The 452645-nt window shown below is 56.3% G+C and carries 444 protein-coding genes, 4 tRNA genes, 3 pseudogenes and 2 riboswitches (2 of these 453 cut by a window edge); of the genes and pseudogenes, 221 read left to right on the top strand and 230 right to left on the bottom strand.

The annotated features are described in order from the left end of the window. Positions 1-115 carry the 5' end (the start) of a heat shock protein HspQ gene (hspQ, locus tag BM352_RS03905; RefSeq protein ID WP_090212783.1) on the bottom strand. It extends 215 nt beyond the left edge of the window, so the window shows 115 of its 330 coding nt (coding positions 1-115); its start codon is at positions 113-115; the stop codon falls past the left edge of the window. An 85-nt stretch (positions 116-200) separates the two neighbouring features. Here hspQ and BM352_RS03900 point away from each other — a divergent pair, with 85 nt between their 5' ends. Both BM352_RS03900 and BM352_RS03895 read left to right on the top strand, forming a co-directional pair. Next, complete coding sequence (locus BM352_RS03900) at positions 201-1082, top strand: AEC family transporter (protein WP_090212780.1); 882 nt, start codon at positions 201-203, stop codon at positions 1080-1082. Between the two features lie 96 nt (positions 1083-1178). Then, positions 1179-1763: a transglycosylase SLT domain-containing protein gene (locus tag BM352_RS03895; RefSeq protein ID WP_090212778.1), complete on the top strand. Its 585-nt coding sequence runs from the start codon at positions 1179-1181 to the stop codon at positions 1761-1763. A gap of 3 nt (positions 1764-1766) precedes the next feature. On the opposite strand, the gene BM352_RS03890 is transcribed toward BM352_RS03895, so the two are convergent. From BM352_RS03890 to BM352_RS03875, 4 genes are all read right to left on the bottom strand, one after another. Continuing rightward, positions 1767-2369, bottom strand: a complete 603-nt coding sequence (locus BM352_RS03890) for a LolA family protein (RefSeq protein ID WP_090212775.1) — start codon at positions 2367-2369, stop codon at positions 1767-1769. Positions 2370-2456: 87 nt separating this feature from the next. Then, entirely contained in the window at positions 2457-5258 is a 2802-nt protein-coding gene (locus tag BM352_RS03885) for a DNA translocase FtsK (protein ID WP_090212773.1), read from the bottom strand. A gap of 16 nt (positions 5259-5274) precedes the next feature. Then, positions 5275-6447, bottom strand: a complete 1173-nt coding sequence (locus BM352_RS03880) for an aminotransferase class I/II-fold pyridoxal phosphate-dependent enzyme (RefSeq protein ID WP_090212767.1) — start codon at positions 6445-6447, stop codon at positions 5275-5277. A gap of 140 nt (positions 6448-6587) precedes the next feature. Next, positions 6588-7919, bottom strand: coding sequence for an amidase (locus BM352_RS03875; protein ID WP_090212764.1), 1332 nt, complete (start codon positions 7917-7919; stop codon positions 6588-6590). A gap of 49 nt (positions 7920-7968) precedes the next feature. On the opposite strand from BM352_RS03875, the gene BM352_RS03870 reads away from it, so the two are divergent. Then, positions 7969-9231: a UbiH/UbiF/VisC/COQ6 family ubiquinone biosynthesis hydroxylase gene (locus BM352_RS03870; protein ID WP_090212762.1), complete on the top strand. Its 1263-nt coding sequence runs from the start codon at positions 7969-7971 to the stop codon at positions 9229-9231. Here BM352_RS03870 and BM352_RS03865 read toward each other — a convergent pair. The 4 genes from BM352_RS03865 to BM352_RS03850 are packed head-to-tail and all read right to left on the bottom strand — an operon-like array spanning position 9228 to position 11832. Next, entirely contained in the window at positions 9228-9380 is a 153-nt protein-coding gene (locus BM352_RS03865; protein WP_090219829.1) for a Trm112 family protein, read from the bottom strand. The genes BM352_RS03870 and BM352_RS03865 overlap by 4 nt on opposite strands. Positions 9381-9403: 23 nt before the next feature. Further along, entirely contained in the window at positions 9404-10045 is a 642-nt protein-coding gene (locus BM352_RS03860) for an LON peptidase substrate-binding domain-containing protein (protein ID WP_090212759.1), read from the bottom strand. A 27-nt stretch (positions 10046-10072) separates the two neighbouring features. Continuing rightward, positions 10073-10990, bottom strand: a complete 918-nt coding sequence (trxA, locus tag BM352_RS03855) for a thioredoxin (protein ID WP_090212756.1) — start codon at positions 10988-10990, stop codon at positions 10073-10075. A gap of 53 nt (positions 10991-11043) precedes the next feature. Further along, positions 11044-11832, bottom strand: a complete 789-nt coding sequence (locus BM352_RS03850) for an exodeoxyribonuclease III (protein WP_090212753.1) — start codon at positions 11830-11832, stop codon at positions 11044-11046. Between the two features lie 70 nt (positions 11833-11902). Between BM352_RS03850 and BM352_RS03845 the strand changes: the two genes are divergently transcribed. Continuing rightward, positions 11903-13156, top strand: coding sequence for an MFS transporter (locus BM352_RS03845; protein ID WP_090212750.1), 1254 nt, complete (start codon positions 11903-11905; stop codon positions 13154-13156). Positions 13157-13282: 126 nt separating this feature from the next. Here BM352_RS03845 and BM352_RS03840 read toward each other — a convergent pair whose 3' ends face one another. Beyond that, complete coding sequence (locus BM352_RS03840) at positions 13283-13969, bottom strand: response regulator transcription factor (protein WP_090212746.1); 687 nt, start codon at positions 13967-13969, stop codon at positions 13283-13285. A 161-nt stretch (positions 13970-14130) separates the two neighbouring features. Between BM352_RS03840 and ribA the strand changes: the two genes are divergently transcribed. Both ribA and BM352_RS03830 read left to right on the top strand, forming a co-directional pair. Continuing rightward, the gene (gene ribA, locus BM352_RS03835; RefSeq protein ID WP_090212743.1) at positions 14131-15210 is read left to right on the top strand and encodes a GTP cyclohydrolase II; all 1080 of its coding nucleotides are present in this window, start codon (positions 14131-14133) and stop codon (positions 15208-15210) included. Further along, positions 15207-15704, top strand: a complete 498-nt coding sequence (locus BM352_RS03830) for a L,D-transpeptidase family protein (protein ID WP_090212740.1) — start codon at positions 15207-15209, stop codon at positions 15702-15704. Before ribA ends, BM352_RS03830 begins: the two co-directional genes overlap by 4 nt. On the opposite strand, the gene BM352_RS03825 is transcribed toward BM352_RS03830, so the two are convergent. The 3 genes from BM352_RS03825 to BM352_RS03815 form a co-directional block, all read right to left on the bottom strand. Continuing rightward, positions 15694-16353, bottom strand: coding sequence for a YggS family pyridoxal phosphate-dependent enzyme (locus BM352_RS03825; RefSeq protein WP_090212737.1), 660 nt, complete (start codon positions 16351-16353; stop codon positions 15694-15696). The genes BM352_RS03830 and BM352_RS03825 overlap by 11 nt on opposite strands. A 105-nt stretch (positions 16354-16458) precedes the next feature. After that, the gene (locus tag BM352_RS03820) at positions 16459-17415 is read right to left on the bottom strand and encodes a porin (RefSeq protein ID WP_090212734.1); all 957 of its coding nucleotides are present in this window, start codon (positions 17413-17415) and stop codon (positions 16459-16461) included. 197 nt (positions 17416-17612) lie between these two features. Then, complete coding sequence (locus tag BM352_RS03815) at positions 17613-18635, bottom strand: porin (protein WP_090212731.1); 1023 nt, start codon at positions 18633-18635, stop codon at positions 17613-17615. A gap of 250 nt (positions 18636-18885) precedes the next feature. Here BM352_RS03815 and BM352_RS03810 point away from each other — a divergent pair, with 250 nt between their 5' ends. The 5 genes from BM352_RS03810 to BM352_RS03790 all read left to right on the top strand — a co-directional run bounded on the left by BM352_RS03810 (position 18886) and on the right by BM352_RS03790 (position 24111). Next, entirely contained in the window at positions 18886-19407 is a 522-nt protein-coding gene (locus BM352_RS03810) for a DUF3576 domain-containing protein (RefSeq protein ID WP_090212729.1), read from the top strand. 82 nt (positions 19408-19489) lie between these two features. Continuing rightward, on the top strand, positions 19490-22021 hold the full coding sequence (leuS, locus tag BM352_RS03805; RefSeq protein WP_090212726.1) for a leucine--tRNA ligase: 2532 nt from the start codon (positions 19490-19492) through the stop codon (positions 22019-22021). Next, on the top strand, positions 22008-22490 hold the full coding sequence (gene lptE, locus BM352_RS03800) for an LPS assembly lipoprotein LptE (protein WP_090212723.1): 483 nt from the start codon (positions 22008-22010) through the stop codon (positions 22488-22490). Before leuS ends, lptE begins: the two co-directional genes overlap by 14 nt. Position 22491: 1 nt before the next feature. Further along, entirely contained in the window at positions 22492-23514 is a 1023-nt protein-coding gene (gene holA, locus BM352_RS03795) for a DNA polymerase III subunit delta (RefSeq protein WP_090212720.1), read from the top strand. A gap of 9 nt (positions 23515-23523) precedes the next feature. Then, positions 23524-24111 (top strand): glutathione S-transferase family protein, encoded by a 588-nt coding sequence (locus BM352_RS03790; protein ID WP_090212718.1) that lies wholly within the window; start codon positions 23524-23526, stop codon positions 24109-24111. On the opposite strand, the gene BM352_RS03785 is transcribed toward BM352_RS03790, so the two are convergent. Continuing rightward, positions 24112-25290, bottom strand: a complete 1179-nt coding sequence (locus tag BM352_RS03785; RefSeq protein ID WP_090212715.1) for a TIGR03862 family flavoprotein — start codon at positions 25288-25290, stop codon at positions 24112-24114. After that, entirely contained in the window at positions 25287-26597 is a 1311-nt protein-coding gene (locus BM352_RS03780) for a mechanosensitive ion channel family protein (RefSeq protein ID WP_090212713.1), read from the bottom strand. Before BM352_RS03780 ends, BM352_RS03785 begins: the two co-directional genes overlap by 4 nt. A gap of 70 nt (positions 26598-26667) precedes the next feature. On the opposite strand from BM352_RS03780, the pseudogene BM352_RS19090 reads away from it, so the two are divergent. After that, positions 26668-26984 (top strand): annotated as a pseudogene (locus tag BM352_RS19090) (HNH endonuclease). On the opposite strand, the gene BM352_RS03770 reads toward BM352_RS19090, so the two are convergent. Both BM352_RS03770 and BM352_RS03765 read right to left on the bottom strand, forming a co-directional pair. Continuing rightward, positions 26971-27591, bottom strand: coding sequence for an enoyl-CoA hydratase/isomerase family protein (locus tag BM352_RS03770; RefSeq protein ID WP_090212710.1), 621 nt, complete (start codon positions 27589-27591; stop codon positions 26971-26973). The pseudogene BM352_RS19090 and the gene BM352_RS03770 sit on opposite strands and share 14 nt — an antisense overlap. Further along, positions 27588-28343: an SDR family oxidoreductase gene (locus BM352_RS03765; protein ID WP_090212707.1), complete on the bottom strand. Its 756-nt coding sequence runs from the start codon at positions 28341-28343 to the stop codon at positions 27588-27590. The genes BM352_RS03770 and BM352_RS03765 overlap by 4 nt, the downstream gene beginning before the upstream one ends. Before the next feature lie 131 nt (positions 28344-28474). Between BM352_RS03765 and BM352_RS03760 the strand changes: the two genes are divergently transcribed. The 5 genes from BM352_RS03760 to lpxK all read left to right on the top strand — a co-directional run bounded on the left by BM352_RS03760 (position 28475) and on the right by lpxK (position 33202). Continuing rightward, positions 28475-29821, top strand: coding sequence for a TldD/PmbA family protein (locus BM352_RS03760; protein ID WP_090212704.1), 1347 nt, complete (start codon positions 28475-28477; stop codon positions 29819-29821). Beyond that, positions 29808-30596 (top strand): 3'(2'),5'-bisphosphate nucleotidase CysQ, encoded by a 789-nt coding sequence (locus BM352_RS03755; protein WP_245780904.1) that lies wholly within the window; start codon positions 29808-29810, stop codon positions 30594-30596. Before BM352_RS03760 ends, BM352_RS03755 begins: the two co-directional genes overlap by 14 nt. Before the next feature lie 70 nt (positions 30597-30666). Then, complete coding sequence (locus BM352_RS03750) at positions 30667-30912, top strand: DUF4170 domain-containing protein (RefSeq protein ID WP_090212699.1); 246 nt, start codon at positions 30667-30669, stop codon at positions 30910-30912. A gap of 20 nt (positions 30913-30932) precedes the next feature. After that, the gene (locus tag BM352_RS03745; protein WP_090212697.1) at positions 30933-32225 is read left to right on the top strand and encodes a 3-deoxy-D-manno-octulosonic acid transferase; all 1293 of its coding nucleotides are present in this window, start codon (positions 30933-30935) and stop codon (positions 32223-32225) included. Then, the gene (gene lpxK / locus BM352_RS03740) at positions 32225-33202 is read left to right on the top strand and encodes a tetraacyldisaccharide 4'-kinase (RefSeq protein WP_090212695.1); all 978 of its coding nucleotides are present in this window, start codon (positions 32225-32227) and stop codon (positions 33200-33202) included. The genes BM352_RS03745 and lpxK overlap by 1 nt, the downstream gene beginning before the upstream one ends. A gap of 3 nt (positions 33203-33205) precedes the next feature. Here the strand turns inward: lpxK and BM352_RS03735 are convergent, their stop codons facing one another. Together BM352_RS03735 and BM352_RS03730 are read right to left on the bottom strand one after the other, a co-directional pair. Beyond that, entirely contained in the window at positions 33206-33859 is a 654-nt protein-coding gene (locus tag BM352_RS03735; RefSeq protein WP_090212692.1) for a DsbA family protein, read from the bottom strand. Between the two features lie 16 nt (positions 33860-33875). Next, positions 33876-34445 (bottom strand): DUF721 domain-containing protein, encoded by a 570-nt coding sequence (locus BM352_RS03730; RefSeq protein ID WP_425434508.1) that lies wholly within the window; start codon positions 34443-34445, stop codon positions 33876-33878. 83 nt (positions 34446-34528) lie between these two features. Between BM352_RS03730 and mutY the strand changes: the two genes are divergently transcribed. Together mutY and BM352_RS03720 are read left to right on the top strand one after the other, a co-directional pair. Next, positions 34529-35575 carry an A/G-specific adenine glycosylase gene (gene mutY / locus BM352_RS03725; RefSeq protein ID WP_090212690.1) on the top strand — a complete coding sequence of 349 codons (1047 nt, stop codon included), beginning with the start codon at positions 34529-34531 and terminating at the stop codon, positions 35573-35575. 67 nt (positions 35576-35642) lie between these two features. Then, positions 35643-36782, top strand: coding sequence for an alkane 1-monooxygenase (locus BM352_RS03720; protein WP_090212687.1), 1140 nt, complete (start codon positions 35643-35645; stop codon positions 36780-36782). Between the two features lie 14 nt (positions 36783-36796). Here the strand turns inward: BM352_RS03720 and BM352_RS03715 are convergent, their stop codons facing one another. The 4 genes from BM352_RS03715 to BM352_RS03700 form a co-directional block, all read right to left on the bottom strand. After that, positions 36797-37846: a class I SAM-dependent methyltransferase gene (locus BM352_RS03715; RefSeq protein WP_090212684.1), complete on the bottom strand. Its 1050-nt coding sequence runs from the start codon at positions 37844-37846 to the stop codon at positions 36797-36799. A 189-nt stretch (positions 37847-38035) separates the two neighbouring features. Further along, complete coding sequence (locus tag BM352_RS03710; protein ID WP_281245101.1) at positions 38036-39136, bottom strand: site-specific DNA-methyltransferase; 1101 nt, start codon at positions 39134-39136, stop codon at positions 38036-38038. Between the two features lie 108 nt (positions 39137-39244). Further along, complete coding sequence (locus BM352_RS03705; RefSeq protein ID WP_090212680.1) at positions 39245-39859, bottom strand: ribonuclease HII; 615 nt, start codon at positions 39857-39859, stop codon at positions 39245-39247. Positions 39860-39964: 105 nt separating this feature from the next. Then, positions 39965-40411, bottom strand: coding sequence for a hypothetical protein (locus BM352_RS03700; protein WP_090212677.1), 447 nt, complete (start codon positions 40409-40411; stop codon positions 39965-39967). A 163-nt stretch (positions 40412-40574) separates the two neighbouring features. Here BM352_RS03700 and BM352_RS03695 point away from each other — a divergent pair, with 163 nt between their 5' ends. Both BM352_RS03695 and BM352_RS03690 read left to right on the top strand, forming a co-directional pair. Further along, a complete protein-coding gene (locus BM352_RS03695; RefSeq protein ID WP_090212674.1) occupies positions 40575-40871 on the top strand; it encodes a hypothetical protein in 297 nt (98 codons plus the stop codon). Then, positions 40843-41544, top strand: a complete 702-nt coding sequence (locus tag BM352_RS03690; RefSeq protein WP_175500613.1) for a winged helix-turn-helix domain-containing protein — start codon at positions 40843-40845, stop codon at positions 41542-41544. Before BM352_RS03695 ends, BM352_RS03690 begins: the two co-directional genes overlap by 29 nt. A gap of 45 nt (positions 41545-41589) precedes the next feature. Here the strand turns inward: BM352_RS03690 and BM352_RS03685 are convergent. Beyond that, positions 41590-41666, bottom strand: a tRNA-Arg gene (locus tag BM352_RS03685). Between the two features lie 113 nt (positions 41667-41779). On the opposite strand from BM352_RS03685, the gene BM352_RS03680 reads away from it, so the two are divergent. Next, positions 41780-42835, top strand: a complete 1056-nt coding sequence (locus BM352_RS03680; protein ID WP_090212671.1) for a LacI family DNA-binding transcriptional regulator — start codon at positions 41780-41782, stop codon at positions 42833-42835. On the opposite strand, the gene BM352_RS03675 is transcribed toward BM352_RS03680, so the two are convergent. The 9 genes from BM352_RS03675 to petA form a co-directional block, all read right to left on the bottom strand. Beyond that, entirely contained in the window at positions 42832-43698 is an 867-nt protein-coding gene (locus tag BM352_RS03675; protein WP_090212668.1) for a YihY/virulence factor BrkB family protein, read from the bottom strand. The two genes, BM352_RS03680 and BM352_RS03675, sit on opposite strands and share 4 nt — an antisense overlap. Beyond that, positions 43698-43877 (bottom strand): PLD nuclease N-terminal domain-containing protein, encoded by a 180-nt coding sequence (locus BM352_RS03670; RefSeq protein WP_090212665.1) that lies wholly within the window; start codon positions 43875-43877, stop codon positions 43698-43700. Before BM352_RS03670 ends, BM352_RS03675 begins: the two co-directional genes overlap by 1 nt. Before the next feature lie 70 nt (positions 43878-43947). Beyond that, positions 43948-45285 carry a UDP-glucose dehydrogenase family protein gene (locus tag BM352_RS03665; protein WP_090212662.1) on the bottom strand — a complete coding sequence of 446 codons (1338 nt, stop codon included), beginning with the start codon at positions 45283-45285 and terminating at the stop codon, positions 43948-43950. 125 nt (positions 45286-45410) lie between these two features. Then, positions 45411-46004 carry a sugar transferase gene (locus tag BM352_RS03660; protein ID WP_090212660.1) on the bottom strand — a complete coding sequence of 198 codons (594 nt, stop codon included), beginning with the start codon at positions 46002-46004 and terminating at the stop codon, positions 45411-45413. Beyond that, a complete protein-coding gene (locus BM352_RS03655) occupies positions 46001-46840 on the bottom strand; it encodes an NAD-dependent epimerase/dehydratase family protein (protein ID WP_175500612.1) in 840 nt (279 codons plus the stop codon). Before BM352_RS03655 ends, BM352_RS03660 begins: the two co-directional genes overlap by 4 nt. A 52-nt stretch (positions 46841-46892) precedes the next feature. Next, positions 46893-48770, bottom strand: coding sequence for a polysaccharide biosynthesis protein (locus tag BM352_RS03650; protein ID WP_090212654.1), 1878 nt, complete (start codon positions 48768-48770; stop codon positions 46893-46895). A 407-nt stretch (positions 48771-49177) separates the two neighbouring features. After that, complete coding sequence (locus BM352_RS03645) at positions 49178-49984, bottom strand: cytochrome c1 (RefSeq protein ID WP_090212651.1); 807 nt, start codon at positions 49982-49984, stop codon at positions 49178-49180. A 13-nt stretch (positions 49985-49997) separates the two neighbouring features. Continuing rightward, positions 49998-51338 (bottom strand): cytochrome b, encoded by a 1341-nt coding sequence (gene petB / locus BM352_RS03640; protein ID WP_090212647.1) that lies wholly within the window; start codon positions 51336-51338, stop codon positions 49998-50000. Between the two features lie 14 nt (positions 51339-51352). Beyond that, complete coding sequence (petA, locus tag BM352_RS03635) at positions 51353-51916, bottom strand: ubiquinol-cytochrome c reductase iron-sulfur subunit (protein WP_090212644.1); 564 nt, start codon at positions 51914-51916, stop codon at positions 51353-51355. A gap of 137 nt (positions 51917-52053) precedes the next feature. Between petA and BM352_RS03630 the strand changes: the two genes are divergently transcribed. Further along, positions 52054-52509, top strand: coding sequence for a tRNA (cytidine(34)-2'-O)-methyltransferase (locus BM352_RS03630; RefSeq protein WP_090212642.1), 456 nt, complete (start codon positions 52054-52056; stop codon positions 52507-52509). A gap of 95 nt (positions 52510-52604) precedes the next feature. Further along, positions 52605-53177 carry a hypothetical protein gene (locus tag BM352_RS03625; RefSeq protein ID WP_245780903.1) on the top strand — a complete coding sequence of 191 codons (573 nt, stop codon included), beginning with the start codon at positions 52605-52607 and terminating at the stop codon, positions 53175-53177. Here the strand turns inward: BM352_RS03625 and BM352_RS03620 are convergent. The 6 genes from BM352_RS03620 to dapF are packed head-to-tail and all read right to left on the bottom strand — an operon-like array spanning position 53174 to position 57551. After that, positions 53174-53593: a GNAT family N-acetyltransferase gene (locus tag BM352_RS03620; RefSeq protein WP_090212639.1), complete on the bottom strand. Its 420-nt coding sequence runs from the start codon at positions 53591-53593 to the stop codon at positions 53174-53176. The genes BM352_RS03625 and BM352_RS03620 overlap by 4 nt on opposite strands. 3 nt (positions 53594-53596) lie before the next feature. Continuing rightward, positions 53597-54211 (bottom strand): glutathione S-transferase, encoded by a 615-nt coding sequence (locus BM352_RS03615; protein WP_090212637.1) that lies wholly within the window; start codon positions 54209-54211, stop codon positions 53597-53599. After that, positions 54208-54840: an FMN-binding negative transcriptional regulator gene (locus BM352_RS03610; protein ID WP_090212635.1), complete on the bottom strand. Its 633-nt coding sequence runs from the start codon at positions 54838-54840 to the stop codon at positions 54208-54210. Before BM352_RS03610 ends, BM352_RS03615 begins: the two co-directional genes overlap by 4 nt. 4 nt (positions 54841-54844) lie before the next feature. After that, positions 54845-55489 (bottom strand): glutathione S-transferase, encoded by a 645-nt coding sequence (locus BM352_RS03605; RefSeq protein ID WP_090212632.1) that lies wholly within the window; start codon positions 55487-55489, stop codon positions 54845-54847. Next, on the bottom strand, positions 55486-56718 hold the full coding sequence (gene mtaB / locus BM352_RS03600) for a tRNA (N(6)-L-threonylcarbamoyladenosine(37)-C(2))-methylthiotransferase MtaB (protein WP_090212630.1): 1233 nt from the start codon (positions 56716-56718) through the stop codon (positions 55486-55488). The genes BM352_RS03605 and mtaB overlap by 4 nt, the downstream gene beginning before the upstream one ends. Continuing rightward, on the bottom strand, positions 56715-57551 hold the full coding sequence (dapF, locus tag BM352_RS03595) for a diaminopimelate epimerase (RefSeq protein WP_090212627.1): 837 nt from the start codon (positions 57549-57551) through the stop codon (positions 56715-56717). Before dapF ends, mtaB begins: the two co-directional genes overlap by 4 nt. A 107-nt stretch (positions 57552-57658) precedes the next feature. Between dapF and BM352_RS03590 the strand changes: the two genes are divergently transcribed. After that, positions 57659-57734 (top strand) — tRNA-Lys (locus tag BM352_RS03590). A gap of 44 nt (positions 57735-57778) precedes the next feature. Here the strand turns inward: BM352_RS03590 and BM352_RS03585 are convergent. Genes BM352_RS03585 through BM352_RS03575 form a run of 3 tightly spaced genes read right to left on the bottom strand, consistent with a single transcriptional unit; the run spans position 57779 to position 60967 of the window. Next, the gene (locus tag BM352_RS03585; RefSeq protein ID WP_090212625.1) at positions 57779-58474 is read right to left on the bottom strand and encodes a thiamine ABC transporter ATP-binding protein; all 696 of its coding nucleotides are present in this window, start codon (positions 58472-58474) and stop codon (positions 57779-57781) included. Next, complete coding sequence (locus BM352_RS03580; RefSeq protein WP_090212622.1) at positions 58461-60008, bottom strand: thiamine/thiamine pyrophosphate ABC transporter permease ThiP; 1548 nt, start codon at positions 60006-60008, stop codon at positions 58461-58463. Before BM352_RS03580 ends, BM352_RS03585 begins: the two co-directional genes overlap by 14 nt. Next, entirely contained in the window at positions 59984-60967 is a 984-nt protein-coding gene (locus BM352_RS03575) for a thiamine ABC transporter substrate-binding protein (protein WP_090212619.1), read from the bottom strand. The genes BM352_RS03580 and BM352_RS03575 overlap by 25 nt, the downstream gene beginning before the upstream one ends. 35 nt (positions 60968-61002) lie before the next feature. Then, positions 61003-61102: riboswitch (TPP riboswitch) on the bottom strand. A gap of 92 nt (positions 61103-61194) precedes the next feature. On the opposite strand from BM352_RS03575, the gene aroC reads away from it, so the two are divergent. Continuing rightward, a complete protein-coding gene (gene aroC / locus BM352_RS03570) occupies positions 61195-62289 on the top strand; it encodes a chorismate synthase (RefSeq protein ID WP_090212617.1) in 1095 nt (364 codons plus the stop codon). Here aroC and BM352_RS03565 read toward each other — a convergent pair. The 4 genes from BM352_RS03565 to ade form a co-directional block, all read right to left on the bottom strand. Further along, positions 62286-63152 carry a DMT family transporter gene (locus BM352_RS03565; protein WP_090212615.1) on the bottom strand — a complete coding sequence of 289 codons (867 nt, stop codon included), beginning with the start codon at positions 63150-63152 and terminating at the stop codon, positions 62286-62288. The two genes, aroC and BM352_RS03565, sit on opposite strands and share 4 nt — an antisense overlap. A gap of 101 nt (positions 63153-63253) precedes the next feature. Next, complete coding sequence (locus tag BM352_RS03560; RefSeq protein ID WP_090212612.1) at positions 63254-63544, bottom strand: HU family DNA-binding protein; 291 nt, start codon at positions 63542-63544, stop codon at positions 63254-63256. Between the two features lie 133 nt (positions 63545-63677). Next, positions 63678-65162, bottom strand: coding sequence for an AMP nucleosidase (locus BM352_RS03555; protein WP_090212609.1), 1485 nt, complete (start codon positions 65160-65162; stop codon positions 63678-63680). Beyond that, a complete protein-coding gene (gene ade, locus BM352_RS03550; protein ID WP_090212607.1) occupies positions 65159-66961 on the bottom strand; it encodes an adenine deaminase in 1803 nt (600 codons plus the stop codon). Before ade ends, BM352_RS03555 begins: the two co-directional genes overlap by 4 nt. A 100-nt stretch (positions 66962-67061) precedes the next feature. On the opposite strand from ade, the gene BM352_RS03545 reads away from it, so the two are divergent. The 4 genes from BM352_RS03545 (at position 67062) to BM352_RS03530 (ending at position 71883) form a co-directional block, all read left to right on the top strand. Continuing rightward, positions 67062-67811, top strand: coding sequence for a class II aldolase and adducin N-terminal domain-containing protein (locus BM352_RS03545; protein WP_090212604.1), 750 nt, complete (start codon positions 67062-67064; stop codon positions 67809-67811). A 104-nt stretch (positions 67812-67915) separates the two neighbouring features. Continuing rightward, positions 67916-69079, top strand: a complete 1164-nt coding sequence (locus BM352_RS03540; RefSeq protein ID WP_090212601.1) for an acyl-CoA dehydrogenase family protein — start codon at positions 67916-67918, stop codon at positions 69077-69079. Between the two features lie 3 nt (positions 69080-69082). After that, on the top strand, positions 69083-71104 hold the full coding sequence (locus BM352_RS03535) for an acetate--CoA ligase family protein (protein WP_090212598.1): 2022 nt from the start codon (positions 69083-69085) through the stop codon (positions 71102-71104). After that, positions 71101-71883 (top strand): carnitinyl-CoA dehydratase, encoded by a 783-nt coding sequence (locus tag BM352_RS03530; RefSeq protein ID WP_090212596.1) that lies wholly within the window; start codon positions 71101-71103, stop codon positions 71881-71883. Before BM352_RS03535 ends, BM352_RS03530 begins: the two co-directional genes overlap by 4 nt. Here the strand turns inward: BM352_RS03530 and serB are convergent. Next, complete coding sequence (serB, locus tag BM352_RS03525; protein WP_090212594.1) at positions 71880-72752, bottom strand: phosphoserine phosphatase SerB; 873 nt, start codon at positions 72750-72752, stop codon at positions 71880-71882. The genes BM352_RS03530 and serB overlap by 4 nt on opposite strands. A 159-nt stretch (positions 72753-72911) precedes the next feature. On the opposite strand from serB, the gene BM352_RS03520 reads away from it, so the two are divergent. Together BM352_RS03520 and serA are read left to right on the top strand one after the other, a co-directional pair. Continuing rightward, complete coding sequence (locus BM352_RS03520) at positions 72912-74057, top strand: phosphoserine transaminase (protein WP_090212590.1); 1146 nt, start codon at positions 72912-72914, stop codon at positions 74055-74057. Between the two features lie 46 nt (positions 74058-74103). Continuing rightward, on the top strand, positions 74104-75699 hold the full coding sequence (serA, locus tag BM352_RS03515) for a phosphoglycerate dehydrogenase (protein WP_090212587.1): 1596 nt from the start codon (positions 74104-74106) through the stop codon (positions 75697-75699). A gap of 61 nt (positions 75700-75760) precedes the next feature. Here serA and BM352_RS03510 read toward each other — a convergent pair whose 3' ends face one another. Then, positions 75761-77329: a hypothetical protein gene (locus BM352_RS03510; RefSeq protein WP_090212585.1), complete on the bottom strand. Its 1569-nt coding sequence runs from the start codon at positions 77327-77329 to the stop codon at positions 75761-75763. A 139-nt stretch (positions 77330-77468) separates the two neighbouring features. Between BM352_RS03510 and BM352_RS03505 the strand changes: the two genes are divergently transcribed. Next, positions 77469-78029 carry a DUF2585 domain-containing protein gene (locus BM352_RS03505; RefSeq protein ID WP_090212582.1) on the top strand — a complete coding sequence of 187 codons (561 nt, stop codon included), beginning with the start codon at positions 77469-77471 and terminating at the stop codon, positions 78027-78029. Here the strand turns inward: BM352_RS03505 and BM352_RS03500 are convergent. Further along, positions 78026-79051 (bottom strand): GDP-mannose 4,6-dehydratase, encoded by a 1026-nt coding sequence (locus BM352_RS03500; protein ID WP_090212579.1) that lies wholly within the window; start codon positions 79049-79051, stop codon positions 78026-78028. The genes BM352_RS03505 and BM352_RS03500 overlap by 4 nt on opposite strands. Positions 79052-79217: 166 nt before the next feature. On the opposite strand from BM352_RS03500, the gene BM352_RS03495 reads away from it, so the two are divergent. Both BM352_RS03495 and BM352_RS03490 read left to right on the top strand, forming a co-directional pair. Next, positions 79218-80033 (top strand): metallophosphoesterase, encoded by an 816-nt coding sequence (locus tag BM352_RS03495; protein ID WP_175500611.1) that lies wholly within the window; start codon positions 79218-79220, stop codon positions 80031-80033. Positions 80034-80124: 91 nt separating this feature from the next. After that, complete coding sequence (locus tag BM352_RS03490) at positions 80125-81300, top strand: acetyl-CoA C-acyltransferase family protein (RefSeq protein WP_090212574.1); 1176 nt, start codon at positions 80125-80127, stop codon at positions 81298-81300. Here BM352_RS03490 and pbpC read toward each other — a convergent pair whose 3' ends face one another. Together pbpC and BM352_RS03480 are read right to left on the bottom strand one after the other, a co-directional pair. Continuing rightward, a complete protein-coding gene (gene pbpC, locus BM352_RS03485) occupies positions 81301-83232 on the bottom strand; it encodes a penicillin-binding protein 1C (protein ID WP_090219814.1) in 1932 nt (643 codons plus the stop codon). A 92-nt stretch (positions 83233-83324) separates the two neighbouring features. Beyond that, entirely contained in the window at positions 83325-88760 is a 5436-nt protein-coding gene (locus BM352_RS03480; RefSeq protein WP_090212572.1) for an alpha-2-macroglobulin family protein, read from the bottom strand. A gap of 201 nt (positions 88761-88961) precedes the next feature. On the opposite strand from BM352_RS03480, the gene BM352_RS03475 reads away from it, so the two are divergent. After that, positions 88962-91028, top strand: a complete 2067-nt coding sequence (locus BM352_RS03475; protein ID WP_245780902.1) for a response regulator — start codon at positions 88962-88964, stop codon at positions 91026-91028. Here BM352_RS03475 and BM352_RS03470 read toward each other — a convergent pair. Then, entirely contained in the window at positions 91019-92017 is a 999-nt protein-coding gene (locus tag BM352_RS03470; protein ID WP_090212567.1) for an asparaginase, read from the bottom strand. The two genes, BM352_RS03475 and BM352_RS03470, sit on opposite strands and share 10 nt — an antisense overlap. Positions 92018-92184: 167 nt before the next feature. Between BM352_RS03470 and BM352_RS03465 the strand changes: the two genes are divergently transcribed. From BM352_RS03465 to rlmN, 3 genes are all read left to right on the top strand, one after another. After that, complete coding sequence (locus BM352_RS03465; RefSeq protein WP_090212564.1) at positions 92185-92715, top strand: invasion associated locus B family protein; 531 nt, start codon at positions 92185-92187, stop codon at positions 92713-92715. A 96-nt stretch (positions 92716-92811) separates the two neighbouring features. Next, positions 92812-93429, top strand: coding sequence for a Hint domain-containing protein (locus tag BM352_RS03460; protein ID WP_090212561.1), 618 nt, complete (start codon positions 92812-92814; stop codon positions 93427-93429). Between the two features lie 41 nt (positions 93430-93470). Beyond that, complete coding sequence (gene rlmN / locus BM352_RS03455) at positions 93471-94661, top strand: dual-specificity RNA methyltransferase RlmN (protein ID WP_090212558.1); 1191 nt, start codon at positions 93471-93473, stop codon at positions 94659-94661. Between the two features lie 84 nt (positions 94662-94745). On the opposite strand, the gene BM352_RS18905 is transcribed toward rlmN, so the two are convergent. Together BM352_RS18905 and BM352_RS03445 are read right to left on the bottom strand one after the other, a co-directional pair. Further along, complete coding sequence (locus BM352_RS18905; RefSeq protein WP_090212556.1) at positions 94746-94922, bottom strand: hypothetical protein; 177 nt, start codon at positions 94920-94922, stop codon at positions 94746-94748. A 156-nt stretch (positions 94923-95078) separates the two neighbouring features. Continuing rightward, positions 95079-95681, bottom strand: a complete 603-nt coding sequence (locus tag BM352_RS03445) for a L,D-transpeptidase (protein WP_090212554.1) — start codon at positions 95679-95681, stop codon at positions 95079-95081. Between the two features lie 159 nt (positions 95682-95840). Here BM352_RS03445 and dalA point away from each other — a divergent pair, with 159 nt between their 5' ends. Continuing rightward, positions 95841-96350 carry a divisome-associated lipoprotein DalA gene (dalA, locus tag BM352_RS03440; RefSeq protein ID WP_090212549.1) on the top strand — a complete coding sequence of 170 codons (510 nt, stop codon included), beginning with the start codon at positions 95841-95843 and terminating at the stop codon, positions 96348-96350. 10 nt (positions 96351-96360) lie between these two features. Here dalA and BM352_RS03435 read toward each other — a convergent pair whose 3' ends face one another. From BM352_RS03435 to BM352_RS03410, 6 genes are all read right to left on the bottom strand, one after another. Continuing rightward, positions 96361-96858 (bottom strand): L,D-transpeptidase family protein, encoded by a 498-nt coding sequence (locus tag BM352_RS03435; RefSeq protein WP_090212545.1) that lies wholly within the window; start codon positions 96856-96858, stop codon positions 96361-96363. A gap of 71 nt (positions 96859-96929) precedes the next feature. Beyond that, positions 96930-97802, bottom strand: coding sequence for an SDR family oxidoreductase (locus tag BM352_RS03430; RefSeq protein WP_090212543.1), 873 nt, complete (start codon positions 97800-97802; stop codon positions 96930-96932). Next, positions 97799-98827 (bottom strand): tRNA epoxyqueuosine(34) reductase QueG, encoded by a 1029-nt coding sequence (gene queG / locus BM352_RS03425; protein WP_090212540.1) that lies wholly within the window; start codon positions 98825-98827, stop codon positions 97799-97801. Before queG ends, BM352_RS03430 begins: the two co-directional genes overlap by 4 nt. Continuing rightward, positions 98824-99489 carry an FtsZ-binding protein FzlA gene (fzlA, locus tag BM352_RS03420; protein WP_090212538.1) on the bottom strand — a complete coding sequence of 222 codons (666 nt, stop codon included), beginning with the start codon at positions 99487-99489 and terminating at the stop codon, positions 98824-98826. Before fzlA ends, queG begins: the two co-directional genes overlap by 4 nt. Before the next feature lie 57 nt (positions 99490-99546). Then, on the bottom strand, positions 99547-100296 hold the full coding sequence (mtgA, locus tag BM352_RS03415; protein WP_090212535.1) for a monofunctional biosynthetic peptidoglycan transglycosylase: 750 nt from the start codon (positions 100294-100296) through the stop codon (positions 99547-99549). An 89-nt stretch (positions 100297-100385) separates the two neighbouring features. After that, positions 100386-100655, bottom strand: coding sequence for an I78 family peptidase inhibitor (locus tag BM352_RS03410; protein WP_090212531.1), 270 nt, complete (start codon positions 100653-100655; stop codon positions 100386-100388). 105 nt (positions 100656-100760) lie between these two features. On the opposite strand from BM352_RS03410, the gene BM352_RS03405 reads away from it, so the two are divergent. Next, complete coding sequence (locus BM352_RS03405; RefSeq protein WP_090219812.1) at positions 100761-101873, top strand: S-(hydroxymethyl)glutathione dehydrogenase/class III alcohol dehydrogenase; 1113 nt, start codon at positions 100761-100763, stop codon at positions 101871-101873. Next, the gene (locus BM352_RS03400) at positions 101873-102589 is read left to right on the top strand and encodes an NYN domain-containing protein (protein ID WP_090212528.1); all 717 of its coding nucleotides are present in this window, start codon (positions 101873-101875) and stop codon (positions 102587-102589) included. The genes BM352_RS03405 and BM352_RS03400 overlap by 1 nt, the downstream gene beginning before the upstream one ends. On the opposite strand, the gene BM352_RS03395 is transcribed toward BM352_RS03400, so the two are convergent. After that, positions 102586-103203 (bottom strand): TetR/AcrR family transcriptional regulator, encoded by a 618-nt coding sequence (locus tag BM352_RS03395; protein WP_090212526.1) that lies wholly within the window; start codon positions 103201-103203, stop codon positions 102586-102588. The genes BM352_RS03400 and BM352_RS03395 overlap by 4 nt on opposite strands. Before the next feature lie 123 nt (positions 103204-103326). Beyond that, a complete protein-coding gene (locus BM352_RS03390) occupies positions 103327-103593 on the bottom strand; it encodes a hypothetical protein (RefSeq protein WP_090212523.1) in 267 nt (88 codons plus the stop codon). A 163-nt stretch (positions 103594-103756) separates the two neighbouring features. On the opposite strand from BM352_RS03390, the gene mbfA reads away from it, so the two are divergent. The 6 genes from mbfA to BM352_RS03360 are packed head-to-tail and all read left to right on the top strand — an operon-like array spanning position 103757 to position 108830. Then, positions 103757-104731: an iron exporter MbfA gene (mbfA, locus tag BM352_RS03385; RefSeq protein WP_090212520.1), complete on the top strand. Its 975-nt coding sequence runs from the start codon at positions 103757-103759 to the stop codon at positions 104729-104731. Positions 104732-104773: 42 nt separating this feature from the next. Further along, positions 104774-105697: an AEC family transporter gene (locus BM352_RS03380; protein WP_090212518.1), complete on the top strand. Its 924-nt coding sequence runs from the start codon at positions 104774-104776 to the stop codon at positions 105695-105697. Positions 105698-105707: 10 nt separating this feature from the next. Further along, complete coding sequence (fghA, locus tag BM352_RS03375) at positions 105708-106538, top strand: S-formylglutathione hydrolase (protein WP_090212516.1); 831 nt, start codon at positions 105708-105710, stop codon at positions 106536-106538. Continuing rightward, positions 106535-107155 (top strand): HAD family hydrolase, encoded by a 621-nt coding sequence (locus tag BM352_RS03370; protein WP_090212513.1) that lies wholly within the window; start codon positions 106535-106537, stop codon positions 107153-107155. The genes fghA and BM352_RS03370 overlap by 4 nt, the downstream gene beginning before the upstream one ends. Continuing rightward, on the top strand, positions 107152-108060 hold the full coding sequence (locus BM352_RS03365; protein WP_090212510.1) for an ornithine cyclodeaminase family protein: 909 nt from the start codon (positions 107152-107154) through the stop codon (positions 108058-108060). The genes BM352_RS03370 and BM352_RS03365 overlap by 4 nt, the downstream gene beginning before the upstream one ends. Then, positions 108045-108830, top strand: coding sequence for a phytanoyl-CoA dioxygenase family protein (locus BM352_RS03360; protein WP_217642978.1), 786 nt, complete (start codon positions 108045-108047; stop codon positions 108828-108830). Before BM352_RS03365 ends, BM352_RS03360 begins: the two co-directional genes overlap by 16 nt. Here BM352_RS03360 and BM352_RS03355 read toward each other — a convergent pair. Next, positions 108818-110056: an MFS transporter gene (locus BM352_RS03355; RefSeq protein ID WP_090212506.1), complete on the bottom strand. Its 1239-nt coding sequence runs from the start codon at positions 110054-110056 to the stop codon at positions 108818-108820. The genes BM352_RS03360 and BM352_RS03355 overlap by 13 nt on opposite strands. Before the next feature lie 84 nt (positions 110057-110140). Here BM352_RS03355 and zapE point away from each other — a divergent pair, with 84 nt between their 5' ends. Continuing rightward, on the top strand, positions 110141-111211 hold the full coding sequence (zapE, locus tag BM352_RS03350; RefSeq protein ID WP_090212503.1) for a cell division protein ZapE: 1071 nt from the start codon (positions 110141-110143) through the stop codon (positions 111209-111211). On the opposite strand, the gene BM352_RS03345 is transcribed toward zapE, so the two are convergent. The 3 genes from BM352_RS03345 to BM352_RS03335 are packed head-to-tail and all read right to left on the bottom strand — an operon-like array spanning position 111208 to position 114357. Beyond that, positions 111208-112482, bottom strand: coding sequence for a bifunctional folylpolyglutamate synthase/dihydrofolate synthase (locus BM352_RS03345; protein ID WP_245780900.1), 1275 nt, complete (start codon positions 112480-112482; stop codon positions 111208-111210). The two genes, zapE and BM352_RS03345, sit on opposite strands and share 4 nt — an antisense overlap. After that, positions 112479-113399 (bottom strand): acetyl-CoA carboxylase, carboxyltransferase subunit beta, encoded by a 921-nt coding sequence (accD, locus tag BM352_RS03340; protein WP_090212500.1) that lies wholly within the window; start codon positions 113397-113399, stop codon positions 112479-112481. The genes BM352_RS03345 and accD overlap by 4 nt, the downstream gene beginning before the upstream one ends. Before the next feature lie 55 nt (positions 113400-113454). Continuing rightward, a complete protein-coding gene (locus BM352_RS03335) occupies positions 113455-114357 on the bottom strand; it encodes a CPBP family intramembrane glutamic endopeptidase (RefSeq protein WP_090212497.1) in 903 nt (300 codons plus the stop codon). A 123-nt stretch (positions 114358-114480) separates the two neighbouring features. Between BM352_RS03335 and ilvD the strand changes: the two genes are divergently transcribed. The 7 genes from ilvD to BM352_RS03300 all read left to right on the top strand — a co-directional run bounded on the left by ilvD (position 114481) and on the right by BM352_RS03300 (position 122263). Beyond that, positions 114481-116214: a dihydroxy-acid dehydratase gene (gene ilvD, locus BM352_RS03330; RefSeq protein WP_090212495.1), complete on the top strand. Its 1734-nt coding sequence runs from the start codon at positions 114481-114483 to the stop codon at positions 116212-116214. Positions 116215-116218: 4 nt separating this feature from the next. Further along, positions 116219-116932 (top strand): hypothetical protein, encoded by a 714-nt coding sequence (locus tag BM352_RS03325; RefSeq protein WP_090212493.1) that lies wholly within the window; start codon positions 116219-116221, stop codon positions 116930-116932. A gap of 70 nt (positions 116933-117002) precedes the next feature. Continuing rightward, positions 117003-117776, top strand: a complete 774-nt coding sequence (locus BM352_RS03320) for a DUF6478 family protein (protein WP_342713477.1) — start codon at positions 117003-117005, stop codon at positions 117774-117776. Positions 117777-117788: 12 nt separating this feature from the next. Beyond that, a complete protein-coding gene (locus BM352_RS03315) occupies positions 117789-118169 on the top strand; it encodes a hypothetical protein (RefSeq protein WP_090212490.1) in 381 nt (126 codons plus the stop codon). A gap of 150 nt (positions 118170-118319) precedes the next feature. Next, the gene (locus BM352_RS03310) at positions 118320-120344 is read left to right on the top strand and encodes an NADPH-dependent 2,4-dienoyl-CoA reductase (RefSeq protein ID WP_090212487.1); all 2025 of its coding nucleotides are present in this window, start codon (positions 118320-118322) and stop codon (positions 120342-120344) included. Beyond that, entirely contained in the window at positions 120341-121207 is an 867-nt protein-coding gene (locus BM352_RS03305) for a zinc transporter ZntB (protein WP_090212484.1), read from the top strand. The genes BM352_RS03310 and BM352_RS03305 overlap by 4 nt, the downstream gene beginning before the upstream one ends. A gap of 144 nt (positions 121208-121351) precedes the next feature. Then, entirely contained in the window at positions 121352-122263 is a 912-nt protein-coding gene (locus BM352_RS03300; protein WP_090212481.1) for a LysR family transcriptional regulator, read from the top strand. A 31-nt stretch (positions 122264-122294) separates the two neighbouring features. Here BM352_RS03300 and BM352_RS03295 read toward each other — a convergent pair whose 3' ends face one another. From BM352_RS03295 to BM352_RS03280, 4 genes are read right to left on the bottom strand one after another with little or no spacing between them, the layout of a single operon-like run. Further along, a complete protein-coding gene (locus BM352_RS03295) occupies positions 122295-123248 on the bottom strand; it encodes an OmpA family protein (RefSeq protein WP_090212478.1) in 954 nt (317 codons plus the stop codon). Beyond that, complete coding sequence (locus BM352_RS03290) at positions 123245-123814, bottom strand: peroxidase-related enzyme (RefSeq protein WP_245780899.1); 570 nt, start codon at positions 123812-123814, stop codon at positions 123245-123247. The genes BM352_RS03295 and BM352_RS03290 overlap by 4 nt, the downstream gene beginning before the upstream one ends. Before the next feature lie 13 nt (positions 123815-123827). Beyond that, the gene (locus BM352_RS03285; RefSeq protein WP_342713472.1) at positions 123828-124535 is read right to left on the bottom strand and encodes a GNAT family N-acetyltransferase; all 708 of its coding nucleotides are present in this window, start codon (positions 124533-124535) and stop codon (positions 123828-123830) included. Next, entirely contained in the window at positions 124519-125250 is a 732-nt protein-coding gene (locus BM352_RS03280) for a competence/damage-inducible protein A (protein WP_090212472.1), read from the bottom strand. The genes BM352_RS03285 and BM352_RS03280 overlap by 17 nt, the downstream gene beginning before the upstream one ends. 46 nt (positions 125251-125296) lie before the next feature. Here BM352_RS03280 and sfsA point away from each other — a divergent pair, with 46 nt between their 5' ends. The 3 genes from sfsA to radC are packed head-to-tail and all read left to right on the top strand — an operon-like array spanning position 125297 to position 127687. Then, positions 125297-126031: a DNA/RNA nuclease SfsA gene (gene sfsA, locus BM352_RS03275; protein WP_090212469.1), complete on the top strand. Its 735-nt coding sequence runs from the start codon at positions 125297-125299 to the stop codon at positions 126029-126031. A gap of 18 nt (positions 126032-126049) precedes the next feature. Continuing rightward, positions 126050-126892 (top strand): type I methionyl aminopeptidase, encoded by an 843-nt coding sequence (gene map / locus BM352_RS03270; RefSeq protein WP_090212467.1) that lies wholly within the window; start codon positions 126050-126052, stop codon positions 126890-126892. A 45-nt stretch (positions 126893-126937) separates the two neighbouring features. Further along, a complete protein-coding gene (gene radC / locus BM352_RS03265) occupies positions 126938-127687 on the top strand; it encodes a RadC family protein (protein ID WP_090212464.1) in 750 nt (249 codons plus the stop codon). 3 nt (positions 127688-127690) lie between these two features. Here the strand turns inward: radC and BM352_RS03260 are convergent, their stop codons facing one another. The 3 genes from BM352_RS03260 to secA all read right to left on the bottom strand — a co-directional run bounded on the left by BM352_RS03260 (position 127691) and on the right by secA (position 132895). Further along, on the bottom strand, positions 127691-129241 hold the full coding sequence (locus BM352_RS03260) for a phosphate ABC transporter substrate-binding/OmpA family protein (protein WP_090212461.1): 1551 nt from the start codon (positions 129239-129241) through the stop codon (positions 127691-127693). Between the two features lie 13 nt (positions 129242-129254). Further along, entirely contained in the window at positions 129255-130118 is an 864-nt protein-coding gene (locus BM352_RS03255; protein ID WP_090212459.1) for a hypothetical protein, read from the bottom strand. 86 nt (positions 130119-130204) lie between these two features. Then, a complete protein-coding gene (secA, locus tag BM352_RS03250) occupies positions 130205-132895 on the bottom strand; it encodes a preprotein translocase subunit SecA (RefSeq protein ID WP_090212456.1) in 2691 nt (896 codons plus the stop codon). A gap of 180 nt (positions 132896-133075) precedes the next feature. Between secA and BM352_RS03245 the strand changes: the two genes are divergently transcribed. The 4 genes from BM352_RS03245 (at position 133076) to BM352_RS18900 (ending at position 135799) form a co-directional block, all read left to right on the top strand. Continuing rightward, the gene (locus tag BM352_RS03245; protein WP_090212453.1) at positions 133076-133918 is read left to right on the top strand and encodes a peptidylprolyl isomerase; all 843 of its coding nucleotides are present in this window, start codon (positions 133076-133078) and stop codon (positions 133916-133918) included. A gap of 20 nt (positions 133919-133938) precedes the next feature. Beyond that, on the top strand, positions 133939-135174 hold the full coding sequence (gene argJ, locus BM352_RS03240) for a bifunctional glutamate N-acetyltransferase/amino-acid acetyltransferase ArgJ (RefSeq protein ID WP_090212450.1): 1236 nt from the start codon (positions 133939-133941) through the stop codon (positions 135172-135174). After that, entirely contained in the window at positions 135171-135569 is a 399-nt protein-coding gene (gene mutT / locus BM352_RS03235) for an 8-oxo-dGTP diphosphatase MutT (RefSeq protein ID WP_090212447.1), read from the top strand. Before argJ ends, mutT begins: the two co-directional genes overlap by 4 nt. A gap of 92 nt (positions 135570-135661) precedes the next feature. Next, complete coding sequence (locus BM352_RS18900; RefSeq protein ID WP_090212444.1) at positions 135662-135799, top strand: hypothetical protein; 138 nt, start codon at positions 135662-135664, stop codon at positions 135797-135799. Here the strand turns inward: BM352_RS18900 and hemH are convergent. Beyond that, complete coding sequence (hemH, locus tag BM352_RS03225; protein WP_090212442.1) at positions 135796-136839, bottom strand: ferrochelatase; 1044 nt, start codon at positions 136837-136839, stop codon at positions 135796-135798. The genes BM352_RS18900 and hemH overlap by 4 nt on opposite strands. 2 nt (positions 136840-136841) lie before the next feature. After that, complete coding sequence (locus BM352_RS03220; protein WP_090212440.1) at positions 136842-137699, bottom strand: methyltransferase domain-containing protein; 858 nt, start codon at positions 137697-137699, stop codon at positions 136842-136844. 44 nt (positions 137700-137743) lie between these two features. Between BM352_RS03220 and BM352_RS03215 the strand changes: the two genes are divergently transcribed. Genes BM352_RS03215 through BM352_RS03200 form a run of 4 tightly spaced genes read left to right on the top strand, consistent with a single transcriptional unit; the run spans position 137744 to position 140022 of the window. Beyond that, positions 137744-138463, top strand: a complete 720-nt coding sequence (locus tag BM352_RS03215; RefSeq protein WP_090212438.1) for a ComF family protein — start codon at positions 137744-137746, stop codon at positions 138461-138463. A gap of 37 nt (positions 138464-138500) precedes the next feature. After that, positions 138501-138755, top strand: a complete 255-nt coding sequence (gene grxC / locus BM352_RS03210) for a glutaredoxin 3 (RefSeq protein WP_090212435.1) — start codon at positions 138501-138503, stop codon at positions 138753-138755. Further along, complete coding sequence (locus BM352_RS03205; RefSeq protein ID WP_090212433.1) at positions 138752-139579, top strand: carbon-nitrogen hydrolase family protein; 828 nt, start codon at positions 138752-138754, stop codon at positions 139577-139579. The genes grxC and BM352_RS03205 overlap by 4 nt, the downstream gene beginning before the upstream one ends. A gap of 2 nt (positions 139580-139581) precedes the next feature. Beyond that, entirely contained in the window at positions 139582-140022 is a 441-nt protein-coding gene (locus tag BM352_RS03200; protein ID WP_090212430.1) for a MarR family winged helix-turn-helix transcriptional regulator, read from the top strand. On the opposite strand, the gene ubiG is transcribed toward BM352_RS03200, so the two are convergent. Further along, a complete protein-coding gene (ubiG, locus tag BM352_RS03195) occupies positions 140019-140759 on the bottom strand; it encodes a bifunctional 2-polyprenyl-6-hydroxyphenol methylase/3-demethylubiquinol 3-O-methyltransferase UbiG (RefSeq protein ID WP_090212428.1) in 741 nt (246 codons plus the stop codon). The two genes, BM352_RS03200 and ubiG, sit on opposite strands and share 4 nt — an antisense overlap. Before the next feature lie 71 nt (positions 140760-140830). On the opposite strand from ubiG, the gene pip reads away from it, so the two are divergent. From pip to BM352_RS03170, 5 genes are all read left to right on the top strand, one after another. Continuing rightward, the gene (pip, locus tag BM352_RS03190) at positions 140831-141799 is read left to right on the top strand and encodes a prolyl aminopeptidase (protein WP_090212424.1); all 969 of its coding nucleotides are present in this window, start codon (positions 140831-140833) and stop codon (positions 141797-141799) included. Between the two features lie 122 nt (positions 141800-141921). Then, the gene (locus BM352_RS03185; RefSeq protein ID WP_090212423.1) at positions 141922-142920 is read left to right on the top strand and encodes an ABC transporter permease; all 999 of its coding nucleotides are present in this window, start codon (positions 141922-141924) and stop codon (positions 142918-142920) included. Continuing rightward, the gene (locus BM352_RS03180; protein ID WP_090212422.1) at positions 142917-144116 is read left to right on the top strand and encodes an ABC transporter permease; all 1200 of its coding nucleotides are present in this window, start codon (positions 142917-142919) and stop codon (positions 144114-144116) included. Before BM352_RS03185 ends, BM352_RS03180 begins: the two co-directional genes overlap by 4 nt. Then, a complete protein-coding gene (locus tag BM352_RS03175) occupies positions 144113-145759 on the top strand; it encodes an ABC transporter ATP-binding protein (RefSeq protein WP_090212421.1) in 1647 nt (548 codons plus the stop codon). Before BM352_RS03180 ends, BM352_RS03175 begins: the two co-directional genes overlap by 4 nt. Positions 145760-145832: 73 nt before the next feature. Then, entirely contained in the window at positions 145833-147377 is a 1545-nt protein-coding gene (locus BM352_RS03170; RefSeq protein WP_090212418.1) for an ABC transporter substrate-binding protein, read from the top strand. A gap of 59 nt (positions 147378-147436) precedes the next feature. Here BM352_RS03170 and BM352_RS18895 read toward each other — a convergent pair whose 3' ends face one another. Beyond that, a complete protein-coding gene (locus BM352_RS18895) occupies positions 147437-147577 on the bottom strand; it encodes a hypothetical protein (RefSeq protein ID WP_175500610.1) in 141 nt (46 codons plus the stop codon). A 224-nt stretch (positions 147578-147801) separates the two neighbouring features. Here BM352_RS18895 and rimP point away from each other — a divergent pair, with 224 nt between their 5' ends. From rimP to BM352_RS03140, 6 genes are all read left to right on the top strand, one after another. Then, positions 147802-148377: a ribosome maturation factor RimP gene (gene rimP, locus BM352_RS03165; RefSeq protein ID WP_090212415.1), complete on the top strand. Its 576-nt coding sequence runs from the start codon at positions 147802-147804 to the stop codon at positions 148375-148377. Further along, a complete protein-coding gene (gene nusA, locus BM352_RS03160) occupies positions 148377-149999 on the top strand; it encodes a transcription termination factor NusA (protein WP_090212412.1) in 1623 nt (540 codons plus the stop codon). The genes rimP and nusA overlap by 1 nt, the downstream gene beginning before the upstream one ends. A gap of 23 nt (positions 150000-150022) precedes the next feature. After that, positions 150023-150658: an RNA-binding protein gene (locus BM352_RS03155; RefSeq protein WP_090212409.1), complete on the top strand. Its 636-nt coding sequence runs from the start codon at positions 150023-150025 to the stop codon at positions 150656-150658. Next, the gene (gene infB, locus BM352_RS03150; protein WP_090212405.1) at positions 150655-153153 is read left to right on the top strand and encodes a translation initiation factor IF-2; all 2499 of its coding nucleotides are present in this window, start codon (positions 150655-150657) and stop codon (positions 153151-153153) included. The genes BM352_RS03155 and infB overlap by 4 nt, the downstream gene beginning before the upstream one ends. Positions 153154-153278: 125 nt before the next feature. Continuing rightward, positions 153279-153836: an ATP-dependent protease subunit HslV gene (hslV, locus tag BM352_RS03145; protein ID WP_090212402.1), complete on the top strand. Its 558-nt coding sequence runs from the start codon at positions 153279-153281 to the stop codon at positions 153834-153836. After that, a complete protein-coding gene (locus BM352_RS03140) occupies positions 153829-154914 on the top strand; it encodes a hypothetical protein (RefSeq protein ID WP_090212400.1) in 1086 nt (361 codons plus the stop codon). The genes hslV and BM352_RS03140 overlap by 8 nt, the downstream gene beginning before the upstream one ends. Here the strand turns inward: BM352_RS03140 and BM352_RS03135 are convergent, their stop codons facing one another. Further along, positions 154915-155298, bottom strand: a complete 384-nt coding sequence (locus BM352_RS03135; RefSeq protein WP_090212398.1) for a DM13 domain-containing protein — start codon at positions 155296-155298, stop codon at positions 154915-154917. 168 nt (positions 155299-155466) lie between these two features. Here BM352_RS03135 and hslU point away from each other — a divergent pair, with 168 nt between their 5' ends. From hslU to BM352_RS03120, 3 genes are all read left to right on the top strand, one after another. Then, positions 155467-156786 (top strand): ATP-dependent protease ATPase subunit HslU, encoded by a 1320-nt coding sequence (gene hslU / locus BM352_RS03130; protein ID WP_090212396.1) that lies wholly within the window; start codon positions 155467-155469, stop codon positions 156784-156786. Positions 156787-156982: 196 nt separating this feature from the next. Beyond that, entirely contained in the window at positions 156983-157879 is an 897-nt protein-coding gene (locus tag BM352_RS03125) for an alpha/beta hydrolase (RefSeq protein ID WP_139229783.1), read from the top strand. After that, positions 157879-159123 (top strand): MFS transporter, encoded by a 1245-nt coding sequence (locus BM352_RS03120; RefSeq protein ID WP_090212391.1) that lies wholly within the window; start codon positions 157879-157881, stop codon positions 159121-159123. The genes BM352_RS03125 and BM352_RS03120 overlap by 1 nt, the downstream gene beginning before the upstream one ends. Here BM352_RS03120 and BM352_RS03115 read toward each other — a convergent pair. The 3 genes from BM352_RS03115 to BM352_RS03105 are packed head-to-tail and all read right to left on the bottom strand — an operon-like array spanning position 159085 to position 161373. Continuing rightward, the gene (locus BM352_RS03115; protein WP_090212388.1) at positions 159085-159678 is read right to left on the bottom strand and encodes a Smr/MutS family protein; all 594 of its coding nucleotides are present in this window, start codon (positions 159676-159678) and stop codon (positions 159085-159087) included. The genes BM352_RS03120 and BM352_RS03115 overlap by 39 nt on opposite strands. 4 nt (positions 159679-159682) lie before the next feature. Beyond that, positions 159683-160672: a murein transglycosylase A gene (mltA, locus tag BM352_RS03110; RefSeq protein WP_245780898.1), complete on the bottom strand. Its 990-nt coding sequence runs from the start codon at positions 160670-160672 to the stop codon at positions 159683-159685. 44 nt (positions 160673-160716) lie between these two features. Beyond that, on the bottom strand, positions 160717-161373 hold the full coding sequence (locus BM352_RS03105) for a Tim44/TimA family putative adaptor protein (RefSeq protein ID WP_090212383.1): 657 nt from the start codon (positions 161371-161373) through the stop codon (positions 160717-160719). A 118-nt stretch (positions 161374-161491) separates the two neighbouring features. Here BM352_RS03105 and BM352_RS03100 point away from each other — a divergent pair, with 118 nt between their 5' ends. Next, complete coding sequence (locus BM352_RS03100; RefSeq protein WP_090212382.1) at positions 161492-161980, top strand: FxsA family protein; 489 nt, start codon at positions 161492-161494, stop codon at positions 161978-161980. 69 nt (positions 161981-162049) lie between these two features. Next, positions 162050-162550 carry a protein-export chaperone SecB gene (gene secB, locus BM352_RS03095; RefSeq protein ID WP_090212380.1) on the top strand — a complete coding sequence of 167 codons (501 nt, stop codon included), beginning with the start codon at positions 162050-162052 and terminating at the stop codon, positions 162548-162550. Here the strand turns inward: secB and dnaQ are convergent. The 4 genes from dnaQ to BM352_RS03075 are packed head-to-tail and all read right to left on the bottom strand — an operon-like array spanning position 162547 to position 165257. Next, entirely contained in the window at positions 162547-163239 is a 693-nt protein-coding gene (gene dnaQ / locus BM352_RS03090; protein WP_090212378.1) for a DNA polymerase III subunit epsilon, read from the bottom strand. The two genes, secB and dnaQ, sit on opposite strands and share 4 nt — an antisense overlap. Next, positions 163232-163831 carry a dephospho-CoA kinase gene (gene coaE, locus BM352_RS03085; RefSeq protein ID WP_090212376.1) on the bottom strand — a complete coding sequence of 200 codons (600 nt, stop codon included), beginning with the start codon at positions 163829-163831 and terminating at the stop codon, positions 163232-163234. Before coaE ends, dnaQ begins: the two co-directional genes overlap by 8 nt. Beyond that, a complete protein-coding gene (locus BM352_RS03080; RefSeq protein WP_090212374.1) occupies positions 163828-164661 on the bottom strand; it encodes a shikimate dehydrogenase in 834 nt (277 codons plus the stop codon). Before BM352_RS03080 ends, coaE begins: the two co-directional genes overlap by 4 nt. Then, entirely contained in the window at positions 164658-165257 is a 600-nt protein-coding gene (locus tag BM352_RS03075) for a Maf family protein (RefSeq protein WP_090212370.1), read from the bottom strand. The genes BM352_RS03080 and BM352_RS03075 overlap by 4 nt, the downstream gene beginning before the upstream one ends. A gap of 394 nt (positions 165258-165651) precedes the next feature. Here BM352_RS03075 and hemJ point away from each other — a divergent pair, with 394 nt between their 5' ends. The 7 genes from hemJ to BM352_RS03040 all read left to right on the top strand — a co-directional run bounded on the left by hemJ (position 165652) and on the right by BM352_RS03040 (position 173005). Further along, positions 165652-166104 (top strand): protoporphyrinogen oxidase HemJ, encoded by a 453-nt coding sequence (hemJ, locus tag BM352_RS03070; RefSeq protein ID WP_090212367.1) that lies wholly within the window; start codon positions 165652-165654, stop codon positions 166102-166104. A gap of 125 nt (positions 166105-166229) precedes the next feature. Beyond that, positions 166230-167501, top strand: coding sequence for a transcription termination factor Rho (gene rho, locus BM352_RS03065; protein ID WP_090212364.1), 1272 nt, complete (start codon positions 166230-166232; stop codon positions 167499-167501). 31 nt (positions 167502-167532) lie between these two features. Next, positions 167533-168813 (top strand): tRNA uridine-5-carboxymethylaminomethyl(34) synthesis GTPase MnmE, encoded by a 1281-nt coding sequence (mnmE, locus tag BM352_RS03060; RefSeq protein WP_090212361.1) that lies wholly within the window; start codon positions 167533-167535, stop codon positions 168811-168813. Between the two features lie 2 nt (positions 168814-168815). Further along, on the top strand, positions 168816-170690 hold the full coding sequence (mnmG, locus tag BM352_RS03055; protein ID WP_090212358.1) for a tRNA uridine-5-carboxymethylaminomethyl(34) synthesis enzyme MnmG: 1875 nt from the start codon (positions 168816-168818) through the stop codon (positions 170688-170690). A 1-nt stretch (position 170691) separates the two neighbouring features. Continuing rightward, positions 170692-171318: a 16S rRNA (guanine(527)-N(7))-methyltransferase RsmG gene (gene rsmG / locus BM352_RS03050; protein WP_090212357.1), complete on the top strand. Its 627-nt coding sequence runs from the start codon at positions 170692-170694 to the stop codon at positions 171316-171318. Then, positions 171319-172119 carry a ParA family protein gene (locus BM352_RS03045; RefSeq protein ID WP_090212354.1) on the top strand — a complete coding sequence of 267 codons (801 nt, stop codon included), beginning with the start codon at positions 171319-171321 and terminating at the stop codon, positions 172117-172119. It abuts the gene before it with no gap. Then, complete coding sequence (locus BM352_RS03040) at positions 172109-173005, top strand: ParB/RepB/Spo0J family partition protein (protein ID WP_090212352.1); 897 nt, start codon at positions 172109-172111, stop codon at positions 173003-173005. Before BM352_RS03045 ends, BM352_RS03040 begins: the two co-directional genes overlap by 11 nt. A gap of 3 nt (positions 173006-173008) precedes the next feature. Here BM352_RS03040 and hemW read toward each other — a convergent pair whose 3' ends face one another. The 3 genes from hemW to rph are packed head-to-tail and all read right to left on the bottom strand — an operon-like array spanning position 173009 to position 175484. Continuing rightward, positions 173009-174169 (bottom strand): radical SAM family heme chaperone HemW, encoded by a 1161-nt coding sequence (gene hemW, locus BM352_RS03035; protein WP_090212350.1) that lies wholly within the window; start codon positions 174167-174169, stop codon positions 173009-173011. Beyond that, positions 174159-174767: an RdgB/HAM1 family non-canonical purine NTP pyrophosphatase gene (gene rdgB / locus BM352_RS03030; RefSeq protein WP_090212347.1), complete on the bottom strand. Its 609-nt coding sequence runs from the start codon at positions 174765-174767 to the stop codon at positions 174159-174161. The genes hemW and rdgB overlap by 11 nt, the downstream gene beginning before the upstream one ends. A 3-nt stretch (positions 174768-174770) precedes the next feature. Continuing rightward, positions 174771-175484: a ribonuclease PH gene (gene rph, locus BM352_RS03025; RefSeq protein ID WP_090212343.1), complete on the bottom strand. Its 714-nt coding sequence runs from the start codon at positions 175482-175484 to the stop codon at positions 174771-174773. A gap of 133 nt (positions 175485-175617) precedes the next feature. On the opposite strand from rph, the gene hrcA reads away from it, so the two are divergent. Both hrcA and BM352_RS03015 read left to right on the top strand, forming a co-directional pair. Continuing rightward, positions 175618-176652, top strand: coding sequence for a heat-inducible transcriptional repressor HrcA (gene hrcA / locus BM352_RS03020; RefSeq protein WP_217643027.1), 1035 nt, complete (start codon positions 175618-175620; stop codon positions 176650-176652). An 8-nt stretch (positions 176653-176660) separates the two neighbouring features. Then, positions 176661-177212, top strand: coding sequence for a nucleotide exchange factor GrpE (locus BM352_RS03015; RefSeq protein WP_090212339.1), 552 nt, complete (start codon positions 176661-176663; stop codon positions 177210-177212). On the opposite strand, the gene mutS is transcribed toward BM352_RS03015, so the two are convergent. Next, a complete protein-coding gene (gene mutS / locus BM352_RS03010) occupies positions 177198-179816 on the bottom strand; it encodes a DNA mismatch repair protein MutS (protein WP_090219802.1) in 2619 nt (872 codons plus the stop codon). The two genes, BM352_RS03015 and mutS, sit on opposite strands and share 15 nt — an antisense overlap. A gap of 162 nt (positions 179817-179978) precedes the next feature. Between mutS and BM352_RS03005 the strand changes: the two genes are divergently transcribed. Next, the gene (locus tag BM352_RS03005; RefSeq protein ID WP_090212336.1) at positions 179979-182237 is read left to right on the top strand and encodes an NADP-dependent malic enzyme; all 2259 of its coding nucleotides are present in this window, start codon (positions 179979-179981) and stop codon (positions 182235-182237) included. A gap of 31 nt (positions 182238-182268) precedes the next feature. On the opposite strand, the gene dnaJ is transcribed toward BM352_RS03005, so the two are convergent. Further along, positions 182269-183408, bottom strand: a complete 1140-nt coding sequence (gene dnaJ / locus BM352_RS03000; RefSeq protein ID WP_090212333.1) for a molecular chaperone DnaJ — start codon at positions 183406-183408, stop codon at positions 182269-182271. 87 nt (positions 183409-183495) lie between these two features. Then, positions 183496-185415: a molecular chaperone DnaK gene (gene dnaK / locus BM352_RS02995; protein ID WP_090212330.1), complete on the bottom strand. Its 1920-nt coding sequence runs from the start codon at positions 185413-185415 to the stop codon at positions 183496-183498. Positions 185416-185620: 205 nt separating this feature from the next. On the opposite strand from dnaK, the gene BM352_RS02990 reads away from it, so the two are divergent. Beyond that, complete coding sequence (locus BM352_RS02990; RefSeq protein WP_090219799.1) at positions 185621-186247, top strand: alpha-ketoglutarate-dependent dioxygenase AlkB family protein; 627 nt, start codon at positions 185621-185623, stop codon at positions 186245-186247. Here BM352_RS02990 and BM352_RS02985 read toward each other — a convergent pair. After that, positions 186244-187065, bottom strand: a complete 822-nt coding sequence (locus tag BM352_RS02985) for an ABC transporter permease (protein WP_090212328.1) — start codon at positions 187063-187065, stop codon at positions 186244-186246. The genes BM352_RS02990 and BM352_RS02985 overlap by 4 nt on opposite strands. 142 nt (positions 187066-187207) lie before the next feature. Between BM352_RS02985 and cysQ the strand changes: the two genes are divergently transcribed. The 9 genes and pseudogenes from cysQ to BM352_RS02940 all read left to right on the top strand — a co-directional run bounded on the left by cysQ (position 187208) and on the right by BM352_RS02940 (position 197388). Then, entirely contained in the window at positions 187208-187990 is a 783-nt protein-coding gene (gene cysQ, locus BM352_RS02980; RefSeq protein ID WP_425434550.1) for a 3'(2'),5'-bisphosphate nucleotidase CysQ, read from the top strand. Next, positions 187990-188790 carry a 3-deoxy-manno-octulosonate cytidylyltransferase gene (locus tag BM352_RS02975; RefSeq protein ID WP_090212323.1) on the top strand — a complete coding sequence of 267 codons (801 nt, stop codon included), beginning with the start codon at positions 187990-187992 and terminating at the stop codon, positions 188788-188790. The genes cysQ and BM352_RS02975 overlap by 1 nt, the downstream gene beginning before the upstream one ends. Beyond that, positions 188787-189983 (top strand): glycosyltransferase family 2 protein, encoded by a 1197-nt coding sequence (locus tag BM352_RS02970; RefSeq protein ID WP_090212320.1) that lies wholly within the window; start codon positions 188787-188789, stop codon positions 189981-189983. Before BM352_RS02975 ends, BM352_RS02970 begins: the two co-directional genes overlap by 4 nt. A gap of 138 nt (positions 189984-190121) precedes the next feature. After that, entirely contained in the window at positions 190122-191015 is an 894-nt protein-coding gene (galU, locus tag BM352_RS02965; protein WP_090212317.1) for a UTP--glucose-1-phosphate uridylyltransferase GalU, read from the top strand. A 14-nt stretch (positions 191016-191029) separates the two neighbouring features. Continuing rightward, on the top strand, positions 191030-192013 hold the full coding sequence (gene galE, locus BM352_RS02960) for a UDP-glucose 4-epimerase GalE (protein WP_090212314.1): 984 nt from the start codon (positions 191030-191032) through the stop codon (positions 192011-192013). A gap of 103 nt (positions 192014-192116) precedes the next feature. Beyond that, positions 192117-193229 (top strand): glycosyltransferase, encoded by a 1113-nt coding sequence (locus BM352_RS02955; RefSeq protein WP_175500609.1) that lies wholly within the window; start codon positions 192117-192119, stop codon positions 193227-193229. A 25-nt stretch (positions 193230-193254) separates the two neighbouring features. Next, positions 193255-194263, top strand: a pseudogene (locus BM352_RS02950) (glycosyltransferase family 2 protein). Further along, the gene (locus BM352_RS02945) at positions 194260-195954 is read left to right on the top strand and encodes a DUF5927 domain-containing protein (RefSeq protein WP_090212309.1); all 1695 of its coding nucleotides are present in this window, start codon (positions 194260-194262) and stop codon (positions 195952-195954) included. Before BM352_RS02950 ends, BM352_RS02945 begins: the two are co-directional and overlap by 4 nt. Positions 195955-195957: 3 nt before the next feature. Then, on the top strand, positions 195958-197388 hold the full coding sequence (locus tag BM352_RS02940; RefSeq protein ID WP_090212306.1) for a nodulation protein NodH: 1431 nt from the start codon (positions 195958-195960) through the stop codon (positions 197386-197388). Here the strand turns inward: BM352_RS02940 and BM352_RS02935 are convergent. The 8 genes from BM352_RS02935 to BM352_RS02900 all read right to left on the bottom strand — a co-directional run bounded on the left by BM352_RS02935 (position 197385) and on the right by BM352_RS02900 (position 202714). Continuing rightward, on the bottom strand, positions 197385-197849 hold the full coding sequence (locus tag BM352_RS02935; RefSeq protein ID WP_090212303.1) for a PTS sugar transporter subunit IIA: 465 nt from the start codon (positions 197847-197849) through the stop codon (positions 197385-197387). The genes BM352_RS02940 and BM352_RS02935 overlap by 4 nt on opposite strands. A gap of 34 nt (positions 197850-197883) precedes the next feature. Continuing rightward, on the bottom strand, positions 197884-198456 hold the full coding sequence (gene hpf, locus BM352_RS02930) for a ribosome hibernation-promoting factor, HPF/YfiA family (protein ID WP_090212300.1): 573 nt from the start codon (positions 198454-198456) through the stop codon (positions 197884-197886). Positions 198457-198694: 238 nt separating this feature from the next. Then, positions 198695-199456, bottom strand: coding sequence for an LPS export ABC transporter ATP-binding protein (gene lptB, locus BM352_RS02925; RefSeq protein WP_090212297.1), 762 nt, complete (start codon positions 199454-199456; stop codon positions 198695-198697). After that, entirely contained in the window at positions 199453-199965 is a 513-nt protein-coding gene (gene lptA / locus BM352_RS02920) for a lipopolysaccharide transport periplasmic protein LptA (protein WP_090212295.1), read from the bottom strand. Before lptA ends, lptB begins: the two co-directional genes overlap by 4 nt. 9 nt (positions 199966-199974) lie before the next feature. Then, positions 199975-200574, bottom strand: coding sequence for an LPS export ABC transporter periplasmic protein LptC (lptC, locus tag BM352_RS02915; RefSeq protein WP_090212292.1), 600 nt, complete (start codon positions 200572-200574; stop codon positions 199975-199977). Between the two features lie 3 nt (positions 200575-200577). Further along, positions 200578-201555, bottom strand: a complete 978-nt coding sequence (locus tag BM352_RS02910; protein ID WP_090212290.1) for a KpsF/GutQ family sugar-phosphate isomerase — start codon at positions 201553-201555, stop codon at positions 200578-200580. 9 nt (positions 201556-201564) lie between these two features. Then, positions 201565-202176, bottom strand: a complete 612-nt coding sequence (locus BM352_RS02905; protein WP_090212287.1) for a ribonuclease D — start codon at positions 202174-202176, stop codon at positions 201565-201567. A gap of 452 nt (positions 202177-202628) precedes the next feature. Next, positions 202629-202714 (bottom strand) — tRNA-Leu (locus BM352_RS02900). 179 nt (positions 202715-202893) lie between these two features. On the opposite strand from BM352_RS02900, the gene BM352_RS02895 reads away from it, so the two are divergent. Continuing rightward, a complete protein-coding gene (locus BM352_RS02895; protein WP_090212285.1) occupies positions 202894-203883 on the top strand; it encodes a complex I NDUFA9 subunit family protein in 990 nt (329 codons plus the stop codon). On the opposite strand, the gene BM352_RS02890 is transcribed toward BM352_RS02895, so the two are convergent. After that, positions 203874-204677, bottom strand: coding sequence for an undecaprenyl-diphosphate phosphatase (locus tag BM352_RS02890; RefSeq protein ID WP_090212283.1), 804 nt, complete (start codon positions 204675-204677; stop codon positions 203874-203876). The two genes, BM352_RS02895 and BM352_RS02890, sit on opposite strands and share 10 nt — an antisense overlap. A 210-nt stretch (positions 204678-204887) precedes the next feature. Here BM352_RS02890 and BM352_RS02885 point away from each other — a divergent pair, with 210 nt between their 5' ends. The 3 genes from BM352_RS02885 (at position 204888) to gltB (ending at position 211745) form a co-directional block, all read left to right on the top strand. Beyond that, positions 204888-206321, top strand: coding sequence for an NAD(P)-dependent oxidoreductase (locus BM352_RS02885; RefSeq protein ID WP_090212280.1), 1434 nt, complete (start codon positions 204888-204890; stop codon positions 206319-206321). Between the two features lie 3 nt (positions 206322-206324). Next, positions 206325-207125 carry an alpha/beta fold hydrolase gene (locus BM352_RS02880; protein ID WP_090212278.1) on the top strand — a complete coding sequence of 267 codons (801 nt, stop codon included), beginning with the start codon at positions 206325-206327 and terminating at the stop codon, positions 207123-207125. Positions 207126-207206: 81 nt separating this feature from the next. Further along, positions 207207-211745, top strand: coding sequence for a glutamate synthase large subunit (gltB, locus tag BM352_RS02875; protein WP_090212275.1), 4539 nt, complete (start codon positions 207207-207209; stop codon positions 211743-211745). A gap of 63 nt (positions 211746-211808) precedes the next feature. Here gltB and BM352_RS02870 read toward each other — a convergent pair whose 3' ends face one another. The 6 genes from BM352_RS02870 to BM352_RS02845 form a co-directional block, all read right to left on the bottom strand. Continuing rightward, entirely contained in the window at positions 211809-212282 is a 474-nt protein-coding gene (locus BM352_RS02870) for a hypothetical protein (RefSeq protein ID WP_090212271.1), read from the bottom strand. Positions 212283-212291: 9 nt separating this feature from the next. Then, the gene (locus BM352_RS02865; protein WP_090219797.1) at positions 212292-212774 is read right to left on the bottom strand and encodes an RNA pyrophosphohydrolase; all 483 of its coding nucleotides are present in this window, start codon (positions 212772-212774) and stop codon (positions 212292-212294) included. Between the two features lie 39 nt (positions 212775-212813). After that, positions 212814-214157 (bottom strand): S41 family peptidase, encoded by a 1344-nt coding sequence (locus BM352_RS02860; protein ID WP_090212268.1) that lies wholly within the window; start codon positions 214155-214157, stop codon positions 212814-212816. Positions 214158-214164: 7 nt separating this feature from the next. Then, the gene (locus BM352_RS02855; RefSeq protein WP_090212265.1) at positions 214165-215292 is read right to left on the bottom strand and encodes a murein hydrolase activator EnvC family protein; all 1128 of its coding nucleotides are present in this window, start codon (positions 215290-215292) and stop codon (positions 214165-214167) included. Continuing rightward, positions 215289-216809, bottom strand: coding sequence for a 2,3-bisphosphoglycerate-independent phosphoglycerate mutase (gene gpmI / locus BM352_RS02850; RefSeq protein ID WP_090212263.1), 1521 nt, complete (start codon positions 216807-216809; stop codon positions 215289-215291). The genes BM352_RS02855 and gpmI overlap by 4 nt, the downstream gene beginning before the upstream one ends. A gap of 70 nt (positions 216810-216879) precedes the next feature. Next, complete coding sequence (locus tag BM352_RS02845; RefSeq protein WP_090212260.1) at positions 216880-217320, bottom strand: glycosyltransferase family 2 protein; 441 nt, start codon at positions 217318-217320, stop codon at positions 216880-216882. On the opposite strand from BM352_RS02845, the gene BM352_RS02840 reads away from it, so the two are divergent. Together BM352_RS02840 and BM352_RS02835 are read left to right on the top strand one after the other, a co-directional pair. After that, a complete protein-coding gene (locus tag BM352_RS02840; protein WP_090212258.1) occupies positions 217319-217786 on the top strand; it encodes a Coenzyme F420 hydrogenase/dehydrogenase, beta subunit C-terminal domain in 468 nt (155 codons plus the stop codon). The genes BM352_RS02845 and BM352_RS02840 overlap by 2 nt on opposite strands. Then, positions 217780-219009: a polysaccharide pyruvyl transferase family protein gene (locus tag BM352_RS02835; protein ID WP_090212255.1), complete on the top strand. Its 1230-nt coding sequence runs from the start codon at positions 217780-217782 to the stop codon at positions 219007-219009. Before BM352_RS02840 ends, BM352_RS02835 begins: the two co-directional genes overlap by 7 nt. Before the next feature lie 4 nt (positions 219010-219013). On the opposite strand, the gene BM352_RS02830 is transcribed toward BM352_RS02835, so the two are convergent. The 5 genes from BM352_RS02830 to BM352_RS02810 all read right to left on the bottom strand — a co-directional run bounded on the left by BM352_RS02830 (position 219014) and on the right by BM352_RS02810 (position 221747). Further along, a complete protein-coding gene (locus tag BM352_RS02830; RefSeq protein WP_090212253.1) occupies positions 219014-219274 on the bottom strand; it encodes a spike base protein, RCAP_Rcc01079 family in 261 nt (86 codons plus the stop codon). 88 nt (positions 219275-219362) lie between these two features. Then, positions 219363-219833: a 23S rRNA (pseudouridine(1915)-N(3))-methyltransferase RlmH gene (gene rlmH / locus BM352_RS02825; RefSeq protein ID WP_090212251.1), complete on the bottom strand. Its 471-nt coding sequence runs from the start codon at positions 219831-219833 to the stop codon at positions 219363-219365. Between the two features lie 11 nt (positions 219834-219844). Then, complete coding sequence (gene rsfS / locus BM352_RS02820; RefSeq protein ID WP_090219795.1) at positions 219845-220159, bottom strand: ribosome silencing factor; 315 nt, start codon at positions 220157-220159, stop codon at positions 219845-219847. 281 nt (positions 220160-220440) lie between these two features. Next, positions 220441-220983: an isopentenyl-diphosphate Delta-isomerase gene (idi, locus tag BM352_RS02815; protein ID WP_245780896.1), complete on the bottom strand. Its 543-nt coding sequence runs from the start codon at positions 220981-220983 to the stop codon at positions 220441-220443. 11 nt (positions 220984-220994) lie between these two features. Continuing rightward, entirely contained in the window at positions 220995-221747 is a 753-nt protein-coding gene (locus tag BM352_RS02810) for an SDR family NAD(P)-dependent oxidoreductase (RefSeq protein ID WP_090212249.1), read from the bottom strand. 173 nt (positions 221748-221920) lie between these two features. Here BM352_RS02810 and BM352_RS02805 point away from each other — a divergent pair, with 173 nt between their 5' ends. Beyond that, complete coding sequence (locus BM352_RS02805; RefSeq protein ID WP_090212247.1) at positions 221921-222340, top strand: c-type cytochrome; 420 nt, start codon at positions 221921-221923, stop codon at positions 222338-222340. A 46-nt stretch (positions 222341-222386) separates the two neighbouring features. Here BM352_RS02805 and BM352_RS02800 read toward each other — a convergent pair whose 3' ends face one another. Next, positions 222387-223775, bottom strand: a complete 1389-nt coding sequence (locus BM352_RS02800) for an amidase (protein ID WP_090212245.1) — start codon at positions 223773-223775, stop codon at positions 222387-222389. Further along, positions 223762-225189, bottom strand: coding sequence for a mechanosensitive ion channel family protein (locus BM352_RS02795; RefSeq protein WP_090212243.1), 1428 nt, complete (start codon positions 225187-225189; stop codon positions 223762-223764). Before BM352_RS02795 ends, BM352_RS02800 begins: the two co-directional genes overlap by 14 nt. Positions 225190-225428: 239 nt before the next feature. Between BM352_RS02795 and leuC the strand changes: the two genes are divergently transcribed. Next, positions 225429-226835: a 3-isopropylmalate dehydratase large subunit gene (gene leuC / locus BM352_RS02790; protein ID WP_090212240.1), complete on the top strand. Its 1407-nt coding sequence runs from the start codon at positions 225429-225431 to the stop codon at positions 226833-226835. Between the two features lie 74 nt (positions 226836-226909). Here the strand turns inward: leuC and BM352_RS02785 are convergent, their stop codons facing one another. After that, a complete protein-coding gene (locus tag BM352_RS02785; protein WP_090212238.1) occupies positions 226910-228121 on the bottom strand; it encodes a TsoY family (seleno)protein in 1212 nt (403 codons plus the stop codon). A 158-nt stretch (positions 228122-228279) separates the two neighbouring features. Here BM352_RS02785 and leuD point away from each other — a divergent pair, with 158 nt between their 5' ends. Then, positions 228280-228885: a 3-isopropylmalate dehydratase small subunit gene (gene leuD / locus BM352_RS02780; RefSeq protein WP_090212234.1), complete on the top strand. Its 606-nt coding sequence runs from the start codon at positions 228280-228282 to the stop codon at positions 228883-228885. 56 nt (positions 228886-228941) lie between these two features. Here the strand turns inward: leuD and BM352_RS02775 are convergent, their stop codons facing one another. Beyond that, positions 228942-229961: an alpha/beta hydrolase family protein gene (locus BM352_RS02775; RefSeq protein WP_090212231.1), complete on the bottom strand. Its 1020-nt coding sequence runs from the start codon at positions 229959-229961 to the stop codon at positions 228942-228944. A gap of 132 nt (positions 229962-230093) precedes the next feature. On the opposite strand from BM352_RS02775, the gene BM352_RS02770 reads away from it, so the two are divergent. From BM352_RS02770 to BM352_RS18745, 3 genes are all read left to right on the top strand, one after another. Then, positions 230094-231104 (top strand): helix-turn-helix domain-containing protein, encoded by a 1011-nt coding sequence (locus BM352_RS02770; protein ID WP_090212229.1) that lies wholly within the window; start codon positions 230094-230096, stop codon positions 231102-231104. Between the two features lie 223 nt (positions 231105-231327). After that, positions 231328-232257 (top strand): hypothetical protein, encoded by a 930-nt coding sequence (locus BM352_RS02765; protein WP_245780895.1) that lies wholly within the window; start codon positions 231328-231330, stop codon positions 232255-232257. A 50-nt stretch (positions 232258-232307) separates the two neighbouring features. Further along, the gene (locus tag BM352_RS18745) at positions 232308-233228 is read left to right on the top strand and encodes an endonuclease/exonuclease/phosphatase family protein (RefSeq protein ID WP_139229780.1); all 921 of its coding nucleotides are present in this window, start codon (positions 232308-232310) and stop codon (positions 233226-233228) included. Here BM352_RS18745 and BM352_RS02760 read toward each other — a convergent pair. Next, the gene (locus BM352_RS02760; protein ID WP_090212226.1) at positions 233127-234071 is read right to left on the bottom strand and encodes a Rossmann-fold NAD(P)-binding domain-containing protein; all 945 of its coding nucleotides are present in this window, start codon (positions 234069-234071) and stop codon (positions 233127-233129) included. The two genes, BM352_RS18745 and BM352_RS02760, sit on opposite strands and share 102 nt — an antisense overlap. A 93-nt stretch (positions 234072-234164) precedes the next feature. Between BM352_RS02760 and BM352_RS02755 the strand changes: the two genes are divergently transcribed. From BM352_RS02755 to BM352_RS02725, 7 genes are all read left to right on the top strand, one after another. Beyond that, positions 234165-235091 (top strand): LysR family transcriptional regulator, encoded by a 927-nt coding sequence (locus BM352_RS02755; RefSeq protein ID WP_090212223.1) that lies wholly within the window; start codon positions 234165-234167, stop codon positions 235089-235091. A gap of 65 nt (positions 235092-235156) precedes the next feature. Beyond that, positions 235157-236263 (top strand): 3-isopropylmalate dehydrogenase, encoded by a 1107-nt coding sequence (leuB, locus tag BM352_RS02750; RefSeq protein WP_090212221.1) that lies wholly within the window; start codon positions 235157-235159, stop codon positions 236261-236263. 10 nt (positions 236264-236273) lie between these two features. Next, positions 236274-237242: a DMT family transporter gene (locus tag BM352_RS02745; RefSeq protein ID WP_090212218.1), complete on the top strand. Its 969-nt coding sequence runs from the start codon at positions 236274-236276 to the stop codon at positions 237240-237242. An 87-nt stretch (positions 237243-237329) separates the two neighbouring features. Next, the gene (locus tag BM352_RS02740; protein ID WP_090212211.1) at positions 237330-238016 is read left to right on the top strand and encodes a cupin domain-containing protein; all 687 of its coding nucleotides are present in this window, start codon (positions 237330-237332) and stop codon (positions 238014-238016) included. A gap of 8 nt (positions 238017-238024) precedes the next feature. Beyond that, on the top strand, positions 238025-238393 hold the full coding sequence (locus tag BM352_RS02735; RefSeq protein WP_090212209.1) for a hypothetical protein: 369 nt from the start codon (positions 238025-238027) through the stop codon (positions 238391-238393). Between the two features lie 50 nt (positions 238394-238443). Continuing rightward, a complete protein-coding gene (locus BM352_RS02730; protein WP_090212208.1) occupies positions 238444-239505 on the top strand; it encodes a glycosyltransferase family 4 protein in 1062 nt (353 codons plus the stop codon). Continuing rightward, the gene (locus BM352_RS02725) at positions 239502-240230 is read left to right on the top strand and encodes a glycosyltransferase family 25 protein (protein WP_090212206.1); all 729 of its coding nucleotides are present in this window, start codon (positions 239502-239504) and stop codon (positions 240228-240230) included. Before BM352_RS02730 ends, BM352_RS02725 begins: the two co-directional genes overlap by 4 nt. Here BM352_RS02725 and BM352_RS19260 read toward each other — a convergent pair. Continuing rightward, on the bottom strand, positions 240227-242905 hold the full coding sequence (locus BM352_RS19260) for an FkbM family methyltransferase (RefSeq protein ID WP_139229779.1): 2679 nt from the start codon (positions 242903-242905) through the stop codon (positions 240227-240229). The genes BM352_RS02725 and BM352_RS19260 overlap by 4 nt on opposite strands. 151 nt (positions 242906-243056) lie before the next feature. On the opposite strand from BM352_RS19260, the gene BM352_RS02715 reads away from it, so the two are divergent. Continuing rightward, positions 243057-244079, top strand: a complete 1023-nt coding sequence (locus tag BM352_RS02715; RefSeq protein ID WP_090212200.1) for an aspartate-semialdehyde dehydrogenase — start codon at positions 243057-243059, stop codon at positions 244077-244079. A gap of 66 nt (positions 244080-244145) precedes the next feature. Continuing rightward, entirely contained in the window at positions 244146-245795 is a 1650-nt protein-coding gene (locus BM352_RS02710) for a DUF4139 domain-containing protein (RefSeq protein ID WP_090212198.1), read from the top strand. Position 245796: 1 nt separating this feature from the next. On the opposite strand, the gene BM352_RS02705 is transcribed toward BM352_RS02710, so the two are convergent. From BM352_RS02705 to BM352_RS02695, 3 genes are read right to left on the bottom strand one after another with little or no spacing between them, the layout of a single operon-like run. Next, the gene (locus tag BM352_RS02705) at positions 245797-246108 is read right to left on the bottom strand and encodes a P-II family nitrogen regulator (RefSeq protein WP_090212196.1); all 312 of its coding nucleotides are present in this window, start codon (positions 246106-246108) and stop codon (positions 245797-245799) included. A 3-nt stretch (positions 246109-246111) separates the two neighbouring features. Continuing rightward, positions 246112-247089, bottom strand: coding sequence for a sodium-dependent bicarbonate transport family permease (locus BM352_RS02700; RefSeq protein WP_090212193.1), 978 nt, complete (start codon positions 247087-247089; stop codon positions 246112-246114). Positions 247090-247113: 24 nt separating this feature from the next. Beyond that, positions 247114-247761 (bottom strand): carbonic anhydrase, encoded by a 648-nt coding sequence (locus BM352_RS02695; RefSeq protein WP_090212191.1) that lies wholly within the window; start codon positions 247759-247761, stop codon positions 247114-247116. Positions 247762-247906: 145 nt separating this feature from the next. Between BM352_RS02695 and BM352_RS02690 the strand changes: the two genes are divergently transcribed. From BM352_RS02690 to BM352_RS02680, 3 genes are all read left to right on the top strand, one after another. After that, the gene (locus tag BM352_RS02690; protein WP_090212188.1) at positions 247907-248287 is read left to right on the top strand and encodes a hypothetical protein; all 381 of its coding nucleotides are present in this window, start codon (positions 247907-247909) and stop codon (positions 248285-248287) included. Between the two features lie 80 nt (positions 248288-248367). Continuing rightward, a complete protein-coding gene (locus BM352_RS02685) occupies positions 248368-249765 on the top strand; it encodes a leucyl aminopeptidase family protein (RefSeq protein ID WP_090212185.1) in 1398 nt (465 codons plus the stop codon). Beyond that, on the top strand, positions 249762-250589 hold the full coding sequence (locus BM352_RS02680) for a C40 family peptidase (RefSeq protein WP_090212183.1): 828 nt from the start codon (positions 249762-249764) through the stop codon (positions 250587-250589). The genes BM352_RS02685 and BM352_RS02680 overlap by 4 nt, the downstream gene beginning before the upstream one ends. Here BM352_RS02680 and BM352_RS02675 read toward each other — a convergent pair. After that, the gene (locus BM352_RS02675) at positions 250586-250927 is read right to left on the bottom strand and encodes a DUF2794 domain-containing protein (protein ID WP_090219786.1); all 342 of its coding nucleotides are present in this window, start codon (positions 250925-250927) and stop codon (positions 250586-250588) included. The genes BM352_RS02680 and BM352_RS02675 overlap by 4 nt on opposite strands. Before the next feature lie 237 nt (positions 250928-251164). Beyond that, the gene (locus tag BM352_RS02670; protein WP_090212181.1) at positions 251165-251974 is read right to left on the bottom strand and encodes a DUF4198 domain-containing protein; all 810 of its coding nucleotides are present in this window, start codon (positions 251972-251974) and stop codon (positions 251165-251167) included. On the opposite strand from BM352_RS02670, the gene BM352_RS02665 reads away from it, so the two are divergent. The 5 genes from BM352_RS02665 to BM352_RS02645 all read left to right on the top strand — a co-directional run bounded on the left by BM352_RS02665 (position 251973) and on the right by BM352_RS02645 (position 255692). Next, on the top strand, positions 251973-253124 hold the full coding sequence (locus tag BM352_RS02665) for a HupE/UreJ family protein (RefSeq protein WP_245780894.1): 1152 nt from the start codon (positions 251973-251975) through the stop codon (positions 253122-253124). The two genes, BM352_RS02670 and BM352_RS02665, sit on opposite strands and share 2 nt — an antisense overlap. Before the next feature lie 21 nt (positions 253125-253145). Further along, positions 253146-254129, top strand: a complete 984-nt coding sequence (locus BM352_RS02660; RefSeq protein ID WP_090212178.1) for a phosphatase domain-containing protein — start codon at positions 253146-253148, stop codon at positions 254127-254129. 9 nt (positions 254130-254138) lie between these two features. Further along, entirely contained in the window at positions 254139-255077 is a 939-nt protein-coding gene (locus BM352_RS02655) for a DMT family transporter (RefSeq protein ID WP_090212176.1), read from the top strand. 1 nt (position 255078) lies between these two features. Beyond that, a complete protein-coding gene (locus BM352_RS02650) occupies positions 255079-255414 on the top strand; it encodes a DUF1294 domain-containing protein (RefSeq protein ID WP_090212173.1) in 336 nt (111 codons plus the stop codon). Positions 255415-255503: 89 nt separating this feature from the next. After that, the gene (locus BM352_RS02645) at positions 255504-255692 is read left to right on the top strand and encodes a hypothetical protein (protein ID WP_090212170.1); all 189 of its coding nucleotides are present in this window, start codon (positions 255504-255506) and stop codon (positions 255690-255692) included. Here BM352_RS02645 and BM352_RS02640 read toward each other — a convergent pair. After that, on the bottom strand, positions 255689-256558 hold the full coding sequence (locus tag BM352_RS02640) for a branched-chain amino acid aminotransferase (RefSeq protein ID WP_073144237.1): 870 nt from the start codon (positions 256556-256558) through the stop codon (positions 255689-255691). The two genes, BM352_RS02645 and BM352_RS02640, sit on opposite strands and share 4 nt — an antisense overlap. A 148-nt stretch (positions 256559-256706) precedes the next feature. On the opposite strand from BM352_RS02640, the gene BM352_RS02635 reads away from it, so the two are divergent. The 6 genes from BM352_RS02635 to dxs are packed head-to-tail and all read left to right on the top strand — an operon-like array spanning position 256707 to position 261920. Further along, complete coding sequence (locus BM352_RS02635; protein ID WP_090212167.1) at positions 256707-257219, top strand: MarR family winged helix-turn-helix transcriptional regulator; 513 nt, start codon at positions 256707-256709, stop codon at positions 257217-257219. Next, positions 257220-257927, top strand: a complete 708-nt coding sequence (locus BM352_RS02630) for a response regulator (protein ID WP_090212165.1) — start codon at positions 257220-257222, stop codon at positions 257925-257927. Positions 257928-257936: 9 nt separating this feature from the next. Continuing rightward, positions 257937-258878, top strand: a complete 942-nt coding sequence (locus BM352_RS02625) for a histone deacetylase family protein (protein WP_090212163.1) — start codon at positions 257937-257939, stop codon at positions 258876-258878. Next, positions 258871-259113 carry an exodeoxyribonuclease VII small subunit gene (locus BM352_RS02620; RefSeq protein WP_090212160.1) on the top strand — a complete coding sequence of 81 codons (243 nt, stop codon included), beginning with the start codon at positions 258871-258873 and terminating at the stop codon, positions 259111-259113. The genes BM352_RS02625 and BM352_RS02620 overlap by 8 nt, the downstream gene beginning before the upstream one ends. A 5-nt stretch (positions 259114-259118) precedes the next feature. After that, positions 259119-259979: a polyprenyl synthetase family protein gene (locus BM352_RS02615; protein ID WP_342713419.1), complete on the top strand. Its 861-nt coding sequence runs from the start codon at positions 259119-259121 to the stop codon at positions 259977-259979. Between the two features lie 12 nt (positions 259980-259991). Then, positions 259992-261920 carry a 1-deoxy-D-xylulose-5-phosphate synthase gene (gene dxs, locus BM352_RS02610; protein WP_090212158.1) on the top strand — a complete coding sequence of 643 codons (1929 nt, stop codon included), beginning with the start codon at positions 259992-259994 and terminating at the stop codon, positions 261918-261920. Here the strand turns inward: dxs and BM352_RS02605 are convergent. The 8 genes from BM352_RS02605 to hslO are packed head-to-tail and all read right to left on the bottom strand — an operon-like array spanning position 261917 to position 270969. Continuing rightward, positions 261917-262690, bottom strand: coding sequence for an ion transporter (locus BM352_RS02605; protein ID WP_090212155.1), 774 nt, complete (start codon positions 262688-262690; stop codon positions 261917-261919). The two genes, dxs and BM352_RS02605, sit on opposite strands and share 4 nt — an antisense overlap. 22 nt (positions 262691-262712) lie before the next feature. Next, the gene (locus tag BM352_RS02600; protein ID WP_090212153.1) at positions 262713-263909 is read right to left on the bottom strand and encodes a class I SAM-dependent RNA methyltransferase; all 1197 of its coding nucleotides are present in this window, start codon (positions 263907-263909) and stop codon (positions 262713-262715) included. A 6-nt stretch (positions 263910-263915) separates the two neighbouring features. Next, a complete protein-coding gene (locus BM352_RS02595; RefSeq protein ID WP_090212150.1) occupies positions 263916-265787 on the bottom strand; it encodes an ABC transporter ATP-binding protein in 1872 nt (623 codons plus the stop codon). Beyond that, the gene (locus tag BM352_RS02590; RefSeq protein WP_090212147.1) at positions 265784-267625 is read right to left on the bottom strand and encodes an ABC transporter ATP-binding protein; all 1842 of its coding nucleotides are present in this window, start codon (positions 267623-267625) and stop codon (positions 265784-265786) included. Before BM352_RS02590 ends, BM352_RS02595 begins: the two co-directional genes overlap by 4 nt. Positions 267626-267661: 36 nt before the next feature. Next, positions 267662-268246: a LysE family translocator gene (locus BM352_RS02585; RefSeq protein ID WP_090212144.1), complete on the bottom strand. Its 585-nt coding sequence runs from the start codon at positions 268244-268246 to the stop codon at positions 267662-267664. Next, positions 268243-269388, bottom strand: coding sequence for a CCA tRNA nucleotidyltransferase (locus BM352_RS02580; RefSeq protein WP_090212142.1), 1146 nt, complete (start codon positions 269386-269388; stop codon positions 268243-268245). The genes BM352_RS02585 and BM352_RS02580 overlap by 4 nt, the downstream gene beginning before the upstream one ends. Next, entirely contained in the window at positions 269385-269984 is a 600-nt protein-coding gene (locus BM352_RS02575) for a CoA pyrophosphatase (RefSeq protein WP_090212139.1), read from the bottom strand. Before BM352_RS02575 ends, BM352_RS02580 begins: the two co-directional genes overlap by 4 nt. Continuing rightward, entirely contained in the window at positions 269971-270969 is a 999-nt protein-coding gene (gene hslO, locus BM352_RS02570) for an Hsp33 family molecular chaperone HslO (RefSeq protein ID WP_090212134.1), read from the bottom strand. The genes BM352_RS02575 and hslO overlap by 14 nt, the downstream gene beginning before the upstream one ends. 100 nt (positions 270970-271069) lie before the next feature. Here hslO and BM352_RS02565 point away from each other — a divergent pair, with 100 nt between their 5' ends. Continuing rightward, the gene (locus tag BM352_RS02565; protein WP_090212131.1) at positions 271070-271510 is read left to right on the top strand and encodes an NUDIX hydrolase; all 441 of its coding nucleotides are present in this window, start codon (positions 271070-271072) and stop codon (positions 271508-271510) included. Positions 271511-271525: 15 nt separating this feature from the next. On the opposite strand, the gene BM352_RS02560 is transcribed toward BM352_RS02565, so the two are convergent. Beyond that, positions 271526-272728, bottom strand: coding sequence for a PP2C family protein-serine/threonine phosphatase (locus BM352_RS02560; protein WP_342713618.1), 1203 nt, complete (start codon positions 272726-272728; stop codon positions 271526-271528). Positions 272729-273003: 275 nt separating this feature from the next. Between BM352_RS02560 and BM352_RS02555 the strand changes: the two genes are divergently transcribed. After that, the gene (locus BM352_RS02555) at positions 273004-273282 is read left to right on the top strand and encodes an Hpt domain-containing protein (RefSeq protein WP_245780892.1); all 279 of its coding nucleotides are present in this window, start codon (positions 273004-273006) and stop codon (positions 273280-273282) included. Here the strand turns inward: BM352_RS02555 and ilvA are convergent. Further along, positions 273279-274526, bottom strand: a complete 1248-nt coding sequence (ilvA, locus tag BM352_RS02550; RefSeq protein ID WP_090212123.1) for a threonine ammonia-lyase IlvA — start codon at positions 274524-274526, stop codon at positions 273279-273281. The genes BM352_RS02555 and ilvA overlap by 4 nt on opposite strands. Beyond that, positions 274523-275281, bottom strand: a complete 759-nt coding sequence (locus BM352_RS02545; protein ID WP_090212120.1) for a hypothetical protein — start codon at positions 275279-275281, stop codon at positions 274523-274525. The genes ilvA and BM352_RS02545 overlap by 4 nt, the downstream gene beginning before the upstream one ends. A gap of 143 nt (positions 275282-275424) precedes the next feature. Between BM352_RS02545 and BM352_RS02540 the strand changes: the two genes are divergently transcribed. After that, positions 275425-276651 (top strand): argininosuccinate synthase, encoded by a 1227-nt coding sequence (locus BM352_RS02540; protein WP_090212116.1) that lies wholly within the window; start codon positions 275425-275427, stop codon positions 276649-276651. A 138-nt stretch (positions 276652-276789) separates the two neighbouring features. Here BM352_RS02540 and BM352_RS02535 read toward each other — a convergent pair whose 3' ends face one another. From BM352_RS02535 to BM352_RS02525, 3 genes are read right to left on the bottom strand one after another with little or no spacing between them, the layout of a single operon-like run. Continuing rightward, entirely contained in the window at positions 276790-277491 is a 702-nt protein-coding gene (locus BM352_RS02535) for a sulfotransferase-like domain-containing protein (RefSeq protein WP_090212114.1), read from the bottom strand. 3 nt (positions 277492-277494) lie between these two features. After that, on the bottom strand, positions 277495-277773 hold the full coding sequence (locus BM352_RS02530) for a hypothetical protein (protein WP_090212111.1): 279 nt from the start codon (positions 277771-277773) through the stop codon (positions 277495-277497). Further along, a complete protein-coding gene (locus BM352_RS02525) occupies positions 277770-278678 on the bottom strand; it encodes a D-amino acid aminotransferase (protein WP_090212109.1) in 909 nt (302 codons plus the stop codon). The genes BM352_RS02530 and BM352_RS02525 overlap by 4 nt, the downstream gene beginning before the upstream one ends. Positions 278679-278819: 141 nt before the next feature. Between BM352_RS02525 and BM352_RS02520 the strand changes: the two genes are divergently transcribed. The 3 genes from BM352_RS02520 to msrA (BM352_RS02510) all read left to right on the top strand — a co-directional run bounded on the left by BM352_RS02520 (position 278820) and on the right by msrA (BM352_RS02510) (position 281716). After that, the gene (locus BM352_RS02520) at positions 278820-279884 is read left to right on the top strand and encodes a YjgN family protein (protein WP_090212107.1); all 1065 of its coding nucleotides are present in this window, start codon (positions 278820-278822) and stop codon (positions 279882-279884) included. A 3-nt stretch (positions 279885-279887) separates the two neighbouring features. Beyond that, on the top strand, positions 279888-280949 hold the full coding sequence (locus BM352_RS02515; protein ID WP_090212104.1) for a M48 family metallopeptidase: 1062 nt from the start codon (positions 279888-279890) through the stop codon (positions 280947-280949). Positions 280950-281140: 191 nt separating this feature from the next. After that, positions 281141-281716, top strand: a complete 576-nt coding sequence (msrA, locus tag BM352_RS02510) for a peptide-methionine (S)-S-oxide reductase MsrA (protein WP_090219780.1) — start codon at positions 281141-281143, stop codon at positions 281714-281716. Between the two features lie 9 nt (positions 281717-281725). Here the strand turns inward: msrA (BM352_RS02510) and BM352_RS02505 are convergent, their stop codons facing one another. Further along, on the bottom strand, positions 281726-282013 hold the full coding sequence (locus tag BM352_RS02505; protein WP_090212102.1) for a YggT family protein: 288 nt from the start codon (positions 282011-282013) through the stop codon (positions 281726-281728). Positions 282014-282139: 126 nt separating this feature from the next. Between BM352_RS02505 and BM352_RS02500 the strand changes: the two genes are divergently transcribed. The 4 genes from BM352_RS02500 (at position 282140) to BM352_RS02485 (ending at position 285887) form a co-directional block, all read left to right on the top strand. Continuing rightward, positions 282140-282667: an acyl-CoA thioesterase gene (locus BM352_RS02500; protein ID WP_090212098.1), complete on the top strand. Its 528-nt coding sequence runs from the start codon at positions 282140-282142 to the stop codon at positions 282665-282667. Positions 282668-282769: 102 nt separating this feature from the next. After that, positions 282770-284173 carry an MFS transporter gene (locus BM352_RS02495; RefSeq protein ID WP_090212095.1) on the top strand — a complete coding sequence of 468 codons (1404 nt, stop codon included), beginning with the start codon at positions 282770-282772 and terminating at the stop codon, positions 284171-284173. 26 nt (positions 284174-284199) lie between these two features. Next, a complete protein-coding gene (mepA, locus tag BM352_RS02490; protein WP_245781024.1) occupies positions 284200-285030 on the top strand; it encodes a penicillin-insensitive murein endopeptidase in 831 nt (276 codons plus the stop codon). After that, positions 285003-285887: an esterase-like activity of phytase family protein gene (locus BM352_RS02485; RefSeq protein ID WP_090212091.1), complete on the top strand. Its 885-nt coding sequence runs from the start codon at positions 285003-285005 to the stop codon at positions 285885-285887. Before mepA ends, BM352_RS02485 begins: the two co-directional genes overlap by 28 nt. On the opposite strand, the gene BM352_RS02480 is transcribed toward BM352_RS02485, so the two are convergent. After that, complete coding sequence (locus BM352_RS02480; RefSeq protein WP_090212088.1) at positions 285884-286276, bottom strand: GFA family protein; 393 nt, start codon at positions 286274-286276, stop codon at positions 285884-285886. The two genes, BM352_RS02485 and BM352_RS02480, sit on opposite strands and share 4 nt — an antisense overlap. 41 nt (positions 286277-286317) lie before the next feature. Then, positions 286318-287121, bottom strand: a complete 804-nt coding sequence (locus tag BM352_RS02475) for an LOG family protein (protein ID WP_090212085.1) — start codon at positions 287119-287121, stop codon at positions 286318-286320. 88 nt (positions 287122-287209) lie between these two features. Between BM352_RS02475 and dapD the strand changes: the two genes are divergently transcribed. Beyond that, positions 287210-288037, top strand: a complete 828-nt coding sequence (dapD, locus tag BM352_RS02470) for a 2,3,4,5-tetrahydropyridine-2,6-dicarboxylate N-succinyltransferase (RefSeq protein ID WP_090212083.1) — start codon at positions 287210-287212, stop codon at positions 288035-288037. A 15-nt stretch (positions 288038-288052) separates the two neighbouring features. Here dapD and BM352_RS02465 read toward each other — a convergent pair whose 3' ends face one another. Further along, positions 288053-289099: a transporter substrate-binding domain-containing protein gene (locus BM352_RS02465; protein WP_090212081.1), complete on the bottom strand. Its 1047-nt coding sequence runs from the start codon at positions 289097-289099 to the stop codon at positions 288053-288055. 118 nt (positions 289100-289217) lie between these two features. On the opposite strand from BM352_RS02465, the gene BM352_RS02460 reads away from it, so the two are divergent. Continuing rightward, positions 289218-289550: a hypothetical protein gene (locus BM352_RS02460; protein ID WP_090212078.1), complete on the top strand. Its 333-nt coding sequence runs from the start codon at positions 289218-289220 to the stop codon at positions 289548-289550. On the opposite strand, the gene BM352_RS02455 is transcribed toward BM352_RS02460, so the two are convergent. Continuing rightward, positions 289547-290194, bottom strand: a complete 648-nt coding sequence (locus tag BM352_RS02455; RefSeq protein ID WP_090212076.1) for a Hint domain-containing protein — start codon at positions 290192-290194, stop codon at positions 289547-289549. The genes BM352_RS02460 and BM352_RS02455 overlap by 4 nt on opposite strands. A gap of 135 nt (positions 290195-290329) precedes the next feature. After that, positions 290330-291910, bottom strand: a complete 1581-nt coding sequence (locus BM352_RS02450) for a Hint domain-containing protein (protein WP_090212073.1) — start codon at positions 291908-291910, stop codon at positions 290330-290332. A gap of 298 nt (positions 291911-292208) precedes the next feature. Between BM352_RS02450 and dapE the strand changes: the two genes are divergently transcribed. The 4 genes from dapE (at position 292209) to BM352_RS02430 (ending at position 297630) form a co-directional block, all read left to right on the top strand. Continuing rightward, a complete protein-coding gene (dapE, locus tag BM352_RS02445) occupies positions 292209-293357 on the top strand; it encodes a succinyl-diaminopimelate desuccinylase (protein WP_090212070.1) in 1149 nt (382 codons plus the stop codon). Next, complete coding sequence (locus tag BM352_RS02440) at positions 293350-293922, top strand: TIGR04282 family arsenosugar biosynthesis glycosyltransferase (protein ID WP_090212067.1); 573 nt, start codon at positions 293350-293352, stop codon at positions 293920-293922. The genes dapE and BM352_RS02440 overlap by 8 nt, the downstream gene beginning before the upstream one ends. Before the next feature lie 44 nt (positions 293923-293966). Beyond that, the gene (rnr, locus tag BM352_RS02435; RefSeq protein ID WP_090212065.1) at positions 293967-296210 is read left to right on the top strand and encodes a ribonuclease R; all 2244 of its coding nucleotides are present in this window, start codon (positions 293967-293969) and stop codon (positions 296208-296210) included. A gap of 64 nt (positions 296211-296274) precedes the next feature. Next, entirely contained in the window at positions 296275-297630 is a 1356-nt protein-coding gene (locus tag BM352_RS02430; RefSeq protein WP_090212063.1) for a lytic murein transglycosylase, read from the top strand. A gap of 24 nt (positions 297631-297654) precedes the next feature. On the opposite strand, the gene tcuB is transcribed toward BM352_RS02430, so the two are convergent. Further along, positions 297655-298713, bottom strand: a complete 1059-nt coding sequence (gene tcuB / locus BM352_RS02425; protein ID WP_090212061.1) for a tricarballylate utilization 4Fe-4S protein TcuB — start codon at positions 298711-298713, stop codon at positions 297655-297657. Beyond that, entirely contained in the window at positions 298703-300085 is a 1383-nt protein-coding gene (gene tcuA / locus BM352_RS02420) for an FAD-dependent tricarballylate dehydrogenase TcuA (protein ID WP_090212058.1), read from the bottom strand. Before tcuA ends, tcuB begins: the two co-directional genes overlap by 11 nt. 82 nt (positions 300086-300167) lie before the next feature. Here tcuA and BM352_RS02415 point away from each other — a divergent pair, with 82 nt between their 5' ends. Next, positions 300168-301070 carry a LysR family transcriptional regulator gene (locus BM352_RS02415; RefSeq protein ID WP_090212053.1) on the top strand — a complete coding sequence of 301 codons (903 nt, stop codon included), beginning with the start codon at positions 300168-300170 and terminating at the stop codon, positions 301068-301070. A 73-nt stretch (positions 301071-301143) separates the two neighbouring features. After that, on the top strand, positions 301144-302172 hold the full coding sequence (locus BM352_RS02410; protein WP_090212050.1) for an AbrB family transcriptional regulator: 1029 nt from the start codon (positions 301144-301146) through the stop codon (positions 302170-302172). Here BM352_RS02410 and BM352_RS02405 read toward each other — a convergent pair. From BM352_RS02405 to BM352_RS02390, 4 genes are all read right to left on the bottom strand, one after another. Then, a complete protein-coding gene (locus BM352_RS02405; protein ID WP_090212044.1) occupies positions 302141-303118 on the bottom strand; it encodes a D-2-hydroxyacid dehydrogenase family protein in 978 nt (325 codons plus the stop codon). The genes BM352_RS02410 and BM352_RS02405 overlap by 32 nt on opposite strands. Then, complete coding sequence (locus BM352_RS02400; RefSeq protein WP_090212041.1) at positions 303099-304208, bottom strand: 4-oxalomesaconate tautomerase; 1110 nt, start codon at positions 304206-304208, stop codon at positions 303099-303101. Before BM352_RS02400 ends, BM352_RS02405 begins: the two co-directional genes overlap by 20 nt. 10 nt (positions 304209-304218) lie before the next feature. Continuing rightward, positions 304219-306246 carry a tripartite tricarboxylate transporter permease gene (locus BM352_RS02395; protein WP_090212039.1) on the bottom strand — a complete coding sequence of 676 codons (2028 nt, stop codon included), beginning with the start codon at positions 306244-306246 and terminating at the stop codon, positions 304219-304221. Positions 306247-306315: 69 nt separating this feature from the next. Then, the gene (locus tag BM352_RS02390) at positions 306316-307422 is read right to left on the bottom strand and encodes a tricarboxylate transporter (protein WP_090212036.1); all 1107 of its coding nucleotides are present in this window, start codon (positions 307420-307422) and stop codon (positions 306316-306318) included. A gap of 135 nt (positions 307423-307557) precedes the next feature. On the opposite strand from BM352_RS02390, the gene BM352_RS02385 reads away from it, so the two are divergent. From BM352_RS02385 to BM352_RS02370, 4 genes are all read left to right on the top strand, one after another. Next, the gene (locus BM352_RS02385; RefSeq protein ID WP_090212034.1) at positions 307558-308229 is read left to right on the top strand and encodes a response regulator transcription factor; all 672 of its coding nucleotides are present in this window, start codon (positions 307558-307560) and stop codon (positions 308227-308229) included. After that, a complete protein-coding gene (locus BM352_RS02380; protein WP_090212031.1) occupies positions 308229-309602 on the top strand; it encodes a sensor histidine kinase in 1374 nt (457 codons plus the stop codon). The genes BM352_RS02385 and BM352_RS02380 overlap by 1 nt, the downstream gene beginning before the upstream one ends. A gap of 115 nt (positions 309603-309717) precedes the next feature. Continuing rightward, complete coding sequence (gene typA, locus BM352_RS02375; RefSeq protein ID WP_090212029.1) at positions 309718-311535, top strand: translational GTPase TypA; 1818 nt, start codon at positions 309718-309720, stop codon at positions 311533-311535. Between the two features lie 116 nt (positions 311536-311651). Beyond that, a complete protein-coding gene (locus tag BM352_RS02370) occupies positions 311652-312272 on the top strand; it encodes a hypothetical protein (protein WP_090212026.1) in 621 nt (206 codons plus the stop codon). A 257-nt stretch (positions 312273-312529) separates the two neighbouring features. Here the strand turns inward: BM352_RS02370 and BM352_RS02360 are convergent, their stop codons facing one another. Genes BM352_RS02360 through BM352_RS02350 form a run of 3 tightly spaced genes read right to left on the bottom strand, consistent with a single transcriptional unit; the run spans position 312530 to position 315469 of the window. Beyond that, positions 312530-313576: a hypothetical protein gene (locus tag BM352_RS02360; RefSeq protein ID WP_090212020.1), complete on the bottom strand. Its 1047-nt coding sequence runs from the start codon at positions 313574-313576 to the stop codon at positions 312530-312532. Next, positions 313573-313980, bottom strand: coding sequence for a DUF4383 domain-containing protein (locus BM352_RS02355; protein ID WP_090212017.1), 408 nt, complete (start codon positions 313978-313980; stop codon positions 313573-313575). Before BM352_RS02355 ends, BM352_RS02360 begins: the two co-directional genes overlap by 4 nt. Before the next feature lie 4 nt (positions 313981-313984). Continuing rightward, on the bottom strand, positions 313985-315469 hold the full coding sequence (locus tag BM352_RS02350; RefSeq protein ID WP_090212014.1) for an FAD-binding protein: 1485 nt from the start codon (positions 315467-315469) through the stop codon (positions 313985-313987). Positions 315470-315600: 131 nt separating this feature from the next. Here BM352_RS02350 and BM352_RS02345 point away from each other — a divergent pair, with 131 nt between their 5' ends. Further along, positions 315601-316056 (top strand): VOC family protein, encoded by a 456-nt coding sequence (locus BM352_RS02345; RefSeq protein WP_090212012.1) that lies wholly within the window; start codon positions 315601-315603, stop codon positions 316054-316056. Here BM352_RS02345 and yaaA read toward each other — a convergent pair. Together yaaA and recQ are read right to left on the bottom strand one after the other, a co-directional pair. Next, positions 316032-316826: a peroxide stress protein YaaA gene (yaaA, locus tag BM352_RS02340; RefSeq protein ID WP_090212010.1), complete on the bottom strand. Its 795-nt coding sequence runs from the start codon at positions 316824-316826 to the stop codon at positions 316032-316034. The genes BM352_RS02345 and yaaA overlap by 25 nt on opposite strands. A 45-nt stretch (positions 316827-316871) precedes the next feature. Continuing rightward, positions 316872-318911: a DNA helicase RecQ gene (gene recQ / locus BM352_RS02335; protein ID WP_090219778.1), complete on the bottom strand. Its 2040-nt coding sequence runs from the start codon at positions 318909-318911 to the stop codon at positions 316872-316874. 196 nt (positions 318912-319107) lie between these two features. On the opposite strand from recQ, the gene BM352_RS02330 reads away from it, so the two are divergent. Further along, positions 319108-320133, top strand: a complete 1026-nt coding sequence (locus tag BM352_RS02330; protein WP_090212008.1) for a TRAP transporter substrate-binding protein — start codon at positions 319108-319110, stop codon at positions 320131-320133. Positions 320134-320185: 52 nt separating this feature from the next. On the opposite strand, the gene BM352_RS02325 is transcribed toward BM352_RS02330, so the two are convergent. Genes BM352_RS02325 through BM352_RS02310 form a run of 4 tightly spaced genes read right to left on the bottom strand, consistent with a single transcriptional unit; the run spans position 320186 to position 322789 of the window. After that, positions 320186-320530, bottom strand: coding sequence for a hypothetical protein (locus tag BM352_RS02325; RefSeq protein ID WP_090212006.1), 345 nt, complete (start codon positions 320528-320530; stop codon positions 320186-320188). After that, positions 320527-321033: a hypothetical protein gene (locus BM352_RS02320; RefSeq protein ID WP_090212003.1), complete on the bottom strand. Its 507-nt coding sequence runs from the start codon at positions 321031-321033 to the stop codon at positions 320527-320529. Before BM352_RS02320 ends, BM352_RS02325 begins: the two co-directional genes overlap by 4 nt. After that, positions 321030-321590, bottom strand: a complete 561-nt coding sequence (rsmD, locus tag BM352_RS02315) for a 16S rRNA (guanine(966)-N(2))-methyltransferase RsmD (protein ID WP_090212001.1) — start codon at positions 321588-321590, stop codon at positions 321030-321032. The genes BM352_RS02320 and rsmD overlap by 4 nt, the downstream gene beginning before the upstream one ends. After that, complete coding sequence (locus tag BM352_RS02310) at positions 321587-322789, bottom strand: NAD(P)/FAD-dependent oxidoreductase (protein WP_090211998.1); 1203 nt, start codon at positions 322787-322789, stop codon at positions 321587-321589. Before BM352_RS02310 ends, rsmD begins: the two co-directional genes overlap by 4 nt. Before the next feature lie 79 nt (positions 322790-322868). On the opposite strand from BM352_RS02310, the gene BM352_RS02305 reads away from it, so the two are divergent. Continuing rightward, complete coding sequence (locus BM352_RS02305; RefSeq protein ID WP_090211996.1) at positions 322869-323357, top strand: peroxiredoxin; 489 nt, start codon at positions 322869-322871, stop codon at positions 323355-323357. A 37-nt stretch (positions 323358-323394) separates the two neighbouring features. On the opposite strand, the gene BM352_RS02300 is transcribed toward BM352_RS02305, so the two are convergent. From BM352_RS02300 to BM352_RS02270, 7 genes are read right to left on the bottom strand one after another with little or no spacing between them, the layout of a single operon-like run. Beyond that, on the bottom strand, positions 323395-324240 hold the full coding sequence (locus tag BM352_RS02300) for a mechanosensitive ion channel family protein (RefSeq protein ID WP_245780891.1): 846 nt from the start codon (positions 324238-324240) through the stop codon (positions 323395-323397). Next, complete coding sequence (locus BM352_RS02295; protein WP_090211994.1) at positions 324241-324540, bottom strand: 4a-hydroxytetrahydrobiopterin dehydratase; 300 nt, start codon at positions 324538-324540, stop codon at positions 324241-324243. Beyond that, entirely contained in the window at positions 324537-325742 is a 1206-nt protein-coding gene (locus BM352_RS02290) for a GNAT family N-acetyltransferase (RefSeq protein WP_090211992.1), read from the bottom strand. Before BM352_RS02290 ends, BM352_RS02295 begins: the two co-directional genes overlap by 4 nt. Positions 325743-325772: 30 nt before the next feature. Next, positions 325773-326528: a glycerophosphodiester phosphodiesterase family protein gene (locus BM352_RS02285; RefSeq protein ID WP_090211989.1), complete on the bottom strand. Its 756-nt coding sequence runs from the start codon at positions 326526-326528 to the stop codon at positions 325773-325775. Then, the gene (locus BM352_RS02280) at positions 326525-326989 is read right to left on the bottom strand and encodes a RidA family protein (RefSeq protein ID WP_090211986.1); all 465 of its coding nucleotides are present in this window, start codon (positions 326987-326989) and stop codon (positions 326525-326527) included. Before BM352_RS02280 ends, BM352_RS02285 begins: the two co-directional genes overlap by 4 nt. Positions 326990-327001: 12 nt before the next feature. Further along, positions 327002-328303 carry an HlyD family type I secretion periplasmic adaptor subunit gene (locus tag BM352_RS02275; RefSeq protein WP_090211984.1) on the bottom strand — a complete coding sequence of 434 codons (1302 nt, stop codon included), beginning with the start codon at positions 328301-328303 and terminating at the stop codon, positions 327002-327004. Next, positions 328300-330036 carry a type I secretion system permease/ATPase gene (locus tag BM352_RS02270; protein ID WP_090211981.1) on the bottom strand — a complete coding sequence of 579 codons (1737 nt, stop codon included), beginning with the start codon at positions 330034-330036 and terminating at the stop codon, positions 328300-328302. Before BM352_RS02270 ends, BM352_RS02275 begins: the two co-directional genes overlap by 4 nt. A gap of 183 nt (positions 330037-330219) precedes the next feature. Here BM352_RS02270 and BM352_RS02265 point away from each other — a divergent pair, with 183 nt between their 5' ends. Together BM352_RS02265 and BM352_RS02260 are read left to right on the top strand one after the other, a co-directional pair. After that, positions 330220-330972: an MlaA family lipoprotein gene (locus tag BM352_RS02265; RefSeq protein WP_090211979.1), complete on the top strand. Its 753-nt coding sequence runs from the start codon at positions 330220-330222 to the stop codon at positions 330970-330972. Then, complete coding sequence (locus BM352_RS02260; protein WP_090211976.1) at positions 330965-331558, top strand: MlaC/ttg2D family ABC transporter substrate-binding protein; 594 nt, start codon at positions 330965-330967, stop codon at positions 331556-331558. The genes BM352_RS02265 and BM352_RS02260 overlap by 8 nt, the downstream gene beginning before the upstream one ends. On the opposite strand, the gene BM352_RS02255 is transcribed toward BM352_RS02260, so the two are convergent. Further along, positions 331555-333759: a transglycosylase domain-containing protein gene (locus BM352_RS02255; RefSeq protein ID WP_090211973.1), complete on the bottom strand. Its 2205-nt coding sequence runs from the start codon at positions 333757-333759 to the stop codon at positions 331555-331557. The genes BM352_RS02260 and BM352_RS02255 overlap by 4 nt on opposite strands. 257 nt (positions 333760-334016) lie before the next feature. Between BM352_RS02255 and BM352_RS02250 the strand changes: the two genes are divergently transcribed. Continuing rightward, a complete protein-coding gene (locus tag BM352_RS02250) occupies positions 334017-334355 on the top strand; it encodes a P-II family nitrogen regulator (protein ID WP_090211967.1) in 339 nt (112 codons plus the stop codon). 24 nt (positions 334356-334379) lie between these two features. Continuing rightward, complete coding sequence (locus BM352_RS02245; protein ID WP_090211964.1) at positions 334380-335699, top strand: ammonium transporter; 1320 nt, start codon at positions 334380-334382, stop codon at positions 335697-335699. 132 nt (positions 335700-335831) lie between these two features. On the opposite strand, the gene ureG is transcribed toward BM352_RS02245, so the two are convergent. From ureG to regB, 16 genes are all read right to left on the bottom strand, one after another. Continuing rightward, the gene (gene ureG / locus BM352_RS02240) at positions 335832-336455 is read right to left on the bottom strand and encodes an urease accessory protein UreG (RefSeq protein ID WP_090211962.1); all 624 of its coding nucleotides are present in this window, start codon (positions 336453-336455) and stop codon (positions 335832-335834) included. Beyond that, positions 336452-337099 (bottom strand): urease accessory protein UreF, encoded by a 648-nt coding sequence (locus tag BM352_RS02235; RefSeq protein WP_090211960.1) that lies wholly within the window; start codon positions 337097-337099, stop codon positions 336452-336454. Before BM352_RS02235 ends, ureG begins: the two co-directional genes overlap by 4 nt. Beyond that, positions 337089-337562, bottom strand: a complete 474-nt coding sequence (locus BM352_RS02230) for an urease accessory protein UreE (RefSeq protein ID WP_090211957.1) — start codon at positions 337560-337562, stop codon at positions 337089-337091. Before BM352_RS02230 ends, BM352_RS02235 begins: the two co-directional genes overlap by 11 nt. 7 nt (positions 337563-337569) lie before the next feature. Further along, positions 337570-339279, bottom strand: a complete 1710-nt coding sequence (gene ureC, locus BM352_RS02225; RefSeq protein ID WP_090211955.1) for an urease subunit alpha — start codon at positions 339277-339279, stop codon at positions 337570-337572. A 15-nt stretch (positions 339280-339294) separates the two neighbouring features. Beyond that, positions 339295-339609, bottom strand: coding sequence for a hypothetical protein (locus BM352_RS02220; protein ID WP_090211952.1), 315 nt, complete (start codon positions 339607-339609; stop codon positions 339295-339297). Next, positions 339609-339914 carry an urease subunit beta gene (locus BM352_RS02215; protein ID WP_090211949.1) on the bottom strand — a complete coding sequence of 102 codons (306 nt, stop codon included), beginning with the start codon at positions 339912-339914 and terminating at the stop codon, positions 339609-339611. Before BM352_RS02215 ends, BM352_RS02220 begins: the two co-directional genes overlap by 1 nt. A gap of 10 nt (positions 339915-339924) precedes the next feature. After that, a complete protein-coding gene (locus BM352_RS02210) occupies positions 339925-340227 on the bottom strand; it encodes an urease subunit gamma (protein WP_090211947.1) in 303 nt (100 codons plus the stop codon). Between the two features lie 3 nt (positions 340228-340230). Continuing rightward, positions 340231-341088 (bottom strand): urease accessory protein UreD, encoded by an 858-nt coding sequence (locus BM352_RS02205; RefSeq protein ID WP_090211944.1) that lies wholly within the window; start codon positions 341086-341088, stop codon positions 340231-340233. 190 nt (positions 341089-341278) lie between these two features. Further along, positions 341279-341599 (bottom strand): thioredoxin, encoded by a 321-nt coding sequence (gene trxA / locus BM352_RS02200; protein WP_021102478.1) that lies wholly within the window; start codon positions 341597-341599, stop codon positions 341279-341281. A 63-nt stretch (positions 341600-341662) separates the two neighbouring features. Continuing rightward, a complete protein-coding gene (gene addA, locus BM352_RS02195; protein ID WP_090211941.1) occupies positions 341663-345001 on the bottom strand; it encodes a double-strand break repair helicase AddA in 3339 nt (1112 codons plus the stop codon). Further along, entirely contained in the window at positions 344998-347937 is a 2940-nt protein-coding gene (gene addB / locus BM352_RS02190) for a double-strand break repair protein AddB (RefSeq protein ID WP_090211938.1), read from the bottom strand. Before addB ends, addA begins: the two co-directional genes overlap by 4 nt. Beyond that, positions 347930-348625, bottom strand: coding sequence for a nucleotidyltransferase family protein (locus BM352_RS02185; RefSeq protein WP_245780890.1), 696 nt, complete (start codon positions 348623-348625; stop codon positions 347930-347932). Before BM352_RS02185 ends, addB begins: the two co-directional genes overlap by 8 nt. Continuing rightward, a complete protein-coding gene (locus tag BM352_RS02180; protein ID WP_090211936.1) occupies positions 348618-349637 on the bottom strand; it encodes an aminoglycoside phosphotransferase family protein in 1020 nt (339 codons plus the stop codon). The genes BM352_RS02185 and BM352_RS02180 overlap by 8 nt, the downstream gene beginning before the upstream one ends. Then, complete coding sequence (gene tsaE, locus BM352_RS02175; protein ID WP_090211934.1) at positions 349638-350162, bottom strand: tRNA (adenosine(37)-N6)-threonylcarbamoyltransferase complex ATPase subunit type 1 TsaE; 525 nt, start codon at positions 350160-350162, stop codon at positions 349638-349640. A gap of 43 nt (positions 350163-350205) precedes the next feature. Continuing rightward, entirely contained in the window at positions 350206-351774 is a 1569-nt protein-coding gene (locus tag BM352_RS02170; RefSeq protein ID WP_175500606.1) for a PAS-domain containing protein, read from the bottom strand. Positions 351775-351839: 65 nt separating this feature from the next. Continuing rightward, positions 351840-353228: a sensor histidine kinase RegB gene (gene regB, locus BM352_RS02165; protein ID WP_090211928.1), complete on the bottom strand. Its 1389-nt coding sequence runs from the start codon at positions 353226-353228 to the stop codon at positions 351840-351842. A gap of 98 nt (positions 353229-353326) precedes the next feature. Between regB and BM352_RS02160 the strand changes: the two genes are divergently transcribed. The 3 genes from BM352_RS02160 (at position 353327) to BM352_RS02150 (ending at position 354905) form a co-directional block, all read left to right on the top strand. Next, positions 353327-353947, top strand: a complete 621-nt coding sequence (locus BM352_RS02160; RefSeq protein WP_090211925.1) for an SCO family protein — start codon at positions 353327-353329, stop codon at positions 353945-353947. An 89-nt stretch (positions 353948-354036) separates the two neighbouring features. Next, entirely contained in the window at positions 354037-354591 is a 555-nt protein-coding gene (locus tag BM352_RS02155; protein ID WP_090211922.1) for an ActR/PrrA/RegA family redox response regulator transcription factor, read from the top strand. Next, positions 354588-354905: a hypothetical protein gene (locus tag BM352_RS02150; protein WP_090211919.1), complete on the top strand. Its 318-nt coding sequence runs from the start codon at positions 354588-354590 to the stop codon at positions 354903-354905. The genes BM352_RS02155 and BM352_RS02150 overlap by 4 nt, the downstream gene beginning before the upstream one ends. Here BM352_RS02150 and BM352_RS02145 read toward each other — a convergent pair. Together BM352_RS02145 and BM352_RS18890 are read right to left on the bottom strand one after the other, a co-directional pair. Then, a complete protein-coding gene (locus BM352_RS02145) occupies positions 354895-355143 on the bottom strand; it encodes a DUF6552 family protein (RefSeq protein WP_090211916.1) in 249 nt (82 codons plus the stop codon). The two genes, BM352_RS02150 and BM352_RS02145, sit on opposite strands and share 11 nt — an antisense overlap. Next, a complete protein-coding gene (locus BM352_RS18890) occupies positions 355137-355301 on the bottom strand; it encodes a hypothetical protein (RefSeq protein ID WP_175500605.1) in 165 nt (54 codons plus the stop codon). Before BM352_RS18890 ends, BM352_RS02145 begins: the two co-directional genes overlap by 7 nt. Before the next feature lie 103 nt (positions 355302-355404). On the opposite strand from BM352_RS18890, the gene BM352_RS02140 reads away from it, so the two are divergent. After that, positions 355405-356292: a LysR family transcriptional regulator gene (locus tag BM352_RS02140; RefSeq protein ID WP_090211914.1), complete on the top strand. Its 888-nt coding sequence runs from the start codon at positions 355405-355407 to the stop codon at positions 356290-356292. Between the two features lie 104 nt (positions 356293-356396). Here the strand turns inward: BM352_RS02140 and BM352_RS02135 are convergent, their stop codons facing one another. Together BM352_RS02135 and BM352_RS02130 are read right to left on the bottom strand one after the other, a co-directional pair. Further along, positions 356397-356870 carry a GNAT family N-acetyltransferase gene (locus BM352_RS02135; protein ID WP_090211913.1) on the bottom strand — a complete coding sequence of 158 codons (474 nt, stop codon included), beginning with the start codon at positions 356868-356870 and terminating at the stop codon, positions 356397-356399. Continuing rightward, a complete protein-coding gene (locus BM352_RS02130; RefSeq protein ID WP_090211910.1) occupies positions 356867-357460 on the bottom strand; it encodes an HD domain-containing protein in 594 nt (197 codons plus the stop codon). The genes BM352_RS02135 and BM352_RS02130 overlap by 4 nt, the downstream gene beginning before the upstream one ends. A 74-nt stretch (positions 357461-357534) precedes the next feature. Here BM352_RS02130 and BM352_RS02125 point away from each other — a divergent pair, with 74 nt between their 5' ends. The 4 genes from BM352_RS02125 (at position 357535) to BM352_RS02110 (ending at position 360504) form a co-directional block, all read left to right on the top strand. Beyond that, the gene (locus tag BM352_RS02125; RefSeq protein ID WP_090211906.1) at positions 357535-357837 is read left to right on the top strand and encodes a hypothetical protein; all 303 of its coding nucleotides are present in this window, start codon (positions 357535-357537) and stop codon (positions 357835-357837) included. A 75-nt stretch (positions 357838-357912) separates the two neighbouring features. Continuing rightward, the gene (gene ahcY, locus BM352_RS02120; protein ID WP_090211904.1) at positions 357913-359298 is read left to right on the top strand and encodes an adenosylhomocysteinase; all 1386 of its coding nucleotides are present in this window, start codon (positions 357913-357915) and stop codon (positions 359296-359298) included. 69 nt (positions 359299-359367) lie between these two features. Continuing rightward, positions 359368-360024, top strand: a complete 657-nt coding sequence (locus BM352_RS02115; RefSeq protein ID WP_139229778.1) for an extensin-like domain-containing protein — start codon at positions 359368-359370, stop codon at positions 360022-360024. 138 nt (positions 360025-360162) lie between these two features. After that, positions 360163-360504: a DUF2853 family protein gene (locus BM352_RS02110; protein ID WP_090211898.1), complete on the top strand. Its 342-nt coding sequence runs from the start codon at positions 360163-360165 to the stop codon at positions 360502-360504. Positions 360505-360781: 277 nt separating this feature from the next. Here BM352_RS02110 and BM352_RS02105 read toward each other — a convergent pair whose 3' ends face one another. From BM352_RS02105 to tsaD, 5 genes are all read right to left on the bottom strand, one after another. Then, the gene (locus BM352_RS02105) at positions 360782-361174 is read right to left on the bottom strand and encodes a DUF1761 domain-containing protein (protein ID WP_090211895.1); all 393 of its coding nucleotides are present in this window, start codon (positions 361172-361174) and stop codon (positions 360782-360784) included. Between the two features lie 97 nt (positions 361175-361271). Further along, positions 361272-361685 carry an EVE domain-containing protein gene (locus tag BM352_RS02100; RefSeq protein WP_090211892.1) on the bottom strand — a complete coding sequence of 138 codons (414 nt, stop codon included), beginning with the start codon at positions 361683-361685 and terminating at the stop codon, positions 361272-361274. Next, positions 361685-361957 (bottom strand): YciI family protein, encoded by a 273-nt coding sequence (locus BM352_RS02095; RefSeq protein WP_090211889.1) that lies wholly within the window; start codon positions 361955-361957, stop codon positions 361685-361687. Before BM352_RS02095 ends, BM352_RS02100 begins: the two co-directional genes overlap by 1 nt. Then, positions 361929-362900 carry an NAD(P)H-dependent glycerol-3-phosphate dehydrogenase gene (locus BM352_RS02090; RefSeq protein ID WP_090211884.1) on the bottom strand — a complete coding sequence of 324 codons (972 nt, stop codon included), beginning with the start codon at positions 362898-362900 and terminating at the stop codon, positions 361929-361931. Before BM352_RS02090 ends, BM352_RS02095 begins: the two co-directional genes overlap by 29 nt. Next, complete coding sequence (gene tsaD / locus BM352_RS02085) at positions 362897-363994, bottom strand: tRNA (adenosine(37)-N6)-threonylcarbamoyltransferase complex transferase subunit TsaD (RefSeq protein WP_090211882.1); 1098 nt, start codon at positions 363992-363994, stop codon at positions 362897-362899. The genes BM352_RS02090 and tsaD overlap by 4 nt, the downstream gene beginning before the upstream one ends. Before the next feature lie 48 nt (positions 363995-364042). On the opposite strand from tsaD, the gene BM352_RS02080 reads away from it, so the two are divergent. The 7 genes from BM352_RS02080 to BM352_RS02050 all read left to right on the top strand — a co-directional run bounded on the left by BM352_RS02080 (position 364043) and on the right by BM352_RS02050 (position 370539). Beyond that, positions 364043-364714: a uroporphyrinogen-III synthase gene (locus tag BM352_RS02080; protein ID WP_139229777.1), complete on the top strand. Its 672-nt coding sequence runs from the start codon at positions 364043-364045 to the stop codon at positions 364712-364714. 100 nt (positions 364715-364814) lie between these two features. Beyond that, complete coding sequence (locus BM352_RS02075) at positions 364815-366059, top strand: COG4223 family protein (protein WP_090211877.1); 1245 nt, start codon at positions 364815-364817, stop codon at positions 366057-366059. A 9-nt stretch (positions 366060-366068) separates the two neighbouring features. Then, on the top strand, positions 366069-367565 hold the full coding sequence (locus tag BM352_RS02070; protein WP_090211874.1) for a heme biosynthesis protein HemY: 1497 nt from the start codon (positions 366069-366071) through the stop codon (positions 367563-367565). A 42-nt stretch (positions 367566-367607) separates the two neighbouring features. Beyond that, positions 367608-367683, top strand: a tRNA-Thr gene (locus tag BM352_RS02065). 162 nt (positions 367684-367845) lie between these two features. Next, entirely contained in the window at positions 367846-368517 is a 672-nt protein-coding gene (locus BM352_RS02060) for a GAD-like domain-containing protein (RefSeq protein ID WP_175500604.1), read from the top strand. Next, positions 368517-369098: a hypothetical protein gene (locus BM352_RS02055; RefSeq protein ID WP_090211869.1), complete on the top strand. Its 582-nt coding sequence runs from the start codon at positions 368517-368519 to the stop codon at positions 369096-369098. The genes BM352_RS02060 and BM352_RS02055 overlap by 1 nt, the downstream gene beginning before the upstream one ends. Positions 369099-369108: 10 nt before the next feature. Next, positions 369109-370539 (top strand): phospholipase effector Tle1 domain-containing protein, encoded by a 1431-nt coding sequence (locus BM352_RS02050; protein ID WP_090211866.1) that lies wholly within the window; start codon positions 369109-369111, stop codon positions 370537-370539. Positions 370540-370544: 5 nt separating this feature from the next. Here the strand turns inward: BM352_RS02050 and BM352_RS02045 are convergent, their stop codons facing one another. Then, on the bottom strand, positions 370545-371441 hold the full coding sequence (locus tag BM352_RS02045; RefSeq protein WP_175500603.1) for a DUF4123 domain-containing protein: 897 nt from the start codon (positions 371439-371441) through the stop codon (positions 370545-370547). 389 nt (positions 371442-371830) lie between these two features. Between BM352_RS02045 and BM352_RS02040 the strand changes: the two genes are divergently transcribed. Further along, positions 371831-373171, top strand: coding sequence for a cytochrome-c peroxidase (locus BM352_RS02040; protein ID WP_090211862.1), 1341 nt, complete (start codon positions 371831-371833; stop codon positions 373169-373171). A gap of 15 nt (positions 373172-373186) precedes the next feature. On the opposite strand, the gene BM352_RS02035 is transcribed toward BM352_RS02040, so the two are convergent. Together BM352_RS02035 and BM352_RS02030 are read right to left on the bottom strand one after the other, a co-directional pair. After that, complete coding sequence (locus tag BM352_RS02035) at positions 373187-374665, bottom strand: CRTAC1 family protein (protein WP_090219769.1); 1479 nt, start codon at positions 374663-374665, stop codon at positions 373187-373189. Further along, positions 374665-375900: an ROK family transcriptional regulator gene (locus tag BM352_RS02030; protein WP_090211859.1), complete on the bottom strand. Its 1236-nt coding sequence runs from the start codon at positions 375898-375900 to the stop codon at positions 374665-374667. Before BM352_RS02030 ends, BM352_RS02035 begins: the two co-directional genes overlap by 1 nt. Before the next feature lie 263 nt (positions 375901-376163). Between BM352_RS02030 and BM352_RS02025 the strand changes: the two genes are divergently transcribed. From BM352_RS02025 to BM352_RS02015, 3 genes are all read left to right on the top strand, one after another. Then, positions 376164-377186, top strand: coding sequence for a substrate-binding domain-containing protein (locus tag BM352_RS02025; RefSeq protein ID WP_090211856.1), 1023 nt, complete (start codon positions 376164-376166; stop codon positions 377184-377186). 161 nt (positions 377187-377347) lie between these two features. Further along, positions 377348-378673, top strand: a complete 1326-nt coding sequence (locus BM352_RS02020; protein WP_090211854.1) for a sugar ABC transporter permease — start codon at positions 377348-377350, stop codon at positions 378671-378673. Positions 378674-378683: 10 nt separating this feature from the next. Next, positions 378684-379445: an ATP-binding cassette domain-containing protein gene (locus tag BM352_RS02015; protein ID WP_090211851.1), complete on the top strand. Its 762-nt coding sequence runs from the start codon at positions 378684-378686 to the stop codon at positions 379443-379445. A 20-nt stretch (positions 379446-379465) separates the two neighbouring features. Here the strand turns inward: BM352_RS02015 and BM352_RS02010 are convergent, their stop codons facing one another. Genes BM352_RS02010 through BM352_RS01985 form a run of 6 tightly spaced genes read right to left on the bottom strand, consistent with a single transcriptional unit; the run spans position 379466 to position 385755 of the window. Then, positions 379466-380209, bottom strand: coding sequence for an ABC transporter ATP-binding protein (locus BM352_RS02010; RefSeq protein ID WP_090211848.1), 744 nt, complete (start codon positions 380207-380209; stop codon positions 379466-379468). Further along, entirely contained in the window at positions 380206-381063 is an 858-nt protein-coding gene (locus BM352_RS02005; RefSeq protein WP_090211845.1) for an ABC transporter ATP-binding protein, read from the bottom strand. Before BM352_RS02005 ends, BM352_RS02010 begins: the two co-directional genes overlap by 4 nt. Beyond that, positions 381063-381974, bottom strand: a complete 912-nt coding sequence (locus BM352_RS02000; protein WP_090211843.1) for an ABC transporter permease — start codon at positions 381972-381974, stop codon at positions 381063-381065. Before BM352_RS02000 ends, BM352_RS02005 begins: the two co-directional genes overlap by 1 nt. Beyond that, complete coding sequence (locus tag BM352_RS01995) at positions 381975-383048, bottom strand: ABC transporter permease (protein WP_090211841.1); 1074 nt, start codon at positions 383046-383048, stop codon at positions 381975-381977. Beyond that, complete coding sequence (locus BM352_RS01990) at positions 383049-384644, bottom strand: ABC transporter substrate-binding protein (protein ID WP_090211839.1); 1596 nt, start codon at positions 384642-384644, stop codon at positions 383049-383051. A 49-nt stretch (positions 384645-384693) separates the two neighbouring features. Continuing rightward, positions 384694-385755 carry a dipeptidase gene (locus BM352_RS01985; protein ID WP_090211837.1) on the bottom strand — a complete coding sequence of 354 codons (1062 nt, stop codon included), beginning with the start codon at positions 385753-385755 and terminating at the stop codon, positions 384694-384696. A gap of 109 nt (positions 385756-385864) precedes the next feature. Here BM352_RS01985 and BM352_RS01980 point away from each other — a divergent pair, with 109 nt between their 5' ends. After that, positions 385865-386773: a LysR substrate-binding domain-containing protein gene (locus tag BM352_RS01980; RefSeq protein WP_090211835.1), complete on the top strand. Its 909-nt coding sequence runs from the start codon at positions 385865-385867 to the stop codon at positions 386771-386773. A gap of 34 nt (positions 386774-386807) precedes the next feature. On the opposite strand, the gene msrA (BM352_RS01975) is transcribed toward BM352_RS01980, so the two are convergent. After that, entirely contained in the window at positions 386808-387305 is a 498-nt protein-coding gene (msrA, locus tag BM352_RS01975) for a peptide-methionine (S)-S-oxide reductase MsrA (protein WP_090211832.1), read from the bottom strand. Next, positions 387302-387748, bottom strand: a complete 447-nt coding sequence (gene msrB / locus BM352_RS01970; protein WP_090211830.1) for a peptide-methionine (R)-S-oxide reductase MsrB — start codon at positions 387746-387748, stop codon at positions 387302-387304. The genes msrA (BM352_RS01975) and msrB overlap by 4 nt, the downstream gene beginning before the upstream one ends. 319 nt (positions 387749-388067) lie before the next feature. Here msrB and BM352_RS01965 point away from each other — a divergent pair, with 319 nt between their 5' ends. The 3 genes from BM352_RS01965 (at position 388068) to BM352_RS01955 (ending at position 392204) form a co-directional block, all read left to right on the top strand. Beyond that, complete coding sequence (locus BM352_RS01965; RefSeq protein WP_090211827.1) at positions 388068-390512, top strand: heavy metal translocating P-type ATPase; 2445 nt, start codon at positions 388068-388070, stop codon at positions 390510-390512. Continuing rightward, positions 390509-390898 (top strand): Cu(I)-responsive transcriptional regulator, encoded by a 390-nt coding sequence (gene cueR / locus BM352_RS01960; protein ID WP_090211825.1) that lies wholly within the window; start codon positions 390509-390511, stop codon positions 390896-390898. Before BM352_RS01965 ends, cueR begins: the two co-directional genes overlap by 4 nt. A gap of 106 nt (positions 390899-391004) precedes the next feature. After that, positions 391005-392204: an NAD(P)/FAD-dependent oxidoreductase gene (locus BM352_RS01955; RefSeq protein ID WP_090211823.1), complete on the top strand. Its 1200-nt coding sequence runs from the start codon at positions 391005-391007 to the stop codon at positions 392202-392204. Here BM352_RS01955 and kce read toward each other — a convergent pair. Beyond that, positions 392201-393124, bottom strand: a complete 924-nt coding sequence (gene kce / locus BM352_RS01950) for a 3,5-dioxohexanoate:acetyl-CoA acetone transferase (protein WP_090211821.1) — start codon at positions 393122-393124, stop codon at positions 392201-392203. The two genes, BM352_RS01955 and kce, sit on opposite strands and share 4 nt — an antisense overlap. Positions 393125-393182: 58 nt before the next feature. On the opposite strand from kce, the gene BM352_RS01945 reads away from it, so the two are divergent. Then, positions 393183-393947, top strand: a complete 765-nt coding sequence (locus tag BM352_RS01945; protein WP_090211818.1) for an SDR family oxidoreductase — start codon at positions 393183-393185, stop codon at positions 393945-393947. Here the strand turns inward: BM352_RS01945 and BM352_RS01940 are convergent. From BM352_RS01940 to rocF, 3 genes are all read right to left on the bottom strand, one after another. Then, positions 393944-394378 (bottom strand): 6,7-dimethyl-8-ribityllumazine synthase, encoded by a 435-nt coding sequence (locus BM352_RS01940; RefSeq protein WP_090211813.1) that lies wholly within the window; start codon positions 394376-394378, stop codon positions 393944-393946. The genes BM352_RS01945 and BM352_RS01940 overlap by 4 nt on opposite strands. A gap of 76 nt (positions 394379-394454) precedes the next feature. Then, positions 394455-394601, bottom strand: a riboswitch (FMN riboswitch). A 44-nt stretch (positions 394602-394645) separates the two neighbouring features. After that, on the bottom strand, positions 394646-395692 hold the full coding sequence (locus BM352_RS01935; protein WP_090211810.1) for an ornithine cyclodeaminase: 1047 nt from the start codon (positions 395690-395692) through the stop codon (positions 394646-394648). Between the two features lie 11 nt (positions 395693-395703). Further along, positions 395704-396633, bottom strand: a complete 930-nt coding sequence (gene rocF / locus BM352_RS01930; protein ID WP_090211807.1) for an arginase — start codon at positions 396631-396633, stop codon at positions 395704-395706. A 133-nt stretch (positions 396634-396766) separates the two neighbouring features. Between rocF and BM352_RS01925 the strand changes: the two genes are divergently transcribed. The 9 genes from BM352_RS01925 (at position 396767) to BM352_RS01885 (ending at position 406875) form a co-directional block, all read left to right on the top strand. Then, on the top strand, positions 396767-397189 hold the full coding sequence (locus BM352_RS01925; RefSeq protein WP_090211805.1) for an Lrp/AsnC family transcriptional regulator: 423 nt from the start codon (positions 396767-396769) through the stop codon (positions 397187-397189). An 88-nt stretch (positions 397190-397277) separates the two neighbouring features. Next, complete coding sequence (locus tag BM352_RS01920) at positions 397278-398096, top strand: flagellar motor protein MotB (RefSeq protein ID WP_090211802.1); 819 nt, start codon at positions 397278-397280, stop codon at positions 398094-398096. Positions 398097-398193: 97 nt separating this feature from the next. After that, positions 398194-399501 carry a flagellar hook protein FlgE gene (locus BM352_RS01915; protein ID WP_090211799.1) on the top strand — a complete coding sequence of 436 codons (1308 nt, stop codon included), beginning with the start codon at positions 398194-398196 and terminating at the stop codon, positions 399499-399501. A gap of 26 nt (positions 399502-399527) precedes the next feature. Next, complete coding sequence (flgK, locus tag BM352_RS01910) at positions 399528-400970, top strand: flagellar hook-associated protein FlgK (protein ID WP_175500602.1); 1443 nt, start codon at positions 399528-399530, stop codon at positions 400968-400970. A gap of 16 nt (positions 400971-400986) precedes the next feature. Further along, positions 400987-401979 (top strand): hypothetical protein, encoded by a 993-nt coding sequence (locus tag BM352_RS01905; protein ID WP_175500601.1) that lies wholly within the window; start codon positions 400987-400989, stop codon positions 401977-401979. Further along, positions 401979-403076: a flagellar basal body P-ring protein FlgI gene (locus BM352_RS01900; protein ID WP_090211791.1), complete on the top strand. Its 1098-nt coding sequence runs from the start codon at positions 401979-401981 to the stop codon at positions 403074-403076. Before BM352_RS01905 ends, BM352_RS01900 begins: the two co-directional genes overlap by 1 nt. Before the next feature lie 467 nt (positions 403077-403543). Beyond that, positions 403544-404239 (top strand): sugar transferase, encoded by a 696-nt coding sequence (locus tag BM352_RS01895; protein WP_090211788.1) that lies wholly within the window; start codon positions 403544-403546, stop codon positions 404237-404239. A gap of 101 nt (positions 404240-404340) precedes the next feature. Further along, entirely contained in the window at positions 404341-405615 is a 1275-nt protein-coding gene (locus BM352_RS01890; RefSeq protein ID WP_090211786.1) for a nucleotide sugar dehydrogenase, read from the top strand. Beyond that, positions 405616-406875, top strand: coding sequence for a glycosyltransferase family 4 protein (locus BM352_RS01885; protein ID WP_090211783.1), 1260 nt, complete (start codon positions 405616-405618; stop codon positions 406873-406875). On the opposite strand, the gene BM352_RS01880 is transcribed toward BM352_RS01885, so the two are convergent. Genes BM352_RS01880 through BM352_RS01870 form a run of 3 tightly spaced genes read right to left on the bottom strand, consistent with a single transcriptional unit; the run spans position 406872 to position 410703 of the window. Next, positions 406872-407750 (bottom strand): polysaccharide lyase family 20 protein, encoded by an 879-nt coding sequence (locus BM352_RS01880; protein WP_090211780.1) that lies wholly within the window; start codon positions 407748-407750, stop codon positions 406872-406874. The two genes, BM352_RS01885 and BM352_RS01880, sit on opposite strands and share 4 nt — an antisense overlap. Beyond that, positions 407747-409186, bottom strand: coding sequence for an O-antigen ligase family protein (locus BM352_RS01875; protein ID WP_139229776.1), 1440 nt, complete (start codon positions 409184-409186; stop codon positions 407747-407749). The genes BM352_RS01880 and BM352_RS01875 overlap by 4 nt, the downstream gene beginning before the upstream one ends. 38 nt (positions 409187-409224) lie before the next feature. Beyond that, entirely contained in the window at positions 409225-410703 is a 1479-nt protein-coding gene (locus BM352_RS01870; RefSeq protein ID WP_090211775.1) for a lipopolysaccharide biosynthesis protein, read from the bottom strand. Positions 410704-410897: 194 nt separating this feature from the next. On the opposite strand from BM352_RS01870, the gene BM352_RS01865 reads away from it, so the two are divergent. The 12 genes from BM352_RS01865 to BM352_RS01810 all read left to right on the top strand — a co-directional run bounded on the left by BM352_RS01865 (position 410898) and on the right by BM352_RS01810 (position 424477). Continuing rightward, entirely contained in the window at positions 410898-411905 is a 1008-nt protein-coding gene (locus tag BM352_RS01865; RefSeq protein ID WP_139229775.1) for a polysaccharide deacetylase family protein, read from the top strand. Between the two features lie 20 nt (positions 411906-411925). Then, on the top strand, positions 411926-412897 hold the full coding sequence (locus BM352_RS01860; RefSeq protein ID WP_090211769.1) for a glycosyltransferase: 972 nt from the start codon (positions 411926-411928) through the stop codon (positions 412895-412897). Positions 412898-413060: 163 nt separating this feature from the next. Next, positions 413061-414068: a polysaccharide biosynthesis/export family protein gene (locus tag BM352_RS01855; RefSeq protein ID WP_090211766.1), complete on the top strand. Its 1008-nt coding sequence runs from the start codon at positions 413061-413063 to the stop codon at positions 414066-414068. A gap of 45 nt (positions 414069-414113) precedes the next feature. After that, the gene (locus BM352_RS01850) at positions 414114-414767 is read left to right on the top strand and encodes a P-loop NTPase family protein (RefSeq protein WP_139229774.1); all 654 of its coding nucleotides are present in this window, start codon (positions 414114-414116) and stop codon (positions 414765-414767) included. Positions 414768-414779: 12 nt separating this feature from the next. Then, positions 414780-415970: a GumC family protein gene (locus tag BM352_RS01845; RefSeq protein WP_090211760.1), complete on the top strand. Its 1191-nt coding sequence runs from the start codon at positions 414780-414782 to the stop codon at positions 415968-415970. Between the two features lie 5 nt (positions 415971-415975). Further along, positions 415976-417061, top strand: a complete 1086-nt coding sequence (locus BM352_RS01840; protein WP_090211758.1) for a glycosyltransferase — start codon at positions 415976-415978, stop codon at positions 417059-417061. A 16-nt stretch (positions 417062-417077) separates the two neighbouring features. After that, positions 417078-418217 (top strand): GNAT family N-acetyltransferase, encoded by a 1140-nt coding sequence (locus BM352_RS01835; protein WP_090211756.1) that lies wholly within the window; start codon positions 417078-417080, stop codon positions 418215-418217. A 50-nt stretch (positions 418218-418267) separates the two neighbouring features. Further along, complete coding sequence (locus BM352_RS01830; protein WP_175500598.1) at positions 418268-419410, top strand: DegT/DnrJ/EryC1/StrS family aminotransferase; 1143 nt, start codon at positions 418268-418270, stop codon at positions 419408-419410. 230 nt (positions 419411-419640) lie between these two features. After that, on the top strand, positions 419641-420495 hold the full coding sequence (locus tag BM352_RS01825; protein ID WP_175500597.1) for a GNAT family N-acetyltransferase: 855 nt from the start codon (positions 419641-419643) through the stop codon (positions 420493-420495). A 67-nt stretch (positions 420496-420562) separates the two neighbouring features. Then, entirely contained in the window at positions 420563-422305 is a 1743-nt protein-coding gene (locus tag BM352_RS01820; RefSeq protein ID WP_175500596.1) for an asparagine synthetase B family protein, read from the top strand. Positions 422306-422312: 7 nt separating this feature from the next. Continuing rightward, positions 422313-423431 (top strand): GNAT family N-acetyltransferase, encoded by a 1119-nt coding sequence (locus BM352_RS01815; protein ID WP_090211744.1) that lies wholly within the window; start codon positions 422313-422315, stop codon positions 423429-423431. Between the two features lie 92 nt (positions 423432-423523). Next, positions 423524-424477, top strand: coding sequence for a GNAT family N-acetyltransferase (locus BM352_RS01810; RefSeq protein WP_139229772.1), 954 nt, complete (start codon positions 423524-423526; stop codon positions 424475-424477). Here BM352_RS01810 and BM352_RS01805 read toward each other — a convergent pair. The 15 genes from BM352_RS01805 to mutM all read right to left on the bottom strand — a co-directional run bounded on the left by BM352_RS01805 (position 424464) and on the right by mutM (position 440794). Further along, positions 424464-425162 carry a nucleotidyltransferase family protein gene (locus BM352_RS01805; RefSeq protein ID WP_090211740.1) on the bottom strand — a complete coding sequence of 233 codons (699 nt, stop codon included), beginning with the start codon at positions 425160-425162 and terminating at the stop codon, positions 424464-424466. The two genes, BM352_RS01810 and BM352_RS01805, sit on opposite strands and share 14 nt — an antisense overlap. 21 nt (positions 425163-425183) lie before the next feature. Beyond that, the gene (locus BM352_RS01800) at positions 425184-426167 is read right to left on the bottom strand and encodes a GDP-mannose 4,6-dehydratase (RefSeq protein WP_090211737.1); all 984 of its coding nucleotides are present in this window, start codon (positions 426165-426167) and stop codon (positions 425184-425186) included. 8 nt (positions 426168-426175) lie between these two features. Beyond that, on the bottom strand, positions 426176-427036 hold the full coding sequence (locus BM352_RS01795) for an NAD-dependent epimerase/dehydratase family protein (RefSeq protein WP_090211735.1): 861 nt from the start codon (positions 427034-427036) through the stop codon (positions 426176-426178). Further along, on the bottom strand, positions 427033-428211 hold the full coding sequence (locus tag BM352_RS01790) for a glycosyltransferase (RefSeq protein ID WP_090211732.1): 1179 nt from the start codon (positions 428209-428211) through the stop codon (positions 427033-427035). Before BM352_RS01790 ends, BM352_RS01795 begins: the two co-directional genes overlap by 4 nt. A 95-nt stretch (positions 428212-428306) precedes the next feature. Next, positions 428307-429086, bottom strand: a complete 780-nt coding sequence (locus BM352_RS01785) for a hypothetical protein (protein ID WP_090211726.1) — start codon at positions 429084-429086, stop codon at positions 428307-428309. Between the two features lie 256 nt (positions 429087-429342). After that, a complete protein-coding gene (locus tag BM352_RS01780) occupies positions 429343-430866 on the bottom strand; it encodes an SGNH/GDSL hydrolase family protein (RefSeq protein ID WP_090211724.1) in 1524 nt (507 codons plus the stop codon). Positions 430867-431123: 257 nt separating this feature from the next. After that, positions 431124-433538 carry a DNA topoisomerase (ATP-hydrolyzing) subunit B gene (gene gyrB, locus BM352_RS01775; RefSeq protein WP_090211720.1) on the bottom strand — a complete coding sequence of 805 codons (2415 nt, stop codon included), beginning with the start codon at positions 433536-433538 and terminating at the stop codon, positions 431124-431126. Between the two features lie 163 nt (positions 433539-433701). Next, complete coding sequence (locus BM352_RS01770; RefSeq protein ID WP_090219766.1) at positions 433702-434322, bottom strand: LysE family translocator; 621 nt, start codon at positions 434320-434322, stop codon at positions 433702-433704. A gap of 49 nt (positions 434323-434371) precedes the next feature. Further along, positions 434372-435478, bottom strand: coding sequence for a DNA replication/repair protein RecF (gene recF, locus BM352_RS01765; RefSeq protein ID WP_090211718.1), 1107 nt, complete (start codon positions 435476-435478; stop codon positions 434372-434374). A 9-nt stretch (positions 435479-435487) separates the two neighbouring features. After that, a complete protein-coding gene (dnaN, locus tag BM352_RS01760) occupies positions 435488-436606 on the bottom strand; it encodes a DNA polymerase III subunit beta (protein WP_090211715.1) in 1119 nt (372 codons plus the stop codon). 108 nt (positions 436607-436714) lie between these two features. Continuing rightward, the gene (gene dnaA, locus BM352_RS01755) at positions 436715-438082 is read right to left on the bottom strand and encodes a chromosomal replication initiator protein DnaA (protein WP_090211712.1); all 1368 of its coding nucleotides are present in this window, start codon (positions 438080-438082) and stop codon (positions 436715-436717) included. Between the two features lie 19 nt (positions 438083-438101). Further along, positions 438102-438551: a rhodanese-like domain-containing protein gene (locus BM352_RS01750; RefSeq protein WP_090211710.1), complete on the bottom strand. Its 450-nt coding sequence runs from the start codon at positions 438549-438551 to the stop codon at positions 438102-438104. A gap of 209 nt (positions 438552-438760) precedes the next feature. Next, positions 438761-439024, bottom strand: a complete 264-nt coding sequence (gene rpsT, locus BM352_RS01745; protein ID WP_090211708.1) for a 30S ribosomal protein S20 — start codon at positions 439022-439024, stop codon at positions 438761-438763. An 86-nt stretch (positions 439025-439110) separates the two neighbouring features. After that, positions 439111-439887, bottom strand: coding sequence for an enoyl-CoA hydratase (locus tag BM352_RS01740; RefSeq protein ID WP_090211705.1), 777 nt, complete (start codon positions 439885-439887; stop codon positions 439111-439113). 58 nt (positions 439888-439945) lie between these two features. After that, positions 439946-440794 (bottom strand): bifunctional DNA-formamidopyrimidine glycosylase/DNA-(apurinic or apyrimidinic site) lyase, encoded by an 849-nt coding sequence (mutM, locus tag BM352_RS01735; protein ID WP_090211703.1) that lies wholly within the window; start codon positions 440792-440794, stop codon positions 439946-439948. Between the two features lie 87 nt (positions 440795-440881). Between mutM and ubiE the strand changes: the two genes are divergently transcribed. Together ubiE and ubiB are read left to right on the top strand one after the other, a co-directional pair. Further along, positions 440882-441634: a bifunctional demethylmenaquinone methyltransferase/2-methoxy-6-polyprenyl-1,4-benzoquinol methylase UbiE gene (ubiE, locus tag BM352_RS01730; protein ID WP_090211701.1), complete on the top strand. Its 753-nt coding sequence runs from the start codon at positions 440882-440884 to the stop codon at positions 441632-441634. Further along, complete coding sequence (gene ubiB, locus BM352_RS01725; RefSeq protein ID WP_090211698.1) at positions 441635-443167, top strand: 2-polyprenylphenol 6-hydroxylase; 1533 nt, start codon at positions 441635-441637, stop codon at positions 443165-443167. On the opposite strand, the gene BM352_RS01720 is transcribed toward ubiB, so the two are convergent. Together BM352_RS01720 and fliK are read right to left on the bottom strand one after the other, a co-directional pair. Next, positions 443159-443809 (bottom strand): flagellar hook capping FlgD N-terminal domain-containing protein, encoded by a 651-nt coding sequence (locus tag BM352_RS01720; RefSeq protein ID WP_090211696.1) that lies wholly within the window; start codon positions 443807-443809, stop codon positions 443159-443161. The two genes, ubiB and BM352_RS01720, sit on opposite strands and share 9 nt — an antisense overlap. A 12-nt stretch (positions 443810-443821) precedes the next feature. Continuing rightward, entirely contained in the window at positions 443822-445489 is a 1668-nt protein-coding gene (fliK, locus tag BM352_RS01715) for a flagellar hook-length control protein FliK (RefSeq protein ID WP_175500595.1), read from the bottom strand. A 236-nt stretch (positions 445490-445725) separates the two neighbouring features. Between fliK and BM352_RS01710 the strand changes: the two genes are divergently transcribed. The 5 genes and pseudogenes from BM352_RS01710 (at position 445726) to BM352_RS01690 (ending at position 448336) form a co-directional block, all read left to right on the top strand. Further along, positions 445726-445908 (top strand): rod-binding protein, encoded by a 183-nt coding sequence (locus BM352_RS01710; RefSeq protein WP_139229771.1) that lies wholly within the window; start codon positions 445726-445728, stop codon positions 445906-445908. Positions 445909-445912: 4 nt separating this feature from the next. Beyond that, positions 445913-446260 carry a hypothetical protein gene (locus BM352_RS01705; RefSeq protein ID WP_090211689.1) on the top strand — a complete coding sequence of 116 codons (348 nt, stop codon included), beginning with the start codon at positions 445913-445915 and terminating at the stop codon, positions 446258-446260. Positions 446261-446463: 203 nt separating this feature from the next. Continuing rightward, positions 446464-446637: pseudogene (locus BM352_RS01700) on the top strand (flagellar type III secretion system pore protein FliP); the annotation flags it as partial. Continuing rightward, a complete protein-coding gene (locus BM352_RS01695; protein ID WP_090211686.1) occupies positions 446638-447126 on the top strand; it encodes a hypothetical protein in 489 nt (162 codons plus the stop codon). It abuts the pseudogene before it with no gap. 31 nt (positions 447127-447157) lie between these two features. Beyond that, the gene (locus BM352_RS01690; protein ID WP_139229770.1) at positions 447158-448336 is read left to right on the top strand and encodes an NAD(P)/FAD-dependent oxidoreductase; all 1179 of its coding nucleotides are present in this window, start codon (positions 447158-447160) and stop codon (positions 448334-448336) included. Here the strand turns inward: BM352_RS01690 and trhO are convergent. Continuing rightward, positions 448333-449232 carry an oxygen-dependent tRNA uridine(34) hydroxylase TrhO gene (gene trhO, locus BM352_RS01685; RefSeq protein WP_090211680.1) on the bottom strand — a complete coding sequence of 300 codons (900 nt, stop codon included), beginning with the start codon at positions 449230-449232 and terminating at the stop codon, positions 448333-448335. The genes BM352_RS01690 and trhO overlap by 4 nt on opposite strands. Before the next feature lie 103 nt (positions 449233-449335). On the opposite strand from trhO, the gene pncA reads away from it, so the two are divergent. Together pncA and pncB are read left to right on the top strand one after the other, a co-directional pair. Continuing rightward, positions 449336-449944 (top strand): bifunctional nicotinamidase/pyrazinamidase, encoded by a 609-nt coding sequence (gene pncA, locus BM352_RS01680; protein ID WP_090211678.1) that lies wholly within the window; start codon positions 449336-449338, stop codon positions 449942-449944. Then, a complete protein-coding gene (pncB, locus tag BM352_RS01675; RefSeq protein ID WP_090211675.1) occupies positions 449937-451229 on the top strand; it encodes a nicotinate phosphoribosyltransferase in 1293 nt (430 codons plus the stop codon). Before pncA ends, pncB begins: the two co-directional genes overlap by 8 nt. Here pncB and BM352_RS01670 read toward each other — a convergent pair. After that, positions 451226-452176, bottom strand: coding sequence for a phosphotransferase enzyme family protein (locus BM352_RS01670; protein ID WP_090211672.1), 951 nt, complete (start codon positions 452174-452176; stop codon positions 451226-451228). The two genes, pncB and BM352_RS01670, sit on opposite strands and share 4 nt — an antisense overlap. Further along, positions 452166-452645 carry the 3' end of an aspartate aminotransferase family protein gene (locus tag BM352_RS01665; RefSeq protein ID WP_425434507.1) on the bottom strand. It continues 795 nt past the right edge of the window, so the window shows 480 of its 1275 coding nt (coding positions 796-1275); its start codon lies beyond the right edge, outside the window; it ends in the stop codon at positions 452166-452168. The genes BM352_RS01670 and BM352_RS01665 overlap by 11 nt, the downstream gene beginning before the upstream one ends.

Raw genomic sequence — 452645 nt, 5'->3', positions numbered from 1 at the left:
ACCACTCTTCAGTATTTGAAAACTCTGCGTCCACGTCGAAAATCACCCCTCGGAAGGGATGTTTTTTGTGGCGCACAATCTGGCCCAGTGTGAATTTTGCCTGAGTTTTCAGCATAGCATTGCAACCCTCATACCCCGTAGATAGACCCTTGATCGGTGGTTTGTCCATGAATGGGCGCGGTTTTTCGAGGAAACAGTCTGTGAACTTGATTTTAACAGTCTTGGAGATTGTGGCTCCGGTTTTCATCCTTGCGGCTATCGGGTTCACATGGGTCAAGCTCGGGTTTGACTACAGAATTGAGTTTGTGACGCGGCTCGCAATGACACTTTCTGTGCCCTGCCTGATTTTCGCGGCCCTCATGAGAACCGAGATCGCACCGGATGCCCTGACGACCGTTTCCCTTGCTGCTGCCGCTGCCTATGCCCTTGTAACAGTTGGATGTTTTGTTCTGGTCAAACTTGGAAGGATGGATGTCCGGACCTATCTTGCGCCGTTGATTTTTGGCAATACCGGCAATGTTGGTCTGCCTCTGGCCCTGTTTGCCTTCGGGGACGAAGGGCTCGGCTATGCGGTGGTTATCTTTGCTATCATGGCAATCTATTCGTTCACATTTGGGGTTTGGCTTGTATCGGGCGGCGGTTCGCCAACCAAGGTCATAAAGGAACCTCTGGTCGCGGCAACGGTCCTTGGGGCTGTTTTTCTGGTCATGGATTGGGAAACGCCTCGGTTTTTGACCAACGCGATCGAACTCATCGGGCAAATGGCGATTCCAATGATGTTGATCACCCTTGGGGTGGCTGTGGCGCGGCTGAAACCTCGCGGTGTGACCAAGGCGATCATCGCGTCTGTGCTCAAAGCTGGAATATGCATCGCGGCTGCAACGGCTGCAGGGATCTGGTTTAAGCTGACCTCAATTCCCTTCGCGGTACTGATCTTGCAAGTCTCGACCCCCGTTGCCGTGACCTCTTACCTATTGTCGGTGAAATACGAGGCGGACAGCGATGCCGTTGCGGGCCTGGTTGTGGTGTCGACGCTGCTTGCTGTGGTCTATATCCCGCTCACATTGGCGTTTTTGGTATAACCGCGACGTTTGCGAGGTTTGCTAAAGGGGTTTTTTGGGTTAGGATTCGACCAAAGCCAAAGAGGCATAAAGCCCAAAATCAGGCGAGCAGGTACCATGAAAAAGCTTTTTACCGCGTTAGCGTTTGTTCTTCTTGTGGCCGCATGTGGCGGCGGCGGCGGAGCCCCACCACGCAACCTAGATAACGCTTGTTCAATCGTGTCACAGCGCGCGAGCTGGCTGAAAGAGATGAAGGCCGTCGAGCGGAAATGGGGCATCCCAGTCCACGTTCAGATGGCCACTATCCATCAAGAAAGCAAGTTCGTTAGCGATGCCCGTACGCCGTTCAGGTACGCGCTAGGGGTGATTCCGATGGGTCGGCAAAGCTCTGCCTACGGCTTCAGCCAAGCGCTTGATGCGACTTGGAAGGAATATCAAGTGGATCAGCGCAAATTCAGCTCGAAGCGTGACCGCTTCCGTGACGCTGTGGATTTCATGGGTTGGTACATGCACGGCAGCACAGAACGTCTTGGGATCTCCAAATACGACGCGCGCAGTCAGTATCTTGCCTATCACGAGGGTCGCACGGGATTCGCACGTGGGTCGTATAACAACAAATCTTGGCTTCTACGCGTCTCGCAAGAGGTCGCGAACCGCTCAGATATGTATCGCTATCAGCTGATCAGCTGCGGGAAGGCTTAGGGATCAATTCCCTAAGCCTCTGGCGTTGATTTCTTTTTGGATGCTGAACGGACCGGCGCCGATTTGAACGCCTTTTTGCAGGTCGCCAAGGATGACAGTCGTTTGCCCGCCTGCATCATTGGTGATGATCCATTGGCGCAGCTCCACCGGATTTGCCGTGAATTTCAACTGGATGTTTCCATATTCAGGGTGCTTTGGATCCTGAACCTTCACCGTCGTGGCTGTGCCATCGTCGCGGTGACCGACGACCATGTTTGACGCAGTAAAGTTCACGTTTCTTGCTAAGATCAGGTTGAGAGGCGTGCGGCTGAGCGGGAATTGTTCCGGCGGCAAATTCGATTTCGGATCGAACACCGCGACGCGGTTGCTGCCTGCAATGACCAAGCTATCGTCAGGCGGCGCATAGTCGAAGCGCACGCGACCCGGTCGTTTGATCAGGATTTCGCCGGTGGTGACCGATCCATCCTCATTGATCTGCGTAAATTCGCCCTTCGCAGTCTGGAAGCTATTGAGATAGCTTGAGATTTGCGAAAGAGAAATCTTTTCAGCCATAGCTGGCACCGCCAAAGCAAGCGACAGGACAGGGGCAAGGATCAAGTGTTTCATCATCATTCCCTCAAGATAAGCAAAAGGCCGGGGGTTTAAACCCACGGCCCTTCACGAAGCTGACATATGGCGCAATATTGCGCGAAGTTAGTGTTGCTCGGGGACAAGGATTTCCCGTTTCCCGACGTGATTGGCTGAAGAAACAACGCCCTCTTCCTCCATTTGTTCCACCAAACGTGCGGCCTTGTTATAACCGATCGCCAGTTTTCGCTGGATGTAAGAGGTCGAGCATTTGCGATCCTTCAACACGATCTGCACCGCTGTATCATAAAGCGCATCTTCGCCATCGGTGTTGCCCCCAAGGCCAAGCACCATGTCGATGTCACTGGACTTCTCCTCGTCTGGACCTTCGACAACGCCAGACATGTATGTCGGCGGGCCGAATGACTTGAGGTGGTTGACGATTTCCTCGACCTCTTCGTCGGACACGAAAGGCCCGTGAATACGAGTGATCTTGGAGCCACCGGCCATGTAAAGCATGTCGCCCATGCCAAGCAGTTGTTCGGCCCCCATTTCACCAAGAATCGTACGTGAGTCGATCTTGGAGGTTACCTGGAAGGATATCCGGGTCGGGAAGTTGGCCTTGATCGTACCGGTGATCACGTCAACGGACGGGCGCTGCGTTGCCATGATGAGGTGGATGCCGGAGGCCCGTGCCATTTGCGCTAGGCGTTGGATACAAGCTTCGATTTCCTTGCCGGCGACCATCATGAGATCGGCCATCTCGTCCACGACCACAACGATATATGGCATGGTTTCAGGCTGGAATTCTTCGGTCTCGAAGATCGGCTCTCCGGTCTCGTCATCAAATCCGGTTTGCACAGTGCGCGAGAACAGCTCGTTCTTGCCCAATGCCTCTTTGACACGGGAATTGTAGCCGTCGATGTTCCGCACGCCCATCTTGGACATCTTGCGGTAACGCTCTTCCATCTCGCCGACAGTCCATTTCAGGGCCACGACCGCTTTTTTTGGATCGGTCACAACAGGGGACAGAAGGTGCGGGATGCCGTCATAAACGCTGAGTTCCAGCATTTTCGGGTCGATCATGATCAGGCGACATTCTTCCGGCGTCAGCTTATACAGCAACGACAGGATCATGGTGTTGATCGCCACGGACTTACCGGAACCTGTCGTACCGGCAATGAGCAAGTGGGGCATCTTGGCAAGGTTCGCAACAATTGGATCGCCTCCAATGTCCTTACCCAGCGCCAAAGGCAGCTTCTGGTTGCCATCGCCAAAATCGCGTGCAGCCAGAATTTCGCGCAGAACGACCATTTCGCGTTTCTCGTTCGGCAACTCGATCCCGATAACGGTGCGGCCAGGAACTGTGGACACGCGCGCGGACAGTGCCGACATAGAGCGAGCAATATCATCAGACAAACCGATGACGCGGGACGCTTTCAAACCCGGCGCAGGTTCCAGCTCATACATCGTGACAACAGGGCCCGGACGGACCGAAACGATCTCACCTTTGACGCCATAGTCGTCCAAAACGGCTTCAAGCATCCGAGCGTTTTCTTCGAGCGCTTCGTCGCTCAGGATGTGGCGCTCCACGGTTGAGGGGCTCGTCAGGAGGTTCAGAGGTGGAAGCTCGAACTTCGACGCGTTGTCCTCGAATTGCAGCGCTGGCTGCGCCTCAGCCATAGCACGTTTGGACGGTGCTACGGGTTTGCGCACAGGTTGTTGGACAACAGGCTTGGTCAACGGCGCACTTGCGCGCTGAAGCACTGGTGCTGCGGTCTGCTCGATTAGCTGTTCTTCCTCATCATCAGCATAATAAGATTCGGGTGCAGCTTGCAGCATCGGCTCAATACGCAACGGCTCTGGTCCGCGCGGGCGGGTCAGCTGCGGCTCGGCACGCATGGCAGGCTCTTCGACGTATTCCAAAGGTTTCGTGCGGCGGCCGCGGTTTTTGATGACGTCGGAGATTTTCGATTTGATGCGGTCCTCTGGATCGATGTCGTCGTGGATCATAGCAGGTTCATCATCGAACTGTGGTTCGGGCTCACGCGGCTTCAGGCCGGGCAAACGCGCCAGCAAGCTCGGTTTAGGAGCTGGGTGTTCAACTTCAATCTGAGGTTCCTGCACCGGCTGTGGCGCATGAACAACCGGCGCACGGCGCAATGACGGCCCAGCAATCGGAGCATCTTCCTGATAGGTCTCAGCCGCAGCGCTCAACCGCGCCTCTTTGCGCTGAACCCTTACTTCATTGGCTTTAGAAGCCGCAAACAGTGCGCCTTTACCTGTCGAGCCAAGCAATTTCATTATGCTGGCATAAGTCAGAATGACGCCCACCAACATGAAACGTGCTGCGGCTTTGATTTCCTCGCGGTCGAACCCGAGCACGAAAAGCGACAGGAACAACAAGCCGAAGAAAACGAGGAATGCCAGCACCTTAAGGCCAAACGTCGCGCTGATTGGTGCGACCCCTAGGATGGCACCAAGGACGGTATCGCCGAACAAGCCGCCCAGCCCGAAGGAATGGGTCCATTCACTTACCGGAACATGGGTAGAGGCGTAAACTGAAGCTAATGCAATCGCGAGCGGGGCGAAGATCAGCCGGCTCACCGCGCGGTCTTCACCGGCGTGCATGACAAAGCGCAGGCCCCATACAACAGCGACAAACGGAATGGCCCAAGCGCCAAAACCAACGATGATGAACAACGGACTGGCAAGGTATGCGCCAAAACGTCCAAGCCAGTTCTTCGCCGGCTCATCCGTGGCTGACATCCAGCTTGGGTCTTCAGGCACGTAAGACAAGAGCAACATGGTCACCATGACGCCCACAGCCAGAAGCGCGAGACCAAAGAGCTCTTTGCCTCGTTTTTCGATTGCTGCCTGCATGTCGCTGTCCAAAAACGGATCGCGTGGCCTTGCCTGATACGCCATGTCTACTTCCTCACCTTCAACCGTATATGCAGCTCTTGAGACGGGAAAGCCCCGGCTGCAGTTCGTTCATTGGGGCGACCAAAGCCACCCGGATATATGTCGTGCCGGGGTTGGACCCCTGATAATCGCGGCCCAGATAGGCACCGGGCAGAACCTTGACGCCTGTTTGCGTCCAAAGCTCTTTCGTCGCCTGTTCACCGTCTTTGACGGGAAGCCACAGGAAAAATCCAGCCTCTGGAGCTTTGTAGCCGTCAACATCGCCAAACAACGTATCGCTGAAATCCAGCTTCTCGCGATAGAGAGCCCGGTTGGCCTCTACGTGTTCTTCATCTGCCCAAACCATTTCCGCGACGCGCTGCAACGGCAACGGAAGCGGCGCACCGGCATAGGCGCGGAGAGCCTTCATGCGCTTGATATTCTCGGGGCCGCTTGCGGCGAAGCCGGACCGAAGCCCTGCCAGATTGGACCGTTTGGACAAAGAGTTGAACAGAACGACCCGTTCGGGGTCGTAGTCTTTACCAGCGGTGAGTGCCCCCATTGGAGCCGAATGCCGGTATATCTCCGAATAGCATTCGTCTGCAAAAATCTTGAAATCGTATTTTTCTGCCAACGCAAACAGATCAGCCCAGTAATCTTGCGTCGCAACCGCGCCCTGTGGGTTGGATGGCGAGCACAGGTAGGCGACTGCCGTTCGATTCAGAACGTCTTCTGAGAGTGCGCCGAAATCGGGCAAGAACCCCGTCGCGAACGTCGCGGGCACATATACTGGCTCTGCTCCGATAGCCAGCGCGGCAACGGAATAAACCTGATAGAACGGGTTCGGCATCAGAACCGCCGGCGTGCCGCCTTGGTCTTCAGGACAAAGCGCCAATGAAGCGTTGAACAAGCCCTCGCGGGTGCCATTCAGCGGTAAAACCTGTGTCCCAGCATCAATAGAAACGCCGTATCTGCGGGCGATCCACGCGGCGATTGCGGATTGCAACTCTGGTGTGCCGTCATTTGGCGGGTACCCACCGAAACCTGACGCATGTGCAACAATGATATCGGTAATCCAGTGAGGGAACGGGTGCTGAGGCGAGCCAATCGTCATATCCACTGGCGTCTCGCCCGGTTCCAACTCGGCGAGAAGCGACCGCAAACGCGGAAATGCATATGGTGGCAGGTTCGAAAACCGCTCAGGAAAGGTCATTTGGACCCACTATTACTGCCTCAAGGATCGGGATCATTTTCGCCCCGTTTCGATCAGGCTACCCCAATGCGCGGGGCGCGGTCCAGAAAAAGGACCGCAATTTCAGCAACGTGGTCATAAGTCTGTGACTTTTTGGCCCATCAGCTCAGGGCGTTCTCAGCTGCGGTGCATAATCGCAGAAGGCGTTCCTCGGAATTGGGTGCTCCGATAAACATTATTCCTGTCGAAGGAAGGCCTGTGGGCAAGGTGATCCCGGCCGACCCCATCAAGTTGCCAACCCTCGTGTTGCGCAAGGCAAGAAGGTTCTCGGTCACATAGTAGTCGCTGTCCGTCAGTAGCCGTTCCGCATTGGGTGGCAGGATGGGAGACGTCGGCAGAATAACCGCATCATACCCCGCAATTCGTTGGCCCCAAAGCGCACGCAGCGCCTCCAGCCTGCGCCATCCAGCGATATAATCAGGAGCGGAAATCGCAGCGCCTGACCTGAACCGTTCAAGGATTTCGGGGAACATAACAGCCGGATTTGCTTCAATAACATCCTTCCAGATGCCGTAAGCCTCTGAGGCGAACAATGTGCCGGACAAGGCCAGCGCCTCCGCAATCTCCGGCGCATTCTGATGGTCTACGATTGCCCCCGCGGCCTTGAGACGATCAACAGCACTGTTGAAGCCCGCTTTGGGTTCCGGCCGGATGTCATCAAAAGCAATGGTGTCGAGGATCATCAACCGCGCCCCGTCTAGGGACGCACCGCACAAATCCGCAGGCTTACCACCTTCTAGTGCGGCAAGTAGATGTGCCGCATCCTCGACCGAACGGCAAAGCGGGCCAACCGTATCAAACCGTGTACAAAGCGGCACAGCGCCTTTGACGCTGACGCGGTCGATCGTTGTTTTAAGGCCCACAAGATCATTCCAAGCAGCGGGGATACGGACAGAGCCACCCGTGTCAGAGCCGATACCTGCCGCAGCAAGGCCGAAGGCGACCGAAGTGGCAGCCCCAGAGGACGACCCGCCAGCAACAGCATCCAGATCGTTCACGCAGGGCGACGTTTCAGTCACAGGGTTGAGTCCCAAGCCAGAAAAAGCCAGTTCCGACATGTGGGTCTTTCCCAGACAGACCGTTCCCGCTTCGGTGGCATTGTGAAGCACTTCCGCATCCACCTCAGGAATGCGTCCTTTGAGGAGACCGCTTCCAGCTTCTGTGGCGACGCCTGCGGTGTCGTAAAGATCCTTCCAAGAAATGGGCACACCGTCGAGCAGTCCGCGACGCTGCCCCATATCAGCGCGGACCTTGGCGGCTTTCGCCTCAGCACGTGCGCGATGTTCAGTGAGGCGGGCATAGACACGACTGCTTACGCGGTGATTGCTGGCGGCATCTAGGTAACATTCTGTCAAAGCGACCGGATCGATTTCGCCGAAGTCGATCCCGCGACCCAGATCGCTTGCAGTCATAAATAGCCACTTATCCGACATACCCTGATCCTTGCACTGATTTGACGCGAAGGTAGCGGCAGCACAGCGCATGGACAATCCCACCTTGCCCCACATATTGAGGGTTATGGAATATGACAGTGATATCGCCATCGTCGGCGGCGGCTTGAACGGTTGCGCACTCGCTTTGGCGCTGGCCAGTGGCGGCATGTCGGTCACGCTGATCGACAGCTTGCCAATCGACACTCTGACCGAGGACAGCTTCGATGGGCGATCCTACGCACTTGCCCTAGCTTCAAAGCGTCTTCTCGACGCTTTAGGCACGTGGAAAATGTTGGCCGACGACGTCCAGCCGATGCTGGAGATCAAAGTCACTGATGGTCGCGCGGGCGAAGGCCCATCACCATTCTGGATGCATTTCGATCATACCGAGATTGAAGAAGGCCCGATGGGTTTTATGGTGGAGGACCGCCACCTGCGGCGGGCGTTCCTTGCCCAGATTGCAGCGCATGACCGGATCACGCATTTGACGTCCGAAACTGTGATTGCCCAATCGGTTGATCAGTCTGCAGCAAGCGTCGCCTTGGAGTCGGGAAAAACCATCCGCACACGCCTTTTAGTAGGCAGCGACGGTCGGCGCAGTGGCGTCGCGGAGCGAGGTGGCATCGGACGGAGCTTCAAAGATTACGGGCAAACAGCCCTCGTCGCCGCAATTGGGCATCAACTCCCACATCATGGCATTGCGCATCAGTTCTTTATGCCCGCTGGTCCCTTGGCGATCTTGCCACTGACAGGCAATCGTAGCTCTATTGTTTGGGCAGAATCCCATGAACGCGCCAAAGAGTTGTCAGCACTGAGTGACGACGCCTTTATTGATGCACTACGCCCCGCTTTCGGCGATTTCTTGGGCGATATTCATGTGACAGGGGCGCGGTTCTCTTACCCGCTGAACCTGACCTTGGCCGATCGGCTCGTCGATAATAGGCTCGCACTGGTTGGAGACGCCGCGCATGGCGTTCATCCGATCGCAGGGCAAGGCCTTAATCTAGGTCTGCGTGATGTCGGGGCCTTGGCACAAACGCTGGTTGACGCCCGTCGACGCGGCGAAGACATTGGCTCCCAAGCGGTACTTGCCCGCTATGAAGAATGGCGGCGTTTCGACACGACAACTTTGGCCATGGCGACGAACAGCTTCAATGAGCTGTTTTCAAACGATAATCCACTTCTCCGCGCGGGTCGCGACATCGGGATGGGATTGGTGAATGCGATCCCTGCCCTGCGCCGTACCTTTATCAGAGAGGCAGCTGGCCTTACGGGAGACCTGCCAAGGCTACTCCAGGGACGTCCGCTTTAGTCGAGCTTGCGCGCTTCGTCGACAAGCATAATCGGAATGCCGCCTCGGATAGGAAACGCTAATCGCGCGCCTTTAGAGACCAGCTCCTGCTTCTCCGCATCGTAAGACAAGACGCCTTGCGTGACGGGGCAAACCAAGCCTTCCAGCATATGGCGGTCGAAACTTGGCTCAGTCACTGAATCATCTCCTCGGAAGAGCCGCCTCGAAGCGCAAACTCTATCAATGTCATCAGCGTTTCTCGGCGGGTCGTCAAGGACGGAGCCTCTAGTAAAGCCTGCTTCTCTTCAGGCTCAAACGGGCAAAGCATGGACAGCGAATTGATCAGAAGTTCTGTATCTGCGTCTTTCAGGCTTTCCCAATCCGTCCTGAGATCATGAACGTCAAAAAACTTGCCCAAAGTGTTCAAGAACATCTCGCGGTCGAACGTATCATCCTGCTCTGGCTTGCCAAGATCGCGCTCGAAGCCCTCCCAGCTGACCTCTGCCTTTCGGTAGGGGCTGAAGCCAGTAACCTCTTTCTCAACTCGGAAGCGCGAAATCCCCGCGAGCGTAATCATGTAGCGTCCGTCTTCGGTTTCGGAGAACTGCGTGACACGGCCCGCACAACCAATAGCGTGGAGTTGCTCGTCCCCGTTTGGCTTCTTGTGGGTTTGGACCATTCCAATCAACCGATGAGACGTTTTCAATACGTCTTCGAACATCTGAAGGTACCGCGGCTCAAACAAGTGAAGCGGCAACCTTGCTCGAGGCAGCAAGAGCGCGCCGGGCAAGGGGAAGACCGGTATCGTGGCGGGAAGATCTGCTGAGTTCATCATACGCATGCACTTAGCCCGCGCGCGGGTTCAGACAAATATCATCGACGACAATTTCCGGCGGCCATTCAATACAACCGGATCATCTGCCTTCAACGCATCGAAAACGGTGAATAACTGGGTCTTGGCGGCACCGTCATTCCATTCGCGATCGCGACGGAATAGTTCCAGAAGTTGGTCGACCGCTGCTTGCGCATCGCCCGACGCATGAAGCGCAACCGCAAGGTCAAGTCGCGCCTGATGGTCATCGGGGTTTGAATCCACCGCCGCCTGAAGCTCTGCCACGGGTCCTGTATCCTCCGCCTGCCGCAACAAATCCAGTTGCGCGCGCACGGCTTCGATTTCTGGCAGTCCGTTTAGCTCTGCCGGTGCGTTGTCGAGCAGGGCCGTCGCCTTATCCAGTTCTTCCAGCGCCAAATGGGCACGCACGAGCCCGGCATAGGCCGCGGGGTTGTTCGGCTCTTCGCCAAGAATTGCTGCGAAGGTTTGGGCTGCATCAACGGCTGCGCCCTCTTCCAGCATGGCTTCAGCGGCCGCAATGGCTTCGCCCAGTCCTTCGTCGACCTCGCCGCCAGATTCAGCGATCAATTTGTCAATGAAACCCTTGATTTCGCTGGCCGGCAAAGCCCCTTGAAACGCATCTATCGGCTTGCCTTTGTAGAATGCATAAACTGTGGGGATAGATTGGATTTGTAGTTGCGCTGCGATTTGCTGGTTCTGGTCCACGTCGACCTTCACCATTTTCACGGCACCCTTTGCCGCTTGGACGCCGGCTTCCAACGCTGGGCCAAGAGTTTTACACGGGCCGCACCATGGGGCCCAAAAATCAACAATCACCGGAACTTCGTGGGATGCGTCGATTACATCGACCATGAACGTTGCTTCGCTCGTATCTTTGATCAGGTCGCTACCACCGGCGGGGATGCCGCCTACATTTAATTCAAGCATGCTGTTCTCCTCGGAGGGTTGTCTCAGTTGACCTGTATATGTGCGCTCTTTGCTCAAAGATCAAATGTAGCAAAGACTGGGGCGTGGTCAGATGGTTTCTCCCAGCCGCGAGCGTTCCGCAGAACGCGAGATGAATGACCTGCAGATGCAATATCGGCCGTGGCCCAGACATGATCCAGCCGTCGGCCTTTGTCAGCCGTGTCCCAGTCGCGCGCACGATAGGACCACCAAGAATAGAGCACACCCTCAGGGATGTCGTTGCGCGTCGCGTCATGCCACCCGCCTGCATCCATTACCTCGTTGAAGTGCTCGACCTCGATCGGGGTATGACTGACAACCTTCAGAAGCTGTTTGTGGGACCAGACGTCGTCTTCGCGCGGGGCGATATTCAAATCCCCGACAAGAATGGATTTAGACGGCCTTTCCGCATGAAACGCATCACGCAGCTCTGTCAGGTAATCCAGCTTCTGACCAAACTTCTCGTTCACGGTCCGGTCTGGCACATCGCCGCCAGCAGGAATGTAGTGGTTGTGGATCGTCACTCCGTTCTCAAGGCGGGCAGCGACGTGGCGGGCGTGGCCCAAGGACGCGTAGTCTTCCGCACCTGCTTCAACCAGCGGCAACCGCGAGATGATGGCGACGCCGTTATAGCCTTTTTGACCCCGTGCAACCATGTGCGTGTAGCCAAGCGCATTCAGCCCTTCCAGCGGGATTCTGTCCACTGGGCTCTTACATTCCTGCAAGCACAGCACATCCGGCGCCTCTTCACGCAAGAGCTTCAACACCAGGCCTTCGCGCAAACGAACCGAGTTGATGTTCCAGGTGGCAAGGGTGAATGACATGGCACTTCTCCGGTTTGACTTGGGGCGAGATTAGTCCGACGTTTTCGTAAGCACCACAAGGAAACACCCGATGTCGCTCTTTGCAGCCAATAGAAACTTCCGACTGCTCTTCTCTGCGACGGCCGTATCAAATCTGGGCGATGGCATCTCTGCGTTGGCGTTCCCTTGGCTTGCAACATTGATCACCCGAGACCCGTTTTTGATTTCAGCGGTCGCAGCGGCTACGCGACTCCCGTGGCTGCTATTCTCGTTGCCTGCGGGTGTCATTACAGACCGGATGGATCGGCAAAGATTGATGGTGGGCGCGGATATGCTGCGGATGGTGCTAACCATGGGCGTTGTCGGCCTGATCCTTTCCGCACCGCCTATGCCCTTGGCAGACAACGCGGCCCAAGCGATGCCATTGATCCTAGGACTATGCGCCGCTGCATTCCTTCTGGGAAGCGCAGAGGTGGTCCGGGACAACGCTGCTCAGACTGCCCTACCATCCGTGGTCGAAAAGACAGATCTGGAGCGAGCAAACGGGCAGCTATGGAGCATTGAACAGATCATGGGCCAATTCGTCGGCCCACCCATCGCGGGCCTATTGATCGCAATATCGGTCCCTGCCCCTTTCTTGGTCGACGCCGCTACATTTGGCATCGCGGCCTTCCTGATCTGGCAAATCGCAATGTTGCCGCGCGTGCAGGTTCAGCAAACCGCTGGATTCTGGCGACAAATGAAAGAAGGCGTCGCTTGGATGCGCGGCCAACCTTTGATCCTTCGACTCGCCTTGATGCTTGGCGTTTTAAATTTTGTCACGATGATGAGCGCGACGATGCTCGTCTTGCTGTCTCAAGAACTCATGGGACTTGAGGCAACCGAACACGGGTTTTTGCTAACGGCGGGCGCGGCGGGGGGCGTGTGTGGCGGTATGATCGGCCCCAAATTGGTTCACCGCTTCGGGGCTCAAGCCTGCGTCCTCGGGGCGCTTATCGTATTCCCGTTTCCATTCATACTGCTGGCGCTGACGACAAACCCTTGGCTAGCTGGCGGAGCGCTGTTTCTGGAGATGGCTGCGGGGATGACATGGAATGTCGTCACCGTGTCCTTGCGCCAACGGCTGATTCCTGACGCGTTGCTGGGACGGGTAAATTCGATCTACCGCTTTTTCGGCTGGGGCTCGATCCCATTGGGCGCACTGTTTGCAGGGCTGCTTGTCTCTGTTCTAGAAGGCGCAATTGGTCGCGATACAGCATTGCGTGTCCCCTATGTTTTTGGAGCAATCGTCTGCGTGGGGCTTGCCATTTACGGGGCGCTACGCCTGCGGCTTCCCACACGCTAAGGGTGTTCGTGCGCCAACTGTGTTTGGCCAAAAAAATGCCCGGGCGTCAGCCCGGGCCAGTCCAACAGGGAGAATGCCGCAACATAACCCCGTCGCGACCAGGGGAACCTTGACTGAGATCAAGCCTCAGACATTTAGCTTGTAGCCGCCAGATTCGGTCACAAGAAGGCGCGCATTTGACGGATCTGGTTCTATTTTCTGGCGGAGCCGGTAAATATGCGTCTCCAAAGTGTGCGTCGTCACACCCGCGTTGTAACCCCAGACTTCATGTAGCAGCACGTCGCGGGCCACCACTCCGTCGGTGGAACGGTAAAGGAACTTCAGAATATTCGTCTCTTTTTCGGTAAGACGGATTTTCTTTTCATCCTCTGTAATGAGCATCTTCATCGCTGGCTTGAACGTATAGGGCCCAAGCTGGAAAACCGCGTCTTCAGATTGCTCATGCTGACGCAACTGGGCGCGAATCCGCGCCAGCAGCACAGGGAACTTGAACGGCTTGGACACGTAGTCATTCGCGCCCGCGTCTAGGCCCAAAATGGTGTCTGCGTCACTGTCATGCCCGGTCAGCATCAAAATAGGGCACTTTACCCCTTGCTTGCGCATAAGACGGCACAATTCTCGGCCGTCGGTGTCAGGCAAACCGACATCTAGGACGACCAGATCGTAAATCGCCTCTTTGGCTTTTTGCATTGCGTCAACGCCGTTGCCGGCTTCAAACACATCGAAATCTTCTGTCATGACAAGTTGCTCGGACAGCGCCTCGCGCAGGTCCTCATCATCATCTACCAGCAGGATTTTTTTCAATGTCGCCATAGGTCAGTGTCCTCTCTTGTTGGTTACAAGATGTGACCTGGGCCCGATGGAAACAACTCACGGCGGCGTTATTCACGGCCTCGTGTCGCAGGAGGGCTGTATGTTTCAACTTTCTTTCGTTTGACGTAGAAGAGAGCTGACTTTGTTACAAGATAAACCCCATGACCCTTGCGCCTGACATAATCGAACTCGCCGCCCGCGCTCGGGCTGATCTGCGTATGGGCGTACCCGTCGTGATCGGTACGTCCCTTGTGCTTGCGGCGGAAACACTGAGTGAAGCGCGACTGAAGGCATTGCAGATCTCCGGTATGCCATTGGTTCTTGCGATTACTGACTGGCGCGCGCGCACACTCAAGGCTCACGCCTATGACGCTGACGTTGCCCGTATCGTGATGCCAGCTGATGCCCCAGTAGACTGGGTCGTTGCGATCGCCGATCCGGCGGATGATCTGAACGCGCCGATGAAAGGTCCACTGCAAACACTGCGTGAGGGGTCTGCGGGCGACGCTCGCCTCGCGATCCAGCTTGCCAAAGACGCCCGCCTTCTGCCCGCCGTTGTTATGGCACAGCTGGACGATCCGATTGGATATGCAGCGTTCCACCAGCTTACCGCATTGAATGCAGACGCATTGGCAACGATTTCAGCCACCGCAAGTCCGCTCCATCCGTTGGTCAGCGCGCGACTACCCTTGCAGGTCAGTGAGGCTGGCCGGTTGCACGTTTTCCGCCCAGAAGACGGCGGCGAAGAGCATTATGCGATAGAGATCGGTCAACCTTCCCGGTCAGAGGCCGTTCTAACTCGCCTGCATTCTGCCTGTTTCACAGGTGACCTGCTGGGGTCGTTAAAGTGCGATTGCGGCCCGCAGCTGCGGGGCGCCTTGGCGCAAATGGGGACTGAAGGCGAAGGCGTCTTACTCTACCTGAACCAAGAAGGCCGCGGCATTGGCTTGGCAAACAAGATGCGGGCATATTCCCTTCAAGATCAGGGCTTCGACACCGTGGAGGCCAACCATCGCCTTGGATTCGAAGATGACGAGCGGGATTTTCGCATAGGCGCAGGAATTCTTAAGTCGATGGGCTTTAGCAAAATCCGTCTGCTGACCAACAATCCGGCTAAACTGGCGATGCTGGAAGCGAATGGTCTGGAAGTGGTCGAGCGAGTGCCATTGAAAGTTGGGGAGACCCGTCACAACACCGACTATTTAGCCACGAAAGCTGCGAAATCCGGACATCTTTTATGACGCCCTCTGATCTTGTTGTGACTCGGTGGGGAACACGCTTCTTGGGGCAAGTGATCCCTTGCAGCATTGGCAAAGGCGGCATCTGCGCGAACAAGCGCGAAGGAGACGGGGCAACGCCCGTTGGCACTCACCGCATAGTGGGAATGCTGTATCGCCCTGACCGGATTAATCAGCCTGCGGCTTGGGCAAAGCCAATCGGACCCGCCGACTTGTGGAGTGATGATCCAAACCGCCCCGACTATAACCACCCGGTTCGCGCACCCTATACTGGGAGCCATGAAGCATTGCGTCGCGCGGACCGGCTTTATGATCTGGTGCTTTTGACGGATTGGAACTACCCGAATTCCATCTCCGGAAATGGGTCAGCTATCTTCATCCATCGCTGGCGAAAGCCACGTCATCCGACGGAAGGCTGCGTCGCCTATTCTGCGGAAAACTTGCTGTGGATCGCCCGCAATGTTGAGTTGGGGACCCGCGTGATCGTCAGGCCGTAGGCGCGACGCGATCCCCAAAAATCGCCGACCCCACGCGCACATATGTTGCACCTTGAGCAATGGCGCATTCGAAATCACCGCTCATGCCCATGCTTAGCTCGCTCAATCCATTCCGCTCGGCAAGATCGCGCAATAAGGCAAAATGCTCTGCGGGTTCGTCATCAACGGGGGGGATGCACATCAGGCCAATGACAGGCAGCTCCAACGCGCGACATTCGGCCACGAATGCATCGGTATCTTCAGGAGAGATTCCTGCTTTTTGCGATTCGTCACCTGTGTTTACTTGGATAAACAGCTCTGGGCAGCGACCAAGCTCGTCTCGTACTATCGCAATGCGCTTGGCCAGTTTCAGCCGGTCGAGGGTGTGAAAGTAGTCGAACAACTCCATCGCCTGCCGCGTCTTGTTTGTTTGTAGTGGGCCAAGCAGATGAAGCTCCACACCGTCAAAGGAGTCGCGAAAGTCAGGCCATTTCCCAGCCGCTTCCTGAACGCGGTTTTCGCCAAAAATGCGTTGACCCTGTTGGAGAACTGCCTTGACCCGCTCATCCGGTTGAACTTTGGACACAGCAATAAGCCGCACGCTTCCTGCGGGACGTCCGGCCCGCTGTTCTTCAGCTGCGATGCGGCTTTGAATAATCGATAGCGACATGGGGCTGGCTCCTGAGCAGTTAACAGAACCTATCCAACATACTGTCGCACAAAAGAAAAGAGCGGGCCGAAGCCCGCTCTTTCCAAATCTGAAGGTCGGTAGAGCTTAGAAGCTCAGGCCAAGACCGAAAGACGCTGTTTTGAAGCTGTTCGCAGCTGCGTTAACTTTGCCCGAACCGTAGCCGAAGTGCACAACTGCACCGCCGCCCAGGTCGTAAGCTGCTGCTACACCGAAGCCTTTGGCGTCTTGTGCAGCAGTAACACCGCTGAACTTACCGTAGTTGGCGTGCACAGAGATCGCACCGGTGGTGTAACCCATGCCGATGGAATAGTGCTTGTCGCGCGAAGCGTGGTTTTTGAAGTCCGTGTAAGTCACACCAGCGGACAGGCCGTTGGTGAACGCTGCGGAAACAGAAAGACCGGTCGCTTTGACGTCATTTGCAACACCAACAGCGTCAGCTGCTTTTTGGTAGCCCAGACCGAAGTTGACGGTCGTGCCGGACAGGTCCAGAGCGTATTTGAAGCCGATGGCGTAGCCGATGCCGGTGCTTGCAACGTTCGAACCGTTGTCGTCTTCCAAGGAGACTGCAACACCGAATGCACCCGAGGTGTAATCCCAGCGCAGGATTTGACCGTCGTTAGCGCCGTCCAGGTAAGAACCAAGGTAACCAGCGTGAGTGGTTTCGTCGTCAGCCAGGGAGCCTGGGTTGCCAACGTTGCCAGCTTCAGTCAGGGCCCAGTCCAGAGCGCCGTCGGTGTCACCCATCGTCACGGTGCCGAAGCCGCCGGAGATGAAGATGGTTGCGCCACCGTCGTCAGCGTTGTTCTGAGTTGCGTTGGAGACTGCGCCGCCTTCGTCCAGATCAACGGACGCACCGAAGGTCAGGCCGTTGTCGGTTTCGCCGGACATCGTGAAAGTCACGTCGATGTCGGTGAAGAATTGCATATCAGTTGCAGTTGTTCTGAACACACCCATTTCGGCGCGGCCGGACAGTGCAACTTCAGCTGCTGCGAAACCAGCGGTGGAAACCAGCGCGGTTGTAGCGATCAGGAGTTTTTTCATGACATAATGCCTTCTTAAGTTAGTGCACCGGAGAGTCGGCGCGAATATTTCCTCGTCATCTGTAAAATAAAACCCAGGCCCGAGAAAGTGGCAGAAATTCGGCGGTAGGATTTAGGCGCTTTTTTGCAACAGCCCCAGAAACGAAAAAAGGCGGGCCAATCGGCCCGCCTTCAATAACAATCTCTTGGTGGGAGAGCTTAGAAGCTCAGGCCCAGACCCAAGGACATAGTTTTGGCTTTGCCAACAGTTGCAGTGCCTGCAGCGTTGGTGGTGTCGCCGGAACCGTAACCGAAGTGCACAACTGCACCGCCGCCAAGGTCGTAAGCCGCTGCGATACCGTAACCAGATACGTCAGCAATACCGGTTACGCCGGAGTACTTGCCGTAGTTGGCGTGGATCGAGAACGCGCCGGTTGTGTAGCCGAGGCCAACACCAACGTGCTTGTCAACTGGCAGGTTTGTCATGTTGGTGTAAGTCACACCAGCGGACAGACCGTTTGCGAAGGAAGCAGACACGGAAACACCGGTTGCTTTCGCATCGTTAACAACGCCAGTGTTGTCGGCGCCTTTTTGGTGACCGATACCGAAGTTAACAGTCGTGCCGGACAGGTCCAGAGAGTATTTGAAGCCGATTGCGTAACCGATACCGGTGTTTGCAACGTTCGAACCGTTGTCATCTTCCAAGGAGATCGCAACGCCGAAGGCGCCCGAGGTGTAATCCCAACGCAGGATTTGACCGTCGCCTGTACGAGCGCCAGCAGCAGTGAAGCCGCCGCCGTCCAGGTAAGAACCAAGGTAACCAGCGTGCGAGGTTTCGTCGTCAGCCAGGGAGCCTGGGTTGCCAACGTTGCCAGCTTCAGTCAGGGCCCAGTCCAGAGCGCCGTCGGTGTCACCCATCGTCACGGTGCCGAAGCCGCCGGAGATGAAGATGGTTGCGCCACCGTCGTCAGCGTTGTTCTGAGTTGCGTTGGAGACTGCGCCGCCTTCGTCCAGATCAACGGACGCGCCGAAGGTCAGGCCGTTGTCGGTTTCGCCGGACATCGTGAAAGTCACGTCGATGTCGGTGAAGAATTGAGCGCCATTGGAAGTGACTACGCCAGCAGCGCTGACGGAGTCGGCTTTGAAGATACCCATTTCGGCACGGCCGGACAGGGCGACCTCAGCAGCAGCAACGCCTGTGAAGGCGACCAGAGCTGTGGAGGCGAAGAGAACTTTTTTCATCGTTTTCCCTCGAGAGTTTCGTTATTAGGTGCACCTCAATTCAGGGAATCCGAACTGAGTCCCAGTCTGTTTCTTACGGACCGCCCATCAATTCAAGCCAACGCTGCCCCCGCAAAAGTTTCGCACTCAGAATGATGCAAGTGCGCCACAGTGTCGTTTTTGGGCCGATCGGCCGTTCAGGTATTCTTTCTTGTTCCAAATCGCAGCGTCCGATAAGACAGGGAAAACAACAGGCCGAGAGCATTCAACCATGGCGAGCATCCGCATTCTTAAATGGACAGCAACCTGCGCCCTAGTTCTGGCGCTTTCCGCCTGTGGCGGCAGCGGCATCTTCGGCAAAGGCAAAAATGAGCGCCGCGAGAACGACTCGAACGGCTTCTCGCGCGACTATGACAGCGCCGCCCGCGCCAACGCCGTAAAGAAGGGCAGCCGGTTCATCGACCTGTTCACCAACAATGACGATCCCAATGTCACCCTGAAGGTGAACAAATATTTGTGGAAAGCATCTCTGGATGTGCTGAACTTCATGCCTGTTGAGGCTGCTGATCCGTTCACCGGCACAATAGCGCTTGGCTATGGGCGTCCCCAAGGCGGCGGCCGCGCTTACCGCGCGACTGTATATATTACAGACCCCGCGCTTGATGCCCGATCCTTGCGCGTTTCGCTGCAAGGGGCTGGTGGTAGTGCAGTCTCCACCCAAACGGCCCGCGCCGTCGAGGATGCAATCCTGACACGCGCGCGCCAGCTTCGGATTGCAGACGGTAAGCTCTAGCCTCTGGACCAAGTCCAGCTGCACCCCTATTACATGCGCCGGGCCTCATCGCCCGGCGCTTTTCGTATCTCAGGAAGTCTAAATGTCCCGCTACAACGCCCGCACCGTAGAACCCAAATGGCAAAAAGCTTGGGATGACGCTCAAACTTTCCTCGCCACCCGAGACGAGTCGCGCGAGAAATACTACGTCCTAGAGATGTTCCCCTACCCGTCGGGTCGCATCCATATCGGGCACGTGCGCAATTATACAATGGGCGACGTCATCGCGCGGTATAAGTCGTCTTGTGGCTTTTCCGTATTGCATCCAATGGGTTGGGATGCCTTCGGGATGCCCGCAGAAAACGCCGCAATGGCAATCGGCGGCCACCCCAAAGAATGGACCTACGGCAACATCGCCGCCATGCGTGACCAGATGAAGCCGCTGGGCCTGTCTATTGACTGGACCCGCGAATTTGCCACCTGCGACCCCGAATACTATGGCCAACAGCAGGCCTTGTTCCTCGACATGATGGACAAGGGCCTCGTCTACCGTAAGAACGCGACCGTCAACTGGGACCCGGTCGACATGACCGTTCTGGCAAACGAGCAGGTGATTGATGGCAAGGGTTGGCGCTCTGATGCTCCGGTAGAACGTCGCGAGCTGACGCAATGGTTCTTCAAGATCAGTGATTGGTCTGAAGAATTATTGAGCGCGCTGGATGGCCTCGACAACTGGCCGGACAAAGTGAAGCTGATGCAGGCCAACTGGATCGGCAAATCCCGCGGCTTGCAGTTCGGGTTTGAGCGTACAGACGGCGGCGATCCGATTGAGGTCTACACCACCCGCCCCGACACATTGATGGGCGCCAGCTTCGTCGGCATCTCACCCGATCATCCGCTCGCAAAGGAGTTGGAAGCGTCCAACCCCGAAGCCTCGGCTTTCATCGCGGAGTGCCGCAAAGGTGGCACAACAGCCGAAGCGCTGGAAACCGGCGAAAAGCTGGGTTTTGACACCGGTCTTAAGGTCAAGCACCCGCTGAACCCTGACTGGGAGCTTCCGGTTTGGGTCGCGAACTTCATTTTAATGGACTACGGCACGGGCGCGATCTTTGCCTGCCCCGCCCATGACCAGCGCGATTTGGACTTCTGCCGCAAATATGATTTGCCGGTGATCGATACCTTCCTTGCTTTGGATGACCCCAAACCCGTTGAAGACGCCGCCTTCGTGCCGCTGAAAACCGAAAAGGTGAAGTGGCTCAACCACTTTGCGGGTCTTGATGTGGCGACAGGCGAAGAGGCCATCAACGCCACCATCGACTTCGCCGAGCAGGCTGGCTGGGGCGAAGGCGTCACCAAGTATCGCCTGCGTGACTGGGGGCTGTCCCGTCAGCGCTATTGGGGTTGCCCGATACCTGTCGTTCATTGCGACGATTGTGGCGTGGTGCCCGAAAAGAAAGAAAACCTGCCAGTTGAGCTACCCGACGATGTCAGCTTCGACATTCCGGGCAACCCGCTGGACCGCCACCCGACATGGCGCGACACGCCTTGCCCGTCTTGTGGTAAAGCCGCCAAGCGCGAAACGGATACCATGGACACCTTCGTGGACAGTTCCTGGTATTTCGCGCGCTTCACCTCGCCACGGGCTGAGACGCCAACCGATATCGACGATGCAGCCTATTGGATGAACGTCGACCAATATATCGGCGGGATTGAACATGCGATCCTGCACCTGCTCTATTCCCGCTTCTTTGCGCGCGCCATGCGGGTGACGGGGCATCTGCCTCAAGGCTGCGAGGAGCCATTTAACGCACTCTTCACCCAAGGCATGGTGACGCATGCGATTTATCAAACACGGGATGAGAACAACCGGCCTGTCTATCACCTGCCAGAAGATGTGGACGAAGCGAACGCCACGCTTCGGGCAACTGGCCAGGCTGTCGAGGTGATCCCTTCGGCGAAGATGTCCAAATCCAAGAAGAACGTCGTCGATCCTGTCGATATCATCGACCAATACGGCGCGGATACCGCGCGTTGGTTCGTGCTGTCCGACAGCCCCCCCGAACGGGATGTAGAGTGGACGGCCTCCGGCGCGGAAGCCGCTTGGAAATTCCTTGGCCGCGTCTGGCGATTGGCCGCCGAGCTTGAAGACGGCGACGACACAGACCAAGACTTGGAACGCGCAAGCGCTATCGCCATCAACGAAGTCACTCTTGGTATCGAGACCTTCGGCTTCAACAAATCGGTGGCAAAGCTTTATGAATTTGCCAATGCGATCTCCAAATCCAAGGCTGGCCCCGGCGCGAAACGCAAAGCGGTCAAGGTCTTGGCGCAGCTAATGTCGCCAATGACACCGCACCTGTCAGAGGAAATTTGGGCCCACCTGGGCGGCGATGGCCTGATTGCCAATGTCCCATGGCCCATCGCTGACGAGGCGTTGTTGGTCCAAGACACCATCACAATGCCGATCCAGATCAATGGCAAACGCCGAGGCGAAATCGACGTGGCGGCAGAGGCCACTAAGGAAGAGGTTGAAAAGCTGGCGCTGGCGCATGATGCTGTCATCAAGGCTCTCGAAGGTCGCGAGCCAAAGAAACTCATCGTTGTGCCAGGTCGGATCATCAATGTCGTCATTTAACCGTCGTTTCCTGCTGCTTGCCTTGCCGGCCCTTGCGGCCTGCGGGTTTGAGCCCGTTTATGGCACGGGCGGCAGCGCAAACGGTTTGCGCGGGTCGATCATCGTTGATGAACCGACAACAAAGAACAGCTTCGATCTGGTCGCACGGCTGGAGGAAAGACTTGGGCGCGCTCAGTCCCCAATCTATGGAATGACTGTGACACTCACGACAGAGGAAAAAGGTCTGGCCATTTCAGGCTCCAACGACATCACGCGCTACAACTTACTGGGCACAGCGGTTTACGTGTTACGTGACCTTGGAACAGGTGCGCAGGTCTATAAGGGTACAGTTAACACGTTCACCGCTTACTCTGCTTCGGCGCAGCCAGTTTCGACCTTGGCGGCAGAACGCGATGCGCGTTCGCGGCTGATGACTGCATTGGCCGACAAGATCACGACTGACCTGCTGATAAACTCCGGCAAGTTCTAGGATGAAGCTCGCGCCGAAAGACGCCCGCGCTTTTTTCGCCAAACCTGACCCGACCCGCGCCGGTCTTTTAATTTATGGCCCAGATGCCATGCGTATTGCGATGCGCCGTCAAGAGGTTATCGCGGCCCTTGTTGGCCCGCAGGGCGAAGAAGAAATGCGTCTGACGCGGATCGCGTCTTCGGATCTGCGCAAAGACCCTGCCATGCTGATGGATGCCATCAAGGCGCAAGGTTTCTTCCCCGGCGCGCGGGTGGCATTCGTAGAAGACGCCACTGACACTGTCGCCAAAGCCATCGAGGCCGCCCTCAAGGATTGGAAGCAGGGCGACGCTACGATCCTTGTGACTTGCGGCCAGCTCACGCCGCGGTCCGCTTTGCGGAAGATGTTCGAAGGCCACAACAATGCCTTTTCCGCCGCTATCTACGCCGACCCGCCCGGACGCGATGAGATTGAGGCCGAACTGCGCAAAGCTGGCGTCACGGACATCCCACCGGATGTTATGGGCGATCTGATGGATCTCGGCCGTGTGCTTGAGCCCGGCGATTTTCGTCAAACAGTCGAGAAGCTGTCGCTCTATAAATACGGCGATTCGAGCCCCGTAACGTCAGAAGATGTCTCCAATTGTGCGCCCGCAACCTCCGAAGCGGCCCTTGATGATGCGCTCGACATTGTTGCAGAAGGCCGCTTTCAGGAGATTGGGCCGATCTTGGCAAAACTGGAAGCGCAAGGCGTTGCAGCTGTGCGCCTATGCATCGGTGCGACTCAACACTTTCGCAAATTACACCTTGCAGCCAGCGACCCCAAGGGGCCGGACGCCGGAATCGCCCGCGCCCGCCCTCCGGTGCCGTACAAGCGCAAAGACCGGATGCTACGACAGGCGCGCGCTTGGGGTACTTACAAGCTCGAAACAGCACTCAGGCTGCTGACCGATACGGACTTGCAGCTCCGATCTGCTAGCACGGCCCCTCAAATGGCGCTGATGGAGCGTGCTTTAATCCGTCTCGCAATGATGAACCGCAGATAAGGAACTGTCATGTACACACTGATTGGTTTGACCCAAACCCGCACGCTGCGGGTCAAGTGGGCCCTCGAAGAGCTTGGCCTCCCCTATACGCAACTGCCTGCTGCCCCGCGCTCTGACGAGGTGAAAGAGCATAACCCGTCGGGCAAAGTGCCTGCACTGATCGTTGACGGCGCGGTGCTTACCGACAGCGTGGCGATCATGACCTATCTGGCAGACAAGCATAACGGGCTGACACTTAAGGCGGGCACACTGGGACGCGCGCGCCAGGACGGGTTCACACATATGATCCTCGATGAATTTGACGGCGCGCTTTGGACCGCCGCGCGGCACAGCTTTGTGCTGCCAGAAGAAAAGCGTGTGCCCGAGGTCAAAGAGGCGCTGAAGTGGGAATTCGCTCGCTCTCAAGCCGCGTTGGTGGCGCAAATGGGTGATGGGCCGTTCTTGATGGGTGAAGAGTTCACAATAGCCGACATCTTGCTTGCGCATTGCCTTGACTGGGCGATAGGCGCGAAATTCGGGATTTCCGAGCCACGTTTAAAGGAATACCTCAAAACCATGCACGAGCGGCCTGCCTATAAAGCGGCGCGTGCGGATTGATTATGACCTAACTGGTCGCGCGGCATAACGTGCGGCCATTATGCCTGCCCAACGGCCCGTCGCGAGGCAACCGGTGATCAGGTAGCCGCCAGTCGGGGCTTCCCAATCCAACATTTCCCCCGCAGCGAAAACGCCCGGGCGCGTGCGGAGCATTAGGTTCTTATCCAAAGCAATGACCGAAAGCCCGCCAGCGGTAGATATGGCTTCGTCCATGGGGCGGGGGCCCTTGTGCGGCAGGGGTAGCGATTTGACCAATGCAGCCAGTTCGCCCGAGCGTTCTGGAAGTGGCCGCGCAAATTCCTGCAACAAGGCCAGCTTCACGGGCTCCAGCTTCAGATTTTTCCGCATGTGGTTTGACAAGCTGTCTTTCCCACGCCTGCGGCGAAGACGTTTTTCAACCTCTTCAACGGTCAAATCGGGCAACAGATCGATGGTCAATGCGGCCCCGTCGCGCGCTGCCGCCGACACCGCATAAATGCCGCCGCCTTCTATCCCTTTGGACGAGATCACGGCCTCGCCTCGGATTTTGGCCCCATCTGCGCCAAGTGCGATGTTCTTCAAAGGGGCGCCCAAGTGGGCAGCCATGTGATCTGACCACTCAACAACAAATCCCATATTCGCGGGCTTGAACTGGCTAATCTCCTCGGACTTAAACTGTTTGGCCCATTCCCCGTCAGAGCCAAGCCTGCGCCATGACGCACCGCCCATCGCAAGCACGGTAACAGCGGGCTCAAGTTCCGTTTCGCCGTCAGGAGTCTGGAACACCGTTGCATCCCCACGCCACCCTGTCCAACGCCAGCGCGTTTCAATGACTACCGCTTTGGATGCCAGTCGCGACAGCCAGGCCCGCAATAAGGGCGATGCCTTCATCGTTTTTGGGAAAACCCGCCCGCTTGTTCCTGTGAAGATCGATTGTCCCAAGTCCTCCGCCCACGCCATGACCTCGACCGGACCGAACTCCTGCAATGCAGGCAAAAGCCAATCCGCATTATAAGCGTTCAAGAATGCATCTTCGGATTCATCCTTTGTCAAATTCAGACCGGACTTTCCCGCCATCAGGAACTTTCGCCCGACCGACGGCTTTTGTTCCGCCACCGTGACGGACAATCCGGCATCGGCCAGTGCTTCCGCCGCCATCAGACCGGCAGGGCCCGCTCCGATGACAAGGGCATCCCTCACTTTGGAAACTCGCCTTTGAATTCGACAACGCGGTGCGGATACGGAATCTGAATGCCGTTGTCGCGCAGGGCATTCCAAATGCGGAACAGCACGTCGGAAGTGTATTTGTGCCGACCGTCGTCAATACCGTTTACCCAGAACTCCACCGCGAAATCTATCCCACTGTCGCCAAATCCACGCAACTCGCAGTCTGCGGGGTAAGGCTCCAACAGCACATCAGGATGCGCCTGAACTGCGGCTTCAACAATTGCGGGCACAGTGTTTATGTCAGTGTCATAGGATACGGAAAACTCTGCTTCATACCGGTTCGCCGAGCCTTGATCCGAGTAGTTGGTGACCCGCGTAACAATAAAGTCTTCGTTTGGCACAACGATCCAGCGGCCATCGTAGGTTTCCAGAATAATCGCCCGTGCTGTCATCTTCACGATTGTTCCGGCTTCGCCTCCGTCCAGTTCGACGAAGTCACCAACGGTGGCTTGGCCTTCCAAAAGCAAAATGACGCCCGAGATAAAGTTGGATGCAATTTTCTGAAGGCCGAAACCAAGACCAACACCGATGGCACCACCGAGCACCGCAAGGCTTCCGAGGCTGATGCCCATGATGTTCATCAACAGCAAGAACGCAGCGCCGAAAATGATGATCTCGACGGTTTTGACGGCCAACTGACGCGTCGCCGGACGCAGTTCTTCCTGCTTGCTGATCATCGCGGCGCTTTGGTCGTTGGACCACCGCCCTAGCCAGAACAGCAAAGCCCCCGCGATCACACCGCGCACCAGTGACATAAGAGAGAACGATATATTACCGACGCCGACTCTGAACTCTGTCAGTGCGACAGTCGCGGTGTCCCAAAGGCCCAGCGCGTACAGCGCGGCGATTGGGATCAGAATGAACTTGCCCAGAAGCTTCAGGAACGGGTCGGTTATGATCTGCTGGACCAAACTGCGTGCCGCGAGGAACAGGAAAACCCGTTTGCCGAACGCGATGACCGCACCACTATCGAACAGCGAGCGCACAACCTGTTCGCCGACCGCTGTCAGGGCATAGGCCAGTAAAGGCAGCAGCAACGGAAGAAATCTTAGCACGAAGCGCCGAGCTGTAGCTACCAAACCTCCTGCCTCTGCGGCGGGCGTTAGCAGATTGGTTAGCGTCTTGCTCAGGCGGCGGTTCAAGTACCACGCCAGTCCGAACGCAGCCACCAACAGCGCGAACTGCGACCATGCTGCGGGGCTTGTGAGCCAGCCCAGAGCCAACTCCAAGCCTTGCTCGCCGTAGCCGAGCATTTTTTGAACAATCGGATTGTTTTCCATGGCGCACGCCCTTGGTCGATCTAAATGATTTGGTAACCTCTAATCGGACACAACAAGCAAAGGAAGCCCTATGGCGCAGGAGCATCCGACATGCCCTTTATGCCGTCGGCCTATTCCGCCTGACGCAAAGCAGAGTTTGCATCACCTGATTCCGAAGCTGAAAGGTGGAAAAGGTGGGCCAGTCGCGTTGCTCCACCAGATTTGCCATAACGAAATCCACGCCACCCTGTCAGAGGCAGACCTTGCACGCAGCTACAACACGCCAGACGCTTTACGCGCACACCCGAGGTTGAAAAAATTTGTCGACTGGGTTGCAAACGACCGCCCGACTTTCATTCAAAGACACCCGGCGCTCGGCCCGGAGCACGCAAGCTCAGGAAGGGCTAGTCAGCATAGTTTTGATGGCAGAGGCATGCTCTGGCGAGGCTGAAATGACATCCGACGCAAGTTCCTTAGCCGTGTCGAGCAGATCATCGCCGTCCACGATACGGTCCACCAGACCCCATTGCAGCGCCTCATTTGCTTCGACTTTCTGTCCAGCCATCAGGATCATCTTCGCCCGCGCTGGTCCAACCAAAGCAACTAGACGCGGCGGGTCAGATGGTTGCGGAAGGAAACCCAGCTTCATCACTGGATAAAAGAACTTAGCTGTGGGCACGCAGATACGCAGATCACACGCAAGCGCCATGCCCATAGCGCCCCCCGCCAATGTGCCATTCAGGGCCGCGATACTTAGACCCGGGAAATCGGCAATCGCGCGCGAGAGGCGTTCCCAGATCGGATCGACCGCCAGCCCGGCCTTCGCGGCCTCTAGATCTGCGCCTGCGCTGAACACTGTGCCTTCGCCGGTCAGAATGATGGCCTGCACCTCGCCAGCCGCAGATTCCACAGCAAGGGCCAAATCTTTGAGCATCCGACGTGTCAGAGAATTCGCCTTTTCCGGCCTGTTGATCTTGATCACCCAAATGGCGTCGCCCTTGGTCACTTCGATCATTCTCCGAGACCCACGCGGGCGCGAATGCTGTCCTCTCGCAACGAGATTTCCTCTCCAAGATAGTCGTCTGCGTCAGGGCCGCACATCCAAAGCAGCGCCTTGGCGGGCCAATCGGCAGGAATATGGACCGATGGATCAAGCTCGCTCACCGGATTGATGCCGCTGGCTTTGATCTTCACCTGCATTTCGGTGGCAACCGTTCCAGGCGACAGTCCCATGACACGCAACCCCGCGTCACCGTGCTCCTTGTGGATACAGCGGGTCAACATCGCGGCTCCTGCTTTGGAAGAACAGTAAGCGCTCCACCCTTCCAGCGGGTTGTGCGCTGCGCCGGAGCTGATGTTCAGAATAGTCCCAGCGCCTTGCTTCAACATGGCGGGCAGAACAGCTTTCACGCCATAATAGACACCTTTTAGATTCACATCGATCAGGCGGCCCCATTCTTCTGGATCGGTGTCTTCCAAGCGCCCGATTGGATCGATGAGGCCAGCGTTGTTGACCAAGACGTCAACCCGCCCCGTTTTATCCATCGCGACGGAGACGGCGCTTACCCATTCTTCGAAACTCGCGACGTTGGTTGGACAGGCAATCGCCTTCTCTCCGATCTCCGCCGCCAAGGCTTTCAGATCGTCCGCACTGCGCGCCAGAAGCACCACATTCGCACCTGCCTTGGCCATAACGCGCGCCGTGTCTGCGCCGATACCACGGCTTGCACCTGTGATCAGCGCAGTTTTTCCAGTGAGATCAACCATGACATCCTCCATCACTTTCGCACTATCTGACCCGCCCAAGGGAGGAGTTGCAAGCCATCCTTGTCGCAGCCGCCTTGCAAGCAGCGGTGCTTAGGACTACCTCCAAACCCAGACCAAGCTGGAGCTTCCCAATGTCCCAAGACCTGTCGGCCCTGACCGACCGCATGCTGAACGCCGCTCGCAAAGCTGGCGCCGAAAGTGCAGACGCTATCGCTATTGACGGGACATCTGTTTCGATTGATGTGCTCGGCGGCAAACTGGAGCATGCGGAGCGGTCAGAAGGGGTCGAAATCGGCCTGCGGGTTATGATCGGGCAAAAGCAGGCCATTGTCTCATCATCGCTTTTTGACGACGCAACGCTGACAACGATGGCGGAACGCGCCGCGGCCATGGCACAAGAGGCGCCCGAAGATCCATACATCGGACTTGCAGACCCCACTCAGTTGGCCAGCGGATGGAACAGCGACAGCCTTGAGTTATATGACGCGACGCCTGAACCTGCCGCAGCAGAGCTTGAAGACGACGCCAAACGCGCGGAGGCCGCCGCACTGGCTCATCAGGGCATCAGTCAGGTTCAGTCAGCCTCTGCCGGTTATGGCCAACGTCGCATCCATCTTGCGACTTCCAACGGGTTTTCCGGCGGCTACAAGCGCACTGGGCGCAGCCTGTCTTGCGTTGCCATCACTGGTGAAGGCAACGGGATGGAACGGGACCACTACGGAGAAAGCCGCGCGTTCCAAGGCGATCTAATAAGCCCAGAGGATGTTGGGCGGATTGCGGCAGAGCGCACAATGGCCCGTGCGGGCGCACGCCGTCCGAAAACCGGAGCTTATCCGGTCATTTTTGACGAACGTATCGCATCATCGCTTATTGGCCACCTTCTGGTGGCCTCAAACGGCGCAATGATTGCGCGCGGATCGTCTTGGCTGATGGACAAACTTGGGGCACAGATTCTGCCTAAATCACTGTCGATAACGGAGAACCCCCATCGCCCACGCATATCTGGCTCGAAACCATTTGATGGCGAGGGGCTTGCGACAGTGCCGCGCGACATCGTGCGTGATGGTGTGTTGCAGGGTTGGACGCTTGATCTTGCAAATGCGCGAAAACTTGGCATGTCGCCGACTGCATCCGCCTCGCGTGGAACGTCGGGTCCGCCTAGCCCAACGGTGACCAATATCGCATTAACCCAAGGTGATCGCAGCTTGCAGGACCTGATGCGCGAGATGGGCACAGGGCTTTGGATCACCTCTATGATCGGCTCCACGATTAACCCGAACACCGGCGACTATTCACGTGGAGCCTCAGGTATTTGGGTTGAGAATGGGGAGCCGCAATACGCGATCAACGAATGTACTGTGGCCGGCAACCTTCTGGACATGCTTGTTGGGATTCAGCCTGCGAACGATGCGCGGACCCATCTGTCCCGCGTTGTGCCTAGCCTTCTGGTCGAGGGGCTTACTCTTGCAGGCGACTGAAGACCTTAAGCTGTTGATCGACGCGGCGCACGCCAGCGGTGACATTGCACGGACCTATTTCCAAGCCGATCCAGAGGTCTGGCATAAGGACGGCAACGCCGGTCCGGTGACCGAGGCCGACCTAGAAATTGATACCATGCTTCGAACCGACCTGCTTGCGGCGCGAGCGACGTATGGCTGGCTTTCCGAGGAAACCGAAGATGACGAGGCCCGTCTGTCGCATGATCGGGTCTTTATTGTTGATCCTATCGACGGCACTCGCGCGTTTATTGCGGGTGAACGGCATTTTTCCCACTCCCTCGCCATTTCTGAAAACGGTCGCATTACCACAGCAGTTGTCTATGTGCCCATGATGGACCTGCTGTTTGCGGCGACCGACAGTTCCGCGGCCACTTTGAATGGCGCGCCTATCGCTGCCTCCAGTCAATCTGTGGTTGATGGGGCAACAGTGCTTGCAACCAAACCGAACATGGACCCAAATAACTGGGTTGGTAGCGTTCCGAATATCCAGCGTAAATTCCGCCCGTCTCTTGCCTACCGTCTCTGTCTCGTGGCTCAGGGCCGCTATGATGCAATGCTGACACTGCGCGATTGCTGGGAATGGGATATAGCGGCGGGCGACTTGATCGTGCGCAAAGCTGGCGGGATTGTCACCGACCGCCATGATAGCCCGTTGATGTTCAACAGCCCGCACCCAAAAACCAAAGGGTGTCATGCCGCAGGGCCAAACCTGCACAAGGCTTTGCAAGCCAAAATCCGCCAGCCAGAGTTCTAATAAGCCCCTGTTGCAGGGGTACTCCATCGCGTATTGTCGCCGCAAACAACAGAACTACCGGAGCCAGTTTATGACCCAACGCTTACACCTCGTCTTTGGCGGCGAACTTGTTGACCCGACCAAAAACGCATTCAAAGACGTCAACGACATTCATATGGTTGGCATGTATCCCGACTATGCCAGTGCCTATGACGCTTGGAAGTCAGAGGCGCATCGCACCGTGGATAATGCACATATGCGTTACTTCATCGCCCACATTCATCGACTGCGTGATGAAGAGACTGAAGCCTCGTCAACCGAGGAACTCGGCAACTAAGCCGACATCCGCGTCCTATTATGGCGTTTTCCCCCATTTTGGCTCTTTACCTGACGGCCTCTCGCTGGATGGTCCCGCTCGCAAATCGCAAGTTGGCCTCCCGTTTGGCCGACGGGAAAGAAGACCCAGACCGCATTGACGAGCGGCGCGGTATTGCCTCCCAGCCGCGCCCGCGCGGGGAGTTGGTCTGGTTCCACGCGGCTTCCGTGGGAGAGTCGCTTTCGCTACTGGATCTGATCGAGTCGCTGATTGATGAACGCCCTGACCTTAATGTGCTGATCACAACCGGCACGCGCAGCTCTGCGGATCTTCTGGAAGCGCGTCTCCCCGATCAAACCATTCACCAGTTTGTACCGTTGGATACGCGCCCCTTCGTTCAGGCGTTTTTAGATCATTGGAAGCCAGACGTGGCCATCTGGACCGAGAGCGAGCTATGGCCCGCTTTGATCCATGAGACGCACGAACGTGGGATCGAAATGATCTCGTTGAACACCCGCATATCGCACGACTCTTACAAAAAGTGGCTGTGGGTGCGCGGGGCAGCCAGTGTGCTGCTTGGTAAGTTCGACCTCTTTCTCGCGCAGGACCGGGTTTCAGCCAAGCATCTGCTTCGCCTTGGCGCGCCAAGCAAACGCGTTCGCATCAATGGCTCCCTCAAAGAGAGCAGCGGCGCGCTGCCCCATGATGAGCCGGAACGGGCCGCGATTTCAACGGCATTGGAAACGCGCCCCGTCTGGCTTGCCGCCTCCACCCATCCGGGTGAGGACCAGATCGCCGCAGAGGCGCAACGAATTGCGCGTCGCGCCGCGCCACGCCTGCTTTTGATTATCGCGCCCCGACACCCCGAACGGGGGTCGGACATTGCCGAAAACCTGCGTAAAGCAGGATGGCGCGTGGCGCTACGGTCCGAGGGGGCGCAACCTGACGCCGTCGTCGACATCTACATCGCTGACACCTTGGGAGAGATGGGGCTCTGGTATCGCATCGCGCCACTTACCTTCCTTGGTGGGTCACTGGTCGAAATTGGGGGCCACAACCCGTATGAGCCTGCCGCGCTTGGATCCGCAATTCTGCACGGACCCCATGTAGCGAACGCAAAAGAAGTTTATGACCGCCTAGATGAGGCAGGGGGTGCGCGGCAAGTTACCGAAGCCCGAAGCCTTGGTGCCGCCGTAATCGAGTTGCTGGAGCCGCACCGCTCGGCCGAAATGGCACATGCTGCTTGGGAGATTAGTAGCCAAGGCGCCCAAGCCGCAGAGGCCGCCTTTGTCGAGATCAACGCTGCTCTTGATCGCGCCTTGGAGCAAGGCTGATGCAGCCGCCCCGCTTCTGGCATCGTCCGCCCGGGTTGCTATCGACGCTTTTGACACCCTTAGGCGCAATCTATGCAGCCGGAACTGCACGGCGGCTGGCCAAGGGTTCACCCGTGAAACTGGGTGTTCCAGTGATCTGCGTAGGCAATATAAATGCAGGCGGGACTGGGAAAACCCCTACGGTCATCGCACTTGTCCAACGGCTTCAGGGCATGGGCCATAACCCGCACATCGTGTCGCGTGGATATGGCGGCACCATTGGTCATGTCGTGCAGGTCGACGAACGCACTCATGATGCAGCCATGGTCGGGGACGAGCCTTTGCTGCTGGCTGCCTTCGCCCCTACATGGGTCTCGCACGACCGTGCGGAAGGCGCGCAACTTGCACTGCAAAGCGGTGCCGATGTGATCATCCTTGATGACGGGTTTCAGAACCCGAGCCTGCACAAAGACCTGTCTCTGGTTGTCGTCGACGCCGCGCGAGGGTTCGGGAACGGAAAAGTGCTACCAGCAGGACCGCTGCGCGAGCCTGTGGTGACAGGACTTTCCCGTGCTGACCTGTTGCTCTCGATCGGGCCTGAGAAGGCCCAAAGCCATTTTTTGGCAACATGGAGCCAGCCCCCCTGCCCGCATCTGACTGGACGCTTGGTGCCGCTTCAAACAGGCATGGACTGGCAGGGAAGCCGTGTCTTGGCATTTGCTGGGATCGGCCACCCGCAAAAGTTCTTCGCAACTGTGAAGGATCTAGGTGCCGAGATCGTCAAATCCGAGGCGCTGGAGGATCACCAGCCGCTGTCACAATCGTTGATGTTGCGGCTTGAAAACGAGGCGATGCTTTTGGGGGCGCAACTGGTCACGACAGAGAAAGACGCCACTCGCCTCCCTGATGAATTCAGGGCCAAGGTTTTGTCGGTACCGGTGCGGTTGGAAATCAACGATTGGTCAGCGCTTGATGTGGCGCTGACCAATCTGTTCTGAGGTTTAGAGTTCTGCGTCGAGCAGCTTCTTCAAATCGTCGTAGCTCATGTTCGAATGAGTCGTGCCATTGATCACCAACGATGGCGTGGAACGTATGCCATCCGCTTCTGCGTTTTTCTGGTAAAACGCTGTCATTGCAGCGGCTTTGTCACCATCCGTCATGCAGGCATCAAGCGTCGCGTCGTCTAGGCCCGCTTGCTTGCCGAACTTGCGAAGGTTGCCCGCGATTTGTGCCGGTTCGCCCTGCGCCCATTCGCGCTGGTTCTCGAAGATCAGGTCCGTAATCCCAAAATACCGCATACCGCCACCACAGCGTGCGACCATACCAGCCCAAAGGCCGTACCGGTCGAAATAGACCTCGCGGAACACGAATTTTACCTTGCCGGTATCAATGTAATCTTTCTTCAGCTGCTTAAAGACATTCGTATGAAATGTTGCGCAGTGCGGGCAGGTGAAAGAAGCGTACTCGATCAAGGTAACTGGCGCATCATCTGAACCCATCGACATGTCAATAACGCCGGAGGTGTCGACTTCGCTCATCTCGGCAGTTTGTGCATTTAATGGTGTCACAGGCTCTGGCGAATTGCCGGTCAGCACGAAGGCGCCAAGCCCAATAGCTAGGACGCCGACTATGGCGATCAGAATGTTGCGGTTCATCTGCTTGAATTCCTTCTCAGGTGTTTTTTTTACGGGCCATAACATTTTGACCCAGTCGTTCCAAGGCGTGGCGCAAGCCATCGCTTTCTACATTGCTAGCTAGCTCTTTGCTGGCGGATATCACGTGGGGTGGCGGCGCGGGCTTGGTAGAAGGGGCTGACTGAAACGCCATTTGACCTTCGCTAAAGCCAACCGGTGCGGTCTGCGTCACGCGTACACGGCTTATGGCGGAATACCCGTAACATGCATTCACCTTTTCGCGGATCTGAGGCAGCATCTGCTGTACAAGCGGCGCATTTGAGCCGTTGCAAAGAACCGTCAAAGTCGCGCCAAATCCTTCCCGCCCGTAACCAACATCAACGGGATGCGCCATGCGGGCGGTATCCTCGCCCACGATTTCATTCCAGTGGGTCAGAAGGCGCATGACAGCAAAGCCGCGCTTTTCACCAGCTTTTCGAATTTGCCCGTCCACGAACCCTGACATCGCCGCGAAACCCTTCGACCCGCGCCGACGGTAGGTCGGGCGGTTGGCCTTAGTGGAGCCGGTCGCATTGGTTGCGAAATACGGGGTCTGCTTGCGAGTCACAATTTTTGCCTTAGGTTGCGCAGGTAATCTAACGTCTCGCCCTGCCGGTGTCAGACAAAAGCGACATGAACTGGGTATAAACTTTGCGTGAGACTGCCTCTTCCGACGCGCTGCTAAGCTGGTATGACCGGCATGCGCGACAATTGCCGTGGCGCGTTTCGCCACAAGACCGCGCATCGGGCATCAAGCCTGACCCCTATCGCATCTGGCTCAGCGAAGTGATGCTTCAGCAAACCACTGTTGCTGCGGTCAAAGACTACTTCCTGAAGTTTACCGCATTGTGGCCAACCGTTCGGGATCTTGCAGAGGCGGACGACGCCGAGGTGATGGCCGCATGGGCTGGACTTGGATATTACGCCCGCGCGCGCAATTTGTTGAAATGCGCCCGAGTGGTCACGGATGAGCATGGTGGAGTGTTTCCAAATGATCGCGACAGCCTGCAGGCGTTGCCAGGTATCGGGCCTTATACCTCGGCGGCGATCTCAGCGATTGCATTCGATCTGCCTGAAACCGTCCTGGACGGAAATGTGGAACGTGTGATGTCGCGCATCCACGCCGTTGAAGCGCCCCTTCCCACGTCCAAGCCTGAATTGATGACATTGGCGCAGGCTCTAACACCGCAGAAACGGGCTGGAGATTATGCGCAAGCCGTGATGGACCTTGGCGCAACCATTTGCACACCCAAGAGTCCTGCTTGCGGAATATGCCCTTGGCTGGATGCGTGCGAAGGTCGCGAGAAAGGCATTGCGTCGGAGTTACCACGCAAGTTGCCAAAGAAAGCGAAACCTACGCGACGTGGCATTGCCTACGTTTTACGCAACTCTGACGGGGCGTGGCTTTTGGAAACACGTCCCGACAAAGGCCTATTGGGCGGCATGCTAGGCTGGCCCGGGTCCGACTGGGCAGAAGATCCGATCCCAGCCCCGCCTGTTTCTGCGGACTGGCAACCTGCAGGCATGGAGGTGCGCCACACCTTCACCCATTTCCACCTGGTCCTGAACGTTATGGTCGCCGAGGCAGATTTAGAGCCTGAATTAGGCGAGTTTATCCCCCATCAAAGCTTCAGACCTTCAGACCTTCCGACGGTCATGCGGAAGGTCTTTGACGCGGCGAAACACCGCTTTGAGTAGAATTGAGTGCTGCATCTCTACGCGGTAAGCTCTGCTTGAAAAAAGCCAAAGCTGGAAAAGGTGCATCATGACGACTCTTACGAGTAGCGAAGTCTCGAAATTCAGTGCTGCTGTGCCATTCTGGCTATCGCTGCTTATGATCCCTTTGGCATTAATTGGTGCCTCGCAAGGTGGATGGTGGCTGGCGCTGCTTCCGCTTTACGGCTGGGGGATGTTTTCCGTTCTGGATGCGATCATAGGCCTGAACCTCGACAATGCTGACCTGGAAACCACGGACGATGACCTGTTTTGGTATCGCGTCATCACACTGATCTGGTTTCCTCTCCAGTTTGTCTTGATCTTCGGGCTGATTGCCTATGCCACCCGCGCAAGCCATCTGTCAGGCGGGGAGCAAATCGCCCTGTTTTTCGGCGTTGGCGTGATTTCCGGCACTATAGGGATCAACTACAGCCATGAGCTGATGCACCAGAGGAACAAGCTGGAGCGCTGGTTTGGCGATCTGCTGCTGGCGTCAGTTCTTTATTCCCACTTCAGATCCGAACACCTGCTTGTTCATCACCGGTATGTGGCGACCCCAAAAGACCCCGTGACTGCGCGATATAATGAAGGTTTCCACCGGTTCTTCCCCCGCGTCCTTCGCGCGTGCTTCATCTCGGCTTTCGGCGCAGAAAAGGCGATGCTGGCCCGCAAAAATTTGCCTGCCTCCGATCTTTCAAACCCGTTCTACCGATACGCCGCGTTGCAGGCGGGCATGTTGCTACTGGCATATTTAATTGGCGGTTGGGCCGGGCTTGGCCTGTTCATCTTCCAAGCCTATGTCGCAATCTGGCAGCTGGAACTCGTGAACTACATTGAGCATTATGGCCTGACGCGGAAACATTTGGGCGATGGTAAGTACGAGCATGTCCAACCCCGCCATTCGTGGAACGCGGCGCATAAGGCATCCAACTGGCTTCTGATCAATTTACAGCGCCATTCGGACCATCATTATAAGCCTGACCGCCGCTTCCCGCTTTTGCAGAATTACACAGAAGAAGACGCCCCCCAGCTGCCATATGGCTATTCGGTGATGACGATAGCAGCGATGGTGCCACCGGTGTACCGCCGCATCATGAACCCAAGAGTACGCAAGTGGCGGGCGATGTATTACCCTGAAATCACGGACTGGGGGCCCTACAAGGCAGCAACCAACCCGATGCCAAGATAAAAGACGGTGTTGGCCTACAGCGCATAACCATTGCGGCGGGAGGCTTCGACGATCGACCGCCAGTATCCCAATGCCGCGTCCGAAGCGCTGTCATGTCCGGGAGCCTCTGTCCCGATCATTTCAGCTCGCGCGCGAAGGGCTTCGACCTGATAAGGTGCGACCCCCGCAATATAAACGGACGGCGCGATTTTGGAGCATCGCATGTCGTTCTGCTCGGCTGAGAAGCCAAGATAAGGTGCAATAAGGATCGTCCCAGGGCGGGCCTGCGCCATGATCTGATCTTCCATTTCTTTCAACCCATCAGGGTCCTTAAGCGGGCGGTAGAAATAGATCACATCGTAGTTTGCGTAGTCATCAAAGCGACGCGCGTCGGCTTCCATGATGCAGTTCTCTGGCACGTTCAACCGAGCCATCGCTGCCGCGCCAACACGCACCTGCGTAGGGTTGTTCTCGATGCCATGGGACTCAGGAAAGAATGGCAGCGCGGCCCAAATCTTGGTTCCACCACCACAGCCAACGTCAAGGAAACGGGGCGGGCGATCCCGCCCCTGCGCGAGACAAATCCGATAAGCCGCGTGCATCAACGCTTCGAAATGGGTGGCGGGCAGTGCGATATCGGGATGCGCGTCAGACAGCAGGTTCATCATCGCCTCTGCCGATGGCAAGGCCAGAGTGTGCAGCGCGGAATACAGATGGTTGACGTAACGGTTATGCGCGCCCTCCATATAATCTGATGGTTGCGGCATCAGCTCTTGGCGAACAGGCGTGACCTGTTTGTTGACGAGATCTTCGATCCGTGGCCACAGGCGCAATCGCATATGTGCCGCGTTGTAGCTTATGCGCTGCTCGATCTCGGAGCGTTTGCTATCGCGATGCCGCGGGTCAGACAGAACGGAGCCACTATTTTGCAAAGCAGATCGTAGCTGCACCCTATACCGCGAGATCGGGCGCCATATTTTGGCGAATCCGGGTGTGCTGCGTTCGGTTGGAGGCAGTGACAAGAAACTCGCCAGCTGCTGTGTCAGCTGGCCCAGTTCCGTTTCCATTTTCTCTAGATCGGACATGCGCGGGCCGTTCTGACTAATTAACTAAGAAACAATTAATCGGCAGGTTAGCTATTACTGATCCATGTGGCCAGCCTCTCAAACCGTGAAAAAGCGTGAAAAAAATGCCCCGCACCTTGGGTCAGGGCGGGGCAGTTATGTGCCGCGGATTGCCGCAGGCACAGGCGGTAACTTTGAATTTCTTAGGGCTCAGTTCATCTCTGCGCGGATTTGCTGGCGCAAAAGGTCAATAGGGACCTTCTTGCCATCGCGCTTGAATGTCCAATATGTCCAACCGTTGCAGCTTGGCGCGCCTTCCAACGCGGCACCCACTTGGTGGATAGAGCCTTTGACATCATCGCCAATCAGCGTGCCGTCTGCGCGGACTTTGGCTTTGTGGCGACCGTTGAGGCTCCAGAGCTCCTCGCCGGGCGTGAGCATTCCGCGTTCGACCAATTGGCCAAAGGGTACACGAGGCTCAGCGCGTTTGGATTGGGTAACCTCCAAGGACGTGCGATCAAACTTGCGCACATTCTTCAGACGCTTTTCGGCGACTTCGCGATACGCAGCTTCGCGTTCGATTCCGATGAAGTCACGACCTAGTTTCTTGGCGACCGCACCTGTCGTACCTGTGCCGAAAAACGGATCCAGCACAACGTCTCCGGGATTTGTCGTCGCAACCAGCACCCTGTGCAGCAAGCTTTCGGGCTTTTGCGTTGGGTGAGCTTTATCGCCCGCATCATTTTTCAGACGCTCATGTCCGGTACAGATGGGCAGCACCCAGTCGGATCGCATTTGCGTCCCTTCGTTCAGTGCTTTCAGCGCCTCGTAGTTGAAGGTGTATTTGGAGCTTTCCGTCTTCGACGCCCAGATCAGGGTCTCGTGTGCGTTGGTCAAACGCTTGCCGCGAAAATTGGGCATCGGGTTTGATTTGCGCCATACGACGTCGTTGAGCATCCAGAACCCTTGGTTCTGCAATTCGGTGCCGACACGGAAGATGTTGTGATAGGAGCCGATCACCCAGATCGCACCATTGGGCTTCAGCAAACGCTTTGCCGCTTTGAGCCAGGCTTGGGTGAATTCGTCGTATTTGCGGAAAGATGCAAACTGGTCCCAAGCGTCGTCTACCGCGTCAACTTTGGAGTTGTCGGGCCGATGCAAGTCGCCGCGCAATTGCAGGTTATAAGGCGGGTCTGCAAAGATCAGGTCGATGGAAGCCTCTGGAAGACTGTTCATCGCCTCGATGCAATCGCCGTCTAAAATCGTGTTCAGCGGTAATGCTTCATGCATCACCTTAGTCATTTTTCCCATCGTCTGCCCCAAGCTGGTGCACGTTGTCGTGCTTGTTCGCTGTGTTGCGCTAAGGATGAGTCAAAGCTGATTCGCTGTCAAAATCTTTATATTTCAATGAGTTGAAAATTATAGATGACACAAGATATTGTGTACCGGTTTGAAGCTACGTCTATGATGTGGGGTGACACCAAGTTCAATTAGGGCAGAAATGTGGCCCTTGGTCGGGTATCCGGCATTTTTGTCCCATCCGTAGCCGGGGTATTGTTGCGCAAGTGCATCCATGTGTCTGTCGCGCGTCACTTTTGCCAGTATCGACGCGGCAGCAATTGACTGTGACTTGCCGTCGCCTTTCACGATCGCGGTCGCGGGCAGCTGCATATCGCGTGGAATCTTGTTTCCATCGACCAATACATGGCCCACCGTTCCCAACCCTTCTACAGCGCGGCACATCGCCAGATGCGAAGCGTGGTATATATTCAGGGCGTCGACTTCTTCCACACTGGCCTCGGCAATACAAAAGCGCGCGCTGGACATGATTTGGTCGAACAGGACGTCCCGTTTCTTTGCGCTCAGTTTTTTGGAGTCATTCAACCCCATGGGAATGTTGCTCGGATCTAAAATGACGGCCGCTGCAACGACCGGCCCGGCCAAGGGGCCACGTCCAACTTCGTCGGTTCCGGCAATACCCGTAACCCCTTGCGCGATAAGCGCCTGCTCGTAACTGAAATCTGGTCCCGTCATGGCGCATCCAAAACCGGATTCGTGAAGAAGTGCAACCAAAGGGCGGCGAACGGAAAAAGGGGCGAGCCACGCGGCCCGCCCCTCCTGCTCGATTATCCTAGAGACCTAAGCTTGCCAGCCTTTCTGGCGAAGGCATTGCGGGGAATAGAACCGGCGCGCACCTTGACGCGACTCTACACGGCGTTCGCATGAGCGCGGCAGTTGGGCGCGCGTGCTGCGTTCCATACATTTCGCACCGTAGACGCGGATGTTGCCGCGATGGGTCCACTGGTTCACCAGGCACTTCTCAGGCGCGATTTTGGCTGCCTGACGACGCGGGCGCATTTCTCGGTTCGGGTTGCGGCGGCTTGGATACGCATCATAGCGACGGGTGTCGCGCTGCGTAACGACCTCATCATTGTTCTTGTTTTTGAGCACCTGAGACAGGATCCCAAGAACGGCGAGGCCAGCAATGATCTTCCCAACATCTTCGTCTGCGCGCGCCGGCGCGGTGGTCATTGCGGTCATTGCCAATGAGAGGCTTAGCAGGGCTGCGATAAATTTGCGGGTCATGGTCTTTCCTTTTCATTGAAGCCCTGTAAGTGGGCGTCTGGTGATGGATTGACTTTGGACTCGCATCGACATGTCGCTCAATGACAGCCCTTCGTTATTGGATAACACCCCCAGAATGCAGGTTGATATTGAATAACGCGCCCGTGCGGATCATGGTCGCCTCATGAAACACATCATCTACATAACTGCTTTCTCATTGAGCCTGTCCGCATTGGCATTGCCCGCGCAAGCGGCATGTTACGCCGACTATAAGGCGAAGAAAGACAATCCGCTGAAGCTGCATTATGGCGTGATCAAAGTGTCAAACGCGGCCTGCTCTTCCCCAAGCGCTGCCGCAAGTGCGATCGCGCCACGGCTTGCCGCCGCAGGTTGGACGCTGCTCAACATTGTGTCACTGTTCAATGATGGCGGCCTAGACGGGAGAAAGGCAAATGCCGGACCCTACTTCCTCCGCTTCTAAAGCGCCCTCACCCTTGCAAGTCATCGTCATCGGTATGGCGGTGATTGTCAGCATTCTGGTCATCGCGGCTTTGGTGTTGTTCCTGAATTTGCCCGATGCCAATGCATTTAACATGCGCGTCGAGCGGATTTTCATCGAGAACGATGCGCTTAAGCAGGGCGGAGAGATCCGTTTGCTCGAAATCCTGGCCCAATCCGGCACCGCGTTTTCTGACACGCTGGCGTCTTATCGCTTCATCATTTTCGTTCTCTTGATATTCGCGACAGCCCTGCTGATCGCCGCATTGGTGTCGATTGTGTTCTTGGTGGCTCTGGCCCGCCGCATGGCTGAAATCGAGAAGAGCGGCATTCAAGTAAATTCGCTCGTCGTCAGCCGCGGCGAACGGATCGTCCAGATCAACGATATGGTGTTCAAGCTAACGGAAGCCGCGCTGGAAACACTTTCGGTACTGGCTGAGGCGCGGTTGGATGATGACATCCTCACTGGGTTGGAAATTGAGTCCATGATCTCAGGCAAGCCCGAGATTGACTGCGACGAGGCCTCCGGCGCGACCCGCATCAAGCGACTTCGCGATCACCTGGGCAACCAGATGATGAGCGAACTCTTGATCAAAAACATCGCTCGCAAGGGATATGTGTTGGCAGTTGAACCCGGTGCAATCAAAATGATCTGAGCCAAAAACCTAGCAAAAGGCGCTCAATTCTCGCACAACGGTCACTGGTGACCCCGGCAGGATTCGAACCTGCAACCTGCCCCTTAGGAGGGGGCTGCTCTATCCAGTTGAGCCACGGGACCACGCGGACTGTATATGGCGTTTTTAGACGCTGTCAGGCAACCCCAAATACCTAAACAGTTGCGCCTTGGAGAGCAGCGACTATAGCGCTATCATGCCTCACATTCATAAGTTTATGAGACATACCTTGGCCGAACGCTCCAGCCCCGAATATCGCCATCAACTCACCCTCAGAGACGTGTCGGAAGCCTCTGGCGTCAGTGAAATGACTGTAAGCCGCGTGTTGAGGAACCGTGGGGAAGTGTCGGACAAGACACGCGAGAAAGTTTTACTGGCTGCGCGCCAACTCGGGTATGTGCCAAACAAAATTGCCGGGGCTTTGGCATCAAACCGGGTGAATCTGGTTGGAGTTATTATCCCATCCCTTTCAAACATGGTGTTTCCGGAAGTGATGATGGGGATATCAAAAGTGTTGGACGACACCCCGCTGCAACCCGTGGTTGGCGTAACCGACTACCGCCCCGAGAAAGAAGAAAAAGTCATATTCGAGATGCTGTCGTGGCGTCCGTCCGGTCTCATTGTCGCCGGGTTGGAACATACAGACGCAGCGCGACGCATGATGGAGAACGCAGGCATTCCAATCGTCGAGATCATGGATGTCGATGGTCCCGCAGTGGACGCAGCCGTTGGGATTTCGCACACGCGTGCGGGCCGCGAAACCGCGAAAGAGATCCTTAAGCGTGGCTATCGCAAGATTGGGTTTCTCGGCACCAAAATGCCGCTGGACCACCGCGCCCGCAAGCGCTTTGAAGGGTTCGAGGCGGTTCTGCGCGAGAATGGGTTGAGCCTAGAAGCTGAAGAATACTACTCCGGTGGCTCGGCTTTGGGTAAGGGTCGCGAGATGACGGCGAGCATTCTGGAGAAGAACAAGGATCTCGATTTCCTCTATTACTCCAATGACATGATAGGCGCCGGCGGACTGTTATATTGCCTTGAGGCCGGAATTGACGTTCCGGGCAAATTAGGGCTCGCGGGGTTCAACGGTGTTGACCTGATCGACGGGTTGCCTCGCAAACTGGCAACGATGGATAGCTGCCGCGTGGAGATTGGTCGTGCAGCAGCGCAGATCATTGCACATGATGCAGATGGGACCGGCGAGGCCCCGACGCAAAAGCGGGTGGAAATTTCTCCGGTGTTTGCGCCTGGTGATACGCTGCGCGCGCCGCGCTAATCGGCTTGCGCTGACTGTAGACCCTTAATGTGATGCCGCCTCGCCAGCTCACAGTTCAATGTCGCCCCCAGAAGTACGACCCACGCGCTGATGTAGAACCACATCAGCAGCGCCACGACCGCACCAATGGAGCCGTAGACTTCGTTATATTTGCCGAAATTGGTCAGATAGAGAGAGAACGCCCAAGACGCCCCACCCCAAATGACCAAGGCCACCAATGCTCCAGGTGAAATCCAGTTAGTTTTAAGATGCGCTGTTTTGTGGTTCGGACCGAAACGGTATATCAGACCCAGTCCCAAGATTACCGCTGTGATCACGAGAACCCAACGTAGCGCCTCAAACGTGTTTTCGGTGGCATCCCCCAACGGCAACAACGCGAGCGCCAACGGAAAGACCACTATCCCCGCCAAAGCGACAAGTGACATCGCAATGAGGCAGAGAGTCAGAAGCAACGCTGCAAATGCGCGCCTTACCCCCGTGCGATGCGGCGCGGAATATACCGCGTTCAACCCGCGGATCAAGGCGGAGACACCTGCGCGTGTCGACCACAGCGCCGCCCCTAAGGAGATCAAGGTCGTGTATCCCAGCGTCGAGTTATTGGCGTTGATCAGGGAATGCACCTGCGTCTCGAACAGACTAAAGGCATCTGCCGGGATGAAGCGGCGTAATAAAGTGACCTGATCGTCGATAAGGGCCGGGTCGGAAAAGACGCCCCACAGCGCTATCAGCGCCGCGAGGGCCGGAAAAATCGCAAGCATGGCGTAAAAGGCCACGCCCGCCGAGATCAGGCTTAGGTTGCGCGCGTCCATAGCATTCAGAAGGTCGCTTATGAACCGATAGACGGACAGAGCATTGTGCAGCATTAGCGGGTCGGTTTTGGGCCAGCAAAATACCAGATGATAAAACCGATCACCGGCAGGGCCAGAACCAGAACGATCCACAACACTTTTTGCGCAGTCTCAACCTTGGCGTTGAAAATCGACGCAATGGCCCAAACATCCAGGGCAAAAACGACGAGGCCGATTAGCGGATTCAGGCCCATAGGAAGCTCCTTTGCGTTAGCCGATTACTTACAAACGTAAGCGCCCAAGCGTCGTTTACCAAGTGTCGTTTTAAGTTTCCGCCGCGAAGCCCTGCCGCCCAATGGAAGCATAAGCCTCAAAACCAGCGCGCTTGGCGTCTTTGGCCGAATAGATATTGCGCAAGTCGGCCATCCGTGGAGACGCCATTTTTTTGGCCATCTTCTTGAGGTCCAACGCGCGGAATTCGTTCCACTCCGTCAATATGACGACTGCATCGGCGTTTTGCACCGCCTTGTACGGGTCATCTACCCATTGCACCCCGGGCAGCAATGCCACGCCCTCGCGGGCACCTTGTGGATCGACGACGCGCACCCTAGCGCCCCCGCCTACCAGCGCCGGCACGATGGTCAGGGATGGCGCGTCGCGCATATCATCGGTGTTGGGTTTGAATGTCACGCCAAGCACCGCGACTGTCTTGCCGTTGAACGACCCTTCGCAAAGATCACGCAGCTTTTCTATCATTCGCAGCTTCACGCCATCGTTTACCCGCATCACTGTTTCAGTGATCTGCATCGGCACAGCGTGTTCCTGCCCAATTCGGGCCAGCGCAGAAGTATCTTTGGGGAAGCATGACCCGCCATAGCCCGGGCCTGCATGGAGAAACTTGTTCCCGATCCGGCCATCCATGCCCATGCCGCGCGACACTTGCTTGACGTCTGCACCGGTCTTTTCGCACAGCGCTGCGATCTCGTTGATGAAAGTGATCTTGGTCGCCAGAAACGCGTTGGCCGCGTATTTGATCATCTCCGCGCTTTCCAGATCCGTCGTGATTACTGGGAAGTCTCGGAGATAGAGCGGGCGGTAGATATCTTGCATAACTTCTGCCGCGCGGTCGCTTTGTACACCAACAACGACGCGGTCAGGTTTCATAAAATCGTCAATTGCCGCCCCTTCGCGCAGGAATTCGGGATTGGATGCGACATCAAATTCCAAGTCAGGAGCCGCTTTGCGGATCACCTGCTTCACTTGACGGTTAGTGCCCAGCGGAACAGTCGATTTGGTGACGATCACTGTATAAGGATTACCAGCCGCCGCGCAGGCCTTGGCAATGTCTTCAGCGGCGGCATACACGAAGGAAAGGTCCGCATGGCCATCACCGCGTCTAGTCGGCGTCCCCACTGCAATAAAAACAGCATCAGCGCCGCTTATTCCTGCTGCCAGATCCGTGGTGAAAGATAGCCGTCCCGCATCAACGTTCTTTGCCATCAGATCATCAAGCCCGGGTTCGTAGATCGGCACCTTGCCGTTGTTGAGCATTTCGATTTTTGCCGGATCGCGATCAACGCAGACGACATCATGCCCAAAATCCGAGAAACACACACCGGAGACCAATCCGACATACCCTGTGCCGATCATCGTGATTTTCATACTTAACCTCTTGAACCAATTAACTGCGAAATGCGGGTTACCTAGCTATCTGTCAACGAATAGCCCTTTTTAGCAACCAGAACTGCTCACAATCGCGTCCTTTGCGTGTCACAAGCCGCGAATGATCAGAAAACAGTCTTTATCATGATCCACGCGTCCATGCACAAAGTTCTGCGACGCTGATACAGAAGATCAAGGTGCGCCTTTCTGGGAACGCAGCGTCGGGCATACACAGCATCGGTCTGTTCTGGCGTCGCGCAGGGCATCAACAACAGCTCTTCGTGGCGATGATAGATGATCGACGCCAGCCCAGTTATACCGGGGCGGCTCTTTAGAACTTCACCATAGATTCCGGGAAAGCGATCAACATACTCACGCAAGGGTGGGCGCGGTCCGACGAAGCTAATGTCGCCCACCAACACATTCCAAAGCTGCGGTAATTCATCCAGACGCATTCTGCGAAGCGCCGCCCCTGTGCGTGTAATACGGTTCGATTTGTTGCCGCCTGACACTCCCTGATCGACGAGAGCCACAGTCATCGTTCGAAACTTGATGAGCCGGAAGCTCTGCGTCGGCGTCTTCATCCGTTCAGACATGTAGAACACAGGACGGCCATCGAGCATCGCAATCACAACCGTTGTCAGCGCAATTACGGGCAGCAAGAGCGCGCCCAAAACAAGCACCGCTGCCAGATCGAACAGTCGTTTTGTAATGGTCAAGCGAGCGCCCCCAAGTTGCGCAATTCCGCTACCATAGTGTCTGCTGTCGCGGCAAGGCTATCGGCGCCCATGATCCCAGCCAAAGCGGAGCAGTTCAACGTAATCCGCTGCGTGCCAAACCGCTCCGTGGGCGCAGGAACCCAGTGCCACGGCAACCCCGCCGCTTGCGCCAGATCTGCCATTTCAATGGGTGAGGTCGCAGCCAAGTTTAGAATGTCGGGCAACGCGTTCTCGAACATCACCAGACGCTCTAGGCAACGCGCCAAGGACGCTGGCCCTATGTAAGAACGTCGTGGTCCCTTCCCATCCGGAAACCGGTCGATCTGGAGCGGCTTGTCAGGTGAAACCGTGTGCGCACGTCCCAGCAACGCATCTGCGCCAGCGACATTGCCGATCCGCAGACAGCAGGTGTCCACATGTGCGTCCGACGCAGCAATCACAGCTTCCATATCTAACTTGCCGTGCCCGTAGGGATTTACAGGGTCTGTTGGATCGGTCTCAGCAAGGCCTTCCCCCAACGAATAAACCGCTGATGAAGAGGCAAACAGAACCCGCCTCACACCGGCCTTGGCGGCAGCCTCCAAGACGGCCCCGGATAGCGCTGCGGCGTCTCTTACATCACCACAGGTAGAAGGGGTCGCGCCAATCAATGCGATGACAGTGTCAATGCCACTCTCACGGTCTACAAACTGACATAATGGTTCGGAACCATCATCGAGAGGAGACCAAGTCAGATGATATCCGTTTGTCCGTGATTGCGTCCTAAGTGTCATTGCAGGCTTTTCGATGCGCCAATGCGCCAACAGCAACTGGCTCACGCGGCCAGTCGCGCCCATTAGGAGACATTTTGGGTTCTGTGAGGTCGTCGCCAGCGCAGGTGTTCGGTCGTCAGACAACGTCATCCAATCCGGTCTCAGCAACGTGGAACCCGTCTACATTTGCCTCGATGATCGATCGGACTGCCGCCGGATCATTCGCCGCAATCGCGGCCCGGATCTGCTTCAGGATACGCGCCATTTCGATTTGTGATAGGCGCCGTTCTTCCGCACGCATGATCTTCTCATGAGGTGTTGGCAGGATGTTGTTCCCAATCAGCAGTTCTTCATAAAGCTTCTCACCCGGGCGCAATCCAACCGTTTCGATATCAATGTCACCATGCGGGTTCTTTTCATCGCGCACTGTAAGGCCCGTCAGCTCAACCATTCGTCGAGCGAGGTCGCGGATGTTAACTGGAGCGCCCATGTCCAGCACGAACACGTCACCACCAGTCGCATAGGCACCTGCCAGAAGAACCAGTCGCGCAGCTTCGGAAATGGTCATGAAATAGCGCGTGATCTTCTCGTGGGTCAGCGTAATTGGGCCACCCGCCGCGATCTGGCTTTGGAACAGCGGGATCACTGATCCTGACGAGCCCAGAACATTACCAAAGCGCACCATCGCAAACTTGGTCACTTCAGATCGGGTCTGTAGGTCTTGGATTGAAAGCTCAGCCAATCGTTTGCTTGCGCCCATGATGTTGGTAGGCCGGACTGCTTTGTCGGTTGACACAAGAATGAAACGCTCGACGCCCGCCTTCTGCGCTGCTTCAGCGGTTGTTAGCGTGCCAAACAGATTGTTGCGAAGGCCTTCGATCTCATTCTCTTCGACTAGCGGCACATGCTTATAGGCAGCTGCGAACAGAACGATGTCGATTTCAGATTCGGCCATAATATGTGCCATGCGATCGGGATCACAAACAGAGCCGAGACGCGTGACCAGTTCGACACCATGCATTTCTGCAAGGGGGACCAACTCACGCGAAATTTCGTAGAGCGCAAATTCGGAGTGATCAAGAAGTGTGAGGCGCTGTGGGCCGCACAAGATGATTTGACGACAAAGCTCGGACCCGATGGACCCGCCTGCGCCTGTTATCAGCACGCGGCGACCTGCATAGGCGCGGGCAACTTCGGGGGTTTCAAGATCGACCTTGTCGCGCCCAAGAAGCCTGTCCGGCGTGACAGGACGCAGGTTCGAAGCCAGCCCAGTGCCTTCCACCAGTTCGCTGTATGTAGGCAACGCATGAACTTCGCACCCGAATTCCGAAAGCTCTTGGGTTAGACGGCGCATACGCGGCTCACTCACCGACGGCATCGCCAACAAGACGCGCTGGATTTCACCCCGGCGCACTTTTGCCTCTAGCTGAGCACGAGAGCATACCTCCATACCAGAAACGGTCATGGTCTGTAGCGTGACGTTGTCATCGACAAAGGTCACTGGGCGCATTTGGAAATCTTGACGCAGTGCGGCAAGCAGCTGCACACCGGCCGAGCCTGCGCCATAGATCGCGACTGGCATCCGGCCGTTTCCGACGTTGATCCGTCGCACCAAAAGGTTTCTCCCGAGCGTGCGCAAACCCAAATGCAACAACAGAAATGCGGGTCCGGTCAGCACTGCAACCGCGCGCGGCAGGTCCAGATTGAAGGCATAGGTTTCCGCGGCTGTAATCGCAGCGACCGATAGCGCTGCGAACGCACCGCGGCGCATGTCATGCGCTTCAAAGGCCATCAGCTTGATCCGATTGAGTCCAATGCGCAAAAAAATCGGGGTCGCTACGATCGGCGTCATAACGAAGAGCGGCCAAGCTTCCCAGAGCAGTTTGACCGGCGACAACGTATCGAAAAGTAGAACAAGTGAGATAAAGAGGCTGAGCGGTACGAGGAGAATATCAATGAAAAGCAGGATATGGCGTTTAACAGGACGCGGCAGCGTAACGAGGTAATCAAGCATAAAAATAGTCCCCCGCTTCGCTACGCCCCAAAACGAGGACTAGAAATACGACTCTGCAAAGCTCGTTACGCTTAGCCCCAAATTATGGTTCAACGCAACCGACGCGCGCGTCATACTGCGGGGAAACGGCGGGTTTTTGCTGCAATATTGCTCCACCGTAGTTCGGTTCAGCTTTCCAAATACTAGATATGGACCCCAGCAACTAATCCAAAGTTAACGCGTAAAATCAGAGAGATGCAGAGCACCGCCTGAGAGCGATAGCCAGACGCTCGCTCGTTGAACGCACGGGACGAGTCTCAGAACTGCACATCTCGTGGACGCACGCGTGGCGTTGGTCTCCCCTGAGACGCACAAACGAAAAGGCGCGCCGGAGAGGGCGCGCCTTTTTGATACTCTTTCGAAAGGGCTCAGCCTTTGCGCTTGATTGGCGCCCAAATACGCTTGTTGGTCAGGTAGAGCAGCGCGGTCAGGATTACCAAGAAGAACACGGCAACGAAGCCTGTGCGCTTGCGTGCGTCCTGATGCGGCTCTGCTGTCCAGCGCAGGAAGGCTGCAACGTCTTCTGCTTCGTGGTGCAACTCGTTGGAGTGACCGTCGGCAAACTCGACATCCTCGCCGTAAAGCGGTGGCGCCATAGCGATCCAGCCACCTGGGAAGGCGGTATTCTCGTAGAACGTAGTGCCAGCTTCTTCCTTTTCCTCGCCGGTGTAACCGGTGAGAAGGGAAGCGATGTATTCCGCGCCACCAATGCCGTTCACAAGTTGGCTCAGGCCAGTGCCGACAGGGCCGTGGAAACCAGCGCGCGCCTTGGCCATCAAGGACAAGTCAGGTGCGTTGGCAGAATAAAGCGCCGGGAAGTTATCCGTCGGCTTCAGAGTGCGGTACTCCTCGGTTTCCTTGTCGAACAGCTGCGGGTTGGACAACTCGTCGTTGATCGGGAACTTCGCAGCATAGGCTTTCATCTGTTCTTCTGGCAGCGCAGGGCCACCCTCGTCGGCCAGAGTGCGCATGGGCACGAATTTCAGACCGTGACACGAGGAACAAACCTCTGTGTAGATCTGCAACCCGCGCTGAAGCTGGTTCTGATCAAAGGTGCCGAACGGCCCCTCGTACGAGAATTGCACGTCATGGGTGTGACCAGCATCGCCCGCGGCAAATGCGCCGGATGCAACTGCGATGGCCGAGACGGCTGCGAGTGAGAGTTTCTTGAGCATTGGTAGTTTCCTCTTACTCAGCAGGCGTCGCGACAGAGTCGGAGCCATCTTTTGCAGGGTAATGCGCGTCGAAATCTTCCTCGATCGTCGCAGGACGGGCCAGCGGTTTCTCGATTACGCCAAGCAGCGGCAGAATAACGAGGAAGTAGCCGAACCAGTAAGCCGACGCGATCAATGAGATCCAGTCATGCGGGAAGTTTGTATCCCGTGCACCGACCCACATCAGAACGAAGAAGTCGACAACCAGCAGCGCGAACCACCATTTGAACATCGGGCGGTACCGACCCGAACGAACGGACGACGTGTCCAGCCATGGTGCCAAGGCCATAACCGCGATGGCGCCGAACATGGCAGCCACACCAAAGAACTTGGCGTCGACGATGCCGCCGGTCACGAAGGACACAAGTTGCACGACCCAAACGTCAGCAGTGAAGGCCCGAAGGATCGCGTAAAATGGTAGGAAGTACCATTCAGGCACAATGTGCGCAGGTGTCGCCAGCGGGTTCGCCTCGATGTAGTTATCGGGGTGTCCCAAATAGTTCGGCATGAAGCCCACGATGGCCCAGAAGACGATCATGATGACGCCCAGCGCGAACAGGTCCTTCATGACGAAGTAAGGCCAGAACGGAACGGTGTCTTTCGCGGCATCTTCTTTGGAAGTGCGACGCACCTCTACACCGGTTGGGTTGTTGTTGCCCGTGGTGTGGAACGCCCAGATGTGCACTGCAACGAGGCCGGCAATCACGAAAGGCAGCAAGTAGTGCAGCGAGAAGAAGCGGTTCAACGTCGCGTTGTCCACTGCGGGCCCGCCAAGCAGCCAGGTTTGGATCATCTCACCGATACCGGGGATGGCGCCAAACAGGCCGGTGATCACGGTCGCGCCCCAGAAGGACATCTGACCCCAAGGCAGCACGTAGCCCATAAAGGCGGTGCCCATCATTGCAAGATAGATGATCATGCCGATGATCCACGTGATCTCGCGTGGTGCCTTGTAAGAGCCGTAGTACAAGCCGCGGAAAATGTGAGCGTAAACGGCCACAAAGAACAGCGACGCGCCGTTGGCGTGCAGATAACGGAGCATGTAACCGCCATTCACGTCCCGCATGATGTGCTCGACCGAGGCGAATGCCTTGTCGACATGAGGGGTGTAGTGCATCGCCAGCACGATGCCCGTCACGATTTGCAGCACCAGACAGAACGTCAAAACGATGCCCCAGATCCACATCCAGTTCAGGTTTTTCGGAGTGGGGATCATCAGAGTGTCATAGAGCAGACCAACAATCGGCAAGCGGGAGTGAAGCCACTTCTCGCCGCCAGACTTGGGCTCATAATGGTCGTGTGGGATACCAGCCATGAGTGTTTTCTCCCTTAACCGAGTTTCAGCACGTCAGGCGACGTGAATTGAGCGACAGGCACCAGCAGGTTGCGCGGTGCGGGACCTTTGCGGATACGCCCAGCGGTGTCGTAGTGCGATCCGTGGCATGGGCAGAACCAGCCGCCGAATTCGCCTGCATCACCCAGCGGCACACAGCCAAGGTGTGTACAAACGCCGATCATGACCAGCCATTCGCCGTCTTCGTCCAGCGTCCGGTTTTGGTCTTCGGCGTCTGCCTCCGGGCCAAGGTTGTTATTCTCTGCGCCGGTGTCAGGCAAATCCGACAACGCGACAGCGCGGGCGGCTTCGATCTCGTCCGCAGTACGGCGGCGGATAAAAACCGGCTTACCCAGCCACTTGACTGTCAACTGGGTGCCAGGCTCTACGCCGGAAACGTCAACGTCGATGGAGGCGAGGGCCTGCACGTCAGCGGAAGGGTTCATCTGGTTGACCAGAGGCCAAACGGCGGCCCCTGTCGTTACTGCACCAGCGCCAGCTGTGGCGTAGTACAGGAAGTCGCGACGGGTGGCGCCGCTGTGGTCGTCTGCGTGGGACACGAGAACTTCTCCCTTGTCGGACCGCTTGTGCGGCCGGTAAAATTGAAGAATCCGCACCGAGGGCGCAGGATATCGGGGCTAGATATATTCTAAGCGCCCTCCACGTCCACCCATGAAAGCACTGTAAGGGAAGCCATTTGTCGCACTATGTCCAAATTGCTGCGTTTGAACCGGATTTAGCGCCTAATTTAGGCTCGCTGGTTCGGTTGGGGGTGTGTTTTGACGCACCCGTCCACGTGATCGAACCCTGCGGGTTCCCGTTTTCTTTGAAATTACTGAAAACTCGCGCGTTGGATTACGCTGAAAAAGCAGATGTTCGTCACCATGACAGTTGGCAGGCCTTCGAAGACACCAAACCCGGTCGTTTGGTCTTGCTTACGACCAAAGGCGCTACAGATCTGTGGGATTTTTCGTTTCAGCCGGGTGACTGCCTGCTGGTCGGGCGCGAGAGTGCTGGAGTCCCCGACCATGTTCATGAGGCCGCAGGGGCACGGGTAAAGATCGCGATGCCAGGAGGTGGTCGTAGCTTGAACGTCGCCATCTCGGCCGGAATCGCTCTTGCTGAAGCTCATCGGCAGTTGCGTTTGCGATAGGGTTACCGTTTGCGCAACCTAAGACGCTGTGGCTATCGGCTTCGTCGCATCTTATAGTTGCTCCGTGTCGAGACGGGATTTGGGAGCACCAATTAATGAAACGCGTGGTGATCGTGATTATCAGCCTCGGTGTTATAGCTGCTGCTGCTTGGAATTGGGGCGGGGCTATTGCCCAGCACGGAATGATGTCGGGCCACCACGGCGGCAACGCTCAGACGCACGACGAAGTGCGCATGCCCATGCTGAATGGCAGGGACACCACGCCCGAGGAGGTCGAAGATCTGCGCGCGCTGTTCACCGAGCACCGCGCGCTCACCCGTAGCGTAACAAACCTGCCGAACGGCATCAGAACACTCACCGAGACCAAAGACCCTGCCCTGCTCGAAGCTCTGTTTAACCATGCTGTAGGGATGATTGACCGCGTCGATAGTCAGCGAGACCCGCAGGTTCCGATCCAAAGCCCGACGCTAGATTACCTGTTTGCGCATCCTGACCGAATTTCCACCGAGATCGAGCCCACAGATTTTGGGTTGATCGTAACGCAAACTTCGGATGACCCGAAAATGGTAGAAGCCTTGCAGACCCACGCGGCAGAAGTCAGCGATCTGGCAGCTCGCGGCATGCAATCAGTGCACGAATCGATGATGGGTCGCCATCACACCAACTAGCCCACCAAGTTGCACGTCATGTCACGATGCGGAATTCCCGCATCGTCATATTCCGTGCCAAACGCTGCAAACCCGAGTTTCTCATAAAAGCCGATGGCGTGACTTTGCGATCCAAGTATCGCGGCTTCGAACTCCTCCCGAAGATCGTCCAAAACAAAGCGCATGAGTTCTGCCCCGAGACCTGTGCCTCGATATTCGTCTAGCACGGCAACACGCTGAATTTTGGCGCGGTCGCCCAGAGACTTCACTCGGGCAGTCGCCGCAGGCACGCCATCCACATGCGCCAGATAGTGGCGACAGGTCGGATCCTCGCCGTCGACCTCTTCGTCCTCAGGCACGTTCTGCCCGTCGATAAACACCACCCGCCTGATCTTTAGACAAGTGGCGATATCTCGCGTGCGCGCGATCGTGGCCATGTTTCAGGCGGCGGGCGGCACAGTTGCGACCATGCTGTCGCGTTTAGCGAAACCAGCTTCCCACTCCGCAAGTTTAGTACGACTCTCGCGCCAGCTACGGTCTGCATGGCGCAAATCGAGATATCCCAAAGCACAACCGATGGCGATTTGACCAATGTTGAGAAGATCCCAAGACAGAATGTCGATCCAGTGGTTTTCCAACGCGTCGAGTGCGGTGTCGATCTTCCGCCACTGCGCTTCAGTCCATTCGGCATATTGCTTGTCCTCAGGGCGGACGCGCGCCTCGTAAACCATTAGGATCGCTGCATCGAGGATACCATCACCTGTCGCTTCCAGCGTTTGTAGCTGCCAAGTCTCATTACCCTTGCCGTAGAGCCCTGACTTCGCGCGGTCATCGAAAAAGCGGCAGATTACACGGCTGTCGTACAGCGGCTGCCCATTATCGAGCGCAAGTGCAGGAATTTTACCAAGCGGATTCAACTCGCGCGGAATGGTGCCTGGATCAATCGGGGTGCCACCGGCAGCGACCATTTCGACATCTTTGAGCTGGTCAGTCTCGCGCAATATTACAAGCACTTTGCGCACATAAGGGGATGTGGGGCTGGTAAAGAATTTCATTTGGAAGTCTCCGGTTTGGCCCCGCGCATAAGCGCGGACAGCATTTTCGTATCTTGCCCTATGCCATACCCCGCAACGTAATCAGCTGCACTTGTCCTAGCATTGTCGGGCTTGTTCTGACCAAGTTTCCACGTCCCGTCGATCCGCGCCACATCAAAGTGGAACGGCCGAATTTGACGCATCATCCGCTCCATCACACCTTCGGACATCTTGGCCGATGTCCAAGGGGGCTTAGGCAACAATTGCGCTTCGAAATGCGCGGAAAGACGGTCAAGCAGGGGGTGCAAGTTATCCTGAGGCAGTGGACTAAGAATGCCGCTTATCCGGACGGCTACATAGTTCCAAGTCGGCACCTGATCCTCGACACCGTACCAATCTGGAGAAATATAGCTGTCTGGCCCGACAATCGTGATGACGGCCCGTTGTTTCGACGAGCACGCGCGCGCAATCGGATTGGAACGCACAAGGTGCAACTCCGCCTGCTTGCCGCTCTTCGACAGCAGGAAAGGGATATGGGCAGTAAGCGGACCGTCCTCCCCGTTGATGGCGAGTGTTCCGAACCCGCGCTCGCGGGCAAAGCCAATGTTCTGGCTATCGGGAATTTGGCGGAAAGCAGGGTTCGGATGCATGGCGCTATCCTTGGCGAGGTTGTGCCGTTCGCGCAAGCGTTGGCGGGTCACCTGCCTGCCATTTGGGGTATTTCTTCATGATCGAAGCGAATCGATCTGAGGCGAGGTGTTCGTTCAACCAGCGATGCAGATGCGGCCAGCTTTGCGTGTCGAACCATGTTCGGTCAGTGTTCGCAAACTGGCGGACAAACGGGAAAATTGCCATGTCGGCTAGCCTAGGCTTGCTGCCTAAAAGATAGGGTGATTGTCCAAGAGCAGTATCGTATTCAACAAGCGTCTCCGCCCCGATCACGCGCCATTTTTCAGGATTACCGTCGTGACGGCTGGCATACTTGTATCGGTCCAGTGCCTGTTTGAATGGACCGTCATTCTGCGCGATCAAGTCAAGGCTTGCATCCGAGCCGCAAAGCCAGTTTTCAGGGTCGTTTTGCTGCAACGCCCAAAGCATCACATCCAGGCTCTCTTCAATGACAGTGCCGTCATAGACAACCACAGGTACGGTGCCTTTGGGTGAAGCTTGCAGAAATTCAGGTGCCTTATCGCGAAGCAGGATTTCGCGGTGCTCGATTTGTAAACCAGCAGTAAAAATCGCCAGCCGTGCCCTCATCGCATAGGGGCATCGCCGGAAACTATAGAGAACCGCGCTCATGCGCGCAGCTGGTTGCCCTCAGTCCCGATAATTCGGGCGGGGATGATTTGACCGACTGGTTGGTCAGTTTCAAACAGCGTTTCGGTGAACTGTTCCGTCCGACCCATGCGCGGGTTTTCCATCAGCACGTGGTGGCTGTGGCCCACGCGCGAAGCGAGGTGCTTTTGAACCTGCGCCTCACCGGCGGCCCGCAAAAGCGCGGCACGGGCTTTGATGACTTTCCCGTTCACCGCCGGCATCTTCGCAGCAGGCGTGCCCTCGCGGGCGGAATAAGGGAAAATGTGCAGCCAAGTGAGGTCACAATCCTTAACCAGCTTCAGCGAATTTTCGAACATGGCGTCAGTCTCGGTCGGGAAACCCGCGATGATGTCGGCGCCATAGGTCATATCTGGGCGCAGCTTGCGCGCGTCCTCGCAAAACTTGATCGCATCGTCACGCAGGTGGCGGCGCTTCATTCGTTTCAGGATCATGTTGTCGCCGGCCTGCAAGCTGAGATGCAGGTGAGGCATCAAACGTGGCTCGGTCGCGATGGCCAGCATTAGCGCCTCGTCAACCTCGATGCTGTCGATGGAGGAGATGCGCAATCGCGGCAAGTCTGGAACCAGTTTGAGGATGCGCAGAACCAAATCACCCAACTGAGGCGCGGCAGGAAGATCGGCGCCCCAAGAAGTGAGATCGACACCGGTCAACACGACTTCGTTGTAGCCCTTGTCGACCAAGCGTTTGATTTGGTCGACAACCACGCCTGCCGGAACGGAACGCGAATTGCCGCGACCGTAGGGGATGATGCAGAAGGTGCAGCGGTGGTCGCAGCCGTTCTGGACTTGCACGTAAGCCCGGGCACGGGTGCCGAAACCGTCGATCAGGTGACCTGCGGTTTCCTCGACGCTCATGATGTCGTCGACCTGCACTTTCTCGGTGTCGGGCAGGAAGCCCCATGTGGCGCGATTCATCTTCTCGGTGTTGCCGATGACATTGTCGACTTCGGCCATGTTAGAGAACGTTTCTGGCTCGGTTTGCGCGGCGCAGCCGGTGACCACAAGTCGTGCATCGGGGTTTTCTCGGCGCAGCTTCCGGATGTCTTGGCGCGCTTTGCGCACGGCCTCGGCAGTCACCGCGCAGGTGTTCACCACGACCAAGTTTTCTTGGCCTTGTGTCAAGTCGCGCATGGCCTCGGTCTCATAGGCGTTCAGGCGGCACCCGTGGGTGGAAAAAATCGGCGGCTTCATAGCGATGCCAAAAACTCGGGCGTCAAATGACCAGAGAAAACATGTGCAGTCGGGCCGGTCATCCAGACGCCATCGTCACGCCAGTCGATGTCGATGCGACCACCATCCAGATCAATGCGAACCTGGCGACCTGTTAGTCCGCGACGCGCAGCAGCGACCGCAGTCGCACACGAGGACGACCCAGAGGCCAGCGTGACGCCCACGCCACGTTCCCAGACGCGCATACGCAGGTGGTTATCACCAACTAGCTGAGCGACCTGAACGTTTGTCCGCTCCGGAAATAGCGGGTGATGCTCGTGCGCGGGGCCGAATGATGCAAGGTCGATAGAGTCCGCATCCTCCACGAAAAAGGTGCAATGCGGATTGCCCATACCAGTGGCAGTTGGCCCGCCCTCAATCGGCAGCTCAAGCGTGTCCATTTCGCGGGCGAGCGGCACGTCACGCCATTCCAGCAATGGCGCGCCCATATTAACGCGCGTGAGACCATCGCCAGCATCTTCGGCCCTCAACAACCCGCGTTCGGTCTTCAGCACCAATGCACTGATTCCCCGCCGTGACATCTCGAATCGGGCGACACAGCGGGTCGCGTTGCCACATGCCCCTGCTGTGGAGCCGTCGGAGTTAAAAAACGTCAGCCCGATATCAGCGCCCACAACATCATCAAGAACTGCCAGTTGGTCAAAGCCAACACCGCGATGGCGGTCGCCAAGGGCACGGGCAAGCGTGGCAGATACAGTGATATCGTTGCCTCGTTGGTCAATAACCACGAAGTCATTGCCCAGCCCGTGCATTTTCATGAAGGGCAGGCCAAGAGGGGCATCTGCGTGTTGCATAAGCCGCGATATACCCTCGGCTTTGACACAATGGAAGACGCAGTGAAGATTCACATAGTTTTGGGGGTTGACCCTATAGGGCGACCTTTCTAAGTAGACCCCTCAGTGGGCCCTTAGCTCAGTTGGTAGAGCAACTGACTTTTAATCAGTGGGTCGCAGGTTCGAATCCTGCAGGGCTCACCACTTTTCCTCTTTCGAGACTGGTATGTTTGCGCGGTTTAACGGCGCTAGCTTCCCAGATATTTCCGAAGCGCTTCTGGCGGTGCATCTAGAAATGGGCCCGTCAGGACCGGCTCGTGCGCCACGCCATCTGCGACAAGAACCGTGCTGCCATCCAACTGCCGCGCATCCTTCGGATCGTGTGTAACCATGAGCACCGTCAGGCCCCTTTCCTGCGCGATTTCCGCGACAAGCGACAGCATCTCGACTCGCAGTGCAGGTCCAAGCGCCGCGAAAGGCTCGTCCAGAACCATAATCGGCTTGTCGCGCAGAAGCACACGCGCCAGCGCCACGCGGCTTTGCTGCCCCCCCGACAGTGCAGCAGGTTTGCGACCCGAAAATCCTTCAAGCCCGACGCGCGCCAGCGCGGTCGCCACTCGGGCTGTCTCGTCTGCGGTTAATTTCAAGTTTGGCTTCAGTCCCAGCCCGACATTGTGTGCCACAGTCAAATGCGGAAACAGATTGCTGTCTTGGAACACCATCGCCAAAGGTCGCGCCGCTGGGGCCGTGTGTGTAATATCCTCGTTGTTCCATAGAATGCGACCGCTGGAGATCGGAACAAAGCCCCCCAAAGCCGAGAGGAGCGTCGACTTTCCTGCTCCTGAAGGGCCGATTACGGAGACTTTTAGACCCGCTTCGATCGAGAGATTTGCCCTCAGCGCGAAATCACCCTGCCGGATCTCGATGTCTTCAAAGATCAGCATCAACGCGCCCTCCACGATCAAACAGCCAGAACAGGGTCAGACTAAGCACAAGCAGGACAAGCGCAGCCGCGAAGGCCTGCTCCATCCGGTAGGCCGTCATAAGGTTATACAATGCCAAGGGCAAAGTCGCACGGCTCGGGTCAGCAAACAGAGTTATGACTCCCAAGTCGCCCATGGATAGTGCCGCAGCCAGCCCTGCACCGAAACCTAACGGTCGGCGCAGTCGCGGCAAAATTACGATCCGAAGTCGCGCCCAGCCTGACAGGCCCAGCGATGTGGCAAGGCGGCCAAAATCTTCCTCAACCTGCCTCATGGCAGGTGACACAGCGCGCAAAGTGAAAGGCAGACTCATCGCCGCATTCACCACAATGGTGACAGGCAATGCCAGCAAGACTGGGTCTATCCAACGGTAGGTGAGGATAAAAAGCCCTGTTCCGATGACCAATGGTGACGCCGCGACAGACAGATAGCCGACAGCTTCAACCCCTCGGCCCCATTTCAGAGCAAGCAAAGCTAATGCAAGAGCCATTCCGATCGTCAGCCCTGCCGAAGCAACCGCAACCCAGACAGACCGCCAGGCCGCGACCAGTATCGAGATTGATAGTTCCGGCAATCCGGGAAGACCTTTCATCACGATCATGGCCAATGGTGTGATCAAGAAAAGTGTGACGATGGCGATGACGATGCCGTCAAGAACCTTCGAGCCGTCATCGCGTGGCACAACACGGTCCAGTCCCGCGCCCTGCCCTGACGGGACCGAGATGAGCAATGACGTCAAAGCCAAAACCGCGCAGATCGCAAACTGCACCAACCCAAGTAACGCCGCTTTCGAGAGATCAAAGTCGAAGCGGAAGGCTTGATAGATCGCCAACTCAATCGTCGTCGCCTTTGGTCCACCACCAAGGGCGAGCGCGACGGCGAAGCTTGTGGTGCAGATGAGAAATATGACCATCACAACGCCCGGCAATACCTCTCGCAGCATTGGCCATTCCAGATGTCGCGCAATGTCTCTTGAGTTGAAACCCAAAGACTGTGCCAGCCGAAACCTTTCCGCCGGAATGGAAAGCCACCCCTGCAAGATTAGCCGCGTCGCCAAAGGCAGATTGAAAAACACGTGCGCCAGGATGACACCATGCCAGCCGTAGATAGTAACAGGCTCTAAACCTGCCGAAACTAAGATATCTGAAAGAAATCCACTCCGACCATAGACAGCCAAAAGCCCGAGCACCGCCACGATCACTGGCAAGATGAAGGGCGCACCCAGAACGGTCAAAAGCAACGACCGTCCGCGAAACTGGCGCCGCGCCAGTGCCCGCGCGACGGGAATAGCGCAGATGGCGCTCAGAATTGCTGATAAAGCCGCCTGCCAAAGGGTGAACCGAATTGCAGACCAGTCGCTTTTGGAAAGCGCCGACACCTCTTCCGCCCGCCACGCAACTGCGCCCAACGTTCCAAGTGTCAGCACCAGAAGCAGGGCGACAACTGCCGCCCCGCCACAGTTTGACAAGCTTACTGGCTGAACGCGCTCAGCCATTCTTCCAACACTGCGTCTCGCAGATCTGCGGCCTCAACTTCAGAGTAGAACAGAGCCTTACTCGGCAGATCCAGCTTCTTGAACCCTTCTGGCAGTTTCGCGGCGTCCAGCTTTGCTGGGAAAGACCAGTTTGCGGTCGGGATCATCTCTTGGAAGGTCTCCGAGAGAACAAAGTCCATAAAGGCTTGCGCCAAGTCCGGCCGCTTGGAGGTTTTCAACTGCGCGACCAATTCGGTCATGAAGTAGTGGCCTTCCTCGAAAATCGCGGCCTTTTTGGTTTCATCCTCTTCCGCGATGATGTGGTAGGCGGGCGAGGTGGTGTAGCTCAGCACCATGTCGGCCTCACCATCGGTAAACATGCCGTAGCTTTCGGACCAACCCTTGGTAACCGTCAGCGTTTTCCTAGCCAGCTTATTGAAGGCCTCTTGGCTGTCGTCACCATATACCGACTTGATCCACAACATCAGAGCCAAGCCCGAGATCGAACTGCGTGGGTCTTGGAGGACAACTTTCGTGTCTTCATCCGCTAAAAACGCGTCAAACGTACGAGGAGCGTCATCCATCTTTTCGGTGTTGTAGATAAATGCCGTGTGGCCCCAGTTGAACGGTAAGAACACGTCGTCGGTCCACGAAATTGGCAGTGTCAGATCGCTCGTATCTTGACCATGAGGCAAGAATAGACCCGTTTCGCGGGCCTTCTTGGTCACGTCTGTGTTCAAGCCAATGACGACGTCTGCTTTGGTGCGCTCGCCCTCCAGAAGCAAGCGCGGCAGCACATCACCCGCCACATATTGCAAGTCGCAAGCGCAAGTTTCTTCAAACGCTGCTTCGATCTTCGGGCCGGGGCCCCATTCACTGGTAAAGTAGTCTGGAGCGTAGACCGTCAGTACGGGCTTGTCCTCGGCGAGTGCCGTGGTGGCCAATGCGATCAGTCCTACGCTTAGAAGGGTCTTTTTCATCTCATTCCTCCAAAACGACGGACGGAGTGGGGAGTGAGAGCATCTCAAACCTTCCCTCCGCCGGTCTTAACCGGTTCAGGTTCAACGGGTCAGCTTGCGCAATCTCAGCCAATGAAGGCCCCCCGAGGTATCGTTGTATCTAAGCCCCAACCCCAGCTTGGGCAAGGTGAAAGGTCTTGAGGGCGGCGTAAGCCACAGCTAGACCACTGATAAAAGGGAGACGCCCCATGTCGATGAACAGCTTTGGCCATCTTTTCCGCGTGACCACTTGGGGCGAAAGCCACGGGCCGGCGCTTGGCGCGACCGTAGACGGGTGCCCTCCCGGTGTGCCTTTGACGGCGGATATGATCCAAGTCTGGCTCGACAAGCGCAAACCCGGCCAGAACAAGTACACGACGCAACGACGCGAGGCTGACGAGGTGCGCATTTTGTCTGGTGTGTTTGAAGGCGTCACGACCGGGACTCCGATCCAACTCATGATCGAGAACACCGACCAGCGCTCCAAGGACTATGGTGACATCGTCGACAAGTTCCGCCCCGGCCATGCAGACATCACCTATTGGACCAAATATGGTATCCGCGATTACCGCGGCGGCGGACGATCCTCTGCGCGCGAAACCGCTGCTCGTGTTGCGGCAGGTGGCGTCGCGCGTGAAGCCATCAAGATGCTGGCCCCCGAACTGAAGATCACCGGATACATGGTGCAGATGGGCGAGCATAAGACTGACAAGCGCGATATGCGTCAGATTGAGCAGAACCCGTTTTGGGTTCCTGATGCAGATGCAGCCAGCACATGGGCCGCTTATCTGAACGGATTGCGCAAGTCCGGTAGCTCCGTCGGCGCTATGATTGAAGTCGTTGCTCAAGGCGCGCCTGCTGGGCTTGGAGCACCGGTTTATGCCAAGTTAGACACAGATATTTCCGCGGCAATGATGTCTATCAATGCTGTGAAGGGCGTGGAGATTGGCGCAGGTATGCAAGCTGCCATGCTCACCGGTGAAGCCAATGCGGACGAAATCAGTATGGGCCCCGATGGTCCTGTTTATAGCTCTAACCATGCAGGCGGCATCCTCGGTGGCATTTCCACAGGTCAGGACATCGTCGTGCGGTTCGCGGTAAAGCCAACAAGCTCGATCCTCACCACCCGCAAAACCATCACGAAATCCGGCGAGAACACCGAGATCATCACAAAGGGCCGTCATGATCCTTGCGTGGGCATTCGCGCAGTTCCAGTGGGCGAGGCGATGATGGCTTGTGTGATCCTAGACCACATGCTGCTGCATCGTGGTCAGATCGGCTCTAACCAAGGCAAGATCGGTTAGACCCGCTGCTTGGACAGCTGAACCGCAAGTATGCCGCTCGCGATGATGAGCACTCCGACCACGTCCGTTATGCCAATTCGTTCCCCCAGCAAGACTGCCGCGATCGCGACCCCGAATACTGGGTTCAGGAAGTGGAAGGTAGAAGCCTTCACTGCACCGATGCGTCCCACCAGCGTGAACCAGACCCAAGTTGCCATCAGCCCCGGGACAAGCGTCGTGTAGACGAAAGCCGCGATCCAGGTTGGGGTTAAACTAACCGCCCAAGTTTCGGTTGGCGCAGCGACGGCAAAGAGGCAAGCCGACCCCACAAGCATTTGCAACCCAACGATCATCAACACATTGCCACCCGATGCGGCGCCTTTCACCGACAGAGTCGCGAAGGTCAGAGCCATGGCCCCGATCAGGCAGAAGGCGACCCCCGTCAAGTCCACGCCACCGCTGATCCGCGTGCCCATGATCAAAACCACGCCTGCAATTCCCGCGACGAGCCCGATCATTCCGACCAACGGCACACGGTCTTTGAAGAACAACCAGCCAACGAGCGCGACCATCAGCGGCATGGTCGAGGCGATGATGGCTGCAAGCGACGCTTCAATCCATTGCATGGCGACAAAGTTCAGACCCAAATAAAGGGCATTCTGGCAAATACCAAACATCCAGGTGGCCCGCCATTGGGCGCGCGTCAGGTTCCAAGTTTGCCCTAGGGCTTTCGCAATTAAGATGCCCAACAACCCAGACAGCAAGAACCGTAAGCTCAGAGAATATAAGGGCGGGGCATCTGCCACGATAATCCGAGCGGAGGTAAACGCACTGGACCACATCAGGGCGAAGGCAAGCCCCATGAAAACTGCCTTGATATCCAAACTGAGTTCCTCGCCCGATTTGCGGCACTGTCACGCGAAATGTCGCAAAAGAAAAGGGCCGCCCTAGGGCGACCCTTTATTCCTTCAGCGGAACTTGGCGATTAGCCGTTCACGCTGTCTTTCAGAGCTTTCGCAATGGTCATTTTGACCACTTTGTCTGCTTCTTTTTTGATTTGCTCGCCGGTCGCAGGGTTACGAACCATGCGTGCTGGACGTTCGCGGCAGTAGATTTTGCCAACGCCGGGCAGGGTTACTGCGCCACCGCCGGATACTTCGCGGGTAATGATTGCGATCAGACCGTCCAGAGCAGCAGCAGCGCCCTTCTTGTCGGTGCCAGCTTCTTCAGCCAGTGCGGCGACCAGTTGTGTTTTGGTCATTGGTTTCGTTGCCATGAGCTCTGCTCCCTCTCTATTGCCCCACCTTTGGGGTGTTATCGCCGGAACCTAACTGAATATTGAGGGGTCGCACAACAATTAGTGTGTTAAAACCCCTATTTTTTCGTGTTTTTCTGCGCTTTACGTAGAGTCACAGGAAGGCTGTTTCGGCAAAACTGCGCAATTTCCGCGAATGGAGCCGTTCCAATGGCATTTCACGCAACCTCTCCATCGCACGGATTCCGATCAGCAAATGGCGCGAAACCTGTGTTTTATAGAAGTCTGAGGCCATACCCGGCAGCTTCAATTCACCGTGAAGCGGTTTATCAGATACGCAAAGCAGCGTCCCATACGGAACCCTAAAGCGGAAGCCGTTGGCGGCGATCGTAGCGCTTTCCATGTCCAGCGCAATTGCGCGCGACTGGCTTAAGCGCTGCACGGGACCGGATTGATCGCGCAACTCCCAATTGCGATTGTCGATAGTGGCCACGGTACCAGTTCGCATGATCCGCTTCAGATCAAACCCTTCAAACTGAGTGATCTCGGCGACACTCTGCTCTAGCGCGATCTGAATCTCTGCCAATGCCGGGACAGGCACCCATATTGGAAGGTCATCATCCAGCACGTGATCCTCGCGCAGATAGGCATGCGCCAACACGAAATCGCCCAGACTTTGGGAATTCCGTAAGCCCGCACAATGCCCCACCATCAGCCACGCATGCGGGCGCAAAACCGCGATATGATCCGTCGCTGTTTTGGCATTAGACGGCCCGACCCCGATATTCACCAAAGTGATGCCAGAGCCATGCTTGCGCTTCAGGTGATAGGTCGGCATCTGAGGCGTTTTCTCTGTAATCGGGATGTCACCGTCTGGGTCGGTCAGCACATGGTTTTCCGTACTTATGAAACTCGTATAGCCGCTTTCGGGATCGGCAAGCATCTGACGGGCGTAGGCTTCGAACTCCTCCACATAGAACTGGTAGTTGGTGAACAGAACATGGTTCTGGAAATGCTCCGCAGCCGTCGCCGTGTAGTGGGACAGACGCGCCAATGAATAGTCGATGCGTTGTGCCGTGAAAGGCGCCAAGGGGGCTGGAACGTCTGGCAGTTCAGCCAGCGTGCCATTGACGATGTCGTCATTGGTGGTTGCCAGATCCGGCACATCGAATACGTCACGCAGAGTAAAGTCCAACGCCCCGTCTTGTGGCACGGTCAGATTTGTCGCGTTGGCCACGGCAAAGTGCATCGGCATTGGCGTGCTAGACGCACCGATCTCCACCGATACGCCGTGATTATCCACCAATAACTGGATCTGTTGCTCTAGATAGTATTGGAACAGATCCGGCCGCGTCACCGTCGTCGAATAGGTGCCGGGTTTGGCGACGTGACCAAAGCTAAGACGGCTGTCGATTTTCGCAAAGCTTTGCGTTGTGACCCTGATCTCGGGGTAGAACGCACGGTATCGCTCGGCTGGGGGATTACCCTCAAGGCTGTCACGAAACTTGCCGATCAGAAAAGCCGTTGCGGTTTCATAAAGCTCGCATAGCCTTTCTACGGCTGCCTTGGGGTTGCTAAACAGCTCGGAATCAGGTGCATCAGGAGTTCGGATGGGGAGGTTGGCATCAGTGCCGTTCATTGAGTATCCTCTATCAAATTCGTCAGTTCAAAACGCGTCACATCTACCAACCCCAGATCGGATATCCGAAGCGATGGAATGACTACGAGCGCAAGCAGCGAGTGCTGCATATAAGCGTTGTTCAAAGTGCAGCCGCAGACCCCCATAGCCGCAACCATTTGGTCCGCCTTCGCCGCCACTTCCTTGGCGGGACGGTCGGACATGAGCCCTGCAATTGGCAGTTCGACCAAGGCCAGTTCTTCCCCGTCTTTCCAAACGGTCACGCCGCCACCAACTTCCGCCAACCGGTTCGCAGCGAGGGCCATTTGCGCGCGGTCGGTGCCGACCACAATCATATGGTGACTGTCATGCGCCACTGTCGACGCCATTGCCATGGAGCCTTGGTAACCAAAGCCCTCCACCAAGGCGTTGACCACCTCGCCGGTGCCACGGTGGCGTTCCACTAAGGCGATCTGGCAAACTGCGCCTTCCGGCTCCAATAGACCCTGTTTCACCGGAATCTCGCGTTTCAACGCTTCCGTCGGCGCTTGATTCTCAACCACACCAATCACTTTGGCAGTTACGGTCTTGGCGCCTTCCGGTGCCTTGATTTCGAAGTTAGTCGCGCTTAACTCATGCCCCAGATGCACCGTGTGTCGCGCATCCTCCGGCCAGTCCAGATGTGGGCAGATCACTGTAATCTCTCCCGCCTCCGCCACGGTCCGCCCGTGGGCAATCACCCTTTCAATTGGCAGCGCCTTCAGATCAGACGTCACGATCAAGTCCGCCCGCCGCCCCGGCGCGATGGAACCCAACTCGCGCTCCAACCCGAAATGCGTTGCGGTATTGATTGTCGCCATCTGCAACGCCACAAGCGGATCGCAGCCGCACTCAATCGCATGGCGCAGCACCCGGTTCATGTGGCCTTCATTCACCAATGTGCCCGAGTGGCAGTCATCTGTGCAAAGAATGAAATTGCGCGAATCCAGCCCTTTTTCGGTAATGGCGGTGATTTGCGTTTCAACGTCATACCAAGCGCTGCCCAGTCGCATCATCGACCGCATCCCTTGGCGCACCCGCGCAATCGCGTCCGCTTCGCAGGTGCCCTCATGGTCATCGGCAGGCCCGCCGGCAGCATAGGCATGAAAGTCCGGCCCAAGATCCGGCGAGGCGTAGTGCCCGCCGACGGTTTTACCTGCGTTCTGGGTTGCCGCGATCTCTGCCAACATCTGTTGGCTGCCACTCACAACGCCGGGGAAGTTCATCATCTCCCCCAGTCCAATGATACCGGGCCATGTCATCGCCTCCGCCACATCATCCGGACCGATTTCATACCCTGTCGTTTCCAGCCCCGGTGCGGACGGGGCGCAGCTTGGCATTTGCGTATAGATCGAGATGGGCTGCATCAGAGCCTCATCATGCATCAAGCGCACCCCACGTAGGCCCAGAACATTGGCGATTTCATGCGGATCGGTGAACATCGTGGTGGTCCCGTGGGGAATCACCGCGCTAGCGAATTCAGCTGGCGTCAGCATTCCCGACTCGATGTGCATATGCCCGTCGCAAAGACCGGGGATCAGATACCGGCCGCCCAGTTCGATGATTTCGGTGCCTAGCCCAATGCAATGCGAAGCATCCGGCCCGACATAGGCAAACCTTCCTGCGCTGATTGCAACTTGCCAGCCATCCAGCACTTCGCGCGTATGCACGTTAACAACTTTTCCGCCGCGCAGAACCATGTCGGCAGGCGCACGTCCAGCCGCAACGGCAACCAAGGTTGCAGCGCTGTCGGCCCATGATTTGAGGGGTTGGTGTTCCATGTTCCAATTGTCCAGACTTTGTGCACAGGTGCAAGTCGCAAAATGGCTAGTCATGTCGTGCTTGGCGTGCCTTACTTGCCTAAAGCGAAGGAGGCATGACATGGACGGCACACACGCGAATATCAAAAACTGGGAAGAGCGGGTCGATCTGGCAGCCGCCTTCCATTGGACTGCGCGGCTCAACATGCATGAAGGGGTGTCTAACCACTTTTCTCTTGCGATCAACGACGACGGCACGCGGTTCTTGATGAACCCCAATCAGGTTCATTTCTCGCGGATCAAAGCCTCCGACATGCTGGTGATCGACGCCAATGACCCTGAGACATTGAATGGCCCTAACGCCCCTGATCCGACGGCATGGGGATTGCATGGCGGGCTACATCGCCACTGCCCACACGCGCGTTGCGCGATGCATGTCCATTCCGTCCACGCTACAGTCCTTGCTTGTCTGGAAGACAAGATCCTCCCTCCGCTCGACCAGAACGCCGCGATGTTCTACGATCGCCAAGTTGTCGATGACAGCTATGGCGGGTTGGCCTTTGAGGAAGAAGGAGAGCGTTGTGCCCAGTTGTTCAACGACCCAAAAAAGAAGGTCATGATCATGGGCAACCACGGCATCATGGTCATCGGTGACACTGTCGCTGAAACATTCAATCGCATGTACTTCTTTGAGCGCGCCTGCGAGGTCTACATTCGCGCACTGCAAACCGGGCGGCCTTTGTCGATCCTGCCGGATGATATCGCCGCAAAAACGGCCGATGAGATCGAGAACTACCCTGAACAAGACATCCGCCACTTATCGGAACTCAAAGCCATTCTAGACGAAGATGGGTCGAATTATGCGACTTAGCTCTTCCATTGATGATGTCAGTGCGTGGACAAGCACGCGTCGCCTGGGACGGAAATGCAGGCACTAATCCTGCATATAATCCCCATTCCTGAAAGGCGTTCATGATGACAGTCTATGGCTTAACCGAAGAACACAATATGATTGCGGACACCGTTCGCAGCTTTGTCGAAAACGAAATATTCCCACACGAAGAACTGGTAGAGCGCACCGGCGAAGTCCCCGCCGAGATCGCGCACGACATCAAGCAAAAGACCCTAGATTTAGGATTTTACGCCTGCAACTTCCCAGAAAGCGTCGGCTGCGCAGGATTGAATCACGTCGAATTTGCCTTGGTGGAACGTGAACTTGGTCGCGGCTCGATGGCGTTGAATCATTTCTTCGGACGTCCGCAGAATATTCTGATGGCCTGCGAAGGAGACCAAAAAGAACGTTATTTGATGCCCGCCGTGCGCGGGGAGCGCATGGACGCGCTCGCCATGACCGAACCGGGTGCGGGCTCCGACGTACGCGGCATGAAATGCGCCGCCGTGCGGGATGGTGGTGACTGGGTGGTGAACGGCACAAAACACTTCATTTCGGGCGCGGACCACGCTGACTTCTTCATTGTCTTCGTCGCGACGGGTGAGGACGACACACCCAGAGGCCCTAAAAAGCGTATTACGACCTTCCTTGTGGATCGCGATACACCGGGCTTCGCCGTGCGCGACGGGTATAAATCCGTGTCGCATCGTGGCTACAAAAACATGATCCTCGACTTTGACGATTGCCGTTTGCCCGATGCGCAGGTTCTGGGGCAGGTCGATGGCGGGTTCGAGGTGATGAACACTTGGCTCTATGCCACCCGAATTACTGTCGCTACCATGTGCGTCGGGCGGGCGCGCCGCGTGTTCGACTACGCATTGTCCTACGCTGCCGAGCGAGAGCAATTTGGCCAACCTATCGGCAAGTTCCAAGGGATTAGTTTTCAACTGGCGGACATGATTACCGAGATTGACGCCGCCGATCTACTCACATTGGCGGCTGCGGACAGGCTCGACAAAAACCTGTCGTCTAATCGCGAAATCGCTTCGGCTAAGCTCTACGCGTCTGAAATGCTGTCTCGCGTGACGGACGCTGCGATCCAAATTCATGGTGGCATGGGGTTGATGGATGACTACCCGTTAGAACGCTTCTGGCGTGACGCACGGGTGGAACGCATCTGGGACGGCACGTCCGAGATTCAACGCCACATCATCAGCCGCGACTTGCTGCGCGCACTTGGTGCGTAACCCATGAGCGATCTTTTCCGACTTCTTAATCCCAAATCTCTGGCTGTGATTGGCGGCGGTGCATGGGGAGAAGCCGTTCTCATTCAAGCCCAGAAATTCGGCTATGGCGGCTCGCTTCATGCTGTTCATCCAATCAAGACCGAGATCGCTGGCGTAAAAGCCTACCCTAGCGTGATGCACATACCCGAAGCCCCTGACGCGGCCTTTGTGGGCATCAACCGCGAGGCCACCATTGGCGCAGTCGAACGTATGCGCAAAATTGGTGCCGGTGGCGCTGTCTGTTTCGCGTCCGGCTATGCCGAGGCCAGTGGCGAGGACGCTTCCGGGACTGATGCGCAGGCTCGATTACTCAAGGCGGCGGGCGATATGCCGGTTCTTGGGCCCAATTGCTACGGATTCATCAACGCGCTCGACGGGGTGGCTGTTTGGCCCGATCAGCACGGCTGCAAGCGCGTCGATCGTGGCGTCGCGATCATCACGCAGTCCTCCAATATCTCGATTAACATGACCATGCAGTCACGGGGCTTGCCAATCGGCTACATGATCACGGCTGGAAATCAGGCCCAAACTACGCAGGCTGATATCGCATTCGCCCTTCTAGACGATCCACGTGTGACCGCCATCGGCCTTCATATTGAAGGCTTCGGCGATCTCACATGCTGGGAGAAACTCGCCGCCAACGCGCATGCGAAGTCAATTCCGCTCGTTGCGCTGAAGGTGGGCAAATCCTCTCAGGCACAGGCCGCCACCATAAGCCATACCGCGTCGCTCGCTGGCGGTGACACTGCCGCACAAGCTTTCTTAGACCGCCTTGGAATTCTCCGCTCGCCTGACCTTCCCAGTTTCCTGGAGACCTTGAAGCTGCTGCACGTCACAGGGCGCCTGCCTTCCAACCGGATTTCCTCTATTAGCTGTTCCGGAGGGGAGGCATCGTTGGTCGCCGATATGGCGGATGGGCATGATCTTGAATTTCCCAAGCTGACACCCGAACAAAAACAGTCTCTATTCAAAGCACTTGGTCCAAAAGTAGCGCTCGCAAATCCACTTGATTACCACACCTATGTCTGGCGCGATGAAGATGCGATGACGGCTGCTTGGTCCGCCATGGCCGCCCCTCATATCGCGCTCACGCTAACAGTTCTCGACTACCCTCGCAGCGACATCTGCGATCCCACAGATTGGACCTGCGCCACGAACGCCGCGCTCCGCATGCGCCAAACCACTGGTAGGGCTGTCGCAGTCGCGGCGACCTTACCGGAATTGATGCCGGAACCGATTGCGGAACAGCTATTGGAAGGTGGCGTTGTCCCCTTCGCGGGGCTGACAGAAGCCCTCAATGCCATTGAAGCCGCATCACGCACTCCGCAAACGACACCAAACGATCCAGTCCTTAAGCGCCCCTTGGCTGAGCGTACCGAAACTCTTTCGGAATACGACGCGAAGACGACGCTCGGCAAATATGGCCTTCATACGCCAAAGGCGATCCAAACAAATCACAGTGCATCAGGTTTGGATGCCCTTGAGTTTCCCGTGGTCGTTAAAGCAGAGGGCGTGGCGCATAAGTCCGATGTGGGAGCGGTAATTCTTGACTGCAATTCCCTAAGTGACGTTTTGATCGCAATGGACAGCATAACTGATGCTACATCCTTCCACATCGAAGAAATGTGCGCGCCAGGGGCGGAGCTTTTGGTTGGCGTTACCCAGGATCCGGCCCATGGTTACTTGCTGACGGTTGGCGCTGGCGGAATACTCACCGAACTGCTCAACGACACACAGTCGCTGCTGATCCCAACCAGCGTTGAGGATATCAGAAAGGCTCTAACCCGCCTAAATATGTATCCATTGCTTACCGGATTCAGGGGTGCCACCCCCTGTAATCTTGATGCTATCATCGACGCGATCCTCGCCATACAGGCCTTTGTCGTCGCCGAAGACGGCGCTGTTGCCGAGGTTGAAGTGAATCCACTCATCTGCGGGCCAGATAGCGCCGTGGCGGCAGATGCCCTGATACGGAAGACAGCATGACCCACCCAATCAAAACCCGCCGCGAAGGTGCTATTCTTGAAGTTACTTTGGATCGACCAAAGGCCAACGCCATCGACCTCGCGACCTCCCGTATCATGGGAGACGTTTTCGCTGAGTTCCGAGATGACCCGGAGCTTCGAGTCGCGATTATCACTGGCGCAGGTGATAAATTTTTCTGCCCGGGCTGGGATCTTAAAGCCGCCGCGGATGGTGACGCGGTGGACGGGGATTACGGCGTAGGCGGATTTGGCGGACTACAAGAACTTCCCAACCTCAACAAACCCGTCATTGCAGCCGTAAACGGTATCGCTTGCGGGGGCGGTTTGGAATTGGCGCTGTCTGCCGACATCATTCTTGCAGCCGACCATGCCACCTTCGCCTTGCCCGAAATCCTGTCTGGCACCGTCGCAGATGCCGCCTCGGTCAAACTGCCGAAACGCATCCCCTACCACATCGCGATGGAGCTGCTGTTCACCGGCCGCTGGTTCGACGCCGAAGAAGCGCGCGGTTGGGGTATTGTGAATCATATTCACCCTGCAGACCTGCTTTTGGACAAGGCTTGGGAAATGGCGCGCCTGCTCGCCTCCGGACCGCCACTGGTCTACGCCGCGATCAAAGAGATCGTCCGAGAGGCCGAAGATGAGAAGTTCCAAGACACGATGAACCAGATCACCGGCAGCAAGTTCGAGACAGTCAAGCGGCTCTACTCTAGCGAAGATCAGCTAGAAGGCGCGAAGGCTTTCGCTGAGAAACGCGATCCGGTCTGGAAGGGACGTTAGGCAAAGTCGCTGGCAGCATAGCCCTGCAGGAATAGCAAAGCAGTCAGATCACCGTGGTTCACCCGAATCTTGGCCTGCGCTTGCACTGTGGGTTTGGCATGAAGCGCGACACCGGCGCCCGCGCGCTGCAACATGCCCAGATCATTCGCGCCGTCCCCAACCGCGATCACCTCGGCCTCGGTGATACCCAGCCGCGCGGTGATTTCTTCGAGGGCTTGGACCTTGGCCTCGCGGCCCAATATCGGCATGCCAACTTTGCCTGTCAGCTTGCCATTGTTCTCTAGCAAGGTATTCGCGCGGTTCTCGTCAAACCCAAGCTCCTTCGCGACAGAGGCAGTGAACGCAGTGAACCCCCCAGAGACCAATGCCGTGTAAGCGCCATTCGCTTTTATGGTAGAAAGCAACTCCTTGCCGCCCGGCATGTACGAAATGCGCGTGTTCAAAACTGTCTCTATTACTGCTGAATCAAGCCCCTCAAGAAGGCCAACGCGCTCTTTCAACGCCTCTTCAAAATCCAACTCGCCATTCATCGCGCGCGCTGTGATATCGGCCACTCGCGGCCCGACGCCTGCCTCATCAGCAAGCTCATCGATACATTCCTGCTGGATCATCGTGCTGTCCATGTCGGCCAACAGCATCTTCTTGCGACGCCCATCCATCTGCTGGATTACTAGATCCACGCCAAGAGCGTCGCAGTCTTTCCACACGTCATCGAAGTTCGCAGGAGCGGTTTCCAGCGCAAATTCTGCCGCCACATCCGGCATCAACCAAATCACGTCACCGCCACCCCATGCATTCCGTAAGCTCGCGGGCAACGCTGCATCCAGCTTGGGGGAAGACGGGTCGCAAAGAAGGGTCACAACGAACATTTGGCTAAGTTTCCGATCGTGGATTGAGGGGTCGCAAATAATCACTCAAGCGGCGCTATAGCGACGTTTTGGCTGTTGTGAAAGTCCAGAGCCTCGCTTAGTGACGCCACTGGGACACCTCTCCCCAACGAGAGGCTATTATCTGTAAGGGTAGACATAATGACTACGACAGCTCCGGCCACCAAGCCGACGAATCCGCGCTTTTCTTCCGGCCCTTGTGCCAAACCCCCCACATTTTCACTCGATAAGCTGGCCGACGCCCCATTAGGTCGCTCGCACCGTGCTGCTGTTGGTAAAGCCAAGCTGCTCGCCGCTATCGAGACGACCCGCGACGTGCTTGGCATCCCTGCCGACTATAAGATCGGCATCGTGCCCGCCTCCGACACCGGCGCGTATGAAATGGCCATGTGGAATCTCTTGGGCGAGCGTCCTGTCGAGATGCTTGCATGGGAAAGCTTCGGTTCCGGCTGGGTCACTGACGTGGTCAAGCAGTTGAAGATTGAAGCCAAGGTCACCACCGCCGACTATGGCGAGATCGTCAACTTTGCTGATGTGAATTTCGACAACGATGTCTGCTTTACTTGGAACGGCACTACTTCCGGAGTGCGCGTGCCGTCCAAAGACGTGATCCCTTCGGACCGCGACGGCCTGACGCTATGCGACGCGACCTCTGCCGCCTTTGCGATGGATCTGCCTTGGGATCGCTTGGATGTCACGACTTTCAGCTGGCAGAAAGTTCTGGGCGGCGAAGGCGGCCACGGCGTCATCATCCTGTCGCCCCGCGCAGTCGCGCGTCTCGAAAGCTATACACCGGCTTGGCCGCTGCCAAAAATTTTCCGCCTGACCAAAGGTGGCGCGCTGATTGACGGCATCTTCACAGGTGCGACGATCAATACTCCTTCTATGCTTTGCGTGGAGGATTACCTGTTTGCGCTAGATTGGGCCAAATCCGTGGGTGGCCTCACAGGCCTGATTGCTCGCGCTGATGCCAACACAGGCGCAATCAACGATTTCGTCGCTGCGAATGACTGGATCGACTTCCTCGCAGTCGACCCTGCAACGCGTTCCAACACCTCCGTGTGCTTGAAATTTGCTGACGACCGCATCGCAGATGGGGCCGCATTCGCCAAAGCCATCGCAAAGCGACTAGAGGCCGAAAACGTTGCACTGGACGTAGGCGCCTACCGCGACGCGCCTGCAGGTTTGCGCATCTGGTGCGGCGCCACGGTCGAGACTGCGGACATCGAAGCAATGCTTCCGTGGCTCGCATGGGCGTTTGACCAAGAGATTCAAGCTCAGGCGTAAGCCGCCTGAGTCCCACTTTACAGCTACACAAACATAGGAGCCCATCATGGCCCCCAAAGTACTCGTATCCGACAAACTGTCCGAAACTGCTGTCCAGATCTTCCGCGACCGCGGCATCGATGTGGACTTCATGCCAGAGCTCGGCAAAGACAAAGAAAAACTGCTGTCGATCATCGGCCAGTATGATGGCCTTGCGATCCGGTCCGCGACCAAAGCGACCGAAAAGTTGATTGCCGCCGCCGACAACCTCAAGGTTATTGGCCGCGCCGGTATCGGCGTCGACAACGTCGACATCCCCGCTGCGTCGAAAAAGGGGATCATTGTGATGAACACCCCATTTGGCAACATGATCACTACCGCCGAGCACGCCATCGCAATGATGTTTGCAGTGGCCCGTCAAATTCCTGAGGCATCAGCTTCGACCCATGCCGGCAAATGGGAAAAATCCAAGTTCATGGGCGTGGAGCTGACTGGAAAAACCCTCGGAGTCATCGGCGCCGGAAACATTGGCGGGATCGTATGCGAACGCGGCGTTGGCCTGAAGATGAAGGTCATCGCGTATGATCCATTCCTCTCCGAAGAACGCGCCGAGAAGCTGAACGTCACCAAAGTGGAGCTGGACGAGCTGCTGGCCCGCGCCGACTTCATCACGCTCCACGTTCCTGCCACTGACAAAACACGCGGCATGATCTCCAAGGAGAACATCGCGAAAATGAAAGATGGTGTGCGTATCATCAACTGCGCGCGCGGTGGTCTAGTCGACGAAGCCGCTCTGGCCGACGCGCTAAAAGCTGGCAAAGTTGCTGGCGCGGCTTTCGACGTATTCGAGGTGGAGCCTGCGACGGAAAGCCCGCTATTCAACTTGCCCAATGTCGTCGTGACGCCGCACCTAGGCGCCGCAACAACCGAAGCGCAGGAAAACGTTGCTTTGCAAGTGGCCGAGCAGATGTCCGACTACCTTCTGACCGGCGCTGTTTCCAACGCATTGAATATGCCGTCCGTGACTGCCGAAGAAGCCAAGGTCATGGGTCCATGGGTTAAATTAGCGGAGCATCTCGGCTCCTTCATCGGGCAAATGACCGACGAGGTCATTCAAGAAATTCTGATCACCTATAACGGCAACGTCTCCCAGATGAACCTTGAGGCCCTGAACTGCGCAGGGATTGCGGGGATCATGAAAGCCACCAACCCTGATGTGAACATGGTGTCAGCTCAGGTCATCGCGAAAGAGCGTGGCGTGAAAATTTCGACCACGACGCAGGACAAGTCTGGTGTGTTTGACGGCTACATCAAGCTGACCGTTGTCACCGATAAGCGCGAGCGTTCGATTGCTGGCACAGTGTTCTCGGATGGCAAACCACGCTTCATCCAGATCAAAGGCATCAACATCGACGCCGAGATCGGGGAGCATATGCTCTACACCACCAACGAAGACGTTCCCGGCATCATCGGTACTCTGGGTCAAACCATGGGCGAGAACGGTGTCAACATCGCGAACTTCACCTTGGGCCGCGAAGCCGCAGGCAAAGGCGCAATTGCGCTGCTTTACGTCGACAATCCTGTGCCAGCGCCTGTGCTTAAAAAACTGACTGATACCGGCATGTTCAAACAAGTGAAAACGCTGCATTTCGACGTCGCTTAAGCCACGTTCATTGCTCCGAACAGGCGCCGCGATCCTCAAAGGTTCGCGGCGCTTTTTGCGTTCAGTCTTTGCGGATCACTCCGGTGATTGCAGCCGCACCTAGCGCGGTCACAATCCAGCCGATAGATTTTGCGAACCATCGCACCCACCACGCGACTTTGCCCAACGGCGAGCGCGACGTAGATGGAGCCCACGCGTTTTCCTGCCCAAGCGAGATCAGCGGGATCACCAGATCGGCGGCATAGGCAAACGCGTTGAACGTTTCCCAATCCTGCCCGCCTTGTCCGGGCGCCGACCAGAAAACCGAAGGGTTATCGGCGTGAGATCGCGTCGCATCGATCCAGTCCTTTGAAACCAATATCGGCGCTGCGTTTGGCGCCATATCTCCGGCGTTCCATGTGCTTTGAAAGAAAAATCCCAGTGACAGGATTAGCACAATCGCCACAACTGCTGCCCGCCCGGGCCGGTAGCCATAGCCGATGGTCCAGCGCAGAAAATCATCGGCAAGTCGCGATAAAGCCCTCAGGATCGGCGATGCCCCGCGGGCCTGCATCAATTGTCTGTTCTCGGCGCGTAGCAAGCGTTCCTTACGCATCAGAACGGTGCGGGCGTCGTTGCGATGCCCTAGGGCTTGAAGAACACCTGCCAGCTGCTCGTAAGGTTGGGAGGTAAAGGGCGTGTCGGCAGGCTTGCGGGCCAGCCAATCAAGGCGGGCCTTGATGTTGGTCTCTGCATGCCGCGAGAAGTCGGTGTAACGAAAGCCGTCCAACCTGATCGGGTAGGTGGCTCCTGGTCCGGCGGGTTCATCGCGAAAACGTGCCACTTCGGCTCCGGCCAGATTCACGATGCCATTCGTGATCTGATTGTCAGCGAGATATAGAATGCCATTGATCCGGGCTCGTGCGAAGCTCAGCGCCATGTCGCGTCCGTGCTCTTCGGTCGAGTCAAACACCTGTGCAACGACGGCGCCATCCGGCGGCAAGCTCACTGACGTATTGGTGACGAAGAAATCATGCTCGACCCGCGCAGAGGAGAAGAACAAAAGTCCCGTTGCGTGAAGATGCGTGGTTGTTTCGGCGTAGGGGTAGTTCCCAAGAAAGACAGAGCCTTCCACGCGTAAAGACGGAGCAAAGATCGCGTCCTGCCGATCAGCCTCAATTGTAGCGTCACAAATCTGCAGATCTCCGCTGATCCGCGCACCTGACATGGAAATCTCGCCCGTTATCTTTGTGCCTGCTCTAATATAAACCGAGCCGGAAAAAGACGCGTTGTCAGCCGATAGCCCGTTTATCAAGCAGGCCGACAGATGAAGCCCTCGAAGTCGCGCGTTGACCAAATTGATAGGGTGGCTCAGGTGGCAATGCGAAAGGGAAATATCCCGCTCGCAGTCGCATCCCTGCAAATCAAGTATGCCGCTGATCCACGCGCCACGAAGGCGAATGCCTTTGTCATGCAAGCCGTCAAAACGCAGCAGTAAGTGCCTGACCAACTCGCCCCGAATTGTGCGGTCAGGGTCGGCCGATATCGGCGCTTCCCCGTCGCCGACACTGGTTCGGTCGGGATCGGAGGCTTCGTTAATAAGTTTCTGCTCAGCAAGCGAGAACGGCGCAAAGGTATCGAGAGAATTCATGCGTGGACCGTGGCATGGTGCGCATGTTCAGGCAAGATCGAGTTAGGTGGTTTGAAGGTGGGGCAAAAAGGACTCAGATACCCGCCCCACCGTTTCCCAGGCTTTACAGAGCCGTCCTTTCCGTGATCCCGTCCAAGCCATGAACAAGCGTTATCTCCCGTACTGGATCACCTTTGGAGTCCTAGTCGCAACTGCAGCCACGTTGCTTTGGATGGGTCGTATCCCGATGTGCAAATGCGGCTATATCAAGCTGCTGCATCTGGAAACTATGAGTTCCGAAAACTCTCAGCATATGATGGATTGGTATACGCCGTCCCATGTGCTGCACGGCTTTATCTTCTACTTCGTTTTGTGGCTATTTGCCCGTCGCATAGACATCGGGTGGCGGCTGGCCATTGCAACAGTAGTCGAGGCGGCTTGGGAAATACTTGAGAACACTGACGCCGTGATCAATCGCTACCGCGAGGTAACCATCGCGCTGGATTACTACGGCGACAGCGTCCTCAACTCTGTCTGCGATATCGTGGCGATGTGGTTCGGTTTCTGGCTATCGCGCCGCGTGCCTGTTTGGGTCAGCGTCGCAATTGTGATCCTTGCGGAAGTGGTTGTGATGACTGCCATACGGGATGGTTTAGCGCTCAACATTCTGATGCTGCTTTATCCGCTAGACGCGGTCAGAGAATGGCAAGCGGCAGGCTAGGCTTGATAGTAATCGCGATACCACTCTACGAATTTTGCAACCCCAGTGCGGATATCAGTATCAGGCTGGTAGCCCGTCAGGCGCTTTAGCAGTTTCGCTTCCGCCCATGTTGCGGGCACGTCGCCGGGCTGCATGTCCATAAAGTTCTTTTTGGCTTCGCAACCGGTTGCTGCTTCGATCGCCTCAATGAAATCCATCAGACGCACGGGCGATCCGGTCCCGATGTTGACCGCGCGCCACGCGGCGACAGGGGACAAGCTGTCACCCTCTTCAATGGCGTCTGCGTTTTCCGGGCGCTCTGGGGGCGTGTCAATCAGCAGCCGAATGCTTTCCACCAGATCATCGATATAGGTGAAATCACGGCTCATGTCGCCGTGGTTGTAGACATCGATCACATCCCCTTCGATGGTCGCACGGGTGAACTTGTAGGGTGCCATATCCGGGCGCCCCCATGGTCCGTACACCGTGAAAAAACGAAACATGGTGATCGGCATATCGTAGAGATGCGAATAGGAATGCGCCATCGCTTCATTGGCTTTCTTGGTCGCCGCATAGAAGCTCATCTGCGTGTCGACCTTATGAGTTTCCTCATAGGGCATGACAGAGTTTGCGCCATAGATTGATGACGTTGAGGCCATCAACAAGTGGGCGCAGGAGTTAGCGCGAACTGCCTCCAGCACGTTGAAAGCGCCGATCAGGTTCGCATCCACATAAGCGCGTGGGTTCTCAATTGACCAGCGCACCCCTGCCTGCGCGGCGAGGTGCACCACGACATCCGGCTTGTGAGTCTCCATGATCTCCATGACAAGCCCGTCGGTTTCTAAGAGCCCTTCAATCGGGGTGAACCCTTGCGACTGGGATAGGGCCTGGTGGCGTCGTTGCTTGAGGGTGACGTCGTAGTAATCCGTCATTCCGTCGAAGCCGACAACCTTGAAGCCATCCGCGAGAAGGCGGGCCGCGACGTGGAAACCGATAAATCCAGCCGAGCCGGTGACCAGTGCTGTGCGTGTCTCGTTTGCCATGTTATGTGCTCCTGTCCGCTGCCCCCCTTGGTCTGCCATATTTCACGGCAGGTCAAACCAGAAAGCACTGCGGCTTTCCGCGCGTTGGGTCGCACTGGCCTGTTTCGCTTGCAATCGGAGTCCGACACAACCAACTGTAAGGGAACCCAGCCGGAGTCCTCCGAACATGAACTTTCTAAGCTCTTTCTTCAAAGGGAAGACAGCCCCCAAGGAAGCAAAAAACGACGCCAGGAATTCGTCCCGCCCGAATCCGACATCTCCGCATTTCGTCGTTGGAGACCTGCATGGCACACTCGATTTGCTGGAACACATCCTTGAGCAGATCGACCATGTTATCGGCAATCTGGAAATGCGCGATCCGAAGTTGGTCTTTGTTGGTGACTATGTAGATCGTGGTCCGTCCAGCGCGGCCGTGCTCAACCGTTTGAACGAGCTCGCACACGAGTTTCCTGACAATGTCACCTGCATTTTGGGCAACCACGAACAGATGATGCTTGATTTCCTAGATGCCCCAGAAGCCCGCCACGCCCGATGGTTCCGCAACGGAGCAGTGGCAACTCTGGCAAGCTTCGGGATTGATATCCCTGACGAAGCAGAGTGGGCAGCAACTGCAAACGCGATAGCTGACGCGCTTCGATCCCAAATGGGCGAACCTATGGAAGCATGGCTCAGGACGCTGCCGACATCTGTCAGATCCGGCAATCTGATGGTCACTCATGCGGGAACAGACCCGGGGCGCTCAATTGAAGATCAGTCGCCGCGCGTGCTGCTTTGGGGTCATCCGGAGTTTTTAACTCGCGTCAGATCCGACGGGCAATGGGTGGCGCATGGGCATACGGTGATGGAGAATCCGATCTGTGGTGACGGGCGCATCTCCGTTGACACGGGCGCGTATTCCACCGGTTGCCTGACAGCCGCAGCAATCCTGCCGGATGGCACCGTGGAATTCCTAACAACGGCGCAACCAAGACCTGAGGATTAATCCCAAGCTTCGGCACTCCACAACGCAACGTCATATGAGTGCCCCGCCAAAACTGCGGTAAGCTGAGCACGACAGCTACGGAGGACCCCATATGTCTGATATCATGATCCTAAGCGGCGCTCGCACGGCCATTGGCACGTTTGGCGGCGCACTGGCCGCCACCCCACCGATTGACCTTGGAGCGACAGTCTCGAAGGCCGCGATGGAACGCGCAGGTGTGGATCCCGCACAAATCGGGCATGTCGCCTTTGGTCACGTGATCAACACCGAACCACGGGACATGTACCTGTCCCGCGCCGCAGCGATGCAGGCGGGCGTGCCGGATACAGTACCAGCGATGAACGTGAACCGCCTTTGTGGCTCCGGGGTGCAGGCCATCATTTCTGTGATCCAATCTCTGATGCTGGGCGATGCGGAAATCGGGCTTGCTGGCGGCGCTGAAAACATGAGCCGTTCGCCTTACATCATGCCAGAGGCACGGTGGGGCCAAAAAATGGGCGACGCCAAATCTCAGGACATGATGCTGGGGGCACTGAACTGCCCCTTTGGCACGGGCCATATGGGGATCACCGCTGAGAACGTGGCCAACGAGCATAATATCAGTCGCGAAGCGCAGGACGCGTTCGCCCTAGAAAGCCAGACCAGAGCCGCCCGCGCGATTGAATCTGGGTATTTCAAAGACCAAATCGTGCCCGTTGAGGTCCGCGTGAAGCGCGACATGGTTGCCTTCGATACGGACGAACATCCCAAAGCGACATCGCTCGATATCTTGGCTGGCCTGCGGACGGTATTCCAGAAAGACGGCACTGTCACAGCGGGCAACGCCTCTGGCATCAATGACGGGGCAGCCGCGGTGGTTCTGGCGACAAAAGCCGCAGCCAAAGCGTCTGGCCTGACGCCTCGTGCGCGCATCATCGGCTATGCGCATGCGGGGGTGCGGCCAGAAGTGATGGGCATCGGGCCTGTTCCGGCTGTTCAAAACCTGCTGAAGCGGACCGGACTGAAAGTTAGTGATTTTGACATCATCGAATCTAACGAGGCCTTCGCGGCTCAGGCTTTGGCTGTCTCTCAGGAGCTCGGGCTTGATCCCGAGAAAGTGAACCCCAATGGCGGCGCGATTGCCCTAGGCCATCCGGTCGGCGCGACTGGCGCGATTATCACCGTCAAAGCCCTACATGAGCTGGAGCGCACGGGCGGCTCAAAAGCACTGATCACTATGTGTATCGGTGGTGGCCAAGGGATTGCGCTGGCGATCGAGCGGGTCTGATCACTCGACAAAAATTGTGGTGCCTGCGGCGCGTCCGTGGGCATCAATAACGCGAACCCGAAAATATCCGCGCCCCGATGGGGTTAGCTGAGCCTGACGTTCCCAACTGTTGGTTAGGATCGGCGTTCCATCCTGAAGCCATGTGAATGGCGCGACCCCATCCCTGATCTGCACGTTTACCACACCACTCATTCGTACAACGCGCGAGCCATCTGGCGGGAAGGTCACCTTGGGGTGATCTCGTGCCACACCAGATTTTTCAGCGCGGCTTGTGAACCGCTGCAAAGGCTGAGGCAACTCTGCATTGCCTATCAGCAGCGCGTCGCTTGGGGGCGCTGGAAGCGGATCACTTGCTGTTTTGATCTTGTCGAACGCTTGAAACAGGATTGGCGCAGCAAGCTCGCCGCCAAATGCACCGGGCACTGGCGTTCCATCTGCTCGTCCCATCCAAACGCCGATCACATGACGGCCGTCATAGCCAATGGCCCACGCGTCACGGTGGCCATAGGAGGTCCCGGTTTTGAAGGCGACATCCTTACGCGCCGCCAAGCCCGGACGCGGAACGCCTTTGAGAATATCGCCGACATACCAACTGGCCTTGCGGCTCAGCACAGCTGGCTGAGGAAGTGCATTTGCGTAAATTGCGCTAAGGCGCTTCCCGCTATCAGGGTTTGCTATGACGGAATAAAGTTGAACAAGCTCGTGCAGGCTCAAACCCAGCCCGCCCAAAGCTGTTGCCAAGCCAGCATGATCTCCAGCAAGCTGAGGCGAAAGACCGGCCTGCCGTAGCTTTGCGATCAGGTTTGCGGGGCCAAGACGATCTAGGACGCTGACAACAGGCAAATTAAGTGACATCTGCAATGCTTCCCGCACACGTAGATCGCCGCGAAACTGTCCGTCGAAGTTCTGCGGCGCGTATGCTCCAAACTGCATCGGACGGTCTGAGATAAGCGTTTCGGGATGGATCAGACCCTGATCAAATCCCATCCCGTAAATTAGCGGTTTGAGCGTCGATCCCGGAGAGCGGCGCGCGTGCGTCATGTCGACAAACCCGCCTCGACGGTCGTTGGCATAGCTGGCAGAGCCGACCGAGGCGATTATTTCACCGGTCTGGTGGTCGGCCACCATGATGGCCGCCGATAGATGTTTGCCGCCCGCCGCCACAGCGCTGACTGCCAACTGTTCCATCTTTCGTTGGATACCGGCGTCCAGTGTGGTCCGGATCACTTGCCCGCCCTCACTTGCACGCAACCGATCGGTCAGATGCGGGGCCAGCGCCTCAAAGTCTTGACGTTCCGCGCGTAGCGTCTGCCCTGTGACGTCCTCCGCTTCCAAAACTCCATCACTGACGAGACGCGCCAGAACACGATCTCTGGCCTCCAGCGCCTTTCGGGGAAACCGGTCGGGCCTGCGGCTTTCTGGGGACTGTGGCAGCGCGATCATCATGGCGACCTGATTGGGCGTCAGGCGGCGTGGTTCTTTTTGGTAGTAAGCCAGCGTTGCAGCCCGCAGGCCTTCGAGATTGCCGCCATATGGTGCGCGTGCAAGGTAGAGCGACAGAATCTGTTCCTTGCTCAACCGCTGCTCCAAAGCGAGCGCGAGGCGTATCTGGCGCAGTTTTCCAGGCCAAGAGCCCGTGCCACTCTCTTCCAGAAGGCGCGCAACTTGCATTGTTAGGGTCGATCCACCAGAGATCACGCGACCGTTCCAAGCCGCTTGTGCCACGGCCCGCACCATGGCGACTGGATCAACGCCAGAATGATCATAAAAGCGCTTGTCCTCATATCGGATCAAAAGCCGCAGAAAGTCTGGATCGACATCTGTGACTGCAGTGGCCAGCCGCCATCGATCGTCCGAGGTTTGAAAGGCACGCAGCAGTTCTCCACGACGATCAAGCATTTCCACACCTGTCTCAATCGCCAGAACCGGCATTTCGGTTCGGTCAACCCAGCCTTCAAACTGGTCACGCCCGAAGGCCGCAGCCCAAAGGGCAAAAGCAAAGAAGCCTATTGTTCGGGCTCGCTTCACTTGCGCAGCACCTGGACACGACCCTGATCGGTGCGAGCCCGATAGAAGGGGCGATACATGTCCTCCACACTCGCAGCGGGATGGTGATAGTCGCCTGCTGCAACGGCACGAAGAATATAGGCCAACTGAAACTCTTTCGTTCCATAGTGATCGACAGCTGCAAGGAAGCGGTCGTCGCGGAATTCGGTGTTCCGAACATTGGCGTCAGTATTGAGCCAGGGCAGTGACTTTACGTCCCCGCTACGTAGCAGATTGGGGTTGTCGATTTCAAACCCGGCGGGAAGTGGATCGTTCACCATCAAACGCGCCTCACCAGTGGCAAGTGGTGTCACAGTCAGCACCGCGACAAGCCGCGTTCCGGACGTGACCAGCGAAGCATCCACGGGGTTGCCGTCCAGATCGTAGTAGTCTCGAGAAATGCGATAACCATTGCCGCCTGCTGCGACCGGGTCTTCGGATACGCCGATCGCAGTCAAAGTGACAGTTGTGTCGTCAGCCGTTGAGTTACTGATCCGAACAGCCTCCTGAGCGTCCTCGTCCAACACTTTGACCAGTGGGCCATCCACGGCTTCACCATTTAGGGAAAGCCCTGCGCCTTGTCTTCCGATCATAGCATTCGCTGCCAAAAGCGTCCAAACGGATTCCTGAGTCGATCGGCCAACCACATCCCCGAGAGAGGGCGCAATTCTCGCTCCGATCTCTGCCACGTTCAGCACATTAGATCCAGATTCAACCGCCAATGTCAGAACCGCAGCAGTATCGCGCAAATCGGTGCCGTAATCATCTCTCCAGACCTGCGCGTTGCCCTCGGCCCGATCAAGTAACACGGCAGCGCGCCGGAACATCGAATCCGCCCGCGCCGGGTCTCCGTAGGACGCAAGCGCAGCACCCAGTTGAGCTGCGGCCAAGGCGGTCGCGAAATCTTGCGATTTGGTATCTGCGTAATAGCGCAGGTCACCGATGGACGCCGCACCTTCACGGGCCAGAACCAACAGCGCATAGGCAAGCCCTTCGCCCCCGTTCTCAAAATCAGGGGCGCTGTTGACCTCGTTGCGCAAGTTGTCGAGCGCTTGCCGGAAAGCCTCGTTCGGAACATCATGCCCTTGCGCCTTTGCCCTGCTTAGGAAATCGGTAACGTAAGAATCCAGCCACAAATCCCCGCGATCGGGGCGCCATAGGCCAAAGGCTCCATTCGACGCCTGATTGGTCAGCACCAGCGATATGGATTGGCTGATGCGTTCTGAGATTCCATCTCTGCTTTCCAATCCCATCGCGTTGGCGACCTGATCCAGATACAACAATGGTAGTGCTTTAGAGGTCACCTGCTCCGTGCATCCGTAGGGGTACTTATCAAGAGCATTGAGCAAACCGGGCACATCAAAGCGCGCCAGCGGACCAGCAGCCAATGTGACAGAACTCGAGCCCGCAACAAATCCCGCGAAGGCGTTTTGGTCGAGCGTGAAGGTCCCGCCTGCAGCCAACGCAAATTGACTGCGGCGCTGGACCAGTGGATCGTTCCGCCTCAACTCAATTTGGTGGGTTTGCGTCAGTGTTCTGCCATCCGGCAGGGTCAGCGTTATTTCAACAGATGCATATTCAGATCCGCGCGCGGTGAATGGCAACAGCAGTCGCGCGGTTTGCTGTTTAGCCAGCGTTACCGAAGCCGGTATCTGATCGGCAAACCCCATTCCAGTGGAACTAATGGAGAGCGGCATCTCGCCCGTTGGGCCATCTGCATGGACGATCTCGAGCATCAGTTGGCTGCTATCGCCCGGCGCCAAGAAGCGCGGCAAGGTGGCTGACACGACGACAGGGTCTCGGATTAAAACTTCGGCGTCGGCTTCACCAACCCCGTCTTTGGACCAGACCACTGCCATAAGGCGGACGGACCCGTTAAAGGCAGGAATGTCGAACACCGTTTCTACGACACCATCCGCGCCCACTTTCAGCGGTCCGCTGACATAAGCGACAAGCTCCTCCGTCGGAGGTGGCGATTTTGCCCGAAGCTGCGCACCTGCATCGCCGCCGGAACGAACAGCACCCATGGCCCCGGTACTTCCGTCGATAAGACGGCCATATACGTCTCGGATTGCAACACCGAGCTTGCGCTGCCCGAAATAGTGGTCAGACGGGTGAGGCGGGGTAAATCCGGTGAGGTTCAGAATCCCCTGATCCACCGCGGCGATCATGGCATAAGTCTCACCATCTCCGTTTTCCACCTTTAAGCGAGCGGAAAGCGGTCCGCGTGGCGCACTTTCTCCGGCTGTCTCGAAGCGCGCTGTCAGCTTGGCATTTTCAGGATCTATAGCTGCATGGGACAAGCCCAGTGATCGCGCAGGGTTCTGACCCGTAGCGACATCCATCGGGCGCAAAACAGAAGCGGACACATAAGCCCCACTGCCCCACTCATCCGTTACCGTAAACGAAATCAGGTTTTCGCCTTCGACGACCTCAACCGCCTTCATATCGATCAGGCGGTTTGACATCACAGTGACCAAAGCAGTCCCTGCATAGCGCGGCACAACACGTAGCGTGGCGGTATCACCTGCCTTGTAGAGTGGCTTGTCGAGCGACACTTCCAACAGATCGGGGGTCTGGGCGGCGTTCGCACTTGCGTACCACCCGGCGTGGAAATTTACCGAGGTGGCGACATATGGGCCATCAATCCGCTCGACCTTGATCTCATACTCGCCCCACTCCACAGGTGCGCCAATCTGGAGCGGTTCACCAGCTTCGATGCTAGTTTCACCCGATGCCACACGACTGCGGGTCGTGACGGGATCCCAATACCAATTGCCGTAGTTGGAATACCACTGATACTCCGTCCGGATGCGGTTGATGGTCCACTTCACCTGCATATCTTGCTTGGTCAAATCGGGCGCCAGAGCGATCACCGCAAAGCTGGCCTCGCCGTTTTCAGGAAGAACGCCGTCGAAGGACGGTTTCACACCGATGAGCGGTCGGTCAAGCAACACAGGGCGGGTGATCCGCCGCTCAATCGGGCGGTTGGACCCTTCACGCACGCGGACGATGACTTCGGCCTCCAAGGGCTGCATCACCTCCGCAAGCTCCGGCATGTCCAGGAGCGCAGTCGCGTTGCCCGCATTGTCGGTTCGCACATTCGAGGCGAAACCGCTCCGCAGCGGACGGAAAGGCACGTCAGCGCGCCCGAAAGTGTAACCTTCATAGCCTTTCAATGAAGTCGTAGCGCGCAAGACAATGTCGCCTTCAACCGCCAGATCAGCACCGGGGGCGCCAAAGAGGTAGCGTGCTTCGATGTCTAACTCAGGTCGCCCGCTAGTGGCTTCAATCGGACCTTCGGGCAGTGTCAAAGTCGCATCAATACGTTCGGGTAGGAAATCTTCGACCAGCAGGTTTTGCTCTGCCAAGGCTGGCGCATCAGGGTCCGCATAGATCGCGAGCGTCCAGGTTCCGCGCGGCGCAGCGGTGCCAAGTGGCAGGTCAAACATGCGCCCACCTGCTCCCGCATCCTTCTCGGTGATGCGAGCGTATTCGACCCCATCTGGGCGTTTCAAAACCGCTATAAGCGAAAGGTCCTCGATAGCTTTCGCCCCACCGTCGCGTGCAAGAGCTAAAGCATGAATGACTTCTCCGGCGCGGTAAGCACCGCGCTCGGTTGTGACGAAGAGATCTACTGGTTTCGCTGCTGGACGTCCTTCGACACCGCGGTCGGACAGGTCAAATTCCGGATCGCGTAATGACAGGAAGGCGAAGTCCTCTCCCTTTTGAACCGTCAGCAATCCCGGCGCAGCAACGCCAGTGCCGCGGATCAGTCCGGGGTTAAACAGGGCATACCCTTCAGAATTTGTCTGGACTGTCTCAAGCACCTCGTTGGCACGGGACACTAGCGAAACCGAAACCCCATCCTTTGCTGCGACGTCCGACAACCCGCGCACAAAGACGTGCAATCCATCCACGCCCTCGAGGCTGGTCACGCCCAAGTCACTGATGACAAACCACTGAGTTGCGGGCGCAGTTTCGTTGGATGACGCGCCTGGGATCGCGGCCTGAAGTGCGTACACACCAGGGGCCATACTGCCCACGATAGCCGACACGGGCAGTCGCGTGGTCACTTCTTGGTTCAGCTCGGACTGCACATCGCCTTGCCCAGACCATATCTCGACCCCCATCGAAGACCGGAACTCGCGTTCGCCATAGTAGCTCAACGGTCGCGCGAAAAAGTCGCTTTGCATTGTGCGCAGGATGTTGCGGTCGGACACTTTGTAGAGCGTGAGATCAAGCACTTCCGAGTTCACAGCGACAACAGGCAGCGCCGCGTCTCCACTGCTGGGCAAGATATACGCTCGCCCCGGGAAGCGTACGGACGGATCACGGTCGCGAACGTATTGCGTGATCTCGATTGGCTTCTGAAGCATCTCACCGGATGCCGCTGGCAAACCTTGGCGCAAGGTGAAGCGATACCGCTCTCCATGAACAAGGCCGCCAAGGCAAAGCTGGCGATCTTGTGCTTCGACACTCAACCCTTCGATTTGAGATTGGATATAGGGGGCATAATCGGTCGTTTTCGCCAAAGGCTCCGAAAAGGCGACGCAGATTCGCGGCTCCGCAGAATTGTTCTCCACATCTGTTTCGGCGACATTAAAGCCGAACAACCCGATGACGCGGTCCAGCGCCTTTTCGGTATCGTCGCGAGGCTGCAATGCCTGCGCCAAGCGTAGGGGAGCAATGGCATCGCGACCGCGTCCATTTCTCTCCAAGGCATCTGCCATCAGCGTGAGGGCATTCACAGACATCGCGGGGCCGGTTGCACGTAAGTAAGCATTCAGCGAAGCACTGAGATAAATGCGATTAAAATCCCGTTGTTTGGATTTGTCTTTCTTCGCAGCACTTGCCGCATCGCGGGCGAATTGCTCCCAAAGGTCTGGGCGATCGTCTATCGTGAGGCCTGCACCCAAGAAGCGCATCGCGATATTTGGCTTTTCTTCATCGCGCGACTTAGATGCGGCGTCAATAAACTGCTGCGTCGTAAATCCGTTTGCGGCATATCGGTTGACCATGGTTGAGGCCTGCCTAAAGGCGGCCTCGAGATCGCGTTCAGTCAAAAACGTTGCTTGCGTTCGCTGGGCGTCAGCGCGTTGCAATTCGGTCGGAGTTGCGTCTTTGACACGAACGGACAATGCACCTTCGAACGGCTCGCTTTGAGAGATGTCCGATTTTGGGAAACATGCGCTGGATTTGGTGTTGAAGGTGAACGCCTTGCAAGCAGGTTCGGTCAGGCAAGCCCGTGTACAGGCATCAAAGCTCGTGTCAAAAATATTCGTCAGATCACTGCCATAGAAGTCCACGTCGCGGGTCAAAGTCATTCGGCGTTCTGGAATTAGGCCGTCTGCCAGCGCCATCGACGCCGTCGCGAAAAGTACCAAACCCGTTGAAATAAATCGGAATGCCATATCAGCCCCTATGTCAAAATACTCCGTGAGGCTCGCACAGTCCGGCCGAGTCGGGCAAGCCAATGCCGTTAAGCGCGTTTTCACCAAGTTCCGCAAATCTGTGCCCCAGAGCGGCTGGACGATTCGAGAGTGATGGAACCTACTTTGGCACACCAAGACTTGTTGCAAGAAAGGCGTGCGCGCCTGGCTGCGGAAAGGTTGTTGGAACAAAAGCAGGCAGAGTTAACCGCCGCAAACCGCAAGTTGTCAGCTCATGCTCTGGATTTGTCCGGTCAGATTGTTGACCAACGACGCGTCGTTCAAGAGTTGGAGGGGCAGAACACGCGCGTCGTCAAAGATCTTGCCGCCGCTAACCACAAGGTTGTTGCAGTTGAGCGCCTGCTTTGGGACGCTATCGATACCATTCGCGACGGCTTTGCGCTCTTCGATGCCAAGCTCAACCTCATCGCCGCCAACCCACCCTATTTGGCTGCGTTTGAAGGGGCGGGCGCGGTTGGACCCGGTACAAACTATGCCTCCATACTTGATCTTTGTATCGACGAAGGGATCGTGGACCTGCACGGGCAGGCTCCCGAAGACTGGTATGACATGATGCTCGGTCGCTGGGCGCTCGAGCAGATCGAGCCGGTCACGGTCAGATTCTGGAACGGCGTTTACGTCAAGATGATGGACCGTCGGACCTCTGATGGTGGCGTTGTTTCCATGGTGCTCAACATTACAGAAAACATCTTGCGCGAAGATGAATTGCGTGACGCACGGGACAAAGCGCAAGCCGCTGATCGCGCCAAATCTGCGTTCCTTGCAAAGATGAGCCATGAGCTCCGCACGCCCATGAACGGTGTCGTAGGGATGGCGGATTTGCTGCTTGAGAACGGGTTGGACGAAGAAAGCACGCTCTATGCCCAAACGATACGCAACTCGGGCGAGGCGTTGTTGGACATTATCAACGACGTTCTGGATTTCTCCAAAATCGAGGCCGACAAGATCCAGCTTAAACCTCAGCCCTTTGACTTGGAACGCTTGGTACAAGATGTTGGCCTTATCGTTGACCCGACCGTTCAACAGAAAGGTCTCGATTTTCAGATCGATTACGATCAGTTTCTACCAACCGAATTTATCGGCGACCCCGGCCGGATTCGTCAGATACTGACCAACCTTGTGGGCAACGCGGTCAAGTTCATCGAAGCGGGATACGTCATGGTGCGCATCGTCGGGATGACCGATCCAGATGCGCAAACTTGCCAACTCCACTTCACTGTTGAGGACAGCGGTCTGGGTGTGGACGAAGGGATGGTCGACCACATCTTTGGCGAATTCAACCAGATCGAAGACGAAGCAAATCGCAAGTATGAGGGCACTGGGCTAGGCCTTGCCATCACACGAAAGCTAGTCGAGCAGATGGGCGGAGATGTCTGGCTTAGCAGCGTAAAGGGTGACGGCGCGTGCTTCGGATTCAAGATCACCTTGCCGTTGGTGTCAGAGGCGGAAGCAACGTCCAACATGGTGCCAGACGGTTTTGAGAAAGTCATCGTGATCGAGCCCAACGCGATGGATCTGGATATACTTACCCGCCAGATGGCTCTGCTTGGCCTGCCAATCATTGCGCTGCCCAACGCGATGGCCGCGACCACCCAATCTGCACCGGACGTCATATTCATTGGTCATCATCGTGAATTTTGCGACGGTAATTCTGCCATTGATCTATTGAGAAACACTTTTCCAAAGACCCCGATCGTCGCGATGGTAGCACCTGCTGATCCTGTGAAGGTGCCGGACACTGTTGCGACACTCCAAAAACCGTTCCATCGACAGGACCTTTTCGACTGCCTGAACAAGGCTGCACAAGGGGCACCACCAGACTCCCAGATACGTCGTCTGCAAATCCTTGCAGCTGAGGACAACAGAACAAACCAGTTGGTGTTTCGGAAGATGCTTAAGGATGTGTCAGTAGATTTGACTTTGGCAGTCAACGGCCTTGAGGCGGTAGCAGAGTTTGAGAAAGGCAGGTTTGATGTCGTTTTTATGGACATTTCGATGCCTGAAATGGACGGTATGGAAGCCAGCCGCAGAATCCGGCAGATTGAGCAATCTCGCGGATCAGTGCCGGTCCCGATTATTGCCATGACGGCCCATGCGATGAAGGGCGATGAGGAACGGATCAGGAAAGCTGGGCTAAGCCACTACTTAACAAAGCCTTTGAAGAAGCCCAAAATTCATGAATTGATATCAGAGCTGGCCCCGCCGGACACTGACCCATTTCAGAGTTGAATAAAGTCGGGACTCAGTCGCATGTGGCCTGTGTTCAGACCGTTCCGATTCAGGATTGGCCCATGCAACCGCTTGCGTGCCATCGGGTGATTGGCGTCCAATGCCCCATATTTCACCAAAAGACCTGCAATCGCTGCTTCCGCAGCGCGGGTCCCGCCATCTGCAATTTTCAACGCCATCCCGAGACCTTGTTCAGGCAGGATTGCGACGTATACAGCCTCGGCGCCGGTCTTGATTGCGACCTTGCCGTTCATCGCCCGCATCAATTCAGTACAGGCGCCGCCCTCTCCAGCAACGAGCTCGGGATGCGTGCGCATGGCGTTGACCAACCTTTCCGATGCTTGCGCCCGTGCTCCCTTGACCGTGGGTTTCGCCATACGCGCCATCGCGCGGGCTAAGCCGGTCACCGAGGTCGAGAAGTTCGGCGCGGAACACCCATCGATTCCATAGAACTCCGCATCTTCGCCCGTCATTTCCTCAAAGGCTGAACGTGCTGCGCGCTGAACGGGGTGGTCGACCTGCGTGTACTCTGAACCCGCGCCCAAATGCTTGGTCAGCGTAAGGAAGCCGCTGTGTTTACCTGAACAATTGTTGTGGATTTGGCAGGGCTGCTTTCCTGCACGCACCAACGCCTCATGAGCGTCTTTGTCGGACGGTTTTTGCGGACCGCATCGGAAATCCGACACCGAAAGTCCCAGATCATTCAGCCAAACCTGCACGCGATCCGTGTGGATCGCCGCACCTTTGTGCGATGCGCAGGACAGCGCCAGTTGCTCAGAGGTCAAACCAAAGGCATCAGCAGCACCACTTTCGACAAGCGGAAGCGCCTGAAGCATCTTGCAGGACGAGCGGGGGTAGATCACCTTTTCGTCATCACCCCATGCTTCAACCACTTGACCACTGGAGTCGCACACGACCGCATGTCCCAGATGTTGTGATTCAAGAAGGTCGCCCCGCCAGATTTCGACCATAGGGATGGGTTGTGTCATAGACGCCTCCTTCAAAAGCGAAAATCCGCCAACAGGCCTTCCCCAACACATGCATTCTGGGCTATCGTTTTGCAATCGAGATAATAATATGCTGTGTCGGCATAAGTTGAATCCGCTAAGGATCGTTCGACGCACAAGAGGCAGAAACAGCTGGAGCTGTGAGATACATGAAAAAGATGCTGCAAGGCATAGCCGTAAGCGCGGCTTTCGTTTTGGCCACAGGCCCCCTTTCCGCTCAGGAACAGTCGACCAACCGCGTTGCGTCCAAGACGGACTGGAGCGTGTTCGTGGAAGACAACCCGACCCAATGCTGGATCGTATCTAGCCCGAAGGAAGTCGTGAACACCAAGGGCGGCCGCGTTGTGGCGGTGACTCGTGGCGATACGCTGATGTTCGTCAGCTACTGGCCCGGCGCAGGTAAACTCGGCGAAGTGTCCTTCACTGGCGGCTACCCCTATCCCGACGGGGCGACGGTGAGCTTGAAGATTGGTGACAGCCAATTTGAACTTTTCACCAGCAACGAAACGGCTTGGGCACCCACACCTGCGGATGACAACAAGATCATCTCAGCGATGAAGCGCGGCGCCGATGCCGTAATTACGGGCGTCTCCAAACGGGGCACGACCACTCAAGATACGTTCTCCCTGCTCGGTTTTACAGCTGCGCTGGAAGATGCCGCGAAACGCTGCGGCGGGTAATTTACTCAAAATTTCAGGGTTAAGGGATCGGCTGCCAAGGTTCCTTAACCCCCTTCAGACTAAGACCGGACAAATCCGGCCAACAGGCAGCACATAATGACCGTATCCATCAACACTGGTACTATCCGTCTTCCCCGTGAAAAAACGTCGGGCGCCGTTCGACTTTCGCCCGCGGGGCTTAGCGTCGGCACGCCTGTTATGACCAGTTCTGGCGAGCGCTGCATCGAAGATCTCAAATCAGGCGATCGCGTTCTGACCAAGGACCTTGGCATGCAAACGATCAAATGCGTGGCCTTCAGAGACGTCGATTTGTTGAAGTCGCCCTACAGCGCCCCCGTTCATATACCATCAGGAACCTTTGGTCAGGAACGGCCAGGTGCCGATATTTACCTTGCTCCAACACAACGCATCGCCCTTCGGCACCAAATGTTTGACGTGCTATTTTCCGCGCGGGAAGTGTTGGTATCGGCAAAAGACTTGATCGGTATCGGCGAAGTGCGTCAGATCGAAGGCTTGCGCGGCGTGACCTATGTCTCACTTGGGTTTCTGCAGAGTCATCTTTTATATTGCGGCAATCTTGCTGTTGATTTGGGGCCCAAAGGCCAATCAACATCGCGCCCGTCACTTTCGGCTGAAGAAGCGCGTCTTGCATGTAGCCTAGTGCGGCCCCTAGTAGCGCAGGTTCACCAAGCCGCCGGTTTCCCTTTGCACTAATTTAGTGTATCCGACGGCCTTCTGTTAACGTGAGGCCCACGATGACCGCCAACGCTCCGATCACACAAGATCTGCTCACCATTCCGCGCAAGCTTCCAGAAAGCGACCGCGTCAATTTGATTGGCCTCACCCGTGACGGGCTGAGGGATGCGTTGATTGCAGCCGGAACTCCCGAAAAGCAGGCCAAGATGCGGACCGGACAGGTCTGGCAGTGGCTGTACCAGAAGGGCGTGCGCGATTTCGACAGCATGACCAATCTCGCCAAGGACTACCGCGCACTCCTTGCGGAGAAGTTCGAAATTGCCCTTCCCGAAGTTGTCACCCGACAAGTCAGTGAAGACGGGACCCGCAAGTACTTGGTTCGTATTGCGGGCGGTCATGAGGTCGAGGTGGTTTACATCCCCGAGGATGGGCGCGGTACGCTTTGCATTTCCAGCCAAGTCGGATGCACGCTTACCTGTTCTTTCTGTCACACTGGAACGCAAAAGTTGGTCCGCAACCTGACCGCTGGCGAGATCATCGGTCAAGTTATGTTGGCACGCGACGATCTGGGCGAGTGGCCCGAACCCGGACGTCACCCGAAGGACGAGGCGCGCCTTCTTTCCAACATCGTGCTGATGGGTATGGGTGAGCCACTTTATAATTTTGACAATGTGCGGGACGCGATGAAGATCGCGATGGATCCTGAGGGCATCAGTTTGTCTCGCCGTCGGATTACGCTGTCGACTTCAGGTGTCGTGCCTGAAATTGCAAAGACGGCCGAAGAAATCGGATGCCTACTGGCGATCTCCTTCCATGCGACGACAGATGACGTGCGCGACAAGCTCGTTCCGATCAACAAGCGTTGGAACATTGAAGAGCTGCTTGGGGTCTTGCGCAGCTATCCCAAGGTGTCCAACAGCGAGCGGATTACCTTCGAGTATGTTATGCTTAAGGACGTCAATGACAGCGACGACGATGCGCGGCGCCTGATCCAACTGATCAAAGGCATTCCGGCCAAGATTAACCTGATTCCGTTCAATGAATGGCCCGGCGCGCCATATCAGCGTTCGGATTGGAAGCGTATCAAGGCGTTTGCCGACATCATTTACAAAGCTGGCTATGCGTCACCGATCCGCACCCCGCGTGGAGAGGACATCATGGCAGCATGTGGCCAGCTGAAATCCGCAACAGAACGTGAGCGCAAATCTCGCAAGCAGATCGCTTCCGAGGCTGGCCTTTCAAACGAATAAGGGGCGCCTTCACGGCACCCCCCAGACGCAGAAAAGGCGCTCGATTGCTCGAACGCCCTTTCCAGAATTCGGAAATCCGTGCGCTTAGGAAGCGGCTGCAGCAGCCAAAACCAGGAACAGCAGTGGGATCAGAACGCCGCCAGCGGAAGAAGAAGTTTCTTCAACGATTACAGGCTCTTCGATGATTGGGTCGGAAAGACCACCAGCGAAAGCAGAAGAAGCGGCTGCAGTGAAAACTGCTGCAAGTACGATTTTTTTCATCTCTATATATCCTTCCAAGATACGCCCGCTGGACCCAGACTATCCGGTCCATCCACAGGCACCCAAGACAGTATCTCGTTCCATCGTATAACCAACAATGTTCGCTTAACACAATGGGCCGATCGGCAGGGTCAGATTTAACGATTCAGAATGTCGTCAAATTAGCAACACTTGTGTGCCTACTTTAGCTTTCCCGAAAACCTCAGCGATGTGTTCATTGAACAAACCGATGCATCCGTTGGACGAACGCCGCCCGATCTTACGCGTGTCGTGCGTGCCGTGAATGCGGTAATAGGTCCAACCAAGATACAACGCATGTGTCCCCAACGGGTTATCTGGGCCTGCCGGGACAAAGTCCGGCCACTCTGGGTTGCGCTTCTTCATGGCAGGCGTAGGGCTCCAAGTTGGGCCGTCGACCTTGCGGATAATGCTGGTACGACCACGACGAGTGAGATCTTCGGAAAGCGGAACAGACGACGGATACAGGCTGTAATTGCCGTCTTCCGTCCACATGTGCAGGGCGCGACTGTCAATATCGACAAGAATCGCGCCTTTGCTCAGGTTACTAAAATACGGCTGCCATTCCAAAGAGCGGAAGCTTGACGCGTTGCGGCGCACGACTTCGGTCAAATCGCGGTCACCTTCGGTCGTATCAGCGCCGTTCTGCGCAAATGCCGGCATTGCTAACCCAGTGGTAGCTGCACCAGCAGTCAGCAAGAAACCACGGCGACTAATGCCAGTGAAATTGTTATTTCTCATGGATCATACCCTCCTTGAGTAAGTCTTCGTCCCATTATTATGGCGAGAATGCCTCAATCACAAATCAAACCATGATGTGATCGGCCATTTTCCACCACCGTGTTTGAACAGACCCACTGTTCGGTTTAAGCAGTGACAAATTTCTAAGGAATACTTGGTATGGCAAGACTGCTCCTCATCCTCATTTCAGCGTTTTTTGCGCTATCAGCTTGTACTCCCACTGGTCCGTCGGTCGGACCGGACGGCAAGCCGCTCCCGCGGGTCTACCGGATCAAAGCCACAGATACGGCTAAAATTCAGTTCCGCGTACTCGATTCTGTTAACGCTTTGCGCGTTGCAGGCGGTAAGAATCCGCTGGAACTCGACAGCAAACTGACCGCTGCTGCCGCGACCCATTCACGCGACATGTCAGTTCAAAACCGCCCTTGGCACTTCGGGTCTGACGGCTCCTCGCCGCTCGATCGGGTTGCGCGGACCGGCTATGAGGGCGAAATGGTTGGCGAGAACATCTCCGAAACCTACGAAAACGAATCAGAAACCGTCGCCGCTTGGATGGAAAGCCCATCGACGCGCGATGTGATTCTGTCTCCACGCGCTCGCAAAATGGGCTTCTCGTGGTTCCAAGAGCCAAGCGGCAAAATCTGGTGGACCATGGTAACGGGCAGCTAAGGCTGCCCGCTTACGGGAAGATGTCGATGACAGTCCCGTTTTTCACCATCGCGTAAAGCAGACGCATCTCTTTGTTCCTGATGGCGATGCACCCGGCGGTCCAATCTGGCCCGCGTCTTCCGGATTTATTCGCCTCTCCATGAATGAAGATGTCGCCGCCGGGGGACTTGCCAATAGACTGCGCATAGGCGCGATCTGCTGTATTCGGATAGGAAATGCCAAGCGACAGATAGAACGAACTGTTCGGGTTGCGCCGGTCAATCGTGTAGCGCCCTTCCGGCGTCCGCCCGTCACCTTCAACACGTTTGTGCCCTTCGGCGCCAAAGCCAAGATCGACCTTATAGGTCTTCAACACGCGGTTTCCGCTGAACACCTTAAGAGTCCGCTGCCCTTTATGGACCTCGAGCTTGGTCACCTGCGGTCCGTTATACGTGATAAATTTAGACGAGCACGCTGACAGGATCAGCAGAGAGGCCAGAACCAGGCCCCGAAAAAGCACCGAACGCATATGAGTTACCATCCCATTTTTGCGTGACTATACCCAAAAACAGACGCGACAGGAATCCACTTTTTTAAGCGTCACACGGATGTGTCTTCAGCGCCCAACAGAGCCTGAAGTCCCGATTTGTAGTCAGGGTAGTGCAACTTGACCCCTAATTCTGACTTGATGCGATCGTTTCGCACACGCTTGGATTCAGCATAAAAGCTCCGCGCCATTGGCGACATTTCAGCCGTCTCAAAGTTCACCTCTTCAGGCATTGGCAGTCCAAGAAGCTGGGCCGCATAGCCGATCACGTCCTGCGGCGGAGCCGCTTTATTGTCGCACACGTTATAAACGGCGCCTGCGTTCGGCTGACGAATGGAAGCTGCCAAGACCTGCGCGATGTCGTCCACATGTATTCGGCTGAAGACCTGCCCTTGTTTCACGATCCGTCGCGCTGTGCCATTGCGCACCTTCGCAAACGGACCGCGATCCGGACCATAGATTCCCGCCAACCGGAAAATATGGAGCGGCAAACCAGATTCTTTAGCGAGCTTTTGCCATTCCGTTTCGGCCTCTACCCTATAACGACCACGTTTGGTGGACGGGGTTAGCGGCGACGCCTCATCAACCCATCCGCCTTGATGATCCCCGTAAACACCGGTTGTGGACAGATAGCCGACCCATTCCAGATCCTTGGCATGAGTGGCAAGCAGCGGGCGAGCGGCATTTAACAGCGGGTCGCCGCTTTCATCTGGGCCAGCAGATACAAGAAGATGTGTCGCCTCCGAAATTTGGTCCGATAAATCCTCGCCCGGCCAGATGATGGGTTGCACACCTTGGGTCTGAAATTTCTCTGCCTTTTCGTCAGAACGCGTTGTTCCAGCAATCGTCCAACCCTGCGGTAGGAGCAAACGCGTTAGCGCTTGTGCTGAATAGCCATGACCAACGCTCAAAAGGTGAGGCACTATATCAACCTTTCAACGGCCCAGCGCGCCGCGTCAGCAACGGTCGGGTCACGATCATCTGAGAGATTGCGCGCCGCGTCAATCAGCTCTGGCCTTTGGGAGTTGCCAATCGCGTAGAGAACGTTGCGCACGAAACGATCCCGACCAATCCGTTTGATCGGCGAGCCGGAAAACCGCTCACGAAACGCAGTGTCGGTCAGCTGAGACAGCTCTTCGAGATATGGCGCGCGCAGGTCGTCTCGCGCAGCATATCGGACTTCCTGTGCATCTTGTGCAAATTTGTTCCACGGGCAGACCGCCAAACAGTCGTCGCACCCATAGATGCGATTGCCAAGCTTGCTGCGGAGTTCCAGATCAACAGGGCCTTTGTGCTCGATGGTCAGGTATGAGATGCAGCGGCGAGCGTCGAGCTGGAATGGGGCAGGGAAGGCGCTGGTCGGACAGATGTCCAGGCACGCGCGACAGCTCCCGCAATTGTCAGTTTGCGCCGTATCAGGGTCTATTTCAACAGTAGTGAATATCGCCCCAAGGAAAAACCAGTTGCCCAGATCACGAGCTAAAAGGTTCGTATGTTTTCCCTGCCAACCAAGGCCTGCGGCTTGTGCCAATGGCTTTTCCATAACTGGGGCGGTGTCGACAAAAACCTTTATCTCCGCACCTTCAGCCTGATCGATCAGCCATCGGCCAACCCGTTTCAACCGTTTCTTGACCATATCATGGTAGTCGCGGTTTTGTGCGTAGACCGAGATCGCGGCCCTATCGCGCAGTTTCAGGCTCTCAAGGGGATCGTGGTCCGGCGTGTAAACTTCGGCCAGCATTATGACCGACCGCGCCTCAGGCCACAGTGCGGATGGATTGCCGCGCCAAGTCATGCGTTCCGACATCCACGCCATTTGGCCGTGCAGCCCTTTTTCCACAAATGCCGCCAGCCGCTCCGGAGCTTCGGGAATGGCGTCCGGCTTGCAGACCCCCATTTTCGAGAAACCCTCCGCAAGCGCTTGTGAACGCAGCCGGTCCTTTAAACTCAAAAATCCAAGTCCGAGTAGTGGGACGGCTGCGGGAAGCCCGGGACTTGGTCAGCGAGAATCGACCGGAAGGCAGGACGCGATTTTATTTTCGCATACCAGTCCTTCACATTGGCGTTCCGGTTCCAATCCACATCACGGATGTAGTCGAGACAGGAGAAATGGGCCGCCGCAGTAAAGTCCGCGAGACTTAGTTGATCACCGCCCAACCAACGCCGTTGATCCAGCAGCCAACCCATATAGTCGATGTGATATTTTATCTTCTGCGCACCAAGCTTCACATTCCGGCTTTCCGGATAGCCTTGCCCCATGATCTTCTTGTTTACCCGTTCGTAAAGCAGCTTCGACGTGACTTCCTGATGGAACTTGTCGTCGAACCAGAACACAAGACGGCGCACCTCGGCGCGGTCTTCTGGCTTCTTCGGAAGCAGAGCCGGCTCTGGAATGACCTCTTCAAGATACTCGCAGATCGCCTGACTCTCGCTCAGGGTTTGGCTGTCAATCTTCAGGATCGGAACCTTACCAGCGGGATTGCGCTGCATGAAATCAGTGTTTTGTTCCCAGTAGCGCTCTTCGACCAATTCGATCTCGACCTTCTTTTCAGCCAATACGAGGCGCACCTTGCGGCAGAAAGGGGAGAGCGGGGCGTGATAGAGGCGGTTCATCGCAGTATCCAATGGGAGAAATCTGTCTGCCTGTCATGGCAACGTTACGCGGAATTTTCAACCATCGAAACACGCGTTGCGCCCATCCGCGCGGATCGTAGCCGCTCCGGAGGCGATCGAGCGCGCCCGTTTCTGCACGAATGCAGATGGCCGCTTGGCTGAGCGTTGTTTCGGGTTGGGTAGAATCGCTGCGAGCAAAGAAGCCTGACGGGGGCTTAGGTCTTTTGCATCAACACCAAAATACCAGGGCGCAGCCGCGCCGACACCGAATACGCCTTCATCGAACTCGGCAACATTCATATAGACCTCTAGAATCCGGCGCTTGGTCCAGACTGTTTCCATGACCGGCGTGATTGCGGCTTCTAGTGCCTTACGTGTCCAGTTTCGCCCATGCCATAGAAACACGTTCTTTACCGTTTGCTGGGAGATGGTAGAAGCTCCACGCCCGCCACCGTCCTCAAGAGCGTCGCGGATCGCGGCCATGTCGAAACCCCAGTGATTACAGAAATTTGCGTCTTCTGCTGCAACAATAGCATGGGGCATATGCGGCGAAATAGTCTCGAAATCGCGCCATTCGCGACGGGTTTCGTCCAACCGCCAGTTCTCTGACATGATGTAGGCTGTGCTTGGCGGGTTCACGAATGCATAGAAAACCACGACCAGCAGAATAATTAGAGCGACCGCCAACACCGCGCGCAGACCCCAGCGCAACGCCAAATAGGGCATGACGCCGATCCACCAAAAGATGGAGCGCTTCGGTTTTGCCTGTTTGATTGGCTTTTTGGGTGTCTTTGCTGCCTTCGCCATTTGAGCGTTCTACCCCGATTTAGGGTGCGGTCAAAGAGTTGGTGCGACAAAGGCGTTAGCCTGTCTTGCAACCTTACCCGCGAGGAAGGTCAGCGACATGTGACGCTGGAAACGAGACCAGAGCGGTCGACATCAATGGTCAAGCGATCGGGGCTGAAATCCATGGTGATCACATCGTCTGGCCGCAGCACTCGTGCCGTGCTCGGCAACTGCACCTCTTCCAGTGCCGTCGCCCTCTTCCCAAGAAGATAATAGTAATTCTCGGCCCCACAGCGCGGCTGGCCATCAAAATCAGCAGGATCAGAAAGCGGCGTGTCGCAAGCCGATAGCAGCAGGAGGATTGGAAAAAGGAATCGCATTTGTCGGGTTTAAGGCCTCGGGCTGTTTTGAGCAAATCTAAGGCGATTGATTTCGGCGTGACGATGCGCAAGGCTGGCGATCAAACGCCTAGAGAGGATCAAATTATGCGCACCAGAGCTGCAGTCGCCATCCAAGCCGGAAAACCGCTGGAAATCATGGAAGTAAACCTCGATGGACCTCGCGAGGGCGAAGTTTTGGTCGAGATGAAGGCCACGGGCATCTGTCATACGGACGAGTTCACCCTCTCAGGCGCTGATCCGGAAGGTTTATTTCCGGCCATTCTTGGCCATGAAGGTGCGGGGATCGTCGTCGATGTAGGACCCGGCGTAACAACCTTGAAGAAGGGGGATCACGTGATCCCGCTCTATACGCCCGAATGTCGCGAGTGCGAGTACTGCCTGAACCCAAAGACAAACCTGTGCCAATCGATCCGATCGACCCAAGGGCAGGGCTTAATGCCAGACGGGACGTCGCGGTTTTCAACACTCGATGGTGACCCGATCCTGCACTACATGGGGTGTTCGACATTCGCGAACCATTCCGTTCTGCCGGAAATCGCCTTGGCGAAAGTGCGTGAAGACGCCCCGTTTGATAAAATCTGTTACATCGGCTGTGGCGTCACTACTGGCATTGGGGCGGTAATCAACACCGCCAAAGTCGAGATCGGCTCCCGTGCGATTGTGTTTGGTCTTGGAGGCATCGGCCTGAACGTCATCCAAGGTTTACGCCTTGCCGGCGCCGACCAGATCGTTGGCGTGGACCTGAACCCGTCAAAGGTGGAGATGGCGACACGGTTCGGGATGACAGATTTCGTCAACCCAAGCGAGATTGACGGTGATCTGGTTGCCTACCTCGTTAACCTGACCAAGGGCGGCGCAGACTATACCTTTGACGCAACTGGCAACGTGGGTGTTATGCGAACCGCATTAGAGTCGGCCCATAAGGGCTGGGGCGAGTCTATCATCATTGGTGTTGCGCCCGCTGGTGCCGAGATTAGTACCCGCCCATTCCAGTTGGTGACGGGCCGCAGCTGGCGCGGCACGGCATTCGGTGGCGCGCGTGGTCGCACGGATGTGCCGAAGATTGTTGACTGGTACATGGACGGCAAGATCGAGATTGATCCGATGATTACCCACACCATGGGGCTGGATGACATCAACAAGGGATTCGATCTGATGCACGCAGGGGAATCCATCCGTTCGGTCGTAGTTTATTAATGGCCGACCGATCTCGGCCGCTTTACGCTGTTCTCATTGATGCGGACAACATTCCCGCCGACAACGCGGAAGTAATTCTCAAGGAGGTAACCGCTTTCGGGGAGCCCGCCTTGCGCCGAGTTTACGGCGACTGGTCCAGCGGGCAGTTGAAAAAGTGGTCTGAAAAGATCCGTGCCCTAGGGCTTGTTGCTCATCAGGAGACCGCCAACACCAAGGGCAAGAACGCGTCTGACATCGGGCTGGTGATCGACGCGATGGATATCTTGCACACCGGAAAGTTCGACGGTTTCGTGCTGGTGTCGTCTGACAGCGACTTCACCCGACTTGCTTCGCGTATTCGTGAGGAAGGGTTGGACGTCATTGGCATCGGTGAGAGGAAGGCCCCCGAGGCTCTTCGGAACGTCTGCAATCGCTTCATCCTTATCGAAAATTTGATTGACGAGCCGGAACCGGAACGCGGTGGCAGCCCAGCGCCCGCAGTAGGGAAAGAGAACCCGACAAAGGCGATTCCATTGATCCTGAGGGCAATGGATAAGATGAACACCGACGATGATTGGTATTCGCTTGGTGCGCTGGGTCAGTTCATCATGGCCGACAACCCTGACTTCGACACACGGACCTATGGCGAAAAGAAACTCAGCGACCTTATCCGAAAACTCAAAGCGCTTGAGACCCAGAAAGACGGCACACAGCTTAAGGTACGCCGCGCTGGTTAAGCGGCGTAGCGTGCCAGAAACATGTCGACGGCGCCGTTGATGACCCGGTCAATTTGAGCCTGTGTTGGCTTTTCGATGATGTTGAAGATCATTTTCACAAAAATTTCGGATTTGACCAGTTCCTGAAACTGCATCGCGGCGAGGCCGATGTCGTCGATCTTCAGTTCGCCACGCTCGCATGCGTGTTCAAAATAGACACTGAGTCTATCTTCAAGCAGCTTGGGTCCGGAGGCATAGAACTCGCGCCCCAATTCGGGAAACCGATCAGATTCCGCTACGCAAATACGGAAGATGCGCTGGGCAAAATTGGAGGTCAGAAACTCCATCATCTTGTGAGACATCGTTGTGAGCATCTCGCGAACGGGAATATCAGTGGCATCGACCTGCAACGCCCGATCGGCTTGAGAAGCGCATTCTTGCTTCGCGACCTCGACAAACAGCATGCGCTTGTCAGGGAAGTAGCTATAAAGCGTCGCCTTGGACACGCCAGCCTCGCGGGCAATCAAGTCGACACTTGCACCCTCGAATCCATGCGCCAGAAAAACGTCGCGCGCTCCAGCGATCACCTGATCGTATTTACGGCCGCGTTTGATTTCCGGAGTATTTCCGTCCAAGTGAGTGCCTCCCTGCCCTGATCATCTATTATAGACCATTCAGTTTAGTTTCGGCAACAACTGCCGAATGATTGAGGGCAGGCCCGAAGGCCCGCCCAAGTGCGCGACGTTAGGTAGGGGGAGCTACTCGTCGTGCGACAGCTTGCGTTTCACTAGGTCAGAACTGGCTAGCGTTCCGCAGGCATCCGATGTGACGTCACCGCCACGTTCAAGCTGGGTGCAGGTGTCGGGTTTTTTCAGCGAAGCGGGCACCACATCTTTGGAAACAGCGGCATCCTGCGCCGTGTAGGTGAGATGCGGCATGTAAACAAACGAGGCGCCCCCATCTGCCAGCGCAGGGCCAGCTAGGGCAAAAGAAGCGACGAGTGCTGCAGATTTGAGAATGTTCATTTTCTTATTCCTTCAAAAGTAAACCGTTCGGTTCATATTGAGACAACTAAACCGAGTCGTTTAGATATTCAAGTACTTTCTGAACTGATCAGTTTACTTTCATTGAACCTTGAACTGTTCGATATTTTGACTATTTTAGAATTATTCTAATTTAGAGGTCATCATGCTCCCGTCCGTCTCTTTTCGCCGCCGCTTCACTGATCTGAGCGAGCAAGAGGTTCTAGCCCTCGCCATTTCCTCCGAAGAAGATGACGCACGCATCTATCGAGGCTACGCAGAACGCCTGCGTGAAAGCTTTCCAGCAACCACCGAGATTTTTGAAAGCATGGCTGCGGAGGAAGACACCCACCGGCAGATGCTGATTGACCTGCACAAAAAGCGGTTTGGCGACGTCATTCCGCTTTTGCGCCGCGAGCATGTGGCAGGGTTTTATGCTCGCTCGCCGATCTGGCTGATCGAAAACCTCGGGCTCGAGAAAATCCGCGAACAAGCCGGCCAAATGGAACGAGACGCGCAGCGATTCTACGAACTTGCCGCGAAACGAACGACCGACGCAGACACGCGTAAGCTGCTTGGTGACCTAGCGGCGGCAGAGGCAAGTCACGAACAGAAGGCATCGGATCTGAACGCCCAGATTGACGGTGACGCACGAGAAACCGAAGACACAGAAGCGCATCGCCAGTTTGTGCTGACTTGGGTCCAACCCGGCTTGGCCGGGCTCATGGATGGCTCTGTCTCAACGCTTGCCCCGATCTTCGCGGCTGCGTTCGCCACGGGTAACACATGGGAAACCTTTCTCGTGGGTCTCGCCGCATCAGTCGGCGCGGGCATATCTATGGGCTTCACAGAAGCGGCCTCCGATGACGGGCAACTGTCTGGCCGTGGCTCGCCTTGGAAACGCGGTTTTGCCTCAGGTATCATGACCACCGTAGGCGGGTTGGGCCACGCGTTGCCGTATCTGATCACCGATTTTTGGACCGCGACGACAATCGCAGCCATCGTTGTGTTTATCGAATTGTGGGCCATAGCGTGGATCCAGAACCGCTTCATGGAAACTCCGTTCTTCCGTGCCGCGCTTCAGGTCGTCCTCGGCGGCGCACTCGTGCTGGCGGCTGGCGTGCTGATCGGCAGCGGCTAAGCCTCTGTTGCAACCCCCGAGACCGTGCTATCGGGGATTGCGATGCTGGAGATATTTCTGAAAACACTGCCCTTTTTCGCCATTATTGGCGTGGGTTATTGGGCCGGGAAAGTGAAGTTTTTCACCCCCGAGGCCACGGGATATCTGACGAAGTTCGTTTTCTATTTTGCCCTGTCAGCAATGCTGTTCCGGTTCTCTGCCAACCTTTCGATCGCCGAGATTTTGGATTGGACCTATATCATCTCGTATTTCTGGGCGACGGCCTTTGTTTACTTGATCGTAACCGCAGTGGCCTTGCTGCGCTGGCGGCCCATTGAGGAAGCCGCGATTGAGGCGCAATGTGGCGTCATCGGCAATGTCGGCTTCCTTGGGGTGCCAATGCTGGTGCTACTCATGGGAGAAGAGGCTATCGGACCTGTGATGTTGATCCTCGCCGTGGATCTCATCTTTTTCGGCAGCCTCGTGGTTATCCTGATCACCGGTTCGCGTGACGGCCGGATGTCTTTGGGGGTTCTGAAGACGGTTGGAATGGGCCTGCTCAAGAACCCGATGATTGTGTCAATTGTCCTTGGCTTCGGATGGTCTGCGTCAGCCGTTCCAATTCCAGTGCCCTTCAACGAATTTCTGTCCATCTTAGGGGGCGCGGCCACCCCTGGTGCGCTGTTCGCAATCGGTGCGTCGCTTGCCACAAAATCGGCAGAGCGGATGCAGGTTGCATCGTGGCTATCTTTCTCGAAGTTGGTATTGCATCCCGCAGCCGTCGCAATCTCTGCGCTTTGGCTGTTTCGGGTGGACCCGTATTCAGCATCAGTGATGGTCGCAGCCGCATCCTTGCCCGTTGCGGGCAATGTGTACATGATCGCGCAGCATTATGGGGTTGCCCCGACGCGGGTATCCGCCAGTATTCTTATATCTACCGCCGTCAGCATTCTGACCGTTTCGCTGGTTATCGGCTGGGTCAGCTAAAGGAGACCACATGGAAACGATTTCCGAGAACGCGTGTTTTGGCGGGATTCAAGGCGTCTACTCCCACCGCTCTGCCAGCTGTGATTGCGATATGACGTTTGGACTGTTCCTGCCAGCCGAAGCCCAAGACGGTCCAGTGCCCGTTCTTTGGTATTTGTCCGGTCTGACGTGCACTCATGAGAACGCCATGGTGAAAGCGGCCGCGCAAGGCTGGGCGGCTGAGCAAGGGATTGCCTTGATTTTCCCCGACACCTCGCCCCGCGGCGAAGCTATCGCGGATGACGAAGCCTACGATCTGGGCAAAGGCGCGGGGTTCTATGTCAACGCGACCAAGGCACCGTGGGCACCGCATTTCCAGATGTATGATTACATCACCAAAGACCTCACCGAGCTGGTGTTCGAAAAATTCGCGCTGGATGCATCGCGTCAGGCCATTACAGGGCATTCCATGGGCGGTCACGGCGCGCTTACAATTGCGATGCGCGAAGCTGGCCGGTTCTCTAGCGTCTCGGCCTTTTCTCCGATCTGCAACCCTAGCGGGTCCGATTGGGGTCGCAAGCAGTTTGAAGCCTATTTAGGCTCTGATGAGTCAAAATGGGCTGGTCACGACGCTAGCTTGTTAATGGCTGAACATGGCTTCGACGGGCCGGTGCTGATCGACACAGGAACCAAGGACCAATTCCTAGATCTGCTGAAACCCGAGATTTTGGCACAGGCCGCGGCCGCAAAGCGACAAGAAATGACGTTCCGTATGCAGCCCGGTTATGACCATTCCTACTTCTTCGTTTCCACCTTCATGGAAGACCACATCTCTTTCCACGCAGAGGCACTATACGCATGATCAAGGCAGTTATCTTCGACATCGGCAACGTGCTGCTCGAGTGGCAACCAGAACGCTTTTACGACAGTGCAATCGGTGAAGACCGACGCAAGGCGATGTTTGCCGAGGTCGATCTTCACGGGATGAACGACAAGGTCGATCTGGGCGCCCCGTTTAAAGAAACGATCTATGGCGCCGCAGAAAACTATCCGAAATGGCGCAACGAAATCCGTATGTGGCACGATCATTGGATCGAAATGGCGTCGCCTACGATTGACCATTCGGTGAAACTGCTGCGTGCCCTGCGCAGCAAGGGCATACCGGTTTTCGCCCTTTCCAACTTCGGGATTGGCAGCTTTGACTACGCTGAAACGGTGTATAGCTACCTCGGTGAATTCGACCGTCGATACATTTCCGGCCATATGCAGGTCATTAAGCCCGATCCGAAAATCTATCAGATGGTGGAAGACGATTGCGAGCTTGCGCCGGAATCACTGCTCTTTGCGGATGATCGCGCCGACAATATTGAAATGGCGCAGTCGCGCGGCTGGAAAACCCATTTGTTTGAGACCCCGCAAGGCTGGGCTGATTGTTTGGTCTTGCATGGCCTTCTTACTGCCGACGAGGCTTCTCCGTGACAATCAAAGTCATAGGTTTCGAGGACGGTGAAGCCGCTATCGGCTGGGACGGACTGACCGATGCGCTAGCGCGAGGGCACAAACTCCCGAAAGCCGAGATCGGCGACACGTTCCTTTACCGAGACCCAGATACGCTTTTGTCACGATCTGCGTGGATCGATGGATTGGGCCTCGCCGTCAAATCCGCGACTGTTTTTCCGGGAAACAAGGCCAATGGCCAATCCGCGATCAACGGCTCGGTCTCCATGTTTTCTGACGAAACTGGCGAACTGGAGGCAATCATAGACTTTCATCTGGTTACAAAATGGAAGACCGCAGGAGACAGTCTCTACGCCGCAAAACTGCTGGCCAACCCGAATCCAGATACCATTTTACTTGTGGGAACTGGGACGGTCGCGGGCAATATGATTGACGCCTATCGAAGTGTATTTCCAGACGCCAAATATGTCGTTTGGGGCAGGAATAGAGACTATGCCAAGGTCTTTGCCTCCACCCACGGTGCGACCAGTGTTGCAGAGCTGGAGGACGGCGTCAGGCAAGCGCAAATTATCTGCTCGGCAACCATGGCAACTGACCCGATTCTAAAGGGCGAGTGGCTGCAAGCTGGCCAACATCTTGACCTGATTGGCGCCTACCGACCTGATATGCGCGAAGTAGACGACGAGGCTCTGCAGCGCTCAAAAGTGTTTGCCGACAGTTTTGCGACGACACTGGATCATATCGGGGAATTAAAGATTCCCCTTGCCAGCGGTGCTATCAAACGGAGCGATGTCTTGGCAGATTTCTATACGCCAGAGGCCTTCAAGCGCGCGCCTGACGATATCACCATCTGCAAAAACGGTGGCGGTGCACATTTGGACTTGATGACGTGCCGCTACATTCTGGAAAAGTGGAACGCCAATTGATCACAGAGCAGCAGATCGAAGAATTCCAACGCGACGGGGCCGTCGTCGTGCGTGGTGTTTTCAAGGACTGGGTCGACATCATCGCTGCGGGAATCGAGCGCAACATCCGCGAGCCCGGTGAATACGCGTCAGAGAATGCCGTGACGCAAGGGCGCTTTTTTGATGATTACTGCAACTGGCACCGTATTCCTGAGTTCGAACAGATCATTCGTGAAAGCCCCGCCGCAGAGCTCGCCGCCCGCGCAATGGTTTCTAGGACTGCGCAAATCTTCCATGACCACGTTCTGGTGAAAGAGCCCAGCACGCCAAAACCAACCCCTTGGCATCAGGACGCGCCCTATTACTTCGTCGAAGGGTCGCAGACCGTCAGTCTTTGGATTCCGCTTGATCCTGTGCGCGAGGCCAGCCTGCGCTTCATTGCTGGCTCTCACAAATGGGATAAAATGGTCCGGCCGGTGTCTTGGGCCGATGACAGCGATTTCTATGCGTCCGACGACGAATGGATCGACGTGCCGAACCCGTCCGATGATGCGGTGCTAGAATGGCCAATGGAACCTGGCGACGCGGTCTTGTTTGACTATCGCACGGCGCATGGTGCGCGTGGGAACGAAACAACAAACCGCCGAAGGGCCTTGTCACTTCGGTTTGTCGGCGACGACGCAAGATATGTCGAACGCCCCGGCCGCACCTCGCCGCCCTTTCCGGGGCATGGAATGCAGGCAGGCGACAGGCTTCGTGAGGACTGGTTCCCTGTGGTTTACGCTGGCTGAGCGGACCACGGCTTCTCGCGCACCGGTAAATGCACAATCGCGCTGAACGCCCCGATACCGATGCCGATCCACCAGACCAATGTGTAGTCACCCGTAATGTCATAAAGTTTGCCCCCCAACCAAACGCCAAGGAATGACCCAAGTTGATGGGAGAAGAACACGATCCCGTAGAGTGTGCCCATGTAACGCAGCCCGTAAATATGGGCCACAAGTCCTGATGTGAGCGGCACCGTTGCAAGCCACAGGCTCCCCATTGCCAAGCTAAAGACAACGACCGTGGTCGGAGTCATGGGGGTCAGGATAAACAACGCCGCGACAATCGTCCGGCCAGTGTAAATCCCCGCGAGCAGATATTTTTTAGAGAACCGGTGCCCTAAGTAGCCTGCAAGGATTGTGCCGCCAATATTGGCCAAGCCAATCAGCGCTATGGCGAAGGCGCCTAACGCAGATGTCGAAGTGATCCCAAGCCCAGCCAGCAAGCCACCACTCGCGATTGGGCCGCACACCTCGGTGATGAAGGCCGGAAAATGGGCCGTGATGAAGCCCAGCTGATACCCACAGGAAAAGAACCCCAAAAAGATCATCGCAAAGGAAGGATCTTTGAACGCGCGCCTGAGTACGGTGCCTAGGCTGTCTTCCAATTCCGACCGTGTGGCCATCGGTGCCCGCATGAACGGCAGCGAAAAGAGCGACAGAAGTATGACCGCCGCGAAAATGACAAACACGGTTTGCCACGGAAAATGACCCAACAGGAACTCTGCGGCAAGCGGACCGAATACCTGACCGGCTGAACCTGCGGCTGTGGCAATCCCTAACGCCATCGACCTGTTATCGTCCGAAGCGGCGCGACCGACCATTGCAAGAATTACCCCGAACCCAGTGCCCGCGATACCGAAACCCACAAGGATCTCGTAAACCTGATGCTCTCCCGGCGTGATCGCGAAGGACGAGAGGACAAGGCCCACAGCGTAAAGCAACGCGCCGATAATAATCGCCCTACGGTCCCCCAGCTTTTCGGCAATCGCTCCGAAGATGGGCTGTCCGATACCCCAGGCAAGGTTCTGAATTGCGATCGCCAAGCTAAATTCAGCGCGCGGCCAGCCAAACTCCTGCGCAATCGGGATTTGAAACACGCCAAAGCTTGCCCGAATGGCGAAGCACAGCATCACAATAATGCTGCCGACGATTAGAACAGGGGTGAACAGTGGGGCGCGCGATTTTTCCATTGTGGAAACGTCGATGAATTTCCGGTTTGCGTCAAATCATGATTATTGCGACATCAGGTAAACAAAAATGATAAGACGGCCCCAATGCTTCTAACTCAGACCTACGACGCCAAAGTTCAGGCGGGCGAGATAAACCCCGACCCGGCGCAGCACGCGGTTCTACCTCTGTTCGACGACGTAGCCGCGCAGCTGGAGGCGAGCACTGGCAAAAAGAAGCTCTTCGGCTTCTTCGGCAGCGACAATGTTCCAGTGAAAGGTCTGTATATTTGGGGCGGCGTCGGTCGTGGCAAATCCATGTTGATGGATTTGTTTTTTGAGGCGGTCCCCGAGCAGCGCAAGCGACGCGTCCACTTTCATGCGTTCATGCAGGAGGTCCACTCCGCGATGCATGAGGTTCGCAAAACGGGTGTGGATGACGCGATCAAGCCCGTGGCCGAGGACATCGCGAAAGAGGTGCGACTGCTTTGTTTTGACGAGATGCAGATCACTGACATCACCGACGCGATGATTGTCGGCAGGCTGTTTGAGAACCTTTTTGCAAGCGGAGTCGTCATCGTCACCACGTCCAACCGGGCGCCGGATGACCTGTATAAAGACGGCTTGAACCGTAACCTGTTTGTGCCATTCATCGAGATGCTGAAAGACAGGCTCACTGTGCATGAGCTATCGTCGGACACCGATTATCGCCAAGATCGGCTTGAGGGGGAGCAGGTCTATTTCTCACCTGCCAATGCCAACGCGAAAGCTAAGATTTCATCCATCTGGCAAAGCCTGACTGGCGGTGCCGCAGAGCCTTTGGTTCTTCGAGTGAAGGGGCGCGATGTGATGCTGCCTGCGTTTCGGAATGGCATTGCTCGTGCGAATTTCTATGATCTATGCGGTCAACCTTTGGGCGCTGCCGACTATCTAGCCGTTGCCGAAAACGTTCGTGTTCTTGTGTTAGAGGATATTCCCTGCCTGTCGCGTGACAACTTCAACGAAGCAAAGCGGTTCGTGACACTTATCGACGCCTTGTATGAAGGAAAAGTCCGCCTGATCTGTTCCGCCGCCGCGGAGCCTGAGCGGCTCTATCTGGAAGGTGAGGGCGTGTTTGAGTTCGAACGCACTGCATCGCGTTTGCGCGAAATGCAAAGCGTCGGCTGGGCGATCGACTAGCCGTTTTCGCGCAGGATGCTGCCAGCCAAATATAACGATCCACAGATCAAGATGCGGGCATTCGGCTCAGCGACTGTGATTGCTTCGATCGCCGCTAAGACGCCGTCGGCCTCTATCGCCTGAATGCCAACGTCACGGGCAGCGGCGGCAGTTTCTCCCGCCGAGAGTGTCGCTTGCTCGCCCGGAATTGAAACCGAGTACAGTGCCTGCGCAACTTCGGCGAGCGGGCGCATATATCCGCGCACGTCTTTTGTATTGAGCATTCCGCAAATCAAATAGGTCGGTTTAGAGGGGAGCGATTTTAGCAGTTCCGCAAGCGCATCACCCGCCGCTGGATTATGGCCCCCATCAAGCCAAAGTTCTGCCTGACCGGCGGCTTCGACCAATGACCCGGTTTTCAACCGCTGCATGCGCGCGGGCCAAACGGCGTTGGTCAACGCCGCCTCACACGCGGTTTCATCGAACTCCAAGTGCCGCAAAACCGCCAACGCCGCGCCCGCGTTCTGAATTTGATGGGCTCCAAGAAGTGCTGGAAGGGGCAGGTCCAACAATCCGCGTTCATCTTGAAAGATAAGACGCCCACGCTCCTGCCAAACATGCCAGTGCTGACCATAAGCAAGAAGCGGCGCGCCAAGCTTTGCTGCCCGCGCTTCGATCACATCCATCGCTTCTTCAGGCTGCGGACCAACGACGCAAGGCACACCACGTTTAATGATGCCTGCTTTCTCATGCGCGATCTTGGCCAGTGTATCCCCCAGAAAACTTTCGTGATCTATCGAGATCGGGGTAATCACAGTTACTTTGGGTTTCTCGAGCACGTTCGTTGCGTCCAGCCGCCCGCCCAACCCGACTTCCAGAACAACGAAATCGGCTCTAACTCGGCTGAAAGCAAGCAAAGCTGCCACCGTGGTGATCTCGAAGTAGGTGATCGATTCAGGACCGTTTGCGGTATAACATTCGTCCAGCACCTCGGTCAGATGTTCTTCGGAAATCAAATCCCCAGCCAAGCGAATCCGTTCGTGGAAGCGTGCTAGATGCGGAGAGGTGTAGGCGTGAACGGCTTTATTCGCGCCCTCAAGCCCTGCTCGGATCATGGCTTGTGTAGAGCCTTTGCCATTGGTCCCAGCGATGTGGATCACCGGCGGCAGCTTTTGTTCAGGGTGATCCAGAACAGCAAGCAGGCGCCAGACACGATCCAGTGTCAGATCGATGATCTTGGGGTGAAGCGCCATCATCCGTTCGAGGATGGCGTCGCTCGTCTGCGTCGTCACTCGGCAGGGCCCACTGGTTTGGCCTCAGGCTCCGAGTCTGGCGGAGGGAGATCGCCTCTAGTAGCGGGGGGCTGGCCCGTCAGCATACGAATGATCGTCACCAACTCGTCCTTCATGTCTTTGCGATGTGTAACGCGGTCAAGCATCCCGTGGTCAAGAAGGTATTCCGCACGCTGGAAGCCTTCTGGAAGCTTCTCTCTGATCGTTTGCTCAATCACCCGCGCACCCGCAAAACCGATCAGCGCATTTGGTTCAGCGATTTGAACATCTCCCAACATTGCATAGGAGGCCGTAACGCCGCCGGTCGTTGGGTGAGTCAGAACCACAATGTAGGGAAGCCCCGCCTCTTTCAGCATTTCGACTGCAATCGTCGTGCGCGGCATTTGCATGAGGCCAAGAATGCCTTCCTGCATTCGCGCACCACCAGCCGCCGAGAACAACACGAGCGGGCGCCCCGTTGCCACAGCGCGTTCGGCGGCCGCGATGATTGCGTTGCCGACATACATACTCATGGAGCCGCCCATGAAGCTGAAATCCTGCGCAGCTGCTACGATTGGGGTGCGTAGGATCTCGCCCTCGGCCACCAGCATGGCTTCTTTTTCGCCGGTTTTCTTGATCGCGGCTTTCATGCGGTCAGGGTATTTTTTCTGATCTTTGAAGTGGAGCGGGTCCGCAACCGGAGCCGGAACATCTACCTCGACGAAAATGCCGCCATCGAACAACGCTTTAAACCGCTCACGCGCTGTGATTGCCATGTGGTGATCGCAGTTTGTGCAGACATTCTGATTGTCCGACAGTTCGCGGTGGAACAGCATTGTTCCACACTCGTCGCATTTGCTCCATAAGTTCTCTGGCACCTCGCGGCGCGAAAATAGAGAGTTGATGGTTGGCCGGACGTAGTTGGAAATCCAGTTCATGTGGCTCTGCTCCCGTTGCTTACGCCCAGATAATCCCGAGACGCGGAAATTGCAATCAACGCAAGACCCGCCTGATCACAACCCAAAGCGCTATCAGAATTGCGATATCTAACGTGAGATACTGTGTCAGAGTCTCCGTATCGTCCATAGTGAACGGCGCGTGATAGAGCGCAAGGCCTGATAGCTCCCCCGGAACACCGACCAAAAGCAGGGCCACGAAATTATTGGCGAAATGGAGCCCCATTGCGGCCCCTAGATTGCCAGTGATGCGGGTCAGATCAGCGGCGACGACGCCGAACAACGTTGTTGCAAAAACTATCAAAAGAGCAAGGATAGGGTCTATCGTATCGTCATAGTGCCCCATGCCAAACAGCAAAGAGGGCAAAATCATCCAGATTAGCGGGCTTCGAAACCGAGCAGCCAGTTGCTGCAGACAATACCCGCGAAAAACCAGCTCTTCCGACGTAGTTTGGATGAATAGCAAAGGAACCGCCCAGATCAAGTGCTTGGCCCAAACCATGAAAGGCAAGTTCGCCTCGTAGATCTCCGGCGAAATCAGTTTCTCTGCCAAGAAGAAGAGAATGTTCGCCAACGCAAGAATGGCAACCGATAGTAAGAACGCCCGCGCGAAGCCAGCCCTTGGACCGAACAGCGATGCAGGCCCCCTCCAGTGCCATGCCGCCATCACAAACGCGGCTAGCCCCATCGGGATGAACGTCGCGAGTATCAAAGCCATTTGCCCCGGCGATGTTCCGTTTCCGTAAAGAAGCATGAAGGCGTCCATGCCCTCCAACTCTGGGAATATGGCGGCAAGGGGTTCTATGCCAAACCACAGGATCGCAGCCGACCCGAGCATGTAGACACCTAGCCCAGTTATGATCGCCACCACGATTCGCCAGAAGGCCGGATAGCGCAGCGCGGGTGCGATGAAGGCCTCGAATGCCGGAGTTCTGAACATATGCGCGTGCCTCTGGGTGGTTTTTTTGACACGCTATCGTCGCACCCTCTTCGGCGCAATCGCGCTTGTGCCTGTGGGGCTTGGCCTTTATTCCGTTTTGCAACGCTTTTGAGGGAGGCATACATGCTGAAGAAACCCACCGACAAAACCAACCTGCCCAGCCGCTATGTGACCGAGGGCCCATCCCGCGCGCCGCACCGGTCCTATTTCTATGCGATGGGCCTTGGTGACGAGGAAATTCACCAGCCTTTCGTTGGCGTAGCCACATGCTGGAACGAAGCCGCCCCCTGTAACATTGCGCTGAACCGTCAGGCGCAAGCCGTGAAGCTTGGTGTTAAACAAGGCAACGGCACCCCGCGCGAGTTTACAACGATCACTGTGACCGACGGCATCGCTATGGGTCACGAAGGCATGCGGTCTTCGCTCGCGTCCCGCGAAGCCATCGCAGACACAGTTGAGCTGACCATGCGCGGCCATTGTTACGATGCAATCGTCGGTCTGGCTGGATGTGACAAATCCCTTCCGGGCATGATGATGGCGATGATCCGCCTCAACACACCGTCGGTGTTCATCTATGGCGGCTCCATCCTTCCGGGTCGGTTGAACGGGAAGGACGTCACTGTCCAAGACGTGTTCGAAGCTGTGGGCGAGCATCAGGCGGGCAACCTGTCTGACGAAGCGCTTCGTACCTTGGAACGCGTCGCCTGCCCTTCCGCTGGTGCCTGTGGCGGCCAGTTCACTGCAAACACGATGGCCTGTGTCTCCGAAGCAATTGGTCTGGCGTTGCCAAACTCTGCCGGTGCGCCCGCCCCGTATGAGAGCCGCGACCACTACGCGATTGCATCCGGGCAAGCGGTTATGAACCTGCTTGAGAAAAACATCCGCGCGCGGGACATTGTAACGCTCGAAAGTCTGCAAAACGCGGCGCGTGTCGTGGCCTGTACCGGTGGCTCTACCAACGCGGGTCTGCACTTGCCTGCGATGGCTCATGAAGCGGGCATAGACTTTGACTTGGATGACGTCTGCGAAATCTTCCGTGACACACCTTATTTCGTCGATCTGAAACCAGGTGGCCAGTACGTGGCGAAAGACCTTTACGAAGTGGGCGGCGTTCCCGTGATCATGAAGGAATTGCGCAAAGCGGGCCTGATCAACGAAGATTGCATGACCGCGACGGGCTATTCCATCGGAGAAGAGATCGAACGCGTGGAGCTGGAAGCTGATGGCAAGGTAATCTACTCGATTGCGGAGCCTCTTTCTAAAACCGGTGGCGTTGTCGGCCTGAAAGGTAACCTCGCCCCTGAAGGCGCGATCGTTAAGGTCGCTGGAATGTCTTCGCAGCACCAAATGTTCACTGGCCCAGCGCGTGTGTTCGAATGCGAAGAGGACGCCTTTGCCGCTGTTCAAAAGCGTGAATACAAAGAGGGTGAAGTTCTGGTTATCCGCAACGAAGGTCCGGCAGGTGGTCCTGGCATGCGCGAAATGCTGGCCACCACTGCTGCATTGTCCGGCCAAGGCATGGGCAAAAAAGTGGCGTTGATCACGGATGGCCGTTTCTCTGGCGCTACGCGCGGCTTCTGCGTGGGTCACGTTGGCCCGGAAGCTGCTCATGGTGGCCCGATTGCCATGCTGCAAGACGGCGACGTCATCACACTGGACGCCATCAAAGGCGAAATCAGCGTGGATCTGACTGAAGACGAGCTTGCAGAGCGTAAAGCCAATTGGAAAGGCCCGCGTGAGACGATCTATGCCTCAGGCGCGTTGTGGAAGTATTCGCAGCTTGTCGGGTCCACGCGCCTTGGCGCCGTGACGCATCCTGGCGCTAAAGCGGAAAAACACATCTACATGGACCTCTAAAGCTGTGCGTCTTGCCTATGCAGCTATCTTAGCCACGACATACCTATCGGCTTGCGGGGAAACCCCGCTGGCTGGTTTCGGTGCGGCTGGGTCTGGCCCTCAATCCGCTCCGTCCGAGATAACGGTTACCGCTGATCGGGTTGTGGTTCGCGGCCCAACCGGATTCTGTGTTGATCCGAAATCCTCGCGGCACGGCCCTGCGCAAGCCTTTATCGTGTTCGGCAACTGCGCCGCGATTGCCGATAATGACGAACTGCCGCAGCCATTTGTGAATGCGATTGCGACTGCGACCGTTCTGCCTTCGGGACGGACGGGCCCCAGCATCGGCCAGTCCGAAGTTGCTTTAGCGGAATTCTTCGCGTCCGATGCGGGCAAAGCGTCGCTTAGCTCAGACGGCGACGGTGGAAATGTCGAAGTTCTTGACAGCTTTGCAAGGAATGGCGCGTTTTTTGTTCATGCGCGTGAAAACAAATCCCAGTCCTCACCAGGTCATGCAACAACCTATTGGCGTGGCTACTTCGACGTAAAGAACTCTGTCGTTGCCCTTTCCGTTTTGGGGCTGAAAGACGCGCCACTCAGCAGCTCTGACGGGTTACAAACACTTTACGATTTCGGCAATGCTCTGATGGAAGGTCAAGCGCCTGTGACCGATCCTACGGCCCCCAAAGACCCCAACGCTGTGACTAACACGGGACTCTTGCGTCGTTTATTTGGTTGAAACCATTGTTTGCAATATAGAAACAATGTTAGCGCTGTAGAGCAATGCTTTTAGGACTGTCTCAACACCCATGATGGATCGGATGCGAGAATTCGTAAGGCGACGGCTCCACCGTCGAAGCCTACGCCGTTGGGAAAACGCGGTGCAGGACGCGGAAACCATAGATCTATCGCTATTGCGCCACTTGCGTGCGCAAGCAAGGCAGATGCGCCGACGCGTTGATCAGGTGACCCATGTTGCGGACGCTCGCCTGACTTTGCCTCGAATCGGCTCGAACGCGATCCGCAAGCCAGCGCAGTCGGATTGGTCGCATCGCCCCGAGCTGTGGCGCGGCCCTGTGTCGCCGATCGGTATTGCCGCCGTTGAAAGCCGCACCCGCATCGGGAACGCGGCGACTTTATATCACGATTGCCAAATCTCCGAACTCACGCTTCGTCAGGTCCGCAATACCCGCGAAGGCGATCTTGCACCTTTCGGGTTGCGAATGGACGTTTTTCGGTTTGACGGCAGCTTTCTAAGCCTTGTGATCGACCTTCCTGAAAGCGCAACCGATGGTCTACGCAAGAACCACATCCTGCGCATGGACACCGAGGTAGAGACTGAGAAGCCGCTGGAGATATTTGCCCGCCTGAACGTCAAGTACGGGCCGAATGTTGAACAGGTCGTCCGCGAGTTGCCCTTGGACGGATCAGAAATGATGGTCGAGTTTGATCTGGCGCATACCAAAATCAGCGAACGTAGGCTGGAACGCATCTGGATGGACCTCATTTTTGAGGGACCTGAGATGAACGAGATCAACCTGCGTGATGTCACTTTCAGCCGCCGGCCCCGCGCCGATTTCTAAGGAACTCGCAATATGAGCAATGCCATCCTTACAAAGACACGAATTCAGGCTGGAACCTATGAAGCGGTGCTGACAGCGGAAACCGAGAACAATTACCATCCCGATCTGCAAGCACTGCATCTGGAGCAAGAGCTTGAGGGGCTTACGGTCACAGAGGACAAAAGCCTTGGGAATACGTGGCATGTGCGGTTTGCAATTCCACGGGAAATCCTGACGGACGGTGTGCAAACCTTTTTGATCGCCGAACGCGCGACCGGCGATAAGTTGGACAGCTTTACGATTGTGACCGGCGAAGTTCTGTCTGATGACATCCGTGCGGAGATGGATTTGCTGCGCGCAGAGCTAGACATGCTGAAAAAAGCTTTCCGCCGACACTGCGTCGAGACGACTTAGGTTACCGCGCTCTCGTCGCGGGCGACTTGCCTAAGGATCTTCTACCCAGGACCCAATTATAGTTTTACTTCTAAATGGTAGATGACGCCGCGTTTTGCGTGACGTCGGGCGCGGGCTACGTCAACCTGTCCCAAACTTGGAGGACACCCGATGACTGCTTATCCGCATTTGCTTGCCCCACTGGACCTTGGCTTCACGACTTTAAAGAACCGCGTTCTAATGGGCTCGATGCACACCGGGCTTGAGGAAACAAAAGACTGGAATCGCGTAGCCGAATTCTATGCGGAGCGCGCGCGAGGCGGCGTCGCACTTATGGTCACAGGTGGGATGGCACCCAACCGCGAAGGCGGCGTGTTTCCGGGCGCGGCTGGCTTGTTCTCTGACGAAGACATAGCGAACCATAAGATCGTCACTGATCGCGTCCACGAGGCTGACGGGAAGATCGCGATGCAAATCCTGCATGCGGGCCGCTACGCTTACGGGCCGGAATGCGTCAGCGCGTCTGCCATCAAGTCGCCCATCTCTCCCTTCCCGCCCAAAGAGCTAGACGAAGAAGGCATCGAAAAGCAGATAGCCGACATTGCGACAGCTGCCAGCCGCGCCAAACAAGCTGGCTACGATGGCGTCGAGGTGATGGGGTCCGAAGGCTACTTCCTGAACCAGTTCCTGGTCACACATACCAACAAGCGCGAAGATCGTTGGGGCGGCTCTTACGAGAACCGGATGCGGCTTCCAATTGAGGTTGTGAAACGTGTGCGGGCCTCCGTTGGTAAGGATTTCATAGTCATCTACCGCCTGAGCATGATCGACCTGATCCCCGATGGCTCGACGTGGGAAGAAGTTGTGCGCCTAGCCAAAGAGATCGAGGCGGCGGGGGCTACGATTATCAACACCGGTATTGGCTGGCATGAAGCACGTATTCCGACCATTGCCACATCTGTTCCACGCCGCGCGTTCACTTGGGTGACCAAGAAACTCATGGGCGAGGTCTCCATTCCGGTGATCACATCGAACCGGATTAACACCCCGGATGTCGGCGAAGCTGTGCTGGCAGATGGGTGCGCGGACATGATTTCCATGGCCCGCCCGTTCTTGGCCGATCCGCATTTCGTCGCGAAAGCGCAAGCCGGGCGCGCGGCAGAGATCGCCCCCTGCATCGCATGCAATCAGGCCTGCCTTGATCACACGTTCAGCGGAAAGATGAGCACTTGCCTTGTGAACCCGAAGGCATGTTTCGAAACTGAATTGCTGATCACGCCAGCCGAAACCATTAAGACTGTCGCTGTTGTTGGTGCTGGGCCTGCTGGTTTGTCGACCGCATTAACCGCCGCGGAACGCGGGCATAAAGTCACGCTTTTCGACAAAGCCACCGAGATCGGCGGGCAGTTGAACATGGCCAAACAGGTGCCGGGGAAAGAAGAGTTCTTCGGTCTTGTCGATTGGTACAAGACCATGGTGGCGCAAAGCAGTATCGACGTTCAGCTTGGAACCGAGGCCACGGCAGACATGCTGGCCGAGTTTGACGAGGTGATCATCGCCACTGGTGTTGTCCCGCGTGACCCACAGATTGCCGGTCAAGACGGGCCTAACGTGCTTTCTTACATTGATGTTCTTCGCGGCGGAGCAAAAGTTGGCCCTCGCGTTGCGATTATTGGCGCAGGCGGAATCGGCTTCGATGTTGCGGAGTTCTTGACCACAGATGACAGCCCTACCGTTGATCTTGACGCGTGGATGGAAGAATGGGGCGTGACCGATCCTGCCGCGCGACGCGGTGGTTTGGCAGAGGCTGGCCCGCAACCAGACCTTGCGACGCGGCAAGTCACCCTTCTACAGCGCAAGGCACAAAAGCTGGGAAAAGGCTTGGGCAAAACAACCGGCTGGATCCACCGCGCGTCACTTCAAATGAAGGGCGTCACAATGGTTGGCGGCGTCAACTATGAGCGCATCGATGCCCAAGGGCTGCACGTGTCGGAGGGCGAGGCGCGCGAGAACCCACGCGTGATAGAAGTCGACACCGTCGTGTTGTGTGCTGGTCAGGTCCCGCATCGCTCGCTCGCTGACGCGTTGGAACAGGCTGGCAAAACACCGCATGTTATCGGTGGGGCTGATGTGGCGGCGGAGCTTGATGCGAAACGTGCCATCAATCAGGGCACTCGCTTGGCGGCAGCCCTATGAAGTTCGTCTGGCATCATTTCGAGTTGAATGACCCCAATCTGCAAAGCTGGCTGTCAGAGCATGTGCCTGAGATCGCAGCCGCAGCACTGGTACAATCCGAAACGCGGCCACGTTGTGACAAGCTTGGCGACGGCATTATCTTGAACCTCCGTGGCGTTAACCTAAACGACGGCCAAGACGTCGAGGACATGGTATCCCTGCGGATTTGGGTGACAGCAGAGATGGTGGTTACGGTCCGTAGGCGGCGTGTGTTCGCCTTGGAAGACATACGCAAGAAGATTGCAGAGGGTGATGGCCCCGAAAGTGTCGGGGACTTTTTGACTGCGCTTACAACCGGACTGACCGACCGCATCGAGAAGACGGCGCTGCACATTACCGCAGCAACTGACGATATCGAGGACGATATTCTAGGAGAGGGCGGGAAGAACGCAGAGGAGCTTGGACCCCTTCGCCGCACTACTATCAAGCTGCGTCGCTACATTGGCCCCCAGAAAGATGCTTTGGTCAAACTAGCGACACTCGACTCCGCTTGCCTGACCGAGGCTGACAGGCTGGAACTTCGAGAACCCGCTAACCGCATGGCAATCACGCTCGAAGCACTTGACGAGGTTCGGGACCGCTTGCTGAGCTTGCAGGACCATTCCGATATGCAGGTGGCCCTTCGTCAGGGGCGCAACGGATATGTTTTGTCATTGATCGCCGGAATTTTCCTGCCGCTGGGTTTCTTGACCGGACTTTTTGGAATGAATGTTGCGGGTCTGCCTGGTACGAGTTGGCCCATGGCTTTTGTCGTGCTTTGTGGGGCGATGCTTGTTGTGGCTTTACTTCTTATTGCTGCATTCAAGTGGTTGGATTGGCTTTAGATGTATCTTGGAAACACGCCTTTACTTGTTTCCATGCCTTCAACGATCCCCACAGATACCCCTGAATCGTCCAACGGAATTCGCATTCCTGCCCCAATTGACCCCGATAAGTCCTCAAACGTCATGAGTTATTGAGGCATCCGAATGGACCGACTGACCGAAATGGAAGCATTTGCCACTGTGGTGGATCAAGGGGGCTTTACAGACGCGGCCCGGAAGATGGGGATTTCAAAATCCGCCGTCTCTAAGCACGTCTCTTCCCTTGAAACCCGCCTTGGTGCACGACTGCTCAACCGCACAACGCGGCGGGTCAGCCCAACTGAAATTGGTCTGGCCTATTATGACCGCGCCCGCCGCGTTCTGAATGATGCTGGCGAAGCAGACGCCTTGGTGTCGTCTATGCAAAGTGCACCGTCCGGTCTGCTGCGCATCTCGGTTGCGACAGATTTCGGGGTGAACCACATGTCCCCGATTTTGGGCGATTTCCTAGTGGATTATCCGGACATCACTGTGAACATGGTTCTAAACAACCGTTTCGTGGAATTGATCTCCGAAGGCTTTGATCTGGCCATCCGCATCGGTGAGATGGAAGACAGCTCGCTTCGGGCTCGTAAGTTGACCGAAACGTCTAAACGACTGATCGCATCGCCGGGCTACTTCAAACAGTTCGGCCGCCCTGAAAAGATCGACGATCTAAACGATCACAAGCTTTTGCACTACTCAAACCAATCGGCTGGCAACGTCTGGAAACTGACGGCTCCATCAGGCGAGAAACGTCAGGTGCGCACGCAAGGCTGGCTGACTGTAAATGACGGGCAATCTCTTCTGAACGCATGTGTTTCAGGTCTTGGGATCGCGTATTTGCCAAGCTTCCTATACGCCGACGCTCTTCGCGACGGGTTGGTGGAAGAGGCCATGCCCGACCTTCCGAAAGAGACGCAAGGCATCTACGCGGTCTATCCTCCAGGGCGTTACACGCAGCCGAAGGTTCGGACATTTATCGACTTCCTGGTCGAAGCTTTCAAAGAGAAGGGTCCAGACACCTGGACCAACTAAGCAACAAGTTTTCCCCCGATGTTTGGCAGCATCAACTCTGGGTCGAGGTGATAATCACCTCGACCCTTCTATTTTGGGTGCGCCCTTCTTCAGACAGGTTGCTGGCGCGCGGGGAAAGGTATCCGACCCCTTCCGCTTCCATTTGACTACTGGGTACGCCGAACTCCTGAGACAAGCGCGCCGCTACCGATTGCGCTCGCTTGCGGGACAGGTTCACATTGCCCTGCAATGATCCTTCCGCATCGGTGTGGCCCACCAATGCGATCCTGATCTCTGGATTGGCCTTCAGGTATTCGGCAAGGTCGATCAGGGATAAAAACTTGCCTTCACCCAACGCGGACGAGCCTGTTTCAAAGTTCAAGTCATCCAAAACGGCATGGCCGTCGCGCAGCATTGTTTCTGTGACTGACCCGAAGGTGACGCTCGGAATAGCGGGGGCAACTTGCGCAACTTTTCCGCCAGATTTCGCGGTTAGCGAAACCTCATCCGGGCTGCCGACAAGGATCATCTGCACAAAAGCCGTGTCAGCGCCGCGGCTCACGAACAGGCTTACGTACTCGGGGACAGCGCCGCCAAGGCGCTGCGCTGACAGAAACCGGAAATCGCCAAGGTCGACATGCATTACCGGCTCTGGAAGCACGCTGGTGGTGAACCGAAAATCGAATCCGCCACACACTTCAGTCGTGCATTCATAGAGCAACTCGAACCCTGATGCCTCAAGCTGCTGGCGCAGGTTGTCCATCACCAACAGTGACGTTCCGACATCAATATCGATCCTCCAAGCACGGGTGATCTGCTGACCTTCAGCTACTAGCGTCTGAACAAAACCGTCCGCATAGGGACCGACAGGCAATTTGTAGCTGCCAAATTCTTCCGTTTCCGAGAAGGTTTCGGTCGCGGGAGCCGGAAATGTCAGTTGCAGGTCGGCCAAAGCCGGATTTGCCAGAAACAGGCCCACCAGAAAAAGACGAAGCGTGTCCGTCATCTATCTGCCGCGTGGTATTCCGCGTTTGGGCGCATATCAACCGCAGAGGCCATCCGGTTCGTCATATTGAAGAAGCTGGCGACGGCGGCGATGTCCCAGATATCTCGATCATTAAAACCAACCTGGCGTAGCCCGTCGCGATCGCTTTCCTCTATGCGATAGCTCGCTTCGGTCATTTGAACCGCGAAATCGATCATCGCGCGCTGACGCGCATCCAAAGGGGCAACGCGGTAATTCATCACCAACGCTTCGCCCAAGGCAGGATCGCCAGACAGTTGGCGCACGGCGGCTCCATGTGCCACGAGACAGTAGAAGCACTTGTTAACCGAAGAGACGGCCACAGCGATCATTTCACGCTCCAGTTTAGTGAGGTTACTGTCGCCGAGCATCAGATCGTTATACATGCCGATGAAGGCGTTCAACTTTTCTGGGTCGAACGCGTAGGCCTGCAAGACGTTAGGAATCATCCCCAGCTTGTCGGTGCAGATGTCGAAGTATTTTTGCGTCGCTTCGGGAAGCGGGTCGGCCATTGGCAGATCAAGCGCGGTCACGTCGGGATTTGTCACGGGGCAGGGCCTTTCAGGGTTTCATACGGTAATGATACTGCCCAACCACTGTCATGCCCAGAGAACTGTAAAGCGATTGCGCAACAGTATTCGCCCCTGTTGTAACCAGAGAGAAATGCTCGGCTCCGCGTTCTTTCGCCCACAAGGCAGCGTAATGCATCATATTGCGGGCCAGTCCATGGCGACGGTATTCCGGCAGAACCTCAACCGCATGCACCATTGCTGTTGTGCCGTGCATCGCGACAAATGCGCACCCTGCTGCTCGGTCTGCGATCCGGCCAAGGATTGACGTTTTTGGGCCCGCTGCGCGTTCCATTACAGCGATACGCTCTGGTCCTATGCCACCTTCGGCCCACAGATCCTTCATGATTTGTAGTGGGGGCCAGATATCAAACGCGGTGACCTTGGGCACCTCAAGCTCGAAAATCGGGCCGAGAAACAGAATGGTAGGATCGACGACGCGATATCCCATCTTCTCCAAAATAGTGTCTAACGCTGCGTCTTCTGGCCGAAGTGAGAACAATGCCGGTTGCCCTAGCTTTTCCATCTCGGCGATGGCCAAGGCGACGTCGTCCTGTCGCACTGGCCCGACCGGGGACGCGGCAGACACGCGTTTTCCACCACCCTGACCGTCTCGGACAAGCCATGGCCCGACATGCGTCACACGCGCTGGCGGCCAGGTGGCTGCGACGACTTCAAATAGATCAGACGTATTCAACACCAAGCGCCTTTGCCAATTCACCCACAACCCGTTTTAGCTTTATGGGATCTGTGCCTCGGATAACCAGATTGCTTCCAAATGCCCCGTTCTTTTGAAACGGGTAGGACCCCAGTGACAGATCAGGATTGGCTTTCGCAAGCTCCCCAAGCGGCCCCGCTATGTCACCTTCACCGATAAAGACCCGTAATGTCTCTGACAGCAATGGCTGCCCACCGGTCAATGTAGCCAGAACTGTCGCGACCATGGCATGGAACACCTTTGGCACCCCGGCCATGACGTGGACATTTTCAATGCTAAAGCCGGGTGCAATAGAAACCGGATTGTCGATTAGGGTCGCGCCATCAGGGATACGTGCCATCCGCTTGCGGGCGTCGTTAAACTCCATGCCTTGGCGACTGTAGTGAGCCTCCAAAAGGTCGCGTGCGTCATCGCGAATGTCCACATGAGCCCCAAAGGCTGCCCCAACAGCGTCGGCGGTAATGTCATCATGTGTCGGACCAATGCCGCCAGATGTGAACACGTGGTCATAGGCTTTGCTGAGCGTTCGGACAGCCTCAACAATCCTATCATGCTCGTCCGAGACAACGCGCGCCTCTTTCAGGTCAATGCCCGCTTCAGTGAGCGCGCAGGCCAAATGGTTGGTGTTGGTGTCCTTGGTGCGGCCGGAAAGAATTTCGTCCCCGATTACAAGCATCGCAGCAGTGGGGTTGGGCATGAGGTGTTCCTTGATTGGCTCTTGTCTTTCGGTATAGGCCCCGCACATGCGCTTTCAAACCCCACTTGTCCCCGCGCGGCTCATCCGCCGCTATAAACGCTTTCTAGCCGACGCTGTTTTGGAAGAAACTGGGGAAGAGATCACCGCACATTGCCCGAATCCAGGCGCAATGACCGGATTGCAAGACGAGGACACTCGGATTTGGCTAGAGCCCAACAACGACCCACGCAAGAAGCTGAAGTTTGGGTGGCGCGTGTCCGAACTACGCGATGGCGGCTTTGCTTGTATCGATACGACATTGCCGAATCGCGTAGCCAAAGAAGCGCTGCTTTCAGGGCAGGTGTCAGAACTCACCCGCTATGACACCGTGCGCCCCGAGGTCGCTTATGGGACTGGAAGCCGGATCGATTTCCTTTTGTCGCATGACGTCCTTCCAGCGGCCTATATCGAAGTCAAAAGCGTCACCCTTCGTCGGGATCGTCGCTGGGCAGAGTTCCCCGATTGCGTCACCAAACGGGGCGCAAGGCACCTACAAGACCTTACGGAAATTGCACGGAGCGGCGATCGCGCAGTCATGCTGTATCTCGTGGGTCGCACCGATTGCCATTACTTAAAAGTGGCAGATGATTTAGACCCTAATTATGCGAAAAGCTTTGACTCTGCCCGCCAGAGCGGGGTCGAGATGCTGTGCTATTCCACCCGAATTTCGCCTGATGGTATTTGGTTGGGGAAGCCACTTGCGATTGATGAAGGCCCACAATTCCGCCCGAGGGTGGTCTAACCCCGCCGAGGGTATTATATGTGCGAAAAGCAACCAACGGAGTTACCCGTGGACGACAGGACGCATAAAGGCCGCATCACCAAGCAAGGCATTCGAATCTACGATGATGTAGATTTTGCAGGCATGGCCAAAGCTGGCAAACTTGCGGCGCAGATTCTGGATAGCATGGTCGATCTTGTGCAACCGGGCACAACCACGGAAGTGCTTGATACTGCCATCACCAAAATGGTCGAGGACGCAGGCGCGACCTCTGCAACCATCGGCTACAAAGGCTACCAGCACGCTAGCTGCATCAGCGTGAATCACGTCGTCTGCCACGGCATTCCGGGGTCAAAAGTCCTGAAAGACGGGGACATCCTCAATATTGATGTCACGGTTATCGTCGACGGTTGGTTTGGTGACACCAGCCGGATGTATGTCGCTGGCAAACCGAGCCGCAAGGCAGAACGCCTTATTCAAGTGACGCACGATGCTCTGTTTAAAGGGATCGAAGCGGTTAAGCCGGGCAACACGTTTGGCGACATCGGTCACGCTATTCAGACGTTTGTCGAAGGCCACAGAATGTCTGTCGTTCGCGATTTCTGCGGCCACGGCCTGGGTCGCGTTTTTCACGCACCGCCAAACGTCCTGCATTATGGCCGTCCTGCAACTGGGGCAGTTCTTGAGGAAGGCATGTTCTTTACGATTGAACCGATGGTGAACCTTGGCCGTCCGGAAACCAAAGTTCTTGCAGATGACTGGACAGCGGTCACGCGCGACAAATCCTTGTCTGCACAATTCGAGCACTCAATTGGCGTCACCGCGAATGGCTGCGAGATATTCACACTGTCGCCCGCAGGCAAGTTCCATCCGACATTCTGAAACCTACTTAACCAGCGATTAAGTCGAATCGTCTGAACTGTAGCTATGACGCTGCACCAGACACATCTCCCCGACGCGCTGCCAGGGTTGCACCCGCATCGAATTTCCATCCCCCGCTCTCAAGAGGCGGAACAACACGGGCACCGACGACGCGTGCGCGAACGGTTCCTGATGGCTGGCAGTGATGCGACTCCTGAAGCGGATCTGCTGGAGCTGGTATTGTTTCGCGCGATACCGAGGCGCGAAGTGCGGAGCCTCGCGCGAAGACTCTTGGCGACGTTTGGCGATTTTAATGGCGTTATTTCCGCCTCTGCCAACAGGCTTGCGGCTGTGCAGGGCGTTGGCACCAGCGTCATCCAGGAACTCAAGATCGTTGAGGCGGCAGCGCAGGCAATGGCCCGCACCAAGGTTATGGATCGCGATGTCCTCTCGTCGTGGGATGCGTTGCTTCAGTACTGCCGCACCAAGATGGCCCATATGGAGCGTGAGCAATTCAGGGTTCTGTTTCTGGATCGTCGCAACAGGCTGATTGCCGATGAAGCACTGCAAACCGGCACCATTGACCACGTTCCAGTCTACCCGCGCGAGGTCGTTAAACGTGCGCTGGAGCTAAACGCTTCCGCCCTCATACTGGTTCATAATCACCCATCAGGCGACGTATCTCCGTCAAAGGACGATATTGCTATGACACGCCAAGTTCTGAATGGCGCGGAAGCGTTGGGGCTGGTACTCCACGACCACCTGATAGTTGGCAGTAGCGGCAATTACTCTTTCCGGTCTCATGGGTTGATATAGAGTCTATTTCACCCAAACTTCGACTCGTCGATTGATTGCTCGACCCCACTCTGTGTCGTCGCATGCCATTGGCAACGCCTCCCCAAATGCCTCAGTGCGCAGCTTCAACCGTTTGAAATCGGCGTCGGGCGCAGCGTCTTTCAACAGGCGCATCACCGAACGGGCGCGCTTCTGCGACAGGGCAAGGTTTGGACCTGCCGGGCCCTCGCCGTCACTAAAGCCGACAAGAAGAAGCTCTTTCTCGTTGAAAGCACCTGTTTCAAGGGCGCGGGCCAATCGGATAATGTTCTCCTGCGATTGCACATCTAACCGTGTTCCGCCGGTGAAACGGAACGTAGTCGATAACCGCTCTCGATCCCGCAGGGCTTCAACCATACGTTGTAGATCGTCGAGCGTGACCTCCGGGCCAGCCTGAGAAATTGCATGGGCCAACCGATCACCCTGATCGTCGAAACTTGTCTGTGTGATGGCCTGATCTACAAACCCTGCCCGACGGATGACAAGGTCGGCAGAGGGGTCTTGTGTAAAATCCAGAAACTCCCGCGCGATCAGTGGCAAACGGCGGGCTGGTGTGTAAAGCATGAGAGGAAGCGTTAGCGGATAGTCCTCCGCTCGCAGGGCGGCCAGCGTCGCGCTGGTTTCGAAACCGCAACTTCCAGACACGCGCAATGGAACTGCGTTCCCAACCTCACTCAACGTCGACAAGCCGATCGCGAAGGTGTCCTCCGCGACTCTATCTGCCAGATCTTCCAACAGCGCGTGGTGCGTCGCACCATCTCTGATAGTCAGGCGGTTGGGACGAAGAATCTGATCCTCAAAAGTCTCCAACAGCCCGGAATCAGAATTCGGCAGGTGACGAAGGATTGGAATGTCAGCGCCGCCGATATCGGACCACCGCGCCGCGTCTCCCGCAATCGCGGCCCCCATCTGTTCTAGTGACACGCTGCGTAAGGGTTGGCCCGGCGCTGTAATTGCAACGATGCCGTCCAAAGCGACGACACGGGCGCGGCGCCCCTTTAGCAAATCACCCGACGCCGCGGCACGAGCCATGGAGACTTCTTCGCCACGCGGCTCTCGTAGAACCAAGGCGATGTCGGCCTCCTCCGCGATCAGATCGGCGTAGCCCTCAGACGTCGTGCCAGAAGACAATGCAAAGCGCGCTTGGACTCGGTCGTTGTCGCTCAGGATGAAGGTTGATTGGCGGTCATCTATGATCTCACGGGTGACTGAATACCCGTTTCTGCTAGCATATGCCTGAATAAGTGCGGGGATAAGTACCTCCGCCATACGCTCAGAGCCAGACAAACGGATATTCGCAACAAAGGCGTTCAGGTCAGGGCAGCCGGGTCCGTCGCAGGTCACACCTTGGCCGTCCAGTGTGAGCGGCCCGTAGATCGTCTCGACCCGGTAGAACTCGCCATCATAGGTAAGCAATGTGCCCTCAATCTGGATCGCTCCGTCGCGAGAAGTCAGCCGGACGTCATCGGCAAATACCGATGTTGCAGACACGCAAAATGCGAGTGCCGCCCAGAAACTGCGCCAGATAGTCTGCAATTAAGTGCCCGCCTTAGTTTCCAGTGAGTTTCAGGTCTTGAATGATATTTTTCAACTCAACTCTTTGCCCAATCGCGCTACAGCCGGGTCCTTTGAACAATAGATTGTAGGCCGAAACCGGCTCTTCTGGAACCACGCGGTGCACGCGCGCCGCAGTTCCGGAGGCACAGTTGTCAACGGTAACTTGCGCACTCATCGACAATCGAACCACGCCCGATGTGCTCAAGTCATTGATCCGGCGCGAGAACACGTGAAGTGTTGCACCTTCAACGTCGAGAGATTGGCCCAACCGGATCATTTCCCCATCCAGCGCCTTCGGAGCTTGTGCCACCAACTCCCCTGAATCTTTCCCGCTCCACTGAAGGGCGACGCGTGCGAAGTTGCGCAGCTCTGGAACATGTGTCGTCGCTTCCAGAACCGATCCGTCGGAAAGGGTTGTCTTAACTGTGGCGTCCTCTCCAAGCGCTGGAAGGAGGAAAGCCAGCTCGCCTGTCATGGACATCGGCGCTGTAAAGCTGAGTGTTTCATGCTCCACCCTAACGGAATCATAAGGCAAACACGGAGCCTCCACTCGCACAGCGATTTTTGCATCTGGTGCGACTGTCAGCGAAAGCGATGGCCCGCAGGCAGTGCCGAAATTCGAGATGTTCGCCTGCCGCGCTACGATGTCTGCGATTGGATCAGCTTGGTCGTGCGACTGAGCGGAGGGTGGTTCGAAACGGACAAGGTCGGGTGCCCGATCTGCGGGAAGCACAGGGCTTGGCAAGCTGGCTTTGGGAAATGGAGGCGTTATCGCGGCGGGAAGGCCATCAGCGGACGCCAAGGATGCACTGCTACACAGCGCGGCCAGAACCGCGCCTGTCAAAAATCTGCTCATTTACCTGCCTTTGCCGAGTATTCTCGTTGCAATAGAGCTTTAGCTTAGCAGGAAAACGGCTTCGGCGAAACCGTCGGGTTTTGCCCCTAGCCGATTTCACCGTGGCAGTGTTTGAATTTCTTCCCAGATCCGCATGGGCAAGGCGCATTGCGCCCCGGATTGCCCCATGTCCCTTGGTCATTCTCGTCAAATCCCGGAGCAGCGACACCATCATGCTCCGCCTCTAGCTCTGCCACAGGTTTCCCACCGTTCTGTTGCGCAAGGAACTGCTGAAGCAGTTGCTGCTGCTCTTCCTCTGACAACGGGCGTACCTTCGACAGCTTTTCGGTGACATCAGCACGCAGGCTATCCAGCATGCCTTCAAACAACTGGAAGCTTTCGGTTTTGTATTCGTTCAACGGATCGCGTTGTGCATAGCCACGGAATCCAACGACAGAGCGTAGATGCTCCAACTTGAGCAGGTGATCACGCCATTTACCGTCAATGGTTTGCAATAGAAGCTGCTTTTCAATGTTGCGCATCTGGTCCGGGCCGAAATCGACAGCCTTCTTGGCCATGAATTCGTCGGACGCGTCATAGAGGCGCTCACGAATGTCGCCGTCGTCGACGCCTTCTTCTTCGGCCCATGCGATGACCGGAACATCAATCCCAAGAGTTTCCATCACTGCGACGTAAAGGCCCTTGGTGTCCCATTGGTCAGCATAGGACTTGGCGGGGATGAACTGATCCACCAAATCGTCGATGACCTGATGGCGCATGTCTTGCGCGATTTCGCCCACTTCCTTTGCTTCCATGATTTCCATGCGTTGACCGAAGATGGCCTTCCGCTGGTCATTCATCACGTCGTCAAATTTCAGCAGCTGCTTGCGGATATCGAAGTTGCGGCCCTCGACTTTTGCTTGGGCTTTCTCAAGCGACTTGTTAACCCATGGGTGGGCAATCGCCTCGCCGTCTTTCATTCCAAGTGTCGACAGCATTTTGTCCAGACGCTCGGACCCGAAAATACGCATCAAGTCGTCTTCGAGCGACAAGAAAAAGCTGGATCGACCCGGGTCACCCTGACGACCAGACCGGCCACGCAACTGATTGTCGATGCGGCGGCTTTCGTGACGCTCTGTAGCCAGAACATACAAGCCGCCTGCGGCTTTCACTTCGTCTTCAGCCTTGGATTGTTCGGTCTCGATGCGGGCGCGGATCGCTTCTGGATCGCCGTCTGGGTCAGCCTCAAGCGCTGCCATGATCTTCATCTCGACGTTGCCGCCAAGCTTAATATCTGTCCCGCGACCGGCCATATTTGTTGCGATGGTCACCGCACCCAAGGTGCCAGCATTGCCGACGATCTCAGCTTCCTTTTCGTGCTGACGCGCGTTCAGTACATTATGAGGCACACCTGCCTTCTCAAGAAGCTGGGACAGAAACTCTGACTTTTCGATCGAAGTCGTGCCGACCAAAACGGGCTGCCCAGTGGCGTGCGCTTTCTTGATTTCCTCGACGATCGCTTCGTACTTTTCGTTCGCGGTACGGTAGATCGCGTCGTGTTCGTCAATTCGTGCAATAGGCTTGTTGGTCGGCATTTCCACGACGCCAAGCCCGTAGATTTCGGCAAACTCTTCTGCTTCTGTGGCCGCAGTGCCGGTCATGCCAGCCAGCTTCCCATAAAGCCGGAAATAGTTTTGGAACGTCACTGACGCCAGCGTAATGTTTTCCGGCTGGATCGCGCAGCCTTCCTTAGCCTCGATGGCTTGGTGCAAGCCACCAGACAGACGACGGCCTGACATCATCCGGCCTGTGAATTCATCAACAAGGACAACCTCGTTGTTGCGCACCATGTAGTCCTTGTCTTTATGGAAGGCCTTGTGCGCCTTCAGCGCTTCGGTCACGTGGTGAACCAAAGTGGTGCTTTCGGGGTCGTAAAGAGACTGCTCCTCCGGCAGTAACTCCATCTCGCGCAAACGCGTCTCGATGAAGTCGTTCCCTTCGTCAGAGATTGAGACCGCGCGGGTCTTCTCGTCCAGCTTGTAATGCTCTTCGGTAAGCTCTGGGATCAGCTTGTCGATCGTCAGATATAAGTCCGAACGGTCGTCAGATGGGCCAGAAATAATAAGCGGCGTACGTGCCTCGTCGATCAGGATCGAGTCGACCTCATCGACGATCGCGAAGTTATGCCCGCGCTGGGACATCTCCGACAGGTTGGACCGCATGTTGTCGCGCAAGTAGTCGAAGCCCAACTCGTTGTTGGTCGCATAGGTCACGTCAGCGGCGTAGGCAGCTTTCTTTTCTTCATCAGGCTGCTGCGGATAAACCACCCCAGTGGTCAGACCCAAAGCGGCGTAAACCTTGCCCATCCATTCCGCGTCACGTTTGGCGAGGTAGTCGTTGACCGTGACGATATGCACGCCCTTGCCAGAAAGCGCGTTCAGGTAAGCAGGGAAGGTTGCGACAAGGGTTTTACCCTCACCGGTCTTCATTTCTGCAATGTTTCCCTGATGCAAGAAAATGCCGCCCATGATCTGCGTATCAAAGGCGCGCAAGCCCAAGGCACGACGCGCCGCTTCGCGCACATTGGCAAAAGCCTCTGGCAGGAGATCATCCAGCTTTTCACCGGATTGGGCTCGCATGGACAATTGCTCGGTGCGTTGTTTGATTTCGTCGTCGCTCAGCGCCTCGAATTCGGGCTCCAGCGCATTGACCTTGGCGACCAGAGGCCGGACAGCCTTTACTTTGCGGTCGTTCGGCGTTCCGAACACCTTTTTCGTAATGGTACCCAAACCCAGCATATTTCCGCGCCTTTTTTGATGGCTGACAAATTCGTGTGTAGGTTCACCTTGCCCCTAAGGCCGCCGCACCATATCTCGACGGCTAAGACAAGACGCGCCTCAAACCTCTTGGCGATGTAAGGGCCGTGTCTGATAGTGTCAACGCCGCGCCCCCCAGCGGCCCCTGAGGAGACAGGTATTATGGGCAAATTTTCAACACTTCTTCGTGCAACAGGGCTCGCCGTAACGGTCGCAATGCCAGCAGCTGCGCAAGATGCATCGACCGTCATGGCCACCGTGAATGGTACGGACATCACCTTGGGCCACATGATTGCGCTGCAAGAGCGCCTTCCAGAGCAATACAAGCAACTCGAAGACGCCGTTCTTTTTGAAGGAATTCTGGAACAGCTGATCCAGCAGACCGCGCTAAGCCAAGAGATGGAGAAGGACCTCTCCAAAACGGTAGAGCTCAGCAAAGAGAACGAAATCCGCGCATTTCTTGCGGGTGAGCTTCTGGCAAAAATCGGCACCGCCGACTTGGATGAAGCCAAAATCGACGCCCTTTACAAAGAGCGTTACACACAAGGCGAGCCAGAAATGGAATTCAACGCCTCACACATTCTGGTAGAAACGGAAGATGAGGCCAAAGAGCTGATCACGCTTCTGGCCGATGGAGCGGATTTTGCTGATTTGGCGAAAGAAAAATCTACGGGTCCAAGTGGCCCCAGCGGCGGGTCTTTGGGGTGGTTCGGCAAAGGCGCCATGGTCCCTGCCTTCGAGACCGCCGTGATCGGCCTTGAGGATGGCGCTGTGTCAGAGCCTGTTCAAACTCAATTTGGTTGGCATGTGGTCAAGCGCAACGAAAGCCGTGTGAAGGAAGCGCCCGCGTTGGACACCGTGCGCGATGAGCTGGAACGTGAGCTTCGCGCCCAGAAGATCGACGAAGAAATCAACCGCCTGACCGAGACCGCAACTGTCGAGCGCGAAGAGGTTGAAGTTGATCCGTCGGCCATCCGCGATGTAAGCCTGTTGTCGAAGCAATAGACGCATAAGGGTCTACCCAAATGGCCAAAATCACCAAAGTCTCCCCCCTTGCCCCCAAGGGGGGGTTCCCCGCTCTGCCCCAGATTGACGGCGTGCGATTTTCGACAATCGCGGCTGGCGTTAGATATGCGGGTCGAACAGACGTTATGCTGGCCGAAATCGATGCAGGGAGCGCAGTAGCGGGCGCATTTACCCGATCTTCTACGCGATCGGCGCCCGTTCTAGACTGCCAAGCAAAGCTTGGGCGCGTTGAAGATGATGCGAAGGGGTTCGCGTTTGTCGTGAACTCGGGCAACTCTAACGCCTTTACGGGGCGCGTCGGTGTCGAAGCGGTTGAAGCGATTACCAGCGCCGCCGCCAATACTCTGAACCTGCCTGTCTCGCATATCTATACGTGTTCCACAGGCGTGATTGGTGAGCCTCTTCCGCATGGTAAAATCACCGACGCGCTGAGTGAATTGTCACAGGGCCTAGCGCCCGATCGCATCGAAGACGCGGCGCGCGCCATCATGACGACTGACACATTCCCGAAAGGATCGTGCGCAACCTGTGAGATCGGCGGCATTGAAGTCACTGTAGCTGGTATCGCCAAAGGGTCGGGTATGATTGCGCCGGATATGGCGACGATGCTGGTTTATATCTTCACTGATGCCAAGATTAGCCAAGCCGGTCTTCAAGCGATGGTGTCAAAACAGAACGAAGCCACTTTTAACTCGATAACCGTTGATAGCGACACCTCTACATCCGACAGCCTGCTTGTCGCAGCAACAGGGGCGTCTGGCGTCGATGTTGAGGACAATGAAACCTTCGAGCGGACGCTTGGTGTCGTAATGAAAGACCTCGCGCATCAAGTGGTGCGTGACGGAGAAGGGGCGACGAAATTCGTCGAAATCCGCGTCGAAGGTGCGGTTGATGCTGGCGACGCGCGAAAAGTTGCCATGTCTATCGCTAACTCACCCTTGGTTAAGACCGCGATTGCTGGGGAAGATCCGAACTGGGGTCGGGTTGTGATGGCTGTCGGAAAGTCGGGCGCACATGCCGATCGGGACCGTCTTTCCATCTGGTTCGGGAACGTTCTGGTTGCAGAGAATGGCTGGGTGTCCCCTTCATACGTAGAAGCTGACGCCGCTGCTCATATGAAAGGCGATGATCTTCTGATCCGCGTTGATCTGGGCGTCGGAAGCGCGGAAAGCACGGTTTGGACCTGCGATCTGACCCATGGATATATCGACATCAACGCGGATTACCGGTCTTGAAGACAGTTCTGGTTTCAGCTGTCGCGCTGATCGACGCCGACGGCCGCGTTCTGCTGGCCCAGCGCCCTGAGGGCAAGTCTATGGCCGGCCTTTGGGAATTTCCCGGAGGCAAAGTAGAAGCTGGCGAAACTCCTGAAGTTGCTTTGGTCCGCGAACTGCAAGAGGAGCTGGGCATCAATACTTGGCAAAGCTGCCTCGCGCCGTTGACCTTTGCTAGCCATAGCTACGATGATTTCCATCTGCTGATGCCGTTATTTGCCTGCCGGAAGTGGGAAGGAATTCCCACCCCGCGAGAAGGCCAAACGCTCGAATGGGCGCGGCCAAACGCCTTGAAAAACTACCCTATGCCGCCTGCGGACGTCCCCTTGATCCCAATTTTGCGCGACTGGCTATAGACTTGAGTCTAACTTCGCGCTGGCGTCAAAAAATGGTGGAATAAGAAGAAAACCTAGCTAGACTCGCGTTAATAACTTTGGGGGAAGTTAAGATGCTACGGACAGTGATGATAGGCAGTTGCGTATCCATTCAGGGGATCTTCGTTCAGGCACTGGAAAACGGATTGATCCGCATCAAAGTGGACGACCGTGAGTTTGACGGCCGCCCGGTGCAAGCGCGGGTGAACTAGACCCAACCCTTCAAATTTTCTTCTATGATCTGGGTGAGCGCTGCAATGTGCGCGGGCTCGTCGTTGAGACATGGAATGTAGGTGAATTGCTCGCCGCCTGCCTCTTCGAAGCTTTCTTTGATCTCTTCGTTGATCTCTTCAAGCGTTTCGATGCAATCAGCTGAGAATGCCGGGGCGATTACCGCGATCTTCGTCTTACCAGCTTCGGCCAGTCTGGCCACCTCTTCGACAGTGTAAGGCTTGAGCCATTCCTCGCGGCCGAAGACCGATTGGAATGTGGTTGTGATGTCCGTATCAGCCCATCCCAGACGCTCTTTCAAGAGGCGCGTCGTTTTCTGGCATTGGCAATGGTAGGGATCGCCCTCCATGAGATAGCGGATGGGCATGCCGTGGTAAGAACACACCAGAATGTCAGGCCGTTCGATCCCTTCGTAAGCACGCTCCACCGATTTGGCGAGCGCGTCGATATAGGCTTCGTTCTCAAAATAGGCTGGGACCGTTCGCGCGGAGGGCTGCCACTTTTCTTCCATCAACGTGCGAAAGAACTCGTCGTTTGCCGTCGCTGAAGTTGCTCCCGCATAATGCGGGTAAAGCGGGAAGAACACGATCTTGTCACAGCCTTTGGCGATCAACTCTTTGACCTTGGACTTGGTCGACGGGTTGCCGTAGCGCATACAGAAATCGACCTCGACATCATCGCCGTATTTCCCCTGCATCACCTGTTTGATAGCGGCCGTCTGGTCTTTGGTGATCGTCAACAGTGGGCTTTCGCCTTTGTCATGGTTCCAGATGCTTTTATACGCCTCGCCCGACGCGAAGGGGCGCCGCGTCAGGATGATAAGCTGCAATAGCGGCTGCCACTTCCATGATGCGATATCGACAACGCGCTTGTCGGACAGGAATTCGTTCAGGTAGCGACGCATCGGCCAGTAAGTGTAGTCATCCGGCGTTCCGAGATTGGCGACGAGGACGCCAATTTTGCCAAATTTGACCTTCGGGTGGTCTGCGCCAGCATGTGGCAAAGGTGTCGGGTTCATCATGTTCATCTCTTTTTGTCCTCGTGCCCTTTAACGGGTTTTGCGTCTGGCCCCAACTCGGTCGTATTCAAGAAATCCGCTAGGCGTATGGAGGCCGATCCTGGCTGCAAAGGTTTTTGCTGCGTCTCAGAAGGGGCCCAACCTGTCAGGAAGATCATTTCGAACGTGGCCGGAATCCGATTTTCGTCGATGGCGTAATGGTCAGAGTAGATACGCGCCATTCGCGTGAACAGATCACGCCGCGGTGCGGATTTTTGCCGATCCATCAGAGCATTGCCCTCACCCATTGCACGCAGATCTTGCATCAGCGCCATCGGAGAGCCGTAGCTAACAGACCGTTTGGAGCTATCCGCCACAGGCAAAGCAAGACCCGCGCGCTGTATGAGCCCACCCAAATCCCGAATTTCACCCATCGGCGCCACCCGTGGAGCAAGCCCGCCGCTTAGTGCGACCTCTGCCTCAGAAAGCGCGGCGCGAAGCTCAAACAGTGTCTGTCCGCCAAGAAACACCGCTATGAACAATCCATCAGATTTCAGCGCGCGGCGGCACTGAACCATCTGTCCGACGGGGTCATTCGCCCAGTGCAGGCACATCGCGTGAATGACAAGATCATGCGCGTCAGGTTCCAAGGCCAAAGTATCTTCATCAGATACAATCAGCGCTTCTGGAATGATCTTCGCCCAGAATTCAGGGTGGCCTGTGACTATCGCTGGCGACTTAAACGTTCTGTTAACGTCAATCAGCCTTTCCTGAATTTCATACGCCGCCTCGTCATGCAGAAACTCGACAGGGCCTTGGAGTGCCGCCCGTGCACGCTGGCGCACCAAGGCGTCACGATCTGTCAGAGGACGGGGTTGGGACACGAAAAAACTCCTACGGCTCAGAGGCCGCTACTTAGAGGAACGGCATGAAATTGCAATCCGCGCTCAAGTTAATCTACCCCTCACAATGCCTCACCTGCGGCGCAGCGGTAGAGGACGATCTGTCGCTTTGCGGTGAATGTTGGCGCGAAACGCACTTTATACATGGTCTGACCTGCCGAAGTTGCGGTGTTCCCCTTCCCGGTTCCGACCGCGGGGAGGATGTTCAATGCGATGACTGCCTGTCCATCGCGCGGCCATGGGACCACGGAGCCGCTGCGATGATGTATCGAGGCAAAGGTCGCGACATTGTTTTGCGCTTGAAGCACGGGGATCGAACGGATCTTGCTCGCCCTGCGGCGCATTGGATGGCGCGCGTCGCGCCGCCTGTTACACAAGATACCGTGGTCGTCCCTGTGCCGCTGCACTGGCTTCGTCAACTTAAGCGCCGATACAACCAATCCGCCCTGATCGCAAAAGTTTTGGCTCAAACGTTGAGCCTGACCTACTTACCAGACGCTCTTTATCGACCTCGCATGACAGAAATACTTGACGGAAAATCACGAGACAATCGCTATTCAACACTGGATGGCGCAATCTTGCCGCACCCCAAAAGAGGCGGCGCATTAAAGGGTCGCCCAGTGTTATTGATTGACGATGTCATGACATCCGGCGCGACTTTGGCCGCCTGCACAGAGGCTTGCATGCAAGCGGGCGCTAGAAAAGTGGATGTGCTTGTCCTAGCGCGCGTGGCCAAAGATGACTAGATAATGCACCAACACAGCATGACTAAGGACCTGCCCAATGGCGCAAATCGAAATCTATACCACTTCTTTGTGTGGCTTCTGCCACGCGGCCAAGCGCCTGTTGACCCAGAAGGGCGCATCCTTCGACGAAACAGATGTCGGCAGAAACCCCGATAAGAAGGGCGAAATGATCCAGCGCGCCAACGGCGGAAGGACGGTACCGCAGATTTTCATCGATGGGCAGCACATCGGCGGGTGTGACGACTTGTTCGCTTTGGAACGCGCCGGAAAGCTTGATGGGTTACTCGTGTGAGGATTGGATTGCTCCAGCTTAACGTTACCGACGATCCCGCTGCGAACCTGCCTGTCACACTCGCTTTGCTGGAAGACGCGGTTGCTGATGGGGCCGAATTTGTCTTGACGCCAGAAGTGACGAATTGCGTTTCGACCAGCCGTAACCATCAAATGCAGGTTCTGTGCCATCAGGACGACGACCCAACACTTGCCGCGCTTCGCGACGCGGCGAAACGTCATGGCATCTGGCTGCTTATCGGATCGCTGGGGTTGAAAACCGATGATCCCGATGGTCGGTTCGCCAACAGGTGCTTTTTGATCAATCCTGAGGGCGGGATCGAAGCTTGGTATGACAAGATCCACATGTTCGACGTGCAGATTTCTGAAAGCGAGAGCTATCAGGAGAGCAAAGGCTACCGTCCCGGAAGCCGCGCTGTCTTGGCAGATGCTGGGTTTGCCAAGATTGGCCTGACGATCTGTTACGATATGCGGTTTCCCGCGCTCTATCGCGACTTGGCTCAGGCCGGCGCGCGGATGATCACGGTCCCCGCAGCATTTTCCCCCATAACGGGTGCAGCGCATTGGGAAAGCCTGCTTCGTGCGCGCGCTATCGAAACGGGTTGTTTCATCATTGCGCCAGCCCAAACGGGTAAGCATCAGGCAACAGAGGGAAAATCGCGCTCAACGCATGGGCATTCCATTGTCATCAGCCCGTGGGGCGAGGTAATTCTGGACGCAGGGGTCGATCCGGGTATGGTCTGCCTTGAAATCGATCTGGACGACGTGTCGCGGGCGCGACAGCGTGTCCCTTCCTTAATGCATGACCGCCCGTATAAGTTTTAACTATGGTTGACATCCAAGATCCAATTGCCGCGTCCTTGTTCAGCGAACTGTTCATGGTGGATCAGCTTGCGCGCGGCAAACTTGGCAAAGCCCTTCCAAAGGGGATGGAGCTGTCGCACTTCACCATGCTTAATCATCTCTATCAGCAAACTGAACCGCGCACACCCGCCCAGCTTGCAAAGAGCTTTGCCTTAACACGCGGCGCGCTGACAAACACATTGTCAAAACTGGAATGGGCCGGACATATTCACGTCTCCCCGGACTGGGACGATGCCCGCCGTAAGCAGGTCGTCATCAGCCCTGCCGGTCGCCGCGCCCGCAACACTGCGCTCGAGAGTATTACTCCGATGGTTATGGAGCTTATTGAGCGCGTTGGCTCAGACCGCATCCGCGACGCACTTCCGGTGTTACGAGATTTGCGCCGCAGCTTGCTGGAAGACTAAACTGTCTTGATGCTCGAGGTGACGTAGTTCACCGACAAATCCCGATCGGACAACGACCAGCTCCAAGTAATCGGATTGAATACGAAACCCTTGCGATCAACAGGCGAAAGGCCAGCTTTCGCGATTAGATCGAACAACTCATCAGGCGTGATGAATTTGTTCCACTCGTGCGTCCCCTTGGGCAGCCAACGCATGATGTGTTCCGCCCCGACAATGGCCATCATGAAACTTTTGGGATTTCGGTTGATTGTTGAACATAACATCAATCCGCCCGGTTTCAGCAGGGTTTGACACGCTGTCAGATATGCCAAGGGGTCGGCCACATGCTCGACGACCTCCATGTTCAACACCACATCAAACTGCTCGCCTGCATCTGCCATCGCTTCTGCGGTCGTGTGGCGATAGTCAATCTCCAGACCCGACTGAACGGCGTGTATCTGAGCCACAGGAATATTCCCTGCTGCAGCATCCGCACCTACGACGTCCGCCCCAAGCCGCGCCATAGGTTCAGCCAGAAGCCCCCCACCGCAGCCGATGTCAAGAATGCGAAGTCCTTTGAAGGGCGCGGCGGCGTCCAAATCGCGGTCAAATTCAGCTGCAATCTGACTGGTGATGTAATCCAAACGGCATGGGTTGAGCATATGAAGCGGCTTGAATTTGCCGTTCAGGTCCCACCATTCGGCGGCCATAGCTTCAAATTTTGCGATTTCGGAGGGGTCGACGGTGGAGGTATTCATGTGCAGACTCATCTATGACTTGGTCATTTTCGGGCATGGCGCCCAGCGCTTAGCAGACTATATAGGGCGGTATGGACAGATCGTCAGGACAAAACCGCGCGGTGGCGCATCTCTATCCACCGATTGACCCCTTCGATCAGCGGATGCTGGACGTGGGCGACGGTCATCGAATTTATGTCGAGCAATGCGGCAACCCCGACGGAGTTCCTGTCGTTGTTTTACACGGCGGCCCAGGCGGTGGATGCTCGCCAGCAATGCGTCGCTACTTTGACCCGTCCGTCTATAGAATTGTTTTGTTTGACCAACGCGGCTGTGGACGATCGCGCCCGCACGCCAGCGTAGAGAACAACACGACATGGCACCTGATCCGCGACATCGAGCTGATACGCGAACGGTTCGGCATCGAGAAATGGGTTGTCTTCGGGGGCAGCTGGGGGGCTACGCTTTCGCTGCTATATGCCCAAAGTCATCCCGACCGCGCCGCACATCTGATCCTCAGAGGTGTCTTCTTGATGACGCAGGCGGAATTGGACTGGTTCTATGGCGGCGGAGCTGGGCAGTTCTTTCCGGAGCAGTGGTCGAAATTCGCGGATCTTATCCCGACGGACGAACAATCAGATATGATCGGTGCCTACCGGCGCCGCCTGTTCTCTGGCGATGCCGCATTGGAAACGCGTTACGCGCGTGCTTGGGCGGGTTGGGAAAACGCTCTGGCAGCTTTGACGGTGACACATTCCGTTGGCGATGCTCCTGCTGAATACGCACGTGCATTCGCGCGTCTCGAAAACCACTACTTCATCAACAAGGGCTTTCTAGAAGAAGACGGTCAGATTCTGTCGAACCGGAGTGCGATCGAGCACATCCCAGCGACAATCGTGCAGGGGCGCTATGATATGATTTGCCCCCCGATATCGGCGTATCGCCTCGCTGAAGGATGGGCCAATGCCGATTTGCGGATGATCAAAGCGTCCGGCCACGCACTGTCAGAGCCCGCCATCACTGCCGAGCTTGTGCGAATTACGGACAACTTGCGCCCATAGAGCTCGAAATTGAGACTCTGAGGGAGATAGGCGACTGCTATTTTGCTTCTAAGGGTTTACACAAATTGCAAACCGACTACGCTTGCACCCTACTGGGGACATTTTGGGATGCATAAAAGCCTGTGGCTGGACTAACAAGAATCATCCTTCAAAGGTTGCTGCTAGGACTCGTAACTCTTTTCGCGGTTTCAGTAATTATTTTCGTGGCGGTGAACGCACTTCCTGGGGACTTCGCTCAGTCCATTCTGGGTCAAGGCGCGACGCCAGAGGCGGTCGCAGCCATCCGCGAACAGCTTGGTCTGAATGAAAGCCCGATCGCCCGCTACTTCAGCTGGCTGTTTGGTGCGCTTCAAGGTGACCTTGGTGTTCCAATGTCCCAAGCACTGTTTCAATCCTTTGCGGGATCAAGCACCGGCGGCGACGTGATCACCGTCGTGGACCAGATTATACCGCGCCTCAAGAACACGCTGTTCTTGGCAAGTGTCAGCGCCGCCATTTCTGTTCCACTCGCGGTCACGCTTGGAATCCTGACCGCGCTTTTTCGCAACTCGGCCTTTGACAAAGCAATGAACGTCTCAACGCTTTCGGCCATTTCCAGCCCTGAGTTCTTCCTCGCTTACATCCTGATCTTGTTTCTGGCGGTTCTCAATCCGGTCTTCCCATCGCTGTCGAACATTTATGTCGGAATGGAGTTTAGCGACCGGTTGAACAAAACAATGCTGCCCGCACTGACCCTCACCTTGGCGGTAACAGCCCAGATGATGCGCATGACGCGGGCCGCGATCATCAATCTTCTGGCCTCCCCCTATATCGAGATGGCGCGCTTGAAGGGATTGAGCCCGATGCGGGTGATCGTGACCCACGCGCTCCCGAACGCGCTGGCGCCAATCATCACAGTCGTTGCCTTGAACCTTGCCTATCTGGTTACGGGCGTTGTGGTGGTGGAGGTTGTTTTCGTCTACCCCGGCATCGGGCAGCTTTTTGTAGATAGCGTCAAAATTCGCGACATCCCCGTTGTGCAAGCCTGCTGCCTGATCTTTGCAGCGGTCTACATCCTGCTCAACCTGACGGCGGACGTCTTGTCGATCATCTCAAATCCGCGCCTGAGGCACCCAAAATGAACGCAGTTATTTGGATGGTCATCGGGCTGTTGGCAATTCTCGCGATTGCGTGGGCGTTCCGTCTGGTTGCGCAGAAAGCGACGGGCAACCAGCCGTTCTTCCGCGACATGCCCCTGAGCGTGGCATTCGGGTATGTTTTTGCCGCAGCCGCGCTTATGCTTTCTATCTGGTACTACTTCCAACCAAAGACGGTCGACAGCGTCCCACAAGCCGGCGTGATCTTCTTCCGTTGGGCGGTTCAGGGATTGCTTGGGTTCGCCGCCGCGTCATGGGTGTTCAGAACCGTTTTTCGCAATGTTGGAACGGAAGGCAGTAAGAAGCTGTTTCGGTCCATGCCGCTCACCGCAGCCTTCGGAATCATGATCATCATCGCTTATGCGATCGTATCTATTTTTGCCGGTTTCATAGCGCCTCATGGGCAAGAAGAAATCCTAGCTGGTGCCAACATCATTGCAGGTGGCGACCCGGCGCTTGGGGGCAATCCCGACTACCCTCTTGGCACTGATCAAATCGGTCGCGACATTCTGAGCCGCTTGATCTATGGCGCGCAAAATACCGTTGGTATTGCCTTCATCACAACCTGCCTCGCGTTTCTATTGGGTGGGACGCTTGGATTCCTTGCCGCAGTGCTTGGCGGCTGGCTGGATCAGCTTCTGTCACGTATGGTAGATGCCTTGATGGCCATCCCGGCGCTGATCTTTTCACTGCTACTTATGACTATCGCCACAGCTTGGGCCGGAAGCGAAGCGTGGTTGGTCACGATCTACATGATTTTCATCATTGCCGTGATCGATAGCACCCGTGTTTTCCGCCTGTCTCGCGCCGTTGGTCAAAGTATCGTCGTCATGGATTATATCGAGGCCGCAAAGCTGCGCGGGGAAGGCCTTGGCTACCTGATCTTCAAGGAAATCCTCCCAAACGCGTTGGCCCCATTGCTTGCGGAATTCGGGCTGCGCTTTTGCTTTGTGTTCCTGACAATCGCGTCATTGAGCTTCTTGGGTGTCGGCATTCAACCCCCCAAAGCTGATTGGGGCACTATGGTGCGTGACCTGTCGCAGTTCATCAACTTTGCGTCTTTCGCGCCGAACGTGGCGATCACCCCGCTCCTTGCCGCTGGCGCAATTGCCCTGCTGACCGTTGCCGTGAACTTCGTGGTCGACTGGATGCTTCACAAATCATCGGGGCTGAAAGAATGAGCGACGTGCTGCTGAAAATTCGCGACCTGAGGATCGAAGGCCGGTCCGACGAAACCTGGAACCCGATTATCAACGGCGTCAGTCTCGATCTGAAAAAGGGTGAAGTCCTTGGCATGATCGGAGAGTCTGGCGCCGGCAAATCCACAGTTGGCTTGGCAGCGATGGGCTATACCCGTGACGGGGTTCGGATTAGCGGCGGAACGATTGAATTTGACGGTGTCGATCTTGTTAACGCGTCGGCCGCAGTCAAACGTGAGCTACTGGGGAAACGCATTGCCTATGTCGCGCAGTCCGCCGCGGCGAGCTTCAATCCTGCCCACAAACTAATCGATCAGCACACTGAAGGGCCCGTGCAGCACGGCGTATCCAGCCGCAAAGATAGCGAAGCTGACGGAATAGAGCTTTACCGCCGCCTAAGACTGCCAAATCCGGATGAAATCGGATTCCGCTACCCGCATCAGGTCTCTGGTGGACAGCTTCAACGCGCGATGACTGCCATGGCGATGGCGTGCCGCCCGGATCTGATCATCTTTGATGAACCGACAACTGCCTTGGACGTTACGACCCAGATCGAAGTCCTTGCATCGATCCGTGACATTGTTGAGCAGTTCGACACGGCAGCCATATATATCACCCATGATTTGGCCGTCGTCGCGCAGATGGCAGACAAGATCAAAGTGCTTTTGAAAGGCGACGAGGTCGAAGAGGCAGACACGCGCACGATGCTATCTGCTCCTCAAGAGGAATACACGAAGTCGCTGTGGGCGGTGCGCAGCTTTGAGCGGCCCGCGAAACCCGCGATCAACATCAACGCGACGCCTGTTGTAAGTATCCGGAACGTGACCGCAGCCTATGGCACTGTGGATGTATTGCACGACGTCAGTTTTGACATTCACGCTGGCCGCACTGTGGCGGTCGTCGGCGAATCCGGCTCCGGCAAATCAACTGCGGCGCGCTGCATCACCGGACTTCTGCCCCCGCGCATTGGGCATATTGAATTCGACGGCGAGCAGCTTCCGCTAAGTTACAAACAACGCAACAAGGACCAGCTGCGACAGGCGCAGATGATCTACCAGATGGCCGACACAGCGCTGAACCCGCGCAAGACCATCGGTGAAACTATCGGTCGACCCGTTGAGTTCTATATGGGCCTGAAAGGCCGCGAGAAACGTAAAAGGGTCGACGAGCTTCTGGCAGAGATCGAACTGGAGCCGTCCGAGTATTTCCACCGTTTACCGTCAGAGCTGTCCGGCGGTCAAAAGCAGCGCATCGGGATTGCCCGCGCGTTGGCCGCAGAGCCAAAGTTCATCATTTGCGACGAGGTTACCTCGGCGCTTGACCAGTTGGTCGCTGAAGGAATCCTGCGCCTATTGGCCAAATTGCAGGACGAATTGGGACTGAGCTATATGTTCATCACTCACGATCTGGCCACTGTGCGATCTATCGCGGATGAGGTGGTGGTGATGAAAGATGGCGAAGTGGTTGAACAGGGCCCTAAGAAGGAAATGTTCAAACCACCGCACCACCCCTATACAGACTTGTTGCTCAGCTCTGTCCCCGAAATGGATCCGGACTGGCTGACTAATCTTCTGCAGGAACGCGGAGTTGATAACATCGGCGACGCTGCTGTTGATAAGATGTAATGCGAATCGCCCTTAAACGGGCCGATAAAAATGCGGGCAAACCGCTATTAACTAAACCAACTGGGAGACACTCATGTCACAAATTTCAAGACGCAGCCTACTTAAGACGGGCGTTGCTGCCGGCGTTCTGTCCGCCACTGGCTTGCCGCTTCGCGCGCAAGCCAAGAAAGGCGGCCGCCTTCGCTTGGGTATCGCTGGCGCGAACACTTCAGATAGCTGGGACGGTCGGACCCACTCTGACAGCTACATGATCATGTGCGCACACGGTGCCGTGTTCGACTGCCTGACCGAAGTCGGCGCAGATGGCCAACTGAAAGGCGAACTTGCCGAAAGCTGGGACGCTTCGCCAGACGCCAAAGTCTGGACCTTCAAGCTTCGCCAAGGCGTCACCTTCCACAACGGCAAATCCTTCGGCGCCGATGACGTCATCGCATCGCTGGAAATGCACACTGCCGAAGGCGCAAAATCTGCCGCGAAACCAATCGTGTCGGCGATCACCGAGATGAAGAAGGTCAACGATCATGAGGTGCAGCTGACCTTGGCCGCAGGCAACGCCGACTTCCCGTTCCTGCTGTCTGACTATCACATCCTTATGTTCCCAGCAGGGCAGATCGATGAAGCCATTGCCAAAGGGATTGGCACCGGTCTGTATCAGGTTGAATCTTTTGACCCGGGCGTACGTTTCGTCGGCAAGCGCTTTGCCAACCACTACAAAGGCGATTCCGCAGGGCATTTCGACGAAGTTGAGGTTATCGCGATCAACGATTCATCCGCGCGGATGAACGCCCTGATGACTGGTCAGGTCGATGCAGTGAACCGTGTGGACGTGAAAACCGAAGCGCTGCTCAAAGCCAACCCCATGGTGACCATCATGGAGGTGACAGGGAACCAGCACTACACATTCCCAATGCTGACTGGCACTGCGCCTTTCAGCGATTTGAATGTGCGCAAGGCTCTTAAGCATGGCATTAACCGCGAAGAGCTTGTCGACAAGATCCTGCAGGGTCACGGCAAAGTCGCTAACGACCACCCAATCGGTCCGGCAAACCAGTACTACGCCGCTGATCTGGAGCAGAATTCTTACGACCCAGACAAGTCCAAATTCTACCTAAAAGAGGCGGGTATGGACAGCTTGAGCGTCGATCTGTCAGCCGCAAATGCTGCGTTCTCCGGCGCGGTCGATGCTGCTCAGCTGTATCAAGCTTCGGCCAAAGCCGGTGGTATCAATATCAATGTTGTTCAGGAACCAGATGATGGTTACTGGTCCAACGTGTGGCTGAAAAAACCTTGGTGCGCATGTTACTGGTCCGGTCGCGTGACCGAAGACTGGATGTTCTCGACCGCCTACGAATCCGGCGTTCCTTGGAATGACACCAGTTGGGAAAACGCGCGCTTCCAAGAACTGCTGCTTTCCGCCCGCGCCGAACTCGACAGCGCAAAACGCAAAGAACAATATACCGAGATGCAGATGCTGATGTCCAAAGAGGGCGGCACGGTCATTCCGATGTATGCGAACTATGTCGATGCGCATTCGACCAAACTGGCGAACTCTGGCACCACGGGTAACGTGTTCCAGATGGACAGCTCCCGCTTCATGGAGCGTTGGTGGTTCGCGTAAGCGATCCTACCTAAAATTAGAAAAACGCCCCGTCCACTCGGCGGGGCGTTTTTTATTGGTTAGGCTGTTGCCGCAGCGGCTGCACGTTCAGCATCCCGCTTTTTCCATGTGCGGTTCATCACTACATACATGATTGCGACGCCGCACAAGAATGCGCCGCCACCGACAGAGATCATCAGACCAAAGCTGCTAGAGTCCATTTTCGTTTCCTTCCAAATTGACTGTAGGAATGGTTAATTTCAGAATAGGGCAGATTTTGGACGGGTTTGCGGCCCTTGCCGGAAGGATTTCAAACAGAACTTGCAGACTCACCTACCTTCCCCTATATCCCCCTCAACAGCGGCGCGCTGGTCTCCACCCCCAGCGCTCCACCGGGAAACATCGACGGGCCGCGCGCCCGTTTTTTTGTGCCTCTAAGGATGACATGTCTGATCTGATCGCCAAAGCCGCCATTGACCGCCGTCTGGCCGAGATTGCCCAACCCGTCATTGAGGGTCTGGGCTACGAACTCGTGCGGATGCGCCTTCTGACCGGCAAAACCGACATCGTCCAAGTGATGGCCGAAAAGCCTGAAGGCGGTATTGAAGTTGATGACTGCGCGAAAATTTCTACTGCCTTGTCTGCGATATTCGATGTCGAAGACCCGATTTCCGGCGAATACACCCTTGAGGTGTCCAGCCCGGGAATCGACCGCCCTTTAACGCGTCTTAAAGATTTTGACATGTGGGAAGGGTATGAGGCGAAAATCGAGACGGAAGAACTCATCGACGGACGCCGCCGCTTCAAAGGGCAATTGGCCGGCACCGAAGGCGACGAGGTTCTGATCACGATCGAAGAAGGCACGATCGGCCTGAAATTCGACTGGCTGACAGATGCCAAGCTCGTGCTGACCGATGAGCTGATCCGAGACGTTCTAAAGAACCGCAAAGATGCGGGCGAAATTGACGAAACCCAATTCGACGAAGTGCAACAAATCGTCGATGGTGAAGGAGACGACTAATGGCAATTACTTCAGCCAACCAACTTGAGCTTCTGCAAACCGCAGAGGCCGTTGCCCGCGAGAAGATGATCGACCCGGAACTGGTTGTCGAAGCGATGGAAGAATCCCTCGCCCGTGCAGCCAAGTCGCGCTACGGTGCCGAGCTGGATATCCGCGTCTCTATCGACCGCAAGACCGGCAAAGCGACCTTTACCCGCGTGCGCACGGTTGTCGCTGACGACGAGATCGAAAACGACCGCGCCGAGCTGAACGTCGAAGACGCCAAAGATTATCTCGACGATCCAAAAATCGGCGACACTATCGTTGACGAAGTTCCTCCGGTTGAGATGGGCCGCATCGCCGCGCAATCCGCCAAGCAAGTTATCTTGCAGAAGGTGCGCGAAGCCGAGCGTGACCGTCAGTACGAAGAATTCAAAGACAAGGCCGGCACAATCATCAACGGTCAGGTCAAACGCGAAGAGTACGGCAACGTCATCGTCGATATCGGTCGTGGCGAAGCCATCTTGCGCCGCAACGAGAAAATCGGCCGCGAAAGCTATCGCCCGAACGATCGCATCCGCGTCTACATCAAAGACGTGCGCCGCGAAGTGCGTGGTCCGCAGATTTTCCTGTCGCGCACAGATCCTCAGTTCATGGCCGAGCTGTTCAAGATGGAAGTTCCAGAAATCTATGATGGCATCATCGAGATCAAAGCCGTTGCCCGTGATCCAGGCTCGCGCGCCAAGATTGCAGTCATCTCGCATGACAGTTCCATCGATCCTGTTGGTGCCTGCGTTGGTATGCGTGGCTCCCGTGTTCAGGCTGTTGTGAACGAACTTCAGGGCGAGAAGATCGACATCATCCCTTGGAACGAAGATCAGCCGACCTTCTTGGTGAACGCGCTTCAGCCTGCTGAAGTCACCAAGGTGGTTCTGGACGAAGAAGCCGAACGTATTGAAGTTGTCGTTCCGGAAGAGCAGCTATCCTTGGCAATTGGCCGTCGTGGTCAAAACGTGCGTCTTGCGTCGCAACTCACCGGCCTCGACATCGACATCATGACCGAGGAAGAAGAATCCGCGCGGCGTCAGGCAGAATTCGAAGTGCGCACCAAGCTGTTCATGGAAACGCTGGACCTCGACGAATTCTTTGCTCAACTGCTGGTATCCGAAGGCTTCACCTCACTTGAAGAAGTGGCCTATGTCGAAGTGGATGAACTGCTGGTCATCGACGGCGTTGACGGTGACACGGCTTCCGAGCTTCAAGCTCGTGCCCGCGACTATCTGGAAGCCCAAGCCAAGAAGGCATTGGAAACCGCCCGTGAGTTGGGTGCGCAGGACAGCCTTATTGAATTTGAAGGTCTGACACCCCAGATGGTGGAAGCACTGGCGAAGGATGATGTGAAGACTTTGGAAGACTTCGCAACCTGCGCTGACTGGGAGCTGGCCGGTGGCTGGACGACCGTCAACGGTGAACGCTCCAAAGACGACGGAGTTCTGGAACCTTTCGACGTGTCGCTTGAAGAAGCTCAGGCAATGGTCATGACGGCCCGTATCCAACTTGGTTGGGTCGATCCTGCTGATTTGGCATCGGATGAAACCGAAGCCGAAGACGGTGATGAAGAAACCGCGGAGGCTGAGGCCTGATTTCAGGCCTCAGGGATCCCGGCATGAGCCGCGGCGGTCAAGAAAAAGAGCAAAACGGCCCGGAGCGACGTTGTATCGCTACGGGAGAGTTGCGCGATCCTGCGCTGATGATCCGTTTTGTGGTCGGACCGGAAGGTCAGGCTGTTCCGGACGTTCGCAACAAATTGCCGGGTCGCGGCATTTGGGTGAGCGCCGACAAAGATGCCTTGGAAAAGGCAATCAAGACGAAGGCGTTCTCACGTTCCGCCAAGGAACAGGTCAGCGTTCCGGAGGGTCTGTTTGAGCAGACTGACAAATTGCTGGCCCGCAGACTGGTTGATCTCATTTCGCTCGCGCGTAAGGCGGGGCAGGCGGTCACTGGCTACGAGAAAGTAAAGAGCTTGCTGGAGAACGAGCGTGCGACGCTTTTGGTTCAGGCAAGTGACGGGTCGGAACGGGGCAAATCGAAGCTCCACTCGCCGCCCGGAAAAGACGTATTTATTGGCTGTTTGACCTCTCAGGAATTGGGTTTGGCATTCGGTCGGGAAAGTGTGATACATGGCGCCTTAACGGCAGGTGGACTCAGCAGACAGATCAAAGCTGAGGGCATCAGGCTGAAAGGTGTCCGCGGACATAGCGGCGGAAAAAAATCCCGCCCGAAAGGAAAAGACGACGCATGAGCGATAGTGACGGTAAAAAACCCCTTGGCCTTAAAGGCGCACGTCCCGGCAATGTGAAGCAGAGCTTCAGCCACGGGCGCACCAAGAACGTGGTGGTGGAAACCAAGCGCAAACGCGTAGTGGTGCCTAAACCCGGTGGCGCAAAGCCTTCCATTACAGGATCGCCCTCTGTTGGTGACCCTTCCAAACGTCCTGCCGGTATCTCCGATGCAGAGATGGAGCGCCGCATGAAGGCGCTTCAGGCTGCCAAAGAGCAAGAAGCAGCCGATACTGAGCGCCGCGCGCAGGAAGAAGAAGAGCGTGCAAAAGACCGCGAACGCCGTCGCGCCGAGGCTGAAGCCAAAGAGCGTGAAGAAAAAGAGCGTGAAGACGCGCTGAAGGCCAAAGCCGAAGAAGATGAACGCAAGCTGCGTGAAGCCGAAGAAGCTAAAACCCGCGCCGCTGCTCCTGCTGCAGCACCCGAGGCCGCTGCTCCTGGCGAGCCAGCCGTGTCGCCTTCCGGCCCTCGCGGTGGCGGCAAAGCCGCTCCGACACCTGTGCGCCGCGACCGTGATGATCGCGACAACAAAGGTGGCAAAGCACGCGTCGACGATGGTCGCCGTTCCGGCAAGCTAACGCTGAATCAAGCCCTGCGTGGCGGTGAAGGCGGGCGTCAGAAATCCATGGCCGCCATGAAGCGTAAGCAAGAACGGGCGCGCCAGAAAGCTATGGGCGGCTCGGTCGAACGCGAAAAGGTTGTCCGTGATGTTCAGCTTCCAGAGGCGATTGTAGTCTCGGAACTTGCGAACCGCATGGCAGAACGTGTTTCGGACGTTGTGAAAGCCCTGATGAACAACGGCATCATGGCCACGCAGACGCAGTCCATCGACGCTGATACCGCAGAACTGATCATTGAAGAGTTCGGTCATAACGTTGTGCGCGTCTCTGACTCGGATGTTGAGGACGTCATCGCCCAGATCGAAGACGACAGCAAAGATCTGAAGCCTCGTGCTCCTGTCATCACCATCATGGGCCACGTTGACCACGGCAAAACCTCGCTGCTTGACGCGATCCGCAACGCCCGCGTCACCGCTGGCGAAGCTGGCGGCATCACGCAGCACATCGGTGCTTACCAAGTCGACCAAGACGGCACGAAGCTTACGTTCCTTGATACACCGGGTCACGCGGCGTTTACGTCAATGCGTGCCCGTGGTGCTCAGGTAACGGACATTGTTGTGCTGGTTGTCGCTGCTGATGACGCGGTCATGCCGCAAACCATCGAAGCGATCCACCACGCGAAAGCGGCTAGCGTTCCGATGATCGTAGCGATCAACAAAGTCGACAAGCACGACGCCAACCCTGACAAAGTTCGCACCGACCTGCTTCAGCACGAAGTGATCGTTGAGAAAATGTCCGGCGACGTTCAAGACGTCGAGGTCTCTGCAACCACCGGCCAAGGCCTTGATACCCTGCTTGAAGCCATCGCGCTTCAGTCAGAGATTCTGGAACTGAAAGCCAACCCAGATCGCGCCGCTTCTGGCGCTGTGATCGAGGCGCAGCTTGACGTGGGTCGCGGTCCGGTAGCAACCGTTCTGGTTCAGAACGGTACTCTGCGCCAAGGCGACATCTTCGTTGTGGGTGAGCAATACGGTAAGGTCCGTGCGCTGATCAACGACCAGGGCGACCGCATCAAAGAAGCTGGCCCGTCGGTGCCTGTAGAGGTTCTTGGCCTCAATGGTACTCCTGAAGCTGGTGACGTGTTGAACGTTGTCGATACAGAAGCGCAAGCTCGTGAGATCGCTGAGTATCGCGAAAAAGCCGCCAAGGACAAACGCGCCGCCGCTGGTGCCGCAACCACCCTTGAGCAGTTGATGGCGAAAGCTAAGGACGACGAGAACCTGACCGAGATGCCAATCTTGGTGAAGGCCGACGTGCAAGGCTCCGCCGAAGCGATCGTTCAGGCGATGGAGAAGATCGGCAACGACGAAGTGCGCGTTCGCGTTCTGCACTCCGGTGTTGGTGCGATCACGGAAAGCGATATCGGTCTGGCTGAAGCCTCGGGCGCACCTGTGTTTGGCTTCAACGTTCGCGCAAACGCTTCCGCACGGAACACCGCCAACCAGAAGGGCGTGGAAATCCGCTACTACTCGGTCATCTACGACCTTGTGGATGACGTGAAACAAGCTGCATCTGGTCTGCTGTCCGCAGAGATCAAAGAGAACTTCATCGGTTACGCCGAAATCAAGGAAGTCTTCAAAGTCACCGGCGTTGGCAAGGTTGCTGGGTGTATTGTCACCGAAGGTGTGGCCCGCCGCTCCGCTGGTGTGCGCCTGCTTCGTGACAACGTCGTGATCCACGAAGGTACGCTGAAAACGCTCAAGCGCTTCAAAGACGAAGTGCCAGAGGTTCAATCCGGCCAAGAGTGCGGCATGGCGTTTGAAGCCTATGACGACATCCGCCCACAGGATGTTATCGAGATCTTCACCCGCGAAGAAGTCGAGCGTTCGCTGGACTAGTTCGACACCGGATCGATTCGAAGAAGGCCCTGCGCAGAAATGTTCGGGGCCTTTTTCATGTCTTGGCCTCTTTGCGCCTCTCGCCTTCCATGACTATATGTCCTCAAGGTTAAAAGGAGAGCAGCATGTCCGACGACAAATTCCCCGGCTGGCACGGCACCACCATCATCGGCGTTCGCAAGGGCGGCAAGGTTGTCATCGCGGGCGACGGACAAGTCTCGGTCGGTCAAACCGTGATGAAAGGTACTGCACGCAAGGTGCGTCGCCTCTCACCCGGAGGGATGGATGTTGTTGCTGGCTTCGCAGGCTCTACCGCCGATGCGTTCACGTTATTGGAACGGTTGGAGACCAAACTTGAAGCCGTTCCGGGTCAGTTGGCCCGCGCAGCAGTAGAGCTGGCGAAGGACTGGCGCACTGACAAATATCTGAAAAATCTGGAGGCCATGCTGATCGTGACCGACGGCAAGGACCTGTTTGTTATCACAGGAGCGGGCGACGTGCTGGAGCCTGAACATGACGTGACCGCGATTGGCTCGGGTGGAAATTTCGCGCTGGCGGCTGGCCGCGCCATGATGGACACCGAGAAAGACGCCGAGACGATTGCGCGGGACGCGATGAAGATCGCGGCTGATATCTGCGTCTACACCAATGGCAACCTGACTGTTGAGACGATCGATGCCTGAGGGCATTTCCCGCGATGACCTTCGCGCAGCGGTCGCCTCTGGCGTTCTGGACGAGGCGCAAGCCAGCAAACTGATGATCCTGTCCGATCAGCGGCAGGGGTATCGCGCCAACATGATCGGCGACGACGAGCCGTTCGAGTTATTCAAAGGCTTCGCAGAGATTTTTGTGACTGTTGGTTTGGGCTTGCTGATGTCAGGCCTTGTAGGGCTGTCCGCCATCTTTGGCGAAATTGCTCTGATACCGGCCTTTGCAATGGCGGTGTCTGTAGTGCTTGCGCTGTATTTCACCAAGAAACGGCGCATGTCCTTACCGTCAATCGCGCTATGCATCGCCTTTGCCATCACCCTTGCCGTCACAGTAATTGCTTTGATCATAGGGCCTTATGGCGATTTGACGCCTCTCAAGACGGTCGCTGTTGGCCTTATCGGGATGACTGGGATGATCGCGTATTTCCGCGTTTTCCGCCTGCCGTTTGCGATGTTTGCTCTTGGCGGCTTTGGCATTGTCGTTGTGGTCGGTTTGATTGATCTACTGTTCCCAGGAAATGCGCCCAGCAATGCGAACTTTACCGACTATTTCGATCTCCGCCGTCAGCCTTATTTGGCACTGGGAACGCTTGTGTTCGGGGTTTGCGCGTTCCTTGGTGCGCTTTGGTTTGACCTGCAGGATCCGCATCGTGTCAGCCGGAAATCTGCGTCGGCGTTTTGGCTCCACATCCTTGCAGCCCCCGCACTGGTGAACACGTTGGTTATGTCCAACTACCAGATGGGTGGGCCGGTCGGCACCGGACTTGCAATCATTGTTTTGGTGCTTTTCACACTTCTGGCGATCATCATTGATCGGCGCAGTTTCCTGACCGCAGGTCTCGTTTACATGGGCCTGCTTTTGGCTGCTGCGATCAACGAGACCGGCACCCAATGGGCGCCAGTCCTGACAACGCTGGTGTTGGGTGTTTTCGTCACATCGCTCGGCGCGTTCTGGACGCAGACCCGCGCAGGGCTGCTTGGTATGTTGCCGAACTTCCCGGGGAAACACCTCCTACCCCCTTACGAGGACGGGTTGGCGGTGTCCGAGTGATCAGAGCTTTGCGACGCCAAGCGGCACGTTGAACTTCTCGCACCAGATCCAGACCTCGTTGTAGTCGTCAGGATTGACGCCTTTCGGTAGTTTATAAGTCGAGGCGCCTGCGTTCGACTTCAGCGGGCCCATGAGTGTTTTTGGGTCATAGCCATTGTTGCCCAGCGCCACTTTAGGATCAGGCGCGCCATCAAATTTGAAATCACCAAGGAGCTCGACCGAGCCGCCCTGACCTGATTTCACAAGCTCGGCGCGGCCCGAGGTCTTGTGGTTGCTGGCGCCTTTGAATTTACCGATGCGGCCATGCCCACCGGCAAAGGCAGGTAGGGCGGCGACTGTGGACACGGTAACCGCGCCACGAAGGATTGCACGACGAGAAATCATGGGAAGCTCCTGAGTTGAAATCTTTCAAATCTTGCACTGAGTATTCGCCGTTTCTTGAAAATCCGAAACCCTCTGCACGGAATTGTCAGCTTCCGTTACTTCTGCCCTTCAAGTTGCGGGTGCGCACCCATAGGTCTAGAACATCTGTAAACCGAGAAGGATGCCAACGTGACTGACCTGACTCCCCGCGAGATCGTTTCCGAGCTGGATCGCTTTATCATTGGTCAAAAAGACGCCAAGCGGGCCGTTGCAGTCGCCTTACGCAACCGTTGGCGGCGCAAGCAACTTGCCGATGATCTGCGTGACGAGGTTTATCCGAAGAACATCCTCATGATCGGGCCAACGGGCGTTGGCAAAACCGAAATTTCCCGACGATTGGCGAAGCTCGCACGGGCGCCATTTCTTAAGGTCGAGGCGACCAAGTTTACAGAAGTCGGATATGTCGGACGTGACGTTGAGCAAATCATTCGCGACCTTGTAGACGCCGCCATTTTGATGACCCGCGAGCAAATGCGCGAAGACGTGAAAGCCGCTGCACACGAGGCTGCGGAAGAACGCGTGATTGACGCTCTTGCTGGCACTGACGCCCGCGAGGGCACCCGTGAAATGTTCCGCAAGAAGCTACGCGACGGTATTTTGGACGACAAAGAGATCGAACTTGATGTCGCCGATACTGGCGGCAGCAACCCGTTTCAGATGTTTGAAGTCCCCGGCCAACCTGGCATGGGTGGTGGACCCGGTATGATGAACCTTGGCGATCTTTTCGGCAAAGCCATGGGAGGACGGACGACAAAGAGGAAAATGAAAGTCGCTGACTCATACGAGGTGTTGGTCGCAGATGAAGCCGACAAACTGTTGGATCAGGAGGCCGTCACGCAAAATGCCATTGAAGCGGTGGAGCAGAACGGGATCGTCTTTCTTGACGAGATCGACAAGGTTTGCGCCCGCGCCGATGCACGTGGCGCCGATGTAAGCCGCGAGGGCGTGCAACGTGACCTTCTCCCGCTCATTGAGGGGACAACTGTTTCCACAAAGCATGGCCCGGTAAAAACTGACCATGTGCTGTTCATCGCATCTGGCGCTTTTCACATTGCCAAGCCATCTGACCTGTTGCCTGAATTGCAAGGTCGCCTTCCTATTCGGGTAGAGCTTCGCGCGCTGACCGAGGAAGATTTCGTGCGCATTCTCACAGAAACAGACAACGCGCTAACGCGTCAGTATACTGCCTTGATGGGCACAGAAGAGGTGACTGTATCTTTTACAGATAACGGGATCGCAGCGCTGGCGCGGATCGCCGCCGAAGTGAACCAATCTGTCGAGAACATCGGCGCGCGCCGGCTTTATACTGTTATGGAGCGCGTTTTCGAAGAGTTGAGCTTCACAGCCCCTGATCGGGCTGGCGACGAAGTCATTGTCGATGCCGAATTCGTTGAAAAGCACTTGGGAGAGCTGAGCAGATCAGCCGACCTGAGTAGATACGTGCTGTAGTTTGAAAGTTCGGGTCCTCCTTGTTTTCGCTGCAATTTTTCTGACAGCGTGCACTCATAAGGGTGGGCTGGCCCGTATTCCGTTGGGGTTGGAGCCTGCAACGGAGCGACCGATCTTTTTTGCGACGACCCGCCAAACTGACCGACTTCCATTCGGAACCCTTCGATCGCACACTTCGATCTACGGCCAAGTAAATGTGTCCATCCCCCCAGTTCATAAGGCTGGAAAAATAGAGTGGCCAAACGCGAAGCCAGACCCGCAGAAACACTTCCTGTTAGCTGGCACCGAAGCCTACAAGAATGGCACGCAGATGCGTGCAAACTTGGACAAGTTGCTCGCTACGAAGAAGCCCGAGAACCGCGATGTCATTATTTACGTTCACGGTTTCAATAACCGGTTTAGTGATGGTCTCTACCGCATTGCGCAAATGAGCCATGACCTTAATCTTCCCGGCGTTGCAGTCACCTATTCGTGGCCATCTGCGGGAAACCCGCTCAATTACGCTTATGATCGCGACAGCGCTCTCTTCGCTCGGGATGGGCTTCGCCGCCTGATCGACGAGGTGTCAAAATCAAATGCCCGTGGCATAATTCTTGTGGCGCACTCTCTTGGCTCAATGGTCACAATGGAGACCCTGCGTGAACTCCGTGTGTCGGGAAATACCAGGGCGATGAACAGGATAAGCGGCGTCGTGCTGATGTCGCCAGACCTTGATCTCGACGTCTTTAAAACGCAGGCGGATGCAATTGGAGAACTGCCCGATCCATTCATTATCTTCTCGTCGAAGAAAGACCGCGCGCTGCGCTTGATCGAACAGCTCACCGGCCAGAAGAACAGGTTGGGGCGACTTGAGGACGTTGGCGAGATTGCCAAATACGACATCACCTATATCGACGTCACCGCGTATAGCGAGGGTGGGACCAATCACTTCCCAACCGCAAAGTCCCCAGCGCTTCTGAAAATCCTTGGACAGATTCCAGATCTGGAGCGAGCCTTGTCGGGTGACGGCGGGCGCACCGGGCTTTTGCCGGGAACCGTTTTGACGGTGCAGAACGCCACGACATTGATCTTGTCACCGGTGGCGAGCAGGTAGTGGATACGCTTCGGTTTATCCGCAGCAATCTAAACTGGCTCGGCGCGGGCTTACTGCTCACGTTCGCGTCTTCCTTTGGTCAAACCTTTTTCCTGTCGATCTTTGCCGGAGAAATTCGCGCCGAGTTTGGGCTGACTCATGCCGCGTGGGGCGGCATTTATATGCTGGGAACGCTATGTTCCGCTCTTGTGATGATTTGGGCAGGCGTCCTCACGGATTTGCTTCGCGTTCGTGTCCTTGGGACCGCTGTATTGCTTGTGCTGGCTTTGGCTTGCGTGTCGATGGCGTTCGTGTCGTCCCTTCCTATGCTGGTGGCGCTGATTTTTGTGTTGCGGCTGATGGGGCAAGGCATGTCGACACATGTTGCCAGCACCGCAATGGCGCGCTGGTTCGTCGCCGCACGTGGCCGCGCCTTGGCTGTGGCGAGCTTTGGGTTCTCTATTGGCGAAGCGATACTGCCCATCGTGTTTGTCGCTTTGATGGGACTGATCGGCTGGCGTAGTTCTTGGCTCGTCGCGGCTGGTGTATTAGTCATCGTTTCCCCCGCCATCTACGCATTGCTCAAACAAGAACGCACGCCAAATTCCTCAACTGCAGAGAACCACATGGCAGGAATGGGCGGACGCCATTGGACAAGGATAGAGGTATTCAGATCACCCCTGTTTTGGATGGTGATGCCAGTTCTGATCGGGCCACCCGCATTCGGTACGGCATTCTTTTTCCTTCAAGTTCATCTGGCAGAGACCAAGGGCTGGAGCCATATCGAACTAGTTCAACTCTTCCCTGTCTACACAGGAATGGCAGTAATCTCGATGATCCTGTCTGGCTTCGCGATAGATCAGTTTGGCACGCGTCGAATGATGGCCGTCTATACGCTGCCACTGGCGTTGGGGTTCGTGATCTTCTCGCAAAGCACAACGCTGACGGGTGGCGCACTCGGCATCGCATTTTTCGCGATGACGTCAGGAATGCAAGCCACGCTGCCCGCAGCGTTCTGGGCAGAGTTCTTTGGGACGCGCCACTTGGGCAGCATAAAAGCAATGGCCACCGCGATCATGGTGCTAGGGTCAGCAGTTGGGCCTGGGCTCACTGGGCTGATCATTGATTTGGGCGTGGACTATGCGCGCCAGATGGCTTGGGTCTCTGCATATCTGGTTCTGGCCACTCTCGTAGCCAGTCTTGGATTGCGACGGGCTGGCCATGCCTTACCGCGTGCGGCGCAGATAAACGTAATACGCCCCTGAGCCACCGTGTTTCTGGCTTGCTTGGGTCACTTGGAGAATGTGCGGCTTGAGCGGTTGCTGTTGGAACCACTGCGGAACCTGATGGCGTAGAACGCCCAACCGTGTGGGGATCGGTCCGCCGTCATCGCGGCTTTTGCCTTTGCCCGTGATCACCAGAACCAGTCGCTTGCCCTGAGCGTGGGCATCCAGAATAAAGCGGTTCAGCCTTGGATGAGCCTGCTCCAACGTCATACCGTGGAGATCAATTCGGGCCTCTGGGCTAAGCTTGCCTTGTTTGAGGCGGGTGAACGCCTTCTTATCCATGGCTACCGGTGCCTTGGCGAAATGTTGATCTAGGCTTGGCGACAGATGGTGCTTTGGTGATTTCGGCGCAGCTTGCTCGCCCAGTTTGAACGATCTGATCGAACGTGGCGAAACAGGGTCTGGGACGGGTTTACCTTTTGACGCTGGCTTGGCCTTAGCCTTCGCACGCAAAGTCATTGGAATCGCTGTTTCGGCAACACGCGCCCAAAGCTCTTGCTCTTCGGCATTCAGGTTTCGTTTGCGGCGCGTCATCCTCTTACCCGTTGGGCGCTAGGGTGTAGGCCGTTTGGATCGGCATCAAGGCCACAAGGCGTCCCCGATCGCGAATACGCCCCGCAGCACGCCCCGCCTGATCGCCAGTGCCATAATAAACATCGGCCCTTTGTGCCCCTTTGATCGCGGAGCCAGTGTCTTGCGCAATCATCAATCGCTTTAACGGCGTCGCACCGCCTTTTTCGATCCAGACTGGTCCACCCAAAGTATTGAATGACGGATCAACCGCGATTGAGCGCATGGGCGTGATTGAGCGGTTCATCGCGCCAAGCGGACCTTTGTGGGACGGAACTTCGGAGACTTCGCGGAAGAACACATAGGATGGATTGTGCCGCAGCAGTTCCGGCCCGTCGACAGGGTTACGCTTCACCCATTGCTGAATGACTTGGGCCGACACTTGGTGTGGCTCGTATATGCCACGACGGATCAGCTCTTTCCCGATGGATCGGTATTCATGCCCGTTCTTTCCGCCATAGCCGACACGCATCGCGCCGCCTTCGGCCAATTTAACGCGGCCCGACCCCTGCACTTGCAGGAAGAACTTGTCGACGGGATCGTCGATCCAGACCAATTCCAGACCACGCCCTTCAAGAAGGTTCTGTTCTTCGATCTCACGGCGGGAATACCACGTGCTACCATTCGCAACTTCTGGCGGCTTGCTGTGCAGCGGGTATTGGTAAGGCCCGCCCCGCGTCCTAGAGCCTCGCAACTCCGGCTCGAAATAACCTGTGAACAGGGCTTGCTCTTCTCCGTTGATCAGAACGGGACGGAAGAACAGTTCAAAGAATGTTCGGGCAGACGGCTGACTTGTCGCCAAAGCACATAGGGTGGCCCATTCAGCGTCCTTGATGTCGGCGCAGGTTTCGAGAAAAACCTCAAGCGCGGCCGCGTGATCATCTTCGGCCCAGCCATCCAAATCTTCGAACTTGAGAATCTCATAGGTCGGCGCGGCCTCTACAGGGTCAGGGGTCATAGCCGCCCCCAACGCAATAAATGCTGCTGCCCACCGGACATGCCTCATTCCCCAGTTGCGACCAGTTGCCAGTTGGGATCTTCGCTGCCCATTATGCGTGAGAAGGTCCAAATGTCTTTCACGCGTTTGATCGTATTTGGATCGCCTTCGACGATATCGCCAGCGGCATCGCGCACTACGGAGGTAAGCTCCCCAACGAACTTGACCTTTAGCTCGCCTTCTTTGGTGTCTTTGTCGAATTCTGCATCAAGCAAGGTCAACTCACGCACGCCGACAAAGTTGGCCTGAACAAGTAGGCCTTCTTTTTGTCTCTGCTCGATCACCTGCTCAAATGCTTCCAGAACATCGCCAGACAAGAAAGGCGCGATTTCGTCGATCTCGCCCAGTTCGAAGGCCATCAGGATCATTTCGTAGGCGCCGCGTGCGCCGCCCAGAAAATCGCTGACGCCAAAACTTGGATCGACGCGCTTCATTTCAGCCAGCGCTTTGGCGGCTGAACTGTCTTCGTCGACATGATCCGTGATGTCGCGATCCGCACCGCCATCGATCACTTCAAACTTCTGCCGCGCTTTCTGGGCGGGGTCGTTCGCCGAAGGAACCGGCAGCGGCGGCTTTTCGAAACCCTCGCGGGTGCCGAGCACTGATTTCAGCTTAAGAATGAGGAAGACGGCGATACCCGCCAGTACAAGAAGTTCAATCATATCGTGCTCATCAACGCCTCTGTGTGCCGGAAAGTTGGCAAATTGGAACTCAGCCTCTTATGTAGGTGTTAGGGGGACACAAGTCCACCTGACCCGCGTCTAGGAACAGGCTTTTGCCATGTGGCTATTTTTACTCTTCGTTTCGATCCCAATTGTGGAGATCGCTCTATTCATTCAAGTCGGTGGCTTTCTGGGTCTTTGGCCGACTTTGGGTATCGTCGTCCTGACAGCGATCTTGGGGACATTTCTGGTGCGCGCGCAAGGGCTCATGGCCATGTCGCAAATCCGTTCCAACCTTCAGGAGTTTCAGGATCCGACTGAATCGCTGGCGCATGGTGCGATGATCCTTGCGTCCGGTCTTTTGCTGCTCACACCTGGGTTTTTCACTGATGGCGTTGGCTTTGCTCTTTTGATCCCCCCCGTGCGTTTGGCGTTGTTCCGCTGGCTGCGTAGCAAAGTCAAAGTCCAAAGCTTTGTGCAAACCGACTATCGCCGCGAGGCGCGTCCTGCTGACAATGACGTGATAGATGGCGAATTCTCAGATCTGGACGAGGGCGATGCGCCGCGCCCGACACATAACCAACCTTCAGGTTGGACGCGGCATTGAGTTGAGGCGGACGAACCGACCTGCTAAGCACATCCCAGCTTAATTTCTCGCTTTAAGGAGACGCCCCCGATGGCCGAAGAAAACGGCGCGGCCCCAGCCGCCCCTACACCACCCCGCATGCAAGTTCTGGCCCAGTTCATCAAGGACATGTCCTTTGAGAACATCGCCGCCCAAAAGGGTCTTGGCGAAGGTGATCAGACACCCGACATTCAGGTTCAAGTTAACCTGGACGCTAAGAAGCGCGGTGGTGACAACCAGTATGAAGTTTCCACAAAGCTGGAAGTGACTGCAAAAACCACAGGTGAAGGTAAGCCGATCTTCCTTATGGAACTTGAGTACACTGGCATCTTTCAGGTTGAGAATGTCCCTGAAGAACAGCTGCACCCTTATCTTATGATCGAGTGCCCGCGCATGTTGTTCCCATTCTTGCGCCGCATTGTGTCCGATGTGACCCGCGATGGTGGCTTCCCGCCGCTGAACTTGGAAACGATCGATTTCCTTGCGCTTTATCGCAATGAGCTGGCGCGTCGCGCACAGGCCGAAGCGGCAGCAAAAACCGCAGACGCTTAGGCCTGCGATTTCCACAAAGCGGCGTCGCCCAGCTTTTCCACAAAAGCATGATGGGCGGCGCGTTCTGCCTCGGTGATCCGAGGCGGGAGCGGTTCAGGCCGCGACATTGGACGCCACGCATCTTGAGCAGATTCCATACCCGATGTGCCTCTGGATTCTGATAGTATCAGTCCCGGCTGACGGCCCCCAATCAGTTCAAGATACACTTCCGCGAGAATTTCACTGTCGAGCAGCGCTCCGTGCTTCTCACGGGCTGAGTTGTCCACGCCGAAACGGCGGCACAACGCATCAAGGGTCGCCGGCGATCCGGGAAACTTCTTGCGCGCGATGGCGAGCGTATCCAACGCTTGGTCATTCGGCAGCAGTGGAAAGCCGGCCCAACCCAGTTCCGCATTCAAAAACTTCATGTCGAACGCGGCGTTATGTATCACCAGCTTCGCATCGCCGACGAAATCTAGAAATGCCTGCCCAATCTTTTTGAACACCGGCTTATCGCGGAGAAATTCGTCACCGAGGCCGTGAACCTCAAACGCACCCTGCGGCATAGAGCGTTCGGGATTGATGTATTGGTGGTAGGTTTTGCCGGTGGGCATATGGTTGAACAGCTCGACTGCGCCGATCTCTACGATGCGGTCGCCCTCACCCGGCTCGAAGCCAGTGGTTTCTGTATCCAGTACGATTTCACGCATGTCGGCCCCTCAACTCTTCAACCAAAGATGTCACGTCAGCCTTGGTGTCTTCAAGGGCAAGTGTTTCAATCACAAAATCTGCTTGGGCGCGTTTCTCTGTATCAGGCACTTGTTTTACTAGGATGGCTTCGAACATCTCCGGCGTCATCGTTCCACGCTCTATCACGCGAGCATGCTGCACAGCAGCTGGTGCCGTTACGACCAAGACCAGATCAACCTGTTCTTGTGCACCCGTCTCGAAAAGCAGCGGAATATCCAGGACCACAAGGTCGTCATCAGCGTGGTCCGCTAGAAAAGCCTCTCGGCTGGCACGCACGAGGGGATGAACCAATGTCTCGATTTGCGCTAATACATTGGGATCGGCTGCAATGGCCCGCTTCATCGCGGCGCGATTGGCTGTACCTTCGGTAACAAATTCTGGATTTATGGCGCTCAACCCTGCAATGGCGGATCCGTCTTTGGAATATAGTTCTGAAACGGAATGATCAGCGTCCCAGACCGGTACTCCGAGATCGCGGAACATTTGGGCAGTGGTCGACTTGCCCATTCCGATCGAGCCGGTGAGTCCAAGTATAATGCGGTTTTTTGTCATGCCAGAACGGCACGACGCAACTCTGCATCCACCTCTGGTGCACGACCAAACCATCGCTCAAATCCCGGCACGGCTTGATGTAAAAGCATACCAAGTCCGTCCACGGTAAAGCAGCCGCGTTCCTGTGCGCTTGCAAGAAGTGGCGTGATCAGCGGGCTGTATACGATGTCAGAAACCAGTGTTTTTGGCGTGAGTCCATCTAAGTTGAACTTCAGATCTTCTTTGCCCGTCATGCCCAGTGCAGTTGTGTTCACCAGTGTCGTGGCTTCATCAAGGTGATTGGCAGCTTGGGTCCAATCAACGACTTTGATCTTACCGCCGAAATGCGCTTTCAAAGCATCAGCCCGAGCACGTGTTCGATTGGTCAGAATGATCTCTGGGACTTTTTCGTGGAGCAGCGCCGCTACAATCGCACGGGACGCGCCGCCTGCGCCAAGGACCAGAGCCGGACCTGCTTTCGGATCCCATCCTGGCGCTTCCTGTTTCAGGTTTGAGATAAACCCTATCCCGTCCGTGTTATCTGCATGGAGTTTGCCGTCGCTTTGAAACGTCAGGGTATTCGCCGCCCCAATAAGCGCCGCCCTGTCAGAAATGACATCGGCAATATCAAGGACACTTTCCTTATGGGGCAACGTGATGTTCACGCCGCGAAACCCCATTTTCGGAAGGTTGTTGAGGACATGGGGTAAATTCACGCTGGAGACATCCATCGGAATATAATGCCCGTTTATACCGTAGCGCTTGAGCCAATGGCCATGCAAAATCGGGGATTTGCTCTGAACGATCGGTTGGCCGATGACCCCCGCTAAGAGGACAGTCTCATTGGTCATCCGTCAATTGCTCCTGACATGGTAAGATACCCTAACACCTCTAATAGCGGCAGGCCCAGCACTGTGAAATAGTCGCCGTCTACACGGGCGAAAAGTCGCGCGCCTTCGGATTCCAACTGGTATGCGCCAACACAATGGCGAATGTCATCCCAGTTCCGGTCCACGTAACTTTCGATATAGGCAGGCGTCAGCACCCGCATGGTAAGCCTCACCTGACCAAGCGTGCGCCAAACGGGCTTTGCATCCTGATATATCACTGCGGCTGACAGCAGCTTGTGTTGTTTCCCGGACATCTGCATCAGCTGTTTGATTGCCTCTTCTTGCGAGGTTGGCTTTGAAAAGATCATACGTTCAAACTCTAGAACCTGATCACACCCGATCACCAAAGCCTCTGGATGCTTATCCGCGATGCGGCGCGCCTTGAACTCAGCAAGTGTGTCCGCCACATCCCGCGCATTGGCTTCTTCGGCAAGAAGCGAAGCCTTAATGCTTTCTTCATCCACTCGCGCCAGCATAGAGGTGAAGGAAACACCCGCCTGTCGAAGCATTGACTGACGAATTTCGGATCCGGACGCGAGAATGATTGGGCGTTTCATGTGGATAACTCTGAGGGCAAGCTTAGGGATATATATTTGGCATTCGGTGACTTATCCACCGGCTTCGCGCCGAAGTCCGGAGTTACCAACACTGTTCGGATTCTGATCCTACGCTTATACCTTGTGGGCGGTCCAATTCACGGGTGGGGGCAAGTGTTGTGAAGGCAATTCGATACAATATTTATCCACAGATTCTCCCCTTACTAATTTCTATTTAACTCATTGAAATAAATTGATTAATTTAGATGTATAGATAGTCGTGGAGAACTTCCATGACTTGTTTTCCAAATCAGTGGACAAGTATTTGATCCACACTATCCACTGTACCTACTAACAACATCATCTTTTCTTTCTTCTTTATTTATTTAAGAAGGACACTCGAGAGAGAGGCACAATGACGGACCTTCTGGCAGAAATTTACCCTTGGACCAAAAGTCTGCATGTGATGTCTGTCATCGCCTGGATGGCAGGTCTGTTTTACCTTCCTCGTCTGTTTGTTCACCACACAGAGAAAGTTGAAGTTGGGTCTGAGACGGACAAGCTTTTTCAAATGATGGAAATGAAGCTTCTAAAGCTGATCATGGTTCCGGCTATGATTAGCACCTGGGTGTTTGGGCTGTGCTTGGTGTTTACCCCTGGGATCGTCGATTGGTCCGAGGGCTGGCCGTGGGTGAAGGCAGGGGCTGTGATTGGTATGACTTGGTTCCACGAATGGCTCGCAGCGCGTCGCAAGGATTTTGTGGCGGGTACGAACACCAGAAGCGGGAGAACCTACCGACTGATGAACGAGGTCCCGACGGTGTTTATGATAATTATCGTCATTATGGTAATCGCTCGACCGATCTGATGTTGATTGACTCGTTCTTCCATCGTTGTTAGCAGTCCCCCGATAGCGGCCGTCCGGTCGTGATGAATCCCTGACCGAGAAAATTTACGAAGTGGCGGTATGCCACCTGAATTGGGTGATCCCTTATGTCCGATGACAAGCTGAATCTAGCTGACCTCAAGAAAAATAGCCCTGCCGAGCTGGTTGCTATGGCTGAGGAGCTGGAAATCGAGAACGCTTCCACAATGCGGAAAGGGGACATCATGTTCTCGATCCTCAAGGAACAGGCGGAAGAAGGCTGGGAGATTTCCGGCGATGGGGTTCTGGAGGTTTTGCAAGACGGGTTCGGCTTTTTGCGCTCTCCCGAAGCAAACTACCTACCGGGTCCGGATGATATTTACGTGTCCCCAGAGATGATACGCAAACACTCTTTGCGGACGGGCGATACGGTCGAAGGCGTGATGTGTGCGCCAAACGAGAACGAACGCTATTTTGCCATTACATCGGTTACGTTGATCAACTTTGAGGACCCGGAGAAAGCACGCCATAAAGTGTCTTTCGACAACCTGACGCCGCTCTATCCTGATGAGCGCCTCACTATGGAACTCAAGGACCCAACCGTCAAAGACCGCTCTGCTCGGATTATCGATTTGGTAGCGCCGATTGGTAAGGGCCAACGGTCTTTGATCGTCGCGCCGCCGCGGACAGGTAAAACCGTTCTTCTACAGAACATCGCCAAGTCGATCGAACAGAACCACCCTGAGTGCTATCTGATTGTTCTGCTGATTGATGAACGGCCTGAAGAAGTTACAGACATGCAGCGTTCGGTGAAGGGAGAGGTTGTAAGCTCTACCTTTGACGAGCCAGCGACCCGCCACGTCGGCGTGTCCGAAATGGTGATCGAGAAGGCCAAGCGCCTTGTTGAGCATAAGCGCGACGTTGTGATCCTGCTGGACTCGATCACACGACTAGGCCGCGCGTTTAACACCGTGGTGCCATCTTCGGGTAAAGTGCTGACCGGTGGTGTCGATGCCAACGCACTACAGCGTCCTAAACGGTTCTTCGGTGCAGCGCGGAATATCGAAGAGGGTGGCTCGCTAACGATTATTGCTACGGCGCTGATTGATACGGGTTCACGCATGGACGAGGTCATCTTTGAAGAATTCAAAGGGACCGGTAACTCCGAGATCGTTCTGGACCGTAAAGTGGCTGATAAGCGCGTGTTCCCGGCTATGGACATCCTTAAGTCCGGTACGCGGAAAGAGGAACTTCTGGTCGATAAGAACGATCTGCAGAAAACCTTTGTGCTGCGCCGTATCCTGAACCCGATGGGGACAACGGATGCGATTGAGTTCCTGATCGGGAAACTCAAACAGACTAAGTCAAACGCTGACTTCTTCGAGTCGATGAACACCTAATTTCTGTTTAAAAACAGTAAGGTAACGGAATATGGACACGATATTCGCCCTCGCGACAGCGCGGGGCAAAGCTGGTGTTTCTATTATTCGGCTTTCGGGCTCTAGATCCTTTGAGGCGGCGTCCGCTCTGGTTGGCCGAACGATTCCGTCAAGAAAACCAGTTCTAGCCGACATCCGCGACAGCGATGGAGAACTGATCGACCAAGCGCTTGTTCTTGGGTTCTCGGAAGGGGCAAGCTTCACTGGCGAAGACGTTATCGAGTTTCAGGTTCATGGAAGCCCCTCTATCGTTTCAACGGTGTTGAAGCTTCTCGGGGATATGGACGGACTCAGGTTGGCGGAGCCTGGCGAGTTCACCCGACGGGCCTTGGAGAACGGATGCCTCGATTTGGCTCAGGTCGAAGGCCTCGCGGACCTTATCGATGCAGAGACCGAAGCGCAGAGGCGTCAAGCTGTGCGCGTCTTTAGTGGTGCCTTGGGGTCCAAGGCAGAAGCGTGGCGCAAGGACCTTATCAGGGCAGCCGCCTTGCTGGAGGCAACGATCGATTTCGCTGACGAAGAAGTGCCAGTTGATGTGTCGCCTGAAGTCCGCGCGTTAACCTCAACAGTTTGTGGCGAGCTGGATGCTATGGCAAAGGGCGTGGGCGTGGCAGAGCGTATCCGAGACGGGTTCGAAATCGCTATCGTTGGCCCACCTAACATTGGAAAAAGTACGCTTCTGAATAGTTTGGCAGGCCGTGAGGCCGCGATTACATCCTCGGTGGCAGGCACAACGCGCGATATCATCGAGGTCAGGATGGACCTTCGCGGTCTGCCCGTTACATTTCTTGACACGGCTGGGCTTAGAGAAACCGACGATGAGGTCGAGGCGATTGGAATCGAACGTGCGTTAAAACGGGCAGAGACTGCTGATCTACGGGTATTCCTTGTCAGCGGTGATGCCGAAGCGCTGCAACTTGCCGCGCAGCCAGAAGATATTGTTGTTTGTGGAAAGTCTGATCAATCAGGATCTGGCGTGTCAGGTTTGACCGGAGAGGGCGTTCCGGAGCTATTGGAGCGTGCTTTTACGATCTTGGAGGCTCGGGCAGCTGGTGCAGGGCTGGCTATTCGTGAGCGACACAGGGTGGCGCTGATCAAGGCATCTGATGCGTTGGCTGCATGTGATGTTGAGATGGCCTTTGGTATGGAGCGTTCTGAGATCGCTGCAGAAGAGCTACGGACGGCTGTCAGGGCTTTGGAAAGTATGATAGGACGCGTAGATGTCGAATCCGTCTTGGATGAGATCTTCGCAAGTTTCTGTTTGGGTAAATAGGAGTGTTTCACGTGAAACATTCATCTTTCGATGTCATTGTGGTTGGCGGTGGGCACGCTGGCACCGAGGCCGCACATGCTGCGGCCCGCACGGGCGCGCGCACAGCGCTTATCACGCAAAAGGCAGAGACTATTGGTGTTATGTCCTGTAACCCTGCAATAGGTGGGCTTGGTAAAGGGCACTTGGTTCGCGAGATTGACGCGCTTGATGGTATCATGGGGCGGGCGGCGGATGCGGCCGGCATCCAGTTCCGACTGCTCAACCGTCGAAAAGGCCCCGCGGTTCAAGGGCCACGCGCGCAAGCAGATCGGGAGCTCTACCGGGCTGCAATTCAGACTTTGATTGCCCAACAAGACAACCTCACCGTGATTGAGGCGGAGGTTTCCGACCTTTTGATGAAGGGCGGGACCGTTTCCGGCGTTGTTCTAGCGGACGGAGCAGAGATTCCTGCGTCAGGCGTGGTGCTTACAACGGGCACATTCCTGCGTGGAGTTATCCATATTGGCGATGTATCGCGGCCAGGAGGCCGCGTGGGTGACGCCGCAGTTGTGAAGCTGGCCGAGCGAGTTGACAGTTTTGACCTTGAGATGGGGCGACTCAAGACTGGAACGCCACCTCGACTAGCATCAGACACGATCGATTGGTCCATTCTCGAAATGCAGCCTGGCGACGACGAGCCGGAGCTATTCTCTTTCCTGTCGACCTCTGTCATTGCGAAGCAGATTTCTTGCGGCATCACACACACAAATGAGCGCACACATGAGCTAATCCGCGACAATTTGAGCCGATCTGCAATGTATGGTGGGCATATTGAAGGGATAGGGCCGAGATATTGCCCTTCTATCGAAGACAAAGTCGTTCGCTTTGCGGATAAGGCTTCCCATCAGGTGTTTTTGGAGCCTGAAGGCCTGACCACTAACTCTGTGTATCCAAATGGAATTTCGACGTCTTTGCCCATCGAGGTTCAGGAGCAATATGTTCAGTCCATCCGTGGGCTAGAGTCGGCGCAGATTCTTCAGGCTGGTTATGCAATCGAGTATGACTACGTCGATCCACGCGCTTTGACTCGTACTTTGGAGCTCAGAAGTGTGCCAGGGCTGTTCCTTGCGGGCCAGATCAATGGCACCACAGGTTATGAGGAGGCGGGCGCTCAGGGTTTGATTGCGGGCGTAAACGCCGCCAAGCGCGCAATCTCTGGCGACGCATTCATTCTACCGCGGTCCGAAGCCTATATTGGTGTAATGATCGACGACCTGATCACGAGAGGCGTTCAGGAGCCTTACCGAATGTTTACCTCGCGCGCAGAATACAGGATGTCTTTGCGTGCTGACAACGCGGATCAACGGCTTACTCAGAGAGGCGTCGACGCGGGTTGCGTCGGCAAAGCCCGCTTTGAGCGCTATATCGCGAAGAAAGAGCGGCTGGACTCGCTTCGTTCAGACATGGAAGCGCTGCGCGTGTCTCCGCAAGAGGCGGAGCAGTTCGGGCTACGGGTCAACAAAGACGGCCGACGCCGGTCCGCGTTTGAACTTTTGAGCTTCCCAGATGTGACTATAGAGGCGATAGCGCCCTTGGTCCCAACGCTTGATAGCTATGACGCTTCTATTGTAACGCAGATTTCCCGCGATGCGCTTTATGCCAGCTATATTGAGCGCCAGAACAAGGATGCAGAGGCGCTCCAACGGGATGAAGCCGTTGTTATTCCTATGGAATTTGATTTTGAAGCACTGAGCGGTCTGTCGAATGAGCTGAAGATAAAGCTTCAGCGCGCTCGGCCTGAAACGCTTGCACAAGCGGCGAAGGTCGATGGGGTTACGCCTGCGGCGCTCACCTTGATCTTGGGCCGGCTTAAGGCAATGAAGGCGCGTGCGAGCTAGTATGTCCGATAAAGACCAGTTCGCGTCGCTTTATGATGTTTCACGTGAAACAATTGATCGGCTTCAGGTCTACGAAGATCTGTTGAAGAAATGGACAATCAGGATCAACTTGGTTGCAAAGTCCACACTGGGCGATGTTTGGTCTCGTCATTTTTCTGATTCAGCCCAAGTTTTCGAAGCTATCCCTAAAGATGCCCGAATACTCTGCGATTTTGGGTCGGGCGGAGGATTCCCCGGGCTTGTGATCGCCGCAATGGCATCTGAAAAGTTACCAGAACTCCACATTTCTTTGATCGAGTCAGATGCACGAAAAGCGTCATTTCTTATGACAGCAGCGCGCGAGATGGGTCTTCGAGCGACCATCCACGTAGACCGGGTTGAGTCAGTGGCGAACCAAAAGGCGGATGTTGTAACGGCCCGCGCGCTTGCACCGCTCAACTCGCTTTTTCTGATGGCAGAGCAGCATTTGAAAGAAGGCGGCACAGCTTTGTTCCTAAAGGGGGAAAAGCACCAAGAGGAGCTAGACACCGCATCGGCGATGTGGGACTTCAAGGTCGAAAAGCAGCCAAGCGCGACCAACGATGCGTCTGCGTTGCTGGTAATAACTAATTTGAGGCGAGCGAAGTAGATGGCGAAAACGTCACCGCGGATCATTTCTGTTGCTAATCAGAAGGGCGGCGTGGGAAAAACCACGACGACGATCAACCTCGGCGCGTCTCTTGCAGCTAAAGGATTGCGCGTAGCGATTATCGACCTTGATCCACAGGGTAACGCTTCAACTGGGTTGGGAATCGAACACACTGATCGAAAGAAAACCACTTATGATTTGCTACTTAATGAGTTGCCCCTAAGCGAAGTTCTTCGTGAAACCGCTGTGCCCGGGCTTTTGATTTCACCTGCAAACGCAGATTTAAGCTCGGCAGATTTAGAAATGGTGTCCACGGCGCGCCGAATTTTCTTGATGAGCGATGCGTTGAATGCCTCAGAAACCTCAGCCTTGAACTTGGACTACATTCTCATCGATTGCCCCCCGTCTTTGAACTTGCTGACGCTGAATGCAATGGTGGCTTCTGATTCTGTACTGGTTCCACTGCAAGCAGAATTCTTTGCTCTGGAGGGCTTGTCACAACTGATGCTGTCAGTGAGAGAGATCCGCGAAACAGCGAATTCTAAACTTCGATTGGAAGGTGTTGTGCTTACTATGTATGATAGGCGCAACAACTTGTGCCATCAGGTGGAGCTGGACGTGCGGGAGAACCTTCGAGATCTTGTCTTTAAAACGATGATTCCGCGGAATGTTCGCTTGAGCGAAGCACCGTCATATGGCTTGCCAGTCATCAACTATGACCCCACGTCGCTTGGCGCGGTGGCCTACAAGTCGCTCGCAACAGAAATGCGGTCCCGACACAGTCTACAGGATGGAGCTTAACATGGCAGAAAAACGAGGACTCGGGCGCGGCCTTTCGGCGTTGATGGCCGATATTGATGTGAGCAGCAGTCCCAAGACTGAAGGTGCGACTACCGCAGGTGAGCGTCTGGTCCCAATCGAACGGATTGAGCCAAATCCAGACCAACCTCGACGCGATTTCGTTTTGGCTGACCTTGAAGAACTAGCTGAGTCCATTCGTGCAAAAGGCATCATTCAGCCGCTAATCGTGCGCCCTCACCCCAAAGACTCAGGTCGATATGAGATCGTAGCGGGTGAGCGGCGTTGGCGTGCGGCCCAGATGGCGCAAGTCCATGAAGTACCAGTTGTCGTTCGTCAGCTCGATGATACAGAAGTGCTTGAAATAGCAATCATTGAGAACATTCAGCGAGCGGATCTTAATCCGGTTGAAGAGGCTACAGGCTATCGCCAGCTGCAAGACAAGTTCGGCCATACGCAAGAACAGCTCGCCGCGGCGCTGGGCAAAAGCCGTAGCCATATTGCGAACTTGATGCGGCTTCTGAGCTTGCCTGACGACGTTGTTCAGATGCTACGTCAGGGCGATCTTTCAAGCGGTCACGCCAGGGCGCTGATTACAACTGATAACCCGAGCGAGCTTGCGCGCAAGGTTGTTAAAGATGGCCTTTCGGTTCGAGAAACAGAGCGTCTGGCGAAATCCGGCATTGAAAAGAAAAAACCTTCCCAGAAGCAAAAAGCCCGGCCTGAAAAGGATGCTGACACGAAAGCCCTGGAAGGCGATCTGTCCGCTACGCTAAAGATGCCGGTCAGTATCGATCATACGGAGGGCACAGAGGCAGGGCGCATCACGGTTAGCTATAGAGATTTTGAGCAACTAGACGAGATATGTCGCCTTCTGGCCGGGAACTAGCCATCAGGCGACGAGCTGACCAAGAATAGAATTCAACAGGATCTTAGATTTTGGCGGAACGGCGATGCTAGTTTGGTCGCAGATAAGGTGACCAGAAACCTCTAACTCTTTGATTTTTATATTTGAAATGACATTTCGATCTAACTCGTAGAGGCGGTTCAAGTCGCAACCCTCTGCCAGTCGAAGCGACATCAGTAAGTACTCAAGCGCCTGTTCTTCCATGCTCAAGAATGCAGTCGCGCATTCGCCGTTTCCTTTGGTCTCAACGGCTCTCATCCATGCTGACGGACCCAAGTGAGTTTCGGTAGCCAACCTCCCTGTACTAACGTCAAAGCGGCCGTGGGCGCCGGGCCCGACACCAACATAGTCGCCGCCGCGCCAGTAGACCAAATTATGACGCGACTCTTCTCCGGTTTTGGCATGGTTAGACACTTCGTACGCGTGAAAGCCGCGGTCTTCGGTCAAGTTCTGCGTGATCTCGTAGAGGTCCGCTGCTAAGTCGTCGGATGGCAACCCTCGCAATCCACCGCGGTTAAAGCGATCTCCAAAAGCAGTCCCGTCCTCAATTGTGAGCTGATAAAGTGAGAGATGATCGACAGCCATGGATAGGGCTCGGGTAAGCTCGACCTCCCACGATCTGGCGGTTTGGTTCTGTCTGGCGTAGATCAGATCAAAACTGACGCGCTCAAAGATCGATCGCGCCACGTTGAACGCCTTCTCAGCCTCTGTGACGCTATGTAGGCGGCCCAATAGTTTAAGATCTTCATCATTCAGCGCCTGAATTCCCATGGAAATTCGATTGACGCCAGCTTGGGCAAACCCCCGGAAGCGCTCTGCCTCGACAGAGGTAGGATTGGCCTCAAGTGTGATCTCGAGATCGTTGGCGCATCGCCAATTTGCGCGAATTCTATCGATTATCGTAGCAACGGTATCTGGTAGCATGAGACTAGGCGTGCCGCCGCCGAAGAAAATAGTGCTAACGATTCTATCCGGCGTCAGAGAAAACAAGCGGTCGAGCTCTGATAGATAGGCTCTAACCCAGGCGTTTTGGTCCACATTCTTCGACACGTGGCTGTTGAAATCGCAGTAGGGGCACTTGGCTTGGCAAAAGGGCCAATGCACATAGACACCGAAGCCCGCGCGTTGCCAGTTGTCAGGACTCAAAGGCTTCTACCAGCTTTGCGAAGGCATTGGCGCGGTGGCTAATCTTGTTCTTCTCCCACCGATCCATTTCGCCAAATGTGATGTCATAGCCGTTGGGTTGAAAAATTGGGTCATAGCCGTGGCCCTGATCGCCCCGCATGGGCCAAGTCACTTGACCTTCCATCGTCCCAGCGAAGACCTCATCGTGACCATCCGGCCAAGCCAGCACCAAAGTAGCGCAAAATCGTGCAATCCAAGGCGCGGAGGCACAGGTTTTCAGGATCGCATCATGCGTCCGGGTCATCGCGAGAACGAAATCCCTGCCTTCAGGCGTTTCTGCCCAGTCGGCCGTGTAAACTCCGGGCGCGCCATCTAGGCAATCGATCTCAATGCCACTGTCATCGGAAAGGGCGGGAAGGCCTGTCGCCTTGGCGGCGGCGTGGGCTTTGATCCGAGCATTTCCAACGAAAGTAGCCTCAGTCTCCTCGGGCTCGGGCAGGTTATGCTCCGCCGCCGAGGTGACAGTTATACCAAAAGGCTCTAACAAGGCGGATATTTCTTCCAGCTTGCCTTTGTTGTGCGTAGCTACCAGCAGCGTATCGCCAGTAAACTTACGCATGCGTCAGCCCCCTACCGCGGCTTTTTGCGCGGCTGTTAGCTCGGCTATGCCCTTTTCGGCCAAATCCATAAGCTGATTCAATTCGGTACGGCTGAAAGTAGCCCCTTCAGCGGAGCCTTGAACCTCAATCAGACCAAGTTTGCCAGTCATGACGAAGTTCGCATCGGTGCCAGCGTCGCTATCCTCGGGATAGTCCAGATCCAGAACAGGTTGTCCGGCGTAGATGCCACAGCTAATCGCGGCAACGTGGTCCGTTAAAGGATCGATTGTGATGTCGCCAGCCTTCATCAGTGCGTTGACCGCCAAACGAAGCGCGACCCATCCACCGGTGATTGAAGCACAGCGCGTGCCACCGTCTGCTTGGATCACATCGCAATCGATGACAATTTGACGTTCGCCCATGGCAACGCGATCAACGCCAGCGCGCAAGGAGCGTCCGATTAGGCGCTGAATCTCTTGTGTCCTGCCGGATTGGCCGCGTTTTGCCTCGCGATTCATGCGCGTATGTGTAGCGCGAGGAAGCATGCCGTATTCTGCAGTAACCCAGCCTAGCCCGGAATTCCGAAGGAACGGTGGGACACGCTCATCAATGGAGGCGGTGCAAAGCACGTGTGTGTCGCCGCATTTGATCAAGCAAGACCCTTCCGCATGGCGGGTCACATTGGTCTCGATGGTGATGGAACGCATTTCGTCGAGCTGACGGCCGGAAGGTCGCATGACAATTCTCCTATTGGAACGCGTCCAGATACCCTTGTGATACGCTTGGTTGCAAGCCACATTGAAGATTGCCACCTATAAGGGGTGTCGGAAGAGAAGTAGCAGAATGAACCGAGAAGATCTCATGTCTCAGATGAACGACCGCAGCCGCGAGGTTTTTCGGCGGATTGTGGAGTCCTATCTCGCTACGGGGGAGCCTGTGGGTTCGCGCACATTGACCCGAACCCTTAGCGAAAGCGTGAGCGCGGCGACAATTCGAAACGTCATGCAGGATTTGGAGTTTTTAGGGTTGCTCGACAGCCCCCACGTGTCCGCAGGCCGTATTCCGACGCAAGCTGGACTGCGCATGTTTGTCGACGGACTTTTGGAAATGGACGAGGTCACCAACCACGACCGCGAAAAGCTCGATGCAAGTCTTGGGAGCAATGATCGCGACGTCGGCGTTATGCTTGATCGGATCGGCTCTGCGCTATCGGGACTAACACAAGGTGCCAGTCTAGTTTTAGCGCCGAAGCACGAAGCGCCAATCAAACATATCGAATTTGTCAGCCTCGCGTTGGATCGCGCCTTGGTCGTGCTGGTCTTTGCCGACGGCCATGTCGAGAATAGGGTTTTCGTTCCACCCCTCGGGCAAACACCATCCTCAATGCGGGAGGCGGCCAACTTTTTGAACGCAATCGCTGTTGGCGCAACGATTTCGGAATTGCGCGGAAAAATCGCCCGAGAAATCAAGTCTCGCCGGCAAGAACTAGATGTGCTGGCGCAGGATCTTGTGAAGACGGGCTTGGCTGTCTGGGAGAACGAAGGGGAGCATTCAGAACGACTAATTGTGCGTGGGCGCGCGAATCTAATCGAGGATTCCGATGATGGGGATGCACTGGATCGCGTTAAGGCTCTTTTTGATGACCTGGAACGTAAGCGGGATATCGCAGAATTCCTTGAACTGACCGATGCGGGCGAAGGTGTGCGCATTTTTATTGGGTCAGAGAACAAACTCTTCTCACTTTCGGGTTCCTCTTTGGTTGTGTCTCCCTATATGAACTCTGATCGAAAGATCATCGGCGCTGTGGGTGTCATTGGCCCAACACGACTCAACTACGGGCGCATTGTGCCCATCGTGAATTATACGGCGCAGATGGTTGGTAAACTGATTTCGGACGGCGGGTAGAGGTACAAATGTCTGACGCGAACAAAGAAGATGATTTTCAAACGGATCACTTGGAGGCCATGGCCGACGAGACCATAGACATTATGGAAGAGTCCGATGAGATGCAGGCGCTTGTCGAAGAGCGCGATATGCTGAAAGACAGGCTTCTGCGCGCGCTTGCGGACATCGAGAATACCCGTAAGCGGGGCGAGCGGGATCGCCGAGAGGCAGAAAACTATGGCGGCTCAAAGCTCGCCAAAGATATGTTGCCCGTCTACGATAATTTGCGCCGTGCGCTTGACGCGGCCGATGACGCCCAACGCGAAGCCGCTAAGGCTGTTTTTGAAGGCGTGGAGCTGACATTGCGCGAATTGATTCACGTCTTCGGCAAGCATAAAATCGAGCCTGTTATCCCTGAAGTTGGCGACCGCTTCGATCCACAGGTGCACCAAGCCATGTTCGAAGCACCTTTGCCAAACACAAAAGCAGGCGACATCATTCAGGTGATGTCCGAGGGCTTCATCCTTCACGACCGCCTGCTGCGCCCTGCGCAAGTTGGCGTTTCGTCAACTCCCGCTTAAGTCCTTAAGCTCGTATAAAAGTTGCAAAGCCTCGCGCGGCGTTAATTCGTCGGGCGAGGTTTCTTTTAGTCTTTCCTCGACGACGGACGATTTGGTTGACTGAACGGGCGTCGGGGCAATTGAAAACAGAGGCAGATCGTCAATCAATGCCTTCTGGCGCGCGCCACCCTCTCGCTCGCCACGTTCCAGTTGATCCAGAACTACCTTTGCGCGGCTGATGACCGATGGCGGAAGGCCGGCCAGCTTCGCAACTTGCACGCCATAAGATCGGTCTGCAGCGCCGCGTTTGACCTCATGCAGGAATATTACATCCCCGTCCCACTCTTTCACGGCAACAGTCGCGTTTTCTACCCCTGGCAGCTTACCGGCAAGTGCAGTCAGTTCATGGTAGTGAGTTGCAAATAATGCACGGCACGTATTGGCGGCGTGGAGATGCTCGAGCGTTGCCCAAGCGATAGAGAGTCCGTCGTAAGTTGCGGTTCCGCGCCCAATCTCGTCAAGAATTACCAGCGCTCTATCGTCGGCTTGGTTCAGAATCGCTGCGGTCTCTACCATTTCGACCATAAATGTCGACCTGCCCCTCGCTAGATCGTCGGACGCACCGACCCTGCTGAACAGCTGTGAGACAAGTCCGATATGAGCGGCTTCCGCGGGTATATAAGACCCTATTTGCGCCAAAAGTGCGATTATTGCGTTTTGCCTAAGGAATGTGGATTTACCGGCCATGTTTGGGCCAGTGAGCAGCCAAATGCTGGCTGCACCGGGGTCGGCTGACAAGTCGCAGGAGTTGGCCACGAAGGGCGACGCGCCTTGATCCTTCAGCGCCTTTTCGACAACTGGATGGCGGCCTCCTGCGATCTGAAAGGCGCGGGTGCTGTCAATTTTGGGGCGAGTCCAGTCTTCCGAGGTCGCGAGATCGGCCAAAGACGCATAAACATCCAGTTGCGCCAAAGCGGCGGCGGCCGCGAACAGGTCCGCACTTACAGCAAGCACATCATTGCAAATGGTTTGGAAGATCTGGAGTTCGATCTCAGTCGCGCGGCCGCCGGCGTTCAAAATCTTGGTCTCAAGCTCCGAAAGCTCCAGAGTCGTAAACCGAATAGCATTCGCAGTGGTTTGTCGGTGGATGAACCGCTCTGATAGCGGAGGCTTGAGCATCTTTTCGGCATGTGCTGCCGTTGTCTCGATGAAATAGCCAAGAACGTTATTGTGTTTGATCTTTAGGGTGGTGACGCCAGTGTCTCGGGAATACTCAGCCTGATACTCCGCAATGACCTTTCGTCCGTCGTCACGCAGTTTGCGCATCTCGTCGAGCTCTTCGTTGAATCCAACTGCTACAAAACCCCCGTCGCGCGCGAGCAAAGGCGGTTCTGCAACAAGTGTTTCGTCAAGCATCTGAAGCGCTGCTTCATGACCAACGAGATCTTTGGCACATGCCTGTATCGCGTCAGGAAGGTTTTCGATATCTAGTATTTTTCGCAATGTTAGACACTGAATAAGCCCCGTTCGTAAGGCAACTAGATCTCTGGGCCCGCCGCGGCTCATTGCAATGCGGGACAAGGCCCGATCCATATCGGGCACACGGCGCAGTGCTTCTCGCAACTTGTTCCGCATGATCGGAGTGGCGACGAAGCATTCAACGGAATCGAGTCTGGATTGCAGCTCGTCAAGATCAGTTGAGGGGCTTGCAAGTCTGCGATCCAGTAATCGCGCGCCCCCTGCAGTCAAAGTACGGTCGATCGTATCAAGCAAAGAGCCTTTGCGTGTACCGTTAAGTGTTAGGGACAACTCCAAGTTACGGCGGGTCGCAGAGTCGATTTGCATCAGGCGGCTAGAGGCTTCTCGGATCGGTGGCCGCAGAAGCGGGAGCTTTCCTTTTTGGGTAATATCCAAATAGTCGACCAACGCCCCCAGGGCTGCGATCTCGGCTCGCGTGAAGGTCCCAAATGCATCAAGTGAGCCGACTGAATAGAGACTAACAAGGCGCCTTTCGGCCGCTTTGCTGTCAAAACTCCCTTTGCTTAGTGGCGTAAGCGCCGATCCGGTTTCCTCGACAATTTCAGCAAGATCGTCAAAGGCCACATCAGACACTAGGACTTCGCTAGGGGCTAAGCGGGCAAGCTCCGGCGAAAGCCGCATCCTTGAGCAAGGTCCGGCCCGCATTTCGCCAGTTGAGATATCCACCCACGCAATTGCGCCATCGCCGCGAATTTCGGAATAGGCGGCGAGAAAATTGTGGCGGCGAGGTTCAAGAAGGCTGTCTTCGGTCAAGGTTCCTGGCGTTACCAGTCGAACGACATCTCGTTTCACGACGGATTTGGAGCCACGCTTTTTCGCTTCGGCGGGGCTTTCCAACTGTTCGCCAACAGCTACGCGGAATCCTTTGCGAATGAGGGTCAGCAAGTAATTTTCGGCTGCATGAACCGGCACGCCGCACATCGGAATGTCATTTCCAAGGTGTTTCCCGCGTTTGGTTAACGCAATATCCAACGCCTCGGACGCCGCAACGGCATCGTCAAAGAACAGCTCGTAGAAGTCACCCATGCGATAGAACAGCAATGCGTCCGGATACTGAGCTTTGATCTCAAGAAACTGCGCCATCATTGGCGTCACTGATGCATTGGCGACGTTCACTTCTCACCCCCCCGGTGTGTTGACGCGATTCTACTGGGGAGTACGGGGCGGCGAAACCCCGAATCCCGATGGATGTTGTCGTAGTGTCTCAAGCTGGCTATCAATGGCGACGCCCAAAGAGAAAGAACGTCTATGTCCAAGAAGAACCGTGTCACTGATGAAGAGGCTCTATCCTATCATTTGGAACCAACACCCGGAAAACTGGAAATCATTGCGTCGACACCAATGGCCACGCAGCGAGATCTTAGCCTAGCCTATTCCCCAGGTGTCGCGGTGCCTGTTGAAGCGATCGCAGCAAATCCAGAGACTGCCTATGACTACACGACCAAAGGCAACATGGTCGCTGTAATCTCCAACGGCACAGCCATTCTAGGACTTGGAAATTTAGGGGCCTTGGCGTCAAAGCCAGTGATGGAAGGCAAGTCGGTTCTGTTCAAACGGTTCGCTGACGTGAACTCGATAGATCTGGAGTTGGACACCGAAGATCCCGACGAGTTCATCAATGCCGTGCGCCTGATGGGCCCTAGCTTCGGCGGAATTAATCTTGAGGACATCAAAGCGCCCGAATGCTTCATCATCGAGCAACGGCTTCGTGAAGAAATGGACATCCCCGTTTTTCACGATGACCAGCACGGAACGGCTGTCATTTGCGCTGCTGGGCTGCTGAACGCGTTGCATCTAACGGGCAAGAAAATCGAGAACTGCAAGATTGTTTTGAACGGTGCCGGTGCGGCTGGGATCGCATGTATTGAGCTGATCAAAGCGATGGGCGCCAAGCACGACAACTGCATCGTGTGTGACACCAAGGGTGTGATTTACCAAGGCCGCACCGAAGGAATGAACCAGTGGAAATCAGCCCACGCGGCAAAAACCACCGACCGCACGTTAGAGGAGGCAATGGCTGGCGCAGATGTGTTCCTTGGCGTCTCCGCAAAGGGTGCCGTGACGCAGGACATGGTGAAATCCATGGCTGACAATCCTGTCATCTTCGCGATGGCGAACCCCGATCCTGAGATCACGCCCGAAGATGCCCATGAAGTCCGTCCTGACGCTATCGTTGCGACGGGGCGTTCGGATTACCCAAACCAAGTGAATAATGTGTTGTGCTTCCCCTATCTGTTTCGGGGAGCGCTGGATATCCGCGCGCGCACCATTAATGACGCGATGAAGATTGCCTGCGCCGAAGCCTTGGCAAAGCTCGCCCGCGAAGACGTGCCCGACGAAGTCGCCGTCGCTTATGGCCAGAAGCTGACCTTCGGCCGCGATTACATTATTCCAACACCGTTCGATCCACGGCTGATTTACACGATCCCGCCCGCGGTGGCATTGGCTGGAATGGACACGGCTGTGTCTCGCAAGCCAATCGTAGACTTTGACGCATATACCGTCGCACTTCGATCGCGGATGGACCCAACGGCGTCGATGCTCGAAGGGTTGCACAACCGCGCCCGAACCAAGAACGCACGGATGATCTTTGCGGAAGGCGACGACATTCGTGTGTTGCGCGCAGCTGTCGCCTATCAGCGCTCGGGTCTGGGTCAGGCCTTGGTTGTTGGGCGGGAAGATGACGTGAAAGAAAAACTCGCGGCTGCGGGATTGGAAGATGCTTTCCGCGAACTTAGCATCGTGAATGCGCGCAATACGGAACATTTGGATACCTATCGCTCGTTTCTCTACAGTCGCCTTCAGCGGAAAGGGTATGACGCTCAGGATGTTCACCGCCTTGCATCGCGGGACCGACACGTGTTTTCCGCTTTGATGTTAGCGCACGGGCATGGCGACGGTCTGATCACAGGTGCTACTCGCAAATCCGCGCATGTGCTGGAGCTTCTGAACCACGCGCTCGATGTGTCGCCAAGCGACGGAGCTGTTGGTGTTACGGCGCTGCTTCGCAACGGGCGCATCGTTTTGATTGCTGATACGTTGGTTCATGAATGGCCGGACGAGAACACGCTGGCGGATATCGCTGAACGAGGCGCTGCAACAGCGCGCTCGCTTGGGCTGGAGCCGCGCGTCGCATTTGTCAGCTTCTCGACCTTCGGATATCCCGTTAGTGAACGGGCAGAGAAAATGCACATCGCGCCGAAAGTGCTCGATCAGCGCGGGGTTGATTTCGAGTATGATGGAGAAATGACAGTAGATGTGGCGATGAACCTAGATGTCATGGCCAGCTACCCATTCTGCCGTCTCAGCGGACCGGCCAATGTCTTGGTTGTCCCTGCGCGCCACTCTTCCTCAATCTCAGTGAAGCTGATGCAGGAAATGGGCGGTGCGACTGTGATCGGGCCAATTCTGAGCGGGGTGGATCATCCGGTACAGATCTGTTCCACGACGTCGACCTCCAATGACATCCTGAACATGGCCGTCATGGCAGCGTGCAACGTCGGATAAAAAAAGAAGCGCCCGAGTTGGGCGCTTCGTTCTAGCTCTTCATGTCTTCCCAAAAGGACTTAACTTTGGAGAAGAAGCTTGAGAGATGAGGATTGTTCTCCTCGCTCAGTTTCTCGAACTCGCGAAGCAGTTCCTTTTGTTTGCTGGTTAGATTGACCGGTGTTTCCACTGCCAGCTCGATAAACATATCGCCGGAGCCCGCACCGCGAAGCGCGGGCATCCCTTTGGAGCGCAGGCGCATCTGCCTACCGGATTGGCTGCCCGCAGGCACTTTCACTCGGGACCGACCACCGTCTATCGTAGGAACCTCTACATCTCCACCAATCGCGGCCGTCGCCATAGCGACTGGCACACGGCAGAACAAGTCAACTCCTTCACGCTGGAACAGCGCGTGTTCTTTGACTTCGATGAAAATGTAAAGATCTCCAGCCGGCCCACCGCGCAATCCTGCCTCGCCCTCGCCGGCAAGACGAATGCGTGTGCCCGTTTCAACCCCCGCCGGTATGTTTACGCTAAGCGAACGCTCCTTTTCCTGACGGCCCGAACCGCCGCAAGAGCGGCATGGGTTCTTGATGATCTGACCAATACCCGAACATGTCGGGCAGGTGCGCTCTACTGTGAAGAAGCCTTGCTGGGCGCGCACCTTGCCCATGCCGGAACAGGTCGGGCAGGTCTGAGGTTCGGCGCCCCCTTCCGCGCCAGAGCCATCGCATCCGTCGCAGGATACCGAGGTTGGCACGGTGATTGCTTTTTGCAGACCGGCATAGGCGTCTTCAAGAGAGATGCCCAAATTGTAGCGAAGGTCCGAACCACGCATTGCGCGCTGTCGTCCGCCGCGCTGTGCGCCGCCGCCCATGAAATCACCAAAGAGATCTTCAAACACGTCAGAGAATGCGGATGAGAAGTCACCGCCACCGGGCCGCTGGCCGCCACCGCCCATTCCGCCTTCAAAGGCGGCGTGGCCATAGCGATCATAAGCGGCCTTCTTGTTGGCGTCCTTTAGAACTTCATAGGCCTCATTGGCTTCTTTGAACTGTGCTTCCGCATCGGGATTGTCGGAATTGCGGTCAGGGTGCAGCTCTTTCGCTTTAGTGCGATAGGCCTTCTTTAACTCGTCCGCTGAGGCGCCGCGGGCAACGCCCAGCACCTCGTAATAATCACGTTTTGCCATGGATCAACCTTCCCAAAACTCGATCCCTGAAACATGCAGACCGGCCCGTATTTTCGGGCCGGTCTTCTATCTCAGGACTTGGCGCCATCAGGCGCGTTTGTCGTCGTCCAGATCTTCGAAGTCGGCGTCAACGATGTCTTCGTCTACGCCGCGCATCTCATCAGGCTCTTCGGAAGGTTCTGCAGAGGCAGCTTCGTCCTGTTGAGATTTGTAGATCGCTTCGCCAAGCTTCATGGCCGCATCGGTCAGGTTCTGAATGCCACCTTTGATCTTGCCAGCGTCAGCAGAATCCATGGTTTCTTCAAGCGCCTTAATAGCAAGCTCGATCACTTCGACCGTCGAGCCGTCAACCTTGTCACCATGCTCTTCCAGCGATTTCTTGGTGCTGTGGATCAGGCTTTCAGCTTGGTTGGTGGCTTCGACCAACTCACGACGTTCGGCGTCCGCATCAGCGTTGGCCTCGGCGTCTTTGACCATCTGTTCGATGTCCTCATCGGACAGGCCGCCGGACGCCTGGATTGTGATCCGCTGCTCTTTGCCGGTGCCCTTGTCTTTGGCGCCAACTTCAACGATGCCGTTGGCGTCGATGTCGAATGTCACCTCGATCTGAGGCATTCCGCGTGGAGCAGGCGGAATGTTTTCCAAGTTGAACTGACCAAGGATCTTGTTGTCAGCGGCCATCTCACGCTCACCTTGGAAAACGCGCAGGGTCACTGCGTTTTGGTTGTCTTCTGCGGTCGAGAAGATTTGCGACTTCTTGGTCGGGATCGTGGTGTTGCGGTCGATCAGGCGAGTGAACACACCACCGAGGGTTTCGATACCCAAAGACAGCGGGGTCACGTCCAGAAGAACAACGTCCTTCACGTCACCTTGCAGAACGCCAGCCTGAATGGCGGCGCCCATGGCGACCACTTCATCGGGGTTAACGCCTTTGTTAGCTTCGCGACCGAAGAACTTGGACACCTCTTCGATGACCTTGGGCATACGAGTCATACCACCTACCAACACGACTTCGTCGATGTCAGAGGTCGACAAGCCCGCATCTTTCAGCGCGGCTTGGCATGGTTTGATCGACGCTTTGATCAAATCAGCAACAAGGCTTTCCAGTTTCGCACGGGTCAGTTTCATAACCATGTGCAGCGGCTGGCCGCCTTTGGGATCCATGGAGATAAACGGCTGGTTGATCTCGGTCTGCTGCGAGGAAGACAATTCGATCTTCGCTTTCTCGGCAGCTTCTTTGAGACGCTGCAGCGCCATCTTGTCTTTGGTCAGATCGACGCCGTTCTCTTTTTTGAACTCGTCGGCCAGATAAGACACGATGCGCATGTCGAAGTCTTCACCACCAAGGAACGTGTCACCGTTGGTAGATTTCACTTCGAACAGGCCGTCGTCAATTTCCAGAATGGTCACGTCGAACGTACCGCCACCAAGGTCATAGACCGCGATGGTTTTAGTTTCTTTTCGGTCGAGGCCGTAAGCCAACGCAGCCGCAGTCGGCTCGTTGATGATGCGCAGGACTTCGAGGCCAGCGATCTTACCGGCGTCTTTGGTGGCCTGACGCTGGGCGTCATTAAAGTAAGCAGGGACCGTGATAACGGCTTGCGTCACTTCTTCGCCCAGATAGCTCTCGGCGGTTTCTTTCATCTTTTGCAGGATGAAGGCAGAGATCTGCGATGGGCTGTATTTGTCACCCTTTGCGGCGACCCAGGCGTCACCATTGCCGCCATCGACCACGTCGAAGGGCAAGTTCTTTTTATCTTTCGCAAGATGTTTGTCGTCAAACCGGCGACCGATAAGGCGCTTCACGCCAAAGATCGTGTTGTCCGGGTTGGTTACAGCCTGCCGTTTGGCAGCCTGACCGACCAGCCGTTCGTCGTCAGTGAAGGCGACGATAGATGGCGTTGTGCGCGCACCCTCAGCGTTTTCGATAACGCGGGGTTGAGAGCCATCCATGATGGCAACGCAGGAGTTAGTTGTACCGAGGTCGATACCGATGACTTTAGCCATAAGCGTAGGTCCTTTCTTCGCGGCGATGTTGAGGAGCGCAGGCCCAAGTTGGCTCCTGCCCTCCGATCCCTAATTGACCCGGGGGCGTAGCCCCATCGGAATTCGAAGGGTATATAAGGCTGGCCCGTTGGTGCTGCAAGGCACAGGGTCACTGGAATCTCGCAATTTCGTGAGAAACACGCTGGAACGAGGCCAGAACACGAAAATGAGCGATAAATTTACCCCAAAGGCACCAAATCTAGTTCTGCGCGGGTTCAAAGTTTTTGAAGGTTTGATCGCTGCTGATCGGCAGCTGTTACTTCTGAATGACATCCGTAACGTGGTCTCCGAGGCGCCGTTATTCACCCCGCAAACCAGTAGTGGTCACAAAATGTCCGTGCGTATGACATCGGCGGGGCAGGTTGGTTGGGTGGCGGATGTGACGGGCTACAGATATCAGGCAACACATCCGCGCGGTATGGCGTGGCCGGCGATACCTGCCTCAGTACTGGAAATCTGGCATTCGCTCGTGCCGGGGGGCCGCAGCCCCGATTGTTGTTTAGTCAACTTTTATGACGCAACCGCTCGCATGGGGTTGCACCAGGATCGCGACGAGGCAGATTTTTCTTGGCCGGTGGTTTCAATATCTTTGGGCGACGATGCGTTGTTCCGTGTGGGCAGTTCTACTCGAGGTGGGAAAACAGAAAGCATCTGGCTTCGATCCGGAGACGTTGTCGTGATGGGCGGCGATGCCCGCCTGTCCTACCACGGGGTTGATAGAACCAAGGCTGGCACTTCCATGCTTCTGGCAAAGGGCGGTCGTATCAACCTGACCTTAAGGGTGGTGACTTAGCGTCCTGCGCTCCAGCTGATGGATGCGTGGCGGCGGGCTTTGAATTCGCCCATCAGGCCGATCATGATCAATGTGATCGATACAATCAGCGGGTAACTGATCGAACTGAAGTGCGGGTTGTAGTTAATAAAAGCGAAGCCCCGCGCCTGATCGATGCAGTGGAACAGCGGATTCCAGTCAAAGAACACCAAGATGGAAGAAGGCATGTTATTTGCCACAAACATTTTGCCTGAGGCGACCATGTTGGCACGGCTGTAAACGGTCGATGCGATAGACGCGAAACCGGGGAACCAAGGTTTGATGGCAAGGAAGACCATCCCGACAGCTACACCTGAGAACCATGACAACAGGAACATTCCAATTGTGCCGATCGGGTCGTTTATGATCACCGGATGCCAGACAACGTGAACCATGAACAAGATCAACGCGGCGGACAGAGTTTGCAGGTAAAGCGCTGACAGCGCTGACGATGCAATGGCGATGGCCGTGTTCATCGGTGCGTGCTTCATCATCGCGGAGGTTGGGCCCTCGGAGCCCATGATCGCGCCAACGGCTTTGGTGTGGGTCAGGAACAGAAAAATTCCGGACAAAAGATACAGTATGAAGTCGCCGCGAATGGCCGACCCGCGCAAACCCAGCACAGAGAACATAAGGTAGAACGCTGCGACCATGATGATCGTTGTCATCATGTTCATTGCCAGACCGATGATGGCGTTTCGGTGTGACTTGCGGACGTGCCGAACAGTGCTGACATAAATCAGATCTGCCAGCCCGATGGCTGACCGAAAATGCGTGTTGCGTTCTTCGGTTCTGAACATTCTTGCAAACCTGCTTTGCCTACGGCCGGTGCCCTGATCCTTAGATGCCAGAAAACTTGCCGATCCGTTATCAAGGAAGCATAAGAAGACCGAAGAGTTAAATCAATTATCCGGCAGGAGAGCAGCTTTGGACTATAACAAGATGGCAACGGTGTTCCGTATGTTGGCGCTCGATGCGGGTGACAAGATTATGGAGATATACGGCGCAGATGATTTTGATGTGCGTGCGAAGTCGGACGATAGCCCTGTCACCGCCGCAGACGAGGCGGCTGATGCACTAATCTCGGCCGGCCTGCGGGAGGCGTTTCCTGATGTCTTGCTGGTAACGGAAGAACAGGCTGCGACCCACTCCGAAAGCGCAGCAAACTTCATCATCGTCGACCCGCTGGACGGGACAAAAGAATTCATCAAACGCCGCGGCGATTTCACAGTGAACATCGCATATGTCGAAAACGGTGTTCCAGTGCGCGGCGTTGTCTACGCACCTGCCAAGGGCCGCATGTTCTATACCGACGCTGATGGGAACTCAGTTGAGGAATCGGGCCCCTTCGATCGCGACAAAAAGGGTCTAACAAAGGCGATCCGCGTGAAGACACCTGACAATGAAGCGTTGGTAATAGTTGCGTCAAAGTCTCATCGTGACCAAGCGACAGATGACTATCTGGCAAAGTATAAGACGACTGATCTCACGGGCGCCGGCTCGTCATTGAAATTCTGCCTTGTGGCTGCCGGCGAGGCTGACTTGTATCCTAGGATCGGACGGACCATGGAGTGGGACACCGCCGCTGGGCACGCAGTTCTGAATGGCGCGGGTGGGGCGGTTGTGCGCTTCGACGATCACAGCCCGCTGACATACGGCAAGCCAATTTACGAAAACCCGTTCTTTATCGCCTATGCCCCCGGCGTTGACCTGAAGCCCGCCTGATGTCTGTCACAATCGTAATCCCCGCTCGCTATGCATCGACCCGCTATCCGGGAAAGCCGCTTGTAACTTTGACAGGGGCCACCGGAGAGGCGCGCAGCTTGATCGAGCGTTCTTGGAACGCGGCGAAACAAGTGTCTGGCGTCGACCGTGTCGTTGTGGCGACCGACGATGACCGGATCAAAGAGGCTTCTGAGGCATTCGGAGCAGACGTGGTGATGACCTCGCCGGACTGCTTCAACGGCACCGAGCGCTGTGCCGATGCTTTGCCTGCGCTGGGTGAGGAACCGGAGATTGTAGTTAACCTGCAAGGCGATGCTCCTCTGACACCTGCTTGGTTTGTTGAAGATTTGATTGCGGGATTGCGAGCCGCGCCTGAAGCAGCTTGCGCGACTCCCGTGTTGCGCTGTGACGGGTGGGCTCTGAACGGCTTCCTTGAGGACCGCCGGAATGGCCGCGTTGGCGGAACGACTGCAGTGTTCGCGCAGGATATGACAGCGCTCTACTTTTCGAAGGAAGTTATTCCTTTCACGTCGAACACCTACTCTAACAACGCCGAAACGCCCGTATTTCACCATGTCGGAGTCTATGCTTATCGGCCGGATGCTTTGCGTGCTTATGCGACCTGGCCTGTCGGCCCGTTGGAGAGGTTGGAGGGATTGGAACAGCTTCGGTTTCTTGAGAACAGCCGTAAAGTTCTGTGCGTTGAGGTCGAGGCGCGTGGGCGACAATTCTGGGAACTGAATAATCCAGAGGATGTTCCGCGCTTGGAGGCGATGCTGTCGGAGATGGGCCATCCATGACATCGAATACGGTCAGTGTGATTATCGTCAGTCGCCATCGACCGGAGGAGCTGCGCAAATGCGTTCGAGCCTTGGAGTTTCAAACTTTCAGGAACTTTGAAGTAGTCATTGTTGCTGACCCTGATACCGCTGCGGATCTAAACAATCTTGTCCCGGTTGATCGGCTCAAGGCTGTCAATTGTTTGGAAGCCAATATCTCGAAAGCGCGCAACATCGGAATCTCGCAGTCTGCGGGTGATATTGTCGCCTTCATTGACGACGATGCTATCGCTGAACCCACTTGGCTAGAAAGACTAATTTCGCCCCTCATAGACACTAGGGTTGCCGCAACTGGCGGGTATGTCCGCGGCCGAAATGGAATCAGCCTTCAATGGGGTGCCGAGGAAATTGACAGAGACGGGGTGTCCCATCCGATCATTGTTGACGCCGAGGCTGCGCCTGATCGAGCGATCAAAACTCAAGGGACCAATTGCGCGTTTCGGCGCAACGTCCTGATCGAGCTGGGAGGGTTCGACGAGAATTTCCACTTCTACCTTGATGAGGCGGACGTGAACTTTCGGATTGGGCAATCGGGGCGCGCCACTGCAATTGTTCCAGAAGCCGAAGTTCAACATGGTTTTGCACGCTCTAGCCTTCGAGGGGCGGACCGGCGGCCCAGATCGTTGTTCGAGATTGGTGCGAGCCAAGCATACTATGTCTCGAAGCACGCCGGATCGGAAGCAAGCCTAGAGAGCTTCAAAAAAAAACAATGGCGGCGACTTGAGGAGGCACTCGTTCAAGGGCTTCTGGAACCGCGCGATGTGCGTCGTCTTTGGTCGGAGCTTGAGGCGGGAATGGCAACGGGCCAAGATCGATTGCCTGTCCCTCCAAAGAAGTGGCTTGAGCCATCGCCGTTCAAGCGTTTTGTCAGTGAAACGGCCGTGGGAGCCCATCGCTACCTCTCCGGGCGCCGGATGACGCAACGTCACATTTTTGCTCTCGCGGCAGAGCTTTCGCGCAGCGGAACGGCTTGCACCGCAATTATTCTTAGCTCCACAGGGTTATTCCATCGCCGCTGGTTTCATGTAGACGGATTCTGGGTCCAATCGGGGGGAGTATTCGGAAAGTCTTCCCGCTCTGATTCCATTTGGGCGTGGTATACCCGTGAAGATCGAATCCGAAGAGAACAAGAACTTCTTGGTCAAACCCGTTAGACTGGGAATCTGGAGTGTATTTGACACAATACTAAGTCTGGCGTCCTTATGGTCACAGTTTTGACAGAACGAAGTCTCAACGTGTAGCGAGTCGAACAAGTATTGATTAGTAAAAACGAAAAGAACGAGGCAAGCCACATGAAGCGCAAAGTCACGAAGGCTGTATTTCCGGTCGCGGGTTTGGGTACGCGGTTCCTTCCCGCCACGAAGTCGATCCCCAAAGAAATCATGACCTTGGTTGACCGTCCTTTGATTCAGTATGCGATCGATGAAGCACGTGCTGCAGGTATCAAGGAATTCATCTTTGTTACCTCTCGCGGAAAGGGTGCGCTCGAAGACTACTTTGACCATGCGCCCGAGCTAGAAAGCTCACTTCGCAAGAAGGGAAAGAAAGATCTGCTTTCCGTGCTCAAGAATACCAATATGGACAGCGGTGCCATTGCCTATATTCGACAGCACAAGGCGCTGGGTTTGGGACACGCGGTTTGGTGTGCTCGCCGTCTTATCGGCAACGAACCTTTCGCGGTCATTTTGCCTGATGACGTGATTGCTGCAGAGAAGCCGTGTCTTCAACAAATGGTCGAGGCCTATGCCGAAACAGGTGGCTGCATGGTTGCCGCAATGGAAGTTCCGCCAGAGAAAGCTTCTGCCTATGGCGTTCTTGATATCAAAGAAGACATGGGGTCGATGGTTTCGGTTCGCGGTATGGTTGAAAAACCCAGCGTTGACACAGCGCCTTCAAACTTGGCTGTGATTGGGCGGTACATTTTGACACCAAAGGTTCTCAACAACCTAAACCAAATCAAGCAAGGCGCTGGTGGCGAAATTCAATTGACGGATGCTATCGCTCAAGAGATTGAAGCTGACCGCGACGTTTACGGCTATCGCTTTCGCGGACAACGGTTCGATTGCGGCTCTAAGGCGGGCTATCTTCAGGCGACGGTCGCATTCGGACTTGCCCGTGAGGAGCTTCGGGACGAGCTTTCGGCCTATCTGGAAGAAATGGCCGCTATCCGCAAAGCTGCACAATAACCAAGGGGCAATCTATGGCGAACGTGCTGGTGACGGGTGGGGCGGGTTATATTGGCTCACACGCTTGCAAAGTCTTGGCCGCGGCTGGGTTTACGCCTGTCACTTATGATAATCTGTGCACTGGTTGGCAGGATGCAGTGAAATTTGGCCCCTTTGCGCAAGGCGATCTGCTGGATCGCGCTCGTCTGGACGAGGTTTTCAGAGAACATCAGCCTGTCGCAGTTATGCATTTCGCGGCCCTGAGCCAAGTTGGCGAATCCATGAGCAACCCGGGACTCTACTGGCGCAACAATGTTGGCGGCTCGCTCAACCTGATTGAGGCCGCCGCAGAAGCAGGGTGCCTGAACTTCGTGTTCTCTTCGACTTGTGCGACCTATGGCGAGCAAGATGGCGTCACGCTCACTGAAGACAGTGACCAGCATCCAATCAACGCTTACGGTGCCTCGAAACGGGCGGTCGAAGACATTCTGACCAATTTCGAGCTGAGCCACGGAATGCGTCACGTCATTTTCCGATATTTCAACGTGGCAGGCGCTGATCCAGAAGGTGAAGTCGGCGAGTTCCACCAACCTGAAACGCACCTTATTCCACTCATGCTTGATGCTATTGACGGTAGGCGCGACGCGCTCACCGTATTTGGCACGGATTACGATACACCTGACGGCACATGTATTCGCGACTACGTTCATGTCATGGATTTGGTTGAGGCGCATGTGAGCGGTCTAAAGTGGCTTCTTGATGGAAGAGAGCCCCGCATTTTTAATCTGGGCACGGGCAGTGGGTTTTCGGTTCGGGAGGTTATCGACCACAGTCGCGCCATCACCAACAAAGCGGTGCCAATCGTCGAAGGCGCGCGTCGCGCGGGGGATTGCACCAAATTGGTTTCTGGAAGCGATCGCGCAATGTCGGAGCTTGGTTGGAACCCCGGCCGTTCAACTCTGGAGGCGATGATCACCGATGCATGGCGTTGGCACCAATCCGGGCATTACGATAAATAGGGCCTATCCAGTCGTTTTAGACATCTCGCGGCTTGTGTCACGCGTGGGCCGTGGGCCTTTGACGGGCGTGGATAGGGTCGAATTAGCCTATTTAGATTGGTGTTTGAGCGATGCCACTGCACCCTTCTATTGCCTCGCTCGGATCTCCGGCGGGTATGTGGTCCTTGATCGCGAAGGCGCGGTGTCGTTCAAGGCGAAGTTGCAAGGTAAGACGCGCTGGGGCAAGCCTGACTTGCGCGCGCGACTGGCATTGAAAACACCTAAGTTTCGCGGCGCCGCTGAATCAGACCTCCGTCGCCTTGCAATCGCTCGGTCTGGCCGAAGTACGCTGCCGCCTTTACCTTTGACACACGGCATTTACCTGAACATTGGCCATTCGAACCTCAGCGAAACAACGCTTTTCGGCATTCGGAAGGCTGGCCTGAAGGTTGCGACGCTCATCCATGATATGATTCCGCTGGATTTTCCACAGTTTCAACGTGATGGAACCGTGCCGCAATTTGAGAAGAAGATGCGCATTGCTGCGGGCAACAGTGATCTGATCATCGCAAACTCCGCAGATACAAGCGCCCGCGTCCGGCACTATTTTCGACAATGGGGTGGGAAGCCACAGTCCGTTAATGCGCTCTTAGGTGTGCCAGACCTCTCGATGCCTATTGATCGATCTGGCCTGAATAGAGCCTATTTCGTGACTATTGGAACAATTGAGCCGCGCAAGAACCACGCTTTGCTGCTGGATGTCTGGGACGAACTGCAGGCAGAGCTGCCAACTGAGCAAATGCCAGCGCTTCACATAGTCGGTCATCGCGGTTGGAAGAACGAAGACGTTTTTCGGCGTTTAGATGAACTGAAGGGCAGCCAACATGTCATCGAACATAGTGACATGAATGATGAGGCGCTGACCGAGCTTCTGGCCGGCTCCCATGGCTTGGTGTTTCCATCGTTTGCGGAAGGGTTCGGCTTGCCATCTATTGAAGCCGCTCAGTTGGGAATTTCCGTTATATGTGGCGATCTTGCCATTCACCACGAGATCTTGGGCGACTACCCCGTTTACGTCGACCTACAAGACCGATACCTTTGGAAAAAAACAATACTTGAGCAGGCAAATCAGAGGCAGAAAGACCTCATCCACGCAAACAAGGCAAAGAACCCGAAAATTCCGACTTGGTCGGAACATTTTGAAGCCGTTAACGCGGCGGTGATTAAGCTACTCTAACCAGCGTGGTCAGAGGTGACACAACATGGGTGTCCTGAAATCATATCAGCTTCGTCTAGAGCGAAAGCGTTGGCGCATGCGGGCTCTCCGCAAGCGGCGGGAGCTCTCGACCTTACGGAACCGAACAGCGCAGATTTCCAAGTCCGATATCATCGTGTTCTGCACCCTCCGGAACGAAGTGGTGCGCCTGCCATACTTCCTGAAATATTACCGCGACCTCGGAGTTGATCACTTCATCTTCGTCGATAACGGATCTGATGATGGGACAACGGAGTTCCTTGTAGATCAGCCCGATGTCAGCGTGTTTGAAACCGACGAAAGCTATAAGCGGTCTCGTTTCGGTGTCGACTGGGTGAACTGGCTTCTTAGAAAGTATGGCCACGGGCATTGGACTCTTGTCCTCGATGTAGATGAATTCTTTGTTTACCCATTCTGCGACACTCGTCCGATCAAGGCATTGACTGATTGGCTTGATGCTTCTTCGGTCAAATCATTCGGGACGATATTGTTGGACATGTATCCTAAAGGGCCAATCGACTCGGTTCGTTACGAGGCGGGGCGTGACCCGTTCGAGCATGTGCACTGGTTCGATAGCGGGAACTACACGATCCAGAGGAACGATAGGTATGGAAATCTGTGGGTTCAGGGTGGACCCCGTGCGCGCGTTCTTCGCCGACAAACCAGAACGTGCGCCGGCGCTAAATAAAGTGCCGCTCGTCCGCTGGGACAGAAGCTACGCCTATGTCAGCTCGTCGCATATGCTTTTGCCGCGTGGTTTGAATCTTGTGTATGATGAATGGGGCGGGGAGAAGACGTCTGGCTGTCTGCTGCATGCGAAGTTCTTGGATACGTTTACCTCCAAATCCGCCGAGGAGCTACAACGCAAGGAACACTTCGCTAACAGCCACGAGTACAAAGCCTACCATAGCGGCTTGTCGAGCGATCCGGACCTTTGGTGCAAGTGGTCGGAGAAGTATATCAACTGGCGCCAGCTGGAGATCTTGGGGCTGATGTCGAAAGGGAACTGGGCATGAGCGTCGGTTTCGTCATGTTGGTTCACGAGGCGTTGGACCGCGCAGCACAGATCGCGCGACACTGGTCGGAGCATGGCAAGCCGGTCGTGATTCACGTCGATAAGCGTGTGGATGGCCCGACATTCGAGTATTTTAAGGGCAAACTCGCTGACCTAGACAACGTGCGGTTCTCGGAACGACATGCGTGCGAATGGGGCAATTGGTCTATCGTTGCCGCTACGCAATCGGCTTGCGAGCTTATGCTGGAAGCGTTCACGGATGTGCGTCACGTCTATCTGTCGAGCGGCTCATGTATGCCGCTGCGCCCGGTAGAGGAACTACAAAGCTATCTGGATGACCGTCCTCGGACGGATTTTGTGGAATCTGTGACAACCGATGAGGTTGATTGGACAGTGGGTGGCCTGGACCAAGAACGGTTCACACTTCGTTTCCCGTTTTCATGGAAGCGGCAACGACGCCTTTTCGACGCATATGTCGACCTTCAACGGCGCGTAAAAATGGCCCGTCGGATACCCGAAGGGCTGACTCCACATCTTGGGTCGCAATGGTGGTGTCTTACCCGTCAGACTTTGTCCGCCATCCTGCAGGACCCGCGCCGCGCTGAATTTGATACGTATTTCCGGCGCGTCTGGATTCCGGATGAAAGCTATTTCCAGAGTCTTGCACGGCTCTATTCGACGCAGATCGAAAGCCGGTCTCTGACGCTGTCGAAGTTTGATTTTCAGGGCAAGCCACACGTCTTCTATGATGACCATTTGCAACTTCTCCGGCGTTCGGATTGCTTTGTGGCCCGCAAAATCTGGCCAAGGGCGGAGCGGCTTTATCGTGAGTTCCTTGCGCCAGCGTCACGCGCCCTGATCATGGCGGAGCCCAATCCCCTGAAGATCGACAGGTTGTTCAGCCGAGCAACAGAGCGGCGCACGCGGGGCCGCGCTGGGCTCTACATGCAGGGCCGTTTCCCGAATGATGGGTGGGAGAACGGAAAGACGAGTGGGCGCTATTCCGTTTTCGAAGGTTTCACGGACCTCTTTGAGGACTTTGAGGCATGGATTGCGCGCCGTACCGGCAACCGGGTTCACGGCAACCTGTTTGCCGAGGATAGAGTTCATTTCGCAGGCGGTGACGAAGTCTATAACGGTGCATTATCAAACAGCGCGCCATTACGGGACTACAACCCCCGGGCTTTCTTAACGAACCTGATCTGGAATACCCGTGGCGAACATCAGTGTTTTCAGTTTGGCCCGTCGGATGATCAGAAGATTTCCGAGTTTCTTGCCACGGACAGGAATGCCCAGATTTCTATTATCTCTGGCGCTTGGGCGATTCCGCTGTTTCATTCAAATCAGAATTTCTCCGACCTTCGGAAGGTGGCGGCACAGTTGCAACGGGTCGAGGCCGCACATCTAGAGCTATTGCGCATGGGTAAAACCAAGGCTCGCGTCCGCATTTGGAGCCTTGCAGAGTTCATTGAGAACCCCATGGAGAATCTGCAAACCATTCTGGATGAAATTGGAGGAATTGGACAAAGACGCCTGACGGAGGTGCCGGTGATGGCCGATCTCAACGGCTTTGGCCAGTTCTTGCAGAACCTGAAGAACCAAGGGATGAGCCCGCATCTCATGGGGGATTTCCCTGTAATCGAAGACACACTCGACAAACCCCAGGGCGGCCGCCCCTATCTGGTGAAGTAGATTATGAGCAATCAATTTGAATATTTCGTAGTCTTCGCCGAGATGCGCACAGGCTCTAACTTTCTAGAAGCAAGCTTGAACGAGTTTGGTGACCTTCAGTGCTATGGCGAGGCATACAATCCGCATTTCGTTGGCCATCACAACAAAGACGCCTTGTTCGGTGTGGACATGGCGCAACGAGAGTTGTCACCATTATCTTTGATCGAGCGGATGAAGGAAAACACAGAAGGTCTGCCGGGCTTTCGGTTTTTCAATGACCATGATCCACGGGTTATGACGCATGTTCTTGAAGACCCCAAATGCGCAAAGATCATTCTGACCCGGAACCCGCTGGACAGCTACGTGTCGCTCAAGATCGCAGCGCAGACCGGCCAGTGGAAGCTTTCCGATATGAAGCAGCATCGTTCAGCCACCATCACGTTTGATCGGGAAGAATTCTTGTCCCATCTGGCAGCAAAGCAGGCGTTCCAGCTTGATATTCTCAAAGCGATGCAAGTGTCAGGACAAACCGGATTCTACGTTGCTTACGAGGATATTGGTGACATCTATGTTATCAACGGTATGGCTAAGTTCATTGGCTCGAAGGAGCAGATAGACGCAACGCCGAACTCGGTGAAAAAACAGAACCCGAGCGAGCTTGAGGACAAGGTGACCAACTACGCGCAGATGGTGAAAGATCTGGCAAACATTGACCATTTCGCGCTTTCAAATACCCCAAATTTCGAACCAAGGCGTGGCCCGGGTGTGCCCGGATTCTACCTTGCAAATGAGGCGCCGCTTTTGTTCATTCCGGTGGCCGCATCCCCGAAAGTGTCCGTGTTGAATTGGCTCGCCCGCCTCGACGACGTCGCTGTTGAAGATCTGCCAACCAACCTTTCGCAGAAATCGTTGCGCCAGTGGAAGCGCGGCAATCCCGGGCATCGCAGCTTCTCGGTCATTCGCCACCCGCTGGAACGCGCCCATCGGGTGTTTTGCGAATATGTCGTGCCAAAGCGGGATGACAACTTCGCCGATCCGCGGAAAGTCATGCGGAACAAGTACGGTGTGTCAGTTCCCAATCAGGGCGACTTGAGCGACTATACCAAGATTGAGCATCGTGCAGCGTTTGCCAGCTTCCTGAAGTTCTTGAAGGGCAACTTAGCCGGCCAGACGAGCATTCGTATTGACGCGGTTTGGGCGACACAGTCGGCGCTTTTGCAAGGTGCAGCTGGTGTGGTGCTGCCAGATATGATCCTGCGAGAGAGCGAGCTGGCTGAAGGACTGAACGCGCTTTGTGGCCAGTTGGGCTATGATCCACAAAGTTTGGAAATCGAGCAGGCGACGGGCCCGTTCCAGCTGATTGATATCTATGATGACGAGCTGGAAAAGCTGGCAATGGCCGCCTATCGCAAGGATTATATCAGTTTTGGGTTCGGTGCTTGGAGCGAAAGCTAGGCTGCTTTTGGCTCTTCGACTTCTGTTAGAATCGCGTGCAACGCCGCCGAGTTGGTATTGGACCGAAGCTTGGTGCACACGTCCTTGTTGCGCATGGTTCGCGACACCAAGGCCAATGCCTTGAGGTGGTTCACGCCCGCAGATTCCGGCGCGAACAGGGCGAAAAACAGATCTACGGGATGGCGATCTGCCGAATCAAAGTCCAGTGGCCTTTCAACACGCAAGAACACAGCGACGACCTGATGAAGGTCTTTGACGCGCGCGTGCGGCAAGGCGACCCCATGGCCCACACCTGTTGGGCCAAGGGATTCGCGTTCCAGTAGGGCGCCCAATGCCAGATCGGCGGGAATCCCATGAGCGGCGTGCGCGATCTCGGAAATCTCCTGAAAGAGACGTTTCTTGCTGGTGACCGCCGAGACGGTCTTAACAGCTGACTGGGTCAGGATTTCCGAGATTTGCATAGCCTGCTCTCTGAACGTGGGTTTCGTAGCCCATTTAGCTGCCTGCGGGGTCAATCCAGCCTATATTGCCATCCTCGCGTTGATACACGACGTTGACGTTCTTGTTTCCATCGTTGCGGAACACCAGCACAGGCGCTCCGGCAATCTCCATCTGCATCACGGCTTCCCCGACCGAGAGCGAAGGAATGTTTGTCTCCATCTCTGCAACGATGATTGGTTGCAGACCTTCGGGTTCCAAGTCTTCAGACTCCCCGCTTGCGGCAAGGATATATGAGGATGCACCCGAGAGTTCAACTGGTTGTGAACGCTCCTTATGATGGTCCTTCAGGCGACGCTTGTATCGACGCAGCTGCTTGTCCATCTTTTCAGCGCATTGATCGAAGGCCGCATAGATTTCGGTGCTGTGGCCTCGTGCTTGTGTCGTCAACCCTGTGCTTAGGTGAACAATAGCCTCGCAGACATACTCGTGGGCGTTCTTGGAGAAAATGACCGTGGCATCGGTGGGACGCCCCGCATACTTGTCCAAAATAGCTCCCAACTCCGTTCTCACGTGAGTCTGAAGTGCTTCGCCAATGTCAATCTGTTTGCCCGTGATCTGGTACCGCATGGCGTCTCCTTTATTGAAAAGTTGGGGAAATAACCGACCGCATATCGAAATCTGTGGCCGGATTTGGATTGAGTATCTGGTATCGCCCGAGGGTGCGGGACGTGTCCGTTTCGAGGTTTGCGCAAGGCAAGACCAAAGCCTGGGGCTGTCGATCACTCATCCACTCTATTTGGCGACGAGCAGGGGCGCTGTGTCAACAAAAGAGATTGAAAAAGCGGACTTTTTACATCTGAAAATTTTAACTGATCCGGAAGTTCTGACCCAGATATACGCGGCGCACATTCTCGTCTTTCACCACCTCTTCAGTGGTGCCGCTCATCAGGACGTGCCCGTCATGAAGAATGTAGGCGCGATCGACAATTTCCAGCGTTTCCCTGACGTTGTGGTCAGTGATCAAGACGCCGATTCCGCGTTTTTTAAGGTCTGCGACCAATCCGCGGATTTCGCCGACTGCGATTGGATCGACGCCAGCAAACGGCTCATCCAGAAGGAGGTATTTCGGATCGGCGGCCAAACAGCGTGCGATCTCAGCGCGGCGGCGCTCCCCGCCTGAAAGTGACAAGGCAGGCGCGCGGCGCAAATGGCCGATGGAGAATTCGTTGAGCAGTTCTTCCAAACGCTCTCGTCGCTTGGTGCGGTCTTTCACTGCGATTTCGAGAATCGCGAGAATGTTGTCTTCGACGCTTAGGCCCCGAAAAATCGACATTTCTTGGGGCAAGTAACCGATGCCGAGTTTCGCCCGTCGATACATTGGAAGCAGCGTCACATCCCGCCCGTCGATTGTGACGGTGCCCGCTTCTGGTGTCACTAGGCCGGCAATCGAGTAGAAGCACGTTGTTTTACCAGAGCCGTTTGGACCGAGAAGCGCGACGACTTCGCCTCGAGCTAGCTCCATTGATACGTCACGGATCACGGGACGTCGTTTATAGTTTTTTCTGAGCCCTAGAACCTTCAGGCCTGAAGAGCCATCCTTCACGCTAAGCCCGGACGCGTCGCTCATTTGTTGCCGCCGGTTTGGAAAATCGTGCGGACGCGGCCTTCCATGCGTCCACTGCCTGAGGTCAGGTCAACGGTCAGCTTTTCGCCCGACAGCGCATTTTGACCTTGGGTTAAGATTACATTGCCGGTCATTACAATCTCTGAGGAAGAGACAGAATAGATTGCTTTCTCCGCCTCTGCTGCTTCGGCGCCATTCACCAAGGTCACGCTTCCCGTCGCGATAAGCTGATCAATGCGACCTGTCGCCTGCCCGTTCTCGGTTGCGTATTGAACCTGAACGCGGCCCGCACTTAGGCGCATTTCGCCTTGACCGGCGACGACGTTGCCAATGAAAACCGCGCTTCCCGTTGCTTGGTCTACGCTCAGCTCATCGGCTGTGATTTCAACGGGTAACGACGCGTCATGTTTCAATCCGCCGAATGCCACGGATGCGCCCTGTGCGATTGCTGTGCCGGATACCATGAGGAGGGCGAGAGCCGCCGCAGCGGCTATTCTAGAAAAGACTGTCATGTTTACCCTCTACTCTTTCGGATCATATACCAGCTTCACGCCATCCTTGAAAACAAGAACCTGTGTGTTGCCGTTTGCTGTGAGTTTCATTGAGCCGGCCTCAATCTGCCCAGCGGGTCCACGGCCGATCAAAGCACCGGGCGCTTCGAGACCAGTTGCCTCCAGATTTGCGACTAACTTTTGTGTTTGCAGGTTGTACCCTGTGGAGGTCGAAAGGCGCACATCACCTTCAAGGTCAAGTGTACCGACCCTGCCGTCATAGAATGCGGTATTGGCGATAATTCCGTAAGACGGCCCAGCCTCTGCCTCGATCCGAGCGACCACCTTCTTAATTGTTAGTCGCCGCACATCTGTCAAATCTGGAACTGCGCTTTCGGCGTCGACGGTAATAGCTGATCCGTCGCTGGTGGTGCCAGAAAACCGTGGAGCGGTCAGCTGCTGCTCTCTGGCGATCTTTTCGATGTCGATTTCAGCAAATGGAATTGCACTGGACGGATCAAGGCTACGAGAAAAAAGAAACATCGTCGACAACAGCCCGAGTGCGACCAGCGGGAAGACAATCTTCGCCCACTGCACGAAACGCGAGTATCTGTTGTCAACGCGTGCCATGCGCTAGGCGACGCCGGCGCGAAGGCAGTCGTGGATGTGCAGGATGCCAAGAGGTGTGCCACCATTCCCCGCCTTGGTGACGAATAGGCAGGTGATCTTGCGGTCGTTCATGATTGCGACGGCCTGTTCTGCCAAGGCTTCTGGGGCAATGGTTCTCGGGTTGGCGGTCATGACTTCTGCCGCTGTCATATCCAGCAAGCCGCTCATATGCCGCCGAAGGTCACCGTCGGTGATGATCCCTGCAAGGTTGCCGTCTGCGGTCAAAACACCAACGACGCCGAACCCTTTTTGGCTGATTGTGATCAGCCCATCCGACATGGGAGTTGTCATGGAGATCACTGGCAACTCTTCGCCGGAATGCATTAGATCTGCCACCTTAGAGAGACGCGCGCCCAGTTTGCCGCCGGGATGGAAGTCGCGGAAATTCTCAGGCGTGAACTTGCGATGCTCCATAAGCGCGATGGCCAGGGCATCACCCAACGCCAATGTCATTGTTGTGGATGTGGTTGGGACAACACCCGTCCCGCAAGCTTCTTCGGCTTGCGGCAATAGCAGTGCGACGTCGCATTGCTTCATCAAGGTGCTGCCGGCCTTACTAGCGACAGCGATCATCGGAATGCTGAAACGGCGGGTGTACGCGATGACGTCAGCCAGTTCTGGTGTTTCGCCAGAGTTCGACAAGATCAGTGCGACATCACCTTGCGCCATCATTCCGAGGTCGCCATGACTGGCTTCGGCTGGGTGCACAAAGTGCGCCGGTGTGCCCGTGGAAGCCAAGGTCGCCGCAATCTTGCGCGCGACATGGCCGGATTTTCCCATACCGCAAACGATGATACGGCCCGTTGCACCAAGCATGAGGTCAACGGCTTGCGCGAATGTGTTGTCCAGGCTTTTGGCCAGCAGGTTCAATGCCTCGGCTTCCCGAGCGACGACGCGGCGGCCAATGCTTAGAAACTGTTCTGAAGAGTTTACGTTTTCCATCTACGTTACCTAGTGCGCGAAGATGTCAATTTCAGGCCAACCGGCCAAATCCAGCCGAGCGCGGGTCGGCAGGAAGTCGAAACAGCTTTGCGCCAACTCGGCGCGTCCTTCGCGTTCCAGCATACGGTCAAGCTCTGTTTTGAGCTTGTGCAGATGTAAAACATCCGAGGCGGCATAGTCGTGTTGCGCCTTCGTTAGCTCAGGCGCGCCCCAGTCGCTGGATTGCTGCGCTTTGGACACGTCAACGTTCAGCAACTCTTGCAGGAGGTTCTTCAATCCGTGGCGATCGGTGTAGGTGCGGACCAGTTTAGACGCGATCTTGGTGCAATAGACTGGGGCTGTCATCGCACCGAAAGCGTTATACAGAGCCGCAATGTCAAAGCGCCCAAAGTGGAACAGTTTCAAGACATTTGGGTCTTCAAGCATCCTACAAAGGTTGGGGGCCTCGGTTTGCCCAATTGAAATTTGCACGATGTGGGCGTTGCCGTCGCCGCCTGAAAGCTGCACCACACAAAGCCTGTCGCGATGCGGGTTCAGACCCATGGTCTCGCAGTCGATGGCCACGGCAGAGCCTAGGTCCAGATCGTCAGGCAGATCGCCCTGATACAGAAAATTTGCCACGCGTCTGGCTCCCTTCAGATTTCTTCTGCGGAATAGGCCCTTTGTGGCTGATATTCAATAACAGCGATCCCGATCAGGATTTGCCGACACCTTCGACCTGGCACAGTGGCGCGGATGCGGCTTTTAGCCCAAGCCCTGTTGCCATCCCCATTTGTGGTAGCACCATCTATTCAGATGCCTATTTCGCGCCAGCCCTTTTTTGATCGTGGCGCAAAGCAGGATGCATGGCGGAAAACTGGGCCGCAGTAATCGCAGCAAGGATCGCAAAAAGCTGTGCTTTAACGGGGTTCTCTTCCGCTCCATGGCCCACAATGCGCCACCGCCAGCATGCGATCGGTCACCCATAGGGGTTTGGTGAAAAACAGAAATCGCGGGCAGCCCTCGCGTTCGGCGGTTCGCATGCAGCCATAGATGCCCCATTGGGGACTGTCATTTCAGAAGCGAGGGAAGTTTGGTGCCCAGGAGAGGACTCGAACCTCCACGTCCATACAGACACCAGCACCTGAAGCTGGCGCGTCTACCATTCCGCCACCTGGGCACAGGTGTTGGTGGCCGGTGATTAAGTCCGCGTATGTCGGGTGTCAACGGAATTCGGCTGCTCAAATGAATGTTTGTGATGTTTTATCCCTTTATAAGGGGCACATAGGGAGAAAAGCTCCTTGTCTGGCGAAAACGGGCTGGGTAAACCGAAGGGAGCCAGCCTTGAAGGGAAACACCATGTCGAAGATCGTCACAATTTACGGTGGATCAGGTTTTGTCGGGCGCTACATTGCGCGCCGAATTGCCAAGGAAGGCTGGCGTGTTCGGGTCGCAGTGCGTCGACCGAACGAAGCGATTTTCGTAAAGCCCTATGGCGCTGTAGGTCAGGTCGAACCTGTCCTGTGCAACATTCGTGATGACGCGTCGGTACGCGCTGCCATGCATGGCGCTGATGCAGTCGTGAACTGTGTGGGCATTCTGGCCCCGTCCGGAAAGAACGGCTTTGATGCGGTTCAACACGAAGGCGCAGAGCGCATCGCGCGTCTTGCGCGTGAAGAAGGCGTAGCTCATTTGGTTCACGTGTCGGCCATCGGCGCCGATAAGGATAGCGACAGCAGTTACGCTCAAACCAAGGCGCTGGGCGAGGAGGGTGTTCTGGAGAACTTCCCGCATGCCGTGATCCTTCGCCCATCTATTGTGTTCGGACCTGAGGATGACTTCTTTAACCGTTTCGCCTCGATGTCGCGGTTCGGGCCCGTTCTTCCTGTGGTTGGCGCGGACACCAAGTTTCAGCCTGTTTATGTCGATGACGTCGCACAAGCAGCGGTTCAGGGTATTCTGGGGCGCGCGGCCGCAGGTACATATGAGCTGGGCGGCCCTGAGGTCGCGACGTTCCGAGAGCTGATGCACACGATGTTGGATGTGGTCCGTCGTCGCCGGTTGATCGTGAACATTCCATTTTTCGTCGCCAGCATTATGGGCACGAGTTTTGACATCCTGAAAGCGGTGAGTGGCGGGTTGATTGCTGGCCCACTGACCCGGGATCAAGTTCGTAACCTTGCCAAAGACAATGTCGTGGCCGACGGGGCGAAGGGCTTTGCGGACTTGAACATTGAACCTACCGCACTTGAGGCGATCTTGCCAAACTACCTGTGGCGGTTCCGCCCGTCCGGACAGTATGACGCGATCAAAGAGTCAGCGCGCAATCTGCGGTCGGATCACGAGTAGGCGAAAGCCAACAAGGCAATCCCCAAGATGATGCGGTAGATTACATATGGCGTGAAGCTGACTGATTTCAGCAATTTCATCATCAGGCTCAGCGCAAACAATGCCGCGACGAAGGCGAAGACAGCTGCGATTGCTGCATCCTTTGCCAGTTCCATGCTTGCGTCTGACATCACCTCTGCGCCCAACACCGCACCCGACGCGATGATGGTCGGAATCGACATGAGCATTGATAGCTTGGCTGCGTCTTCTCTGGCATAGCCGAGCTGGCGGGCGCCCGAGATGGTCGCACCGGACCGTGACGTTCCTGGAATTAACGCGATTGCTTGCCACAGTCCCATGATGATCGCGTCTTTTCGAGACCACTCAGGCGCGGTTTTGGATGTCGCGCCCCTCTGGTCGGTCCAATACAGGACCAGCCCGAAAATCAGCATCGTCCATCCGATGAGAGCGACCGAACGCAAAAGCTCGTCCATCCCGGTCAGCTTTAGGGCCAGCCCGAAAACAAGGACAGGAACAGTTGCAATTGCGAGGTATAGGGCAAGTCGAGCGCCTTGCGTGTCGACTTTTCCCCTCATTAACCTGCCGATGCCGCCAAGAGCGATTCTGACATCGGCCCAGAAGAAAATAATCACTGCAAAAAGCGTGCCTAAATGGACCGCTACGTCGATCGCTTGGCCTTGATCATCCATGCCAGTGAGGCCCGGAAGTAGAATCAAATGACCTGACGATGACACCGGTAAGAACTCGGTAAGCCCCTGAATCAGCGCCACAAGGATTAAGTGAAATAGGGACATCTGCTGGGCCTCGAATCATTTTTTTCCAACCTAAAGATGGGGAAACAAATGAGAAGGAGATAAGTTGGTAACCTATACTGACCTAAAATTTTCAGATTCGGGTAGATTTTTCCTTACTTGGTGCGAGAAAATGAATAATAGGTCAGTATAGGTGACTTTTATTTTCTGAGACGCCGTTTTACAGAGACATCTCAGATTGGGAGAATTGAAATGGCGAAGCAGCGTATGTTGCAGTTTGTGAACGTGGAGCGGGACATGCCGGAGAAGCGGCCTCCAAATCTGCGCGCTCAGGATTTCAATGAGATCTATTCGGAATACGCAACTGCGAAGGCCGAAGAGCAAGCAGGCCGTTGCAGCCAGTGTGGAGTGCCGTACTGCCAGTCGCATTGCCCATTGCACAACAACATCCCCGACTGGCTGCGGATGACCGCAGAAGGGCGCCTCCAAGAGGCATATGAGTTATCTCAGGCCACCAATACATTTCCGGAAATCTGCGGGCGCATTTGTCCGCAAGACCGACTATGCGAAGGGAATTGCGTGATTGAGCAATCCGGCCACGGAACTGTGACCATCGGTTCGGTCGAGAAATACATTACAGATACCGCATGGGAAAATGGCTGGGTAAAACCTGCAGCGCCAAAGCATGAGCGCCCTGAGAGCGTTGGTATCATTGGCGCAGGACCGGGCGGTTTGGCGGCTGCTGATATGCTACGTCGGCAAGGTGTGCAGGTCACCGTTTATGACCGTTATGATCGTGCAGGCGGCTTGCTAACCTACGGCATTCCCGGCTTCAAACTGGAAAAAGACGTCGTCATGAAGCGCATCGACCAGCTGGAACAAGGCGGCGTGATCTTCAAAATGAACTGCAACGTGGGCGACGATATCTCATTCGCGGAATTGCAGAAGACCCATGACGCAATCCTGATCGCGACTGGTGTTTATAAATCCCGCGAACTACCAGCACCCGGTGTCGGGGCGAAGGGTATTGTGCGCGCGATCGATTTCCTGACCGCGTCTAACCGCAAAAGCTTCGGCGATGCTGTTCCAGAATTCGATAGCGGCGAATTGAACGCCGAAGGCAAGCGCGTTGTAGTGATCGGGGGCGGTGACACCGCAATGGATTGCTTGCGCACGTCGATCCGCCAAGGGGCAACCTCGGTAAAGTGCCTGTACCGCCGCGACAAGAACAACATGCCCGGCTCTCAGCGGGAGGTCGCTAACGCCGAGGAAGAAGGCGTTGAATTTGTGTGGCTGTCTGCGCCCAAAGGGTTTGCAGGCGACACGGTCGAAGGTGTGATGGTATCCAAGATGCGTTTGGGCGCACCGGATGCGTCCGGCCGTCAAAGCCCCGAGGTGATTGAAGGTGCCGACTACGTTGAAGGCGCAGATCTTGTCATTATGGCATTGGGGTTTGAGCCGGAGGCACTTCCAACCCTTTGGGGTGTGCCAGAACTTGAAGTTACGCGTTGGGGCACTGTGAAAGCGGATTTCCTGACTCATGAGACCTCTCTGCCAGGCGTCTACGCATGTGGCGACATTCAACGTGGCGCTAGCCTCGTTGTTTGGGCTATTCGTGACGGGCGCGAAGCTGCGGAGGCGATCATGGATCAAATCAATGCAGCGGCGCAGGTAGCCGCCGAGTGATTGATGTCCGAAGAAAAGAAACTGCTGGAGTTCTCGCTCCTGCACGACATGCACCCCCTACGGATCGAAGCCGTGGAGGGCGAGACGTCGTGCTTGATCGTCAGCTTCACCAGCGTCGGACAGGAACGGGACAAATGGCCTCCGAAGGAATTTGTAGGTCTGGCCTCGCAAAATGGGCGCAACCATGTGATGTGCATCACGGACATCTCTCGCTGCTGGATGAATTCCAACGGGATGGCCAATCTGATTGTGACCAAGATCAGCGACTATGTGCTGGAAAACGGGATCACCAAGATCATGGCGATCGGGACCAGCATGGGCGCATACAACGCGCTGGTTCTTGGACGCAAAATGCCGTTGGCTCGGATCATCTGCTTTACACCGCAATATTCGGTTCACCCCGAAGTGCTTCCCGAAGAAAAGCGCTGGTGGTGGTTTCGCAAGCAGATCACGAACTGGCCACACAAGCAGATGGACAAACTCCCGAAGCCGCCGACGCCGATCTACATGTTTCATGGAGATACTCCGGACGAACGGATGCACTGGGAGCGGTTCCCGACTGCGCCCAATCTTCGGCACTACATTTTCAGGGGCGCGGACCACAATTTCGTGCGCAACCTCAAGGGCTCGAATACACTGCGCAAGATTGTCGTCGCCGCGATCAACGATCGACCCGGTCGGCTGGGCAAAGTTGTTCAGCGCGCGGGCGGTTTGAGACGCGCGGACTACGCAGAATTCGCAATGGCCGAAGCGCATTTCAAAGACCGCAAGAAAAAAACGCGCCCAGGTTCACTGGACAGCTGAACTCCGCGGAACTGCCAAAAAACACTGAGGTCGCGATAGCGACCAAATCACAGAACACTTCCACAATGAGGAGCCTATAACATGACCAAGTTTGACCAAGACTGGGTGGCCCGCGAGGAAGAGAAACGCCGCTGGATGGCGGAGAACTCGCTCTATCGCGATGAAGACGAACACGCATCTTGTGGCGTGGGTCTTGTGGTTTCCATCGATGGTAAGAAATCTCGCAAAGTAGTCGAGAATGGGATCAACGCGCTGAAAGCCGTTTGGCACCGCGGTGCTGTGGACGCAGATGGCAAAACCGGCGATGGCGCTGGCATCCATGTGCAAATTCCGGTGAAGTTTTTCTACGACCAGATCGAGCGCACTGGGCACAAGCCCAACAAAGACCAACTGATTGCTGTCGGTCAAGTTTTCTTGCCACGCACAGATCATGGCGCTCAAGAGACGTGCCGGACAATTATCGAAACCGAAGTGCTGCGGATGGGCTACTACATCTACGGCTGGCGGCATGTTCCGGTGAACATTCGTGTTCTGGGCGAGAAAGCAAACGCGACGCGTCCTGAGATCGAGCAGATCCTGATCTCGAACGCTAAGGGCGTTGAGGAAGAAGAGTTCGAGCGCGACCTTTACGTGATCCGCCGTCGAATCGAGAAGGCTGCGCTGGCTGCTCAGGTTCCGACACTCTATCTAGCCTCATTGTCTTGCCGTTCGATTATCTACAAAGGCATGATGCTGGCCGAGCAGGTTGCAGAGTTTTATCCGGACCTGATGGACGAGCGTTTCGAGTCTGCGTTCGCGATCTACCACCAGCGGTATTCAACGAACACGTTCCCGCAGTGGTGGCTGGCTCAACCGTTCCGCATGTTGGCGCACAATGGCGAGATCAATACGCTGAAGGGCAACCTGAACTGGATGAAGTCCCACGAAATCCGCATGGCCTCCGGTGCGTTCGAAGATCGTGCAGAAGACATCAAACCAATCGTTCCGGGTGGTTCGTCTGACTCTGCTGCTCTGGATGCAGTTTTCGAGGTGCTGGTTCGTGCCGGTCGTTCCGCGCCGATGGCGAAAACCATGCTGGTGCCCGAGTCTTGGTCCAAGCAAGCGGTCGAAATGCCGAAAGCATGGCAGGACATGTACTCGTATTGCAACTCTGTGATGGAACCATGGGATGGCCCCGCCGCATTGGCTATGACTGATGGGCGCTGGGTTTGCGCCGGACTGGACCGTAACGGTTTGCGCCCGATGCGTTATGCCGTCACAGGTGACGGCCTTCTGATTGCTGGGTCTGAGACCGGTATGGTTCCGTTTGACGAAGCCACGGTGCGCGAAAAGGGCGCTTTGGGGCCAGGTCAGATGATCGGGGTCCATATGGGTAAAGGCGTTCTTTATCACGACGAAGAACTGAAAGATAAAATGTCCGCCGCACTTCCGTTTGGGGAGTGGGTCGGCAAAATCACCGATCTGGACGAGATCACCTTGGACGTACAAGAACAGCCGCTCTTTACTGGTCCAGAGTTGCGTAAACGCCAGATTGCAGCAGGCTATTCGCTGGAAGAGCTGGAACAAATCCTCGCGCCAATGGCGGATGACGGGAAAGAGGCGTTGGCGTCTATGGGCGACGACACGCCATCTGCTGTGCTGTCGAAGAAGTATCGCCCGCTGAGCCATTTCTTCCGTCAGAATTTTTCGCAGGTCACCAACCCGCCGATCGACTCGCTGCGCGAGTTCCGCGTGATGAGCCTGAAAACGCGGTTTGGAAACCTTAAGAACGTGCTGGACGAGGATTCTTCGCAGACCGAAATTCTCGTGCTCGACAGCCCGTTCGTCGGCAATGCTCAGTTTGAAAAGCTAATCGAACAGTTCAACGCCGAGATGGTCACGATTGACTGCACATTCCCTGCCGATGGGACGCAGAATAGCCTTCGTGACGCGTTGGAGCGAATCCGTAACGAGGCAGAAGACGCCGTGCGTTCCGGTGCCGGACACATCGTACTGACGGATCAGGAGCAAAGCGAAGACCGCATTGCAATGCCGATGATCCTTGCGACGTCGGCTGTGCACAGCTGGCTAACACGCAAAGGGCTTCGGACGTTCTGTTCTTTGAACACCCGCAGCGCCGAGTGTATCGATCCTCACTACTTCGCGGTTCTGATTGGTTGCGGTGCGACGACTGTGAATGCCTATCTGGCCGAAGATTCTCTTGCCGACCGTATCGAACGCGGCTTGCTTGAAGGGTCCCTGACAGAGGCGGTCGCACGCTATCGAAATGCGATTGACCAAGGCTTGCTGAAGATCATGGCGAAGATGGGGATTTCGGTGATTTCCTCCTACCGCGGTGGTCTGAACTTTGAGGCAGTTGGACTATCACGCGCTATGGTTGCGGAATTCTTCCCCGGAATGCACTCACGGATTTCCGGTATCGGTGTCGCTGGCATCCAGAAAAAGGCTGCAGAAGTTCACGCGGCAGGATGGCGCTCCGAGACAAGCGTTCTTCCTATCGGGGGTTTCTACAAATCCCGCCGCTCTGGCGAGAAGCACGCGTGGGAAGCGCAAACGATGCATATGCTGCAAGCGGCCTGCACCCGTGCGTCCTATGATATGTGGAAACAGTTTAGTCAGACCATGCAAGCAAATCCGCCGATCCATCTTCGTGATTTGCTGGATATCAAACCACTTGGTGAGCCGATTTCTGTGGACGAGGTGGAATCAATTACATCCATCCGCAAACGTTTTGTGACGCCTGGCATGTCCTTGGGGGCGCTGTCTCCCGAGGCGCACAAAACCTTGAACGTCGCCATGAACCGGATCGGCGCGAAGTCGGACTCCGGCGAAGGTGGGGAAGATCCTGCGCATTTCGTCCCAGAGCCTAATGGCGACAACCCGTCTGCGAAGATCAAGCAGGTGGCGTCGGGTCGTTTTGGTGTTACCGCTGAATACCTGAACCATTGTGAAGAGCTTGAAATCAAGGTCGCGCAAGGCGCGAAGCCGGGCGAAGGCGGGCAGCTTCCAGGCATGAAGGTCACCGACCTGATCGCGCGACTGCGGCATTCGACCAAGGGCGTGACACTGATTTCACCTCCTCCACACCACGATATCTATTCGATCGAGGACTTGGCGCAGCTGATCTATGACCTCAAGCAGATCAACCCGCGCTGTAAAGTGACCGTCAAGCTGGTTGCGGCGTCCGGTGTTGGCACGATTGCTGCAGGTGTTGCGAAAGCCAAAGCCGACGTGATCCTAATCTCTGGCCACAATGGCGGTACAGGGGCTTCTCCGGCAACGTCCATCAAGTACGCTGGCCTGCCTTGGGAAATGGGTCTGACCGAAGCGCATCAGGTTCTGGCGATGAACAACCTTCGGGGCCGCGTGACTTTGCGGACCGATGGCGGCCTGCGCACAGGGCGTGACATCGTTATGGCAGCGATGATGGGTGCCGAAGAATACGGCATCGGCACTGCGGCGCTGATTGCAATGGGCTGTATCATGGTGCGTCAGTGCCAATCCAATACCTGCCCGGTCGGCGTGTGTACGCAGGATGAAGAACTGCGCAAGAAGTTCACAGGCAACGCCGACAAGGTTGTGAATCTCATCACTTTCTACGCGACAGAAGTTCGTGAGATATTGGCATCGATCGGTGCCCGGTCTTTGAGCGAAGTCATTGGCCGTGCAGACCTGCTGACACAGGTTTCACGTGGTTCGGCGCACCTTGACGATCTGGACTTGAACCCGCTGTTGATCACCGTCGACGGGGCCGAGCGTATTGTCTACGACCGCTCGAAAGAGCGTAACGCTGTGCCTGACACGCTCGACGCGCAAATCGTGAATGACGCTCAGCCATTCTTTAAGGATGGTGAGAAGATGCAGTTGTCTTATGCAGTGCAGAACACCTTGCGCACCATTGGCACGCGCGCCTCTAGCCACATCGTGCAACGCTTCGGAATGCGCAACGATCTGCAGACCGACCATTTGACGGTCAAGCTGACGGGTTCCGCCGGGCAGTCCCTTGGGGCCTTTGCCGCGCCGGGATTGAAGCTGGAGGTCTTTGGCGATGCCAATGATTATGTTGGCAAAGGCTTGTCGGGCGGGCGGATCGTGGTGCGCCCTACGCAAAACAGCCCACTAAAAGCAGATGATAACACGATCATCGGTAACACAGTGCTTTACGGCGCGACGGATGGCTATCTGTTTGCCGCGGGACGCGCGGGAGAACGCTTTGGTGTGCGGAACTCTGGTGCAAAGGTCGTGATCGAAGGCTGCGGCACAAACGGGTGTGAGTATATGACCGGCGGTGTTGCCGTGATCCTTGGCTCTATCGGTGCGAATTTCGGGGCGGGTATGACCGGTGGTATGGCGTATCTTTACGACCCAGAAGGTCAGTCCGATGCGCTCATGAATATGGAGACGTTGGTGACATGCCCAGTCACTGTGGACCACTGGGAAGCTGAGCTTAAGGGCCTGATCCAAGAGCATGAGCGTGAAACCGGCAGCTTGAAGGCCGCACGTATCCTGCAAGATTGGGAAGAGGAAAAAGCGAACTTCGTGCAGATTTGCCCGAAAGAAATGCTGATCCACATCCCCGCTCCGCTTAGCCTTGAGGAAAAAGCTGTTCCGGCTGAGTAAGCTGTTCTCGGAAAACAAGAAAAGGGGCGGAGATCATCCGCCCCTTTTTCTATCTGAGGGTCTCTATTTCGGGGTGCAGTCGCCGCCCGATGCGCATTGTTCCACAGCTTCAATGTACTTCTGTTCGGGATTGGGGAACGCGAAAGCGTAGCAAGGGTCGACGTTGAAAATCAGCTCGTCTTCTGTTTGTAGCACGTAGGCCAAATAGTTTGTTTTCGGCGATACTCTGGCGCACCACGGGCCGACGCAATTCAAGGAGAGCGAGACAGGAACTTCGATCTCGTCCGTAAAACCGCCGCCTGTCAAAAGCTTGCCTTTGAAGACGGTAGGGATTTTCACTTCCAGTGGCGGAGCGTTCACATCCGGCACCCTTTTTACGTCGAATTCAAACGCGCCATGAAGCACGACGAAGCTTTCGTCAGCCTCTGCGACGGCATTGAAAGCCGCAACGGGGTGGGTTGGCATGCAGGACAACGCGCTGGCGGGACCGGCGACAACGGCGAAAGCCGTGGCCGCAATGGTTAGGTATTTTATCATTGGCTTATCTTACAGGAGGGGCCGAAAGGCTTCGATCACTTTCGCGTACACGTCACGCTTGAACGGCACGATATTGCCGAGCAGTGTTTCAGCATCTACCCAACGCCATTCAGAAAATTCCGGGATCTCAGTTTCGATGTTAATGTCGTCATCGGTGCCGTTGAACCGCAGAAGGAACCATTTCTGCTCTTGGCCGCGATATCGACCCTTCCAGAGTTTAGGTACCAGGTGATGCGGCAGGTCGTAGGGAACCCAGTCTGCTGTTTGGCTTTCGACTGCGACGAGACTGGCCGGCACGCCGGTTTCTTCTTCTAACTCTCGAAGGGCAGCGACCTCGGGGTCTTCGCCTTCGTCTATGCCGCCTTGGGGCATTTGCCACGCCGCAATATCGCTATCGATACGCTGGGCGGCAAATATTAACCCCTCTTGATTGACGAGCATAACCCCCACACAGGGTCGGTAGGGCAGCTTTGAAATTTGTTCGGGAGTCATCATGTGAAGAGAGAGGCGGACCAGAGCCCGCCCCGTCCTTTACTTATCAGCTGGGGCCAAGGCGCTCAGGCCTTTCAGAACATCGAGGGCATAGGCGAGCTGGTAGTCTTGCTCACGCAGCTTGGCGACTTCTTCTGCCTTCTTCTGTTCTGCTTCCAACTGCATCCGCTCGTCCTCCGAGATTTTGTCGTTGTTGGTCAAGGAGCCGCGCAGGTCAGCCTCGGAGCGGCTGTTGCGCTTTGCTTCTTCCTCGGTTGCTTCTTCTTCAGGTTTGCGAGGTGGCTGGACAACGATGATATCTGGGGACACGCCGAGGGCCTGAATGGATCGGCCGGATGGCGTGTAATACCGCGATGTCGTCAAGCGCATTGCGCCATCACCACGGACGGGCACAACGGTTTGAACAGAGCCTTTGCCGAAGCTCTTTTCGCCGATCACGACGGCTCGGCGGTGATCTTGCAACGCGCCTGCGACGATCTCTGATGCGGACGCGGAGCCACCGTTGATCAGCACAACAATTGGCTTGCCGTTGGACAGGTCACCTTCCGTGGCGTTGTAACGCTCGCTGTCGCGTGGGTTGCGGCCGCGGGTCGAGACAATTTCGCCCTTATCAAGGAAGGCGTCGGACACCGCGATTGCCTGTGTCAGCAAACCACCTGGGTTGTTGCGCAGATCCAAGACGATGCCGTTGACCTTGTCTTCGCCGCCAGCTTCTTCGATCTGCTTGGCCAGCCCGTCTTTGAGGTTCGGGAAAGTTTGGCGGTTGAATGTTGTCACACGCAGAACGACTGAGTCCCCTTCAAGGCGTGAGCGCACAGCAGTCAGTTTGATCGTATCGCGGACAATCGAGACTTCGAACGGCTCGTCTATGCCTTCGCGCACGACGGTCAGAATGATTTCGGATCCCACTGGACCACGCATCATCTCGACGGCTTCTTCCAAAGTCAGACCCAGCAAACTCGTGCCGTCTACGGAAGTGATGAAGTCACCCGACTCCATTCCGGCCTCGTCCGCAGGAGTGCCATCCATCGGCGAGACGACTTTAACGTAGCCATCTTCTTGCGTCACCTCGATACCAAGCCCGCCAAATTCCCCGGACGTCTGCGTGCGCATGTCGTCGAAGTCTTTTGGAGGCAGGTAGGACGAGTGCGGGTCCAGAGAGGTCAACATGCCGTTGATGGCGGCCTCGATCAGGTCAGCCTCATCAACGTCTTCGACATATTGAGCACGGATGCGTTCGAAGATGTCCCCGAACAGATCAAGTTGCTCATAAACCGTCGATTTCTTTTCGGCCTCTTGGGCGATCAGAGGGCCGGCGAATTGTGTGGTCACAAAAACGCTCGCGGCTGTGCCCAGCGTTGCTGCCATCAGAAATTTTTTCATGCGGACGTTATTCCTTGTTGGTGGCGAACCAAGTGGCCGGATCGACCGGCTCGTCGCCTTGTCTAAGTTCTATATAAAGCGACTCTTGCTGATTGCCGCCACCACCTTTGGCCGCAGTGATCAAAAAAGCGTCAGGATTGGGGGCCAAACCGCCCATCAGGCCTACTGGGGCACCCTGATTGAGGACCTCGCCGACCTCACCAAAGGTCTGGCCCAAACCTGCCAGAATCAGAAGATACCCTTTACTGGGCTCCAGAATCACAACATTCCCGTAGTTCAGGAGTGGGCCTGAATAGCGCAAAGTTGCGGGCCAAGGCGCTGCGACCAATGATTGAGCGCGCACTGCGAGCAAAATGCCGGGGCGCTTCACCCCTGAGGCGTCGGTTTCGTTGAAACCGTGCAGAACTGTACCATTTGCGGGCAACCCTAGCGTGCCTTTTGCCGCCTCGAAATCGGCTGGATTATTCAGGTCCGAAGGGTTCAGATCGGTGAGTCCAGATGCGAAGCTCTGCAACGTGTCACTGCTTTCAACCAAAGCGCGCATCTTGTCTGCATCCGCGGTAAAGCTGCGGGGCAAATCTACGCGATCGGCGATTGCCTTTGACAACCCGGCCCTTGCAACCTGAACCTCGGCCAGCGCTTTGGTTAACTGGATTGCAGCGCTTTGTTGCAGACTGCGAATATCGCGGACTTCTTCAAGCTGGCGGCGCAGGGTTAGAGCCTCTGACTGCAAGGCTGGCGTTACCTCGGACAGGATCATGCCGGAGCGCGCTGTGCCGATGGCCCCAGTCGGATGCATCATCAACAACGGTGCCGGCGACGCGCCGATGGTTTGTAAAACGCCAAGCAGCCGAGACAATCGATCGCGCTTCGCTTCGAAGACCAATGCAATGCTGCGTTCCTGGATAGCCGCGCGGCGCAAGCCTTCACGCAGAGCAGAAAGGCCTTCTTCGTAGGCGCGCACCGTCTCAGTCAGCGCGCCAACACGGTCAGAGGCGCTTTCTGCTTCTGCAAGACTATTGGCCGCGACATCAAGCATCTGGCTTGCGCGTTTTGCTGTGGTGATTGGGTCGCTTTGCGCGAATACAATGCCAGCCAGAGCAGTTAGAACAAGGGATAGAACGAGCGACTTCATGAGTTGATCAACGAAACCCCGGTCATCTCATCCGGCTTGGCTAGGCCCATCAAGTCCAGCAATGTCGGGGCCAAATCTGCAAGCCGTCCGCTATTCAGCGACACATTCGCGGGCCCGCCATAGAGGATCACGGGGACTAGATTGGTGGTATGCGCTGTGTGCGGTCCGCCGGTTTCAGGATCAACCATGGTTTCGCAGTTGCCATGATCGGCGGTGACAATCATCGCCCCGCCGACTTCATCTAACGCAGCAATGGCCTGAGTTAGACCCTGATCTACAGCCTCACAGGCAGCAATGGCCGCATTGAGATCGCCAGTATGGCCGACCATGTCAGGGTTCGCGAAATTCACGACGATGAGGTCGTACTGATCGCGAATTGCGCCCACCAGATCGGCGGTGACTTCATCCGCGGACATTTCGGGCTGCATGTCATAGGTCGCGACTTTAGGGCTTTTCGGCATATGGCGATCTTCGCCGGTTTCCGGAACCTCCTTGCCGCCATTCAGAAAGAACGTGACGTGTGGATACTTTTCCGTTTCTGCCACACGGAACTGGCGCAGACCATGTTTGGCCACCCAAGCGCCAAGTGTGTTGGTGATCTTCTTCTTCGGAAACACCGTCGTCATAAACGCGTTGTGCGCGCTGGAGTAATCTACCATGCCAAGGCATTCAGACAGCTTCGGGCGGGTCGGGACAGCGAATCCATCGAAGTTTGGATCTGCAATCGCCGACAGAATTTCGCGAGCGCGGTCTGCGCGGAAGTTCAGGCAGAAGACTCCGTCCCCATCTTTGACGCCGTCGAAGGCGCCGATCACTGTGGGCAAAACGAACTCGTCCGTTTTGCCCGCTGCATAGGACGCTTCAAGAGCTGCCTTCGGTGTTGCTGCCGTTTCACCCCTTCCGAGCATGATCGCATCGTATGCAAGCTCTACACGATCCCAACGGGTGTCGCGGTCCATCGCGTAGTAGCGACCTGAAACCGTGGCGATCGATACGTCTTGAGGAAGCTCTTTCAAAAGCGTTTCAATATAGTCTTCCGCTGATCTTGGTGCGACATCACGCCCATCGGTGATAGCGTGCAGAACAGTGTCTATTCCCGCCGAATTCAGTGCTTTTGCGGCGGCGATGATGTGGGTGATGTGACCGTGCACACCGCCATCCGATGCAACACCCATAAGGTGTGCCGTTCCGCCAGTTTCCTTGAGCGTTGAGATAAAGCCCTGCAATGCGGCTTCTGTCTGGAACGTCCCTTCTTCAACGGCGAGGTCAATCTGTCCGAGGTCCATCGCGACGACGCGGCCGGCCCCGATGTTCGTGTGCCCTACCTCTGAATTGCCCATCTGGCCTTTTGGCAATCCGACGTCGGGCCCGTGCGTAATCAAGGTTGCGTTTGGGCAGGTTGCCATAAGGCGATCAAAAGTCGGGGTTTTGGCCAAAGCGGGTGCGTTGGCCTCTGTGCGTTCCGAAAGGCCCCAGCCGTCGAGAATGCAAAGAACAACTGGTTTGGGATTGGACATGTGTCGCCTCGATATGGGTCTACTCCCTTCTAAGCGGCACTGGCTGGAGCTTCAACCACAGGCTGGTGGCTCAATTGGTTTTGGCAGGATCTTGGACCAGCGCCACGCGAATCATCGCGATCATTCTCCAAAGACGCAGCCTTGTGAGGGTGATCAGCGCACCTGTCCGCTCTCGCCCGGTTTTCAGTTTGGGCGATCGTAGAATGCGTGGCATATGAAACGAGATCGACAGCGGCATCAATAATGCACGCACGAGCCATAGCGCTTTTGCGCGACCCTGCGCTTGGTGCAGGCCGTAGCTTTCAGATGTGATCCGGCGCCATTTGGATCGCAGCTCGTCCCACGTCGCCCGACACGGATGATCGACGACCAGATTGGGGTCATAGACAAGTTTGAACCCGTGTGATGCTGCGCGTTGGCACCAATCGTAGTCTTCGGATAGCCCAGCCCGAAACGAGGGATGGCCCGGCCAGGCGACCGCGAACTTACAGGATGGGTCTCGCCGCAGCATGAGCTACGCAGACAGTTGGGGCGCGATTCTGTCAAAGACTGTGCAGCATCGGTGCAAACTTTGTGCCGATGGGATTGGGATGTTTGCTGACGTTGTGTTCGCCGATGCATGGGATTCGGATGCAGATGGATATCCGATCTTTGCAGACAGGCCGGGCCAGAGCTTGGTCCTGACCCGCACAGCTATCGGACAAAGATTGGTCGACGGTGCCCAGCAGTCGCGACACCTTGAGTTGTCTTACTACAATCTCGACTCTCTTGCGTCGGTGCAGCCAGGGCAGACCCGTCGCAAGCGTGTTCTTATAGCGCGATTGGCGGCACTTTGGCTGATGGGACGCCCATTTCCGCGGTACCGTGGAATGGGATTGTGGGGCATGGCGTTTCAGACACCGCTATTTGAATTGCTGCGTAACTTCGTTGGCACGCTGCGCCGCACTAGCCGTCGCGAGGAGGAACGGTCATGTTAACGGTTGGGCTGCTTTTCCATTCATCGAACTCTGACAATCTTGGCGTTGGTGCGTTGACGGTCAGTCAGGTTGAGATCCTCCGTGGCATTTCGCAAGCGACGGGCATCGAAATTGGTATCAGGCTGTTCGACTGGGTTGGAGAGCGGCCGTCATATGTCGAAGGCACAGACATCACTATCTTCCACCTGAATGGGGAGTTGATGAAGGACCCGCGTCGGATGATAGCGCTGTTCAGAGAATGCGACGTCATGCTTGATATCGGTGCGGGTGACAGCTTTGCGGACATATACGGTCCAGAGCGTCTGCGCCGGATGATCTATCTTAAGTACTTGGTGCATCTCGCGCGATGTCCTGTAGTGCTCGCCCCGCAAACTTTTGGCCCTTTCTCGTCCTGGCTGACGCGTCGAATTGCTAAGGACTTGTTACGACGGGCCGTACTGGTGGCTACAAGAGACGATCAATCGACTGCGGCGCTGCGCGGCCTCGGGGTGACGCGGCCGATCGTGACGGCCAGTGATGTTGCGCTGCGTTTGCTACCAGTTGGCCCCAAGATGAACCGAACGAGACCATGTGTTGGACTGAATATCTCGGGGCTTTTGATGGGGGGCGGCTACACTGGGTACAACCAGTTTCAACTAACGGCAGATTACCCCGCAGCTATGCGAAGCCTGATCACACGTCTACTTGCACTGACCGAGCAACCCGAAATCGTCCTCGTTCCGCATGTATTGGGTGCGTCCACAAGCGGGGAGGATGATCTTGAGGCAGCGCTTGCGCTTCAGAAACAGTTTCCGGAAGTTGGGATTGCCCCAGCGTTTCATTCGCCGGGTGAAGCGAAAGCGTATATTGCAGGTCTGGACTTCTTGGCAGGCGCGCGGATGCATGCGTGTATTGCGGCGCTTTCATCGGGCGTCGCCGTGGTTCCCTTGGCGTATAGCGACAAGTTTCAAGGATTATTTGGCTCGCTCGGGTATGAAGCGACAGTTGATTGCCGCAACGCTGGGCAAGAAGCTATCGTGCAGTCTGTGTTGAGCGGTTATCGCAACCGTGAAACTCTGGCGCATCAATGCAAAATTGCGCGCAAAGTGGGCGAAGATCGGTTGCGTGATTATACCGAAGCTTTGGCGCGGGTGATTAGCGAGGCGGCACTTAGGAAAAGATCCGGTGACCAAGCGCTTTCGGCGCCCGCACACCGGTGGCGTACTATGGACGAGCGGCTCTAGCCCACTACCAAAGCGAAAGGATTGCCGTCGCAGTGGTTCCGGTTGCTCTGACTTTTGATGCACGTATTGGCAACATGCTTCCTGCCGCCAAGCCTTCAAAAGTCACGATATCGCCATCAACCATTTCGACCGAAAGGGTGCCACTTTGCCCAACATAAATTGCCCGACTGATATGGGTAAGGTCGCCAGTGTCATTTGGGATCACTGCCGCTGCTGATCGAGCAGGGGAAATCGGGGTCGTTGGGAATGCCGAAAAGCTGTCCATTTTTGGTGTCCTGTCCTTAGGTTAAGTTGGCAGGTGTTGTGGCAGGAAAGCTTTAAGGAGGTTTGAGGGCGGCGTTCGCAGCGCCGACTTAGACACGATGGTAGGGTGACCCTGTAAGGATAGACGCGGCGCGATACATTTGCTCGGCAAGCATCACTCTGGCCAGCATATGCGGCCACACCATCTTTCCGAATGACACGGATGCGTCAGCCCGTGCGCGGAGGTCTTTCGTCAGCCCGTCCGCCCCACCGATCAGGAAGGCCACATCGCTGGTACCCCTATCGCGCCAGTCACCAAGCATGTTCGCGAAGTCCGGGGATGTCATCACTTTGCCGCGCTCGTCTAGCGTGCAAACGGTTGCGCCCTTCGGAACGGCGCGGTCAAGAAGTGCGGCCTCTGCCGCGGAACCGCCGCCTTTTTTGTCTTCAAGCTCGACGATCTGGGCTGGTCCTAAACCCAGATTGCGGCCAGTGCGGTCAAAGCGGGAGATATAGTCCTTGATAAGGTCAAGCTCTGGGCCCGCCCGCAGGCGGCCAATAGCACAGATCGTGACCCTCATTCGGTCGCTCGTTACTCGGCGTCTGCGGCGCCAGCCGGCAGCCACATCTTTTCGAGTTGATAGAACTCGCGAACCTCTGGGCGGAAGACATGGACTACCACGTCACCCGTATCGATCAGAACCCAGTCGCCCTGCGACTTGCCTTCAATTTTCGAGAACCGGCCGAACTCTTGCTTGATCGTATCCGTCAGCTTCTCAGCAAGCGCAGTGACCTGACGGGTCGACCGGCCAGAGCAGATTACCATGTAATCGGCAATCTCCGAACGCCCGCGCAGATCAATCTGCACAAGTTCTTCGGCTTTTTCCGCTTCAAGAAATTCTACGATCCGTGCAAGCAGCTCTTCGCTGGTGCCCGGGTCTTTTTCGGGGGCCGCTTTGGCCGTCGAAGTGGCGGCGTTTGCGGCCACGTTTGTTTGTTGAGACAGAGCTCAAACCTCCTGTGCAAAACGCCCGTCTTTGGGCGTATCATGACGCTATAATAGCAGTATGACGATAAAATCTCAATCTGCGCGCTTACAGGGCTGAAACAACTTGTTCAAGGCGTGCTGTGGCGCCGTGCCACTGTGTTATGCACCCATTTGACCAAAGTGCTGCAAATTTGCCTGCTTTACGCCTGAACTAGGCTGCCGAATATGCGGTTGGCATGTTTTTCCAAGTATATCTTCAGCCACGCGGTGAATCGGTCCGGATGCTGTTCGATTTCGCGCGACAAGTCGAAAACGCTTACCCAACGCACCTCCATAACCTCTTCAGGGTTAAGATTTGTTTTTAGGGTCGAAGCAGCCTCAGCCACGAAGATATCCACGACTTCGTGCTCTGTTAGGCCGTTTCCGACATCGGCGCGATATTCAAGATGATCGCGAAAAACTGGTGAAATACCGGCAATCCCCAGCTCTTCGTTCAGGCGGCGCGTGGCGCAATCGAGTGGGATTTCATTCCAAAGCGGATGGGTGCAGCAGGTATTCGCCCACAGGCCAGGCGTGTGGTATTTCGACAGAGCGCGCCTTTGGATTAGGACCTTGTCGCGGCTCATCACGAACACAGAAACAGCCTTGTGGCGAAGCCCCTCTTGGTGAACCCGCATCTTTTCGACCGGAGTCAGCTCACCATTTACCCATGCGGGGATCATGTTTCGGTTGTCGCTGCTCATGGTCTGGACCCTCAGGCGCGCAAGGCGGGCAGGCCCACGCCAGTGCATTCGAATCCGCCATCAACTGCGATCGTTTGGCCAGTAACAAAGCTTGCCTTTGAGGAGCACAGGAACGCGATGACATTGGCGATTTCGACTTCAGTTCCGTAACGGTTCAGCGGAATGGCGTCGTGATATGCGTTGATGATTGCTTGGCTATGGACTGCCATAGCCAGTTTGGTTCGCACCGGTCCGGGGGCGATGCAGTTTGCCCGCACCCCGAATTCGCCCAATTCCACAGCCTGCTGTTGCGTGAGTTGGATCACACCCGCTTTCGACGTACCGTAAGCCACGCGAAGGGTGGAGGCCCGCAGGCCCGAGATGCTGGCGATATTCACTATGCAGCCTTGGCTTTTCTTAAGGGCAGGTGCTGCAGCTTGTGAACACAGGAATACCCCGTCCAAATTCACCGACATCACAGCCCGCCAGCGTTCAAAGTCGGTTTCGGCGATGGGACCGAAATCTGCCACGCCGGCGTTATTGATTAAATGGTCGATTCGCCCAAAGGACTTTTCAGTCTCGGCCACCATCTCGACCACATCTTCAGGCTTGGACACGTCCAGATCTAAGGGCAATACGTCGCGAAGATCCCGCGCCGCTTCCATGAGCGTTTCGCCGTCCCAATCAACCATGACCACTGCGGCGCCTTCCTCCAGTAAAATCTTGGTTGTAGCCAAACCAATGCCACGGGCGGCCCCGGTTACGATCGCGACGCGCTTGGTCATTCTGAGAGTCTCCGTTCGATTTGGTGTCTGACTTCGTCCTAGCCGAACTCGTTCGCTTTGGCGAGATGGCGTCAAATTGACCCGCTCACACAAAAGTTTCTAGTTTTTCGCAGTATTAGCTTACGTAACTGTCTAATATACTTGAACTAGATTCACGAAAGGGAGCTCAGCTCATGAAAATTGCAGCCATTGCCGCAATGACAACCGCCCTTCTGGCCGCGCCAGCATTCGCCGAAGGGGACGCCGCTGAAGGCGAAAAAGAATTCAAGAAGTGCAAGTCGTGCCACATGATCGTCGACGGCGACAACACGATCGTAAAAGGCGGCAAAACCGGCCCGAACTTGTTTGGCTTGCCCGGCCGGGTCGCTGGTGTCGGCGACTTCAGGTATGGCAACTCGCTGGCTGCTGTCGGTGAAACCGGACTGGCATGGGACGAGGCAGAGTTCGTGGCCTACGTTGCGGACCCCAAGGCTTGGCTCAAAGAAAAGCTGGATGATTCTTCTGCGAAATCGAAGATGTCTTTCAAACTGAGAGACGCTGACGACGCAGCAAACATCTGGGCCTATCTGGTGTCTGTCAGCCCAGAAAGCTGATCAGTCTTATAGGCAATTAGAGACGGCGGCCTCAGGGCCGCCGTTTTCATTTACAAAGGGGCTGCTGACTGATCCAGTCTGTGGCGCGCTCATAGGCACGGCCCAACGCCAGCACAGTTGCGTCTTGGCCGCGATGTGCAATGAGTTGCATTCCCATCGGTGTTCCGTTTGGGCCGAAACCTACTGGGATCGAAAGTGCGGGAAGACCCGTCAAGGACGCAGGTATCACAACTTCCATCCAACGATGATAGGTGTCCATCGTGACCCCCGCGATTTCCTTTGGCCATGTCCATTCGGCCGGGAACGGAAACATTTGTGCCACTGGCAGCGCCAAAATGTCGACGCTCATCGCTGTTGTCCGGCGGAACCATGCAGAACGGATCTCACTCGCCTGAAATACCTCATGGGCTGACAAGGACTGGCCGCGCTCGATTTCCCAAATGGCCTCGGGCTTAAGTAGGCTCTGTTTTTCTGGATCATTATAGTGTTTTCCCAGCTTTTCAGCGACAGACCAGCTTCGTAGCGTGATCCAGGATTTCCAAAGCGCTTCTGCTGAAAAGGGTGGATCTTGCGCGACAACTTCGTGGCCGATGTCCTCAAGCGTCCTAAGCCCGCCTTCGCATAGCTCCAAGATTCCGCCCTCCATCGGATAGGCACCGCCCCAGTCGCCAAGCCATCCTATACGCATTGGTTTGACAGTCACTTGATCTTGATAAGGGCCGGAGGAGTGGGGGTGCGCTGGATCGAAGGAGGATTGTAGTTTTAGCAGTAGTTCTAGGTCTTCCATATGACGCGCCATAGGGCCGTTGGTCGACAACTGATTAAGGAAGCTCTCCATCGGGCCACTATTTGCAACCAACCCATAGGATGGACGGAAGCCGAAGACGTTGTTCCATCCGGCCGGGTTTCGTAGGGACCCCATCATGTCCGACCCGTCGGCCAGAGCGACCATTCGAGCTGCCAATGCTGACCCAGCCCCTCCAGACGAGCCGCCCGCAGAGCGCGATGTGTCATAGGGGTTTCTAGTTACCCCGTAGACGGGGTTGTAGCTATGTGACCCAAGTCCGAATTCTGGCGTGTTAGTCTTGCCGATGATCACAGCACCGGCGGCCCGAAGCGCCGCGACCATCGGGCTATCCGCTGGCGGGCTGAAGTCCTTGAAGATCGGGGAGCCGAAGCTGGTCGTGATCCTTTTTGTTTCCGCCAAATCCTTGACGGCGAACGGCAAGCCAGCCAATGGCCCATCTTTGCGAGTTGCAGCTTCGGCCATCAGCGCATCGCGGTCTTGAAGGGCTACGATTGCGTTGATCTTGGCGTTGCGGTCTTCGATCCGCTCCAAGGTCGCTGACATCAATTCTGGCGCAGAAACCTCACCCGAACGCATCGCTGCGATCTGCGCTGTGGCGCTTTGATCTAGCAGGTCAGTCTGGGCCAATTGTGGTCTCAGTTTCGAGGAGTTTGACCTCCCGCTGTGGGAACGGAATGGAAATATTGTGCTCTTTGAAAGTGTCCCAAAGCGCGAGATAGACGTTCCCACGGATGTTGGTCAGACCCTGTGTGGGGTCGCGAATCCAAAATCTCAGAATGTAGTCCACGGAACTGTCGCCAAAGCCAACGATATGGCAAACGGGGGCTTTGAAGGACAAGACGCGGTCGACGTTCTTTGCGGCGTCGATCGCTAGGCGCCGGACTTCATGCGGGTCGTCGCCATAGGCGGTGCCAAAATAGATATCCAGCCGCACGAAGTCGTTTGAATGCGACCAGTTCACCACCTGATTGGTAATCAGGTCTTCGTTTGGAATTAGGTATTCCTTGCCGTCGCGGGTGACGACCGAAGCGTAGCGAGCACCCAGCGTGTTGATCCAGCCAAATGTCTCGCCCAGCGAAATCACGTCACCGGGCTTGATCGACTTGTCGAGTAGAATGATGACGCCTGAGACAAGGTTCGAGACAACTTTTTGAAGACCGAAACCAAGGCCGACGCCGATGGCACCGGACAGAACTGCTAGACCGGTCAGGTCGATACCAATGGCCTTCACGCCAATGTAGAATGCGATTCCGTAGAACCCGATCTGCAGGACTTTGACAATCAGAACACGCATCGACGGTGAAATGTCCTCGTTCGACTGAATGCGTTTTGATGTTGTGGTGGTAAAGAAGCGGGCAAGGGCGATGAGCACACCCAAAATGACTACGGCTTGGACGACCAGCAGCAGCGAAATACGGAACTCGCCAGCCTCAAGCGCGGCCCTGTCTAACAGCACAGCGGCGTCGTTGGTCAGGCCAAGTACATGAAGGGTAACATAGGTCCATGCGCCATAGCGCACGACCCGTCGCAAGAAAGTGGATCGGATCAAACGTGTCGCAAACACGACCACGATCCACGCCGTGGCCAAGGTCGCGATAATCCCGAGAATGTAGGATCGGCTTGGCCACGTGGCCTCGCGCATGATCGCGACGGCTATCCAAAGCAACGCTACGAAGAATATCGGTCTGAGCCTTTGGTGCACGACCACAAGGATGCGCATACGCCATTTTGGCCATCCTTCGCGCGTGCCCATCCAATTGCGGATCGGAGGACCAAGTAAGGTGCGTAGGAGGTGCGCGACTATCCATAGAGACAGTGCGATCCCCAGCTGATAGGCGTTCCACGGGCGCAGCATCGAAGATGCAAACGCTTCGGCTTGTCCAAGCAGGGATTGGCCCAGATCTACCAAATCTGTGACAGGTTGCGCTGCTGTTTCGGGGACGAGGCTGCGGAGCGTATTCAACTCTGGTGAAGCGACAGGCGGTGCTGCACTTTCAATTGATTGGTGATTTGCTTCGCCTATGCCGTCGTGGTTTGCCATGCTGCTCCCTTTGTGGCTTTCCGAATCCTTGCATGTGCGATGCCAACCCGCAAGCTCTGGACCTTGCGAGACTCAACGCGCAGGTGTATCTGCTTGTTCCATGACGCTTGTATTTGACATCGACGACCGCGCTCGGCTGCGCGAACGCTTTTACGGCGCGACCTTTTCAGTGATCGCGTACCTATAAGCGCCCGTTCCCTGTCAAATTTTCAAATCACCAAACACGGGAGAGGACCATCATGTCCCCCAAGACGCTCTACGACAAAATCTGGGATGCTCATCTTGCCCATGAGGCAGAAGATGGCACGTGCCTTCTTTATATTGACCGCCACCTTGTCCACGAAGTGACCAGCCCGCAGGCCTTTGAAGGTCTGCGCATGGCGGGACGCACTGTTCATGCTCCGGATAAAACCATCGCTGTTCCAGACCACAACGTGCCAACAACGCTGGATCGCGCCAACGCGAAAACCATGACCGAAGATAGCCGTATTCAGGTCGAAGCCCTCGACAAGAACGCCAAAGAATTCGGCCTGCACTACTACCCGGTGTCCGACGTGCGTCAGGGGATCGTGCACATCGTTGGCCCCGAGCAGGGCTGGACACTTCCGGGCATGACAGTGGTTTGCGGCGACAGTCACACCGCGACACACGGCGCGTTTGGCTCGCTTGCGCATGGCATCGGCACATCGGAAGTCGAGCATGTTCTGGCGACACAAACGCTGATCCAGAAGAAATCGCTGAATATGAAGGTCGAAATCACCGGAAAGCTGAAGCCCGGTGTGACCGCCAAGGACATCACCATGTCGGTGATTGGCGTGACTGGTACCGCTGGCGGAACTGGCTATGTCATCGAGTATTGCGGTGAAGCGATCCGCGATTTGTCGATGGAAGGTCGCATGACCGTCTGCAACATGGCGATTGAAGGCGGCGCACGCGCCGGTCTGATCGCGCCGGATGAAAAAACCTTCGAATACTGCATGGGCCGCCCACACGCGCCTAAAGGTGCTGAGTGGGAAGCCGCCGTTGCCTACTGGAAAACACTCTTTACCGACGAAGGTGCGCATTTCGACAAGGTCATCACGCTTAAGGGCGAAGACATCGCGCCGTCCGTCACCTGGGGCACCTCGCCCGAAGACGTCCTGCCGATCACTGCTGTCGTCCCGTCGCCATCCGACTTTAAGGGCGGTAAGGTCGAGGCGGTTCAGCGGTCCCTTGATTACATGGGTCTCACCCCGGGTACACCTCTGTCCGAGATCAAGATCGACACGGTCTTCATCGGCTCCTGCACGAATGGCCGGATCGAAGACCTGCGTGCTGCAGCGGCTATTCTGAAGGGCAAGAAGATCAAAGACGGTATGCGAGCAATGGTCGTTCCGGGCTCTGGTTTGGTCCGTGCGCAAGCCGAAGAAGAAGGGCTGGCGCAGATCTTTCAGGATGCCGGTTTCGAGTGGCGTCTGGCGGGTTGCTCCATGTGCTTGGCGATGAACCCTGATCAATTGGCCCCGGGCGAGCGCTGTGCCGCAACCTCCAACCGGAATTTCGAGGGCCGCCAAGGCCGTGGTGGACGCACCCACTTGCTGTCACCCGCTATGGCAGCTGCTGCCGCGATATCAGGTCACCTGACGGATGTGCGCGAGGTGATGTAGCTTCGCCTCGGATCAGAAGAAAAAAAGCCCGGCGCAGGACAATGTGCCGGGCTTTTTCATAACTGTAGTTCAGCTCAGGCCGCCTGTACCGCGATTGGTTTAGCTCCGCGCTTGAAGTGCTTGGCGTTCAGGATCACCAGTAAAGCGATCGTTGCGAACTGAAGGACAAGAGCGGGCGCACTGAGCAACCAGTAAGCGGTCGAGAATTTTGCAACCAATCCCATACCAACGAGCCCCTTGTTTACGTAGAATTGCAACATCACCGACATTGCGACACCCGGGCAGATCAGCGCGTAGCTACCTGGGGATAGATGAGCCCCGGTGACATACTTGGAGAAATAGCCCTGAGCGCGAAGCACCACGATGCCGAATAGGGCAAAGGCAAACTGCACCATCACGATCGGGGTCAGCAGGTTGAAGCTATCTACGTCGGCTCCATGCGCGCCGAAGTGAACATGCAGGCCATGCGCTTGGCGCATCAGAGCAATCCCGATAACTGTAAGCAGTGGAATGCCAATCAACAGGGTTGGAGCAGAATCCTCATGTGCGCCGTGATCCATCATGGAATGGAGGCCCAAGATCATTGCTACACCCGAAATGAGTGCGGCGATGATGATGAAGAACGAAGAAACCACCAAGCTAACGCCAACCGTCGTGGGATTCATGCTCATAGCTGCGGGCGCGGCCATACCGACGCCAATCATCGCGAAGGCGAAACCGGGCAGGACCTGCGCGAAGGAGTTGTTCTTGGAGTTTTCGAATCCACCCGACGTTAGAATGCGGCCAAGGAACTTTCCGTAAAGACGAAGGCCATATGCGCCGATTGCCGCGAAGGTCAGCAATGCCAGCGGGAACAGGTATTCGACGACACCCCACAAGCCCGGCACGAAAACCAAGCCAAGGATAAAGCCGCCATTGACCAACATTGCCAAGGCCAGCGGAATCGCCATCATCTGGGCCTCCGCGTTGCCGGCGTGAAGCGCTTTGAAGGCGGCGCTTTTCTTGAACTGCCCCATCTCACGCAGGTTCCAGATCATCATCTGAACCATCAAGGCGACGAAAATGGCAATACCTGCCCACGCGACAAAAACCATAGCTTTCTCGGCAACGGAGCCCCCAGAGAGAACAGCAACAATGTCTTCAAAAATTGGCACTGGGCGACCTGCATGAGGAACCCAGAACATCAGATACAGAAAGAATGTCACGGAAAGCCCCCCTGCCCCCAAAGAGGCTAGGAAGTAAAGCGGCCCATAGACTGGCCGTGACCCTGATTGAGGTGTCGACATAGACTCAGCTCCTAAACATATTGCATTTACTGAATATGTTATTCGCAACGTCCCCGATTTGATCCAAGTCAAGCAACGGATCAAATAAATGCGGGTTGCCTTGCATCGACGATAGAGCTTTGGCACAAGGGCTCGATCCGTCTGGCAAGGAGTCGACCATGGACAAGTTTGAAACACTCACCGGCATCGCCGCACCAATGCCATTGATCAACGTCGATACCGACATGATCATTCCGAAGCAGTTCCTGAAGACCATCAAACGTTCTGGGCTGGGTGTGAACCTGTTTGACGAAATGCGCTACGACGACGACCGCAACGAGATACCGGGTTTCGTGCTGAACAAGCCGCAATACCGCGAAGCCGAAATTCTGGTCGCCGGCGACAATTTTGGTTGCGGATCTTCTCGCGAGCATGCGCCTTGGGCGATCAAGGATTTTGGTATCCGCTGCGTGATCGCACCTAGCTATGCTGACATCTTCTACAACAACTGCTTCAAGAATGGCATCTTGCCAATCGTGCTGCCGCAGGAGCAAGTCGATGTGCTGATGAAAGACGCAGAGAAAGGCGCTAATGCTCGCATGTCGATCGACCTTGAGGCGCAAACCGTTACGACCTCCGACGGCGAGGTTTTTAACTTCGAGTTGGATAGCTTCAAGAAGCATTGCCTGATGAACGGTCTCGACGATATCGGTCTCACGCTTGAAAAGAGCGCCAGCGTCGCCGCGTTCGAGGCGCAAGCAAGCGCTGCGCGCCCTTGGGTCTAAATCTATTTCTCAATTCTGAATGCGGCCAGCTCTGACATGAGCTGGCCGTTTTCGTTTTATAGGCCCAACTGCGTACTGATCGCAGACGCAACCTCAGCATGGATGTCTGCCCGCTTAGCTCCCGCAGGATCAGTGCAAACCGGGTCGTCGTTCTCTTCCTTCAGAATTGCTGCGCCTGCTGGTTTGCACAGCGGCAACAAGCTGAAGTGATATGCTGGCACGATCCTTACCACTTTCGCATCCGGCAAGATTTCCACAAAACCACTTGCGTCAAAATCTGTTGCGACCAACCGATCTTTGCCTTCGCCTAACCCGATCATCAAAGTATCGGCCGTCAAATCAGCAACGTTTGCTTTGGTGAATCCGTGATGCAACGCGGGGTCAATGGCCGCTACGTGGGTGATCCGCTGGTCCTTATACGATGCGTTCCACATGTCGGCGTCCAGATCACCAAAGCTGATGCCGGCCTTCTTGAGGTCGCTACAATGCGTCGAGGCCTCACCCTGTGCTTCACATTCTGCGGCCTCTCCCGCCAAATTGCCTTTAACACCACCCAACGATAGGGCTGTCCAGCCGCCATATGAGAACCCAGCCGCCATGATGCGGCTCGTGTCGATACGACCAGAGAATGTCGGGTCGTCCATGAGCTTATCCAGCGCGCGGGACATGTCGCGCGCACGAGTCCAATGTTTCAATCCCTCGGCCATGTCAAAATCAAAGGTCGAGCTGGCGGGGTGATTTATGGAGATCACGAGCGCGCCTTGACCGGCCAAATCTTCGGCTAGCCACGCAAGCGACCGCCAGTTTCCCCCAAGACCGTGGGACAGCACAACCACAGGCAGCTTGCCCCCGTCCGAGAGTAGGCCGTCCTGCCGTGCGTCCACTCCGTAAAATACGGCGTTCTCTGCCGCTCTGATCACAGTGCCCCCGTCGTTCGAGGGATACCAGATGACGGAGGAGACCGGCTTGCCATGATGCGCGGCGTCATAGGTAAAGTCAGCCATGCCGATGCTTGTTTCAGCGAAAGCGTGCGTAGGGGCCAAGCTCAAAGCTGCGAGAAGTGCGAGGTGTTTCATTATGATGCTCCTGATGTTGATGCGTCTGGAGCAGTGATGCGAAAAAAGTGAGACATCAGCGTCCCAAAACCGGTTTTAGGTCGAGCAGAACGCGATCTAGGACTAGCAAGGATTTCGAAGGGACCGCTGATCATGCCTGTACTGCCTATTCCACTGTTCGGAAGCCTTGTTCTGGCGTTCCTGTTCCTCAAGCTGCTTTTGGACGGCAGAGGACGAAGCTTCGTTGCAGTGCTGCTTCTCCAAGGCGCCGGGCAAAGCCTCATAATTTCGTTGGGCCAGCACTATGGTGTGGCGTGGGCGCTGTGGTTGCAGCCGATTACTGCCGCGGCAATCCCACCTTTGGCGTGGATAGCCTTCGAGACATCGGCGGTGCGCCGTTTCGAAATGCGTCGTCATTTGCCCCATGCATTGGTTCCGGCCTTCATCGCGTTCTGTGTGGTCTTCGCCCGAGCGCCGCTCGACTTTCTGATACCGGCTGTGTTCCTCGGCTATGGAGTCGCGATCCTAGTCGTTTCGTCGCGCGGGTCAGATGCCCTGCCTATAACGAGGCTGTCCGCTGGCAATGTGCCAAGTCTGATCTGGCGCGCCATTGCGGTGTCTTTGATCGTGTCGTCATTTGGGGATGCGGCCATCGTTCTGGTGCAGATCTTGGGCCATGGTGCGTGGCAGTCTTGGATCGTCGCGGTGTCTTCCACAGGAATGTTAATGCTTCTGGGTGCTCTGAGCTTGTCGAGCAGTCTTTGGAGGCAGGAAGCCGTCGAGGACGAGGTGCCCGAGCCCAAGACTCAGGTCGATCCTGAGGAGGACGCCCATATCATGGCACGCCTGGAGGCGCTCATGGCGCAGCAGAAGCTGTATCTCGACCCTGATCTAACTCTCAACCAGATCGCGCGTAGGTTGGTGCTGCCGGTGAAGGCGGTGTCTGGTGCGATCAACCGCACCACAGGCGAAAACGTGTCGCGTTACATCAACGCCCGCCGCGTGGCGGTAGCGTGTGAGGCGCTGCAAAATGGCGAGAGCGTTACATCCGCAATGCTGACGGCTGGCTTCAACACCAAGTCCAATTTCAACCGCGAATTCCTTAGGATAAAGCAAACTTCACCCAGCCAATGGATACAACAACAGGCTGAAACGGGCAGGTAAGGTTAAGATTTGATATCTCATTAGGGCACCCGCCTAGACACCGCTCTGCCCTGCCATGAACACAGTTGTCGCAAGATTTAGCTGAAGGGTGATATGCGTCCGCTAGATGTTCGATTGCCCGAATTTGGGTGACACAAGAATACCACGGAATCTCCTAATAAAATCCCTCAGTCTTATCAGATGGTTGAAGGACATTCTGAATCTAGGCAAAACTGAGGCGAAAATGAGGCACCTTTCGGCAGAAGCCAAAGGATCATCTTTCTGGGACAGGGTTCGGCAAAGCATCGGGCCCGCTCGGGTTGAGGGGTTTATCGACGTGGTATCACGCCTGACAGGCGCGGTCGCCCGGGCAATGTTTGTCGTGCTGTTAATCTGCACGCCTTCTCTTTTGCTACCGGGAGTGACGCAGGACACGACACAAATGGTCGTTTTGATCGGGCTGTTCGCGGGCTTGGTGACTCTTATCGAATATGGTTCGACCTATCCTTGCCTCATCGAATTTCGGAACGCCCCACCATTTAATAGGGTTCGTTTTCTGTCGCTCTTCGTGACGGTCTTCCTGTTGTCTATCATTTTCCGTGGCCTGTATGAGCCAACGACCCTCACCCGTTTTGTGCAAGCCGTGGGCCATCTTGTAGGATACGTGATCGACTTTCCTTACAGCCCAGTGCGCCTGATCATGCTTCTGGTTCCTGACCAGACCAACGTAGAACACATGAACCTTATGCGCTCGGCTGTGGGTCTTAGCTATCTTGTGTCATTGCTGACATTGGCTGTTTTCCTGATTGTTCTGCGGGTTCTGGGCTGGCCAAACCGCACGCAGGCGTTCAACTTCTGGACGAACTTGCCAACTTTTGACCCCACAATGGGCGTGGATGTTGTGACCCGTCTGAATCGTGACGCGCGCTTTAACATCGCATTAGGATTCTTCCTGCCATTCTTGACCCCAGCCGTGGCCCGTTCCGCCTCGGGATTGTTTAACGCGTCGATGATGGATTCGCCGCAGACACTGGTTTGGATGATTTCGATTTGGGCGTTCCTACCTGCAAGCCTGTTCATGCGCGGTATCGCGATGAATCGCATCGCCGACATGATCGACGAAAAGCGGATGCGTGGCGCACGCGCTGTGGCCGCCGGATTGCTGCCAGCCTAATTTTCCTGATCGTCGCGGCACTGCCTGCGACCTCAGACTCTTACCGCATCATGAACTTTCACACCGGGTTGTCTCGCGACGGTCCCGGTGTTTTGGTGCGTGACCTACTTGCAAACCCAGAGAACCCCGATCTGGCAAGTGTCGCGGCGCTCAGGCCTGACATCGCAGTGTTTCAGAACGTCGATTACGATTTCGACCGTGTGGCTCTTGGACTAATTCAAAAATCCCTGAGCTTGATGGGTCATCCGATGCCACATGCCTATACAACGCGACCCAACACGGGGGTTGATAGCGGCTATGACTTGGACCGGAACGGGAAGAGAGGTGAGCCGCGCGATATGTTGGGATATGGTCGCTTTACAGGGCAAGGCGGTATGGCCCTCCTGTCGCGGTTTCCTGTCGAAGCTGGCACGGCGCGAAATCTGACGGACATGCTTTGGCGTGATGCGTCGCAACAGGGACCGCCAGCGAACGGGTACTTCACGCCAGGCGAGCTCGCAGTCCTGCCTTTGCATTCTGTCTCGGCATGGGATGTTACGGTGCACACGCCAAACGGTCCCCTGCGCATTCTGACCTCGCACGCTTCTACTCCAGCATTTGACGGGCCAGAGGATCGCAACGGACTACGCAATGCGGCGGAACTTCAGTTCTGGGAAAGCTACATTGCGCAAGTCGAGGATGAGCAAGTGCCATTTGTGCTGATGGGAACCCTGAACAACGATCCGATGGCCGGGGAAGGCCACAAGCAGGCTATAGAAAACTTGCTCAATCACCCTTCACTTCAAGATCCCAGGCCAACACATGCGGGAGAGCCGGAGACGGCATTATGGGCGAATGGTCTATCGCTCCGCGTAGACTACGTTCTTCCCTCACATGGCCTTGGCGTGCGGGCAGCAGCCGTGGAGTGGGCGCCGCAAAGCCCCGAGGGTTCGCGGCACTATCCGATTTGGGTTGATGTCGTCTGGCAATGAGGCCGCTATTGCCTCGTCCAAAGAGGTTGGTTGAAACGCGGGCAACAACTCCGCGAACCGATCCGACATCACGCTGTGCGAGGTATTCCAAAGGTAGCGTGTTTCCAGCAACGGTTTGGCCATGGGCCAAAACGGACTGGACAGATGAAGTGGCCACCATTGCATTTGGCGCAGCTCAAGTTCGCGCCCGGTTGCCTGCTCAATCTCTCGATGCAGATCGCGCGCCGTGAGGGTGTAGCCCGGGAAATTCACTTCAAAGAAGCGGGGTAGATCGGCGGCCTGCTCTGCCAGCAGAACCGCTGCGTCGGCGAGGTCGTGTAAAAAAGCCCAAGCGTGGGGTACATCCAAGGCGCCAGGATATGTCACGACATCCTTCGACAGCTTTGCTGTGATAATCTTGTCGTACCAATTGCCGCTGGCGCGGGTGTCGATGAAATCACCTGCGCGCAGGACAATCGTGCGCACACCTGCGTCACGGTAAGCGCGCTCCATGGTTTCGCGGATCTGCCCCAAAGGACCGGTCGGACGGTGGTGGGTGCTTTCACGAAGCTCTGACGGCATTCCGGTGCCATAGTTGTAGATGTTGCCAGGCAGCAAAACAGTTGCGCCTGTATCCCTTGCTGTATCGATCACTTGTTGCGTCAACTCGGGCACCTGACGCCCCCAATCCGGGTAGGCTGGATTCCACGCGTTAACGATTATCTCCGCGCCCCATGCCGCGTCAGGCAGCCTGTCGGATGCACGGTCAAACAGTGTGACATCCCAATTCGCCCAAGAGAATGCAGTAGCAGCGTTTCGCCCGAAACGCCCGTTGGAGCCGAGGATAAGAACTGATTTCGACATGGTGCAATCTCCGAGTAGGACGTTGCACCACCCTCACCTATTCAAATATGAAATGAAATTGCCAAATTTTAGATATCTGATATTCACAATTGAATGGGACGTATTGACAGACTCGACTGGACCTTGATCCAAGCTTTCCTTGCCGTCGCGGCTGAAGGTTCGCTTTCGGCGGCTGCCCGCGCGCTGGGCGTCAGTCAGCCAACTCTTGGCCGACAGGTCAAACTGATGGAAGAGCAGTTGGGCATTGCGCTGTTTTATCGTCAACCCAAGGGGTTAAGCCTGACCAGTGAGGGCGAGGCGTTGCTTCCCCATGCGAAGGCCATGGCAGCAGCGGCTTCGGAGCTTGCGACCACGGCGGCGGGGCATGACAACTCATTGCAGGGGACGGTGCGGATCACAGCAAGTGAGTTTACTGCGATGTATTCGCTGCCGCCAATTCTGGCGCGTCTACGTATCGACCATCCAGATATCCAAATTGAACTGAATTCAACCGACCTGAGCGAAAACCTGTTGTTCAGAGAAGCCGACATTGCCGTTAGGATGTATCGGCCGACGCAGTTGGAAGTTGTTACAAAGAAGCTGGGCGTGCTTGAACTTGGCTTCTTTGCGTCCAAAAACTACCTGCAACGGCGTGGCTCACCGATGAGCATCGAGGAGCTGATGCAGCATGACCTTTTGGGGTATGACCGCTCGGAACGCTTTATTCGCGGCGCCGCCAAGTTGGGATGGCAACTGTCACGTCATGACTTTGTTTTCAGGTCCGATGCGCAAAACGTTCATTGCGAAATGATCCGCGCTGGTGCGGGAATCGGCGTCATGGCGTGTTGCTTGGGCGAGAGCTTTGATGACGTCGAGCAGATCCTCCCGCATTTCCCTGTTCCTGGGTTGGAGATATGGCTGACCACGCATGAGGCATTGCGTCATACGCCGCGCGTTGCGGCAGTCTGGCGCGGGCTGGAGAAGGGTTTGACGCCGGTGCTGTCCCAAGACAGCTCAATCCCTGTCATGCATTCCCCTTAGTAACTTGACCCCATAGGCCGCGCGCGATACCCCGCAAGGGACCAATTTTTGACGGAGCGCATCCTATGTCTAACCCTTCTATTTTGATCCTGCCGGGCGACGGCATTGGCCCTGAAGTCATGGCGCAAGTGACGCGTATCATCGACTGGTTCGGTGAAAAGCGCGACCTCAAGTTTGACGTCGAAACCGACCTTGTTGGCGGCGCTGCCTATGACAAGCACGGCGTTCCCCTTTCCGACGAGACGATGGCCCGAGCGCTTGAAGTCGACGCGGTTCTGCTTGGTGCTGTTGGCGGTCCAAAATACGACAATCTGGATTTCTCTGTGAAGCCGGAACGCGGTCTTCTGCGTTTGCGTAAAGAGATGGACTTGTTTTCGAACCTGCGACCAGCTCAGTGCTTTGACGCGCTTGCGGACTTCTCCTCGCTGAAAAAAGACATCGTATCCGGTCTCGACATCATGATCGTGCGCGAATTAACCTCCGGCGTGTATTTCGGGGAGCCTCGCGGCATCCACAAAGAAGGCAACGAACGCGTGGGCATAAACACCCAGCGTTATACCGAATCCGAGATCGCGCGTGTCGCACGCTCTGCATTCGAGTTGGCGCGCAAGCGGAGCAACAAAGTTTGCTCGATGGAAAAAGCCAACGTCATGGAATCCGGTATCCTGTGGCGCGACGTTGTGCAGGAAATCCACGACGCGGAATACCCTGATGTAGAGCTGTCGCACATGTACGCCGATAACGGCGCTATGCAGCTTGTCCGCGCGCCCAAACAGTTCGACGTCATCGTGACTGACAACCTGTTCGGCGATGTGCTGTCCGACTGTGCGGCAATGCTGACAGGCTCGCTTGGTATGCTCCCGTCGGCGTCGCTGGGCCTGCCCAATGCTGAAGGCCGCCCAAAAGCGCTTTACGAGCCGGTGCACGGCTCCGCGCCAGACATCACTGGTCAAGGCAAGGCAAACCCTATCGCCTGTATCCTGAGCTTCGCAATGGCTCTGCGCTATTCGTTTGATGAAGGTGCCGAGGCGACCCGTCTTGAAAAAGCCGTTGAGAAAGTTCTGGCTGACGGTGTCCGCACCGCTGACCTTATGGGCCCTGACGGCGGCACGCCGGTTTCGACAACCGAAATGGGCGACGTCATTCTGGAGGCGCTGGACGCCAGCCTGTAGGAGAAACGCTATGAACCCGAACGCCAAAGGCGCCTTACTCGCACTGGTCGCGTTCGGGATATTCTCCACGCATGACGTTGTTATTAAGGTATTGGGCGGCACCTACTCGCCCATACAGATCGTGTTCTTCTCGGTCGTCCTTAGCTTTCCATTGGCAACGATGTGGCTGCTACGGGACCAAACCCACGGGACGCTTTTGCCTCGCCACCCGTACTGGATGATCGCGCGAACTGTTGCGGCGGTTATCACCGGGTTCTCTGCGTTCTACGCGTTTTCGGTGCTTCCACTGGCGCAAGTCTACGCAATCATTTTCGCATCCCCCCTTCTGATCACTGTGCTTGCTATCCCGATACTGGGTGAAGAAGTCCGGCTGCGCCGGTGGATCGCGGTTCTCGTAGGGCTTTGCGGGGTATTGGTTGTGCTGCGTCCGGGTCAGACCGATTTAGGCTTGGGCCATTTGGCAGCGTTGGCCTGCGCGGTGTGCGGTGCGATTGCTTCGGTCATTGTCCGCAAGATTGGACGGGAGGAACGCACCGTCGTCATCATGCTTTATCCCATGATGGCGAACTTCTTGATAATGGGCGCCCTGTTGCCGACGGTCTATGTTCCGATGCCAATTGAAGACATTGGCCGGATTGCAATAATCGCGCTGTTTGCGTGGGTCGCGGGTCGTTTTCTCATCGCCGCTTACAACACGGGCGAAGCGGTGATCGTCGCTCCAATGCAATACAGCCAGATCTTGTGGGCAACGGCCTATGGCGCGTTCTTCTTCGATGAGTATCCGGATATCGGCACGCTAATCGGATCGTCGATCATCATCGCAAGCGGCTTGTATATCGTGCTGCGCGAAAGCCGCTCCGCTACGTCCGAAACGCCGGTGCTTCGCACGCGCTCCCGGCCCGAAACCGGCACTTCACCACGCATTGGACCGTTTCTCTGGCCGCTTCACCCGAAGAGAAGGCGGGCGGGCAAGCCATAGGCGTCGGATTTTCTCACAGTGTCGTGTGACTCGATTGCTATCGCGCCAATCCCCGTTAGCTTCGGTGAAAGATAATCGGAGACCGAGATGGACCTGAATTCAGACTTTTCTAAACGCGTGGTTGTTCATTCCAGCAAGACGCCTTGGGTGCCGTCTCCGATGCCTGGCGTCGATCGGCAAATGTTGGATCGCATTGGCGACGAGGTCGCTCGGGCGACATCGATTGTTCGCTACGCGCCCGACAGTCATTTTTCAGCGCACACGCATACGGGTGGCGAAGAATTCATCGTTCTGGATGGGGTGTTTCAAGACGAGCATGGCGATTTCCCTATCGGCACATACGTCCGAAACCCACCCACTACGAGCCATACACCGGGGTCGGACGAGGGGTGCACGATTTTCGTGAAGCTGTGGCAGTTTGATCTGAATGACCGAACCTCTGTCACAGTGAACCTGAATGACGTCGAACTCGTGCCAGATGATAGCCGGCCAAATGTAAACTTGGCCGTTTTGTTTCGCGATGAACGAGAAGAGGTCCGTGTCGAGTCTTGGGATCCGGACGCGGAGGTGGACTTGGACGTACCACAGGGGGCGGAGGTTCTTGTTCTCGACGGGACCGTTATCGAAGGTGCCAACACCTTGGACAAGCATGACTGGCTTAGACTTCCGGTGGGATCGACACTGAATGCACAGGCGGGGCCACGCGGTGCCCGCGTCTGGATGAAACTCGGTCACCTTCCCTACGCTGAAGAACCCAACTTTGCCGCTGATTAGGGTCTGTTTTGTACGACGGCGATAGCTTCTTCACATTGACAGCTCCGAAGCAAGCCGGCCTGCTTGTGCTGTCGGCGCTGTTAATGTTTGGCTGGGTCTATGGATGCTGGCGGTTCAATGCTGAAAGAAAACTGATCCTACGCTTGTTTATAGCACTTGCGTCGTTCATGGCGTTCGTTTGGCTGTCGCCGCAGATCTATTACCAATACTATCGTTTGATTTTCGAGGGCTTGCCCGCTCAATTCGTGATTGGTTGGCCCGAAGGCCTTGGGCACATCGTGCGGCTTTTGACCTTCCAATCTGACGCGACCCTATCTGCCCACAGCCAAGGGATTCTGGGATGGGTTTTGTTCGTTTCAGCGTCCCTCAGGCGCTGACCACCGTCTTACAGTTTGCGCGTCTCGCCCGCCTCGCGTAGTCAAAAGACATGACCAAGACGCCGCCCCTCTTTGTGACGAACTTCAACAAGAATTTTACCGGCGTGTCTGCAACCGCCGCAGGCGTTGTGCGTGCTCAGGCGAAGGGAATGCGCCTTCATTTGGTTGGCCACCCTTTGCCGGGTTGCCCTGATCCGATTGATCTACCAACCGCCCGCGCCTTGTCGCGGCTCGCTCCGGACAACCACCCGTTTGCCATCTGGCATGTGCGGCGCAACACCGAAATGCGCGCGGCGATCTGGGCGCGGGATATTCTTCGGATCCCGATTCGTATCGTTTTCACCTCCGCTGCGCAGCGCAGGCATTCTGCATTTCCGCGTTGGTTGATTTCGCGCATGGATGCTGTGATTGCCACAACCGATGCTGCGGCGACCTATGTTCCGCATGTGAGAGCTGTCGTGCCTCATGGCGTCGATACTGACGCCTTTCATCCCGCTCCTGACCGGGCCTCGGCTTGGGCCGCCACGGGTTTTCCGGGGACGCGTGGCATTGCAACGGTCGGGCGCATTAGGTCCGAGAAGGGAACAGACCAGTTCGTAGATGCTATGATCCGTGTGCTGCCGGACCATCCTGATACCACGGCGCTGGTCATTGGTCGGGCAGGGGGATCGAACGAGACGTTTTTGACAGACCTGAGATCGCGCATAGCGAAAGCGAATCTCACCGACAGAATCCTGTTTCCTGGTGAAATAGAGCCTAATCAGCTGCGGATGATTATGCGCGGACTGAGCCTTCTCGTACCACTTCCGCGATATGAGGGATATGGGATGACGCCATTGGAGGCTATGGCGTCGGGCGTGCCATTCGTGGCGACGGATACCGGGTATTTTAAGGCCTTTTCCGCACAAGGCAAAGCGGGCTGCGTGGTTCCCCTAGGCGATATTGATGGTGCAGTGGCGCATGTTCAGCATTTGTTGGGCGACTCGCGGCAGCTCAAGAAAATGTCAGATCGTGCCCTTGAAGTTGTGCGTGCGCAGTATGGCATTCAGACCGAAGTTAATGGCATAAACGCGGTCTATAATCAGCTTTGGAACGAGGCAGCCAGCGGATGACCGAAACTTTCATCATCCATCTGGAACGCGCGGCGGGTCGTCGCCCGCACGTCGACAACATTATGCGCATGTCGCCTTATCCAGCGCGCATTTGGCCTGCATGTGACGGCGCTGCTATGGATGCTAAAGTTCGTGATCAGTTGGTTTCAAGTGAGTCATTGTTTCAACCAACCTATCCCTTTGCATTATCGATGGGCGAGATCGGGTGTTTCGAGAGCCATCGCACTGTGTGGCGTCACATGGTTGAAAACGAGCTGGCTGCCGCGCTGATCCTTGAAGATGACGTTGCCATCGACAAAAACGTGCTTACCGCAGCACTGGCCTTGGCCGAGGCACATATTTCGAATTTGGGATACATCCAGTTTCAAGTGCGTGAGGTTAAGCCCCCGTTTTCGGTTGTGGAGCAGTCGGGCAAGACGTCTTTAATCCGGCCTGAAATCATCCCGCTGCGCACATCGGCGCAATTGGTCAGCCTTGATGCTGCCCGTGCGCTGTTGGCCGCGAGCGCACAGATTGACCGCCCCGTTGATGGCTTTCTTCAGCTATTTTGGGAAACAACGATCCGCCCACATTGTGTTGTCCCTTCTGGTGTGTCCGATCTGACGCAAGCATCGGGCGGAAGCACAGTTTCGCGCAGGCGTAGCCTTATGCAGAAGCTGAAAGCTGCCGCTGATCGGTGGACATATCGCCGCCGGATTGCCGAGCTTTCCCGCCAGAACAGCTAGGGTTTAGTTAACTCATAAAGAGAGTTGTTTCGCGTGCGTGCCACGAGTGAGTAGCCGCGCAGTGCGAAGGCTCTTGTGCAGCCGGGATAATCAGCCTCAGGATAGGGGTGCTCAATTACAATACGGCGTGGCAACAGGCTTTCGGGCGCCTCGGTTATGAACGGAGCGAGCGCTTTGTCTTCGTGGCCCTCTATATCGATCTTAAGGCCATAAATCTGTGTGATGCTGTGCTCTGCCAGCAGTGCATCAAGTCGGCGAACCGGCATTTCCCCATCCGGGGTTTCTTCTACAGCGACGATGGCCAGATCGTCTTTGCGGATCTGAAGATCGCCACGCCCTTCCTGATCGCTGACCGCGCAGTGGATGACATGAAGATTGTCCAACTTGCTCGCTGAGGCGTTCCAAGTCAGTCGATCCACCATGAGCGGATTTGCATCGACGGCGATGGTGCGCCCGCTCGGAGCGCACCGCGCCATCGGCTGTGCGTAAAGCCCAATGTTGCAGCCCAGATCCACGAAGTTGGCGTCGATTGGCGCGTCCTTTATCAGGAAGTCCAGGTCCTGGCCGTTATAGTCGGGATTGAGCAGCAGGCCATACTCGATCAAGTTGTTTTCGCCGCGGATTCGATAGGCACAATCTCGGAAGTGAATGTCCAATTTGCCGCGCCCCGCAGCCAGCACTAAGGAGGTCCAGCCGCCCCGAAATACGCCACGTTTCAAGGGTGTCGATTTCCCTAGCGCGATCATCGCGCGCTGAACCAGGTTTGGCGCAAAATGGCCAAACGCAAACTGGTCGTCGGCGTCGTCGAGGTTGCGTTCCTTGCCACTAAGGCTACGCCATATACCGGACCCTGTGCTTCGTATCGCGTTCTTTGCACTCACGGGGATATCTCCGGTAAAGGGTTTAGTTCCAGTTTGGAATTGTAGGTCATGAAGCCGCGCGTAAATTCCGCCTTTGTCGATCAGCTCGTCATGCGGGCCGCTCTCGGCAAGCTCTCCGTGGTCGAGGACCAGAATTTGATCGGCATCCCGCACTGTAGAAAGGCGGTGGGCAATAACCAGTGTCGTGCGCCCCTTTGACAGGCGCTCCAGCGCTTTTTGCACCACCTTCTCGGATTCTGCGTCCAATGCGCTGGTCGCCTCGTCAAGAAGCAGAATAGGGGTGTCACGCAACAGGGCGCGTGCGATGGCGACACGCTGACGCTGGCCCCCTGACAGGTTGCTTCCCCGCGGGCCAACGGCAGTTTCCAACCCGTCGGGCAGGTTTTTCAGGAAGTCACTGACATGGGCGTCGTCCAGAACCTGTTGCAGCTGCTTCTCGTCAACGTCGTCACGACCAAGGAGGATATTTTCGCGCAAGGTTTCATCAAATAGCAGCGCGTCTTGCGACACGACAGAGAACAGACCACGCAGTTGCGACAATGGCATATCCTGAATGTCGACGCCGCCAATCGTGATCCTGCCAGCAGCGGGATCAACCAGTCGCGTCAGCACATTGAACACTGTGCTTTTACCTGCGCCAGACGATCCAACCAATGCAGTTGTAGTGCCGGACGCTGCGCCAAAGCTCAGCCCGTTCAGAACAGCTTTATCGCCATAGGAAAGGGCTACGTTCTCGAACATGATGGACGATCCGTCCAAATCTGCGTCTGCGGCCAACCGGTCTATTACGGCGGGTTTGGTGTCAAACAAGCCAAAGATACGGCTGAGGCTCGCGATCATCATCTCCCAATAGCCTAAAACGCCGCCCAAGCGCCGCATCGGCTGGAAGGCCAAAGACATTGCGGTGAAAAAGCTCATGAACTCGCCGATGGTCTTTTCGCCTGCGATAATCTGCGGGCCCCCGTAAAGCAGAACGCAGAAAAAGCCGAAGCCGACCGCAAAGTCGACCAAGGCAGGCACGGTCGCCTGCCCGATTGTCGTTTTGATCGTGGCTTTAACCCAAGTATCGGACAAACCTGAGAAGTTCTCAGCCTGATAGGCTTCCATCCGGTTCAGCTTGATCGGAGTGATGCCATGAAAAACCTCGTCCAGACGTGTGGTGCGTTTTCCCGCCACGTCGCGCAGGTAGTTGGACTTGCGTCGCACATAACGCTGCACAAGCAGGCTTGGGACAACCAAAAGGGGCGCGCCTACGATGGCGACCAGCGTCCATTTCCAATCAATCGACAACGCCACCCCAAGGAGCGACAACAACGCGATCAGGTCGCGGCCGGCGCTGACCAGTATCATGTTCCACAGGCTTTGGATGGCGGTCACATCGCCTTGCACACGCTCGATCATTGATCCGGGTGAGGTGCGGGAATGAAAGGCGTTGTCTAGGGTCAGTGTATGGCGGAGCAAATCCAGTTGAACTTCGGTCGAAGCACGGTAGGACACGCCGGTCAGAATGCTTTTGTGAATGATTCCGGTCACACCACGGATGACAAACAGCGCAAATATTCCAAGACCAACCCACCAAATGGCACTTTCGCGGCCTTCGACGAAAACTAGGTCGAACATGGGCTGCAGCATATAGCTGAGCGCACCCAAGGTGCTGCCTTCGATGACCATGAACACGAAGGCGAGGACGAGCAAAATCCAGTGTTTGCGAAGATATCCCCGCCACAAACGCGCAAAGAGCTTCCCGCCGCTGTCGGTCGACTGGGCCAAATCTAGGTCTGAGGGATTGGTCAAGAAATGGCTCACACATGGCTACTTTGGCGATCTGTGTAACGCAGTTTTGCGCGGCGCGGCAAGGCTGGGGCAACATGGCCCTTCCCCAACGGCCTGCAAAAGAGTATCAGGCCCCGTCTGAAACAAGACCTATAGAAGGATCAAAGGGATCATGGGTTACAAAATCGTCGTCGTAGGCGCCACGGGCAACGTGGGTCGCGAGATGCTGAACATTCTGGATGAACGTCAGTTCCCAGTGGATGCAATCGAGGCTTTGGCCTCCCGTCGTTCAATCGGCACCGAAGTTTCTTTCGGCGATAAAACCCTGAAAACCAAAGACCTGGACACCTTCGACTTCACCGGCTGGGACATTGCGCTGTTTGCTGTTGGATCTGAAGCCACAAAGAAATACGCGCCGAAGGCTGCCTCTTCCGGCTGCATTGTGATCGATAACTCGTCGCTTTACCGCTACGATCCCGACGTGCCTTTGGTGGTTCCTGAAGTGAACCCTGAAGCTGTGCTGGATTATCACAAGAAAAACATCATCGCGAACCCCAACTGCTCCACGGCACAGATGGTCGTCGCGCTGAAGCCGTTGCACGATCGCGCGCGCATCAAGCGGGTTGTCGTGTCTACCTACCAGTCGGTCTCTGGTGCGGGTAAAGAGGGCATCGATGAGCTTTGGGATCAAACCAAGTCCATCTACAATCCAGTGGACAACAAAGTGTTCAACAAGTTCACAAAGCAGATCGCGTTCAACGTGATCCCGCATATCGACGTGTTCATGGAAGACGGCTCCACCAAAGAAGAGTGGAAGATGGTCGCTGAAACCAAGAAGATCGTCGACAAAAGCATCAAGGTTACCGCGACCTGCGTCCGCGTGCCTGTCTTCGTGGGTCACTCGGAAGCAATCAACATCGAATTCGAAGACCACCTTGATGAAGACGAAGCGCGCGACATCCTGCGCGAAGCACCGGGCGTCATGGTGATCGACAAGCGCGAAGACGGTGGCTACGTGACCCCGGTCGAATGCGTCGGCGATTTCGCGACCTTCATTTCGCGCATCCGTCAGGACAGCACGATCGACAACGGCCTGAACCTGTGGTGCGTGAGCGATAACCTGCGCAAGGGTGCCGCCCTGAACGCAGTACAAATTGCCGAAACCCTTGGCACACGCGTGTTGAAAAAAGGCTAGGCTTGCAAAGCCTTCACTGACACGAAAGATTGGGCCTCAGATCATTTGATGTGAGGCCCTTTTCCAATGTTTCGTTCGCTTGCCCTATCCGCCGTTCTTTTGTCTTCCGCAGCCTTTGCCGAGGACGTTCAGGTGGTTGCACCTGTGACGTCTGTCACCGTCTATCCGCAGGGCGCCACTATCACCCGTGTAATCTCGGCGGAGCTGCCGCAGGGCAAGCATCGTATTCTGGTTCCCTACCAAGCTGGCAGCAGCAATGGCCCGCCCCGCGTGAAGTCGCCAGATGGCGTGGCAATCGGTGCGATTGAGGTCTTGAACGACTTTCTGAGTGACCCGAAAGCGGCCTACTCCCCTGAGCAGACGGCCGCGTCCGAGCGTGTCGATGCTGCTAAAGATGCTTTGCAAGCGCTAGAGGACGTTGTCGTGCGTGGCAGATCGGTCGTGGAAGCGCAAAGCGCTAAGAACGCGTATTTGCGGTCCCTAACCGGCGCTTCGCTAACCGGAGCCGATGCCGAGGCGATGCGCGCAGCAAGCGACATGGTTGCGGAAGAACTGGCGAAAGCATGGACAGAGCAATATGCGGCTTCAGTTGCTTTGCGCGATGACGAGAAAGCCCGCGACGAGGCCAAGAAATCCCTCGCACAGGCCGAGCTGGACTTGCGCCGCTTATCCCCGCCAACGGGCTCTGTGACCATTCTGGCCTTGTCCGTTGAGGCTGCAAACGCAGGTCCGGTCAATCTGACATTGAACACCCTGAATTATAACGCGGGCTGGCGGGCGGATTACGACCTGAACCTGACCCGCGGTGATGATGCGCGCGTCGCGATGGAGCGTAAGGTCGTCATGTATCAATCTACCGGAGAATTATGGTCGGATGTTGATTTGGTCCTGTCGACAGCGAACCCGTTTGCGCAGGTGAACCCGACCGAGCCCTATCCGTCTCAAGCGTTCATACAGGCGAAGGGCAAGGCAGGCCCTAGCTCCGTTGTTAGGTCTGCACCGCAAGCGGAGTACAGCCTTGATCTGGCCCGTGCCGATGAGGGTGCACCAGAACCGGTTCTGGCTGCTCCTCGCGCCCAAGCCGTTATTGACGGCCTGTCTGTTACCTATGAATATCCTGACACAGTAAGCCTTGCCACTGGCGGCGGGGAGTTGATCCTTGCCCTAGACGATTTCACCTTCGACGCTCGTGAATTTAATCGTGCGGCGCCCCGTTTCGACCAAACCGCGTTCTTGATGGCGGAGTTCACCAACTCCACGCAGGAACCCTTCCTGCCCGGTCAGATGTCGGTCTCCCGTGACGGCGTTTTCGTCGGCCGCAGCGCTTTGCCGCTGATCCCTGCGGGCGACGAGGCCGAAGTGTCCTTCGGCACGCTCGAAGGCCTGCGCCTCGAGTATAAATTGCTGGACAACGACACAGGCGACCGTGGCTTCCTGACTTCCAGCAGTACTCGGATGCAGCAGATGGAGTTCTCGGTGGAAAACCTACTTGCCACGACAGAAGAGGTCCAAACCATATTCGCGCTGCCCTATGCAGAGCAGGAAGATCTCAGCATCACAACAAGTTCGCGCCCGTCACCGGATGAGAGTGATTTCGAGCAAAAGCGCGGTGTGTCTGTCTGGAACCTTGAAGTCGGTCCGGGCGAAAAGAAAACCGTGCGCGTGAACGTCGAGATGGACTGGCCCGAAGGGCAGCAGCTGTTCTGGCAGCCGTAGCCTAGAACCGCTCCGCCCGAAGCACCTGACAGTCGGTCACGGTCACGATGCCGATATGCCGCTCGACCACTGCGAACGCTGCGTCGAGCAGTTTGTCCAATTTGTCGGGATGCACGATGCAAATGACCTGAACCATGCCGCCCGCGCGGCTCACCTGACCTTCGCGACTCCAAGGACCGGACCGCCCTGATCCGCCAAGCACAGGAAGGATTGAATAGCCCGAAACGTCCGCCGTTTGCAGTGCGTCGGTCAGGCGGCCTTCCATTACAGCCTCGATGGTGATCACTACGCGTTTGGCGTCATGCGTTTGCATCGGTCATCCTCCAGTAGCTTGGCTGGCAATCGCGATATAGGTCGGGATGCCAAGGGTCAGGTTGAAGGGAAACGTGATCCCCAAAGATAGTGTCAGATAGATCGACGGATTGGCCTCTGGCAATGCCACGCGCATTGCCGCCGGAACAGCAATGTAGCTGGCGGAAGCGGATAATGTCATGAACAACGCCACGCCACCTGTGGACAGCCCCAATAGCAGACCCACGGCCAGACCGAACACGCTGCCAACGATTGGCATAAGCATCCCAAATGCGAACACGCCCGGTGTCAGATACCTGCCGCTATCACGCAACCCGCGCCCCGCGACAAGGCCCATATCCAGCAGGAATAGACACAGAACGCCTTGAAACGGCGAGACGATAAAGCTTGCGATTTTATCGAGGCCATCCTGACCTGTGATTGCACCGATCGCGAAACTACCGACAAGAAGAACGATGGAGCCATTCAACAGGATCTCCCGCCACAGCGCGCTGTCCATCTGGCTGTTGCCCGACATGCGAGAGACGAGCCAAAGCGCTGATAGGATCGCAGGGGCTTCCATCACAGCGGCTACTGCCACCATATATCCCTCAGGGTCCAAACCGCGACCTGTCAGGGCGGTCGAACACGCAACGAAGGTCACGATGGAAATGGAGCCATAGTGACCGGCAACAGCAGCAGCATCTGTCGTGCTGAGCTGGGTCATCACGCGCAGCAGCCCGAAAGCAACAAACGGTATAACGGCCGACAACATGCAACCGGCAAGCAGCGACAGCACCAGCCCGCCATCGACCCCATGGGCCGCGACTGATGCCCCGCCTTTGAAGCCAATGGCGAACAATAGGTAGATCGACAGCGCTTTGGCGGCCGCTTCCGGGATCGTCAAATCGGAGCGAGCGAAGGCCGCGAGGACCCCCAGAACAAAGAACAGAATTAGCGGTGACAACAGATTGTCAGCCGCCAGCGCAAGCACGTCGCTCATATCTGATCTCCGGTTGAAGAGGGTCTAAACTGGCGAAAAGCCCGCCTCGGGAAGGTAATGCTCCAGGCCGCCTTCGCCGATATCGGTCCAAAGGCCGTGCAGGCTCAACATGCCTTGCTCCATCTCTTTGGCGATGAACGGGAACCCTGCGAGGTTTTCCAGCGAAACCAGCACGGCCTCTTTTTCCAATGCACTACGTCGTTCTGCTTCGTCCTCGATGTCTTTCACGCGTTCATAACCGGGTCGCAGAATGTCCATCCATCGGCCGATAAAACTGGTCTTCTCTTCCAGTTCCGGCGCGTGACCAGAACACATGTCATGGCACCCGTTGACGCCACCACAGTTAGAATGACCAAGCACAATGATGTGCGCAACTTTCAGCGTCCCTACGGCGTATTCAATCGCTGCCGAGGTGCCGTGGTATTCACCATCAGGATTATAGGGCGGCACCAAGTTGGCGATATTCCGGTGAATGAAAAACTCTCCCTGCTCAGCGCCGAAAATAGAAGTTACATGAACGCGGCTGTCGCAGCACGAAATCACCATAGCACGCGGATTTTGACCATCTGTTGCAAGGCGCCGATACCAAGGCTCGTTCTCGGTATATGTTGTTGCCTTCCAGCCATGGTAGCGGTTGATCAGGTAGGACGGCAGGGGTTTTACTTGGCTCATGGGTTCCCTCTGAGAATTTCGAACATAACTACGGACAATTGACGCGAAATTCGAGGGAAAACTGGTTCCTTGGGCAAGACTTTGTTCAACTCCAACGCAGAGAGTTGCACTGTGCTTTGAGGGGGCACGGAATTAGGGGTGCGGTATGCAAGATATAGTGAAGCTTGAACTACGCGAGCCAGTGCGGGTTGATCCGGACCGGTTGGTGGAACTGTGTGTGTCGATGGGTGAAACTCGAGCAGAGGCAATGATCACTACCGCGATGGAGGAACTTGCAAGGGGCATGGTCGAAATCGAGGATGCCTACTCGGCGCAGAACATGGATATGCTGACGTCGCGCGGCGATATCCTGGTAAAGACTGCGCGGCATATTGGGATGACCACATTTGCCCGTGTAGCTGACGACGTCGTCTCATGTGCACGGTTGCGCGAAGGAATCCCGCTAGCTGCCACATTGAACCGTCTTCGGCGCATCGCGGATCGCTCGCTCAGCGCGGTTTGGGATATGCAGAATTTGCCAGGGTAGCACTGGATTGTCTGCACACGTGTACTTGCAGATTGCGCCTCAAGCAGTAGGCTGGGTTTGCAGCACCAAAGGCAATCAAAATGTTGAACCACACAAGGCTAAGATTTGCCGACGCCAGCGATGGCGCGGTCCAACTTCTGGCATTAGACCAAGATGCATTTAGTGACTGGCTAAAGACCCAACCGAAAAGTGTGCAGACCTGGGTCAAAGCGCAAGGGTTCAAGGCTGCATCCGGGTCGGTTTGCATTGTTCCCGGCGAGGGTGGATCTATCGCGATGGCTTTGGCCGGTTTGGGCGACGCAACATCGCGGGCTCGTGGTCGCTTTGCCATGGCAGCGGTCGCAGAGAAGTTGCCGGCAGGAACCTACCAGATCGCAAGCGGTCACCCCGCAGACGAGATGGAGGAACATGCGCTTGGCTGGCTTTTGTCGCAATACGCGTTTGAGACGTACCGTGCGCAGCCACCTCACGCGGCGCGTCTGGTTTGCCCCGACGCGCTAGATCGTGAACGGATCGAAGCGATTGCGGCTGGTGAGGCGCTGACGCGCGATCTGATCAATACTCCGACCGCAGACATGGGGCCCGACAACCTTGAAGCCGCCGCCCGCGCGCTGGCTGAATCGCATGGCGCGAAGATCGATGTGGTGGTTGGCGAGGCCCTGCTGGACCAAAACTTTCCAATGATCCACGCGGTGGGGCGGGCATCCGCGACAGAGCCACGCTTGATCGATATGACATGGGGAAATGCTGGCCCGACACTGGTTCTGGTCGGCAAGGGCGTATGTTTTGACACCGGCGGCCTCAATATCAAACCCGGCGCCTCGATGGGGTTGATGAAGAAAGACATGGGTGGCTCTGCGACGGTTCTGGGTTTGGCGCATATGATTATGGCTTTGGGCTTGCCTCTGAAGCTTCGCGTCCTGATCCCTGCGGTGGAAAACTCTATCGATGGCTCCGCATTCCGACCACAAGACATTCTGACCTCTCGCAAAGGGTTGACTGTCGAGGTGAACAATACCGACGCTGAAGGGCGCCTTGTCCTTGCAGATGCACTGGCTTTGGCAGACGAAACCCCGCCTGATTTGATGATCTGTATGGCTACTCTGACGGGTGCTGCGCGTGTCGCGGTCGGGCCAGACATCTCTCCGTTCTTCACGGATGATGTCCCCTTCGCGGATGCGTTGAGAGACGGCGCACGAACCGCACGCGATCCGGTGTGGGAAATGCCTTTCCACGCTGCTTACGAGCCATTGATCGAGCCGGGCATCGCCGATCTCGACAATGCGCCAAAGGGCGGCTTTGCCGGCTCAATCACGGCGGCACTTTTCCTGCGACGGTTCGTGTCTAACACGGCAAGGTTTGCACATTTTGACATCTATGGCTGGCAACCAGCCGCCGCACCCGGTCGACCAAAGGGCGGCGTCGGGATGGGCGCACGTGCCATTCTCGCAGCCCTACCCAAGGCATTGAACCTATGACACATGATCCACGCGTCACCCCCGCCAACGGGCGTATTGCTGCCAGTTACCTGAAAGGCGAAGTTGACGCGCCGCAATATACTGACGGCGATATCGCCCAATGTGGCGCGGCCGTTGCGGATATCACAGGCAAGCCCGAAGGCCGCCGCACCTCGCAATTGATTTACGGTGATCTCTTCAACGTGCTGGAGCGGCGGAACGGATTTGCGTTCGGGCAGGCGGTGCATGACGGTTATTGCGGGTATGTGCAGGAAGATCTTCTCGACCGGCCGCATGACGCAAGCCACTGGGTATCGATGCCCTGCACCCATATTTACCCCGGCCCTAATATGAAGTTGATGAACAACGGCGCGCTCTATCTTGGCTCCGAGGTTCAGGTGATGGAGGAAGAGGGGCGCTGGTCGCGTTTGTCCAACGGGGGTTATGTTCCGTCGATGCACTTGCTGCCGATCGGCCAACGTATGAATGATCCGGTGGCGGTGGCAGATCTATATCTGGGCACGCCATATCTTTGGGGCGGCGGCACACGGCATGGCGTTGACTGTTCGGGTCTGGTTCAGGTGGCATGGCGCAGTTGCGGGATGGATTGTCCGCGCGACAGCGATATGCAGGAAGCGGAACTGGGAAGCGCCGTGTCGCTTGAAGATGCTCGGCGCGGAGATTTGATATTTTGGAAGGGCCACGTCGCTTTGGTGTCGGGCGAGAACACGATCTTACATGCAAATTCGTTTCATATGGCGGTCGCTTACGAGCCGCTGGATGATGCCATCGCACGTATCGAGGCTGCGGGTGATGGGCCGGTAACGTCGGTCAAAAGGGTTTAGTCGACAGCGCGGATAAGTTTCTTTTCCAAGACGCGAAGTACCTGTTGAAGGTCGGCACCACGTTTGAGAATGCGACCGTCCATGCCGATCACCGAATAGGTTTGCTGTTTGGTCGCCAGCTTCGGGCGCTTTTCGATGCGGTAGATGGGATGCTCTGCGGCGCGACGAAAGATAGAAAAGACTGCCACATCCTTCAGCATTGAAATGCCGTAGTCGCGCCATTCGCCTGCGGCCACCATGCGACCATAAATTGTTAGTATCTCACCCAACTCTCGCCGCTGGAATGCAACCTTTTCAGATTGGCTGGGGCGGAATGGGATCGGGGCGTTCTGGTTCATATTGACATGGTGGTCCGCGTTTCGTCTCAAATCAAGTGTTGCCTTTAAATTGCCGCGCGATGACCTGCGCATGACCACGCTTCGTCCCTTAAGCGGCCTCACTTATCGTCGAAACAAGACTTGTAGCGAGTGTGAACTCAAGCTCGACGCGGTGTGATCAGCCCCCACCCAGATCGCCGCGTCGGGTGCTACGTGATTAAGGAGCCCTCAGTCTGATCGTCAGGCTGGGGGTTTCTTCTATTCTGGAACCTTGAATGTCAGGGACGCCCAGATGGAAGACCAGACCGGGTACTTGGTCGCGTCCCCCTCTTCGAGCGGAAGCAACGCGACAGCGTCAACAAGGTATTCATGGCCGCGGGAGACAGGGAACGTTCCGATGCCGTCCGCATCCGTGCGATACAGTGTTATTGTAACTTCTCCGTCCGGTGCCTTGTCGAAAAGCTCAATCTGGGCATTCACGCGCGGCTTGCCATCCATAAGAACTTTTACCGGAAACTGATCGACGGTGTCTGTATAAGGGTTGGCGAGTGCGACGATCTCGGTTTTTAAACCAACCTCGCGATCTGCTCCGGCGCCATCGCCCACAGCGACAAGGCTTTTGGCGTAGCGACGATAACGCTCCATAAACCGATCAGTCGGGAGGCCGCGTTCCATGTGTCGCGTCACGGCCCATTCGAAATCCTTGTGCTTGGCAAACTTCTCGAATTTTTCCATCTCTTTGTAGGTCAGGATGTTGTCTCCGGTCTCATGCACGATAGTTATTAATCCGTCGGCAGGCGATGTCATGCCCAACGCGGGTGTGTCGCCGAGCCGTCCTGTCACGGGGATCACTTGGTCGCCTGCTACAAGATCGAAGCGCTCGAACTGGTTGGGATTGAAGGAATACGATGCGCCACCGAATTCCTGACCAACCCGAAGATGGGCTTGAATCTCGCCACCTTTCGGGGTTTCGTAGACCTCCGGCGAGATCCAGAACTCGTGCGCTTGGGCGGAAGTCGCCGCCCACAAAAACAATGCAACGGTGCGAAAGAGGCGGAGAGACGACATGACGTTTCCTTTGAAAAACATGCCCTACATGCTGGGGCAACTTGTGCTGTTGTCAATGCTTGCAGTGATCACTTTGGCGTCTAGCGTGGCGGCCCACGAAATCCGTCCGGCGATTGCTGATGTGACCTTGTCCGAAGATTCCGTTACGATGAAAATCCGCATGACTGCTGAACCGCTGATAGCGGGTATCAATCTCGAAGGCTTGCAAGACACGAATGAGGCGCCTGACGCCGATCTATACGATGCCTTGAGAGCGCTGCCACCGGAGGACCTGAAAACGCGGTTCCAGACTGCTTGGGCTAACATTGCCAGTGGAATCACCGTTTTGGCAGGCGAGGCGCCGGTTAACCTTGAGTTGGTATCAGTAGACGTTTTGGATCAGCCTGATCTGGAACTGCCACGAGACACAACGATTGAGTTGCGTGGTGTTCTTCCATCTGACGCAAGCGATGTGCAGGCCGGATGGAAAGGTGCGTACGGGCCGATTATTATTCGCCAGACCGAAGGCGGCGATGACGCCTATGCGGGTTATCTGGAAAATGGTGCTTTGAGCGAGCCACTCCCGCGCGCGGGAGCTGCGACCGAAAGCGCTATGTCGGTATTCGTGCGCTACATCGGAGTGGGCTTCGATCACATTATTCCAAAGGGTCTGGATCACATCCTGTTTGTACTAGGGTTGTTCTTTCTATCACTTCACCTGCGCCCCTTGATCACACAAGTCACCGTTTTTACCGCGGCGCATACAATTACTTTGGCGCTGGCGAGCCTTGGCTACATTTCGGTCAATCCTGCGATTGTTGAGCCGTTGATTGCGGCATCCATTGTCTACGTCGCGGTTGAAAACATTTTCACCAGCCGCATCACATGGTGGCGCCCCATTGTGATTTTCGCATTTGGCTTACTGCATGGCATGGGCTTCGCATCCGTGTTGGGGGAGTTCGGCTTGGCTCCCGGACGCTTTGTTGCGGGACTTATCGGCTTCAACGTCGGCGTCGAAGTGGGGCAGCTTACGGTCATTGCGCTTGCGTTCCTCGCCGTTGGGTACTGGTTTGGTAAGAAGCCGTGGTACCGCGCGCGCATCTCGATTCCAGCGTCGGTCTTTATCGCAATCGTTGGCGGCTATTGGGCTGTAGAGCGGGTGTTTTTGTAATAGAGCGTAGGGCGCGCGACCATGAAGCGTATTCTCCACCTCGCTGCGCTCAAGCTTGAGACCCTTATAGATCGCTGGTTCGGGCGCACTGGAAAGGGTCGTGTGATTGACCCTTATATCGGTTACGCTACACCCGAGTCGTTGGTCATACGGGGTCGCGTGCTGTCCAAAATCGCGCGAAACAAACCAGCCGATGGTCAGCGCCTAATGACAAACATCCGACAGATGCTTTCGCTTTTTCTGACTGACGAAGTTGCAGACGTGACAGTGAGGGCGGGTGAGACATCAGCCACCAGTGATGACGAGGGATATTTCAGTCTGACACTTCCGCGCCTTCAAGCTTCGGGCTGGCACGAGGTTGCCGTAAGCATTGAAGGCTTTGAGGATCTTGCCACTTGCCCTGCATTGGTCCCCCGAGAGGATGCTCGGTTTTTGGTGATATCGGATATCGACGACACAATGATTGAAACCGGTGCCTATGTGTTGTGGAAGAACCTTTGGACGTCACTTACAGGCAATGCGCTAACGCGTCGCGTGTTCGCGGATGCGGTTTCTATGATGACTCGGCTTTCGGATGAAGGACGCAATCCCGTCTTTTATGTGAGTTCCAGCCCATGGAATTTTCACTACTTTCTGGAGCAGATTTTCACCCATGCAGCGTTGGTTCGCGGCCCCATGTTCCTCCGTGATCTTGGCATAAGCGAAAGCCAGTTTGTGACCGGCACCCATGGCGATCACAAAGGCAGCAGCATCGACACCATCCTTGCGGCCAACCCGACCCTGCCCGCAATCTTGATTGGGGATACCGGTCAGCATGATGCTCAGGTATACCTTGATGCGATTGCCCGACATGCTGGTCGCATACACGCCGTCGTTCTGCGTGAGCCTGGCCCCGGTCCGAATGCCGAGGTTCAAGGCACAATGATGCAGATCGAGGCTACGGGCACACGACTATATCACGCGCCCGACTTCAAAGGCATGGAACCTGAAGCAGGGCTATCCTAGGGTGCGTTCATGGATACCCCCAAACAGAACACCCTGATTGCCATACTGTCCAAGCTCGGCGCTGTGATCTTCTTTATGGGTATGGCGACACTCATTAAAATCGCTTCCGTTCGCGTGCCACCGGGGGAGACGGTGTTCTTCCGATCTTTCTTTGGGCTGCCAATAATCCTCGTCTGGATCGCGATGCGAGGCGAGTTGCGCACAGGTTTGAAAACCGACAACCCGCTTGGCCATTTCTGGCGCGGCCTTGTCGGGGTCACGGCCATGTCGATGGGCTTTGCGGCTTTGGGATTGTTGCCCTTGTCCGAGGTGAAAGCGATCCAGTACGCACAGCCGGTTCTTGTCGTCATATTCGCAGCAATGTTCCTTGGTGAACGCGTCCGCGCGTTTCGTTTGACGGCCGTCGCGCTTGGGATGATTGGGGTCCTGATCATTATGTCGCCTCGCCTGACCGCGTTTTCAGACGCCGGCAAAGATCCCTATCTGGCAATCGGAGCAATCCTCGCCTTCGGGTCAGCTGTCATGGCTGGGTTGGCGCATGTTTTCGTGCGCAAACTCACCATGTCGGAGCCGACCTCAGCGATCGTTTTTTGGTTCGCAGTTACTGCCTCCACCCTATCCTTCATGACTTTGCCATTTGGGTGGGTTTGGCCCACTGGCCCCGAGGCTGCCGCTTTGATCGGTGCGGGCCTATGTGGGGGGATCGGCCAGATATTCCTAACATCCAGCTACCGATACGCCGATGCATCCGTGGTGGCCCCGTTTGAGTATTTCTCGATCCTGCTTGCGCTTGGGATTGGCTATTTTGTGTTCGCCGAGGTGCCGACAGCGGTAATGCTCGTTGGTATCGCGCTGATCGTTTGTGCCGGCATCTTGATTATCTGGCGCGAGGGGAAGCTGGGCAAAGAGCGCAAGCAGGCCCGCAAAGCCATGACGCCACAGGGGTAGTATGCCGGACTCACTGTTACCTTTGGCGATTGCCGCGGCTTACTTGGGCTTGGTGAACCTTCTGACTTACACTTTATTCGCCTTCGACAAGCGCAGATCGCGCATGCGTGGGGGCAGAATAAGTGAGTCCAATCTGTTGATGTGGTCTGCTGTCGGTGGCACGCCCGCTGCCAAAATCGCTCAGAAGCGGTTGCGCCACAAAACGGTGAAGCAACCTTTCGCGCGGCAACTGAACATGATCATCTGGGTTCAGGTTCTTGTCGTTGTCATCGTCGCGTTCCCACAGGTTCGCGCCCTTCTTTGGCAGGGAGTGGATCTCGCTAGAAGCCAGTTTTAAGGGAAGTGTTGAAGACTGAGTTTATCCATACCTCCAAATTCCTAGATTTTTGTGCTAGGGTATCTCGACAACCAAAAGGAGACACTTGCATGAGACATATCCTCGACAAGCCATCCCCGTCGTCAACCAAGGTGGGAAAACGGCTCGCATTTTCCTTGCAACTCAAAGACATGCCTAGTGCTGCAACGCTCGCGCTGCAACGCCGCAAAAAGGCCGCACCGAAAGATTCGGGACGGCCTCAGCAGTATTCCAGAATTGAGCGCGGGATCGAGGCTTAGGCCCGAACCAGCTTCTCGTAACCTTCTGCGATATCGCGCACGAGTGCGCCAACCTCGAAGTTGTAGTCGCCGATTGAGCCGACCGGTGTCACTTCTGCGGCAGATCCGGTGAGCCAACATTGCTCGAAGCCTTCAAGTTCTTCGGGCATGATGTGGCGTTCGTGCACTTTGATCTGGCGATCTTTCAGCATGCCAATCACCGTCTGGCGGGTCAGCCCGTTTAGGATGGCGTCGGCCAATGGGGTGTGAACCTCGCCGTCCTTCACGAAGAAGATGTTGGCGCCTGTCGCCTCGGCCACATAGCCACGATAATCTAGGAACATGGCGTCAGAGCAGCCTTTGGCCTCCGCCGCGTGTTTGGACATGGTGCAGATCATGTAGAGACCCGCCGCTTTGGCCGCCACAGGGATGGTCTCGGGGCTGGGGCGTTTCCATTTCGCAATGTCGAGCTTCGCGCCCTTCATCTTAGCGTCGCCATAGTAGTTGCCCCACTCCCAAGCCGTCACCGCCATGCGGATCGGGTTGCGAGAGGCGGCGACGCCCATGTCTTCGCCTGCACCACGGAAAGCCACAACGCGAAGGTAGGCGTTGGTCAGTTTGTTGGCATCCAGCGTGGCGCGTTTGGCAGCTTCGATTTCATCGACGGTATAGGGGATCGCCATATCCATCAGTTCGCCTGATTTCAGCAAGCGCTCCGAATGCTGTCGGCTTTTAAAGACTTTGCCGTCGTAGCAACGCTCACCCTCGAACACAGAAGAGGCGTAATGCAGCGCGTGGGTCAGGATGTGGACGTTGGCATCGCGCCAGTCCACCAGCTTGCCATCCATCCAGATGACGCCATCACGATCGTCATATCCACCAGCCATTGCCTTCATCCTTTTCATTTGTTGCGCGATATAGGCCCGTTTCGGACACAATATTTCATTAAACTGGCGATTCGGTACCATTCGATACTTGGAAAGTCAACAAGGCTGACATAAACTGACTTCAACCAAGGAACGCGAGGGACTACCGATGTCAGACCGAGGGACGGGTCAAACGCCCATCAGTGGGGAGGGGCTTCTCTTTTTGACCGATGACCAATTGCGTCGCGGGATTGAGGCGATGTTTTTTGCTTATCGCGGTTTTACCGCCGACCCTGATCGTATATTGCAAGAATACGCGTATGGGCGTGCGCATCATCGCGCGATCCACTTTATTAAGCGCAGCCCCGGTACCACGGTAAACAACCTGCTCGACATCTTAGGTGTCACTAAGCAGTCGCTGAACCGCGTATTGCGCGCCCTGATTGAAGACGGTCTGGTGGAAAGCCGCGTTGGGAAACAGGATCGGCGGGAGCGTCATCTGTATCTTACAGACACCGGTCAGGAGCTGGAGAAAGAGCTTTCCGAAGCGCAGCGTGGGCGTATGCGCGCAGCGTATCGCGATGCCGGCCCAGATGCGGTCGCCGGTTTCCGACAGGTCTTGGAGCAGATCATGGATCCCGAAATGCGCCGACATTTCCAAACATTCAAGGAGGGTTCGTAAGTGTCGCCATCTCAAAATGACGCCCATTTGCTAATCGTGGACGACGACGAACGCATCCGCAAACTGATCCAGCAATTCCTCAGCCGCAACGGCTTTTGGACGACATCTGCCCGCGATGCCGCCCATGCGAGACGGCTGCTGGAAGGGTTGGACTTTGATTTGATCGTGCTGGACGTCATGATGCCGGGAGATGACGGGATTACCTTCACCCGTGAATTGCGCCAAAGCCGCGATATACCGATCCTATTACTGACTGCGAAAGGCGAAAGCAGCGACCGAATTTCGGGTCTGGAAGCCGGTGCTGATGACTATCTGCCCAAGCCGTTCGAGCCAAAAGAGCTGTTGTTGAGGATAAATGCGATCCTGCGCCGCGTGCCACAGACCGAAGAAGTTCTTGAGGTGCCAAAATCGCTGTCGCTCGGCGAAATTCGGTATGATATCGAGCGCGGCGAGATGTGGCGCGGAGAGGATTTGATCCGACTCACGGCGACCGAAGTCCAGCTTATGAAGATATTCTCCGCACGCCCCGGGGAGCCTGTCTCCCGCGCCAAGTTGGTCGAAGACCTTGGCCGAGACCGCGGGCAGGCGCAGGAACGCGCGGTGGATGTTCAGATTACTCGCTTGCGGCGGAAAATCGAGGCCGATCCCAAGCAACCGCGCTATTTGCAGACGGTGCGCGGCTCCGGCTATATGCTTGCGCCTGACTAAGGAAATCTGATGACCACTGCCCTTCTGACCCACCCCGATTGTTTGAACCATGTCACACCTCCGGGGCATCCTGAACGTGTTGACAGGCTCATGGCGATCTATTCTGCGCTGGACGCGATGGATCACACCGGCTTGCAAAGGGTCGAGGCGCCGATGGGCACAGATGCTGATATTTTGCGTGTTCATCCTCAGGCTCATATTGATGCAATCAAAGCCGCTGCGCCAAACTCAGGGTCAATCGCGTTGGATGCAGATACGCACATGTCTGAGGGGTCTTTAAACGCTGCCTATCGGGGCGTCGGTGCTATGACCACAGCTGTTGATATGGTTTTGAATGGCGACGTTCAGAACGCCTTTGCCGCCATGCGCCCACCAGGCCATCACGCAGAGAAACAAACACCGATGGGTTTTTGCCTGTTCGGGAACGTGGCAATCGCCGCCAAGCATGCTTTGGACGTGCACGGGTTGGAGCGCGTTGCGATCGTGGATTTTGACGTGCACCATGGCAATGGCACGCAAGACCTTCTGTGGGACGAAGGTCGCGCATTGTTCATCTCAAGCCATCAGATGCCACTCTATCCCGGCTCTGGAGCGGCTGATGAAACTGGCACATCCGGCAACATCTTGAATATTCCTCTTCCGCCGAATTCTGGCGGGGCAGAACTTCGGAAAGTGTACGAACGGATTGTGCTTCCGGCCTTGAACGACTTCAAACCGCAGCTGGTTTTGATCTCCGCAGGGTTTGACGCACATCGCAATGATCCCCTAGCAAATCTGAATTGGGATGAAGCCGATTTCGTCTGGGCGACGGAGCAGTTGTGCGATGTCGCCGATACGCATTGTGAAGGCCGCGTCGTCTCGACTTTGGAGGGCGGATATGATCTTGATGCCCTCGCTGCGTCCACGCGCGCGCATCTGGAAGTTTTGATTGAGCGAGGCACCCATGGCTGACACTGATGTAAACGAAATGAGCTTCGAGCAGGCCATGGCCGAGCTGGAACAGGTTGTCGGCCAACTAGAGCGCGGAGACGTGCCTTTGGAAGACAGCATCAAACTGTATGAGCGTGGCGCAGAGCTGAAGAAACGCTGTGAGACCAAGCTTAAGGAAGCAGAAGAAAAAGTTGCACAGATTACACTTGGCAGTGATGGCCAAGCTACGGGAACGACGCCGGTCGAAGGCCTGTAACGCCCGTGTTTCAAGTCGCTCTGACTGACGCACAAACCCGCGTGCAAACGGCACTAGACGCCGCGATGAAACCGTTGGACGGCGTGATTGCGGATGCCATGCGCTACACCTGCACGGGCGGTAAGCGGCTTAGGGCGTTTCTGGTTATGGAAGGCGCACGGCTGCACGATGTGAATCCCGAGGTGACAGATCAAGTGGCAGCAGCGATCGAGATGATCCACGCGTATAGCCTTGTTCATGACGACTTGCCCTGCATGGATAACGACGATCTGCGTCGCGGGATGCCGACGGTTCACATTCAATGGGATGAGGCCACCGCCGTGCTGACTGGCGATGCGTTGCAAACTCTTGCATTTGACCTGCTGTCAAATTTGGATGCCTACGCCGAGGTGCGACTTGCGTTGATTTCGTCTTTGGCTAAAGCCGCTGGGGCCGAAGGTATGGTGCTTGGCCAAGCGCTCGATATTGCTGCCGAAACCGCTGCCACGCCTTTAACCCTTAAGCAGATCACTCGCTTGCAAGCAGGCAAAACAGGTGCGCTTATCGAATGGTCGGGCCAAGCTGGCGCGATCCTCGCCGAGGCAGACCCGCAACCTCTGCGCCAATATGCGCAAGCCCTTGGCCTTGCTTTCCAGATTGCGGACGACATCTTGGATATCGAAGGTGATGCCGAAAAAGCAGGGAAACGCCTGCAAAAAGATGCAGACGCCGGAAAGGCGACATTCGTGTCTCTCCTTGGTATGGAGGGGGCCAAGGCCCGCGCGAGTGAACTGATAGTGCAGGCCTGCGACGCCCTTTCCCCTTACGGCGAAGAGGCGGACAACCTAAAAGCAGCGGCGCGGTTTGTCATAGACCGCGACACGTGAAGGACGACGCAGATGAGCAATAGACCGCAGACGCCCTTGCTGGATCGGGTGAAGACCCCCGCTGACATGAAAGGCATGTCCGATGCCGAACTGACCCAGCTTGCACATGAGCTTCGGTTGGAAACCGTTTATGCTGTGTCTGAAACCGGTGGCCATCTGGGCGCTGGTCTTGGTGTTGTTGAGCTTACCGTGGCATTGCACGCGATTTTTGACACACCAAAGGACCGCCTGATCTGGGACGTGTCGCACCAGTGCTACCCGCATAAGATCATCACCGGACGCCGCGACCAAATGCGAACGATCCGCCAAAAGGACGGCCTGTCCGGCTTCACCAAACGGTCCGAGTCCCCATACGATCCGTTCGGGGCGGCCCATTCCTCGACTTCCATTTCCGCCGCGCTTGGTATGGCTGTCGCGCGCGACTTAGGTGGTGCACCCGAGCATGGCTTGGGCGACTGCATCGCCGTAATCGGCGACGGCTCGATCAGCGCCGGTATGGCGTATGAGGCGATGAACAATGCGGGTCATCTGAAAAAGCGGATGATCGTCATCCTCAATGACAACGAAATGTCGATCGCGCCACCTACGGGAGCCATGTCGTCCTACCTGTCCCGCCTGTATGCGGGCGCGCCGTTCCAGGAATTCAAAGCCGCCGCCAAGGGCGCGGTTTCGTTGTTGCCTCCGCCTTTCCAAGAAGGCGCCCGCCGCGCCAAGGAGCTGCTCAAAGCCGCAACCGTTGGCGGCACTCTGTTCGAAGAACTCGGCTTCTCCTATGTCGGCCCCATCGACGGGCACGATATGGAGCAGTTGCTCGCCGTCCTGCGCACCGTCAAATCCCGCGCTGACGGTCCGGTGCTGATCCACGCGATCACCAAAAAGGGCAAAGGCTACGCCCCCGCCGAAAACGCCGCCGATGGCGGCCACGCCACCGCCAAGTTCGACTTCGTCACCGGCAAGCAAAAGAAATCCCCCTCCAATGCGCCCAGCTACACCTCGGTGTTCGGGAAGGCGTTGGTGGATCACGCGGCCGAGGACAGCAAGATTGTCGCTGTCACTGCCGCCATGCCGGACGGCACGGGCCTTGGCCTGATGGCCGAACGCTATCCGTCCCGCACCTTCGACGTGGGCATCGCGGAGCAACATGCCGTCACCTTCGCCGCTGGTCTGGCGGCGGGTGGCATGAAGCCGTTCTGCGCGATCTATTCGACCTTCCTGCAACGCGGCTATGACCAAGTGGTGCATGACGTGGCTTTGCAACGCTTGCCCGTCCGCTTCCCCATCGACCGCGCCGGTCTGGTCGGGGCTGATGGGGCAACGCACGCAGGCAGCTTTGACATAGCCTTCATGGCCAACCTGCCCGGCATGGTTGTCATGGCCGCCGCCGACGAGGCGGAGCTGGTCCACATGGTCGCCACTGCCGTGGCCTATGACGATGGCCCTATCGCTTTCCGCTATCCCCGTGGTGAAGGCGTTGGCGTCGAGATGCCGGAAAAAGGCCAGATCCTTGAAATCGGCAAATCCCGCCTGATCCAAGACGGCAACCGTGTCGCGCTGTTATCTTTCGGCACGCGCCTGTCAGAGGTGATGAAAGCCGCTGAAAACCTCGCGGCCAAAGGGATCACCCCGACCGTGGTTGATGCGCGTTTTGCCAAGCCACTGGACGAAGACGCGATCCTGAACCTTGCCCGCAACCACGAGGCGCTGATCACCATCGAGGAAGGCGCCATCGGCGGTTTCGGCTCCCACGTGGCGCAGCTGCTGGCGGAGAACGGCGTGTTTGATGCGGGACTGAAATACCGCTCCATGGTCTTGCCCGACATCTTCATCGACCAAGCCAGCCCGTCCGACATGTATGCCGTCGCCGCGATGAATGCGCCTCAGATCGAGACCAAGGTGCTTGAAACCCTAGGGATCGCTGACATCGCAACGCGCCGCGCTTAATTGCGGGCTTTGATAAGTCGTTCGATTTCGTTCAAGCGTGCCATAACGTCGTCGCGGTAGCTGTCTGTCGCTGCATGCTCTTCCTCTGAGTGGGCGTTCTGCATCGAGTTCACGATCAGACCGACCAGAAGGTTCACCACTGCGAAGGTCGTGACCAATATGAATGGCAGGAAGAACAGCCACGCATAAGGGTAGACCTCCATAACAGGGCGTACGATGCCCATGGACCATGATTCCAGCGTCATGATCTGGAATAGGGTGTAACCCGATAGGCCAAGGTTGCCGAACCATTCAGGGAAAGCTGCGCCGAACAGTTTGGTCGAGACTACTGCGCCGATGTAGAACAACAGTGCCATCAGCAAAAACACGGATGCCATTCCGGGCAAGGCTGTGACCAGCCCCTCTACGACGCGGCGCATAGATGGCGCGACCGACAGCACGCGCAGCAGCCGCAAAACGCGCAATGCACGCAGCACCGAGAATGCGCCAGAGCCGGGGATCAGTGCGATTCCGACGATTACGAAATCAAATAGATTCCAGCCTTTGCGGAAAAACGCCCCACCTTGGGCGAACAATTTTGAGCCAAGCTCCAGCACAAATATCGCAAGGCAGATACTATCAAGCCCTAAGACCAGCGGGCCTGCCGCGTCCATCACAGGTTGCACAGTTTCCAGCCCGAGGATGATCGCGTTGAACAGGATCACGCCTAGAATGAAGTTGCGGGTCAGCGGGCGGTCTAGAACGGCTTGCGTGCGGGCGCGCAGGGACATGAAGGCTCCAGTTAGAAGGGTTTCAGCCCATATGGGGTTTGGTGAACTGCGCGGCAAGCTCCACATGGGATGACCAGCGGAATTGATCCACGGGCTGCACCCAATCGAGGCGATATCCGCCTTTGATGAGGATTTCTGCATCCCTCGCAAAAGAGATCGGGTTGCACGATACTGCTGCTATGCGCTTAACGCTGCTTTGCGCCAGTTCGATCGTTTGTGCCTCTGCGCCTGCACGGGGCGGGTCGATGATTACCGCATCCGTCTTGCGCAGCTCCTGCGGCAACAACGGGCGGCGGAACAGATCGCGGGTTTCTGCCTTCACTTTCTTCAGCCCCGTCGCTTTGCGCCAGCCAGCATCGAGCGCTGCGATGAGCGATGCTTCCCCCTCCAGCGCCCAAACTTCGGCTTTGGCGGCAGCGGGCAATGTGAAGGTGCCGCAGCCTGCAAAGAGGTCAACAACCTGTTTGGCGTCGCCGAGGCTCTCTTGAACGCAGGCGCTTAGGGCTGCCTGTCCATGTGCGGTAGCTTGCAGGAATGCGCCGGGGGGCGGGGTGACTTTACCAGCGCCGAATGACTGGACCGGTGGCTCGCGGGTTGCCACGGCTTCCCCGTCCCAGCTAAGCCGTGCGAGTTTATGACGCTCCACCAATGCCGCCATTTCCAGAATGACTTGCGGCTCCAACGGTTTGGCGTCGAGGATATCGATATCAAGACCCCTCTCAGACAAGGTCACCATCAGACCAACTGTGCTTTTTCGAGACGCGGCGGCGACGGTCAGCTCTTCGAGAACCGGAAACGCCGCCACCAAAGCAGGGTCCAGCAGCTTGCAGTCTGGAACCTCTATCAGCGCGTCGGACCCGCGACCGAAAAAGCCGATCATCGCCCCTTTCTTGGTTCGCCGTCCGTGCAATGTCGCGCGTCGGCGCGATTGAGCGGGAGATGTAAGAATAGGGCGAATGTCCGTCTCGATCCCCCGCGCGGCAAGACCCAGACGAATGACGTCGGTCTTCCAGTCTGCCACAAACGTATCGCTGGCATGTTGCATGGAACAACCGCCACAGCTTCTGAAATGGCGGCATGGGGCCGCCACACGGTCCGCTGAGGGCGTCACGATGCGCCCATCCTCGACCACTTCGCCAGGCAATACGCGTGGGATCGGCGCGCCTGCGTCTGGTACGCCTTCGCCCTTATGGTTCAGTCGCAAAATGGTCTGTGTCATGGGTGCTTACTCGGCTGCTTCAGCAATGCCTATAAACCCGCCGGACTGCCGCCGCCAGTAGCGTGCGTAGCGGTCGCCTTGCGCAAGAAGCTCCGCATGTGTGCCGTCTTCGACAATACGTCCTGATTCAATGACGACGATCCGATCCATACGGGCAATGGTGCTTAAGCGGTGAGCGATGGCGATTACGGTTTTACCCACCATCGCGTTCTCTAGCGCGGACTGGATAGAGGCTTCTACTTCACTGTCCAACGCGCTGGTCGCTTCGTCCAACACCAAGATCGGTGCGTCTTTCAGAAGCGCGCGTGCAAGGGCAATCCTCTGCCTTTGGCCACCTGACAGCTTTACGCCACGTTCGCCCAGATGGGCCTCATAACCTTTGCGCCCTTTGTGATCCTCAAGCTCCAGAATGAACTCATGTGCTTCGGCGCGGCGGGCGGCGTCGATCATGTCGTCTTCAGTGGCATCGGGGCGCCCATAAAGAATGTTGTCGCGGGCGGAGCGGTTGAACATCGACGTTTCCTGCGTGACCATGCCAATGCTTTGGCGCAGGCTTTCCTGCGTCACATCTGACACGTTTTGCCCGTCGATCCGAACCGCGCCTGTTTCGGTGTCGTAAAGCCGCAGGAGCAGGCTGACCAATGTCGATTTGCCCGCACCGGAGGCACCGACCAGACCCAGCTTTTCGCCTGGCTTGATGGTCAGCGTCACCTCGTCAATGCCACCCACTGCGCGCCCATACCGGAATGTCACATGGTCAAACTCGACCTCCCCATTGGGCACGCGAAGCTGTTGGGCGCCTTGCTTGTCCAGCAAGGCGTGGGGCGGGGTCAGGGTGTGCATTCCGTTCTCGACCTCGCCCACATTGGCATACATGCCCATCAAGGCGAAGCTGACCCAGCCGGTCATCTGGGCGATGCGGATTGATATGGCTCCGGCCGCCGCGATGTCACCGGTCGATGCGACGCCAGTCTGCCAGAGCATCACCGTCCCACCGATAAGCAGAACAGGCAGAACACCCGCAGCGGCCATCAGCGCAAACCGGAATCCGGTGGACAAGCGGCCGAAATCCAGAGCGCGGTCGCGTAAAACGGCCATCGCGTTCAGGGCAGACTCGTCCTCGAATTGCGAATGTCCGAACAGTTTGACGGTTTTGATGTTGGTGATGGTGTCGACGACCTGACCCGTCACCATGGTGCGGGCGCCCGCCCGAGCGGCCGAGCGCTTTCGAATGCGGGGCATAAACCAGCGGATCATGACAATGTATCCGGCCAGCCAGACAGCCAATGCTACAGCGATCCAGCCACTGATCGTGCCAAGCAACAAGACCGACCCCAATATCGAGGCCAACGCGAATGCCACCACGTTGATGCTTTCGGCGGTGACTTCGGTCAACGCGCGGGCGGTTTGCATTTGCTTTTGGGCGATACGCCCGGCGAAATCATTGTCGAAGTAGTCAACCGAGTGGCCAAGTGTCCAACGGTGCAGGCGGCTTTGTATCAGCGGGTAAATGTTGGGTGGAACCACGATGCCGTTGAATGCCGCACTCAAGCCGAAACTCAGTGGGCGCACGATCAGGAAGAAGCCAACGAACAGAGCAACCAGCGCGATGTTCTCGGTGAAGAAACCCACGGGACCGGTTGCGGCTGCGGCGTCGATGACGCGACCCAATAGCAACGCTGTGACCGCCTCCATCGTGCCAGCCAAGGCAGAAACGACTGCTGCCACAATCAACACAGGCCAAGAGCCGGCCAGACACCACTTGCAGAAGGCCCACAACGTGCTTGGTGGCGGCGTGTCTGCCTCACGGAACGGGTCGATACTGTCGCCAAGGCGTTTCAGCACCGTTTCTATCCCTCTAGAGATTTGGCCCGTCATTCAGCAGCATCCGTGTTGAGAAACCCGCCAGATTGGCGCGCCCAGAAACCAGCATATAGCCCACCATGAGCCAGAAGCTCGGAATGGGTGCCTTCTTCGGCAATCTTTCCAGCGTCCAAAACTACAATGCGGTCCATATGGGCGATAGTGCTGAGCCTGTGTGCAATCGCGATGACAGTCTTCCCTTCCATGACGCCGTAAAGCGTGTCTTGAATCGCAGCTTCCACCTCACTGTCGAGCGCACTTGTCGCTTCGTCCAGCACCAAGATAGGGGCGTCTTTCAAGATAACTCGCGCCAGCCCGATCCGTTGCCGTTGACCGCCGGACAGCTTCACACCCCGTTCGCCCACATGCGCGTCGTAACCTGTGCGCCCGTTGGGATCGCTCAGGTCAAGAATGAAGTCATGCGCTTCGGCGCGCTTTGCCGCTTGGATCATTTCAGCATCGGATGCATCGGGTCGGCCATATAGAATGTTATCTCGCACCGAACGATGCAGCAAAGAGCTATCCTGGCTCACCATACCTGTGACATGCCGCAGGCTATCTTGAGTGACGTGCGTGATATCCTGCCCGTCAATCTCGATGCGGCCGCCTTCAGGGTCATAGAAACGCAACAGCAGCTTGACCAAAGTTGACTTTCCGGCGCCAGAACGGCCAATCAGACCGACCTTCTCCCCCGCGGAAATGCGCAGGGACACGGCGTCAAGCCCGCCTTTTTCGCGCCCGTAGTGGTGGGTCAGTCCTTTGAATTCGACGACGCCCTCATGCAACTCCAGCGGTTTGGCGTCGGCAGCATCCACCAAAGTAATCGGCTGGGCGATCGTTTCCATACCTTCGGATACGACACCAAGGGACCGGAAGAAAGTCGACAGCGCCCACATGATCCAGCCGGTCATCGCATTAAGCCGCAGGGTCAACGCGGTTGCGGCTGCCACGGCGCCAACGGTGGCACTCCCTTCGCCCCAAAGCCAGATTGCCCAGCCCACAACACCGACGATCAGCAGTCCGTTCAGTGTGACAAGCATGACGTCCATCATGGTAAAGATGCGCATCTCGCGCGAGAAGGTCTGACGTGTCTGCTCAATGGCTTCTTTGGCGAATCGCAACTCGCCATCATGGTGGGCAAACAGTTTGACCGAATGGATGTTGGTATAGCTGTCCACCACACGCCCAGTGGTCATCGACCGCGCGTCGGATGACGCCTTAGACGCAGGTCCGACGCGCTTCATGGTCCATGTCATAAGCCACGCATACAGCCCCAGCCAGACGAGCAACGGGATCACCAATCGCAGGTCTGCGTCAGCCAGAAGAATCACTGCGCCAATCGCATAAGCGAGCGAGAACGTGATCGCGTCGAACACTTGAAAAATCGCGTCGCCTGCCGCCGGTGGTGTTTGCATGATGCGGTTTGCAATGCGGCCGGCGAAGTCATTTTCGAACCATCCGACCGATTGGCGCAGGACATGCTTGTGTGCGCGCCAGCGGAACAGGGTGCCGTAATTTGGCAGAATGGCGTTGTTCAGAACGCCGACGTCTGCCGCCTGAACAAGTGGGCGAATAACCAGTATGAAAACACCCGCCAAGATCAGTTCGGTGCCGTATTGTTCTAGCACTTGCGCGGGCTCACCGCTCGACAACAGGTCGACGACGCGGCCCAAGTAGTAGATCAGGCCGACCTCCATAATGGCGACCAACAGCGACAACACTGCCGCCCAGACGAAAACAGTTTTGAAGGGCCGTGAGTATGACACAAGGAACGGCCACAGCTTGCGCGGCGGCGCGTCTACCTCGTCATAGGGTTCGTAAGGGTCGACCAAGTTCTCCAGAAACCGGAACATTCACACCTCTGCTTCAGCCCCAATATAGGCCGAGCTCTAAAGGAAAACCATGACTGCTGAACCCGCCAGCGCAAGGGCCATCACCGTCATAAACCCGCGCCACCAAGCGGGCCGCGTCATGAGAACCGCCAGCAAGGAACCTGCGAAGGTCCAGAACAGACAGACAAACAGGTTGATCCCTGAAAATGCACTGCCCAGCCGCAGCGCCTCATGAACGGGCGGTAGGCCAATCGAGTAACCTGAAGAGGCCGCCATAGCGATCACCCAGATCTTGGGGTTAACCCATTGGAACAGGACGGCTTCAATGAAAGTGAACGGCCGGTCGCGCCCTTGTGCTTGCGGTCCTCTGGTCGAGCGGAACAGTTTCCACGACATCCACAAAATCCAAGCGGCGGCGAGACATTTCAGGGTGAAGGTCAGAGCCGGTTGAGCAAGCAGCAGTGCTCCAACGCCAAAGCCTGTAAGGGCAGAGGTGATGCCGACCCCTGCGGCAACCCCTAGCACGTGTGGCAGGGTCCGCTTAAAGCCAAACCGGGCACCGGACGCTGTCAGCAAAATGACGTTCGGGCCAGGAGAGAACAGTCCCGCAAAAACGAAGGCGTAAAGCGGGTCGAAACTCATCCAAGAAGCTCCGCTTTGGTCAGAGTAAAGCCTGAGGCAACCCAGCGCGTTTCCAGCTCTTTCAGTTTCGTGCCAAGCGCGGGGCCTTTGAATTCAGGCATAAGGTCCGCGGCTGACAGGGGAAAGCACGCTTCGGCCCCTGTCGAAATAATCGCATCCAAATTCTGCGGTAAAGGTTGCTCGAACAATGCGCCGCGCAGCAGAGCAACATCCAGCGCCGCGTCAGCGCCGTGGCGATACGAAATTTCTGCCAAACCTGTCGTTGCGCCAGCCAAATCGCGCAGCACGTCAATCTTCTCCGCTTCAGCCTTCGACAGGCGCCAAAGCTCCTTCAAATTCGCGCCGCCTAAGCTGACGGCTCGCCGTGCCAGAGCCGGTGCGCGCCCGTCCTCGAGATGCACCAGAACTGGCAATGCCTTCGCATCTGCCCCCGGCATCACCCGCGCCAGTATCCCAGCTTGCGCCATTGCCGCTACGGCTGGAGCAGGGTCCGGCGCACGCAGCAGTTTTGTCATCTCAGCGCCGATGCGTTCCGCCGATAGCTGCGAAAGCCCTTCCGCAGCAGCAGCACAAGCCGCCAGACCATCGGCGTCCAAGCCCTGATCGGCGTCTCCATACCATGCGTGAAACCTGAAAAAGCGCAGGATGCGCAGGTAATCCTCCGCAATCCGGGCGTCAGCATCACCGATAAACCGTAGTCGTCGCGCCTCCAGATCCGGCAAGCCGCCGACAGGGTCAGACACATCTCCGTGACGGTCGGCGTAGAGTGCGTTCATCGTGAAATCCCGCCGCGCCGCGTCCTCTGCAAGCGATGTCGAAAACGCAACTTCGGCGTGCCGCCCGTCAGTGGTGACATCACGGCGGAATGTGGTGATCTCATGGGGCATGCCACCGGACACAACCGTCACAGTGCCGTGGTCGATCCCGGTAGGAACAACTTTGAGCCCAGCGGCCTCAGCAGCCTTGCACACGGTGTCAGGTGTCGCTGCCGTGGTGATGTCGATATCGGCGACGGGTGCGCCCAGGAACGCGTTGCGTACGCAGCCACCGACGAAATAGCCCGTATGTCCCGCCTCTTCCAAAGCATCGAAAACCGCCTGCGTGGCGGGCGCGTGCAGCCAGTCTCCGGTAACGATCGTCACAGGTGCACCAGATCGGCCAAGGACCGCAGCATTCGTGCGGTCGCGCCCCAAATGTAATAAGGGCCGTAGGGCACCACGAAATAATGCCGCCGTTGGCCGCGCCAGCGCCGCCCTTCAATTCTGTAGTTCGCCGGATCTAGAACGTGAATAAGCGGGACAGTGAAAACTTCGGCAACTTCGCCTTCCTCAGATGCCGGATCAAAGGTACCGTCGATTACACCAACCTGTGGCGTCACTTGGAAGCCGGTCACGGTTTCATGAGTTGGCAGGCTGCCAATCAAGCGAACTTTCCGGCGGTCTAGGCCGACTTCTTCTTCGGCTTCGCGCAGTGCGGTGGTTGTCAGCGTTTCGTCCCCATCCCGCTTCCCACCCGGAAAGGCGATTTGGCCCGGATGGTGTTTGAGCGCCGAGGAGCGTTTGGTCAACACCAAGCGCGCGCCATCTGGCGACGGTAACAGGGGAACCAGAACCGCGGCGTCGCGCAGTTTGCGCTCTGCGGGAAGAACAACGTTGGGATTCAGATCAAAGTCAGATGTGGCCGCGCCGGGATTTCCCAACGCGGCCGTTACTGCATGGATCAGGTCATTGCCCGTCATCAGAGGTCTCTGCCTCGAACCCTAGGGTTTTAGGGTCCATCACATAATGTGCGCCGCAGAACTGGCAGTCGGCGGTCAAAGACCCATCCTCTTTGGTCATGTGTGCGATGTCGCGCGCCGAGTAGATCGACATGCTTTGCCGCACCTTATCTTCAGAGCATGTGCAGCCAAACTTGATGGGCTGCGCGTCATACACGATAGGGCCTTCTTCGTGGAACAAGCGGTAAAGCAAGTCTGTCGGGGCAACGCTTGGCCCGATCAATTCCAGCTCTTCCACAGTATCGAGCAGGATGCTTGCTCGGTTCCAGTTTTCCGACTCATCTCCGTGCAGGATGTCGTCCGCAGCCAACAGGCCTTCTTCGCCCGTCGCGTCATCTTTTGCCATGAGCGGTGAGGCTTTCGGCATATGCTGTAGCATCACACCACCTGCACGCCAGCTTTCGGCTTCGCCCGGCTCGGTGGACCGGCCATAGGTTAGCGCGAATTTGGTCGGCAATTGCTCCGATTGCGCGAAGTACGTCTCGGCGCAGGCGGACAGACTACCGCCAGCCAGCGGGGTGATGCCTTGATATGGCGTCATGTCGTTCCCTTGATCGATCAGGATCGCAAAGTAGCCTTTGCCGATCTGGCCGAAGGGGGCTGCGTCCAAGTCGATGTTTTCCGCGTCATAGCTCGCATAGGCGCGAATACGGGCGGGTTCTCCATCCTCAGTGGGGCCATAGTAATCGGTTGCGATCAAGCGCAAGGGTCCGTCACCGCGGATTTGCAGTGACAGCTTCCAACGCAGCTTGATCGTCTGCCCGATCAATGCGGTCAGCAGGGCGGCTTCCGCCACCATTGCCTCTACCAGAGGCGGGTAGTCATGTTGCTCCAGCACTTGATCCAAGACGCCATCCAAGCGCGCGACGCGGCCACGGATGTCGATTTTGTCCAACTGGAAGGGTAGGACGGTGTCGTCCCACGCGATTTTTTGTCCAAGGGTCATGGGGTTTCCTTACGCCTGAGGGCTTGGCATACCGTGTCTAGATAGGCGCGACAATCCATTCCCCAAGGGGTAGGTGCGTCACGCAATGCGGAGTTGCATCATGATCAGACGTTTTGGCGAACCCTTTCAATACGGAAAACCCTATCGGCGCAGACCTGGCGCCTATGCAATCTTGTGGAATGGTGAGGACCTGCTGACGACTATTCAGGATGGCGAAAAGCCGGAGGTGCAACTGCCGGGTGGCGGAATTGATCCGGGAGAGCACCCGATTCCAGCCCTGCACCGGGAGGTCATGGAGGAAACCGGTTGGGCCATGACCGCGCCACGCAAAATCGGGGTGTTCAGACGCTTTGTTTTTATGCCGGAGTACGGATTTTGGGCAGAGAAGCTCTGCAGCGTTTATATTGCACGTCCGGTCTTACAACGGGGGCCGCCAACCGAGCAGGGCCACAGCGCTGTCTGGATGTCTCCTGCTGATGCCGCTCGACTGCTTGGCAATGAAGGCGACCGACACTTTGTGAAGACGATTTTCGGCCTCTGACAAGGCCTTTGGCCGTCACATTGCTGGTCCGCTATAGTCAAAGACCAACGCTGACACATCGTCGGTGAATTCATCTGTGCCGGTGTATAGGCGCAATTCGGTCAATAGGCGATCAAGTGTAGTTGGACCATCGAGGGACCGGGATGTTTCCAAAATTTTGGCAAACCCGGCTTCATCCAGCATCTTGCCGTCTGGCCGCTCTGCCTCGGTGATGCCGTCGGAATACAATATCAATCTGTCGCCGGGCCTGAGCTGCGTCTCGAAACATGAATACGAGGCATCTGGGATCAAACCAACCGGCATGCCACCGTCCCCTAGATATGACGGACCGTATCCCTGTCGCTGCAGAACTGGGTGGGGGTGACCAGCCTGGACGGTGCGCATATAGCCTGTGCGCAGATCGACGATACTCAACGCGATGGTGAAATAATGCTCAGTGTCCAGTTCCCGAAGCAGTAACTCATTCAGTTCGCTTGCCGTCTTTGCGGGATCTCGTGCGGCGTAGCTTCCATCCGGCTGCTTCTGTAAGGCCATGTTCTGGTTTGGTGTGAGCCCGCTTAGGTAGCCCGCCAATCGAGCGGTCATCAATGCGGACGTGACGCCATGGCCTGACACATCCAGCGAGAACAGTCCGATTTGATCGTCGTTGACGCGAAATGTCCCGACAAGATCTCCACCTACATGTCCGCTGGGGGTTAAGTTCAGCGCGATCCGGCCTTCGGGCAATTGAATGTCAGTTTCGCGGACCAGAGACTGCTGCAGATGGCGGGCCTCTGACAGGTCGTGGTTCAGCGCGTCATAGAGTGTTTCAATCCGCTGCAGGGCGGCATTAACGATCTGGTTTTTGTCGATAAGTGCGGATTGCATCTTCAGAACGCGCTCCCCCGCCCGAAGGCGGGCGCGCAGTTCGCCAGAATTGACGGGCTTGGTCAAAAAGTCATCTGCGCCCGAATTGAGACCTTCGGCAATCTCATCGCTGCCGCCTTTGCTGGTGAGCAGAATGAAGTATCCATAATCATCCCGCCCGAGCTGACGGAAAGCGCGGCAGAACTCCGGACCCGTCATACCTGGCATCATCCAATCACTGAGGATCATTGAAATGTCGTGCTCTACACACAGTGAGAGCCCCTCAGCGCCCGAAGCTGCCTCCAACACGTCGTAACCCCATTTGCGCAGGTTTGCAGACACAATGCGGCGCTGCATGCGGCTGTCATCCACAACCAGAACCTGTTTCGGAAAAGCTGGATCTGTGTCGCAGAGATCAACCCAATCAAGGGCGTTTAACTGAACTGATTGTGCCCCTGTTTGGGCTTGCGAAACTGAGTGTGACATGCCCGCACAAGACGGCATCGGCCTTAAAAGAGGATGAAAGCTAAAAATGCATTGATTACAATTTGAGCCGTCACCTTTCTTTAACCCCCGAGGCGCAGCGTTGCGTCGATTGCACCGGGTTTCAGGAGGCGCTCATGCTAAATTGGTCAAGGGTCGCAGAATTGAAGGACGATCTTGGAGATGATGATTTTCAGGAAGTCACCGGCTTGTTTTTGGAAGAAGTTGAGGAAAAGCTGAAAGCGCTGATTTTAAACGCGCCGCAGGCGAATGCCGATGATCTGCACTTTTTGAAAGGCAGTGCCGCCAATCTGGGTTTTGAAGGTTTCCGCGCTTTATGCGAACAGATGGAGCAGACCCCCGAAACCGCGTCATTGGACGAGCTTAGGTTGCTGTATGAGCAGTCGAAATCAGCATTTTTGGATGGTCTGCTTGCAGGTTAGATCAGGAACTCCGCCAGAACTTCGTCATTGGTGATGTCGCGGTGATCGAAGCCGCCTTCGGTCATAGCCTTGAACAGACGGGCGAACGCCTCCGGTTTCTTGGTCTCAATCCCAATCAGGACCGAGCCGAAGTTTCGGGCAGATTTCTTGAGGTATTCGAACCGCGCGATGTCGTCATCTGGCCCCAGCAGCGCCAGAAAATCCTTCAATGCGCCCGGGCGTTGCGGCATCCGAAGGATCAGATATTTCTTCAAGCCCGCGTAGCGCTGGGCGCGTTCTTTCACTTCGGGCAGGCGTTCAAAGTCGAAGTTCCCGCCAGACGTAATGCAAACCACGGTCTTGCCTTTGATCTCGTCAGCAAGTTCGTCCAAGGCGTCGATCACAAGTGCACCGGCAGGCTCCAGCACAATTCCTTCAACGTTCAGGAGTCGGAGCATGGTCCCACAAATCCGGTTCTCAGGAGCCAGAAGTACGTGTTCCGGATTGACATGTTTTAGAACTTCAAACGTGTGCTGCCCGATCTGCGCAACCGCGGCACCGTCAACGAAGGTGTCCACATGAGCGAGCTTTGTGGGCTCCCCCTTTGCCAGAGCAGCGGTCAGGGACGCGCCTCCGCTGGGTTCGACATAGCGGAATGAAATGGAGGCTCCGGTTTCGGTGAAATAGCGCGTGACACCCGCGGACAACCCGCCACCGCCAACGGGCAAAAGCAGCATGTCGGGGAGCTGGTCCAGCTCGTCTTCGATTTCAACGGCAACAGATGCCTGACCTTCAATGACATCAGGGTCGTCGAATGGTGAGAGGAAATGCGCGCCAATATCGGCACAGTGCTCTTGTGCAGCGCGCAAGGTTTGGTCGAAATAGTCACCGGTTAGGCGAATCTTGACGAAATCGCCGCCGAAGGCGCGGGTTTTGTCGATCTTCTGTTGTGGCGTCGTGATCGGCATAAAAACTTCACCTGACACACCAAAATGCCGACAGGCAAAGGCAAACCCCTGCGCGTGGTTACCCGCGCTGGCGCAAACGTACGCGTTTTGATCCGGATGGCTCGCGCGCCGTTTGGACATCGCGTTAAACGCCCCACGGATTTTGTAGGACCGCACCGGAGACAGGTCTTCCCGTTTAAGGTAGATGCGCGCGTCGTAGAGATCGGACAGGTAGTCGTTCAATTGCAGCGGTGTCGGCTCGAACAGGCTGCGCATCGCGCGTGTCGCGGCACGTGCTTCGGTGGAAAAGTCAGTCATCTTGGCGCTGGCGGGATTAGGCGGAATATGGCGACTAACCAGCCGGTTCCGACAAGCACGATGATCCACGACACAACGACGTTGGCGATATTTCCCGGGATCAGAAGGCCGGAAAGCATGACCGACGGGATTGTTAGAACAGTCACGAAGATCATCGCAAAAACCGCCAGCATCCAAATTCCCTTATCGCGCGAGCCAGACCAGGCTTGCGTGAGTGACATGACCTGACCCGCTGCCGAGGCTGGCAAAGCTGCTCCAATTCTCAGCGAAAGCCAGATCATCAGGCATGCGCCAAACAATGGATACAGAAATACACCGATCAAAAATGGCATGTAAGGAAGCGCGAGGGAGCCGAGAAGCGACATAGCGAAACCGGCCGCTCCGACCGTTGCCAAGACGAGGATCAAGGTCAGAAAAAATCCTCCGAACGGCATACCCTTGAGCATCGGTAATACGCCCGGAGGGGTGTCCGCGCCGAGGCAAAAGCGGCTCCAGAGCATTGCAACCCAGCCGACTGCCACCAGATTGATGACGAGTGATAGCATGGTGAAGGTGGCCGACAATTCGGGCAGTTGACCTTCAGCGTCTGGGCGGATCGCCATGGCACCGATCGGAGCACCAATAAGTGCGGCCCCAAGCGCGTAGATCAAAAGGCTTGCTAATATCCAGATCAGTGCGGTCAGTCTTAGCGCTGCGCCAAAGTTGCCAAATAGGTGCTTCAGCCCGTAGCTAAAAATGTCGATCGCGTTTCTCATCGTGCCCTGTGCCCGTCTTTTTGCTTTTCAGTGACCCTGCGGGCAAACGGCTCTAGCGTCAATCTTGGCCATGCACGCACTTGCACCCCTGTGACATTGGCGCTATCGCCCTTGGCGACCTTAAGCTCAGCCGGAGACGCCCAATGTCCGCCCCCAAAAAAGTAGTGCTTGCCTATTCTGGCGGCCTTGATACCTCGATCATCCTGAAATGGCTGCAAACCGAATATGGTTGCGAAGTCGTCACCTTTACCGCTGACTTGGGCCAAGGTGAGGAATTGGAGCCTGCCCGCAAGAAAGCAGAGCTTCTGGGGATCAAACCGGAGAACATCTACATTGAAGATGTCCGCGAAGAATTCGTTCGCGATTTCGTCTTCCCGATGTTTCGTGCCAACGCGGTCTACGAAGGGCTGTATCTTTTGGGCACCTCCATCGCGCGCCCGTTGATTTCTAAGCGTTTGGTAGAGATCGCCGCCGAAACCGGCGCCGACGCCGTAGCGCATGGCGCGACTGGCAAGGGCAACGATCAAGTGCGGTTCGAGCTGTCCGCCTATGCGCTGAACCCTGACATCAAGGTGATCGCGCCTTGGCGCGAATGGGATCTGTCTTCGCGCACCAAGCTTTTGGAATTCGCAGAGCAAAACCAAATTCCGATTGCCAAAGACAAGCGCGGGGAGGCGCCCTTCTCGGTCGATGCGAATCTGCTGCACACGTCTTCCGAGGGCAAAGTGTTGGAGAACCCCGCCGACGAAGCCCCAGACTATGTCTACCAACGCACTGTTCACCCTGAAGACGCGCCGAACGAGCCGGAGTTCGTGGAGATCGGGTTCGAGCGCGGCGACGCCGTTTCGATCAACGGCGAGGCCATGTCACCTGCCACGATCCTCACGAAGCTGAATGAGCTGGGCGGCAAGCACGGCTGCGGTCGTCTTGATCTGGTGGAAGGTCGTTTCGTCGGAATGAAATCCCGCGGTATCTATGAGACACCGGGCGGCACCCTGCTGCTCGAGGCACACCGCGGCATCGAGTCGATCACGCTTGACCGTGGTGCAGCGCATCTGAAAGACGAGCTGATGCCGAAATATGCGGAGCTGATCTATAATGGCTTCTGGTTCTCGCCAGAACGCGAAATGCTGCAGGCTCTGATCGACAAGAGCCAAGAGCATGTCACAGGTACCGTGCGATTGAAGCTCTACAAAGGCTTGGCGCGCACAGTGGCGCGCTGGTCGGACCACTCGCTCTATTCCGAGGCGCATGTGACGTTCGAGGAAGATGCGGGCGCGTATGACCAGAAAGACGCTGCAGGATTTATCCAGCTTAACGCGCTCCGTCTGAAGTTGTTGGCCGCGCGTGACAAGCGATTGAAGTCGTAACGGATCCTACAGTGTAACCCATGGGTTACCTCATGAAGCGCGGCCTTAACTTTTTGCCGTTGATTTTGCTTAATAGTCCCCGAGCGCGTTTACAGGCATTGAGAATTCGTAAACGCGATCGGGGCTAGGTCCCGCCGATTATTGACCGAGTGGCAGTTTTCGAATTTGCAGCTCGTCGTAATGCAGCAGCGCCGCTTCGCACAATCTAGCGGCTTCTCCCTCCAGTTGAGGTAAAGGCCCCTCCGCCCCTGCAAAGCCGGTGGAGCGATGGACTGCCCCGTACCAATGCGATGCCCAGATACCGTCAAACTGTTTCGGACCAGCAGGCCAATGGAGCATGGCGTCCAAGAAGGGTAACCCGATCTCTTCACACAAGCTGCGCAACGACGTCTCGGGGTTCGCGCGAATGTCATGACTGTCGATCACCAAGCCACCGATCTTCGCATACAGTGCTGCTTGCTGCGGATATCCGATATCCTCTAGCGTCGGGTTCTCGCGCTTTGCGGCGTAGCTGGCGATCACGCGGGCGGGGTGCCGGATCAAATGGATATTCAAGCATTCATGCGCCCAGTCCAATGGCATCCCGTCCAACATGTGGTGCGGCATGTGCTTCATGTAGCGATGCTCGGCCGGTGAAGCTGCACAGGCTGCGGCAACCTTGTCCGGGTCAGTCTCATGCGCTGCCATGATTGCTGCATCCATCGGATGGGAAATGCCGGATGCTTTTAGGTAGGGCGCGTAGAATGGCTCATCCATCGCCTCAAAATCGGGGCGATTGCCGAAGCTGTACATCATGGCTGTCGACAGGTTGCGCGGGCCGGACCACATAGCGATTTTCATTGGCTACTCCATGATGACGCCGACGTCTCCACAGCGGGGCGGCATCACGTCGTCGTAAAGCATCGCGTCAAGATACGGCGCAGTTGTCGTCAGAGTTCTGCCGTCCTTCAGGTTCAAGGTGACCGTCTTGTCGTGCAGCTGAAACAGGCTGTCGACCTTGCAGCTTTGAAACAGCTCCACAGCCTCCGGCCAAGGGATGTCACTGCCCGAGGGCGCGGTTGGTGCGGCAGGGTTGCAGGCCGCCAGAGAGCCGATCACGGCGAGCACGCAAAGCGGTTTCATTGGCATATCTCCTTGATCAGTGCGGTGTAGAGCGTCCGAAGCCGTTTGGTGACTGGCCCCATCTCTCCGGAGCCGATTTGGCGCCCGTCGATTTCGGATACGGGCGTTTGCGCACCGAATGTGCCGGTCAGGAACGCCTCATCTGCCGAATAGGTGTCCACTAGCGAGAAATTCCGCTCGAAACACGGAATGCCGTTGGCGTGGCACAGGTCGATGACCTTCTGGCGGGTAATCCCGTTCATGCAATAGTCGCCGGTGGAGGTCCAAACAGCGCCTTTCTTGACCACGAAAAAGTTGCAGGCGTTGGTGGTGTTCACAAAGCCATGCAGGTCCAGCATCAATGCTTCGTCTGCGCCGGCTTTCTCTGCGGCAATACAGGCGAGGATGCAGTTGAGCTTTGAATGCGAGTTTAGCTTCGGGTCTTGGGTCATAGGCAACCCGCGTAGATGTGGGACGGTCGCCAACCGGATCGGGCGGGGCAGCTTCGGCTTTGAATGCTCCATGATGATCACAAATGTCGGGCCGGACCGCGACAAGGAAGGGTGCTGAAACGGGCGATGCTTCACGCCCCTTGTCACCATCAGGCGGGCATGGGCGTCGGTGGTCATGCTGTTGGCTTCGCGGGTTTCCTCCAGCGCGGCGATGACGCCCGCACGGTCTTTGCCGATATCCAGATCAATGGCTTTGGCGGCCTCGAACAGGCGGTCGATATGCTCCTCTAAAAACGCCCATGTGCCGTTATAGAGTCGCAGCCCCTCCCAAACGCCGTCGCCCAGCATAAAGCCGCTGTCATAGACGGAGACGGTGGCTTCGGCCTTTGGCTTCAGCTGGCCGTCGACATAGATCAGGATCTGGTCGTTGCGGGCGTCTTCTTCGGCTTGGTGGGTCGTTTGATGATCTGTCATGTGGCCTCCTGAAACGACTTAGAGCCCGATTTCATGCGTTGGACCAGTGAAATTCATTCGATTCTTAAGGGATTCCCAACTCCGCTCGCATTGTTTATGACGTTTGGAAAAAACAAATCCATTGAACAGAGGGAATTTACAATGAGTGAGAGTTTACCTTCGGGCGCTAAGCCGTTTCAGTTTACCGGGAACGCCAAAGAATGGTTCGGAATATGGATCGTTAACCTGCTTCTGAGCATTGTGACTTTGGGCATCTATTCGGCGTGGGCCAAAGTGCGCACCAAGAAGTATTTCTATAACCATACCTATGTTGAAGGTCGCAACTTCGACTACCACGCGACGGGTAAGCAAATTCTGATCGGCCGGTTGATCGTGATTGCTGCCGTGATTGTATTCCAGATCATTACGGCAGTTATTCCGGTTTTGGGGCTCTTGCTCATCATTGCACTGCTGTTCGCCTACCCTTGGCTAATTGTGCGTTCGATGGTCTTCAACGCGCGCATGTCGAGCTTTTCGAATGTGCGGTTCGGTTTTGTGGGCACTGTTGGTCAGGCGTTTCTGACCTTCCTGGTTTACCCGATCCTGATGGCGCTGACGCTTTATACCACCTTCCCGATTTGGGATCGCGCGCTGAAGCGCTTCTCAATCAACAACCACAAGCTGGGGCAAGCCAAGTTCAACATGGAAGTCGGCCTAGGTGTTTTCTACAAAGCGTTCCTTGTCGCTCTTGCTTGGATCATTGTGGTGGGCGTGATTGGCGTCTTGGTAACTGGCTTTAACTTCAACGAGTTTGCCTACGCCATGGACAATGCCGACCGTGCCCCTGAACAAGCGATGAAGGTCATGGGGCTGTTTTATCTGTTGTTCTTCGTAGCGTTCCTGCCAGCGGCGTTCATCTATCAGGCGCTGACCCGCAACGCGGTGTACAACAACACAGCGTTGGAAGGTGGCCACCGTTTCGCGTCCAACGTGACTGCACCAAAGCTACTTTGGATTGCTGTGACCAACATGGTCGTTGTGGTCTGCACGTTGTTCCTGATGCTGCCATGGGCGCAGGTGCGTTTGGCCCGCTATCTGGCGGATCATACGGGCTTCATCCCAGGTGGGTCGATGGATGATTTCGTGACGCAGCAGCAAGAAGCGGGCGGCGCTTTCGGGGACGCGTATACCGACCTCGAAGGAATCGACGTTGGCTTGCCGATCTAAGAGATGAGTACCGCGCCGCAACTTCCGGGCCTTCGTGGTCATGCCTTTGCGGCGCGGTCATCCCATCGCCAACCTGCGCGTCTTCTGACGCGTGAGGGGGGCGAAGGCCTTTGGGTTGATATTCAGAATGACGAAAGGGCGGTGCTTGCCAGCGCCTATCTTTCGGAAGTCCGTATAGACGCGCCGTTGGGCTCCGCCCCGCGAAAGGTGTCATTCCCTGATGGCGCAGTCTTCGAAACCACCGACCATGCCGCCATTGAGGCGCTGACGGGAAAAACCCGCGGCTCGATGCTTCACCACTATGAAGGGTTCAATGCACGGCTGTTCGGCGTAGTAGCGATTTGCCTTGCGGCGGCTTGGGTGCTGTGGCGCTATGGGCTGGACATTATGGCGTCGGTCGCCATCGCGTTTACTCCTCCCGTCGTCATCGAACAGATCGACGTTGGAACGATGCAGACCATCGATTTCACAATGGCGGAGCCTTCGAAACTTTCGGAAGAGCAGAGAAGCGAGGTCGAAAGCGTCTACCGCCGTTTGGTAAGCTCGTTGCCGCAAGAAGTGCAGGCGCGACACAGTTTTGATTTGCTGTTCCGCGACATGCCCGGGATGGGGCCGAACGCGTTCGCGTTGCCGGGTGGCACGATGGTGATGACAGATGCTTTCGTGAAAGACTTTCCCCAGCCAGACGTCATGGCGGGTGTTCTGGGGCACGAGATAGGCCATGTGGTGGAAGAGCACGGGCTGAAGCGCCTTTACCGATCACTCAGCACCTACATCCTGATCGCTTTTCTGGCGGGGGATGTCGGCCCGATCCTTGAGGATGTGGTTCTGGAAGGAAACGTGCTTCTGTCGCTGTCGTTCAGTCGTGCACAGGAAACATCCGCTGATGAGTTCGGGTTAACCCTATCGGACGAAGCGGGGTTCGACCCGTCTGGCTTGAAGCTGTTTTTTGAGAAGATCAGCAAGGAATATGCAGGGGGCGAGCCTGCGCAATGGATGTCCACGCATCCATCAAGCACAGAAAGAGTGAAGGCGATTGATACCTTCATCAACGACCTGCGCTAATTGATCTCAGTTTCATTGGAACCAATCACGGCAAGTTTGGTTGAGTGTGAATGGCGCAAGTATCAAATTGCCGCCTACACTATTTGTACGGCTTTGACGGGAGCAAAACCTTGAAACACTTCAAACGCACACGCTGGTATCTGACGGGTTTCGGTCTTGCGGTGCTCGCAGGAATTGCAGCGCAACCTAAAATGGCGATGGCGGCAGAGGTCACTGTCGCAGGCGGATGCTTCTGGTGTGTGGAATCAGACTTTGAGGCAGTGGATGGTGTGAAAGAAGTTGTTTCCGGCTTTACGGGCGGCACGGTCGCGAGCCCGACCTACAAACAGGTTATTAATGGTGGCACCGGCCACTTGGAAGCAGTGCAGATTGACTACGACCCCTCCAAGGTTTCCGTGCGCCAGCTTTACGACATGTTCTTCCGCTCTATCGACCCAACCGATGCTGGTGGGCAGTTCTGCGATCGCGGAGAAAGCTACACGACGGCGATTTTCGTGACCAATCGACCGGATCGGGAGGCCGCTGAAGCAGCAAAGGCTGCGGCTGAGAAGGATTTGGGGCAGAAGATCGTAACGCCAATACTTGATGCGAAGCCGTTTTACCCCGCCGACGCATATCATCAGGACTACTACAAGCAGGACAAGATCGTGCTGACCCGCTTTGGCCCACAGTCAAAAGCGAAGGCTTACAAGAAGTACCGCGATGCGTGCGGCCGTGACCAGCGCGTGAAGCAGCTATGGGGCAGCGCTGCTCCGTTCGTCAACTGAAAGGCTGGCCTACATAAAAAGCGCCGCGTTGTTGGTCAGGATGATCTGCAACGCGTAGATGCCCAGGAGCGCTACGACGGGGCTTAGGTCAATGCCGCCCATTTGCGGCAACAAGCGGCGGATTGGGCCGTAGATCGGCTCCAGCAGCCGGTTCAAGCCGTCCCAGATTTGTGCGACCAGAGGTTGCCGCATGTTCAGAACCCCGAAGCTGATCAACCAACTCATGACAAAGTGAATTAGGATCACGGTGCGGGCTACCCCGAGGATCATCATTAGTATTTGAAACAAGCTTGTCATTTGGGATCTCCGGTGCGGGTTGATGCCTAGGTAAGCGTCACTCCCCTTGCGTGCAAGACGTGACGCGATGTCTTGGTTGACGCGGCGCGGCAATCGGGCATGTGTCGGCACAGTTAAGGAGCCGCCGTGTACCCGATTTTACGTCTGATCTATCAGTTTTTTCGTCACCGCAATGACCCGGATTTGGGGCCATTGGATACCCATGTTTCGCATCACATTTGCTGGCCTTGGGACTTGGACCTGTGGCTTGAGCTAAACAACGGCCGGACCCTGACCCTGTACGATATGGGGCGGTTGCCGTTGGCCAAGCGGGTCGGGTTGATCCCTGCGCTGAAGAAACATCGTTGGGGCCTTACCATGGCGGGCGCTACAGTAAGGTATCGCAGGCGTGTCCGCATGTTTGACCGGATCGAGATGCGGTCGCGCGCAGTGTGTTGGGATGACAAGTTTTTGTATCTGGAACAATCTATGCGCGTCAAAGGTGAGGCCACATCACATATCCTCTATCGCTCGGCCATTACGTCGAAGACTGGTATTGTGCCGCCATCTCAGGTGATGTCCGCGCTATCCTTAGAGACGGAGCCACCACAGATTCCTGACTGGGTCAAAGCTTGGACAGAGGCAGAGTCCATGCGGCCATGGCCACCATTATAGCCGAAAACTGACGTTTACGTCACTTCGTCTGGGTAAGTTATTCCTTGCCTCAGGGGGGTAGAAGGCCCTAGGTCAAAGGGTCTGTGCTGGGATTTTAACGATATGACGACCTCTGCCAAGAAGCGTATTTGGGGATGGTTTATGTTCGACTGGGCCTCCCAGCCGTACAATACCCTGTTGCTGACGTTCATTTTCGGCCCATATTTTGCCGAGGTCGTGACGGCCAAGTACGTCACTAGCGGTATGGATGTGGAGCTTGCCAAAGCAAGCGCACAAAGCGTCTGGGGCTGGGTTCTCACCATATCTGGCTTGATGATCGCCTTCTCGGCCCCTGTGCTGGGCGCTGTGGCAGATAGCACCGGACGCAGGCTCCCCTATATCTGGGTCTTCTCCGTCCTTTACGTGATCGGCGCGGCAGGGACTTGGTATGCCGACCCTAACGGTTTCAGCCTAACACTCGTTATGGGGCTGTTTATCGTTGGGCTTGTCGGCATGGAATTTGCGACGATTTTCACCAATGCAATGCTGCCGGAGCTCGGTACACGTGAAGAGATTGGCCGCATCTCCGGTTCTGGTTGGGCGATGGGCTATTGGGGTGGCTTGCTGGCGTTGGTCTTCGCGCTGCTGTTCTTGGCCGAAAACAATGAGGGCCGCACGCTGATCGGCATATCGCCTTTGGGTGGCTTGGATTCGACCTCCCGAGAAGGAACCCGCTTCGTTGGCGTGTTCTCCGCCCTTTGGTTCATTGTTTTTATGGTGCCGTTTTTCATCTGGGTTCGGGATCCAAAGGACCGCCCGGCGCGCACCAAGGGTGTGATTGCGGCGGGGCTTCGCAGCTTGGGCCGCACCATTCGCAAACTGCCACGAACGCCAAGCCTCGCGAATTATCTCGCCTCGTCGATGCTGTATCGTGACGCGTTGAATGGGATGTATACGTTCGGCGGCATTTATGCTGTTGGTGTGCTGGGCTGGAGCGTCGTTGATGTCGGCGTGTTCGGAATTCTGGCCGTCATTGGCGGGGCAATCGCAGCTTATCTTGGCGGGCGCGCGGACAGCCGCTTTGGCCCCAAGCCGGTAATCTTGGTATCGATCATTGCCCTTATCATCGCAGCCGTTTCGATTGTGATGATCACACCTACGTCTATCTACGGCGTCGCAGTTTCGGGAGAAGGCCTTGTTGGCGGCCGCACCGCATCTGACATCGCGTTTTATTTGGCGGGCATCCTTGTCGGGGCTGCAGGTGGCACGATTCAATCGGCATCACGCACCATGATGGTTCGTCAGGCAAACCCAAATCGCATGACAGAAGCGTTCGGGCTGTACGCTTTGGCGGGTAAGGCCACATCATTCCTTGCCCCGGGCTTGATCGCGTTGACGACAACGCTGTCAGGATCCCAGAGAATTGGTGTAACTCCGCTGATCGGCCTCTTCCTTTTGGGGCTGGTCCTGTTACTCTGGGTAAAACCAGACGGAGAGGACGACGCATTATGGGAATCCGACATCTGATAGGTGTTGCAATTGCGGTGGTCTGTATGGCCGGGACCGCCAGCGCGGAGAAGCTCGCCAAGCAGTATTTCGGGGGCAAACGCGACGGCTCCAACCAAAAAGCTGCGGCTTACGGATCCTACGCTAAGGGCTGTGCTGCGGGTTTGGTGCAGTTGCCTGAAACGGGGCCGACATGGCAATCCATGCGCTTGTCTCGCAATCGAAATTGGGGCCATCCAGAGCTAATCGATTTTAGCAAAGACCTGAGCCGTTTTGCTGTAAAGCAAGGCTGGAAGGGGCTTTACTTTGGTGACTTTTCCCAGCCGCGTGGCGGGCCAATGCTGACGGGGCATCGTAGCCACCAGCTTGGTCTGGATGCGGATATCTGGATGAATCCTGTGGGCAGCGTGAACCTGAACAGGAAACAGCGCGAGAATATCTCGGCCATTTCTATGCGCCGCGCCAACGGGGCTTTTGTGAATGACAAATGGACCCGCGCGCATCATGAAATCCTGAAAGCCGCCGCGAGCGATCGACGCGTGGCGCGGATTTTTGTCTTCCCTGGTGCCAAGGTTCAGATGTGTAAGGACGAAAAGGGGCGCACAAAGAAGCAACGCGCTTGGCTTCGCAAGATCCGCCCATGGTGGGGACACCACTATCATTTTCATGTGCGACTGAACTGCCCGAAAGGGTCGCCTGGTTGTGTGAACCAAGACCCGCCACCGGCTGGTGACGGCTGCGCAGATGCTCAGCAATGGGTGAACAACATCCTGAACCCCCCGCCACCGCCAAAGAACCCGCCTAAGGTCAAGCCGCGTCGGGAACTGGTGCTAGCTGATTTGCCAAAAGCATGCGTTGGCGTTCTGAACTCCAAATAGCCCTTGTTGCCCTCGGGCTTTCTGCAGGGATTGCATGCGCGCAATCTCTGGAGTTTGTCAGCCGGTACACTTGGAAAAGTGCTGTCGAGGACTTTGGCGGGTTCTCGTCACTTGAGCTTAGCCGCAATGGCGAGAGCTTCACGACGACGACCGACAAAGGGCTGATTGCCGAAGGGCGGATCGTGCGGGATGGTGGTCGCATCCGCGGATTGGATAATTTGCGGTTCGGTCGCATCCTCAATCCGCAAGGTGTGCCGTGGCGCAGCTATCGCACGGATGCAGAAGGATTGGCGATTTCGCCGACCGGAACGATCTACATTTCATTTGAAGGCACGCATCGGGTCGTGGCCTACGATAGTCCTAGGTCGGCTGGGCGGCCCCTGCCTGATATGCCGTGGCGCGGCTCGCTCCAGAGCAACTCGTCGATCGAAGCGTTGGCGATAGATGCCGCTGGCGTGCTGTATACCTTGCCCGAACGGTCTGGCGATCTGAATCGGCCGTTCCCTGTGTTTCGCTACCGCAATGGGCGCTGGGACAAGACGTTAAGCATCGCGCGACGGGATGGTTTTCTGCCCGTGGGTGCGGATTTCGGTCCCGACGGCAGGCTGTACCTTTTGGAGCGCGAGTTGAAGGGGTTGAATGGCTTTGCAACGCGCGTGCGCAGTTTTGCGCTAAGTCGCAATAGCCTGACGGACGAGCGGGAGCTTTTGCGCACGGCAGGCGGAACCCATGACAATCTGGAGGGGATAGCGGTCTGGTCCACACCCGAAGGTGTGATCCGCATTACCATGATATCTGATGATAACTTCCGATTCTTTCAGCGCACGGAGATCGTCGATTACCGGCTGGTGAACTAGGGTTCTTGCCGACTGCTCGTGGTTCGGTCTCGCTCGTATCGCGCCGCTAACGGGAAAGGTGGCAGCCAACTTTCACGGCGGATTGTCCATAGCTCGTAAGTTGGGGATAGCTGGTTGGACTCATCAAGCGCTCCCAGATGCACTTCGGTCTCGTCCCCGCTTTGCGAGAAGACGGACGACCCGCAGCGGGGACAAAAATGCCGATCCTCATAGCTGGATGTCACACCTTCGATCTTCACCGACTCCTGTTGGAATACTGCCGAGGCGTGGAACAAAGCTCCATGATGTTTGCGGCAGTCAAGGCAGTGGCACAGGCCAACCCGATAGGGCGATCCTGCCGCGACAAACCGGATGTTTCCGCACATGCATCCGCCGGTGAACTCGTCCATACAACGCTCCCCCTCAGGTGAACTTCGACATTTGGCCCGCTTCAAGAATGGTTGTCGATAATCGCAATGGCCTCTTCTGCGGTCTCAACAAAATGGAATAGCTCCAGATCTTCCGCCGCGATGGTGCCTGCGTCCGACAGGGCTTCCCAGTTGATGATCGAGCGCCAGAACTCCTCGCCGAACAGCACGAACGGCACGCGTTGCATGCGGCCTGTCTGGATCAGGGTCAGCGCTTCAAAGGTTTCATCCAGGGTGCCGAAACCGCCGGGGAATACCGTGATGGCGCTGGCGCGCATCAGGAAGTGCATTTTGCGAATGGCGAAGTAGTGAAAGTTAAAACACAACTCTGGCGTGACATACTCGTTCGGGGCCTGTTCGTGCGGCAACACGATGTTTAGACCTACAGACCGCCCGCCCGCGTCTAGCGCACCACGGCTACCTGCTTCCATGACGCCGGGGCCGCCGCCGGTGCAGATCACGTTGTGATTGCCGTCGGAGCGTTCGGTTATCAGCCGTGCGAATTTTCGGGCCTCTTCATAGTATTTGGACAATTCGGCCAGCGTTTCGGTGCGGGCGGTGTGCTTTTTGGCAGGCTCGGGGATGCGCGCGCCACCGAACAGAACGACGGTCGAGACGATACCTGCCTCGTCCATCATCAGTTGCGGCTTCAGCAATTCCAGCTGCAAGCGCACGGGGCGCAATTCTTCGCGGCACATGAAGTCATTGTCGGTAAAGGCCAGTTGGTAGGCAGGGGACCGCGTCTGCGGGGTGTCGGGGATCTGTTTGACCTCCTCCATGTCCTGACGGGAGTGGCGCATAGGGTGCCTGCGGTGGTCGTCTTTCATAATGTCTGCCTCTTCATTGCGCGGATGCGTCGTTTCGGTCTATAGGCGTTCAAGTTTTGAAACCAGACACGATTCAAGGAACCCTACCATGTCCAACGCTCAGCTAGAGACTGCTATCGAGGCCGCATGGGAGGCCCGCGACACCATTACGCCATCGACCACGGGTGAAACACGCGACGCGATCGAAGACACACTGAACGCTCTGGACAGCGGTAAGTTGCGGGTTGCCGAGAAGCAGGATGACGGCTCATGGCACGTGAACCAGTGGGCCAAGAAGGCGGTGCTTCTGGGCTTCCGCATCAAGGATATGGAACAGCAAGACGGTGGCCCGCAGGGTGCGGGCTGGTGGGACAAGGTTGATTCCAAGTTCAAAGGCTGGGGCGACAATCAGTGGAAAGCAGCGGGTTTCCGTGCGGTGCCTAACTGTATCGTCCGCAAGTCTGCGTTCATCGCGCCTGGCGTGGTGTTAATGCCGTCCTTCGTGAATCTGGGCGCCTATGTTGACGAAGGCACAATGGTCGACACTTGGGCCACGGTTGGGTCCTGCGCCCAGATCGGGAAGAACGTCCACCTGTCCGGCGGCGTCGGCATCGGCGGCGTTCTGGAGCCAATGCAGGCTGGCCCGACCATCATTGAAGACAACTGCTTCATTGGGGCGCGCTCCGAGGTGGTAGAAGGCTGCATTGTGCGCGAGGGCTCCGTTCTGGGCATGGGTGTGTTTATCGGCCAGTCGACCAAGATCGTCGATCGCGAAACTGGCGAAGTGATGTATGGCGAAGTGCCGCCCTACTCGGTGGTGGTTGCGGGCTCCATGCCGTCGAAGAACGGCGTGAACCTGTATTGCGCGGTGATCGTGAAGCGCGTGGACGAACGCACGCGCTCCAAGACCGGTATCAACGAGTTGCTGCGCGACTAAGAGCCTGCGGCGCGCCTAGCGCGCCGAGCCAAACCATTTAGCGCGAAGACTGTCATACGAACCGTCTTCGCGTATTTTCAATAGGCTTTGATCGATCTGCTCGCGCAATGGGCTGCCTGTGGGCAATGCCATTGCGTAGTTTTCTGGTTTGAAAGTGCGATCCAGCAGACGCGCTTCGCCGCGCCCTTTGTTCGCAGCGTAATAGGCAAGAATAGGTTTGTCGAACACGACGGCGTCCAATGCGCCTTCGCCGAAAAGGTTGAACAGTTCGTCGAGATCCTGAAGGCCGATGTATTGAAGGTCGCGTGATCTGAGGAAGACGCTGGCTGTGGAGCCTTCGACGGTTCCGATACGCTTCCCTTCAAGATCAGCAAGGGAATCGATGCTGTTTTGCAAGGCGTCCACGGTCATGGCAGCAGTGATCTTTGCTACGAAGATCGACACGAAAAACAGCGAACCGATGACCAGCAGGACGGCAAAGAAGCGGCCGGGGCGTGAGTTGGGCATCCGCTCCTCAAACCCGCCATTCACCACGAGGTTTAGCGCCCACCAGAATGCCGGAAACATGGCGTCGCGTGCGGGCCGATTGAAATACTCGGATCGCCCTCGCTCAAAAACCCACATGAGCATGCCACCGCCGAATAGCAACGCTGCGGCTGCTAGCATCGCGTAGGCAATATCGCGCGTCACGAGCACGGCAATGACAGAGCTGCTGCTTTCTTCAAACGGGACCATGATCTGCAAGCCGCTGTCGAAGATCGGCTGGGTGAAGTCCATTTGGGCCTCACGCTCTGCAGTAACCGAGATATTCGCGATGGCTCCATCCACGGCGCCACTGGAAACGAGCTCCAACATCTGCGCGAAGGTGTCGACGGTTCGGAATTCAAACTCCAGCGCAAGTTGTTCGGCAACCATCTGCCACAGATCAACGGAGAAGCCCGTGATCTTCTCTCCTTCAATCATGGCGAAGGGCGCACGGTTTACTGTTGCGATGGTAAGCGTGTCTTGGGCACGAGAAGATACTGGTAACAACAAGAGCAAAAGGGTCAGAATCAATCTCATCGTCAGAGGCCTTTACTGGAGGTTTGGCTAAATGACCTAGCAGCGCCTTTAAATGCAAGTGGCTTGACAGCGCAGGGCGATTAGGAGAACCGAGGGCAAAAGGGTAAGAGGGCGCGTCATGGCCAAGGAAAAGTCTAAACATCAGGTCTACACGCTGCTTCTGGAGGTTGGCCGGAAAGACGGCGACGGTCTGCCTGAGGACGCGTCGGGTGCTGCGTTGATGTGTTACGCCAGTGGCGTCGACGAGGCCGAAGCGGTGCGCGAGACGGTCGCGTTGATGAAGCAGGCCGGTTTGGCACCGCTTGATGTGACCGGCTACGGCTCTTTGAATGACCGTTTGGCTGAGGGTCATGATATCGACGAAGAAGAGCGCGCGCTCATGCAGCGTGCGCTTGATGAAAACTCCGTCGTGGTGGCGCAAACCACCGCGTTTTACGAAGGTGATGACTAGTTGCTGAAACCGCTGCGGTGCTCTGTCGCGAAGCAACGGGCTTCTTCATCGCTTAGGACGCGGCCCTGAGTAGCCCCGTCTTTGTAAAGCGCTGACACCGCGCAACGCCCGATCGCCATCGGCGCGGGCGTATCAAGTTGCAGCTGGTACATTTTATCCGAAGACCGCGTTTCGAAATGCCCGACCTTGCGACCATCATTGAGAGACCAGACAGGCACGATGACGGTTTCTTCGCCGAAGAGATATTCAGCGGTGTCAGATGTCACGACGATCTTCTGCTCTGGCGCAAGAACGACGTCATGGTCGAGACCGAAGTAAGGCGCGCGAAGCAAGAAGGCATTGCGGGGGGCGTCTGTTTGCAGCACATGGCGAACCTTTGCCTCGCGGCCCATGGCGTCGAGGACGACGTCGCCGATTGACAGTTCATCGATCCGACGCGGGCCGGAAGGCGTGGCGACGCGAGTGCTCGCCATCATGCCCGTGTTCGCGGGGGCTTCTGGCAGATCATTGATATTCGAGAATACCGGATCACGATCGGTGGTCCGTGCAGCAGGCCCATTGGCCCGCAGCGCGACTATTTCGACCTGTTCTTCCTGACCTATCAGGGCTTTTCGCCCGCTCATTGTTACTGCTATTTTTTTCATTACCTACTACCCCACACTCGGCCACACGGACCTTTGGATAGAAATGGAGTAGAAGGCATCCGCGCCAAAAGCGTGGAAAGTGCGTGATCATTCCGTGGAAATCCCAAGGCATTGTTGCCATATTTGGGGTTAATCCTAAGCAGCATAGCCCTGCGACAGCAAAAGCTGCGCCTCGTAACCTTTCAGCGCGGTCCGCGCTGCTGCCCCGTAGCCAAAACCAGTCATGGGATCAATTTCGGGGAAAATGGTGCATATTTCGTTCACTGTCTCCAGCGTAAAGCTTTGCATTGATTGCGGGCCGGGCAGAAAGCTCTCGGTTGCCAGTCGTTCAGAGTAGACGACCTGATGCGTGTCAAACAGGATGTGGACGTATGTGACTTCCGCGCGAGAAGTATCGCGTCGCACGGTCTGATCGTTTACCAGATCCTTTGCTGTGACCAGCACCTCTTTGCTTCCAAAAAGAATTTCGGCCATTTCGTCAGTGATTAGGATGCGGTGCTGTGGGGAGACGGACAAAGTGTCATGGTCGCCGAAAGCGCCTGCCTCGATACGGATCGGAGCCAAAGCTCCGGTGGCGTCGACCGCGCGGGACCCGATCCAGCGGACAGGCTGCGGGCCGTCATCTTTGGTGATCACCAGATCGCCTGGTTCCAAGGTCTCGACCGGCTGCGGGCCTGACGGGGTTTGCACCAATGTCCCAGCAACGAAACAAGGGATTGTGTTGACCGTGACAAAGGCCGTATCGGACACGCCAGCGCTGTTCTCAGTGGTATAGGTGAAGCTGATCTCTTCGATATCGGCGTCGTTCACATAGCCGAACGTGCCATCGGCATTCAAAGTGACTTGGGCACCGGTTGCCAATGTTACGGTGCTGCCCACGGAGACGGCCTGACTGTTGATGTGGGTAATCGTGAGCGTGCCGCCACTGCCCTCAACATCGTTGCCCAGAACGTCCAATGTCGGGGTGCCGTTTTGGACCACATCGAACGTGTCATCATAGGCCAGCACGTCACTTTGGATCGACCCGCCAGCGATGAGAAGGTTGCTGTCGTAGTTACTATCGCCCACATCGGCGATGCCAATGCGGATAGAATTCACCACACCGGGATTGACGTTCAGCGTTAGGGTAAGCGTGACAGTGAAGCCGTCCATCTCGGTGTTGTAATCGTCGGTGGTGTTGTCTTGGTAGAGGTTGACGTTGTTGGTGGCGTTCACGTTGCCGATGTCCGACACCCCGTCCCCCACTGCAATGGTCACAGGCGCGCCGTTGACCCAAACGCCCACGAGATCGTTATAGATGGAGTTCACATATTCCGGGTATTCCTCGGAGGAGTAGATGAACTGCAACGACAGTGTGTCCCCATCAGGGATGAAGTCCACGGTCAGGATCGACGCGTCGTAGGTGTTGGTGCCTGCAAGCGCATTGAATTGCGCGTCGTTGTTGGTGCCGGGTGTGTTGGTAGAGTTGTTCGTGCTTTGGTTGGCTTGCCCATTGGAATTCGTGAAATCTCTGGCGCGTCCTGTGGACAGGATCACGCCGGTGTCGCCCGGAGTGGCATTAGGGGAAATGGCGTCCCCGTTTGAATATATGCCAGACGACTGGGACCACCCAGTATAGGAGGCGCCGACCACGGTTGAGCCGTTGCCGAAAATTTCGTTGGCCATCTGCACCGCAGACGCGCCTTCATTGATCGGAAGTTCCGATGCTGCGACCATTACTGCCTCCGTCCCCGGAGATCAGGCGAGCGAACACCTTCGAAGGGAAACTGATCCTTCGTGCAAAATTGAAACTCGGTAATCTCAACGCTCGGACGATCCTATTGCGGATCGCGTACCCTGCCTCGGGCTTAATATTATTAAATCTTTGTTAACGCGGGGATCTCCTTTCGGGGAAGGATTTTCTTGTGATTGCCATAAATTCTTCTGGATTTGGTCACAGTTTCAAATGCTGTGTTGCGATTGCGCCGCACCTACGCTGCAGGATAGAAGGGTCAGAGATAGCTTGGAGAGCGACATGACCCAACCCATTGATCCCGTTGACCTTACCGCGCAGCTTGTGCGCTGTGCCTCTGTTACCCCGGAGGAAGGTGGTGCGTTGGGCGTCTTGGCCCAGCTCCTTGAAAGCGCTGGTTTCGACTGCTTTCGCGCCGACCGTGGCGAGGTGTCGAACCTTTTTGCGCGCTGGGGGGACAAGGGCCATCCCCGCAGCTTTGGGTTCAACGGGCACACGGATGTTGTCCCTGTGGGAGATGCGGCCGCGTGGACGGTGGATCCGTTCGGGGCAGAGATCAAAGACGGCTACCTTTATGGACGCGGTTCGACAGATATGAAGTCAGGTGTTGCCGCATTCGCTGCCGCCGCTGTGGACTTCGTGCGTGACACCCCGCCGGATGGCGCGATCATTTTGGCGATTACGGGTGACGAAGAGGGTATAGCCGTCGACGGAACGATCGCGTTGCTGGACTGGATGAAAGCAAATGACGAAGCCATGAGCGCCTGCTTGGTTGGCGAGCCGACTTGCCCCAACGAAATGGGAGAGATGATGAAAATCGGGCGCCGTGGATCGATGACCGCCTATTTCACCGTTAAGGGCGTGCAGGGCCATTCGGCCTATCCGCACCGCGCGCTGAACCCTGTGCCAGTGATGGCGCGACTTATGGATCGGTTGGCGTCCCATGTTCTGGATGAAGGGACGGAGCATTTCGATGCGTCCACATTGGCTGTCACTACGATCGACACAGGGAACACCGCCAATAACGTTATTCCCGCAGAGTGCCGCGCGACGGTGAATATCCGTTTCAATGACGACCACAGCTCGGGAAGTTTGACTGCTTGGCTTCGTGGTGAGGCGGACAAGATAGCGACTGAAAGTGGCGCGACTGTGGAGATGACCACGCAAGTGTCCGGCGAAAGTTTCCTGACCCCGCCGGGAGAATTGTCGACGATGGTGGCGAAAAGCGTTGAGACGGTGACAGGCGTGGTGCCAGAAATGTCCACCTCTGGCGGAACGTCGGACGCGCGCTTCGTAAAGGATCATTGCCCAGTGGTGGAGTTCGGGCTTGTGGGCAAAACCATGCACCAAGTGGATGAACGCGTGATGGTGGATCAAGTGCACCAACTCAAAGGCATCTATACTCGCATATTGCAGGATTACTTTGCGTAAAACCCTCGTCGTCATGGTTAAGGAACCGCATCCGGGGCGCGTAAAAACGCGGCTTGGTCGTCACTTGGGCATGGTCGGGGCCGCGTGGTGGTTCCGCCACCAGACGACGCGGCTGTTGCGACGCTTGCGGGATCCGCGCTGGGATTTGGTTCTGGCAGTCTCTCCGGATGCGGAAGGGTTGGCATCACGAGTTTGGCCTGCCGATTTGCCGCGTTGGGCACAGGGGCGTGGTGATCTTGGCGACCGGATGGGGGCGGCCTTCGATGCTATGCCGTGCGGACCGGTGTGTATCATTGGTGCAGATATTCCTGGTGTAACACGGGCGCGGATCGCAGAGGCTTTCGCAGCATTGGGGCGCAATGACGTGGTGTTTGGCCCCGCACCTGATGGAGGCTACTGGCTGGTTGGCCTGAAACGGATGCGGCGCCAGGCGAGGCTGTTTAACGGCGTTCGATGGTCGACTGAACACGCGTTGGCGGATAGCGTGGCCTCGCTTGGTGACGCGCGGGTTGGCTATGTCGCGACATTAAAAGACGTGGACACAGTTGCGGACTTACCCAGATGAAACGAAACCATGACCTTCCTTGACGGGCATGATAGGCGATGAGCATGAAAAACCTTCCCACCAAAGCCGACATCCTGTCCTTCATCGAGGACAACCCGACCAAGACGAACAAGCGTGACATCGCCAAAGCCTTCGGGATCAAGGGTGCCGCGCGGATCGATCTGAAGCGGATGCTCAAGGAACTGCAGGCCGAAGGGCATCTGGAAAAGCGTCGCAAAACCTATCGTGAAGATGGAGCTTTGCCGCCGGTATCCGTGTGTCGTGTGACAGGCATAGATGCGGATGGAGACCTGTTCTTAGAGCCCGTGGAAGCCGGCGATACCCCGCCGCGCGTGCTGTTCATCGCCAAGGATGGCGATCCGGCATTGGCCAAGGGTGACCGCGTCCTGTGCCGTCTGACCACAGTATCGGGCGAAGATTACGCTTATGAGGCGCGGTTGATCCGGCGCATCGGCACCGGGCCTGCGAAGATTTTGGGCATCTACCGCAAAGGCGCGGAAGGTGGGCGGGTTACGCCAATCGACAAGGGCGACGACAAGGAATGGCGCGTGCCACCGGGCGCTGTGTCAGGAGCGCTAGACGGCGAATTGGTCGAAGCGGAGCAGACCGGCCCGAAGTCTCGTATGGGGCTACCGCAGGCTCGCATCGTGTCGCGTTTGGGTGATCCCAACGGGCCGCGCGCGGTGTCGCTTATTGCGATCCACCAGCACGGGATACCTGATGAATTCCCTGACGATGTGGTTCTGGAGGCGGAAGCCGCCAAGCCAGTGAAACTGGGAAAGCGTGAAGATCTGCGAGAACTGCCGCTGATCACCATCGATCCCAGCGATGCGCGGGACCATGATGATGCGTGCTATGCCCATGCCGACGACGACCCCAAGAACAAGGGCGGGCATGTGGTCTGGGTCGCGATTGCGGATGTCGCGCATTACGTGACGCCTGGTTCCAAGCTGGACATCGAGGCGCGCAAACGGGGCAATTCGACCTATTTCCCCGACCGAGTCGTGCCAATGCTGCCAGAGGCGTTATCGGGTGACTTGTGCTCTTTGCATGAAGGGGTTGAACGCGCCTGCATAGCTGTGCGCATGGTTCTGGATTCCGAGGGGCACAAGCTGTCACACCGGTTTACGCGCGGGCTGATGCGATCCCCCGCCGCGCTGAACTACGAAGAGGTTCAGGCGGGCCAAGATGGCGAACCAAATGACAAGGTTGCGCCTCTGATGGAGGACGTGATCACGCCGCTATATGCTGCCTACGAGGCGCTCAAGACGGCGCGTACGCGGCGACAACCTCTGGAGCTGGACCTGCCAGAGCGGCGCATTGCAATGGACGAGCACGGCAAGGTTATTTCGGTTGCGTTCCGTGACCGTCTGGATGCCCATAAACTGATCGAAGAGTTCATGGTGCTGGCCAACGTTTGCGCTGCAGAAGAGCTAAAGGCCCGCAATACGCCACTGCTTTACCGTGTCCATGAAGAACCCTCGCCCGAGAAACTGGATTCGTTGCGCGAGATCGTGCAGGCCAGCGGGCTGACATTGGCCAAGGGTCAGGTGCTCCAAACGCGTCACCTGAACCAATTGTTGGCGCAGGCGGCGGGAACGGATCAGGCAGAGCTGATCAACATTTCCGCGTTGCGGTCGATGACGCAGGCGTATTATGGCCCTCAAAACTTCGGGCATTTCGGGCTGGCGCTGCGCGACTACGCACATTTCACGTCGCCCATCCGTCGCTACGCGGATTTGATCGTGCACCGTGCGCTGATCTCGGCTCACCAGTGGGGCGATGACGGGCTAGTTGACGATGATCTGAAGCAGACTGGCGAGCATATCTCGATGACCGAGCGGCGCTCTATGGTCGCCGAACGCGACACGACGGACCGCTATCTAGCCGCGTTTCTGGCTGACCGGGTCGGCACCGAAATGGAAGGGCGCGTTAGCGGAATCGCGAAGTTCGGGATGTTTGTGAAACTAGACGGCTCCGGCGCGGACGGGTTGATTCCGATTGGCACCCTTGGTCGGGAATATTTCGCCTATGACCGTGATGCGCAGACCCTGCGTGGCGAAAAATCCGGCGTTGTGATCGGGCTTGGTGCGCGGGTTTTGGTGCGTTTGGCCGAGGCTACGCCAATCACCGGCGGATTGGTGCTGGAGTTGCTTGAACTGGACGGAAAGGCGCTGCCGCAGACGGGCGGGCGAGGTCGAGGCGGGCCGACCAAAGGTCGTAAGACGGGCAAATATGCCGCCAAGAATGCGAAGCTGAAGAAGAAGCTGAAGCGCAAACGGGGTTAGCTTTCCTCGGGCCAAAATTCTCGGTAGACTGGTTCCAAATCGAGAACACGAGCAGGTGTCCAATATGAGAATTTTAGGTGCGGTGACGGCCACAATGTGCATGGCGCATGGGGCTTTGGCCGACGTTTCGAAGCGTCCGATATTGCGACCGACCTTCGAGGCACAGGCGATACAGGCGGCACTGATCATTCCGCCGACCACCTCGCCGTTGGCGGTAGAGCAATCTTTGCGCCCGCGCTTGCGCGATATGGTGCGAGAGGCAGCGCCTGCCGAACCTGCGCCGGTTGATTTGGTGGCGTCCAATGCTCGTTTCCAGTCTTGGATCAAAAGCTTCAGGCCACGCGCTATTTCCAAGGGCATTTCGGGTGCCACCTTTGATCGTGCCTTTCAAGGCGTTCGCTACGATGCGGACGTGATCAAGCGGGACCGCAACCAGTCGGAGTTCACCAAGACGCTTTGGGACTATCTCGACAGCGCGGCAAGTGACACGCGGATCGCCAATGGCAAGGCGGCGGTGTCCAAGCACCGCGCGACACTGGACCGGATCGAGGCGCGGTATGGCGTAGACAAGGAAGTTGTTGCAGCGATCTGGGGGTTGGAGAGCGCTTACGGGACGTTCCGTGGTTCCAAGGATTTGGTCGGCTCGCTTGCGACGCTGGCTTTTGACACCCGTCGCAGCGCGTTTTTTGAGGGGCAGTTAATCGCGGCGTTGAAGATTTTGGATGCCGGTGATGTCGCCCCTCGTAAGATGACCGGCTCTTGGGCGGGTGCGATGGGCCACACGCAATTCATTCCGACGTCATACCTAGACTACGCCGTGGACTTCACCGGTGATGGCAAGCGTGACATCTGGGGCGATGACCCGACGGATGCACTGGCCTCAACCGCGAATTATCTGGCCAAGTTCGGCTGGGTGAAGGGGCAGCCTTGGGGCGTTGAAGTGACCGTGCCAAAGGGGTTCGACTATTCGCTCGCTAACCGGAAGATTCTGAAATCGCCTTCCGACTGGGGCGCGATGGGGATCAAAGGTTTGAATGGCCAGAGTGTCCCCAATCAGGGTCAAGCCTCGATCCTGCTTCCGGCGGGGGCCAAAGGTGCTGCTTTCATGATCTTCAAAAACTTTTCGGTGATCGAGCGGTATAACACCGCCGATGCCTATGTGATTGGGGTAGGTCATCTGTCCGATCGCTTGAAAGGCGGACCTGCTATCCAGTCTGGCTGGCCACGTGGCGATCGCGCGTTGAAGTTCGCCGAGCGAAAAGAGATGCAACGCCTTCTGACCGCAAAGGGTTTCGATACCAAGAAGATCGATGGCAAAATCGGGCCGCTGACGATTGAAGCGGTCAGAGGTTTCCAACGCTCCGTCGGTTTGGTGCCGGATGGATACGCCAGCTTGGATATTCTCAAAAGGCTGCGGTGAGACGCAGCATCTCGCGAACGGCTGCTAGGAGCGCTGAGCATTCCGAATGAGGGCCGCTAGCCGATAAAAACCGTGGGCCATTTTGGTGAACGGGGTCAGCAGGAAGAAGCTTAGGACGGCCCCAAGATGCACCGCCAAAAGGACTGGCATCGCGGGTGACCCCCCCAGAAGGTAAAGCACAAGGCCGCTGACGCCGACAAACCCAAGCAGCGCGATAAAGCCGAAGTCGCCGTTCCACGCGCCTGCGTCGCCCAGCTCACGGTCTGAGCGTAGCTTCAACGCCGCCATCCATCCACACCCTAGCGTCAAAAGGATGCCGCCGGGGACGCCTAATAGCTTTGGCACCGACCAAAGCGGGTAGGGTGCAGGCATATCCAGGATGTAGTGCAACAGGGTTCCTGATGCCGTGGACGCAAAGCATAGCAGAAAGCCATACATAATCGCTTGATGGGCGTAGCGACGCGAATGGGTAAAGCGGTCTTCCTCCTCAAAGTTGCAGCCGTCGCCATGACCTGCGGCGAGGTCTTTCATCTTGGCCACGTCGCCCAAGGCGGCTGTTATGTGGCGCAACCGGATCGCTGTGCCGCCCACAGATTGCCAAAAGCGCCGCAAGCTGACTGCCAAGCTGGAGAGAGGGAAAATAAAGGCAGGCAGGAAGATCGCGACCATGGCGTTATGGGAGAGCGCTGCGTAAAAGCCGTCACCGCCTGCGGACCCGATTGCCCGAATGGCAAGGAAGAGCAAAGCAAAGCCCAGAACGGACGCCAACGCGATAGCGCCTCCATGAGTGTGAAACTTGCGAGCGACCGGTTGTGGCCAAGCAAAGGACTCCCAGCTATCGCGCCGAACTTCGGCCAGCGCCTTGGGCAGGTTCAGATCGAACTCGTGTGGCGCAGTGTATTGACAGGCGTAGTAGCACCCACGGCAGTTGTGGCAAAGATTGGCCAGCTGGGTGATGTCTCCATCGGCAAAAGCGCGTTCACGGTGCAATGCGGGGAAGACCGAGCAGTAGCCTTCGCAATAGCGGCAGGCATTGCAGATTTCGGCCTGCCGGCGGGCTTCTTGAAGCAGATCAATTTGCATAAGCGGCGGCCTCCCGACCTGCGATGCGACCAAAAACGGTGCCGATGGTCATGCCAAATCCAGCAAGATAGCCTTGGCCCAAGATGGAGCCTGCCATCGTCTCGCCGGCGGCCCAAAGGTTTTGGATCGGGCCAGTCTCGGTGCTGCACTGCGCATTCTCGTCAACCCTGAGGCCGAGATAGGTGAAGGTCACGCCCGTGCGCAGGGAATAGCCGTAGAACGGCGGCTGCGTAATCGGGCGAGCCCAGTTTGTTTTCGGTGGGGTCAGGCCAGTTGTTGCAACGCCGTCCAATTCTGTCGGGTGGAACCCCGACGTGTCGCCGCAGGCCTCATTGAACTGGTTTACGGTCGCGCGCAGCTTGTCTGCGGGAAGGGCCATTTTTTCTGCCAACCCATCAAGCGTGTCTGACTTCAAGGGCGGGAAGACGGATGGCATGAATAAATCCAGTGACTTGGCATCAATGATGACATAGCCAATCTGGTCTGGTTGAGCCGCGACCAGCCGCCCCCAAATTGCATAACGTTTTGGCCAGACGTCTTCGCCCTCGTCGTAGAAGCGATCTGCATTTTTGTTGACGACGATGGAAAACGGCACGCAGTCCAAGCGGGTGACGATCCCCCCGTCATATTTTGGCGCCCGCCCGTCAATCGCAACAGCATGGCATTGATCAGCATCGCCGACGGAGTGTACTCCTTGTTCAAGAAGATCTGCCAGAACGACGCCACGGTTGTATGGGGTGCCGCGGATCAGGAAGTTTCGCGCAGATGGCCCCCAGGCGCGGGTCAGCCAGTCGATGTCTGCCTGAAATCCGCCGGAGGCTACAATAACTGCCTTCGGTTCAATGCTGTGTTTGCTGCCCTCATGGCTGTAATCGACGCGGGTGATCCGATCGCTTTCAAGCTCCAGATGGGTGACGGCAGCCTCATAGAGCACGTCCACGCCCAAGCGCTCTGCGGTGCGGTAATAGGCATTCACAAGCCCTTTGCCGCCCCCCATGAAGAACGCGTTTGTACGGGCCAGCGACAAAGTCCCCGACAGGGGTGGCTGAAAGCGAACGCCGTGGGATTGCATCCACGGAAGACATTCTTCGGATGTGCGTATCGCCAGACGGGCCAGCGCCTCATCGGTTTTGCCATCCGTGACCTTGAGCAGGTCGGCCATGTATTCGTCTTCGCTGTAGTCGTCGACCAGCGGCCCCAATGGACCGGAGTGCATGCACCGGAAGTTGCGCGTATGGCGCGAGTTGCCACCGCGATATGGCTTTGGGGCGGCCTCTAGGATGACAACTTTTGCGCCAGCTTCCGCGGCGGTCATCGCGGCGCAGAGTGCGGCGTTCCCGCCGCCGATTATTGCGATGTCGTATTTTGTCATGATGGACCGGTCCCTTACTACCATCTGTTTACGTCGGTCGGTTTAATTTGACCAATGACGGTTTTGGCGCAATTAATGCGATATGCGCATTAATTATGATTTTGGCGATCTCGAAGCGTTTCTCGCTGTTAAGGAAACAGGGTCATTCCACGCGGCTGCGCAGCGTTTGAATCTGTCCCAGTCCGCCGTAACGCGGCGTGTCCAGAAGCTTGAAGATGCTTTGGACAGCCAACTGTTCGAGCGCACAACGCGCAGCCTCAAACCCACGCTTGCAGCGAAGCGATTGCAGGCACGGGCCGAAGCTATCCTAGAAGATGCTCAAGAGACAACTCGTGCGATGCGGGATGAAAGCGTTGCATTTTCTCATCAGCGCGGCACGGTGATCACGCTTGCTACGATCGCAACTGTGGTCACGCCCCTGCTGACTCCGGCGATCCAGGCGCTAAGTCGCAGAGGGCAAAACCCCCGCATCCGTATTCTTGACGGCGCCGCGAACGAAGTCGCTGAGGCAGTCGTTTCGGGTGAGGCAGATTTTGGTCTTTGCTCAATTCCGATGCTGGAGCCCCTGACAGAGTTTGTGCCGCTTCTTGATGATCGGATCGTGCTTGCCGTTCCCAAGGCCCATTCGATTGCAAAGCGCAGTACCGTACGCTTGGATGATCTTGGGGATACTCCCTTGATACTGCCACGGCGTGGCACCGGAAACCGCCTGTTGATTGACGAGGCAATTGCACGCGCGCGCACACCGTTAAGTTGGACCTACGAGGTTGGCAGATCGACAACTGCACTGGAACTGGTCGCGCAGGGATTGGGCATTGCGTTGGTGCCGCGCTCAGCCGTCAGCGCGGCAAATGTCGCCACTTGCACCTTGGAGGCCCCAGACATCGTTCGCTCTATTGGAATGCTAACCCGCTTGGGCCAAAGCGATGCACCACCGGTCGCCGCACTAAAATCTGCCCTTCGTAAGGTGGCCTCGCATGTGTGAAGGATGCGCAAACTATGTCGCTTGACGAGAGCGGCCGTAGCAGCGTGACGCGACAGAAGGAAACGCTCTGCCGATGATCCAGATCTTTATCACTTACGCAATTGCAGGATCAGGCGTGGCGGTCTTCCTCGCGCTTGGCCTGCCTTTACCTTGGTTGCTGGGGCCGATCTTTGCGTGCCTGTTCGCGGCGCTGGCAGGGGTGCGGATGAGGGGCAACAGGTTGGTCAACGACGCCATGCGTTCTGTGCTTGGGGTCGCGGTCGGCGCGACGTTCACGACGGCGCTTCTGGTGTCCATGGCCGCGATGTGGCCAACGCTTTTGATGATACCGGTGATGGTCGCATGTATCGGCGCAATAGGTGTGCCGTATTTCCAAAGGGTCTGGGGTTTTAACTTTGCCACGAGTTACTATTCCGCAATGCCCGGCGGATTACAGGACATGCTGGCCTTCGGCGAAGAGGCCGGCGGGGATGTGCGCGCGCTCTCTTTGATCCATGCAACGCGGGTCATGGTTATCGTCGTGGCTTTGCCCTTCATCCTGCAAGGCTATTGGGACGTGGATTTGTCTAACCCGCCAGGGGCGCCAGTGAAGTCGATCGCCGTCTCGCAACTTCTTCTGATGGTGTTTTGCGGGATCGTCGGCTGGCGGGTTGCAAAGGCTTTAGGGATGTTCGGCTCTTCAATTCTGGGGCCGTTGATCCTTGCTGCGATCATGGCTCTGCTGGGCATATTGCAGCACCGCCCCCCTGCAGAAGCAATCTGGATGGCACAGTTCTTTATCGGGATGACCGTCGGGACAAAATACGCGGGCGTGACGATGCAGGAGGTCCGAACTGACGTCACGGCGGCGCTCGGGTTCTGCCTGATCCTGATCGTTCTCACATTCGTTTTCGCAGAGGCGATCCATCTGGCCAATCTGGCCCCGCCGCTAGAGACGCTTTTGGCCTTCGCACCCGGTGGGCAGGCAGAAATGACGGTTCTAGCTCTGATCGTTGGGGCCGACATGGCATTCGTGATCGCGCATCATGTGTTGCGGATCTTCGTTGTTATCTTGGGCGCACCGGTGGCAGCTAGGCTTTGGGATTCCAAACATCGGGATTGATCATGTGTATCGGCGCCTCCTGAGCGTAAGCGTTGATCTGATCGAAAATGTCGCTGAACTGTAGATCAAACTCGTCCTCGGTAACGTATCCGATATGCGGCGTGGCCAGCACATTCGGGTGGGTCGCCAGAATGTTCCCGACATCGCACATGGGCTCATGATCAAAGACGTCAATGGCAGCGAAAATGCGGCCTTTCTCGATTTCGGCCTCCAATGCGCCGGATGCCACGAGGCCGGAGCGAGAGGTGTTTACGAACAATGCGCGCGGCCGCATGGCGGCAAGGTCTTGCGCCGTTATCGCGCCCTTGGTGTCCGGCTTCAGGCGGACATGAACGCTGACAATGTCCGACGATGCAAAGAAGTCTTCACGGCTTTTTGCTACCTTATGTCCGTCCTGTGTGGCGCGTGCGCGCCCTGCCTCTGATGCCCACCACTGCACGTTCATGCCCAAGGCTTCGGCGTACTCCGCAACCGCGCCTGCGATCCGGCCATATCCGTAAAGCCCAAGGGTTCGGCCTCGCAGAGTTCGCCCAACACCCATCTGCCAGGTCCCGGCCTTCAGAGAGGCAGCTTGCTGCGGGATTTGGCGATAGCTGGCGAGGATAAGCGCAAGCGTCATTTCTGCGGCGGCATAAGAGGGGGTATCGCTGTGCATATTGGAGCAGAGCAGCACACCATTTTGCGTGCAGGCCTCGACATCGACATGGGGATACACCGACCGCTGGCTGATCAGGCGCAGGTGTGGCAGCCGTGTCAGCAGCTCCGCGCCGATCTTGGTTCGTTCCCGAAACAGAACGAGACACTCAGCCTCTGCAACGCGTTCCGCCAGGCGGGCAGGGTCAGGTTCGTGATCGGTCCAGACTGTTACGTCGTGTCCTGCGAGTTTCTCGAAACAGGGCAGGCCAGACAAGGTGTCAAACCAATCGTCAAGAATGTGAACTTTCATGGTCAGCGCTCCAGATGTGGCGTGGCACCATCACCTCGCCCTTTGCCAATAGACGAGCGGTGCGCACGAGTCCCGCAGATTTGAGGGTGATGCCATCCGGCCCCAACTCGTGATCCACCAGAACATCGATTGTGCCAGAGGCGTGTTCCAACGTGATTTTGGCAGGGTTCTCATTCGGCAGGTTGCAAAGCCCAGACGCGACGCTGCCCGGCGTAAGGACGCAGGACGCAAGGCACTGCGCGCCCGTGACCGCCATTGTCGGATGGGTTTTCCACGGCATGAAGTATCGCACTGCAACGGTGCCACCTTGGGCGGCGGGGGCAAGTAGTCCGAATTTGGGAGTTACAGATTTGGATACGTCGCCCATCCCCATCAGGGCGCCTGCCTTTAATCGCAGCGCCTCCATCTGTTTGAAGAAGTCTGTGTTCTCGTCCAGCTCTGCAGCGCTTTCGTATCCGGTCAGATCGAAAGATTCGGCTTTCGCGATGACCATTGGCATAGCGACGTCCATGCAAGTGACTTCGATGCCGTCAATGACATCAGTTACGTTTCCCGTCGGCAAAAACGACCCTGTGACGCCCCCTACGGTTTCCATGAAGAGTAAGGTGACAGGTGCGCTTGTTCCCGGAACGCCATCAATCTGCTCATTGCCGTCGTAAAGGACTTCGCCGCCCGGTGTTTGGATGATCGCTGTGATTTTCGCGCCTGTATTTACGGCTCGAATGTTGACGGTAGTCTCCCCGTCCATTGCCTCCATCAAACCCATCTCGATCGCGGCAGGACCTACGCCGGACAGGATGTTGCCGCAGGTCGGCTTGAAGTCGACCAAGCCGTCCTCCACGCCAACTTGCGCGAAGAAATAGTCCACATCCGCCCAAGGATCGTCTGAAGGCGAAAGCATCGCGACTTTGGCGGTAACGGGCGCGCCACCGCCGATGCCGTCGATATTCAGATGATGACCTGACCCGATTATCGCGACCAGAACCTTAGCAAGCGTTTCGAGATCTTCGGGCAGATCAGCGCGGTTCATGTAGGGGCCGCGAGAAGTGCCGCCACGCATGAATAGGAACGGAATGGCTGTTTGTGTCATGGAGGCGCCCCTAGTTCATTGGCCAAGGTAGATTGGTGAACTCTTGCAAAAGACCAGGTGGGAAATCACGGTTCAACAACGATGCCATTGCGAGCATGAAGGCGATCCCAGCAGCAGTGTAGAGCGCTGCGAACAAGATACTTACTCCGGCGCGAATTTTCATGAACGAGAACAGGAAGACGGCCAGCGCCAAGATAAACCCGAACAGTGCTGTCAGAAGCAACAAGGCAGCGAACCAGCCCAAAGTAGGCCACAGTCCATGAGTGGCTTCTGCATCCTCGCCGTTCAACTCACGGTCGGCGAAGATCGTGTCGGTTTCCGGCTTCAGCATCATTCGGATGATCAGAATTGCACAACCCACCAGACAAACGCCCGCGACGAACATCGGGAAAGTGCGGTCGCGGCTGAAGGTGGGGATGGAGGCGGCATCGTAGAACGCGTATGCGATGTAGCCGGTCACGATCAGCATAAACACGAAGGGCGCACGCTTGGTGCCCGCTTGCACATCGCCTTCCGCAAGAATGTTCTTGGCCTGACGTAAGCCCAAAACGACCGAGATGATGGTGATGATCAGCAGGATGATCACGATTGGGGTGAAGAGATAGTCGATCCCTTCGTCAAACCCTTTGCGGAAACGCGATTGCGCGATTTGCAGCGCCTGATTGGCATAGGTCTCTGCCGGATTGGCCAGCACGAAACCAATCAGGAATGCAGGGCGCGACCAATCAAAACGGCGCATCATGATGCCAAGGAAGCCGATGCCAAACAGCGCAACAAGGTCCATCAGGTTTTGCCCTGACTGGAATGCGGCAAAGCTGATGATCATAAACAGGAACGGCGCAAGCAGCGCAAAACGGATGGTTGTGAGCTTGGCAATACCGCCAGACGCTGCGATGCAGATCACTGTGCCGACGACATTGGCCAAAGCCAAAAGCCAGACGATCGAATAGGTGATGTCTAGGTTGTTCTTTAGCATGGCTGGGCCGACTTCGATCTGACCGGAGCCAAGGAGCGCGATTGCCCCGATGAAGATTGCCATAGAGCCAGAGCCCGGAATGCCAAACAGCAAAGTTGGAACCAGCCCGCCGCCCTCTTTGGCATTGTTGGAGCTTTCCGGCCCGATCACGCCACGCACTTCACCCTTGCCGAAGTTTGACTTGTCCTTCGTGGTTTGGACGGCATGCCCGTAGGCGATCCAGTCGACAACCGACCCCCCAAGCCCGGGGATCACCCCGACTATAACGCCGATGATCGAGCATCTGACGGACAGCCAGATATTCTTGTACCAGTCTTTGACTCCTTCGAGCCAACCGCCACCAAGCTGCGGTTCTTGCGATATGGCGCGGTCTTGGCGCAGCAAAGCCACGATCTCTGGGATCGCGAAGATACCCAACCCCACGATGACCAGTTTTAGGCCGTCAGCGAGATAGGGAAAGTCGTAGGAGCTCATGCGCAAGTCGCCTGAGGATGCGCCTTCGCCGATGGTGCCGATCAGCATCCCTAGGCCCGCTGCAACGATCCCTTTGATCGCGACGCGACCTGCAAGAATGCCTACCATCGACAGGCCGAATATGGTGATCATCAGCAGTTCCGGTGTGCGGAACTCCAGCACGATGGGACGAGCAATCAGGATAAAGATAGTCAGAAAACTGGCGCCAACCAAGCCACCGAAGAGCGATGACGCAAACGCGGCTGAGAGCGCACGGGCCGCTTGGCCCCGCTTGGCCATAGGAAACCCGTCGAGGACAGTTGCTTGAGAAGCGGACGAGCCGGGTATCCCCATTAGGACCGATGCAAATGTGTCGGATGTGGGCACGACCGCGACCATGCCCACCATCAGGGCAAGGCCCAAAATAGGGTCCATCCCGAACATGAACGGCAGCAAAAGCGACAGCCCCGCGATGCCGCCCAGACCGGGGAAAACCCCGATGCACAAGCCCATGAGAACGCCAAGCACCAAGTAGCCAAGCACGATGGGTTGAAGAATAAGTCCCCATGCATCGCCTAATGCTGGCAATGCTTCCATGATAATATCCATGAACACGCTCCCCGATTTCGCTTAGTCAAACGCCCCGCCGGATTTGACGGGGCGTTCGGTAAGCGAACTCTAGTTCAGCGAAACGCCGTACTTCTCTTGCAGCCAGTTCACCACGAAACCTTTGGCTTCTGGGGTAACTTTCGTGCCGCTATCCAGCGCTTTTTTAGCAGCTGCACCGGTCATCTGAGGGTACTTGCCCAGACGCTTGCCGGAGATTTCTGCGAAGTCAGGGCGGGCCTTGATTGCGTCAAACGCGGCGGTATAGGTCGCGATTGCATCGGCAGACGCACCTTTTGGCAGGAACACCATCTTTTGTGCAGGGAAGCCTGCGATGAAGAATGCTTTCCATGCGTCCCATTTCTCGCCGGAGGTCTCGCAGCCGTCGGTGGCTTCGCAGATCTCTTTGAAGGTCGGGATATCTGGGAAAGTCGGGTCGCGCACGATGTTGCCATCGTCATCCAAAGCGCCCCAAGTCATCATTGGAACCGCGGTGCCAGCTTCGACCAGCGGGGTTACGCCCGACAGGTAGGAAGACGAAGTTTGGTAGTCGATGTTGGCTTCGCCACGCTCAAACATCAGACGGCCATCGCCGCGACCTTTGATGCCCATGACGCTTTCGACATTCAGACCCAGCATTTCCCACGCAAGCGTTGGAACCAGATCAAGACGGGTCGCGCCTTGGTTGCCGTAGATGAAATCCTCGCCCTGCAATGGGGCAGCATTCATCCCGTCCATCTTTGCAGCCAATTCTGGGGGCAGGTAAGCAACGCCGCCAGTGCCGGAAGCAAGAACAACATTCCAGTCAGCGTAGTTGTATTTTACGCGCGGGTCGCCCAGCAGAAACGGGAATTGCGTGGAGCCCGAAGAGCCGAAGATTGTTGTGCCATCTTCAAACTCGGTTTCTTGGAAGAAGTTGGCGCCTTTTGTCGAACCTGCACCTGGCATGAACTTGACGACAACGGTTGGCTCGCCCGGAAGGGCTTCGGACAGAAGTGGCGCGAAGAAGTTCGCCCATTTGGCGGAGCCGCCGGTTTCCGAGAATGGGATGATCCATTCAACAGTTTTGCCCTTTAGATCAATGCCGTGGCCGCCAGCTTGGGCTTGAAGTGCGAAAGTTGCGGTTGCAGCTGCAATTAGGCTTACAGCCACGCGACGCGTGGTTTTGAAAGTGGACATAAATTCCTCCCTAGGATGTAAGGCCTTCTCCCAAAGGCCCAAAAACAGAATCACTTGGGGGTGTCCTCCCCCTGTTGATGTCTCTCTCCTGACCTGCGAACCTTGCGCGAAACTTTCACCTGCGGGAATTTCCTGATGCGGATTACACTCGTTGAAGACAATATCAGCCTTGCAAAAGGTATCGCGTATCGCCTTCAGGACGCGGGGCACGCGGTTGATATGCTTCATGACGGGTTGGAGGCTGAAGTCTTTCTTAAGGACGACGCATCCGATCTGATCATCCTAGATATCAACCTGCCCGGGCAGGATGGTTTGGCGTTGCTGAAGGGCCTGCGGCAGCGCGGTGACATGCGGCCGGTCATACTATTGACGGCGCGCGCGGAAACAGAAGACCGCGTTATTGGTCTTGATGCGGGAGCAGATGACTATCTGATCAAACCGTTTGAAGCGGCAGAGCTAGAGGCGCGTGTGCGCGCGTTGTCGCGCCGCCGCGCGGTCCCACAACGCCAGCTGCAAAGTTTTGGCCAACTTACCTTAGATGTTGGATCGCGTCAGCTGTTTGCGGGCGATGTCGAGATTGACCTGCCGCGCCGCGAGTTGTCCGTTATTGAGGCGTTGCTAAGCGCCGATGGTCGCCTTGTGTCTAAGAACGCGCTGCTTGATCACGCCTACGGGGTCGGCGCGGATGTCGAGGATAAAGTTGTCGAGGTATATATCTCTCGGCTCAGGCAGCGATTGAAACCGTTTGGTGTGAAGATCAAAGCGCAGCGTGGTTTGGGGTATCAACTGTTGATTGAAACCGTGTGATGAAGCTTCAGTCGCTACGTGCCCGCCTCATCGTGATTATCCTTGTGCCGCTGCTGCTGATTTCGATAGTCGCTGGGGGCTGGCAGTTTCGAAATGCCACACAGCGTGCGGAGGAGATTTTCGATCGCGGGTTACTTTCTGCTGCGCTGGCTATTTCTCGGGATATCGCGCTTTCAGGTGGAGATGCACTCAGCCCCGCGACACGTAGTTTGGTAAGTGACACCTCGGGGGGCGAGCTGTTCTACCATGTCTTTGCACCGGATGGCGTCTTCGTCATCGGTTATGCCACGCCGCCGGTGCTGCCGCACGAGTCGTCGCGCGATTTGACAAGGCCGATCTATTATAACGCGCGTTACCAAGGGAATGATGTTCGCGTTTTGCGATTTCAGGACGCCACAACAGTGGGCGGTCTGGCCGGTATCTATAGCATCACCGTTTGGCAAAAAGCGGAGGTGCGAAATAGCTTCGTGCGCGAAGTCGTCACGCGCTCTTTCGCGGTGATCGCTTTGTTGGTTATGTCTGCGGCCATGGTGGTTTGGTTCGGCGTTGCTGTCGGTTTACGACCTTTGCTTGATCTTGAAGACGCGATCGCGCGGCGCACACCTTCAGAATTGCAGCCGATCCGCAGACATGTGCCGATTGAGGCGCGCGGCCTCGTCTCTACGTTAAATGCATTGCTGGACCGCGTTTCGCGCAGGATTAGTTCCAAGGACGAGTTCATTTCCAACGCAGCGCACCAGCTTCGCAATCCAGTCGCCGGCGTGCTGGCGTTGGCGGAAGCCGTTCAGTACGCTCCAGACAGTTCAGCGATGAAGGAACGGAGCACCGAGCTTGTCAAAGCCGCCAAAGAGGCCAGCCGATTGACAAATCAGTTGCTGTCATTCGAGCGAGCCAAGGGCATGGACATGGCAAGTGTCGGCAAGGTGCTGAACTTTGAAGCTGTTATTCGCGACGCGCTCACGAGGTTTGGGGGGCAAGGTGCTGATGTGGCCGTTTCGTTTGAGTGTTTGGCGAAATCGACCGCCATTTTTGGTGATGAGATCATGCTGAAGGAATCGCTGCTCAATCTGCTGAACAACGCGGTCGTTCACGGCGGGCACGGACTCGCACATGTTCAACTCAAGCTTTGGAACGCAGATGACAATTTGATGCTGACAATCGCAGATGACGGAATTGGCATCCCTCCGGACAAGCACGTTCAGGCCATCGGGCGCTTTAGCCAAGCTGCATCGGGGAAAGGCAGCGGGCTTGGTTTGCCGATCGCGGCTAAAGTCATTGAAAGCCACGGAGGGCGGCTATCGTTGAAAGAACCCAAGATTGGCACCCTGATCGAGATCGTCCTGCCCGTCGCTCAGGTGGATGAGGATGCCTAGCCATTGGCTGTTATGCCGCGAAACCGTCCTAAATGCCGCGTTGCCGCGAATAGGCTGGCTTTTATAGGGCGGGTGCGTTAGGTCGCGCGCAAACACTCCTTACAAGGTTAGTCTAATGGACCTTCGCAATATTGCGATTATCGCTCACGTTGACCACGGTAAAACCACGCTGGTGGACGAAATGCTCAAGCAATCTGGCTCGTTCCGCGAGAACCAGGCTGTGGCCGAACGGGCCATGGACAGCAACGATCTGGAACGCGAACGCGGAATTACGATTCTTGCGAAAGCGACGTCGGTCGAATGGAAGGGCATCCGCCTGAACATCGTCGACACCCCAGGCCACGCCGATTTCGGCGGCGAGGTGGAGCGCATCCTGTCCATGGTGGACGGCGTTGTGCTGCTTGTGGACGCGGCTGAAGGCCCGATGCCACAGACAAAATTCGTGACCTCCAAAGCGTTGGCCTTGGGGCTGCGTCCGATCGTGGTTCTGAACAAAGTCGATAAAAGCGATGCAGAGCCGGATCGCGCTCTGGATGAATGCTTTGATTTGTTCGCCAACCTTGGTGCGGATGACAACCAGTTGGACTTCCCCTCCATGTACGCGTCCGGCCGGTCCGGCTGGGCCGATATGGAACTTGACGGTCCGCGCAAAGACCTGTCCGCCCTGCTGGACCTGATCGTTGAGCATGTTCCCGCTCCCAAACAAGTTGAAGCTCGTGATGAGCCTTTCCGCATGCTGGCCACAACTCTTGGCGCTGATCCGTTCATCGGCCGCTTGCTGACAGGCCGTGTTGAAGCTGGCACCCTGAAAGTCGGCGAAACGGTCAAGGCCCTGTCGCGCGACGGAACGAAGATCGAGCAGTTCCGCGCCACAAAAATTCTGGCGGCCCGCGGCCTGACCCAAGAGCCAATTGATCTGGCGGAAGCAGGGGACATCGTTTCTTTGGCCGGTATGACCAAGGCGACTGTTGCAGACACGATCTGTGCGGTTGACGTGAACGAAGCAATTCCTGCGCAGCCGATTGACCCGCCGACCATCACTGTGACTTTCGGAATCAACGACAGTCCGCTTGCAGGTAAAGACGGCAAGAAGGTTCAGTCCCGCGTTATTCGCGATCGTCTGATGAAAGAAGCCGAGTCGAACGTTGCCATCAAGATCTCCGACACGCCTGGCGGTGACGCGTTTGAAGTTGCCGGTCGCGGCGAACTGCAAATGGGTGTTTTGATCGAGAACATGCGTCGGGAAGGGTTCGAGCTGTCGATTTCCCGCCCGCAGGTTTTGTTCCAAGAGATCGACGGTGTGCGTAACGAGCCAATCGAGGAAGTCACCATCGACGTGGATGATGAATACTCTGGCGTCGTGATCGAAAAGCTGACCGGTGTTCGCAAAGGCGAGATGACCGAGATGAAACCGGCAGGTGCTGGTAAGACCCGCATCATCGCGCATGTGCCGTCTCGCGGCCTGATCGGTTACCATGGCGAATTCCTGACGGATACGCGCGGCACCGGTGTGCTGAACCGCGTTTTCCACGAATGGGCGCCGCATAAAGGCCCGATCCCGGGCCGTCGTGCAGGTGTTCTGATCTCGATGGAAAGCGGCGTGTCCGTGGCATATGCGATCTTCAATCTTGAAGACCGCGGCAAGTTTTTCATCGGTGCTCAGGAAAATGTCTATCAAGGCATGATCATAGGCGAGCACTCTCGTGAGAACGATCTGGAAGTGAACCCGCTGAAAGGCAAGAAACTGACCAACGTGCGTGCCTCCGGTACGGACGAGGCAGTTCGCCTGACCACGCCCGTTCGCATGTCACTGGAAGAGGCGATTGCGTATATCGACAATGACGAACTGGTCGAGGTCACCCCGAATGCCATTCGTCTGCGCAAGCGGCACCTTGACCCGCACGAACGCAAGCGCGCTTCGCGTTCGGCCTAGATAACGCTCCGAAGAAATCGCCCTGGCAGAATTGCCGGGGCGCTCCACCGCTTCCGCTTTCCAAGCCGCTGCAACACAGGCATTATCCAGCCAAACCGTTCTGGAGGCCTAACCTGATGTCGTTGCGCAAATTTGCCCTTATTTTAGTATTGCCCTTCGCGGCCTGTCTGGATGTTGAATCCGACGCGACCATTGGTGAGGACGAAGTTATCACCTCCGAGACGACTATGATTCTGGGGCGTCAGCTTTTCGACATGATGCAGATGATGGGGCCGCAAGCTGGCGCTTTGTGTCCTCCAAACTCGGAAAAAGTCGAAACGCCTGAAAGCGTGTCCTGCACCTCCCGCCATACCATGACGATAGATGAGGCGATAGAACAGGCCAACGAGGCCAAGACCGAAGACCCGTTCTTCAGCGAAATGGAATTTGTCCGCTTGGACGACGAACGGCTTAAGATCAGCTTGCCATTGGATTTCGAAAATATCGAAGGCAAGCCGGCAGAGCTGACGGCTGACAACCCGATGTTCAGCATGATTACCAACGGCTTGGAAGGGTCTGAGATAGTGGTGCGCTTGCGCGGCTTGGAAATCGAGAGCTCGAACGGTGCAATCTCTGAGGATGGCACGATGGTTGAGCTGGTAATTCCAACGCTTGAAATCCTTCAGCCGTCTGGAACCCTGCCCGAGACGTTCGAAGTGGTCTTGAAGTATCGCGATTGCGGGTTTTTCGGCTGTTAGCTTTGTAGCGCGAGACAGGTCTTTTTGCGCGCCGGAAGCACTATCGTCGCGCCGGCTCGATACAACTCGCGGACATAATCCGGATCGTCACTTCGTACTATGAGAAGGCCGGGAGCGGACCCGATTATCGCGATATTCGCCGGAACATGCGTCCCTTTCGGAACAGCTGCTGTTGAGATCGTTCCTGTCAACATGGAGCCTAGGGCAAGCACGAACCAAGTGGCAGCGAGGGTGCATATGATTAGAAACGGGCGCATCTAGTAATCGTATATATGTTCGAGCGCAGCGGGCATCATAGGCAAAGCGCTTCCGAGATCGGACACTTTCAAAGCAATGAGACTCCGGGCATCATCCGGGAACCCGACGCGTGCGGTGGTGGACAGCACGTTGATTTCGGGAATGAATTCCGAGTGCGGGTGATGAATGACGCTGATTAGAATGTCATCATTTCCAGCGATCTCTACGAATTTTTGCTCTGACTTTTGGCTAAAGTCACGCGCGGCTTTTGTGAACGGGCGATACCGTGGCACTTCGATTAGCAAGGGATTGGTGTCGTCAATAACCCGCCAGCCGTCATATCGTTCGATGTCCTTTGGTGCGATCCCGCTTACAGCCACCCGCATCCGCAATTCGTCCACGCCAACCGCGCCTGCAGCTTTTGCGATGACGCGGGCGTAAGCGGCTTTGGCTTTCCATTCTATGCCCAGTGCGATGCGACGCTCGTAGGAGCGAAGCCCTTCGGTGGGGGCGGCCATCAGCTTGGTGTGCCATGCGTCAAAGTCGTATTTGTACCACGGGATTTCCTGCAGGAAGATGGCGTAGTCGGCGGCCATTGCCATCTCGACCTTGTCTTGCGGCGAGGTGTCGGAGGTCCAAGAGGCGACGCGCCCAATGGTTTCCTCGTAGGCGGCTTTGAACAGCATCTCCAACGTGAAGCTCGCGCCGATCGTGTAGATCGTCAGTTTGGTGTCGGTGCCCGCCGGGCCCAGTTCGTCGGCCTTCTCAGTCAAAGCGCAAAGCGACGACCAAAAGCCGGTGATAGCTTGGAGATAAGGGAAATCATGCGGATCGGCTCGCTTCAAGACTTCGGCGTAGCCCTCATAGGCATAGACGATGTGCCATTCGGGGTAGGTCAGGTAAGTCCGAGCTTCGGCCCGTTGCCAGTTGGGATCGGTGATATATCTCGCCTCGGCCTGTTCCAGCGGCGTGCCGCGGCACATCGTTTCGGTGTAGGCGATTGGGCCTGCAATCAGCAGGACCAGCGCAAGAAGCGCCAGACCAAGCCATTTCAGAAACCGCTTCATTTGCGCCCGAAATAGGCGGCGGCTAAGGCTACACCCCCAAGCGCCAGGTGCGGGACGTTGGCGGCCAGCTTTATCAAGAAGCTGGGATACTCATAGAAACCGTAAATCAAAATCCCCGCGTCCAGAAAGCCCGAACCGGTGGCGAGTCCAAGCAGCCCGTCGGCAAAGTAGAGTGCGCCGAAATATGTCAGGAAAATGCGGCTGGCGCGGTGCGATATAAGTGCGGCTGCCAATGCCCACAAAGCGGAGGCCAGATGCAGCAGATCATCGAAAACATCCAGAGCGAAAATGCCAAACGCGTATCCTTGGTCGTCAATGATACCGGCGACAGGCAGGTAGTTCAGCGACGCCGCAATCATCAGTGAGACGAAGTACCCTAAAGTGATAAGCCGCAATGTGGTCATTGGGTTAGCCTCGTGCCATGTAGGTGTCCCACATCGCGTGGCGGAACAGGTTGGTGGGATCCATGGCGCGCTTTTTGGCCACGAATGGGCGCAGGCCGGGATAGGCCTTGATGATCTGGTCTTGGCGGGCATGAAGCCGATAGGGCAGGTAGTAGCTGCCACCCAGGTCCAGCGTGCGGTCGATCAGTTCTTGCGTCATTCGCTTCATGTCTTCTTCGCCGCGATGGGTCTTTTCCTGAGAGAACAGCATCACGCAGGCGATCCGATCAGCGGGCGCATAGCTAAGCCAGCTTTCACCATCTTGAGCGACGTAGCGCAGTGTGATGTTCAGTAGCTCTTGATAGCTGGACGGGATCACCTCGCGACAGGCGCTGACCCAACCTGCAAACTTGTCAGGGGCGATGAAATACTCGTGCAGAATGTCTGTGCGGGTGTCGTCGCGATCATCGAGCGTGATCACCGGCTCGTTTAACAGTGTATTGCGTGTCGTCTCACCCCCACCGATCCATGGACCCAGACCCGTTTCAAACCACCAGCGCCGGTGCTTGGCGCTGTCGGAGCCAAGCTGCGCGCGAAATACGGATCGCGCGGCTTTGGAGAGAAAGCCGGAGCCGGGAGCAGGAGGTAGATCACTTTGGTCTTGGGTGGGGCGGTAGGTGATCATCATTGCGCCCTCAAAAAAGCGGTCTTTGCTGACGTCCAGCCGTCCGTAGGCCATTTGCACACCAGTTTCGCCTTTGACGGCCTGCACGAAGCGAGGGCCGAATAGCTCTGCGTCCATCTTCTCGAACGTCGGCTGTAGTCGGGTATTCGCGACCATTTTGATGGTCATGTCGGTGATAATTCCAAGTAGCCCGTAGCCACCCATCGCCGCGAAGAAGATGTCGGCGTTGTCGTCGCGCGAACAGCTGATGTGGGTTCCATCAGCCAGCATCATCCTTAGCGACACGACGGTTGACCCCATGCCCGAATAGGGCGTGGGCCAGCCATGGGCGTTGACGGAATAGGTAGACGCCACGCCGAAATCGTTGTTGGATTGCATGACAGCTGGGGAAAAGCCCTCAGCATCCAACTTGGAAATAATGGTGGACCAACGGGTGCCCGCACCGCACCGATAGGTGAGCGCAGTTTTGTCCATCTCCACCCATTCGTGATCCATGGTAATGGTCGTGCCTGCGACGGCCATGCTTTGCCCGCCCATAGAATGCCGCGCGGCGGAGGCGATCACAGGTCGGCCGGCACGCTTCGCGTCCACAAGTTCAGCCCGAAGTGCATCAATCTGTGCTGCCTCGAACTTGTCCCTAAGTGTAAGGTGCTTGGCGACGCGCGTCGGCGACAACTCGGACGCATCGTTCAGGATAAGCGGGTCGTCCGTCAGGCCGCCCAATACGCGACCTGACGGGTCAGCGGTCGTATAGTAGCGGCGCGTCGCGTATGCGCCCGCCAATGCGCCAGTGCCGAGCAGGAATGCGCGTCGTGTATTGCTCATCTGTGTCCTCTGCCCCCGCTTTAATGTTGTTCCCCGCTATTGCGCCAATGTTGGCCTGCGGGTTTTGTAACGGTTAACGCAAGACTAAGATGTTTTTGCGGGCTTGGCAAAACCTGCCTTAGGCCTATCGCATGGTATTCTTGACGGAGGATGGTGATTTGGAACGAGGTTTTGCAGTGGCCGGATTAGGCGAAGTCGCCATCCGTTGCCTGGATTTCCCTGCCATGGTCGCATTTTATCGCGATGTGATTGGTCTGGTCCCGATGGAAGGCGAGTATTCAGACAGTATTGCCTTTTTCCGAATAGCCGACGGCGTCGCGGGCCACACTACAGTTTTAGCGCTATTCGATAAGGCGCTGGGCGGCTCAGAAAACATGGTTGAGGGCGGCACGACCTCCACACTACATCACTTGGCGTTAAGCCTGCCGGTGGATCAGCAAGACGCGGTACGCGCGTGGTATGACAATTTGGGGCAGGACTACACCGTTCAGGACTTCGACTGGGCCGGTTGGCGCGGGATCTTTACCCGCGACCCTGATGGCAATACCGTCGAGTTGGTGGCTTACGACGCTTCTTTGAAGACCTGAGCAGCGGCTTCGGCGCGGAGGAAAACGGGGCGATCTGGTGTGGACTGTTCGGGCTGGTAGGCATAGCCGCCGATATCAAAATCGCGCAGATGCTCCGGATTCGTCAGTCGATTTTGGATGATGAACCGCGCCATCGCCCCGCGCGCCTGCTTGGCAAAAAAGCTCACGATCTTCGGCCCACCGGGTTTGTCCTCATAGAACTGCGGCGTCACCACGTTCAGCGTCAAGGCGTCGGGTTTAACAACGCCAAAATACTCTTGGCTTGCGCAGTTCACCAATGTGTCGGTTTGCATCTCTTGCGCCTGCTTGTTCAGGGCCTCGCTGATAGTGCTTCCCCAAAACTCATAGAGCGACTTTCCGCGCGAAGTCCTAAGGCGGCTGCCCATCTCCAGCCGGTAGGCTTGGATCGCGTCCAGCGGTTTCAGCAAACCGTACAGGCCGGACAGAATGCGCAGGTGATCTTGGGCAAAGGCAACCTCTTCCGCATCAAGGCTCTTGGCCTCGAGACCGGTGTAGGTGTCGCCCGCGAAGATATACATCGCGGCTTTGGCGTTGTCTGGCGTACTGGCCTTGGCGAAGGCACGGAAACGGTCACGATTCAACACCGCCAGATTTTCCGAGATGTGCATCAGTTTGCGCAGGTCGTCCACGGACAGATCGCGCGCCACAGCCGCCAGTTGATTTGCGTCGGCCTGAAACTCCGGCAGGGTCGGGGTTACGTCCACGGCGGACATATCCAGTTTCTTGGCGGGCGAAATCACTGTTAACATTTGGCGGCTCCTTCGAGGGATAACTTAGTCGGCTGGCCGTTGGCCTCAAGAGGCGCGAAGCACATTTAGAAATGCCTCGCCGAAACGCTCCGCACGGCGGTCACCCAGAAGGCGGACCATCGAGTTTGTGTCACTTGGCTTAACTTCCGCCACCTTTGCGATCAATGAGGAGGAACAGCTTAGTGGTTTGTCGTAACCTTCTGGCCCGCGTGCGAGGTTGGTTTGCGCTTCGACCAGTTGGTCATATAGCGCCCCGCTGTCGCGACCTGCCAGCTTGCGGCGGGTCGGGTGAAGCTCTGGCGTCGGTGCTCCGTTGATGACTTCAAGGAAGGCCGCGCCGAAACTTTCCAGCTTTTTCGCGCCAACACCGGAAATGCGGGCGAAATCGTCTAGGGTCGCGGGGCGTGTTTCCGCCATCTCGATCAGCGTCTTGTCATTGAAAATTACGTAGGCTGGCACGCGCGCGGCCTCTGCGAAGGCGCGACGTTTCGCCTTGAGGGCGGAGAGCAGCGGGGCGTCCTCATCTGAGACCAGCGTTTTGATTGCTGGGCGGTTCGCGCCCTTCTTGATGGTGTCTTTGCGCAGAGTAATCGTTGCCTCGTCACGCAGGATCGGACGGGCAGCTTGGGTCATTCGGAAAGCGCCGTGGCGCGACGGATCTGGCCGGATCAAGTCGCGGCCCATCATCTGCCGGAACACAGCTTGCCAGCCGCGTTTGTCGTATTCGCCGCCAATGCCAAACGTGGGCAGCTGGTCGTGGCCGCGGGCTTGCACTTTGTCGGTTGAATTGCCCAACAAGATGTCGATCAAATGGCCTGCGCCGAAGTATTCGCCAGTGCGCAGGATCGCTGACAGCGCTTTGCGGACAGCCACGGTGCCGTCGAAGGTTTCTGGAGCCTTTTCGCACAGGTCGCAGTTACCGCAAGTGATGTCCGTATCACCAAAGTACTCAAGTAACGGCTTGCGACGGCACTCCAGTGCTTCGGCCAGCCCCAATAGCGCGTTCAGGCGGGCGTGGTCGGCGGCTTTGCGGTCGTCGGGGGCAAGGCCCTCGTCGATCTGCTGGCGGCGGAAGCGGATGTCGTCTGGCCCGTAAAGTGTCAGCGTATCTGCAGGCGTGCCATCGCGACCCGCGCGACCGATTTCTTGGTAGTAGCCTTCGATGGATTTGGGCAGGTCAGCATGGGCGACCCAGCGGATATCGGGTTTGTCGACGCCCATCCCGAATGCGATCGTCGCGACAACGACGAGGCCATCTTCTTGCGAAAACCGACGCTCCACCTCGCGGCGTTCTTCGGGGTCCATACCGCCGTGGTAGTGGCAGGCCGAGTGTCCAGCCTCGCGTAGGGCCTGTGCCAATGTCTCGGTCTTTGCACGGGTGCCGCAATAGACAATGCCGGACTGACCCTTGCGTGCGTTGGCGAAGTCCAGAATCTGGCGACGTGGACCGTCTTTGACCTCGAACGAAAGGTTTAGGTTGGGACGGTCGAAGCCTTGCATAAACGTTTCCGGAGGCACGCCATCAAACAAACGGGTGACGATCTCTTCTCGGGTTTCGGCGTCGGCCGTCGCCGTAAACGCAGCCAACGGCACATCCAAGGCGCGGCGCAACTCGCCGATGCGTAGGTAGTCCGGTCGGAAGTCGTGGCCCCATTGGCTGACGCAATGCGCTTCGTCGACGGCAATCATGGTACAGTTCGCACGGCCAAGCATGTCGCGCGTGCCGGAGGACGCAAGGCGTTCGGGTGCAATGTAGAGCAGTTTCAACGTGCCAGATTGCAACGCGTCGAAGACCAGATCTGTTTCTTCTTCGGTGTTTCCAGAGGTCAGGGCACCGGCCTGCACACCCGCAGCTTTTAGCGCGCGCACTTGATCCCGCATCAGGGCGATCAGCGGGGAAATGACGACGGTCAATCCTTCGCGGGCGAGAGCGGGAAGCTGGAAGCACAGCGATTTGCCACCACCGGTTGGCATGATGGCGAGGGTGTTTCTGCCTTCGCAGACGGCATTCACGATTTCGCGCTGACCGGGGCGAAACTCGTCGAATCCGAAAATCTCGGCCAGCAGCTTTTGCGGGTCTTGCATTAGGTGATCGCCTGTTTTTGTCAGTTGCTCGATTTTGAGGGAAACTCCCATATTTCTCTTGTGCAAACAATCCCCGCGACCACTACATCTAGCAGAAGTTTTTGCGAATGACTTGCAAGTGGAGGAAGAGTGCTTACATATATTCTGCGATGCGGCTAAAGCATTGCTAACCGATCTTGCAAAAGGAGGTCTTAAGATGACCTTTCTGAAATCTACAACTTTCGCCCTTTTCACTTTGGCGGGCGCTTCTGCGGCCTTTGCTCAGGACGTGACACTGCGCTTCCAGCACTTCGTGTCCCCGAAATCAGCGAACCCGACCTATTTCATGCAGCCTTGGGCTGATAAAATCGAGAAAGACTCGAACGGCCGCATCAAGGTCGAACTCTACCCATTCATGCAGTTGGGTGGCAAAGCCCCAAACCAGTACGACCTGATCCGCGACGGTGCAGTAGATGGCGGCTGGGTCATTCCTGGCTATCAGCCTGGCCGTTTCCCAGAGGCGGAAGCGATGGAGCTTCCATTTATGACGACAAAATCCGGCGAAGCCGCTTCGGTTGCCGCGTGGAAGTTCACCCAGAAGTATCTGATGGACGACTTTAAAGATGTTCATCTGATCGCGGCTCACATGCACGGCCCAGGGATCGTGCATAAAAAAGGCCCTTCGATCAAAACAGTTGAAGACTTCAAAGGTTTGAAACTGCGCGGCCCATCGCGCCCTGCGACCCTTCTGCTCGACAAAATGGGGGCAACGCCAATCGGTATGCCCGTTCCAGCTTTCCCAGAGGCGTTGTCCAAAGGCGTTGTCGACGGTGGCGTGATCACTTGGGAGATGTCGCCTTCGCTGAAGCTTGACGAATTGACTGACAGCCACACCGACGTTGCGGGCGATCAAGCGCTTTATAACCTGTATTTCATTTGGGCGATGAACAAGGCGAAATATGACAGCCTGCCCGATGATTTGAAGGCTGTGATTGATGCCAATTCCGGCGCGTTTGCATCTGCTTGGGCAGGTCGTGCCCATGACGAAGGCGACGTTGTCGGCAAGGACGTCATGACTGCTGACGGCAACGAGATTGGCGTCCTGTCCGAAGAAGAAACCGCGCGCATCAAAGCTCTTGGCGAGGAAGTCACCGCAGAGTGGATCGTCGAAGCGACCGAGAAGGGTCTCGATGGGGCTGCATTGGTTGAGGATGCGAAAGCCTTTGTTGCTGAAGGCCAGTAAGCACCGCTTATAACTGGATCAGGGCCGCTCCATTCTGGGGCGGCCTTCTTCGTTAGTCTTTCCTGATATCCATGTCACGGAAGGAAGACTTGGTGTCTTCGGGCATTTGGTGCGACAGGATCGGTTGGGCCACAATGCCTCCGAACCGCGCTTCGGACAGGTAAACGTCGCGTGACTGGATCAGGCAATACAGCCCTCTGCAAGTCATCCACTCGTCGGTGCCTGCGTATCGCCATTGGAAGCCGCCTGACATTCCGACATTGCTGCACTCTACGACGCGACCCGTTCCGCTTGCGGCAGTCTTCCGGCACTTGTCGCAAAAGTGCCATGGATAGCGCAGGAAGATCTTCATGGCGGTGCCGCATCCGGGGCAGAAGTGGTCAGTTGGTTGGCTCATGAAGTTATCCCAGTGCGCTGTTCCAACAGCGTTAGCATCGCCTGCCGTGTCATCCCGTCTGGCAGGGCGCTGTCGATGATCGGCAAATATTCCACATCGCCAATCGCTAGAACGATTAGGCCATTGACCGGTCTGATGGCTGTGATCGTGCTCCAGTCGCACCAGTTTTCGGTTAGGGCCGTGCGAACCCGAAAGCCGTCTTGATCGAACGCGACCGTGACGCCGCCTTTACGTACAGGTGAGTTGCTGATGCCATCTCTCATGTTGCGGTAGCGCAGCGCGTTCCAGCCGATGCAGAGATAGATGCCGATCAAGAGACCCCAGAGCCCGCCACCTCCGCTGGAACGAAATAGGGCGCGATCCACGAGCACAGCCAAAGCCACGCCCCCTAAAAGCAAGGCAAGTGTCACCCACCATTTGGGGGTGTAATTGCGTGCCAATGCCTTTGATGCCGCCGCTTGATTGACGTCTTTCCAGTCAAAGAAAAACTCCACTGGCGTCATGCGGTTTCCAAGAAGGTGATATGGGTCGCGCCGTATTTCTTGTGATCCAGAACAGCGAAACCATCGGGCGCGGATTGGGGGCTTTCTTCTTCCCAAACGATGAGCGCGTCATCGGAGATCCAGCCCTGTGCTTTGGCGCATTTTAGCGCGGCACTGCCCAAATCCTTCCCGTATGGGGGGTCAAGAAACACCAGATTGAACGGCTTGTAGGGATTGGCGGGAAGCCGCGTCGCGTCCCATGTCAGGGCATTGGTGACTTCGCCTGCTCGCAGCTTGGCAATGTTCTTGCTTAGCAGCTTGTAGCCTGCGCGGCCCTTTTCGATGAAACAGACCTGTGCTGCCCCACGCGACAAGGCTTCCAGCCCTAAAGCTCCGGTGCCTGCGAACAAATCCAGCACCCGCGCGCCCTCAACAGGGTCGCCGAAACGTCCACCTGCCAGCACGTTGAAAAGGCTTTCGCGGATGCGATCAGTGGTCGGCCGCAAATGCCCGGCCTCGTCCCCTTTGCCCACGGGCGTTAATGCGACCGAGCGGTGGGTGCCGCCAATGATCCTCATTTCAGCAGAGCTTTCATGTCGGTATCAGGGTCGGTCACAACATCGGCTGACGGGCTTTTGCCCGCCTCGATCAATCGCTTGCCGATCATGTAATTGCGCGGGTCGTTCATCGCGTCGACTGCCAGCAGTTTGTCGCCTTTGTAATACCAGTAGGACATCGCGTCGCCGGTATGGCGCACTGCTATCTTGTCGTATCCCGTGTTAAGGCCCGCAATCTGCAATTTGACATCATACTGATCCGACCAGAACCACGGCATCGGCACATATTCCTTGCCAGCGCCCATCATGTTTTCAGCCACAAGCTCGGCCTGGTCGATGGCGTTCTGCACGGATTCAAGTCGGATACGCCCGCCTTGCCACGGGAACGAGGCGCAATCGCCAGCCGCCCAGATGTTAGGGTCGGAGGTACGGCCGTGCGCATCCGTCTCAATGCCATTGTTAAGAGTGAGGCCTGCATTGGCCGCCAAGGCGTCACCGGGGGTGATGCCGACGCCCACAATCACAAGATCCACATGAATTTGGCTACCGTCTGTCAACCTTGCGCCGCTGACATGCGTCTCGCCCAACAGCCGATCAAGCCCCACGCCTTCACGGATATCGACGCCGTGTTCGGTATGTAGCTTGCGAAAATAGCCAGATGTTTCCGGCGCTGCGACGCGTTGTAAAATGCGGTCAGCCATTTCGATCACAGTGACTTCAAGGCCCATCTTGGACGCAACTGCCGCAGCTTCTAGCCCGATATAGCCGCCCCCCACGATCAAGGCGCGTTTGCCCGGCGCCATGTCCGCGCCCATGGCGTCGACATCATCTAGGCTGCGAACCACATGCACACCGTGCAGGGCGCCGCCGATGCTCGCAGGCAAGTGGCGCGGGTTTGACCCCGTTGTAAGTGCAAGTTGGTCATAGTTCAGGATCTCACCATTGACCGTAACGGTATTCGCAGATCGATTGATCGACGTGACAGGCGCCCCTAGGCGCAACTTGATATTCTGATCCGCGTAGAACTGTTCGGGGCGCAGGAACAGTCGCTCCTTTTCCATCTCGCCCAACAGATACGCCTTGGACAGGGGAGGCCGCTGATAAGGCGGCACGTCTTCCGCGCCGATTAGCGTGATGTCCCCGTCAAAGCCCGAATTGCGCAATTTGGCGGTCAAAGACGATCCGGCCTGCCCTGCGCCGATCACAACAATATGGCTCATTCAGACTGCCTTTTTCTGGTCTAGCGTTCGGTATGAACCTATATGCATGAGGAACCAGAACTCAATCAGGGAAAACAACATGGCTATATCTACTGGCGACACACTGCCCGACGTAAATCTAATCCGTCTGGGCGCTGAGGGGCCGGAAGCGGTTTCCCTGTCCAGCCTGACCAAAGGTCGGAAAGTTGTGATCTTTGCAGTTCCGGGCGCTTACACCCCAACCTGCCACTCGGCCCACGTCCCAAGCTTCATTCGCACCAAGGGCGATTTTGACACAAAAGGCGTGGACGAAATCGTGTGCGTTTCGGTCAACGACCCGTTTGTGATGAAAGCATGGGGAGAGGCGACAGGTGCCACAGAGGCTGGGTTGACGATGCTGTCAGACGCCGGGTCCGAGTTCACCAAAGCGATTGGCATGGACTTCGACGCGCCACCTGCCGGTTTGATCGCGCGCTCCAAGCGCTACGCGATGTATGCTGAGGACGGCGTTGTGAAAGTACTCCAGGCCGAGGAAAGCCCAGGTGTTTGTGAAGTTTCAGGCGGCGAAGCACTGCTCGACAGTCTTTAAATAGCGAAGGCCCTGCCAAATTGGCAGGGCCGTTTCTTTATGCGCGCTCGGTGATGATCGTGCGTGTGGGGAATGGGATGTTGATATCCGCCTCGTCCAACGCCTCTTTCACCTTGCGGGTCATGTCTGCCCTGAAGGCGAAATACTCGGTTCGATCGCACCATACCCGAACCAGAAAATCGACGGAGCTGCCGCCGAGATTGGTGACCTGAATAAACGGTTCAGGTTCGCTGTGAGCCCGCTCATCCGCCAAAATCGTGTTGCGAATAACTTCTTCAGCTTTCGCAAGGTTCACTCCGTAGCCGACGCCAAACGTCCACTCCGCGCGACGGGTTGGGTAGACGGAATAGTTGGTGATGGTGTTTCCCCAAACCTCGGAGTTCGGAACAATCACTTGCGTGTTCGACAATGATGCCATCTCGACGAAGTTCAGGGTGATGTCTTTCACCGTGCCACTTTTGTCGTTGATCTCCACAAAATCGCCGACCTTGATTGGGCGGAACAAAATCAGCATCACGCCAGCGGCGACGTTGGAAAGCGTGCCTTGCAAGGCCAATCCAATGGCCAAGCCCGCCGCACCGATCGCCGCAACCATGGAGGTGGTCTGGATGCCGAAGGTGTTGAGCACAAACAGCACCGCGAACGCCATGACCACGTAGCGGGCGATGTTCGACAGGAAGTTGAACAGAGTGTCATCTAGCTTGGCGTGGTTCTCGCCAATCGAACGGATGCGGCGGCTGATCCAGCCTGAGACCAGCAAAGCGATCACCAGAATGGCGATTGCACTCGCTATGCTGCCAATAACCGACACCATCATGTCGAGGGTTAGGTAATCGGCAATGCTTTTGCCATTCCAGATTTCGGTATTCAGTAACTCTTCCACTTAACTCTCTCGCAGTCGGTCCATTATCTGTGCCAGTTTCACATCCAGTTTGGAAAGCCCGTCGACGTCATGGGTGATTAAGGTGACGACCACTTTATTGTAGACGTTTGACCACTCGGGGTGGTGATTCAGCTTTTCCGCATGAAGGGCGGCACGGGACATAAACCCGAATGCCTCGATAAAGTTCCGGAATTTATATGTTTTCTCAATTGCATCGCGGTCCGTGGCCTTCGTCCAGCCGTTTCCCAGTAGGGTTTGCAGCTCCCCTGCGCGCGCTGCGTCGGTTAGGGCTTCGGTCATGGGTCTACCTCTGTGCTGGATTGCTTGAAAGGGCCGTACTCGGTCATGATCTCTATATCCTCGTCAATCGCTGCACGTTCGGCGTGTAGAAACTGCTCGACGGCGCTGCTGAAGCCTTCATCGGCAATCCAGTGCAGGGAATGCGTCGCGACTGGCAAATACCCCCTTGCCAGCTTGTGAGAGCCCTGCGCGCCCGCTTCCACACGGCTCAGCCCGTGCGTGATCGCCCAGTCGATGGCCTGATAGTAGCATAGTTCGAAATGCAAGCAGGGGTGATCCTCAAGGCAACCCCAATAGCGGCCAAAAAGAGTGTCGCGCCCGATGAAGTTAAGCGCTCCTGCAATATATTGCCCATCGCGTTCCGCCAGCAGCAGCAACATGTCGTTTCTCAGGGTTTCCTGCGCTTCGTCGAAAAACGCGCGCGTCAGGTAGGGTGTGCCCCATTTGCGTGCGCCAGTGTCTTGGTAGAACAGCCAGAACGCGTCCCAATGCTCTGGCGTTATCTGGTCACCTGTCAGGGCAAGGATTGTGCCGCCAAAGTCAGCAGCTTGTGCCCGTTCCCGACGAATGTTCTTGCGTTTGCGCGCAGAGAGAGAGGCAAGGAAGTCATCGAAGCTGGCATAACCGTCCGAGGTCCAGTGAAATTGCTGGCTGAGCCTTGGCATCAACCCCATTTGAGCGCCAGCGTCTGCCTCTTGTTCGGTGCAAAATGTGATGTGCAGAGACGATACGTGGTTCTGCGCTGCAAGTTGCACTGCGCCTTGCACCAGCGCGGATTGTCCGACTGTTTCAAAGCCCGGTTTCACCAACAGCCTGCGCCCCGTCGCGGGGGTATGTGGCACCGCTATTTGAAGCTTGGGGTAATACTGGCCGCCCGCCCGTTCGAATGCGTGGGCCCAGTTATGATCAAAGATATATTCCCCCTGAGAATGGTTCTTCGCGTAAAGCGGGGCCGTTCCAATGAGGATGCCATCCTGGCGAGCCAGCAAATATTGCGGTTGCCAGCCGGTGCCTGTTCCCACAGAACCCGAGCGTTCCAGAGCCAGCAAAAAGCGGTGTGTCGTAAACGGATCGATGGGCCGACCTTCTTCTGCCTCTGGGCAGGCGCAGGCATCCCATTCGGCGGCGTCAATCTGCGACAGGCTAGAGATCACGCTGATCTCTACCTGAGTCTCCGCCCTATCATCGCTCCCATCATGCATGGCTCAAAGATGGGCCTTCATGAGGCAGGGTCAAGCGGGGATGAACCCCTCGAACGTAATGTTCTGCGCGACCTTCAGCGCTGCATCGGCCTGAGCCTGGCTTTTGATCGTCCAGCACAGGATTGTAGCACCTTGCGCCTTCAACTCCGTCACCCGAGGACGGCCAAGATCTTTAGCCTCATGGGAAATAAAACTCGACCCAGAGCTGTCAAAATCTGGGATTCCGCGCAGGTGGTCGCACATCTTGGCGGAAAGCGGTGCCCAATCTGACGGATCGTAAGCACTCGTTACCAACCCGCGTGGGCGGTTGGGGGCAAGGTTCGCCATCATCGCAGTGGAGTGTGGGTTGAACGACATCACAGCCGCCTCACCGTCGTAGCTGCTCAAGGCGTCAGCCACCGCGCGTTCAAGCGGGCCAACATTCGCGCCCATCGCGCCGTCTTGATCTTTGATCTCGATCAGAAGTGGCACGCGACCGTCTACCAAGTCCAGCACGGACTGGAGGTCGAAAATGGTGTCGTCGCTATCCGACAACGTCATACCGCGCACTGTTTCCGCCGTGCGGGTCTGGATCGGACCGCCTTCACCTGTCAGGCGTGCCATGTCGTAGTCGTGGAACACCATGGCCTGCGCATCGAAAGACAACTGCACATCAAGCTCGATCCCGTAGCCCGCATCGATCGCAGCCTTGAACGCGGAAGGGGAGTTCTCAATCACCCCTTTGGCGCGATCATGCAGGCCTCGATGCGTGATTGGGCGCTCCAGGAATGCCGCTGGCAGGGTCATGGTTTGATCTGGAAAATACCTTCGATCTCAACCGCGACATTGAAGGGCAACGCCCCTGCACTGACCGCGGACCGAGCATGTTTTCCTGCGTCACCCAATGCTTCGACCAAAAAGTCCGAAGCGCCGTTGATGACTTTTGGCTGCTCGGTGAAATCCGGGGTGGAATTGACGAAGCCGGTCAGTTTCACAACGCGTACAAGGCGGCTCAGGTCTCCACCACAGGCCGCTTTGAGTTGAGCCAAAAGCGAGATTGCGCAGGTGCGCGCGGCGGCGGCGCCTTGTGTCACAGTCAGGTCTTTGCCGATCTTGCCGGTGATGAAGCCGTCGTCGTTCTGGCTGATCTGACCAGAGATATAGACCGTGTCGCCAACGATAACGCTTGGCACATAATTGGCGGCAGGCGCCGGAGCGTCAGGCAGGGTGATGCCCATTTGAGCGAGGCGGGTTTCGTGATGCGACATGATGATCTCCGTTCAGGTCTCGCGGAAGGCGCGATTAAAGTAATCGGTAAAAGGTTTCAGCAGATATGTCATCGGTGATCTGTCGGCGGTGCGTATGAACCCGTCCACCGGCATGCCGGGGACGAGGTCCACGTCGCCCAAGCGATCAATCTCGCCTTCCTTCAGGGTCATCTCGATGCGGTAAAAGCTCCGGCCTGTCGCCTCGTCCCTGAAGGCATCGCCCGAGATCGAAGAAACCGTGCCGAACACCTCTGGCGTTGTGCGGGCGTCGAATGTGGCGAAACGCAGCGTCACATCCTGGCCCAAATGGACCTCGTCTACATGAATAGGCTCTACCTCACCGGTAATCACCATCGGACGATCTTGTGGCACAATGAACATCAACGCTTCAGCAGGTTGGATCACTGCGCGTTCGGCAAAGACTGATAGTCCGAATATCAGGCCTGAAACGGGGGCAGTGATATCAAGACGAGACAGCCGCTCTTGGAGCGACAAACGTTGCTCGCGCAATTCGAACTCGCGGTATTGCAGGTCACGAAGTTGGGTGATGGCTTCTTCCTTGCGTTGGGTTGCAAGGCGCAGGATCTCAAGATCGATCTCTGTGATCCGACCTTCGCTTTCTGCGGCAGAGGCTGTTAGCTCACCCACAGTGCCGCGGAGCCGTGCGTCCTCTCGGCGCAGGGCCAGCACACGGCTGGACTGGGCCAGCCCTTTGTCGAGCAGCCCTTGCTGAGCAACCAACTCCTCTTGCAGCAGCCCGAGTTGAGTTTCCAGCGCTTCTTGCTGCGCACGCACGCCGTCTACTTGATTTGCGATCTGTGCCTTGCGTTTTTCGAGCTGTTCAATCGATTGGCTGGCAGACGCGATCCGTGTTTCGAACAGGCGCTGCTGGCCGTCGATGAGCTCCTGCAGTTGCGGGCGTACTGTGGCCGCGTCCAACAAAAGCCGATCGAACGTGATCTCGGGTGTGTCGTCCCGCTCGGCTTTCAATCGGCCATTTCGGGCAATGATTTCGAAGAGTTGACCTTCGACGATCAGCAATTCCGATTTGAGCCTCGTGGCGTCCAACCGGATGAGAAGATCGCCTTTCTTGACGCGGTCGCCTTCGCGGACGCCGACTTCGGCCACAACGCCGCCATCAGGGTGCTGCAACACCTGCCGGTTCTGGTCGACCTCAATGCGGCCCGGAGCAATAATCGCGCCAGAGATATTTGCCTCTACCGCCCATATCCCGAAGCCGCCCAAAAGCACCACAAGTGCCAGACAGCCCAAGATTACAGGGCGGCGGGCAGACCAAGTTACGTCACGGCTCATGATACGCCACCTGGTCCGGGTTTCTGGGTGATGGTGCCGTGATTGGCAACGGTGCTTTTCAGGATTTCATCGCGCGGCCCGAAAGCGCGTCGCAGCCCCTGATCCAACACCATCAATAGCTCGCATTCCGCAATCGCAGATGGGCGGTGCGCCATGATGATCACTGATCCGCCTTCAGCCTTCATCGCACGGATGGCAGTGTTCAAAGCAAGCGATCCGTCATTGTCGAGGTTTGAGTTCGGCTCGTCCAACACCAGAAGGACGGGTTCGCCATACAAGGCTCGTGCAAGCCCGATGCGCTGTAACTCTCCCCCTGACAGCCGCCCGCGGGTCGCAGATATCGGAGTGTCGTAGCCCTGCGGTTGCCGTAGGATCAAATCATGCGCGTCGGCCTTCTGCGCTGCTTTGATGATCTCTTTCGGGTCTGCATTTGCCTGAAGGCGCGCGATGTTTTCACCAATCGTGCCGTCAAATAAAGTGACCTTTTGTGGCAGGTAGCCAATGTGACTGCCAAGGACATCAGGATCGTATTGGTCCAGCGCCGCGCCACCGAGGCGGATTTTGCCGCCGGCAGTGGGCCAGATGCCCGTCAATGCCTTGGCGAGTGTCGACTTTCCCGCGCCCGACGGGCCGATCACGCCCATGGCTTGCCCAGCCGGCAGATCGAACGAGATCATCCGCAGTGTCGCCTGCTTTTCGCCGGGCGGGATAACAGTGACCTGCTCGCCGGTCAGGCGGGCTTCGGGTCGCGGCAACGGGGTTCGCGCGGGCATCTGTGCCACTTCGGTCAGCAGCGCCTGCAGGCTCTGCCAGCCCATCTGCGCGCGCTGAACCAGTGCCCATTGGCCGATAGCCATCTCAATCGGAGCCAAAGCGCGGCCCAGCAGGATAGACCCGGCAATCATCGCACCAGCCGTCATTTCGTTTTGCAGCACCAGATAGGCGCCAAGGCCTAGCATGGCGGATTGCAAAAACAGGCGCAGCGTTTTGGTTGTCGCGGTGATGGCCCCTGCGCGATCAGCTTTCAGGACGGACTTTTGCAGTGAAATCGAACGCAGTTTTTGCCACCGGTCAAAGCTGGCTTCGCGCATACCAAGCCCAGCGATCACCTCGGTCTCGTCCATAATCTCGTCGGATAGGCGGTTGGCCTGAAGGCCGGACAACCCTGCTTCCATCTGAGGTTGGCGGGTGCTGCGTTGGTTTATCAGGGTCAGAACAACCAGCAAAGTGCCGCCTGCAACTGCCAGATAGCCCAGCCATGGGTGGAAAATGAAGATGGCAGCAACAAAAAGCGGAGTCCACGGCATGTCAAACAGCGCAAGAAGGGCGGGGGACGACAGTAGCGTTTGAACCGATTCAAGGTCGCGTAATCCGGTGTTGCCATCACCAGACCCCGGCGCGAGGTTCGATTTGCGCAACATGGCGGCGAAAACGCGCCGATCCAGCTTGTCTTGGAACCGCGCTCCGACCCGCGACAGGATGCGGCCGCGGGCGTAGTCCAGAATGCCCATCATGGCGTAGAGAAAAACCACCAAGATCGACAAGGCGACCAGAGTTTCTTCTGATCGGGAACCAAGAACCCGATCATAGACTTGGAGCATATAAAGCGGGCCCGTCAACATAAGCAGATTTACAAACACACTGAACAAGAAGGCGGCCACAAAAAGGGGGCGGCTTTCTCGACGTGCGGCGAGTAGCTCGGCTCGGCCAAGATGGTTTTTGTCTCTTCTCATGTGAAAGGTTTTAACCCCATTTTGCAGGCTCTGCGCCAGTGCCTTGTGCAAATGACCGGTGAATGTGCTTTTCTACCCTCAATTCCCGAAAGATTGATGGATCATGCCTTGAACATCTGGAAGTTTGAGACATCGTCCCATATAGCGCCACACTCGAACTTTGGACGACCGGTTGGGGGCACAATGAATAGCCTGCTACACTCTTTTTCTAAGCGCGCCTGCGCTGTTCTGGTCGCTGTTGCGGTTGCCGGATGCGCTTCTGCGCCTATCGAAACGGGGATCAATGACCCGATCGAAGCTCAGAACCGCGATACGCATGCCTCGAACAGGGCATTGGATAAAGCCATCGTTCGTCCTGCATCGAATGGTTATGGCAGCGTTGTGCCCTCGCCAGTTCGGACGGGCGTTTCCAATTTTGCATCGAATTTGAACCTGCCCGGGCAGGTTTTGAACAACCTTTTGCAGTTCCGCATTGAGAACGCAGGTCACAACACCTTCCGCTTTCTGGTGAACACGACATTCGGTTTGGGCGGTGTGTTGGATGTGGCGACGAATGCAGGTTTGGAAAACCGAAGAACCGATTTCGGTGAGACCCTTTATGTCTGGGGTGCGCCCGAAGGCGCGTATCTGGAACTGCCCATCGTTGGCCCTTCGACTGAGCGACATGCCGCGGGTCGTGTGGTCGATCTGCTGATGAACCCTCTCAATTTTGCTGTCGAAGGTCCGCTGCGCAGTGCTGGATCGGCTGCAAGTGTTGCTGCACGTTTTGGTGATCGCTACCGCTATTCAGATTTGGTAGACTCGGTCCTATATGAGAGCGAAGACAGCTACGCTCAGGCGCAGCTTCTCTATCTTCAAAACCGGCGCTTCAAGCTGTCAGGCGGGGTGCAGCCGGACTATATTGACCCCTATGAGGACGTCTATGGTAATGAATAATACTTTTTCTCGCCGTGCGTTTGTCGCAAGCCTTGCCGCACTGACGCTGCCACTTCCTGCCTTTGCCCTGTCGGGTTCTGCTGCTGAGAATCTGGTCGAAAGCGCTGTGGCTGACATCAACAAGATCATCGCTTCTGGCAAATCCGAAAGCGCGATACTGCGCGACTTCCAGCGTGTTTTCGAACGGTATGCGGACGTGAATATCATCGCGCTCACGACGCTTGGGCCCGCACGTCGCACTGCAAGCAATGCCGAAGTCGCTGCGTTTGTGGACGCCTTCAAAGGCTATTTCACACGCAAATATGGCAGGCGTTTCAACGAGTTCGTGGGCGGTCAGATCATCGTCGAAGGCTCGCGCAGCGCAAAAAGCAACGTCGAGGTTCAATCCACCGCCAAGCTGCGCGGCTCTGCGCCGTTCAAGGTGACTTGGTTGGTTTCAGACAAATCCGGTAGCCCGAAGATTTTCAACATTGTGATCGAAGGCGTGAACACCCTGACGTCCGAGCGTGCCGAAATAGGCGCAATGCTGGACAAGCGTCGTGGTGATATCGGCGCGTTGACCGCCGACCTCAAAAAGCTGGGCTAATTTCCGCCTAACAGTTTCCCGAGCAGATTGCCCACGTCACGGATGATCTGCTCGGTCACATTTTCCAGATTCTGCTGACCTTGAGAATTGCCACGCGGGCTTTGTGCTACACGGGGCTGCTGCTGCACGGGCTCAGGACGGGTCACGCGCGGCGGTGTTGCGGGGCGGATCATTGGCAAAGGCTCTGCGGGAAGTCCTGCGGTCACCCGCGTCATGGTCTCTTTCCAGATGTCCGCCGGCAATCCTCCGCCGGTCACACCCTTTAGCGGGGTGTTGTCGTCATAGCCCATCCAGACTCCGACGACATATTGCGCAGTGAAGCCTATGAACCAAGCGTCCTTGGCAGCGCTGGTGGTGCCTGTTTTGCCCGCGACCTCGCGGTCGTCCAGTTTGGCGCGGCGTCCGGTGCCGTCATTGACCACACGGTACATCATGTAGGTGAGTTGCCGAGCAGCATCCTCGGTAATAACACGCTCGCCAAAACCGCCATCCTGACCGATCAGCGCATCGCTATCCCCCTTCAGGCGAAGTTCCCTGATGCCATAAGGGGACACAGCCCGCCCGCCGTTCAGAATGCCAGCATAGGCCCCCGTCATCTCCAGAAGGCTGCTTTCTGATGCGCCAAGCGCCAGCGCAGGACCGTCGGCGAGTTCGTTATCTATCCCGAATTCTTCAGCTACAGCGCGAACCTGGTCGCGCCCAACTTCTTCGGACACTTTCACCGCGACAGTGTTGATGGACTGCGCCAGCGCGTCGGTCAGCGTCATCTCGCCTTTGAAGTCGCGGGTGTAGTTTTCCGGACACCAATTGCCCGAACCCGGAATGTTAATGCAATACTTCGCGTCCTCGACGACCGAGTCATACTGGAAGCCCAGATCCATAGCGGCCGCGTAAACAAACGGCTTGAAGGCAGAGCCCGTTTGACGCTTCGCCTGCACCGCGCGGTTGAAGGCACCGGAAACCTTGGACTGGCGCCCGCCGACCATGGCCCGCACCGCCCCGTCAGCGGACATCACTACGATGGCGGCCTGTGCTTTGGACCCTTCGCGAACCTTGTTCTCAAATATGTAATCCAGCGCGTCCTCAGCGGCACGTTGCAGACGCGTGTCGAAGGTGGACCGGATGATAACGTCTTCAGTGGTGTCATTCGCCAAAAAGTCAGGCGCTGTGTCCATGACCCAGTCAACGAAGTAGCCACCGGCTCTGGCTTGTGCTGCTTTCGACAGGGTTGCAGGTGCCGCGTTTGCGGCCGCTTCATCGGATGAAGTGATGTACCCCTGCTCACGCATCAGTTTTAGGACTGTCGCCGCCCGATCCTGCGCGCGTTGCAGATCGTTGGTGGGGGAATACACGGACGGGGCCTTTAGCAGTCCCGCAAGCATGGCCGCTTCGGGAACGCTGACTTGGGCGGCGTGTTTGCCGAAATAAACCTGTGCTGCGGCTTCGAACCCGCGCGCCCCGCCGCCCAAATAGGCGCGGTTCAGGTAGACCGATAGGATGTCGTTCTTGGAGTACTTGGCTTCCATCGCAAGCGCATACAGCGCTTCCTTGCCCTTGCGTGCGAGCGTTGTGCGGCGACAATCGGCCTCGTATTCAGTCTCGTTCTTCCACTTGGCCGGATCAAAATTTACACCAAGACACAGGAGCTTGGCGGTCTGCTGTGTCAGGGTGGATCCGCCATTGCCCTTCCACGGTTTCCGGCCCTCGCGCATGTTGATACGCATCGCAGAAGCGATACCGCGCGGAGAGATGCCCAAATGCCAGTTGAATCGCTTGTCCTCGGTGGCGACCACGGCGTTTTTCAGGGCAGGGGCGACGGATTCAGCGCGGATGGCGCCGCCGAAATTGTCACCACGCCACGCGAAGACGACGTTCTCCCGATCCAGAAGGGTGACGGAGCCCCGGGTTCGGCCGTCCAGCAGTTGCTCCACTGGCGGGAGCTGCGCATAGGTGTAGGCCACTGCCGCTGCCAGCAGGATAGCCCCAACGGCGGTGATCCGCCAAGTGAGGCGCCAGATCAGGCGAACGGTCCAGACGAATGGAAAAAGAATCCAACCGATGATGCCGCGCTTTTTGGAGGCGGCCTTGCGTTTGGTCGCGCGCGGCTTGGGCTTTGCCTTGGGCTTCGCCTTTGCTGATGGCGCCTTGTTAAAGCGCTTTTCGGCCACCAATGGCGGCTTTTTACGTCCGGAATTGCTCATTTACCTGCGCTTCAAGGCTGCTTGTTGTTGCAATCAATATAGGGCGGGTCGAGTCGGATGTGGAGGGAAAGTCTTAACACTGCGCGTCTCAATTTTGATCATTTATTAGGCACTGGCTAAATATTGTGCAAAAAATCATGCCGCAAGGCAGCATTATGCGCTCATTTCATACCTTGAACGTTGCTGCGCAGGCCCCTTGAGACTGTTCTCTCTTCAGACGTGCCTCCGCTAGCGAGGTGAAACCGAAGGGGAAGACAGTGAAACTGATCATTGCAGCAATCAAGCCGTTCAAGCTGGAGGAAGTTCGCGAAGCGCTGACCTCCATCGGCGTGCGCGGGATGATGGTAACCGAGATTAAAGGCTTTGGCTCGCAATCCGGCCACACCGAAATCTATCGCGGCGCGGAATACGCCGTGAATTTTGTACCGAAGGTCAAGCTGGAGATCGCAGTTGCGGCTTCAATGGCTGACCAAGTGGTCGAAACAATCGCCACCACCGCCAAGACCGACAAGATCGGCGACGGCAAGATTTTTGTGCTCGACGTGACGCAAGCCGTTCGCGTGCGCACCGGCGAAACTAACGAAGACGCGCTGTAAGGCGCTGCAAGGGGAAACTGACAAATGAAACTCACAAGAACTCTAACCGTTGTTGCCGCGCTCACCGCGCTGCCGACAATGGTGCTGGCCCAAGACGCCGAGGTCCTCCCGATCTCGACCGAGGTCGGCTTCATCTTCAACACCTTTATGTTCCTTGTGGCGGGCTTCCTCGTCTTCTGGATGGCGGCTGGGTTCGCAATGCTGGAAGCCGGTTTGGTGCGTTCCAAAAACGTGGCCATGCAGCTGACCAAGAACATCGCGCTCTTCTCTTTGGCCGCGATTGCTTACTACCTTGTTGGCTACAATCTGATGTACCCCGGCGACGGTTGGAGCATTGACGGCATCATTGGTGCTTTCTCGACCACTTCGCTTGAAGGCGTCGGCCTTGACGGCTCCGAGCCCGATCTGACCTATGCGTCCGTCGGCTCTGACTTCTTCTTCCAGTTGATGTTCTGCGCAACGACTGCATCGATCGTCTCCGGTACCTTGGCCGAGCGGATCAAGCTGTGGCCGTTCCTGTTTTTCGTGATCGTGTTGACAGCCTTCATCTATCCAATCCAAGCCTCTTGGAAATGGGGCGGCGGCTTCTTGGACGGCATGGGTTTCCTTGACTTCGCAGGCTCGACCGTTGTGCACTCCGTTGGCGGCTGGGCTGCTCTGGCTGGCGCGCTGATCCTTGGACCACGTATCGGTAAGTACAAAGAAGGCCGCACGGTTCCATTCATGGGCTCCAACCTACCACTTGCCACCTTGGGTACGTTCATCCTGTGGCTCGGCTGGTTTGGCTTCAACGGCGGCTCCCAACTGTACATGAACACTGCGGGCAACGTCACTGACATCAGCCGCATCTTCGCCAACACCAATACGGCTGCTGCCGGTGGTGCGGTCGCCGCGCTGATCCTCACGCAGCTGCTCTACAAAAAGGTCGACCTGACTATGGTGCTCAACGGTGCGCTGGCTGGTCTGGTGTCCATCACAGCCGAGCCACTGACACCATCCTTGGGTGTAGCTACTCTGATCGGTGCTGTTGGCGGTGTGATTGTGGTCTTCGCAGTTCCATTCCTCGACAAGCTGAAAATCGATGATGTGGTCGGTGCGATCCCGGTTCACCTCTTTGCTGGCGTCTGGGGCACCATCGCCGTTGTCCTGACCAACGGCGACGCAAGCATCGGCACGCAGCTCTACTCGATCATCGTGGTCGGCATCTTCACCTTCGTAGTGTCGGGCGTGATCTGGTTCATCCTCAAGATGACCATGGGCATCCGTGTCACCGAAGAAGAAGAAGTCATGGGCCTCGACATGGCAGAGTTGGGTATGGAAGCTTACCCAGAGTTCACCAACTAAGCTCTGGCCCACAGACTAAGACAATAGCCCGGTCCGGAAACGGACCGGGCTTTCTTGTGCCGCAAGGGAAGACAAAAAAAAGTGCGCCGCAACTGAGGTCGCGGCGCACTCCAATTGTTTGTGTTTGGTAACTTACACGCTGGTGCGCAGCCCCCCGCTTTCGATGATATAGCGCACAACCTTCTCAACACCGTCGCCGTGGCGAAGCGCGCAGAAGACATAAGGTCGACCTTCACGCATCTGCTCGCTATCGCGGCTCATCACCTCCAGCGAAGCACCGACATGTGGCGCTAGGTCGGTTTTGTTGATCACCAACAGGTCAGACTTGGTTAGCGCAGGCCCGCCTTTGCGTGGAATCTCTTCACCTGCGGCCACATCAATCACGTAGATCGTCAAATCCGCCAATTCGGGACTAAAGGTCGCCGACAGATTGTCGCCACCGCTTTCGATCAGCACCAATTCCAGGTCGGCATGACGGCGTTCCATCTCGGCAATTGCGGCGAGGTTGATCGAGGCGTCCTCGCGGATTGCTGTATGTGGGCAGCCGCCTGTTTCTACACCGATAATCCGGTCGCCGGGCAGGATTTGCATCCGCATAAGCGCTTCGGCATCCTCTTGCGTATAAATATCGTTGGTGATCACCCCAAGTGACACTTGCGGGTGCAGTGCTTTGGCAACCGCTGCCGTTAGCGTGGTCTTGCCTGCGCCAACAGGGCCACCGATACCAACACGCAGGGGGCCATTCATCGTGCTCATGTGCGAAAGATCCTTGGTTGCAGTGTCTCGTGCCTCATCGACGCTATGTCCGACAAAAAGGCGGTGCTGTGCAGGTCGTCAAGCGTCGCAGATTCAGTGCTGGCCGCAAGGGCGTCGCAAAGTGGGGTCAGTTCCGCCAGAACAGACTGCCCTTCGGTTTGACCCAACGGAACCAGTCGCACGGCTGCGGACACAAGGTTGCTCGTGAAAGACTGAAGGTACATCGCCGCCGTCAGGTCGACAGGGAGACCTTCGCGACGCGCGGCAGCCCCAACGGCGACAGCGTTGGTTTGGTCGGGGACATCGCCGCCCCAGATCGCGGCGGTGGTTTTGCCAAATGCCTGGCCCATCAGAAATGCCTCCTGAACGCGTTCTTTTGAAGCGGCGAAGGCACGGGCTGTGTCGTCCACGATTTGCAGTTCGTCATTGGTCTCACAGGAATATGACGCCCGCAGCAGGATGCAGTCTGTGCGCCCGCTCCCGTGTTCCAGCACATCTGAGAGCCACGCTTTCAAACTGGACGCGCAAGCGACTTCACCGCTGTGAATCGCGGTTTCCAACCCGTGCGAATAGGCGAATGCGCCTATCGGGTAACTTGGCGAAAACCACTGTGTTAGGGTCAGAATTTTGGCGCTAGTGGTCATGTGCCGTAGCGCCGTGTTCGTGTGAATGCGTGCGTCCGTGGCCGTAAGCCCCACCTTCAGGCGTGAATGCGGCGGTGACGTCTTCGATCTGCGCGTCAAGATGCTCCAGCATGTGGCGAATTACGGGATCGTTCTGGATCAAAATGCGGTCAGTTTCGACCTGACAGGGCGTATGGCGATTGCCTATATGCCAAGCCAATTGCGCAAGGTTAGAGCCTGAAACTGACAGTAAGCTTTCAGTCGCAGCTACGATTTCGACCAAGTGGTCGTTCTCCAGTTCCAACGCATCTCCGTCATCTAATGATGTGGTGTGCGGCAGGTCGACAAGGAACGGGACTCCTGCGTCCGTTGTCAGGCGTTTGCGGCGCAAGAACCGGCTGGCGTAATCAAGCGTGCATTGCTCCGCCGTGCCGGACCAGTGCCCCTTGCGGTGTAGCGTCTGAGCAAGTGCGAGTTCGGACATGGTACCCTCAAAACATGAAATAGCGCTGCGCCATCGGTAGGCTTTCGGCGGGCTGACACGTAAGCAAGACGCCGTCTGCCCGAACCTCGTAGGTTTCTGGGTGCACCTCTATCTGCGGCAGCGCGTCGTTCAGCACCATGTCGGACTTGCCAATATTGCGGGTGTTTTTCACCGCGATTGTTTGCTTGGCCAGCCCAAGCTGTCCTGCGATGTCTGCCGCATGGGCCGCACCAGATACAAAGGTGACCGAGGACTGCTCCAGCGACCGACCGTAAGCGCCGAACATTGGCCGCGTATAGACCGGTTGCGGCGTCGGGATCGAAGCGTTTGGGTCACCCATCTGCGCAACCACGATTGTTCCGGCCATCAAAACCATTTCAGGTTTTACCCCGAAGAAGGCAGGGCTCCACAATGCCAGATCGGCTCGTTTGCCCACCGCAATGCTGCCAAGGACGTGACCGACACCTTGGGCAATCGCAGGGTTGATCGTGTATTTGGCGATGTAGCGGCGCACACGGAAGTTGTCGTTGTCGCCTGTCTCCTCGGTCAATCGCCCGCGCTGTTTCTTCATCTTGTCGGCGGTTTGCCAAGTGCGGACCAGCACCTCACCCACGCGGCCCATGGCTTGACTGTCCGAGGCGATGATCGAGAATGCTCCCATATCGTGCAAAATATCCTCTGCCGCGATGGTTTCGCGCCGGATGCGGCTTTCGGCAAATGCGATGTCCTCTGGAATGGATTTGTCGAGGTGGTGGCACACCATCAACATGTCCAGATGCTCCTCCAGCGTGTTCACGGTGAACGGCCGTGTCGGGTTGGTGGAGGATGGCAGCACATATTCTTCGCCGCAGACCTTTATGATGTCGGGCGCATGCCCGCCCCCCGCGCCTTCCGTGTGGAATGCATGGATGGTGCGCCCTTTCATTGCGGCGACTGTATGCTCCACAAAACCGCTCTCGTTCAGGGTATCGGTGTGGATCATCACCTGCACATCCATGTCGTCCGCCACCGACAGGCAGCAGTCAATGGCGGCGGGGGTGGTGCCCCAATCCTCGTGCAACTTCAACGAGCAGGCGCCGCCTTCGACCATTTCGATCAGCGCATCAGGTTTGCTTGCGTTGCCCTTGCCTGACAAACCGATATTCATCGGAATGCCGTCAAAGGCTTGCAGCATACGTCCGATATGCCACGGCCCGGGTGTGCAAGTGGTGGCCAATGTGCCGTGGGCGGGTCCGGTGCCGCCGCCAAAGCAGGTTGTCACGCCAGAATGCAGCGAGTCTTCCATCTGCTGCGGGCAAATAAAGTGGATGTGGCTGTCCATACCGCCTGCCGTCAGAATGCGGCCTTCGCCAGCTATCACTTCTGTTCCGGGACCCACGATGATGTCGACGCCGGACTGGGTATCAGGGTTACCTGCCTTGCCGATGGCGTGGATCAAGCCGTCCTTCAGCGCTACGTCGGCCTTGTAGATGCCCGAATGGTCCACGATGAGTGCATTGGTGATGACCGTATCCACGGCGCCGCCGGCGCGGGTCACCTGAGACTGGCCCATACCGTCGCGGATCACCTTGCCACCGCCGAATTTGACCTCTTCACCATAGGTGGTCAGGTCGCGTTCGACTTCGATTATCAAGTCGGTATCCGCCAACCGCAGCTTGTCGCCGGTGGTCGGGCCATACATCGCCGCATATTGGGCGCGGGAGATTTCGCGGGGCATAGGTGTCCTTCTCTTCTAGCGCAGCTTCGGGCCGCGTTTCGCGAGGCGTTTCGAATTGGCGCGTGTCTTGCGTCGAACTGGTTTGATTGCGGCGGCAAGAACTTGATCTGGCCGCTGCCCTTTCATGGTGGCCAAACCTGCAGCCATCATGCCTTGCTTCGCGGCCTCGGCTTTCTCGCTAATCATGCGTTGGTTTTCGCTGTCGGTGACGGCCCAGAATCCGGCCATACCCCAAATGCGCATGCCGATGACCGCATTCGCTTCCATGGTCATCATTCCGAGCTGGAGGGCGTTTTGCCAGTGATCGAGCGGCGTTGCGTTTTTTCCCATCACAAATCCCCCATAACTTGACTGTTGAAGCCAAAGATGCGGCGCTCGCCGCCGATCGGGATGAGATCCACCTCGCGCCGCTGCCCCGGTTCGAACCGCACGGCGGTGCCTGCCGCGATGTCCAGCCGTGTGCCGTGTGCCGCGTCGCGGTCGAATTCAAGTGACGGGTTGCTTTCCGCAAAGTGGTAGTGGCTTCCGACCTGAACGGGCCGGTCGCCGGTGTTCGCAACCATCAGGGTTATAGCCTCTTTGCCCGCGTTTAGGGTTAAAGTGCCGTCGGCAGGGAACAATTCTCCGGGGATCATCTGAACTTCCTTAGCGGATAGGGTTGTGGACGGTGACCAGCTTGGTGCCGTCCGGAAACGTGGCTTCAACCTGCACTTCGTGGATCATCTCGGCGATACCGTCCATGCATTGCTCGCGGGTAATCACCTGACCGCCCGCTTCCATCATGTCTGCAACAGACCGCCCGTCCCGTGCACCTTCGACAACTGCGTCGGTGATCAGTGCAATCGCTTCGGGGTGGTTCAGTTTCACACCGCGTGCGAGGCGTTTACGCGCAACTTCGGCGGCCATGGCCACCAGCAATTTGTCCTTTTCACGGGGGGTCAGTTGCATAAGTCAAAGTCTCCATGACGTGGGAAGAGTGTTGTGCGTCAACAGATCCAGCACAGGGACCAAACTGCGACGCATCTCAAAGCTGTCGCTGGCGAGCAGGCGCAGTACCAATACATCCTCTGCAATCATGCTGGCGCCGGCTGTCTTCGGAAGCAGGGCACGGATCGCATCAAGTTTCGGTGCGGCGTCGGGCGATACCATGACAAGGGTCGCCATCGCTCCCGCGCCGTTGGCAATAGCGGGGCGGGCGAGATGGGCAGCCGCGTCTCCTAAGAGGCGCATTCCGTCCAAATAAATCGCGCGACCGCCGCGATTTATTTGGATGCGATCGTCGAAATTCACTTGAGTTAGAGTCTCTTTCATCGCTGCGCGACCGAACACTAATGGCTCCACCATCAGCAGTCGGGCCCTGCTCGCGAGGGCGATATCCAGACGACGACACAGCGCACTGTTGTCGAACAGAATCATCTCTTGTGGAAGCCAGTTCAGTTGGGCGTCTTCGGCAACGGTTAGTCGAGTTTTTACGCGCCCGACCTCGCCGGTCTGGGCTTTGTAGGCGCGCTCCGCTGCCTGAGTGGTCAGGGTGAGCGTTGCGCCAGCCCCGACATCGGCAGAAACTTCGAACCGGTCGCCACCTGTGATGCCGCCCGCAGTGTTGACAATGATCGCCTCGGCATCCGGCCGGTGGGTTTGCGGGAACACCAATTTGAGGGAGCCCGATTGGCGCAGGTTGGCAAGCCGCGTTTGGCCCGTCTCGCTCGCGCGCACAGAAACCTGCCCCGCACCAACGGCGCGCGGTTGACGTGGGACACTTTCGTGCGGTTCGGGGTTGGCGGTGTGTAGGATCGCCGCCTCCAGCATATGGTTTCCAATCCTGCTGTTGGATCACAGCTAAGGGCAGGTTGGCAGAGTTTGGCCCATTATCTGCCGCAACTAATGGCAATATGCCTAAATAATGAGCAAACTTAGAGGGGTTCGCATATCCTCAGGGCAAAGAAAAAGGGCGCAGCCGGTCGACCGCGCCCTTTCTGAATTCAATGCCGCTTCCGAATTAGACGGTCTCTTTGATCCAGCCTTCGAATGCGGATTTCGGAGCAGCGCCAACGCGGTTGGATACGACTTCGCCGTCCTTGAACATGAACAGAGCAGGAATGGAGCGCACGCCAACGGCTGCGGCGGCATTCGGGTTCTCGTCAATGTTCACCTTAACGATTTTAACTTTGCCTTCGTATTCAGCGGACAGCTCTTCCAAAGCTGGGCCGATCTGTTTGCAAGGACCGCACCATTCTGCCCAAAAATCAACCATGACGGGGATGTCAGAGTTGCGTACTTCGGCGTCAAATGTTGCATCAGTTGCTGCGACGGTGGCCATGTTTAGCCCTCCAAATGGGTCTGATTTATGTTGGTTGGAACGTAGGTACCCCAGCCGATGGCGTCAAGATGTATGGGCTGCGACCAGTGCGCGCCTCACGATGTCGTGCGGTAGGACAGAAAGTTGCGCCGTTTGGGTCCAAAGGACTGCTACGTCTACGGTTTTCTCCGGATATAGCTGCTCAAGCATTTCCAGATAGGCCCCCATCTGAGCGAGAAGGCCCGACGGTGTTTTCTCTGGCGCGCTTGGGACGACAGTGTTGGACTTGAAATCGACCGCGAGGATTCGGTCTCGGTCGATGATCAGGCGATCAACCGTCCCCAACACCGCCCGCCCGCCAATCGAGGGCAATTTCGCCGTCAATGTGATTTCTGCCAGCGTGCCCTTTGCGAAAACGTGGGCCAGCGAAGGCTCGCTTAGGACGGCCTGCGCCAATGGCAGTAGATCTTCGTTATTCGGGCCATAGCGCCCAAGCCGGTTCGCCAACCCGACTGGGTCGGCCGCGCCGGGCAAATGCTCCAGCAATCTATGCAATGCAGTGCCGCGGGTTTTGGCGTCGTCTTCCGACAAGGCCATGCCACTGGGATCCGCGAGCGCTTTAGGGCCATCGAATTTCGAGGGCGATAATGGTTCAGTCGCGGCAACTGGCGCGGCGGCTTCGGTTTCCGCCCATTCCGGCAAAGCGTCCCGGACTTGTGGTGCTTTGGCGTCGCGTCGGGGTAAATCATCTGGCCATTGCAGATGTTCTAGCCGGCCGCCAGTCGCTCCCATGGCCGCCATACCGGCCTCCGCGACAGCATACCAGCCGCCGTCCTCAAGCTTGGCCGGCTTGCCCGCACCGCACACGATCAGCCAACTTTCAGCGCGGGTCATAGCAACGTAGAGGAGCCGCATCCGTTCTTCGAGCTGGCGGGTTTTGATGTCGTGTGTCAAGTCGATCTGAACTGGTGGCAGGTCTTCGGATTTGGCCTTCCATAGCGCCACGCCATTTCGGTCCAGAACGTCATCACGCACCGAGTTCCGTACCTGCCCTGTATCCGGCAGAATAACAATCGGTGCTTCCAACCCCTTGGCCCCGTGTACCGTCATCACCCGGATCGCGTCTCCGGCGCTGTCCATTTGGCGTTTGATCGTGACTTCGTCGCGGGCCAGCCATTCCAGAAATCCCGTCAGCGATGGAATATCCGCGCGCTCATACGCCATTGCCTGATCAAGCAGTGCAGCAATGCCTTCGTCCGCTTCCATGCCAAGCCGCGCCAAGAGCTTCTCACGTCCATTGTGGCGGGTCAGGGCCCGCTCCAGCAAATCATAGGGCCGAAGATAGTCGGCGTTGTCGCGCAGGTCTTTGAGCATGTCATAGACGGAACCGAAACGTGCTTTTTGATCTTCAAGTGCGGCTCTTAGGTAGTTGGCGCGGCCATGGGCCAAGTCGAACAGCTCCGCTTCAGAAAGGCCGCAAAGCGGGGAGCGCAGGACCGCGGCAAGCGAAAGATCATCCTCTGGCGTCGCGAGATAGCGCATCAAAGCGGTCAAGTCTTTCACGCCAAGCTCTGCGCCAATTCGCAGCCGATCGGCTCCGGCCATCGGCAGGCCCGCATCCTTACACGCACGAATGATCTCGTGGAATAGGGTCGATCTACGCTGCACTAGGATCAGGAAGTCGCCAGCTTCAATCCGGCGTGTCTTTTCGACGTCCCGTCCATCCTCTCGCTTGATCTCGGTGATCTGGCCGTGAAGCAGTCGATCTTTGATGGTGGCGGCAATCTGGCGGGCAAGTATGACCGAGTGATGGTCATCCCCCACGGTATCAACGGGGTCGAACCAATCTTTCTTTTCGGCTTTCTCGGTCTCGTCGACCCAGTCCCACAGGTCCACTCGCCCGGGCAGGTCTTCCTTGAACGCGACATGCTCAACGCGATCTCCCATCCCGCGCTTCAGATCGCCGGTGAAGCTGGCATCTACCAGATCCAGAACCGCCTTGGACGACCTGAAGGAATGTAGCAAATCCTGTCTCTGCAACGGTTGGCCGATTGCCGATAAAGACTCGTCAAAATGGGCCCGCATCGCTTCGAACGCATCCGGGTCGGCCCCTTGGAAGGAGTAGATCGATTGCTTCTGATCCCCGACCACGAAGATCGTACGGTCCGTATCCGCCCGCGCACCTCGGCCGGCTGTAAACTCATGCGCCAGCAACCGAACAACATCCCATTGGCGCGGGGCCGTGTCTTGAGCTTCGTCCACTAATATGTGGTCAATTCCACCATCAAGCCTGAACAGCACCCAAGCAGCAACATTCGGGTCGGTAAGCAGGGCGCGGGCCTTCAGGATCAGGTCGTCAAAGTCTAGCCAGGCGCGTGCCTGCTTATGCGCCTCTAGCCGTGGCAAATAGGCCCGCGCGAACTGATGAAGCGCCAGGTTGCGGCGATGCGCGTCCAATGCTTGCCGCATCGGGCGGGCCTCGGAGATGCGCAATCTCAAGGCATCAAAAGGGTCTAACAAGGCGCCGAGTGCTTGCTTCGCGTCTTTGGTGGGGGGGTACGTTCGCGGATGGCCGGCAGATTTCCCTTTCGCAGTAAGGAACAATTTTTCGAGCTGCGCTATCAAGAACAAGTTGGGGGTGGAGCAGTCCAGCAATGCCAAACTCTCACCTAGTTGAACATCTGATTTGCCTATGCAGCCCTGAAGCACAGTAGCGACATCGCGCAAGAGTTCTGCTTCGGCCCCGTGGAAGACTGTCTCAAGTATCATCGCCTCGTCCACACCCGTGGGTAGACCGCCTGCCTCACGCAATTCGTCCTCAGTGGCGTCCTGAGCGAATATCTCCTTCCGGCCCAGAACTTCCTGCAAGAAGCCGTCCAGTTCCGCCCCTGTGAAATGGCTCGCCAGCGCGGCCATCGCGTCTGGGGCTTCGATGGCGATCTCGTCCATCACGTCTTCCCGCAATGTCTTCGCTGCGCGATCGTCCATTTCGGTGAATGCGGGCGAAACGCCAGCTTCCAGCGGGAAGCGTCGCAGCAACGAGGCGCAGAAAGAGTGGATTGTTTGGATCTTCAATCCGCCTGGGGTCTCAATTGCTTTGGCAAACAAACGCCGCGCGTCGGACAAAACTGCGGGCGCAATGTTTGATGCGCCCAAGGCTGTCAGGCTATCACGAAGTTTGGCATCGGGCATCATTGCCCAGTCCCCAAGTCGCTGGAACAGGCGGTTCTGCATCTCGGAGGCGGCCGCTTTCGTATATGTTAGACACAGAATTTTCTCCGGCGGGACGCCATCCAACAACAGCCGTGCGACGCGATCGGTCAGCACCCGCGTCTTGCCAGACCCTGCGTTTGCAGCCAGCCACGTGGACATTTTCGGGTTCGACGCAGAGACCTGCGCCAAAGTGGCGGCGTCACGCTTCATTGACCCACCTCCATGCGCACCGCATCGTCTGTCTCATCCCATTCACCGAAACGGGCAAGGTGATCGTAGTTCTGTTCCCACCGGGCCTCGAAAACAGCACGACGGGAAGAAAACCCCTTATCAGGGTCTAAATAAGCGCTAATCAACGCCACAAGTTCGTCCCAGACCTTGTCCAGATCGCCAAACTCGAACCGGTCGCCCTCTTGATTGGGGTCGGACCCCAATCCCAGATAATCTGCGCCGATCACTTTGCGCCCTGTCAAACCTTTGAATCCGCCGCGATCGGCTATCGCTGCCAGCAGCGGCAACTGTTTATTGAAATGCTCTCGTTGGGGTTTTGTCGGAAGCGATCCGGTCTTGTAATCATACAGGAACAATGCGCCATCGGTTGCCTCGTCGATCCGGTCGGCACGGCCCTCCAGCGTGAAGTCGATCCCGTCCAGCGCGACAGCGCCTTTCTCTTCCTGCCGCAAGGGGCGGGCGTATTGGCGGCGCGTATGCTCCGTGTCGACAAACCACGGAGCCACGCGTGCCAGCTTGGCCTTCCACATGGCGCGGGTCGCGGGCCATGGCACTGTCGTGGCAAAAACCTCGTCGGCCAAATCCGTCAGGAGTTGCACAGCGTCGTCCGGCAGGTGCGTCGCGGTGTCTTTGATGAACCGCTCAAGCACGTCGTGCAGCGCCAAACCCCGCAACGGCGCATCTGCCGTGGCGTGTAGTGGATCCAGCGGGCGCAGGCGCAGGACGTAGCGGGCGTAAACGGCGTAGGGGTCGCGGATCAGGGTTTCAATCTGCGTCACCGGCAGCGATTTCGGGCGCGCGTGCACAGGTGGCACCGGTGAGGGCCGCTGGGCGGGCATCACCTGGTCTCGCGGCAGATCAAGCGTCATGGCAAGCTTGACCCAATCATCGCCGCGTTCGCGCATTGCTTTCAAAGCTGGGGCACCGCTGCCGTCCAATCCGTTCAGCAGATTGGTCAAACGGTTGATCCAGCGCGATTGAACGGTTTCAGCCTCGGCGTCGCGTTTGGATCGGGTCAGCCAAACTTCGGGTGCTGCAATCGCCTGCTGGAAATCATGTGCAGAGAGCCCGATACGCCGATCTGGCAAAAGCAGCCCAGCGTCGCGTCGCATTTGTCGATTGAGCCACGGGTCGGGCCCAGGCAGTTCTGGCCAAATTCCATCATTGAGACCTGCGAGGATCACCAGATCCGCGCCTTGAACGCGTGCTTCCAGAGTACCCCAGATCATAATACCGGCATGGGGTGCGTTCGGATCGCGAACCTCGTGCTGGTTCAGGACGAAATGCATCAAATCGCTATAATCGGCGCACGCCATTTCCCCACCAGCCGCTGCGGCCTCGCGCAGATTGCTGACGGCCTTCGCGGCCTCTTCGCCTGACGGCTTGTTCCACAATGTGCCCGCATCGCTTTTTCCCGGCCCTGCGCATAGCTTTTCGGTTAAAGCGATGTGCTGCTCCAGAAGGTCAGGCAAAGGCGCAGAGGCGCAAGATGCCAAGGCGTCCAGAATGTCCCAAAGCCAAGAGACCCATACATGCGTCTCGGTGTCAGATTCGCGCTTTGCCGCCCAAACCTCAACCTCTCGACGCGTCGGAAAAGGGGGCCCGCCGCGCAAAAGCTTCAGTTCCAAATCGCGGGTACGCTTGAGGTGATCCCCCCGATCTTCACGCGCTACGAGCGGGTGCTTCAGCAGCGCCAGCAATTTATCCGATGGCAGCTTTCGCCCCATCAGGTCTGCCGTTTGTCGCAAGATCCGGCCGCTCGGGGTTTGTGGCAACGGAATGCCCGCGCTGTCGTCCGGTTCTATTCCCCAGCGTTGTAAAGCAGCCGTGACCTGCCGCGTCAGTGTTCTGTCTGGCGAGATGAGCGCTGCGCTTTGTCCGTCTTCAGCGGCTTTACGTAGTCGCAGTGAGATGGCAAGCGCCTCGGCCCGAGCAGTGGGGGCTTCGATCAAGGTGACGGCTTCGGTTGCGGCCGCCAAATTCTCTAGATCAGGGCCTTCCAGAAGCCAGTCGTCCGTAACTGGGGCAGGGCGCAACGCCAGGGACACAAGCGCGTTGCGATCAGCTTGTGCGGGGGCGGTTGTTATCCAAAGCGGAACTTTGTCCGCAGGGATATCCAACGCGCGCAGCAGTGCGTGGAAACGATACTGCGGATGGTCCTCGCTTGTCATTTCGTCATCGAGCTGATCCCAGACCTTTTCGGGCATAATAGTGTCGAATCCGGGTAGAATTAGTGCGCCTTGTGGCAGCCTCGCGACTGCTTCCATCAGCAGCCGTGTCGTGCCACGCGATCCGGTCGAACCTGCGATGATCACAGGATGTTCGGGGGGGGACACCTCCCAACGCTTGATCAGGCGGGAAACAACGATCCGTTGCCGCGCCTCGGCGTTCAGGGGGGCGTCTGTGGCAAAGAAGTGCGTGACAAGCTCCAGAAATTTCTGGCTGCGCGCCCAGTGGGCGGAATGATCCGCAACGTCCAATTGCGCCAAAGCATCGGGATGAACGCCCTCGCTTTGCATTTCCTCCATCAACGAAGCAAGGCTGTCGGCCAGATCAAATGTATGCGCCCGTGCCGCGATATCCGGCTCTCTCTCGATTAACTTGCGCACCAGTTGTGCAATCTCAAGGCGGCGAGCAAGTGGGTTGGCGGTGTCGGGCAGATCGGCAAACACCTCGTTCTCGCCTAAATCAGTGACAAGCCGCAATTTGGGTAAAAAACTGGCGCCGCCGCGGGAAAACAACTCCTGAATACGACGTCTCATGCGCGCAGTGTTCACAAAAAGCTCGACCCGCGCCATGTCGTGTGGGGCATGGCCAGCCATAAGCTCCTGCAGACCCGCGACAAGGGCAGCGGGGAAATCCACGCCTGGAGATAGGGCGAAAACGCGTGGTTTGCCGTTGTTAGGGTCAAACATTCGGATACTGCTCCAGCATTCGTTCGGCCAGCACTATGCCGTCAGGTGTTCCTACATCTGCCAGAAAACCGGGATACTCGACCCCGAACAGTTGCCCTTCTGGCAACAACTGGTCCCACAACAGATTGAGCGAGAAGCTGGCCTCGTCAATGGCCGCAAGCCCGTCCGTATGCAGAAGTTGAGCGCCCGAATAGACCATCCCGCTGGTGTCGCGAGTTAGTCGGCCCTGTGCATCGGCGGCGAAATTTCCGGTGCGGGTGTAGCCAATCATCCGGTCTATCGGCACCAACAATAACAGCGCACCCATCTCGTAAGGACGCCAAGCATCGCGAAGACAGTCCAGCGGGTTTGGCCCTGCCCACACCGCGTCTGAGTTCAGCGTGAAAACAGGGTCTGTGCCGAGCTCTGCCAAGGCCGCTTTCAGCCCGCCGCCTGTGTCCAAAATCTCTGGGCGTTCTATCTGGAGCGAGACGTCAGGCCAGCCTGTCAGATGCGTTTCCACCATTTCCGCCTTGTAGTGCGCATTGACCACACACCGTAGATTAGCATCGCGGGTCAACTTAAGCGCATGGTCCAGAAGTGGTCTGCCCGCAACTTCAATCAGTGGTTTCGGCCTGTCCTTCGTCAATGCTCCCATGCGCGTGCCAAAGCCGGCGGCAAAAATCATTGCGGCTGTTGGGTCACCCATTGGCTGCTGCCTTGATGCGTTTGATAATCGTAGCGTCAGGTGCGGGGACGTTGGCCATGATGAATGCTCGCAGGTCAGAAAGTGCAGGATGCTTTAGATCATCCATCAAATTCCCCCAGACACGCGGCATCAGGTCGGGGTAGCTCGGCTTGCCGTCCCGCACACAGAGACGCGCAAAAACCCCTAGTATCCGCAGGTTTCTCTGGGCAGAGCACGTCGCATAGGCTGCAGAAAAATCTGCTGTTTCTGCGCCGGTTCTGTCGATGTAATAAGCGAGCATATCCCGCTGAACATCCGCAGCAACATCACGCCGCGCATCTTTCAGCAACGACGCCAGATCATAGGCGGGATGGCCCAGCATCGCGTCTTGAAAATCCAACAGCCCAACCCGCCCCGCGCCCGCACGACCCGGTAGCCAAAGCAAGTTTTCTGCGTGGTAGTCCCGTTGCACCAAAACGCCCGGTCCGTCTGCAATGCGCGACAGCATTCCGTGTACCAGTTCGGCGTAGCGTTTCCGTAGGCTGGCAGGTGTTTCGCTGCCTGTCCCGTTTGGTAGATACCAGTCCGCAAGTAGCATCGCAGTTGTCGCCATGGCGTCAGCGTCATAGGCCGAAAGCGCTGCGGGTGGCGTGGCCTGTTGTGCCACGATCAAGGCGTCAATGGCGGCGCGATAAAGCTCCGCTTCAAGGTCTGGTTTCATCTCTAAAACGCGGGCGAACAGATCGTCTCCCAAGTCTTCGATCAGCAGAAAGCCGTTGGATGTGTCCTCGGCATATATGGTCGGTGCACTCAATCCGAGACCAGTCAAGTGACGGGCAATCAAAACAAACGGGCGCACGTCCTCGCCCTTTTCCGGTGGGGCGTCCATCAGCACTGCCGGCGGCTTTTCGGTCAGATGGACACGGTCGTACTTTCGGTTGGAGGCGTCGCCAGCCAAAGGGACGCGAGTCGCTCCGTTCCAGTCGGTCGAGGCCAGAAAGATGTCGGCCAATTCACTCCGTGGTTGGGTCATTCAGCTGCTCTCCATCGCCTTTTTCAGGCTGTTTATTGTCTCGACCGGCGCCGTGATCTGTGCGTGGCGAAGCGTGAGGTCGTGTAGATCCGGGGTAAGCGTCAGCTCGATGGCGTGTTCGGGGCGCAGGTCGCCAAGCCTCTCTGGCCACTCGATCAGGCACAGGGCTGTTTCAAAGGCGTCGTCCAACCCTAGCTCAATCAGTTCGTCAGAACTGGTCAGCCTGTAAAGATCCGCGTGCCAGACATCCAGCTGTCCAAGCTCGTAGGATTGCACCAGCGTAAATGTGGGGGAAGGTACATCCTCCAGCCCGCCGTTTTTCGCCATCAAAGTCTGGATCAGGGCACGCGCGAAGAAGCTTTTTCCTGCTCCCACGGGGCCTTCCAGAAGGATACACATTCCCGATCTAGCAAGCGTCGAAAAGGCCCGCGCCAAGTGGGTCGTGGCGTCCGGATCGGCCAATTCTGTGGACCAGATCTGAAGGCCGTCGCCGGTTGTATCTGAAGCTGTCGCGGATGGTGTCATATGGCGTAGTCTTACGCCAAAGAGACCTGCCTTCAAGCGTTGATCAGGAAGAAACCGCGGCGAGCTGAGCCGAATGCGCTGGTGGCATAGTACCTTGGTGAGCTGGCATGAACCCCACAAGAGTCGCCCCTCCTGCAAGCGGTTGGAATCTGCAGGTCACCACACGGCCATTCATCAAGGTTGCAGTATCGCTCCATTCGCTGCGATCCCCCCGTTGGCTTACAAAATCCCGCGCGTCGCCCCATATCGGGTTCGGCGCGCTTTTCGTCTGCCAAAGACGTGTCGCATCCGTGATGGTCAGCTGGCTGATCGGATCCTCAGGATCTGTGCCCCAAAGCTCGTCATAGGCGGCATTGGTCATGGTGATAACGCCATCTTCGCCAAACACCGCCAAGGCTTCGGGCAAATGGTCGAGCAAGGTCTGGTTCATCGATAGTTCACGGCGGAACTTTCGGGTCAGGGTGATCTCTGCGGTGATATCTTCGAGCAAGAACGCCACCGCGCCCTCCGGATGAGGTCTACCAGTGACGCGGTAAGTTTGGCCGCTGGGCAAGTTCCATGTTTCGCAATAGGTGCCGTCAGCTGCGGATTTCTCAAGTTCGGTGATTTTCTTGCGCCAGTCCGCGAAATCGCGGCGCTCTGGCAACATGCGGGTTTCGCGCAATTGGTTGACCATATCGTAAAGGGTCGGCCGCGAGCTGAGCCAGCTCGGGTCTAGATTGGTCAGTTCCATCAGGGCGGGGTTGAACATCACCAAGGAGCGGGACCGGTCAAAGATCGCAAGACCGATGGGCAAAGCGGCGAAAGTTTGCGTTAGCGTTTGTACAAACTGGCGCAACGACTCCTCGGCTTTGACCGTCGCGCCAACATCTATGGCGAAGTTCAATGTCCCATTCCCACTGCCAAACCGTACGATCTCGTATACTTTTCTCGCACCCGATTTCATCGCCAAGGCCGATCGCTTCGGCTGTGGTGTGTCGCCTGCAGCAGTGATTGGGCCGCCATGAAATAGCTGTGCCGGTGGCCATGTGCTGTCGCTGTGTGGGATGTCGGCATTCTCGATTGTGGTGCGATAGGCCTTGTTGACCCAATCCACCGATCCGTCCGCTGTTTCGCGCCACGACAGGTAAGGCGCATTGTCGACGCTTGCGCGCAGCACCGCCAACTCGGCGGCAACAGCAGATGCTTGGTCGCTGTCTACCAGCACTTTATGCGATAGTGGCGCGTCAATACCGGACAGGCGAAGATTGAGCGAGCTTCCGTGGGTCTCAACCTCAAGCAAGGCGGGGCCGTTTTGCGTAACTTCGCTCAGTGAGAAGCTGGCATGATGTGAGGTTGAACCGTCCAGTCGTCTTTGCAGATCGGGGAAGATACGCGACAGGCGGTCAATAAGCTGATGGTAAATGTCCTCGTCCAGATCTTCGAGGCTGAGAGAGCGTCGCGCCCTAGGACAGGCCCCGATAAGCTCTCGATTTTCGAAGCGAAATTCGAGCTGGTTGGAGGCAGTGCCGCGGGGGACAGCGCGATAACTCACCCAAGAAAAGTGCATTGCAGCCCCAAGAAGGGCGCCTAGCCCTAGCGTTGCCGCCAATTCGAACAGGAGATCTGTCATCTGAGCCGTCCTTGATGCTGACATCGGTTCGTCAACGAGCAGAGCGCAGATTCCTTAAAGCTTGATTAAATCTCGATGGGTTTGTTCTCGCCCAAGGGTCTTGAGGTGCCGTCGCGTGGCTCCGTGATCACGGCAATTGGCCAAATCACCTCCGCAATGGCACCAAGTCGGGGCGCTGTCGGGTCCCTGTCGCGGCCTGCGCCATTGGCAAAACTCACCGTGGCGCCTGAGCGCTCCAGCAGCGTCTTTGCAATGAACAGCCCCAGCCCCATGCCCTCGTATTCAGGCCGAGAGGCATCTTTTTCCCGCTTGCGGCCGCGCTTTAGAAACGGGTCACCGATACGCCCCAGCAGGTGCGGCGGGTAGCCGGGGCCATCATCAAAAACCCGCACAACAACGCGCCCATCGGACCACTTGGCCTCCACCCAGACTTGTGAGGCCGCAAAGTCGACTGCATTTTGTATCAGGTTGCGTATTCCGTGAATGACCTCGGGGCGGCGGTAGATGCTTGGCGTTTTCCCAGACGTGCCGGATTTTGCACCGAACTGAAAGTGTAAAGCCTTTCCTCGGTTGGCGTGTGGTTCTGCCGCTTCGCGGATGACCGAACTCAGCGGTGCGGTGTGCAGATGCAGGTCGTCCTTTCCGGCACGGCCCATCGAATGCAGAATATCGCGGCAGCGGTCTGCCTGATCACGGATCAGTTCCGCATCCTCGCGCATTTGCGGATCCTCTAATTCATCCAGCAGCTCTGCGCTAACCAGTTTGATTGTTGCCAAGGGGGTGCCAAGTTCATGAGCCGCAGCGGCGATCACCCCGCCCAGATCGGTCAGTTTTTGCTCTCGTGACAGGGCCATTTGCGTGGCGAGAAGTGCCTTGCTCATTGAGGTCGTTTCAGCGGTGACGCGGGCCGCATAGATCCCTAGAAACCCAATGCCGATCACCATGGCGACCCAAAAGCCCACCACAAACAGTTGCGGCATGCGCAGAACAAATCCTAAGTCGCTCCGCAGTGGCAGGTAGAAATTTGCCAGCAACGTGACGAGCACGACAGCCAGCCCGCCCAGAAAAAACGTGGACCTTGCTCGCATGGTCATGGCCGACACGGTAACGGGGGCAAGGATCAGCAGCGCGAAGGGGTTGTTCAGACCTCCGGTTAGATACAGCAAGAATGCAAGCTGGCTCAAGTCGAACAGCAGGGTGATCAGCACCTCGCGTTCGGGCAGGCGATGGTTCTCGGGGTACACGAAAATGGCCACAAGATTGGTGATGACCGACGCCCCGATTGCCATAAGGCACAGCCCCATTTCGATCTTCAGGTCCAGATAGTAGCGCGCAACCAGAATTGCGCCGATCTGCCCAGAGACCGCCAACCACCTCAGAATGATAAGGGTGCGAAGCCTGACAACGCCGCCAAGGGCTTCGTTCGGGCTGAGGCCAAGCGAGGTGTTTAACATCGCGGAAATGTGACTGATAGCGTCATAATGACCGATTGATACAAGGGTGGGGATAACGGATCAACTGGGTGTCTTTGAACTGCCCACGGAGCGACTCCATGAACAAAATTTACGCGACGACGGCGTTGACTCTTGTGGTCGCAATGCTGGGTGGGACGGCCGCTTATGTGATGCTGAACGGGCAGTCCGGCGGGGAACAGAACCCGTGCGCAAGCTCGGTCGTGGCGGGTGGCGATATTGGCGGGGCGTTCGAGCTAGTAAGCGAATCCGGCGAAACCGTGACCGACAAGGACGTCATTACCTCTCCGACGCTTGTGTATTTCGGCTATACGTTCTGTCCGGATGTCTGCCCGCTGGACTCTGCGCGCAATGCAGAAGCGCTGGATTTGCTGGAAGAACGCGGCATCGACGCAAATGCTCTGTTCATTTCGATCGACCCGGAACGCGACACGCCCGAGGTCGTCGCCGAATTCACCGACGTTATGCACCCGAAGATGATTGGGCTGACAGGCACGCAGGCTCAGGTGAAAGCCGCGTCGCAGGCCTACAAGACCTACTATAAAAAGCAGGCAGGCGATCCGGAATACTATCTGGTTGATCACTCCACCTTCACCTATCTGGTGATGCCGGACACGGGTTTCGTCGAGTTCTTCCGCCGTGAAACAACACCGGAGCAGATCGCCGACTCCGTCGCCTGCTATGCAAACGCGGCCAAGTGATAACTGCGGCATTAACGCGGTAGTGTTTGACGCGCCCCCTCCTGCGACCTACACCTAACAGACGGTAGGCAGCGGGAGAGGGATTTGCCATGGGTGACAGCACTCTGAGGGAGATCGGAGCGGACAACACGCTGCTTATTGTGGATGATGATGAGCCGTTTCTGCGCCGATTGGCACGTGCCATGGAAAAGCGTGGTTTTGCGCCAGAGACCGCTGAAACAGTTGCCGCCGGCCGGGCTATCGCCACAGCTCGCCCCCCCGCCTATGCCGTGATTGACCTGCGTCTGGAAGATGGAAACGGGTTGGACGTGGTCGAGGTGTTGCGAGAGCGGCGGCCCGACTCCAAAATCGTTGTGCTGACAGGCTATGGTGCCATCGCCACCGCTGTTGCTGCCGTTAAGATCGGAGCGACTGACTATTTGTCCAAGCCTGCCGACGCCAATGACGTCACCAACGCACTTCTGGCAACGGGCGACGAGCTTCCCCCGCCTCCTGAAAACCCGATGTCCGCAGACCGCGTGCGCTGGGAGCATATTCAAAGGGTGTATGAACTGTGCGACCGGAATGTCTCGGAAACCGCACGGCGGCTGAATATGCATCGCCGCACATTGCAACGTATTCTCGCAAAGCGGTCCCCGAAGTGAGGCGCGCGCTGGCGGCGGTTTTGCTGCTGGCCGCCTGCGCGCCGGCCGCGCCAACTCCGGATCCAATCCCCTACAGTCTTGATGCGGGCGGTGTTCAGTTGTCAGACCGCCCGCAGCGGATCGACTTTGGGCGCACAGATCACTCGACAATTCCCGCCATGACCAAACTTGTAGGCCGTGCACCCACCGCCACGCAGAACTGCACGAGCGGTGGGCAACGAGTGGAATGGCCAGATGGCACCAGGTTGTTTTTCGCTGCAGGGGAGTTCCGCGGATGGGCGACGCCAACAGCCGCTGCCGGGCTTAGCTGCTAAGCAGTCCCGTCACCATTGCCGCAAGCGCAACCGCGTGGATCAGCATGATGGCACGGTCCTTCCACAAGACCCCGACAGCGAACCAGCCGACCAGGCCCACCAAGAACAGGTAGACATTGAGCGGCGTCATCCCGAAGGCGGTCGTCGCATATCCTGCGATCTGGACCAGTGAGGCCGCCCATTTCAGGGCAAATGTGGCGGCCTCACGGTCCAGCACGCTGAGAGCGGAGCTTACCAAAGGTTAAATCCATGCTTCTCAGTGTGTGGGGATATGCCGTCGCGGCGTTGAGCGCGGGGGCTACGGATATAACGGTCGGCGTTCTCTTTCAGATGGTCTGGAAAGTCCGCCCGCCGTTCGATTGCGCGAATGATGGTCGATGAAAGCAAGCTAAACATGGTGTCAGTCCTTCTATGAAGTGATGAGTCATCATCCGCTTATTGCCTTTCATTTGCACGTCAGTATAATTTTGAACATGTTAGCTCAACTTTCAATGCTCTGATGGATTGGCACGACATTCCATCGCTCTCCGCGCTTCGGGCGTTTGAGGCCACTGCACGGCATAACAGCTTTTCAGCCGCCGCTCGGGAGTTAAACGTGACCCACGCCGCCATCGCGCAGCATGTGCGCGGTCTGGAGGCGGATTTCGGGGCAGAACTGGTCTTCCGTCAGGGTGCCGGCATGGGGCTGACGGATGCGGGGCGCGCGTTGGCCTTGTCGCTTGGCGAAGGCTTTTCCACGATAGCATCGGGAGTCCGAGATATCAGAGCTTTGCGGCAGAACCGGCCTTTGACTGTCGGCATGACCCCGACTTTCGCAGAGAACTGGCTAATGCCGCGCATCGGAGCGTTCTGGACCGAGCATCCTGAAATTGAGCTGGTCTTGCAGCCTTCTTACGCCGTGGTCGACATGCGGCGCGATGGGCTCGACCTCGCGATCCGGTATGGCCACGGGGAATGGGCTGGCCTCGACACCGAGCTTTTGGTGAACGCGAATTACGTTGTCGTTGGCGCGCCTGAGTTGGCGGCGAAGGGGGAAGGGTCTTCGATGAAAGACCTGTGCGCGCTGCCCTGGGTGTTCGAGACGCAACGGCTGGAGCAACGGGTCTGGGCGCAGGAGGTTGGGTTGGATTTGTCTTGCACTCCGATCACCAAGTTACCGACGAATGCTTTGGTCCTTTCCGCTGCGCGGGCAGGCGCGGGGCTATCAATCCAAGGCCGCGCCTTGGTGGAGCGGGATTTGAAAAGCGGTAATCTCGTTTGCCTCCACGAGGCCCCTCTCTCGACGTTGGGATACTACCTTGTGACCCGCCCAGTCGCGCGTTCGGAGGCGTTGAAGATCTTTGTGAGATGGCTGAAATCGGTCGTAGCGGCAGAGGCCTCGGGCTGATTTTACTAACCTGCTGTAAAGCTGTGTTAACGCAGCATCGCGGCAAGTTGCAGATAGCTAAGAAAAGCGGTTAACGCTTGCTACGGTGCAGCGTAACCCATGGGTTACCCCAGCTTCATGCGTTTGTGCACGCGATCCACAGGCGTGCCATCTTCCAGCGGTACCGCACGGGTCACCGAATGATCTTCGAAGCCCATCTTCGAGTAGTAGGCCAGCCCACCGGAATTGTCCCCGCGGATCGTGGCGTCTAGCAAGGTATACCCAGCGTCCAAACAGCATTGCAAAGTTTGCTGGAACAGCGCGGAGCCGATTCCGCGTTGGGCTATTCCGGGTTTTGTGAAGGTGGCGATCACCCCCATGCCGTTTTTGTCGGGGCTCATCCATTGAAAGCCCACGACGACACCATCGACCTCCGCGACATGCATAAACGTTCGGTTGTCCTCAGGAGTGACGAAGCGGTCAAAATGGGACGGTTGCAACGAGGACTGATATGCGGTGGTGCCGCCAATCGCGACGACTTCGTTGATGATCTTGGTGATCGCGTCGAGGTCTTCTAAAGTCACTTTGCGAATGTTCATAGCGCGGCCGACAGTTCAGAAAAGCGGCGCAAAAACTCGGCCTTCACTTCCATCGGGGGGCGTGGCACCAGTTTTTCCGGCAACGGTACATGGTCCCCGGGGGCGCCGAAAAACTTGTTGCTTTCCTCAACCGAGAAGCCGGCGATCTGAGTGGCCTCCAACCAAGCAGACAGCTTGTCAGCTTTTTTGATCTGTTTCTTCACGGCAACTGGAATGGCCGCTGGCAGTCCAAAGCGGATGTGGATCGCAGCAGTCAGCCGGTCGTCGAGTTCGGCATATCCCGGACCAACAGCGTTTTTCACCGGCGAAATCATATCGCCAATCACATATTCCGGCGCGTCATGCAGTAGCGCGGCGAGTTGCCATTTCACCGGTGCGACTGGGTTGGCAGCGGAATAGAGACGCTCGACCAGAACCGAGTGTTCGGCGACCGAATAGGCAAACTCACCCATGGTTTGCCCGTTCCATCGGGCAACAAAGGCCAGCCCGTGGGCGATGTCTTCAATTTCGATATCCATGGGAGTGGGGTCCAGCAGATCAAGCCTGCGACCGGACAACATGCGTTGCCATGCTCTGAGTTGTTTTGCCATGCCGATGCCCACCTTTTCGTGATCACTTGGAACTTCGTGACCTTCTAACGGTTGTAGCCCCGAAGGAGAAAACGATGAAACCGCTTTTTGCAACTGCCGCCCTACTTTTAAGCACCCTGTCTGTTCAGGCTCAGGAAGACGTCGTTTGCATGGCAACCGACGAGATGGAAGCTGCTCTGGTAGACTGGTATGACGAAACACCAGCTGTGATGGCCGAAGACGGCACGATCGTCTGGGCCTCCGGCATCGGAGGGACTTGGACCGTCGTAAATTACAATCCTGACGGGACAAGCTGTGCTTTGGCTCAAGGTGACAACTGGACCCCCGATATGGACGCAGATGCACTGATTGCGGCCCTGCCCTACGGACAAGGCTGATCCTGAGCGCGACCCATTGAGATTGGGGCGTTTAGCTGTTACGCGGAGCGCAAATTCCCATGAGGACCGTATCAAATGGCTAACGACTATATCGTCAAAGACATCAACCTTGCCGCGTTCGGCCGCAAAGAGTTGGATATTGCTGAAACCGAAATGCCGGGCCTGATGGCGCTGCGCACAGAGTACGGTGAAAGCAAGCCGCTGGCTGGCGCACGCATTGTCGGCTCGCTGCACATGACCATTCAGACCGCTGTTTTGATCGAAACGCTAGTGGCGCTTGGAGCGGATGTGCGCTGGGCGTCGTGCAACATCTTCTCGACCCAAGACCACGCCGCTGCTGCAATCGCTGCGGGTGGCACACCGGTCTTCGCAATCAAAGGTCAAAGCTTGGAAGAGCATTGGGATTACCTCGATAAGTCCTTTATGTTCCCAGAAGGTCCTAACCTGATCCTTGACGATGGCGGCGACGCAACGCTTTACATCCTGCTCGGTGCGCGGATTGAAGGCGGTGAAGCATTTGGCGTGGCAACGTCCGAGGAAGAAGTCGCCATTCAGGCCCAAATCAAGAAACGCATGGAAGCAAGCCCCGGCTGGTTCACCAAGATGCGCGACCAGATCAAGGGTGTTTCCGAGGAGACAACGACTGGCGTTCACCGTCTGTATGATCTGGTGAAGAAGGGCCAACTGCCATTCCCGGCAATCAACGTAAACGACTCTGTCACCAAGTCGAAATTCGACAATAAATATGGCTGTAAAGAATCGCTGGTTGACGGCATCCGCCGCGCCACTGACACCATGATGGCGGGCAAAGTTGCTGTGGTCATGGGCTACGGCGACGTGGGCAAAGGCTCTGCTGCATCGCTGCGCGGTGCTGGTGCCCGTGTGAAGGTCACCGAAGTTGACCCGATCTGCGCGCTGCAAGCGGCGATGGACGGCTTTGAAGTTGTACTGCTGGAGGACGTCGTGTCCTCGGCCGATATCTTCATCACCACCACCGGCAACAAGGACGTGATCCGCATCGAGCACATGCGCGAGATGAAGGACATGGCAATTGTCGGCAACATCGGTCACTTCGATAACGAGATTCAGGTCGCCGCGCTGAAGAACCACAAATGGACCAACATCAAAGAGCAAGTGGACATGATCGAGATGCCGAATGGCAATCGTCTGATCCTGCTCTCTGAAGGTCGTTTGTTGAACCTTGGCAACGCGACTGGCCATCCGTCCTTCGTCATGTCTGCATCGTTCACCAATCAGGTGTTGGCGCAGATGGAGCTTTGGATGAAAGGCGACGAATACAAGAATGACGTCTACATCCTGCCCAAGCATCTGGACGAAAAGGTTGCGCGTTTGCACCTTGATCGTATCGGCGTGAAGCTGTCGAAACTGGACGCAGACCAAGCCGCTTATATCGGTGTGTCGCCTGACGGTCCGTTCAAGCCAGAGCATTATCGCTACTAAGGAGGCGGCGTTATCGCCACTTTACGCATACTGCTGAGCATTATAGGCGCCATCGCGGTTTTTGCCGCGGTGGCGTTTGGCGTTTACTGGGCGTTTACTGATCCACGTAGCCCCGTGCCGCGAGAGTGGAATCCGTGGCGCGAATTAGTGGTGTCTGATCCTGTCACGCCCGTTACCCATTTCAAGTTGCGACGTGTGCTCGCTGATGACGCAATGTGCCTTCAGGTGCTGGAGCAGGCAGGGCGGTTCGAGGCTATGCCACCACTCGAGGCGGGAACCCGCTGCGGTATTCCCAATCGTGTGGACCTGTCTGGAGTTGGGGCGTCCAGGCTGCGCGCGGTGGAAACGGCTTGCGAAACCGCGCTCCGGCTCGCCATGTGGGAACAGCACGGTGTCCAACCTGCTGCGAAGGAGTTTCTGGGTCAGGGCGTCAAAGAGCTTCGACATATCGGCAGCTATAACTGCCGTCCCGTGCGCGGCTCTTCCAGCCGGATGAGCACTCATGCGACGGCGGCCTCCATCGACATTGGCGGGGTTGTCTTGGATGACGGCACGCGGATCGAGCTTTTGGAGCATTGGGACGGTACAGAGGCGCATCAAGGCTTCCTGCGCAGCTTGCGGGATACCGGCTGTCAGTGGTTCTCGACTGTGCTGGGGCCGGAGTATAATGCACTTCATGCGGACCATTTTCATTTGCAGAACAAGGGCTGGGGCACCTGCCGTTGAGCTTGTTGTCGCTTGCGGGGAAAAGTCACAGTTTTTTTCCTTTGGATTGGCTGATTTAGACCCTATTGTCCGCTGCAAGACCTTTCCAAGGTCCGAAACAGGGCCGCGTGCGCCCGAACATTGGTGGGAGATATTTCAATGGGAAAACGTGACGAGCTGATCGCTGTCTATGCGGACGATCTGAAAAACAAATGTGGCATGACGCCTGATATGGACCTTCTGACCAAGGTCACGATTGGCTGTGGCCCTGCGATCTACAACGCAGACGCTTCTACTGTTGCTGGTAGCCAAGCTGCTGAGCTGGAAACTGTCAAAAACAACTTCCTGATCAAGAAGCTGGGCCTGTCCGACAGCCCGCAGCTGATGGAAGCTATCAACTCGGTGATCGAAACCTATGGCAAATCCGAGCGTAACAAATACCGCGCTGTGGTTTACTACATGCTGACCAAGCATTTCGGCAAAGAGTCCGTTTACGGCTAAACCCTGCCGGACTATCGAGAGTTTTGAACGCCCGCCGCTTGCCGCGCGGGCGTCTTTCTTTCTAGGTCTATGTATCTGGAAAATTTGACAGAAATCGGTGTCGAATTGCGCAGTTAGTTTGTTTGCATTGCGTGGGCAAGAGGACTAGCAATTGGTCATCGGGCCAGTAAGGCCGGAACCAGTTTCATAGTCACGTGGTGCGAGTAACCAAGCACGTGGGGTAGAAGAGGGTTCCGGGGGGTCGGAGCCCTCTTTTCATTTTTGACGCAAGCGGGCCTTAGAACAGGCCCAAGACCAAGCCCATCACTGCACAGCCGAAGGTGGCATAACCGCCATCAATGAGTGTCAATTTGAATGGGCGCCCGCCGTATCCATTATTGATCATGATCCAGGGCGAGATGAAGAACAGCCCGATGCCAAGCCCTGTGACCAACCCCGACAATGGCGCAACTATGCCAGATGCCGCGAAGACATGACGCATCATGCCAGCGACAAGGAGCATCGCGACCGCGGCCATAATGTAGGGGGTCATGGAGTCGTTCTCGGGCTTTCCATCAGGGCCGGTCTTGATGCCCGCGGCTTCCATCCAAGGTTTGGCCAGCGTCATGTACCAGACCGCGCCAAATGCAAATCCGGCGAAAGCCGCAAGAATGACTGCTAAAAACCCCATGGGACGTTCCCTTTCAATCAATGAGTTCACACGATAGCAGCGCAGCTGGAATTCACCCAGTTATTCTGTTGGTGAAGGGCTAAATGGGGGGCTGAGCTTAGAGACCGCCCAGATCACACACGATTTGCCATTCTTCCTTTGTCACCGGTTGTACCGACAAGCGCGATTGCTTGACGAGTGCCATGTCATCAAGCCGTCCATCGCCTTTGATCTGGTCCAAAGTAACCGGCTTGGACAACGGCTTTATGGCTTTGATGTCAACGCAGTCCCAGCGGTCATCATCAGTGGTGCTGTCGGGATGGGCCTCGGCACAAATTTCGACGATGCCGACAACGGCCTTTTCCTTCTGCGAATGGTAGAAAAAGCCGCGGTCGCCCACTGCCATATCCCGCATGAAGTTGCGGGCTTGGTAGTTACGCACGCCGTCCCATTCCTCGCCCGCGTCGCCTTTGGCGACCTGATCATCCCATGACCAGACGGACGGCTCGGATTTGAACAGCCAGTAGCGCATCAGCCGATGACCTTGTTCCACTGCTCCAACCGCACCTCGGAGAACAGGCCAGCTTGCGCATATGGGTCAGCAGCAGCCCATGCGTGGGCTGCGTCCATATCAGGGAGATCTAGCACGATCAGAGAGCCATACATATCCCCGCCGGAATCCAGAAATGGACCTGCCTGCTTCACGCATTCGGACGCCTTAAGATACGCGACATGCGCGTCGCGGTTCGCTTTGCGGGTGTCAAGGTGATCGGGTTTATCGGTGCAGATCAGGGCGATAAGCATAAGGCCATTCCTTTGTCAGCGGTCGGGACAGAAGCAAAGATAGCGCCTGTTCCAGTGTTAGTTTCTCTTCTACCACCCCGGCGACCATTTTGGCGATGGGCATATCCACGCCTTGTGCGTCAGCCAGCTTTACGATTGCGCGTGCGGTGTGGCGACCTTCTGTGGTGGCGGTGGGTGCTGGGCCTTTGCCACCAAGCGAAAGACCAAAGGCGAAATTACGAGATTGTTCTGAGGTGCAGGTGAGCGCCAGATCGCCGAAACCTGCAAGGCCTGCAAGCGTTTCCGGCTTGGCCCCCATCGCGACAGCCATGCGCAGCATCTCGGCCATACCACGGGTCATCAAGGCTGCGCGCGCGCTTTCGCCGAGGCCCGCGCCCATGCAAATACCGCACGCGATTGCGATGACGTTCTTAAGGGCACCGCCGAGTTCAGCGCCGATGGGGTCATCGGAAAGATAGAGGCGCAGCGTGTCTGTCGAGAGGGTTTCCTGAAGCTCCGCCCCAATGTCGTTCTGCGTGGCTATGACCAACGCGGTTGGCAGTCCACGCGCGATATCAGCCGCAAAACTTGGGCCGGTCAGGATCGCGGACGGCGCATCGAGCAAGTCATCGATAATCGCAGTGGGGCCGCGCCCCGTGGCAAGATCCACACCCTTCGAACAAGCAATGGCGGCACGCGGCTTGGGCTGCCATTGCTCCAGATAACCGGACATGGCCTGCATCGGCACGGCAAGCAGCAGCAGGTCGTCGGCGGTGACATTCAGATCGGTCGATAGCGTGATGCTTTCGGGGATCGGCACACCTTTGAGGCGGGGATTGTCGCGGCTGATCCGAAAATCCTCTACCGCGCGGCCTACAAGGGTGACATCGCGACCAGCCATGTCCAAAGCAATTGCCAACGCGGAACCGAAGGCGCCTGCGCCGGCCACTGTGATCTTGCTCATGCTTTGGCTCCTTTCTTGCCGGACCCAAGCATCGCAGGGGCGGCGGAATCAAGCGGCCAACGGGGCCGCGCAGTGAGGGTGAGATCGTCGATCAGGCCAAGGCGAAACCGTTCCATCCCTGCCCAAGCGATCATCGCGGCGTTGTCGGTGCATAGCGTCAATGGCGGGGCTGTGAACACAACGCCGAGGCTTTCCGCGAGCTTTGACAGGCTGGCGCGGATCGCTTGGTTTGCGGCGACACCACCTGCAACTGCGATAGCGGGCATATTCGGCTCTAACGTGAGGTATTGCGCTAAGGCGCGACGTGTTTTCTCGGTCAGGACATCGGTGACGGCGGCTTGGAAGCTGGCGGACAGGTCGGCTTGGTCCTGCGGGTGCAGCCCGCCTTGTTCCGAGATCAGCGCATCGCGGGCGCGCAGGGCTGCTGTTTTGAGGCCGGAGAAGGACATATCGCAGCCTTCGCGGTCCAGAAGAGGGCGTGGGAGTTTGTGGGATTTGGGGTCGCCTGACTTGGCGGCCCGCTCGATAGATGGCCCGCCGGGTTGCGGCAGGCCGATGAGCTTGGCGACCTTGTCGAATGCCTCGCCGGGGGCATCGTCGATGGTGCCGCCGAGGCGTTGGAATTTGGTGGCCGAGTGCGCAATCAAGAATTGGCAATGGCCGCCCGAGACAAGCAGCATCAGATAGGGGAATTCCAACTGATCGGTCAGGCGCGGTGTCAGGGCGTGACCTGCGAGGTGATTGACCCCCACCAGTGGCTTGCCGGACCCTGCCGCCAACCCCTTGGCGCACATCACGCCGGACATAACGCCGCCAATAAGGCCGGGACCGGCAGTCACCGCGATGGCATCCAGATCGGCGAGCGCTAGGCCAGCGCCTTCAAGTGCGGCTTCGACCATAACATCAAGCTTTTCAGCGTGGGCGCGCGCCGCAATTTCGGGGACGACGCCGCCAAAGTCGGCGTGCAGTTCGGTCTGGCCAAAGACTTCGTTCGACAGGATTTCTGGCGGATTGCCGTCTGTATGGCGCACCACGGCGGCTGCGGTGTCATCGCAGCTGCTTTCGATGCCTAGAATGGTGAGGGTTTGCGCCAAGGGTTCGGCCTGTTGTGCGGGGCTTTGGCAACGGGTAACACCTTTGCCATGGCTCAGACAATCCCATCCACCGTGCTCCTGACCCGCCCGCTCGCTGCGTCAGAGCGGTTTGCGGCCGAGCTTCGTGCGCCAGTGGTGATCTCGCCGCTGATGGAAACTGTGTGGATCGAGACTGCGCCTCTGACCGCACCGCCTGATGCGGTTGCGTTCACCTCTCAGAACGGTGTGGAGGGGTTCATTCGCTGCCAAAGCTGGCGCGGGACTGCCTATTGCGTGGGCGACAGAACAGCGCAGGCCGCAAAAGAGGCTGGGTTCGACGCTGAAAGCGCTGAAGGCGATATCGCGGATCTGACGGCACTTCTGGCGAAGCGGGCACCGGGCGCTGCCCTTGTCCATGCGCGCGGGCGTCATGTTGCGGGGGAGCTTGGGGTTAGGGCAGTGCCGCTTGTGGTCTATGAACAGCGGGTGATGGCGCTAACGCCTGAGGCCCGTAAGCTTTTGAGTGCAAAAGATAAGGTGATCTTGCCACTCTTTTCCCCGCGAAGTGCCACCTTGTTTGCGAAACAGTTGACTGGGGCAGAACAGGCCCAGTTGGTTTTGGTTGCTATGAGTGAAGCGGTCGCACAGGCTTGTACTGACAGCGGTATGCCGGTCGCCTGCATAGCTGATGCGCCGGACGCGGCGTCGATGAAGCTCGCTATCGAAGCCGTTCGGGGCTAGGTCTTCTGCTTGAGCGCGGCCAAACTGTTGGTTTAAGGTCGGGTGTGGCGATCAAACATAGAGTCGCCACGCGCGATTGAAGCGAAAAGGAATACGCGCCTTGGCCCGTAAGAAAAACACTCCGTCTAAGACTGATGCGACTCCTGAAAAATCAGATGTGTCGAAGGCCGGCGCGATTTCTGGCGTGGTGCAGGGTGCCGAATTTGACGAACTGGACGCTGCCATGGTCGATACCAAAGCCGAGGGCGTGGCCTTGGGCGACGGCGAAGTGCCAGATTCTTCTTCAGAAATACCCGAAGATGCCGAGCTTGTTGACGAGGCTGCTGACGCAATTTCTGACGATGACGTTGAAGCGCCTGAAGAGGATGCCGAGGCGCCAGAGCCGGAAGCTGAAAAGTCGCCTGAACCTCAAGTTGAAACGGTGAATGCGCCGGTGACCGTGGTTGAAAAGCGCGGCGGGTTCTTTGCGCCGCTTCTGGGGGGTGCCTTGGCGGCACTGATCGGGTTCGGCGGCGCGATTTATTTCAAAGCGGCTGAATGGCCTGTCTTTGGCGGGGGCAATGACTTTGAGAGCTTGATTGCCGAACAGTCCAAAACGATCGCCTCGATGCAAGCTGCGTTGGATGCAGCGCAAGCCGGTGACGCAGAAGCCCGCGCGGCACTTGCGGCACGGATTGACGAATTGCCAACCACTCAGAGTGTGCAACCGCTGCCGGCTGATGTGCAGGCCAAGCTAGAAGCGCAACGTGCCGAGATGGAAACGCTGGAGGCAAGCCTAGAGAAAATGAGGCTCCTGACCCAGGACCAGATTGCAAATGCTCAGGCCCAACAGGAAAGTGCAGCTCAAGCGGAAGCCAGAGCGAAAGCGCGCGGGGCTTTAAACGCGTTGCGCACGGCCCTGACGACCGGCGCACCTTACAGCCCTGTTGTGCCAGAGATCGCTGCAGCGACTGATGTCCCTGAGGTTTTGGCTGCGAACGCAGATAGCGGCGTGCCGACCGCAGCGGCCCTTGAGGCACAGTTCTCCGATGGTGCGCGCGCGGCTTTGTCAGCCTCGCTTAAGGCAACAGCAGGTGACAGCGCCACGGACAGGCTGACGTTCTTTTTGAAGGATCAGCTTGGCGCCCGCTCTTTGACGCCGCGGGACGGGGATGACCCGGACGCAGTGTTGTCGCGCGCGGAAGCTGCGGCCAAAGCAGGCGATATTGACGCCGCTTTGACACTTATTGACGGACTGCCCGACCTAGGGAAGGCAGAGCTTCAAGACTGGGCCAGTGCTGCTGAGACTCGTCGCGATGCACTTGCCGCCTTCGACAGCCTCTCAGACGCGCTGAACGCGAATTAGGATACTCATATGCTTTGGTCTCTTGTAAAAATTCTGGCGTTTTTGGTCGTCATCGTCGCGGTTACTATGGGTCTGGGCATGTTGCTGGAAACCAGCGGCGGGGTGCGCGTATCAGTGGCCAACACCGAGTTCACACTAAGCCCGCTTATGACAATTCTGGGTTTGGTGGTCTTGCTGGCAGCGTTCTGGGTGACGCTCAAGTTGCTAGGACTTCTGTCGGCGACGTTCCATTTTCTCAATGGCGACGAGACTGCGATCAGCCGCTATTTTACCCGCAATCGCGAACGCAAGGGCTTTGAAGCGCTTGCAGACGGGTTGATGGCGCTGGCGTCCGGCGAGGGGCGCACTGCGATGGCCAAGGCTGCGAAGGCAGAAAAGTATCTTGCCCGCCCTGAGCTGACGAACCTTCTGGCAGCTCAAGCGGCCGAGACAGCGGGCGATACCAAAAAGGCGCAAGAGGTTTACAAACGCCTTCTGACGGACGAACGCACGCGGTTCGTCGGTGTGCGTGGCATCATGAAGCAAAAGCTGGCTGAAGGGGACACCGACACCGCGCTGAAGCTGGCGGAGAAGGCGTTTGCGCTGAAGCCAAAGCACGTAGAAACGCAGGACGTTCTGCTGAAGCTGCAAGCCGAGACCGAAGACTGGGCGGGTGCGCGCAAGACGCTGAACGCGAAGCTGAAGCATGGAAACCTGCCGCGCGACGTACACCGCCGCCGAGATGCCGTTCTGGCGCTGTCCGAGGCGAAAGAGGTTATGGCTGAAGGGTCCAGCATCGAGGCGCGGGAAACCGCGATTGAAGCGAACCGCCTTTCCCCCGACCTGATCCCCGCCGCGGTGCTTGCCGCGCATGGATATATCGAACAAGGCAAACCCAAATACGCGGCCCGTGTGCTCAAGAAGGCATGGGCGGCACAGCCGCATCCGGACCTTGCTGCTGCGTTTGCGGAGATCGAGCCGAACGAAACCCCGCAAGCCCGGATTAAGCGCTTCAGTGTGCTGACCCGTGCAATGCCAGACCATGCCGAAACCAAGATGCTACTGGCTGAGTTGAACATTGCGGCAGAGCATTTCCCAGAGGCACGCCGCGCTATTGGCAATTTGCCGGATACAATGCCGACGGCACGCGTGTTGACCATCATGGCCGCTATCGAGCGCGGCGAGGGGTCCGATGATGCTGTTGTTCGCGGCTGGCTGACGCGGGCATTGTCCGCGCCGCGTGGCCCGCAATGGGTGTGTGAGAGCTGCCATACGGTGCATCCGGCATGGTCGCCGACCTGCGCCAATTGCGGAAGCCTCGATACGTTGAGCTGGACGGATGCGCCGGAAACGTCGGTCTCGATGCCAGCAGGCACGGCTATGCTGCCGCTGATCGTTGGTGCGCTAGAAGTGAAGCCGGACGCAACAGAAGCCGAAGAGGCCGAGATCGTTCCGGACCACGAAGTGATCGTGGTGGAACTCAGTGATGAGGCATCCACAGAAGAAGGCGGGGCGAAGGTAAATTAGTCCTTCCCCCATGGCGCACAGGGTGCTATTGCCCGCGCCGAAGCCGCTGTAGCTCAGATGGTAGAGCACGTCATTCGTAATGATGGGGTCGGGGGTTCGAGTCCCTTCAGCGGCACCAGTTCCTCTTGGAACACCTGACCTTAGCAGCCCGGTATATTGCACCTATAAGTGCTGCCCTCATTTAGATTTTCCGTGTTTTTGAGTTGCCTCGCACCACCCGCTTATTCTACGCTTTCTGAAGATTGATTTATGTGATTTTTATTATCTAAGGATAGGCGCCTTGACGGACTCCAATGCCGAAATTCCGGTCGATGCTGTCACAATTGCGCGGTACGCAAACATATTGCCTGACGCGCTTTTGGATGTGTGGCGCAATTCGGGCTTGTGCTCGATTGCTGGCGGCCGGATGCAACTGATTGTTCCTGACATGTTTGCCTCCCTGACCAGCTACATTTTTGAAGGTGATCCGGATTTGGCGGGCGACACCTATGCTATTGCTTATGGCGCGCTGGGCGAGGTCGTGTTTTGGTCCGGCCGTCACGGGTTTGGCTTCTTGGCGCCCGGGCTGGCGACCTTGGATATGCCTTACATTCTGGACCCCACACCACCCACCGGGGATGCGCAAATTGCGCAAGATCTACTGACATTCCCAGCTACTGGGATAGAGTCGTTTGATCCGGCGGGCGCCCCTGTGTTCGAGCGCTTGCAAGCCAGGTTCAGGCCTTTGCCATTTGGTGCGATCTACGGCACGACACCGGTTCCCCCGTCCCTCGCAGGGACGCCGGTTGAGCACTACGTGGTGGCCGAAGCGGCCGATTGGCTTGAAGCCGTTTATACCAACATCAATATCACCCTTGTGGACTGGTCGCGCCAGCCTTCCGAGTTGCGTCGCGTGGGGCAACCCTGGCCGAAGGGTGGGCCTGTTGCAGCCATTCGGGAGGAGCGCTTGTGATGCGCCGCACCCTCCTTGCTGTGCTGTTCGCCGCCGCGACGTTGGCCGGATGCAAGACCTCTCAAGGGTCCGACGCGCTGGCGTTGAGCTTTTCGGCCTACAAAACAACGCCTGTTATGGTGACCCACTTTTCGATTGAGAAGCCCTTGGCGCCGACGCCACCCTTCATTCCTGGCGGGATCGCAGATGAAGGCCCGCCACGCTTTGCCGGAGTCTCCTCTGGCGATGCGCCCGTAGATCGCGGCGCTGACGGGGTCTGGCAAGTCTCGGCACGGTGGGTCGAGTTGACGACGGACCGCGCTTGGGAGGCCTCTGTCGACGTTCCGGTTGATGAGGTGAATATTGATTTGGGGGCGTATTCCCTCACGGTTATTATGGGGCCAAATGGCCTGCTTTTGATTGGCTCGGATCTTGCAGGGACACAGAAAAGCGACATGAAAGATATTGCCCGCTCATGTGGCGCACGCGTGCCCGAAGATGACAAAGCATGGCGCCTGGAGACCGAAGCACATACCGGATTGAAAACGATTATGAGTGCGCCCCGTGGTCCTGTAACCAACCCCGAATGCCCCACGCCCTAGGATTGAGTAAATGGTAAATTTGACAGATGTCGACGCGGAGGCAACGGCCGCTTCCGCAGACTTAGAGGGCGAGACAGGGAACATTGCTCAAACCTGCCCTGATGTGACTCTTGAGATCGGCGTATTTTTCGACGGAACCGGCAATAACCGATACAACGTGCTGTCGCGCGCGCGCGAGGATGACAGCTATAAGGCAGCGCAGTCGAACCCTGCCTTGCTCTATACGATGTACAAAGACGGGCCCTATTATAACGAAGCGAACGCATGTGGCGGCGTTGGTCGGGCCTTTCGCAGCATTTACGTTGATGGCCCCGGCACGACGCGGGGCGAAGAGGACGACACACAAGGCACTGTCTTCGGTATGGGCACACAAAGCGGGGTGGAGGCGCGCGTTCTACTCGGGTTCCGCCAAGTCCTGCGCCAAATCAGGGCTCTTGGTGGGCCATTGGTTATCGGCAAAGTCGTCTTGGACGTGTTCGGGTTCAGCCGAGGTGCTGCCGCCGCACGGTATTTTGTTAACTGTATTCGAGCGCGGACAATCCGTTATGACCCTTGGGGGCCGGGGGACTTCACAGAAAACCTGCCTGAGGGTTTAGAAGTCGAAATCCGCTTTGTTGGCGTTTTTGATACTGTTGCTGCTATTGGCGACGCTGATGATGACGATAACGGCAACGTCAATGTCCACGTGAAAACTGCGCAGGTGACAGGGCAGATTTTCCACCTCACGGCAAAAGACGAGTACCGCAACAATTTCCGATTGAACCGCAATAACCCGTCTGGCGGCGGCGATACGTTGGGGTGTCCCGGTGCGCACTCGGATGTCGGTGGCGGGTATTCAGGTTCGGGGGACACCGCGCCATTGGGGCGGACCAACCGGCGGACATTCGACACCCGCGCGCAGGCAGAGGCCGCACAAGCCGCTACACGAAGTGCCGATCTGGCCAGCGGCGTCAATGCTGCCGACGAACTGGTCTTCGTGAATGAGGGATGGCTGAATGCCAGTGAGCCGACTGGCGGGATTGTGCGAGATATGACGCCAGTCACCCCATATTCCTTCATCGTGTCAGCGCGCGGTGTTTCACGACAGGTGACGCGCTATGCCTACGATGAGCAACGCGCCCTTTATCGCCCATGGGTTAAACTTGGCCTGTCACGTGTGGCGCTCCACATGATGTATGACGCGGCGGCGATGCATCTGGATGGCGCAATGCTTGGAATGTTCAGTGGCGTCGAATACCAGATTCCGGCAGGGTTGGCCCCTTATGAGAGTGACATTCGTGCTGGCGCATTGTCCGGCACCCGCCGTCGTTCAGTCTTGCGCGAGTATGGGCATGTTTCGATGAAGGATGGCCCGTACTACAGCAGCGAATGGCTAGGCCACCGTCCCGACGACAATCATGTGCGCACCGAGTATGACAACATCCCCGGACGGGCGGTGTAAGGCGTTTAGGGCAGCTCTGCCAACCGTTCAGCAAGCCGGCGCATCTTGTCTGCCTCGCCAATCGGCATTTCAAGTATTTGCCTTAGCTGGCCGTCACGGTCTGAGTTTTCGAACCGTCCGTCTGAATGAAGATCCCAAGCAGCCACCCGAAAGACATGCGCGCGTTGGCGGACCCCGAAGCTTGCCATGCGCGACACGGATCGTTTTAAAGCCTTCTCCAAGGTATCGTTGTCCAGGTCTTCTGTCGCATCCGGAAACGTCTTGCGGAGCAATCGTTCCATTTTCCACATGTCTTCTTGAAACTTTGCGCCCAGTAAGGCCTGCATCTCGGCATCTGAGATCGAAAAGCGCCCGCGCGGCACGCGAGATCCTTCCCAGAGCGGACCGGCTTCGAAAACTCGAAAGCTGCGCGTCCGGAGGTCTGGCACCAGAATTTCATCAATCACCCCGCCGCCGAACGGAAAGAACCAGCGCCGCCATTTTTGCGCATCTGATGCGATTGCATCGAAATATGCCAAGGCGGAGGCCTGTTCCCAAAAGCGGAAGAAGAAAGGCTTCTCGCCATGATGTAGGCGTAGGAAGCGCCGCAAATGCTTGACCAAGTCAGAGCCCGCCATGTCTGAGCGGATGAGAATTCCGGGCCGCTTATCCCAAAGAGCCCACGGCTTATCGTCCTCGTTCAGCATTTGCCTCAGGATTGATGAGGTTTTTGGTAACCGAACCAAGTAGGGTGCGACATCGCGAAGGTCTTCAGCCAATTGCCCTTTGAACAGGCAATGCGCAGTCAGGCCCTCCGCTTCGATCGTTTCGCACAGACCTGGCACAACCGACGCTTCTATCAGCGCAAGGACCGTTCCCTCATCCGAGATTGAATCCAGAAAGTCGTCTTTGCAAAGTGTCATTTCTTGAAGTGTCGGGGGAGATTCAAACTCGATATTCATTCAATAATAGCTCCGATGCGATGCCCGATAAAAACAACCAGTCGCATTCCTAATTACTCGTGGGCTTCAATTTGTATCTGACCGAAGCAAACCTTGATCTCCGTAACGTACCCCATAGTAGGATAAAATAAATATTGCGAAATAATAGAAGACGCGTTTGAGTTTTTTGATGCCGGAGTTGAGATGATCACTCCGATAGAGCCTTGATTATCATGCCCAGACACCAAAGAAGCGAGCCAGTGAAATTCGCTTGTCATTCGGCGTTGATGCGTCTGTGATCAGGGTGTCGATGTTGGCGCTCGCCTTCGAATTCCTGCGTGATATGTTGCGCTGAATGGGAGGTCGCCTTGATGAATTTTGTGCCGCTGAGTGTTCTGATATCCGTAGCGTTGGTTGCCAGTGTTGGTGGAACAGCCGCGACGGCGCAACACCTACCGCGCCCCTTGGACGACAGTGACTTCTCAGTCGTTTCCTTAGAAGAGGCCAAGCTGGGCCAGCTACTTTTCTATGACCCCTTGCTTGCTGGAAACCGCGAAACCGCCTGTGCAACCTGCCATCACCCCGCCCATGGAACAGGCGACGGCTTGTCCTTGTCACTTGGTGACGGCGGTATGGGCCTAGGGCCAAAGCGGGTTGTTGACCCCAAGAACATGCCGGAGCAACGTGTGCCGCGAAACGCGCAACCTTTGTTCAACCTAGGGTTCAAAGGGTATGTGTCGCTGTTCCACGATGGGCGAGTTGAGGCGGATCCAGAGCGTGTGGGCGGTTTGCGCACCCCGCTGGACGAAGAGATGCTGGCTGGCTTCGCCGGGCTGGTTGCCGCGCAGACCATGTTCCCCGTGATCAGCGCTGACGAAATGGGTGGCCATTACTCGGAAAATGAGGTGGCTAAGGCCGTCCGGTTGGGCCGTCTGACTCAAGACGACGGCGCTTGGAGTTTGATTGCAAAGCGCGTTGCAAGCATTCCCGAATATGCCGCAGCTTTTGCCAAAGTGTATCCACAGATCAATGCTCCAGCGGACATTAAGTTCACGGATGTCGCGAATGCCATTGCGATGTTTATGGAGTTCGAATGGCGCTCGGATGACGCTCCGTTCGATGCGGTTCTCGCTGGCCGGTCGCAGTTTGAAGCAGATGCACAGGCGGGTGCCGATCTCTTCTACGGGGCGGCGGGCTGCTCAAGTTGCCATTCCGGCCCTCTGTTGTCTGACTTTGGGTTCCACGCCACGGGCCAGCCGCAGCTGGGGCCGGGCAAAGGGGCGCGGTTTGAAACTCATGCCCGCGACGAAGGGCGGTTCCGCGTTACCGGAAATCCTGACGACCTGTATGCCTTCCGGACGCCGTCACTGCGAAACGTCACGCGCACGGGCCCTTGGGGACATGCCGGCGCATATTCGGATTTGGCTGATTTTGTCGTTGCACATGCCGACCCTGTTGCGGCCTTGTCATCATACGACCGGTCGCAAGCAGTTCTTCCCCAGATGGACACCGTGGATTGGCGTGTGATGGACGATCCGGTTGAGGTTGCGGCGATCGCTGCGGCTGTTGAGGTTGAGCCCGTTTTTCTGACCAGTGCGCAGGTTGCTCAGATTACGGCTTTTCTGAAGACTTTAGAAGACCCGCAGGCTTTGACTGGCAGGCTTGGCGTGCCGAAGTCAGTGCCGAGCGGGCTGACTGTCCCGAACCCTTAAGTTGGGTGTCTCAGATCAATTGCGATTGATGACGAGCGTTTGATCCGCCTTGGCCGTGAGAGTGGTTTCGGTCTGGTCGGGCCATGTGATGTTGACCAACGCCTCGACCGCGTCACCTAGACCGAAATGAAGCGGCACCGCCTGTCCACCCGCGTGCCCCCCGCCGATGACCATTTGTTGGCTTTGTGATTGTCCGTTTACAGAGACGTTTACGATGGCGCCAATCGCGTTGCGGTTCCCGGAACCTTGCTGCAGCTTGATCGCAAGCCAATGGCCCATTTTTTCGGTTTCGTTGCGGTAGAGCTCCATCGGGGCGCGGCGGTTCACGACAACCAGATCAAGCCTCCCATCCGCATCGAGATCGACCAACGCCGCCCCACGAGAACGCTCTGTTGTCGCGATGCCAGCGATGCCCGCCATTTCCACGAAACGGCCGTCTGCTTGTTGGATCAGCAGGTTGTTGGGGTCATGGATGGCATTGCTTGGCATCTGATCCACGTTGCCTTTAGAGATGAAGATGTCTGGCCGCGTGTCATTGTCGACATCACCGAACTGGGCATGCCAGCCCGTTGAGGGCCTGCCATCAGACCCGTCGAAAGGGATGTGCGCGGTTGTGCCAAGCCCGTAGGGTGCGTTGGTGTAGCTGCCGTCAGGCTGGGCGAGCTGTAGGAGCTGATCACCCATGGAGGTCAGCATCACCTCGTCCCGACCGTCGCCGTTTAGATCGCGCGACGCGATGCCCATGCCCCAGATGGAAACCTTGCGCCAGCCGTCCTCCTCGGTCAGGAACCGTTGGTCGTCAGTGTCCCAGAGCTGCTCATATCCGCCGCGGACATAGTACTGTCGGTCATTGGACAAGCGCAGGGATCGCCGTCCGCGTGCATCAAGGGCCGCCAGCATCGATAGCGGACAATAGCCGGGAACGAGATCGGTAGAGGCATAGCCTGCCGCATCGGGGCGTAGAATTGTGTTGGTATCACATGCGAAGAACGGGCCTTCAGGGTTGGTACGATCGACATAGTTACCGATGGCTAAGACCGGGCGATCCTCGCCTTCCCACCAAGCGGTGAACGCCGTGGACCATTTGTCATCGTCTGGAATGCCAAATAGGTCGTTCGCTTTTGTGAAGCCGCAGTTACCATCCCCTTTGAGGATTTGGTTTTGGCCAACCCGCAGGACAAACAGATCCATCAAACCATCCGCGTCGAGGTCGAGTGGGTAAGCCCCAATTGTGCTGGTGAGCAGAGGCAGTTCTGCGCGGTCAAAAGACATCTTTCCTTTGTTAACAAACAAGGCTGGCGGAGACGCACCGCCTGCAGCGAACAGATCGGGGCGGTCGTCGCCGTTGCAGTCGAGGACGGCCAATCCTCCGCCGACATAGTGCTCCCATTCACCAGTGTATTCATGTGCTTCCAAGTTCGATGAAAGGTCGCGAAAGACTGGATCTGCGTTGATGGGTGAGGTCAGGCAAACAAGCAGCAGGGCACGCAGGATCACTGATCGACCCCCCCGAAAGTTTCATCGGTGACGGCAGACAGCGCCAAAGCGATGGCACCGCGCGCCCAGACAAGATCGCCCCAAGCGTGGATTTCCACCCTTGGCGTAGGGCCTTCGCCTTTGAGGGTTAGCTTGTTCATCTCCGCCATGACTTCGCTGGCATAAAGGTATTCGTACCGCATCCGCTCGCCGGATAGGACGATCAGTTCTGGGTCGAACAGCTGAATCACATTGGCGAGGCCTAGGGCCATAAAACGACCGGCCCTTTGAAAGATGGCCTGGGCGGCCAAATTGCCAGCTTTGGCTTGTTCGTAAAGCGTCTCAAGTGTGGCGTGGGGGTCTTGGGCATTGTGTGACACCTGTCCCAATGCGGTCGATGCCTCACGAACGAGGGCATAGTCTGCGAGGTAGGCTTCGAGACATCCGCGTTGACCGCAGCGACACAAGGCTCCGTCCAGCTGCACCTTGGTATGGCCGAGTTCCAGCCCCATTCCGCGCGAGCCACGAAACAGCTGGCTGTTGAGGACGAGCCCCATACCCACACCATGCTCGATAGTGACGACTGCGAAATCGGAATTGTTCCGCCCCGCACCGAACCAAAGCTCCGACAAGGTCAGCACATTGGCATCGTTGTCGATATGCACGACCACTTTGAACCGCTTCTCAAACTCGGATTTGAACGGGATGCCGGCCTGATCAAGGAAGGGGGACCAGACGACTTTATCGTTCTGGTGATCTATCAACCCAGAAAGGCCTATGCCTACGGCGGCAATGTCGGGCATCCGCAGTTGGGTTTGAGAAAGCAGCAGGTCTAGCAACTCTGCCAGCTCGTCCAGCATCTCATTGGCGGACTTGCGACTTGTGCGGGTGGTAAGCGTCGCATCTGCAAGGACGTGACCGGTAAAGTCAGAAACCGCCGCAGAGTACTGTTCGTCGGAGATCTTGATCCCGATGACATGATGTGCTTCGGAAACAACCTCCAACGCGACGGGCGGGCGGCCACGGCCAGCTTCTTCGCGCAATGGCGCTTCAACTTCGCGTAAGTAACCCGCTGATATGAATTCAGCGGCAATCGCTGTGATCGAACCCGGACTAACGCCCAACGCGCGGGCTACTTCAACGCGGGAGGCCTGACCCGCGGCGCGAACAAACTCGAATACCTGTTGACGGAGCGGTTTGCGATGGTGATCAATACCAGTGAGAACCGGCCCGCAGCCAAGGGAAGCGTCCATTTCCTCTGTTTTTGCTCGTATCGTCAAACCATCCACTTTCTTTTAGTGGTTAAAATATATATCGAGTTTCGGTCTTGGTCTGGTGCGGTTGGCAGTCCGTTTTGTCTCGATATGCTCAGGCATTCTGATATCAGAGCTGGATATTTGTCATGTTTTTCACTTTTGGCAATTTATATTTTGACATCCAAAAATAAATACGCGATGAAAAATAAGGTTGTGGGCTGAGGAGGCCCGCTAGCTGACAAATATTCTGGGAGGAATACATGAAAAAGGCACTTTTCGCCGCTGCGGCTTTCGCAGTTGGCTTCGGCTCGGCAGCATACGCTGAGGGGCTGAAAATCGGGGTTTCTTGGGCAAGTTTCCAAGAGGAACGCTGGAAAATTGACGAAGCGGCGATGGTTGCTGCTATCGAGGGCGCCGGAAACACCTACGTGTCTGCAGACGCCGAATCATCTTCCGCAAAGCAGCTGACAGATATCGAAGCTCTGATCACACAGGGTGTCGACGCACTGATCATCAACGCTTGGGACAAAGATGCGATCGGTCCTGCGATCGAGGCTGCTGACAACGAGGGCATCCCCGTTGTGGGCTATGACCGCCTTATCGAAGACGAGCGCACATTCTACCTGACCTTCGACAATATCGGCGTTGGCCGCATCATTGCCGAAACCGTCAAAGCCGTTCAGCCGACCGGCAACTACGCTATCATCAAGGGCGATCCGGGCGATCCAAACGCAATGTTCCTGCTTCAGGGCATGATGGAAGTCATCGGTGGCGACGTTGAAGCTGGTAAAATCAAAATCGTTGGCGAAGCGTTCTCTGATGGTTGGAAGCCAGAAAATGCCCAGAAAAACATGGAGCAAATTCTGACAGCCAACGACAACAAAGTTGACGCTGTTCTGTCCGAGAACGACGGCATGGCTGGTGGCGTTGTCGCTGCATTGTCTGCTCAGGGTCTTGTGATCCCAGTTGGCGGCCAAGACGGTGACCTGGCTGCAATCAACCGTGTTGCCCGTGGCACTCAGACCGTTTCGGTTTGGAAAGACAGCCGCGATCTTGGCAAAGCTGCCGGTGAAATCGCGTCTGCGCTTGCTGCTGGTGCATCGCTTGATTCGATCGACGGTGCCGTGAAATTCTCGGGCGGTGAGAAAGGGATTGAAATGAATGCGATCCTACTGTCCCCGACACCTTTGACCAAAGACAACCTGAATGTTGCAATCGATGGCGGGCACATCTCGAAAGAGCAAGCTTGCGAAGGTGCAATGGCAGGCGTTTCTGGCTGCTAATAGCTAACGACAACAGTGCCGGCATCGCCACCTTGGCTGATGCCGGCGCAATTTTCCGAACCGCGACAGCCGCGCAAGCAGCGTTGGCGTTTATGCTTGGACCCTAGTCCAACGGCCGGATCGAATACTCCAAATATCTCTTGGTAGGGCTGGACACACTCATGACCGATACCACCGATTCCACCGCCAACGCGGCCACTTCCGCTACCACGCGGCAAGGACCAGTTACCCATTTCCTGCGCGCGACCGAGATCGATACGCGCTTGCTGGGGATGCTGGGGGCTTTGGCTTTGATCTGGGGCGGCTTCCACATCTACGGCGCAATTTTTAACGGTGGCGGCGCCTTTCTGAGCCCGCGCAACCTTTGGAACCTATCGGTTCAAACTTCGTCGATTGGCATTATGGCGACTGGGATGGTGCTGGTTATCGTGACCCGCAACATTGACTTGTCCGTCGGGTCGATGATCGGTGTGATTGGCATGGTCATGGGGCTTTTGCAGGTCGAGATTTTGCCTCAGTACCTCGGCCTCGGGCATTGGTCTATCTGGATCATCGCTGTCGCCGCAGGATTGCTGCTTGGCGCGCTGATCGGCGCGTTACATGGCTGGCTGATCGCCTATCGCGACATCCCGTCATTCATCGTCACCTTGGGCGGGTTGATGGTTTGGCGCGGCATGGCGTTTCTATCCGCCAACGGCCGCACCATCTCGCCGGTAGACGAGACCTTTACGCTGCTGGGCGGTGGACCCTACGGCTCTGTCGGGGCAACAGGCAGCTGGATCGTTGGAATCCTGGCGTGTTGCGGTGTCTTGTGGCTGGTGCATTCGGGACGTCAATCGCGCATCAAGCACGAGTTTCATTTGCGACCCATGTGGGCCGAGATGCTACTGGCCGTACTAGGCTGTGGGGCAATTATCGGATCTGTTCTTTTGGTCAACGCATACCCTTGGCCAAAAGGCATTGTGCGCAAGTATGGCGCGGCCAACGGGATTGACCTAGAGGGGGCCTTTATCAGCCACGGCTTCGCCTATCCGGTTCTGATCTTGCTGGCCGTCGGGATCGCGATGACCATTTTGATGACTCGTACTCGATTTGGCCGCTATGTTTTCGCCATTGGTGGGAACCCAGAAGCGGCTGAGCTTGCCGGAATTAACACCCGTTGGATGCGCCTCAAGATTTTCTCGCTGATGGGTATGTTGACCGGCATCGCGGCGGTTATTGCGTCGGCGCGCCTGAATTCGGCAACCAACGCATTGGGCACGCTGGACGAGCTATACGTGATCGCGGCTGCCGTTATCGGTGGCACGTCGCTGGCTGGTGGCGTCGGCAAAATATACGGTGCCATTCTGGGCGCGCTGGTGATGCAAAGCCTACAATCGGGAATGGTCCTGATCGGGTTTGACAGCGCAATTCAGCGGATCGTGGTCGGCGTCGTGCTGGTCCTCGCGGTCTATCTCGACAATCTCTACAACAAACGTGTGAAGTGAGGTCAAACCAATGACAAACAGGGGAACCCCACTTGTCGAAATGCGTGATGTTTCGATTTCTTTCGGCGGCATCAAGGCGGTCGATCACGTTACCGTCGATCTTTATCCGGGCGAAGTCGTTGGGCTTCTTGGCCATAACGGGGCGGGCAAATCGACTTTGATCAAATGCCTGTCCGGCGCCTATCAGGCGGATGCGGGTGAGTTCTACATCAATGGCAATAGAGTGAATATCGAGAACCCGCGTGATGCGCGGGAGCAGAATATCGAGACGATTTACCAAACGCTGGCCCTCGCTGACAATCTAGATGCGGCCTCCAACCTTTTCCTTGGGCGCGAATTGGTGGGTCGAGGCGGCTTTGTTGATGACAGCAAGATGGAAGCCGAGACTCGCAAAATCATGGCCCGCCTGAACCCAAATTTTAAGAAGTTCAACGTGCCTGTTTCTGCGCTTTCGGGGGGACAACGCCAATCCGTCGCCATCGCGCGGGCCGTGTACTTCAATGCGAAAATCCTGATCATGGATGAGCCGACCGCTGCACTCGGCCCACATGAAACCCAGATGGTTGCGGAGCTGATCGAAGAGCTGAAAGCTCAGGGCTTGGGCATCTTCCTGATTGAGCACGACATCCACAACGTGATGAAACTATGTGACCGCGCGTCGGTTATGAAGAATGGTCAGCTTGTGGGGACCGTGAATGTCGACGAGGTGACGGACGAAGACATTCTCGGGATGATCATTCTGGGCAAGAATCCTGAAAAGGCCGTGGCTTGAACTTCCTAGCGAAAGCCTTGTTAGATCGAGGCTTCCAGCAGGTGTTGTGAATAGGGATGCGTGGCCTTCATCGCTCGCAAGGCGGCGACATCCATGATCTCGACGATCTCGCCGTCTTTCATTACTGCCAGCCGGTCACACATGTGGCCGACCACAGACAAGTCGTGTGACACCATGAGGTAGGTCAGCTTGCGGGCTTCGCGCAGGTTGGCGAGCAGATTCAGGATTTCCGCCTGAACAGAGACGTCTAGTGCGGAAGTGGGTTCGTCCAGCAGCAGTAGCTCGGGTTCAGGGGCCAAGGCGCGTGCGATTGCAACGCGCTGGCGTTGCCCGCCTGACAATTGGTGCGGATACCGGAATCGAAATTTCTGCCCTAGGCCGACATCGTCCAGCAGCTTTACCACTCGTGCGTCGATGTCTTTGAAACCGTGCAAGTGTAGCGTTTCCCCAAGCACCTGATCGACAGAATGTCGTGGGTGGAGTGAAGCGTAGGGGTCCTGAAATACCATCTGGACCTGCTTGAAGAACTCTTTCGGGCGCTTCTTCGGAACGGGAGTTCCGTTGACCGATATGGCGCCGGACCAGTCTGGGGCAAGTCCTGTGATCGCGCGTAAGATCGTTGATTTTCCCGACCCGCTTTCACCGACCAAGCCAAAGCTTTCGCCATTGGCTACGCTGAAGGTTGCATCCTTCACCGCGTCCACGCGATCGCGCCCTTTGCCGAACCAAACGTTCAGCCCGTTCACGTCTAACATTGAGGTCATATGCGTCCGCTCACACTGGGGGCCGTTGACCATTCCGGATCCCGTTCAAGAACCTCCAGCCGGTCTTTAGGGGCATCTAGCCTGGGCAGTGAGTTCAGCAAACCACGCGTGTAGGGATGCTTTGCCTCGTGCAGTTTGTCCGCATCGCAGACCTCCACAATACGCCCGGAATACATGATCAGCACGCGGTCGCAAAAGTCGGCGACAAGGTTCAGGTCGTGGCTGATAAAGATCAGCCCCATGCCACGTTCTTTTACAAGCTTGTCCATGATGTCGAGGACCTGACGTTGGACTGATACGTCCAGCGCAGAGGTCGGCTCGTCCGCTATCAGAATTTCAGGGTTCGGGATCAGCATCATCGCGATCATGATACGTTGGCCCATCCCACCTGACATCTCGTGCGGGTAGGCGCGCATAACGCGTTCAGGGTCGCGGATGGAAACCGCCTCCAGCATCTCCAGGGACTTGTTATAGGCCTCTGACTTAGACGCGGAATTGTGAAGCCGATAGGCCTCCATAATCTGGTCGCCGATGGTCATGACCGGATTGAGAGAGAACTTCGGATCTTGCATGACCATGCTGATCCGTTGACCGCGCACCGCACGCATTTCCTTTTCGGATTTTTTGAGGAGGTCGACCCCGTCCAGATTGATCTGGTCAGCACGCACAATTCCGGGCGGTCGGATCAAGCGCAGGATAGCACGGCCGGTCATGGATTTTCCCGACCCGCTTTCCCCGACGATGCCAAGCCGTTCCCGACCTAGCGTGAATGAAACACCGCGCACGGCATCAAAAACTCCGTGGCGCGAGGGGAAGCTGACCCAAAGGTCTTGGACATCCAGAAGCGTATCCATCATTCACCTGCCTTCGGATCAAGGACGTCACGCAGCCCGTCGCCAAGAAGGTTGAACGCCAGAGAGACCGTGAAGATTGCCAGACCCGGCATGGTTGCGACCCACCAATGATCCAGAATGAAACGTCGCCCTTCCGAGATCATCGCACCCCATTCAGGGCTGGGCGGCTGTGCGCCTAGGCCTAGGAAGCCAAGCCCGGCAGCCGCCAGAATGATGCCCGCCATATCGAGCGTCACCCGCACAATTAGCGACGAGATACAGAGCGGCCAGATGTGCTTGGTGATGATCCGGAGCGGTCCTGCGCCTTGAAGTTGAATGGCGCTGATGTAGTCGGAGGACCGGATGGTGAGCGTCTCTGCGCGCGCAATTCGTGCGTAGGGTGGCCATGCAGTGAGCGAGATTGCCAGCACTGCGTTTTCAATCCCAGCCCCGAGGGCTGCGACGAATGCCAGCGCCAGCACCAGCCGTGGAAAAGCCAGAAAGATGTCGGTGATGCGCATCAAGACCGTATCTGTCCAGCCACCTACATAGCCTGAAACCGTGCCCACGAGCAGACCCGCCACTGGGGCGATTAGGGCGACCAAGGTCACGATATAGAGCGTAATGCGTGCGCCGTAGATCAATCTTGAGAGGATGTCGCGCCCAAGACTGTCGGTGCCGAATACATGCCCGTCAGTGCCCAATGGCGCCAAACGGTTGCCGAGGTCTTGCACGAAAGGGTCATGCGGGGCGATCAAGGGGGCGGCAAAAGCGACAAGGATCAGCAGCACCAGAATGGCCAGACCGATCATTGCCATCGTGTTGGATCGGAAGGACAGCCAACCTTGATAAAGCGCTGACAGCTTTGCGTGACGGCGTGACGTCGGTGTCTCGGTCAGGAGCCACTGGCGCAGGGTTTGGGTTTCGGCCATTTATTTCGCCCTCGGATCGAATATTTTGTAGAGCAGATCGGAGAAGATGTTCAGCAGAATGAAGATCAGGCCGACCACAACTGTACCGCCAAGCACGGCGTTCATGTCTGCGCTGAGCAGCGCGGTTGTGATGTAGCTTCCGATTCCGGGCCAGCTGAAGATGATCTCGGTCAGAACCGAACCTTCCAGCAAGTTGGCGTAGCTGAGCGCGATTACAGTGATCAGTTGCACGCGGATATTCTTGAATGCGTGTTTCCACACAACATCCCATTCGGACATGCCTTTGACGCGCGCGGTGGTAACGTATTCGGCGCTAAGTTGCTCTAGCATGAAGGAACGGGTCATCCGGCTGACATAGGCCAGCGAGTAATAGCCCAGTAGCGACGCGGGCAGGATGATGTGGCTGAAGGCGTCCTTGAAAACATCCCAGTTGCCGTCGAGCAGGCTGTCGACAAGGATCAATCCGGTCACGCTTGGAACAACATCGACATAGAAAATCCCGACGCGGCCCGGACCGCCGACCCATCCCAAGATGCCGTAAAATACCAGAAGTCCCATCAGGCCGAGCCAGAAGATGGGCATTGAGTAGCCGACCAGGGCCAGCACACGTGCGACTTGGTCGATCCACGACCCTTTGCGCACTGCGGCGAGCACACCGAGCGGGACCCCGAGCAAGACACCGAATATGATGCCAAGCGTCGCGAGCTCTAACGTTGCTGGGAAAACGCGCGCAATATCTTCGGATACAGGCCGCGCGTTCAACAGGGAGGTGCCGAAATCGAGGTGCAGAACGTCCCATAGGTAATAGAGAAATTGAACCAGCAGCGGTTTGTCGAGGCCGAGTTGTTCGTACACTGCGTCGTATGTCGACTGCGACGCCCGCTCCCCCACAATGGCGAGGACGGGGTCGATCGGCATAACGCGCCCGATGACGAAAGTAATGAACAACAGCCCCAAAAGAGTCACTGCGATTGAGCCCAGTGTCATCAGCACCTTTTTTAAGAACGGCCATGCAGTTTGGGAAAGAGGCGCCCGCGATGGGCGCCTCTCATTGGTATCCTCGGAGAGGGCCATTTACTTGGTAACCTGCCAGTAAGCAGCAGAGGTCACAGCCTGACCGGTGGACCAGTTGGTAACGTTGTCACGCAAAGCGGATTGTTCGATCTGCTGGAACATCATCACGAAAGGAGAAATCTCGCGGAACTCCTTTTGGATATCCAGATACATCTGAACCCGCTTCTCGCGGTCCCCTTCAGTTACGGCCGCATCTACTTTTTCGGTGAGACCGCCAGCGTCCCAACCGGTGCGCCAAGCCAGCAGGCCTGTTGCGTTTGCTTCGTCAGAGTTGTCGGGGTTGTAGGCGAAGGTACCCGCGTTGGTTTGCGGATCAGGATAGTCCGGACCCCATGCCCCCAGATACACATCCAGTTCCCGCGCACGGTAGCGGGCAAGGATTTGCTTCGCGGTGCCGACAGTGATGTTCACCTTGATGCCGGCCTGAGCGGCCGCATTCTGGAAGGACTGGCCGATCTCGATACGCTCCTGCGCCTCGCGCACGCCAATCTCGACCTCAAGCCCTTCGACACCGGCAGCGGCCAGAAGCTCTTTGGCTTTCTCGATGTTGTAGGTGAACGGATTCTCGTCCGACGCCCCAAGATAGGTGGCAGGCAGGAAGTTCTGGTGAATTGTATACTGACCTTTCAAGAAGCTGTTCTTCATGCCTTCATAATCGATCAGGTATTTGAATGCCTGACGCACTTCGGGCTTAGAGAGAACGGGGTGCTTCTGGTTCAGCGCCAGATACATCAGGCGGCCTTTCAACTCGTCTTCGACCTTCACACCATCAGCGGACAACGCGCCTGCGATATCTTCGGGGTTCAGGTTGCGGGCAATATCGATGTCACCGCGTTCCAACAGAAGGCGCTGCGACGCGCTTTCGATCACATGACGCACGATGACGCGTTGCATAGCGGGAGCATCACCATAGTAGTTCGGGTTTACCGACAGCGTGACGCTCTCGTTTGGTTTCCAGCTGTCCAGCTTGTAGGGGCCGGAGCCTGCAGTGTTGGTCTTCAGCCAAGTGTTGCCCATGTCACCGTCGGCCTCGTTGGCCATCACGGTTTCTTTGTCCACGATGCCGCCGATTGTTGCGGTGAGGCAGTTGAGCACGAAGGACGTCGCGTATTTCTTGTCCGTCGTGATCATCAGCTTGTTGCCGTCGGCCTTGATGGTCTCGGCCACGTTTTCTGGGGTGAAGCCGAACTGGGTCAGGATAAACGCAGGTGTTTTGTTCAGGATCACGGCACGCTGCAGCGAGAAGGCCGCGTCCTCTGCCCGCACAGGGTTACCAGACTCGAACTTTGCCCCTTCACGCATGGTGAAGGTGATCGTCTTGCCGTCCTCGGACACTTCCCAGCTTTCGGCCAAGTCCGGCTTGTAGCCTGCGGCCAGATCCATCGGATCCAGATTGACCAAACGGTTATATACGTTCCGGCTGATGTCAGAGCCGGCAAATTCGAAGCTTTCGGCGGGGTCGATTGTGGTTACATCGTCAATGCGGTTCGCGATGACCAGCATATTGGCTGGTGTTTCGGCGATTGCGCCAAAAGACGTCACGCTGACGGCGAGCCCGAGTGCCGCGCTGGTCAGCAGTCTATTTAAAGCATTCATTGTTAGAACCTCTCCTGTTCTGTTTCAGTAAAGTTTGCGTCCTTCGAGGTTAGGATCCCCAAGTTTTTTCTAGGACGCGAAGCCAGTTTTCGTGGCAGAGCTTGGCGATTAACGCGTCGTCGTAGCCATGCTTCGCCATTGCCTGTCTCAGTTTGGGCAGTCCGGCGCAGGAGGTCACATCCTCCGGCACCACTGCCCCGTCGTAATCCGAGCCGAGTCCGACACGATCTTCGCCCAGATGCTCGATCAGATGATCCAGATGCCTGAGCATTTGTTCCAACGGGACATCCGCTAACATGCGGCCGTCATCCCGCAAAAACGCCACCGCGAAGTTCAGCCCGACCATGCCGTCGCTTTCGCGGATGGCAGCAAGCTGTTTATCGGTCAGATTGCGACTATGTGGGCATATCGCGTGGGCATTCGAATGTGTCGCAACCAAAGGTTGAGATGAATGGCGGGCCACATCCCAGAAGCCTGCTTCATTTAGGTGCGACAAGTCTAGCATTATTCCCAGTTCGTTGCAGCGCTTAACCAGTCGCAGGCCGTGATCCGTCAAGCCGCTACCGATGTCAGGGGAACTGGGAAATCTGAAAGGGACGCCGTGGCCAAAGATTGTCGAGCGGCTCCATACCGGGCCGATCGAGCGCAGGCCTGCTTGATACAGCACCTCCAGCGTATGCAGGTCTGCATCAATCGCTTCGGCGCCCTCGATGTGGAAAATCGCAGCCATTTTTCCAGCGCCCAATGCTGCGCGCAGGTCCGCTGCAGTCCGGCAGACCGTCAGAGCGCCGCGTTTCTCCAGATCAAAAAGGATCGCGGCTTGGGCCATCACGACCGGAAACGCGTCTTCCCAATCGATCGGATCGGGTAGCGGAAGGGCATAAGAGGCTTTGGACATCTCCTCGAACTTCAGCTCTAGATTTGACGGGGAAGGGACGTAAACTGCGAAGAAACCGCCGCCGAATCCGCCAGCCTTGGCAGAGATTGCGTCAATCGCACCGTCACGTCCCGTCAGGAAGCTCTCGGAGGCCGAAAGCCCGCCAGCGCGGTATAGTTTCAATAGAACGTCATTGTGGCCGTCGAGTACGACGGGCGTTTTGTGATCGGTCACTTGGCAGGCTTTCCCAGAGATGCACCAAGGTTACTGCATAAACTTTCATGGACCACAGAAAAGAGGATGATAATATATCATACATCCATGACTTTATCGCAGGGGCGCAATGGCGACTAAAACTTGGCACAGCTTGCCCGAATATCAGGCGTTTCGTGCATTGATGGAAAGCGGCACAACCTCGAAAGCGGCCATTCGGCTCGGGTTGTCACAGTCCGCTATCAGTCGTTCTGTCTCTAGCCTCGAATCTCGAACAGGGCGGATACTCTTTGAACGGGACGGCGGGCGGCTACGTGCAACCAATGACGCAGCGCAGCTCAACAGAAGGCTCGATCTGTTATTCGAAGCGCTGGATCGTATCGATGGGCCACCTGAACCCGCGCAGGAAACACTTCGGATCGTAGCGCCGCCGACATATGCGCACCGGTTTTTGGTTCACCACATCGCGACGTTCCTGAAGATCAACCCGCACTACTTTGTGAGCTTGGAGGTTTCGTCGTCCGAGGAGGTTATTCGCGGTATTCTTGATGAGCGCTTTGATCTTGGCTTCACCGGGGTTGAGCTTTCCCGGGATGGGGTGAAGCTGACGCCATACAGAACCTCTGGCGCTGTGTGCGTTATGGCGAGCGATCACCCGCTGGCAGAGAAACGGATGATCGACCCCGTGGACTTGCATGACCAGGCGCTGATTGCGTTGACCCACCGCCATGTGCGCAGAGCGCAGCTTGAGAAAATTCTTCATGCCTGCCGGAGCGTTCCGCGCATAGTGGCGGAGGTGTCGACATCGTTCGCCGCTGTGGACCTTGCGATGGAGGGGCTAGGACTAACGGTCGTTAACCCATTTCCTGTCGTGCAATATCGGTCCGACGATCTGGTGTTTCGTCCGTTCGCCTCGCAGATCGAGTATCGCAGTTACTTTGTGACGCCGGATCATCGACCCGTACACGGTGTCGTTCGGGCATTCATGAGGCATCTAAAGCTGCACACGGCGAAGGATCCGTTCTCCAAGAAAGCCTAGAGATGCCTTCTTCGCCATGTGCATTTTCGTTGAACTACGCGCGCTTTGGTAGGACCCAATCTGGGCGCACGAAGTGGCAAGTGTAACCGTTCGGAATTCGTTCCAGATAGTCCTGGTGTTCTGGTTCTGCTTCCCAGAAATCTCCGACTGCCTCTACTTCTGTGACGACCTTGGCAGGCCAAAGGCCTGAGGCATCCACATCGGCGATGGTATCGAGCGCGACCTCTTTTTGGATCTCGTCCGTGTAGTAAATGGCGGAGCGGTAGGACAAGCCTCGATCATTGCCTTGGCGGTTAGGTGTGCTTGGGTCGTGGATCTGGAAGAAGAACTCCAGCAGCTTGCGGTAGCTCATCACCTTCGGGTCGAACACGATTTCGATCCCTTCGGCGTGGGTGCCATGGTTGCGATAGGTCGCATTCTCTACGTCGCCGCCAGTGTAGCCTACGCGGGTAGAGACCACGCCGGGCATCTTGCGGATCAAGTCCTGCATACCCCAGAAGCAACCGCCGGCAAGAACTGCACGCTCAGTCATTCGATGTTCTCCACTTGATCTAAAAATTCGCCATAACCTTCGGCTTCCATATCATCACGATGGATGAAGCGCAGGCTGGCGGAGTTGATGCAATAGCGCAGCCCACCGCGGTCGGCGGGGCCGTCAGGGAAGACGTGGCCAAGATGGCTGTCGCCGTGCATGGATCGCACTTCGGTTCGGACCATGCCGAAGCCGACATCGCGATGCTCGGTCACGTGATCGGTGACGATGGGTTTGGTAAAGCTAGGCCAGCCGCACCCGGATTCGAATTTGTCGGATGATGCGAACAGAGGCTCACCAGAAACGATATCCACATAGATACCGGGTGCTTTGTTATCCGTAAGCTCGCCTGTGAATGCGCGTTCTGTTCCACTTTCTTGAGTTACCCGAAACTGTTCCGGAGTCAACTTGGCCAGGGCTTCTTCGGTCTTGGCGTATTTCATGGCGGCGGTCCTCTCGATACATTTCCTTAGGCTGTTATTTAGGTGCTCGAGCCGCGCTTTTCCAATGAGAACCTTCCTCGGATCAAAGGGGGTGGGATGAGCGATCTTTTGATTGAATAGCTGGAGCCTCACTTAGAGCTCTGTGACTGTCCTACGATCTCGTTCGTGGCCCATGATAAAACTCCACACTTAACTGCAAGTCCAAAGCGCATTCGTGTGTTTCGGACTGTGGGTCTTCTTAAAACTGCTTAGGGCTTGACCTTCCAGTAGATGGAAGCCCCATATAGCGAGTCTCCGATATGTTCCCGAGGCCGCTCCTATGGTGGAATCTACCCACATCTCCTTTGAAATCGAAGGTCTGTCCTGCGCCTCTTGCGTGGGGCGCGCCGAGCGCGCGTTGAAGGCCGTTCCCGGTGTCCTATCGGCGGGGGTGAACCTTGCAACTTCGTATGCGGACGTGGATGCCGACGGCGTGGATGCCGCAACTCTCGTGAAAGCGGTGTCGGAGGCTGGCTATCCGGCGGTGATTGAGAACGCGCGTTTCGAGGTGGAGGGCCTGTCTTGCGCCTCTTGCGTCGGGCGAGCGGAACGCGGTGCGCTGGCGGTGCCAGGCGTAATCGACGCGTCGGTTAATCTTGCGACATCTACCGCGACCGTTTCTTGGCTGAAGGGCAGCGCCACGCGGGCAGATGTGTCACGTGCGATTACCCAAGCGGGCTACAAGGTGACTGCGCTGGACCCAGAGGCCCCAACACACTCCCTTGATGAAAAACGTGGAGATGAAGCGGCCGACCTATGGCGGGATACCGTAATTGCAGCCGCACTGACCTTGCCGGTGTTCGTGCTTGAAATGGGCAGCCACTTTATCCCGGGTGCCGCAGCCTTTGTTGACGCAACCATCGGCCAATACAACAGTTGGCTGCTTCAATGGATCTTGGTGACCATTGTTCTAGTGTGGCCCGGGCGTCGGTTCTTGACCGAAGGCTTCCCAGCCTTGTTTCGTGGTGCGCCAGAGATGAACGCCCTCGTGGCGCTTGGAACGTCTGCGGCGTGGTTGTTCTCAACTGTTTCGCTGTTCGCCCCTAGTCTTTTGCCAGCGGGAAGCCGCGCGGTCTACTTTGAAGCTGCGGCTGTCATTGTGACCCTAATCCTGTTTGGGCGCTGGTTAGAGGCCCGCGCCAAAGCTCAAACCGGGTCTGCCATAAGATCGCTTTTGGACCTTCAGCCATCGACCGCGCAGGTGCGGCGGGGGGGCGAATGGGAAGATACGCAAATCTCGGACATTGTTCAGGGCGACGTAATCCTTGTGCGCCCCGGCGCGCGCATCGCCGTGGATGGAGAGATTGTTGAAGGCCAGTCATTCGTCGATGAAAGCATGATCACGGGTGAGCCTGTTCCAGTTGAACATTCGAGCGGAGACGCGGTGATTGGCGGCACCGTGAATGGGACTGGCGCCTTGCACGTGCGTGCAACGGCTGTGGGGGGCGACACCGTTCTTGCAGGGATCGTGCGGATGGTGGAGCAAGCCCAAGGTGCAAAGCTGCCGATCCAAGCCGTCGTCGATCAGGTGGTCCGCTGGTTTGTCCCCGCCGTTCTGGTCGCAGCATTCGCAACGGTTCTGATTTGGTTGCTGTTCGGCCCGACCTTGAGCCATGCTTTGGTTGCAGGCGTGTCGGTGCTGATCGTCGCGTGCCCCTGCGCGATGGGCCTTGCAACGCCAACTTCGGTGATGGTCGGCACAGGGCGTGCCGCTGAGCTAGGGGTTCTGTTTCGCAAAGGCTCGGCCTTGCAGACGCTTTCCCAGGTGCAAACGATCGCCTTTGACAAAACTGGCACTCTGACGGCGGGTAGGCCGGAACTCACCGATATTGCGGTTGCAGATGGGCATGACGAGGCGTCGGTTCTGGCGGCCGTGGCAGCTGTTGAGGCCTTCTCGGAGCACCCGATTTCCGCTGCTATAGTGCGCGCCGCGGAAGAACGTGGGCTGAGCCGCACTGATGCTTCGGATTTTATGTCGGTTACCGGCATGGGCGTGCGGGCTTTGGTCGATGGAGCAGACGTGATCGCGGGCGCCGCGCGTTTCATGGAACAAGAAGGCGTTGATCTAGGTAGTTTGGGACCGCTTGCAATAGGTTGGGCGGGCGAAGCCAAGACACCTGTCTTCGTTGCAATAGACGGAAAGATCGCGGGAGCAATCGCTGTGGCCGACCCCATCAAACCAGAGGCCGCTGAACTTGTCGCAAGGCTTCGCGAGAACGGCGTGCAGGTTGCGATGATTACCGGCGACACAGTTGAGACTGCGAATGCCGTTGCACAGAAGCTTGGTATCCAGAACGTCATCGCCGGTGTTATGCCGGACGGAAAGGCGCGCGCAGTGTCCGGGCTGAAAGGGAACGGCGTTCTGGCGTTCGTCGGTGACGGCATAAATGACGCACCTGCGTTGGCCGCCGCAGATGTCGGAATCGCTGTGGGAACGGGAACGGATGTGGCGATTGAAACCGCAGACGTCGTTTTGATGTCCGGCCACATGACAGGGGTGCTGAATGCGGTAGACATGAGCGCGAAAACCATGCGCAACATCCGCCAAAACCTGTTCTGGGCTTTCGCCTACAATACAGCCCTTATCCCTGTTGCCGCTGGCATCCTATATCCGTTTTGGGGTGTGCTGCTGTCGCCAATGCTCGCGGCAGGGGCCATGGCAATGTCGAGTGTTTTTGTTGTCAGTAACGCACTTAGGTTGCGTCGAATGGGGGCTAACGCATGAACATCGGAGAAGTCGCAGACCTGTCTGGCCTGCCAGCTAAAACAATACGGTACTATGAGGACATCAAGTTGATCCGACCGTCCCGTGATGCCAACGGCTACCGCGCATTCAGCGAAGGTGATTTGCACAAGCTGACATTCCTCAGCCGCGCGCGGGCTCTCGGGTTCACCATCGAAAACTGCCGAAATTTGTTGGCGCTTTGGGAAGACCAATCCCGCGCCAGCGCGGACGTGAAACTCATCGCGGGAGAGCATTTGGAAGAGATAGATCGCAAGATAGCCGATCTGCAAGCCATGCGCCAAACGCTTGGAGACCTTGTGCAGAAATGTGCGGGGGACGGGCGACCCGATTGTCCAATTCTAACAGGTTTGGGCAAGCCGAGATAAAAGCAGCGACGTATTTCACAAGCTATTGCCAAACAACTTTCGAGGCTGTCAGATGCTTGGGATGCGACCGGATCAGGTTGATGGAAATCGCAAGGAATGACGGCCAATGCAGGCGCCTGAGAACACTAGCTATGATGTCGTGATCGTAGGCGGAGCTATGTATGGCTCTTCGGTTGCGTGGTGGCTGTCGCGCAACCCTGACTTTAACGGCTCTATCTTGGTGGTAGAGCGCGACCCAACTTATGAGTTTTCTTCGACGTCGCATACGAACAGCTGCATCCGGCAGCAGTTTTCGGCAGAGGTGAACATCAAGATTTCCCAGTTCGGCGCCGAATTCATCCACGGCTTCCAAGACTTCATGCAAGATGACGACGCGCCCGAGATCGTGCTGCAAAGCTACGGCTACATGTATTTGGCGGACAATGAGGCATTCGCGCAAACGCTGCGTGAAACACAAGCCATTCAGCAGCGACTGGGCGCTGGAACGAAGTATATGTCTGCCGACGAGATTAAGGCGGACTATCCGTTCTATAACCTTGATGGGATTATCGGCGGCAACCACAACCTGATCAACGAGGGCTATTTTGACGGTGGCACCATCTTTGACTGGTGGCGGCGCAAGGCCCGCGCACAGGGGGCGGAATACGTGCACAACGAGGTTGTGGTGATCACAAAGAACGCTTCAGGTGATCGGGTCGAAAGCGTCACTCTGGCGTCGGGCGAGGTCGTGTCGTGCGGCACCTTGGTGAACTGCTCCGGCCCACGTGCGGCGCGCACCGCGCGCATGGCGGGATTGGAGATTCCGGTGGAGCCCCGCAAGCGTTACACCTACATCTTTGCGGCTGAAAACCCGTTGGACCGCGACCTGCCTTTGACCATCGACCCCAGCGGGGTGCACATGCGCAGCGACGGGAAATACTACCTTGCGGGTTGCCCGCCAGATGACGATCCGGCAGTTGAGTATGACGACTTCGTCGAGGATCACTCGCTTTGGCAAGAAAAAGTCTGGCCCGTGCTCGCCACCCGCGTTCCTGCGTTTGAGGCGATCAAGCTGATGAACTCTTGGGCAGGGCACTACGCCTATAACGTCTTCGACCAGAACGCGATTATTGGCCCGCATACACAGGTGAGCAACTTCATCTTCGTGAACGGCTTCTCAGGCCACGGTTTGCAGCAAAGCCCCGCTATGGGGCGCGGCGTGGCGGAATGGATTACCTATGGCGAATACCGCTCGCTGGATTTGTCGTCCTTCGGCTACGAACGGATTGAGAAGCACACGGCGTTTGTCGAAAAGGCCGTGATCTAGAACCCGGTCTTATCGCCGCCTTTCAGAGCGAGTCTCGCCCGCGCTTCATTTGGTGTCGCAAGGCGTCTGCCAATGCCTTCGATAATTTCGCGTACTTTGACAACCTGCGCCGCGCTGGACGGAGCCATAACGCCCTTCTCAAGCCACAGCGAATCCTCCAAACCGACGCGCACGTTGCCCCCTTGCGCAGCAGAGATTGCAGCCAATGGCATTTGGTGCCGCCCCGCGCCCAGCACAGACCAGACGTAGTCGTCGCCAAAAAGGCGGTCCGCAGTGCGCTTCATGTGAGCAACGTCGTCGGGATGCGCGCCAATGCCTCCGAGCAGGCCGAATACGGTTTGGATTAGAAGGGGGCCTTCGACCTTTCCCGTATCATGGAAATGGGCGAGGTTGTAGAGATGAGCGGTGTCGTAGCATTCAAACTCAAACCGCGTGCCGCTGTCGCGCAAGGTGTCGAGGACAAAGCCGATGTCTTCAAATGTATTACGGAAAATGATGTCGCGGTTGCCTAGATAGTCCGCCTCCCACTGATGTTTCAGATCGGGAAACCGGCCGAGCATACCGAACAACCCGAAGTTCATTGACCCCATGTTGAGTGATGCCAGTTCCGGCTGCCATTGCTGCGCGGGGCGCACACGCTCGGCCACGGTCATGGTTGGCGCGCCGCCGGTGGTGATGTTGATAACCACGTCTGATCGCGCCTTGATCGCCCCTAGGATTGGCTCAAACGCCTCGGCGCTTTGGTCCGGCGCGCCGGTTTCTGGGTTGCGGGCGTGCAAGTGGACGATGGCGGCACCCGCTTCTGCGGCTCGTACGGCAGCTTCCACGATCTGCTCCGGAGTGACGGGCAGCGCGTCTGACATGGTTGGGGTGTGGATAGCCCCTGTGATGGCAGCGGTGACGATGACGGGATCGGACATTGCGGGACTCCTTTTCGCTGATACTGTCTGAGGATCGGGATTCAGGGAAGGGGTCGCTATGGATTTGGGTTTGGCGGGTCACCGCGTGATTGTCACGGCAGGCGCAAGCGGGATTGGTCGCGCCATTGCGGAAGGCTTCCGCGGCGAGGGCGCAGTGGTGACGGTTTGCGATATCGACGCGAAGGCGCTGGCCTCAGTTGAGGGCATCTCCACCGCCCAAGTCGACGTGTCAGACCGCGATGCCGTGACCCGTTTCATGACGCAATCAATTGGTGACATGGGGGGATTGGACTGCCTTGTGAACAACGCGGGCATCGCGGGACCGACGGGCGCGGTCGAAGACATTCCGCCGGACGGTTGGGACGACACACTGGCCGTTTGCCTGACCTCGCAGTTTAATACCACGCGCTGCGCCGTGGGCGCGCTGAAGGGCAGCGCAAACGGCTCGATCATCAACCTGTCGTCGCTTGCGGGGCGTGTTGGCTTCGCGATGCGCTCCCCGTATGCGGCGGCCAAGTGGGGCGTGATCGGCTTCACCAAGTCACTTGCGCTGGAGCTAGGGCCACACGGGGTCCGCGCCAATGCAATCTTGCCAGGATTGGTTGCGGGCGACCGTCAACGCCGTGTGCTGGAGGCCAAGGCCCAACGGCTTGGACAGTCTTATGAGGCGACCGAGGCGGAGGCGTTTTCACATGTGTCTATCAAGGACTACGTGACCCCGCAGCAAATCGCCGACCAGTGCCTGTTCCTTGCCTCCTCGCGGGGGCGGACCATTTCTGGACAGGCGATCTCGGTTTGCGGGGACACGCAAAAGCTGGCTTAGGCTGCGATGGCAGCCCGTGCCTTGCCGATCATCAAGGCAGCACTGGCGGCTTCACGTCCCTTAGTCACGAAGTGTTCGCTGTAAATCGCCAAGTGATGTTCGGTTTCTTGGAAATGATGCGGGGTCAGGGACACCGACAAGACCGGCACACCGCTATCCAGACCAGCGCGCATCAGCCCGTCCACAACGGCCTGTGCCACGAAGTCGTGGCGATAGATGCCGCCGTCGACGACCAGTGCGGCGCAGGCTACAGCGGCATAGGTTCCGGTGGACGCTAAATCGCGGGCCAGCAACGGCATTTCAAACGCGCCGGGCACGTCGAACACATCGACTTGAGACGCGGGAATGAATTCGCAGAAACCTTCCAAGGCCCGGTCAACAATATCCGAGTGCCAGTTGGCTTTGACGAACGCGTATCGGGTGGGTGTCATATTGATCTCTCCTTCTAAGCAACGACACGTCACCCAAGGCGATCACGGGCATACAGACCCCGCGCGGGGACCATATGCTCGTTCTCTTTCATCCGGACTATGACCGTCGGCTCAGGAGTTGCACCTGATCTGCTGACCCTTCCCCGTAGGAAAGGCGCTCGCGGGCTTACGGAGTGATCCGCTTACCGCCGGTGGGGAATTTCACCCCGCCCTGAGAACAGCCCTAAAATGGAGAGCTGCGGCGGGCACTGCAAGAGCAAATACGTCCTACGATGCGGCACGTGCGACCATGCCGAACAAATCACGCGGATCGTCGGGGTCAGCAAGCATATCGAGTTCGACGAAAGTGTCGTGGTTGGCCAACTGATCGCGGACGTAGCGCAGCGCGGAGAAGTCTTCGGTCGCGAAGCCCACGGAATCGAACAGAGTAATTTGTTGCGCGTCGCGGCGCCCTTCGGCCTGCCCGGTCATGACACGCCACAGCTCGGTCACCGGGTGGTCGTCGTCAAGTTGCTGGATTTCGCCCTCGACACGGGTTTGCGGGGGGTACTCCACAAAAATGTCGGAACGTAGAAGGATGTCGCGATGTAGCTCTGTCTTGCCGGGGCAGTCGCCGCCGATGGCGTTAATATGGACCCCTGCTCCTACCATGTTGTCCGTAAGGATGGTTGCGTATTGCTTGTCAGCGGTGCAGGTTGTGATGATCTGCGCACCTGCCACGGCTTCCTCAGGGGAGTTGCAGGAAATCACGTTCAGGCCGGTGGTGGCGAGGTTCTTGGCGGCCTTCGCAGTTGCCTCCCGATCAATGTCGAACAGGCGTACAGTGTCGATGCCGACGACTGTTTGGAATGCCAGCGCCTGGAATTCACACTGCGCACCGTTTCCGATCATCGCCATGGTTTTTGACCCCTTTGGTGCCAGATATTTTGCCACCAAGGCGGATGTGGCGGCCGTGCGTAAAGCGGTGAGGATCGTCATTTCCGAAAGCAAAACCGGATAGCCGTTGTCGACCCGTGCCAGCACACCAAAGGCTGTTACGGTCTGGAAGCCCCGCGCCATGTTGGCGGGGTGCCCGTTGACGTATTTGAAGCCATAGCTTTCACCGTCGGAGGTTGGCATCAACTCGATCACGCCTTCCTCGGAATGCGCGGCAATACGAGGGGTCTTGTCGAACTGTTTCCAACGCTTGAAGTCGGCCTCGATGTAGTCTGCGATCTCAACGATCATTTGCGCAGGGCCAATCTTGTTGACCAGCTTCATCATGTTGTCGACCGAGACGAACGGGACAAGGGCGAGTTTTGAAGGCGTTGTCATAGGTGTTCCTCTCAGAAGCGTTTTGTTGGACGGTCGAGTACCTTGCGGCCCATCAGGCTCGCACACAGATCTACCATCAGGCTTGCGGTGCGGCCGCGCTCGTCAAGGAACGGGTTGAGTTCAACCAGATCAAGCGACGTAACAAGGCCCGCATCGCACAGCATTTCCATAACCAGATGGGCTTCGCGGAAGGTTGCACCACCGGGAACCGTGGTGCCAACGGCAGGGGCGATGGATGGCTCTAGGAAGTCCACGTCCAAGGAGACATGCAATGCGCCATTGGCCGCGCGAACTCTTTCCAAGAAGGCGCGAAGGGGGGCTGCGATACCATGCTCGTCAATTGCGCGCATGTCGCTGACATCGACATTCTTTGCTGCCAACGCCGCGTTTTCAGCCGGATCAACTGACCGGATCCCCAACATGCACAGATTCGCTGGATCTACTGGAGCAGCCAGCTCCGGGTAGACGTCAAAGCCGGGGAGGCCACTGAAATATGCCACTGGCGTGCCATGTAGATTGCCGCTTCGGGTGGTTTCCAGTGTGTGGAAGTCGGGGTGAGCGTCGAGCCAGAGCACGAACAACGGGCGGCCTTCCTTTTTCCAGTGGCGCGAGATTCCGGGGACTGTACCGATAGACAGGCTGTGGTCGCCTCCCAGAAAGATCGGCATGTCTGAGGTTTGCGCCGCGTCGAATGCGGCTTTTTCCAGCGCAGCGGCCCACGCGACTGTTTGGGGTAGATCGTGAATGGCTTGATTCATGTGAGTGATATTCTCAGGATTGCCATGTGCCACGTTACCGACATCGCTCACTTCATGACCTAGATCGCGTAGTGTTTCGGCCAAGCGAGCTGTGCGGTAGGCATCTGGGCCCATGATACAACCGGGCTGGCTGGCACCTGATTGAACAGGAGCACCGATAAGCGTGCAAGATTTCGAGGTCATTTCGTTCTCCTAGAATGTTGAGAGGAAATTACGCGGAGTCTTGACCATTTGCGATAAGCACTATGCAAAATCGGAAATTTTAAATTATCATAATGTTAAGTTGGATTGCCAAAATGTAAGATCAGGGACTGTGATGGATGTAACAGATCAAAGGTTGCTAGCCCTCTTGAAGAAGGATGGTCGCGCCTCTGTGACCAATCTGGCGGGGGAACTGGGGGTATCTCGCGTGACGGTTCAGTCTCGTTTGGACCGAATGAAGCGGGACGGGACGATCCGCCGGTTCACGGTTGAAATGGGACGGGTCGGCTTTGATGATTTGATCCACGCTATCATGATGATCGAAGTTAAAGGCGCTCAGTCGGTTTCGGTTATTAGACAGCTCCGTCGCATGGCTGAGATTGTGGACCTGCACACGACAAACGGCGTCTGGGACTTGGTTGCGCGGATCGAAACGGTGAGTCTGCCTGATTTTGATCGCGTTCTGCGGCAAGTGCGCGAGGTACAGGGCGTGACTGGGAGCGAGACCTCGCTTCTGCTGGACCGCGCAAGAGGTTAACAGCCGAAAACCTGCGCAATTTTAGTTGTTAACCGTCATTTCAGATGCTCCTGATTTACTCACCTCGGAAGTCATTGCGAGGATACCCATGTCGGACAACGCGGCGCGGCCGATCATAATCAAGCGCAAAAAGGTCATTAGTGGCGGTGGGCATCATGGCGGCGCTTGGAAAGTTGCATATGCTGACTTCGTGACGGCTATGATGGCGTTCTTCATGTTGATGTGGCTGTTAAATGCGACGACAGAGAAGCAACGTAAAGGTTTGGCGGATTACTTCGCGCCGACGATTGCAGTCGCGCGGGTTTCAGGTGGTGGCGAAGGGGCGTTCGGAGGAGATTCTCTGACTGTTCAAAGCCGCTTGCCGCAATCGGGGCAAAGCGGCCTGCCAAATCTGCCGCTGTCCCCAAACCACCCTGACAATGCGCTGGCCGCCGAAGAACAAGCCAAGTTTTTGGAGCTGGCGACAGGAATTCTTGGCAGGGGTGGCGACAGTTTGATCAAGGAGATGGCACTCGAACATATCATTACCGATGTCACGGATGAGGGTCTTGTGGTCGAGATTTTCGACCTGGAAGGCGCGCCTCTGTTTGACCCTGTCACAGGGCAGCCCAATGCAATCCTGCGGGAAATCTGCAACATGCTGGTGGATGTGTTTTCCGCAGTGAGCAACCGGATTTCTGTTTCGAGCCACTCCAAGGCTTACCCGTCGGTCTTGATCGACAACCCCGCTTGGGATCAGACAACAACGCGAACGCAGATTACCCGAGAGCTTTTGGAGCGGAGTGGCTTGCACCCAGATCGGCTTGAGAGATTAACGGGATACGGTCAGAGCAAACCACTTCTAGATGATCCGATGGCAGCGCGGAACAACAGGCTTGAAGTAACGCTGCTGCGCGCTCCGCGCTGAAAGTAACCCAATCTGCTTCGAATTTTAGCTGTTAGCGCGATGTTAAGGCAGCGCCCGGATAGTGAGGCGCAAGATCTATGCTTCAGAAAGGCGCAGTATGACGATTTCTTCTTCTCTTAACGCAGGTGTTGCCGGCCTCGCCGCGAATGCCAGCCGCTTATCTACGATCTCGGACAATATCGCGAACTCTGGGACAAATGGTTACAAACGGGCGGAAACAGAGTTTCATTCGATGGTCATCTCTAACGGCCAAGGCAGCTATTCCGCAGGCGGAGTTCGGGTCACGTCGCAACGATTGATAGATCAGGCAGGCGCGCTTCTCACTACAACTAATTCCACGGATCTCGCAGTTCGGGGGCGTGGATTTCTTCCGATCACGACAGAGTCAGCGGTGAATCTGCAAGGCGGCGATATTCCGTTCAGATTGGCGACGACGGGGTCGTTCAGAACAGATTCGCAAGGTTACCTGACGACGGATACCGGTATGGTTCTGATGGGGTGGCCGGCAGATTCCGATGGCACAGTCCCCACATTTCCTCGGGACACAGCGGATGGGCTTCGCCCCATTCAGATCAATGTGAACCAGTTCGCTGGCGAGCCTACGACGCGAATGGGCCTTGGTGTGAACCTGCCCGCTACGGATACCGAAGCTGGAGCGAGCGGTGAGTCTTTGGAGCTCTCGGTCGAGTACTTTGACAATCTCGGGACGTCGCAGAATCTTTTCGTAACCTACACGCCTGTGGTCCCAGCTTCGGGGGCTTCAAATCAGTGGACGATGGAATTGCGCGACTCTGCCAGTGCAGGGGCTGTTGTGGGCGAATATACTTTGTCATTTGATGATACACGCGGCAGTGGCGGCACGCTCGCATCGGTAACACGGACATCTGCAGTTGGCGGGGATTACGATCCGCTTACGGGCAGTTTCCCTGTAACGCTCGATGGTGGTCCGCTGGACATCACGATTGGTGAGCTGGGATCAGGCACAGGAGTAACGCAACTCTCTGATAGCTTTGCACCGACGCAGATCACAAAAGATGGATCTCCGGTAGGCAATATGACGTCGGTTGATGTCGATGCGAATGGCTATGTTCAGGCGACCTTTGACATTGGGATCACACGGACAATCTATCAAATTCCGCTTGTCGATTTGCCCAACCCGAATGGTTTGACTGCGATGGATAACCAAACCTACGTGCCATCAAACGAAAGCGGTCCATTCTTCTTATGGGATGCGGGCGATGGTCCGACCGGTGACATTGTTGGCTACGCGCTAGAAGAATCTACGACTGATGTGGCTGGAGAGTTAACCGCGCTTATCCAGACGCAGCGGGCGTATTCATCGAACGCGAAGGTGATTCAGACTGTCGACGAGATGCTTCAGGAAACCACAAATATCAAACGCTAACCTAGGTTGAGGGTCCAACTATGAGTATGTCGTCGTCTCTCTCCAACGCGATTTCGGGACTAACCGCGGTCTCTCGCGCTGCCGAACTCGTGTCGGCAAACATCGCGAATGCAATGACCGAAAGCTACGGTCGTCGCGAAATCTCTCTTGGGGCTGCTACCGTAGGCGGGCGCGGAGCAGGCGTTCAGGTCAACGGGGTCGAACGTGTCGTCAATCAAACTGCCATTGCCGACCGCCGGTTGGCACAAGCTGAGCTTGGATATCATGATGCCAAGGCCACCGTCCTGTCCTCAATTGAGCAAGTTGTCGGCATTCCAAATGAAGCGTCATCGCTTTCGGCATTCATGGATCGATTTGACCAAAGTTTGATCACAGCTTCGGCCAACCCCTCTAGCTCGCCAAGGTTAAGCGCGGTCCTAGACAGCGCCATGGCATTGGCCGGTAAGTTCAATCAGATCTCAGATCACCTGATTGAACAACGGGAGCTCGCGGACCGTTCAATCGGATCTCAGGTCGCCCAAATGAACGCTTCGCTTGTAGATGTTGACCGGCTGAACCGTGAAATCCGGGATCAAGTTAACGCGGGCGGCGACGCTTCAGGTTTGATGGACCAAAGGCAGGCGTTGGTGGACAGCATCAGCTCCATCATGCCGGTGCAGGCTGTTGCACGAGACTATGGTCAGATCGCTTTGGTCACTCCGAACGGGACAACACTTGTCGACTATCAAGCGGCGCATCTTGAGTTTTCCACAACCACCGTGATTACGCCTGACATGACCGTGGCAGGTGGATCACTTTCGGGCCTCAGCATTCAAGGTGCTTCCAGTGTTAGTGGGTCGCCCTTGGACGCCATTGCAGGTGGATCACTGGCCGCGGCCTTTGCGCTGCGAGATCAAGATCTTCCGGCACTGCAAGCAAATCTGGACGCATTGTCTAGAGACTTGATTGACCGAGCCGTCGCTGCTGATAGCACTTTGGCGCTGGGTGATGCAGGGCTATTCACGGACGGCGGGGACGCCTTGGATCCTTTGGACGAGTCCGGGTTGGCCTCCAGGATATCGGTCAACCTGGCGGTGCAGCCTGCTGCAGGCGGAGCGGTCTGGCGGCTACGCGACGGGTTGAATGCAACTGCGTCGGGCGCAGCTTCTGATAATTCCATACTAAATGCCTATGAAGACGCTTTTGAGTCCGCACGCCTGCCCGTCTCTGGGCTGTTCTCAGATGCTGGTTCAAGCTCTGAATTGATCGGCGATTTTATCTCTCAGATCGGTCAGGCGCGTCAGACGACTGATCAACGTAGAAGCTTCGAAGTGGCGCGCGTTCAAGCATTTCGCGATGTGGAACAAGCTGGTGGCGTAGACACAGATCAGGAAATGCAAAAGCTGCTTCTGATCGAACGCAACTACGCCGCGAACGCCAAGGTCATTCAGGCCGTAGACGAAATGCTGCAATCATTGCTGAGGATTTGAGATGAATTATGGAAACATGAGTGACCTTGGCCAAAACATGCTGTTGCGTCGGCAGAGCAGCGACCTGAAGGCCAGCCTTACGCGTTTGACGAACGAGTTGGCGAGCGGGGAACGACAAAATCTTGGTGAGCATCTGCGCGGCGATTTCGCGCCCTTGGCCGGCCTCGAACGTTCGCTTAGCAGGCTAGATGGATTTGCTCAGGCGCGGGCGGATTTAACGATGCGAGTTACAGCAACGCAGACTAGTCTGAGCGCGATACAAGGTGCAATCTCGAATTTCGGCACTGACCTAGCTGCCGCAGCATCTCTGGAACAACCAGATGTGCTGGAGGCCAAAGTGGCAGGCGCATCGGGCAAGCTGAGCCAAGTCGTCTCGCACCTAAACTCACAAGTTTCAGGACAGTTCTTGTTTTCGGGTGTCGCTACAGGGCAGCAACCTTTGCTGAGCGGGGAGGAAATACTATCGGAAGTGCGGGGGATTGCATCCTCAGCCACCAGTGTAGCTGAGTTTCTCGAACAGGTTTCGAGCTGGTTCGACGATGCTGGCGGCGGTTTTGAGACTCTTGTTTACGCAGGAAGCAGCCAGACTTCAGCTGGCGTTACCATTTCAAACGCCCGACAAATTGATCTTCCGATCAAGGCGGACGATGCAGTCTTTCGGGCGATGCTTAAGGAAATGGCGATTGCAAGCGTTGTTTCAGAGGGCCTGATTGCGACGGCACCCGAAGAAAAGCGTGCGGTTCTGTCGGGTGTTGGTCAGAGGCTGATTGCATCCGAGCAGACGCTGATCGGAATGCAGCGTGATACAGGTGTTACGGAAAGTCTTCTTGCTGAGGCGGACATTGCCGATGGGGTGGAGCGAGGATTGCTTGAGGCCGCTCGATCAAGAATAACATCTGCAGACCCTTTCGAGACAGCCAGCGCGCTTGAGGCCGTGCAATTCCAGATCGAAGCGCTTTACGTGCTAACAGCGCGCACATCTCAACTGCGGTTGTCGGATTATCTATGATGCTTCGCTTTATGCTCGTGGCTCTGATGGCATTCGCCTTTCCGGTGTTTGCTTCCAGCGTCAGATTAAAGGACCTGGTAGAATTTGACGGAGTCAGGGGGAACGACCTTGTCGGGTACGGATTGGTGGTCGGCCTGAATGGGACCGGCGACGGGCTAAGAAATTCGCCGTTCACCGAAGAGATGATGGTCAATATTCTAGAAAGACTGGGTGTTAATGTCGGCGGCGAGCAGTTTCGCCCCAAAAATGTTGCGGCAGTTCTTGTGACATCGACTTTGCCGGCTTTCAGTCGCGCTGGCGGCAAGGTTGATGTGACTGTGTCGGCTATAGGTGATGCCAAGAGCCTGATGGGCGGAACGCTCATTATGACGCCCCTGAATGCTGCGGACGGGGATGTCTATGTTGTCGCCCAAGGCACCGTAATCGCCGGAGGTGTTGCTGCAGAAGGCGATGCGGCTCGTGTCGTGCATGGCGTTCCAACCGCAGGGATTGTTCCAGCGGGTGGCAGAGTTGAACGCGAGGTCCAGTTCGAGTTTTCACAGCTTTCGAGTATAAGAATGGCGCTAAGGACGCCGGATTTCTCTACAGCTGAGAAAATTGAAAGAGCGATCAACTCGGTACTGGGCGCTCGGGTTGCTTTGATGCTGGATGCGGGAACGGTGGAACTGGATATAGATGCCACGGGCTTGCGATCACCAGCGCATGTACTGAGTCGCATCGAGAACATCATTGTGGAGCCTGAGCGGCGGGCCAGAGTTGTGATTGACCAGCGTTCGGGCACGATTGTTATGGATGAGAATGTGCGCATATCGAGAGTGGCTGTCGCGCAGGGAAACCTAACTCTGACTATCGAAGAAGCGCCGATTGTAGTTCAGCCTAACCCGTTCAGCGACGGCGAAACAGTCGTAGTTCCCAGGACCACCGCTGCAATCAATGAAGAGATCGGAACGGGTTTAGCCGAGGTCCCTCCTGGGGCCACCTTAAAGGATGTTGTTTCCGGCTTGAATGCATTGGGGGTGTCCCCGATGGACATGATAGACATTCTAAAGAGCATTAAAGCCGCAGGAGCGCTCCACGCGGAGTTTATCGTTCAGTAGAGCGCGGCGCCGCTGGTTGGACGGTTCGGGATGCCGGTTCTCACTGATTCTGGGCGTCACGGCGGGCGCAAATTCGAACAATTGATTGCGAACAGGGTGCGTTCGGAAGCGAGCGATTCGTTGATGGTTAGGGACTTAAGGGCCCGTGGGCCTCGCAATGTAGCGTTTGCAGCCTCACCGCATGCCAACTTCTTGTGACTTAGCGGGAAATTGATTGAAAAATTGGCAACTTCGAGAATTTGCCTTTATTTTCAGTCCTCTCATCGTGCAACGCAACCGCCATTTTGGACGTTGGATCGCGTGAATGATGGCTTTTCTAGTCCCCTCATTCACACAGTATTTAAGTAAATTTGATCAATGTGTTAACAAAGTGCTAATATTGAGGCTTAGAGCTGAAGGAGAAGTTTTTAGTTTTTTTGTACCTTACCCGGGGGGGGATTCGTGGGAACACGGTCCTTGTTTGTAAAATGAGTTATCAAAGTAAAGCTACGGTAGCCGCTTTGGCATCCGTATCGACGTCTGTGGAGCGCAACCGAAATACGCGGTTCAAGGCAAACGATTTCTACGGTTTAGTTGGGAAACGCATTTTCGATATCGCTGTCGTCATGGTGATCATCGTGCCCGTTTCCTTGTTCCTGGCCGTATTCGCTATCGCCATCGCAACTGATGGGCGCTCGCCGTTTTTCCGGCAAGTGCGTGTCGGAAAGAATGGCAAAGAGTTTGGAATGTGGAAGCTCCGCAGCATGGTTGGCGATGCCGAGTCCAAGCTAGAAGCTTACCTGTCGGAAAATGCTGCCGCTCGACAGGAGTGGGATAGCTATCAGAAGTTGAAAAACGATCCACGGATCACCGCGATTGGCAAGATAATCCGCCGTTTCTCGATTGACGAGTTGCCGCAGATTTACAACGTGTTGTGCGGCCAGATGTCGTTGGTCGGACCACGGCCTATGCTTGTTTCGCAGAAGTCACTCTATCCTGGAGAGGCGTATTATCTGCTTCGTCCGGGTATCACTGGCTATTGGCAGATTTCAGAACGGAACGAGTCGGAATTCAAGGCTCGTGCCTTCTATGACACCCGATATTGCGAAGACATTAGCTTTGCCACTGACCTTGAGGTCATGGCGAAAACAGTCGGCTGCGTTACGGGCGGATCTGGCTGCTAAGCGATTCTGTGCGTGGAAGCCTAAGGAACCACGTCTTCGTCAAAATATGTGCCCGTGACTCTCGTAGTCACGGCACTTCCTCTACGAATGGTTGATTTGGAATGAAGGTATTGGTTTTCGGACTCGGATACGTCGGCTTGACCGCCGGCTGCTGCATTGCGAGTGAAGGTCATCAAGTCGTTGGGATCGATGTTAGCGCCGCAAAGGTCAAAGATATCGCCGCAGGCAACTCACCCATCCATGAGCCTGGACTTCAGCAGCTTATGGAAGCGGCGCTGGCTGACGGCACACTTTCCGTGACAACTGACGTGGCGGACCACCTGAAAGACGCGGATCTGGCACTGGTTTGCGTTGGAACGCCGTCATCTGTCGATGGTGCGTTAAACATGTCTTATGTGGCTGGCGTTAGCCGCCAAATCGCGTCTGGTCTCGCAGCCGTTGGGAAAGGCCGCTCCGAAAAGCTGACCGTCGCATATCGCTCCACCGTTCAGCCTGGTACGACTGACCGACTTATCCGACCGATTTTCGATGAACTGTTGGACGGGACGTCTGATGAGGTCGTGCAACTTGTCTACAACCCTGAGTTCTTGCGCGAAGGCTCTGCTATCAAGGATTACTTCCACCCGCCAAAAATTGTGGTTGGGACCGTCGACGCGAAACCCAATCCGCAGATGGAAGAGCTGAACGCGAATATCGACGCGCGCACATTCTGGGTGAACTTCCCAGCCGCGGAAATCACTAAGTTGGTCGACAATTCTTGGCACGCAACCAAGGTTGCTTTCGCCAACGAGATAGGACGGACGTGCCTGTCTGTCGGCATCGATGCGAAGCAGGTTCACGAAGTTTTTGTCTCTGACACCAAGCTTAACATATCTCCGTATTATACCCGTCCCGGCGGTGCTTTTGGGGGCTCCTGCCTTCCCAAGGACGTGCGCGCGCTTCGTGCGTTGGGCTCCGAAATGGGAACCAACCTTCACTTGGTGGATAGCCTTTTGCGTTCGAACGAAGCGCACAAATTCGCGATTTTTCAGCATTGCATTGAGGGCCTGCCAGCAGGCGCGGGTGTGCTGCTGGTCGGTCTGGCATTCAAAGCTGAAACGGATGATTTGCGCGAGAGCCCGAACGTGGACCTTGCGCGGAAACTGCTAGAAGCTGGATATAAGGTGGATATTTTCGATCCATGCGTAGATGCCGAAATGCTGATCGGGTCAAACTTGGGCTATGCTTATAGTCAGCTGCCAATGCTGGAGCGTTTGTTGGTCGATAAGAAAACCGCCAACGAAAAGAGCTACGACAGGGTCATCGCGACAAATGCCACGATTTCGCATTTGTCATTGCCTGCCTCAGCTAACCTCATCGATATCAGCGCGCTTTAGATGAAACAGGAGCTTGCAGCGGTCAGCGAAACCACCGCCATTCCGGAGCACCTGAGCGGCGCTTTGTCGGGTCGAAAAGTTCTGATCATTGTTGAGAATCTTCCGCTGCCCTTTGATCGGCGCGTCTGGCAGGAATGCCGGACCTTGCGGGCCGCGGGCGCTGAGGTCATGGTCATTTGTCCGACGGGCAAGGGATTTGAGGCCCGTTACGATCTGATCGAAGGCGTCCACATCTATCGGCACACTTTGCCGAATGACGCCAAAGGCGCGTTGGGGTATCTCGTCGAATATAGCGCTGCATTGTTTCATGAGATGCGCTTGGCCGTGAAGATTTGGCGCAAACACGGGTTCGACACGCTGCAAGCTTGCAACCCGCCTGATCTGATTTTCCTTGTGGCGAAACCTTTCCAATGGCTCGGCGCGCGTTTCATATTCGATCACCACGATATCAACCCCGAATTGTACGAAGCCAAATTCGGCAAACGCGGATTCTTTTGGAAACTGATGGTCGTGTTGGAACGGATGACCTTTAAGTCTGCCGACGTCGTGATTTCGACCAACCAGTCTTACAAAGACATCGCGATGACCCGTGGTGGCAAGTCAGAACGGGATGTGTTTATCGTCCGTTCCGGCCCCGATTTGTCACGTTTGTATGCCCGCGAGCCAAACCACGAACTGCGCAATGGTCGCAAGCACATGGTTGGATATGTAGGGGTGATGGGCGATCAGGAAGGCTTGGATCTTCTGATTGATGCGGCTGATGTCATGATCAATCAACGCGGTCTCGACGTGCAGTTTGTCTTGGTTGGTGGAGGTCCGGCGCTTGATGAACTAAAGGCCTATTGCGGTGCCAAAGGGCTTGGAAATCATTTCACGTTCACGGGGCGGGCACCTGACGAAGTGCTGTTTCAGGTGCTCTCGACATCGGATGTATGTGTGAACCCTGATCGGGTGACGCCGATGAATGACAAATCCACCATGAACAAGATTCTCGAATACATGGCCTTCGGTAAGCCCATTGTTCAGTTCGACGTCAAGGAGGGGCGCTACTCTGCCCGTGAGGCATCGCATTATGCAGCTGCCAATGACGTTGTGGATATGGCCGACAAGATTTCCGGCCTTCTGGACGATCCGGCCCAGCGTGAGAAGATGGGACAGATCGGATTGGAGCGCGTCAGGACTGAACTCAGCTGGCACCACCAAATCGAGTCTCTTATCGCGGCTTATCTTCGCGTAGATGCCAAGAAGCCGCAGCGTTAACCGCTCGACGCTTCTTTGGCGCGATACGCTTCGATCAGTGCTTTGACATCATCGGGCAAAGTGTCGGCCTTGTTGGGATAGACTTCCCATACGTCATCAAAATACATCTCGCGAACGGCAACGTCGTCTGGCGGCTGTGTTTTCCAGCTCGGCACGTAGACGCCGAGTTTAAGATATGGAGCGGACAAATCGCGATAGGTATTGGGGCCGTCATGGTCTGCAATTTTCTCTCCATTGCGCCAAACAGTCATGCGGCCGGTGTCATCAGTTGCCCAAGTTATACGGAACACCCAGTCTTCCCACGCGCCACGGGGTGCGGGTGCGGACCAGAGAATTGTGCCGCGGCGCTCCCCGAACAACTCGAACCACGGGTTCGAAAGCAGGCGCGTGTCCCAGCCGAGGGGGATGTACCAGTCACCGTCTTTGAACAGCAGGCGCGTGGGAGGTGGGCGGTTGCCTTCGAACAAGAGCTTGTCAGGTACCCCATGCCATTGGAATACCGTGATCGCGGCTTCGGTATCTTCCCAGCTTTCTGGGAGGTATGTCCGCAGGCGGTACCAGACTTCTTCGCCGAAATGACCTGCCGGCAATCGATACTCGGACCGCTTCGAGTTCTTGATCAGCGAGTCGTCGGATTGCAGGCGAAACTTCACGGCTGTGCCTGTTTCACCTTCGGGTGCAGTCAATTCCATCGAATGATCGCAACAGACTTCCATTGTAACGCGGCTGTTCTTCGAGAAATCGGAGCCTTCGAAGTTCTCTGCATAGACGGGCTCGAACGACGCGTTGTTCACGACATAGTGGGCAACCGCGTAGGCGATATGTAGGGAAACGAGGCCCAATACGACGTAGGTCAAAGCTTTGAGAAAAGTCATGTGGGTTTGGTTTCCGATTTGGGAGGGTAGCCCGTCGTGGGGACCACGTCAGGTTTCCATGTGGCGCAGGCAATCCCCACCGCCCCGAGCGTGGCACTGCTTGAATAGATCAAATAGCCGATGTCGATAAAGAAGCTGATAGCGACTTGGCTAACCATCAAGCACAATGCGTAAACGGAAAAACGGCGCTGGAACTCACTTATCGTCGGGTCTTCCCGCATCCGCTTGAGTTTCCGAAAAATCTCAACATGGAGCCAGATATAAGTGACAAAGCCGAAAACACCGGTCATCGCCATGATCCCTAGCCACTCGTTATGTGGTGGTCCGGTTCGCGAGCCTTCATCATATGACACCCCAAACACGGAAACGAGATACTTCACCTTTTCGGTCTCAAACGTGTTCTTGCCGAACCCAATTCCAAGAATTGGATTGTCGAGCAGCATGCTAAACCCGGAGCCGAAAAGCGCGATCCGCGCATAGATCGGATGAAGATCCAGAATTCGGCGTTGGAACAGGTCACTGTCAATCACGAAGGGCAACGCGATCATTCCAGCGATGCCGCCGATGATCGCGCCAGTGGCAAGAAGGGGGCGGGTTGTCTTGTCATGACGGAATAGGATTGCAAACGAGATCAGTGCCGCAAGCCAAGGGGCGCGGGTTTTACACAGCGCGAGCCCAAGGGCCGCGCAGATGAGCAAGATGAACAGGAAAATCCACCGCATGGGATCCCGCGATTGGCCCTGAAGCAGCATGCAAAAAAGCAGTGAGACGAGCGCGGCCAATCCGTACTCGGTGGCGTTGCTGAAGACACCTGTTGCGCGGCCTTCGTTTATGACTTCGATCCAAGTGGGATTGAACCAACGGATGCCTAGAAAATTCTGACCGACGCCCTGAAATCCAATGATGACGCTCGCCAAAGCGATGGCCCAAAGATACCGCATGACCCATTTTTCAGTCCATTGCATCCGGCGCATCAGCCAGTAGCTCATCCAAGCCAAGACGTAGCCCTGAAGGTAGAATGCGATGTCTTCTTTGTAGGTCGGCTCTCCTTCGAACAGCATGAAGTTTCTCAGCAGGGCTGCAAGCACGATCCCGAGGTAGACGAAGACCAGCTTCTCCACCATGTCCATGTTTACTTTCTCGCGGCGTCGCAGTGCTGCGGTGATGACCATCAACCCGCACAGCCCAAAGAACAGGGCACGCTCCACGGTCAGAAAGGGCAACGCATCCAAGATATTGTTGGCAAACACGAAGATCGTTGGTGACCCTGCAAACCACAAAATGGCGATGATGCGTAGGTCCAGCATCGCGAAGCAAATCGCGGCCAATGAACCGCCGATGGCTGCGACGAAGACCCATTCGCCCGATGCAAGGTTCATTGTGAAAAACAACACGATGAACACCCAGGCGAGCTTTTCAAGCAGCCTGAGTGGCATCGCTAATACTTGAAACGGGGCTGATTGGCGCTCGGGCGTCACTTTCTCGGCCTCTTTCTGAAGTTCTTGATCGTGCTTAATCTCAGATGTGGATCTGCAAACAGCATAGCTCCACCCAGCAGAGCAGCGCAAAACAATATCCCTATTCGAAGCAGTAGTGCTTCAAATGGAACAGGAGGGCCTGCCAGATAGGCGCTTGCGAAATAGGCGCTGGCAGCAATCACAAGGAACACACCAAGCTCAGTAAAAGGAAAGGTTCTTACAATGCTGGAAATCCGATTGGCAACGATCATCGTCAGCCCTGCGCGCAACGTGCCCAGAAGAACAAATGCTACTGCCGCTCCCATTGCTCCATAGGCGGGGACCAAAACCATATAGACAGGAATAGCGGTTGCGACTGTCGCGAAACTGACGAGGGAAATCCAGATTGTTTTCTCCCGCGCGTAAATCCCGATCTCGAAGTTCCATTTCAGTACATAGAGCAGCAGCCCGAGCAGGATAAGCGGGAGGAACAATGCAGCATCCACGTATTCGGCACGCCCGATCACCCAGATTATTTCGGGGGCCAGCAAGCAAAGCGCCAAACTGACCAAGATCAGCACCGCGAGGAATACGACCATAATAGACCGGAATACTGGAGGCGGTGTTGTGGCGTCGGGATCAGTTTCCACTTCTAGCCTGCGCACAGTCCAGATTTGCGCGAAGGGTGCTGCGACTGAAATCCGTAGCAGTTGAGCAAGTCGCCCTGCCAGCGCGTAGATGCCAACCATTGCCGCGTCGACTTGAGCCGCTAGGAAGAACTTGTCGAGCGAGGCGAACACGGCGTCCATCACTGCACCGGGAACGATCGGTACACCAATTCGCGCAAGACGTTTCATGTGGCTTTGCGAAACGCTGACGGGATAGTGGCTGACCATTTGAAGGATTGCCAAGGCACATAGAATGGCCATCGACAGAAATGTGCCCAGCAGGATACCTGAAACGCCCCAACCAAGAGCAAGAAGGAACAGTAGGTTCAGGCCTAAGAACAGCAGGGATTTTGCGGTTGAAAGGAAGGTGTACCACCAAGACTTCTTCAACCCGCGGTAGACGCTAAGGAGCACTTCGAACAAAACCGAGAAAACCGCAGCACTCATCCCCAACGCGAACAAGCTGGCGGCGATCCCCGTGTCTGCGAAATAGCTGGCAAGGATTTGGCTGGCGGGCCAGATCAGGGCCAATGTGATTGAGGCAGGTATTAAAAACAACGCGATCGCGCTGCCGATAACGGTGCCGACCTCGTCGTCGTCTTCGCATGCAACGATCAGTCGAACCAACGCGCCGCCGATTCCTAACCCGATGCCAAGCGCTAAGATCTCTGTCGCTGCGAGAACGAGGCTGAGCCATCCGAATTCCGTCGGAGTCAAAGTTTTGAGATATAGCGGGAGCAACAAAAAGCTCGCTGATCTGTTCGCCAAACCACCGAGAAAATAGATTGCTGAATGGCGGGCAACCCCACGTGCCTCTGATTGCGGCATGATCCCACCAAACTACTCTAATACACTAGCAGCTAACGTGGCCTATTCTGACGAAAACATCAAGAAATACCGCGTGTTCAGCCGGATTTAGGTCAACAGAAGGGTAGATATTGCTGCAAGAGCAGAGTACCGTTGGGAAGGCAGCGTTTCAGTTGTTTTTTGGCGTTTGGTTATTAGTTTGGGATTCGAAATCGATGTCGTTCAAGCAGGTCGTTGAGCAACAGCTATATTCAATCGGCGCGCCAGCCATTTTGCGGATGCGTGCGGATGCTTCCGGGTCTGCTGTGGTTCTTGCTTACCACGCCGTGAGTGATGACCCATGTTATAGCTTGCCAGGCATTCGTGTGACTTGCGAGTTGTTCAAACGTCAAATGAAACACCTCGCGGATCACTATTCAGTGGTGAGTTTGGACGAGGTCGCGAACGCTATAAGGGCAGGTGATCCTTTGCCGGAACGCTCCGTCGCGGTTACCTTTGATGACGGGTATGAGGACAATTTCACCAACGCCTTTCCGGTGCTTGCCGCCCACGACCTGCCGGCCACAATTTTTGCTACCAGTGCGCCTGTTCTAACAGGTGCAAGGTTTTGGGTGGCATGGCTGTATGAGGCCTTGTTGCGCAAAGTTGACGCTGGTTTGATTGCAGAAGTGTTCGGAATTGCGCCTCCTGAAAGCGGCGTCGAGCAAGCCTTCAATGCGATATCTGGGCGGTTGAACTATTGCTCGATTGAAGACAGGGATGCCCTTCTTGACGAATTTGAAGCGCGAGGGGCGTTTGGGGACATCCCAAGTCGTGTAGTAAACGTCGATCAGATGCGGGAGATGCTTCAGCGGCGGATTTCCATTGGCTCGCATACTGTATCCCATCCAATATTGGCCAATCTATCGCCAGAGTCACGGAATGCAGAGCTTCGCCAATCACGTGATGATTTGTCCGCGGCACTTGGGGTGGAGGTGGCAACCATTGCCTACCCAAACGGTCGCGCAATCCCTCATAATTTCGATAATGACACTATCACTGCGGCGTCAGACGCCGGGTACCAGTGCGCCGTCACATCAAAACGCGGCCCGATTTTGCCAGGTGCGAACGTGTTGGCTCTGCCTCGATTGGGTGTCTCGCAAGTCGGTGGCATGGCGAAGTTTGCGTTGACGCTGGAGCGGTTTCGCCTTCGGGCGCGAAGAGCTTCCGGGGCGTTCATTTGAAAGCGCTCATTGTAACCAACATGCTGCCGAGCAAGGAGCGGCCCGGATGGGGCGCATTTGTCGGCTCTCAGGTGCAGTCTTTGCGAGATGAAGGCGTTGATATTGATGTCATTCATATCCGTAGCGATGTCAGTAAGTGGGAGTACTGGAAAGCCAAGGCGACGGTGCGTGACCATTGCAGGGCCAAAGATTATGACGTGATCCACGCGCATTACGGATTGTCTGCCGCACCGTGCTTGTTTCAAACCCAGATTCCGCTGGTCATTTCCTACTGCGGCTCTGACATCTTCGGCCACACTGACGTTGACGGAAAGACCTCGTTCAAAAGTGCTGTTCTTGCGGCGATCCAAAGGCTATTTGGCTACAGGGCAGCACAGGTCATCGTGAAATCAGGTGAAATGAAGGAGCAGTTGCCAAAGGCGGTGCAGAAGAAGACGCATATTGTTCCGAACGGCGTCTCTTTCGACCGTTTCCATCCGGGAGACAAGCAAGCCGAGCGAGCCAGGTTGGGGCTACAGCCAGACACGTTTTATGTCCTCTTCCCCTATGATCCCCTGCGCTTGCGAAAGAACTATCGTTTACTTGAGCAGGCCATAGAGACCCTGAATTCACAGGGTCATACTTTGGCGCCGCTTATCATGTTTGAAAAGCACCCTGACGAGCTTGCACACGCGATGCGGGCGGCTGATTGCTTGGCGTTGACATCGTATTGGGAGGGGTCTCCAAATGCGGTGAAGGAAGCCATGGCGTCAAATCTGCCCATTGTTGCAACCGATGTTGGGGATGTCCGTTGGCTCGTGTCCGGAGTGGAGGGGACGGAAGTCTCAACCACAGAAACAGAAGATTTTACGACAGCATTGAGGCGAATCGTCGAGCGTGGAAACCGACCGACAACAGCCAGATCCCAAATGGCACACTTGGAGCTTGGGGCTGTGGCGAGGCAAGTTATTGAAATATATAAATTTTCCAGCCAAAAGCGCAAAAAGGGGTGACGAGCTTGCGAATTAGGGGCCACAATGTCACGAATTCAATAAAACTAGGGGAAATTAACGCTTGGTGTCGCAAAAATCCTTACCATGCGTTAACTTTTGCCACAAAGCGGACGGCTTTCGGCACTAGCAATCAGTCCGCAAGAGGTGAAATCGGGATAGAGTGATGATGAACGGTCTAATAAGCATGGGAAAGCGTTTGTTGATGCTTTGTTTTACCGCGCTCTTTTTGAGTGCGTGTGCAACTGAGCTTCCGGACTTTGAAAATTCTCCACTTCCTGTTCAGCAGGCGAGCTTCGTGAATGACACAGCAGGTTTGCGACGTGGCGACACTATCGAAGTGAGTTACTTTGAGCGTTTTAAAGCTACGCGCGGTCTATACACGCTGCATCGTGGCGATATCATGAGCTTCAACCTCGTGGGCGAACCGGGCTCTGCTGCGGGCACCATTCTTGTTCAGGAGGATGGTTTTGCTTCCTTCCCGATCGTTGGGCAAGTTCGAGTCGTCGGCATGTCGATGGCGCAAGTCGAGAAGCGCCTGATTGAACTGTTCGAAGAAAAACTCTACTCTGATCCTCAGTTGGCACTGACTTTGGTTGAAACCTTCCAAGTCGCGGCCAGTGAGATACAAAGCCTTTCGAACCGAGGAAGCGGCGATACGTTTACTGTGATCATCGGCGACGACGGCCGCATTTCACTGGCACAGCTCGGCCAGTTCAATGCGCTCGGCGGTGCCGCATCGCTTGAGAAGCAAGTAAACGCGCGTTTGAGCAGTAAATATGCTGGTCGTTATGGCGCGTCCGTGAACATCGTCCAGCGTGGCGAGCGGGCTTTCTTTGTCATGGGTGCGGTGAATAGACCGGGCCGTATCGTGATGGATGGCCCAACCGCACCGCTCGCCGCAATTGCACAAGCTGGGGGCTTCGTCGATACGGCAGCGCCTCAAAAAGTGGCATTGATCCGCTACAACGCTAAAGGGGAAGCGTCGAGCTGGATTATTGACCTGAAGACTGCTTTGATGACTGGGGGGAAATCTCCGCAGCGCATTTTGGTGGCGGAACGTGATGTTATCTATGTTCCAAGAAGCAATATCGCTCTGACTAACGCTCTCGTGCGTCAGTTTATCACCAACAACATTCCGATCGGAATTGGATACAGCCTAAACTCTGATTGATGTAAACGCGAAAGCTGCCCGGGTATGCGTAAACATTTGAAACAAATGGATGATATTCGCCTTCGTATTTTGGCGGATATGGTGCAGAGGAACAAACACGGCGCCTTCGTTGTGTCCTTTTGCGGCGCAGTGCGCCGCGCTGGAACCACAAGTATTACCATTGGAGTCGCGCGTTCTTTCTCACGGGCTACCCCTGGGAAGAAGGTCCTGATTTTGCCCTTTGCTCGGGAGGGTAAGTCAGTGGCCGAGATGGCCCCTAACCTGTTTGGGAAGGCAGCGCCAGAAGCTAAACCTGCCAATCGGCCAACCGAAGAGGGTGACGGGGAAGCCGTTGTCGCAGCTAAGACCGGACCGTTGGACGATATCATCCACGGCCCAGACGGCTTGGATTTACTTCCGGTAACAGGCCCGTTCGAAGTACGCAGGCTGTGCGAGGAAGATCCCGATTTCTGGAACGCTGTGAACGAAACCTATTTTGCTGTGCTGATCGATACAGGGTTGCTGGGATCAGAGGCGATGCTACTCGCGAGCCGCCATGTTGATCTGAACTTGCTGGTGGTGGATGGGAAAAAGATGCGTACCGCCGAGTTGGAACGTCTGCATCAAAGGTTCACAGCTGCGAAGATCGAACCCGATGGCGTTATTTTGAATCGTCGTAAGGAATACCTGCCGCGCTTGTTGCGCGCCTCAATTGAATAGTGGTTTAGTAAGATGTCCTCTGGCTTTCTTTGGTTTGTTTTTAAAAGAAAATATTCGATCTTCGGCACTTTTGCCGTAGTTGTCGGCCTCACGATTACACTCCTTTATTTGATCGCCCCGGTCTATGGGGCGAAGTCCTCGGTTCTGGTCGAACGTAACCGTGCGCCAAACATGCGTACGGAATTTCAGCCTGGGCTGGAGATGGTCGAAGTTATTAATACGGAAGCTAACCTTGCCCTGTCGGACGAGGTCATCACACGGGCCGTAGAGATTGTTAAGCCGCATGTTCGGACGAAGCCGCGTTCTTCCATGGGGGAAGCCGTTGAAAACTTCCGCAAAAAGCTTGGGTCGTCGGGCTTGATGACTTATCTGCCTGCGCGTGAGCGCTGGATACGCAGGCTTCAACGGACGGTTGAGGCCAAGCCGGTTCCGAACTCGAACGTTTTGGAGATCATCTACTTCGACGAAGATCCCAAGCGAGCATCGGACATCGTGAATGCGCTAGTCGATTCCTATCTGATTGTTCGGGACAATGTTTACAGAAGCTCAGCGGCGGTCAGTTTGTATTCGACCCAACTTGCAAATGTGACAAGCCGAATTGCTGATCGACGGGCGGAGCTGGACGAAATCCGCACGTCAATGACGGCTGCGTCGGGCGATACGGGCATCAGAAGCTCCGAGCTTACTGCTGAAAACCTGAACCAAGAACTCCTGGCTATTCGGCGCGAGTTGGACGATTTAAGAGATCGCTTCCAGCCGACACACCCACGCATCGTCGAGAACCAGAAACGGATGGTCGATCTGGAAACGCAGTTGCAAGAAGCGCTTGCCAGCAGTGAGATGGAGACCGCCCTCACAGCGCGCACAGATCAATTAACGATGTTGATCGAAGCTGACACCTCAACGTTCCAGCGACTGAAGACCCGCTTGGACGAGGCCGAGTTGAGCGAGATAGCTGACCGCTCCCTGAACAACGTTCGGAAGATTGACGACGCCGCCGAGCCAATGAAACCTCGGTTTGAGCGGCTTTTGTTGATCTTACTTTCAATCCCGCTCGGGCTTTTTCTTGGTCTCTCTATTGGCTTTATCCGCGAGTATTTTGACGATTCTATCTCGGGCCTTCCCGAAGCGGAGCAAGCCCTCGGCATTCCTGGATACGGAACAGTTGATCGCTACGGCGTACTCTTCTCAGCAGCACGGTGAATAGCATGCAAGACAGCGCTCAAAATTCAAAAGATCGCCCGATTATCACCTTGGTCATGCCGGTGCGGAACGAAGCTGAAAGCGTGGACAGCACACTAAGTTCTTTGATGGAAAGCACTATGCTTCCGGACGAGATTTTATGCGCTGATGGCCGGTCGACTGACAATACGATCGAGCTGATTGAGGCTTTTGCAAAAGCTCACCCCGAGGTTTCCATTCGGGTCGTCGACAATCCCGGTAAGTGGAGCGGGAGTGGTCGTAATCGCGCAATCGAGGTGGCCAAGGGCAACGTCATCCTGATTGCAGATTTCGGAAACACGTTCCGCGCCAACTGGATTGAGGAGATGAGTCGCCCGTTTTTTGTCGATCCCGATGTCGATATCGTCTGCGGGCTGTTTCAGCCGCATGTGACAACCGATTTCGAGCACTGCGTTGCAGTGATTCATATGTTTGATGACTATACATTGCATCTTGTTCCACGCGAAGAACGCGATGCGTTGTTGCCTGAAGTTGTCGTACCGGTTGGCATGGCGATGGGGATGACGCGCGATGCTTGGGCGCGACTTGGCGGTTTCCCAGAGTGGCTATTCAAAGGCCAGGATAAGCTGTTCGGCCGCAAAGCCTGGGCGCAGAAATACAAGATTGTTGTCGCATGGGATGCGCTTGTCGATCACCACGTTCGCCCGACGCCAGAGCGGGTGTTTAACTACCTCTATTATTACGGGCGTGGATTCGGGCAGCAGAAACTGCTAAGTAATATGACTAAGAAGCTTGGCATGATTTATGGCGTTTTCTTTCTGCTTGTCATTGCCGGTTTCTTTGCACCTGTTTTCTGGCTGCTGGCGTTGGTTCTTGCAGGTGCCCACCTCTGGAAGTTTGGCTTTAAGAAACTTCTGAAACAGAATTTGAGACCATGGAAATGGTCATATTTATATCAGTTGCCAGTGGCGCTTGTTGCACGGGATTTAGGCTCAATTTTTGGCCATATCGCGGGCTGGAAAGACTGGCTGACCCAACCTGAATTGCGAGCCAAGCAATCCGAGTTTTTGAAAGGGACCGATCCAAAGCGTCTGCGTATAGTTTCTAAATAGTATCGGAGTGTCCTTTATGGACAGACTTCTTACCACTCGGTTTCTAAAGCCGTTCGACCCAGTAGATAGGCCCGTTCTAGAACGGGCTTGGTCAGAGTTGAGTGGTGATCTGCCTGCGGATGCTGATCCGCTTAAGACACATATCGGTCTCGTTTGGTCCTCGGAAAAATTGTATTTTGCACGGGGCGGACAGCCGCCAGTGTTCGCATTGGTTGAAGACGGCGGTGTGCCGCTGGGCCTAATGCCGATGCGGGCGCTGACAGAGCCAAAATTCGGTGGCAGATTTGTTGCGATACACGAACATCCTACCCGTCTGAGCGGCGCGAGCGTTGTTGTTCGTAGAGGGCAGATGGAACGCGTGATTCAAACAGTGATGCGGGATGCGCGGAAGCATTGGAAGCTGTCGTCCGGCTTTTCCTTAGAAGGGCTGGATCCGTCGAGTGCGCTGTATTCCGCGATAGTCGAAGCAGTTGGACCATTTCGCCTGATGACCAGAGTTTCAAAGAAGCAGTTCTTTGTCGATCTTTGCGACTACACCACCATTGATGACTACTCGCACAGTAAATCCAGAAACTACCGCAAAAACCTGACCCGTGGTCAAAAGCGGCTGACGGATGACGGCGCTTACGAATATCACCACGAGGCGCCCGGGGTGCGAAACACCTTCGATCAGATGGCAACAATAGATAGCCACACTTGGCGCGCTGCTGAAAGGGAAGGCGATCTACCCGCCACGTTGCTGGTTTTTTGCGACGGCCTTCAAACCACGATGCGCGACACTGCTGTCAGCCAAATTCATGCTTTGGAGTTTAAAGGGCAGCCTATTGCTATGATGTATACCCTTCAGGTTGGTGCGCGTCTTTATGCGATGAAGCATACCTATGAGCCTGACTATGCTTCCTACCAGCCTGTCATCGTCCTTATGCACCATGTTATTCAAACTGCGCTAGATGCGGGGGTAGACTACGTCGAACTGCTGACAGGTAGCACGCATGCGAAGACTTGGGCCGACCGCCAACACGAGCTGTCTCAGGACGTCGTCTATTTCGCTTCGCCGCTTGGGTATGCAAGTCTAACGGCTGTCCGGTTACTCAGAGCGGCTAAGGGTCTGCGCGATACAATCAAGCAAAAGCGCAGCAAGCAGGTGCAGGCATGATTCCGGCGATGCCAACATCCATGTCCTTTGCCCCGGTCGCGCGTAATAGCATGGACCAGTTACCGTTTGCAGATCGCCCCTCGGTGCAGACCTATTCGGGCCGCGTGGCAATCTATCAGGGGCTGAAACATCTTGGCTTAGGGAGCGGTGACATCATCCTGGTCCCCGCATATGCCTGCGGATCCGAGATTGACGCAGTGTTGAAGTCTGGGTGTCAGGTCCGGTTCTATCCTCTGAACACTGATCTTTCTCCCAACCTTGATCGATGTAAGGAGCTGCTTTCCGCGGAGCCTGAGATCAAAGCCTTCTTTCTGATCCACTACTTTGGGTTCCCACAACCGCTCGAAGCGATCACCGAATTAACGCGTGCCCATAACCTGATTTTGTTTGAGGATTGTGCGCACGCCTTCCTGTCTGACGACCCATCTGGCCAAGCGCTTGGGACAACCGGCGAGGTGGCCATTTTCAGCTATATGAAGACGCTGCCTTTGACCGATGGCGGCGCCTTGGTGATCAACTCTGGGGCAACGCCACAAGGCGACCTTCAGAAGCCAAATGTGAAAAAGCTGATCGGGCGTTTTCTGTTTCAAGTGGAACGCTCGTTGGAGAAAAGCTCTCCACGGATCGCGACCTTGTTTCAGATGTGCGTGCGCAAGCCGTTACAAAAGCTGAAAGGCGGGCGTGGCAAAGCGGCGGGCTCAGGTGAGGCCACGCAGGTTCAACATGAGGCACCAGCGGCGGAAGAAACCGAGTCGGACATACTGTCGCTTGATCTTCGACGGGCGAATTGGTCGATGTCGGGGTTGGCGCAGTTCACAGCAAAGCGGTTGGATTTGCCCGCGATCAAAGCTGCTCGGCGACACAATTACGCGCGACTTCTCTGCGCAATTCAAAACGTTGATGGGTTGCGCCCGTTGTTCCCAACGCTGCCCCAAGGCACGTGCCCGTTATTCTTCCCGATTGAAGTCAACGACGCGGCAAACGCGCAAAAGGGGCTTGGTAAAGCCGGATTGAGCACAAAGCTTTTCTGGTCTTTTTTCCATGAGACGTTCCCGCGCGAGGAATTTCCGTTCGAGACCGCGTTGAAGACCAGCGTGATTGCTTTGCCGATCCACCAAGACTTGAATGATACGCAGATCGACGAGATGGCCAAGATTTTGCAGACCCAGTTTTCAACCGAGGCTGCCGCGTGAGCATGGTCCAAGTCATACGAACGCCCGAAGCGTTGGAGGCCGTCGCGCATGACTGGGATCTTGCGCTTATGGCGCGACCCGGCAGTCAAGTGTTCCTCACAAGTTTTTGGCTGACGCGTTGGATGCGGGCATTTGGCAATGCCCAAGAGAACTGCGTTCTGCTAGGGCGAAATGACGATGGCGAGATCATTTTACAGGGCGCGTTTCTAAGAACACGAGAACACGGCTTCATGACGCTGCGCTCCATGGGAAATGTTCATACCAGCCGTTCTGCCGTGAGTGCCACCAAGGCGGGGCATGAAATGCTCAGAAATTGGGCGAAGACTCGAAGCAAGGCATCAGTGTTTCGGTTGGGTCGTCTTGCCCCAATGGGTGGACACCGCGCTCTTGCTGACCCTTTGTATCAGATCGAGGTCGTCGACCTGCCGCTGGTTGAATCCACGATGACTTATGATGACTTTATTGCCGGGCAATCTCGCAACTTCCGCAAATCACTGCGGCGGTCTTTGGCTAAGCAAGAGCACATTAACATCGAGGTCCGAAGTGATGGATATTGCTGCCTCGATGCGGTTCGCAAAGTGTCTACAAACACTTGGAAGTTCAAGGAAGGGACCGCAATCGTGTCGGAACCGGAAACCGAGAAGTTCTTCCTCAGTTTGCTCGACCAGATTCCGTGCGCATCGTTGGTTCAGTCGCGCCTTGTTTTGATGAAAGATACTGAAGCCGGAGACGAGTCCGTAGGCTTTATAATTTGTCTGACCTTCAATGGTCGGCTCTATGCAATCAAAATGGGATTGGATGAGCGGGTGTTGGATGTCAGTCCCGGAATGGGGGCGATAAACGCTGTCGTGGCGCATGCCTGTGCGGATCCGAAGCTTGAGTTGGTAGATCTCGATGCCCGCGGCCCTCACGGGGACTATAAGATGCGTTGGGCCAACAAAGTCGAAACGGTTGAGACGGTCCTGGGGTTTGCGCCGGATGTGATGGGGCGGACAGCGCGCAGCCTTTGGAAATTAAAATCGAAACTGAAATCAATTCGGGATGCCGGCGGGGCGCATCCACAATTACCCGGAGAACTTTTGTAACATGAACGGTCTTATTTGCCTGGTTGGCGCCAAGAATCCCTCGATGCGCTCGCACATAGAGGGGTTGATGGCTGAGTCCGCCCAAATCGCCTTGGATGACGAAATTTGGGCGGCAGGTCGTGATCAGGCACATGGTGAAATGTCGATCGCCGAAGCTGTGGATTGGTCCTGCCATTTCTACGGGCACTTATTTAGCGTGGAGGGGCCAACGGATGCCGAGGCCTCGCCTGCACAGACATTGGGACAGATACTGGCACGGAGTGGCGTCGATGGGCTGACAAAAACCGACGGGCGTTATGTCGTCGTCTTCCGTGACAAGCGAAGTGGAAAAGTCACGGTTTGCGGCGACCCGGTGGGCTTGATGTCTGTCTTCTACGCCAAGATCGGCGGAGGGTTTGCCATCGCGACCGACATCAACTCGCTCCTCGCGTTGCCGGAGATGTCACGCGAGCCTGATCCATCTTCTATCGCCGGCTTTTTGACCTGTTCCCGGTACAAATTGCTGGTCGATACGACGTTTTACCGCGACATCAAGAAGATCCCTTCCAACCATGCCGTGCTGTTGAATGGTGACGACCTGACGATCCACCGGTATTGGCTTCCAGACATTTCTCAAGACAATCCGGTGATGGTCTCTGATGAAGAGGTTGTAGAAACAGCACGCCAGATGATGCTGGACGCGACGCAAGATCGCGTCAAAGGCGAAGGTCCATTGGCTGCGGCGCTGAGTGGTGGGTTTGATAGCTCTTCGGTGGTGTCGATGATGCGCCACCTCGATGAAAGCAAATCGCGGCCTTTCACAACGATCTCTTTCAACTTTGGCTCTGACGAAGCTGACGAGGATGACCTCATCGACGCTGTGTCCGAGATGCACAACACCGAGCATCACCGCCTCAACGTTCTGGAGAAGCCCTTTTTCACCGAGATGGACGCCATCATCGAAGCCAATGCGGGGCCGGTTCTGGAAAGCGGTGTGCTGCTGCTTTGGAAAAAGAAGGCCGAACTGGCACGTTTGGGCATGACGGCGTCGCTGTCTGGGCTTGGTGGCGACGAATTGTTCATGGGGCGGATGAATTTTCTGGCGGATGAGGTATCAAAATTCCATTTCCGGACAGCGTGGCGTGAAATCCGTGCCGTGTACCCATTCGATAGCTCTACAGGTAAGCGGACCTCGCTTAAAAAGCTACTGAAGGCCAACGTGCTATCGCCATTGGAGCCCTATGCAATCAAGAACTACCGCCAAGCTGGTCCGGGGAAGAAGTACCCGCCGTCTTGGGTGCAAGGGAACCTTGTCGACCAAGGCGTTTTGGACGGAAACCTACCAAGGGCTGCCCCGCCACGCGCGTCCACGGTATATCAACAAGACTGCTGGGAGGTCTTCTATTACGAGCTTCTGAACGGAGGGATCACCTACCATTCGATTGCAGGCGACGGAACGGGTATCGACACTCGCTTCCCTCTGCTCGACCGTAAACTGATTGAGTACATGTTCCGTGTTCCGCGACGGCTCAAGATATCTGATGGCAAGGTGCGACACGTACAACAAGAAGCGATGCGCCCTTTCCTGCCTCCAGAACTTTTGCGGGATCACCTCAAGAAGGATTTCCACCCCGTTCTGGACGCCCATCTTCGTCGAGAATACACCGAAATGCTTGAGCCGCTCTTTGCAGCCAAATCTCACTTGTCTGATGACTTCGTGGATTGGGACGCCCTGAGGGAGCCGTATCAAGCATTTCTCGACGGGAAAGCTAAGCCGTACTCCCTGTGGGTTGCATTATGCCTTGAGCGCTGGCTTGAACTGAAAACGTAAGGGAAAGATGACATTGATCGTCGAACCAATCCACGACCCGAAAACGCTGACCGCCGAGTGGGAGGTACTGTGTTCAGAATGCTCTGATCCGGATGTCTACCTCCAGCCGTTCTTCCTTCTGACCTGGCTTGATTTCTGTAAGGAACTTTGGACGCCGAATTTCCTAGCGGTCCGGGACGCGGGGAGATTGATGGGATTGCTGCCAATCTGTAGCCGGTCTTCCGCAGGCTGCCGCATCTTGGGATTCCCCGTAGCGGGTTCAACCCCGGCGATGGATTTGATTGCCGTTGAAGGTCGGGAAGCGGCTGTTTCCAAAGCGATTGCTCAATACCTTTCGTCACAGAGCGACTGGGATTTGTTGCTGCTTCATATGCTGGATGCAGAACGAGCGCCGGCAGCGGCATTGATCGAAGAACTGACCGCATCCGGGCAACTCGAGACACGTGATGCGGGTGCGACGTATTTCGTAGAAACCAAGGGTACAACCCCTGACGATTTCTTCGCGGGCCGACCAAGGCGTTTTCGCAAGGAACTCGAGCGCTGGACTCGTAGGCATCATGATCTCGGCGAGATCAAGGATGTGATTTGCCCTGAGGACATCGACCTTCCAACCGCTATGGGCATGATCGACGCAGTGCTGAAGCATAGCTGGAAAGGTGATGAGGAAGACAACAGCGACACGCTTGCGCGTCTGACCGATTTGTCAAAGGCAGCGCTTAAGAATGACGCCTTGCGCATTGCGATCAAATTGGTGGACGGGCGCCCGACAAGCTATCTGATGAGCTTCCTTCACGAAAAAATCCTGTTCCCCTATCACATCGCCTATGATCTTGAGTTGCGACAGATCGGCCCCGGTCAGGTTCAGTTGCGCCGCGAGATCATCAAATGCCTCGAAGGTATGGCTGACGGAGTAGACCTGGGCGGTGGCTTTTCGTATTTGTCCAAATGGGCCACCTCGGAGCGGAACTTTGTCGAAGCGAGACTTGTCCGTTCGTCTATGAGGTCAAAGCTGGCTGCCAAGGTTTATTTGTCTCAGAAAGACCGCCGACACAAAGAGGCGCGCGAGCGCGTAGAGCAACTCAAGAGTGATAAAAAGCAGGAAATCAAAGCGGACCTAGGAAATTGAATCTAACTTGGGGCACAAGCCTGCCTGATGATTTCCGAAACACTGGGTGTCTGTTTCTGGAGCAACCTTGGCTGAAAGCTTGTGCCAAACACATGCAAGGCGAGCTCCATGTCCTGAGTGGGGACGGCGTTTGCATCCCGTTTGAGCTGATCGACACCCGTGTTCGCGGAATTTCCACACGCGTATTGCGTGTGCTTGGCGACCCAATGGCGGACCAGTTTTTTGTAACTCAGGCCACTGGCGTTTCTTGGTCGGAACTGATGGAAGGCCTGAGCCGAGCGCCTACGTGTGACATGATAGTGCTGAGCGAACTTCAGGAAATGCCACCAGATCAGACCGCTAGTGATCGCGGATGTGGAAAGGCTGGCTTTGCCGCGCTGTGGCGGCAATGCGGGAACGCGCCAGTCGTAGTGCTGAATCAGGGCGGAAAGGCCCTTGAGTTTAGTGACTACTCTTCGACCTTGCGAAATCGCCTGAAGCGCGGGCGAAAGAAGATGACGGCAGCAGGAGATATGCAGGTTGCCCATTATTTGCCAACGCCTGAGGAGGTGGACGATCTCTTAGCCACATTGAAGTCCATCGAGGATGACAGCTGGAAAGGTGACGAAGACACTGGCCTGTTCAGAGATGATCGGCTGGACTTCGTGCGAGATATTTCTGAGGGTCTGGCCGCAAAGGGCGAGCTAGAGATATACATAATGAGCTTGGATGGAACTGCGATATCCTACCGTTACGGATTCCGCCATGAAGGCCGTTTCTTGGATTACAATCTGGCATATCGGGAGGCGTTCAGTGCGCTATCACCCGGGCGAATTTTGCTGGATGAGATTGTAAAGACATCGCAAGTTGAAGGGTTGGAAGCTGTCGACGCCTCCCGCGGAAGTATGATCAGACCGCACATTCTGGCCGATTGGCCCTCCGACATCCGCCCTCACTATCGGCTCACGCTGTATCGTCCAACAATTCGAGGCCGCTTGCTTCACTTCTTGGAAACTCGTGCCAAGCCACTGGCTCAAAAGCTGCGTAGCCGCTTTAGTCGGTCTTAACTTTGGCGAAAAGCTCTTCAGCCGCTTCGTAGTCGCTTGGGCGCCCAATATCGAGCCACTGGTCGTCGAAGTTGAATCCGCGAACTGTTTCGCCCGCAGCGATCAGCTTCAGCACTAGATCGGGCAGGTCCAGATATTCGTTCTCTGGAATGAAGTCGAAAATTCGAGGGTTGAAGCAATACATGCCCGTCGAGACCGGATAGTGCAGGGTCGGCTTTTCTATGTAGCCAGTGATGTTGTCAGCATCGTCGAGTTCAAGCACGCCCAAGGAAATAGGAACAGCTTTTGGGAAAACAGCGAGCGTTGCCAAGGCGCCCGAAGCTTTGTGGGCTTCCATGAATGCGGCGTAGTCAATGTTGGTCAGGATATCGCCATTCATGACAAGGAAAGGATCGGTAGGCCGATCTTTGATTAGCCCCAAAGGCCCGGCGGTGCCGAGCTTTTTTTCCTCCATGGAGTATCCGATTTTGACGCCAAATCGGCTACCGTCATGGAAATAGGTTTGGATGATCGAGGCAAGATACCCCACTGCGAATGTGAGGTCGTCAAAGCCTGCTGCTTTGAGCTGACCGACGATAATTTCTAGAATTGGTCTGCCACCGACGGGCATCAACGGCTTGGGCAGAACGTGGGTGTAGGGGCGCAGGCGCTTGCCTTCCCCGCCGGCTAGAACAATGGCTCTCATAATCGAATACCTTTCAAAGAATTAGACTTCGTATCGGGAAATATCGGTCCAGTTCGGATGCTCACGGATGAAGTCGATCACATGGGTCAACCCTTGCTCTAGTGTCGTCGCGTCGTTCCACCCCAAGTTTTCGCGCGCCCAATCGGCATTGCAGAGCAGTCGGAAAACCTCGCTCTTTTCGGGGCGGACACGTTCTTCTTTGCTGACGATAGGGAGGTCACGACCAACGATTTTATTCACCATTTCGGCGAGCTCTCCGATCGAAATCTCGCGACCCGTGCCCACATTGGTGACACGCCCGATCGCTTCTTTATGTGTCGCGACTGAAATGAAACCGGCGACGGTATCAGCGACATAGGTCAAGTCGCGTTTCGGCGTCAGGCTCCCAAGCTCGATCTTGTCCGAGAACAGAGCCTGACCAATGATAGTTGGAATGACTGCGCGCCCGGACTGGCGTGGGCCGAAGGTGTTGAACGGGCGCAACGTTGCGACGGGCAAATCGAAGGAAAGGTGGTAGGACTTCACCATCGCGTCCGCCGCGATCTTGGATGCGGAGTACGGTGATTGCGCCTGAATTGGGTGTTGCTCGTCAATCGGTGCGTAGATCGCGGTGCCGTAAACCTCGGAGGTGGAGGTGTGGACGACGCGGTCAGTCCCCAGATCGCGCGCGATGTTGAGAATGTTCTGTGTCGCGTTGACGTTCACACGGAATACATCGGTCGGATTGATGTAGGAGTAGGGAATAGCAATGAGCGCCCCGAGATGGAAAACGATATCACGGTCCAGCATGGCGCGGCGCAGTGCTTCTGCGTCACCAAGATCGCCCATATGGATATCGATCTGGCTGCGTATGTCGTCAGGTAACAGGCCCAACAGTCCGGGTTTGCCGTTGGATGTGTAGCGGACAAAGGCACGGACATCAGCACCTTCGCGAACCAACTGCTCCGTCAGGTGCGAGCCAATGAACCCGCCTGCGCCTGTAATCAGGACTTTTTTACCATTCATACTCACAATTACTTCACCAATCTCTCTAGAGTTGCTTTCAATCCGGCGTCGAATGAGACCCGAGGGTAAACACCGAGGTGCCGGGCTTTTGTGACGTCAGGAAAGGCATCGTGCTGGCCTTCATACTGAACGTCAGGTTCTTTTGCTTCAAGGGATTTCCCGAAATGAGAGCATATCTGCTGGGCCACGTCGTAAATGCGACGGGGTTCTCCGGATCCTAGATTGTAAATTCCGCCGGCATCACCGTTCTGACACAGCGTCCACAGGCCAGCGGCGCAGTCGTCCACATGAAGGAAGTCTCGACGTTCTGCACCGCTACTGCGGATACTGACTGGGCCGTCCCCTGACTGTGCCCGCTCGGCTAGTTCCTGTATCATTTGCCGCGTTTGGAATGGCCCATATACATTGGCGAGCCTCACGGATTTTGCGTCGATCCCAGTAATTTCGAAGGCCGACCGCAGATAGGTTTCTGCCGCAAACTTCGCTTGCGCATATGGCGAGTTCAAATCAAATGGCCCGTCCTCACTACTGGGATTAGGGCCCGTCGGGTAAACAGCGCAAGTGGACGCCAGAACGAACTTTGGGATGTTCAGGTCGATGGCTTGCCCTAGAAGGGCGGCGGTCAAAGTGCAGGTCGATTGAAAGGCCGCGACAGGGTCGGTGAAAGATTCCGGGATTCCTCCGCTTCCTGCAAGATTAATCATGCAGTCAGCTGCTTCCAGCTTCGACACCAGGCGTATTCCGTCCGTGGCTGGTGCCTCATTCAGGTCTCTGACGAGTCCCAGTACTTCGGCATTCTCGACCTCTTGCAGGTAGCGAGCCATGGCGCGCCCGATGAAGCCATTTACGCCTGCAACAATGACTTTCATGTTGAGGTATCTTCGAGAACGGCAGCATAGGTCGCGGCTTGTGCCGCGAAGCTTGCCTCTTGGGAATAATTGTCACGGTAATAGGGGAAGGCTGTCAGAGCATATTTTTCGCGCAATTCAGGGTTGTCTATGAGTGTCGCGATGCCATCTGCGATCGCTTGAACGTCACCTTCCGAAACCAAGTGGCCACGGCCATCTGCCAGCAGGTCACGGTTGCCTTCACATGCTGTCGAAAGAATAGGTCGGTGCGCTGACATCGCTTCGAGCAAAGCAAGTGAAACGCCTTCAGACAGCGAGGCCGTTACAAATAGATCTGCGGCGACGGTCGGCTCGCTCAGGTCGGGGTATGGGCCAAGCAGGGTGACGTGACCATCCAGACCCAGTTCGCTGATTTGCTGGCTGAGGGCATCTTGCTCCGGGCCGCGGCCGGCGATCAAAAGGTGGACGTCGCGACCCGCGTCGCGCAATAGGCCAACTGCCGATATTAACGCCTTGTGCTGCTTGTTCGGTGCTAAGCGCCCAACGGTAACCATGCAAAAGCAGTCTTGTGGGATATTGAACATCCCGCGTGCTGTATCGCGGTCGATTACGGGGCGCATCTCCGCAACACTTACGGGGATGACTGCAATGCGGTCAGGTGGAGCTGCAAATTCTTTTACCAGCGTTTCGGTGACGTCGTCAGAGATCGAAATGACCCTGTCGAGCCTTCGAAACGAATACCGCGTAACGCGTTCCCAAATCCAGCGCTTGAGCGTGCCCGGCCTGAGAGACATTGGGATGACGTGGTTCGAATAAATCGTGGCCACCGCTTTCGCGCGAGCGGATGACGCCGCCAGAACTGCGATGAAGGCACCATCAACCAAATGCCCGTGGATGATCTGAGCGCCATGGCTTTCAGCGCTTTCTGCAACTGCTCGAATGAGAAGGCGAAGATCATTCAGAATAAGTGGGATTTGCCAAAGCGGTCTTGATTTGCGTCCTAGAACTTCGACGCTGATGCCGGTGGCGCGAATTTGGTCTGCCAGCTCACCTTCGTGATGCCAACAAATGATCTTGGCGGGAAACCCGCCGTCCGCATGGGACGCCGGGTTACTTCTTACGCTTTCTAACAGCAACGTTTCCGCGCCGCCGCGATCCATCGAGTAAATGACATGTAAAACTGGTTGAGGGCACATGTCTCTACGTTAGTCTAAATATCATCTAAGTCATTACTTCTTCGAGAGAACTGACTTGTTTTCACACTTAATTCGCGGCTTGCTTAGACGTCGAGCTAGAAACCTCCAGCTGCCTTTTGAATCCGCAGGCTTGCAATCTGGACGGTTTGATCCCGGCCAGTCTCGTTCGCGGTCGCACCAACTTCGACATAGTCATATTTGAGTGCGGAAAGCAGGATGCCATACTTCAAAAAAGTCGAGCGGCTTGGAAGGGTAGCACCTTTCGCTTGCAGCAAGAGGCGGCCGTTTGTTTTGACTTCAACCCAACCATTGGAGCTTTCGGACAGACCAATCTTCCAAACGACGTCTACCCATTCCCCGATTGGAAAACGTGGGCCGGGCGAGCGCATCGGCTGGGACCGGAAACCGATCTTACCACGGTCGATTCCGAGACGACCGTTTGAGCGGTCAATGTACATCCGGATACCGGGGCTTTGGTTGGAAACAGGCGCGATTGGTGGCCAGCAGGTCGTACATTCCAGATCCATGAAATATAGGCCATCAGCGTTGCCAGGATTGATCTTTATCCGCAGCGAAATCTTAAGGATGTCACCTTGGCGTGCTTCAAATCCTTCGTGGACGAGACTTGCTTTAGACACTTTCGATGATCCGCTTGGGCGTTTAACGGCGCGCATTGCAACCGAGCCACCAGCCATTTGGATCTTATTGTCGTCATAAGTTGATTTGATATTGGTGAAGCCACGCCCCGACTTGGGGAACAACTGCGACAACTCCGTTGCACTTGCAACGTTGTAGTTCATGAGGTCAGCGGCATTTACATTGGCGGGTGCACTCAACATGAGTGCGGAAAACAGGGTGTAAAAGAAACGTTTCACGGCATTACCTTCTCGTTTCGGGCTCAGAATAGGGCACCTTATGTGCACTTTAAGCGGTCAAGTTATGTCCTCAGGTATAGCCAGCACTGATGGTGCAGATATGCGGCGCAAGTTAGCCTTTTTCATGAAAAATGGCCAGTTTTAACCGAAAATCGCGCTTTTTTGCCGCCCTTGGTACTCGGACTCTAGAGAGGATTTGGCGAAATTCGCCCCGCGATTCTGGGCGTTAGGCACTGTTTCAAAAGCGCTTTTCCGCTTAGAGCAGCCCCCAAATATCGGCTTCAACGTACCAATCTTCGTTTTGCAGGCCATCCAACGCTTCCAACCCTATCACCAGCTCGATCTGCTCGATGTTCTGAACAACGAGGCCGAGGCTCGCGAAGACATCGGGTTCAGACGTGGTGCCATTGGCTACGAGCGTATCAACTGTGGCTTGTGACAAGACCAAAAGCAAAGCGTCCTGCCCGTTGCCGCCATCGAAGCTATCAACCAAGCCATCATCGGATCCGGCGATTAGGCCATCCTCAAAGAAGAAGAAGACATCGTCGCCCTCCCCGCCGGTCAATGTGTCACTTCCCAGGCCATCGATCAGAATGTCATTCCCGTCGCCGCCTTCGACGACATCATTCCCTTGGCCGCCGGAGAGAATATCATTTCCAGCGCCGCCCATAATCAGGTCGTTCCCAACGCCGCCAGATATTAGATCAGCGCCGGCTTCGCCCATTGCGGCGTCATTTCCGCTGCCCAAGAAGACAATGTCATCACCGCCGCCGGCAAGCACCTGGTCATCGCCGGCATACGCCAGAACCAGGTCATTACCGCCACCGAGTGTTTCCGCGTTATCTCCACCAGACAGAACAACCGCCGCCTGTTGCAGCGCGAAGGATGTGTAGGCGCCAAGAACGCCATGGGTTGCAGCTGACGGGTGGATGCTGTCCCAAAAACCGATCTGGTCCGTGTCGTATGCGGATAACGCCGCAACATCACCGCTTGTAAGTGTCAAAGAGAGGGGGGCGAAAATGCCAAACGACGTCGGATCATCCGCAATAGCGGCCGTCATCGCTTCCATATCCAGATAAACGGCGTCAATGCCCTGAGCCACGAGGCTATTCACGCCATTCTGGAGGCCTGAGTTATGGGCGTCGATCAGGAAGTCGACAACGTCGACTGCTAGACTCCCCAAACCCGTGATGCCGGGAATGAAACCTGCTGACGGCAATGAAGAGATTACGACTTGCCCCACGCCGAGGTTGGATAACTCCAAAGCTGAATCTATCGTCGCGTCTACAGCGGCATCGAGCGTTCCAAGAAGCGCAAGGCCAGCAGAGATGATGTTGTCGCCCTCGATCGCGAAGTAGTCATTCGCTCCGACGAGGACGAACGCCGACACGTCGCTCAGGTCCTGACTGCCGACGTCAGCAGAAAACCTATCCACTTGAGCCCCAAGATTCATATCGAACGTAAGTCTTGGATCATCATTTCCGACGATCACTTCACCGGCCAAGCCATTTTCGACGATGAAGTCAGCAATTGGCTGAGTGCCTGCGGCTTCGCCGCCTGCAATCGCATAATTCAGCGAAGGCCCTAGCCCTGATAGGGCTGCAATATATTCCGCATAGGTCGGTCCGTTGCTGGCGCGCCCGCCGAAGCCGCCCAGTGTGTCCCGAATTGGGTCGGGTAAAAGTCCGTCGGATGCTGCGTAAAGGTTGCCGTCGTCGGACAAACTATCGCCAAAAAAGACATAGCGCTGATCGGGATTTGGGGCGGGTACGAAGGGCATTGGTCAAACTCACACATTTGGATAATACCCCAGCTTCGCGAGAAATGGCCTTTAAAGCAAGGGAGCCGCGCTTGTTTTCAGTTTCGAAAGGGCGCGGATCCGGCCGGTTCCTGCTCGTAGTGATTGAATAATCGAGGATTTTTGTTCCGCGACAGTGATATGTAGAGACCAAAAGAATTTCGGCCCCTACATTGGTGCGGTCCAAGACTGCGCAACTTCGCTTCGCAATCACGAATCTTTAGCGACTGTTGCCGAGCTTAGAAGTCGAGATTTTCCACGCTGAGTGCGTTGGTCTGGATGAAGTCGCGTCTCGGCTCCACCACGTCGCCCATGAGCTTGGTGAAGATGTCGTCAGCTTCCGCCATATCATCAACTTTCACCTGCAAAAGAGTTCGCGCATCAGGATCCAAGGTGGTTTCCCACAACTGTTCCGGGTTCATTTCGCCCAGGCCCTTATAGCGCTGCAGGGACAGACCCTTTTCACCCTCTTCAAGAATTGATTGCAGAAGGTCGATTGGGCCGTAAACTGGCTGCTCGCGATCTTTGCGAACAAGTTTCGCCGGCTTGCCGTAGGTCTCTTGCAGGCTTTCGGTCAACTGGCCAAGGCGACGCGCCTCGCCAGAGCGAAGAACGCCACCATCCAACACACGCACTTCGTCGACGCCTCGCAGAACGCGCCATAGACGGATGCCTTTGTCTTGCGTCGGACGACCTTGCCAGCCTTTTTCGTATTCCAGAGCGATCAGGTCCAAACGTGCGGCGACCGTGTTGGCGACGCCCTGCAAATCGGCATCCACCTGACCCGGCTCGAAAGCACCTGCGATGGCGGATTGCTCAAGGATATGCTGCGGGTAATGGGTCGGGAAGGCCTGCAAAATGCGGCGAACCGTGCGTGCCTCTTCGATCACCCGCATGAGGTCTTGGCCGACAATCTCTTCACCAGATGCAAGTTTCAGAACTGCCCCGTCGACACCTTGTTCAATCAAGTAATCTTCCATCGAGGACTGATCCTTGAGGTAAACCTCGGACCGACCACGGGCCACTTTATAAAGCGGCGGCTGGGCGATGTAGAGGTGACCTTGCTCAATCAGTTGCGGCATCTGTCGATAAAAGAAGGTCAGAAGCAGCGTGCGGATGTGGGCACCATCGACGTCTGCATCGGTCATGATGACAATCTTATGATAGCGTAATTTAGAGATGTCGAACTCGTCGCGACCGATCCCTGTACCAAGCGCCATGACCATATTGCCAATTTCTTGGCTGCCGAGCATCCGGTCAAATCGCGCGCGCTCCACGTTCAGAATCTTACCCTTGAGCGGCAGGATAGCTTGCGTCTGTCGGTCCCGACCCGTTTGGGCAGAGCCGCCGGCAGAGTCACCCTCCACTAGAAATATCTCTGTTTTGGACGGGTCCTTGTCCGAGCAGTCTTTGAGCTTTGAGGATAGAAAATTCATATCCATCGGGTTTTTGCGTCGTGTGAGTTCGCGGGCTTTTCGTGCGGCTTCGCGGGCTTGTGCTGCCTCTACGATCTTTGAAACGATGATCCGGGCTTCGTTCGGGTTCTCTTCGAACCACTCAGCTAGCTTTTCGTTCATCAGCCCTTCGACGGCAGGGCGTACTTCGGATGACACAAGCTTGTCTTTGGTCTGCGACGAGAATTTCGGATCGGGCACTTTCACGGAAAGCACACAGGTTAGCCCTTCTCGGGCGTCGTCGCCGGTGAAGGAGATTTTCTCCTTCTTCGCGATCCCTGAGGTCTGCGCGTAGTTATTGATTGTTCGCGTCAACGCACCACGAAAGCCCGCCATATGCGTTCCACCATCGCGTTGTGGGATGTTGTTTGTGAACGGCAATACCATTTCGTTGTAGCTGTCGTTCCACCACATTGCGACTTCTACGCCGATGTCATCCTTCTCGCCGACCACGTAGATCGGTTCGGACATGATGGAGCTTTTGGAGCGATCCAGATACTTCACGAACTCCTTGACGCCGCCCTCATAGAATAGCTCGCTGCGTAAGGCTTCGGCAGGGCGCTCATCTTCCAAAATAATGCGCACGCCAGAATTCAAGAAGGCCAGCTCACGAAGGCGTTTTTCAAGCGTTTCGAAAATGTAATCACGGTTGGAGAACGTATCGGTCGAAGCCATGAAACGAACTTCGGTTCCAGTCCGATCTGTGGGGCCTACGACCTCCAGATGCTTTACAGTGTCGCCGTGCTCGAAGCGAGCGATGTGCTCTTTGCCTTCGCGCCAAATGCGCAATTCCAGCCAGTTGGATAGCGCGTTCACAACAGACACGCCCACGCCGTGCAGGCCGCCGGACACTTTGTAGGAATTGCTGTCGAATTTGCCGCCGGCGTGCAGCTGCGTCATGATAACTTCTGCAGCTGAGACGCCTTCTTCCTCGTGGATACCGACAGGAATCCCACGCCCGTTGTCACTGACCGAAACCGAGCTGTCAGCATGGATTTTGACGTTCACCGCATCGGCATGACCGGCCAGGGCCTCATCAATTCCGTTGTCTACGACCTCATAAACCATGTGGTGCAAACCAGAGCCGTCATCGGTATCCCCGATATACATACCCGGACGTTTTCGTACCGCCTCTAAGCCTTTAAGAACTTTGATGGAATCGGCGCCGTATTCGGCTTGTTTTTCTTGCTCGTCGGACATGAGGTCTTTCCCGCTTTAGTTGCGCGAAATATAGGCTTTTTGCGGAGGGATGTCACGCAATTGACGCAAGATATTGTGTCTGGCGACGCGACGAATTTTGGCGACAGAGCCAACGGTAAAATTAGTCTTACATACGCACGCAAGACGGCTGCCAGCGGTGCTATTACGTCATGACGATTACAGCGCCCACGCCGATCAGAAGCCATCCTGCAACAACGTTTATCCTCCTTACGGCGCCTGGTGCTTTTAGCAGGCCCCTGACTCTATCGACCGATGCGGCGAGCACAAGATTGCCCAACAAGGGAACGAGAAAGCTGAGGACGCAGATTGCCGCAATATCCCAGCGAGTGACTTGGGTCAGGTCGAAGAAGCCCGGTAGCACCCCCATGTAGAACAGGACTGCCTTGGGATTGGACATGATCACGACAACGCCTGCAATAAAGCCTGCCCACATGCCAGGACGTGTCAGGCTGGAGTTTTCGGACAACTCCTTATCCGCGTGCCTGATCAGTAGGGCGCCCATAGCAATGAACATCGCGGCTGCGACCCACTTGAGGGCGTCCATGAACCAGCTCGCCTGATCGACAATCCATGACACGCCCAAAACTGCTATCAGCGGCCAGATTACATCTCCTACGACGACGCCAAAGGCCAACGGCCAAGCTGACCTAAATCCGCCTGACATTGCACGCGCCAACAGGGCGACCCAAACAGGGCCGGGGGTAAGGAAAAGGACGAAGAGTCCGCCCGCGTAAAACAGGAACTCGATCGGTGTGATTGTCATTTGTAGCAACAAAAGAATGGATCGCGTGCTGACTTCGCTACAATCAGCCTCATCTAAGTTCAACCAGTGACGTGCCACCGTCATCCGAAACTTCAAATTGCTGTGCGCGATCACCGAGTTCTTCGAACAGTTCGGCCCCTGTTCCAGTCATCCAAGCCTGCGCGCCTAGGGCGCATATTTCGTCATACAGGGCCGCACGTCGCCCTGAATCAAGATGTGCCGCAACCTCATCCAGCAGGATAATGGGCGCAGCGCCAAAATCTTCGGATAGCGCGCGAGCATTTGCCAGGATCAAAGACAGGAGCAACGCTTTCTGTTCGCCAGTGGAGCATTGCTTCGCTTCTATGTTCTTTGCCTCGTAGATCGCTTGCATGTCGGCACGGTGCGGTCCAACCAATGTGCGGCCAGCCCGCAGGTCCATTGTTCGGGAGGCCTGAAAGGCGGCAAGCAAAGCATCGGGACCATCGATGAAATCGCTATCATCAGGGTTCTCGATCGATAGCTCAGCGGTCGGGAAAGAAGTATGGGCGCTTTCCATTGCTGTCTTGAGGCGGTTCAGCGCTGCGGTGCGGTTCGCTATGATCTGTGCGCCTGCCTTTGCCATCTGTGCTTCAAGCGCACCATACCACATTGAGTCGCGCACCATGTCTTTCAGCAGCCTGTTCCGTTCTCGCATCGCCTTCTCATATGAAACTGAGAGTTCCGCATGTTTAGGTTCGAAACTTAGGGTGATCCTGTCAAGGAACCTACGCCTTCCTTCGGCCCCTTCGAGCCAAAGCCTGTCCATAGCAGGAACCAACCAAACTATACGGGCAACCTTCCCTAAAGCGACCTGAGGAGCCGTCTTGCCATCGATCTTGACCGTGCGGTTACTGCCACTCTCGGCGCTGGTGTCAATCTCGTGAATCTGACCGAGACTGTGCAAAACCGACGAAACTTTCCAGCCTAGGGCTTCGGGTGCGCGGGCGATTTCATCGGCTTTGGCGCGCCGAAGGCCACGGCCAGGCGACAGCAGCGAAATTGCTTCGAGAATGTTGGTTTTCCCTGCCCCATTGGAGCCGAAAATCGCGATTGGACGGTTGTCGAGTTCTAGCTCCACACGACGGTGGGACCTGAAATGGGACAGAGTTAACGCAGAGAGATACAGCCCCGCCATGATTGCGCGTTAAACGCGCATAGGCATCACGACGTAGACGGCCGAATGGTCATTGCCCTCACGCATCAGGGTTGGATCACCCGCGGAATTGAACATGAAAACAGCATTCTCGCGGTCAACCTGCCCTGCGATTTCAAGCAGATACTTTGCGTTGAAGCCGATTTCGAGAGGCTCGTCGCCGTAGGCAACGGCAAGCTCTTCTTCGGCAGCACCGCTGTCAGGGGCATTGACGGAGAGGATCAGTCGATCCTCATGCAGCGAGAGCTTAACGGCACGTGAACGTTCCGAAGACACTGTTGCAACGCGGTCTACCGCTTTGGCGAACTCGCCAGCATCGACTTCGAGCTTGCGCGTGTTCCCTTGTGGAATCACGCGCGTGTAGTCTGGGAAGGTGCCGTCAATCACCTTGGAGGTCAGAGTGATGTCGGGTGTCGCAAAGCGTACTTTCGTTTCGGACACTGATACAGCGATCTGCATCTCATCGTCGTCCAGTAGCTTACGCAGTTCTGCAACAGTTTTGCGTGGGACGATAACCCCGGGCATGTCTGCTGCGCCGTTCGGCAGGTCCGCGTCGATGCGCGCCAACCGGTGTCCGTCAGTCGCGACACAGCGCAGCACTTTTCCACCGTCTGAATCCGCAACGTGCATATAGACACCATTCAAATAGTATCTTGTTTCTTCAGTTGAGATGGCAAATTTCGACTTGTCGAACAGTCGGCGCAAGACTGCGGCAGGGGCGGAGAAGTTCGATTGATACTCAGACGACGCCATGACCGGAAAGTCTTCTTTGGGAAGCGTTGCAAGCGAGAAGTTGGACCGGCCTGCTTCCACGGCAAGGCGACCAGAGGTGCCGTCGTCGGTCAGCGATACCAACGCGCCGTCAGGCAATTTACGCACGATCTCGTGCAACGTCGTCGCTGAGACGGTCGTGGCCCCAGGGCGCTCAACTTGCGCCGGGGCTTTGTCCACGACTTCAATGTCGAGATCTGTCGCGCGGAATGAGACATCATTCCCTTCCGCTTCGATCAGCACGTTCGCCAGAATTGGAATCGTGTTGCGGCGCTCAACCACAGACTGGGCCTGGCTCACAGCCTTGAGCAGGGCGCTACGCTCGACACTGATTTTCATATCCGTCCCTCTTTCGAAGATAGTTGGGGCGGAGAAGGTATCCTCTCCGCCCGCTTATGCAAACAATTTGTTGAAAAGTCCGCTTTTATCGCGGGGGCGTCAAGCCAATTAGGCTTCCAACATGCGGCGAAGCAGTTCTGCATCTTCCGCGACCTGAGCGTCCTGCGCTTTAAGCTCGTCAATCTTGCGCACCGCATGGATAACCGTCGTGTGATCACGGTTGCCAAAGCGCTTTCCGATCTCGGGATAAGAGCGCTGTGTGAGTTGTTTTGCCAGCCACATCGCCATTTGACGCGGGCGCGCAATGTTGCGAGAGCGCTTTGGCGAAAGCAGGTCGGACATGCGTACGTTGTAGTAATCGCATGTCTTACGCATGATTTCGTCCATCGTAACCTTACGATCCGACTGCCGCAGAATGTCAGCAAGGCTTTCCTGCGTCATTTCCAGCGTGATTTCACGGCCAACCAACGAGGCTAGAGCGAAAAGTCGCGTCAAAGCTCCTTCAAGCACGCGGACATTGTTGGAGATGCGGTGAGCAAGGAACTCAAGCACACCGTCCGTGATCTTCAGCTCTTGATACTGGCTGCGATACTGCTCGACTTTCTGCTGTAGAATCCCGAGGCGTAACTCGTAATCGGTTGGGTGCAGGTCAACGACCAAGCCCCATTGCAGGCGGGAGCGGATGCGCTCTTCAAGACCGTCGATTTCACCCGGCGCGCGATCGGCAGAGATGATGATTTGTTTCTGCTGGTCGATGAGCGCGTTAAATGTGTGAAAGAATTCGTCCTGAGTGCTGTCTTTGCCAGCAATGAATTGCACATCGTCGACCATCAAGACGTCGACAGAGCGGAAGAGGCTCTTGAAATCCATCATCTGCTTGTCGCGTAGCGCCTGAATGAAGCGATACATGAACTGCTCGGCAGACAGATACACAACCTTGAGCTCTGGGGAGCGTTTTTGCAGCTCCCACGCAATTGCGTGCATCAAGTGTGTTTTGCCGAGGCCGACGCCACCATACAAAAACAATGGGTTAAAGCTGACAGGTCCACCCTCAGCGACACGTCGAGCAGCGGCATGCGCCAGCTCGTTGGGTTTACCCACCACGAAGCTATCAAAAGTGAAGCGCTTGTCGAGTGGCGCGCCGAGGACTGAATCGTCGGTGATTTGGTATGAACGGCTTGGCTTCGCAGTAAAACGCTCGGGTGCTTGATCAGGTTGCGCTGCAGCAGGACGTTTGGCTTGGACTGAGAACTTTAAACGGTCGACTGGCGCGCCCAACTTGTCAAACTGGCGAAGAATCTCATCTCCAAAGTTTCGCGAAACCCAATCGCCTTGGAAACTGGTTTGAACACCGAACTCAGCAACGCCACCCTCGCAGGAAACAAATGTCAGTGGTTCAATCCAAGTTTGATAATTGTTCTTCCCGATTGTTGTTTGCAGTGTTTCACGCGCTTGGCCCCAAGTCTCGTTAGTCATCTTTTACCCGTTCCGCAGATCAGGATTGCCTCCATGGCAATCCGTGGGCCTTCCAACCGTTCAGGCCCCCCCGATGTTTCTTTGAATCCAAATCGCCTTCGAAGCCCTCGGCCACGTTGAACAGGTCAAAACGATGCATCTCTCCAGCCAGAGACTCCTGCACCGCTCTGGCAGCGCTCATCGAGCGCGCACCAGACCTGCAAATGAATAAAACCTGAGTCGGCGTGCTGTCCTCAAAGGCTTCAATCATTTCTTCAACGAACCGCGGATTAACGGACATATCAGGATATCTAGACCACTCGATCTCAAGGACCGAACGATTTAGAGTCGACAGATCAGGCTTCCCTACAAAGGACCATTCGGCCTTTGTCCTGACGTCGATGAGCACAGCGTTTGGGTTACTTTCCAATAGGCCCCATGCTTGAGTTGGCAGCAACTCTTGCACAGCCGGACCGGTGTCCGTGCTCATTCCATTGTCCCCCCGAGACTAAGTGAATCGCTCGTCATGGATAGCGACTGGGAGGGGGCTCTCGCAACTTATCTTCGCGCTTGACTCATACTTAGTGTGATCCCGAATCTAGAACGGCTCAGTTTCAAGGTTGGTAACCCTTTAGAACATAAAAAAAACGCGCCTGAGAGGCGCGTTCCTAAGATGCTTCCATACCGACGAAGGCGGTATTAGCCGAGTGCTTTGACCCGCGAGGAAAGGCGGGACATTTTGCGCGATGCGGTGTTTTTGTGCATCACGCCTTTGGACACGCCGCGCATCAGCTCTGGCTGAGCGGACTTGAGTGCATCCTTGGCAGCGGAAGAATCACCAGACGTAATGGCTTCTTCCACTTTGCGCAGGAAAGTGCGGATGCGCGACCGACGCGCTTTGTTCACTTCGGTGCGGCGTTCGGTTTGACGCGCGCGCTTTTTTGCTTGAGGCGAATTAGCCATACTTAAGGACCCCGATGGTTCGGTGTGTAAATCTGAGATTGCGCTTCTAGGGCCGACTCACGGGCAAGTCAACGCCTTAAATCGCCTTACTTGTCGCGGAACTGAGGTTCGCGCTTTTCGACGAACGCAGCCATGCCTTCCACTTGATCCTCAGTCGCGAAAAGAGAGTGAAAAACGCGACGCTCGAACAGCAGGCCCTCGTTGAGAGTGGTCTCATAGCTCCTGTTTACAGATTCCTTCACAGCCATCGTGGCAAGAGAAGATTTTTCTGCAATTTTGGCGGCTGCTGACATTGCCTCAGCAATCAAGCGTTTTGCCGGAACGACACGGCTGACCAAGCCTGAACGCTCTGCTTCGTCTGCATCCATGAACCGGCCAGTCAGGTTCATGTCCATCGCTTTGGATTTCCCAACGAACCGTGTCAGCCGTTGCGAACCGCCGAGGCCCGCCATAACGCCTAAGTTGATTTCAGGTTGACCGAACTTGGCAGTTTCAGCAGCAATAATGAAATCGCACATCATGGCCAGTTCGCACCCGCCCCCCAATGCGTAGCCCGAAACTGCTGCAATGATCGGTTTGCGGACGCGCAGAAAGATATTCGGAAATTCTGAGAACAGGTCGTTGCCAAAGACGTCAACGAACGACTTGTCGGCCATTTCCGTGATGTCCGCGCCCGCTGCGAAGGCCTTCTCAGACCCGGTCAAAACAATACAGCGAACCTTGTTGTTCTTGTTGGCTTCGGACAGTGCTTGTGAAAGCTCCGTCAGCAAAGTCGCGTTGAGCGCGTTCAAGGCATCAGGGCGATTCAGCTTGATCAGAGCGATATGCTCTTCAATTTCAACAATAATTGTCTTGAATGCCATGACGGAACCTCATTTCTAGCAGGACATGAGACGTATCATGTTCGCACGCAGGATCAATTCATCTTTGACATTTTGGGCAGTAAAAGCTCGAACGACCGGATTGCACGATCCTGAAGATCTTGCTTCCACAATCGTTCCTGCACGGCTCTCCCTCCCGGTCATAGACGGCGAAGTTGTGCTGAAAGTAGCCTAAGTCTCCATTGGTTTGGCGGTGGTCTCGCAAGGAGGAGCCACCAGAATGGATGGCCTCAGACAGTACCTCCCGAATTGCCGGGACCAACGATCCTGCGCGATTCGCGCTCAGATTTGAGGCTTTCCGTTTGGGAGAGATCGCGGTTCTGAACAATACTTCACAGACATAGATGTTCCCCAAGCCCGCGACGATGTGTTGGTCCAGTAGCGCCGTCTTTATAGGAGCGCTCTTCTTTTGCAGCGCATTTGTCAGATAGCTCTCGCTGAACTCGTTCCCAAGCGGCTCTGGCCCGAGTTTGCTGATTAGCCAATGTTGCTCAACGCTTTGGGTAGATGTGAGATCCATTGCGCCAAATCTGCGCGCATCGTTGAAAGCGATCCGAGTGCTGTCCTCCATATGAAAAACGACATGATCGTGCTTCTGGGCGATCGTCGCGCCGTTATGAAAATGCGCGGTGTCTGCGTGTTCGATCAGCATGCGCCCTGACATGCCTAAATGGATGATAAGTGTCTCACCGCTGTCGAGGTCGGCTAAAAGGTACTTTGACCTCCGACGTAGGAGCGTAATCGTACGCCCAGCAAGGCGCTCTGCCATGTTCTCGGGAAACGGCCAGCGCAAGTTTGGCCGATTGACCTCAACATAGTCGATTTTTTCGCCTTCCATCACGGGTTGAAGGCCTCGTTTCACGGTTTCAACTTCTGGCAGTTCTGGCACGGGATTCCCTTGGTTCCTTTGGGTCGCATTGTAACCCAGCAAGCTGAGCCTATAACAGGGGTGAGACTGTAAGGACTACAAGAGCATATGGCCGAAGATTCGCAAAAAACCACGCATTTTGGATTCGTAGATGTTCCCGAAGATCAGAAGGCGGGAATGGTGCATGGTGTGTTCACCAATGTTGCCTCCAAATATGACATCATGAACGACGTTATGTCTGGTGGGGTTCATCGCATCTGGAAAGATGCGATGATGGATTGGCTGGCCCCAAGACCAGGTCAACGCTTGTTGGATGTTGCGGGAGGCACAGGGGACGTGTCGTTTCGCTTTCTGAAACGGGCCGGGGGGGCAGAGGCCGTCGTGCTGGATATGACTGAGTCGATGTTGGTTGAGGGGCGGAAACGCGCAGAAGCCTCAGCGATGTCAGGTAGCCTGGATTGGGTTGTTGGGGACGCAATGGCCTTGCCATTCGACGACAACAGCTTCGATGTTTACACGATCAGCTTCGGCATTCGGAACGTGACGCGCATCGCGGATGCCCTGTCCGAGGCTTACCGTGTCCTCAAACCTGGTGGGCGCCTCATGGTGCTGGAGTTTTCGCAACTTCCCAACCCTATGATGCAGAAGGCCTATGACCTTTATTCGTTCAATGTGATTCCAAAAATGGGAAAAGCGATCGCCGGAGATAGCGAAAGCTATCAGTATCTGGTCGAGTCCATTCGCAAGTTTCCGGATCAGGATACGTTTGCCGCGATGATCCGGGCAGCCGGTTTCGAGAATGTCAGCTACCGAAATATGACATTCGGTGTGGCGGCTTTGCATTCAGGCTGGAAAATTTAAGTGCGCGGTCCTCACAACATCTGGCGCCTCATCCGGACAGGGGCGACTTTAGAGCGAACTGGTGCAATGGGGCTGGTTCTTGATGCTTTCGATGCGCCGCCGTCGCTTCGTATGGTTGCTCGGGTCCTGGCGTGGCCCTTTGCTTGGCTCGGCCACAAGGGTGACCCATCGATGCCGCCCGCAACGCGAGCGCTGACAGCTTTAGGGCCTGCTTACATCAAATTTGGCCAAGTGCTGTCCACGCGGCCGGATGTTGTTGGCGATGAACTGGCACTTCAACTGCGTGTCCTGCAGGACAAATTACCACCGTTCTCCACTCAGGAAGCCAAAGAGACAGTTGAGCACGAGTTGGGAGTTCCATTGGGTGATGTGTTTTCGGAGTTCTCCGAACCCGTCGCCGCGGCCTCCATCGCTCAGGTACACAAGGCGCGGCTGCGCGAAACAGGGGAAGAGGTAGCGGTAAAGGTTTTGCGGCCAAAGATTGAGCGCGCGTTCCGAAAGGATATCGATGCCTTTTATTTCGCGGCGTCTATCATTGAACTAATCTCTCCCGCCTCCCGCCGATTGCATCCAAACGACGTGATCAAACACTTTGACGGGGTTGTCCAAGGCGAGTTGGATTTGCGCTTGGAGGCGGCGGCAGCGGGTGAGTATGCCGCGAAAACTGCGGATGACGCAGGCTTCGTTGTTCCTAGAACTCACTTCTTTCAATCGGCCAAGCGGGTGATGACAATGGAATGGGCTGAAGGCATCCCATTTGGCGACGTGGCTGCTATTGATCTTGCCGGCCATGATCGCAAAGCGCTTGGCGAGCGAGTGCTGCAGCTATTTTTGCGGCAGGCTCTAAACGACGGATACTTTCACGCTGATATGCATCAGGGCAACCTGAAGGTTAGCTCGGATGGAGATATAATAGCTTACGATTTCGGCATTATGGGTCGGATTGATGAGTATACGAGGCGCGTTTACGCGGAGATCCTTATTGGCTTTATTCGAAAAGACTATCGGCGCGTTGCGGAGGTCCACTTTGAAGCTGGCTATGTTCCCCCTGATCGGGATGTGGACGAATTCGCCCAAGCACTACGCGCAGTCGGAGAGCCGATCTTCGGTATGAACGCTACGCAGATCTCAATGGGGCGCCTTCTCGCGTATTTGTTCGAAGTGACTGAGCGATTTGGAATGGAAACGCGAACCGAGCTGATCCTGCTACAAAGGACAATGGTCGTCGTCGAAGGTGTTGCGCGGACGATGCACCCCCAGATCAACATCTGGCAAGTCGCCCAGCCTGTTGTGGAGGATTACATCAAGCAGAATATCGGGCCGAAAGCCTTCATTCGGGATCTCGTTTCTACAGTACAGGTCCTGGGACGATTTGGACCAAAACTGCCACAGCTTATGGAGGCGACTTTGGCGAGGACCAGCCAAAAAACTAGCGAACCGCACTCAAAAATGCGACTTGGCTATTTTTTGAGCTTCGGGGCTGGAGTTGCGACTGTGGTCTCTGCACTCGTGCTTTGGACTATGTTATCTTAATCCGGTGACAAGTAGGGCTGGATAAATTGCCCCACCTTCCAGCACAACAACAGCTTGCCGGTCTACGGTACGGATTTCTGTGACCCGAGTGAAAACATCGGGCACTTGAGTGTCGATGAGTTCATCATTGGCGTATGAGGCGATTTCAAAGCTGTATGTTCCATACTCGAATGGCTGCCCGTTGCTGCTTACGCCCGCCCAGTCTATTGGGCCATCTGAGACTGGAATGTCGAGGCGTTGAACTTCCTGTCCGCTTTCGTCCTTCACGATCAGCTCCGCGCGCTGGGCAAAAACTGGTGGGTTTGCGACAATTTCGATCGGCACCCCGTTGAAATGGGCGGGCGCAGCGAGCCGCGCCTCCATCCCGACCCAACTTGCCATGTCGCCTAAGGTTGAAGTCAGTAATTGTGAATTGAGAGCACTTAGGAGGTCGTTGGTTTTTACTTGTTGTTCCACCCCGGAAAATGTAGCCAGCTGAGTTGCAAAATCTTGAGAATCCAGAGGGTTTAGTGGGTCTTGGTTTTCCATCTGTGCAGTTAACATCACTATGAATGTTTCAAAATCCGAACTCAGAGCACTCGTTACGGGGATGCTGGTCTGTGCGGTTTGTGTCTGGGACGTGGCAGAAGATATCGGTTCCATGGGGAAGGGTCCTTATAGTCTCAGATCCAATGAGTCGTCTGTGCGATAAGTTTCGAGATAGGGTGGGACCTGATCGTCGCCGATTGGTTCAATTTCGGATGGCGAAGAAACGTTGTCATAAGTCACTTCACGACCTGATCGGTCTTGTTCAAATGTAAAGGTCGCTCCCTCATACCCGGCCTCAGAAAAGCTGTTTTCCAATAGATTTGAGTTACGTCGTATGAGATCTAAGGTTTCGTTTCGTTCCGAGAACACGGACACGTTGATTCCGCCGTCTTTGGGAGACAAAACGATTCGAATGCGTCCCAAATCGTCTGGGGATAGTCGGACCTCAATATCGTGCCCCCTCTCTGTCGCCAAAGCGGTTCGGATTTGGGCATTAACGTGCTCAGGAAGCGAGCTTTGTTCGACGGGGTGATGTCCAGCTGGCTGAGACACCTGAGCGTTGCGAGCCGGAGGTGTTGAGAACGTATCAATGACGGTCGGGGCGGCGACTTCTGACGAGTTTCTGACTTCTGAGAGTTCGATGATGGGGGAGGGGAATTGAGGCTGTATCGGCCAAGTGGCCAAACTGTTTTGCCCTAAGGCCGCGAACTCCATACGATAGAGCAAGCTGGTTTCCCCCGAACCCTTTCCAATGCCAAAGGATAGTTGGGGGCTTTTCTCGACGCTGAAGGGCGCACTGTCGACCCTTTGGGGCACTTGGTAAGGTGGCCCATTTCCCACATCGGAGGTCACAACGTGCCTCGGATTTGGCTGTATTCGAACGGTGGGGCTAGAAATTGTCGTTGTTGAAACTGGCTCTGACGCCTTTGCATCGACATTCTCATGTGCTTCGCGCTGAGGAACGATTTCGGGGCCTTTCGCGAGCGCTTGATTCGATCGGTCTGAGGGCCGCGAAATAGGGAGCAGTGCCTCTTGGGTTAGAGAGGGATTGACAGCTGGTACGCTATTCTTAAGCGCTTCGAGATCGCTCTCAATAGTCATGCTACTCTCGATTGGTGCCGCAATAGCAACCGACTGCTTCATTGGATCTATTCCATTGCCCGCGTCCTCGCAGAGCTGAAGCTCTACGCTTGCGTCGAGGCGAGAACTAGGGCGGTCGCCGATGCTTGGTTCTTCGTATAATTTAGGACTGGACTTAGCAGGCACAACTGAAAACGAGTTTGGTGCATTTTTAACAAGGACGGCGTTGGTCTCTTCCTCTATTTCAGGTTCCTCAAGAAGCTGCGGGGGTTCGGCTTCGCTGATCTGGGGAGATGGAGGCGATAGAGTGTAAGCCTGACCTTTCTTGGTGAATTCGGCAGCTGCTGGCGAGGTCTGGGCGTTTTGGGGTGAGCTCAGCGGAAAATGCGCGTCCATCGGCGCATGCTTTTGCAAGCTAGGTTCTGTAACTTCATTTGAGACTGAAGCTCCCAGAGATTCTGCATTTGGAGGAAATTGGATTTCTTCCAAATGCAGCTCAGGTAATTGAATATCAACTTCTGCAATTTCCGAAGACGGATTTGGAATACCGCACTGCGCGATAAGCGAGGAGGCGTTATTGGTAGAGGCAGGCACGGAGTTGGACTGAAGGCTGCGGTGAAGTTCTGTTCCGGTAAGTTCAGAGGCGAAATCAAGCTTTTCGAGGGGGGCTATCAATTCTGATTGCGCCGAAATCGGTTCAGTCACCTTACCCATCAGGAGGGAGATCAAATTGTTAACCGAATCGAATTGCATCTCTTGTCTTTCGTTCCCGCGCTGAAAAAGGAATTGCAGGAACAGGTTACTTATTCTTTACGACTGTAGAGTAACAATTTTCAAATTCAAACAAAGAGCACTCGAATATGGAAATATCAAATCCACCAGTCTCTCACGATCAAAAGAGCATTAAAGCGACGCCAGATGACATCTCGAGTGTCGCGAAGGGGTTGGAGATGGCGTTCTTAACCGAAATCCTTTCCTTCATTGGGTTGGAGGGTAAGGGCGGCGGTTTTGACGGAGGAATTGGCGAAGCTCAATTTCACTCCTTCTTAAGGGAAAACTATGCAAAGGCTATTGTTGAAAGCGGAGGGTTAAGTTTAGCAGAGCATTTTGCTGAAAGTATAGAGGAAAGATAGCTCGATGAAGTTTGGCGAGTCCGCAGGAAAAAAGCTTTTGAGATTAGTTGTGCAAGAGCGAAATGCGCTCAAGGCCGGCGCTTATGATCGGCTTGAAAAAATTCTTCCACAGAAAGAGAGCGCCCTGGAAGATGTCAGAGTTGAATGTAAAAGAATGCCCCCTCGCGAAGTGAACGAAATATTCAATGTTTGCAGAGATATAGATAATTTATACGGCGCTATTCGATTGGGTCTAAGCGCTGCTCATCAGCGTATTCAGTCGCTACAAGTGCAAGACGATAAAATGCTAACCTACGACTTGAACGGCAAGCTTGGGCAAGGATCGCGCACTTCCATTATAAGGAAAATATGATCGGTTCTTTATAAAATGGTTCACATCATTAGGAGCTGGATTAGCAAAGCCTTAGCGAGTTCCTTGCAGAAACGGACTGCATCCTAATGGCAGGATGGCACGCGTTCGGGGAAGCCCTGCGAGTAAATGTCATAATGGCTCCAGAACCATTTTGTGTGGTTGAAACTCGACTCTGAAGTTGTCGAAAACAGGAAAATGATATTCTTGTTTTCCTTCCCTTCTTGATCATCGACTTGGTCGTGTCAGCGGTTTTGATGTCCATGGGGATGATGATGGTGCCACCGGCCATTGTGTCGCTGCCATTCAAGTTGGCGTTCTTTGTCGTGGCTGACGGCTGGAGCCTGATCTCAAGCGCACTTGTAAGGAGCTACATGTAAATGCATCAACCTGCTGAACCCAAGGGCTCGACACAGCAATCAGAGGCGTCGGAGCCGACACAAGCACAGGTCAAGAAGGCCCGCATGCTTGTATCAATGCTTGGCGCCGACTTTGCGAAAACCTCCAGACATCCGTTCTTCAAAGACCTGGCACGGACTGCCGTTCGTCCGCTGGAGAAGAACGTGCCGCCGCCTGATATGAGCAAGGCGCTCGCCAATCTTGTGCGTCGTTTGGCAGACCCCAAGTTGCCGCGCCGCGCTGAGAGCCGCACAGATGCAAGCGACGATAGGACACCGACACCAGAGCCGAGTCTGTCATTCCAGCGAAGAGAGGCGGAAATCATGAGACAGCATCCGGCGCTGATTGCGAAGCACCTTCTTGCGTTGCCGGCGGCAGAACAACTGACCGCGCTGCGCAAACTGCGTGGCCCAGCAGCACGACAAGTGGCGGCCTATCTTTCGGAGCTTAGAAAATCGGGACGCGCTTAGTCTTTTTTCCGTGGCGCATGCCCGCTAAGGCATGCGAAAAGCGCGTATGCCGGACCGTGTCGAAACCGAAATCTTAATTGTTGGCGGTGGCCCTGCGGGGCTTTCGGTGGCGTCATCCTTGCCGGACGGCGTGTCAGCGCTGTTGGTCCATCAGGATCGGGAAATCGGTGTGCCAGTTCGAACCTCTGGCGGCTGTTGGATGAGTGACGTTGCCCGATTGGGTATCCCAACCGAGCTAGCTCACCCCGTAAATCACGCTGACATCTATTCCGACCATGAGCATCTCAGTCTGGATATGTCGTCGGAACCGGTCGGTGTTCTGGACGTAACCAGTCTTTATCGTTGGCTGGCATCGCAGTCCAAGGCCGAGATCCGCTGTGCTACAAAATATCTTGGGTCGCGGCGCGAGGGTGATCGGATCGTGTCGCGGTTGAGGGCCTCTGGGCAGGAATATGAGGTGATATCGCGGACCATCGTGGATGCGTCAGGCTGGCATTGCGCAGTGCTCAACGCCTTGGGCCTAGCCGTGCCTCCGACGCGAAGGGGAATCGGAATTGAATACGAGTTTTCTGCTCCGACCCACGATCCCGACCGCGCGGTGCTGTTCTTCGGCGCTTGTGTTAAGACAGGCTACGGTTGGGCCTTCCCGACTACCTCGGGCAGTCTGAGGCTGGGCGTCGGTGTGATCGAGCCTGTGTCAAACCAGTCTCCCAAAGTGCTTGTGCAAGACCTGTTGGACGGAAATGCACTTGAGCGAATGGGGTTGCCCCATCCAGAGAATTTTCACGTGAACGCGGGTATCCTGCCATCTGTGCCGTACGATACGCAGTTGGTCTACGGCAACGTCGTTCGGGTCGGAGACAGCGCAAATATGGCGACGCCAACCTTGGGCGAAGGCATTCGAATTTGCATTGAACAGGGTCGAGCCTTGGGTTTGGCTTTGGGGCAACGGTCGGCACCGGCATTGTCGCAATGGGAACGAGCCGTGCGACGTAAGCTGGCCCTGCAATACCGGATCGGCTTCGAAGCGAACCGACGCGCTGCGGCCTATGGCCCGGACGACTGGGATCGATCCATTGCGCGAATGCGCACTCTTCCATCTGAAGATTTGCTCCGCTTCTTCAGGAACGATTTTACGGCAAAAATGATTGCCCACCGAGGCGCACAAGCGGTTGGTCGTCGGCTGCGCAAGGCTCTGGGTGGCGCTTAGCCGATATGCTTTTCGCCGCGCTTTGTGGCCAGCTTGATCTGCTTTTGGCGTTCGCGAAATCGCTCCCGATCGCCAGCGCTAGTCTCGTGTAGGCATTGATGACAGCTCACACCAAGCTCGTATTCGTCGCGGCGTAGGTCTTCGGGCTGCAAGGGACGGCGGCAAGCATAGCATAGCTTTAGATCGCCCTCTTTGAGTGCATGTCCAACTGAAACGCGACCGTCAAAGACAAAGCATTCGCCGTTCCAAGTGCTGTCCTCTTCCGGCACTTCTTCCAAATACTTCAGGATACCACCTTGAAGGTGGTAGACCTCTTCAACACCTTGCCCCAGCAAGTAGTTGGTAGATTTTTCGCATCGAATGCCGCCCGTACAAAACATCGCAACCCGCTTATTGTGAAAGCGGTGCTTGTTTTCCTGCCACCAAGCCGGAAATTCTCCAAAGCTCTTGGTTTTCGGGTCAATCGCCCCCTCGAAGGTGCCGATGGCCACTTCGTAGTCGTTGCGGGTGTCGATCACTGCGACATCTCCAGCTTGAATAAGCGCGTTCCAGTCGGCGGGCTTAACATAGTGCCCGGTGCCTGCAAGCGGATCAACATCGGGTTGCCCCATCGTGACGATCTCGCGCTTAAGCCGCACTTTCATGCGGTTGAATGGCATTTCCGTCGCTGTAGATTCCTTGTGTTCGAGATCTGCGCAGCCGGGGAGACTCCTCAGATGTGCCAACAAAGCATCAATACCGGCGCGGCTGCCGGCGACGGTCCCGTTGATGCCTTCCTTGGCGACCAGCAAGGTGCCACGGATCCCTTCGCGCTCGCACAAGTCGACAAGCGGGGGGCGCAACCCATCAGGGTCGGAAAAGCGGGTGAAGTGATAGAGTGCGGCAACTGTAAACATGGCCACGCTTTACGACTGCGCCCCGAAAGGATCAAGTGCGGGCTGTTGACGCAACGCGGGCTTACCCCTAGCAATTGCAGGTGAATTTCTCGGAGAACGACACATGCGCACAGCTGATGAGGCCTTGATCGTCATCGACCTACAGAACGACTTTTGCCCGGGCGGGGCGCTAGCGGTTGAAGGCGGTGACGAGATTGTCAGCCCGATCAACGAGTTGATGGCGCAGTTCTCCGCTGTTGTGCTGACGCAAGACTGGCATCCGGCTGGGCATTCGTCCTTTGCATCTTCCCATGATGGCCTTGCGCCATTTTCGGTGACTGAGATGCCGTACGGCCCGCAGGTTTTATGGCCGGACCACTGCATTCAGGGTAGCAAAGGCGCGGCGTTCCATAGTGGTCTGCACACGGATCCGGCTCAGGTGATCGTGCGCAAGGGCTTCAACCCTTCAGTGGACAGCTATTCGGCATTTTTCGAGAATGACCACACGACGCCAACCGGGCTTGAGGGCTATTTGCGCGCGCGCGGTATCAACAAGCTGACAATCGTTGGATTGGCGCTGGATTTTTGCGTGAACTTTTCCGCGGTCGACGGCGCGCGGCTGGGTTTTGACGTCTCTGTTGAAACGTCTCTGTGCCGCGCAATTGATCTGGATGGTTCTCTGGCGGCGGCGCGCGCGGGCATGATCGAAGCTGGAGTGCATCTCAATGGTTGATATAGCGACGCGGGTTTACAACCATAAGTGGAAGATCGACCCGATAGTGCGGTCGTTGATCGACACGGATTTCTACAAGCTTCTGATGTGCCAATCGGTCTTCCGCAACAAGCGGGATACGAATGTTACGTTCTCGCTTATCAACCGCTCCAAGGATATCCGGCTGGCAGAACTGGTGGACGAGGGCGAGCTGCGCGAGCAATTGGACCACATTCGCTCGCTGTCGCTGTCGCGCGGCGAAAGCACCTTCCTTCGCGGCAATACGTTCTACGGCAAACGCCAAATGTTTCGTCCGGATTTCATGGAGTGGTTCGAGAACGTCTCCCTGCCCCCCTACCATCTGGAAAAACGCGACGGTCAATACGAGCTGACATTCGAGGGCAAGTGGCCCGAAGTAATGCTCTGGGAGATCCCCGCCCTTGCGGTGTTGATGGAACTGCGGTCACGCGCCGTGCTGAAAAGCATGGGCCGGTTTGAGCTTCAAGTATTGTACGCGCGTGCGATGACCCGTCTGTGGGAGAAAGTCGAAATTCTTCAGGGCGTTGAGGACCTGCGACTTGCGGATTTTGGGACACGTCGCCGGCATAGTTTTATGTGGCAAGACTGGTGTGTTCAGGCAATGCAGGAAGGACTGGGCGGAAAGTTCGTGGGCACGTCCAATTGCCTCATCGCCATGCGCCGCGAGGTTGAGGCGATCGGCACGAATGCCCATGAGTTGCCAATGGTCTACTCGGCCTTGGCAGAAACGGATGACGCGCTGCGGCAAGCCCCGTACGACGTTCTGGCCGACTGGCATGAAGAGCATGAAGGCAATCTGAGGATCATTTTGCCCGACACTTACGGCACAGATGGATTTTTAGAGGGTGCGCCTGATTGGCTTGCGGGCTGGACGGGTATTCGTATCGACAGCGGCGATCCGGCTGAAGGCGCAGAGCGCGCAATTCGCTGGTGGACCTCGCGGGGCGAGGACCCCACACAGAAGCTTGTCATTTTCTCTGACGGTTTGGATGTCGGCAAGATCGTCGAGCTTCAGGCACAATTCCGTGGCCGCGTTCGTGTCTCTTTCGGGTGGGGCACATTGCTGACCAACGATTTTCGCGGACTTGTGCCGGGCGATGGCTTGGCGCCGTTTTCACTGGTCTGCAAGGCTGTGTCGGCGAATGGACGCCCGACAGTCAAATTGTCAGACAACCCGCGCAAAGCGATGGGGCCAGCCGACGAGATCGAACGCTACAAGCGTGTCTTCGGGGTCGGAGATCAAGAAGACATCGCGGTCGTGGTCTAGAGGTAGCTGCGCGTACAATGGAGCGCGCGTTCAGCGTAGACCCTCTGGCGCGGATCACCCGGTTCGGTTCGGGAGATGATCCATCCACAGGACGCCATGCTGCGAAGCATCACAAATAACGGTATCGCGGTTTCGATCTCGGGCTGCGGGCCACAGACGCTTTGGTAACCGGACATCAACGCCTTTGAAAGGTCGTCCATATAGGGAAGTTCTGCATGCTGGATTAGGGCCGTCCCTAAGTCATAGCCACGATATCCAAACCCACCATCGTCGAAATCGATAAGCCAAAGCCCATCGTTGTTGTGCAGAATGTTTTCTTGCAGCAAATCGGCATGAATCAGAACTATCGACATATCCAGGGCCAGAAGGTGCGCCCTAGCTTTGTCACGGGCCGTTTGCAAAAGCGTGGCCTCATCTGGGGCTAGAGAAGGGTTCTCCCAAAAGCGCCCCCAATGTGGGTCGTCCCCGAGCAGGGCTTCACTGTCCCAAAGCGGGCGCTGCAATGGAGCCGTATCAATGGCATCGGTTGCTTGGTGCAATTGTCCGATCAGGCGGCCAACATTGCGGTAAAGCGCGCAGTGATCTGGTGCGCTACCGTCGAAGAGGACATCGCTCTCTCCAATAGGCGTGGCCTCAATCCAGCTGACGGCAGAAGCAATCTGGCCATCATACAGCTCGTATGTGAGCGCGTCCTCTGAGGTTCGGATTGGGTTTGGGCAGGCGAACCCGGCCTCGTGCAGTTTTTCCGTCCAAAGAAGCTCTGACTTAATCGACGCGGTGGATTGGTAGCCCATTCTGTGTAGCCGCAGGGCAGCGCACATCCCGTTGGAAAACCGGACCTCAAACACTGCGTTTTCGCGGTTATTGATGAGGCGCGGTGTCCCATCCGTGCCGCCCCAAGCAGCGGCGGCGATCAGCGCTTTGGCAGTCGCGGTCTCAGGCGTCACAAGGCACCTCTCGCAACGCTTGTTCAAGAAGGTCCATCGCGATATCTGCGTGATCTCTCCCAAACGGCATTGGTGGGCGCATCTTAAGGGTGTTCATGTCTCGCCCGATCCTGTTCATCAGCACGCCGCCTTCGCGCATATACTCGACGACCTGTGCGGCAAACGCAGTTGCAGGCTGTCCGTTGGGTTGAACAAACTCAATTCCGAAAAACAGGCCCGAGCCTCGCGCCTCTGCCTTCCAAGGGTGTTCGATCTGCTTCAGGCGTTTAAGTGCATAGGTTCCAACAACGCGAGCGTTTTCCTGTAATTTGTCGGTCTCGATGACGTCCAGCGTTGCCATAGCAGCAGCGCAACTCACTGGGTTGCCCCCGAATGTGTTGAAATAGCCGAAGGCCGTTCGGAAGGCCGACATAATGTCAGGGCGTGCGATCACCGCTGCAGCGGGGTGACCATTGGCCATTGGCTTGCC

Origin of the sequence: Litoreibacter janthinus, from assembly GCF_900111945.1 — a bacterium.
GTDB classification, from domain to species: Bacteria; Pseudomonadota; Alphaproteobacteria; order Rhodobacterales; family Rhodobacteraceae; genus Litoreibacter; species Litoreibacter janthinus.
Note: the sequence above shows the minus strand (reverse complement) of the source record. Positions and strands in the feature narration are given on the sequence as shown.

Excerpts from the sequence above, each read along its gene's own strand:
- rph (WP_090212343.1), bottom strand. The coding sequence starts at position 175,484 with ATGCGACCTTCCGGCCGTCAGCTCGACGAAATGCGTTCCATCACCATC.
- yaaA (WP_090212010.1), bottom strand. The coding sequence starts at position 316,826 with ATGTTAACAGTGATTTCGCCCGCCAAGAAACTGGATATGTCCGCCGTG.
- BM352_RS01720 (WP_090211696.1), bottom strand. The coding sequence starts at position 443,809 with ATGGAACCGATATCTTCTGCCACGTCCCAGACACAAACCGCACAGACC.
- BM352_RS01990 (WP_090211839.1), bottom strand. The coding sequence starts at position 384,644 with ATGAATGCTTTAAATAGACTGCTGACCAGCGCGGCACTCGGGCTCGCC.
- BM352_RS02070 (WP_090211874.1), top strand. The coding sequence starts at position 366,069 with ATGCTTTGGTCTCTTGTAAAAATTCTGGCGTTTTTGGTCGTCATCGTC.
- BM352_RS02730 (WP_090212208.1), top strand. The coding sequence starts at position 238,444 with ATGACCAAGACGCCGCCCCTCTTTGTGACGAACTTCAACAAGAATTTT.
- BM352_RS02270 (WP_090211981.1), bottom strand. The coding sequence starts at position 330,036 with ATGAGAAGAGACAAAAACCATCTTGGCCGAGCCGAGCTACTCGCCGCA.
- BM352_RS03575 (WP_090212619.1), bottom strand. The coding sequence starts at position 60,967 with ATGAAAAAGACCCTTCTAAGCGTAGGACTGATCGCATTGGCCACCACG.
- BM352_RS02330 (WP_090212008.1), top strand. The coding sequence starts at position 319,108 with ATGACCTTTCTGAAATCTACAACTTTCGCCCTTTTCACTTTGGCGGGC.
- BM352_RS03305 (WP_090212484.1), top strand. The coding sequence starts at position 120,341 with ATGAAGTTCGTCTGGCATCATTTCGAGTTGAATGACCCCAATCTGCAA.
- BM352_RS02685 (WP_090212185.1), top strand. The coding sequence starts at position 248,368 with ATGTTGAACCACACAAGGCTAAGATTTGCCGACGCCAGCGATGGCGCG.
- mtaB (WP_090212630.1), bottom strand. The coding sequence starts at position 56,718 with ATGAAGCCGCCGATTTTTTCCACCCACGGGTGCCGCCTGAACGCCTAT.
- BM352_RS02600 (WP_090212153.1), bottom strand. The coding sequence starts at position 263,909 with ATGACACAGACCATTTTGCGACTGAACCATAAGGGCGAAGGCGTACCA.
- BM352_RS02515 (WP_090212104.1), top strand. The coding sequence starts at position 279,888 with ATGAGTACCGCGCCGCAACTTCCGGGCCTTCGTGGTCATGCCTTTGCG.
- BM352_RS02715 (WP_090212200.1), top strand. The coding sequence starts at position 243,057 with ATGGGTTACAAAATCGTCGTCGTAGGCGCCACGGGCAACGTGGGTCGC.
- recF (WP_090211718.1), bottom strand. The coding sequence starts at position 435,478 with ATGGCGGGGCTGTATCTCTCTGCGTTAACTCTGTCCCATTTCAGGTCC.
- BM352_RS03875 (WP_090212764.1), bottom strand. The coding sequence starts at position 7,919 with ATGTCGGATAAGTGGCTATTTATGACTGCAAGCGATCTGGGTCGCGGG.
- tsaE (WP_090211934.1), bottom strand. The coding sequence starts at position 350,162 with ATGACACCATCCGCGACAGCTTCAGATACAACCGGCGACGGCCTTCAG.
- BM352_RS02865 (WP_090219797.1), bottom strand. The coding sequence starts at position 212,774 with ATGACTCCCGAACAAATTTCAAAGCTGCCCTACCGACCCTGTGTGGGG.
- BM352_RS01740 (WP_090211705.1), bottom strand. The coding sequence starts at position 439,887 with ATGGCATTCAAGACAATTATTGTTGAAATTGAAGAGCATATCGCTCTG.
- BM352_RS02210 (WP_090211947.1), bottom strand. The coding sequence starts at position 340,227 with ATGCAACTGACCCCCCGTGAAAAGGACAAATTGCTGGTGGCCATGGCC.
- mltA (WP_245780898.1), bottom strand. The coding sequence starts at position 160,672 with ATGACCCCTGACCCTGTAGAGGCCGCGCCGACCTATGAGATTCTCAAG.
- BM352_RS02395 (WP_090212039.1), bottom strand. The coding sequence starts at position 306,246 with ATGGATATTATCATGGAAGCATTGCCAGCATTAGGCGATGCATGGGGA.
- ureG (WP_090211962.1), bottom strand. The coding sequence starts at position 336,455 with ATGAGCACGATGAATGGCCCCCTGCGTGTTGGTATCGGTGGCCCTGTT.
- lptA (WP_090212295.1), bottom strand. The coding sequence starts at position 199,965 with ATGACAGTCTTTTCTAGAATAGCCGCTGCGGCGGCTCTCGCCCTCCTC.
- BM352_RS03200 (WP_090212430.1), top strand. The coding sequence starts at position 139,582 with ATGGTTGACATCCAAGATCCAATTGCCGCGTCCTTGTTCAGCGAACTG.
- BM352_RS01770 (WP_090219766.1), bottom strand. The coding sequence starts at position 434,322 with ATGACAATCACACCGATCGAGTTCCTGTTTTACGCGGGCGGACTCTTC.
- BM352_RS03380 (WP_090212518.1), top strand. The coding sequence starts at position 104,774 with ATGCTGGAGATATTTCTGAAAACACTGCCCTTTTTCGCCATTATTGGC.
- BM352_RS03745 (WP_090212697.1), top strand. The coding sequence starts at position 30,933 with ATGGCGTTTTCCCCCATTTTGGCTCTTTACCTGACGGCCTCTCGCTGG.
- BM352_RS02350 (WP_090212014.1), bottom strand. The coding sequence starts at position 315,469 with ATGAGCAATACACGACGCGCATTCCTGCTCGGCACTGGCGCATTGGCG.
- BM352_RS01935 (WP_090211810.1), bottom strand. The coding sequence starts at position 395,692 with ATGACAACGCCTTCAAAACTCGCCCTTGTCCCGTTCGTCTCGGTCGAC.
- BM352_RS18895 (WP_175500610.1), bottom strand. The coding sequence starts at position 147,577 with ATGGACTCTAGCAGCTTTGGTCTGATGATCTCTGTCGGTGGCGGCGCA.
- BM352_RS02005 (WP_090211845.1), bottom strand. The coding sequence starts at position 381,063 with ATGGATACGCTTCTGGATGTCCAAGACCTTTGGGTCAGCTTCCCCTCG.
- BM352_RS01860 (WP_090211769.1), top strand. The coding sequence starts at position 411,926 with ATGCTGCCGAGCAAGGAGCGGCCCGGATGGGGCGCATTTGTCGGCTCT.
- BM352_RS03315 (WP_090212490.1), top strand. The coding sequence starts at position 117,789 with ATGAGCAATGCCATCCTTACAAAGACACGAATTCAGGCTGGAACCTAT.
- BM352_RS01925 (WP_090211805.1), top strand. The coding sequence starts at position 396,767 with ATGGATGTAACAGATCAAAGGTTGCTAGCCCTCTTGAAGAAGGATGGT.
- BM352_RS01920 (WP_090211802.1), top strand. The coding sequence starts at position 397,278 with ATGTCGGACAACGCGGCGCGGCCGATCATAATCAAGCGCAAAAAGGTC.
- BM352_RS02655 (WP_090212176.1), top strand. The coding sequence starts at position 254,139 with ATGGATACCCCCAAACAGAACACCCTGATTGCCATACTGTCCAAGCTC.
- BM352_RS02095 (WP_090211889.1), bottom strand. The coding sequence starts at position 361,957 with ATGCTTATCGCCCTGATCTGCACCGATAAACCCGATCACCTTGACACC.
- tcuA (WP_090212058.1), bottom strand. The coding sequence starts at position 300,085 with ATGACAAAATACGACATCGCAATAATCGGCGGCGGGAACGCCGCACTC.
- BM352_RS01915 (WP_090211799.1), top strand. The coding sequence starts at position 398,194 with ATGACGATTTCTTCTTCTCTTAACGCAGGTGTTGCCGGCCTCGCCGCG.
- BM352_RS02755 (WP_090212223.1), top strand. The coding sequence starts at position 234,165 with ATGGGACGTATTGACAGACTCGACTGGACCTTGATCCAAGCTTTCCTT.
- BM352_RS18900 (WP_090212444.1), top strand. The coding sequence starts at position 135,662 with ATGCTACGGACAGTGATGATAGGCAGTTGCGTATCCATTCAGGGGATC.
- rpsT (WP_090211708.1), bottom strand. The coding sequence starts at position 439,024 with ATGGCTAATTCGCCTCAAGCAAAAAAGCGCGCGCGTCAAACCGAACGC.
- BM352_RS01870 (WP_090211775.1), bottom strand. The coding sequence starts at position 410,703 with ATGCCGCAATCAGAGGCACGTGGGGTTGCCCGCCATTCAGCAATCTAT.
- BM352_RS02090 (WP_090211884.1), bottom strand. The coding sequence starts at position 362,900 with ATGAGCAAGATCACAGTGGCCGGCGCAGGCGCCTTCGGTTCCGCGTTG.
- rho (WP_090212364.1), top strand. The coding sequence starts at position 166,230 with ATGTCCGATGACAAGCTGAATCTAGCTGACCTCAAGAAAAATAGCCCT.
- gyrB (WP_090211720.1), bottom strand. The coding sequence starts at position 433,538 with ATGTCCGACGAGCAAGAAAAACAAGCCGAATACGGCGCCGATTCCATC.
- BM352_RS03790 (WP_090212718.1), top strand. The coding sequence starts at position 23,524 with ATGTACACACTGATTGGTTTGACCCAAACCCGCACGCTGCGGGTCAAG.
- BM352_RS02890 (WP_090212283.1), bottom strand. The coding sequence starts at position 204,677 with ATGTCCCTATTTCACTTAATCCTTGTGGCGCTGATTCAGGGGCTTACC.
- BM352_RS03825 (WP_090212737.1), bottom strand. The coding sequence starts at position 16,353 with ATGTCGCTATCGATTATTCAAAGCCGCATCGCAGCTGAAGAACAGCGG.
- BM352_RS02970 (WP_090212320.1), top strand. The coding sequence starts at position 188,787 with ATGACATCGAATACGGTCAGTGTGATTATCGTCAGTCGCCATCGACCG.
- BM352_RS01940 (WP_090211813.1), bottom strand. The coding sequence starts at position 394,378 with ATGACACCCACCCGATACGCGTTCGTCAAAGCCAACTGGCACTCGGAT.
- BM352_RS03280 (WP_090212472.1), bottom strand. The coding sequence starts at position 125,250 with ATGCCCAACCCCACTGCTGCGATGCTTGTAATCGGGGACGAAATTCTT.
- BM352_RS02460 (WP_090212078.1), top strand. The coding sequence starts at position 289,218 with ATGGCCAAGGAAAAGTCTAAACATCAGGTCTACACGCTGCTTCTGGAG.
- BM352_RS02475 (WP_090212085.1), bottom strand. The coding sequence starts at position 287,121 with ATGAAAGACGACCACCGCAGGCACCCTATGCGCCACTCCCGTCAGGAC.
- BM352_RS02590 (WP_090212147.1), bottom strand. The coding sequence starts at position 267,625 with ATGTTCCGGTTTCTGGAGAACTTGGTCGACCCTTACGAACCCTATGAC.
- BM352_RS03815 (WP_090212731.1), bottom strand. The coding sequence starts at position 18,635 with ATGAAAAAAGTTCTCTTCGCCTCCACAGCTCTGGTCGCCTTCACAGGC.
- BM352_RS02860 (WP_090212268.1), bottom strand. The coding sequence starts at position 214,157 with ATGAAAAAATTTCTGATGGCAGCAACGCTGGGCACAGCCGCGAGCGTT.
- BM352_RS02135 (WP_090211913.1), bottom strand. The coding sequence starts at position 356,870 with ATGAACATTCGCAAAGTGACTTTAGAAGACCTCGACGCGATCACCAAG.
- mbfA (WP_090212520.1), top strand. The coding sequence starts at position 103,757 with ATGCTCCCGTCCGTCTCTTTTCGCCGCCGCTTCACTGATCTGAGCGAG.
- BM352_RS02265 (WP_090211979.1), top strand. The coding sequence starts at position 330,220 with ATGAATAGCCTGCTACACTCTTTTTCTAAGCGCGCCTGCGCTGTTCTG.
- BM352_RS03370 (WP_090212513.1), top strand. The coding sequence starts at position 106,535 with ATGATCAAGGCAGTTATCTTCGACATCGGCAACGTGCTGCTCGAGTGG.
- ribA (WP_090212743.1), top strand. The coding sequence starts at position 14,131 with ATGACCCTTGCGCCTGACATAATCGAACTCGCCGCCCGCGCTCGGGCT.
- lptE (WP_090212723.1), top strand. The coding sequence starts at position 22,008 with ATGTCGTCATTTAACCGTCGTTTCCTGCTGCTTGCCTTGCCGGCCCTT.
- aroC (WP_090212617.1), top strand. The coding sequence starts at position 61,195 with ATGTCGATGAACAGCTTTGGCCATCTTTTCCGCGTGACCACTTGGGGC.
- BM352_RS03390 (WP_090212523.1), bottom strand. The coding sequence starts at position 103,593 with ATGAACATTCTCAAATCTGCAGCACTCGTCGCTTCTTTTGCCCTAGCT.
- BM352_RS02705 (WP_090212196.1), bottom strand. The coding sequence starts at position 246,108 with ATGCAAACGCATGACGCCAAACGCGTAGTGATCACCATCGAGGCTGTA.
- BM352_RS02020 (WP_090211854.1), top strand. The coding sequence starts at position 377,348 with ATGACCGATACCACCGATTCCACCGCCAACGCGGCCACTTCCGCTACC.
- BM352_RS02485 (WP_090212091.1), top strand. The coding sequence starts at position 285,003 with ATGCGTTGGCGTTCTGAACTCCAAATAGCCCTTGTTGCCCTCGGGCTT.
- BM352_RS01995 (WP_090211841.1), bottom strand. The coding sequence starts at position 383,048 with ATGGCCCTCTCCGAGGATACCAATGAGAGGCGCCCATCGCGGGCGCCT.
- BM352_RS01875 (WP_139229776.1), bottom strand. The coding sequence starts at position 409,186 with ATGCCACTCAGGCTGCTTGAAAAGCTCGCCTGGGTGTTCATCGTGTTG.
- ade (WP_090212607.1), bottom strand. The coding sequence starts at position 66,961 with ATGGAACACCAACCCCTCAAATCATGGGCCGACAGCGCTGCAACCTTG.
- BM352_RS02295 (WP_090211994.1), bottom strand. The coding sequence starts at position 324,540 with ATGACCGAAGCCCTAACCGACGCAGCGCGCGCAGGGGAGCTGCAAACC.
- BM352_RS03645 (WP_090212651.1), bottom strand. The coding sequence starts at position 49,984 with ATGCTCAAGAAACTCTCACTCGCAGCCGTCTCGGCCATCGCAGTTGCA.
- BM352_RS02170 (WP_175500606.1), bottom strand. The coding sequence starts at position 351,774 with ATGACAGATCTCCTGTTCGAATTGGCGGCAACGCTAGGGCTAGGCGCC.
- dalA (WP_090212549.1), top strand. The coding sequence starts at position 95,841 with ATGGCAAGACTGCTCCTCATCCTCATTTCAGCGTTTTTTGCGCTATCA.
- BM352_RS03820 (WP_090212734.1), bottom strand. The coding sequence starts at position 17,415 with ATGAAAAAACTCCTGATCGCTACAACCGCGCTGGTTTCCACCGCTGGT.
- recQ (WP_090219778.1), bottom strand. The coding sequence starts at position 318,911 with ATGCAAGACCCGCAAAAGCTGCTGGCCGAGATTTTCGGATTCGACGAG.
- hslV (WP_090212402.1), top strand. The coding sequence starts at position 153,279 with ATGTCCGACGACAAATTCCCCGGCTGGCACGGCACCACCATCATCGGC.
- BM352_RS03545 (WP_090212604.1), top strand. The coding sequence starts at position 67,062 with ATGGACGGCACACACGCGAATATCAAAAACTGGGAAGAGCGGGTCGAT.
- BM352_RS03215 (WP_090212438.1), top strand. The coding sequence starts at position 137,744 with ATGAAATTGCAATCCGCGCTCAAGTTAATCTACCCCTCACAATGCCTC.
- BM352_RS03510 (WP_090212585.1), bottom strand. The coding sequence starts at position 77,329 with ATGAATTCTCTCGATACCTTTGCGCCGTTCTCGCTTGCTGAGCAGAAA.
- lpxK (WP_090212695.1), top strand. The coding sequence starts at position 32,225 with ATGCAGCCGCCCCGCTTCTGGCATCGTCCGCCCGGGTTGCTATCGACG.
- BM352_RS03355 (WP_090212506.1), bottom strand. The coding sequence starts at position 110,056 with ATGGAAAAATCGCGCGCCCCACTGTTCACCCCTGTTCTAATCGTCGGC.
- BM352_RS02255 (WP_090211973.1), bottom strand. The coding sequence starts at position 333,759 with ATGAGCAATTCCGGACGTAAAAAGCCGCCATTGGTGGCCGAAAAGCGC.
- BM352_RS03810 (WP_090212729.1), top strand. The coding sequence starts at position 18,886 with ATGGCGAGCATCCGCATTCTTAAATGGACAGCAACCTGCGCCCTAGTT.
- BM352_RS03135 (WP_090212398.1), bottom strand. The coding sequence starts at position 155,298 with ATGATTTCTCGTCGTGCAATCCTTCGTGGCGCGGTTACCGTGTCCACA.
- BM352_RS02870 (WP_090212271.1), bottom strand. The coding sequence starts at position 212,282 with ATGATAAAATACCTAACCATTGCGGCCACGGCTTTCGCCGTTGTCGCC.
- infB (WP_090212405.1), top strand. The coding sequence starts at position 150,655 with ATGAGCGATAGTGACGGTAAAAAACCCCTTGGCCTTAAAGGCGCACGT.
- BM352_RS02465 (WP_090212081.1), bottom strand. The coding sequence starts at position 289,099 with ATGAGATTGATTCTGACCCTTTTGCTCTTGTTGTTACCAGTATCTTCT.
- kce (WP_090211821.1), bottom strand. The coding sequence starts at position 393,124 with ATGTCCGATCCCGTCATCGTCACCGCTGCCATCACAGGGGCTATCCAC.
- BM352_RS01810 (WP_139229772.1), top strand. The coding sequence starts at position 423,524 with ATGCAAGGCGAGCTCCATGTCCTGAGTGGGGACGGCGTTTGCATCCCG.
- BM352_RS01880 (WP_090211780.1), bottom strand. The coding sequence starts at position 407,750 with ATGACTTTTCTCAAAGCTTTGACCTACGTCGTATTGGGCCTCGTTTCC.
- BM352_RS02765 (WP_245780895.1), top strand. The coding sequence starts at position 231,328 with ATGAGGCACCTTTCGGCAGAAGCCAAAGGATCATCTTTCTGGGACAGG.
- BM352_RS03040 (WP_090212352.1), top strand. The coding sequence starts at position 172,109 with ATGGAGCTTAACATGGCAGAAAAACGAGGACTCGGGCGCGGCCTTTCG.
- BM352_RS03895 (WP_090212778.1), top strand. The coding sequence starts at position 1,179 with ATGAAAAAGCTTTTTACCGCGTTAGCGTTTGTTCTTCTTGTGGCCGCA.
- BM352_RS02695 (WP_090212191.1), bottom strand. The coding sequence starts at position 247,761 with ATGAGCCAAGTAAAACCCCTGCCGTCCTACCTGATCAACCGCTACCAT.
- dapF (WP_090212627.1), bottom strand. The coding sequence starts at position 57,551 with ATGCAACACGCAGATGCCCCTCTTGGCCTGCCCTTCATGAAAATGCAC.
- BM352_RS02660 (WP_090212178.1), top strand. The coding sequence starts at position 253,146 with ATGAAGCGTATTCTCCACCTCGCTGCGCTCAAGCTTGAGACCCTTATA.
- BM352_RS03860 (WP_090212759.1), bottom strand. The coding sequence starts at position 10,045 with ATGATGAACTCAGCAGATCTTCCCGCCACGATACCGGTCTTCCCCTTG.
- BM352_RS02405 (WP_090212044.1), bottom strand. The coding sequence starts at position 303,118 with ATGAAAGTTCACATTCTTGACGATTGGTTTGACACCTTGTCTGGCCTG.
- BM352_RS03715 (WP_090212684.1), bottom strand. The coding sequence starts at position 37,846 with ATGTCCGATCTAGAGAAAATGGAAACGGAACTGGGCCAGCTGACACAG.
- BM352_RS02345 (WP_090212012.1), top strand. The coding sequence starts at position 315,601 with ATGGTATTCTTGACGGAGGATGGTGATTTGGAACGAGGTTTTGCAGTG.
- BM352_RS02080 (WP_139229777.1), top strand. The coding sequence starts at position 364,043 with ATGGCTCAGACAATCCCATCCACCGTGCTCCTGACCCGCCCGCTCGCT.
- BM352_RS03255 (WP_090212459.1), bottom strand. The coding sequence starts at position 130,118 with ATGAGCAGATTTTTGACAGGCGCGGTTCTGGCCGCGCTGTGTAGCAGT.
- BM352_RS02140 (WP_090211914.1), top strand. The coding sequence starts at position 355,405 with ATGGATTGGCACGACATTCCATCGCTCTCCGCGCTTCGGGCGTTTGAG.
- BM352_RS02665 (WP_245780894.1), top strand. The coding sequence starts at position 251,973 with ATGACGTTTCCTTTGAAAAACATGCCCTACATGCTGGGGCAACTTGTG.
- BM352_RS03245 (WP_090212453.1), top strand. The coding sequence starts at position 133,076 with ATGGGCAAATTTTCAACACTTCTTCGTGCAACAGGGCTCGCCGTAACG.
- BM352_RS03870 (WP_090212762.1), top strand. The coding sequence starts at position 7,969 with ATGGACAATCCCACCTTGCCCCACATATTGAGGGTTATGGAATATGAC.
- dnaQ (WP_090212378.1), bottom strand. The coding sequence starts at position 163,239 with ATGCGTGAAATCGTACTGGATACAGAAACCACTGGCTTCGAGCCGGGT.
- rsmD (WP_090212001.1), bottom strand. The coding sequence starts at position 321,590 with ATGAGGATCATTGGCGGCACCCACCGCTCGGTCGCATTAACGCCCGTG.
- ubiG (WP_090212428.1), bottom strand. The coding sequence starts at position 140,759 with ATGAATACCTCCACCGTCGACCCCTCCGAAATCGCAAAATTTGAAGCT.
- coaE (WP_090212376.1), bottom strand. The coding sequence starts at position 163,831 with ATGACAAAAAACCGCATTATACTTGGACTCACCGGCTCGATCGGAATG.
- BM352_RS02670 (WP_090212181.1), bottom strand. The coding sequence starts at position 251,974 with ATGTCGTCTCTCCGCCTCTTTCGCACCGTTGCATTGTTTTTGTGGGCG.
- BM352_RS02690 (WP_090212188.1), top strand. The coding sequence starts at position 247,907 with ATGCAAGATATAGTGAAGCTTGAACTACGCGAGCCAGTGCGGGTTGAT.
- BM352_RS02885 (WP_090212280.1), top strand. The coding sequence starts at position 204,888 with ATGGCGAAGCAGCGTATGTTGCAGTTTGTGAACGTGGAGCGGGACATG.
- BM352_RS01890 (WP_090211786.1), top strand. The coding sequence starts at position 404,341 with ATGAAGGTATTGGTTTTCGGACTCGGATACGTCGGCTTGACCGCCGGC.
- BM352_RS03625 (WP_245780903.1), top strand. The coding sequence starts at position 52,605 with ATGAAACGCGTGGTGATCGTGATTATCAGCCTCGGTGTTATAGCTGCT.
- BM352_RS02025 (WP_090211856.1), top strand. The coding sequence starts at position 376,164 with ATGAAAAAGGCACTTTTCGCCGCTGCGGCTTTCGCAGTTGGCTTCGGC.
- BM352_RS03780 (WP_090212713.1), bottom strand. The coding sequence starts at position 26,597 with ATGGAAAACAATCCGATTGTTCAAAAAATGCTCGGCTACGGCGAGCAA.
- BM352_RS02495 (WP_090212095.1), top strand. The coding sequence starts at position 282,770 with ATGACGACCTCTGCCAAGAAGCGTATTTGGGGATGGTTTATGTTCGAC.
- BM352_RS03400 (WP_090212528.1), top strand. The coding sequence starts at position 101,873 with ATGGCCGACCGATCTCGGCCGCTTTACGCTGTTCTCATTGATGCGGAC.
- BM352_RS01905 (WP_175500601.1), top strand. The coding sequence starts at position 400,987 with ATGAGTGACCTTGGCCAAAACATGCTGTTGCGTCGGCAGAGCAGCGAC.
- BM352_RS02280 (WP_090211986.1), bottom strand. The coding sequence starts at position 326,989 with ATGTCGCATCACGAAACCCGCCTCGCTCAAATGGGCATCACCCTGCCT.
- BM352_RS03310 (WP_090212487.1), top strand. The coding sequence starts at position 118,320 with ATGACTGCTTATCCGCATTTGCTTGCCCCACTGGACCTTGGCTTCACG.
- BM352_RS02710 (WP_090212198.1), top strand. The coding sequence starts at position 244,146 with ATGTTTCGTTCGCTTGCCCTATCCGCCGTTCTTTTGTCTTCCGCAGCC.
- leuB (WP_090212221.1), top strand. The coding sequence starts at position 235,157 with ATGTCTAACCCTTCTATTTTGATCCTGCCGGGCGACGGCATTGGCCCT.
- BM352_RS02895 (WP_090212285.1), top strand. The coding sequence starts at position 202,894 with ATGTCGAAGATCGTCACAATTTACGGTGGATCAGGTTTTGTCGGGCGC.
- BM352_RS02015 (WP_090211851.1), top strand. The coding sequence starts at position 378,684 with ATGACAAACAGGGGAACCCCACTTGTCGAAATGCGTGATGTTTCGATT.
- BM352_RS02410 (WP_090212050.1), top strand. The coding sequence starts at position 301,144 with ATGATCCAGATCTTTATCACTTACGCAATTGCAGGATCAGGCGTGGCG.
- BM352_RS02605 (WP_090212155.1), bottom strand. The coding sequence starts at position 262,690 with ATGTCCCTGCGCGCCCGCACGCAAGCCGTTCTAGACCGCCCGCTGACC.
- BM352_RS02480 (WP_090212088.1), bottom strand. The coding sequence starts at position 286,276 with ATGGACGAGTTCACCGGCGGATGCATGTGCGGAAACATCCGGTTTGTC.
- zapE (WP_090212503.1), top strand. The coding sequence starts at position 110,141 with ATGCTTCTAACTCAGACCTACGACGCCAAAGTTCAGGCGGGCGAGATA.
- BM352_RS03865 (WP_090219829.1), bottom strand. The coding sequence starts at position 9,380 with ATGCTGGAAGGCTTGGTTTGCCCCGTCACGCAAGGCGTCTTGTCTTAC.
- secB (WP_090212380.1), top strand. The coding sequence starts at position 162,050 with ATGGCCGAAGAAAACGGCGCGGCCCCAGCCGCCCCTACACCACCCCGC.
- BM352_RS02640 (WP_073144237.1), bottom strand. The coding sequence starts at position 256,558 with ATGGCTGGTGGATATGACGATCGTGATGGCGTCATCTGGATGGATGGC.
- galU (WP_090212317.1), top strand. The coding sequence starts at position 190,122 with ATGAAGCGCAAAGTCACGAAGGCTGTATTTCCGGTCGCGGGTTTGGGT.
- BM352_RS03540 (WP_090212601.1), top strand. The coding sequence starts at position 67,916 with ATGACAGTCTATGGCTTAACCGAAGAACACAATATGATTGCGGACACC.
- BM352_RS03840 (WP_090212746.1), bottom strand. The coding sequence starts at position 13,969 with ATGGCGACATTGAAAAAAATCCTGCTGGTAGATGATGATGAGGACCTG.
- sfsA (WP_090212469.1), top strand. The coding sequence starts at position 125,297 with ATGCGCTTTCAAACCCCACTTGTCCCCGCGCGGCTCATCCGCCGCTAT.
- BM352_RS02215 (WP_090211949.1), bottom strand. The coding sequence starts at position 339,914 with ATGATCCCCGGAGAATTGTTCCCTGCCGACGGCACTTTAACCCTAAAC.
- BM352_RS02625 (WP_090212163.1), top strand. The coding sequence starts at position 257,937 with ATGACCACTGCCCTTCTGACCCACCCCGATTGTTTGAACCATGTCACA.
- BM352_RS02285 (WP_090211989.1), bottom strand. The coding sequence starts at position 326,528 with ATGACCCTGCCAGCGGCATTCCTGGAGCGCCCAATCACGCATCGAGGC.
- BM352_RS01695 (WP_090211686.1), top strand. The coding sequence starts at position 446,638 with ATGCATCAACCTGCTGAACCCAAGGGCTCGACACAGCAATCAGAGGCG.
- BM352_RS02575 (WP_090212139.1), bottom strand. The coding sequence starts at position 269,984 with ATGACGGGCAATGACCTGATCCATGCAGTAACGGCCGCGTTGGGAAAT.
- secA (WP_090212456.1), bottom strand. The coding sequence starts at position 132,895 with ATGCTGGGTTTGGGTACCATTACGAAAAAGGTGTTCGGAACGCCGAAC.
- dxs (WP_090212158.1), top strand. The coding sequence starts at position 259,992 with ATGAGCAATAGACCGCAGACGCCCTTGCTGGATCGGGTGAAGACCCCC.
- ubiE (WP_090211701.1), top strand. The coding sequence starts at position 440,882 with ATGGCCGAAGATTCGCAAAAAACCACGCATTTTGGATTCGTAGATGTT.
- BM352_RS03105 (WP_090212383.1), bottom strand. The coding sequence starts at position 161,373 with ATGATTGAACTTCTTGTACTGGCGGGTATCGCCGTCTTCCTCATTCTT.
- BM352_RS03490 (WP_090212574.1), top strand. The coding sequence starts at position 80,125 with ATGTCTGATATCATGATCCTAAGCGGCGCTCGCACGGCCATTGGCACG.
- pncB (WP_090211675.1), top strand. The coding sequence starts at position 449,937 with ATGGTTGATATAGCGACGCGGGTTTACAACCATAAGTGGAAGATCGAC.
- fzlA (WP_090212538.1), bottom strand. The coding sequence starts at position 99,489 with ATGAACCGCCTCTATCACGCCCCGCTCTCCCCTTTCTGCCGCAAGGTG.
- BM352_RS02740 (WP_090212211.1), top strand. The coding sequence starts at position 237,330 with ATGGACCTGAATTCAGACTTTTCTAAACGCGTGGTTGTTCATTCCAGC.
- BM352_RS01855 (WP_090211766.1), top strand. The coding sequence starts at position 413,061 with ATGATGAACGGTCTAATAAGCATGGGAAAGCGTTTGTTGATGCTTTGT.
- BM352_RS03850 (WP_090212753.1), bottom strand. The coding sequence starts at position 11,832 with ATGTCATTCACCCTTGCCACCTGGAACATCAACTCGGTTCGTTTGCGC.
- BM352_RS02235 (WP_090211960.1), bottom strand. The coding sequence starts at position 337,099 with ATGACCACTAGCGCCAAAATTCTGACCCTAACACAGTGGTTTTCGCCA.
- BM352_RS01710 (WP_139229771.1), top strand. The coding sequence starts at position 445,726 with ATGGCGTTCTTAACCGAAATCCTTTCCTTCATTGGGTTGGAGGGTAAG.
- BM352_RS02010 (WP_090211848.1), bottom strand. The coding sequence starts at position 380,209 with ATGACCTCAATGTTAGACGTGAACGGGCTGAACGTTTGGTTCGGCAAA.
- BM352_RS02620 (WP_090212160.1), top strand. The coding sequence starts at position 258,871 with ATGGCTGACACTGATGTAAACGAAATGAGCTTCGAGCAGGCCATGGCC.
- BM352_RS02160 (WP_090211925.1), top strand. The coding sequence starts at position 353,327 with ATGAACAAAATTTACGCGACGACGGCGTTGACTCTTGTGGTCGCAATG.
- BM352_RS02680 (WP_090212183.1), top strand. The coding sequence starts at position 249,762 with ATGACACATGATCCACGCGTCACCCCCGCCAACGGGCGTATTGCTGCC.
- BM352_RS02400 (WP_090212041.1), bottom strand. The coding sequence starts at position 304,208 with ATGACACAAACAGCCATTCCGTTCCTATTCATGCGTGGCGGCACTTCT.
- BM352_RS02185 (WP_245780890.1), bottom strand. The coding sequence starts at position 348,625 with ATGGGTGACCCAACAGCCGCAATGATTTTTGCCGCCGGCTTTGGCACG.
- idi (WP_245780896.1), bottom strand. The coding sequence starts at position 220,983 with ATGAGCAGCGACAACCGAAACATGATCCCCGCATGGGTAAATGGTGAG.
- BM352_RS03750 (WP_090212699.1), top strand. The coding sequence starts at position 30,667 with ATGACCCAACGCTTACACCTCGTCTTTGGCGGCGAACTTGTTGACCCG.
- BM352_RS03410 (WP_090212531.1), bottom strand. The coding sequence starts at position 100,655 with ATGCGATTCCTTTTTCCAATCCTCCTGCTGCTATCGGCTTGCGACACG.
- BM352_RS03175 (WP_090212421.1), top strand. The coding sequence starts at position 144,113 with ATGAGCGACGTGCTGCTGAAAATTCGCGACCTGAGGATCGAAGGCCGG.
- BM352_RS03580 (WP_090212622.1), bottom strand. The coding sequence starts at position 60,008 with ATGGCTGAGCGCGTTCAGCCAGTAAGCTTGTCAAACTGTGGCGGGGCG.
- BM352_RS03530 (WP_090212596.1), top strand. The coding sequence starts at position 71,101 with ATGACCCACCCAATCAAAACCCGCCGCGAAGGTGCTATTCTTGAAGTT.
- BM352_RS01805 (WP_090211740.1), bottom strand. The coding sequence starts at position 425,162 with ATGAGAGCCATTGTTCTAGCCGGCGGGGAAGGCAAGCGCCTGCGCCCC.
- gpmI (WP_090212263.1), bottom strand. The coding sequence starts at position 216,809 with ATGTCCAATCCCAAACCAGTTGTTCTTTGCATTCTCGACGGCTGGGGC.
- BM352_RS03845 (WP_090212750.1), top strand. The coding sequence starts at position 11,903 with ATGTCGCTCTTTGCAGCCAATAGAAACTTCCGACTGCTCTTCTCTGCG.
- BM352_RS02855 (WP_090212265.1), bottom strand. The coding sequence starts at position 215,292 with ATGAAGTCGCTCGTTCTATCCCTTGTTCTAACTGCTCTGGCTGGCATT.
- BM352_RS03045 (WP_090212354.1), top strand. The coding sequence starts at position 171,319 with ATGGCGAAAACGTCACCGCGGATCATTTCTGTTGCTAATCAGAAGGGC.
- BM352_RS03435 (WP_090212545.1), bottom strand. The coding sequence starts at position 96,858 with ATGCGTTCGGTGCTTTTTCGGGGCCTGGTTCTGGCCTCTCTGCTGATC.
- BM352_RS03335 (WP_090212497.1), bottom strand. The coding sequence starts at position 114,357 with ATGTTCAGAACTCCGGCATTCGAGGCCTTCATCGCACCCGCGCTGCGC.
- tcuB (WP_090212061.1), bottom strand. The coding sequence starts at position 298,713 with ATGCAAATTGATCTGCTTCAAGAAGCCCGCCGGCAGGCCGAAATCTGC.
- BM352_RS02455 (WP_090212076.1), bottom strand. The coding sequence starts at position 290,194 with ATGAAAAAAATAGCAGTAACAATGAGCGGGCGAAAAGCCCTGATAGGT.
- BM352_RS02985 (WP_090212328.1), bottom strand. The coding sequence starts at position 187,065 with ATGTTCAGAACCGAAGAACGCAACACGCATTTTCGGTCAGCCATCGGG.
- BM352_RS02775 (WP_090212231.1), bottom strand. The coding sequence starts at position 229,961 with ATGAAACACCTCGCACTTCTCGCAGCTTTGAGCTTGGCCCCTACGCAC.
- BM352_RS18745 (WP_139229780.1), top strand. The coding sequence starts at position 232,308 with ATGAACTTTCACACCGGGTTGTCTCGCGACGGTCCCGGTGTTTTGGTG.
- typA (WP_090212029.1), top strand. The coding sequence starts at position 309,718 with ATGGACCTTCGCAATATTGCGATTATCGCTCACGTTGACCACGGTAAA.
- BM352_RS03700 (WP_090212677.1), bottom strand. The coding sequence starts at position 40,411 with ATGACCCGCAAATTTATCGCAGCCCTGCTAAGCCTCTCATTGGCAATG.
- pbpC (WP_090219814.1), bottom strand. The coding sequence starts at position 83,232 with ATGCCGGTTCTGGCGATTGAGACAGGTGTGGAAATGCTTGATCGTCGT.
- pncA (WP_090211678.1), top strand. The coding sequence starts at position 449,336 with ATGCGCACAGCTGATGAGGCCTTGATCGTCATCGACCTACAGAACGAC.
- BM352_RS02245 (WP_090211964.1), top strand. The coding sequence starts at position 334,380 with ATGAAACTCACAAGAACTCTAACCGTTGTTGCCGCGCTCACCGCGCTG.
- BM352_RS02305 (WP_090211996.1), top strand. The coding sequence starts at position 322,869 with ATGGCTATATCTACTGGCGACACACTGCCCGACGTAAATCTAATCCGT.
- BM352_RS03675 (WP_090212668.1), bottom strand. The coding sequence starts at position 43,698 with ATGCTGCACAATGCTCTGTCCGTCTATCGGTTCATAAGCGACCTTCTG.
- mtgA (WP_090212535.1), bottom strand. The coding sequence starts at position 100,296 with ATGGCGAAGGCAGCAAAGACACCCAAAAAGCCAATCAAACAGGCAAAA.
- BM352_RS01825 (WP_175500597.1), top strand. The coding sequence starts at position 419,641 with ATGACGCTGCGCTCCATGGGAAATGTTCATACCAGCCGTTCTGCCGTG.
- BM352_RS01780 (WP_090211724.1), bottom strand. The coding sequence starts at position 430,866 with ATGCCCTTCGTACCCGCCCCAAATCCCGATCAGCGCTATGTCTTTTTT.
- BM352_RS02565 (WP_090212131.1), top strand. The coding sequence starts at position 271,070 with ATGATCAGACGTTTTGGCGAACCCTTTCAATACGGAAAACCCTATCGG.
- BM352_RS01980 (WP_090211835.1), top strand. The coding sequence starts at position 385,865 with ATGGCGACTAAAACTTGGCACAGCTTGCCCGAATATCAGGCGTTTCGT.
- radC (WP_090212464.1), top strand. The coding sequence starts at position 126,938 with ATGACGCTGCACCAGACACATCTCCCCGACGCGCTGCCAGGGTTGCAC.
- gltB (WP_090212275.1), top strand. The coding sequence starts at position 207,207 with ATGACCAAGTTTGACCAAGACTGGGTGGCCCGCGAGGAAGAGAAACGC.
- ureC (WP_090211955.1), bottom strand. The coding sequence starts at position 339,279 with ATGCCCCGCGAAATCTCCCGCGCCCAATATGCGGCGATGTATGGCCCG.
- BM352_RS03005 (WP_090212336.1), top strand. The coding sequence starts at position 179,979 with ATGTCCAAGAAGAACCGTGTCACTGATGAAGAGGCTCTATCCTATCAT.
- BM352_RS01895 (WP_090211788.1), top strand. The coding sequence starts at position 403,544 with ATGAGTTATCAAAGTAAAGCTACGGTAGCCGCTTTGGCATCCGTATCG.
- BM352_RS03890 (WP_090212775.1), bottom strand. The coding sequence starts at position 2,369 with ATGAAACACTTGATCCTTGCCCCTGTCCTGTCGCTTGCTTTGGCGGTG.
- fliK (WP_175500595.1), bottom strand. The coding sequence starts at position 445,489 with ATGGGTAAGGTGACTGAACCGATTTCGGCGCAATCAGAATTGATAGCC.
- rlmH (WP_090212251.1), bottom strand. The coding sequence starts at position 219,833 with ATGAGGGTCACGATCTGTGCTATTGGCCGCCTGCGGGCGGGCCCAGAG.
- BM352_RS02725 (WP_090212206.1), top strand. The coding sequence starts at position 239,502 with ATGACCGAAACTTTCATCATCCATCTGGAACGCGCGGCGGGTCGTCGC.
- fghA (WP_090212516.1), top strand. The coding sequence starts at position 105,708 with ATGGAAACGATTTCCGAGAACGCGTGTTTTGGCGGGATTCAAGGCGTC.
- BM352_RS02840 (WP_090212258.1), top strand. The coding sequence starts at position 217,319 with ATGAGCTACGCAGACAGTTGGGGCGCGATTCTGTCAAAGACTGTGCAG.
- BM352_RS02390 (WP_090212036.1), bottom strand. The coding sequence starts at position 307,422 with ATGTCCACTTTCAAAACCACGCGTCGCGTGGCTGTAAGCCTAATTGCA.
- BM352_RS03460 (WP_090212561.1), top strand. The coding sequence starts at position 92,812 with ATGACCGTATCCATCAACACTGGTACTATCCGTCTTCCCCGTGAAAAA.
- rdgB (WP_090212347.1), bottom strand. The coding sequence starts at position 174,767 with ATGCGTAAGTTTACTGGCGATACGCTGCTGGTAGCTACGCACAACAAA.
- regB (WP_090211928.1), bottom strand. The coding sequence starts at position 353,228 with ATGTTAAACACCTCGCTTGGCCTCAGCCCGAACGAAGCCCTTGGCGGC.
- hemH (WP_090212442.1), bottom strand. The coding sequence starts at position 136,839 with ATGATGAACCCGACACCTTTGCCACATGCTGGCGCAGACCACCCGAAG.
- hrcA (WP_217643027.1), top strand. The coding sequence starts at position 175,618 with ATGAACGACCGCAGCCGCGAGGTTTTTCGGCGGATTGTGGAGTCCTAT.
- BM352_RS03155 (WP_090212409.1), top strand. The coding sequence starts at position 150,023 with ATGAGCCGCGGCGGTCAAGAAAAAGAGCAAAACGGCCCGGAGCGACGT.
- BM352_RS18890 (WP_175500605.1), bottom strand. The coding sequence starts at position 355,301 with ATGTTTAGCTTGCTTTCATCGACCATCATTCGCGCAATCGAACGGCGG.
- BM352_RS03115 (WP_090212388.1), bottom strand. The coding sequence starts at position 159,678 with ATGACGCGCCGCAAACGAAACCTGAATGCCGAAGAGCAAGAGCTTTGG.
- BM352_RS01900 (WP_090211791.1), top strand. The coding sequence starts at position 401,979 with ATGCTTCGCTTTATGCTCGTGGCTCTGATGGCATTCGCCTTTCCGGTG.
- BM352_RS02430 (WP_090212063.1), top strand. The coding sequence starts at position 296,275 with ATGAGAATTTTAGGTGCGGTGACGGCCACAATGTGCATGGCGCATGGG.
- argJ (WP_090212450.1), top strand. The coding sequence starts at position 133,939 with ATGGCCAAAATCACCAAAGTCTCCCCCCTTGCCCCCAAGGGGGGGTTC.
- BM352_RS01800 (WP_090211737.1), bottom strand. The coding sequence starts at position 426,167 with ATGAATGGTAAAAAAGTCCTGATTACAGGCGCAGGCGGGTTCATTGGC.
- BM352_RS01865 (WP_139229775.1), top strand. The coding sequence starts at position 410,898 with ATGTCGTTCAAGCAGGTCGTTGAGCAACAGCTATATTCAATCGGCGCG.
- rlmN (WP_090212558.1), top strand. The coding sequence starts at position 93,471 with ATGACCGCCAACGCTCCGATCACACAAGATCTGCTCACCATTCCGCGC.
- BM352_RS02830 (WP_090212253.1), bottom strand. The coding sequence starts at position 219,274 with ATGGACAGCTTTTCGGCATTCCCAACGACCCCGATTTCCCCTGCTCGA.
- mutS (WP_090219802.1), bottom strand. The coding sequence starts at position 179,816 with ATGATGGCGCAGTTTCTTGAGATCAAAGCTCAGTATCCGGACGCATTG.
- BM352_RS02535 (WP_090212114.1), bottom strand. The coding sequence starts at position 277,491 with ATGAAAATCGCTATGTGGTCCGGCCCGCGCAACCTGTCGACAGCCATG.
- BM352_RS03470 (WP_090212567.1), bottom strand. The coding sequence starts at position 92,017 with ATGACACAACCCATCCCTATGGTCGAAATCTGGCGGGGCGACCTTCTT.
- BM352_RS03880 (WP_090212767.1), bottom strand. The coding sequence starts at position 6,447 with ATGACCTTTCCTGAGCGGTTTTCGAACCTGCCACCATATGCATTTCCG.
- BM352_RS03650 (WP_090212654.1), bottom strand. The coding sequence starts at position 48,770 with ATGCTTGATTACCTCGTTACGCTGCCGCGTCCTGTTAAACGCCATATC.
- BM352_RS02975 (WP_090212323.1), top strand. The coding sequence starts at position 187,990 with ATGTCTGTCACAATCGTAATCCCCGCTCGCTATGCATCGACCCGCTAT.
- BM352_RS02130 (WP_090211910.1), bottom strand. The coding sequence starts at position 357,460 with ATGGCAAAACAACTCAGAGCATGGCAACGCATGTTGTCCGGTCGCAGG.
- BM352_RS02520 (WP_090212107.1), top strand. The coding sequence starts at position 278,820 with ATGAGTGAGAGTTTACCTTCGGGCGCTAAGCCGTTTCAGTTTACCGGG.
- BM352_RS02540 (WP_090212116.1), top strand. The coding sequence starts at position 275,425 with ATGTCCGCCCCCAAAAAAGTAGTGCTTGCCTATTCTGGCGGCCTTGAT.
- ilvA (WP_090212123.1), bottom strand. The coding sequence starts at position 274,526 with ATGACTGACTTTTCCACCGAAGCACGTGCCGCGACACGCGCGATGCGC.
- BM352_RS03170 (WP_090212418.1), top strand. The coding sequence starts at position 145,833 with ATGTCACAAATTTCAAGACGCAGCCTACTTAAGACGGGCGTTGCTGCC.
- lptC (WP_090212292.1), bottom strand. The coding sequence starts at position 200,574 with ATGGCACGCGTTGACAACAGATACTCGCGTTTCGTGCAGTGGGCGAAG.
- BM352_RS01850 (WP_139229774.1), top strand. The coding sequence starts at position 414,114 with ATGGATGATATTCGCCTTCGTATTTTGGCGGATATGGTGCAGAGGAAC.
- rnr (WP_090212065.1), top strand. The coding sequence starts at position 293,967 with ATGAAAAACCTTCCCACCAAAGCCGACATCCTGTCCTTCATCGAGGAC.
- BM352_RS03710 (WP_281245101.1), bottom strand. The coding sequence starts at position 39,136 with ATGGGAAAAATGACTAAGGTGATGCATGAAGCATTACCGCTGAACACG.
- BM352_RS03690 (WP_175500613.1), top strand. The coding sequence starts at position 40,843 with ATGCCGGACCCTACTTCCTCCGCTTCTAAAGCGCCCTCACCCTTGCAA.
- dnaJ (WP_090212333.1), bottom strand. The coding sequence starts at position 183,408 with ATGGCAAAACGTGATTATTACGAGGTGCTGGGCGTTGCCCGCGGCGCC.
- hslO (WP_090212134.1), bottom strand. The coding sequence starts at position 270,969 with ATGACCCTTGGACAAAAAATCGCGTGGGACGACACCGTCCTACCCTTC.
- BM352_RS01830 (WP_175500598.1), top strand. The coding sequence starts at position 418,268 with ATGGACCAGTTACCGTTTGCAGATCGCCCCTCGGTGCAGACCTATTCG.
- leuD (WP_090212234.1), top strand. The coding sequence starts at position 228,280 with ATGGACAAGTTTGAAACACTCACCGGCATCGCCGCACCAATGCCATTG.
- BM352_RS03560 (WP_090212612.1), bottom strand. The coding sequence starts at position 63,544 with ATGGCAACGAAACCAATGACCAAAACACAACTGGTCGCCGCACTGGCT.
- BM352_RS02805 (WP_090212247.1), top strand. The coding sequence starts at position 221,921 with ATGAAAATTGCAGCCATTGCCGCAATGACAACCGCCCTTCTGGCCGCG.
- BM352_RS03555 (WP_090212609.1), bottom strand. The coding sequence starts at position 65,162 with ATGAACGGCACTGATGCCAACCTCCCCATCCGAACTCCTGATGCACCT.
- BM352_RS02770 (WP_090212229.1), top strand. The coding sequence starts at position 230,094 with ATGCCTGTACTGCCTATTCCACTGTTCGGAAGCCTTGTTCTGGCGTTC.
- BM352_RS02000 (WP_090211843.1), bottom strand. The coding sequence starts at position 381,974 with ATGGCCGAAACCCAAACCCTGCGCCAGTGGCTCCTGACCGAGACACCG.
- BM352_RS02110 (WP_090211898.1), top strand. The coding sequence starts at position 360,163 with ATGGGAAAACGTGACGAGCTGATCGCTGTCTATGCGGACGATCTGAAA.
- BM352_RS02545 (WP_090212120.1), bottom strand. The coding sequence starts at position 275,281 with ATGAGAAACGCGATCGACATTTTTAGCTACGGGCTGAAGCACCTATTT.
- BM352_RS03705 (WP_090212680.1), bottom strand. The coding sequence starts at position 39,859 with ATGACGGGACCAGATTTCAGTTACGAGCAGGCGCTTATCGCGCAAGGG.
- ahcY (WP_090211904.1), top strand. The coding sequence starts at position 357,913 with ATGGCTAACGACTATATCGTCAAAGACATCAACCTTGCCGCGTTCGGC.
- BM352_RS18905 (WP_090212556.1), bottom strand. The coding sequence starts at position 94,922 with ATGAAAAAAATCGTACTTGCAGCAGTTTTCACTGCAGCCGCTTCTTCT.
- serB (WP_090212594.1), bottom strand. The coding sequence starts at position 72,752 with ATGTTCGTTGTGACCCTTCTTTGCGACCCGTCTTCCCCCAAGCTGGAT.
- BM352_RS01790 (WP_090211732.1), bottom strand. The coding sequence starts at position 428,211 with ATGTGCCCTCAACCAGTTTTACATGTCATTTACTCGATGGATCGCGGC.
- BM352_RS02220 (WP_090211952.1), bottom strand. The coding sequence starts at position 339,609 with ATGGGAAAAAACGCAACGCCGCTCGATCACTGGCAAAACGCCCTCCAG.
- BM352_RS02325 (WP_090212006.1), bottom strand. The coding sequence starts at position 320,530 with ATGAGCCAACCAACTGACCACTTCTGCCCCGGATGCGGCACCGCCATG.
- BM352_RS03495 (WP_175500611.1), top strand. The coding sequence starts at position 79,218 with ATGAACTTTCTAAGCTCTTTCTTCAAAGGGAAGACAGCCCCCAAGGAA.
- leuS (WP_090212726.1), top strand. The coding sequence starts at position 19,490 with ATGTCCCGCTACAACGCCCGCACCGTAGAACCCAAATGGCAAAAAGCT.
- addA (WP_090211941.1), bottom strand. The coding sequence starts at position 345,001 with ATGAAGCGTGACGCCGCCACTTTGGCGCAGGTCTCTGCGTCGAACCCG.
- dnaA (WP_090211712.1), bottom strand. The coding sequence starts at position 438,082 with ATGACTAACGAGACTTGGGGCCAAGCGCGTGAAACACTGCAAACAACA.
- trxA (WP_090212756.1), bottom strand. The coding sequence starts at position 10,990 with ATGCTTGAATTAAATGTAGGCGGCATCCCCGCCGGTGGTAGCGACCTG.
- BM352_RS02845 (WP_090212260.1), bottom strand. The coding sequence starts at position 217,320 with ATGCTGCGGCGAGACCCATCCTGTAAGTTCGCGGTCGCCTGGCCGGGC.
- cysQ (WP_425434550.1), top strand. The coding sequence starts at position 187,208 with ATGGCAACGGTGTTCCGTATGTTGGCGCTCGATGCGGGTGACAAGATT.
- BM352_RS02880 (WP_090212278.1), top strand. The coding sequence starts at position 206,325 with ATGTCCGAAGAAAAGAAACTGCTGGAGTTCTCGCTCCTGCACGACATG.
- BM352_RS02935 (WP_090212303.1), bottom strand. The coding sequence starts at position 197,849 with ATGCAAATCTCGGAAATCCTGACCCAGTCAGCTGTTAAGACCGTCTCG.
- cueR (WP_090211825.1), top strand. The coding sequence starts at position 390,509 with ATGAACATCGGAGAAGTCGCAGACCTGTCTGGCCTGCCAGCTAAAACA.
- BM352_RS03295 (WP_090212478.1), bottom strand. The coding sequence starts at position 123,248 with ATGACGGACACGCTTCGTCTTTTTCTGGTGGGCCTGTTTCTGGCAAAT.
- BM352_RS02380 (WP_090212031.1), top strand. The coding sequence starts at position 308,229 with ATGAAGCTTCAGTCGCTACGTGCCCGCCTCATCGTGATTATCCTTGTG.
- BM352_RS03655 (WP_175500612.1), bottom strand. The coding sequence starts at position 46,840 with ATGGGCGCGACTGGCCGCGTGAGCCAGTTGCTGTTGGCGCATTGGCGC.
- BM352_RS02760 (WP_090212226.1), bottom strand. The coding sequence starts at position 234,071 with ATGTCGAAATCAGTTCTTATCCTCGGCTCCAACGGGCGTTTCGGGCGA.
- map (WP_090212467.1), top strand. The coding sequence starts at position 126,050 with ATGTGCGAAAAGCAACCAACGGAGTTACCCGTGGACGACAGGACGCAT.
- BM352_RS03505 (WP_090212582.1), top strand. The coding sequence starts at position 77,469 with ATGAACAAGCGTTATCTCCCGTACTGGATCACCTTTGGAGTCCTAGTC.
- BM352_RS03535 (WP_090212598.1), top strand. The coding sequence starts at position 69,083 with ATGAGCGATCTTTTCCGACTTCTTAATCCCAAATCTCTGGCTGTGATT.
- BM352_RS02785 (WP_090212238.1), bottom strand. The coding sequence starts at position 228,121 with ATGTCGACACCTCAATCAGGGTCACGGCCAGTCTATGGGCCGCTTTAC.
- BM352_RS02125 (WP_090211906.1), top strand. The coding sequence starts at position 357,535 with ATGAAACCGCTTTTTGCAACTGCCGCCCTACTTTTAAGCACCCTGTCT.
- galE (WP_090212314.1), top strand. The coding sequence starts at position 191,030 with ATGGCGAACGTGCTGGTGACGGGTGGGGCGGGTTATATTGGCTCACAC.
- BM352_RS01945 (WP_090211818.1), top strand. The coding sequence starts at position 393,183 with ATGGATTTGGGTTTGGCGGGTCACCGCGTGATTGTCACGGCAGGCGCA.
- BM352_RS03015 (WP_090212339.1), top strand. The coding sequence starts at position 176,661 with ATGTCTGACGCGAACAAAGAAGATGATTTTCAAACGGATCACTTGGAG.
- leuC (WP_090212240.1), top strand. The coding sequence starts at position 225,429 with ATGTCCCCCAAGACGCTCTACGACAAAATCTGGGATGCTCATCTTGCC.
- BM352_RS03885 (WP_090212773.1), bottom strand. The coding sequence starts at position 5,258 with ATGGCGTATCAGGCAAGGCCACGCGATCCGTTTTTGGACAGCGACATG.
- BM352_RS02795 (WP_090212243.1), bottom strand. The coding sequence starts at position 225,189 with ATGGCAAACCACGACGGCATAGGCGAAGCAAATCACCAATCAATTGAA.
- BM352_RS02290 (WP_090211992.1), bottom strand. The coding sequence starts at position 325,742 with ATGCATGATGGGAGCGATGATAGGGCGGAGACTCAGGTAGAGATCAGC.
- BM352_RS02030 (WP_090211859.1), bottom strand. The coding sequence starts at position 375,900 with ATGGACGCTTCCCTTGGCTGCGGGCCGGTTCTCACTGGTATTGATCAC.
- BM352_RS02360 (WP_090212020.1), bottom strand. The coding sequence starts at position 313,576 with ATGAAGCGGTTTCTGAAATGGCTTGGTCTGGCGCTTCTTGCGCTGGTC.
- mnmE (WP_090212361.1), top strand. The coding sequence starts at position 167,533 with ATGGACACGATATTCGCCCTCGCGACAGCGCGGGGCAAAGCTGGTGTT.
- BM352_RS03720 (WP_090212687.1), top strand. The coding sequence starts at position 35,643 with ATGACGACTCTTACGAGTAGCGAAGTCTCGAAATTCAGTGCTGCTGTG.
- BM352_RS02105 (WP_090211895.1), bottom strand. The coding sequence starts at position 361,174 with ATGGGGTTTTTAGCAGTCATTCTTGCGGCTTTCGCCGGATTTGCATTT.
- BM352_RS02230 (WP_090211957.1), bottom strand. The coding sequence starts at position 337,562 with ATGTCCGAACTCGCACTTGCTCAGACGCTACACCGCAAGGGGCACTGG.
- BM352_RS02745 (WP_090212218.1), top strand. The coding sequence starts at position 236,274 with ATGAACCCGAACGCCAAAGGCGCCTTACTCGCACTGGTCGCGTTCGGG.
- BM352_RS02355 (WP_090212017.1), bottom strand. The coding sequence starts at position 313,980 with ATGACCACATTGCGGCTTATCACTTTAGGGTACTTCGTCTCACTGATG.
- hpf (WP_090212300.1), bottom strand. The coding sequence starts at position 198,456 with ATGCGGTACCAGATCACGGGCAAACAGATTGACATTGGCGAAGCACTT.
- BM352_RS03670 (WP_090212665.1), bottom strand. The coding sequence starts at position 43,877 with ATGGGCCTGAATCCGCTAATCGGCCTCGTCGTTTTTGCCCTGGATGTT.
- BM352_RS02320 (WP_090212003.1), bottom strand. The coding sequence starts at position 321,033 with ATGACGCCAGTGGAGTTTTTCTTTGACTGGAAAGACGTCAATCAAGCG.
- msrB (WP_090211830.1), bottom strand. The coding sequence starts at position 387,748 with ATGAAATACGCCAAGACCGAAGAAGCCCTGGCCAAGTTGACTCCGGAA.
- BM352_RS03500 (WP_090212579.1), bottom strand. The coding sequence starts at position 79,051 with ATGGCAAACGAGACACGCACAGCACTGGTCACCGGCTCGGCTGGATTT.
- BM352_RS02370 (WP_090212026.1), top strand. The coding sequence starts at position 311,652 with ATGTCGTTGCGCAAATTTGCCCTTATTTTAGTATTGCCCTTCGCGGCC.
- BM352_RS02045 (WP_175500603.1), bottom strand. The coding sequence starts at position 371,441 with ATGACACTTTGCAAAGACGACTTTCTGGATTCAATCTCGGATGAGGGA.
- BM352_RS02910 (WP_090212290.1), bottom strand. The coding sequence starts at position 201,555 with ATGGAAAACGTAAACTCTTCAGAACAGTTTCTAAGCATTGGCCGCCGC.
- BM352_RS02645 (WP_090212170.1), top strand. The coding sequence starts at position 255,504 with ATGAGACATATCCTCGACAAGCCATCCCCGTCGTCAACCAAGGTGGGA.
- BM352_RS02310 (WP_090211998.1), bottom strand. The coding sequence starts at position 322,789 with ATGAGCCATATTGTTGTGATCGGCGCAGGGCAGGCCGGATCGTCTTTG.
- BM352_RS03140 (WP_090212400.1), top strand. The coding sequence starts at position 153,829 with ATGCCTGAGGGCATTTCCCGCGATGACCTTCGCGCAGCGGTCGCCTCT.
- BM352_RS02650 (WP_090212173.1), top strand. The coding sequence starts at position 255,079 with ATGCCGGACTCACTGTTACCTTTGGCGATTGCCGCGGCTTACTTGGGC.
- mepA (WP_245781024.1), top strand. The coding sequence starts at position 284,200 with ATGGCCGGGACCGCCAGCGCGGAGAAGCTCGCCAAGCAGTATTTCGGG.
- BM352_RS02505 (WP_090212102.1), bottom strand. The coding sequence starts at position 282,013 with ATGACAAGCTTGTTTCAAATACTAATGATGATCCTCGGGGTAGCCCGC.
- BM352_RS03680 (WP_090212671.1), top strand. The coding sequence starts at position 41,780 with ATGAGACATACCTTGGCCGAACGCTCCAGCCCCGAATATCGCCATCAA.
- BM352_RS02040 (WP_090211862.1), top strand. The coding sequence starts at position 371,831 with ATGAATTTTGTGCCGCTGAGTGTTCTGATATCCGTAGCGTTGGTTGCC.
- BM352_RS03320 (WP_342713477.1), top strand. The coding sequence starts at position 117,003 with ATGATGGATCGGATGCGAGAATTCGTAAGGCGACGGCTCCACCGTCGA.
- BM352_RS02835 (WP_090212255.1), top strand. The coding sequence starts at position 217,780 with ATGTTAACGGTTGGGCTGCTTTTCCATTCATCGAACTCTGACAATCTT.
- BM352_RS03100 (WP_090212382.1), top strand. The coding sequence starts at position 161,492 with ATGTGGCTATTTTTACTCTTCGTTTCGATCCCAATTGTGGAGATCGCT.
- BM352_RS02525 (WP_090212109.1), bottom strand. The coding sequence starts at position 278,678 with ATGACAGATCATCAAACGACCCACCAAGCCGAAGAAGACGCCCGCAAC.
- BM352_RS02530 (WP_090212111.1), bottom strand. The coding sequence starts at position 277,773 with ATGAAACCGCTTTGCGTGCTCGCCGTGATCGGCTCTCTGGCGGCCTGC.
- hemJ (WP_090212367.1), top strand. The coding sequence starts at position 165,652 with ATGACGGACCTTCTGGCAGAAATTTACCCTTGGACCAAAAGTCTGCAT.
- BM352_RS02415 (WP_090212053.1), top strand. The coding sequence starts at position 300,168 with ATGCGCATTAATTATGATTTTGGCGATCTCGAAGCGTTTCTCGCTGTT.
- addB (WP_090211938.1), bottom strand. The coding sequence starts at position 347,937 with ATGTTTGACCCTAACAACGGCAAACCACGCGTTTTCGCCCTATCTCCA.
- BM352_RS01705 (WP_090211689.1), top strand. The coding sequence starts at position 445,913 with ATGAAGTTTGGCGAGTCCGCAGGAAAAAAGCTTTTGAGATTAGTTGTG.
- dnaK (WP_090212330.1), bottom strand. The coding sequence starts at position 185,415 with ATGGCTAAAGTCATCGGTATCGACCTCGGTACAACTAACTCCTGCGTT.
- serA (WP_090212587.1), top strand. The coding sequence starts at position 74,104 with ATGGCCCCCAAAGTACTCGTATCCGACAAACTGTCCGAAACTGCTGTC.
- BM352_RS01840 (WP_090211758.1), top strand. The coding sequence starts at position 415,976 with ATGCAAGACAGCGCTCAAAATTCAAAAGATCGCCCGATTATCACCTTG.
- BM352_RS03765 (WP_090212707.1), bottom strand. The coding sequence starts at position 28,343 with ATGGTTGATCTCACTGGAAAAACTGCGCTGATCACAGGTGCAAGCCGT.
- BM352_RS02205 (WP_090211944.1), bottom strand. The coding sequence starts at position 341,088 with ATGCTGGAGGCGGCGATCCTACACACCGCCAACCCCGAACCGCACGAA.
- BM352_RS01820 (WP_175500596.1), top strand. The coding sequence starts at position 420,563 with ATGGCTGAGTCCGCCCAAATCGCCTTGGATGACGAAATTTGGGCGGCA.
- BM352_RS03610 (WP_090212635.1), bottom strand. The coding sequence starts at position 54,840 with ATGCATCCGAACCCTGCTTTCCGCCAAATTCCCGATAGCCAGAACATT.
- BM352_RS03075 (WP_090212370.1), bottom strand. The coding sequence starts at position 165,257 with ATGAAACGCCCAATCATTCTCGCGTCCGGATCCGAAATTCGTCAGTCA.
- pip (WP_090212424.1), top strand. The coding sequence starts at position 140,831 with ATGGACAGATCGTCAGGACAAAACCGCGCGGTGGCGCATCTCTATCCA.
- BM352_RS03770 (WP_090212710.1), bottom strand. The coding sequence starts at position 27,591 with ATGATCGAAGTGACCAAGGGCGACGCCATTTGGGTGATCAAGATCAAC.
- BM352_RS02100 (WP_090211892.1), bottom strand. The coding sequence starts at position 361,685 with ATGCGCTACTGGCTGTTCAAATCCGAGCCGTCCGTCTGGTCATGGGAT.
- BM352_RS01965 (WP_090211827.1), top strand. The coding sequence starts at position 388,068 with ATGGTGGAATCTACCCACATCTCCTTTGAAATCGAAGGTCTGTCCTGC.
- BM352_RS01815 (WP_090211744.1), top strand. The coding sequence starts at position 422,313 with ATGACATTGATCGTCGAACCAATCCACGACCCGAAAACGCTGACCGCC.
- BM352_RS03615 (WP_090212637.1), bottom strand. The coding sequence starts at position 54,211 with ATGAAATTCTTTACCAGCCCCACATCCCCTTATGTGCGCAAAGTGCTT.
- BM352_RS02810 (WP_090212249.1), bottom strand. The coding sequence starts at position 221,747 with ATGACCAAGCGCGTCGCGATCGTAACCGGGGCCGCCCGTGGCATTGGT.
- rocF (WP_090211807.1), bottom strand. The coding sequence starts at position 396,633 with ATGACCTCGAAATCTTGCACGCTTATCGGTGCTCCTGTTCAATCAGGT.
- BM352_RS01845 (WP_090211760.1), top strand. The coding sequence starts at position 414,780 with ATGTCCTCTGGCTTTCTTTGGTTTGTTTTTAAAAGAAAATATTCGATC.
- rimP (WP_090212415.1), top strand. The coding sequence starts at position 147,802 with ATGTCTGATCTGATCGCCAAAGCCGCCATTGACCGCCGTCTGGCCGAG.
- dnaN (WP_090211715.1), bottom strand. The coding sequence starts at position 436,606 with ATGAAAATCAGTGTCGAGCGTAGCGCCCTGCTCAAGGCTGTGAGCCAG.
- BM352_RS03665 (WP_090212662.1), bottom strand. The coding sequence starts at position 45,285 with ATGAAAATCACGATGATCGGCACAGGGTATGTCGGATTGGTCTCCGGT.
- flgK (WP_175500602.1), top strand. The coding sequence starts at position 399,528 with ATGTCGTCGTCTCTCTCCAACGCGATTTCGGGACTAACCGCGGTCTCT.
- BM352_RS02940 (WP_090212306.1), top strand. The coding sequence starts at position 195,958 with ATGAGCAATCAATTTGAATATTTCGTAGTCTTCGCCGAGATGCGCACA.
- BM352_RS01690 (WP_139229770.1), top strand. The coding sequence starts at position 447,158 with ATGCGAAAAGCGCGTATGCCGGACCGTGTCGAAACCGAAATCTTAATT.
- BM352_RS03080 (WP_090212374.1), bottom strand. The coding sequence starts at position 164,661 with ATGACCAATGAGACTGTCCTCTTAGCGGGGGTCATCGGCCAACCGATC.
- msrA (WP_090219780.1), top strand. The coding sequence starts at position 281,141 with ATGGCGATGGCGGCAGAGGTCACTGTCGCAGGCGGATGCTTCTGGTGT.
- BM352_RS01750 (WP_090211710.1), bottom strand. The coding sequence starts at position 438,551 with ATGAGCACGGACACCGGTCCGGCTGTGCAAGAGTTGCTGCCAACTCAA.
- BM352_RS02595 (WP_090212150.1), bottom strand. The coding sequence starts at position 265,787 with ATGACGGGCCAAATCTCTAGAGGGATAGAAACGGTGCTGAAACGCCTT.
- BM352_RS02385 (WP_090212034.1), top strand. The coding sequence starts at position 307,558 with ATGCGGATTACACTCGTTGAAGACAATATCAGCCTTGCAAAAGGTATC.
- BM352_RS02050 (WP_090211866.1), top strand. The coding sequence starts at position 369,109 with ATGGTAAATTTGACAGATGTCGACGCGGAGGCAACGGCCGCTTCCGCA.
- BM352_RS02675 (WP_090219786.1), bottom strand. The coding sequence starts at position 250,927 with ATGAACCAGAACGCCCCGATCCCATTCCGCCCCAGCCAATCTGAAAAG.
- BM352_RS02055 (WP_090211869.1), top strand. The coding sequence starts at position 368,517 with ATGCGCCGCACCCTCCTTGCTGTGCTGTTCGCCGCCGCGACGTTGGCC.
- rsmG (WP_090212357.1), top strand. The coding sequence starts at position 170,692 with ATGTCCGATAAAGACCAGTTCGCGTCGCTTTATGATGTTTCACGTGAA.
- accD (WP_090212500.1), bottom strand. The coding sequence starts at position 113,399 with ATGAACTGGATTTCCAACTACGTCCGGCCAACCATCAACTCTCTATTT.
- grxC (WP_090212435.1), top strand. The coding sequence starts at position 138,501 with ATGGCGCAAATCGAAATCTATACCACTTCTTTGTGTGGCTTCTGCCAC.
- BM352_RS03405 (WP_090219812.1), top strand. The coding sequence starts at position 100,761 with ATGCGCACCAGAGCTGCAGTCGCCATCCAAGCCGGAAAACCGCTGGAA.
- BM352_RS01955 (WP_090211823.1), top strand. The coding sequence starts at position 391,005 with ATGCAGGCGCCTGAGAACACTAGCTATGATGTCGTGATCGTAGGCGGA.
- trxA (WP_021102478.1), bottom strand. The coding sequence starts at position 341,599 with ATGGCCACCGTCGCAGCAACTGATGCAACATTTGACGCCGAAGTACGC.
- BM352_RS01885 (WP_090211783.1), top strand. The coding sequence starts at position 405,616 with ATGAAACAGGAGCTTGCAGCGGTCAGCGAAACCACCGCCATTCCGGAG.
- BM352_RS02635 (WP_090212167.1), top strand. The coding sequence starts at position 256,707 with ATGTCAGACCGAGGGACGGGTCAAACGCCCATCAGTGGGGAGGGGCTT.
- lptB (WP_090212297.1), bottom strand. The coding sequence starts at position 199,456 with ATGAGCGACGCGTCCGGGCTTAGCGTGAAGGATGGCTCTTCAGGCCTG.
- BM352_RS03585 (WP_090212625.1), bottom strand. The coding sequence starts at position 58,474 with ATGCTGATCTTTGAAGACATCGAGATCCGGCAGGGTGATTTCGCGCTG.
- nusA (WP_090212412.1), top strand. The coding sequence starts at position 148,377 with ATGGCAATTACTTCAGCCAACCAACTTGAGCTTCTGCAAACCGCAGAG.
- BM352_RS03480 (WP_090212572.1), bottom strand. The coding sequence starts at position 88,760 with ATGGCATTCCGATTTATTTCAACGGGTTTGGTACTTTTCGCGACGGCG.
- BM352_RS01795 (WP_090211735.1), bottom strand. The coding sequence starts at position 427,036 with ATGAAAGTCATTGTTGCAGGCGTAAATGGCTTCATCGGGCGCGCCATG.
- BM352_RS03735 (WP_090212692.1), bottom strand. The coding sequence starts at position 33,859 with ATGAACCGCAACATTCTGATCGCCATAGTCGGCGTCCTAGCTATTGGG.
- BM352_RS03465 (WP_090212564.1), top strand. The coding sequence starts at position 92,185 with ATGAAAAAGATGCTGCAAGGCATAGCCGTAAGCGCGGCTTTCGTTTTG.
- BM352_RS02155 (WP_090211922.1), top strand. The coding sequence starts at position 354,037 with ATGGGTGACAGCACTCTGAGGGAGATCGGAGCGGACAACACGCTGCTT.
- msrA (WP_090211832.1), bottom strand. The coding sequence starts at position 387,305 with ATGACTGAGCGTGCAGTTCTTGCCGGCGGTTGCTTCTGGGGTATGCAG.
- trhO (WP_090211680.1), bottom strand. The coding sequence starts at position 449,232 with ATGTTTACAGTTGCCGCACTCTATCACTTCACCCGCTTTTCCGACCCT.
- dapE (WP_090212070.1), top strand. The coding sequence starts at position 292,209 with ATGACCCAACCCATTGATCCCGTTGACCTTACCGCGCAGCTTGTGCGC.
- BM352_RS02700 (WP_090212193.1), bottom strand. The coding sequence starts at position 247,089 with ATGAGCGACGTGCTTGCGCTGGCGGCTGACAATCTGTTGTCACCGCTA.
- BM352_RS03300 (WP_090212481.1), top strand. The coding sequence starts at position 121,352 with ATGGACCGACTGACCGAAATGGAAGCATTTGCCACTGTGGTGGATCAA.
- BM352_RS02990 (WP_090219799.1), top strand. The coding sequence starts at position 185,621 with ATGAGCGATAAATTTACCCCAAAGGCACCAAATCTAGTTCTGCGCGGG.
- petB (WP_090212647.1), bottom strand. The coding sequence starts at position 51,338 with ATGGCTGGTATCCCACACGACCATTATGAGCCCAAGTCTGGCGGCGAG.
- dapD (WP_090212083.1), top strand. The coding sequence starts at position 287,210 with ATGTCCAACGCTCAGCTAGAGACTGCTATCGAGGCCGCATGGGAGGCC.
- BM352_RS02180 (WP_090211936.1), bottom strand. The coding sequence starts at position 349,637 with ATGACCCAACCACGGAGTGAATTGGCCGACATCTTTCTGGCCTCGACC.
- ilvD (WP_090212495.1), top strand. The coding sequence starts at position 114,481 with ATGCTGAAGAAACCCACCGACAAAACCAACCTGCCCAGCCGCTATGTG.
- BM352_RS03520 (WP_090212590.1), top strand. The coding sequence starts at position 72,912 with ATGACTACGACAGCTCCGGCCACCAAGCCGACGAATCCGCGCTTTTCT.
- BM352_RS01835 (WP_090211756.1), top strand. The coding sequence starts at position 417,078 with ATGGACAGACTTCTTACCACTCGGTTTCTAAAGCCGTTCGACCCAGTA.
- BM352_RS03605 (WP_090212632.1), bottom strand. The coding sequence starts at position 55,489 with ATGAGCGCGGTTCTCTATAGTTTCCGGCGATGCCCCTATGCGATGAGG.
- BM352_RS02260 (WP_090211976.1), top strand. The coding sequence starts at position 330,965 with ATGAATAATACTTTTTCTCGCCGTGCGTTTGTCGCAAGCCTTGCCGCA.
- BM352_RS03620 (WP_090212639.1), bottom strand. The coding sequence starts at position 53,593 with ATGGCCACGATCGCGCGCACGCGAGATATCGCCACTTGTCTAAAGATC.
- BM352_RS03830 (WP_090212740.1), top strand. The coding sequence starts at position 15,207 with ATGACGCCCTCTGATCTTGTTGTGACTCGGTGGGGAACACGCTTCTTG.
- BM352_RS03695 (WP_090212674.1), top strand. The coding sequence starts at position 40,575 with ATGAAACACATCATCTACATAACTGCTTTCTCATTGAGCCTGTCCGCA.
- BM352_RS03760 (WP_090212704.1), top strand. The coding sequence starts at position 28,475 with ATGTCCCAAGACCTGTCGGCCCTGACCGACCGCATGCTGAACGCCGCT.
- BM352_RS03445 (WP_090212554.1), bottom strand. The coding sequence starts at position 95,681 with ATGAGAAATAACAATTTCACTGGCATTAGTCGCCGTGGTTTCTTGCTG.
- BM352_RS02585 (WP_090212144.1), bottom strand. The coding sequence starts at position 268,246 with ATGAGTTTCGACCCGCTTTACGCCTTCGTTTTTGCGGGACTGTTCTCT.
- BM352_RS02450 (WP_090212073.1), bottom strand. The coding sequence starts at position 291,910 with ATGGTCGCAGCATCGGAACTTCCGATCAATGAAGGCGCGTCTGCGGTG.
- holA (WP_090212720.1), top strand. The coding sequence starts at position 22,492 with ATGAAGCTCGCGCCGAAAGACGCCCGCGCTTTTTTCGCCAAACCTGAC.
- BM352_RS02945 (WP_090212309.1), top strand. The coding sequence starts at position 194,260 with ATGAGCGTCGGTTTCGTCATGTTGGTTCACGAGGCGTTGGACCGCGCA.
- BM352_RS03180 (WP_090212422.1), top strand. The coding sequence starts at position 142,917 with ATGAACGCAGTTATTTGGATGGTCATCGGGCTGTTGGCAATTCTCGCG.
- BM352_RS02275 (WP_090211984.1), bottom strand. The coding sequence starts at position 328,303 with ATGAGCCGTGACGTAACTTGGTCTGCCCGCCGCCCTGTAATCTTGGGC.